The organism is Chryseobacterium bernardetii, assembly GCF_003815975.1.
Taxonomy (GTDB): Bacteria; Bacteroidota; Bacteroidia; order Flavobacteriales; family Weeksellaceae; genus Chryseobacterium; species Chryseobacterium bernardetii.
This window is the reverse complement of the sequence record NZ_CP033932.1, coordinates 3,433,261-3,894,633: the sequence shown is the minus strand read 5'-3', so window position 1 is coordinate 3,894,633 and position 461,373 is coordinate 3,433,261. Positions and strand designations below refer to the sequence as shown.

At 36.0% G+C, this 461,373-nt stretch carries 403 protein-coding genes, 3 tRNA genes and 1 pseudogene (2 of these 407 cut by a window edge); 175 read left to right on the top strand and 232 right to left on the bottom strand.

The features are described from left to right. The 4 genes from purC to EG339_RS17650 form a co-directional block, all read right to left on the bottom strand. Window positions 1-516, bottom strand: partial view of a phosphoribosylaminoimidazolesuccinocarboxamide synthase gene (gene purC, locus EG339_RS17665; protein ID WP_045496615.1) — the 5' portion only. 207 nt of this gene lie to the left of the window's left edge; the window shows 516 of its 723 coding nt (coding positions 1-516); it begins with the start codon at window positions 514-516; its stop codon lies beyond the left edge, outside the window. A gap of 36 nt (window positions 517-552) precedes the next feature. Further along, window positions 553-1,248 (bottom strand): DUF3307 domain-containing protein, encoded by a 696-nt coding sequence (locus tag EG339_RS17660; RefSeq protein ID WP_123871251.1) that lies wholly within the window; start codon window positions 1,246-1,248, stop codon window positions 553-555. Window positions 1,249-1,250: 2 nt separating this feature from the next. Then, on the bottom strand, window positions 1,251-1,856 hold the full coding sequence (locus tag EG339_RS17655; protein WP_066692550.1) for a SatD family protein: 606 nt from the start codon (window positions 1,854-1,856) through the stop codon (window positions 1,251-1,253). 404 nt (window positions 1,857-2,260) lie between these two features. After that, complete coding sequence (locus EG339_RS17650; protein WP_123871250.1) at window positions 2,261-4,135, bottom strand: endonuclease; 1,875 nt, start codon at window positions 4,133-4,135, stop codon at window positions 2,261-2,263. Window positions 4,136-4,327: 192 nt separating this feature from the next. Here EG339_RS17650 and EG339_RS17645 point away from each other — a divergent pair, with 192 nt between their 5' ends. The 10 genes from EG339_RS17645 to EG339_RS17600 all read left to right on the top strand — a co-directional run bounded on the left by EG339_RS17645 (window position 4,328) and on the right by EG339_RS17600 (window position 15,122). Then, window positions 4,328-5,467, top strand: coding sequence for an acyl-CoA dehydrogenase family protein (locus EG339_RS17645; protein ID WP_123871249.1), 1,140 nt, complete (start codon window positions 4,328-4,330; stop codon window positions 5,465-5,467). Window positions 5,468-5,484: 17 nt separating this feature from the next. Further along, the gene (locus EG339_RS17640) at window positions 5,485-5,982 is read left to right on the top strand and encodes a DinB family protein (protein ID WP_123871248.1); all 498 of its coding nucleotides are present in this window, start codon (window positions 5,485-5,487) and stop codon (window positions 5,980-5,982) included. A gap of 204 nt (window positions 5,983-6,186) precedes the next feature. Beyond that, window positions 6,187-9,120, top strand: a complete 2,934-nt coding sequence (locus tag EG339_RS17635) for a reprolysin-like metallopeptidase (protein ID WP_123871247.1) — start codon at window positions 6,187-6,189, stop codon at window positions 9,118-9,120. A 159-nt stretch (window positions 9,121-9,279) separates the two neighbouring features. Further along, window positions 9,280-11,511, top strand: a complete 2,232-nt coding sequence (locus EG339_RS17630) for a zinc-dependent metalloprotease (protein WP_123871246.1) — start codon at window positions 9,280-9,282, stop codon at window positions 11,509-11,511. Between the two features lie 390 nt (window positions 11,512-11,901). Continuing rightward, window positions 11,902-12,618 carry a glycohydrolase toxin TNT-related protein gene (locus EG339_RS17625; protein WP_123871245.1) on the top strand — a complete coding sequence of 239 codons (717 nt, stop codon included), beginning with the start codon at window positions 11,902-11,904 and terminating at the stop codon, window positions 12,616-12,618. Between the two features lie 11 nt (window positions 12,619-12,629). Continuing rightward, window positions 12,630-13,049, top strand: a complete 420-nt coding sequence (locus EG339_RS17620; RefSeq protein WP_123871244.1) for a hypothetical protein — start codon at window positions 12,630-12,632, stop codon at window positions 13,047-13,049. 231 nt (window positions 13,050-13,280) lie between these two features. Continuing rightward, window positions 13,281-13,748 carry a pyrophosphohydrolase domain-containing protein gene (locus tag EG339_RS17615; RefSeq protein ID WP_045496588.1) on the top strand — a complete coding sequence of 156 codons (468 nt, stop codon included), beginning with the start codon at window positions 13,281-13,283 and terminating at the stop codon, window positions 13,746-13,748. Between the two features lie 3 nt (window positions 13,749-13,751). Then, entirely contained in the window at window positions 13,752-14,315 is a 564-nt protein-coding gene (locus EG339_RS17610) for a TlpA family protein disulfide reductase (RefSeq protein WP_123871243.1), read from the top strand. A 2-nt stretch (window positions 14,316-14,317) separates the two neighbouring features. Beyond that, window positions 14,318-14,923: a DUF4230 domain-containing protein gene (locus tag EG339_RS17605; protein ID WP_123871242.1), complete on the top strand. Its 606-nt coding sequence runs from the start codon at window positions 14,318-14,320 to the stop codon at window positions 14,921-14,923. 13 nt (window positions 14,924-14,936) lie between these two features. Beyond that, entirely contained in the window at window positions 14,937-15,122 is a 186-nt protein-coding gene (locus EG339_RS17600) for a hypothetical protein (protein ID WP_123871241.1), read from the top strand. A gap of 124 nt (window positions 15,123-15,246) precedes the next feature. On the opposite strand, the gene leuB is transcribed toward EG339_RS17600, so the two are convergent. Genes leuB through EG339_RS17580 form a run of 4 tightly spaced genes read right to left on the bottom strand, consistent with a single transcriptional unit; the run spans window position 15,247 to window position 19,553 of the window. Beyond that, window positions 15,247-16,371 (bottom strand): 3-isopropylmalate dehydrogenase, encoded by a 1,125-nt coding sequence (gene leuB / locus EG339_RS17595; RefSeq protein WP_123871240.1) that lies wholly within the window; start codon window positions 16,369-16,371, stop codon window positions 15,247-15,249. After that, window positions 16,352-16,960 (bottom strand): 3-isopropylmalate dehydratase small subunit, encoded by a 609-nt coding sequence (leuD, locus tag EG339_RS17590; protein WP_123871239.1) that lies wholly within the window; start codon window positions 16,958-16,960, stop codon window positions 16,352-16,354. Before leuD ends, leuB begins: the two co-directional genes overlap by 20 nt. A gap of 9 nt (window positions 16,961-16,969) precedes the next feature. Continuing rightward, window positions 16,970-18,358 (bottom strand): 3-isopropylmalate dehydratase large subunit, encoded by a 1,389-nt coding sequence (gene leuC, locus EG339_RS17585; RefSeq protein ID WP_123871238.1) that lies wholly within the window; start codon window positions 18,356-18,358, stop codon window positions 16,970-16,972. Between the two features lie 31 nt (window positions 18,359-18,389). Next, the gene (locus EG339_RS17580; RefSeq protein WP_123871237.1) at window positions 18,390-19,553 is read right to left on the bottom strand and encodes a 2-isopropylmalate synthase; all 1,164 of its coding nucleotides are present in this window, start codon (window positions 19,551-19,553) and stop codon (window positions 18,390-18,392) included. A gap of 148 nt (window positions 19,554-19,701) precedes the next feature. Between EG339_RS17580 and EG339_RS17575 the strand changes: the two genes are divergently transcribed. Further along, window positions 19,702-21,246, top strand: a complete 1,545-nt coding sequence (locus tag EG339_RS17575) for a hypothetical protein (protein WP_123871236.1) — start codon at window positions 19,702-19,704, stop codon at window positions 21,244-21,246. Between the two features lie 116 nt (window positions 21,247-21,362). Here the strand turns inward: EG339_RS17575 and EG339_RS17570 are convergent, their stop codons facing one another. Both EG339_RS17570 and EG339_RS17565 read right to left on the bottom strand, forming a co-directional pair. Beyond that, a complete protein-coding gene (locus EG339_RS17570) occupies window positions 21,363-22,337 on the bottom strand; it encodes a dipeptidase (RefSeq protein ID WP_123871235.1) in 975 nt (324 codons plus the stop codon). Window positions 22,338-22,357: 20 nt separating this feature from the next. Continuing rightward, a complete protein-coding gene (locus EG339_RS17565; protein WP_123871234.1) occupies window positions 22,358-23,545 on the bottom strand; it encodes a DUF4932 domain-containing protein in 1,188 nt (395 codons plus the stop codon). Between the two features lie 91 nt (window positions 23,546-23,636). On the opposite strand from EG339_RS17565, the gene thrS reads away from it, so the two are divergent. Both thrS and infC read left to right on the top strand, forming a co-directional pair. Continuing rightward, a complete protein-coding gene (gene thrS, locus EG339_RS17560) occupies window positions 23,637-25,556 on the top strand; it encodes a threonine--tRNA ligase (RefSeq protein WP_123871233.1) in 1,920 nt (639 codons plus the stop codon). Between the two features lie 147 nt (window positions 25,557-25,703). Next, window positions 25,704-26,204 carry a translation initiation factor IF-3 gene (infC, locus tag EG339_RS17555; protein ID WP_027372223.1) on the top strand — a complete coding sequence of 167 codons (501 nt, stop codon included), beginning with the start codon at window positions 25,704-25,706 and terminating at the stop codon, window positions 26,202-26,204. Between the two features lie 154 nt (window positions 26,205-26,358). Here infC and EG339_RS17550 read toward each other — a convergent pair whose 3' ends face one another. Then, window positions 26,359-26,919 (bottom strand): hypothetical protein, encoded by a 561-nt coding sequence (locus EG339_RS17550; protein WP_123871232.1) that lies wholly within the window; start codon window positions 26,917-26,919, stop codon window positions 26,359-26,361. A gap of 149 nt (window positions 26,920-27,068) precedes the next feature. On the opposite strand from EG339_RS17550, the gene EG339_RS24560 reads away from it, so the two are divergent. From EG339_RS24560 to EG339_RS17540, 3 genes are all read left to right on the top strand, one after another. Beyond that, complete coding sequence (locus EG339_RS24560) at window positions 27,069-27,506, top strand: hypothetical protein (RefSeq protein ID WP_228459645.1); 438 nt, start codon at window positions 27,069-27,071, stop codon at window positions 27,504-27,506. A gap of 105 nt (window positions 27,507-27,611) precedes the next feature. Then, the gene (locus tag EG339_RS24555) at window positions 27,612-28,142 is read left to right on the top strand and encodes a hypothetical protein (RefSeq protein WP_228459644.1); all 531 of its coding nucleotides are present in this window, start codon (window positions 27,612-27,614) and stop codon (window positions 28,140-28,142) included. Between the two features lie 106 nt (window positions 28,143-28,248). Next, a complete protein-coding gene (locus EG339_RS17540) occupies window positions 28,249-28,815 on the top strand; it encodes a hypothetical protein (RefSeq protein WP_123871231.1) in 567 nt (188 codons plus the stop codon). 141 nt (window positions 28,816-28,956) lie between these two features. Here the strand turns inward: EG339_RS17540 and EG339_RS17535 are convergent, their stop codons facing one another. The 5 genes from EG339_RS17535 to EG339_RS24550 form a co-directional block, all read right to left on the bottom strand. After that, window positions 28,957-29,586: a response regulator transcription factor gene (locus EG339_RS17535; protein WP_123871230.1), complete on the bottom strand. Its 630-nt coding sequence runs from the start codon at window positions 29,584-29,586 to the stop codon at window positions 28,957-28,959. Window positions 29,587-29,588: 2 nt separating this feature from the next. Next, a complete protein-coding gene (locus EG339_RS17530) occupies window positions 29,589-31,685 on the bottom strand; it encodes an ATP-binding protein (RefSeq protein WP_123871229.1) in 2,097 nt (698 codons plus the stop codon). A gap of 260 nt (window positions 31,686-31,945) precedes the next feature. Then, window positions 31,946-32,656: an SMI1/KNR4 family protein gene (locus EG339_RS17525; protein ID WP_123871228.1), complete on the bottom strand. Its 711-nt coding sequence runs from the start codon at window positions 32,654-32,656 to the stop codon at window positions 31,946-31,948. Between the two features lie 98 nt (window positions 32,657-32,754). Further along, window positions 32,755-32,904 carry a hypothetical protein gene (locus EG339_RS24325; protein WP_164466455.1) on the bottom strand — a complete coding sequence of 50 codons (150 nt, stop codon included), beginning with the start codon at window positions 32,902-32,904 and terminating at the stop codon, window positions 32,755-32,757. A 6-nt stretch (window positions 32,905-32,910) separates the two neighbouring features. Further along, window positions 32,911-33,873: a DUF6985 domain-containing protein gene (locus EG339_RS24550; RefSeq protein WP_228459643.1), complete on the bottom strand. Its 963-nt coding sequence runs from the start codon at window positions 33,871-33,873 to the stop codon at window positions 32,911-32,913. Window positions 33,874-34,682: 809 nt separating this feature from the next. On the opposite strand from EG339_RS24550, the gene EG339_RS17510 reads away from it, so the two are divergent. The 7 genes from EG339_RS17510 to EG339_RS17480 all read left to right on the top strand — a co-directional run bounded on the left by EG339_RS17510 (window position 34,683) and on the right by EG339_RS17480 (window position 42,263). Beyond that, window positions 34,683-35,504 carry an alpha/beta fold hydrolase gene (locus tag EG339_RS17510; protein WP_123871226.1) on the top strand — a complete coding sequence of 274 codons (822 nt, stop codon included), beginning with the start codon at window positions 34,683-34,685 and terminating at the stop codon, window positions 35,502-35,504. A 215-nt stretch (window positions 35,505-35,719) separates the two neighbouring features. Beyond that, window positions 35,720-37,393, top strand: coding sequence for a hypothetical protein (locus EG339_RS17505; protein ID WP_123871225.1), 1,674 nt, complete (start codon window positions 35,720-35,722; stop codon window positions 37,391-37,393). 94 nt (window positions 37,394-37,487) lie between these two features. Next, the gene (gene rpmI, locus EG339_RS17500) at window positions 37,488-37,685 is read left to right on the top strand and encodes a 50S ribosomal protein L35 (RefSeq protein ID WP_034676300.1); all 198 of its coding nucleotides are present in this window, start codon (window positions 37,488-37,490) and stop codon (window positions 37,683-37,685) included. Window positions 37,686-37,804: 119 nt separating this feature from the next. Beyond that, window positions 37,805-38,149, top strand: coding sequence for a 50S ribosomal protein L20 (gene rplT / locus EG339_RS17495; protein WP_050020978.1), 345 nt, complete (start codon window positions 37,805-37,807; stop codon window positions 38,147-38,149). A 297-nt stretch (window positions 38,150-38,446) separates the two neighbouring features. Then, the gene (locus tag EG339_RS17490; protein ID WP_123871224.1) at window positions 38,447-39,646 is read left to right on the top strand and encodes a M28 family peptidase; all 1,200 of its coding nucleotides are present in this window, start codon (window positions 38,447-38,449) and stop codon (window positions 39,644-39,646) included. A gap of 47 nt (window positions 39,647-39,693) precedes the next feature. Then, window positions 39,694-40,875, top strand: coding sequence for a M28 family peptidase (locus EG339_RS17485; RefSeq protein WP_317126861.1), 1,182 nt, complete (start codon window positions 39,694-39,696; stop codon window positions 40,873-40,875). Between the two features lie 215 nt (window positions 40,876-41,090). After that, entirely contained in the window at window positions 41,091-42,263 is a 1,173-nt protein-coding gene (locus tag EG339_RS17480; protein ID WP_123871223.1) for a M28 family peptidase, read from the top strand. A gap of 62 nt (window positions 42,264-42,325) precedes the next feature. Here EG339_RS17480 and EG339_RS17475 read toward each other — a convergent pair whose 3' ends face one another. After that, window positions 42,326-43,366: an RNA ligase family protein gene (locus EG339_RS17475; RefSeq protein WP_123871222.1), complete on the bottom strand. Its 1,041-nt coding sequence runs from the start codon at window positions 43,364-43,366 to the stop codon at window positions 42,326-42,328. A gap of 726 nt (window positions 43,367-44,092) precedes the next feature. Here EG339_RS17475 and EG339_RS17470 point away from each other — a divergent pair. The 4 genes and pseudogenes from EG339_RS17470 to EG339_RS17455 all read left to right on the top strand — a co-directional run bounded on the left by EG339_RS17470 (window position 44,093) and on the right by EG339_RS17455 (window position 47,115). Further along, window positions 44,093-44,419, top strand: coding sequence for a hypothetical protein (locus EG339_RS17470; RefSeq protein WP_123871221.1), 327 nt, complete (start codon window positions 44,093-44,095; stop codon window positions 44,417-44,419). 163 nt (window positions 44,420-44,582) lie between these two features. Continuing rightward, the gene (locus tag EG339_RS17465) at window positions 44,583-45,110 is read left to right on the top strand and encodes a helix-turn-helix domain-containing protein (protein ID WP_123871220.1); all 528 of its coding nucleotides are present in this window, start codon (window positions 44,583-44,585) and stop codon (window positions 45,108-45,110) included. Beyond that, window positions 45,014-45,826, top strand: coding sequence for an IS3 family transposase (locus EG339_RS17460; protein ID WP_228459760.1), 813 nt, complete (start codon window positions 45,014-45,016; stop codon window positions 45,824-45,826). Before EG339_RS17465 ends, EG339_RS17460 begins: the two co-directional genes overlap by 97 nt. A gap of 38 nt (window positions 45,827-45,864) precedes the next feature. Further along, a pseudogene (locus tag EG339_RS17455) lies at window positions 45,865-47,115 on the top strand (IS3 family transposase). Between the two features lie 43 nt (window positions 47,116-47,158). Here EG339_RS17455 and EG339_RS17450 read toward each other — a convergent pair. The 21 genes from EG339_RS17450 to EG339_RS17360 form a co-directional block, all read right to left on the bottom strand. Beyond that, on the bottom strand, window positions 47,159-47,521 hold the full coding sequence (locus EG339_RS17450; RefSeq protein ID WP_123871218.1) for a hypothetical protein: 363 nt from the start codon (window positions 47,519-47,521) through the stop codon (window positions 47,159-47,161). Then, a complete protein-coding gene (locus EG339_RS17445; protein ID WP_123871217.1) occupies window positions 47,511-51,041 on the bottom strand; it encodes a DUF6443 domain-containing protein in 3,531 nt (1,176 codons plus the stop codon). The genes EG339_RS17450 and EG339_RS17445 overlap by 11 nt, the downstream gene beginning before the upstream one ends. A 5-nt stretch (window positions 51,042-51,046) precedes the next feature. Beyond that, a complete protein-coding gene (locus tag EG339_RS17440; protein ID WP_123871216.1) occupies window positions 51,047-54,397 on the bottom strand; it encodes an RHS repeat domain-containing protein in 3,351 nt (1,116 codons plus the stop codon). A gap of 5 nt (window positions 54,398-54,402) precedes the next feature. Beyond that, window positions 54,403-55,503, bottom strand: a complete 1,101-nt coding sequence (locus EG339_RS17435; protein WP_228459642.1) for a T9SS type A sorting domain-containing protein — start codon at window positions 55,501-55,503, stop codon at window positions 54,403-54,405. Window positions 55,504-55,643: 140 nt separating this feature from the next. After that, window positions 55,644-55,943, bottom strand: coding sequence for a hypothetical protein (locus tag EG339_RS24545; RefSeq protein ID WP_228459641.1), 300 nt, complete (start codon window positions 55,941-55,943; stop codon window positions 55,644-55,646). Between the two features lie 233 nt (window positions 55,944-56,176). Then, window positions 56,177-56,764, bottom strand: a complete 588-nt coding sequence (gene hisIE, locus EG339_RS17430; protein ID WP_123871215.1) for a bifunctional phosphoribosyl-AMP cyclohydrolase/phosphoribosyl-ATP diphosphatase HisIE — start codon at window positions 56,762-56,764, stop codon at window positions 56,177-56,179. Further along, window positions 56,761-57,513: an imidazole glycerol phosphate synthase subunit HisF gene (gene hisF, locus EG339_RS17425; protein ID WP_123871214.1), complete on the bottom strand. Its 753-nt coding sequence runs from the start codon at window positions 57,511-57,513 to the stop codon at window positions 56,761-56,763. The genes hisIE and hisF overlap by 4 nt, the downstream gene beginning before the upstream one ends. Then, window positions 57,506-58,228, bottom strand: coding sequence for a 1-(5-phosphoribosyl)-5-[(5-phosphoribosylamino)methylideneamino]imidazole-4-carboxamide isomerase (gene hisA / locus EG339_RS17420; protein WP_123872714.1), 723 nt, complete (start codon window positions 58,226-58,228; stop codon window positions 57,506-57,508). Before hisA ends, hisF begins: the two co-directional genes overlap by 8 nt. Then, window positions 58,228-58,809: an imidazole glycerol phosphate synthase subunit HisH gene (gene hisH / locus EG339_RS17415; protein ID WP_123871213.1), complete on the bottom strand. Its 582-nt coding sequence runs from the start codon at window positions 58,807-58,809 to the stop codon at window positions 58,228-58,230. The genes hisA and hisH overlap by 1 nt, the downstream gene beginning before the upstream one ends. A 1-nt stretch (window position 58,810) precedes the next feature. After that, the gene (gene hisB, locus EG339_RS17410) at window positions 58,811-59,905 is read right to left on the bottom strand and encodes a bifunctional histidinol-phosphatase/imidazoleglycerol-phosphate dehydratase HisB (RefSeq protein ID WP_123871212.1); all 1,095 of its coding nucleotides are present in this window, start codon (window positions 59,903-59,905) and stop codon (window positions 58,811-58,813) included. Between the two features lie 2 nt (window positions 59,906-59,907). Beyond that, window positions 59,908-60,933, bottom strand: coding sequence for a histidinol-phosphate transaminase (gene hisC, locus EG339_RS17405; RefSeq protein WP_123871211.1), 1,026 nt, complete (start codon window positions 60,931-60,933; stop codon window positions 59,908-59,910). 1 nt (window position 60,934) lies between these two features. Further along, entirely contained in the window at window positions 60,935-62,212 is a 1,278-nt protein-coding gene (gene hisD / locus EG339_RS17400) for a histidinol dehydrogenase (protein ID WP_123871210.1), read from the bottom strand. 174 nt (window positions 62,213-62,386) lie between these two features. Continuing rightward, window positions 62,387-63,244, bottom strand: a complete 858-nt coding sequence (hisG, locus tag EG339_RS17395; RefSeq protein ID WP_123871209.1) for an ATP phosphoribosyltransferase — start codon at window positions 63,242-63,244, stop codon at window positions 62,387-62,389. A 248-nt stretch (window positions 63,245-63,492) separates the two neighbouring features. Next, complete coding sequence (locus EG339_RS17390) at window positions 63,493-64,590, bottom strand: glycosyltransferase family 4 protein (protein ID WP_123871208.1); 1,098 nt, start codon at window positions 64,588-64,590, stop codon at window positions 63,493-63,495. After that, complete coding sequence (locus tag EG339_RS17385; RefSeq protein WP_123871207.1) at window positions 64,587-65,363, bottom strand: polysaccharide deacetylase family protein; 777 nt, start codon at window positions 65,361-65,363, stop codon at window positions 64,587-64,589. Before EG339_RS17385 ends, EG339_RS17390 begins: the two co-directional genes overlap by 4 nt. Next, window positions 65,364-66,293, bottom strand: a complete 930-nt coding sequence (locus tag EG339_RS17380) for a glycosyltransferase family 2 protein (RefSeq protein ID WP_123871206.1) — start codon at window positions 66,291-66,293, stop codon at window positions 65,364-65,366. A 3-nt stretch (window positions 66,294-66,296) separates the two neighbouring features. Beyond that, window positions 66,297-67,466, bottom strand: a complete 1,170-nt coding sequence (locus EG339_RS17375) for a glycosyltransferase family 87 protein (protein ID WP_123871205.1) — start codon at window positions 67,464-67,466, stop codon at window positions 66,297-66,299. Between the two features lie 30 nt (window positions 67,467-67,496). Beyond that, complete coding sequence (locus tag EG339_RS17370; protein ID WP_027375095.1) at window positions 67,497-68,309, bottom strand: 2,3,4,5-tetrahydropyridine-2,6-dicarboxylate N-succinyltransferase; 813 nt, start codon at window positions 68,307-68,309, stop codon at window positions 67,497-67,499. Window positions 68,310-68,392: 83 nt separating this feature from the next. After that, window positions 68,393-69,001, bottom strand: a complete 609-nt coding sequence (locus EG339_RS17365; RefSeq protein WP_123871204.1) for a methyltransferase family protein — start codon at window positions 68,999-69,001, stop codon at window positions 68,393-68,395. Window positions 69,002-69,229: 228 nt separating this feature from the next. Then, window positions 69,230-69,397 (bottom strand): hypothetical protein, encoded by a 168-nt coding sequence (locus EG339_RS24320; protein ID WP_164466454.1) that lies wholly within the window; start codon window positions 69,395-69,397, stop codon window positions 69,230-69,232. An 8-nt stretch (window positions 69,398-69,405) separates the two neighbouring features. Continuing rightward, on the bottom strand, window positions 69,406-69,978 hold the full coding sequence (locus EG339_RS17360; RefSeq protein ID WP_123871203.1) for a C40 family peptidase: 573 nt from the start codon (window positions 69,976-69,978) through the stop codon (window positions 69,406-69,408). 153 nt (window positions 69,979-70,131) lie between these two features. Between EG339_RS17360 and EG339_RS17355 the strand changes: the two genes are divergently transcribed. Continuing rightward, window positions 70,132-70,764 carry a hypothetical protein gene (locus tag EG339_RS17355; RefSeq protein ID WP_123871202.1) on the top strand — a complete coding sequence of 211 codons (633 nt, stop codon included), beginning with the start codon at window positions 70,132-70,134 and terminating at the stop codon, window positions 70,762-70,764. Window positions 70,765-70,796: 32 nt separating this feature from the next. Here EG339_RS17355 and EG339_RS17350 read toward each other — a convergent pair whose 3' ends face one another. Beyond that, window positions 70,797-71,165 carry a hypothetical protein gene (locus EG339_RS17350; protein ID WP_123871201.1) on the bottom strand — a complete coding sequence of 123 codons (369 nt, stop codon included), beginning with the start codon at window positions 71,163-71,165 and terminating at the stop codon, window positions 70,797-70,799. A gap of 388 nt (window positions 71,166-71,553) precedes the next feature. Between EG339_RS17350 and EG339_RS17345 the strand changes: the two genes are divergently transcribed. From EG339_RS17345 to EG339_RS17325, 5 genes are all read left to right on the top strand, one after another. Further along, the gene (locus tag EG339_RS17345; RefSeq protein ID WP_123871200.1) at window positions 71,554-72,237 is read left to right on the top strand and encodes a hypothetical protein; all 684 of its coding nucleotides are present in this window, start codon (window positions 71,554-71,556) and stop codon (window positions 72,235-72,237) included. Between the two features lie 168 nt (window positions 72,238-72,405). Continuing rightward, complete coding sequence (locus EG339_RS17340) at window positions 72,406-72,624, top strand: glyceraldehyde-3-phosphate dehydrogenase (RefSeq protein WP_123871199.1); 219 nt, start codon at window positions 72,406-72,408, stop codon at window positions 72,622-72,624. A gap of 83 nt (window positions 72,625-72,707) precedes the next feature. Further along, window positions 72,708-72,781, top strand: a tRNA-Ala gene (locus EG339_RS17335). 367 nt (window positions 72,782-73,148) lie between these two features. Continuing rightward, a complete protein-coding gene (locus tag EG339_RS17330) occupies window positions 73,149-73,985 on the top strand; it encodes a sulfite exporter TauE/SafE family protein (RefSeq protein WP_123872713.1) in 837 nt (278 codons plus the stop codon). Between the two features lie 3 nt (window positions 73,986-73,988). Then, on the top strand, window positions 73,989-74,369 hold the full coding sequence (locus tag EG339_RS17325; RefSeq protein ID WP_123871198.1) for a DUF1634 domain-containing protein: 381 nt from the start codon (window positions 73,989-73,991) through the stop codon (window positions 74,367-74,369). Between the two features lie 236 nt (window positions 74,370-74,605). Here the strand turns inward: EG339_RS17325 and EG339_RS17320 are convergent, their stop codons facing one another. Then, entirely contained in the window at window positions 74,606-75,694 is a 1,089-nt protein-coding gene (locus tag EG339_RS17320; RefSeq protein WP_123871197.1) for a hypothetical protein, read from the bottom strand. Between the two features lie 587 nt (window positions 75,695-76,281). Here EG339_RS17320 and EG339_RS17315 point away from each other — a divergent pair. Beyond that, the gene (locus EG339_RS17315; RefSeq protein ID WP_123871196.1) at window positions 76,282-78,891 is read left to right on the top strand and encodes a TonB-dependent receptor; all 2,610 of its coding nucleotides are present in this window, start codon (window positions 76,282-76,284) and stop codon (window positions 78,889-78,891) included. A 132-nt stretch (window positions 78,892-79,023) separates the two neighbouring features. Next, window positions 79,024-79,344, top strand: coding sequence for a hypothetical protein (locus EG339_RS17310; protein WP_123871195.1), 321 nt, complete (start codon window positions 79,024-79,026; stop codon window positions 79,342-79,344). Here EG339_RS17310 and EG339_RS17305 read toward each other — a convergent pair. The 10 genes from EG339_RS17305 to EG339_RS17265 form a co-directional block, all read right to left on the bottom strand. Further along, entirely contained in the window at window positions 79,325-80,209 is an 885-nt protein-coding gene (locus tag EG339_RS17305; protein WP_123871194.1) for a hypothetical protein, read from the bottom strand. The genes EG339_RS17310 and EG339_RS17305 overlap by 20 nt on opposite strands. A 166-nt stretch (window positions 80,210-80,375) precedes the next feature. Continuing rightward, window positions 80,376-80,540 (bottom strand): hypothetical protein, encoded by a 165-nt coding sequence (locus tag EG339_RS24315; protein ID WP_164466453.1) that lies wholly within the window; start codon window positions 80,538-80,540, stop codon window positions 80,376-80,378. Between the two features lie 60 nt (window positions 80,541-80,600). Next, window positions 80,601-80,930 (bottom strand): hypothetical protein, encoded by a 330-nt coding sequence (locus EG339_RS17300; RefSeq protein WP_123871193.1) that lies wholly within the window; start codon window positions 80,928-80,930, stop codon window positions 80,601-80,603. A gap of 35 nt (window positions 80,931-80,965) precedes the next feature. Continuing rightward, window positions 80,966-81,445: a DUF4259 domain-containing protein gene (locus EG339_RS17295; RefSeq protein WP_123871192.1), complete on the bottom strand. Its 480-nt coding sequence runs from the start codon at window positions 81,443-81,445 to the stop codon at window positions 80,966-80,968. Window positions 81,446-81,460: 15 nt separating this feature from the next. After that, window positions 81,461-82,141, bottom strand: coding sequence for an Imm26 family immunity protein (locus tag EG339_RS17290; RefSeq protein WP_123871191.1), 681 nt, complete (start codon window positions 82,139-82,141; stop codon window positions 81,461-81,463). A 13-nt stretch (window positions 82,142-82,154) separates the two neighbouring features. Continuing rightward, a complete protein-coding gene (locus EG339_RS17285; protein ID WP_123871190.1) occupies window positions 82,155-84,182 on the bottom strand; it encodes a polymorphic toxin-type HINT domain-containing protein in 2,028 nt (675 codons plus the stop codon). A 16-nt stretch (window positions 84,183-84,198) separates the two neighbouring features. Further along, window positions 84,199-86,331 (bottom strand): type VI secretion system Vgr family protein, encoded by a 2,133-nt coding sequence (locus EG339_RS17280; protein ID WP_123871189.1) that lies wholly within the window; start codon window positions 86,329-86,331, stop codon window positions 84,199-84,201. A 434-nt stretch (window positions 86,332-86,765) separates the two neighbouring features. Further along, a complete protein-coding gene (locus tag EG339_RS17275) occupies window positions 86,766-86,912 on the bottom strand; it encodes a hypothetical protein (protein WP_228459640.1) in 147 nt (48 codons plus the stop codon). An 89-nt stretch (window positions 86,913-87,001) separates the two neighbouring features. Further along, window positions 87,002-87,484, bottom strand: a complete 483-nt coding sequence (locus EG339_RS17270) for a MarR family winged helix-turn-helix transcriptional regulator (RefSeq protein ID WP_123871188.1) — start codon at window positions 87,482-87,484, stop codon at window positions 87,002-87,004. Between the two features lie 2 nt (window positions 87,485-87,486). Then, entirely contained in the window at window positions 87,487-87,975 is a 489-nt protein-coding gene (locus EG339_RS17265; RefSeq protein ID WP_123871187.1) for a GNAT family N-acetyltransferase, read from the bottom strand. 209 nt (window positions 87,976-88,184) lie between these two features. Here EG339_RS17265 and EG339_RS17260 point away from each other — a divergent pair, with 209 nt between their 5' ends. Continuing rightward, complete coding sequence (locus EG339_RS17260; RefSeq protein WP_123871186.1) at window positions 88,185-89,165, top strand: BtrH N-terminal domain-containing protein; 981 nt, start codon at window positions 88,185-88,187, stop codon at window positions 89,163-89,165. A gap of 78 nt (window positions 89,166-89,243) precedes the next feature. Here EG339_RS17260 and EG339_RS17255 read toward each other — a convergent pair whose 3' ends face one another. From EG339_RS17255 to EG339_RS17210, 9 genes are all read right to left on the bottom strand, one after another. After that, on the bottom strand, window positions 89,244-90,659 hold the full coding sequence (locus tag EG339_RS17255; RefSeq protein ID WP_123871185.1) for an efflux transporter outer membrane subunit: 1,416 nt from the start codon (window positions 90,657-90,659) through the stop codon (window positions 89,244-89,246). 86 nt (window positions 90,660-90,745) lie between these two features. Further along, a complete protein-coding gene (locus EG339_RS17250; protein ID WP_123871184.1) occupies window positions 90,746-93,892 on the bottom strand; it encodes an efflux RND transporter permease subunit in 3,147 nt (1,048 codons plus the stop codon). After that, window positions 93,892-95,079 (bottom strand): efflux RND transporter periplasmic adaptor subunit, encoded by a 1,188-nt coding sequence (locus tag EG339_RS17245; protein WP_123871183.1) that lies wholly within the window; start codon window positions 95,077-95,079, stop codon window positions 93,892-93,894. The genes EG339_RS17250 and EG339_RS17245 overlap by 1 nt, the downstream gene beginning before the upstream one ends. A 1-nt stretch (window position 95,080) precedes the next feature. After that, window positions 95,081-95,536, bottom strand: a complete 456-nt coding sequence (locus EG339_RS17240) for a transcriptional regulator (protein ID WP_123871182.1) — start codon at window positions 95,534-95,536, stop codon at window positions 95,081-95,083. Window positions 95,537-95,652: 116 nt separating this feature from the next. Continuing rightward, entirely contained in the window at window positions 95,653-96,165 is a 513-nt protein-coding gene (locus EG339_RS17235) for a GNAT family N-acetyltransferase (protein ID WP_123871181.1), read from the bottom strand. A 361-nt stretch (window positions 96,166-96,526) separates the two neighbouring features. Further along, window positions 96,527-96,757, bottom strand: a complete 231-nt coding sequence (locus tag EG339_RS17230) for a DUF2007 domain-containing protein (protein ID WP_123871180.1) — start codon at window positions 96,755-96,757, stop codon at window positions 96,527-96,529. A gap of 61 nt (window positions 96,758-96,818) precedes the next feature. Continuing rightward, on the bottom strand, window positions 96,819-98,144 hold the full coding sequence (gene lat / locus EG339_RS17225; protein WP_123871179.1) for an L-lysine 6-transaminase: 1,326 nt from the start codon (window positions 98,142-98,144) through the stop codon (window positions 96,819-96,821). A gap of 110 nt (window positions 98,145-98,254) precedes the next feature. Further along, window positions 98,255-99,805, bottom strand: a complete 1,551-nt coding sequence (amaB, locus tag EG339_RS17220; protein WP_123871178.1) for an L-piperidine-6-carboxylate dehydrogenase — start codon at window positions 99,803-99,805, stop codon at window positions 98,255-98,257. Between the two features lie 338 nt (window positions 99,806-100,143). Next, window positions 100,144-101,526, bottom strand: a complete 1,383-nt coding sequence (locus EG339_RS17210; RefSeq protein ID WP_123871176.1) for a T9SS type A sorting domain-containing protein — start codon at window positions 101,524-101,526, stop codon at window positions 100,144-100,146. 166 nt (window positions 101,527-101,692) lie between these two features. Between EG339_RS17210 and EG339_RS17205 the strand changes: the two genes are divergently transcribed. Both EG339_RS17205 and EG339_RS17200 read left to right on the top strand, forming a co-directional pair. Then, window positions 101,693-102,220, top strand: a complete 528-nt coding sequence (locus tag EG339_RS17205; protein WP_123868395.1) for a helix-turn-helix domain-containing protein — start codon at window positions 101,693-101,695, stop codon at window positions 102,218-102,220. Continuing rightward, window positions 102,208-103,050: an IS3 family transposase gene (locus tag EG339_RS17200; RefSeq protein WP_123868394.1), complete on the top strand. Its 843-nt coding sequence runs from the start codon at window positions 102,208-102,210 to the stop codon at window positions 103,048-103,050. The genes EG339_RS17205 and EG339_RS17200 overlap by 13 nt, the downstream gene beginning before the upstream one ends. Window positions 103,051-103,111: 61 nt before the next feature. Here EG339_RS17200 and EG339_RS17195 read toward each other — a convergent pair whose 3' ends face one another. From EG339_RS17195 to EG339_RS17180, 4 genes are all read right to left on the bottom strand, one after another. Continuing rightward, a complete protein-coding gene (locus EG339_RS17195) occupies window positions 103,112-103,300 on the bottom strand; it encodes a type II toxin-antitoxin system antitoxin (RefSeq protein WP_123871175.1) in 189 nt (62 codons plus the stop codon). Window positions 103,301-103,378: 78 nt separating this feature from the next. After that, a complete protein-coding gene (locus EG339_RS17190; RefSeq protein WP_123871174.1) occupies window positions 103,379-104,245 on the bottom strand; it encodes an SPFH domain-containing protein in 867 nt (288 codons plus the stop codon). Between the two features lie 564 nt (window positions 104,246-104,809). Further along, window positions 104,810-108,085, bottom strand: a complete 3,276-nt coding sequence (gene ccsA, locus EG339_RS17185) for a cytochrome c biogenesis protein CcsA (RefSeq protein WP_123871173.1) — start codon at window positions 108,083-108,085, stop codon at window positions 104,810-104,812. Window positions 108,086-108,301: 216 nt separating this feature from the next. Continuing rightward, entirely contained in the window at window positions 108,302-109,435 is a 1,134-nt protein-coding gene (locus tag EG339_RS17180; RefSeq protein ID WP_123871172.1) for a hypothetical protein, read from the bottom strand. A gap of 368 nt (window positions 109,436-109,803) precedes the next feature. On the opposite strand from EG339_RS17180, the gene EG339_RS17175 reads away from it, so the two are divergent. The 5 genes from EG339_RS17175 to EG339_RS17155 all read left to right on the top strand — a co-directional run bounded on the left by EG339_RS17175 (window position 109,804) and on the right by EG339_RS17155 (window position 116,410). Further along, window positions 109,804-112,416 carry an FtsK/SpoIIIE family DNA translocase gene (locus tag EG339_RS17175; protein ID WP_123871171.1) on the top strand — a complete coding sequence of 871 codons (2,613 nt, stop codon included), beginning with the start codon at window positions 109,804-109,806 and terminating at the stop codon, window positions 112,414-112,416. Between the two features lie 91 nt (window positions 112,417-112,507). After that, on the top strand, window positions 112,508-112,969 hold the full coding sequence (locus tag EG339_RS17170) for a hypothetical protein (RefSeq protein WP_123871170.1): 462 nt from the start codon (window positions 112,508-112,510) through the stop codon (window positions 112,967-112,969). A 142-nt stretch (window positions 112,970-113,111) separates the two neighbouring features. After that, on the top strand, window positions 113,112-113,759 hold the full coding sequence (locus EG339_RS17165) for a LolA family protein (RefSeq protein WP_123871169.1): 648 nt from the start codon (window positions 113,112-113,114) through the stop codon (window positions 113,757-113,759). 107 nt (window positions 113,760-113,866) lie between these two features. Beyond that, window positions 113,867-115,324, top strand: a complete 1,458-nt coding sequence (locus EG339_RS17160) for an LptF/LptG family permease (RefSeq protein ID WP_123871168.1) — start codon at window positions 113,867-113,869, stop codon at window positions 115,322-115,324. 288 nt (window positions 115,325-115,612) lie between these two features. Then, complete coding sequence (locus EG339_RS17155; RefSeq protein WP_123871167.1) at window positions 115,613-116,410, top strand: hypothetical protein; 798 nt, start codon at window positions 115,613-115,615, stop codon at window positions 116,408-116,410. A gap of 48 nt (window positions 116,411-116,458) precedes the next feature. Here EG339_RS17155 and EG339_RS17150 read toward each other — a convergent pair whose 3' ends face one another. The 3 genes from EG339_RS17150 to pyrH form a co-directional block, all read right to left on the bottom strand. After that, window positions 116,459-117,520 carry a 3-oxoacyl-ACP synthase III family protein gene (locus EG339_RS17150; protein WP_123871166.1) on the bottom strand — a complete coding sequence of 354 codons (1,062 nt, stop codon included), beginning with the start codon at window positions 117,518-117,520 and terminating at the stop codon, window positions 116,459-116,461. Window positions 117,521-117,696: 176 nt separating this feature from the next. Then, complete coding sequence (frr, locus tag EG339_RS17145) at window positions 117,697-118,251, bottom strand: ribosome recycling factor (protein WP_123871165.1); 555 nt, start codon at window positions 118,249-118,251, stop codon at window positions 117,697-117,699. Between the two features lie 749 nt (window positions 118,252-119,000). Beyond that, entirely contained in the window at window positions 119,001-119,708 is a 708-nt protein-coding gene (gene pyrH / locus EG339_RS17140; protein WP_068943145.1) for a UMP kinase, read from the bottom strand. Between the two features lie 166 nt (window positions 119,709-119,874). On the opposite strand from pyrH, the gene porQ reads away from it, so the two are divergent. From porQ to EG339_RS17115, 5 genes are all read left to right on the top strand, one after another. Next, window positions 119,875-120,867 carry a type IX secretion system protein PorQ gene (gene porQ, locus EG339_RS17135; RefSeq protein ID WP_123871164.1) on the top strand — a complete coding sequence of 331 codons (993 nt, stop codon included), beginning with the start codon at window positions 119,875-119,877 and terminating at the stop codon, window positions 120,865-120,867. Between the two features lie 73 nt (window positions 120,868-120,940). Further along, window positions 120,941-121,615, top strand: a complete 675-nt coding sequence (gene cmk, locus EG339_RS17130) for a (d)CMP kinase (RefSeq protein WP_123871163.1) — start codon at window positions 120,941-120,943, stop codon at window positions 121,613-121,615. Between the two features lie 95 nt (window positions 121,616-121,710). Beyond that, on the top strand, window positions 121,711-122,061 hold the full coding sequence (locus tag EG339_RS17125) for a YtxH domain-containing protein (protein WP_066695560.1): 351 nt from the start codon (window positions 121,711-121,713) through the stop codon (window positions 122,059-122,061). 79 nt (window positions 122,062-122,140) lie between these two features. After that, complete coding sequence (locus tag EG339_RS17120) at window positions 122,141-122,461, top strand: phage holin family protein (RefSeq protein WP_066695561.1); 321 nt, start codon at window positions 122,141-122,143, stop codon at window positions 122,459-122,461. Next, window positions 122,454-122,951: a phosphoribosyl-ATP pyrophosphatase gene (locus EG339_RS17115; RefSeq protein WP_123871162.1), complete on the top strand. Its 498-nt coding sequence runs from the start codon at window positions 122,454-122,456 to the stop codon at window positions 122,949-122,951. Before EG339_RS17120 ends, EG339_RS17115 begins: the two co-directional genes overlap by 8 nt. 70 nt (window positions 122,952-123,021) lie before the next feature. Here the strand turns inward: EG339_RS17115 and EG339_RS17110 are convergent, their stop codons facing one another. After that, on the bottom strand, window positions 123,022-123,747 hold the full coding sequence (locus EG339_RS17110) for a TrmH family RNA methyltransferase (protein WP_123871161.1): 726 nt from the start codon (window positions 123,745-123,747) through the stop codon (window positions 123,022-123,024). Here EG339_RS17110 and tamL point away from each other — a divergent pair. Beyond that, a complete protein-coding gene (gene tamL, locus EG339_RS17105; protein ID WP_123871160.1) occupies window positions 123,733-126,342 on the top strand; it encodes a translocation and assembly module lipoprotein TamL in 2,610 nt (869 codons plus the stop codon). The two genes, EG339_RS17110 and tamL, sit on opposite strands and share 15 nt — an antisense overlap. Here the strand turns inward: tamL and EG339_RS17100 are convergent. Continuing rightward, a complete protein-coding gene (locus EG339_RS17100) occupies window positions 126,339-126,896 on the bottom strand; it encodes a SanA/YdcF family protein (RefSeq protein ID WP_123871159.1) in 558 nt (185 codons plus the stop codon). The genes tamL and EG339_RS17100 overlap by 4 nt on opposite strands. A gap of 56 nt (window positions 126,897-126,952) precedes the next feature. Further along, entirely contained in the window at window positions 126,953-128,077 is a 1,125-nt protein-coding gene (locus EG339_RS17095) for a ferredoxin--NADP reductase (protein WP_123871158.1), read from the bottom strand. A 32-nt stretch (window positions 128,078-128,109) separates the two neighbouring features. On the opposite strand from EG339_RS17095, the gene EG339_RS17090 reads away from it, so the two are divergent. The 13 genes from EG339_RS17090 to EG339_RS17030 all read left to right on the top strand — a co-directional run bounded on the left by EG339_RS17090 (window position 128,110) and on the right by EG339_RS17030 (window position 142,172). Continuing rightward, window positions 128,110-128,673, top strand: a complete 564-nt coding sequence (locus EG339_RS17090; protein ID WP_123871157.1) for a TlpA family protein disulfide reductase — start codon at window positions 128,110-128,112, stop codon at window positions 128,671-128,673. Window positions 128,674-128,691: 18 nt separating this feature from the next. Beyond that, window positions 128,692-129,663 carry a FecCD family ABC transporter permease gene (locus EG339_RS17085; protein ID WP_185147657.1) on the top strand — a complete coding sequence of 324 codons (972 nt, stop codon included), beginning with the start codon at window positions 128,692-128,694 and terminating at the stop codon, window positions 129,661-129,663. Window positions 129,664-130,571: 908 nt separating this feature from the next. Further along, window positions 130,572-130,949 (top strand): GxxExxY protein, encoded by a 378-nt coding sequence (locus EG339_RS17080; RefSeq protein ID WP_123871155.1) that lies wholly within the window; start codon window positions 130,572-130,574, stop codon window positions 130,947-130,949. A gap of 100 nt (window positions 130,950-131,049) precedes the next feature. Then, window positions 131,050-131,973: an ABC transporter ATP-binding protein gene (locus EG339_RS17075; protein ID WP_123871154.1), complete on the top strand. Its 924-nt coding sequence runs from the start codon at window positions 131,050-131,052 to the stop codon at window positions 131,971-131,973. A gap of 165 nt (window positions 131,974-132,138) precedes the next feature. Next, entirely contained in the window at window positions 132,139-132,591 is a 453-nt protein-coding gene (locus EG339_RS17070; protein WP_123872712.1) for a MarR family winged helix-turn-helix transcriptional regulator, read from the top strand. A gap of 53 nt (window positions 132,592-132,644) precedes the next feature. Then, window positions 132,645-135,038, top strand: coding sequence for a 3-hydroxyacyl-CoA dehydrogenase/enoyl-CoA hydratase family protein (locus EG339_RS17065; protein WP_123871153.1), 2,394 nt, complete (start codon window positions 132,645-132,647; stop codon window positions 135,036-135,038). An 81-nt stretch (window positions 135,039-135,119) separates the two neighbouring features. Further along, complete coding sequence (gene tnpA, locus EG339_RS17060; protein ID WP_123871152.1) at window positions 135,120-135,584, top strand: IS200/IS605 family transposase; 465 nt, start codon at window positions 135,120-135,122, stop codon at window positions 135,582-135,584. A gap of 105 nt (window positions 135,585-135,689) precedes the next feature. After that, window positions 135,690-136,868 (top strand): acetyl-CoA C-acyltransferase, encoded by a 1,179-nt coding sequence (locus EG339_RS17055; protein WP_123871151.1) that lies wholly within the window; start codon window positions 135,690-135,692, stop codon window positions 136,866-136,868. Between the two features lie 49 nt (window positions 136,869-136,917). Then, a complete protein-coding gene (locus EG339_RS17050; protein WP_123871150.1) occupies window positions 136,918-137,274 on the top strand; it encodes a four helix bundle protein in 357 nt (118 codons plus the stop codon). Window positions 137,275-137,326: 52 nt separating this feature from the next. Next, window positions 137,327-139,102 (top strand): acyl-CoA dehydrogenase family protein, encoded by a 1,776-nt coding sequence (locus tag EG339_RS17045; RefSeq protein WP_123871149.1) that lies wholly within the window; start codon window positions 137,327-137,329, stop codon window positions 139,100-139,102. A 146-nt stretch (window positions 139,103-139,248) separates the two neighbouring features. Then, entirely contained in the window at window positions 139,249-139,584 is a 336-nt protein-coding gene (locus EG339_RS17040; protein WP_123871148.1) for a YegP family protein, read from the top strand. 81 nt (window positions 139,585-139,665) lie between these two features. Further along, complete coding sequence (locus tag EG339_RS17035; protein WP_123871147.1) at window positions 139,666-140,112, top strand: phosphohydrolase; 447 nt, start codon at window positions 139,666-139,668, stop codon at window positions 140,110-140,112. Between the two features lie 8 nt (window positions 140,113-140,120). Next, window positions 140,121-142,172, top strand: a complete 2,052-nt coding sequence (locus EG339_RS17030) for a M48 family metallopeptidase (protein ID WP_123871146.1) — start codon at window positions 140,121-140,123, stop codon at window positions 142,170-142,172. On the opposite strand, the gene EG339_RS17025 is transcribed toward EG339_RS17030, so the two are convergent. Then, window positions 142,169-142,885 carry a DUF2490 domain-containing protein gene (locus EG339_RS17025; RefSeq protein ID WP_123871145.1) on the bottom strand — a complete coding sequence of 239 codons (717 nt, stop codon included), beginning with the start codon at window positions 142,883-142,885 and terminating at the stop codon, window positions 142,169-142,171. The two genes, EG339_RS17030 and EG339_RS17025, sit on opposite strands and share 4 nt — an antisense overlap. 71 nt (window positions 142,886-142,956) lie before the next feature. Continuing rightward, entirely contained in the window at window positions 142,957-144,768 is a 1,812-nt protein-coding gene (locus tag EG339_RS17020) for a TonB-dependent receptor plug domain-containing protein (RefSeq protein ID WP_123871144.1), read from the bottom strand. Window positions 144,769-145,402: 634 nt separating this feature from the next. On the opposite strand from EG339_RS17020, the gene uvrA reads away from it, so the two are divergent. After that, window positions 145,403-148,195: an excinuclease ABC subunit UvrA gene (uvrA, locus tag EG339_RS17015; RefSeq protein ID WP_123872711.1), complete on the top strand. Its 2,793-nt coding sequence runs from the start codon at window positions 145,403-145,405 to the stop codon at window positions 148,193-148,195. A gap of 54 nt (window positions 148,196-148,249) precedes the next feature. Here uvrA and EG339_RS17010 read toward each other — a convergent pair whose 3' ends face one another. Continuing rightward, window positions 148,250-148,885: an NAD(P)-dependent oxidoreductase gene (locus EG339_RS17010; RefSeq protein ID WP_123871143.1), complete on the bottom strand. Its 636-nt coding sequence runs from the start codon at window positions 148,883-148,885 to the stop codon at window positions 148,250-148,252. 377 nt (window positions 148,886-149,262) lie between these two features. On the opposite strand from EG339_RS17010, the gene EG339_RS17005 reads away from it, so the two are divergent. Together EG339_RS17005 and EG339_RS17000 are read left to right on the top strand one after the other, a co-directional pair. Next, on the top strand, window positions 149,263-149,976 hold the full coding sequence (locus EG339_RS17005) for an alpha/beta hydrolase (protein ID WP_228459639.1): 714 nt from the start codon (window positions 149,263-149,265) through the stop codon (window positions 149,974-149,976). A 432-nt stretch (window positions 149,977-150,408) separates the two neighbouring features. Next, a tRNA-Arg gene (locus EG339_RS17000) sits at window positions 150,409-150,483 on the top strand. Window positions 150,484-150,572: 89 nt separating this feature from the next. Here EG339_RS17000 and EG339_RS16995 read toward each other — a convergent pair. From EG339_RS16995 to EG339_RS16960, 8 genes are all read right to left on the bottom strand, one after another. Beyond that, entirely contained in the window at window positions 150,573-151,493 is a 921-nt protein-coding gene (locus EG339_RS16995; protein ID WP_228459758.1) for an ISAon1 family transposase, read from the bottom strand. Between the two features lie 47 nt (window positions 151,494-151,540). Further along, window positions 151,541-151,885 (bottom strand): ISAon1 family transposase N-terminal region protein, encoded by a 345-nt coding sequence (locus EG339_RS24540; protein ID WP_123871140.1) that lies wholly within the window; start codon window positions 151,883-151,885, stop codon window positions 151,541-151,543. Window positions 151,886-152,228: 343 nt separating this feature from the next. Beyond that, window positions 152,229-152,765, bottom strand: a complete 537-nt coding sequence (locus EG339_RS16985; RefSeq protein WP_123871139.1) for a hypothetical protein — start codon at window positions 152,763-152,765, stop codon at window positions 152,229-152,231. A 65-nt stretch (window positions 152,766-152,830) separates the two neighbouring features. Next, window positions 152,831-154,984, bottom strand: coding sequence for a Hint domain-containing protein (locus tag EG339_RS16980; RefSeq protein WP_123871138.1), 2,154 nt, complete (start codon window positions 154,982-154,984; stop codon window positions 152,831-152,833). 42 nt (window positions 154,985-155,026) lie between these two features. Next, window positions 155,027-163,192 carry a Tc toxin subunit A-related protein gene (locus EG339_RS16975; protein ID WP_123871137.1) on the bottom strand — a complete coding sequence of 2,722 codons (8,166 nt, stop codon included), beginning with the start codon at window positions 163,190-163,192 and terminating at the stop codon, window positions 155,027-155,029. Between the two features lie 30 nt (window positions 163,193-163,222). Further along, window positions 163,223-170,707: a SpvB/TcaC N-terminal domain-containing protein gene (locus EG339_RS16970; RefSeq protein ID WP_164466452.1), complete on the bottom strand. Its 7,485-nt coding sequence runs from the start codon at window positions 170,705-170,707 to the stop codon at window positions 163,223-163,225. A 606-nt stretch (window positions 170,708-171,313) separates the two neighbouring features. Beyond that, window positions 171,314-173,107 (bottom strand): ABC transporter ATP-binding protein, encoded by a 1,794-nt coding sequence (locus EG339_RS16965; protein WP_228459638.1) that lies wholly within the window; start codon window positions 173,105-173,107, stop codon window positions 171,314-171,316. A gap of 389 nt (window positions 173,108-173,496) precedes the next feature. Continuing rightward, window positions 173,497-175,935: a TonB-dependent receptor domain-containing protein gene (locus EG339_RS16960; protein WP_228459637.1), complete on the bottom strand. Its 2,439-nt coding sequence runs from the start codon at window positions 175,933-175,935 to the stop codon at window positions 173,497-173,499. Between the two features lie 195 nt (window positions 175,936-176,130). On the opposite strand from EG339_RS16960, the gene EG339_RS16955 reads away from it, so the two are divergent. Beyond that, a complete protein-coding gene (locus tag EG339_RS16955) occupies window positions 176,131-177,162 on the top strand; it encodes a sensor histidine kinase (protein WP_123871135.1) in 1,032 nt (343 codons plus the stop codon). Then, window positions 177,159-177,866 (top strand): LytR/AlgR family response regulator transcription factor, encoded by a 708-nt coding sequence (locus EG339_RS16950; protein WP_123871134.1) that lies wholly within the window; start codon window positions 177,159-177,161, stop codon window positions 177,864-177,866. The genes EG339_RS16955 and EG339_RS16950 overlap by 4 nt, the downstream gene beginning before the upstream one ends. 139 nt (window positions 177,867-178,005) lie before the next feature. Here the strand turns inward: EG339_RS16950 and EG339_RS16945 are convergent, their stop codons facing one another. From EG339_RS16945 to EG339_RS16900, 10 genes are all read right to left on the bottom strand, one after another. Beyond that, window positions 178,006-179,196, bottom strand: coding sequence for a DUF3570 domain-containing protein (locus EG339_RS16945; protein ID WP_123871133.1), 1,191 nt, complete (start codon window positions 179,194-179,196; stop codon window positions 178,006-178,008). A 34-nt stretch (window positions 179,197-179,230) separates the two neighbouring features. Next, complete coding sequence (locus tag EG339_RS16940) at window positions 179,231-179,461, bottom strand: DUF4266 domain-containing protein (protein WP_123871132.1); 231 nt, start codon at window positions 179,459-179,461, stop codon at window positions 179,231-179,233. After that, entirely contained in the window at window positions 179,458-180,384 is a 927-nt protein-coding gene (locus EG339_RS16935; RefSeq protein WP_123871131.1) for an FAD:protein FMN transferase, read from the bottom strand. The genes EG339_RS16940 and EG339_RS16935 overlap by 4 nt, the downstream gene beginning before the upstream one ends. A 9-nt stretch (window positions 180,385-180,393) precedes the next feature. Then, complete coding sequence (locus tag EG339_RS16930; RefSeq protein WP_123871130.1) at window positions 180,394-180,837, bottom strand: thioredoxin family protein; 444 nt, start codon at window positions 180,835-180,837, stop codon at window positions 180,394-180,396. Window positions 180,838-180,949: 112 nt separating this feature from the next. Next, window positions 180,950-181,339: a hypothetical protein gene (locus tag EG339_RS16925; protein ID WP_123871129.1), complete on the bottom strand. Its 390-nt coding sequence runs from the start codon at window positions 181,337-181,339 to the stop codon at window positions 180,950-180,952. 51 nt (window positions 181,340-181,390) lie between these two features. After that, window positions 181,391-183,898, bottom strand: coding sequence for a cation-translocating P-type ATPase (locus tag EG339_RS16920; RefSeq protein ID WP_123871128.1), 2,508 nt, complete (start codon window positions 183,896-183,898; stop codon window positions 181,391-181,393). 74 nt (window positions 183,899-183,972) lie between these two features. Beyond that, complete coding sequence (locus EG339_RS16915; protein ID WP_123871127.1) at window positions 183,973-184,437, bottom strand: heme-binding domain-containing protein; 465 nt, start codon at window positions 184,435-184,437, stop codon at window positions 183,973-183,975. Between the two features lie 28 nt (window positions 184,438-184,465). After that, complete coding sequence (locus EG339_RS16910; RefSeq protein WP_123871126.1) at window positions 184,466-185,620, bottom strand: efflux RND transporter periplasmic adaptor subunit; 1,155 nt, start codon at window positions 185,618-185,620, stop codon at window positions 184,466-184,468. Window positions 185,621-185,622: 2 nt separating this feature from the next. Beyond that, window positions 185,623-189,966: a CusA/CzcA family heavy metal efflux RND transporter gene (locus EG339_RS16905; protein ID WP_123871125.1), complete on the bottom strand. Its 4,344-nt coding sequence runs from the start codon at window positions 189,964-189,966 to the stop codon at window positions 185,623-185,625. Window positions 189,967-190,101: 135 nt separating this feature from the next. Beyond that, window positions 190,102-190,488, bottom strand: coding sequence for a hypothetical protein (locus EG339_RS16900; RefSeq protein ID WP_164465350.1), 387 nt, complete (start codon window positions 190,486-190,488; stop codon window positions 190,102-190,104). Between the two features lie 163 nt (window positions 190,489-190,651). Here EG339_RS16900 and EG339_RS16895 point away from each other — a divergent pair, with 163 nt between their 5' ends. The 5 genes from EG339_RS16895 (at window position 190,652) to EG339_RS16875 (ending at window position 195,493) form a co-directional block, all read left to right on the top strand. Further along, complete coding sequence (locus EG339_RS16895; protein WP_123871123.1) at window positions 190,652-191,671, top strand: sensor histidine kinase; 1,020 nt, start codon at window positions 190,652-190,654, stop codon at window positions 191,669-191,671. Then, complete coding sequence (locus tag EG339_RS16890; protein WP_123871122.1) at window positions 191,668-192,447, top strand: LytR/AlgR family response regulator transcription factor; 780 nt, start codon at window positions 191,668-191,670, stop codon at window positions 192,445-192,447. The genes EG339_RS16895 and EG339_RS16890 overlap by 4 nt, the downstream gene beginning before the upstream one ends. 99 nt (window positions 192,448-192,546) lie before the next feature. After that, entirely contained in the window at window positions 192,547-192,930 is a 384-nt protein-coding gene (locus tag EG339_RS16885) for a hypothetical protein (protein ID WP_123871121.1), read from the top strand. After that, on the top strand, window positions 192,927-194,006 hold the full coding sequence (locus EG339_RS16880; protein WP_123871120.1) for an alpha/beta hydrolase: 1,080 nt from the start codon (window positions 192,927-192,929) through the stop codon (window positions 194,004-194,006). Before EG339_RS16885 ends, EG339_RS16880 begins: the two co-directional genes overlap by 4 nt. Window positions 194,007-194,197: 191 nt before the next feature. Next, the gene (locus tag EG339_RS16875) at window positions 194,198-195,493 is read left to right on the top strand and encodes an NRAMP family divalent metal transporter (RefSeq protein WP_123871119.1); all 1,296 of its coding nucleotides are present in this window, start codon (window positions 194,198-194,200) and stop codon (window positions 195,491-195,493) included. A gap of 10 nt (window positions 195,494-195,503) precedes the next feature. Here the strand turns inward: EG339_RS16875 and EG339_RS16870 are convergent, their stop codons facing one another. From EG339_RS16870 to EG339_RS16840, 7 genes are all read right to left on the bottom strand, one after another. Continuing rightward, window positions 195,504-196,883 (bottom strand): MBL fold metallo-hydrolase RNA specificity domain-containing protein, encoded by a 1,380-nt coding sequence (locus EG339_RS16870; RefSeq protein WP_123871118.1) that lies wholly within the window; start codon window positions 196,881-196,883, stop codon window positions 195,504-195,506. 11 nt (window positions 196,884-196,894) lie between these two features. Continuing rightward, on the bottom strand, window positions 196,895-197,311 hold the full coding sequence (locus tag EG339_RS16865) for an Hsp20/alpha crystallin family protein (RefSeq protein ID WP_123871117.1): 417 nt from the start codon (window positions 197,309-197,311) through the stop codon (window positions 196,895-196,897). 70 nt (window positions 197,312-197,381) lie between these two features. Beyond that, window positions 197,382-197,753 (bottom strand): hypothetical protein, encoded by a 372-nt coding sequence (locus EG339_RS16860; RefSeq protein WP_123871116.1) that lies wholly within the window; start codon window positions 197,751-197,753, stop codon window positions 197,382-197,384. Between the two features lie 81 nt (window positions 197,754-197,834). Continuing rightward, window positions 197,835-198,887 (bottom strand): response regulator, encoded by a 1,053-nt coding sequence (locus tag EG339_RS16855; RefSeq protein ID WP_123871115.1) that lies wholly within the window; start codon window positions 198,885-198,887, stop codon window positions 197,835-197,837. Window positions 198,888-198,900: 13 nt separating this feature from the next. Beyond that, window positions 198,901-200,088, bottom strand: a complete 1,188-nt coding sequence (locus tag EG339_RS16850; RefSeq protein WP_123871114.1) for a PAS domain-containing sensor histidine kinase — start codon at window positions 200,086-200,088, stop codon at window positions 198,901-198,903. Between the two features lie 121 nt (window positions 200,089-200,209). Next, complete coding sequence (locus EG339_RS16845) at window positions 200,210-201,085, bottom strand: universal stress protein (RefSeq protein WP_228459001.1); 876 nt, start codon at window positions 201,083-201,085, stop codon at window positions 200,210-200,212. 4 nt (window positions 201,086-201,089) lie between these two features. Further along, window positions 201,090-202,460: a L,D-transpeptidase family protein gene (locus EG339_RS16840; protein ID WP_228459000.1), complete on the bottom strand. Its 1,371-nt coding sequence runs from the start codon at window positions 202,458-202,460 to the stop codon at window positions 201,090-201,092. Window positions 202,461-202,711: 251 nt separating this feature from the next. Here EG339_RS16840 and EG339_RS16835 point away from each other — a divergent pair, with 251 nt between their 5' ends. From EG339_RS16835 to EG339_RS16820, 4 genes are read left to right on the top strand one after another with little or no spacing between them, the layout of a single operon-like run. Next, window positions 202,712-203,374 (top strand): BON domain-containing protein, encoded by a 663-nt coding sequence (locus EG339_RS16835; RefSeq protein ID WP_123871111.1) that lies wholly within the window; start codon window positions 202,712-202,714, stop codon window positions 203,372-203,374. A gap of 40 nt (window positions 203,375-203,414) precedes the next feature. Then, window positions 203,415-204,179, top strand: a complete 765-nt coding sequence (locus EG339_RS16830) for an MlaE family ABC transporter permease (RefSeq protein ID WP_262706867.1) — start codon at window positions 203,415-203,417, stop codon at window positions 204,177-204,179. Between the two features lie 16 nt (window positions 204,180-204,195). Next, the gene (locus EG339_RS16825; RefSeq protein WP_123871109.1) at window positions 204,196-204,957 is read left to right on the top strand and encodes an ABC transporter ATP-binding protein; all 762 of its coding nucleotides are present in this window, start codon (window positions 204,196-204,198) and stop codon (window positions 204,955-204,957) included. A 12-nt stretch (window positions 204,958-204,969) separates the two neighbouring features. Beyond that, complete coding sequence (locus tag EG339_RS16820; RefSeq protein WP_123871108.1) at window positions 204,970-206,010, top strand: MlaD family protein; 1,041 nt, start codon at window positions 204,970-204,972, stop codon at window positions 206,008-206,010. A gap of 299 nt (window positions 206,011-206,309) precedes the next feature. On the opposite strand, the gene EG339_RS16815 is transcribed toward EG339_RS16820, so the two are convergent. The 5 genes from EG339_RS16815 to EG339_RS16795 all read right to left on the bottom strand — a co-directional run bounded on the left by EG339_RS16815 (window position 206,310) and on the right by EG339_RS16795 (window position 210,107). After that, window positions 206,310-207,104 (bottom strand): hypothetical protein, encoded by a 795-nt coding sequence (locus EG339_RS16815; protein WP_123871107.1) that lies wholly within the window; start codon window positions 207,102-207,104, stop codon window positions 206,310-206,312. Continuing rightward, window positions 207,101-207,907, bottom strand: a complete 807-nt coding sequence (locus EG339_RS16810) for a hypothetical protein (protein WP_123871106.1) — start codon at window positions 207,905-207,907, stop codon at window positions 207,101-207,103. Before EG339_RS16810 ends, EG339_RS16815 begins: the two co-directional genes overlap by 4 nt. 6 nt (window positions 207,908-207,913) lie before the next feature. Then, window positions 207,914-208,765, bottom strand: coding sequence for a hypothetical protein (locus EG339_RS16805; RefSeq protein ID WP_123871105.1), 852 nt, complete (start codon window positions 208,763-208,765; stop codon window positions 207,914-207,916). A 469-nt stretch (window positions 208,766-209,234) separates the two neighbouring features. Continuing rightward, a complete protein-coding gene (locus EG339_RS16800) occupies window positions 209,235-209,609 on the bottom strand; it encodes a helix-turn-helix domain-containing protein (RefSeq protein WP_123871104.1) in 375 nt (124 codons plus the stop codon). A gap of 15 nt (window positions 209,610-209,624) precedes the next feature. Then, entirely contained in the window at window positions 209,625-210,107 is a 483-nt protein-coding gene (locus EG339_RS16795) for a transposase (protein WP_123871103.1), read from the bottom strand. A gap of 64 nt (window positions 210,108-210,171) precedes the next feature. Between EG339_RS16795 and EG339_RS16790 the strand changes: the two genes are divergently transcribed. Beyond that, a complete protein-coding gene (locus EG339_RS16790) occupies window positions 210,172-210,369 on the top strand; it encodes a hypothetical protein (RefSeq protein WP_123871102.1) in 198 nt (65 codons plus the stop codon). 312 nt (window positions 210,370-210,681) lie between these two features. On the opposite strand, the gene EG339_RS16785 is transcribed toward EG339_RS16790, so the two are convergent. From EG339_RS16785 to EG339_RS16765, 5 genes are all read right to left on the bottom strand, one after another. Next, window positions 210,682-211,494, bottom strand: a complete 813-nt coding sequence (locus tag EG339_RS16785) for a hypothetical protein (protein WP_123871101.1) — start codon at window positions 211,492-211,494, stop codon at window positions 210,682-210,684. A 5-nt stretch (window positions 211,495-211,499) separates the two neighbouring features. After that, window positions 211,500-212,264 carry a hypothetical protein gene (locus tag EG339_RS16780; RefSeq protein ID WP_123871100.1) on the bottom strand — a complete coding sequence of 255 codons (765 nt, stop codon included), beginning with the start codon at window positions 212,262-212,264 and terminating at the stop codon, window positions 211,500-211,502. An 11-nt stretch (window positions 212,265-212,275) separates the two neighbouring features. Then, window positions 212,276-213,001: a hypothetical protein gene (locus tag EG339_RS16775; RefSeq protein WP_123871099.1), complete on the bottom strand. Its 726-nt coding sequence runs from the start codon at window positions 212,999-213,001 to the stop codon at window positions 212,276-212,278. 218 nt (window positions 213,002-213,219) lie between these two features. Next, window positions 213,220-213,684 (bottom strand): helix-turn-helix transcriptional regulator, encoded by a 465-nt coding sequence (locus EG339_RS16770; protein WP_123871098.1) that lies wholly within the window; start codon window positions 213,682-213,684, stop codon window positions 213,220-213,222. A 352-nt stretch (window positions 213,685-214,036) separates the two neighbouring features. After that, window positions 214,037-215,656 (bottom strand): tetratricopeptide repeat protein, encoded by a 1,620-nt coding sequence (locus EG339_RS16765; protein WP_123871097.1) that lies wholly within the window; start codon window positions 215,654-215,656, stop codon window positions 214,037-214,039. 1,016 nt (window positions 215,657-216,672) lie between these two features. Between EG339_RS16765 and EG339_RS16760 the strand changes: the two genes are divergently transcribed. Continuing rightward, a complete protein-coding gene (locus EG339_RS16760) occupies window positions 216,673-216,906 on the top strand; it encodes a hypothetical protein (RefSeq protein WP_123871096.1) in 234 nt (77 codons plus the stop codon). A 1-nt stretch (window position 216,907) separates the two neighbouring features. Here EG339_RS16760 and EG339_RS16755 read toward each other — a convergent pair whose 3' ends face one another. After that, window positions 216,908-217,738, bottom strand: coding sequence for an AraC family transcriptional regulator (locus tag EG339_RS16755; RefSeq protein WP_185147656.1), 831 nt, complete (start codon window positions 217,736-217,738; stop codon window positions 216,908-216,910). Between the two features lie 84 nt (window positions 217,739-217,822). On the opposite strand from EG339_RS16755, the gene EG339_RS16750 reads away from it, so the two are divergent. Then, window positions 217,823-218,779 (top strand): alpha/beta hydrolase, encoded by a 957-nt coding sequence (locus tag EG339_RS16750; protein ID WP_123871095.1) that lies wholly within the window; start codon window positions 217,823-217,825, stop codon window positions 218,777-218,779. Continuing rightward, the gene (locus tag EG339_RS16745) at window positions 218,776-219,363 is read left to right on the top strand and encodes an NAD(P)H-dependent oxidoreductase (RefSeq protein WP_185147655.1); all 588 of its coding nucleotides are present in this window, start codon (window positions 218,776-218,778) and stop codon (window positions 219,361-219,363) included. Before EG339_RS16750 ends, EG339_RS16745 begins: the two co-directional genes overlap by 4 nt. Here the strand turns inward: EG339_RS16745 and EG339_RS16740 are convergent. Beyond that, complete coding sequence (locus tag EG339_RS16740) at window positions 219,360-220,319, bottom strand: hypothetical protein (protein ID WP_123871093.1); 960 nt, start codon at window positions 220,317-220,319, stop codon at window positions 219,360-219,362. The two genes, EG339_RS16745 and EG339_RS16740, sit on opposite strands and share 4 nt — an antisense overlap. A gap of 330 nt (window positions 220,320-220,649) precedes the next feature. On the opposite strand from EG339_RS16740, the gene EG339_RS16735 reads away from it, so the two are divergent. Further along, window positions 220,650-222,206, top strand: coding sequence for a serine hydrolase domain-containing protein (locus EG339_RS16735; protein WP_123871092.1), 1,557 nt, complete (start codon window positions 220,650-220,652; stop codon window positions 222,204-222,206). Between the two features lie 18 nt (window positions 222,207-222,224). Here the strand turns inward: EG339_RS16735 and EG339_RS16730 are convergent, their stop codons facing one another. The 3 genes from EG339_RS16730 to EG339_RS16720 form a co-directional block, all read right to left on the bottom strand. Then, window positions 222,225-222,989 carry a hypothetical protein gene (locus tag EG339_RS16730; protein WP_123871091.1) on the bottom strand — a complete coding sequence of 255 codons (765 nt, stop codon included), beginning with the start codon at window positions 222,987-222,989 and terminating at the stop codon, window positions 222,225-222,227. Then, window positions 222,986-223,480, bottom strand: a complete 495-nt coding sequence (locus EG339_RS16725) for a MarR family winged helix-turn-helix transcriptional regulator (RefSeq protein ID WP_123871090.1) — start codon at window positions 223,478-223,480, stop codon at window positions 222,986-222,988. The genes EG339_RS16730 and EG339_RS16725 overlap by 4 nt, the downstream gene beginning before the upstream one ends. 137 nt (window positions 223,481-223,617) lie before the next feature. Continuing rightward, window positions 223,618-224,463, bottom strand: coding sequence for an AraC family transcriptional regulator (locus EG339_RS16720; protein WP_123871089.1), 846 nt, complete (start codon window positions 224,461-224,463; stop codon window positions 223,618-223,620). 74 nt (window positions 224,464-224,537) lie between these two features. Here EG339_RS16720 and EG339_RS16715 point away from each other — a divergent pair, with 74 nt between their 5' ends. Together EG339_RS16715 and EG339_RS16710 are read left to right on the top strand one after the other, a co-directional pair. Next, window positions 224,538-225,917 (top strand): MFS transporter, encoded by a 1,380-nt coding sequence (locus EG339_RS16715; protein ID WP_123871088.1) that lies wholly within the window; start codon window positions 224,538-224,540, stop codon window positions 225,915-225,917. Between the two features lie 29 nt (window positions 225,918-225,946). Then, on the top strand, window positions 225,947-226,336 hold the full coding sequence (locus EG339_RS16710; RefSeq protein ID WP_123871087.1) for a hypothetical protein: 390 nt from the start codon (window positions 225,947-225,949) through the stop codon (window positions 226,334-226,336). 49 nt (window positions 226,337-226,385) lie between these two features. Here the strand turns inward: EG339_RS16710 and EG339_RS16705 are convergent, their stop codons facing one another. After that, window positions 226,386-227,546 (bottom strand): MFS transporter, encoded by a 1,161-nt coding sequence (locus EG339_RS16705; protein ID WP_123871086.1) that lies wholly within the window; start codon window positions 227,544-227,546, stop codon window positions 226,386-226,388. Between the two features lie 377 nt (window positions 227,547-227,923). Between EG339_RS16705 and EG339_RS16700 the strand changes: the two genes are divergently transcribed. Then, on the top strand, window positions 227,924-228,541 hold the full coding sequence (locus tag EG339_RS16700; RefSeq protein WP_123871085.1) for a GNAT family N-acetyltransferase: 618 nt from the start codon (window positions 227,924-227,926) through the stop codon (window positions 228,539-228,541). A 167-nt stretch (window positions 228,542-228,708) separates the two neighbouring features. On the opposite strand, the gene EG339_RS16695 is transcribed toward EG339_RS16700, so the two are convergent. After that, entirely contained in the window at window positions 228,709-229,623 is a 915-nt protein-coding gene (locus tag EG339_RS16695; protein WP_123871084.1) for a helix-turn-helix domain-containing protein, read from the bottom strand. Window positions 229,624-229,689: 66 nt separating this feature from the next. Further along, the gene (locus tag EG339_RS16690; protein ID WP_123871083.1) at window positions 229,690-230,487 is read right to left on the bottom strand and encodes an SDR family oxidoreductase; all 798 of its coding nucleotides are present in this window, start codon (window positions 230,485-230,487) and stop codon (window positions 229,690-229,692) included. A 176-nt stretch (window positions 230,488-230,663) separates the two neighbouring features. On the opposite strand from EG339_RS16690, the gene EG339_RS16685 reads away from it, so the two are divergent. Beyond that, window positions 230,664-234,002, top strand: coding sequence for a DEAD/DEAH box helicase (locus EG339_RS16685; protein ID WP_123871082.1), 3,339 nt, complete (start codon window positions 230,664-230,666; stop codon window positions 234,000-234,002). Window positions 234,003-234,432: 430 nt separating this feature from the next. Here the strand turns inward: EG339_RS16685 and EG339_RS16680 are convergent, their stop codons facing one another. From EG339_RS16680 to EG339_RS16665, 4 genes are all read right to left on the bottom strand, one after another. Then, a complete protein-coding gene (locus EG339_RS16680; protein ID WP_123871081.1) occupies window positions 234,433-235,608 on the bottom strand; it encodes an acetyl-CoA C-acyltransferase in 1,176 nt (391 codons plus the stop codon). A gap of 196 nt (window positions 235,609-235,804) precedes the next feature. Beyond that, entirely contained in the window at window positions 235,805-236,305 is a 501-nt protein-coding gene (locus EG339_RS16675; RefSeq protein ID WP_123871080.1) for an endonuclease V, read from the bottom strand. A gap of 99 nt (window positions 236,306-236,404) precedes the next feature. Then, window positions 236,405-236,767 carry a VOC family protein gene (locus EG339_RS16670; RefSeq protein WP_123871079.1) on the bottom strand — a complete coding sequence of 121 codons (363 nt, stop codon included), beginning with the start codon at window positions 236,765-236,767 and terminating at the stop codon, window positions 236,405-236,407. 198 nt (window positions 236,768-236,965) lie between these two features. Beyond that, window positions 236,966-238,006: a M28 family metallopeptidase gene (locus EG339_RS16665; RefSeq protein ID WP_123871078.1), complete on the bottom strand. Its 1,041-nt coding sequence runs from the start codon at window positions 238,004-238,006 to the stop codon at window positions 236,966-236,968. 227 nt (window positions 238,007-238,233) lie between these two features. Here EG339_RS16665 and EG339_RS16660 point away from each other — a divergent pair, with 227 nt between their 5' ends. After that, window positions 238,234-239,373 (top strand): aminotransferase class I/II-fold pyridoxal phosphate-dependent enzyme, encoded by a 1,140-nt coding sequence (locus tag EG339_RS16660; RefSeq protein WP_123871077.1) that lies wholly within the window; start codon window positions 238,234-238,236, stop codon window positions 239,371-239,373. Window positions 239,374-239,481: 108 nt separating this feature from the next. On the opposite strand, the gene EG339_RS16655 is transcribed toward EG339_RS16660, so the two are convergent. The 10 genes from EG339_RS16655 to pdhA form a co-directional block, all read right to left on the bottom strand. Further along, window positions 239,482-242,208 (bottom strand): sodium-translocating pyrophosphatase, encoded by a 2,727-nt coding sequence (locus EG339_RS16655; protein WP_123871076.1) that lies wholly within the window; start codon window positions 242,206-242,208, stop codon window positions 239,482-239,484. A 320-nt stretch (window positions 242,209-242,528) separates the two neighbouring features. After that, entirely contained in the window at window positions 242,529-243,140 is a 612-nt protein-coding gene (locus EG339_RS16650) for an inorganic pyrophosphatase (protein ID WP_123871075.1), read from the bottom strand. A gap of 17 nt (window positions 243,141-243,157) precedes the next feature. Beyond that, window positions 243,158-243,670: a DUF7935 family protein gene (locus EG339_RS16645; RefSeq protein WP_123871074.1), complete on the bottom strand. Its 513-nt coding sequence runs from the start codon at window positions 243,668-243,670 to the stop codon at window positions 243,158-243,160. A 36-nt stretch (window positions 243,671-243,706) separates the two neighbouring features. Further along, window positions 243,707-244,603 carry a phytanoyl-CoA dioxygenase family protein gene (locus EG339_RS16640; RefSeq protein ID WP_228459636.1) on the bottom strand — a complete coding sequence of 299 codons (897 nt, stop codon included), beginning with the start codon at window positions 244,601-244,603 and terminating at the stop codon, window positions 243,707-243,709. A 108-nt stretch (window positions 244,604-244,711) separates the two neighbouring features. Then, a complete protein-coding gene (locus tag EG339_RS16635; RefSeq protein ID WP_123871072.1) occupies window positions 244,712-245,623 on the bottom strand; it encodes a hypothetical protein in 912 nt (303 codons plus the stop codon). Further along, a complete protein-coding gene (gene radC / locus EG339_RS16630; protein ID WP_123871071.1) occupies window positions 245,620-246,297 on the bottom strand; it encodes a RadC family protein in 678 nt (225 codons plus the stop codon). The genes EG339_RS16635 and radC overlap by 4 nt, the downstream gene beginning before the upstream one ends. Window positions 246,298-246,315: 18 nt before the next feature. Further along, window positions 246,316-246,894, bottom strand: coding sequence for a murein L,D-transpeptidase catalytic domain-containing protein (locus tag EG339_RS16625; protein ID WP_123871070.1), 579 nt, complete (start codon window positions 246,892-246,894; stop codon window positions 246,316-246,318). A gap of 13 nt (window positions 246,895-246,907) precedes the next feature. After that, entirely contained in the window at window positions 246,908-247,576 is a 669-nt protein-coding gene (locus tag EG339_RS16620) for an ABC transporter ATP-binding protein (protein ID WP_123871069.1), read from the bottom strand. A gap of 111 nt (window positions 247,577-247,687) precedes the next feature. Beyond that, a complete protein-coding gene (locus EG339_RS16615; RefSeq protein ID WP_123871068.1) occupies window positions 247,688-249,286 on the bottom strand; it encodes a pyruvate dehydrogenase complex dihydrolipoamide acetyltransferase in 1,599 nt (532 codons plus the stop codon). A gap of 85 nt (window positions 249,287-249,371) precedes the next feature. After that, window positions 249,372-250,373 (bottom strand): pyruvate dehydrogenase (acetyl-transferring) E1 component subunit alpha, encoded by a 1,002-nt coding sequence (gene pdhA / locus EG339_RS16610; RefSeq protein ID WP_123871067.1) that lies wholly within the window; start codon window positions 250,371-250,373, stop codon window positions 249,372-249,374. A 778-nt stretch (window positions 250,374-251,151) separates the two neighbouring features. Between pdhA and EG339_RS16605 the strand changes: the two genes are divergently transcribed. Both EG339_RS16605 and EG339_RS16600 read left to right on the top strand, forming a co-directional pair. Further along, entirely contained in the window at window positions 251,152-251,754 is a 603-nt protein-coding gene (locus EG339_RS16605) for a phosphatase PAP2 family protein (protein WP_123871066.1), read from the top strand. A 9-nt stretch (window positions 251,755-251,763) separates the two neighbouring features. After that, the gene (locus tag EG339_RS16600) at window positions 251,764-252,258 is read left to right on the top strand and encodes a BlaI/MecI/CopY family transcriptional regulator (protein ID WP_123871065.1); all 495 of its coding nucleotides are present in this window, start codon (window positions 251,764-251,766) and stop codon (window positions 252,256-252,258) included. Between the two features lie 111 nt (window positions 252,259-252,369). On the opposite strand, the gene EG339_RS16595 is transcribed toward EG339_RS16600, so the two are convergent. Both EG339_RS16595 and EG339_RS16590 read right to left on the bottom strand, forming a co-directional pair. After that, window positions 252,370-253,116, bottom strand: coding sequence for a hypothetical protein (locus EG339_RS16595; protein WP_164466451.1), 747 nt, complete (start codon window positions 253,114-253,116; stop codon window positions 252,370-252,372). A 138-nt stretch (window positions 253,117-253,254) separates the two neighbouring features. Beyond that, the gene (locus tag EG339_RS16590) at window positions 253,255-253,605 is read right to left on the bottom strand and encodes an RNA recognition motif domain-containing protein (RefSeq protein WP_123871063.1); all 351 of its coding nucleotides are present in this window, start codon (window positions 253,603-253,605) and stop codon (window positions 253,255-253,257) included. Between the two features lie 383 nt (window positions 253,606-253,988). Here EG339_RS16590 and EG339_RS16585 point away from each other — a divergent pair, with 383 nt between their 5' ends. From EG339_RS16585 to EG339_RS16545, 9 genes are all read left to right on the top strand, one after another. Further along, window positions 253,989-254,402, top strand: a complete 414-nt coding sequence (locus EG339_RS16585; protein ID WP_123871062.1) for a DUF6157 family protein — start codon at window positions 253,989-253,991, stop codon at window positions 254,400-254,402. Between the two features lie 96 nt (window positions 254,403-254,498). Then, a complete protein-coding gene (locus EG339_RS16580) occupies window positions 254,499-254,894 on the top strand; it encodes an acyl-CoA thioesterase (protein ID WP_123871061.1) in 396 nt (131 codons plus the stop codon). Further along, window positions 254,891-255,451, top strand: coding sequence for a helix-turn-helix domain-containing protein (locus EG339_RS16575; RefSeq protein ID WP_123871060.1), 561 nt, complete (start codon window positions 254,891-254,893; stop codon window positions 255,449-255,451). Before EG339_RS16580 ends, EG339_RS16575 begins: the two co-directional genes overlap by 4 nt. 182 nt (window positions 255,452-255,633) lie before the next feature. Beyond that, entirely contained in the window at window positions 255,634-258,486 is a 2,853-nt protein-coding gene (locus tag EG339_RS16570; protein WP_123871059.1) for a heavy metal translocating P-type ATPase, read from the top strand. Between the two features lie 4 nt (window positions 258,487-258,490). Next, a complete protein-coding gene (locus EG339_RS16565) occupies window positions 258,491-259,222 on the top strand; it encodes a DUF72 domain-containing protein (RefSeq protein WP_123871058.1) in 732 nt (243 codons plus the stop codon). A 307-nt stretch (window positions 259,223-259,529) separates the two neighbouring features. After that, window positions 259,530-260,390: a polysaccharide deacetylase family protein gene (locus EG339_RS16560; protein ID WP_123871057.1), complete on the top strand. Its 861-nt coding sequence runs from the start codon at window positions 259,530-259,532 to the stop codon at window positions 260,388-260,390. A 74-nt stretch (window positions 260,391-260,464) separates the two neighbouring features. Beyond that, window positions 260,465-261,124, top strand: a complete 660-nt coding sequence (locus EG339_RS16555) for a YggS family pyridoxal phosphate-dependent enzyme (protein WP_123871056.1) — start codon at window positions 260,465-260,467, stop codon at window positions 261,122-261,124. Between the two features lie 67 nt (window positions 261,125-261,191). After that, window positions 261,192-262,376 (top strand): sigma-54-dependent transcriptional regulator, encoded by a 1,185-nt coding sequence (locus EG339_RS16550; RefSeq protein ID WP_123871055.1) that lies wholly within the window; start codon window positions 261,192-261,194, stop codon window positions 262,374-262,376. A 100-nt stretch (window positions 262,377-262,476) separates the two neighbouring features. Continuing rightward, window positions 262,477-263,838, top strand: coding sequence for an MATE family efflux transporter (locus tag EG339_RS16545; RefSeq protein WP_123871054.1), 1,362 nt, complete (start codon window positions 262,477-262,479; stop codon window positions 263,836-263,838). 39 nt (window positions 263,839-263,877) lie between these two features. On the opposite strand, the gene EG339_RS16540 is transcribed toward EG339_RS16545, so the two are convergent. Next, window positions 263,878-264,381, bottom strand: coding sequence for a GNAT family N-acetyltransferase (locus EG339_RS16540; protein WP_123871053.1), 504 nt, complete (start codon window positions 264,379-264,381; stop codon window positions 263,878-263,880). Between the two features lie 225 nt (window positions 264,382-264,606). Then, window positions 264,607-265,167, bottom strand: a complete 561-nt coding sequence (locus EG339_RS16535; RefSeq protein ID WP_123871052.1) for a Crp/Fnr family transcriptional regulator — start codon at window positions 265,165-265,167, stop codon at window positions 264,607-264,609. 75 nt (window positions 265,168-265,242) lie between these two features. Between EG339_RS16535 and EG339_RS16530 the strand changes: the two genes are divergently transcribed. Then, on the top strand, window positions 265,243-265,932 hold the full coding sequence (locus EG339_RS16530) for an HAD family hydrolase (protein WP_123871051.1): 690 nt from the start codon (window positions 265,243-265,245) through the stop codon (window positions 265,930-265,932). A gap of 107 nt (window positions 265,933-266,039) precedes the next feature. Here EG339_RS16530 and EG339_RS16525 read toward each other — a convergent pair whose 3' ends face one another. From EG339_RS16525 to era, 3 genes are all read right to left on the bottom strand, one after another. Beyond that, window positions 266,040-268,442 (bottom strand): S9 family peptidase, encoded by a 2,403-nt coding sequence (locus tag EG339_RS16525; RefSeq protein ID WP_123871050.1) that lies wholly within the window; start codon window positions 268,440-268,442, stop codon window positions 266,040-266,042. Between the two features lie 150 nt (window positions 268,443-268,592). Continuing rightward, on the bottom strand, window positions 268,593-269,021 hold the full coding sequence (locus tag EG339_RS16520; RefSeq protein ID WP_123871049.1) for a DoxX family protein: 429 nt from the start codon (window positions 269,019-269,021) through the stop codon (window positions 268,593-268,595). Window positions 269,022-269,087: 66 nt separating this feature from the next. Then, window positions 269,088-269,963 (bottom strand): GTPase Era, encoded by an 876-nt coding sequence (gene era / locus EG339_RS16515; RefSeq protein ID WP_123871048.1) that lies wholly within the window; start codon window positions 269,961-269,963, stop codon window positions 269,088-269,090. Between the two features lie 414 nt (window positions 269,964-270,377). On the opposite strand from era, the gene EG339_RS16510 reads away from it, so the two are divergent. Together EG339_RS16510 and EG339_RS16505 are read left to right on the top strand one after the other, a co-directional pair. Further along, entirely contained in the window at window positions 270,378-270,941 is a 564-nt protein-coding gene (locus EG339_RS16510) for a Crp/Fnr family transcriptional regulator (protein WP_123871047.1), read from the top strand. A 222-nt stretch (window positions 270,942-271,163) separates the two neighbouring features. Next, window positions 271,164-271,490, top strand: coding sequence for a DMT family transporter (locus EG339_RS16505; protein WP_123871046.1), 327 nt, complete (start codon window positions 271,164-271,166; stop codon window positions 271,488-271,490). Window positions 271,491-271,561: 71 nt separating this feature from the next. Here EG339_RS16505 and EG339_RS16500 read toward each other — a convergent pair whose 3' ends face one another. The 6 genes from EG339_RS16500 to EG339_RS16475 all read right to left on the bottom strand — a co-directional run bounded on the left by EG339_RS16500 (window position 271,562) and on the right by EG339_RS16475 (window position 277,868). Continuing rightward, the gene (locus tag EG339_RS16500) at window positions 271,562-272,329 is read right to left on the bottom strand and encodes a class I SAM-dependent methyltransferase (RefSeq protein ID WP_123871045.1); all 768 of its coding nucleotides are present in this window, start codon (window positions 272,327-272,329) and stop codon (window positions 271,562-271,564) included. Then, a complete protein-coding gene (gene map, locus EG339_RS16495) occupies window positions 272,329-273,138 on the bottom strand; it encodes a type I methionyl aminopeptidase (RefSeq protein ID WP_123871044.1) in 810 nt (269 codons plus the stop codon). Before map ends, EG339_RS16500 begins: the two co-directional genes overlap by 1 nt. Before the next feature lie 85 nt (window positions 273,139-273,223). After that, window positions 273,224-273,655 (bottom strand): BT0820 family HAD-type phosphatase, encoded by a 432-nt coding sequence (locus EG339_RS16490; protein WP_123871043.1) that lies wholly within the window; start codon window positions 273,653-273,655, stop codon window positions 273,224-273,226. 98 nt (window positions 273,656-273,753) lie between these two features. Further along, the gene (locus tag EG339_RS16485) at window positions 273,754-274,731 is read right to left on the bottom strand and encodes an acyl-ACP desaturase (protein ID WP_123871042.1); all 978 of its coding nucleotides are present in this window, start codon (window positions 274,729-274,731) and stop codon (window positions 273,754-273,756) included. Between the two features lie 148 nt (window positions 274,732-274,879). Next, window positions 274,880-276,421 carry a 2,3-bisphosphoglycerate-independent phosphoglycerate mutase gene (gene gpmI / locus EG339_RS16480; RefSeq protein WP_123871041.1) on the bottom strand — a complete coding sequence of 514 codons (1,542 nt, stop codon included), beginning with the start codon at window positions 276,419-276,421 and terminating at the stop codon, window positions 274,880-274,882. 211 nt (window positions 276,422-276,632) lie between these two features. After that, window positions 276,633-277,868 (bottom strand): DUF2268 domain-containing putative Zn-dependent protease, encoded by a 1,236-nt coding sequence (locus EG339_RS16475; RefSeq protein WP_164466450.1) that lies wholly within the window; start codon window positions 277,866-277,868, stop codon window positions 276,633-276,635. 189 nt (window positions 277,869-278,057) lie between these two features. Between EG339_RS16475 and EG339_RS16470 the strand changes: the two genes are divergently transcribed. Beyond that, window positions 278,058-278,381 carry a translation initiation factor gene (locus EG339_RS16470; RefSeq protein WP_066698054.1) on the top strand — a complete coding sequence of 108 codons (324 nt, stop codon included), beginning with the start codon at window positions 278,058-278,060 and terminating at the stop codon, window positions 278,379-278,381. A gap of 2 nt (window positions 278,382-278,383) precedes the next feature. Here EG339_RS16470 and EG339_RS16465 read toward each other — a convergent pair whose 3' ends face one another. The 6 genes from EG339_RS16465 to EG339_RS16440 form a co-directional block, all read right to left on the bottom strand. Further along, complete coding sequence (locus EG339_RS16465) at window positions 278,384-279,283, bottom strand: leucine-rich repeat domain-containing protein (RefSeq protein WP_123871040.1); 900 nt, start codon at window positions 279,281-279,283, stop codon at window positions 278,384-278,386. A gap of 133 nt (window positions 279,284-279,416) precedes the next feature. Continuing rightward, complete coding sequence (locus tag EG339_RS16460; protein WP_123871039.1) at window positions 279,417-281,582, bottom strand: alkaline phosphatase PhoX; 2,166 nt, start codon at window positions 281,580-281,582, stop codon at window positions 279,417-279,419. Between the two features lie 201 nt (window positions 281,583-281,783). Continuing rightward, window positions 281,784-283,373, bottom strand: a complete 1,590-nt coding sequence (locus EG339_RS16455) for an MFS transporter (RefSeq protein WP_123871038.1) — start codon at window positions 283,371-283,373, stop codon at window positions 281,784-281,786. A gap of 2 nt (window positions 283,374-283,375) precedes the next feature. Next, a complete protein-coding gene (locus EG339_RS16450; protein WP_123871037.1) occupies window positions 283,376-284,422 on the bottom strand; it encodes an HlyD family secretion protein in 1,047 nt (348 codons plus the stop codon). Between the two features lie 9 nt (window positions 284,423-284,431). After that, the gene (locus EG339_RS16445) at window positions 284,432-285,766 is read right to left on the bottom strand and encodes a TolC family protein (protein WP_123871036.1); all 1,335 of its coding nucleotides are present in this window, start codon (window positions 285,764-285,766) and stop codon (window positions 284,432-284,434) included. A gap of 9 nt (window positions 285,767-285,775) precedes the next feature. Then, entirely contained in the window at window positions 285,776-286,009 is a 234-nt protein-coding gene (locus tag EG339_RS16440) for a hypothetical protein (protein WP_123871035.1), read from the bottom strand. Window positions 286,010-286,100: 91 nt separating this feature from the next. Between EG339_RS16440 and EG339_RS16435 the strand changes: the two genes are divergently transcribed. Continuing rightward, window positions 286,101-286,889, top strand: a complete 789-nt coding sequence (locus EG339_RS16435) for an AraC family transcriptional regulator (protein ID WP_123871034.1) — start codon at window positions 286,101-286,103, stop codon at window positions 286,887-286,889. Window positions 286,890-286,914: 25 nt separating this feature from the next. Here EG339_RS16435 and EG339_RS16430 read toward each other — a convergent pair whose 3' ends face one another. Then, window positions 286,915-288,744 (bottom strand): cytochrome-c peroxidase, encoded by a 1,830-nt coding sequence (locus EG339_RS16430; protein ID WP_123871033.1) that lies wholly within the window; start codon window positions 288,742-288,744, stop codon window positions 286,915-286,917. 229 nt (window positions 288,745-288,973) lie between these two features. Here EG339_RS16430 and EG339_RS16425 point away from each other — a divergent pair, with 229 nt between their 5' ends. Continuing rightward, the gene (locus EG339_RS16425; protein ID WP_123871032.1) at window positions 288,974-289,456 is read left to right on the top strand and encodes a hypothetical protein; all 483 of its coding nucleotides are present in this window, start codon (window positions 288,974-288,976) and stop codon (window positions 289,454-289,456) included. 19 nt (window positions 289,457-289,475) lie between these two features. Beyond that, on the top strand, window positions 289,476-290,330 hold the full coding sequence (locus tag EG339_RS16420; RefSeq protein ID WP_123871031.1) for a nucleoside phosphorylase: 855 nt from the start codon (window positions 289,476-289,478) through the stop codon (window positions 290,328-290,330). A 151-nt stretch (window positions 290,331-290,481) separates the two neighbouring features. On the opposite strand, the gene EG339_RS16415 is transcribed toward EG339_RS16420, so the two are convergent. From EG339_RS16415 to EG339_RS16400, 4 genes are all read right to left on the bottom strand, one after another. Next, entirely contained in the window at window positions 290,482-291,249 is a 768-nt protein-coding gene (locus EG339_RS16415; protein WP_123871030.1) for a Rossmann-fold NAD(P)-binding domain-containing protein, read from the bottom strand. Then, entirely contained in the window at window positions 291,246-291,674 is a 429-nt protein-coding gene (locus tag EG339_RS16410) for a MarR family winged helix-turn-helix transcriptional regulator (RefSeq protein ID WP_123871029.1), read from the bottom strand. Before EG339_RS16410 ends, EG339_RS16415 begins: the two co-directional genes overlap by 4 nt. A gap of 174 nt (window positions 291,675-291,848) precedes the next feature. Beyond that, window positions 291,849-293,126, bottom strand: coding sequence for a hypothetical protein (locus EG339_RS16405; RefSeq protein ID WP_164466449.1), 1,278 nt, complete (start codon window positions 293,124-293,126; stop codon window positions 291,849-291,851). Window positions 293,127-293,381: 255 nt separating this feature from the next. Beyond that, window positions 293,382-293,939, bottom strand: a complete 558-nt coding sequence (locus EG339_RS16400) for a DNA-3-methyladenine glycosylase I (protein ID WP_123871027.1) — start codon at window positions 293,937-293,939, stop codon at window positions 293,382-293,384. A gap of 137 nt (window positions 293,940-294,076) precedes the next feature. On the opposite strand from EG339_RS16400, the gene EG339_RS16395 reads away from it, so the two are divergent. Both EG339_RS16395 and EG339_RS16390 read left to right on the top strand, forming a co-directional pair. Next, entirely contained in the window at window positions 294,077-294,376 is a 300-nt protein-coding gene (locus EG339_RS16395) for a DUF883 domain-containing protein (RefSeq protein ID WP_123871026.1), read from the top strand. A 120-nt stretch (window positions 294,377-294,496) separates the two neighbouring features. Further along, window positions 294,497-295,309 carry an enoyl-ACP reductase FabI gene (locus EG339_RS16390; RefSeq protein ID WP_027375239.1) on the top strand — a complete coding sequence of 271 codons (813 nt, stop codon included), beginning with the start codon at window positions 294,497-294,499 and terminating at the stop codon, window positions 295,307-295,309. Between the two features lie 84 nt (window positions 295,310-295,393). Here the strand turns inward: EG339_RS16390 and EG339_RS16385 are convergent, their stop codons facing one another. The 7 genes from EG339_RS16385 to EG339_RS16355 form a co-directional block, all read right to left on the bottom strand. Further along, a complete protein-coding gene (locus EG339_RS16385) occupies window positions 295,394-296,407 on the bottom strand; it encodes a terpene synthase family protein (protein WP_123871025.1) in 1,014 nt (337 codons plus the stop codon). A 389-nt stretch (window positions 296,408-296,796) separates the two neighbouring features. After that, window positions 296,797-298,236 (bottom strand): glycoside hydrolase family 30 protein, encoded by a 1,440-nt coding sequence (locus EG339_RS16380; RefSeq protein ID WP_123871024.1) that lies wholly within the window; start codon window positions 298,234-298,236, stop codon window positions 296,797-296,799. 39 nt (window positions 298,237-298,275) lie between these two features. Next, a complete protein-coding gene (locus EG339_RS16375) occupies window positions 298,276-299,085 on the bottom strand; it encodes a glycoside hydrolase family 16 protein (protein ID WP_123871023.1) in 810 nt (269 codons plus the stop codon). A 48-nt stretch (window positions 299,086-299,133) separates the two neighbouring features. Further along, window positions 299,134-301,356 (bottom strand): beta-glucosidase BglX, encoded by a 2,223-nt coding sequence (gene bglX, locus EG339_RS16370; protein ID WP_123871022.1) that lies wholly within the window; start codon window positions 301,354-301,356, stop codon window positions 299,134-299,136. Between the two features lie 10 nt (window positions 301,357-301,366). After that, window positions 301,367-302,791: a glycoside hydrolase family 30 protein gene (locus EG339_RS16365; protein WP_123871021.1), complete on the bottom strand. Its 1,425-nt coding sequence runs from the start codon at window positions 302,789-302,791 to the stop codon at window positions 301,367-301,369. Between the two features lie 3 nt (window positions 302,792-302,794). After that, window positions 302,795-304,324: a RagB/SusD family nutrient uptake outer membrane protein gene (locus tag EG339_RS16360; RefSeq protein ID WP_123871020.1), complete on the bottom strand. Its 1,530-nt coding sequence runs from the start codon at window positions 304,322-304,324 to the stop codon at window positions 302,795-302,797. A gap of 8 nt (window positions 304,325-304,332) precedes the next feature. Further along, window positions 304,333-307,245, bottom strand: coding sequence for a SusC/RagA family TonB-linked outer membrane protein (locus tag EG339_RS16355; protein WP_123871019.1), 2,913 nt, complete (start codon window positions 307,243-307,245; stop codon window positions 304,333-304,335). Between the two features lie 178 nt (window positions 307,246-307,423). On the opposite strand from EG339_RS16355, the gene EG339_RS16350 reads away from it, so the two are divergent. The 4 genes from EG339_RS16350 (at window position 307,424) to EG339_RS16335 (ending at window position 312,851) form a co-directional block, all read left to right on the top strand. Next, window positions 307,424-308,617, top strand: a complete 1,194-nt coding sequence (locus EG339_RS16350; protein WP_123871018.1) for an MFS transporter — start codon at window positions 307,424-307,426, stop codon at window positions 308,615-308,617. 16 nt (window positions 308,618-308,633) lie between these two features. Beyond that, a complete protein-coding gene (locus EG339_RS16345) occupies window positions 308,634-309,422 on the top strand; it encodes an NUDIX hydrolase (protein WP_123871017.1) in 789 nt (262 codons plus the stop codon). 128 nt (window positions 309,423-309,550) lie between these two features. After that, on the top strand, window positions 309,551-310,729 hold the full coding sequence (locus EG339_RS16340; RefSeq protein WP_123871016.1) for an acyl-CoA dehydrogenase family protein: 1,179 nt from the start codon (window positions 309,551-309,553) through the stop codon (window positions 310,727-310,729). A gap of 160 nt (window positions 310,730-310,889) precedes the next feature. Further along, complete coding sequence (locus EG339_RS16335) at window positions 310,890-312,851, top strand: T9SS type A sorting domain-containing protein (protein WP_123871015.1); 1,962 nt, start codon at window positions 310,890-310,892, stop codon at window positions 312,849-312,851. 202 nt (window positions 312,852-313,053) lie between these two features. Here the strand turns inward: EG339_RS16335 and EG339_RS16330 are convergent, their stop codons facing one another. The 5 genes from EG339_RS16330 to rsmG all read right to left on the bottom strand — a co-directional run bounded on the left by EG339_RS16330 (window position 313,054) and on the right by rsmG (window position 320,123). Next, window positions 313,054-315,420 (bottom strand): patatin-like phospholipase family protein, encoded by a 2,367-nt coding sequence (locus EG339_RS16330; RefSeq protein ID WP_123871014.1) that lies wholly within the window; start codon window positions 315,418-315,420, stop codon window positions 313,054-313,056. A 379-nt stretch (window positions 315,421-315,799) separates the two neighbouring features. Continuing rightward, the gene (locus EG339_RS16325) at window positions 315,800-318,487 is read right to left on the bottom strand and encodes a PD-(D/E)XK nuclease family protein (protein ID WP_123871013.1); all 2,688 of its coding nucleotides are present in this window, start codon (window positions 318,485-318,487) and stop codon (window positions 315,800-315,802) included. Continuing rightward, on the bottom strand, window positions 318,484-319,020 hold the full coding sequence (locus EG339_RS16320; RefSeq protein WP_123871012.1) for a DUF922 domain-containing protein: 537 nt from the start codon (window positions 319,018-319,020) through the stop codon (window positions 318,484-318,486). The genes EG339_RS16325 and EG339_RS16320 overlap by 4 nt, the downstream gene beginning before the upstream one ends. Then, window positions 319,020-319,424, bottom strand: coding sequence for a hypothetical protein (locus EG339_RS16315; RefSeq protein ID WP_123871011.1), 405 nt, complete (start codon window positions 319,422-319,424; stop codon window positions 319,020-319,022). The genes EG339_RS16320 and EG339_RS16315 overlap by 1 nt, the downstream gene beginning before the upstream one ends. Window positions 319,425-319,487: 63 nt before the next feature. Beyond that, a complete protein-coding gene (rsmG, locus tag EG339_RS16310; protein WP_123871010.1) occupies window positions 319,488-320,123 on the bottom strand; it encodes a 16S rRNA (guanine(527)-N(7))-methyltransferase RsmG in 636 nt (211 codons plus the stop codon). A 198-nt stretch (window positions 320,124-320,321) separates the two neighbouring features. Here rsmG and EG339_RS16305 point away from each other — a divergent pair, with 198 nt between their 5' ends. The 4 genes from EG339_RS16305 (at window position 320,322) to EG339_RS16290 (ending at window position 323,027) form a co-directional block, all read left to right on the top strand. Continuing rightward, the gene (locus tag EG339_RS16305; RefSeq protein ID WP_123871009.1) at window positions 320,322-321,515 is read left to right on the top strand and encodes a pyridoxal phosphate-dependent aminotransferase; all 1,194 of its coding nucleotides are present in this window, start codon (window positions 320,322-320,324) and stop codon (window positions 321,513-321,515) included. Window positions 321,516-321,714: 199 nt separating this feature from the next. After that, window positions 321,715-322,347 carry a peroxiredoxin gene (locus tag EG339_RS16300; RefSeq protein ID WP_123871008.1) on the top strand — a complete coding sequence of 211 codons (633 nt, stop codon included), beginning with the start codon at window positions 321,715-321,717 and terminating at the stop codon, window positions 322,345-322,347. Between the two features lie 123 nt (window positions 322,348-322,470). Continuing rightward, window positions 322,471-322,779 (top strand): thioredoxin family protein, encoded by a 309-nt coding sequence (locus EG339_RS16295; RefSeq protein WP_123274739.1) that lies wholly within the window; start codon window positions 322,471-322,473, stop codon window positions 322,777-322,779. After that, complete coding sequence (locus EG339_RS16290) at window positions 322,779-323,027, top strand: DUF6952 family protein (RefSeq protein ID WP_002980002.1); 249 nt, start codon at window positions 322,779-322,781, stop codon at window positions 323,025-323,027. Before EG339_RS16295 ends, EG339_RS16290 begins: the two co-directional genes overlap by 1 nt. A 280-nt stretch (window positions 323,028-323,307) precedes the next feature. On the opposite strand, the gene EG339_RS16285 is transcribed toward EG339_RS16290, so the two are convergent. Genes EG339_RS16285 through EG339_RS16275 form a run of 3 tightly spaced genes read right to left on the bottom strand, consistent with a single transcriptional unit; the run spans window position 323,308 to window position 325,555 of the window. Continuing rightward, entirely contained in the window at window positions 323,308-323,994 is a 687-nt protein-coding gene (locus EG339_RS16285) for a Bax inhibitor-1/YccA family protein (RefSeq protein ID WP_123871007.1), read from the bottom strand. Between the two features lie 29 nt (window positions 323,995-324,023). After that, window positions 324,024-324,470, bottom strand: coding sequence for a peptidylprolyl isomerase (locus EG339_RS16280; protein ID WP_123871006.1), 447 nt, complete (start codon window positions 324,468-324,470; stop codon window positions 324,024-324,026). Window positions 324,471-324,520: 50 nt separating this feature from the next. Next, window positions 324,521-325,555, bottom strand: a complete 1,035-nt coding sequence (locus tag EG339_RS16275; protein ID WP_123871005.1) for an acyl-CoA reductase — start codon at window positions 325,553-325,555, stop codon at window positions 324,521-324,523. A 59-nt stretch (window positions 325,556-325,614) separates the two neighbouring features. Between EG339_RS16275 and EG339_RS16270 the strand changes: the two genes are divergently transcribed. The 7 genes from EG339_RS16270 to EG339_RS16240 all read left to right on the top strand — a co-directional run bounded on the left by EG339_RS16270 (window position 325,615) and on the right by EG339_RS16240 (window position 333,649). Further along, window positions 325,615-325,965 carry a 4Fe-4S binding protein gene (locus EG339_RS16270; protein WP_066691052.1) on the top strand — a complete coding sequence of 117 codons (351 nt, stop codon included), beginning with the start codon at window positions 325,615-325,617 and terminating at the stop codon, window positions 325,963-325,965. Between the two features lie 106 nt (window positions 325,966-326,071). Next, a complete protein-coding gene (gene serC, locus EG339_RS16265) occupies window positions 326,072-327,136 on the top strand; it encodes a 3-phosphoserine/phosphohydroxythreonine transaminase (RefSeq protein ID WP_123871004.1) in 1,065 nt (354 codons plus the stop codon). A 115-nt stretch (window positions 327,137-327,251) separates the two neighbouring features. Next, window positions 327,252-328,217, top strand: a complete 966-nt coding sequence (locus EG339_RS16260; RefSeq protein WP_123871003.1) for a D-2-hydroxyacid dehydrogenase — start codon at window positions 327,252-327,254, stop codon at window positions 328,215-328,217. A gap of 2 nt (window positions 328,218-328,219) precedes the next feature. Then, complete coding sequence (locus EG339_RS16255) at window positions 328,220-329,464, top strand: DUF1015 domain-containing protein (RefSeq protein WP_123871002.1); 1,245 nt, start codon at window positions 328,220-328,222, stop codon at window positions 329,462-329,464. 54 nt (window positions 329,465-329,518) lie between these two features. Next, entirely contained in the window at window positions 329,519-330,925 is a 1,407-nt protein-coding gene (locus EG339_RS16250) for a M28 family peptidase (RefSeq protein ID WP_123871001.1), read from the top strand. A gap of 1 nt (window position 330,926) precedes the next feature. Further along, window positions 330,927-332,288, top strand: a complete 1,362-nt coding sequence (locus EG339_RS16245) for a M28 family peptidase (protein ID WP_123871000.1) — start codon at window positions 330,927-330,929, stop codon at window positions 332,286-332,288. A 2-nt stretch (window positions 332,289-332,290) separates the two neighbouring features. Continuing rightward, window positions 332,291-333,649, top strand: a complete 1,359-nt coding sequence (locus EG339_RS16240) for a M28 family peptidase (RefSeq protein WP_123870999.1) — start codon at window positions 332,291-332,293, stop codon at window positions 333,647-333,649. A gap of 211 nt (window positions 333,650-333,860) precedes the next feature. Here EG339_RS16240 and EG339_RS16235 read toward each other — a convergent pair whose 3' ends face one another. After that, window positions 333,861-334,397, bottom strand: coding sequence for a hypothetical protein (locus tag EG339_RS16235; protein ID WP_164466448.1), 537 nt, complete (start codon window positions 334,395-334,397; stop codon window positions 333,861-333,863). Window positions 334,398-335,113: 716 nt separating this feature from the next. On the opposite strand from EG339_RS16235, the gene EG339_RS16230 reads away from it, so the two are divergent. Continuing rightward, the gene (locus EG339_RS16230; protein ID WP_123870997.1) at window positions 335,114-335,359 is read left to right on the top strand and encodes a hypothetical protein; all 246 of its coding nucleotides are present in this window, start codon (window positions 335,114-335,116) and stop codon (window positions 335,357-335,359) included. 83 nt (window positions 335,360-335,442) lie between these two features. Here the strand turns inward: EG339_RS16230 and EG339_RS16225 are convergent, their stop codons facing one another. The 4 genes from EG339_RS16225 to EG339_RS16210 form a co-directional block, all read right to left on the bottom strand. Then, on the bottom strand, window positions 335,443-335,664 hold the full coding sequence (locus tag EG339_RS16225; RefSeq protein WP_123870996.1) for a hypothetical protein: 222 nt from the start codon (window positions 335,662-335,664) through the stop codon (window positions 335,443-335,445). Window positions 335,665-335,805: 141 nt separating this feature from the next. Further along, window positions 335,806-336,843 (bottom strand): peptidylprolyl isomerase, encoded by a 1,038-nt coding sequence (locus EG339_RS16220; protein ID WP_225718065.1) that lies wholly within the window; start codon window positions 336,841-336,843, stop codon window positions 335,806-335,808. 81 nt (window positions 336,844-336,924) lie between these two features. After that, window positions 336,925-337,437, bottom strand: a complete 513-nt coding sequence (locus EG339_RS16215; protein WP_123870995.1) for an FKBP-type peptidyl-prolyl cis-trans isomerase — start codon at window positions 337,435-337,437, stop codon at window positions 336,925-336,927. Between the two features lie 184 nt (window positions 337,438-337,621). Further along, the gene (locus EG339_RS16210) at window positions 337,622-338,692 is read right to left on the bottom strand and encodes a branched-chain amino acid aminotransferase (protein WP_123870994.1); all 1,071 of its coding nucleotides are present in this window, start codon (window positions 338,690-338,692) and stop codon (window positions 337,622-337,624) included. Window positions 338,693-338,777: 85 nt separating this feature from the next. Here EG339_RS16210 and mnmD point away from each other — a divergent pair, with 85 nt between their 5' ends. Together mnmD and EG339_RS16200 are read left to right on the top strand one after the other, a co-directional pair. Beyond that, a complete protein-coding gene (gene mnmD / locus EG339_RS16205; RefSeq protein WP_123870993.1) occupies window positions 338,778-339,452 on the top strand; it encodes a tRNA (5-methylaminomethyl-2-thiouridine)(34)-methyltransferase MnmD in 675 nt (224 codons plus the stop codon). Window positions 339,453-339,553: 101 nt separating this feature from the next. Then, on the top strand, window positions 339,554-339,970 hold the full coding sequence (locus EG339_RS16200) for an NUDIX domain-containing protein (protein ID WP_123870992.1): 417 nt from the start codon (window positions 339,554-339,556) through the stop codon (window positions 339,968-339,970). A 25-nt stretch (window positions 339,971-339,995) separates the two neighbouring features. Here EG339_RS16200 and EG339_RS16195 read toward each other — a convergent pair whose 3' ends face one another. After that, window positions 339,996-340,700: a DUF4294 domain-containing protein gene (locus EG339_RS16195; RefSeq protein WP_123870991.1), complete on the bottom strand. Its 705-nt coding sequence runs from the start codon at window positions 340,698-340,700 to the stop codon at window positions 339,996-339,998. Between the two features lie 51 nt (window positions 340,701-340,751). Here EG339_RS16195 and chrP point away from each other — a divergent pair, with 51 nt between their 5' ends. Together chrP and rpe are read left to right on the top strand one after the other, a co-directional pair. Further along, window positions 340,752-341,825, top strand: a complete 1,074-nt coding sequence (chrP, locus tag EG339_RS16190) for a chryseobasin maturation metalloprotease ChrP (protein WP_123870990.1) — start codon at window positions 340,752-340,754, stop codon at window positions 341,823-341,825. 337 nt (window positions 341,826-342,162) lie between these two features. Beyond that, on the top strand, window positions 342,163-342,813 hold the full coding sequence (gene rpe, locus EG339_RS16185) for a ribulose-phosphate 3-epimerase (RefSeq protein ID WP_065397539.1): 651 nt from the start codon (window positions 342,163-342,165) through the stop codon (window positions 342,811-342,813). Window positions 342,814-343,029: 216 nt separating this feature from the next. Here rpe and chrI read toward each other — a convergent pair whose 3' ends face one another. Genes chrI through chrA form a run of 3 tightly spaced genes read right to left on the bottom strand, consistent with a single transcriptional unit; the run spans window position 343,030 to window position 344,880 of the window. Further along, window positions 343,030-343,521, bottom strand: a complete 492-nt coding sequence (chrI, locus tag EG339_RS16180; RefSeq protein WP_123870989.1) for a chryseobasin maturation helper ChrI — start codon at window positions 343,519-343,521, stop codon at window positions 343,030-343,032. A gap of 36 nt (window positions 343,522-343,557) precedes the next feature. Next, window positions 343,558-344,655, bottom strand: a complete 1,098-nt coding sequence (gene chrH / locus EG339_RS16175) for an MNIO family chryseobactin maturase (protein WP_123870988.1) — start codon at window positions 344,653-344,655, stop codon at window positions 343,558-343,560. Window positions 344,656-344,658: 3 nt separating this feature from the next. Further along, window positions 344,659-344,880 carry an MNIO class RiPP chryseobasin precursor ChrA gene (gene chrA / locus EG339_RS16170; protein ID WP_123870987.1) on the bottom strand — a complete coding sequence of 74 codons (222 nt, stop codon included), beginning with the start codon at window positions 344,878-344,880 and terminating at the stop codon, window positions 344,659-344,661. Window positions 344,881-345,030: 150 nt separating this feature from the next. On the opposite strand from chrA, the gene EG339_RS16165 reads away from it, so the two are divergent. Then, window positions 345,031-346,878: an alpha-L-fucosidase gene (locus EG339_RS16165; RefSeq protein WP_123870986.1), complete on the top strand. Its 1,848-nt coding sequence runs from the start codon at window positions 345,031-345,033 to the stop codon at window positions 346,876-346,878. 59 nt (window positions 346,879-346,937) lie between these two features. On the opposite strand, the gene EG339_RS16160 is transcribed toward EG339_RS16165, so the two are convergent. The 8 genes from EG339_RS16160 to EG339_RS16125 form a co-directional block, all read right to left on the bottom strand. Next, window positions 346,938-347,354 (bottom strand): nucleoside-diphosphate kinase, encoded by a 417-nt coding sequence (locus tag EG339_RS16160; protein ID WP_034722935.1) that lies wholly within the window; start codon window positions 347,352-347,354, stop codon window positions 346,938-346,940. A 574-nt stretch (window positions 347,355-347,928) separates the two neighbouring features. Further along, window positions 347,929-348,855, bottom strand: a complete 927-nt coding sequence (gene rsgA, locus EG339_RS16155) for a ribosome small subunit-dependent GTPase A (protein ID WP_123870985.1) — start codon at window positions 348,853-348,855, stop codon at window positions 347,929-347,931. Window positions 348,856-348,979: 124 nt separating this feature from the next. Next, entirely contained in the window at window positions 348,980-350,062 is a 1,083-nt protein-coding gene (locus tag EG339_RS16150) for a chorismate mutase (RefSeq protein ID WP_123870984.1), read from the bottom strand. A 395-nt stretch (window positions 350,063-350,457) separates the two neighbouring features. After that, complete coding sequence (locus EG339_RS24535) at window positions 350,458-351,039, bottom strand: hypothetical protein (RefSeq protein ID WP_228458988.1); 582 nt, start codon at window positions 351,037-351,039, stop codon at window positions 350,458-350,460. Between the two features lie 32 nt (window positions 351,040-351,071). Next, window positions 351,072-352,157 carry a DNA polymerase III subunit gamma/tau gene (gene dnaX / locus EG339_RS16140; protein WP_123870983.1) on the bottom strand — a complete coding sequence of 362 codons (1,086 nt, stop codon included), beginning with the start codon at window positions 352,155-352,157 and terminating at the stop codon, window positions 351,072-351,074. Between the two features lie 99 nt (window positions 352,158-352,256). Continuing rightward, entirely contained in the window at window positions 352,257-352,895 is a 639-nt protein-coding gene (locus tag EG339_RS16135) for a TetR/AcrR family transcriptional regulator (RefSeq protein WP_123870982.1), read from the bottom strand. Beyond that, entirely contained in the window at window positions 352,888-354,162 is a 1,275-nt protein-coding gene (locus EG339_RS16130; protein WP_123870981.1) for an aminotransferase class I/II-fold pyridoxal phosphate-dependent enzyme, read from the bottom strand. Before EG339_RS16130 ends, EG339_RS16135 begins: the two co-directional genes overlap by 8 nt. A gap of 403 nt (window positions 354,163-354,565) precedes the next feature. Then, entirely contained in the window at window positions 354,566-354,925 is a 360-nt protein-coding gene (locus EG339_RS16125) for a helix-turn-helix domain-containing protein (protein WP_123870980.1), read from the bottom strand. 812 nt (window positions 354,926-355,737) lie between these two features. Here EG339_RS16125 and EG339_RS16120 point away from each other — a divergent pair. From EG339_RS16120 to EG339_RS16095, 5 genes are all read left to right on the top strand, one after another. Beyond that, a complete protein-coding gene (locus EG339_RS16120) occupies window positions 355,738-358,731 on the top strand; it encodes a sensor histidine kinase (protein WP_123870979.1) in 2,994 nt (997 codons plus the stop codon). Window positions 358,732-358,737: 6 nt separating this feature from the next. Continuing rightward, window positions 358,738-359,349, top strand: a complete 612-nt coding sequence (locus EG339_RS16115; RefSeq protein ID WP_123870978.1) for a response regulator transcription factor — start codon at window positions 358,738-358,740, stop codon at window positions 359,347-359,349. Window positions 359,350-359,527: 178 nt separating this feature from the next. Next, window positions 359,528-360,727, top strand: coding sequence for an MFS transporter (locus EG339_RS16110; RefSeq protein WP_123870977.1), 1,200 nt, complete (start codon window positions 359,528-359,530; stop codon window positions 360,725-360,727). A 197-nt stretch (window positions 360,728-360,924) separates the two neighbouring features. Next, window positions 360,925-361,338: a hypothetical protein gene (locus EG339_RS16105; protein WP_123870976.1), complete on the top strand. Its 414-nt coding sequence runs from the start codon at window positions 360,925-360,927 to the stop codon at window positions 361,336-361,338. Between the two features lie 554 nt (window positions 361,339-361,892). Continuing rightward, complete coding sequence (locus tag EG339_RS16095) at window positions 361,893-362,321, top strand: hypothetical protein (protein WP_123870975.1); 429 nt, start codon at window positions 361,893-361,895, stop codon at window positions 362,319-362,321. 99 nt (window positions 362,322-362,420) lie between these two features. Here EG339_RS16095 and EG339_RS16090 read toward each other — a convergent pair whose 3' ends face one another. Together EG339_RS16090 and EG339_RS16085 are read right to left on the bottom strand one after the other, a co-directional pair. Further along, window positions 362,421-362,834, bottom strand: coding sequence for a hypothetical protein (locus EG339_RS16090; RefSeq protein ID WP_225718053.1), 414 nt, complete (start codon window positions 362,832-362,834; stop codon window positions 362,421-362,423). A gap of 494 nt (window positions 362,835-363,328) precedes the next feature. Beyond that, complete coding sequence (locus tag EG339_RS16085) at window positions 363,329-364,819, bottom strand: tetratricopeptide repeat protein (protein WP_123870974.1); 1,491 nt, start codon at window positions 364,817-364,819, stop codon at window positions 363,329-363,331. 482 nt (window positions 364,820-365,301) lie between these two features. On the opposite strand from EG339_RS16085, the gene EG339_RS16080 reads away from it, so the two are divergent. The 5 genes from EG339_RS16080 (at window position 365,302) to EG339_RS16060 (ending at window position 370,258) form a co-directional block, all read left to right on the top strand. Beyond that, the gene (locus EG339_RS16080; protein WP_123870973.1) at window positions 365,302-366,198 is read left to right on the top strand and encodes a DUF6268 family outer membrane beta-barrel protein; all 897 of its coding nucleotides are present in this window, start codon (window positions 365,302-365,304) and stop codon (window positions 366,196-366,198) included. A 242-nt stretch (window positions 366,199-366,440) separates the two neighbouring features. Further along, on the top strand, window positions 366,441-367,301 hold the full coding sequence (locus tag EG339_RS16075) for a sensor histidine kinase (protein WP_164465346.1): 861 nt from the start codon (window positions 366,441-366,443) through the stop codon (window positions 367,299-367,301). Further along, window positions 367,298-368,053: a LytR/AlgR family response regulator transcription factor gene (locus EG339_RS16070; protein ID WP_123870971.1), complete on the top strand. Its 756-nt coding sequence runs from the start codon at window positions 367,298-367,300 to the stop codon at window positions 368,051-368,053. Before EG339_RS16075 ends, EG339_RS16070 begins: the two co-directional genes overlap by 4 nt. Before the next feature lie 76 nt (window positions 368,054-368,129). Beyond that, window positions 368,130-369,038 carry a PhzF family isomerase gene (locus tag EG339_RS16065; protein WP_185147654.1) on the top strand — a complete coding sequence of 303 codons (909 nt, stop codon included), beginning with the start codon at window positions 368,130-368,132 and terminating at the stop codon, window positions 369,036-369,038. Window positions 369,039-369,331: 293 nt separating this feature from the next. Beyond that, on the top strand, window positions 369,332-370,258 hold the full coding sequence (locus EG339_RS16060) for a Dyp-type peroxidase (protein ID WP_123872703.1): 927 nt from the start codon (window positions 369,332-369,334) through the stop codon (window positions 370,256-370,258). Window positions 370,259-370,452: 194 nt separating this feature from the next. Here the strand turns inward: EG339_RS16060 and EG339_RS16055 are convergent, their stop codons facing one another. Continuing rightward, on the bottom strand, window positions 370,453-371,094 hold the full coding sequence (locus tag EG339_RS16055; RefSeq protein WP_123870970.1) for a DUF1062 domain-containing protein: 642 nt from the start codon (window positions 371,092-371,094) through the stop codon (window positions 370,453-370,455). Window positions 371,095-371,568: 474 nt separating this feature from the next. Here EG339_RS16055 and EG339_RS16050 point away from each other — a divergent pair, with 474 nt between their 5' ends. Continuing rightward, window positions 371,569-372,261 (top strand): SMI1/KNR4 family protein, encoded by a 693-nt coding sequence (locus tag EG339_RS16050; RefSeq protein ID WP_123870969.1) that lies wholly within the window; start codon window positions 371,569-371,571, stop codon window positions 372,259-372,261. Between the two features lie 113 nt (window positions 372,262-372,374). Then, window positions 372,375-372,794 (top strand): EamA family transporter, encoded by a 420-nt coding sequence (locus tag EG339_RS16045; RefSeq protein ID WP_123870968.1) that lies wholly within the window; start codon window positions 372,375-372,377, stop codon window positions 372,792-372,794. A gap of 102 nt (window positions 372,795-372,896) precedes the next feature. On the opposite strand, the gene EG339_RS16040 is transcribed toward EG339_RS16045, so the two are convergent. The 3 genes from EG339_RS16040 to EG339_RS16030 form a co-directional block, all read right to left on the bottom strand. Further along, the gene (locus EG339_RS16040; protein WP_228459635.1) at window positions 372,897-373,841 is read right to left on the bottom strand and encodes a helix-turn-helix transcriptional regulator; all 945 of its coding nucleotides are present in this window, start codon (window positions 373,839-373,841) and stop codon (window positions 372,897-372,899) included. A 415-nt stretch (window positions 373,842-374,256) separates the two neighbouring features. Then, window positions 374,257-374,685 (bottom strand): transposase, encoded by a 429-nt coding sequence (locus EG339_RS16035; RefSeq protein ID WP_123870967.1) that lies wholly within the window; start codon window positions 374,683-374,685, stop codon window positions 374,257-374,259. A 176-nt stretch (window positions 374,686-374,861) separates the two neighbouring features. Further along, window positions 374,862-376,121, bottom strand: coding sequence for a hypothetical protein (locus EG339_RS16030; protein ID WP_123870966.1), 1,260 nt, complete (start codon window positions 376,119-376,121; stop codon window positions 374,862-374,864). A gap of 668 nt (window positions 376,122-376,789) precedes the next feature. Here EG339_RS16030 and EG339_RS16025 point away from each other — a divergent pair. After that, on the top strand, window positions 376,790-377,986 hold the full coding sequence (locus tag EG339_RS16025) for a winged helix-turn-helix domain-containing protein (protein ID WP_123870965.1): 1,197 nt from the start codon (window positions 376,790-376,792) through the stop codon (window positions 377,984-377,986). 182 nt (window positions 377,987-378,168) lie between these two features. Here the strand turns inward: EG339_RS16025 and EG339_RS16020 are convergent, their stop codons facing one another. The 8 genes from EG339_RS16020 to EG339_RS15985 all read right to left on the bottom strand — a co-directional run bounded on the left by EG339_RS16020 (window position 378,169) and on the right by EG339_RS15985 (window position 384,356). Then, window positions 378,169-378,501 carry a helix-turn-helix domain-containing protein gene (locus EG339_RS16020; protein ID WP_123870964.1) on the bottom strand — a complete coding sequence of 111 codons (333 nt, stop codon included), beginning with the start codon at window positions 378,499-378,501 and terminating at the stop codon, window positions 378,169-378,171. Window positions 378,502-378,545: 44 nt separating this feature from the next. Continuing rightward, the gene (locus EG339_RS16015; RefSeq protein WP_225718042.1) at window positions 378,546-379,010 is read right to left on the bottom strand and encodes a helix-turn-helix domain-containing protein; all 465 of its coding nucleotides are present in this window, start codon (window positions 379,008-379,010) and stop codon (window positions 378,546-378,548) included. 91 nt (window positions 379,011-379,101) lie between these two features. Continuing rightward, window positions 379,102-380,430, bottom strand: coding sequence for an autotransporter outer membrane beta-barrel domain-containing protein (locus tag EG339_RS16010; RefSeq protein ID WP_123870963.1), 1,329 nt, complete (start codon window positions 380,428-380,430; stop codon window positions 379,102-379,104). A gap of 73 nt (window positions 380,431-380,503) precedes the next feature. Next, a complete protein-coding gene (locus EG339_RS16005) occupies window positions 380,504-380,692 on the bottom strand; it encodes a hypothetical protein (protein ID WP_123870962.1) in 189 nt (62 codons plus the stop codon). Window positions 380,693-380,819: 127 nt separating this feature from the next. Beyond that, the gene (locus EG339_RS16000) at window positions 380,820-381,047 is read right to left on the bottom strand and encodes a hypothetical protein (RefSeq protein ID WP_123870961.1); all 228 of its coding nucleotides are present in this window, start codon (window positions 381,045-381,047) and stop codon (window positions 380,820-380,822) included. Window positions 381,048-381,731: 684 nt separating this feature from the next. Next, complete coding sequence (locus tag EG339_RS15995) at window positions 381,732-383,186, bottom strand: tetratricopeptide repeat protein (protein WP_123870960.1); 1,455 nt, start codon at window positions 383,184-383,186, stop codon at window positions 381,732-381,734. 294 nt (window positions 383,187-383,480) lie between these two features. Continuing rightward, entirely contained in the window at window positions 383,481-383,729 is a 249-nt protein-coding gene (locus tag EG339_RS15990; protein ID WP_123870959.1) for a hypothetical protein, read from the bottom strand. An 84-nt stretch (window positions 383,730-383,813) separates the two neighbouring features. Beyond that, window positions 383,814-384,356, bottom strand: a complete 543-nt coding sequence (locus EG339_RS15985) for a hypothetical protein (protein ID WP_123870958.1) — start codon at window positions 384,354-384,356, stop codon at window positions 383,814-383,816. Window positions 384,357-384,584: 228 nt separating this feature from the next. On the opposite strand from EG339_RS15985, the gene EG339_RS15980 reads away from it, so the two are divergent. Then, on the top strand, window positions 384,585-385,529 hold the full coding sequence (locus EG339_RS15980) for a 3',5'-cyclic-nucleotide phosphodiesterase (RefSeq protein ID WP_123870957.1): 945 nt from the start codon (window positions 384,585-384,587) through the stop codon (window positions 385,527-385,529). A gap of 68 nt (window positions 385,530-385,597) precedes the next feature. On the opposite strand, the gene arr is transcribed toward EG339_RS15980, so the two are convergent. Then, window positions 385,598-386,005, bottom strand: coding sequence for an NAD(+)--rifampin ADP-ribosyltransferase (arr, locus tag EG339_RS24710; protein ID WP_317125961.1), 408 nt, complete (start codon window positions 386,003-386,005; stop codon window positions 385,598-385,600). A gap of 581 nt (window positions 386,006-386,586) precedes the next feature. Further along, window positions 386,587-386,910 (bottom strand): hypothetical protein, encoded by a 324-nt coding sequence (locus EG339_RS15970; protein ID WP_123870955.1) that lies wholly within the window; start codon window positions 386,908-386,910, stop codon window positions 386,587-386,589. 175 nt (window positions 386,911-387,085) lie between these two features. Here EG339_RS15970 and EG339_RS15965 point away from each other — a divergent pair, with 175 nt between their 5' ends. Both EG339_RS15965 and EG339_RS15960 read left to right on the top strand, forming a co-directional pair. Next, window positions 387,086-387,961, top strand: a complete 876-nt coding sequence (locus tag EG339_RS15965) for an AraC family transcriptional regulator (RefSeq protein ID WP_123870954.1) — start codon at window positions 387,086-387,088, stop codon at window positions 387,959-387,961. A 95-nt stretch (window positions 387,962-388,056) separates the two neighbouring features. Beyond that, window positions 388,057-389,277 carry a TCR/Tet family MFS transporter gene (locus tag EG339_RS15960; RefSeq protein ID WP_123870953.1) on the top strand — a complete coding sequence of 407 codons (1,221 nt, stop codon included), beginning with the start codon at window positions 388,057-388,059 and terminating at the stop codon, window positions 389,275-389,277. 463 nt (window positions 389,278-389,740) lie between these two features. Here EG339_RS15960 and EG339_RS15955 read toward each other — a convergent pair whose 3' ends face one another. From EG339_RS15955 to EG339_RS15940, 4 genes are all read right to left on the bottom strand, one after another. Next, window positions 389,741-390,775 carry a putative periplasmic lipoprotein gene (locus EG339_RS15955; protein ID WP_123870952.1) on the bottom strand — a complete coding sequence of 345 codons (1,035 nt, stop codon included), beginning with the start codon at window positions 390,773-390,775 and terminating at the stop codon, window positions 389,741-389,743. A gap of 5 nt (window positions 390,776-390,780) precedes the next feature. After that, window positions 390,781-393,645, bottom strand: a complete 2,865-nt coding sequence (locus EG339_RS15950) for a hypothetical protein (RefSeq protein ID WP_123870951.1) — start codon at window positions 393,643-393,645, stop codon at window positions 390,781-390,783. Beyond that, complete coding sequence (locus tag EG339_RS15945; protein WP_123870950.1) at window positions 393,623-394,120, bottom strand: DUF4280 domain-containing protein; 498 nt, start codon at window positions 394,118-394,120, stop codon at window positions 393,623-393,625. Before EG339_RS15945 ends, EG339_RS15950 begins: the two co-directional genes overlap by 23 nt. Window positions 394,121-394,232: 112 nt before the next feature. Further along, entirely contained in the window at window positions 394,233-395,279 is a 1,047-nt protein-coding gene (locus tag EG339_RS15940) for a hypothetical protein (RefSeq protein WP_123870949.1), read from the bottom strand. Window positions 395,280-395,917: 638 nt separating this feature from the next. Here EG339_RS15940 and EG339_RS15935 point away from each other — a divergent pair. Continuing rightward, a tRNA-Ser gene (locus tag EG339_RS15935) sits at window positions 395,918-396,005 on the top strand. A 251-nt stretch (window positions 396,006-396,256) separates the two neighbouring features. Beyond that, window positions 396,257-397,465, top strand: coding sequence for a site-specific integrase (locus EG339_RS15930; RefSeq protein ID WP_123870948.1), 1,209 nt, complete (start codon window positions 396,257-396,259; stop codon window positions 397,463-397,465). 220 nt (window positions 397,466-397,685) lie between these two features. Here the strand turns inward: EG339_RS15930 and qatD are convergent, their stop codons facing one another. From qatD to EG339_RS15910, 4 genes are read right to left on the bottom strand one after another with little or no spacing between them, the layout of a single operon-like run. Then, window positions 397,686-398,411 carry a Qat anti-phage system TatD family nuclease QatD gene (qatD, locus tag EG339_RS15925; RefSeq protein ID WP_123870947.1) on the bottom strand — a complete coding sequence of 242 codons (726 nt, stop codon included), beginning with the start codon at window positions 398,409-398,411 and terminating at the stop codon, window positions 397,686-397,688. Between the two features lie 6 nt (window positions 398,412-398,417). After that, complete coding sequence (gene qatC, locus EG339_RS15920; RefSeq protein ID WP_123870946.1) at window positions 398,418-399,749, bottom strand: Qat anti-phage system QueC-like protein QatC; 1,332 nt, start codon at window positions 399,747-399,749, stop codon at window positions 398,418-398,420. Beyond that, window positions 399,746-400,636 carry a Qat anti-phage system associated protein QatB gene (gene qatB, locus EG339_RS15915; RefSeq protein WP_123870945.1) on the bottom strand — a complete coding sequence of 297 codons (891 nt, stop codon included), beginning with the start codon at window positions 400,634-400,636 and terminating at the stop codon, window positions 399,746-399,748. Before qatB ends, qatC begins: the two co-directional genes overlap by 4 nt. A 3-nt stretch (window positions 400,637-400,639) precedes the next feature. After that, window positions 400,640-402,496: a KAP family P-loop NTPase fold protein gene (locus EG339_RS15910; protein WP_123870944.1), complete on the bottom strand. Its 1,857-nt coding sequence runs from the start codon at window positions 402,494-402,496 to the stop codon at window positions 400,640-400,642. Window positions 402,497-403,143: 647 nt separating this feature from the next. On the opposite strand from EG339_RS15910, the gene EG339_RS24790 reads away from it, so the two are divergent. After that, on the top strand, window positions 403,144-403,272 hold the full coding sequence (locus EG339_RS24790; RefSeq protein ID WP_378114635.1) for a hypothetical protein: 129 nt from the start codon (window positions 403,144-403,146) through the stop codon (window positions 403,270-403,272). Between the two features lie 81 nt (window positions 403,273-403,353). Here the strand turns inward: EG339_RS24790 and EG339_RS15900 are convergent, their stop codons facing one another. The 6 genes from EG339_RS15900 to EG339_RS15875 all read right to left on the bottom strand — a co-directional run bounded on the left by EG339_RS15900 (window position 403,354) and on the right by EG339_RS15875 (window position 411,206). After that, window positions 403,354-404,148, bottom strand: a complete 795-nt coding sequence (locus tag EG339_RS15900) for a hypothetical protein (protein ID WP_123870943.1) — start codon at window positions 404,146-404,148, stop codon at window positions 403,354-403,356. Between the two features lie 113 nt (window positions 404,149-404,261). Then, entirely contained in the window at window positions 404,262-404,906 is a 645-nt protein-coding gene (locus EG339_RS15895) for an EndoU domain-containing protein (protein WP_123870942.1), read from the bottom strand. Window positions 404,907-404,958: 52 nt separating this feature from the next. Then, window positions 404,959-406,695 (bottom strand): hypothetical protein, encoded by a 1,737-nt coding sequence (locus tag EG339_RS15890; protein WP_123870941.1) that lies wholly within the window; start codon window positions 406,693-406,695, stop codon window positions 404,959-404,961. A 41-nt stretch (window positions 406,696-406,736) separates the two neighbouring features. After that, window positions 406,737-408,449, bottom strand: coding sequence for a hypothetical protein (locus tag EG339_RS15885; RefSeq protein ID WP_123870940.1), 1,713 nt, complete (start codon window positions 408,447-408,449; stop codon window positions 406,737-406,739). 74 nt (window positions 408,450-408,523) lie between these two features. Next, the gene (locus tag EG339_RS15880; RefSeq protein WP_123870939.1) at window positions 408,524-409,585 is read right to left on the bottom strand and encodes a HEPN domain-containing protein; all 1,062 of its coding nucleotides are present in this window, start codon (window positions 409,583-409,585) and stop codon (window positions 408,524-408,526) included. A gap of 1,399 nt (window positions 409,586-410,984) precedes the next feature. After that, window positions 410,985-411,206 (bottom strand): helix-turn-helix domain-containing protein, encoded by a 222-nt coding sequence (locus EG339_RS15875; RefSeq protein ID WP_123870938.1) that lies wholly within the window; start codon window positions 411,204-411,206, stop codon window positions 410,985-410,987. Window positions 411,207-411,829: 623 nt separating this feature from the next. Between EG339_RS15875 and EG339_RS15870 the strand changes: the two genes are divergently transcribed. The 3 genes from EG339_RS15870 to EG339_RS15860 are packed head-to-tail and all read left to right on the top strand — an operon-like array spanning window position 411,830 to window position 417,690. Beyond that, on the top strand, window positions 411,830-413,116 hold the full coding sequence (locus EG339_RS15870) for a TlpA family protein disulfide reductase (protein WP_123870937.1): 1,287 nt from the start codon (window positions 411,830-411,832) through the stop codon (window positions 413,114-413,116). Window positions 413,117-413,136: 20 nt separating this feature from the next. Next, window positions 413,137-416,337, top strand: coding sequence for a SusC/RagA family TonB-linked outer membrane protein (locus EG339_RS15865; protein ID WP_123870936.1), 3,201 nt, complete (start codon window positions 413,137-413,139; stop codon window positions 416,335-416,337). 9 nt (window positions 416,338-416,346) lie between these two features. Next, window positions 416,347-417,690 (top strand): RagB/SusD family nutrient uptake outer membrane protein, encoded by a 1,344-nt coding sequence (locus EG339_RS15860; RefSeq protein ID WP_123870935.1) that lies wholly within the window; start codon window positions 416,347-416,349, stop codon window positions 417,688-417,690. Between the two features lie 57 nt (window positions 417,691-417,747). Here the strand turns inward: EG339_RS15860 and EG339_RS15855 are convergent, their stop codons facing one another. Next, window positions 417,748-418,077: a hypothetical protein gene (locus EG339_RS15855; protein ID WP_123870934.1), complete on the bottom strand. Its 330-nt coding sequence runs from the start codon at window positions 418,075-418,077 to the stop codon at window positions 417,748-417,750. Between the two features lie 279 nt (window positions 418,078-418,356). Then, the gene (locus EG339_RS15850) at window positions 418,357-418,785 is read right to left on the bottom strand and encodes a MauE/DoxX family redox-associated membrane protein (protein ID WP_123870933.1); all 429 of its coding nucleotides are present in this window, start codon (window positions 418,783-418,785) and stop codon (window positions 418,357-418,359) included. A 399-nt stretch (window positions 418,786-419,184) separates the two neighbouring features. Between EG339_RS15850 and EG339_RS15845 the strand changes: the two genes are divergently transcribed. The 9 genes from EG339_RS15845 (at window position 419,185) to EG339_RS15805 (ending at window position 429,259) form a co-directional block, all read left to right on the top strand. Next, window positions 419,185-420,855 (top strand): helix-turn-helix domain-containing protein, encoded by a 1,671-nt coding sequence (locus EG339_RS15845; RefSeq protein WP_123870932.1) that lies wholly within the window; start codon window positions 419,185-419,187, stop codon window positions 420,853-420,855. 178 nt (window positions 420,856-421,033) lie between these two features. Next, window positions 421,034-421,573, top strand: coding sequence for a Crp/Fnr family transcriptional regulator (locus EG339_RS15840; protein WP_123870931.1), 540 nt, complete (start codon window positions 421,034-421,036; stop codon window positions 421,571-421,573). Window positions 421,574-421,624: 51 nt separating this feature from the next. Continuing rightward, the gene (locus EG339_RS15835) at window positions 421,625-421,978 is read left to right on the top strand and encodes a bleomycin resistance protein (protein WP_123870930.1); all 354 of its coding nucleotides are present in this window, start codon (window positions 421,625-421,627) and stop codon (window positions 421,976-421,978) included. Between the two features lie 20 nt (window positions 421,979-421,998). Continuing rightward, entirely contained in the window at window positions 421,999-422,520 is a 522-nt protein-coding gene (locus tag EG339_RS15830) for an AAA family ATPase (protein ID WP_123870929.1), read from the top strand. Window positions 422,521-423,158: 638 nt separating this feature from the next. After that, a complete protein-coding gene (locus tag EG339_RS15825; protein ID WP_123870928.1) occupies window positions 423,159-423,419 on the top strand; it encodes a helix-turn-helix domain-containing protein in 261 nt (86 codons plus the stop codon). A 24-nt stretch (window positions 423,420-423,443) separates the two neighbouring features. Continuing rightward, the gene (locus tag EG339_RS15820) at window positions 423,444-423,764 is read left to right on the top strand and encodes a hypothetical protein (RefSeq protein WP_228459634.1); all 321 of its coding nucleotides are present in this window, start codon (window positions 423,444-423,446) and stop codon (window positions 423,762-423,764) included. A gap of 148 nt (window positions 423,765-423,912) precedes the next feature. Further along, window positions 423,913-426,981 (top strand): type I restriction endonuclease, encoded by a 3,069-nt coding sequence (locus tag EG339_RS15815; protein WP_123870927.1) that lies wholly within the window; start codon window positions 423,913-423,915, stop codon window positions 426,979-426,981. 3 nt (window positions 426,982-426,984) lie between these two features. Further along, complete coding sequence (locus EG339_RS15810; protein WP_123870926.1) at window positions 426,985-428,601, top strand: HsdM family class I SAM-dependent methyltransferase; 1,617 nt, start codon at window positions 426,985-426,987, stop codon at window positions 428,599-428,601. Then, window positions 428,594-429,259, top strand: coding sequence for a restriction endonuclease subunit S (locus EG339_RS15805; protein WP_123870925.1), 666 nt, complete (start codon window positions 428,594-428,596; stop codon window positions 429,257-429,259). Before EG339_RS15810 ends, EG339_RS15805 begins: the two co-directional genes overlap by 8 nt. A gap of 423 nt (window positions 429,260-429,682) precedes the next feature. Here the strand turns inward: EG339_RS15805 and EG339_RS15800 are convergent, their stop codons facing one another. The 4 genes from EG339_RS15800 to EG339_RS15785 all read right to left on the bottom strand — a co-directional run bounded on the left by EG339_RS15800 (window position 429,683) and on the right by EG339_RS15785 (window position 434,031). Beyond that, window positions 429,683-430,309 (bottom strand): restriction endonuclease subunit S, encoded by a 627-nt coding sequence (locus EG339_RS15800; protein ID WP_123870924.1) that lies wholly within the window; start codon window positions 430,307-430,309, stop codon window positions 429,683-429,685. 2 nt (window positions 430,310-430,311) lie between these two features. Further along, window positions 430,312-431,304 carry a site-specific tyrosine recombinase/integron integrase gene (gene xerA / locus EG339_RS15795; RefSeq protein ID WP_123870923.1) on the bottom strand — a complete coding sequence of 331 codons (993 nt, stop codon included), beginning with the start codon at window positions 431,302-431,304 and terminating at the stop codon, window positions 430,312-430,314. A gap of 1,415 nt (window positions 431,305-432,719) precedes the next feature. Then, a complete protein-coding gene (locus EG339_RS15790; protein ID WP_228459750.1) occupies window positions 432,720-433,640 on the bottom strand; it encodes an ISAon1 family transposase in 921 nt (306 codons plus the stop codon). A 37-nt stretch (window positions 433,641-433,677) separates the two neighbouring features. Then, window positions 433,678-434,031 carry an ISAon1 family transposase N-terminal region protein gene (locus EG339_RS15785; protein ID WP_123869105.1) on the bottom strand — a complete coding sequence of 118 codons (354 nt, stop codon included), beginning with the start codon at window positions 434,029-434,031 and terminating at the stop codon, window positions 433,678-433,680. 258 nt (window positions 434,032-434,289) lie between these two features. On the opposite strand from EG339_RS15785, the gene EG339_RS15780 reads away from it, so the two are divergent. The 11 genes from EG339_RS15780 (at window position 434,290) to EG339_RS15730 (ending at window position 443,963) form a co-directional block, all read left to right on the top strand. Next, window positions 434,290-434,763: a Dps family protein gene (locus EG339_RS15780; protein ID WP_123870922.1), complete on the top strand. Its 474-nt coding sequence runs from the start codon at window positions 434,290-434,292 to the stop codon at window positions 434,761-434,763. 54 nt (window positions 434,764-434,817) lie between these two features. Then, complete coding sequence (locus EG339_RS15775) at window positions 434,818-435,513, top strand: LytR/AlgR family response regulator transcription factor (protein WP_123870921.1); 696 nt, start codon at window positions 434,818-434,820, stop codon at window positions 435,511-435,513. 108 nt (window positions 435,514-435,621) lie between these two features. Further along, window positions 435,622-437,829, top strand: a complete 2,208-nt coding sequence (locus tag EG339_RS15770; protein ID WP_123870920.1) for an ATP-binding protein — start codon at window positions 435,622-435,624, stop codon at window positions 437,827-437,829. Between the two features lie 12 nt (window positions 437,830-437,841). Further along, window positions 437,842-438,900, top strand: coding sequence for an NADH:flavin oxidoreductase/NADH oxidase (locus EG339_RS15765; protein WP_123870919.1), 1,059 nt, complete (start codon window positions 437,842-437,844; stop codon window positions 438,898-438,900). A gap of 22 nt (window positions 438,901-438,922) precedes the next feature. Next, window positions 438,923-439,474, top strand: a complete 552-nt coding sequence (locus EG339_RS15760) for an antibiotic biosynthesis monooxygenase (RefSeq protein WP_228459633.1) — start codon at window positions 438,923-438,925, stop codon at window positions 439,472-439,474. A 197-nt stretch (window positions 439,475-439,671) separates the two neighbouring features. Then, window positions 439,672-440,229, top strand: coding sequence for a hypothetical protein (locus EG339_RS15755; protein WP_123870918.1), 558 nt, complete (start codon window positions 439,672-439,674; stop codon window positions 440,227-440,229). Between the two features lie 130 nt (window positions 440,230-440,359). Next, window positions 440,360-441,406 carry a cupin domain-containing protein gene (locus EG339_RS15750; protein WP_123870917.1) on the top strand — a complete coding sequence of 349 codons (1,047 nt, stop codon included), beginning with the start codon at window positions 440,360-440,362 and terminating at the stop codon, window positions 441,404-441,406. Window positions 441,407-441,411: 5 nt separating this feature from the next. Further along, window positions 441,412-442,104 carry a YoaK family protein gene (locus EG339_RS15745; protein WP_164466447.1) on the top strand — a complete coding sequence of 231 codons (693 nt, stop codon included), beginning with the start codon at window positions 441,412-441,414 and terminating at the stop codon, window positions 442,102-442,104. Window positions 442,105-442,108: 4 nt separating this feature from the next. Then, window positions 442,109-442,570: a redoxin domain-containing protein gene (locus EG339_RS15740; RefSeq protein ID WP_123870915.1), complete on the top strand. Its 462-nt coding sequence runs from the start codon at window positions 442,109-442,111 to the stop codon at window positions 442,568-442,570. A gap of 2 nt (window positions 442,571-442,572) precedes the next feature. After that, window positions 442,573-443,091 carry a DsbA family protein gene (locus tag EG339_RS15735; RefSeq protein ID WP_123870914.1) on the top strand — a complete coding sequence of 173 codons (519 nt, stop codon included), beginning with the start codon at window positions 442,573-442,575 and terminating at the stop codon, window positions 443,089-443,091. 50 nt (window positions 443,092-443,141) lie between these two features. Further along, window positions 443,142-443,963, top strand: a complete 822-nt coding sequence (locus EG339_RS15730; RefSeq protein WP_123870913.1) for an alpha/beta fold hydrolase — start codon at window positions 443,142-443,144, stop codon at window positions 443,961-443,963. 316 nt (window positions 443,964-444,279) lie between these two features. On the opposite strand, the gene EG339_RS15725 is transcribed toward EG339_RS15730, so the two are convergent. Next, window positions 444,280-445,599, bottom strand: coding sequence for an aspartate kinase (locus EG339_RS15725; RefSeq protein WP_123870912.1), 1,320 nt, complete (start codon window positions 445,597-445,599; stop codon window positions 444,280-444,282). Window positions 445,600-445,995: 396 nt separating this feature from the next. Here EG339_RS15725 and EG339_RS15720 point away from each other — a divergent pair, with 396 nt between their 5' ends. Both EG339_RS15720 and EG339_RS15715 read left to right on the top strand, forming a co-directional pair. After that, window positions 445,996-447,174: an NUMOD4 domain-containing protein gene (locus EG339_RS15720; protein WP_123870911.1), complete on the top strand. Its 1,179-nt coding sequence runs from the start codon at window positions 445,996-445,998 to the stop codon at window positions 447,172-447,174. A gap of 95 nt (window positions 447,175-447,269) precedes the next feature. Then, entirely contained in the window at window positions 447,270-448,898 is a 1,629-nt protein-coding gene (locus EG339_RS15715; protein ID WP_228459632.1) for a M1 family metallopeptidase, read from the top strand. A 168-nt stretch (window positions 448,899-449,066) separates the two neighbouring features. On the opposite strand, the gene EG339_RS15710 is transcribed toward EG339_RS15715, so the two are convergent. The 3 genes from EG339_RS15710 to EG339_RS15700 form a co-directional block, all read right to left on the bottom strand. Then, on the bottom strand, window positions 449,067-450,248 hold the full coding sequence (locus EG339_RS15710; RefSeq protein WP_228459631.1) for an alpha/beta hydrolase-fold protein: 1,182 nt from the start codon (window positions 450,246-450,248) through the stop codon (window positions 449,067-449,069). Window positions 450,249-450,336: 88 nt separating this feature from the next. Then, window positions 450,337-450,945: an alpha-ketoglutarate-dependent dioxygenase AlkB family protein gene (locus EG339_RS15705; protein ID WP_123870909.1), complete on the bottom strand. Its 609-nt coding sequence runs from the start codon at window positions 450,943-450,945 to the stop codon at window positions 450,337-450,339. A 167-nt stretch (window positions 450,946-451,112) separates the two neighbouring features. Next, window positions 451,113-451,385 carry a hypothetical protein gene (locus EG339_RS15700; protein WP_123870908.1) on the bottom strand — a complete coding sequence of 91 codons (273 nt, stop codon included), beginning with the start codon at window positions 451,383-451,385 and terminating at the stop codon, window positions 451,113-451,115. A 411-nt stretch (window positions 451,386-451,796) separates the two neighbouring features. Here EG339_RS15700 and EG339_RS15695 point away from each other — a divergent pair, with 411 nt between their 5' ends. Next, complete coding sequence (locus EG339_RS15695) at window positions 451,797-452,255, top strand: hypothetical protein (protein WP_123870907.1); 459 nt, start codon at window positions 451,797-451,799, stop codon at window positions 452,253-452,255. Window positions 452,256-452,307: 52 nt separating this feature from the next. Here EG339_RS15695 and EG339_RS15690 read toward each other — a convergent pair whose 3' ends face one another. The 4 genes from EG339_RS15690 to EG339_RS15675 form a co-directional block, all read right to left on the bottom strand. Continuing rightward, window positions 452,308-452,802: a hypothetical protein gene (locus tag EG339_RS15690; protein WP_123870906.1), complete on the bottom strand. Its 495-nt coding sequence runs from the start codon at window positions 452,800-452,802 to the stop codon at window positions 452,308-452,310. Between the two features lie 644 nt (window positions 452,803-453,446). Next, window positions 453,447-455,213, bottom strand: a complete 1,767-nt coding sequence (locus EG339_RS15685; RefSeq protein ID WP_123870905.1) for a S41 family peptidase — start codon at window positions 455,211-455,213, stop codon at window positions 453,447-453,449. 71 nt (window positions 455,214-455,284) lie between these two features. Beyond that, window positions 455,285-455,788, bottom strand: a complete 504-nt coding sequence (locus EG339_RS15680; RefSeq protein WP_123870904.1) for a DinB family protein — start codon at window positions 455,786-455,788, stop codon at window positions 455,285-455,287. A 236-nt stretch (window positions 455,789-456,024) separates the two neighbouring features. Further along, the gene (locus EG339_RS15675) at window positions 456,025-456,756 is read right to left on the bottom strand and encodes a hypothetical protein (RefSeq protein ID WP_123870903.1); all 732 of its coding nucleotides are present in this window, start codon (window positions 456,754-456,756) and stop codon (window positions 456,025-456,027) included. Between the two features lie 526 nt (window positions 456,757-457,282). On the opposite strand from EG339_RS15675, the gene EG339_RS15670 reads away from it, so the two are divergent. Continuing rightward, window positions 457,283-458,647: a tetratricopeptide repeat protein gene (locus EG339_RS15670; RefSeq protein ID WP_123870902.1), complete on the top strand. Its 1,365-nt coding sequence runs from the start codon at window positions 457,283-457,285 to the stop codon at window positions 458,645-458,647. A gap of 46 nt (window positions 458,648-458,693) precedes the next feature. Here the strand turns inward: EG339_RS15670 and EG339_RS15665 are convergent, their stop codons facing one another. After that, window positions 458,694-459,467, bottom strand: a complete 774-nt coding sequence (locus EG339_RS15665; protein WP_123870901.1) for a hypothetical protein — start codon at window positions 459,465-459,467, stop codon at window positions 458,694-458,696. Window positions 459,468-459,676: 209 nt separating this feature from the next. Between EG339_RS15665 and EG339_RS15660 the strand changes: the two genes are divergently transcribed. Then, window positions 459,677-460,012 (top strand): nuclear transport factor 2 family protein, encoded by a 336-nt coding sequence (locus EG339_RS15660; RefSeq protein ID WP_123870900.1) that lies wholly within the window; start codon window positions 459,677-459,679, stop codon window positions 460,010-460,012. A gap of 61 nt (window positions 460,013-460,073) precedes the next feature. Here EG339_RS15660 and EG339_RS15655 read toward each other — a convergent pair whose 3' ends face one another. Both EG339_RS15655 and EG339_RS15650 read right to left on the bottom strand, forming a co-directional pair. Continuing rightward, window positions 460,074-460,634, bottom strand: coding sequence for a DUF6624 domain-containing protein (locus EG339_RS15655; RefSeq protein ID WP_123870899.1), 561 nt, complete (start codon window positions 460,632-460,634; stop codon window positions 460,074-460,076). Window positions 460,635-460,868: 234 nt separating this feature from the next. Then, window positions 460,869-461,225 carry a winged helix-turn-helix transcriptional regulator gene (locus tag EG339_RS15650; protein WP_123870898.1) on the bottom strand — a complete coding sequence of 119 codons (357 nt, stop codon included), beginning with the start codon at window positions 461,223-461,225 and terminating at the stop codon, window positions 460,869-460,871. Between the two features lie 103 nt (window positions 461,226-461,328). Between EG339_RS15650 and EG339_RS15645 the strand changes: the two genes are divergently transcribed. Continuing rightward, on the top strand, window positions 461,329-461,373 hold the beginning of the coding sequence (locus EG339_RS15645; protein WP_123870897.1) for an MFS transporter. It continues 1,098 nt past the right edge of the window; only the first 45 of its 1,143 coding nucleotides appear in the window; its start codon is at window positions 461,329-461,331; its stop codon lies beyond the right edge, outside the window.

The window sequence follows — 461,373 nt, the reverse complement described above, 5'->3', positions numbered from 1 at the left end:
GATGTTGATCTTGTCAAACAGTTCGATGAGGATATCATTGATGTCTGAAGATAATTCATACATTTCATCAAGCTCTTCATAAGTAGCCGCGCCTAGGAAAACAGCGTGGTGATCGTTGATAAGCGGATCTCCCAATTCATCTTTTTTATAGCAGATATCGAAGATGGTTACCGGAGACTTAATTCCTTCTTCCACTCCTAATCTTTGTGCCATACTCCCTGCTGAATAGTTTCTTACCACCATTTCCAAAGGAATGATAGAAACTTTTTTTACCAACTGTTCTCTTTCGTCTAATTTTTTAATGAAATGAGTTTTGATCCCTTTTTCATTTAAATATTCAAAAATAAGGGTGGTAATGGCGTTATTCATCTCCCCTTTCAGGTCAACCTGGCCTTTCTTTTGAGCGTTAAATGCTGTAGCATCGTCTTTGAAACGTACTACTACTTCATCAGGATTATCGGTAGCAAATACTTGTTTCGCTTTACCCTCATACAACATTTCTTTTTTTTGACTCATAATTTTACTTTCTAAATTGTAGTTAGATTTATTGATTTATTTAATTATTATTCCTGTTAAGACAGCCAGTCCAAAACTTAATAATGTACCAATTAGCACATATTCTGTAAGTTTTCTCTGTTTTGCCTGTGCAAGGTCGCTGAACCTGAAAACAGATTTGGCAGCTACCATGAAACCTACGCCTTCCCAGTGATTTACCATGATAAAGGTAAATACCAGCAGACGTTCTAAAATTCCGATATATTTTCCGGCACTTGATAAAGATTCGGTTTGAATTGTATTGGGACCATCCGGAGCGGGTGTCCAGGATGATAAAAGGAGTTTGATAAAAATAGAAGCCGGTGTTGTGAGAAACAAAGCTGCCATCATGATCTTTAAAAATTCCTGATTCTGTAAAAAGCTGAAATTAAACTCACCGAAATAAAAAGAGGCTCCTGCAATGACTAAAATATGCAGCAGCTGATCGATGAAAAACCATCTTTTCTTTGTTTTTATGGTCTGAAAATTAAGCTTAGCAGCATCAATAATAAAATGCGTAATCCCTACTAAAACGGCCACCCACCAAAGTTGCAGGTCCCAAAGAAAAATGAAGCTTAAAACAGTATGAATCAGAATATGGAAATATAAAAACTTACTTTTCAGTTTATAGTTCTCCTTATCAGCAACCCATGAATTTGGCTGAAGTATAAAATCTCCGAGTAGATGTGCCAATATGAGTTTGATAAAGATCATGTTTATAATTCGGATATTTTCTTTCTGAAATACTGATTGGTTTCCACGATGAGCTCATAGTTAGCTCGTTTCAGTCTCTGGCTTATAGAAGACTGTGATATAGCAAATCTTTTGGCAAGATCTTCCTGGGTAATATCCTGGTTCATAATCATTTCATGAATAATTTCTGAGGTAGCCATAGTCCAGTTATCAAAATCCTTGGATGACCATTTCAATAAAATATTGAGATCTCTGTCTACAGAGTCGTTTGACGTTTTAATAGCAACTGTGTGCCCGTCATTCTTCAGGTCATTAAGAAGTCGTCCGGAATTCACATAAGCCGTACCATTAGATTCGGTGATCTTTTCAGAAGAAAAACTTTCTTCACCGATGCCTATGGCCATTCTTACATCCAGGTTTTCCTGACTTTTAATAAGTGATTTTATGGCTAGGAAATGCCAGAAAACAGAGTCGATACTACATTTGAACTGAAATTCATCTCCCCTGTAAATTTCCCATGTGCCAGGAGCGCTTCCCCAGGTTTCGAGAAGATTTTTAAGCTTGGTAATCCAAACTTCAGTGTCTGCATGCTGTGAATTTATAATATCACCGGTAATGACCGCTATCATACTGCAAATATAAGCATAATTACTTATAAATAAAAAATATAAGCAGAAACACTTATAGATATTGATTATTAGTGAATCTGCTTATATCAATTATATGGTAACCATAAAGTTTTTAAGGCTTTATACGAAGTTTAAAAATTAAGATAAAGACAAAATAGAATGAAAATTTTCCACTATGGAATAATATTAACTCAACCTTTTGTACTGCATTTTATTTGAGAAACTGCTTCCTGCTATCCGCTCATACTCCTCGCTCTTGTCCTTTCCAGCTGCCTGCTGTGGGGTAACCGCTGCTATCAGGGCTAATTTCCTTGACAAGGTCTAATCGGTCTCTTAAATAATTAAACCTAACAGGTTGTTGAAACCTGTTAGGCTGATATACTTAAAATAATTGTGCTCTTGTTTTATTTTTTAATGAACTGCTCTACTCTATCATCAAGTCTCAGAAGATAAGTTCCGGTAGGAATTCCCTGTACAGAAATACTTTTCTTATTTCTGAAAGGCTCTTTTTCTGTATAAATCACTTTTCCGGAAAGATCAATAACCTGGGCTGTTTTAATCTTCGCAGTTTCTCCACTTACAAAAATATAGTCATACACCGGATTTGGATATATTTTCAGTGAATGATCTGTAGAAGGAGCAGGTTCTGAAGTAGATAGTGTTCCTCCAAGATCCTGGCAGTAATTTACAGGATAAATATCCCATTCTGTACTATTAAAAGAATTTGAAGGTTGGCTGATAGAGGTTTTTCTATACAAAGAAACATCTTTCAGTGTGGAAGTATTGGACTGGTTTTTAGTTCCCAAGGCGTCAACTGTTGTTGATTTATATCTCAATTCGTAATATTTATCTCCGTCGTAAGCCAATTGAGGTGCTGCTGTCACAAATCTTGCCTGCTCCATATTGAAACACGTAAGATTGGATCTTGGATTTAAAATAACAATTTTTTCATTATTTTGTATGGTTCCTTCCATTTCAAAACCGGCCGGAAAATAATAATTAGAATTACCGTATGCCTGAACAGACAGTTTATAATCTTTAAGGTCTACAGGGTGACCTGTTTTATTTGTGATTTCAATCGCTTTATTATCAGCTGTTCCTTCAATATACTTAGAAATGAATAAATCTTTTGAAAATCCGTCCGAAGCAAGGGTATTTACAACAACAGAATTACTGTCCGATGAATTCAAATATCCATTATCATAAGATTTTACGGTATAAGTATAGGAAGATGAAGGAGTGAGATGGTCAATAACCAATGTTGTTGACTTGGTGGAGCTTAAAAACACTCCATTCTGATAGATATTATATCCAATCACATCTGAACTTGTACTTGGTGACCAACTTAAAGTTGTAAAATATGCTCCGGTTTGTCCTGCCGTTACATTTAATGGAGCCTGAGGGACAATTGTATCCGGTGTCTGATTCCATATTTCATTTACCCATTGTGGATTATCAATGAAAGGGTTTCTATTCTTTTGGATAGCAAACACAGCATTATTTCTGTTGACTTCCCTTGGAGAAACCGGATCCTGCTGATGCCATTGAAGAAGCATTGCAATATATGGTGCATCAAATGCTCTTTCTGCTGTTCCATCAAGAGGAGACCTGTCTATTGCCGGATTAATATTGGTTGAATAATTAAATGATGGTAACTTGTTTTCATACCGAACAACAAAATACAACAACATTCTGGCTACATCTCCTTTAAATTCGTCAATTGGCTCATATACTCTATTGGTATAGGCATAATTTGGAATGGCGCTATTGGCAATTTTGGAAGTATTAGTAAATGTGTAATGCAACGTTGAATTGCCAATACCATAAGGATAATTGTTTCTCAGCTGGTTGATTTTAGCATCCGTAGGAATTACAAAATGTAAATCGGAAAACATAGGATAGCTGCTGTTGAAGGTACTTTGAGGCATAGCATGCTCTCTGTTATATCCTTCTCCTTCACCGCCTGTACTGCTGATAAGGTTGGCTGATGTATATTCATAAGCATCCGGACCGGTAGGATTTTCAGAATAGATATCCAATAGAATGGTGCTATTATTAGCTTGTGTATGATTATCATAATACCAATCAAGATCAGTCTGATTATATAAATTAGGAAGGTCATCATAGTGCCAGTTGATATTCTTTTCAGAGATAATGTCATGAAGTTTAGACTTCAGGGCATACCCGGTTAATCCGGCGGTCCCATTATAATATCCGGCAGGAGCCTGCGCAAAGATATAAGAAGAAATCAAAATAATAGGAAATAGAATTTTTTTCATGCTTTAAAAATTGGGCAACTAATTTAGTGAAATAAAAAACGCAAAAGATTGAATATTTTATTAAGGATACATTAATTTTCGGAATATAAAAAATTGGAAATTAAAATATTGGCTGTGATACTATTATGAATGCAATAATTTTTTTTAGCATTCCGTCAATTTAATTATCTTTGGGAACTAACTATTATCTATATGAATACAGAGACAATTGACAACATCAAAATGATAGCGGAGACAGCTAGAGAATTTGCAGAGAAGAATATCCGACCGAATATTATGGAGTGGGATGAAAGCCAGACTTTTCCAAAAGACTTGTTTCATCAATTGGGAGAAATGGGCTTTATGGGAATTGTAGTTCCTGAGCAGTACGGAGGTTCCGGTTTAGGTTATCATGAGTACGTTGCTATCCTTGATGAAATTTCTCAGGTAGATCCGTCTATTGGTCTTTCTGTAGCAGCGCACAATTCTCTTTGTACCAATCATATTTATGAATTTGGAAATGAAGAGCAGAGAAACAAATGGCTTCCTCAGTTGGCTTCAGGAAAAGTAATCGGAGCCTGGGGATTAACAGAACACAACACCGGTTCAGACTCAGGAGGAATGTCTACCACTGCTGTAAAAGATGGTGACGAATGGATCATTAACGGTGCTAAAAACTTCATTACTCATGCTATTTCAGGTGATATTGCTGTAGTAATGACCAGAACAGGCGAAAAAGGAGCTAAGAATAACTCTACCGCTTTTGTTTTGGAAAAAGGAATGCCTGGATTTACTTCTGGAAAAAAAGAAAATAAATTAGGAATGCGTGCCTCTGAAACCGCAGAATTAATTTTCGATAACGTACGCGTACCGGATTCTCACCGTTTAGGAGAAGTAGGCGAAGGTTTCAAGCAGGCTATGAAAATTCTTGACGGAGGTAGGATTTCTATCGCTGCATTAAGTTTAGGAACAGCAAGAGGAGCTTATAAAGCTGCTTTAAAATATGCTAAAGAAAGACATCAGTTTGGAAAATCAATTTCTGAATTCCAGGCCATCAACTTTATGCTTGCCGATATGGCTACAGAAATTGATGCCGCTGAACTTTTGATCCAGAGAGCAGCAACATTGAAAAATGCTAAGCAGAAAATGACAAAAGAAGGTGCAATGGCAAAACTATATGCTTCTGAAGCGTGTGTAAGAATTTCTAATAATGCAGTTCAGATCTTCGGTGGATACGGATATACAAAAGACTTCCCTGCTGAAAAATTCTATAGAGATTCCAAGCTTTGCACTATTGGTGAAGGAACTTCTGAAATCCAGAGACTGGTGATCGGAAGAGATATTACAAAATAATTTTAACCCTCATACAAATGATTAAACAGGCACTTTTAGGTGAATTTCTGCATGAAGCTGAAAACACCAGAAAAATTTTGAAAGCAATCCCAGACAGCGCTTTAGACTGGAAGCCGTCCGAAAAAAACTGGACAACCGGTCAGCTGGCTTCCCATATTGCAGAAGTTTATAACTGGTACAGCCCTACCTTTAATCAGGATGTCTTTGACATGGGCACCTATCAATATGACAAAGGTGATATTTCCAAAGCTGAAAATATTGTAGCAAAGTTTGAAGAAAATGTAGCTAAAGCACAGAAAGCTCTGGAGGACTCTGATGAAAATACTTACTTCAATGAATGGAAGATGGAAATGAATGGAAATACTCTTTTTCCCCCTTCGCCAAGAATTCAGGTAGTAAGAGGTTTTCTTTATAATCATTTGTACCATCACAGAGGGGAACTGGTTGTTTATTTAAGATCAACCGGAAATAAAGTTCCCGGACTTTACGGCCCTACTGCTGACGATATAAGATAACTGAAAATTATTTTAACTGATAATGAATGACATGCGTAAATTATGCATGTCATTTTTTCATTTTGGGACAATGTTAATTCAAAGAAATTCAATGTATTGCATAATATATTAAATGAAAGTTCTAAAATTCTCTTAAAAATTTTTGTTTTTCATAATAGATTTTTTATTAATTTCGATTTACCATAATAAAAACAATATTTTAATATGAAAAGACAATTAACCCTACTTGGAATGCTTCTTATTACCGGAGCTTCATTCGCACAAACTGACCGTCTTTGGTCTCAGGAATTCTCAAAAAGCTCTTCGGAGACTTTTGAAAACAAATTAGGAATTCGAAATCCTAAATTATTCAGTCTGAATATTAACGGTTTGAAGAATGCTTTGGCAAAGGCTCCAAAGAGATTGGCTGCCGGCGAAAAGTCAGAAGTTATCATCTCATTTCCGAACTCTGATGGCAGAATGGAAAGCTTTAAAGTAAGAGAAAATTCCAACTTTACTCCTGAACTCGCTGCAAAATACCCGGACATCAAATCTTATGTAGGCCAGGGGCTTGAAGATCCAAATTCAACAGTATATTTCAGTGTCTCTCCACTGGGATTATCATCTATGGAGATTTATGGTGATAAATCTGCAGTGTTTATTGAGCCTTATGCAAAAGATCTTTCTACTTATGTTGTTTACAAAAAATCTGACAAAAACGATGATCTTAGCAAATTTGAGTGTACTGTAATAGACGTTGCCAAGAAAGGTGTATCTAATACAAGTATTGCAGCAAGACCTAATGCTGACGATTCTACACTAAGAACATTCAGACTGGCATTATCCTGTACAGGAGAATATACGGCTTATTTTGGAGGGACAAAAGCTCAGGCATTAGCTGCAATGAACAGCACAATGACCCGTGTAAATGGTGTTTTCGAAAAAGATTTTGCAGCAAGAATGGTTCTTATCGCCAACAATGATGCAGTAATTTATACCAATGCTTCTACAGACCCTTATTCTGCCGCATCAGGAATGAGCAACTGGAACTCCCAATTACAGAGCACTTTAACTTCTGTTATCGGAGAAGCTAATTATGATATCGGTCACTTGTTCGGAGCTTCCGGAGGTGGTGGAAATGCCGGATGTATAGGATGTATCTGTACAAACGGCTCAAAAGGTAGTGGCTACACGTCTCCTGCAGACGCAATTCCATCAGGAGATAATTTCGATATCGATTATGTAGCTCACGAAATGGGGCACCAGTTCGGTGGAAACCACACCTTCTCTATGAATAATGAAGGAACAGGAGCTAATATGGAACCTGGTTCAGGATCAACCATTATGGGATATGCCGGAATTACCAGCCAGGACGTTCAGCCTCACTCTGACGCATTTTTCCATGCCATCAGTATTCAGCAGATCACCAATAATATTAAAGCTAAAACCTGCTCTGTAAATACCAATACAGGAAACTCAATTCCAACAGCTAATGCAGGGTTAGACTACACCATTCCAAAAGGTACTCCATTCGTATTAACCGGAACCGGAACAGATGCTGACGGTGATTCTTTAACTTATATCTGGGAACAGATGGATAATGCATCTTCTTCTCAAACCGGAGCAAGTTCTGCTGCAAGTGCAACAAAAGCTTCAGGACCGAATTTCAGATCCTGGACACCAACAACCGTTCCTACAAGATATTTCCCAAGAATGGCTTCTATTTTAGCAGGATCAACCACTACTGCAGGTTCTGAAATTACTGTAGAAGCACTTTCTTCAGTAGCCAGAACATTAAATTTCAGATTTACCGTTCGTGATAACAAGGCTGGCGGATCCGGAAATAATTCAGATGATGCAGTGATTACGGTAAACAGTACTGCAGGACCTTTTGCAGTTACTTCCCAAAACGCAGCAACTACTTATGCAGGTGGAAGCTCACAAACCGTAACCTGGGATGTGGCAGGAACTACTGCTAATGGTGTAAACACCGCCAATGTAGACATTCTTTGGTCTACAGACAACGGAAATACATGGACTACTCTATTATCAGCAACACCTAACGATGGCTCACAGGCTGTAACTATTCCTAATGTTTCTACCACTACAGGAAGAATTATGGTAAAAGGATCCAATCATATTTTCTTTGATGTAAACAATGCTAATATTTCTGTAAATGCAGGGTCAGGAACACCTGATACGGTTGCTCCTACTGCACCTACCCTTGCGGCTTCAGGAACTACTTCTATCAGTACCAACCTTTCCTGGTCAGGCGCTACAGATAATGTAGGGGTTACAGGATATGATGTGTATATGGGCGCCTCATTAATCGGTTCTACAGCTTCTACTACTTATACAGTAACAAACTTAACTCCGTCCACTACTTACAGCTTCTCTGTGAAAGCAAAAGATGCAGCAGGTAATGCTTCTTCTTCAAGTAATACGGTGAACGTTACAACACTTGCAGGTGGTGGAACGGTTACTTATTGTTCTGCTTCTGCATCTAATACTGCTGATGAAAGAATTGGTAATGTGAAATTCGGTACCATCAACAATACTTCAACAGGAACTGCAGGTTATGAAAACTTTACTTCTGTCTCTACCAATGTGACAAGAGGAACGGCTTACACGCTTTCTATCACTCCTGTTTGGACTTCTACGAAATACAGTGAAGCTTATGCAGTTTATATTGATTATAACGGAAACGGCAGCTTTGCAGACAGTGGCGAGCTTGTTTGGACAAAAACAGGTTCTACAACAAGTCCGGTTACAGGATCAGTTACTATTCCATCTACAGCAGTTCTTGGTACAACAAGAATGAGAGTAATGATGAAATACAGCTCAGTTCCTACTTCATCCTGTGAAGCATATACATACGGACAGGTTGAAGATTATACCGTTAATATTACATCTTCAGGAAGAGGAGAACTTTCCAATACGAAAGATCTGATGACTGATATTAAGCTATATCCTAACCCGGTAAAAGATATCATGTATATCTCCAACACTACTTCTGAAGATTACAAAATATTTGATATGGGTGGAAAAGTAGTTGGTTCAGGAAAACTTCAGAGAGGATCTGTGAATGTAAGTAACTTGATTAAAGGAGCTTATATGATCCAGATAGGTGAAGTTTCTAAACGATTTGTTAAGAACTAGTCATTATAAAATTTAAACGATGTGAAACTGCCCTATAACAGGGCAGTTTTTTTATCTGTTTATACTCAGAGAGTTGATTATTATTTTTAATTATTCTAAAAAAGAATAATTAGTTGTTAATATTTTTTACTATTTTTGATCTATAAAAAATCACGCAAAATGAAAAAAGAATTATTAATGATGGGAATGCTGGTATTGTCCGGCGTTTCTTCTGCACAAACAGACCGTCTGTGGTCTAGAAGATCTAAGGAAAGCTCATCTTCTGTTTATGAGAATATGAAAAATATAAATGATCCGAGAATTTTTCATCTGGACATTAATGGGTTAAAAAATGTATTGGCAAAAACTCCAAAAAGAGCCACAGAAAAATCATCGGTTATTATTTCTCTTCCCAATTCATCTGGAAAGATGGAACATTTCACTGTAACGGAAAACTCAAATTTCGATCCCGAATTGGCTGCTAAATATCCGGATATTAAATCCTATATTGGCCAGGGACTACAAGATAAGACATCAACAGTTTATTTCAGTATTTCTTCTCTAGGCTTATCATCTATGGAAATTTATGGTGATAAATCCGCCGTTTTCATTGAGCCTTATACTAAAGATCTTTCTACGTATGCAGTATATAAACGATCAGATAGAAAAAGCGATCTGAATAATTTTGAATGCAAAGTACTGGAATCTGCACAAAAAGGAACTTCCCTGGTAACAGCTAAAAATGCTGATGATGCAATATTAAGAACCTTCAGATTGGCATTGTCCTGTACGGGAGAATATGCAGCTTATTTTGGAGGAACTAAGGCTAATGCTCTAGCTGCCATGAATAATACCTTAACCCGTGTGAATGGTATTTTTGAAAATGACTTTGCTGCAAGGATGGTTCTGATTCCTAACAATGATGTTATTGTTTATACTGATGCTAATAGTGATCCCTTTTCTGAATCCTTGCAAATGAACAAATGGAACCTTGAGCTTATGAATGACCTGAGTTCAAAAATAGGGAATGCAAATTTTGATATCGGACACTTATTCGGTGCTACAGGAGGCGGTGGAAACGCTGGGTGCATCGGATGTATATGCAGCAATGATATGACAACTTATGTCTATCAGGGAACCACCTATCCTGAAAATTATAAAGGAAGCGGCTATACCTCACCTTCTAACGGTATTCCTTCCGGAGATACTTTTGATATTGATTTTGTTGCTCACGAAATGGGACATCAGTTTGGGGGGAACCATACCTTTTCATATACAACACAAGATGGTCTTCAGCCTGTAGAACCAGGTTCCGGATCTACCATTATGGGATATGCAGGAATTACACCTTATGATGTACAGAAAAACTCAAATCCGTTTTTTCATGCCCGCAGTATTGAACAGATCACAGACAATATTAAAACAAAAACCTGTTCTGTAAATACACCTACAGGAAATAATATTCCTACAGCCAATGCAGGAGCAGATTATACAATCCCTCAAAGTACGCCTTTTGTACTAACGGGTTCAGGAACTGATGCAGATGGGGATTCTCTCACTTACATCTGGGAGCAGATGGATTATGGAACTTCTTCCCAAACAGGAAGCAATTCTGCAGCTACAGCTACAAAAACTGCCGGGCCTACATTCAGATCATGGGTTCCTGCAGCTTCTCCGGTAAGATATTTTCCTCAAATGGCAACTATTTTAAAGGGAGAAATGGTAACAATGGGAGATGAAATCAATGTTGAAGCATTATCTTCCGTTACAAGAGATCTTAATTTCAGATTTACTGTTAGAGACAACAGATTAGGGGGTGCAGGAAACAATTCTGATGATGCTAAAATCACAGTAAATGCTCTTGCCGGGCCTTTCCTTGTTACTTCTCAGAATACTTCCGTATCTTATGTAGGAGGAAGTTTACAAACAGTAACCTGGGATGTGGCAGGAACAACCGCCAATAATATCAATGCAGCCAACGTTGATATCCTTTGGTCTACAGATAATGGAGAAACCTGGACTACTCTATTGGCAGGAACACCTAATGATGGTTCAGAAGCTGTAGTCATTCCTAATATTGCAACCCTTTTAGGAAGAATTATGGTAAAAGGAAGCAATCACATCTTCTTTGATGTAAATAATTCCAATATTGCTGTAACCACCAGTGGGTTATCAACTGCAGAAAACCAACTGGCAGCAGCTTCCACGGAAGTTAAACTCTATCCAAATCCGGTAAAGGATATTCTGACGCTTTCAAATACCAAATCAGAAAGTTTTAAAATCTATGACATGTCCGGAAAACTTGTAATGGACGGTTCGCTTCAAAATGGAACTGTGAACGTAAGCAGGCTGGCAACAGGAAACTATGTGATCCAGATTGAAAAACTATCAAAAATATTTATCAAAAAATAAGTTTGCTTAGATATAAATTGGAAAAGACCACTCATATGAGCGGTCTTTTTTCTTTAATTATTGCATTTTATTATTTAAAATAACAATATTTATGTAATTAATTTCAATGATATTGTTTTTAGTAAAAAATAATATCCTCTTCTATTGTAATTTTGGTTAATTTTGCCATCAAATATTATTCTTTTATTGTACCGTTATCTGGCTCGTATTGAAGGGAAGCTTCAATGGCTCTTGTAACAATAAACTATCCTGTTCTTTTCTAATTCATGAAGTATCATCAATATTTTTAATTAGCAGAAGCACTAAAAAACCATCACATATACCTGAGATTGCATTGGCCTGCATCCCTGATAATACCTATTTAAATTTCACATAATTTAATTTTTTTATATGAAACATTTATTTAAGTACTTCTTTTTTCTGGCCATAGCATCTTTTTCCGTGGCTTGTAGCTCTGATGACAGAGAAGAAGAAATTGTTATCAAACCAAGTCCTGTTAAAATTGTATTCTACAAAAATGCCGATGATTTTGCAACAACTTATGATCCTGAGAACAAAGTAAACCAAACCATCAGAAATCAGGCATTTGATCTGTACAAACAGGGAAGCTGGAAAGAGCTGGAAAAACTATTCCAGACCAATAACCTGAATAGTGGCTGGCCGCCAGCTAATGGCGGATATAATATCGTAGACGATGTAGCCATACAGGCCGGTCAAAAATATGACAGATACAGTGGTGCTGTGGGAACTTATAATGGAACAGGAAACCCAACATTAGGAGGAAACTTTACCAGCCCGATTATTAATGGCCATGTATATACTTTCGCTGAAAGAGCGTTAAATCAGCCTGAGAACAAATATGATTTTTATTACGAAATAGATGTTCTTAATGCATTACCCTTTAAATCCCAAACGGCAGATATTATTCCCTGGTTCAATCAAACCGGAAACGGAAAACAGACCATGTGGAAAATTCCTGTAGATATTAATACCGGATATCCAAAAACTTGGAATAAATTAGCAGAAGAAGGATATATAAAAATTACCATTAAAAAAAGCCCAAGCGGAAAATATCCTAACCTGGTAGGAACAGTCATTCAGAACTAAATTAAATGCAGATGTATTCAATATCAAAAAAGATAAAGACCGGTAAGAAAGTTTTGCTTCAAAAAGATAAATTCATCAATGAAGAAGCCATTCCAGCTGCAATAGTCAGATTTACCTGCTGTGAATGCGGCCATGAAAATACTGTTGAAATATCTCCCTATCACTCGGGCTTTCCTATTCTTCAAATCTATCATGAAGACAAAGTGCTATCAAAATCTGAGCTATTAAACCATCAAATGATTAATGAGACCTCACAGAGGATGCAGCATTATGGAGAATTAACGGTTAATGATCTGCCGACTCTTTATTTTGGAACTCAGTGTACAGCTTGCCAGACCCGTTATTTTTGTGTGTTTGGCTATGGAGAAAAGCAACCGGGGCTGGAAATTTTAAAGATATCAGGGATCTGGGAGTATCAGGAACTGGAGTAATTAAAACTGAACACAGTCAACAAATTAAATGAACCACAGCTGAAGAGTTGTGGTTTTTTATTCCCTAAAGAATTAATTTAAACACGGACCTTCGCTGATTATTATATACAAAATCAATTAAAACCGTATTATACGAGGTTTAAGAAAGTAGGAATTTACCACCCTTATTTTGTATTCTATATTTCACCATTAACAAATCGTTTTCTATCTTTGTGATAAATAAAAAATTTCATGGATAAAATTGATAGTTTGAACCAAGTAGCAGAATTCCATACTACTTTCAAAGCCCCTATTCTAGACACCCCACAAATTCCTTCTCCGGAAAGATGTAATCTTAGAGTAGAACTTCTACAGGAAGAACTTAATGAGTTAAAGCAAGCAATTGCAGATAATAATATTGTAGAAATTGCAGATGCTCTTTGTGATTTGCAATACGTTTTAAGTGGTGCTGTACTGGAATTCGGACTTGGCAACAAATTTGTAGAGCTATTCAACGAAGTTCAGCGTTCCAATATGTCAAAAGCATGCGATAATGAAGAACAGGCTAATGAAACCGTTGAATTTTATAAAGAAAAAGATGTAGAATCTTTTTATGAGAAATCTGGTGAAAAGTTCAATGTATACAGAAAAGCAGACCATAAAGTATTAAAAAATAAATATTACTCTCCTGCTGATCTAAAGTCAATTATTGAAAAATAAAATATGAAAAAATTTATTACGAATATTGTTGCCGTTTCAAGTTTATTTTTAGCTGCCCAACAGCTTAGTGCTCAAAAGGTAGTGGTTAACCGGGAAGTTACAACTGAAAAAGATGGTAAAATGCTTCTGGGACATCAATTGAAAGAGCAGTTCTTAAAAGCCCCTTATGCAGATTGGTATGTAAAGGAACATGATGAATATGCTCTGGACCAGAAAGCGATCAGTGAACTGAGAAAGGAAAGACTGGGATCTTATGATGTTATTGTTTTTATGGGAACCTGGTGTGAAGACAGTCACAGGGATTTCCCAAGGCTTACCAGGATATTGGAAGAGGTAGGTTACACGGAAAATAAAATGACCATTATTGCGGTTAACCGTAAAAAAGAATCTCCCAGCGGAGATGAATCCCTTTACAACATCCAGAAAGTTCCTACCATTATCCTGAAAAGATATGGAAAGGAAGTAGGAAGAATTGTAGAAATGCCTACCAGCGGATATATTGAAAGAGATTTAGCAGAAATTCTGAAAAAGAATGACTCATCTGTAATTAAAGAAATTTTTAAATAGATTTGAGAAATTATAAGCCAATTTTATCGTTTGTGGCCGGTGCCGGTGCTATGGTACTCCTGTTTTTTGGACTTAAATCCTGTCTGAATCTTGGCGGAAAAACGGAAAAGTCAGAGTACTATATTCTGACCAACCAGATCTCCAAAATGAATAAGATGGTGGTAATAGAACAGAACAATTCCACCATGCAGAAAACCAAAATGGGGTACGAATTTATGGGAAAAGAAGTTTCCAGTAACAGCATCATTACCTTTACCAAAACCAATGCACAAGTTTCTTATGACCTTAATAAAATGAAGATTGAGGTAGATTCCATCAATAAAAAACTGGTGATCACTGAGCTTCCTGATGCAGACATCAGGATTACACCAAGCGTTGAAATCCAATCTATGGATGATTCATTTTTCAATAGAATTTCTGAAAAGGATATTAAAAATGTAACGGCTAAGGCTAAGGAAACAGCAATTAAATCCATCGATCAAAACCAGTTGAGAACTGAAGGACGTAAACAATTAATGGAAAATCTTGATCATATTTTTGTTTTGGCAAAGGCTTTGAATTATACGATAGAAGATAAGACCGGAAAGATCGGTATTCTTGGACTCTAAAATAATTCAGGCAATGGACTCAAAAGGAAATAATAAGAAAAAGGAAACTGCTAACTCAGCAGAAACCCAAAAGCAAAATCAGGATTTCCAGAATATTCCTGCATCATCAAAAAAGGTTAATCCCCCTGATATTGATAAAGAAGATATTCAGAAAGCTTCTAAAAACAAATCAGGAAAAACGGATAATACAAAAGAATAAAATAATCATTCCGATTTGTTTTTTCTTAAAGTTTAAAATATTCGGAAAATAAAAATGAAAGGTTCTGTCTCATTATGAGGCAGAACCTTTCTCTAACTATCTATCTAAGTGAACTGTAATCTAATTATACGATGGTTGATTTTCCAATCTTTATATTCTCAAAATTATAATATGATTTTTCAGAATACTTAATATAATCCGCAATAAAACTTCCCACTTCACTGGTAGAATAATATTGCTTGGTATTAAGATCAATGGTTACATATTTATTTTCAATAGCGTGCTCTACTGATTGTCTCAGTTTGTTGGCTGCAGGCTGTAATCCAAGATGATCAAGCATCATTGCCACACTTAAAATGGAAGCAATAGGGTTGGCAATCCCTTTTCCTTTCGCTTGCGGATATGAACCGTGAATAGGCTCAAATAATGCATTCTTCTCTCCTACTGATGCTGATGGAAGCAATCCGATAGACCCTCCAATCACGCTGGCTTCATCAGAAATAATATCCCCAAACATATTCTCTGTTAAAATAACATCAAACTGCTTTGGATTAAGGATCAGCTGCATGGCTGCATTGTCTACAAACATATAATCTAACTGTACATCCGGATATTCAGAAGCAATTTCCTGACAGATTTTTCTCCATAATCTGGAAGTATCCAAAACATTGGCTTTATCAATTAATGTCAGTTTTTTATTTCTTTTCTGTGCTTCCTGAAATGCCATATGGGCAATAGGTAGAATATCTTCCCTGCTGTATTTGCATACATCATAAGCATAAGCTCCTTCAGGGTCGGTATATTTTTCACCAAAATAAATTCCGCTTACCAGCTCTCTGAAAATCTGGATATCAGCTCCTTCAATGATTTCCTTTTTCAAAGGACTTTTCTCAATCAGGGAAGCATATGTTTTCAAAGGCCGTATATTGGCGAATAACCCTAATTCCTTACGAAGTTTCAATAAACCCTGCTCAGGTCTTACTTTAGCTTCAGGATTATTATCAAATGCAGGATCTCCTATTGCTCCAAACAGTACTGCATCTGACTCTTTACAGATCTTTAAAGTTTCTTCCGGCAACGGATCTCCCGTTTTAAAGATAGCTTCTGCACCAATCAATCCATAATTGAATTGAAATTCATACTGAAAAGCCTCAGCAATAACATCCAGGATCTTGATGCTTTCACTGATAATTTCTGGCCCGATCCCATCTCCGGGAAGAACTGCGATTTTAAAATAATTGTTGTTCATTTGTTTTCTGTGTTTTTAGTTCGAATTCTGTAATCGCCTGTTTTTTGCTGATTAAAAAATCAATATCGTCATAGCCGTTCATAAGGCATATTTTTTTATAAGAATCAAGCTCAAAAGTTTCAGTGGTATCTTTGAAGCTGATGGATTGCAATTCTACATCAATGGCAATTTCATTATCCGGGTTTTCATTGATTCCTTCTAAAATCTCTTTTAAGAATTCTTCAGAAACTTTTACAGGAAGAAGACCGTTATTTAAAGCGTTGCCTTTAAAAATGTCTGCAAAATAACTTGAGACAATTACTTTGAACCCATAATCCGTTAATGCCCAGGCGGCATGTTCACGGCTGCTTCCGCATCCGAAATTATTTCCGGCTACTAAAATCTCACCACTGAATCTGGGGTTATTCAAAACAAAATCAGGATTAGGTTCGTTGGTATGAATATTATATCTCCAATCTCTGAACAGATTTTCACCAAAACCTTTTCTGTCAATACTTTTTAAAAATCTTGCTGGGATGATCTGATCCGTATCTATATTTTCTGCCGCTAATGGAACGGCAGTGGATTTTATGATAACTAATTTTTGCATGTGTAATCTTTAATTTAAACTTTCAAAAGCAGAAATTCTGCCTTCTATGGCTGCTTTAGCTGCAGTAAGCGGACTTGCCAGAATGGTTCTTGAACCTTGCCCCTGTCTTCCTTCAAAATTCCTGTTGGAAGTGGAAACACAATATTCTCCTTCCGGAATTTTATCATCATTCATGGCCAGACAAGCTGAACATCCGGGCTGACGGATCTGGAATCCTGCATCATTAAAGATTTTATCCAGACCTTCCTCATAAATTTGTTTTACTACCTGCTGAGAACCGGGAACAATCAATGCTTTTACCGCTTCAGATTTACTTTTCCCTTTGATATATTGAGCAGCAGATCTGAAATCTTCAATCCTTGCATTGGTGCAGCTGCCTATAAATACATAATTGATTTTGATACTGGATGGTGTTTGGCCTGCCTCCAGTCCCATATATTGCAAAGCTTTTGCTTCGGATTCATTTTGTGGTGCCGGAATGGTTTCATGAATTGAAATTCCCATTCCAGGATTGGTTCCGTAAGTAATCATTGGATAAATATCCGCTGCGTCAAAGGTAAGTTCCTTATCAAAAACAGCGCCTTCATCGGTTTTCAAAGTATTCCAGTATGCTACTTTTTCTTCCCATTCTTCTCCTTTTGGAGCAAACTTTCTACCTTTAACGTATTCAAAAGTGGTTTCATCCGGAGCTATCATTCCTCCTCTGGCTCCCATTTCAATACTCATATTGCAAACTGTCATCCTGCCTTCCATTGACATTTCCTCAAATACATTTCCGGCATATTCACAGAAATACCCTGTTCCGCCATCTGTTCCGATTTTTGAAATGATATAAAGGATAACATCCTTAGGCTGTACATTTTCATTAAGCTTACCATTCACGATAATTCTCATGGATTTAGGCTTGTTAAGCAGCAGACACTGACTGGCAAAGACCTGTGCCACCTGGCTTGTTCCTATTCCAAAGGCAATGGTCCCAAAAGCTCCGTGTGTTGAGGTATGGCTGTCACCACAAACAATGCTCATTCCCGGTTGTGTAATCCCGAGTTCAGGGGCAATAATGTGAACAATCCCTTGATACTGATGGCCTAGTCCGAATAATTCAATATTATTTTTCTGACAGTTTTCCGTTAACTGCTGAACCTGGTTTCTTGATAATTCATCACGGATCGGTTCTTCCTGGTGAAGAGTCGGAACATTATGATCTGCTGTAGCAACAATCTGGTCCGGCCTGAATATTTCCAGGTTTCTGGATTCCAGTTCGGCAAATGCCTGCGGGCTGGTAACTTCATGAATCAGGTGTTTATCAATATAGATGATCTGTGGCCCGTCAGGAACGGTGTCTACTACATGTGCGTCCCAGACTTTATCAAAAAGTGTCTTTTTATCGTTGTTCATTTTTTACTTTATCTTGAATTAAATCAAACCTCTATCCTATTTTTCTGCTGCATGTTTCCATAATCAATGCCAGATCTTCGTTGCCTATTTCTTTTTTAAGGTCTGCTACTTTTAAGAATTCCTGGTACAGATAATCCAGTTCGTCTTTGGTTACATCATGACCAATATGTTTGAAACGGTAAGCCAACGCAGAACGTCCGCTTCTGGCTGTAAGAATAATAGATGAAGCATTTACGCCCACTTCAGCAGGGTCTATAATTTCATAGGTCTCTCTGTTTTTGATGACACCATCCTGATGGATTCCTGAACTGTGAGCAAATGCATTGGCTCCTACAATAGCTTTATTGGGCTGTACAGACATTCCCATCAGATCAGAAACCATATTGCTCATTTCATTTAACATTCTGGAGTTAACATCGGTATACAGATTCAGGTGTTTATGCTGTTTCAGAATCATGACGACTTCTTCTAGCGCTGTATTACCTGCTCTTTCTCCCAATCCGTTGATGGTACATTCAATTTGGCGAGCTCCGTTAATGGCTCCTGAAATTGAATTAGCGGTAGCTAAACCTAAATCATTGTGGCAATGGCATGATATAACAGCTTTTTCAATTCCTTTTACATTCTCTTTAAGGTATTTGATTTTTTGTCCGTATTCTTCCGGTAAACAATAGCCTGTAGTATCAGGAATATTAAGTACGGTAGCTCCTGCTTTAATTACAGCTTCACAAACCTGTGCCAGATAGGCATTATCTGTTCTTCCTGCATCTTCAGCATAAAATTCTACATCCTCTACATATCTTTTCGCATATTTTACAGCTTCTGCAGCACGTTCTATAATATTTTCCCTTGTTGAATTGAATTTGTATCTGATATGTGAATCAGAAGTTCCGATTCCCGTATGTATTCTTGGTTTCTTTGCAAACCTTAAGGCTTCAGCAGCAGTATCAATATCTTTCTTATTAGCTCTTGTTAGTCCGCATACCTTTGCATTTTTTACGAGTTTTGAAATTTCAGAAACAGACTCAAAATCTCCCGGGCTGGAAATCGGAAACCCTGCTTCTATGATATCAACGCCCAGTTCATCAAGCTTTTCAGCAATAATCAGTTTCTGCTTTGTATTCAGTTTACAACCAGGAACCTGTTCTCCATCCCGCAGTGTGGTATCAAAAATTTCAATTTTTTCGGAATTCATAAATGAAGTTTTTTACTTAATTTTGATTCAAAACTACAGTTTGCAATATTTTTTCGTTTTCATTTTTTCAGAAAATTACAATATTCAATGATTGAAGAAATAAGGATATATTGCTGATATTTAATTATTTAAATTTTAAAAATTTACAATGGCAGAATTGCAGAAAGATTTTTTGTTTGTACTGGTAAAGTCATTGACGACTTCCGAAAAGCGACAGTTCAAGCTGTATGTAAACCGCCTCGGAATTAATGTAGACGCCAAATTCTTACTTCTTTTTTCTGAAATGGATAAAATGAAGGAATATGATGAAAGTATTATCATTGAAAAGAAAATATCAACCAAGCAGCAGTTGTCTAACCTGAAAGCCCACCTTTATAAACAGATTCTGGTAAGCCTCCGGATGAACCCAAGCCATCAGAATTACAGGATCCAGCTTCGGGAACAACTGGATTTTGCCAATATTCTGTATCAGAAAGGCCTTTACAAACAGGCTTTGAAAATACTGGATAAAACCAAACAAACTGCTTTGGAACTGGATGAAAAAAGTATCGCCTCTGAGATTATCGACCTGGAAAAAGTGATTGAATCCCAATTCATTACACGCAGTTTCGAAGGACGGGCTGAAGAACTGATCAGACAATCTCAGGAATTAAGCAAGCAAAACCGCTATACTACAAAACTGTCTAATCTTTCCCTGAAGCTGTACAGTGAAATGCTTACTCACGGCTATGTAAAAAATGATACAGACCGTGAGGAAGTTCTGGATATTTTTAATGCTGAGATTAAAAATATCAGGTTCGATAAGTTGAATTTTACAGAAAAGCTATGGTATTTTAAAGCTCATGTCTGGAAAAACCAATTGTTGCAGGATTATAAATACACCTTGAAATATGCCTACCAATGGGTAGACCTTTTTCATAAAACCCCTGAGATGATCTTCAGCCATCCGGTATGGTATATTAAAGGAAACACTTATCTGTTGAAAATCCTTTTCCTGTATGGAAATATTGACATCCTGGAAGAAAATTTTAAAGAATTTAATATAAGGGTTAATGATGAAAACTTTGCCCAGAATGAAAATCTCCAGTCTCTGATTTTTCTTACGCATTACAATACATTAATGAACATTCATTTTGTGAAAGGTGAATTTTTCACAGGTACGAAGCTTATTCCCGAAATTGAATTGAAAATGGAAAAACTGCGGGAAAGGATTGATGAGCATCACTTTATGATTCTTTATCTTAAGATGGCCGCGATGTTTTTCGGAAGTAAAATGTATGAAAAGTCAATTGAATACTCTATGAGAGTGATAGAATCCAAAGGTAATGTACAGGAAGATCTTTTGTTTCATACCAGAATTCTGATTTTAATGTCTAAGTATGAATCCGGAAATGATGAAGATTATGATGAGTTTATTGCTTCTACGCTGAAATTTGCTAAAAAGATGAAGAAACCCGAAGAGTTCCATTTTGAAAGTATCCAGTTTTTTAAAAACCTGAATAATCAGGTGTTGGATCAGAGACAAAAAGCATTTGAAATGTTTGACAGCAAACTTGAAGAATTTTCTAAAAATGAATATTACAGAAGATCTTTATTCTATATTGATATTCATGGGTGGATCAAATCTAAAGTCCAGAATGTGGATGTAATTGAAATTATCAAACAAAAAGTGAAGTATAAAAGAAAAAGTTAAGATAAAAAAGCTATCAAATGTTTATATCTATTTGATTAACAATTTTTTTTGTGAATTTATCTCATAAAAAATTCGGCTGGCTCTAAGAGCCAGCCGAACCATACCAATAACTGAAATCATCTATAAATACTTGCTATAAAACTTAAAGCGTTCTTGTGGCTGATCTTTTCTGCAAGCTCAGAAGAGAACTGTTGTTCAATTTCTTTATTAACAGATGGATAGACTGATGCATTAGAATGTTCTCTAAAGAAAAACGGGTGACGGGATGTGTCAGGATGATCCTTCCAATAGAAATAATCTGCTCCGTATGCGATATTGTTTTCTCCACCCAGGTCGAGTCCGTGCCGGATATGTTCATAAAGTCTTTCCGGATGTTCAGTATCTATATAATCCTTAATAAAGTTTAAACCAATCAGTCCGTTTCTGTTAATCACTTCTTTCGCCAGCTCATCGGGAAGATTACGGTTGTTTTTATAAATTGCTCTGTAATTGGAATGGCTTGCCAATACAGGAACTGAATAATTTTTCTGGTCTATATAAGTGAAGATATCATAGGCTAGCTGATCACTTGTGTGGGCTAAATCGATAGCAATTTTACGATCTGCAATATAGTCTATCAGTACTTTGCCGTCTTCCTTTAATCCTGCAGTTGCATTATTCCCGCCTCCGAAACGGTTTTCTAAATGGTGGGTAATTCCAATATAAAATACTTTCTCAGTATTTTCAATAATTGTTTCAAGGTTTTTAAATCCTGAATCCAGGCTTTGGTTTTCATCACAGAAAGCAGAAGCATTTTCAATGGAAGCAATAACGCCTATCCGGTTTTCATTCTCAGGTTTTTTATAATTATCATTCTCAAATAGGAAAAAGTTGTCATTTTTGATAAGATCTGAGAACAATTTGCTTTGCTGCAGTCCGTAAGCTGTGCTTCCCTCACCAGTTCCTGCATAAATAGCCATTATCTGAAGCTTTACATTGCCATCCTGCAGATAAGGCAATGAGCATCCCAGCTCTTTATCGTTGACAGCTGAATCTGACCTTAGTAAATAATATAACAGGTCACAGTGTAGATCAATGTTTATTGTATTCATAGTAAAGGCAATTTATGGCTTTATTTTTTGTTCTGGCTTAAGGCATTATTGATATACTCAATATCTGAATTTTCAAAAACCTGCAGCAATTGAGGAACAAAATCCCCAAATTTTCTATACTTTTTTCTGTTGGTATTATATTCTTTTAGTTTTTCCTCTAGTAGCGGAAGGAAGATAAAATTGTTTTTTAAATGATATTCTTTCAGTCTTTCAGCCCTTTCAAAATCCTTCTGGATTTTTGCAGTTTCAATTTCTCCTAGCCTCACTAAATGCTCTGCAATACAGATTTGGTAATCTCCATAACCGCCGGTTTTTATCATCAGCTCTTTTAAATTTGATTTTTCAAACAGCGCTTTGAATTTTTCAAGTTGATCTTTGCGTTGGTATACTTCCTTGTTTACAAAGGAATGCCCGAACTCATGAATACTTAAAAATCTCGCCTGAAATTGGTTATCATATCCAAACTGGCCTTGCTTCTCAACTTTTACGAACGGACTTGCTATTTCGTAAATATCGGTTTTTCCGGATTTCGAAATTACATTGGTAGCGATTCCTCTTCCTTCATTATCTTCTATAGGCCACATCATCATAGGAGAAATCAAAATGGTATAAGTATGAAAACCTTCACCATAAAACTGCTCCATGGCATCCGTAAAACCAGCAGGAATATGTTTTTTATACTCAGCTTCTCCCCCTTTATAAAAGCCATTATTCTCAATAAAAAACTGTCCGACATTTTCTTCAGTATAGAATTTTGAAAGTCCCGAGAGATAATTTTTGATTAATTGAGTTATTTCTTTATTCTGTTCCGCCGTTAAATTATTGTTACTATACTGATAGTCAGAAATCCATTCTGTAGCTGGAAATTCTTTGTGATGCATCAGTGGATTCATTAACATATCATTTCCCAAGCCATATTTTTCAAGCAAAATATCATTTATTTTTGCTGTTTCAATTGCAATATTTGAGTTTTTAAGACCTGCAAATTTTTTCAATGCAAGATTGACAATAGGCTGATAAGCAGAACATTCTTTTATTTTGTACATTTCGAAATCTCTGTTGTTTTTTCTATGCTCTGCTGAAAGGATTTCTGCCAGGAAATAAGTCTCAATATTCTTATTGTAATGGACGGAAAATTTAGCAGACTTTTTCTGTGAAAAAGCAGATACAGTGGTTAATGAAACTAAAATGAACAATATCTTTTTCATGGTTAATATTAATTCTTATTCTAAATATAGGCTAATATAGTATTTTAACTAAAAAATGCGTATTTTTGCATCTTAAATTTTTTAGTAAACAATGATAAAAATTACACTTCCAGACAATAGTGTCAAAGAATTCGAAGGAGCAGTTACTCCTCTAGATGTGGCAAAATCTATAAGCGAGGGATTGGCTAGAAATACCATTTCCGCAATTGTTAATGACAAACAAGTAGAAGTAACCACGCCTATAACCACGGATTCAACGGTACAGCTTTTGACCTGGAATGATGATCTTGGAAAGAAAGCTTTCTGGCATTCTTCTGCCCACCTTTTGGCGCAGGCTATCCTTGAATTTTATCCTAATGCTAAACTGACTATTGGCCCGGCCATAGAAAGCGGATTCTACTATGATGTAGATTTCGGGGATGAAAGTTTATCTGAAAAAGATTTTGAAAAGATTGAGAAGAAAGTTCTGGAAAACGCCAAGAAAGGTTCAACTTTCTCTTTATATCCGGTTTCTAAAGAAGAGGCTTTAAAAACATATGCAGACAACCCTTACAAAGTGGAACTGATCTCTAATCTGAATGATGGAGAAATCACTTTTGTAACCCATGATAACTTCACCGATTTATGCCGTGGAGGACATATTCCTAACACAGGAATCGTAAAGGCTGTTAAAATTTTAAATGCAGCAGGAGCTTATTGGAGAGGAAACGAAAAGAATCCTCAACTAACAAGGGTATATGGTATTTCTTTCCCTAAACAGAAGGAACTTACTGAGTATCTTGAAAAATTGGAAGAAGCTAAAAGAAGGGACCACAGAAAACTTGGTAAAGAACTGGGTATTTTCGCATTCTCAGAAAAAGTAGGAGCCGGCTTGCCACTTTGGCTGCCAAAAGGAACTGCTTTAAGAAGAAAACTGGAAAATTTCCTTTCAGAAGCTCAGAAAAAAGGAGGTTATGAATTCGTAATGTCTCCTCACATCGGTGCTAAAGAATTGTATGTAACTTCCGGACACTGGGATAAATATGGAGCTGACAGCTTCCAACCCATCAAAACTCCGAATGAAGGAGAAGAGTTCTTGCTGAAGCCAATGAACTGCCCTCACCACTGTGAAATCTATAAGACTTCACAATGGAGCTACAGGGATCTTCCGAAAAGATATGCTGAATTCGGTACTGTATACAGATATGAGCAAAGTGGAGAACTTCACGGATTAACGAGAGTTCGTGGGTTTACCCAGGATGATGCGCACTTATTCTGTACTCCGGACCAGCTTTCCGAAGAATTTGAAAAAGTAATTGATTTAACACTTTATGTATTCAAATCTTTAGGTTTCGAAGATTTTGTGACTCAGGTTTCATTAAGAGATCCTGATAACAAAGAAAAGTATATCGGTACGGATGAAAACTGGGAGAAAGCAGAAAACGCAATTATCAATGCAGCCCAGAAAAAAGGATTGAAAACAGTTGTTGAATATGGAGAAGCAGCCTTCTATGGGCCTAAGCTTGACTTCATGGTGAAAGATGCATTAGGACGAAAATGGCAGCTTGGAACCATCCAGGTAGATTATAACTTACCGGAAAGATTTGATCTTCACTATATCGGAAATGATAATGAAAAACACAGGCCGGTAATGATCCACAGAGCACCTTTCGGTTCTATGGAACGTTTTATCGCGATCTTATTGGAAAACACTGCGGGAGATTTCCCTCTATGGTTGAGCCCGGATCAGTTTATCATTCTTCCAATCAGTGAAAAATATGTAGATTATGCAAAAAAAGTTTCACAATTTTTGGAAAATCACGATATTAGCGGTCAGATTGATGACAGAAACGAGAAAACGGGTAAAAAGATCCGTGATGCTGAGTTAAAGAAGATTCCTTTCATGCTTGTAGTAGGAGAAAATGAAGAGAAAGAAGGCACGATTTCTGTAAGAAGACGTGGTGAAGGAGATCTTGGAGTGATGAATCTGGAAGATTTCGCTGCTTACTTCAAAAAAGAAGCAGCTGTTTAAAAAAACAATTAAAGTATTGAGAACTGTATGTTGTATTCTCAATACTTTAAGTATAAATTAGTAGTTAACCAATAAAATTATAATACAATAGCACAAAGATTTAACAACAGGGGCCCACAAAGACGTCCTGTACAAGAGGACGCTCACTTGATCAACGATAAAATTCGTGTGAGAGAGCTTCGTTTGGTGGGCGATAACGTAGAGCCGGGAATTTATCCAATTGACAAAGCAAGACAGATTGCTGCGGAACAGGAATTGGATTTAGTAGTAATTTCGGACAAGGCAGAACCTTTTATTGCAAGAGTATTGGAATATAAGAAATTCTTATACGAGCAAAAGAAAAAACAGAAGGAACTTAAAGCTAAGCAGGTAAAAGTGGTAGTAAAAGAGATCCGTTTCGGGCCTCAGACTGATGACCATGATTATGAATTCAAGAAGAAGCATGCTGAGAAATTCCTTGAAGAAGGTTCTAAATTGAAGACCTACGTATTTTTTAAGGGACGTTCAATTATCTTTAAAGATCAGGGGGAAATCCTGCTTTTAAAACTGGCTCAGGAATTGGAGCACGTTGGTAAGGTAGATCAGCTTCCTAAACTTGAAGGAAAAAGAATGATTATGATGATGAGTCCTAAAAAACCAGCAAAATAATTCAGTCATTATTTTACATATAAAAACCTCAAAGCAATTTGAGGTTTTTTTTTATAGAATTTTACGAACAAGTTTTATAAAAAAGAAAGAGGGGCTATGTAGACATCATTTGTATTCGTTCATTGTCCCCCCTTTCGTACAGGTTTAGTAGTTTTTATCCTTCAAAATCACCACAATCATGCTCTTTAAAAAGAGGTAATGCTTTTTTAGTTGTAAAGTATTTGGATGCTCTTTTATTCTTTAATTCAAGCTTTTTACCTTCCACAACCAGCTCATAAACGGGTGCTTTATCAATCTGTGTTAAAATATAAGTTCTGTCTGTTGTTTTCAGAATAGTTTTTTTTCCTTCGGAGGAAACAGAGAAATCACTGATTTCAAAGGTATCCTTATCATCACAGATATTCGTCCATACTATTTTATTCTTGGTAATGGATACACTTGCCAGATCACAAGAATAACAATTTCCTGAGAACTCTATCCCATATTTTTCATAAACGTTTTCACTTTTCGTATCCAATACATCAACAGGAACCAATGCTGAAAAGTCACCTGGTACTTCTGCTTTCAATATCGTGTTCTTTTCCGGAGCAATCTTAGCAATATCGTTTGCTTTTGCAACCGTAGAATCTGTTTTATTTACTTTTTTTTCTGTAGCAGGTGAACAGGAAGCCAATAAAACTATTACCACTGAAAAACCGGTTATTACTTTTTTCATTAACTATCAATACTTAGTTTTTAACAATTACAAAATTGATTAAAATATACCATTCAATATATCCCTGTTTTCAGCTATTTATTGCCGATGTTCAGAGGTTTTGTTGGCTGCTGAATTGAATACTGATACATTTGTCCGAAAATAGAACAATGAAACCTATATATCAATTTTTCATATCCTCTACTGTAATGCTGACAGGATGTAATCCACAGAATAAATCGCCGGAAAATCAAAAAGCAGAAACAGCAGTTATTCAAAAGCACATCACTTTTACAGACTTCAAAAAGATAAAAGGGGTGGATAATGTTCAGGAAGTTCCCTTTCAGTTATTTACCAAGCTTGATTCTGTACATTTTTTTGTGTCACCAAACAAAGACGCTGCCCGTTTGAAGGTTGCCTATAATAAACTTGACAACTATTATGGATTTGAAGAGTTTGAAGACTTCTACTCTATTCATTACAGCATTAATAATACTATTTCCAACAGTATTGAAGCTTTTGTTTTAAAATCTGAATTTACAGCTTCGTTTGATCTGACTTTAAAAGGTGTTGATCTGTATGCAATAAGAAGCAGCACTTTGAAGTAATCTCAGGATTTTAAAAATAAATCGTTCAGTAAATATGGTACCATAGCAGAAGTTTCTGAACAGGAATTTAAAACAGCTTCAGCAAATAAAATTAATGAAGTTTTTGTGAAGAATCCCCAGATAAAACTGAAAGATGATAACTGGATATATGCTGAAAATGGTAAAGAAACCATGATTACACAGCATGAAAATATCTCTACAGAAGAAGGACCGTTATCCAATGAATATATAGGACAATCCCCTTCCCTGCGTTTAGAAATTTTTAAAGAAAATTCGGCTGATGTTGCTGATAGTTATTATACTTTTTACAATGTAAAATCTCCGGCAAACTTTGACCTGTCTACAGATAGCTATCCTCAGGTTCTTCCTGGTAAAAACCTGATATCCTACATCAGTTCTAATAATGATACAGGAAGTGATTTCGCAATTAGCAGATACACAGTGCAAAACCTTAATTTAGAAACTCTTTTATATATTAATTTTACTAACTTTAAAATTGGCGACGAAACTAAAGCTTTCTGGAAGGATGATAAAACGTTTTATGCGGAAGTTTATCCTACCAATTCAGTGGCCGCGAAAGGTAAAAAACAAAAACCTTCTTTCATTAAAATTCAGCTGAAAGGGAATCTGTTTTAAAAGAGAATACAGTGAGTATGGAATAAAATGGAAAAACCCCTGAAACCAGCCAGTGTTTATGGGGATAAAGAGCAATATCTTTGCAGCAGTTATTTAAAGATATACCATGAGAAGAATAAGTTTTACATTTCTTTTCTGTTTACTGAGCTTCATAACTTTTGCGCAATCGTTAAAAGTAGTTATCAAGCAGGACGGAAAAGTAATTGAACCCGTAAATGATGTTTATGATCTTAAAAAATCACCTTTTGTATTTGAGTTTACCACTGCCAACCTTGAAGGTTTTTTAGTGGGAGCAACCACAAATAAGGATATTTATGCAGGAGCTGTGGGCGCATTCAATACTGAGGTTCCCTGGTTTCAGAGTACAGGTATGGCTGAAGAGATGTATAACAAGGATCAAGAGATGTTTCTGATGGATTCTGCTCCATCTTATTGGTATTACACCGGAGTGAAAGATCACAGATTTGATAAAAATCCAAAAGGGAATTCAAAACAATGGACTGCTACGCGTACCATCACAAGGTTTTATGATATTATGGTAGATCAGCCGGTCAATTTAAAAGATATGGATGACAGCGTTTATTTGCTTATGTATGAGCCAACATACAATAAAGAATATGATTTAACAGGAAAGAAAAATCTGTTTCAGGCTACGCTGAGATTCAGAGATTAATAATTGAACACCTAATTTTAAATTTATATATAGAAAAGGTCTGCTTTACGATGTAAGCAGACCTTTTTGCTGGTGTAATGGAACAGTCTCAAAGCCAGGAATTAGTTAAATTCAAGTCATTTAAACTGAATGTTTTATATATTATTCAATAATCAAACCATATTCTATGGCTAGTTTAATGGCTGAGCTAAGGTTAGAGGTCTGGAATTTCTCAATAAGGTTTTTCCTATGGCTTTCCACAGTGTGCGGGCTGATAAACAGTTTTTCTGCCATCTGATTAGTAGTAAGTCCTTTTGCCGCTTCTGCCAGAATTTCCTTTTCTCTACGGGTTAATTTAGGAACCTGATTTAAACCGTCGGGTGACTTTTTATCCAAAACAGCCTTGGTTTGTGAACATAAAAACCGGTTTCCGGCATATACTGTATTAATTCCTTCAAGGATTTCAGAAACAGAAGCGTTTTTCTGAATGTATCCCAAAGCACCTTCTGCCAATGTACTGTTGATGACAGGCAATTCATTGTGAACACTCAGCATAATGATCTGAAGATTTTCGTATTTTTTCTTTAAAGGTTTTATGAGTTCGATGCTGTTGATATCTGCCAAATTAATATCCAGTAATAAAATATCAACAGGTTGTTTTTTCAATCCTGCATTCATTTCTGAAACATTTTTGAAGCATTCTACAACGTCTATGCTATCGTTATTTCCTAAAATATTTTTCAACCCTTCCAATAGAAGCGGATGATCGTCTGTTATGGCTACTTTTATCATATTTAATGAGTAGGAATTTGAAGTTCTATACTGGTACCGATATTCAGTTGGGAAGTAATATTCATTGTCCCTTTTAAGAATTGGACCCTTGATTCTATATTATGAAAACCTGCTGTTTTTTTTGAGTCTAAGCTGGCGGGATCAAAACCTTTACCATCATCTTCTACTGTAAGGTTCAATATATTTTTCTCTTCGCTGATCTGGATAATGATTTCAGAAGCTTTAGCATGTTTAATGGCGTTGTTCACCAGTTCCTGAATAACCCTATAAATCAGCAGCTGTTTTTCTTCTGATATGGAATTACTGTAATTGATAAATTCAGTATGGATGCTTAAAGCGCTGTTGGACATCCTTAAAGCAAATTCTTCAATAGCTGCCACCAATCCGTATTTCATTAATAAATCAGGCATCAGATTGTGCGCTACACGTCTAAGTTCTTCTACAGCCCCATCAATCTGGCTGATTGATTTTGAAATGCCTTCTTCTATATTTTCGGATCGGTGAGTATCTAAAATAGACAATTGAAGTTTGGTTCCTGAAAGCAAGCCTCCTAATCCGTCATGAAGGTCGCGGGCTAAGCGGCCACGCTCCTGTTCCTGCCCTTCAAGCAATGCAGTAAGTGTAGAAATTTTGGAGTTCTGTTTTTCTTTTTCCATGGCCAGGGCATGCAGTTCATCCCTTTGCTTAATAGATTTTACACGTTGCTTATAAGCATACAGCAATAAGAAAATGAGAACAATGAAAATGAAAATAAAAACAATATAATAGGTGTTGATTTTTTCTTTGAAAGCCAGCAGCTTTTTATAACTGTTAATGTCATTATTCTTCTGTTTTGTTTCTAACTTCGCTAAATGAAGTTGCTGCTCTTTTTTCTCAGATTCGAGCTCCGAAAACTTTAAACGTTCCCGTTGGTTCTCTTCCACGAGTTTTAAGTTGTTATAAACCTGTTCACGCTGTGCACGAAGGATGTTGATCAGCTTGATCTGCTGAGCTTTTTTATCACTTTCCAGCTGCAGATTTATATATTTCTGTTCCTGTCTTTCTTTTTCAAACTGGGACTCTAATCTTTTGGTAATATCCAGTTTTTCCTGGTCGTAAACGCTCTTGTATTTATCTACGTAACTTTTATAATACGTTAATGCTTCTTTATAATTGCCTTGTTCTTCACTCACTCTGGATAAAGACTCAAGGATAGATAATTCTATATTATGATTTCTTACAGGGCTTTTCCCAATTTCCATAGAGGCTTTCAGGAAATAAGATTTCGCCAAATCGTAGTTTTTATCCTGTATAGCTAACTCTGCCAAAATGCCAAATGAGGAAGCAATATGAATAGACTCACCCGTTTCCAAGCTTATTTTATTAGCTAACTGGGCATATTGCCTGGCCTTATCCGGATTAAATTCCGTATACAGATTGGCTAAATTAATAGCGGCATAGGAAAGGTTGCTCTTATTGAGCATAGATCCTTTATTTTTATTGAAAGTGGTAATCGCCTGTACATAATACTGTTCTGCTTTATTTCTAAACTGTATATCAGAAGGATTTTGAACATATTTCTGTTCATACATATACCCCATTCTCATATAAGCATCGAAGATCAGATTGGGGTCATTCTGTTTGGAGGCTAATAAAAGAAACTGCTTACTGTATTTTTCCTCCAGTTGATATTCGTTCAGGTCAGCATAAATGGCGGATAATTCTTTGGCGGTATTTCCGTATCTTCCATAGAGCGTAGAAGTCGTGGGTGAGTTTTCGAAATAATTAATTGCTTTCAGGTAGGCCGTGACAGCCTCAGTTGTTTTATTATTACGGACCAGAATCCAACCTTTTGCATATTCCAGATATCCTTTAGCTTCATTGCTGGTTGTTTTTAAGCTGTAAGTTCTGGCCATTTCAAGGCTTTTTGAAGACTCCGCTTCTTTATTGTCCAGCCGATAGTTCATAGCCTGAACAGCATAAAGAATAGTGGCATACTTCCCATCAGCCTGTTTAGATGCTGCAGAAATATTTTGGGCTAAAATCTGATAGGATTTTGATTTAACATTATGAAAGAATAAAGCAGTGGCATATTTGGGGGCAAGATTCAACTGCTCCATTGTTTGGTTTGAAGCATTGTTATACTCCTTCTCTAATTTGCTTAAAACATCTTGTGCCTGGGCAAAAAACGGACAAATAAATAATGTAAATATAAATAATAACCTGTACCTCAAATCCTTTTCTTTATTAAACAATATTACAGTAAAGAACGTAAAGATAAGTAAAATCTCTGCTAATTATTTCTTCAATACTTCTTAGCAAACCAGACTGCTTCATCCCTTTCTTCATCAAGTTAACCTTAGATTTTTTGCGTTCAAAATTACTTTTCAGTATAATCGAATTTTGCATTCAGTTTTTCAAAAGCAATTTCCCGGCTCAAAACTTCATCAAGCTCATCAAAAGTCAGCAAGCCTTTAGCCTCAAATTCACTGCCATTCGGTGTTTTGTAGGTGTATTCAAAAATGTTACAGGTGTAAATATCTTCTAAAATTTCAACTTGTTTTAGAGTTAAATACTTCCGATGGGTATTTAATTGGTTATACAGATGAATCTTGATCTGCTCTTCGGAATCTCCTTCAAACATAGAATATTCATCCATTTCCGTCAAAGACTCCAAAAGTTGCCTGAAAATAAAATCCTGAAGATTTTTAGCCAGAATTTCCGCTTCTGAATCGTCATGGGGAAAAAAAGTAACCGGAATTTCACCGTTGGTTTCCATATCCAACTGAAAAACATACAGATCACCTGCCCCGTTCTCTGCAAATGGAACCATCCGGTATTTAGGATTAATATCATAAACTTCATGGTTGATAATTTCTCTGATTCCAAGATGATAAGCAATAGGATCCCAGATCTCAATATCATTTCCAAATAAAAGCAAAGGTGGGTTTTCCTTGAGGGTGGGAAAAATATTGGTATACCAACCGTTTCCCTCTGTACCCCAGTCTAGCATTTTATCAGCATACAACTGTTTGTAAAGTTCAGGATAAGTAAAATTGTATTCTTTTTCTAATTCTTGTAAGGTATTCATATGTATATTTTAAAGAGATTTTCTGAAGATTCCAGATATTTCCCAGGCTGTCTTTTTGTTTTTACATTCAACTTTTCATCAGTTTAAGGATTTGTAGCTTAAAACTTTAGGATAATGGTAGTAATTCCCGGCTCATCTATAAAATAAGCAATATTGAATAGCTCAATAGCCAATTCAAAACCTTTGATATTCTTTTCCCATTCTCTGCCCAACGATAATTCTACATCATCTTCTTCGCCTGGTTTCATTTGTTTTTAGTTATCCGGAATATTCTTATTTAACTCAGCATCATTTTCAGCTGCAGAAATATCAAAAGCCAATGCTGCATCGCCAATCTCAACAACACGGTCTTTATGCACCATAAAACCTAAATCGTGTTCAACATCCCATGGACAGTTAAAACTAAAACCGATGTATGGATAATCATCTTTGATTACAGATGTCACGTAAAAAATGGTTGGAGATAATAATCCGGAAAAACCTTTAATTGTTCTTACATTAGGCATACAATCTTTTTTATAATCCTCCGGGTAGTCATATGCCTTTTGCAGATCAGGATATATCTTAAGAAGCTCACTAAGCATATTGTGCAGTATTTCTTCCTGATGATCTTCTAAATAGGAAATCCCTTTTTCCTGGAAAACTGAAGGTTCTTCAATGATTTCACCATCTCTATCTAAAAAATGATAGCAAAGTTCACCATCTTCCTCAAAAAAAGCTTTCCAGTAATCCAGTTCAATATAATAATCTGTCTCCAGTTCATCACCTGCGAATTCAGTATTTAACTCTCTTGGATTTTCAAGATGCCTGTTGAAAAATTCATAGCAAAAAGGGGCTCTTTCAAAAATATAATCAGGGTTTTCGGCATACGAAAGATTGAAAAATTCCAGTGCTTTTTCTTCATTTCCACATTCTAAACAACATTGGCCTTTGTAATAATTCCGGATATAAGCTTCATGCTTTTGGGAAGAAGTATGTTTATCATCTTCTGCCAGCCAGCGCATCATATTATCAAAATCCTTGTCCCAAATATATTCGTTAGTCATTCTTCCAATGTAAATGCAGCCCTGGTGAATGTTATACTTTTCATCATCAGCTTCTTCCCATTTGGTTTCAATGAAAGCAATTAATTCTTCTTTGGTAATGTTGGATTTTTTGAGACTTGATTTTTCCAAATACAACCCGATCTCTTCTATTACCGTTTCAGCATTTGACATAGATAAACGATTTAATTTTCCTTTTTAAAATTTGACCTGCAAGATTAGTTATTTTAAACAGATAAACTATCCAATAATTCTTTTAATTTTTTATTATTGTTTTTAAGCCATTGCCTTTCGTTAAGATTTTTACTTTTTCAACCCTGTTTTAAGCGCTTCAGGCATAATTTTTCTTTAATTTTTGTTCCGTAACCCGTTTCCCGTTTAGGTCCGTTTTATCTTTTAGAAATTTAATTATATGGCCATCTTTATCTCTGAATTCAAAAAGGGATAACACTGCATATTACATAAAGAGCATACAAAAATAAACTGCTGCAAACCCTAGTACAGCAATCCCGGAAATAAGGAAAAGAAAGAAGTAATAAAGTCCTTTTTTACTTTTCTTCCGAATAGAATTCATAATAAAAACTATGAGTGTACATAAGAACCCAGCTCCAAAAAAAATCATTAAAGCTGTAAGAAAAAGGGCTCTTTCCAGGTGTAAATCTGCAGATGAAAGCATATTTTAATTATTTAAAGGATTGAAGACGGGAACTGAACTCAACAAAAAAAGAATGCTGCATATTATTTTTCTCATATTATAAAATGTTCATCAATATTAGAGAAAAATAAAAAGGTACACCATCCCAATTATCAGCTATATTTTGTGATACGAAAAGTTTTTGTAAAATATTTTAAGCCATTGTTAAATTACCGTTAATGATAGTATTGTTTTCATTTTATATTCCAGTCAATTATTATCTTAGATCAAGATATTGTGAAAAATTTCAACCTACATTTGTGAATATAAAATCCATAAAATAAAAATAATGAGTACACTTAAATTAAAAGACGGAACAGAAATTTACTATAAGGACTGGGGAAAAGGGCAACCCATTTTCTTTCACCACGGCTGGCCATTATCAAGTGATGACTGGGATGCGCAGATGTTTTTCTTCCTGGAACAGGGGTACAGAGTTATCGCCCATGACAGAAGAGGACACGGAAGGTCTGAACAAACTCCCTATGGTCACGATATGGACACCTATGCTTCGGATGTAGCAGAAATAGTAGAAGCTCTTGACCTGAAAGATGCTGTTCACGTTGGGCATTCTACCGGAGGTGGTGAAGTGATCAGATATGTTGCGAAACATGGAAAAGGAAGGGTTTCTAAAGCAGTTCTGGTAAGTGCTGTAACGCCTATTATGGTTCAGAATGAGAATAACCCGAATGGAGTTCCTATTTCTGTTTTTGATGATATCCGAAACAATACTGCAAACCACAGACAACAGTTTTTTATTGACATTACCTTCCCTTTCTACGGATATAACAGAGACGGGGCAAAAGTTTCCGAAGGTATTCAGAGAAACTGGTGGAGACAGGGAATGAATGGCTCTATTAAAGCTCATTACGACTGTATTAAAGCATTTTCTGAGACAGATTTTACTGAAGATCTTAAAAGTGTAGATGTACCGGTATTGGTAATGCACGGTGAGGATGATCAGATTGTTCCTTTTGAAACGACAGGAAAAGTAGCGGCTACCCTGCTTAAAAATGGGAAGTTAATTTCTTATCCGGGTTTTCCTCATGGTATGCCAACAACAGAAGCTGATACAATTAATAAAGATCTTCTCGCATTTATCAGATCATAATTTACCTTGATATACGAGAGAGAAACTACAGATAAAAATATCTGTAGTTTTTTTTATATTTCGTTATTTTGCAGTCGTTATCCTAAAAAGTTTAGGAACTTTATTATAAATACTAATTCATCATGAGATTGGGATATTTATCCTTTTTTTTCATAGCAGCCATTGTTTTTTTTCTTGGGTGTTTTTACTACTATCCTTTTTTTTCAGATGACAGTTTGATTTCATTACGGTATGCTCAACGCTTTATAGAGGGAAAAGGGTTAACCTGGAATGATGGTCATCCGGTTGAAGGATATTCCAATTTGCTTTGGGTTTTAGCAGTATCTGTACTGGGCAAATTAGGTGTAGATCTGATTCTTGCAGCAAGAATTATAGGTATTTTATGCTCTTTGGGAATATTGGGCAGTATTCTTTACTATTTTAAAAATAAAAATATACAAAAAGAATATGTTTTTCTGGGTGTTGCCCTGTTGGTAACTACTCCATGCTTTATGATCTGGGCCATTGGCGGATTGGAACAGCCTTTATATGTGCTGCTTCTGACCTTAATTTTAATTGAAGTTTCCAAGATCATTAATGACCATTATTTCAAGACCATTTATCGTTTGTCATTCTGGCTGGGACTTTTAGCTCTCACCAGGCCTGACGGATTTCTGTTTACTTTGCTTACCTCAGGATTTCTGTTGGCAACCTGTAAAAAGAAAGATATGTTCATTACAATAGGAATTGCTACAGCCGTTATCCCGTCATTGTTTTTACTGGGGCAGCTTGTATTTCGTTATAACTTTTACGGAGAACTGGTTCCCAATACAGCTTTGGTAAAGGTAAAAGTGACGATTTATCATATTTTACGCGGTGGCTTCTATAATTTTAAAGCTTTCTTCGGGACACTATTGTTATCAGGATCAGGCCTTATATCTCTTTATTATCTTTTAAGGGGAAAACACCTTTTCGGGTATTATTTACTGTTGTTAGCTGCTTCATGGGTTGGTTATGTAACTTTGGTGGGCGGAGATATATTTCCAGCTTTCAGGCACTATTATGTTGTGCTTATTCTATTTGTTTTTTCAATTATTTTCGGATTACATTATTTCAAAAAGATCAATTTTTCTTCAAAAAAAGTAAGCTGGAGTCTTGTTCTTCTTTTAATAATAAATGGTTTTCTTCAATCTAAAATTCCTGATAATAAAAATGCAAAATATGAAAGATGGGAGTTCAGAGGAATGAAACTGGGAGAAACTTTAAAGAAAACATTTCCTGATCAAACATTGGTTGCTGTTACCGCAGCAGGCTGTATTCCTTACTCATCTGAGCTGCCTATTATTGATATGCTGGGCTTAAATGACTATTATATCCCAAGGCATCCGCCTAAAAATTTCGGAAACGGATCTTTAGGCCATGAATTGGGAGACGCCCATTATGTTATGAACAAAAATCCTGATATCATTATCTTCCATATTGGCAGCGAGCTTAACTTTAATATTGGTGATCAGCTGAAAACCAATAAGGTCTTCAACAACAATTATATTAAAGTGAAAACCAGGGAAAAGGATCAGGAATATCAATTATTCTTCAATAAATACGGAAAAAATGCAGGTATTAAAAATAACGGTCATCAATTAATCATTCCGGGATATCTGTTCCAGACTTCATCAGATAATCTGAGTATATTTTCTGATAGTAAACTGATAAAAACAATGAATAAAGGAAATATGTACAGCCTCACAATTGACAATGTTTCATCCGGAAATTGGAAAACAGCAAATCAGGAAGATAAAAATGCAGGTTTCAATGTGGATATTTATGGAAAAAACAGGCAGTTAATTATTAAAATTATCCCAAATAACAATATGTTTTTAGAAAGTCTTGTTTTAGAAAGAAAATATTAAGATTTTTTTCGTACTTTTGCACACTATTATTCCTGACGTCATTAGGAATAGCCAAAACAGATATTGATAACAAAAACAATAAAAAAGCAAAACAATGCCAAAATTAAAAACGAAATCAGGTGCTAAGAAACGTTTTGCTCTTACCGGAACAGGTAAGATCAAAAGAAAAAACGCTTACAAAAGCCACATCTTAACTAAGAAAGAAACTAAGCAGAAGAGAAATCTTACTACTACTTCTTACGTAGCTAAAGTGGACGAGAAGAGCGTTCAACGTCAATTAGCAATTAAGTAGTTTTTATAAATCTATATTCGGTTTATAAGAATTCAAAACAAATTCAAAATTTTAACCCTGAAACGGTGCCTATAAGAGTAACATCTGTTACCGCCCTTTTCAAAAAAACAATTTAAATTATGCCAAGATCAGTAAATGCCGTAGCTTCAAGAGCTCGCAGAAAGAAAATTTTTAAGCAAGCTAAAGGTTATTTCGGAAGAAGAAAGAACGTTTGGACTGTAGCTAAAAACGCGGTAGAAAAAGCAATGCAATATGCTTACCGTGGTAGAAAAGAGAAGAAAAGAAACTTCAGAGCACTTTGGATTACTCGTATTAACGCGGGAACTAGAGAGCACGGAATGTCTTACTCTCAATTTATGGGAGCTCTTAAAAAGAACAACATCGAGCTTAACAGAAAAGTTTTAGCAGATTTAGCAATGAATCACCCTGAAGCTTTCAAAGCTGTTGTAGATCAAGTAAAATAATGTAGAATACTATTTTTGTTATCAATATAGTCCCGGGTTTTTACTCGGGATTTTTTGTTTTATACTTCCCTCCTTTTCAAATTGTTTCATCTGATACTCAATAACTTTTATTCTGAGTGTAAAAAATAAGACTAAAATGACTTTTAGATGAAAATAAATTATTTTTCAGATTATATGATATTATAAGCTTTATCATTATTAAAAAAACAATTAAACCCAAATGAATAAGACAGATTAATAAAATAAATTCACTATTAATCCTTATATTAGCAATTGAAAAATATTTTAACTGAAGAAATGAAAAAAATCGCTGTTTTTTTATTTACCTCCTTAGTACTGCAGCATATTGAAGCCCAGAATTTCATTCAGGCCTATAAGACCAGAGCAGATATGGTTTCCCAAACTAATATTATCAACAACCTTACAGATTTTGAAAATTTGGGGGTAAAAACTACCGGAACAGCTATAAATACCAATACGCTGAACTGGCTGAAAAACAAATATATTTCTTACGGATATACAGCCAGCCAGATTGAGGAAGATCCCTTTACCTATACCACTTTTAACGGAAACAGTACCAGCTCCAAAAATCTGGTAATTACTAAAACAGGAACCGTTTACCCTGACAAATATGTAATTATCTGTGGCCATTTTGATACAATTACCGGTCCAGGGGTGAGTGACAATGGTAGTGGAACCTCTATTCTTCTGGAAGCAGCGAGGATATTAAAAGATGTTCCTACTGAATATTCTATCAAGTTTATTCATTTTTCCGGAGAAGAACAAGGGCTGAAAGGCAGCTATCATTACGCTGATAATATAGCTTATCAAGGAAGTATCCGCAATCTGGATATAAAGCTTGTGTTCAATATTGATCAGGTAGGAGGCCAAATAGGAAATAACAATACTACCATCACCTGTGAAAAAGATACAGGCGGCATTCCCGGTAATAATGCTGCCTCTAATACTGTAACACAAGAGTTAGCTACCTGTACAGGCCTTTACTCACCTCTTCAAACATCTATATCATATGCCTACAGCTCAGATTATATGCCATTTGAAGCTAAAGGATATACCATTACCGGTTTTTATGAATATATAGAAAGCAATAACGAACATACTGTGAATGATACTTTTGCCAATATTGATCCGGTTTATGTTTTCAATGTAGGCAAAGCAGCGGTAGGAGCATTGCAGCATTTTGCGGTAGCTTCCACTGCAAATAGTATACTGGGAGTCCAGGATGTTCCCGCTTCACAAAAGTTATCAGAAGCTGTACATATTTATCCTAATCCGGCAAAAAACCAGTTAACTGTAGAGTTTCCACAAAAGACGGAACAGTTCAAAATTGAAATTTCTGATATGACCGGAAATACAGTACTCCGTTCTGAGAATCAAAATAAAATAGATACCACCTCATTAATTAATGGAGCGTATATGGTGTCTATAAAAACAGACAAAAGTCATATCACCAAGAAAATCATCATTAATAAGTAATCCTCGAAGCTTTTATTAAATATATTATCTTAAGTCTTATAAATTATATGATGAAAAAAAACTTATCCCTTTTGCTGGTTGCTATGGCTTCATCTGCTATTAGTGCACAAAACTTTATTCAGGCTTACCAGAACAGAGCTGATGCTGTTTCTCAAACAGATATTATCACCAATCTGCAGGCATTTGCCGGTTTGGGTGTAAAAAAAACAGGAACTCAGGCTAATGCTGATGCGTTGAATTGGATAAAAAGTAAATACCTGTCTTATGGATATTCAGCCAGCCAGATATCAGAAGATACTTTTCCTTATGGAACTACAACCTCAAAAAATTTAATAATCACAAAAACAGGAACGGTTTATCCTAATAAATATGTGATTATTTGCGGACACTTTGATAGTATTACCGGTTTAGGGGTTAATGATAATGGAAGCGGTACCTCTGTCATTTTGGAGGCAGCAAGAATTTTAAGAACAGTTCCTACAGAATATTCCATTAAGTTCATACATTTTTCAGGTGAGGAACAAGGGCTTTTTGGCAGTTATCATTACGTGGATAATGTTGTTTATCAAGGAAACAACCGTGTTCTGGATATCAAGCTTGTTTTCAATCTGGATCAGGTGGGGGGTGTAATGGGGAATAACAATAATACGGTGTATTGTGATGCAGATATGGGAGGTATTCCCGGTAATAATGCAGCTTCCGCCACTATAACCCAAGAGCTGAGGAACTGTACTGCTTTGTATTCACCTCTTCAGACAGAAGTTGATCCGGCAGAAGCTTCCGATTATATTCCGTTTGAAGAAAGAGGTGAAATTATTACAGGTTTTTTTGAAAGAATCAGAAGTACTTATCCGCATACCGTTAATGATACTTTTGCCAATACTGATCCTGAATATATTTACAAAATCGGTAAAGCTGCTGTAGGAGCACTCCAACACTTTGCTGTTGCAGCAACACAAACATTGGGAACTCAGGAGTCCGTTTCCAAAAATACTCTGGAGTCTATAAAAATTTATCCTAATCCGGCAAAGGATTTTATCAGCATTGACTTTGCGGATTCTAAAATAAAGAATTTCAGCTTTGAGATTACTGATTTTGAGGGACATTCATTACTTAAAAGAATTAATGAGGACAAAATTAATATCTCAAGCCTTGAAAATGGTGCTTACGTTGGAATCATAAAGACCGGAGATCAGTCTGTAGTAAGAAAAGTTATTATAGCCAGATAATTTTTTTCTTCATTTAAAAAAATATTTATCAAAATGTATAAACCCTTTGAACTATTTCAAAGGGTTTTATTGTCTACTCTATCAGTATAAATAGAACACACAATGCTATCCTTCTGTGTTTTCATTTTTACGATTTTTTATGGCATCCATAAAATTTTAAACACTTTATTGTGATTTATTTGCTACATTCGCAATACCATTTAAAAATTAAATATATGAAAAGAATTACCACTCTTTTATGCGCTTCATTAATTGCGCAGAGCATTAGCGCTCAAACGTTCATCCAGGCTTATAAAGATAGAGCTGATATGGTAACCCAAACTAATATTACAGCAAATCTTCAGGAATTCGGTAACCTTGGCATTAAAAAGACCGGTTCCCAGGCCAACGTAAATACCTTGAACTGGATTAAAAACAAGTATCTTTCTTACGGATATACTGCCAGCCAGATTACAGAAAGCCCTTTCACCTATGGATCAGTAACATCCAAAAACCTGATTATTACAAAGACAGGAACACTTTATCCTAACAAATATGTAATTATCTGTGGGCATTTTGATACCATTTACGGCCCTGGAGTTAATGACAACGGAAGCGGTACTTCTATTATTCTTGAAGCAGCCAGAATATTACAAAATGTTCCTACAGAGTATTCTATCAAGTTTATTCACTTTTCAGGAGAGGAACAAGGGTTGATTGGAAGTTCGCATTACGTTAATAATGTGGTCTATCAAAACGGAATTCGTAAACTGGATATAAAACTGGTTTTTAACCTGGACCAGGTAGGCGGTGTAAAAGGAAATAACAATAACACGGTATATTGTGATGAAGACCAGGGTGGTCTTTCCGGCAATAATGCGGCTTCAGCTGCGGTAACACAGCAGCTCAGAAATTGTACAGCCCTTTATTCCCCACTTCAGACAGCTGTAGATCCTGCCGAAGATACTGATTATATTCCTTTTGAACAGAAAGGTGAGATTATTACCGGCTTTTTTGAAAGGATCAGAAGTACTTTTCCTCACAGTTCCAAAGATACTTTTGCCAATGTAGATCCTGTGTATGTTTATAATATCGGAAAAGCTACAGTAGGGGCTTTACAGCATTTTGCCACAGCTTCCACAACTTTGGCAGTGAATAAATCTGCATCCCCAAACGCACTGGAAAACGTAAAGCTCTACCCTAACCCGGCCAATAATATCCTTCATGTTGAATTACCGGATAAAACAGCCAGTTTCAGCTTTGAAATAACCAATATATCAGGAAGAACCCTATTGAAGGTGAATAATGAAACTGAAATTAACGTTTCTGCATTGGAAAGGGGTGTTTACGTAGGCATTTTAAAAGCAGGAGACCAGACTGTTGTTAAAAATATTCTGATTGAGAGATAAACCATAATAGTCATAAGAAACAGAGCTAAAAAAAGCTCTGTTTTTTTATGAATATTTTTACACTATTTTTCTTTTGCAGCTATAAATATTATTCTTTGGATTTCAGAATTGAGTCTTTCAGTAATCCATTCCTTGTCTTCCTGACTTAATTCTTCCAGTAAATTACCATTATTTTCATTAAAATCGGTGAGAATATCCTGTGAGAATTCAGATTTAATTTCTGAAACACGAAGAGGATTATTGATATCTAAGGCTCCTATTTTAGAAATAACACTTTCCAGCCGATTTTTTGATACATAAGTCCTCAACTCATCAATGATAAAGGAAAGGCTTTCCGTTTTTGATGAAATATCAGGAATAAACGACCATTTTTCTGCTTTATGAAATTTCTCTTCTTCATCAAATTCAGGGTTTTTCAGTTTAATGATGGGACGGCTGGATAATAATTCTGTATTTTTCAGATTATAGGGTTTAATAACAACTCCTTCAATGAGATTTTGTTCCAAAGCAGGAAGTCCAAATTGTTGTATGGGAACGGGAGAATTTATTCTGATATTAAAATTCAAAGCTTCATTAAATTTTCCTATTGACAACGGCTTTATGTAAGGAATACCAAATTGCTCAAAATAAGAAACAGCAGTTTCATAATCGAGATAGTATTTTATACCCTGATCATTTACAATACCAATATCAAAAGCGGAAAAATGGATATCCGGAGCATAATAAACTCCTGTTTGAATGGCTTGCAAATGCTCAGCAACAGAAACCTCAGGATGGGGATATTTTCCTCCGAACAATTCTCCATACACAATATACCTATTGCCTGGAATTGCGGCATTCAAATGTTCAAACAGACTAATCATATTGCTTTCAAGCGTATTAACAACAAGCTGAAACCCGAAAAAATCATCTCCCCAGGCAAGATACTCCCTCCTTTTGGCATATTTAAGAGTATTATTTTCATAGGAAAAACTAAAATTAGCCCCATGAATTTTTTCAGTAACCACCCATTTTAATTTATCCAGCTTTGACAAATCACTTTCATTAAGTCCGGCTTTTTTCAAAGAATCGGGCATTTTTTCATATCCGGAAAAATCACTCATCTGTTTACAATATTATGCTTATCTATTAATCTAGTAAATATATCGGTTTTCGGTGAAACTGTAAAAACCTTCTGAGGTATTTACAAAATCAAGCTTCCTGCCTGGAGTTTCTTCAAGATCAGGAAACTGCCCTTTTGGACAACATCTCTTTGTTTATCTGCTACGAAGTTTACAAGTTCGTAGAGTGGGGTTATTATTGCGGATGCCTTGCAAATTTCTTTGGATTATCTTGTAGGAAAACTTCTCTAGAAGTAGATAGTAATACTCTAAAGCGTATTGAGGAGATTGGCAATTTACCAAAGTCTGCTAACGAACAAACTTATTTAGTCACTGATGCTTTGGTAAGAGATTTTAAAGCTAAAGAAATGTATTCGTAGAAACATTTATTACTCTATAAAAACACAAAAAGAGGCCGTCTCACAACTCGTGAAAACGGCCTTTTTTGTAAAATTTTCATGTATTCCTGTACGAGAAAGATTTTCGTTTAAACCATTCTCAACCACATCATTTAGTTGTGATAAACTTTCTTATCTGCTCAAAGTCGAGAGACTTTGCGCAGCGGAGGACTGTAGAGCGTATTAATGATATTCAAAAAATGGATCCTGATACCAGAAGTATTCTCTTTAATGTTATTGATACTTATATCCAAAATTTTAAAACTAAACAGGCTTTTAGATAAAAAAACTCCAATAAGATATACTAACACTAAAAAAATATTACTGTACTATGAAAAAGTATACTTTAATATTAATTCCTTTGCTTTTTATAGGGTGTAATTTTAATAAAACCTATCGTAACAGAGAAGAAGACAAGCAAGAAGCTGAAAAAATAACCGAAAAATTCTATTCTTTGATAAAAAATAATAATAGAAAAGAGGCGCTTAAATTATTTGGAGAGAAGTTTTTTAAACTAACCCGTAAGGATCAGTTAAATAAGATGTTGAATGAAATAAACTCAAGTTGTGGTAGTAAAATCTCAGATACGAAGTTAACAACATGGGAAACATTTGTTTCTATCGGAACAAATCCAAAATCAGAATGTATTATTATATAAAGTAAATAGAAATATAAAAAATACACAAGAAAAAATTACTTTAGAAAAAAATAACGATAGTATTAAAATTGTAGGATACGATGTCAGTTTAGCAGAATAAAGAAATCCGTCTCGGTTGTGGACTGCCCCCAAAAAGTTAGACACTTTTTAGGGGCATTTTTTTATGGAAAGGAAAGGAAAATTTAGCGTTGCTTTCAAATTGGAATGTATAGAACTTCATCAGAATTCTTATCATTCGATTGAATCTATAGCAACAGAAAAAGGATTTAACGAGAGTAATCTTCGCAAGTGGATCGGCTTTTATAACAAGTACGGAATATCGGGATTACAACCGAGAAAAAACAAAAGCTATTCTGTAAGGTTTAAGCTTAAAGTGTTGAAAGCCATCAATACGGAGTTCATCTCACAAAGAGAAGCGTGTGTCAGGTTTGATATCCCTGCCCAGTCTACCGTCTTGAATTGGCAGCGTGATTACGAAAAAAGTGGTATTTTAGGTTTGGAAAACAAACCTATAGGAAGACCCAAAAAAATGAGTGATTACAAGCGTAAGAAAAGGAAGTCCGACAAGCTATTGACAAGGGAAGAAGAACTTTTATTGGAGAACGAAAGGCTGCGTGCCGAGAACGATTTTCTAAAAAAGCTAGACGCCTTAACTCTCAAAAAGAACAAGCAGAGGCCATCGAAGAATTAAGGCAAAAATATGACCTGTCAGTCCTGCTGGATTGTACAGGTATGGCCAGGAGCAGTTTCTATTACCATCAGAAAATGCTTCAGAAGAATGATAAATATTCAGACATCAAGACCCTGATAAGGCAGATCTATCACAAGCACAAAGGACGTTTTGGATACCGTCGCATCACTTTGGTAATGAAAGAAAAAGGAATTATCATCAATCACAAGACAGTCATGAAACTAATGAAAGTTCTGGGACTCAAAAGCATCATAAGGGTCAGGAAATACAAGTCCTATAGAGGCGAACAAGGCAGTATAGCACCGAATGTTTTGGAGAGGAACTTCAAGACAGACCAACCTAACAGGAAATGGGCAACTGATGTGACGGAGTTCAATGTCTCTGGAAACAAACTGTACCTATCCCCGATAATTGACCTTTATAACGGAGAGATCATCAGTTACGATATATCGGAGAGACCTGTCTTTATTCAGGTTATTAATATGTTAAAGAAAAGCTTCAGTAAAATCAAAAATACAGAAAACATCATTCTCCACTCGGATCAAGGCTGGCAATATCAGATGAAAGCCTATCAGATGCTTTTGAAAGAAAAAGGAATCATCCAAAGTATGTCCAGAAAAGGAAACTGCCTGGACAATGCTGTGATAGAGAATTTCTTCGGGACGTTAAAATCTGAGATGTTCTACACCAAGAAATTTAGAACTGGCTCGTCCTGAAAAAGGTTGACTAAAAATCCATAAAAACAGTCACCCTAATGAAATTAAAAAAAACATCATCTCCTGTACAAGAATACAGTGAGGCATTCAAAAAGACAGGTTGTCTCAGAATATGAACGAGGATTATATACGAAATCCCAATTACAAACTCGATATAATATCCGAGGTAATTCTTGTATTCCTAATTGGTTAATAAAATATGGTAACTTTACTTATGACAAACAATTAAGTAAAGGCAGACCTATGAAAGATCCTCAGAAACAAAAGATTAAGGAGCTTGAAGCAGCTCTAGCTAGAAAAGAAGAAGAACTTAAGGTATTCAGAAAGTTTATAGAAATCGCAGAACGAGAGCTTAAGATCGATATTGTAAAAAAGTCTGGTTCCAATCAATCCAGGAAATAAGGACAGATACAGTTCTTTCATTGGAAGCTATCTGTCGATTGTTTGGATATAGCAAGCAAGCTTATTATAAAAGGAAAAACCAATCCACTTTAAATAATAATGATGCGAGAATTATAGAACTCGTAGTGTCAATTCGCAAAAAGATGCCTAAAATAGGTACCCGAAAGCTTCATTTTTTACTTAAAAATGATTTTGAGAAAGATAAAATTCATGTAGGAAGAGATCGCTTATTTAAGCTTTTACGAGCAAATTATCTTTTAATTCCCAGAAGACATAGCTACTTTAAAACAACGAACTCCAGACATTGGATGAAGAAATACCCCAATATTATCAAAGAAAAAGAGCTGAAATGTTCAGAGAGAGTGTGGGTAGCAGATATTACTTATCTGAAGACTAAAGATAAGAACTATTATCTTCATTTAATTACTGATGCTTATTCTAAGAAAATTGTTGGATATGAACTGAGTGATAATTTACAAACCAACTCTACATTGAAAGCATTGCAACAAGCCATAAAAAACCGTCTGTATAAGCATTCATTAATTCATCATTCAGATAGAGGGCTGCAATATTGCAGTAAAGAATATACTGAAATACTAAAGAAAAATGATATTCTTATAAGCATGACCGAAAACTCGGATCCTTATGAAAATGCTGTAGCGGAAAGAGTCAATGGTATTCTGAAATACGAGTTTGGATTGATTAATACTTTTGAAAACTTTAAAAATCTCTCACAGCAGCTCGAACAATCAATTTACTGTTACAATAACTTAAGGCCTCATTTTTCATTAAATTATAATATTCCAAGCCAAGTACACAAAAATAATGTGAAATTAAAAACTTATAAAAAACAAAATCAGAATAGGAAAATTCCTACCCTGATTTAACTATATTTGAATTATTAAACTAGTCAACCTTTTTCAGGACTAGTCATTTATTTAATATTTGTTTTTTTTTGTCCTGTTGAATTAAGTTATTTTTCAACCAAGTACCGTTCCTAAGTATATATTCTATTGAGTCTCCTTTCTTTTTTGATATGGAATCTCCAATTTTATATGGATAATCTAATAATTCTACCGAACCATTGGAATATTTTACAAATAAAAAATTATGTTCATTCCTATCTCTATAAATATCAACAACTTTCGCATGTATTTCATAGTCAATTAGACTGTTTTCGGTTGTTTTCTTACGAAAAAAAACTAAAAAGAAAATAACAAAAAATATAGCAAGAAAACAATATTTTATATAATTTTTAATCCTACCATCTATTTGAATAATTTTATTTTCCACTTACCCAAGTATTTGTTTTTGCCCAAGAAACAGGCAGACCTGCACTTCCCTTAATAATTCCAAAGCCTTTGGTTCTGTATCCATCTGGAGTGTGTACTCCAAAATGAGACATATCAAAATTATCAGCATTTTTAAACCCTTTATATTTATCACTAAATGTTCCTCCAAAAGAGCCATTAACAAGTCCTTCTCCTCCAGAATATGTAATACTTGTACCTCTAAATTCAGAAGTAACAAATGTGTGATTGGGATCTGTCGGGATGATTGCACCTCCCTCAATACCTCCTGAAACACCAAAACCTAAGCCTCCGCCTAATGTAAAATATGTTTCTACATGACCATTCCCGTCTTGTACAAGACCTAATGAAGCTGTAATTCCTCCTCCAACTAAAATACTACCAGTAAGTCCAGCATAAAATCCTGTTCCTCCTTGTATACTGCCAATAGAAGCCAACATTTGACTGTCAGGATTAACTCCAATTTGAGTTCCTGCCCCAGTTGTAAAAGATTCTGTCATTACTTTTCCACTAGAGTCGGTTGCCACACCTGAAGCATCTAAAGTATATTGATAATTTTGTTGTCCATTACTTGTCCCAGTTATTGTTAAGGCATCTTGATATTCTGTAACACCAGTATATTTTTTATCTTTTGCATCTTGTAGCGAATGAACATCTTTGTCATAAGTCCAAGATGTTTGTCCATCAACAACTGATTTAATCCATCCTTTTCCTTCCCTTCCATCAGGGTCAATAAATCTAATAGGATTATTAAACGCATAGTTATAAGGACTATGTCTTGTCATCTTCTCCGCTAATGGATCGACAATACCCCATCGTCCAATATCCGGCATATACATTCTTGCTCCATAATCATACATCCCAGTCTCTTTTTGCAGTTCCTTGCCATTATATTTATAGTTGTACAAAGGATTTCCAACCGAAGTATTATATCCTTCATGTTTTAACCCAAAAGGATAATAGTTACTTTCTTCAATGACCTGTGTTCCTGTAGTTCCTTTCTCGTAACTCATTCTTACATTACCTAAATGATCTACATAGTTGTAAATATACTTATTTTTCACAAAATCATAATAGCCCTCTGATGTGGGTACAAATTGTAAATCAGGTAAAGGTGGTGGACAATCCAGACATCCTACTCCCGTTGTATTCAAAACATACTGAAACCCATCTAAATAATCTGTAACAGTCTGTGCAAGGCTTGTATTTCCTTGAGAATCTCTTTTATAGTAAGAATACAATTTTTTAAGTTTAGTACCATCTGTTCTATATAAATAAGAACTTATACTGCCAAATGGACTTTTATTATTATTCTTAGTAACATAGGCAGGAAGGTTTAAAAAATTATACGCTATTGAAGTTATATTTTTATCTAAATGATTAGTCATATTACCATTGGCATCATAGGATATAGGATTACCACCGGTAGGATATCCCGAAAAATTCCCTGATGCATCTGATACAGAAGCCAGTCTATTACCATTATATGTATAATACAATTGATCTATCTGTATAGGACTGTTACCATCTGACTGCCCATATCGGTCTAATCGGGTAATATTGCCATTAAGATCATATTGCACCCATTCGTTATAAGCGCTTGTAATTTCTACTGTTGAACCTGGTTTACTGTAAACAGCATGAAACATTCTGTTTAAGTTATCATAATTATAATTGTATCTTCTATAAATACCATCCGTAGAGGTTTTCCAGTCGATCTCTGCAATGTTACCATTGAACCTGCCTATTGTTGAAGCCGAAGATTCCGGATTGTTATACTTCATTTTATATCCAAATAAATCTCCATTAAGGTTCGAAGGGTCATTAATCATGGTCATCCAGCCTCTGATATTGTATCTGTAGTCTATACTCTGTAAAGGATTAGCGGTATCTGCCCCTCCTACTTTCTTCGTTTCTAGCTGGGAAAGTTCATTGTATTTATTCTGGGTAAGGATTTCTGTTGGGTTACTGTCTACCTGATGCTTATGAGTAAGCAGCCTGTTCTGATGGTCATATTCAAAGTTTTCTGTAATGACTCTTTCTGTATCTGTTTCCAGCCTTTTATGCCTGGTGATAACGCTTTGAGCTACTCCCGCAAAATCCAGCCTGGATTCTGTTTTAGTGTATCCACCTAAATGATTAATAGAATGGGTTCCTACTACTCTTCCTTTGGTATCATAATAGGTGTAATTCTTTGTCCAGTTATCATCTTCAATATTCTTTACCAGGCTCATTACAGGAAGCCCTTTGGTACTTTTTCCTTCACTATTGGAGGAGGGATCTGCTGTCAATACAGGCTCTCCCTGAATGGCTGAAGGAAAGGCAGGGTTAAAACTGTATTGTGGATAGGTATCGTAATAATTAACCGATAAAATATTTATTATGTCAAAAGGATATGCAGTGTTACCATAATATATTTCCATTCCACTGAGCGTAAAACTTGTACTCTTTCTTTCTTCCGTTGCAGGCTGTCCATGATCAATATAATAGTCTACACTGCTCTGAACTTGATATCTTTTAAACCAAGCTCCAATGGATGCCACTCCTGTATAAGCTACACGCGAAAATTTATCATATTTGGTAAAAAGCCAGTTCCCAGTAGGGTTCATATTAGCATCCTGAGTCATTACCAGCCTGTCTGCTTTATCATATACCATATATTCCCAACCTTTTCCAGGAAGCTTCTTTTCTACAAGTCTGCCTTTTCCATCATAACGGTACTGATAATACAAATTTTCTACAGTGCCAGTCTCTACAGTGGGGGATGATGCTAAAGGAGGAATAACAAATGCTAATTGATCATATTCATTATAAACATAGTATGTATCAGTATTCTGTGTGGAATTCAATACTTTCCTAACCAATAAAACCTGTCCTTTACCATTTTTGAATTCTATGGTTTTATTGCCGTCTTCATCGGTGACGGTGTTTTTATAGAGCTGTGACGGCTGGAAATACTGAAGGAGCTGAACCGAGGTTTGTGTCCTTCCTTCAACCCACGTAGTAGTAGTTTCATATTTCCTTACGTAGTCTTCCCAAACATTAGCATCATATTGAAATTTCACGGGTTTGTTAGCCCAGTCATTACCTACCTGGATCTGCTGCCGGATTCTGTCTAAGGGAGAGTTTTCCAATATTTTTTCTGAATAGATCTTTTCAGAGCCATATGCACTGGAAGCATTCCCAAGAGGGGAAGTATATATAGCTCCGCTTTGGGTTCCGGATTGTGGGATGGGAAGATAATCTTTAACCTGTCTTCCAAACTGATCATATTCAATATGGGTAACCACATCCTTTCCTCCGGGAGAAGCTTTTACGTTCACTACCTGCTTTGGCCTTCCGAGTCCATCAAAATACTGAACAGTTTCTGAGATTTTTGTTGGAGTTGTTCCATTGTAATCCAGATAAGTCTTGGATTGAATATAGTTTTCTCCCGGAGTAGCCTGGGCATGGACGGAATGGCCCATCAGCAGCATACCTATGGGAATGAGTATTTTTTTCATCGTTGTTAGTTTTTGTAATGGTAGTTAAATTCTTTTAATAATTTTCCGGTGTTGTTTTGCTCTCTGATTTCTTTTAATCTGCCCGCATCATCATAAAGATAAACTTCCCTGATGCCGGATGGCGGGGTAATACTTCTCACTCCGATTAATGGATCATAGGTGTAGGTAGTGATCTGATAGCCGGATAAATTGTCTTTAAAAGTTTTAAATGCATTTAACAGCGTAGTTTCATCATTATTCCTTTCTGCGGCTGCATCTGTATTAGAGGCATTCACAATACTGTCTATGAATGACTGCCCAATGTTCTCCAGTTTTGCATTTTCAATCTTGGCAATAGGCCGGGTGCCGTTATATCCCCAGATGATTACCGTTGAAACTCCATCTTTAGTGGTATACTGCTGAAGATTTCCTTTACTATCATATTTGTCGTAACTCACTTCAGTAGATACAACATTTTGTAAATCAGTGGATACAACAGAACTTGGGAATAAGTTCGATGGATTATCATATTTTGTTTCTGTTTTTGAAATGATTTTTCCATTAGGATCATTAGCATTCTGTTTTCTGATAACAGTTGTCTCTAAAGGAATACCTATCATATTGGCATTGATCAATTTTATGTTTCCTTTTTCATGGGCATATTGGTAGGAGGTTTCCTGGCTCGTACCATCTGAGTAAATAGTATTCTCAGAGGTTACCTGATGATGATTAAGACTTTCTTTTGCTATATCAATATACATTTTTTTAACAGCTATCCCATTTACATATTCTGTTTTTATTTTTTGATAATTACGTATCATACCTCCATAAAAAAAAGATGTTCTGTAAATATCATAATTGAATAAAGTTGATGAATCGAGAGGGCCATTGAGGTAATTCCCCCATTTATATATTGGAATACTTTTAATATTGTGAGATAAAAGATAACTGGAAGGCGCCTGTGCCGGAGGCAATGGAGTTAATTCCGTATACGGAGCATTTGTACCCACATCACCATTAAATGTTCTGTAAAACCTATATGGAAAGAACTGTTCATCTGAAAAATTATATTTATTTTCTAATAATTCTACTGTTTTCCCTTCGGAATCATACATTGTTGTGTTTAGATTCAGCCCTCTTGCCCAATCCATATCATCTGGAAGGTGATAAGGAAATTTATAGTATTGACCACCATCCGGATAGTTTGTAAAATTATATTTTTTAGACCATAATACCGAATCATCACCTGATGAAAAGGTTTCTGTAACTTGGGAATACCCTACCTGCCCGGCATTATTGAAGCTTGACATGGGCTGTATTCTATTTTGAATCTGGCCTGCTATCATAGTAAGATTCCCATATTTTTTTATAATGCACATGTAATCAGGAATTCCTAGCAATTTTCCTGATGTTGTTCCATTAGGTAAAGTGTAAGTATATTTTCTTTTGGTAATTTTTCCGTTATCATTTACTTCAATTCTGGAGATTCTCCTCCCTCCACCTACAAAACTGTTTATAGGAATGTCGGGTTTATACTCTTTCCATCTTAATGCCACTGAAAAAGGATTGGTCTCATAATTTTGAGAATCATTTAGGGTAAAGCTAGGATTAGAAACTTCCAATCTATATTTTCCACTTTCAAAAGGAGGATTTACCAGCTCAACATTATTGCCCTGAGTAATTGTATAGCTTGCTAAAATAGCTCCTGTATTCTTATCAATCCTGTACAGCCTTACTTTCGTTTTACAATCTGATGTTTCTACAGAAGTACAGCCAACTCCCAACATAGCAGTAAATGAAAATTTATTCCCATAAACATTAGGAATATCAAAAACCTTTATATATTTACCGATAGTAGCACTTCCATTATTCAGTACAAAATTATCAGGAGCTTTTGCAAGTGCTGTTACTTTGTCATCATATAAAATTCGTGAGGGGTTGGATAATATAAAATTTGAAAAATATGTAGGAATCAAAACATTATTATCTTCATAATAAAAATTTTCACTGCCTCCAGTAGGATAAATTATTTTCGTTAAAATTCCTGCTTCAGTATAGGCCGAATATACATCTCTATTCCCATCTTTTACATCGGTAAAAATATTCATACTATTAGATTTACCATTATAATATCCCCAATAATCAATGGAATTGGAATGTCGATTAGGAAGTTCCATGGAATTATACTCAAGTTTATAAGACGAAAGAATATTATCATTCTTATCCAGTTCATTAACCTGATTTAAAAATAATCTTTTATCTGATCTCAAGTCTTTTTGCAATACTAAAGGATGAATATTATTATGATTACCAGAGTGATAACTTTGGACAAATGATATTTTCTTCATTTGTTCCCCCTTATTATCTTTTAATATCAAAGCATTTAAGGCTTTACCCCCCTCTAAATCTTCACGTTCAGAAGAACTGTATATAAAATCCAGACTTCCTTCAGGAAAAATAATATTTTGAAGAACCTGCTGTGTTGTTCTTGTAGTAGCTAAAGATATAGCACCTATATAATCTCCTTTATTGATATCTGTTTTTGAATAGGTGGTTACCTGCTCCGAAGTATAATTAAACAGATAGTTATTCTTTAGAGTTTTGACTTCTTTTAAATGCCAGGCAGTTCTATAGCTATTTTCCTGATATGTAGGGGGTTCCGAAATAGGGGCTATCAGTCCCGAACTTACAGAAGTAACAATATCATAAGCAGAATTGAGTTTGGAAATGTCCTGACCAAAGAAATATTGATTTCCAGTTTCATCAGTAATAATAATCCTATTAATTCTGTAGTTACCGTCTAATGGATTCTCGTAATCGATATCTATTTTCCAGTCATCAAAACTTTGGGTCACAGCTTTTTTAGTAACATTGTCGATGATAAATTTGGCTGATTTTCCAAGAAAATTAATAAAAAACATATCCGGATCCTCATCCACCGGTGTAGGAGAGTCTGCGTAAGATGCATTTTCATCTCCCAGTTGATGTCTCAAAACAGTGTTATTTTCAAAATCTGAATTGTAAGAATAAGTTAAATACCCCTTACTATATTCATCAGGTCGTTGTCTTATCTGCCTGGTAATCAATCCTCCAGTTAATAAACTCCAGCCAGCTCCAACTGAAGAAGAGATTTCTGCCACTCTGATTCCTTTCGTATCATACTGTATAGATACATTCAAAGGAATATCACCTGTATCTATATTAAATAATGGTATATTAATATTTGCTGTACCACGATAGTAAGAAACCGGACTTTCAACGAACTTTGCTATCGAGGTTGCATTAGGTGAAGGCGGTAAAATTTTAGGGACATATTGAGCAGGAACAGCTGTAGTAAATAATAAAATTGTTCCTAAAGTTATAATTGCTTTTTTCATGGTATTTATTTCTTAATCAGCTTTGCATTCGCTGTTTTATTATTATCCGTTTTTATGGTCACTAAATAAGCGCCCTGTATTAAAGCCTGGGTACTCAACTTAGTCACTTTGTTCTTAGTTTTAAAGTTCTGAAGCTGTCTTCCGCCCATATCATAAAGCATAATATCAGCTTCTTTGAAATCAAAGCCAATTTCCACATACGCATACTCTATTACAGGGTTTGGATAGATCTTAATGTCATATTTTTCAATCAGGTCATTCACCTGTTTGTCACCAAGCTTTACGATCTTCCAGTTTTCTTTCCCCAGTTCCTTGGCACTGGTTCCTGCTAAAACAATAGAACCGTCCCTGTTTAATTTCAAGTCTGAAAGCCTTTCTTCTTTCTGCCTGGATTCTCCGGCCACATACTTTCTCCACTGTTCATTTCCGTTGCCATCAATGTACAGCATCCAGAAAGTCTCATCATCTTTTTCTATTCTGCCTTCTGCCTGGGTATAGCCGCCTAGTAAAATTCCTTTTGAAGATGTATCGTCCGAAGAATGAATCACGCTCATTCCCATCAGGATATCACGGTTTTTGAAATTGTAGGATTTCTGCCAATGTTCATCGCCTCTTTCGTTAAGGGCAATCAGCCAAAGGTCTGTTCCTTCCTGGATACCTACCGTTTTATTCCCTGATCTTTCAGACCTGGATTCGCCACCAATGATATAGCCGTTTGCTGTTAAAGCCAGTGTTCTTACATGGTCGTCTCCTTTACCGCCAAAGTTCTTTTCCCATTCTACCTTTCCGTTTTTATCCAGCTTAACGATCCAGTAATCACCTTCACCGAAGTTTTCAGTTTTCTTTGAACTACTTACAGAGCTTCTGGAATAGATACCTAATAAAGCTCCGCCATCACGGGTAGGAATCATTTTCTCTACTTCATCTAAGCCTTTTCCGCCTAAAGTCAGCTGGGATAATTCTTTTCCGTCCTTGTCAAGTCTTACAATCCAAACATCTTTAGAACCATAACCTTTAGAAGAGTTTTGTACGTTGCCAGCTACAAAAAAGCCTAAATCTGTACTTTGAATTACTGCTCTGGCTTCTTCATCCGAGGAGGTTCCCAACGTTTTCTGCCATAATTCATCCCCGAATTCATTGATTCTGATGAGCCAGATGTCTGAACCGCCTTTGGAATCCTCTTTTTTATCTAAACCTTTCCCTGAAAATGAGGTGCCGGAAATTAAAAATCCACCCTCCTGGGTGCTTACCGTAGAAGATAAATAATCGTGATTGTTCCCGGAGAAATATTTTTCCCAGACTTCTTCTCCCTGCTGGTTAAGCTTAACCAGATGAAATCGTAACCGTTGTTCTGTTTGCTTCCCTGCTGAAGTTTATCGCTCTGTATGGAGCTTCCCGTAATAAGATACTGCTGATCGATGGTAGTGGTAACCTGGCTTAGAAAATCCTGGGTAGAGGATCTGATATCTTTCTGCCACAGAACTTCCTGGGCAGAGAGCCCAAGGATGGTGCATACAGTACATGCACTAAGATAAATCTTTTTCATTCCCGTGTTTTTTTGAGTGAGTAATTAGCTTTTAAAATTCTGCCCAAATTTAGCTTTTTTTTATTTATACAAGTCATATTAATGTGATTTAATATAAAATATTTTAAAACATCAGGAAATTTCATCGCGTTTAAGTGATTTCTTACTGATGATGTAAATCTACAGAAGCATTGCGACAGAACTTGGCGTGTTAATTTTTCAAATAAAAAAACCTTTGAAAAAATTTCAAAGGTTTACTTGTCTCTGCTCAGCAGAACTTCTTCTATATCTTCCAGCGAAAATCCTTTTGCTTTTAACAGAATGAGTAGGTGGTATAAGAGATCAGCTGCTTCATTTTTAAAGAGCAAATCGTTATTGTCTTTAGCTTCAATAACCAGTTCTACAGCCTCTTCTCCTACTTTCTGAGCCATTTTATTAATTCCCCTCTGATACAGTGAATAGGTATAAGAATCTTCTGTCTTACTGTCAATTCTTTGAGATATTTTTTCCTCTAACTCATATAAAAAGCCTTTGGTATCCTTTTCCCCGAAGCAACTGAAACTTCCCGTATGGCATACTACATGGGTGGGAATAACTTTAATCAGTATGGTATCCTGGTCGCAGTCTATATCAATACTTTTTACAGCTAAAAAGTTACCTGACTCTTCTCCTTTTGTCCAGAGCCTGTTTTTGGAACGGCTGAAAAAGGTAACTATTTTTTCTTTTTTGGTCTTTTCAAAAGCTTCCTCATTCATATAGCCGAGCATCAGAACCTGCAATGTCCGGTTATCCTGAATTACTACCGGAACAAGCCCTTTGTCTTTATTAAAATCTATTTTCATCGTACTTCTATTTTTTGAGTTTTTAATTGTTGTTTTAAATCCTGAATTCTTATTTCGTTAAAATGGAATACACTGGCTGCCAAAGCACCTGTAGCCTTGGTTTCATTGAATACTTTAACAAAATCATCTGTGGACCCGGCACCACCGGAAGCAATAACAGGAATTGTTATTCTTTCTGAAACCAGTTTTGTAATGCCAAGATCAAACCCATTTTTAGTACCGTCTCCATCCATAGAGGTTAAAAGAATTTCACCGGCACCCAAGGCTTCTGCCCTTCTTGCCCACTCCAATGTTTCAAGTTCTGTGGCTTCTCTTCCCCCTTTGATATGAACCAGATTGGTTGAACCCACTTTTTTAGTGTCTATAGCCACTACAATACACTGACTTCCGAATTCACTGGACAGTTCGGAGATAAGTTTCGGATCTTTTACTGCAGAAGAATTGATGCTTATTTTATCAGCCCCTGCTTCCAATAGCTTTCTGACATCTTCAACAGAGGCGATACCGCCACCAACAGTAAATGGAATACTCAATTCCTGAGCAATTTTCCGTACCAGTTCTACAAAGGTTTTCCTGTTTTCAATGGTGGCTGTTATATCGAGAAAGACAAGCTCATCAGCGCCCTCCAGTTCATATTTTTTTGCTAATTCTACAGGATCTCCGGCATTTTTCAGATCCTCAAAATTGATTCCTTTTACAGTATTTCCGTCCTTAATATCCAGGCATGGAATAATTCTTTTTTTAAGCATTCTCAATAAAATTTTGAAGTTGTTGCAGGCTTATTTTTCCTTCATAAATAGCCTTTCCTATAATGGTTCCCGAACATCCGATCTCTTTCATTTTATATACATCATTAATACCCGAAATACCGCCACTGGCTACCAGATGTAATGATGTTTTATGTAAAATTTCAATATAAAGACCTGTTGAAGGACCTTCCAGCATTCCATCTTTTGAAATATCTGTACATATTGTGCTTTGTATTCCTTTGTTCTGGTATTCAAGAATAAAATCAATGATATCATTATCACTTTCTTCCAGCCAGCCAGAAGTTTTAATCTTTCTGTTCTCACAGTCGGCTCCCAGAATAATTTTCTCCGGACCATATTTTCCAATCATTTTGAAACAAAAATCCGGATCCTGCACTGCAATACTTCCCAGTGTAATCTGCTTGGCACCCGAATTAAAAGCCGTCTCAATATCCTCTGAGGTTTTTAACCCTCCTCCAAAATCAATATGTAATGAAGTAGATTTTGCAATATTTTCAAGCACTTTCTGGTTTACAATATGTTTTGATTTTGCGCCATCAAGATCCACCAGATGAAGAAACTGAATGCCAAAGTCTTCAAACTCCCGGGCTACTTCTAAAGGGTCTTCATTGTATATTTTTTTGGTGCTGTAATCTCCTTTGGATAAACGTACACATTTTCCATCAATAATATCAATAGCTGGAATAATCTTCATCATGACAAGTTTATAAAGTTACTTAATATCTGACTGCCAACACTTCCCGATTTTTCCGGGTGAAACTGAACCGCATAAAAATTATCTTTCTGCAGTGAGGCACTGAACGGAAGAATATAATCACAGACCGAAGTGGTATACTCAGACAGTTCACAATAATAGCTGTGAACAAAATACACATCATTTTCAGTTTCTATTCCGGAAAACAATGAAGATTTGTGGCCTGAAAAGGTGTTCCATCCCATATGAGGAACAAGTTCCAGCGGCGGAAATCTTTTAACACTGATATCAAAAATGCCCATTCCTTCCGTTTCTCCTTCCTCATTTCCTTTACACATCAGCTGCATTCCCAGGCATATTCCCAATACAGGCTGCTTCAATGTAGGAATAAGTAAATCCAACTCTTTTTCCTTTAGGAGTTTCATTGTTGAAGATGCTTCACCTACACCGGGAAAAATTACTTTATCTGCTTTAAGGATAAGTTCAGGATCATCTGTAATAACTGAGCTGATGTTCAGTCTGTTTAAAGCATTCTGCACGGAGCTTACGTTGCCTCCGTTGTATTTTATTATTGCAATCATATTATAAACTTCCTTTGGTTGAAGGTAAATTATAGCTGGCATCCGATTGATTAACTGCCATTTTCACTGCTTTTGCAAAAGCTTTGAAGATGGATTCTATCTTGTGGTGCTCATTCTCACCTTCTGCTTTAATATTTAAATTCGTTTTTGAAGAATCTGTAAAAGATTTAAAGAAATGGAAGAACATTTCTGTAGGAACATCTCCTATTTTTTCTCTTTTGAATTCAGCATCCCAAACCAGCCAGGATCTGCCACCGAAATCAATGGCCACCTGTGAGAGACAATCATCCATCGGAAGCAGAAAACCATATCTTTCAATTCCTTTTTTCTTCCCCAATGCTTTTAAAATAGCTTCTCCCAGAACAATTCCTGTATCTTCAACGGTGTGATGTTCATCTACCTGAAGGTCTCCGTTTACTTTGATCTTAAGATCCATATTTCCGTGTCTGGCAATCTGATCCAGCATATGATCAAAAAAGTGAAGTCCGGTTGAAATTTCAGACTGGCCTTTTCCATCAATGTTCACTTCAATTTCTATTTCTGTTTCATTGGTCTTTCTGTAGACTCTGGCTTTCCTCATTCCGGATTTTAAGAACTGGTAAATCTCATTCCAGCTTGTGGTGGTAAGGTCTGCGTCTTTATTAAAGCTTTGGTTAAGGAAAATAGACTTAGAACCCAAATTCTTAGCAAGTTGAACATCCGTACCTCGATCACCAATTACATAGGAACTTTCCAGATCATAATCACCATAGATGTATTTTGACATCATCCCTGTTCCAGGCTTTCTCGTAGGTAAATTTTCACTTTCAAAGCTTTTATCTATCAAAATATCACTGAAAATGATGCCTTCATTTTCAAAAGCCTTAAGCATTTTTTCATGAGGCACAATAAAATCTTCAGAAGGAAAGCTTTCTGTTCCCAACCCATCCTGGTTAGTTACCATTACCAGCTCATAATCCAGTTCATTGGCAATTTTTGAAAGGTTTTGGAAAACACCGGGATAAAATTCAAGCTTTTCCAGTGAATCTACCTGAAAATCAGTGGGAGGTTCAATGATAAGGGTACCATCGCGATCGATAAACAATACTTTTTTCATCACTAAATGTTTTTTAAAAGATTAATTAATTTTTCATTTTCCCGGCGGGTTCCTACATTTATCCTGATGCATCCCGGAATAGCAGGATCCCTTCTGCTTGTTAAAATTTCCTGTTCCAACATCTTTGCATATACCCCGTTACTATCATTTAACTTAATCAAAAAGAAATTAGCATCCGTTGGAAATACTTTCACAATGCATTCAATACCTTCAAACTGGTCCTGTAACCAAGTTCGTTCTTTGATAATACCACGCACATTATCCTTTAACCTGCTTTCATCTTCAAGGGCATTCAAAACCAGTTCCTGACTTAATGCATTAACATTGTAAGGTGCCTTCACTGTATTGATTAACCGGATAATCTCATCAGAAGCGTATGCAACACCTACCCTTGCCCCAGCAATGCCCCAGGCTTTCGAAAAGGTTTGCAGAACGATCAGGTTAGGATACTGAGCCAAAAGTTCCAGACTTGATTTCTTTCCGGAGAATTCAATATAAGCTTCGTCTACCACAACAATTCCGTTAAAGTTCTGAACGTAGAATTCAATGTCCTCAATGCTGTTCCCGGTTGGATTATTCGGGGAACATAAAAAGAAAACCTTTATAGGCTCTTCTTTAATTATTTGTAGAAAATCTTCCTTTATAATCTCAAAATTTTCATCCAAATCAAGTTGCAAAACTTTGTTTTCATTAATAGCAGCATAAAAACCATACATGGCGAAAGAAGGATTCATCATCAGGATGGCATCTTTTTTAGGCTCACAGAAAATTTTAATAATCAAATCGATCAGTTCATCACTTCCGTTTCCTATAGCTATTTGTGAAGGAGAAAGTTTTCTAAGCTCAGCCAGGCTGTTTTTAAGCTTTTTCTGGGTAGAATCCGGATAGCGGTTCCATTCTCCAAAAGGGCTTTCATTAGCATCCAGATAGGTAGGTTCACTAAATTCATTATGATCCCTGAAGCTTATATAAGGTTTTAATTTTAAAATATTCTCTCTTACTAAGGTATTGATACTGATTGTGTTCATATTATCGTTTTAATCTTATTGATACTGCATTTCTGTGGGCAAGAAGCCCCTCTGCCTCTGCCATTATTTTTATTGTTTTCCCTAAATTCTGAAGACCGTTTTTGGATAAATGCTGAAAGGTGATTTTCTTTACAAAACTGTCCAGAGAAACGCCACTGTAATTCTTAGCATATGCATTGGTGGGAAGGGTGTGATTGGTTCCGCTGGCATAATCTCCGGCACTTTCACAGGAATAATTCCCTAAAAATACTGAACCTGCATTCTGAATCAGAGGAATGTATTTTTCAAAATCATCCATTGCCAGAATAAGGTGTTCCGGAGCATATAAATTACTGAACTCAACCGCTTCTTCAAGGTTGTTCAATAAAATAAAACAGCTGTTCTCAAGGGCCTTTCCTGCCATTCCGTTTCTTGGTAAGTCTTTGATTTGCTGTTCAACTGCAATAATTGTCTCATTAAAAACTTTAAGGTCTGTTGTCAGGAAAATTACCTGACTGTCACTTCCGTGTTCAGCCTGTGAAAGCAAATCTGCAGCACAGAATTCAGGAATGGCCTGTTCATCAGCAATCACCAGAACCTCACTTGGTCCTGCCGGCATATCAATAGCAACTCCATACCGTTGAGAATATTCTTTGGCTGCCACTACAAACTGATTTCCCGGGCCAAAGATCTTATATACCTGCGGAACACTTTCAGTTCCTAAAGTCATAGCAGCAATTGCCTGAGCGCCTCCTGTCTTGAATATCTTTGAAACCCCGCAAAGTTTTGCCGTATATAAAATGGCTGGATTAACGGCTCCGTTTTTGTCTGGTGGTGTACAAAGAATAATTTCTTCACATCCGGCGATATCAGCAGGTACAGCAAGCATCAATACGGTTGAAAATAAAGGGGCCGTGCCTCCCGGAATATAAATTCCCACTTTCTCTATTGCTCTGTTTTCCCTCCAGCAAACTACTCCTTTTGTTGTTTCAATTTTCTGGATTTCAGGGCTTTGTGAAGTGTGGAACTTAAAAATATTTTCTTTGGCCTGCTGAATAGCCTGTTTCAGATCATTGCTAAGCTCCTTTTCCGCATTATTGATTTCTTCATGGGTAACTGCAATGCTTTTTGTCTCTGCCTGGTCAAACTTTTTATTGAATGCTATTAATGCTTTATCTCCTTTATTTTCCACTTCAGCAAATATCTCTGCAATCAGTCCGGAAATTTCTTCGCGTTCCAAGACAGGTCGCTGTACCAGCTCTTTCCACGTGTTTTTTGTTGGATATTGATATATTTTCATCTTTATTATTCTTTTTTACTAGAATTGAACTATTATTTTTTAACCATTAAGTTCTTTGGTTAAGAGTTATTAAGTAGACAGCAAAAGGTGTTTTAAATGGTATGACCCCTCAGTCTCTAAACTTAACTTATCTTAATTGTACTTTACTGTTCGTTACTTTTCTTCACAGTTTATTTAAATCACCATTTTATCAATTGGAATAATGAGGATATCCTGCGCTCCGTTTTCCTTCAGTTCATCAATAACTTCCCAGAATCTTTCTTCATCAATCACAGAATGAATGCTGCTCCAGCCTTCCTCTGCCAATGGAATGACCGTTGGACTTTTCAGCACCGGTAGTACATCTGCCACTTTCTGGATTTTATCATTGGGAACATTCATCAGGATATATTTTGAATTTTTTGCTTTTAAAACGGCTTTAATTCTGAAAAGGAATTTATCCAGAATAGCTGTTTTTTCTGATGACAGCTGAAGATTTTTTGCCAGAACCGCTTCGGATTTTAATAAAGTCACGGTTTCTCTTAGTCCGTTTTTAAATAAAGTGCTTCCGGAGCTTACAATATCACAGATACCGTCTGCCAAACCTATATTAGGGGCAATTTCTACAGAGCCGGAAATAACATGGATATCTGAAGAGATTCCTTTCGCTTCTAAAAAATTTTTAAGGGTGTTTGGATAAGATGTGGCAATTCTTCTTCCCTGAAAGTAGTTCAGATCGTCTGTCTCAATTTCTTTAGGAACAGCGATGGATACACGGCATTTTGAAAAGCCCAGTTTCTCTACAATCTGGATTTTCTTTTGTTTTTCAATTAAAAGATTTTCGCCTACGATAGCCACATCCACCACTCCGTCTTCAAGGTATTGGGGAATGTCTGAATTCCGCAGATACATAATTTCCATCGGGAAATTATCTACGGAAACTTTAAGCTGGTCTTTTCCGTTGTTGACAAAGATACCGCAGTCTTTGAGAAGCTGCAGGGACTCTTCATACAAACGGCCACTTTTCTGGATCGCAATTTTTAATTTACTCATTTCGTCTTTTTTGGAGTCTGAGTAAATAAAAACTGATCTGTTGAAATTTCTGAGGAGAATTCAGGAAACAAAAAAACCGCCTATTTACTCAGACGGTTTTAATTATTTTTGATTTTAGCACAAACATATATCAATCAATTCCGTCTAACAGAGATGATGATGATAATGATGTAATGCTAAAAAAATTGGTTTCATTGTATTGAATTATGATGCAAATGTAGGATTTATTTTTAAAATGCAAAGTTTTTTTAGATAATTTTTTGATAAAGATTCATCAGATTCTTTGCAATGGGCTCGTCATTAAACTTCTGAACAAACTCGAAACCCTTTTCCTCACGGCGTTTTCTTTCGGATGCATTTTCCCATAAAAATTTTATCTTGGCTCTGATGTCAAGATCATTTTTCGGATCAATATACACCGAGTCTTTCCCGCCTGCTTCAGGCAGACAGCTTGTGTTGCTTGTTACCACCACAGTTTTCGAGAAAAGAGCTTCTATGACGGGGATTCCGAAGCCTTCAAAGAAGCTTGGGTACACGAAAATATCGGCCAGTTTATAAATAACAGCCAATTCATCCATAGAAACTCCTTCCAGAAACTGTATCTGCTTTTCCATCTTATTTTTCTTCAGGAAACTTTCTATTTTCTGATAATATTTAGTCTTTCTTCCTACCACTACCAACGGAATGCCGGTGTCTTTGATGGCTTTTACCACATTCAGAAGATTTTTACGGTCTTCAATGGTTCCAACGTTCAATATAAACCTTTCCGGAAGCTTGAACTTATCTCTGGCAGCCTGGATCTGTTCCGGAGACTGCTGTTCTTTAAAGGCCTGATGACAGCCCTGATAAATGACTTCAATTTTACTTTCCGGAACTTTTAAGAACTCAATAATATCTCTCTTGGTCTGTTCTGAAATAGCAATGATCTTATCTGCCATATGTGCCGCTCTTTTAAACTTCCAGAAGTGTATTTTACGGTCAAAAAAAGAATAATACTGCGGATACCTTACAAAGATCAGATCATGGATGGTTACGATCTTTTTAATGGGTTTCTGATCCCATTTCAAAGGCAGCTCACCGGATAAGCCATGGAAAATATCAGCGCCTTGTTTCTGGGCATCTTTTCCCATTTTAAGCTGACGCGAAAGGTTACCTTTTGAGGTTTCCACAAACTTCACATTGGGACGTTCAAGAATATCTTTTCCGCGCTCGGATTTGTTTTTGTTGAGCAGCAGATATTCATTGTCCGGCTCATATTGAGACAGGATTCTTACCAGATCTCTTGAATAATTGCCCAGTCCGGACGTATTATGGAAAAAACGTTTTGCGTCAAAAGCAATTTTCATGTGTGTATCTGTTTTTGAAATTCCTGAAAGGTGCCAAAGGTATGACCTTTTTCTTTAAGCCACCCTACAAAGGTATCAAACCTTTCCACCATTTCTTTTCCGGAGTTTTTCACCGTAAAGCCAGGCAGCTTAAATGCTTCATCTTTAATGGATGCAAACTCCCATGGATGGAAATAAATATTAAGATACTTGTCTTTTTTCAATACATCAGCAGCCAGCTTTTTATAGATGGCTAAAGGGAAATTATGAAAACTTAACCAGAATAAAGGAATTCTGAAATTCGGGGATACAGAGGCAGGAACCTGCATTACATTTCCCTCATTAAAGTAAGTTCTTGATACTTTAAGGTTATTATATCTTCCGGGTAAAAATGTAGGATTAATGGATGAATTGTATGAATATCCTGCTTTTTCCACTTCTTTTTCATCTACCGGCATCATTCTCGGCATTCTTAAACCTGTAACTTTTGTAGAGAATAATTCCTCCAGCCTTTCTCTGGATTCTTTCAGATGTTTATCTTCAAACTCTGAGTGAAACCAGGTGTGGGAAGCCAGTTCATGCCCTTCGTTCAATAATCTTTCAATAAGATGTTTACTGTTTTCAGCAAAGACTACAGTAGAAAAAAAGGTAGCTTTTGCGCCATGTTTTTTCAGAATATTTAAAATATTTTCAAGCCCGTGCTGAGATATAGAGATTTGTTTATCAAAAGAGATCTCACCTTTGTATTCTAAAGGCATGTCGAACTCCTCGATATCAAAACTTAATAAAACCATTTAAAAATTTTTGTTTTTAATAATATAGTTAGGCCTTTCTTTAACCTGTTTAAAGATCTTACCTAAATAAATACCAATGATCCCCAGGATAATCAGTTGAATACCTCCAAAGAATACAATGGTCATAATTAATGATGCCCATCCTGAGATTTCAGTATGTACAACAAATGAGCGGATCACATAGGCAACGTATCCGATCACTGAAAGCAGTGAGAATAAAAAACCCAGATAAGCTGCTAAATAAAGCGGTTTCACACTAAAGGCAGTAATTCCTGTAAATGCAAATTTGAGCATTTTTTTCAGGTTATAGCTGCTTTCTCCTGCCATTCTTTCTCCTGCTGTAAAATCGATTCCGATCTGTTTATAACCCATCCAGCTAGTAAGGCCTCTCAGGAACAGATCATCTTCCTTAAAGCTTCTCATTGCTTCTACGGCGTTGGCATCCATCAATCTGAAATCGGAACCGCCACCTTTGGTAAGGTTCACATCGGAAAGGCTGGATAAAAGCTTATAGAACACATCTGAGGTTTTCCTTTTAAAATAGGAAATCTGCTTAGGATAGGTTCTTACTGTATACACAATATCATATCCTTCTTCCCATTTTTGGATCATTTCAGGGATAAGCTCCGGTGGATGCTGAAGGTCACCATCCATTGAAATCACGGCATTTCCATATGCATAATCCATTCCGGCTTTCACTGCCGGCTGGTGCCCGAAATTTCTGGAAAACTCAATAAATTTTACTTCTTCATACTGTTGCGACAGCTCCTCCAACTTCTGTTGTGTATTATCTCTGCTTCCGTCATTAACAAAAATGATCTCAAAATCATAATTCTTCAGCCCTGAAAAAACTTTTTTTATTTTTTCATGAACTAAAGCAACATTACCTTCTTCGTTATGTGCAGGAATGACAATAGAAATTTTCTTCATAGATTAATTTAAAGTGTAGTCCTTTTCAAAATCTTTGGTCATGAGCTCATAAATAACCCTTAGCCAAACTACGATACAAGGTACGGCTTTCAAAGAATATTTAATAATATAATTCTGTTTAATGAATTTCGGGAAAAGATCCGATGGGGAAAAGCAGGTTAAAATGATAACGAATACCAATAAACCGATAATAAACGGTGTTTTTTCTTTCTGAAGAGTGAACCAGATCATTACACCAGCCACCGCAATAATATACGTTGGCGATTCTGATCCTGAACTAAACAGTACTAAAAACAGCAACGTAGAAGCTAAAATCATTAATTGAAACGCGTAGTTATTATACTGCTTAATTCTGATATAAGGCAATGCAAATAACGGAACGCCAAAAGCTAAAAAGGTAAGATTGGAGATAGATGCATCCCCTAAAATCCTTCTTACAAATCCCATCAGCGATATATCCTGCATATTTCCCAAGACCTGATTATCATTATTTTTTGAAATAAGGGATGTAGCCCAGTCTGAATAACTCTGAATGACAAACTGAGGGCTGGAATAGGCCATTGGGATCACTAAACACAGGATCGCAATACCAATTCCTGAAAGAATAAATTTACCCTTATTTTTGATGAAAAAGAACTGCGATAACCCTACAACTCCGTAAAGCTTTACAAAAATCCCCACCACAATGGCTGTGGCAGACTGTACTTCTTTTCTTTCGTAAATGAATACTGCTGACAGCATTAAAAGCCCTACCAAAGCTACATTGAACTGCAGACTCACTGCAGCCGTAATGAACTCCTGCAGGCACAACAAAGCAAAAAGAGCTTTTTTAGCATCGGAAAACGGAAGCTTGTGGATTGCATACAGAAAAACGGCTGTATTGGCAACATTCCATAGGGCAATTCCCATCCAATCCGGCATTACTGCAAAAGGAGCAATCAGTAAACTGAAAAAAACTCCATAATGGTTCATGTCTGAATAGAGTTCAGGATATCGTAAATAGAGATTTTTTTCATCAATAGTGTTGAAAAAAACGCCCTTGAAAATCAGGTAATTGTTTATCGCCTGAGGCCCTCTGGAGAATTTAGAGAGTGCGGTAGCAATGGCTACAATAATATAAACCCCAAATATATATTTAGGGTTTAATAGTATTTTAAGAAATTTTTCTTTCAAAATAAGTGGTATTAGTTTAAAAACTTAATCTTAAACAGCTACATTATTATCTCTCAATGCATCATTAAGAGATGTCTTTTTATCTGTAGATTCTTTTCTCTGACCGATGATCAGTGCACAAGGAACCTGATATTCTCCTGCAGGATATTGTTTTGTATAGCTTCCAGGGATTACTACGGAACGTGCAGGAACTCTTCCTTTAATTTCAATAGGCTCGCTTCCTGTTACGTCTATAATTTTTGTAGATGCCGTTAGAACAACATTAGCTCCCAGTACAGCTTCTTTTTCTACATGAACCCCTTCTACCACGATACATCTGGAACCGATAAAGCAGTCATCTTCAATAATTACCGGAGCAGCCTGTAATGGTTCCAATACACCACCGATACCAACACCGCCACTCAGGTGAACGTTTTTACCAATCTGTGCACAGCTTCCTACTGTTGCCCATGTATCTACCATTGTTCCTGAATCTACATAAGCCCCAATGTTTACGTAAGATGGCATCATAATTACTCCTGAAGCTACGAAAGAACCTTCTCTGGCGATAGCATGAGGAACTACTCTTACTCCTTTTTCCGCATAATTTTTCTTTAAAGGAATCTTGTCATGAAATTCAAATGGACCTACTTCAATAGTTTCCATCTTTTGGATTGGGAAATACATTACTACTGCTTTCTTCACCCATTCATTTACCTGCCAACCGTTTTCCGTAGGCTCAGCTACACGAAGTTCTCCGGAATCTAATAAAGAAATAACCTCTCTGATCGCTTTCTGGCTGTCTTCATTTTGTAATAAATCTCTATTATCCCAAATGTTTTCAATAGTTTGTTGTAACGACATGTTTCTTATTTAAATTAGTTTGAAAAATTATACCCGTCAAAGATACAAAAAAGTTCAGCAAAACAGTTTTTAAGTTTATGCTTTTAATAAAGGTTCAGCATACGTGCAACCCTCTTTTTATAAGCAAAATAAACGGAGCCGTGCTGTCTCAGTAAATGTTCTTCTTCAAGGCGTATCTGAATCTGCATCAAAATATTTCCTGTTATCAGCAAAAAGAAAGCAATCACAGTAGGAAAAGTAAAGAAAAAACCTATAAGGCTCAAAGTCATTCCTAAAAACACCGGATTTCTTGAATATTGGAATAATCCTGTAGTGACAAGTTCTGTTTTCATGTGATTATCTATACCTATCCGCCATGAAGTTTTCATTTGAATCTGCGCAATGACTACCCAGATAAAGGCAATAAGCATTAAGCCGATTCCAGTATAACGAAAGAAATTCCGATCGAAAAGATGTATTTTTAAATCCTCTCCTACAGTTGGAAACACTAAAGGCAATATTGTATATATAAACAAAACAGCTAAAATAATTTTGAAGTACCAACCCACCAGTGCATAGGCAGAACCGTCTTTTGGCAGAACATTTGGGTTCTTACCAATTTTATTGGCAACTGCTATACTAATGCCAAGAAAGGAAACGGCGAAAAACAGAACAAAATAAATGGGGATAAAAAATCTGATAAAATCTGACATGGTTAAATTATTTATGGCAAATTTGGGAAGTTTTACGCTGCAATACTATTGCAAACCTTCTTTTCATACCGACATTTATTCTTGTAGATTTTGGCAGATAATTATTTATTAAGTTTTTGGCTCTAAAGCCAATGGCATATAAACGGGCTAAACCAGCTTCTAATGAATTTATATTTGAAATATTAATGGTAACTAATAGATAGATTCAGGAACAATAATGACGTTTGTTTATATGCTTTTATCACTAATAACAAATTCCATTGTTCGTTCAATATGTCTGTTTTCTATATATACCTCTACATAGTTCCCAAAACCTCTGATGATACTGATATCTTTAAAGAAAAGTTTTACCAGCTTTTTGTCTGTTTTAATAAAAGCAAATGTCCTGTTCTCCATTCAAATTGTTATAAAACCCTTTGGGCATGGAGATAAGCTTTGTTCCAATATTTTTCGTTCAGGGATGAAATAATCACTCCTTTTGAAGTAGAAGCATGGATAAATTTCACTTCACCATCCGGGCCAATATCATGAACAATTCCGACATGGGAAACTCTGCTTCCTCCAGCTGTGGCAAAAAATAACAGGTCACCAGGTTTCACGTCTCTGATATCAATATTCTTTCCTGTTTCAGCCTGATCGGAAGATCTTCTTGGAAGATTAAACGAATTTTCTTCAAAAACCTTTACAGTAAATCCGGAACAGTCGAAACCTGATGAGGTATTTCCACCAAAACGGTAAGGAGTACCCAGATATTTTTCTGCATCCTTTAAAATATCGTTGATAGATCTTGATACATTTCCATCAAACTTAGAATCCAGTTTTCTTAGGTTTTCAGATTTGGCTACTGTTTTGGATCCTGATTTCTTATTGGAAGAAACATTTTTTGAAGACCCGCAGGACACTACAAAAGCAGATGCAATCAATAATAAGGAAAGCTGCTTTATACTCAATTTTTTTTCAAATAACCCTGATCCCATATACGTCTGATTTTTACTTGATTAACGATTGATATACAAATATACACTTTATATTTTAATTATGATATAACTATACTACAACTATATGATAAATATATGTTAAAAATTTGATTTCCATTATTTATTACTATATTTGAATTCAATTCTGGCAATATGGCAACCTATGAAAGTTTCATCAAAATAAAGGGTTCTGTGGGAGATCTTGTTTTTTATACTCTGAATGGCAAAAATGTGGTTCGGAAAAAAAGCGGGTTCAATAAAAAGGCTTTTAAAAAGGCTCCGTCTTATGAAAAAGTAAGGCAGAACAGCTCTGAATTCGGGCATTGTTCAAAAACAGGAAAGATCATCAGAAAAAGTCTGGATCCTTATCTAAAAGATACAGGAGATGCCCTACTCTACCAGAAGTTTGCTAAGCTGATGACTGAAATAAAAGATTTGGACATTGTTTCCGAGAGAGGAAAACGGACTGTTGAAAACGGACTGAAAACTGAAAATGGAAGGAAAATTCTCAATGCCTTTCAGTTTGGTGAAATCAAAAATGTACTGTCAGAAATTGAGCGTCAGGGTCGCATTCTTTATATAAAAGGAGAAAAAGCGGAAAAGGCAGTAATAATTACGTTAAAGCTGGACTCTGAAACTTATACTGCTGAAAAAGCTGAGGAAGATTTATATTTGAACCGGGATAATATATCTTTTAAGAAACAGTTTTCAGATAATGATTTTGTTCTTTATTTTATGATCCTGAAGAATGAAAATAATAAAATTTCCCATATGGGATTTCTATAAATAAAAAACCTGCACATCTGCAGGTTTTTGTTTTATTGCTTATCTCCTTTCCATGTTCCGTATTGTGCTGGTGTTGGAAGTGTATTAGACCAGCTTCCGTTTCCTTTTTTATCCGGATTAAGTTTTCCTTTAAATTCTCCTTTTGACGGAAGGCCTACTGTTCCTACCAGATCTCCGCTACTACTCAAATTACCGGAAATATTATAATTCTCACTGCTAACATCGGAATGCATGGTTCCTGACACTTTCCCTGTCTTATCAACCACAAAATTCCACACTCCTTTATCTCCCCCTTCATATGTTCCAGACCATGTTCCTACATAATCATAAATTGTATCATCATCAGAACTGCAGCCGATAAATAAAAATGCCGTTAGTAAAAGTAAAAAAAGTTTCTTCATAGTTTCTAGTAGTTTTATAACCTAAAATCCTGTACTCTCTATTACATTCTATCAATGAATATCCTGTTATAGAAAATGAGCTTAATATTTATTATTTTTTATTTCGTGCAAATCTACTAATTTTTTATTCAAATTATCTGAATTTTAATTAGTGGACAATATGTTTATTAAAAACCAATATATTCCGGCTAAAATACAAATATTTTTCAAACAAATTCAACAACCTTAAATTTAGAGTTAATTTGTAAAGACTTATTTTAAAAACTTTCATCAGTACTATTATTTTGTAATGTGAATTTAGATGTAACATATTTTTAATTAGTTTTTTACTCTTCATCAATGCATATTTCCTATATTAGTGAAAAATTTAACCGTATCTTAAAATACCATGAAAAGAAAGACTTTTTTTTTGGCAGCACTTGCTTTGTGTAGTTTGGCAAATGCTCAAATTGGGATCAACACAACAACACCTACAAATACGCTGGACGTTAACGGATTGGTAAGGGTAAGAGGACTTTCAAATCCTGATAATAAAATTGTTGCTGCTGATTCCCAGGGAGTTTTAACACTAATCTCTCCTGAAGAAATTTTTGCTCCAAAAGCTTTATTAAATACTTCTATGTCTTCCACTGAACAAAGATTCACCGTATATGAAGGAAAATGCTTTCAACCCGGGGACAATGCTTCTTCCTGCACTGTTTCTTTAAACCATTATACTTCCTGTGCCGGGTTTAGTAATCCTGTAGCAACAGAAGTAGTTGTGGGACAAGGTATTAACACAAGCAACGGACAATTTTTAGGCTCATGGACCGCCCGATATATTGATAATAAAGGGTTTTCAAACACTTCCGCTGTTGCTAACCAAACGGCACCGGATTATCCCAGAATTTCCTATCCCGTTGCTAATTCTGCAAATTATTTAGGAAGTGGAAATTTTAATGGTCAATGCAATACAGATCTTGTAACCACTATTAATCAGACCACTGGAGATATAAAAATAGAATCTGTAAAGAGAAACATGTTTGCCCATCTGATATATCTTCTTTCAGTAGCACGTTCAAGAAGTTTATGATAAAAGATTCTAAGTGCAATAAAAGTGTCTAAAATACAATCCCTCAAAATCGAGGGATTCTTTATTTTGAGTTAGGCAATACTTTGAGAATACATTAAAACAGATAAATCCTTATTTCTTCCCAATTAAAAGAAAAAAATTATCTTTGGAGGAATTAAACTTTTAACAATGAAAGAAAAAATAGTTCAAATTACCCATTCTACAGGAAAGTATACTTTAGATATAGTTCCAGGCAGACTTAATGAAATGCAGGAACAGATTGACAGATGTTTAAACAATGAGCAGGCTGCTATTGTTGTTAGAAATGATAATGGAGAACAGTTCATTTACCCCTCAGAACTGTTGAAAAACAGCTTTATTGCGATAGTGAATAAAGTTACAACTTAAATATTGTAACAAAATTGTAAAAATATTCACACAAATATTTGTGCATATCATTTAAATACTTACTTTTGTACCACTTTAAAAATGGGGGATTGGCGCAGTTGGCTAGCGCGTTTGACTGGCAGTCAAAAGGCCACGGGTTCGAATCCCGTATTCTCCACAAAAACCGACACTTGAAGATTTTACTCTTCCAATGTCGGTTTTTTTAGTTTCTAATACATTGTTAGTTATGCTGACAGAAACACTGAGCAACAATATTCATTTAGGTGTTTTTTAAAAAAAATCAGAAATAACGCACACATTCGCAGAACTTTTGCCACTAAAAATCATTTTTGCCTTAAAGAAGTACAGGAGAAATTCTATCTTTACATTGATTGAAATTTAATCATGACTGTATAAGTATTAAGCCTTTAACATTGTTTAAAATCAACTTAAAATATTTATATAAATATTTTCTACCGTTAATATTATTTAAATTTGCAGTTCAAAAAACGGAAGTATTCCACTATCTTAATTCATATTTTATTATGACAGTTTTATTATTTACTGTTTTAGTCTTGCTAGGATCTATTTGTGCGGGAATAATCGGTTCTTTATCTGGTCTAGGCGGAGGCATTGTTGTAATTCCTATGCTGACCATTCTTTTAGGTGTAGATATTCACTATGCAATTGGCGCAGCTTTAGTGTCCGTAATTGCAACATCTTCAGGTTCAGCAGCAGCATACGTTAAAGAAGGTATTGTTAATATGAGGCTGGGAATGTTCCTTGAAGTTGCCACCACATCAGGGGCAGTTATAGGTGCATTAATTTCCAGTGCTGCCCCAAGCTCTTATATAGCCATCCTTTTTGGAATGGCTCTGATTTTTTCTGCAGGAAATTCCTTAAGAAAAAAAGAAGAATCTGTTGTCAGGGAATCCAGCAAAATTGCCATTGCCCTTAAACTACCTTCAGACTACCCTATTAAAAAGAATGAAAAAGTAAACTACGGTACAAAAAATGTTATAGGAGGATTTGGAATGATGGGGCTTGCGGGGATGCTATCAGGAATGTTAGGGATTGGCTCAGGAGCGTTTAAAGTTATTGCCATGGATACAATCATGAAGATCCCATTCAAAGTTTCAACTACAACGAGTAATTTTATGATGGGAGTAACTGCTTTAGCCAGTTGTGTTATTTATATCCAAAAAGGATACATTATCCCTGATATATGTTTACCAGTTATGATAGGGGTATTATTGGGAGCTATTATTGGATCAAAGATATTAATGTCAACAGATACAAAAAAACTGCGTAAGGTCTTTGCCTTTATAATATTCTTCTTAGCATTCAATATGATTTATAACGGAATTAAAGGCAAATTTTAAAGAATGAAAGTGACAGATGAAACCATACAAAAAATTGTAAGTAATGTATTAAAATACGGGGTCAGAACGGTGCTGATAACAGGCATTGTTGGAGGTACCATTTTGCTCTCCAAGCATTCTACAGAAATTGTTGATTATTCCCAATTTAAAGAAAAAGATGAAAGTATCTTCACGGTTATAAATCAGATTTTTCAAGGAGCGGTAGAATTTAATGGAAGCAGCATTGTATATATTGGAATACTTATTTTATTTGCTACGCCACTTCTCAGGTTATTACTTTCTTTAATCAGCTTTATTCTTGAAAAAGATAAACTATATACTTTTATTACCATTCTGGTAGTTATTATCATATGCTCAAGCGTTTATTTTGGATTTGGCCATTAATTTATAAATACAGAAAAATGTTTTAATGTTAGAAAATTTAGTTCTACGGAAAACCGCAAGGATTAAAAGTTTATAAACGATATCATAGAGAAATTGCTCTCCATATATTGTTTGCAAGCTCTTAATCAGCATTTAAATTTTCAAAGAACCAAGCTTATTTCATTTATCAATTTTTGAATACCATCTATTTATCCGGTATTTAAAATTACCTTTCAACAATTGAATATACTCGTTTTTTAAAACAAATATTTCTCAATATATAGGCTTTTATAGTCATTCAGACCGTCCAAAACCATCGCTATTTCTCTAGTAAATTCTTTTTCTTTAGATGATTTTCTATATTCTCTTGCTAATTCAAGTCTGATTCTTTTTGCCAAAGATAAATTTCCAAAAGGGTCAAAGTAAGAATCTACTCGGGAAAAATCCTTTACACCTGTCCATGTAAATTTTTCATCATTTACTTTATCCAAAAGCGATAGGTACTCAGAAATACATTGTTTGGATGAGATCGCTTTTGTAAAAGAAGCATTTTTAACCATAAAAAACTGTTTTTCAACTGTATTTGTTTCTTTCAAATGCCCAAATGCGAAATCAATTAACTTCCTGTTTACTTTATTGAGTTGATGCTGCATTCCCAATAAATTAAAAGATAAAATAGCATAAGCATCTTCCTGTATAAAGTGGTTTCTGATTTCTTCATCAGTTATTGTTCCAAAAGTATTTGGCTGGATGATTTCGTAACCGTTCTGTCCAAGATTTTTTTCAATATCATTTTTATGAAAAGCTCCAATTACAACCAATATTGTGTCTGACTTAGAATAATTTTCCAATACTTTTTGTATTCTCTTTGATTGAAGAAAAGTTCTATATAAAAATAATCGACGCGGGAAATCAAATGCATTTTTTTCAGGGTGACTTGTGTACCATGAGGCGATACTGTCTATATGTTTTTTGTGATCTGCAAAGTAAAATCCATCTTCAAAAGCATTTTTTTCTGTAAATGTGGTAAAGCCAAGAAAGCCGTTTTTTTGTCTTGTAAATTTTGGAATTTCCAAGTCCTTAATTCCGAAAGCAAGGTCTAAATCTTGATCGGAGGGCAGCCAATCAATCGGATGTAAAGGAATTTTATTTTTTCTGGCGTATGGAATTATTGTATATTGTTGTTCATAGGTGAATTCATAAAAATCATTCCTGGAAAACTCTTCAGGAGATCTTTCAATGCAAATAGCCGAAGGTTTTACCTTATCTATAAAGGCCCTTATTGCTGCTGGTTGCTGATTATAATTAATCAGCTGTGTAGAATGACCGACACCAAGTATTATCACTTTTGCTTTTTGTGCGTATGAAGATTGAACTGCTATAAAAAAGCAAAAAATCAATAAAATTTTTATTCTCATCTTTAATCTGTTACTTATCATATTATACTCATTAACTGTTGTCGATTGCTCTCTATTAAAATTTCTTTAGGAAGCTATTCATAAATATTCTTGATGGTCATTTGTGTGATGATACAGCTACTTTTCCATCTGTCTAGCTTTTTTCATTTTCTAATTCTTCTCTTACAATTTTTCGTATCTTTTGTATGTAACTCGATGCTGAAAACAATAATAATTCCTAAAATATAGATTTAATATTAAAAATATCTCAATTTTATATAAAAACACTGATATTTCTCAATATTTTTTACAAAATAAATGCTTACATTATCATCAAAACAAACTCTTTTCGGCTGGAATTATTGATCTAACAATCTACAAATTAATCTGTTAAATAAAGTTAACATATCATAAAATAGCCAGCAATCATGCTCACTATTCGACGGTTACAAAATCCCGTAAAAAAGATTTAATACTTAATTAAAAAATAAATTTTCATCTTTGCAGCCTTAAAATCAAACACGCTAGTTTATTTCATGAGCATTATTTTAAAAAAGCGACTTCTTATTGCGCTTGTATTGCCAACGGCCGCCTTATATTATGGGCAGAGTACGAAGGATTCTTTAGAAAAATCTAAATCTATTGATGAGGTGATGTTGGTAGGTAGAAACCTTTCCCAAACAGCCAAAGAGAGAAAAACACCTGTTGCAGTTTCCAATATTAAGGCAGCTGAAATTCAGGAGAAACTGGGAAACAGAGAATTCCCTGAAATTATGAAGTCTACTCCATCCGTTTACGTTACCAAAGTAGGTGGCGGATTTGGAGATAGCAGAATTAACATGAGAGGTTTTGATGGTGCCAATATTGCGGTGATCATCAACGGACAGCCTGTTAATGATATGCAGGGAGGTACCGTATACTGGTCTAACTGGACCGGATTAGCAGATATTGCCAGCTCTATCCAGATCCAGAGAGGTTTAGGAGCTTCTAAATTTGTAGTTCCTTCTGTGGGGGGAACCATCAATATTGTTACAAAAGCTACCGACTCTGAGCAAAAAGCAATGATTAAGGCTGAAGCTGGTAACGATAACTACTCAAGACTTTCAGCAATGTACTCTTCCGGGCTGAAAAATAAATGGGGAACTACTGTATTGCTTTCCCGTTGGCAAGGTGATGGTTATATCAATGGAACTAAAGGTGAAGGATATTCCTGGTTTTTCTCAACAGGATTTAAACCGAATGAAAAGCACGCATTCAACTTCATTGCAACGGGAGCACCACAGGTACATGACACCAGAAGATCTTCGGCAACCGGTGCTAATGTAGCGACTTTGCAACAGTTTGAAACGTATGGAAGAAGATACAATCCACAAACAGGAATGCTGAATGGTTCTCAATTCAATTTAGCCCCTAACTTCTATCACAAACCAATTGCTTCATTAAACTGGGACTGGAATATTAATGACAACCTGAAATTATCTACCGTGGTTTACGGATCCTGGGGACGTGGCGGTGGTGGTACCGGACTTAACGGTTCTATTAAAAATGCCAAAGGAGACATCATGAACTTCACAAATTCTGGTCCTGGAGGAGATGGTACTATTAACTGGGATATGATATACCGCTATAACAGAGGAGGTGCAGTAACCGATTATAACGGAAATATTTTTCAGAAATCAGGTTTTGTTGCCCCTGCAGGTTCTCCTACCGATTATAATGGACAAAATGTAGCTACTTTAAATGGAACCAGTGGTATTATCAGAAAGCAAAGTATTAATGCTCATGACTGGTACGGAGTAATTGCTGACCTTAATTACAAAAAAAATAACTGGACTTTTAACGGAGGAATTGACCTTAAGACTTACAAAGGAGCTCTTTACGATATTACTACTGATCTATTAGGATCTGATGCTTTATTTGTTAAAAGCTCAGTAAATAATCCAAACGGTTATTATATTGACCGTACAGTAAAGCCTGAACCATTAACAAAGACAGGAAATACTCAAAAGATATCTATTCACAACGAAGGTCTTGTAAAGTGGGCCGGTGTATACGGAATGGTTGAATACAGCTCTGAAAAACTGAGTGCATCTGTTCAGGGATCAGTTTCTGAGCAGTATTACAAGAGAAGAGATTATATGCTGTACACTCCTGGAAACCAGGACACCAAATGGTACCATAAAACAGGTTACATCGTAAAAGGAGGAGCTAACTACAATATTGATGATCATCATAATGTATTTTTCAATGCAGGAGTTATTTCAAGGCAGCCATTATTTAATGCCTTATTCCCTTCCAACCAGAATATTTACAATGATGCGAAGAATGAAAGAATTTTCTCTTTAGAACTGGGATATGGTTTCAAATTCCGTTATATAGATGTTAATATCAATGCGTACAGAACACAGTGGGATGACAGGTTCATTTCCAGAACATTCAATGCAGGCGCAGCAGATGTTGCTAAATTCTCTCAGCTAAAGCTTGGAAATGCTTATTTCTACAATGCCCTGAATGTTGGACAGCTTCACCAGGGTGTGGAATTGGAAGCGAAAGCAAGACCTTTTGCTAACCTTAGATTAAGAGGAATGGTTTCATTTGGAAACTGGAAATACAAAGGAAATGCAAACTTTAATATTCTTGATGTTCAAAGCAACCAGGAAGTTACCGGAGCAACTGGAACAATCAATATTAAGGATCTGAAAGTTGGTGATGCTGCACAAACAACAGCAAGCTTAGGAGTTGACTATAACATTACCAAAGCTTTCAGTATTGATGCTAACTGGGAATATTATGACAAATTATATGCACAGTTCAACCCTATTAACTTCCTTACAGAAGCTGACAGAGAAAGAGGAATTGTAAAATTACCAAGCTATAATTTATTTGACGTAGGAGCTAGTTACAAATTTGAAATAGGCCAGAAAAAATCTTTAACATTAAGAGCGAATGTTTACAACTTATTCAACAAATATTATATTTCTGAATTAAGTTCTAATATTCACGCTACTGATAAGATTAGTGCTGGTCCGGATGCTGGAAAAACATACCAGGAAGCTGGTAGAGTTTACCAGGGTGTTGCAGATGCCAATACTGGTTTCCTAGGATTCGGAAGAACGTGGTCTGTGGCGGCTACTTTCAGATTCTAACGACACCATCTGAATATAATCAATTGAACCCGTCAAAAGTGGCGGGTTCTTTTATTTTAAAGAAGATACTGCACTCTCCTATTGTGTAAAGAATAATGGTAAATTAGACAAGAATAAATACTGTACACATTTATGGACAGGAAATCATATGAAGTAACAGCAAAATTTAAAATTGACAGCGCTTTTCAACTTACCAACAGAAAATTTTATCTGCTTGGGAAAATTATTGACGGAGAAATACATCCGGGGCAATTAATAGATTTAAAAACAATAGGAATTGATAAAAAAATTAAAATTGAATCAATTGAATTGGGAGATAAACCAAATAACGGAAAACCCTGGAATGGTATCGGGATTGGAACTAATGAACTCAGAGAAGAAGATAAACAGTATTTAAAGCAACAATTGTTTTTTCATCCTATACTCAATATCATTAATCCTCAACTGATTTAATCTTTAAATCCATATCAATCATATAAGCAAGATGCTCATGCATTTTTTCTACGAAATAAAGTTCTGCGTTCATTATTCTGCCGGTTGACTTTTCAAAATTATATCTTATTTTGACACTGAATTCAAATTGGTCAACAGAGAATTTCTTTTCATTTTCATAAAGCTTTTTAATATGGCTTTTAATGAGTTCTTCCCGGTTGTTCAGTACAGCATGAAACTCTACAAAAAGAGTATTGTTTTCTTCTTCAAGCTTTACCAGTTTCAGCTGATAGCTGTACTCTACTCCCTGAACCAATCTTGAACGGATACTCAACGGGCTGGATAGAAAACTGTAATATTCATTTGGTGGAAATATAAGGCTGTAAACTTCCGGTAACAACAGGATATACTGTAGGTTTTTCTTCAGTTCTCCCTCAAAGCTTTTCAGTCCTTTTTCATAATTGGCAACCAGTTTAACCTGATCTTTTTCTTCCGGAAAAACTGATGCCAGCTTATGCTCTTTCCATTCTTCCCAGCTCTTCCACAGCTCATCTTTATTCTCCACAGAAAGTATCTTTCCGTTTGCATTTCGTTTGATATGAATATTGGGTGAAATATCAGCAAGGGCAAGACTTTGCAGCAAAAAAAACTTCAGTGCATGATCTTCGGTATCTCCTGTAATTTTAAGAAGGTTTACTCTATTGTAAATAAAATCTGTTTCTTTATGCTGGTCAACCAACAGCTCAGATGAGGTTTTTAAAGAAATAGGGGAATTTTCCTTTCCCATCAGAAAGGTATTTTCCACATTCAGGGTATATTCCTGCGAGAATTTCTCAAGCTGAAGAAGAGGAATATTTTCCCCGAAAAAGAAATTTGAAACGCTCATTACTTTATTTTAATTCCAGTGCCGTTTAATTAATAATCTCCTCTAAAGATGTTTTATTTATTATGAAAAATTGGTTTTTATATATTGTGGCCATTCCGCATCAATTTTCGGGTCGTTATTTTAGTTCGTAGGACAATTCCCCTCTATCTAACAACTTAATATTTTTTTAAGCTGGTACTGATGGGAGCTCATTAAATAAATTCTGGTAATCTAACAATGCTTCATAGTCTAAATAATCTTTAGGAGCATCAAACCAATGTTTGGATAGATCTGCAGTTCCAAATTGTTCGATTAGTACTGTTTTATCATTTTCTTTTACAAATTCCTTCAAAAAAACATTGTCTTTCTTTTTATTTGAATAGAATAAAAGTGTTTTTCCCAGATCACCATACTAAGAAATTTGTTTTAAAAAAATTTTATTGTTACTATATATCTCAAAATCTCCTTTAACTATCTCACCTTTAGAAAAGATTATCATTAGATTATGCTTAAGTATATTATTATCGTAAAAATTTAATTTTATACTCATAGAATCAATGGTAACCTGACAATAAGGTTTTTCATCTTTATAATAGTTAATACTATATTCAAGTTCATTTTCAAAAGCATATCTAGCCCACTCATCTGGGGTATATTTTAAAAACTTCTTTGGAACATTCTGACTAAACTCTGTTGATAAATGAACTTCTAATGTAGTTTGTTCATCCATTATCTTTTCCATAAGTCCGTTATACTTCGAAAATTCTGTTTTGTATATCACGAAAAATTAGTTTTTATATACTTCGTCCATTCTGCTTCAATTTCAGGATCGTTGTTCTCGTGCCCCATAAAGTTATACTTACTGTAATAGCTTTCAAGCTTCATAATTAGAGAAACCTGATAATTAAGCCATTGGTAGTATTCATCAGATTCCAGCCATAATTCTCTTACTTCTGAATGTTCTTTAAAGAAAAGGATTTTTTTAGCTGCACTTATTACCATTTGGGACAACACAACCGTATCTACGGATTCCAATGGCGGCAGACGGTAGTCTGTGGAGATCAGTTTCAAACGACCATTCAGTGCTTCAAGGATTGCTAATGTAATAAAACTTTCTTCGTCATCTATAAAATCATCTTCATCTAAAATTTTGGTGAGATAAGGAATCACTAATTCTTTATCCGGAGATTCCTCCAGTTCTGCAAACCAATCTGTTGCAGTATCATTTTCAAAATTCTTGTATCCCCAAGCCCCCATAATTATATTTTAAAATTAATGTTCATAGAATCTGGCTAAATCAAATCCCATTTCCTTAGATAATTCATAATAGCTTTTATTTGGATCAATATTTAACTCAGTATAAATTTTTGTTCTAAGTTCAGGATTATAATACAAATCATTATCTTTCAGATATGAAGGTCTACGGATATCTTCTGGAATTAAATCTCTTCTTCCCTGAAAATCTAATGAAGCGTTTGCCACTGTTAACGGAACACACATATTACTTTTATAGCCCATATTTTCTGCTTCATTCCCCGTTATTTTAGTTCGTAACGACAATTCCCCTCGATCTAAAAACTTAACATTACTTGATAAATTTAAGTTTTCCGGAAATTCTATTTGGGTATAATCGACTTTCTGATTAGTAACTATTCCCCATTCTAAAACATTTCTTTTTGAGTCTACAGGCAGTGTTAATACTCGTGGGATAATAATTTTGGAAGAACTCTCAAAGTCGTTTATATTATCATAAACGCCATCATACATTTCAACCAAATGACAATCAGAATAAAACATCTTTAAGTACGGAAAATAATCAGAAGGCAGATTATTAACATTTACAATTTTTTGATATTGTTTTTTTACATCAAACAATACTCTTCCAAATACATATTTTTCTTGATCTTTTAATTTGAGATAAAATATATCTCCTATTTTTAACTTTTTATTCATATTATATTTTAGCTTAAATACTTGCTCCGCATCCTATTAATTTACTAAAGTAATTAAATTTTTTAGCAGATAATGCATTTATTTTATTCCATATGACAGCTCCAGCTTTTTTACCTTTTGTTCCAAATTTAGAAATATAATGTTGTTCATGAGCTGCTGTTTGAAATGCATTCCAATTACCTCTATCAATAACCTCGTAGGCTAATTTTTCCTCATCTATTAAATTCTGAAGTCCTTTTTCTAGTGCATGTTGACTAGCTCGTTTATTTACTCCTTGAACCGTTTTTCCAACATATAAAGTTTCTCCAGTTACAGGATCAAAATATCTATATATTTCAGTACTTCTTGTTGTTAAATCATGAAAAATTGAATTTGGATATGATTTTCCATTATGCACTAGAATATCAAGTGAAGACACAAAATAATTATGTACTTCATCCACTTCAAGATTATAAGTTTTGAAATTTCCAGCAATTTTTTCGGTCTTTTCTACAATGACCGATTTTCCGGTAGCGTCCATCAATAGGTTTCCGCTCTCAATATCTTCTGCATTAATCCAATCATTATGGGTTAATGACCAAAACCTGTGGGCTGATGTACTTTCGATGATTTCATCTCCAATATACAGCCTGCAAAGACTTTCCGTATGATTCACGTACACTCCGGTAACCTGTTTTAAAACTTCCGTATGTTTATCCTGATCAAAAGCTGTAACATAATCTCCTACTGAAATTGTTTCAATAGCTGCATAGCCGCTATTTTCATCAATTTTCACTAAAGTTCCGGCAGGGAAACAGTGTTTAAGTTTAGCCAGATCATCCCAGGTTTTTGCAACAAGCTCAGCGGCTTCATCAGCCATTTTACTTAAGCATTTTCCACTGTTGTGAACCAAAACACCTGAGTCTCCTACAAAATAATTATGCCATTGGTCTACCTCAAAATTATAGACTTTCTGAGGGGTATAATTAAATTCTGTTTTTTGTATAACACCTTCTTGCTGGTCACGCAAAAGGATTTTATCTCCTTCTTTCAATTCCGAAGCATCAATCCATTCTCCATTCGTATAAAAAGGATGTATCGCCGTTGTTTCAATCACTTCCGCTTCTGTATAAATACTAATAGTGTGGTCGCTTTCATTGGTGATAAGATCAATCACCGGCTGAAGGGCTACAGTATCTGTATCTTCATCATAAGCCCATACCAGATCTCCAATTCTGATATCTTCGATATTTTTAATTCCATCTTTGGTATGAACAGGTGTTCCGGCCGGAAAACAAGCAAAAACACAGGTTTTAAGAAGCTTTTTGGCAACATCATCCACACTTTTCTTTAAGGCTTCCTTGCTCAGCTTTTTCAGCGCTGCTTTCCCCATTTGTTGAAGTGCTTCTTTAGAGATGGCTTTTGCCCCTGCTTTGATAGCCCCTTTCACTCCGGCTTTTGCCCCTTGCATCGCTACAGTCCCGGTTCCAAAGGAAACTACTCCTACAGCAATGGAAGCTACATCCCAGATTAAAAATCCGGCATTCATAAGGCTTCCTCCTACATCACCAGTTTGTATATCATTGATAAGGTCGCGGCCACTTCCCCAAACCGGAATCATCCCCTCCACAAAACCAGCTTCTCCTACACTGTCTCCATGTCCGCTGTCGTCAAGTTCGCGCTGTGCCTGATCCTGCATATCTTTTACTTCCTGTGCAGCATCGTCCGGAAGAGGGACCTGACCGCTGGTCATAAATTCTATCTTCCCACCCACAGGACATTGACAGGTGCTTTTCCCTATCAAAGATCTGATTCCGTTGATTTTTACCTGCCAGGTATCCTGCCAGGTCATAGGAACGGTGGCAGGGGTACACGGTCCACCACTGATTTTGCATACCTTAAAGGATGGAATGTTAATCAGAGGAGTAGCATCCTGATTAGTAGCCACCAGACAACCGTGGATCTTCACCTTTGTATTGAACGTAGGTTTGAAGAAATCCGGGGCAGCTCCCTGGTCACACATCATCAGGGCATTGAGGGTGATGTATTCTAACTCATCCATGATTTCTGTTTTAGAATTACATAATGTTGGTATCTCCTGAAGACATCACAGCGCTTGGCCCTCCGGTAATGGTAAGTGGCGAATCTGTGCTGATATCCATAGGGCCACCTTTGCTTGATAGTCCTAATGCTCCTGTGAGTGCGGTGATATCAATCATTCCTTTTCCTGCTGATGCGGTAATTCCAGCTTCAGAGATGGTAATAGAGTTATCTCCTACTTGCAGTGTGATGCTTGTTTTTCCGTCAAGGGTAATATTGCCGCCTGCATCCATTTTTAATAATGATTGTGGTGGAGCATCTTTTTTACCTCCAACATTGATTACATTGGTGCTGCCTGCGTTTACGGTGTGATTGCTATTGGCATTGGTAGTGGCATTTCCGGTTCCGTCAAAATGCATGTTGGCACCACCCTGATCTTTAAGATTTACAGATCCGGCACCATTGTCATATTTCAGTTCAGCACCGCTTCGGCCACTGAAACTCATGATATTATTTCCGGCTCCGCCACCAGCTCCTATTCCACCATGATACATCCCGCCCATAACAAAAGGACGGTCCGGATGAAGATGTACAAAATTGACGATCACCTGATCCCCTACTTCGGGAATAGACATAAAGCCACGATTCTTCCCTACTTTCTCACTGCTTCCCGCATCCGGAGACATCACACGGATAAATTCCGTAGTATCCTGCCCGTTTTGCCAGTCAAGCTGAACCTGTACACGGCCCTGATTTTCAGGATCAGTGTTGGAAACTACCTTTCCGAACTGAGGTTCTGCCACGGGAACTGTAAATTCCGGTCTTGGAATAAATCCCGTATCAGAGGCTATTGCCTGAAAAGATCCGTCATAATATCCACGGGCATCTACCTGATGGGTTACTTCTATAAGCATAAGCTTGGTAAAATATCCGGTATCATTGGTGTCTGCTTTACGCATTTCTATATCTGCAATACATCCCGGATAAAGGAATGGTACTGTTGTGTTCCCTGAGGTAACAAAGACCTCTGAAGCCTTGCTTCCCGCAGCCCCTTTCTGAGAGGCATCAATATCCATAAAGGAAACAGCCTTTATAGGAGCAACCCGTAAAGACGGTGTCTGAAAAGTCTTTTCCGAAATTTCATATGCCCGTTTGGCTATATCCGAAGTATGATTAATTTTTGAACTTGCGCCTTTGAATTTTTCATTTTTGCTGCTGTTATACCCATAAAACGATGGATTAACATGCTGCACTTTCATTTTGATTTTAACATCAGTGAGGTTACTGCCATAGGTCAGCTTCACTGGTTTTTCCTGTGGAGGAAGCTGTCCGAAATGCAGGACTTCCCCATCATAAAAGAATTGCTCCCCGTAAGCTTCCGCTATCCTTGCCAGATAATTATAATGAGTTTCTTCATATTGACAGCTGTAAGAAACATTTCCCTGGCGGGCATCTACTCTGAAGTCATACTTGCCCTGCCCCAGTCCTTCTTTAATAACCTCGTTAGCAATACTATTCAAACTAATCGGCTTAGCTCCTCCAAAGCTTTGAATATGGGGGGCAGCATCCAGCAAAATGGTTGGACTGAAGCCTGACAATACAAGATTTCCCAGGCTTCCTTTTTCCTGGCTGAAGCCAACTTCTGTGATGACTCCCACAAAATTTCTTTCGGCCCCTCCTTCTACATCTTTATATTTGAAAACAACTGTAATTCTTTTCCCCAGGAAGTTCTGTACTTCTTCAAGATTATGATTTTCTGCACTTCCTAAAGTATCATGAGGCAAAATCAGTTCAAATTCATGATGTTTGATTGTACTTTGGGTAAGCTTAAAGTGTTTGAAATATTTTATTGGCTTGCCTTCTACGTGAATATCAAGTTTTACCACACGGTTAATTCCTGCTATAGCGCTCTCGGGAATACTGTCCGCATTGAATATTCTTGATGTTGGCTGCTTTGCCCAAAGTTTTTCTTGAATAATGGCAGGCTCATTCGGCAGCAAAGGCTGATTCAGGAATTGTTTTCCCGTATTCGCTACATTCAATGCGTTATTCACTTTTGAAGCAGCTTTCTTTACTTCTTTTATTTTTTTATTTTCCCGGATTTTGTTTACAAAACCTGTCTTATCTGAATCTATTTCCGGTTTTGGAAGATTATTCTGTTCCTTAAACATGACATCATTTTTTTGGTGTATGACTTAATTGGTATTCAACCTTTGCAGGTGAGACCCTTTAACTCAAAGAATCAATCTGCCGCTTGTAACGGTCTCTTGTGAACAAGCTTTTCTATGATTGATCTGAGATGGGTGCAGTTGGAATTTTCAGAAAATTTATTCCACATTTAAGTACCTGGAAGTACTTTTGTACAGGATTGATTTTTATATTTTTTCATAAGTTTTTCGGTGATTTTGGTAATGCAATATATAACCTTAAATATTCACGTCAAAATGAATTACCTATTATTTTGAAAATTGTCGTAGAACTACGACAATGGATTTTGAAAAAGCTTTTCCTTAAAGCATCCATTGTTTTTTTTCATAAAAAAATCCACGTTGCATTCGGATTATCAGCAACATGGATGTAATTTATAATCATCAGATTATACTTCTTATTTCACTGCCTTTTCATAGCAATTGAATATGCCTTTATGGGAATGTACTGTTCCTTCAAATTCGTATTCTTTTTTAGTATACTCTGCAAGAACCTTTATATTTGGATATTCCTCATCCCATTGGTCAATTCCCTCATTCAGCATGTGTGTTTTTACTTATTCAAGTATCTGAGCGGCCTGTACGACATCCTCATGAACTGCTTTTCTAATCATTGCCATTTTTATTAATTTCGTTATTTATTTGAATTTTTAAGCTGTAAAGCTCTCTGATAAAAAGACTGGCTGGCAATTTTCTCTTCCGCTTCATTAATGGCTGCCAACAAATTATTCTGGTTATCTGCAATATCCTCAAGCACCTGAGACATCAGTTCCCAGACCGGTTTCATTTTCCCGACCAGTTCTTTTCCTTTAGAAGTCAGCATAAATAGTCTTTTACGTTCATCCTGTCTGTCTTTCCTCCATGCTATCAGTTCAAGTTTCTCCAATTCTTTAAGCAAGGTAATGGTGGATGGATGGGTATATCCAATTTCATTGGCAATTTCCACCACACTGGCTAATTCTTTTTGATAAATGGTGTAAATAACAGGAAACCATTTCAGTTCAAAATCAATTCCGAAGGCTTTATAGATCAGGGCACCATCTTTCCTCAGCTGTTCACTGAGACGGTGCATTCTTGTAGATATAGCAAGGATTCCTGCTTGGTTAATAACATTCATGTTTATTTAATATGTAAGTGATAAAAAATATCATCAGCACTCATTAATGGAAAATGTTCCGGAAGATTTTCTTTTTCTATTTTTATAAAAGCATTTCTTTCATAAAAACGCTGAGCAGCTTTCAACACCGTAACAGTTCCCAAATACAGATCATCAATTTTATTTTCACGGCAGAAAGCAACTAAAATTTCCAGTAGGATCTGGGCTATATTCAGCTCTTTACCTCTGAACTCTTTTTTAACGAACATTTTTCTGATGGCTGCTGCCCTTTCGTCAAACTTTACCAAAGCGATAGAACCAACCAGCTTACCGCCTATAAAAGCCCCCCAAAAGTTTCCGCCCGCTTCATGATAAAAAGTTTCTATCTCTTTCAGGTCCGGCTGATCTTCTACAGTAATGGGGATGTTGAATTCCTTTTGCTGAATAGTCAGGATCAGGTCAATAGCCTGTTCCGAATAAGCATTTCCTATGGATTGTACCTGTAATTTCATAGCGAATTATTTTAAAGTATAAAACTACGTAGTTAAATACATATATACAAACTGTTTTTAACTTTTAAAAAATTTTAACACAGTATTTATCTGCACATCTCCTAATAATACAGGGTAATTATTAAGACTTAAATATGAATCTTAGATTTTCTCATATCATGATATTTAAGTAATTTTCCAATATCAAAAAGCTTATAACCATCACTGAAATGAAAATAGAAAATTTTAAGCCATTTAGCGGGCAACATTGCGAAACTACAGCAACAGGAACATTATTGCTACAAATCGGAATTGAGCTTTCCGAACCTATGCTTTTCGGGTTGGGTGAAGGCCTGGGATTTATCTATTGGAAGATGAAAAACATGGATTTTCCGTTCTTAGGCGGCAGGGTAAAACCTGACCTCCTTACCCAAAACATCGTCCGCAACCTGAACCTGGAATTAGCAGCAAAAGAAACCGCTTCCCCGCAAAAGGCATGGGATTCTGTAAAAGAACTTCTGGACAGAAAGCAGGCTGTTGGTTTAAAAATGGATTGTTTTCATTTGGAATATTTTTCAAATCCTTTTCATTTTGCCGGACATTATGCCGCTATCTACGGTTATGATGAGCAAAATGCTTTTCTTGTAGATACAAAGCAGCAAGGCAGCCTGGTACAAACTTCTTTAAAAAGTCTGGCATTGGCCCGTTCTGAAAAAGGACCGATGGCATCAAAAAATATGTATTATACGATCAAGAAAACAGATCAAAAATTTAATCTGGAAAAAGCCATATTAACAGCAATCAGAAATAATGCTGCAGAATATCTTAACCCGCCTATTGCAAATATTTCATACAAAGGAATATTGAAAACAAGTACTGAAATTGTCAAATGGTTCAATACGAGTAAGAACATTGAAGGTGAATTCAGGCAAGCAGCGCTGCTCATGGAAAAAGCAGGAACTGGTGGGGCGTTATTCAGAAATCTATATAGGGATTTTTTGAAAGAAAGCTATGAATTGCTTAAGCTTGAGCAGCTCAAAACAGGATATGAAGCATTTACAGAAATTGCAGAACTTTGGACAAAAGTATCTCAGCTATTTGAAAAAGTAAGTGAAACAAAAGACTTTCAATATGTTCAGGAGGCATCAGACAAGTTAAAAACAATATCCGTTCAGGAAAGAAAAGCGATGGAAATCTTGATAACAATATAATAACTACTCATTTATACCCGTCATAAAAAACGTGTACCATTCCTGGCACACGTTTTTATATTTATCTTAGAATACTGTTTATTTCCAGCCTCCACCCAAAGCCTGATACAGCTCCACGGCAGCTTTCATTTTATTATATCTCGCATTGGAAATATTAAGTTCTGCATTCAATGAATTCACACTTGCATTTAACACTTCAAGATAGTTGGCCATCCCGTAGTTTACCAGTTCCTGAGAATATTCTACAGAGTTTTTATAGGCAACCAATTCTTTTTGTTTCAATTCAATGAATGAATCCTGAACAGAAAATACTCTGATTGCATCTGAAACTTCTTTCCCTGCAGTAAGAACGGTTTTTCTAAAGTTCAGATAGGCCGTTTCCTGATTGGCAAGGCTCACATCATAGTTGGTCTTGATGCTTCTTTTGTTCAAAATGGGCTGTGCCAATCCTGCTACCACATTTGCAAATAATGAATTTACATTGAACAGGTGATCAATATCTACAGATTGAAGCCCCCCTGAGCCTGTAAGTTTCAGTGTTGGATAAAACTGAGCTTTTGCCGCATTGGTCAGTTCAAATGCATTCATCAGGTTATATTCTGCTCTCATTACATCCGGACGGTTGGCCAGCAATTGAACCGGATACCCTAATTTAAGGTCGATAGGAAGGTTCTGACCTTCCAGTGTAGATCTTTCAATGGTATGTGATGGTTCTCCCATTAAAAGGCTCATGGTATTTTCAAGCAATTGAATCTGTGTATCAATATCAATCAGTAAAGATTTTGCATTGAAAACAAGCGCTTCGCTTTGTTGTACTGCTACTTCTGTAAGGTTTCCGGAGGCTTTCAGTGCTTTTGTAGTTTCCAGATTTTTTTCTCGAATGGCAATAGTTTCCGTAATGATCTTCTTCTGGGAATCAAATGTCAGCAGCTGGTAATAAGCGGAAGCAATTGAGGCAACAAGGCTGCTTTTTACAGCTTTATGAGCGGCAACAGTTCCTAAATAAGCTGCTAATTGTGCCTTTTCCTGAGCTTTCATTTTTCCCCATAGATCTGCTTCCCAACCCAGACTTGCTGTTATATCAAACTGATTTACGTAACGTCTTTCTCCAATAATCTGTCCGAACTGGGTATTGAGAGACTGTGTCTGGAAAGTATAGTTAGGCCCTACAGAAAGAGTTGGGGCATAAGCTGCCTTACTTTGTTTTAGGTAGGCTTCCGCAGAATTGATACTTTGTAAAGCAATTCTGATGTCCAGATTATTATCCAAAGCTTTGGAAATATGTCCCTGAAGTATCGGATCTGTGAAAATTTCTTTCCACGAAACATTCGCAACGCTAGTACTGTCTGAAGGAAGCATATCTGTACGGAAAAGTTTTTCGTCAACAACGTTCTTGGGCCTTTCGTATTCTTTTCTGGCCATACAGGACGTGATGGCTCCCAGCATAATGGCTGAGAAAGTTATTCCTTTTATGATGTTTATTAAACTCTTCATTGGTTAAAATTAGAAGTTAGAAATCAGAGGTTAGAAACTGAACATCAGATAAATTTCCAGGTTCAGTTTCCAGCTCTAATTTATTTTTACTCTGCTAAATTGATATCTTCTTTTTTGATAGGTTTAATTTTTTCCTGTAATGTTTCAAAGATCACATACAGAACCGGAATTACAAATAATCCCAAAACAGTACCTATCAATAGTCCGATTGCCGCACCTGTAGCGATAGATCTGTTCCCCACTGCTCCAATTCCACTTGCCAGAACTAAAGGCAATAAACCGAAGATAAAGGCGAATGAGGTCATTAGAATAGGTCTCACCCTGGCTTTCGCTGCATTGATGGCTGACATCACGATTGTTTCTCCATGATGTCTTCTCTGAACAGCAAATTCAACAATAAGGATCGCATTTTTCGCCAGTAATCCTACAAGCATGATCAGGGCAATCTGGAAGTAAATATTATTTTCCAATCCCATAATCTTCTGTCCGAAGTAAGCTCCCATTACCCCAAGAGGAAGGGAAATGATAACAATCAGCGGAAGAATATAGCTTTCATACTGTGCAGAAAGGATAAAGTAAACGAAGATTAAACTTAACCCGAAAATCAGAAGGGTCTGAGATCCTGAATTTAATTCTTCTCTGGTTAACCCTGTAAATTCTACCGCATAGTTTTGATTCAGGGTCTCATCCGCTACCTGCTGTACCGCAGCAATTGCATCCCCGGAACTATATCCGTCAGAGTTTGCCCCTGTCACCTTCACAGAAGTAAACAGGTTATAACGGCTTACAGATTGTGGTCCGTATGCTTTTGTCAATGTTACAAACTGTGAAATGGGAGACATGATCCCTGATCCTGTTCTCACATAAAGCTGATTCAGATTTTCAATATTCTTTCTGCTCTCAGGAAGAGCCTGAACCATTACTCTGAACTGTTTTCCATATTTGGTAAAGTCGGCAGTATAAATTCCACCAATATACCCCTGCATGGTAGACAGAATATCATTTACAGAAACTCCCATCTGCTTGCTCAGGGGAACATTGATTTCCATCTGATACTGAGGATATTTAGTATTGAACGAAGTCTGTGCAAACTGAATTTCCGGTCTCTGCATCAGCTTACCGATGAATTCATTGGTTTTAGCATCCAGATCAGCATATTCACCCCCTGATTTATCAAGCAATACCATTTCAAAGCCGGCACTGTTACCAAATCCGGGTACACTTGGCGGCTGGAAGAATACCACTTTGGCATCAGGAACAGATCCTACGATTCCGAATAGTTTCTTGGTAATTTCTTCAGAAGTCTGTCCGTCTTTTTTTCTTTCTTCGAAAGGCTTAAGTTTCACAAAGGCAAGACCGTTGTTGCTTCCGTTTCCGGACAAGAATCCTCTACCTGTTGAAATCGTTACGTTCTGCACGCCCGGAACTTTCAATGCTTTAGCCTGAAGGGTTTTCAATGCGTTGTAAGTTCTTTCCATAGAAGCTCCCGGAGGAAGCTGAACATCTGTAAAGATAATCCCCCTGTCTTCTGTAGGTACAAACCCTTTCTTCATACTGCTGCTTGCCCAGAATAAGATACCTCCTGTAACAGCGAAAATAATCAGGGTTACCCATTTATGTCTCAACAGGAATACAAATCCTCTTCCGTAACGTTCAGTAGTTGTTTTAAAAGCAATATTAAACTTATAGAAGAACTTCTGTAACAGGTTCAGATTTTTATATTCTGCATGATGTGCTTCGTGAGGTTTCAGGAATAATGAACATAAAACAGGACTCAGGGTTAATGCGTTAATCGCAGAAATAATGATGGCTATAATCAGCGTAATACCAAACTGCTGGTAGAATACCCCTGTAGGACCTGTAATGAACGTCACCGGAATAAATACGGCCGCCATTACCAAAGTAATAGAAATAATAGCCCCTGTGATCTCATCCATAGCTTCTACCGTAGCTTTCTTAGCATCAGAAATACCATGCTCCATCTTCGCATGAACGGCCTCAACGACGACGATGGCATCATCCACCACAATACCAATGGCAAGCACCAAGGCAAACAAGGTTAAGAGGTTCAATGAATAACCGAATAAATTCAGGAAGAAGAATGCCCCTACAATAGATACCGGAACTGCAATAGCCGGGATCAGTGTGGATCTGAAGTCCTGAAGGAAAATGTATACTACAATAAATACAAGAATGAAGGCCTCAATCAAAGTATGAACTACCTTTTCAATAGAAGCTTCCAGAAATTCGTTGGTATCAAAGTTAAAAGTATACTTAATTCCCTGCGGAAAGGTTCCTTCTGCTGATTTCAGATAAGCTTTGATATTTTTAATAATTTCCTGTGCATTGGACCCCGGAGTCTGGAAGATCCCCATACTGATGGAAGGATTGTTTCCGTTCTCCCCGATTCCTGTATAAGACTGACCTGCCAATTCTACTTTGGCAACATCTTTCAGCATTAGGTTTTGTCCGTTTGCAAGAGATTTGATGATGATATTGTCGTACTGTTCCTTATCGTTGAATTTACCTACGTATTTGATGATATATTCAAAAGAACTACCGCTGTTCTGTCCGATAGAACCTGCCGCAGCTTCTCTACTCTGCTCGTTAATTGCATTGGTAACATCGGTAGGAGTTATACTGTATGCAGCCATTTTTGCAGGGTCCAGCCAGATTCTCATGGAGTAATTTTTACCACCGAAAACGTTGGCATCCCCTACACCATTTACCCTTTTCAGGTTAGGAATAATATTGATATTCAAAAAGTTCTGAAGGTATACATCATCAAGATCTTTATTTTCAGAATAGAAAGACATATACATCAGGGCACTGGTCTGCTGCTTCTGGGTTACCACTCCGGAACGTGTTACTTCTGCAGGTAACAAAGGGGTTGCCCTGGTCACACGGTTCTGTACGTTTACCGCTGCAATATCCGGATCTATTCCCTGTTTAAAGAAAACCTGGATCTGAGCAGAACCGTCATTTCCGGCACTGGAAGTGATATAATCCATACCTTCCACCCCGTTGATCTGCTCTTCCAAAGGTACTACTACACTTTTCATTACCGTCTCAGCATTGGCTCCCGTATAGTTTGCGGAAACACTTACCGTGGGCGGTGCAATATCCGGATACTGTGTAACCGGTAACGAGATCAGTCCCAGCACACCGAGAATCACAATCAGGATTGAGATTACAGTGGATAAAACCGGTCTGTTAATAAAGTTTTTTATCATTAGAATTTCGGTTTTATTGATTGAACAAGACTATCCATTTTGATTGGCTTCGGCTTCACTGCTGTTCCAGGTTTCAAACCTCCGATACCAGCTGCAATAACTTTTTCGCCTTTATTAACTCCTGATTTGATCAGAGCTAAATTGTCGATTCTGTCAATAACATTTACAACAACGTTTCTGGCAGTATCTCCCTTATCTATTTTGTATACGTATACAATACCCTGCTGTTCATAGGTAGCACTTTCAGGAACTACAAGAACATTATCATAATGCTGAGGGAATCTGATCGTTCCGCTGTTACCATTACTTAATAATTTCTGGGCATTGGAGAATGCAACTCTGAACTGAATAGTCCCCGTTGTAGGATCAATTTGGCCCGTAATGGCTTCAATTCTTCCTTTTTCCGGGTACAGGCTTCCATTGGCAAGCTGAAGCTCAACCATTGGTAAGTTTTTGATCTTCTCAGGCATAGAAGCTCCCGGAGATTTTTCAAGGAAATCAAAATATTCTTTTTCATTCATTGCAAAGTAAGCGTAGATCTCAGAAGTATCAGAAATTGTTGTCAGAGGTGTCTGATCAGACGGTCCTACCAAACTTCCCACTTTTAACGGGAGTTTTCCTACAACTCCTGAAATAGGTGCACGAATGATGGAGTATTCGATATTGGCTTCTACCCCTTTATAGTTTGCTTCAGCTTGTCTTTTTGCAGCATGGGCCTGTGATAACTGAGCCTGTGCCTGCGCAAGCTGAGCCTGAGCAGTTTGTAACTGTACGTTACTGATGATGTTTTTCTGAACCAGAGGTTTCAGTTTATTTACTTCTACCTGTGCTGCGTTTACAGAAGCCTGTGCTGCAGCAATATTGGATTCAGCGGCTCCTATTCCGGCTTTGGAAGCGGCAGCATTTTCGGTAAGAATATTGGTTTCCAGACGGAACAATGGCTGTCCCTTGGTAACGTACTGCCCTTCATCTACCAGTACCTGGGTAATGTATCCCTGTATTTTAGCACGTACATCATTGTTTACCCTACCCTGGATGGTAGCCGGAAACGTCTGATAACCTACTATATTTTTAGACTCCACAGAAACAACAGGATACGGCTTGGCACCATCCTGTTTAGGAGCTTCTTTTTTGCAGGCTGTGAGAGAAAGCGCTGCAATCGAAAGTATAACTAGCTTATTATTCATTTTATAGTTTATTAAGAGATTCCTGAATATTTTCTATGTTTTTATTTAAGAGTGCTTTGTAAACTTCTATTCTTTCATTGTATCCATCGTCTTTACTTTTTTTAAAATTGTTTAAATCATCTAATAGTCTTAATTCGTCCTGCATTTTCTGGACAATTTTCTCAAATCGGATTTTTTTGTACTCATCATTGATGAAAAAATACCGTTTCCGCTCATCCATTTTGTTATGATCTACGATAAGCTGTGCATTTAACAATAATGAAATACTGGTAGAAACAGAACTTTTGCTCGCAGAGAGCACGTCAACAAACTCGTCAAAAGTAATTCCTACTTTCTCATAATCAAAAAGAAGGTAGGAATAGATTTTTGATGCTAATGGCGGTAGGTTGAAAATAGTGCCGTAGAATTTTACGGCATCCTGAAAAATTTTTTCATCAATTTCTATACTTTGGTGCATAATATAAAAATTTGAACAAATGTAGAAATTAGTTCAGAACCAAACGAACAAAGCTGATAGAGATTATAAATACAAGGTGTTCTAAAAATTCAATGAAACTTGATTTAACTTTTTACTTAAATTATAATCTTCTCAAAAGCCTTTCTCAGCCCATCCTTTAAAAGAACCTCTCCACAATAGGAATATCCTTTGCTTTCAAGGATCTTCAGCATTGCAATATTATCATGGTTGGTATCCACTTTAACACTCTGAATATTGTGTGATCTTGTAAAATCTTCAATATGATCGAAAAGTTTCTTTACCATTCCCTGACCTGCGAATTTTCCATCTACAGCTACTCTGTGAACCACCACAAACTCACCGTCACTAAGCCATGCGCCTTCAATGTTACTGTATGCAGGTTCATCATTAAGAATCAAAGCTGCATATACTGCAATTTCTCCATCTACTGTAAGCACATATCCGAAACCTTTAGCAATATCACTTTCTACTGTTCCAAGATTGGGATAGCCGTTCTGCCATTGTGTGCTCCCGTCCTGCCTTCTTCTTTCAATGGATTGCTGAATGATTCCCCAAATAATGTCTCTGTCTTCAATTTCCGATTTTCTTAGTTTGATTTCTGGATTCATGTTGTTGATTTTGATTAAAAAACATAAAGTTAGGAAGCTAACGTCTGAATTATTTATCTTTGATTATCCGAACTAAAGTCTATTTTTTATTAACGCAAAGATTTTATTTATAAAGCTTAAGATTTTAAGTGAGCAAAATTGCGACTTCGTCGTTGAATAAGCGAAGGTTATTAAAAACTTTGCGTCAAATTAAAACCTAGTATCTAACTTTTGGTTCTGACATAGAATAATAGTCCTTCAAAACATCTTTTAAACATTTAGTTTTTTAATAATTTAAAGATTGATTTTAATTAAAAAACCGAAAACTAATTAAAATTAATTTTCGGTTCGAAGTAGTAAAATTTAAAATTATGAAATTGTTTTATAAATTTTCATTTTGTTGAAGGTAAGCATCAATAATTTCAAATGCTTTCTTCTCATCATGCAGATCTACCATTACCTTTAGCGATGTTGCCGTAGGTGTTGTAGTAAATGTGAGATAGTTGTTTTCAACAGAGTTTGTAATTTGTGCATCATCCAATTTAGATTTAACCAACTGAATTTCTGAAGGGTTATCACTTTCGTAAACTGATACTCTCGTACTTCTTTCCATATTCTAATTGTTTGAGTATCTAAATGTACAATGTTTTTTTGAAAATTACAAATCTTTGTTTTTAAATTTTATTAATATTGCTTTCAATTTTATTTAAAGCCAACTGAATTTCTTCTTTGGTAACATTCAGATGCGGTCTGAAACGTAAAGACTGATCTCCACATGGAAGAATGATTAATCCGTCATTAAATAATTCAGTCATCATCTTGTTTCTATCTGCTGCGGATGGAAGATCGATAGCACACATCAACCCTCTACCTCTTGCATTGGAAATTTTTGAAGGATACTTCTCTGCCAGTGCTTTTAAGTTTTCTAACAGGAAATCTCCTACCACTCTTGCATTTTCTACAAGGTTTTCTTTTTCGATAACTTCCATTACCAATTGGAAACGAAGCATATCGATAAAATTTCCACCAAATGTAGAGTTGATTCTTGAACTTTCTCTGAAAACGTTGTTCGGAATTTCATCAAACTTTTCTTTATTGGCTAATACTCCGCAAACCTGGGCTTTTTTACCGAAAGAAATGATATCCGGTTTAGCTGTAAAATGCTGAAATGCCCACATTTTACCTGTAATGGCAATACCTGTCTGAACTTCGTCAAAAATTAGTAAGATTTCATTGTCATCACAGATTTTTCTTAAGCCAGATAAGAATTCATCTCTGAAATGGTTGTCACCGCCTTCTGCCTGAATAGGTTCAATGATAATACAAGCTACCTTATCAGGATTCATCAGAATGGCTTCTTCAATCTGAACTAAAGCCAGCTGCTCATTTTTGATGGTTTCTTCAAGGTTCTCTTCTGTAATCGGGAACTTTAATTTTGGATTTAAAATTCTCGGCCAGTTAAACATTGGGAAATACTGGTACTTTCTAGGGTCTGAAGTATTTGTTAAACTTAAAGTATAACCACTTCTTCCGTGGAAAGCCTGTTTGAAATGAATACAGATCCCCGCTTCAGTGTCCAGCCCTTTTGCGAAATTTTTACGTGTTTTCCAGTCGAAGCAGGCCTTTAAAGCATTTTCAACTCCCATCGTTCCGCCTTCGATAAAGAAAGCATACTGTAATTCTTCAGGAATAACCACTCTTTCAAATACTTCAAGGAAGTGAGCATATTCTTCTGAATAAACGTCTGCCAATGTTGGTTTATTAACCGCCATTCTTCCCAACCATTCTGATCTTTCTACAAGATACGGGTGATTGTACCCAATGGAAGCTGATGCAAACATAGAGAACATATCCAGGTATTCTCTGTCTGTAAGTTTATCATAAAGCCATGATCCATGAGATTTTTCAATATCCATCACGAAATCGAAACCGTCTGCCAAAACATGTTTTCCAACTGTTTCCTTAACTTTATTTGTCTGTATATCTAATGTGTGTTCCATAATAAATTGTTGTGTGATTTAATAAGTGAATGATTAAACGATCAAAAAGCTGGGCATTTAATCATTCAGGTTATTAAGTTTTTATTTTTTTATTGCTTTAAGTAAAGCTTTTATAAATCAAATTTAATTCCCTGTGCTAAAGGAAGTTGAGTAGTATAATTTATAGTATTGGTTTGTCTCCTCATATAATATTTCCAAGCATCTGATCCAGACTCTCTACCTCCACCGGTTTCTTTTTCACCTCCGAAAGCGCCTCCGATTTCAGCACCGGAAGTACCAATATTGACATTTGCAATACCACAATCTGAACCAGCATGAGAAAGGAATAATTCTGCCTCTCTAAGGTTTTGGGTCATGATTGCAGAAGAAAGCCCCTGCGGAACATCATTCTGAATAGCAATAGCCTCTTCTAATGTTTTATATTTAATTAAGTATAAAATAGGTGCGAAAGTTTCATGCTGAACAATCTCATAAGAGTTTTTCACTTCAGCCACACAAGGCTTCACATAGCATCCGGATTCGTAACCTTTTCCTGATAAAACACCGCCTTCAACAACGAATTTTCCACCTTCTTTTTTACATTTCTTAATAGATTCTTCGTACTGGTTTACGGCATCAACATCAATAAGCGGCCCTACATGGTTGGCTTCATCCAATGGGTTTCCGATTTTTAGTTGCCCATAAGCTTTTACCAATCTAGATTTTACTTCGTCATATACATCTTCATGAATAATCAGTCTTCTGGTTGAAGTACATCTTTGCCCTGCCGTTCCTACCGCTCCGAAAACAGCTCCGATGATAGACATATTAAGATCTGCTTCCTTGGTAATGATAATTGCATTGTTACCTCCCAATTCAAGGATTGATTTCCCGAATCTTTCTGCTACTTTAGAAGAAACCATTCTTCCTACTCTTGTAGAACCTGTAAAAGATACCAAAGCTACTCTTTTATCATTTACTAATTTCTGTCCGATTTCATGATCTGCTACCAATACGCTTGAAATTCCTTCCGGAAGGTTATTTTCTTTCAGAACTTCATTCATAATATTCTGGCAGGCAATGGCACAAAGCGGAGTTTTTTCCGACGGCTTCCAGATGGTAACATTACCACAAATCCATGCTAATGCTGTATTCCAGGACCATACGGCTACCGGGAAGTTGAATGCAGTGATGATTCCCACTACGCCAAGCGGATGATATTGCTCATACATTCTGTGACCAGGTCTTTCTGAATGCATTGTATATCCCTGAAGCTGCCTTGAAAGTCCTACTGCGAAATCACAGATATCAATCATTTCCTGAACTTCTCCAAGTCCTTCCTGCAGGGATTTACCCATTTCATAAGAAACAAGCTTTCCAAGATCTTCTTTATATTCTCTTAACTTTAAACCAAGCTGCCTTACAATTTCTCCTCTCTTAGGAGCAGGGATCAGCCTGAATTCCAGAAATGCCTTTTGGGCCGTTTCAATTACTTTGTCATAATCACTTTCTCCGGAAGTCTTTACTTTTGCAATTAATTTCCCGTCTGCAGGAGATACGCTTTCAATCGTCTTTCCTGAAGCGAAATATTTCCCGCCCACTGAAGTACCTTTATTTTCTTCTTTAATACCAAGGTTTTTGAGTGTTTTTTCGATTCCGAAATCCTTTACTTTTTTTGACATAAAATCTTACTTTTCGTTCTCTCTAAAGATAAAAATATTATGTGAACCTCAAAACTTTAATTTTTTAGTTTGTTATTTATTTGGACTAATTATAAACATGCTTATCTTTGTAGGGTAATCTTTTTGATAATCACCAATGGAAAATTCACAAGAAAATAACTCAAAGTTTAAAAAGTGGTTCAAGCGCGTAGGATGGGCAGGGTTTGCTTTCTTTACCATTAAAGGCTTGATTTGGCTCGTAATATTTTACTTTGGAGCAGATTCGCTTCAGAGCTGTATAAAATAAAAAGCAGAGAAAAATTTTCTCTGCTTTCTTTTTTAAGAATATGTATTCAACCTTATTCTTTGACTATTTTTACAGTCTTTACTTCATTTTTTGTTTTAATTTTAACAATATATATAGCAGGAAGTAGTTCAGAAAAGCTCACTTTTAACTGAAAGTTATTCACATTAGTATAATCTTTAATCTTTTTACCACTCATTTCATATACTTCAACTCCTTCTATTTTTGAATCTAAAGAGATATTAAGCATATTTTTTACTGGGTTAGGATAAAAAGCCATGATGTCATTTTTCTTAGGCAAATCTGATGTAGCAAGTACAGATTCTGCACAGTATCCGGAAATAATTGCCAAAGGATAATGTTTTCCGCTTGAGAAATTGCTTCCGAATTCCCCACAACATTGATCTCCTGTTACCCACATGGTATTATCATTTTTTTCAGCATATGTTGCGGCGTATCCCGGATAAATGTTTTTCCAATCAGAATCCAAACCAATCCTAATAGGAGTTTTATAATTTAGAGTTCCATGATATCCTCCTAATTCTGACAACCCATTTGACCCCCATCCCCATAAGGTGTTATCATATTTTAAAGCAACAACCTGATAACCACCAGCCTTAATGATTTTCCAATTATTATCAGAGCCTACTTGAATAGGAGTATAACTCAGAGCGCCCAATCCACCATTTCCCAATTGGCCGCCATAGTTATCTCCCCAGGCCCAAATAGTATTATTATTTTTTATTCCAAAAGAACTTTTATATCCTACGGATATATCTTTCCAATTTGTATCTGTACCAATCTGAATAGGAGTTTTCACAAACGTATTTCCAGCTCCTACTTGCCCTGATGCATTGAGACCCCATCCCCAAATACTTCCATTATTTTTAAGTGCAATTGTATGGCTACCTCCACTTGAAAGTTTTTTCCAATCTGTATCTGTACCAACTCTGGTAGGCACAGATACCTCATTCTTATGTCCTAATCCCAAGCCATAACTAGCATTATTTCCCCAGGCCCAAAGCTCACCGTTTATTTTAATAGCGAAAGAAGAATATTCACCCGTCATTACAGAACCCCAATCACTATCTGTCCCAATTTGTGCAGGAACTGATTGGTTTACATTCGTTCCATTACCTAATTGTTTATAGTTATTTAACCCCCAAGCCCAAAGAGTACCATCAGATTTAACAGCTAATGTATGATGCCTTCCCAATGAGAAATTCTTCCAGGTATATGAAGTGATTTGTGTTGGGGAAGATGCTTGTAGATTATTTCCAAGTGCCCCATACCCCGCTTCTCCCCAGGTCCAGAGTGTACCATCAGTCTTTATACCTGCGGTATACCTTCCGGTTTTAGAAGGACTGAATTCTTTAAAGCATTGTGATGAAGATAACTGTCCAAGAATGACAGTTAAGGTTATTAGTGTTTTTTTCAAAATATTTTTTTTGCAAAGATAAGTTTATAGAATCAATATTTTGAAATACTTTGGATAATTACCCAAATTAAAAGCTTTTCTAAGATATTTTTCAAAAAATAAAAAATCCGTCCTACAAAAAATGGACTGCCCCAAAAAGTTAGACACTTTTTAGGGGCATTTTTTTATGTATAGAAAAGAAAAATTTAGCGTTGCTTTCAAATTAGAATGTATTAACCTCCACAAAAATTCTCATCGTTCAATTGGATCTATAGCAACAGAGAAAGGATTTAACGAAAGTAATCTACGCAAGTGGATGGGCTTTTATAATAAGTACGGAATCTCGGGTTTACAACCAAGAAGAAATAAGATCTATTCTGTGAATTTCAAGGTTAAAGTTTTAAAAACTATCGAAATAGAACATATCTCACAAAGAGAAGCATGTATCCGATTTGATATCGCAGCTCAATCTACCGTGCTGAATTGGCAAAGGGATTACGAAAAAAGTGGTATTTTAGGATTAAAGAATAAACCTAAAGGAAGGCCCTGTATTATGAGTGATTACAAGCGTAAAAAAAGAAAGTCTGATAAGCCATTGACCAGAGAAGAAGAACTTTTATTGGAAAACGAAAGATTGCGAGCTGAAATTGATTTTCTAAAAAAGTTAGACGCCTTAACTCTCAAAAAGAACAAGCAGAGGCCATCGAAGGATTAAGGCGAAAATATAATCTGTCGCTCCTGCTGGATTGTACAGGTATGGCCAGAAGTAGTTTCTATTACCATCAGAAAGCTCTTAATAAAAAGGATAAGTATGGAAAAGTAAAAACTTTGATCAAACAGATTTATCATAGGCATAAAGGTCGATTTGGATACCGTCGTATTACTTTGATGATGAAACAGCAAGGAATTGTAATTAATCATAAAACGGTCTTAAGACTAATGAAGGCACTGGGATTGAAAAGTATCATTAGGGTTAAGAAATACAGATCTTATCGGGGAGAGCAAGGCAGGATAGCACCAAATATTCTGGAGAGGAACTTTAAGGCAGATCAGCCAAACAGAAAATGGGCCACTGATGTGACAGAGTTTAACGTATCAGGCAGTAAATTGTATCTTTCGCCGATAATTGACCTTTACAATGGCGAGATTATCAGTTATGATCTCTCGGAAAGGCCTGTCTTTGCGCAGGTTATGAATATGCTCAAAAAAGGGTTTAGAAAGATTAAGAATACTGAAAACCTCATTATCCACTCTGATCAAGGCTGGCAATATCAAATGAAAACCTATCAGCACATGTTAAAAGAAAAAGGCATTATCCAAAGTATGTCCCGCAAAGGAAACTGCCTTGATAATGCGGTAATAGAAAACTTCTTTGGAACTTTAAAATCTGAAATGTTCTATATTAAGAAATTTAAAACCATTGATGAACTCAAAAAAGAAATAAAGAAGTATATCAATTACTATAATAACGACAGAATAAGACTTAATCTAAAAGGAAAGAGTCCGGTACAGTACCGAACTCTTTCATATAATAATATTGTTTAATTTTGTCTAAACTTTTGGGTGCAGTCTAAAATGAAGACGGATTTTTTATTTTAAGCCGGTTTTATAGCTTATTCTTTCTTCCAGAATTAACAAGGCTTTGATGCAGGAGATATTCAATCTGACCATTTACACTTCTGAATTCATCATTGGCCCATTTTTCCAGGAGTTTATAGGTAGACTCATCTATCCTTAGGACAAAGGATTTTTTGCCTTTGTTTTCCGAAGCGTTCTGAGCTTTTTCTGATTTCATTATTCTTGTTTTTGATGCAAGACGCATTAAATTGTTGTCTCCAGATATACATTATAATAAACCTGGAGTAATTATTTTTTAGTTATACAGAGTTCCTGCATTCAATACCGGTGTTGCCGCTTTTTCACCACAAAGAACCACCATTAAGTTGCTTACCATTGCCGCTTTTCTTTCATCATCAAGCTCAACGATATTTTCTTCTGAAAGTTTTTTCAGGGCAAGGTCTACCATACCCACCGCTCCTTCTACAATTTTAGTTCTTGCTGCCACAATAGCTGTTGCCTGCTGTCTCTGAAGCATAGCCCCTGCAATTTCGGAAGCATAGGCTAAATGTGAAATTCTTGCCTCTTGAATTACGATCCCTGCTTTTGAAAGACGGTCTGTAAGTTCCTGTTCCAAAATAGAATTGATTTTATCTCCGCCTTCTCTCAATGTAATCGGCGCATGATCGTCTTCCAGATTATCATAAGGGAAACTCATGGCCAAATGACGTACCGCCGCTTCACTCTGCATTCTTACAAAGTCTGAATAACGCTCAACATCAAAAGCAGCTTTATAGGTATCTCCTACTTTCCAAACAATTACTACTGCAATTTCAATAGGGTTACCCATCTTATCATTTACTTTCAGAGTTTGCCCTTGTAAGTTTTCTGAGCGCAATGACATTTTCTGGGACGAGTACAGTGGATTGATAAAGAATAAACCGTTATCTTTTACTGTTCCCACATACTTTCCGAAAAAGTTTAATACTCTTGAGTGGTTAGGCTGAATAATCATTAATCCTTTTAAGAAAAAGCAGGCAAGCAGAAAACACAGCATTGCAATAACAACGAATGTGATACTTTGATCTACTCCTGAGATAAAAAAGTAAAATGCTGCAATAAAGAGTACCAGACAAATTACTAATGTAAGATAACCCGACATGGGTTTTAATGTTTTTTCCATGATTGAATTTTTAATTTGATATTATTTTGATATCATAAAGGTAGCGTTATTTTTTGGATTCTGAATGATAAATTTTGTTTTTTTGATAGTTACTGAATACGATTGTTAATTATATTTTTTTAATCATCTATCTCAAAATAGAAATTAACGCAAGGTTCGCAAGATCTTTTGATTCTGTAACGAAAATGAGCGCAAAGGCGTTTCACTCAGCAATAGATTACTTCGCTGAACGAAGTGCCGCTGCGAACGAAAAATTTAAAGCATACTATATCATTTTCCTTGCGAACCTAGCGTTAAAAATAAATTTGAAGGTAAATACCTGATTATGGATATGTATCATTAAAACCATATATAGTACAGATTTTTGTTGTTGTAAATATCTTATTTTGCTTACAGAGTTACATTACTATTTTTTATGCATTATCAACTGTGTCCATCTGTGCCATCTGTGTTTAAAAATTTTTCACCCATTATCCTTAAAAAAACAATATTTTATCTTTTTATTAGGCACAAAAAAATCCCGGAAAGTGAATTCCGGGATTTTGAGTGATATGTTTTAAAAGATTATTTCTTTGTTAAAGCTTTAAACTTGAAATAAGATACAGCTGCTAAAGTAATCATTGTAGCAATTCCGATGTATACCCAGGCTGGTACTGGTACCGGATCACCTGCAGCATAAGAGTGAAGTCCGCTCAGATAATAGTTTACCCCAAAATAGGTCATTACCATTGAACAGAAAGCAAACATGGTTGCTACGTGGAATGCCCATCTGCTTCTTAACCCAGGCACCAATCTCATGTGCAGTACGAAAGCGTACACCATAATGGAGATGAAAGCCCATGTTTCTTTAGGATCCCAGCTCCAGTATCTTCCCCATGATTCGTTGGCCCAGATCCCACCAAGGAAGTTTCCTACTGTTAAGGCAAAAAGACCAACTGTTAATGACATTTCAGAAACAATTACCAGTTCTTTCAATGTTGTATCGTGGTGAATTTTATATGTTTCCTTATTTGAAATAATATAGAATACCAAAGATAATACAGCAATAATCATAGACAAGGCAAAGAAACCGTAACTTGAAGTAATAATAGCTACGTGAACAATCAGCCAATAAGATTTCAGTACCGGGACAAGCGGTGTAATCTGCGGATCAAGGGCAGAACCTCCGTGTGCAAATCCCATCATGATAACAGCTACCATAAATCCTGATGCAGGAATTAATGCATTGGCATTTCTATAAAGAACCAGCCCTGCTGTAATACCCACCCAAGAAATAAAGATAATTGCTTCATAACCGTTACTCCAAGGAGCGTGCCCTGAAATGTACCATCTTGCTACAAGACCTAAGAAGTGGCATATATATCCGATTAAACCAATTGCAATAATGACCTTGATAGCCTTATTTAATACTTTTTTCGGTTTGAATAATTCTATGAATCCCAGAAGTAAAAGAAGCCCCCCGATAATGGTATAGAAAATCAATAATTTGAAGTTGATATTCACATTATTCATGAATACTTCAAGATCTACTTTGGATTGATCAGGAATTACGGCTTTCCCCCATTTTTTCTGATAGTCTGAAAGCTTTACCAATTCAGAATCTGCTTTGCTCCAGTCTCCGGATCTCTGCGCTCCGATTACTTCGGAGAAATAAGGTCCCATTACCTGCTGAGATTCCATATCTGGTTCAAATTTCTGATCCAGCCATGAATGCCATGTGTGGTTGGCATCATTTTTTACAGGTACAATTCTTAAGAACTGACCGCTGAAAAATTCATTGAAAATCTGAACTCTTTCGTTCAGTTTAATTACCTGTTTATCATATTCGGACTGGTCTGCCGGTTTTTTGGCAAAAGCAGTGTTATAGTCTTTCTCCAGAATATAAGTTAACATCCCTGTTCTCTTATCTACCGGGAAAAGGTTCAGTAAAGAAGTATACCCTTCTTCATTGGCTTTTGTTTTTTCAAGAAGTGCTTTTCCTCCTTTTTCATCAACTTTGATTAGAGGAACTGATGTCCAGCTTTCCGTATCTGTGTTGATAGAAAGAAACCATTGGTTAGCATCTAAAGATTTTCCGTCTGTTCCTTTGAAAGTATCATGCTTATAAAGCTTTCTTAAAACCTCTAAAGCCTGCGTGTTCATTGGAATAATTCTACCTTCAAAATTCTGAACCAAAAGGTAACCGAATTTCTCTGCGTGTTCCTTACTGATTTTGTTTCTGGCAATAATCTCATCCGCTGAAATGGTTCTCATTTTTCCCATTGGAGAGGCTAATGAGTTCTGCTTTATCTCACTGTCCTGAGCTGTTTTAGTTTCAGGAGCCGGTGCTGCATGGGTATGCCCGTCACCTTCTACGTGTACGTGTTCTCGGCTTCCGTCAGTAGTACCATGTGTCTCAATTTTCTGAGCATTTATCCCTAAGCTTAAAAACAATAAAAGGACTATTGCAGCTTTCTTTTTATTAACGTCTTTCAGCATTTTATTTAATTTCCAGAAGTGTGTTCCTTTCCAGAAGAAGATTACAAACATCCCTAAGAACAGAAGACCATATCCGATATAAGAAATTAAAGTTCCCCAATAATCGTGGTTTACAGACAATACTGTTCCCATTCTGTCCGGATCAAAGCTTGACTGGAAGAAACGGTATCCTTTATAGTTTAGAACGTGGTTCATATAGATCTTATAAGGGGTTTCTTTTCCTTCATCAACAATTTTTACATGACTTTCGTAAGCACTTGGAGAGCTGCTTCCCGGATATGTTTCCATTACGAAATCATCTAATTTCAAAGCGAAAGGAGTATTATACACTTTTGGTCCGAACCCAACCATAATGTTCAATCCGTCCATAGTGATTTGCTTATATGCATTTGGATTCCCTTTTTCAACGGAAAGATCAACCAATTGTTTTGTTTTGGGTCCCTGTAACTCGATCTGAAGCATATCAGGAACGTTGGCATCTTTCTTTCTGTCTCCTTCGATAGCCATAAGTCTACCCTTTTTAAGACCTTCAGGTACTACAAGCTTTAACTCATTGATGCTATATAAACTTCTCAATGCCAAGGGCTGGAACTCATCTTTTACAGTGTTCCCGGTAGCCTGTGTTGCCATGGTCATATAACTGGCATCTACCGGAGTTTTGATGAATAATTTACCTCCTTCGTTTTTAAATTCTACAGCTCCGTCAATGGGTCTGTTGAAAGTTACCAGGGTTCCGTTAATGGATTTTGTTTCACCAGCTTTTATGTAAATGTTCTGTCTTCCCGTTTTTCCTGTTGAAACCAGGTGAAGGTATTCAGTTCCGTTAGGTTCAGCTAATAAGCTGTCTTTTTTTCTTTGGATATATTCTTTAGCAAAGACCTTTACTTCCTTTCCGTGGAAGTCATAAGTGGCATTAAGATCTTTGTGAAGTGGGGACATCAGATAAGGAATATCCTGATAGTTTAGAACATCTCCTTTTTCCTCGATCTGGATTTTAAGGAAGTTTTTATCCGTTACAATTTCGTTGGATGTTTCTCCCTCTCTGATGTGCATCGTTCCTTCAAAACTGATGTATCTTGTGATGGCACCACCGATGAAAATAAAAACAAAGGCAAGGTGGAAAACCAAAACCGGCCATTTATCCTTTTTCCACAGTCTGTATCTTCCGATATTTCCTATGAAGTTAAGAATAAGCAGCACCATAATGAGTTCAAACCATTTCGCCTCATAAATTAATGCTTTTGCTGTAGGAGTTCCGTAGTCGTTTTCTAAGAACGTTGCATAGGCCATTGCGAATGCATAAACCAGTAACAATACAGCCATTGTCCTGGTTGAGATAATAATATCCTGGAGCTTCTTCATGTTGATATATACTTGACATGCAAAAATAAGGATGATAAACCATAAAGCACTGAAAAAAAGCTGTTTTTTGTCATTTTAGCCCCTGTTTTCCTTATTTTGAACCATTCTTAATAACATTAAATTTATTATGAAAAAATCAATTTTTAAAAGCGAAAAAATCAGGATTAATAATACCTATAGCAGCGATTGAATACTTCTATATCCAGGTATTGTTTTTTATCTTAAAATTTCAGAGAAAAATCTGATCAAAAGCTCCTTACTGATCTCCGGTTTATAAATAAACTCATGAGAACCGGTTTCTAAGGTCTGAAAATTCCATCCTTTTGCTTTAGATTTGTTATCATTATATACTTTCAGAACTTCATTATAGTCAAATACATAATCATCTTTTGCACTGATCGTGTACAGTGGATGATCTTTTGTAATATTTTCAAATGGGATAGCCCCGATATTCAATACCGGATTGGGTGCAAAGGCATAAAATGCCTTAAACGGAGTGCCTTTACGGGATGCAAACCAAAATGTTGCAGTTCCTCCATTAGACATACCCCCCAAATAAATTTTATTTTTATCTACATTATATTTTTTCTCAACATCGTTCAGTATTGTAAAAATATTTTCAAATGCTTTAATCTGGTTCATCCATCCAAAATCTTTTTTAGCAAAGGGATAAATAACTATTGCATTGAAGTGGTTACCTACAGAAAAAATAGGTTCTTTCTTTACATCTGCATTCTGGTAATAGAACTCATTAACAGAATTAACTCCCCCATGAAGAAAGAAAATAACCTTAACGGGTTTTGAAGATTGGTACTTCTTCGGAACAAAAACAACATAAGGAACTTTCAACCCTTCTGCTTCTGTAAAATATGAAGCAAATCCAGATTCTGCTTGGTTAAAAGGAATACTTTCCGTGATCTGATTTTTAACAATCTCCTCATTCCACTGTTGTTTTTCCTCCTTTTTTAATTTTTCTATTTGGGTCAGCTTATTTTCCATATCTGCTAAAAGCTGTTTAAACTCTGTATTCTGACCGAGATTTTTAAACCGTTCATTGGTTTGCAGGAATGTAAATTCATTTCTGTCTTTTCCTAATCCGAGTTTATATCCTTTTTTAAGCCATTCAACCGCAGTTTCCGTATCATTACAGTTGGCAGAAGCAGAAGCAGCACTTACATAATCATAGATCCCGATTTCGGTTTGTAAAGTAAATGCTTCTTTAAAATTTGAAAGAGCATCACAGTATTTCTTTGCCTGTAAATTTACAGACGCTGTCTTCATAAGAGCTTCATATGACTGCGAAAAAGCATTTGAGAAACACAGCAGGCATAATAATACTATAGTTTTCATGTTATTTTTATTTCAAAAATAAGCAATCATTTCTCCACAAATTCAAAATACCATTTAATATCTGGAATATTTTTAATGTAAAGGAAACTTGTTTGTATAAAGTAAAACTTTGATAAATTTTACCCTAAAACTTTTTTTTGAAACATTACCGGACTAAAAAACTACCAATTAATATAATTTAACAGCTCTGCATTTGGATAAACAAAAAAAATAACCTTATTTTTATTTCAGCCAATATTTATAGCTCAAATTATTTTTAAAATCAAATTAAACAATCGCAGTAAAAAGTGGTACTACAAAATGTTTTTTTGAAGAAAAAAGATTCTTTTTAGTATTGAAAAAACGTTAAATTTGCCTCATTGATATTTATGGATAAAAAGACACAAAAAAAACCGACTGAATCGCCTGAAAAAGGCCGAATTTTATCTAAGCCCCGTATATTTTTCGGGCTTACCTTTATACTGTTCTCCGCTGTTCTCGCTCTATCGTTCATTTCTTATTTAATGAACTGGAAAGCGGATCAGAGCCAGGCAGGAACTATGCTGGACAAGAGTATAAAGTCTTCAAACATTTTCGGAAAGGCCGGAGACTGGTTGGGAAACATCTTCATATTTGAAAGCATCGGTATAGCCTCATTTATTATAGCATTTTTATTTTTGGTGGTTGGAACCCTGATCCTAAAAAAGAAAATTTTCAAACCATGGAAAACAATTGGCCATTCTTTGTTTTTCATCTGCTGGCTTCCTATTTTTATGGGAGCACTTACCAAAGGGCAAGGTGTTCTTGGAGGTGTTTACGGATATCAGATTATGGATTACTTAAATGCCATTATCGGATCAGTAGGATTATGGACTGTATTGGCAGCAAGTATTCTTTTATATTTTATTCTTGAATTCAACCTTCGCCCAAGTTCTATCAAGGCAAAATTAAACAAGATCAACGAAAACACTATTGGAAAAGTAAAATCAATGATGCCTGATTCTAATGAAGATTTTGAAGCTGATGAAGAATTAAAGGAAGAAATTGACGAAACAGCAATTGAAGGAAAAAATTCACCTAATGTTACCGTAAGTGACGTTACCAACTCTTCTTCCAATGGCTCATCCAATAAGTTTAAAGAACCTGAAACGGTAAATATTCCAAAAGGGTTTGCTGAAGTTCCGGCAACAAGTAATATTGAAACCATTACAACTCCTAATCACACCTCATTTGACAATGAAACAAAGGAGCCTGCTCAGCCTGTAAGCCTGAACCTTTCTACAAAACCAACGGTTCCGGTTTCAAGCCCGGAAGAAGCTTTTGATATGAGTCCTTCCATTTCTATTCCTGTTTCTACTCCGGCACCTGTAATTCCTGCAACATCTTCACCTGCACAGGAAAACATTAAGTTTAATGTGGAAGTAGCACCGGTAATTGATGTTTTGGATGATTCTGAAAAAAAATCTCAGGAACTTGTAGAAAAGCATGGTTTGTATGATCATAAATTAGACCTGGCTAATTTCCAGATGCCACCTGTTGAGTTATTAAAAGATTATGGCAGTGAAGAGATTTCTATTAATAAAGAAGAACTGGAAGAAAATAAAAATAAAATTGTTGGTCTTCTTAAAAACTTCAACGTAGGAATTGCAGAAATTAAAGCAACCATCGGCCCAACGGTTACCCTGTACGAAATTGTACCGGAAGCGGGAATCCGTGTTGCAGCGATTAAAAAATTACAGGATGATATTGCACTGAACCTTTCTGCACTGGGAATCAGAATTATTGCTCCGATGCCTGGAAAAGGAACCATTGGTATTGAAGTACCTAGAAAAAATCCTACCATGGTTTCTATGCGTTCCGTGATTGCATCACAGAAATTCCAGAATACGGATATGGATCTTCCGGTGGTTTTCGGAAAAACGATTTCCAACGAAATCTTCATGGCAGACCTTTCAAAAATGCCGCACTTATTGATGGCTGGAGCAACCGGACAAGGTAAATCTGTAGGGATTAATGCGATCCTTACTTCCCTACTCTACAAGAAACACCCAAGCGAACTGAAGTTTGTAATGGTTGACCCTAAGAAAGTAGAGCTTTCTTTATATTCAAAAATTGAAAGACATTATTTGGCTAAATTACCGGATGCAGAAGAAGCGATCATCACAGATACCAACAAAGTAATCAATACCCTGAACTCTTTGTGTATTGAGATGGATACAAGATATGACCTTCTTAAAAATGCATTCTGCAAAAACCTTAAAGAATACAATAAGAAGTTTGCAGAAAGAAAACTGAATCCTGAAAATGGTCACCGTTTCCTTCCTTATATTGTATTGGTAGTAGACGAGTTTGCAGACCTTATCATGACGGCAGGCAAAGAGGTCGAATTGCCGATTGCCAGATTGGCACAGCTTGCAAGAGCCGTTGGAATTCACCTGATTGTTGCTACACAAAGACCTTCCGTAAACGTAATCACAGGTATGATTAAAGCCAATTTCCCGGCAAGGGCTGCCTTCAGAGTAATTTCAAGTGTAGACTCAAGAACAATCCTTGATTCTCCGGGAGCTGATCAGCTGATTGGTAAAGGAGATATGCTTTACTTCAATGGTAATGAGATCTTAAGACTTCAGTGTGCCTTTGTAGATACTCCGGAAGTGGAAAGACTTGCAGAATTCATTGGAGAGCAAAAAGGATATTCATCTGCATTCATTTTGCCGGAATATGTTTCGGAAGACGCAAACAGTTCTGCGGTAGGTGCTTTTGATCCTAATGAAAAGGATGCATTATTTGAAGAAGCAGCAAGAATTATTGTTTCTACCCAGCAGGGATCCACATCAATGCTTCAGAGACAATTGAAACTTGGATACAACAGAGCCGGCAGAATTATGGATCAGCTTGAAGCAAGCGGCATTGTAGGCGGATTTAACGGAGCTAAGGCAAGAGAGGTCCTTATCAGCGACCTTCATTCTTTGGAACAGTTTCTTGAAGACCTAAGAAACTAGGCAACCAATTTTTTAACAACGAAACAATTCCGGGCATATTTGAACAAATATGCCCGGAATTATAAAATGATACTCAACTTAAACTATGATTATGAAAACTTCATTACAACAAACGTTCAAACTGGGACTTCTCGCATGTACACTAACCTTATCCTCATGTGCGTTAAGATCTGTTCCAAGTGATTATACTTCCGTAAAATTGGATAGCATCAACAATAATACTTTAGGAAATGGCAAAGTACTGATTTATAATGGAGCCGGTGTTCTTCACAAGGTGGATAATACAGCCAGATTAAATATTGGGCTTGATGGTAAATCTCTGGGACAGATAAGACCGAGAGAATATGTTATTGTGAATTTAGAAAATGGAAAGCATGAATTTACGGCTCTTCACATTGACATGGTGAATATGAGAAGTAAACATCCGGTTGAAATTAATGAACATACTAAAGTTATAAAAATTGAACCTACCATTACCTCGAATAAACTAACAATAACTAATATCCTGCCGGAGAACTTTGAAAAGTATATCGAAAGACCAGAGGTAAGATAAAAGTAAAACCATAATCTGTAATACAGACTGTATTGAAAGAGTTTTTTTGGAACAGTTTTTGGAAGATCTGCGTAGTTAAAGGGAAAATACGTATATCTTTAACCTTAAAAGTTTAAAATTATCTAAAGATTAAATAAGAAAAATGAAGAATATTATTTCAAAAGTCATATTAGGAAGTTTTGTAGTAGGTGCAGTAGGTATGGCTAATGCTCAGAAAATAGACGCAAAAGCTAAAAAGATATTGGATGACGTTACAGCCAATTACAATTCTAAAAAGAATTCTTACTTCAAATTTTCTTTTGGAAGCGGGCTTAACGGGCAGGTTAATAAAACAGAACCTGGTATCTATTATGCCGCAGGAGATAAATATAAACTGAAGATCATGGATACTGAACAGATCTTTGATGGAAATAAAATATATAACATCAATGCTGATGATATGGAAGTAACCATTGCAAAACCTAACGGAAGCAGTGCTATGTTCTCCCCTATCAATTATCTTACTACCTATAGAAACGAATACAACGTAACCTATAATGGTAAGAAAACAGTAAACGGCGTGAATACAGATTTCATTAAGCTTACTCCGATAAAGGCAAACGGAATTCAATTTGTTTATCTTTTTGTAGATTCTGCGAAAAAACAAATGGTGAAACTGGAACAGCACGGAAACAACAAAGACGTTGCAGTAATTGCGATTAAAGAATACAAAGAGAACCAGAATCTGGATCCAAATATGTTTGTTTTTGACAAAAATAAATTCAAAAACTACGTTATTACAGAACTTTAAAAGTTGAAAATCAAAAAAGTAAATTCACGTTTTTGAAATTTCACTACAGAAAAAAATAACAAAATATAAAAGCCGCAAGTTTGCGGCTTTTTGATTAATTTTGACGCATGTTAAAAATACTAGACAGATATATCATAAAAACCTTCTTTGGACCGTTTTTCTTTATATTCAGCGTATTGTTTTTCATTTTCATTGTAAACATTATCTGGGTTCAATTAGGACAGTTTATGGGAAAAGGATTAAGCTACTGGCAAATCCTGAAACTTCTTTTTTACCTTGGGGTGAACGTTATCAGTATGGTTCTTCCGCTCACCATTCTTCTGGCAAGTATCATGTCATTCGGAGAATTTGGTGAACGTTATGAACTTGCCGCAATGAAAGCTGCAGGAATTCCTCTTACAAGGGTAATGACTCCTCTTTTAGGAATCACCACAATTCTTGCCATCATGCTGTTTTTCTTCTCCAACAATATTATTCCGGATTTCCAGAGGAAAGCTAAGAATATGCTTTTCAATATTGCACAAACAAAACCTGCAATTAACTTTACTCCCGGACAGTTTATTGATCAGATCCCAGGATACCTGGTAAAATTTGACAAGATATATGGGGAGAACGGAGAAAATATTGAAGGAGTTTTTGTTCATAAAAAAGCCAACACGTATGAAAACCAACAATCTGTAGTAGCTGAAAAAGGAAAGTTTGTACCTGCAGCCAACAAAAATTTTCTGAAGCTGGTACTGTATAACGGGTATGTATTTGAAGATAATTTTGCAGGAAAAGGAGAAGATGTAAGAAAAAAACAACCGGACCAGGCCATTAAATTCGACACCCTGGTAAATCACTTTGACATTAGTGAACTTATTAATAAAGCTATTGAAAAGGAACAGATTACGGATGACTATCGTTTCCAGACTTATAATGAGCTTAATAAAACGATTGCCGTCAGTAAAAAAGAAAATGCCCTGTTTTTTAAAAGCATAGGATCAGATGTTTTAAATCAGACCAATAGTGTGGTTGCTTATATGGATCAGGCCAATAAACCTAAAGTAGCACCAAAAGCCCAGATAAAACTGGATACGGTAAAGAGTGATAAAAAGCTTGAGATGATTTACAGTTCCTATAACAGACTTGAAAATCTGAAATCAACACTGGAGGTTAAAAAAAATGAGTTCAGTACCAATGTAAAATACTTCAGTAAGATTGTTATTTATCAGCAGCGGTATATCTCTTATTCAGTAACGTGTCTTATTTTCTTCCTGATTGGGGCCAGTTTGGGATCTATCATCAGAAAAGGAGGAATGGGGCTTCCTGTAATTATTGCGATTGTTATCTTTATCATTTTCTATGTTATCAATGTTGGGGTAGAAAATATGTCCTGGAGTGGTAAAATGAATCCTTATTTAGCAGCCTGGCTGCCTAATTTCATTTTATTTCCATTTGGTGTGTGGATGACTTATAAAGCACTTACAGATTCACAGTTATTTGATGCAGAAAAATATAAAGTATTATTCAAGCCGATTACAAAGAGATTCTCGAAAAATAAAGAACATAAGAGGTATCAATAATTTAATAAACAAAAAAGCCCGGAAAATCCGGGCTTTTTTGTTTATTGAAAGCTGAAAGAGGAAACTAGTAAGTTCATACTGGCCATTCATTCATAAAGATAAATAGATTTTAAAGTAACCGAGACTTATAGATTCTTGATTTTTATTCACCCTACAAAACGAACTCGATCTGTTGCATAAACGTCTATAAACACTCCTCTCCCGGCCTGCAGCTTCCCAACCTTTCACAAACTATTTTCCCAGAAAGGATAAAAGATTATATTTGCAAAAAAATAAAACGATAACTACATGAAAAAAGTACTGGCTATAGGCCTGTTTGCAATGGTTTCTTTTAATGCTTACGCACAGGAAGATAACAACACGGATTACTCTTTAAAAGGCGATGAAAAATATGGTTATATCATTGACAAAAGTAGTAAAAAAATTGAAGGTATCGTAAGACTGAATGGAGATGCCATGTCTCCCTGGGATAATCAGAAGAAAGTAAAATTTGTGGCTGTATCTGACATTGACAAATCTAAGAAAAAACAGAAGTTCAAAACACTGGATACAGATGATATTAAAGAATATGTTGCTGTTGATGATAACAATAACGAAATACATTTCGAAAATATTAAATATACCAATACTAAAGAAGGATTCAATACTGCCACCGGAGGTTTGAGCGGTAATATTAAAGCCTTTAATAATCTTACAAAAAACACCCAGTTTGCTGAAATTGTAAAAGACGGAAAGATTAAAGTCTATAAATTGTATGGTTATCCCACTACTTTTTCCGCTGGAACCAGCCAGATTGCTGCTGCTGATGCAGAAACTAAGAGAATGAGAGAACACCCATCTTATATCTACAGCAAAAAAGGCGGTAAAATTGAAGAACTTAGTTTGGCCAAAGCTAAAATAATTATTGCAGACTGCAGCTATACTAAAGGTAAGATGACCAGCGGTGCTTATGCTTCCCTGAAGAATGATGAAAAGAAAAGATCCGGCCTTGGCAGATTGATTAAAAGCCAGATTGACGATGTCATGTCAAACGTTCCGGAAATTATAGAAGAAGTTATTACAGATTACAACGAAAACTGTAAATAATTCTTAATAATAAAGAAAGAGACTCCAAGTCCGGAGTCTCTTTCTTTATTAAAACTGATAAACAAAAGCATTAATATTCATACCAGCTCCTACTGAAGCAAATAATACAACATCATTCTTCCTGATCTCATGATGCTCTAACTCACCCTTTAAAATCATAGCAAGTAAAGATGGAATAGTTGCTACACTGCTGTTACCCAGTTTATGAATTACCATAGGCATGATATGCTCCGGAACTGGAGTATTATACAGCTGGTAAAACCTGTTAACAATAGCTTCATCCATTTTTTCATTCGCCTGATGAATAATGATTTTATTGAGCTTATGAATTGAATATCCGCTGTTATCCAGACACTTCTTCATCGCTTCAGGAACATGAAGGAGAGCAAATTCATAGATTTTCCTTCCATCCATTTTGATATATCGGGTATCCGGACATCGCTCATTGTTATAAGATTTTCCAAAATACAAGTAGTCTTTTTCCGTCAGGGTATAAGAAGCAGATAAGTGAGATTTGATTCCCGATTCATCATTTTCATTAATTTCCAGAACTGCAGCGCCGGCACCGTCAGCATAGATCATGCTGTCTCTGTCATGAATATCCACAACACGGGAAAGTGTTTCAGCTCCAATGACAAGGCATCGCTTGGCGATTCCTGCCCTGATAAATGCATTGGCCTGTATTACTCCTTCTATCCAGCCCGGACAGCCAAATAAAACATCATACGCCACACAGAAATTATTTCGTATTCCTAATAAATGCTTCACCCGTGCAGCAAGACTTGGAACCATATCAGACTGAACCGTTCCAAACCGCACGTCTCCAAAATTATGGGCAAATATAATGTAGTCTAGAGTTTCAGGGTCTATCCCTGCATTTTCTATGGCAGCCTGAGCAGCTTTAAGTCCCAAATCTGAAGTGACCTGTGTACTGCTGGCATATCTTCTTTCTTCAATGCCTGTAATTTTTTTTAGCTTTTCTGTGATAGAGGCATTATTGTCCTTTAATAAGACTCCTTCCTCATTAAGAAAAATATGCTTGTCAAAAAATAAATTGGTAATTGTTTCGGATGGGATATAGTTCCCCACCCCAATAATTCTGGTCATCATCTTTATGTTGTTATCCTGTTCTATAGTATTTTCAGGAATAATCAATAAATATAACGATAATACTCATCAATATATTATAACAGACCGATAATTCTAATTAATTTATAGAAAGGTACTTCCAAAAAAAGAGGATTCCGGTTTGGGAATCCTCTTTCTGTATTTTCATAAACTGAAAATTATACTTTCATAATTTCAGCTTCTTTTGTTTTAAGATGCTCATCACAAAGCTTCACATACTTATCTGTGTACGTCTGGATTTCTTCTTCTACGCCTTTTACAACGTCTTCAGAAACTCCATCAAGCTTTTTAAGTTCTTTCAAACCATCCTGTCTTGCATTTCTTACAACGATTTTTGTCTGCTCAGTTTCGCTTTTAGCCTGTTTTGCAAGTTCCTTTCTTCTTTCTTCAGTTAAAGGCGGTACATTAAGAATAATGTTTTCTCCGTTATTAGAAGGCGCAAAACCTAAGTTTGAATTAATGATCGCTTTTTCAATTGCATTGATCGCGGTTCTGTCCCAAGGTTGAATAGAGATAGTCATTGCATCTGGAATAGAAACATTGGCAACCTGGTTAAGTGGAGTCATTGCTCCATAATATTCAACCATTACATCCTGAACCATTGCTGTAGAAGCACGTCCTGCTCTGATTCTTTGAAATGCATGGTCAAGGTGTTTTACCGCTGCGTCCATGTCCTGTTTTACAGATTCTAATATTAGATCTAATTCTTCCATTATTATAGTATAGTTTGATAAATTACACATTAATTAATACACACTGAATATCAGAGAGTAAATATATCCAACCACTTGCTTCCAAGCTGTCTTTTACTATTCAGTGGTGCAAAAATAATGATTGTTTTCGATATTTCACTAAGCTTATATTCTCTATTTTTGGGAGAAGAGCTCTTTTCAGGTTTAATTGCTACCTGTATTATCTCTTTTATCCATAGTTTCCGATGATTATGGATCAGAAATAAAATATATTCATGGGCTCAAAATTGTTCTTCTATTCAAAGAAAAGAATTAACCCTTAAACAATTAAAATATATATTTATCAACTCATCAAATACAGTTTGATTGTGTTTCTCTATTTTTTAGCACCAAAATCTGTAATCAGCAACAATATTCTCATTGAGAAGAATACAGGTACAAATACCTATATGATATTTCGGATGTTTCCACGCTTATATACCTCATTTTTTCTCTTTTACTTTACAATATTCTTTTTAACAAAGCTTTTTATTCAGAAAATCACATTATTAAAGAATTTAGAAATGAATAACATGGGAACTGAATTTTCAAGGAGACATTTCTGAAGTTTACAGACTAAATGAAAGACAAATAAAAAACCACTTGCCATAGCTTTAATTGCTGTAACAAGTGGTTTGTTTTTTATAGAAAAAATTAATTTCCGGTAAAAGATAAGAATAACGAAATATCATTTAAACCTACCTTATACTTTTTTAATCTATATTCTGTGATTACAAATCAACTAAGGTGCCTACATTTTCTCCTTCCACGATTTTCACTAAATTGCCATCTTTATTCATATCGAATACAATAATAGGCAATTTGTTCTCATGGCTCAAAGTAAAGGCAGTCATATCCATAACTTTAAGATTTTTTTCAAATACTTCATCGAAAGATAATGAGTTATATTTTACTGCATCAGCATTCTTTTCCGGATCGCTGTCATAAATTCCGTCTACTCTTGTTCCTTTAAGAATAACGTCTGCCCCAATTTCAATGGCTCTCAATGTTGCAGCTGTATCGGTTGTAAAATAAGGGTTTCCTGTTCCTGCACCGAAGATCACTACTCTTCCTTTTTCAAGGTGTCTTACTGCTCTTCTTTTGATGAAAGGTTCAGCTACTTTATCCATTTCGATCGCAGACTGAAGTCTTGTTTTAATTCCAGCATCCTCCAATGCTCCCTGTAACGCCATACCATTGATTACAGTAGCTAACATTCCCATGTAGTCTCCCTGCACTCTGTCCATTCCTTTCGCAGCCCCTGCAACCCCACGGAAAATATTTCCTCCTCCAATGACGATTGCTACTTCACAGCCTTTTTCAACTACTTTTTTGATCTCTGCAGCATATTCCTGCAGCCTTTCGTTGTCAATACCGTATTGTCTGTTTCCCATTAAGGCCTCACCGCTAAGTTTTAGAAGGATTCTTTTATATTTCATCTTTTATTTTTAATAAGCTTTACTAGAGTGGGTTTCCCCAAAATTTGATTTTGCAAATATAATCATTAAAAATATTGGTAAAAGAAAAATATTTAATTAGAAATAATGTAAGAAATATTTTGAAAAGTACGAAAAAGGATTATTTTTGCATTAATTATAAATTGAGTTGAAGAAAATTATCATTTTTTCATTATTTCTATCAGGAATTGTTTCTTATGCACAAACAGGAACAAATGTGTATCCGTTCTTAAATGTACCTGTATCTGCAAGACAGGCAGCCTTAGGTGGAGATGCAATTTCGATAAGAGATTATGATGTTTCCTTTGCTATTGCAAACCCGGCCCTGTTAAATAAAGATTCAGACAAGCAGCTTTCTGTGAATGCTACCGCTTATCTTGCCGACTCCAAATACGGTACCATTGCTTATGCCAAAGACTTTGACAATGGCCATATGGCTACCATCAATGCAAGGTATATGAGCTATGGAAGTATTCCGAGAACTGATGAAAACGGTTTTCAGGATGGAGAATATAAAGCTTCTGATGTAGCAATTGGTGCCGGATATGCTTACCAGTTTGAAGAAGACTGGACCATTGGTGGAGGATTAAATTTCATTACCTCAAAAATAGACAACTATACCTCTTCCGCTATCTCAGGAACTGCCGGAATTACCTATCATAACAAAAAGAACAAAGAAGTACTTTCCCTTGTATTGAGAAACTTTGGTTTTCAGTTGAAATCCTTTAATGGAACCCGTGAAAACCTTCCATTCAGAGTAGATGTTGGATATACAAGGATATTAAAGAACTTCCCGCTTGCCATTACTGTTACGGCACATGATCTCCAGCAGTTTAATATTTCATCCGAATACAATAAGGACGGGCAGAAAGTGAATGCCGGCAGAAAAATTGCCGATCACTTCTCTTTAGGCGCAGAATTATTCCCCGAAAAAAACTTTAATATCAGGCTGGGATATAATGTAAAACGAGGAAATGAACTTGCCGTGGCAGATCAGAGAAACTTTTCAGGACTTTCCGGCGGCTTCGGAATTAAAGTGTCAAGATTCCGTATAGATTATGCCCACATAAGATATCACAACTCTTCGAACGTCAATCAGATAGGAGTTTCCATGGATCTTTCCAGCCATAGAGGTGAATAGAAAAACTCTTAAATACCTCTTAAAATTTCTTATTAGTTCTTGATTTTCTAAAAAAAATCTTGAAATTTGCAGTATGAAAAAACCTGTAATAGCTATCGATGGGTACTCGTCTACCGGAAAAAGTTCTATTTCTAAAATCATTGCTGATAAGCTGGGACTTATTCATATGGATACAGGAGCACTTTACAGAGGAGTTACCTGGTTTGCCCTGCAAAATTGCATGAATACAGAAGGTGTAATTGATCTGAAGACCTTATTTTCTTCTCTGGATCAGATTCATCTTGAATTTAAAAATAATGATGGTACACTTGTCCTTTATCTTAATAATGCAGATATATCTAAGGAAATCCGTACAAATGAGGTTTCTGATAACGTAAGTCTTGTTGCTAAACAAAAAGAAGTGAGAGATTATCTATTACAATCTCAGCGTTCTATAGCAGAAAAAGGAGGTGTTATTATGGATGGACGTGACATAGGCACAGTAGTCCTGCCTGATGCAGACTATAAATTCTTTCTTACTGCCAGTATAGATGAAAGAACCAACAGAAGATTTCTTGAATTAAAAGGTCTGGGAATTGAAGCAGATAAGGAACAGGTAAAGCAAAACCTTATTGAAAGAGATAAAATTGATAGTGAGCGTGAAATAGCCCCATTGAAGCAGGCTGACGATGCTACAGTGATCGACAATTCTGCGCTTACCAAAGAAGAAACTATAGAACTTATTCTTTCTTATATCCAAAAGATTTAACAATTTTTAATAGGCACACAGCCTGCTTTGGTATACAAATTGTAAGTTTTATTAGTGTAAAAACTAATCTATTATTAACTATTAAAAAACTTAAAATGTCTAAAAACGGAAAAAATACAGCAGGTATATTAGCGGGACTTCTTGCAGGTGCTGCAGCAGGTGTAATCTTAGGAATGTTATATGCACCGGAAGAAGGAAAAGAAACCAGAAAAAAAATCAAAAATAAGGCAAATGATCTGAAAGATCAGGCAAAAAACAAATACGGAGAGGTTTCTGAAAAAGTGAAAGACCAATATGGCAACATTTCTTCTACTTTTAAAGAAACAGCCAACAACGTAGCACATACTGTAAAAGACGGATATGACAAATACAAAGATCAGATTGTTTCTAAGACTGCAGATGTAGTAAAAGATGTAGAAGCAGAGCTTAACGATCTTAAATCATAAGTAATTTATCTTTTTAAGTAAATTACAGAAAGGAACTTTTGTGCGAAAGTTCCTTTTTTTGTAACTTTAAAAAAAAACAATGATAGAAACTATTAAAGAATACGCCTCGAAGAGAATAGACCTTCTGAAAATTGAAGCTACAGAAAAGTCTTCCCTTTCTGCCGGGCTCATTACCTACTTTGTAGTACTGCTTGTTGCTTTTGCTTTTTTTATTATCCTGTTCAACTTTGGAATTGCTTTTCTTATTGGTAAAGCACTGGATAATTATTCGTACGGTTTCTTAATTGTTGCGGCATTCTATGCATTAGTAATGGCCTTTGTTATCGCGTTCAAAAGCAAAATAGTGAATACTGTTGCAGATCAGGTTATTAAATTTTTAAATCATTCAAGCCATGAGTAGAAAATATGAAAGCATAGAAGAATTAAGAAGGAAGAAGAAATTGCTTCAAGGTGAAATTAGTGATCTGGAAAACCTTCTTACCTTTAAAAATACAAAAGAAAGTCTGAGTGCTTTCACCAATGGCTTAAGCGATCAGTATCTCCAGGAAAAAGTAGATAAAGATGGTGATGAGAAAGTTGTTCTGAGAAAGGATGTTATTGCCAAACAGCTTACTTCTGAGGTGAAAGATCTTCTTATCAGTAAAAATACAGCAGTGGGGCTTGCCAGTTCTGCATTCAAAGGAAATGTGGCAGACAGTATTATTAAGCTGGGAGTTACCGCTATAGTAGGTAATTATGCTAAAAAGAATATGAAAAGCTCTAACTGGAAGAATAAACTGGTAGGAGCAGCTTTAATATATCTTGCTCCGATTGCATTGAAATATGTCAGAAAAAAACTGGAAGTATACCAGAAAAATAAAAGTGTTTCCAGTATGGAACAATTAATCTAAGGAATTAGGGCTTAGGGTATGAAAATACCAACCATTTTCCAGCTCCTGAGCCCTAATTCTCAATTTATTCTTATTTCGAAAATAGCTGTCCCAGAATAATCCCAGCCGCCATTGATACATTCAGGCTTTCTGTAGACTGAGACTTTCCAAACCTCGGAATACTGATGCATTTCTGCAGTAATCTTTCCGTTTCCGGTCTCATTCCGTTTCCTTCATTTCCAAGAATCAGATTGATCTTTTCAGGTTTCTCAAATGTATAGATATTTTCTCCATCCATATCGGTCCCCACATTTATATTTTCTGTTTGGGAAAGATATTCAACAAGATCTGTATATACCATATTTACTCTCGTAAAAGAACCCATCGTTGCCTGAATTACTTTTGGATTGTAAACATCCACTGTATCTTCGCTGCAAATAATTTGCTCTATCCCGAACCAGTCTGCCAGCCGGATAATGGTTCCTAGATTTCCCGGATCCTGTATTCCATCCAAAACCAGCTGTATTTTCTTATCCGTCCATGGTTCTTCCTCTGCAAGATAACATACCGCAACGGAGTCTTTCGGGGTTTTAAGAAAGCTTATTTTTTTTAACTCATTTTCAGAGATATGAGTAATAGGGATATCAGTACGGTCCAATTTTTGCGGATCGGTTGATAATATTTCTTTAACTTTAATGTTAGAATTGAAAAGTTCACAAATGATTTTATTACCTTCAACCAAAAACAAATTGTATTTTTGTCTGAACTTCTTTTTATCTAAAGATTGTAAAACTTTTATTGTATGAGCTGTAAGCATTATAAGAATTCTCCTCAAAAATATTATAAAATTATCTCATTTGCAACATTTGTTGGTCTCCTTTATGCTTGTAGTACCACAAAAAAAGTTCCGGATGGTGAGTATCTGCTTACCAGGAACAATTTTGAATTGGAGGATAAGAAAGAATTTTTTGATGAAGAACTGAAAGATTATGTTCAGCAGAAGCCCAATAAGAAGCAAATTCTTTTTATGCCTTTAGGTCTTATGTTTTACAACATGGCCAATCCAAAATATGACACGATCCTTAATGAATACATGACCTATCCCCGTGAAATGAGAAATCAGAAGCTGAGGGACTCTTTATTCATTAAATATAATATGAAAAACAGTGTCGGAAAGAACCTTTTCTTCGACCGTTTGTTGCATACATGGGGTTCACCACCCGTTATTCTCGATCAGACCAGGAGTGAGAAAAGTGCTGAATCTATTAAAAAAAGGCTTACTTACAGAGGTTTTTGGGATGCAGAAGTAAAATACAGACATGATTTGGATTCTGCCTCTAAAAAAGCTACTGTAAATTATTTCATTAAGCATAATGATCCTACCTATATCAAGGATTACTTTTATAATATTCCAGATCAGGGCATCAAACAGATTTATAATACGCATCTGAATAAAACATTGGTAAGATCCGGTAAGATACTGGACCAGACTGTTCTTGAAAAAGAAGTAACAAGAATTACCGACTTAATGAAAGAATATGGCTATTATAAATTCAACAATCTCAATGAGGAAGTTTATTTTGTAGCAGATTCTTTAAAAAGCAAAAAACAGGTTCCTCTTACTTTGGAAATCCATAAAGATTCCCTGGACCGGCCTTACAAAAAGGCTACTTTTGGAAATATAGATGTGGCCATTGTAGATGATGTTAATGATTATCCTAAAAATACGGTTAAAGACAGTTTAAGGAGAATCAGATTCCATAAAATGAATGATAAATATAAAATATCCTCATTATGGAGAACCATTATTGTAGACAGTAAACAAACTTACGATCAGCAGAAACTGGACGTTACCAAAAGGAATCTTCTGACGATGAACAACTTCAGCATTGTAAAGGCAAGAGACTCTTTAAGACAGGGTGGTTTTACTGCCCCTAATGACAGTATTGTGGATGTTTTATATATCCTTAAACCACTTCCTAAATATGAACTTAAAGTAGGAACAGACCTGAACTATTCCCAGATCCTGAATCTTGGGGTCTCTCCTTCCGTGGACCTTACTACCCGAAATGTTTTCAGAGGAGCAGAAAACCTTTCTACCAGCCTTTCCGGTACATTTGGTTCTATTGCAAGTACTGAAAATACGGATAAAAGAGTTTTAGCATATGAAATATCAGCTCAGGCATCCCTGAACTTCCCCAGGTTATTATTACCATTTAACTATTATAAATTTATTCCTAAAAGATATACACCCACTTCATCTATTCTGTTGGGGGCCTCTATACAGAATAACATCGGCTTGGGAAGAGTTAACTTTAATACCGGATTAAATTATCAGGCAACAGTAAATGATCTGGTATATCACAAGTTAACCCTATTCAATACCCAGATCAGTTTAACGAAAAACAAAAATGCCTATTATGATTATTTTGTTAATGATGAAACAGTAAGAAGAGCAATATTTGCTGATTATTCTGCTCATTATCCTTCACAACCCAGCCTTGATGAAAAAATAAAAGCAGGACTGCTTACCCTAGACAGTGCCTCCGAGCAAATTATTAATGATGCAGACTATCGTTCATCTCTTAATGAACAAGGTTTAGATCTATTGACAACATTCAGAGGAAGTCTTATTAATAAGGAAAGGCAGACGGAAGATGTCTTTATTTCTTCTATGATCTACAATTTTGTTTATAATGAAATTGGGAAAAAGGATTACCCTAATGCATTCTATTTCAATGGTAAAGTGGAACTTGCCGGTAATATCCTAAGTTTATTCAATAAAAAAAGTAATGACGGTGGTGTTGTTACGGCGCCCCAAAAAACAATCTTTGGTATCCCTTATGCTCAATTCGTAAAGTTTGATATTGATACAAGAAAGTATTTCAAATTTAATGGTAACCAGACTTTGGTTCTTCGTCAGTTTATTGGTGTAGGTATTCCGTATGGAAACTCCAAAGATATGCCGATTATCAAATCTTATTTCAATGGTGGCTCTAATGATATCAGAGCTTGGGTCGCATTCGGAGGATTAGGTCCTGCCGCTTCCCAGGTAGATGAAAGAATACGTGCTTATATGACGAATGATGTAAAACTTACAACCAATATTGAGTACCGAATTCCGTTTAACAATATGTATGAAGGAGCTCTGTTTACAGATATAGGAAATACCTGGAGTCTCCGTAATCATAATGATGCCCACCAGGATCAGTTCAGGTTCAATAAGTTCTTAGGACAAATGGGTATTGGCAGCGGATTCGGTTTGAGAATAAATGTTGCCTATATCACCCTGAGACTGGATTTTGCTTACAAGATCTTTGATCCCAATAAACCGGAAGGTGACCGTTGGAGATTCAAGACACTTCAGCCTTTCAAACCAACCATCAACTTTGCCTTCGGATATCCTTTCTAATCCGGAGAAACACCCAGAATAAAATATACTACAGCAATAACACGGGCGAGGATTTCCCTCGCCTGATTTCTGTAGAAACTTTCAGGCTTTGTTACATCCTGCGCATCAAAACCTAGCGCATTCATGTCATTATTTCTTGCGAAAAATAAAGCACGGAGGTTATGATACCCCTGCGAAACAATAATAACATTTTTCTTTTTATACACATCTTTACAGCGAAGAATACTTTTATATGTATTAAAACCTTTAGGATCTTCTACAATAATATCTTCCGGAACACCTTCCTGGTTAACCAGATAATTTCTCATAGCACCCGGCTCATTATATCCTTTGCTCCTCTCCCCGCTCACTATAATCTTTTTGATCTTCCCGTGATGATAAAGAAGTGCTGCGGCATCCATTCTTTTGGTGAAATAAGGATTGGATTTCCCCGATCTCATTTTAGGAGATGTTCCAAGGACCAAAGCAATTTCCCGGGGTGGAATTTTTGAAATTTTAGTATAAGTACGTCCGTTAGTAAGACCGAAAACCCAGACATTACAGAAACATATCATTAAAATTCCCAATTCTAATGATACAAATCCTAAGTTAAATATGTTCCTGATAGCTCTCAACTAAGATCAAAGTTAAGCTTTATTTTTTTACTTTTCACTATTGACATGCATGCTAATATTTGTCCCTGCATTTCCTCTTTTTCGGTAAGATATTCATTTTCCAGCAGTTCCACTTCTCCTTCTTCCAAAGAACATTCACAGCTTCCGCAGATTCCTGATTTACATGAATAAGGAACCGGAAATTTCTGAAGCAAAAGCTGTTGCAGTATTTTATCCTTATTATCAGGAAGTTGAGTGGTATATTTTTTTCCAAGCATGGTAAATTCTACCTCTATATTCTCAATTAACGGGAATTCTTTTTCAACAGGATAAATATCATCATTATATTCTTCAAAAAGTTCAAAATGAATATTTCTTTTCGGAATCCCGTGATGGAAACAAGCGTTGGCAAGCGTTTTAATCATCTCTCCTTTTCCGCAGATCAAAACTTCATCCACTGCATCCCAGATTGTAGATTCTTCATCGGTATCATCCAAATGGAGAATCTGGTTGATGATTAAGTTTAATTTCTTTTCATCCAGCCTGCCATAAAAAAACTGATCGGCCGTCTTTTCCTGTGAAAAGAAGTAAAAGATCTGAAGTCTGTCTCCAAAAGTTCTCGCAAGATTATCCAGCAGATCCCTGTATATAAGATCTTCCGAACTTTTATTTCCAAAGAACAGGAAAAGTCTTGTTCTTGGTTCGTTATGAAGAATATTTTTGAAATGACTTAAAATAGGAGTAATTCCAATACCGGCAGCAAAAGCAACAATTGTTCTGAACTCACTTGGCTTAGATACAATAGTAAATCTGCCCGCTGGTTCACTGATCATCAGCTCATCTCCTTCATGATAGTTTTGAAACAACTGAGAAGTAGCTCCATCAGGAGAATTCACTTTTATCCCCAGACATATTTTCCCTTCGTAAGGGGCAGAAGTCATTGAGTAGTCATTAATAACTTCTCTTCCATGCGACCGGAATTTTACACTCACGAACTGCCCTGCATCAAACTTAAAATTTTCCTTCAGATTCTCCGGAATATTGAACTCCAGAGAAAAAGTATTTTTGGTCAGCTCTGCCTTTTTCGCTATTTTTAACGGATGAAACTGTATCAGTTTCCCTTTATAGATTTGTTGTTCCATACTTCAATCCAAAAATAGATAAAAAATAATTTATGAAGAAGATAATTTTATCCACGTTGATCCTGACAGCTCTTTACAGCTGTAAAAAAGAAACTGCAAAAACTGAAGACAACACTGCGGTTACAGATTCAACTGCCGTTACTCAAAATACACCGGATCGAGCGGCTACATATATTCCTAAAGAACTTTCTCCTGAAAATGTAGGTCAACAATTAGCTAAAAATAATGACACATTATATGTTACCAACTTTTTTGCAACATGGTGCGGCCCTTGTATGAAGGAAATCCCAAGTTTTAAAAATAAAATGCAGGAATTAAAAGATAAACCTGTAAAGTTTACATTCATAAACCTGGATGATAAAGCAGACTGGGATACTGCTGTAAAAGATTTTGTAGTAGAAAACGATCTTGGAGCTAATGTTATTTTACTGGATGGCCAAAAACTGGATCCAAATTTCTTTTCTAAGAACTTTAAACAATGGGATGGCGGTTCTATTCCTTTTACTTTCATGAGAAAAGGAGATAAAACAGATGAATTCTTAGGAATGATGACTGAAGAAGCATTAAACTCTAAAATAGATGCTTTTCTAAAATAAAATATATCTTTCTGAATCATGTCAAAAAGATTTAAAATCCTGTGTTTATTATTGGCCATTGCCATCATTGGAGGCGCAATTATTAATTTGAACACAGGATTTTTAAGTTTAAGCTTTCAGGATTTCTTTCAGGATTCTGCACAAAGCCAAATTGCTGAAATTCGTATCAACAGAGTTCTTATTATGCTTTTGGCTGGAATTTCAATTCCTACTTCCGGTTTTCTGATGCAGGAATATTTTCAAAACCCATTAGCTGGGCCTGATATTCTTGGAATAACTTCTGTTGCCAGCTTATCTGTGGCATTTTATATTTTCTTTTCCCATAATATTCTGATTCCCGAATTCCTGCAAAACAGTTTTCTGAGTTTAGCAGCTATTGGAGGAAGTTTATTACTGATGCTGATCCTTTTATCCATGTCTAATAAATTTCAGGATAAATCTTACCTGATTATTTTCGGGTTTCTGGTGTCTGCTTTTGCCGGAGCTATTGTTTCTCTGTTACAGTTTTATGCTGAGAATCAAAGTCTGAAAAACTATATTTTATGGTCTTTCGGTGCCAATAATATGGTCACCAGAAATCAGATTTATGTATTATCAGTTTTAGTATTGATAGGATTATTTTTCTGTTTCAGATCCATAAAACCATTAATAGGAAACTCCTTAGGGTCTTCATATGCACAAAGTTTAGGAGTTAACCTAAAACACTTAAAGCTGCTAATAATAGGAGCTTCTTCCCTACTTTCAGCTTCTATTACTGCTTTTTTAGGGCCTATTCTGTTTATCGGAATCATTGTTCCTCATTTTTGCAGACTGATTTACAATCCTTCAAAATTATGGCAGCAATGGATCTTAAATATGTTCCTGGGAATGCTGATAATGTTATTTTTCTCTGTGATTGCCGAAAAAACTCAAATTCCATTGAACGTGATAAGCTCTATATTCGGAATTCCTGTGATCCTGCTGATGCTTTTAAAACAAAATAAAGTGTAGTTTTGTTGGAAACACAAAACACAAGTTCTTACCCTACAATATGCTTTAAGATGCAATGATATTGTGTAACGCATCAATAAACACTCCGCTTGCTGAAAATCTTTGATTTTCTTGCGCCCTAAAATAATACACAATACACGATAAATCTTCGTGCCTTTGCGTTTATCCAACAATCCTTGTATTTATTAAGAGTACAGCAAATAACAGAAAAAGACTAATCAAATAAGTTCTGGTGAATTCTTGCGACGTTTTGAAGCTGAGTGAGTGTAATTTTGTTAAAAACGCAAAGACGCAAGTTCTTACCCTACAATATGCTTTAAGGCGCAATGATTTTATCTCCGATAAAATTGAGTAACGCATCAATAAACACTCCACTTGCTGAAAATCTGTGATTTTCTTGCGCCCTAAAATAATACACAATACACGATAAATCTTCGCGCCTTTGCGTTTATCCAACAATCCTTGTATTTATTAAGAGTACAACAGAAAAAGTAAGTTCTGGTGAATTCGTGTGACGTTTTGAAGCTGAGTGAGTGTAATTTTGTTGAAAACGCAAAGACGCTAGTTCTTACCCTACAAGATGCTTTAAGGCGCAATGATTTTATCTCCGATAAAATTGAGTAACGCATCAATAAACACTCCGCTTGCTGAAAATCTTTGATTTTCTTGCGCCCTAAAATAATACACAATACACGATAAATCTTCGCGCCTTTGCGTTTATCCAACAATCCTTGTATTTATTAAGAGTACAACAGAAAAAGACTAATCAAATAAGTTCTGGTGAATTATTGTGACGTTTTGAAGCTGAGTGAGTGTAATTTTGTTAAAAACGCAAAGACCACGATAAATCTTCGCGCCTTTGCGTTTATCCAATAATTCCTATATTTACTAAGTATAAAAAACAACAAATGACAGAAAATGAATTATCAAAAATTGTTTTTGATGCAGGTTTAAAGATTCATAAAAAGCTTGGATCAGGATTATTTGAGCATGTTTATGAGGAATGTATGTTCTATGAATTAACAAAGTCAGGTTTTACTGTAGAAAAACAAAAGCTACTTCCAATTATTTATGAAGAATTAAAAATTGAAAATGCTTTCAGGCTCGACATGATTATAGAAAACAAAGTCATCTTAGAAATAAAAACTGTTGATTATATCAGTTCAATTCATAAAGCACAACTTTTAACGTATTTAAAAATGACTCATTGTAAACTAGGAATGTTACTCAATTTTCAATCAGATGTTTTCAAGAATGGAATTACCAGAGTTGTCAATCATTTATAAGCTAAAACAGAATGAAAATTCAACAAAAATCAAATTCCTTATGCCTTAAAATAGTATTTTTGTAAAATATTTTCGCCTTTGCGATTATCCAAAATCAAGCATGCACCTACAAATCAAACAAGCTAATATCGGATATAATAAAACATTAATTTCAAATGCTGATGCAGAATTGAGGCTTGGTGATGTATGCTTACTGATTGGAAATAATGGAGTAGGAAAAACAACTTTAATTAAATCTATTCTTCATCAGATCCCTTTGTTGAATGGAGAAATTTTAATTAATAATAAGAATGTAAAGAAACTTTCTGTAAAAGAAATTGCGGAGAATATTGCTATTGTATTTTCAAAATCAGTTGTTCCACAGCATTATACGGTGGAAGATCTGATCTCATTGGGAAAATATATCTACTACCCTTTTTATTTTGAATTAAAAAAGGAAGACCGTGAAGAAGTAGCCCATATTATTGAAGAGCTTGATCTCGGACAATATAAATATACACTCCTTAAGAACCTTTCGGACGGAAACCTTCAGAAAGCATTTATCGGCCGGGCTATCACCCAAAACTCCCCTGTTATTATTCTGGACGAACCCACTACCCATCTGGATGAAAAAAATAAGATCATTATTCTTAAAACCCTTAGGAAATTAGCTAAAGAGCAGAACAAAATCATTCTTTTCTCCTCACACGACTGGCGGTTGGCTAAAGAGTTTGCCGATAAAATATGGTATGTAAAAGACTCACTGCTTCATTCAGGAATTGTGGAGGATATTTTGCTTCAACATGATGAACTTACCAATGCATCATTATTTCAAATACACGAGAATTTTATTCCGCCAAGTATCTCTGCACCGCAGGTTCAGAAAGAAATGCTGTATTCTTTACTTCAAAAAAACTTCTCAAAAGACCTTTCTTCCCTTAATTTTGAATTCCAGAACAGTTTTTGGGTAATCACTAACGATTCCGGCCAACAACAATGCGAATCTTTTGAAGAAATCATAAATTTCATTGGAAACATTTATTAATCAGAGGCTTTCTTTGATTATTTCACATACTATGCATGCATAGTATTATGCAAATCATACAATTTAACGAACTAATTATCAGATTATTAACAAAATTTAACGTTAATAAATATTATGCATGCATAATATTTATTAAATTTGGGTAAAACCATTAGCGCAAAAATGATGGATAATAATAAGGAAAAAATAGAAAACGTAGATTTAATTTTAAAACAGACCTGGTTGGCTGTTTCTAAAATGTACACAGAATTGGCTCAGGAACATGACTCCACCGCAGTACAGGCACTTACCCTTCTTAAAATTGATCCCAAAGAAGGTACACGAAGTACGAATCTTGGACCCAAAATGGCCATAGAACCCACTTCCCTGACGAGAATTATTAAACTTCTTGAAGATAACGGCTATATCTATAAGGAAAAAACCACCACAGATAAACGGGAGGTGATTATTAAGCTTACAGATAAAGGCTTAAACTCCAGAAATATGTCTAAGGAAGTTGTTGTCAACTTTAACAAAAAGGTAATGGAGAAAATTAGTCCTGAAAAGATGGATGCTTTTAAAGAAGTGATGACTGAGATCATGAAAATAGCTAATGAACTCTTAAACAACAGAAAATAAATTATGACGAATCTTATGGTTCGTATAACCTTATAAATAATAAAAAAATAGATATGAAAAGAAGAATCAAACATGTAACGGTTCTTGGTTCAGGAATTATGGGTAGCGGTATCGCAGCTCACTTCGCCAATATTGGTGTGGAAGTGTCACTTTTAGATATTGTGCCCTTTGAATTAACTGAAGCTGAACAGAAAAAAGGTTTGACTAAAGAAGACAAGGCTGTAAGAAACAGAATTGCTGCCGAAAACTTCGAAAAACTGAAAAAAGCCAGCCCTGCACTTCTTTATTCACCAAAGTTTGCAGATAGAATCAAAATCGGAAATTTCGATGATGATCTGCCCAAAATTAAAAATACAGACTGGATCATTGAAGTAGTAGTTGAAAGACTTGATATCAAAAAGTCCGTATACGAAAAGATTGAACAGTTCAGAAAACCCGGAACATTGATTTCTTCCAATACTTCAGGGATTCCTATCCACTTATTAACGGAAGGAAGAAGTGAAGATTTCAAAAAATACTTTGCAGGGACACACTTCTTCAACCCGGTAAGATACCTTCCTCTTCTTGAGATTATCCCAACAAATGATACAGATCCGGAAATCATCGATTTCTACATGAACTATGGAGCTAAATTCTTAGGCAAAACAACCGTTTTAGCAAAAGATACTCCAGCATTCATCGCAAACAGAATCGGAGTATTCTCTATGATGGATCTGCTTCACAATGTACAAAAATTAGGACTTACAGTTTCTGATGTTGATAAATTAACAGGACCTGTAATCGGACGTCCAAAATCTGCGACTTTCAGAACAGCTGACGTTGTAGGTCTTGATACGTTGGTAATGGTAGCCAACGGAGTTCGCCAAAGCGGTGCTGAAGCCAATGACTTCAACGATGTATTTGCTCTTCCTGGCTATATCCAGAAAATGATGGATAATAAATGGCTAGGTTCAAAAACAGAGCAGGGATTCTATAAAAAAGTGAAAAACGCAGAAGGAAAATCTGAAATTCACGGATTGAATCTTGATACATTGGAATATGAACTTCAAGGAAAATCATCATTCCCTACTTTAGAATTAACAAAATCTATTGATAAACCCATCGATAGATTCAAGGTATTGATCGGCGGCAAAGATAAAGCCGGTGAACTATACAGAAAATCACTGGGAGCATTATTCGCGTATGTTTCTCATAAGGTTCCTGAAATTTCTGATGAAGTTTACAAAATTGACGATGCCATGAGAGCTGGATTCGGATGGGAAAACGGTCCGTTTGAGATCTGGGATGCCGTAGGTGTTCAGAAAGGTATTGAACTGGCTAAAGATGCAGGATACGAAGTTTCTGACTGGGTTAAAAATGTAGAAACTTTCTATAAAGTTAATGATGAAGGACAAAGTATTTATGTTGATAAAAATTCAGGAGCGTACAACAAAATTCCTGGACAAGATGCCTTCATTATCCTTGATAACATCAGGAAAAACAAAACGCTTTGGAGCAATTCAGGTTCAGCCATTCTTGATTTAGGTGATGGTATTATCAACTTTGAAATCCGTTCTAAAATGAACTCTCTGGGAGGCGAAGTCCTTGATGGATTAAACAGAGCGATTGATTTAGCTGAAAAAGAATACGACGGATTGGTAGTAGGAAACCAGGGAGCCAACTTCTCTGTAGGGGCTAACCTTGCCATGATCCTGATGATGGCTATTGAGCAGGATTGGGATGATTTGAATATGGCGATTGCTTACTTCCAGAAATCGATGATGAGAGTACGATACTCCTCTATTCCTGTAGTTGTAGCTCCTCACGGAATGACCCTGGGAGGTGGGTGTGAAATGACAATGCACGCAGACAGAGTGGTTGCCGCAGCAGAAACATACATCGGCCTGGTTGAAACCGGCGTGGGTGTAATTCCTGGTGGTGGTGGTACTAAAGAACTTACTTTAAGAACTTCCAGAGAATTCCACAGCGATGATGTTAAAAACAACAGACTTCGTGATGCTTTCATGAACATCGCTATGGGTAAAGTAGCTACTTCCGCTTATGAAGCTTACGATATGGGAATCCTTGAAAAAGGAAAAGATATTGTTTCCGTAAGCAAAAACAGACAGATTGCTGAAGCTAAAAAAGTAGCAAAACTATTAGCAGAACAAGGTTATACTCAACCTATTGAGCAAAAAGTAAAAGTTCTTGGTAAAGATGCATTAGGAATGTTCTACGTAGGAACAGACCAGATGTTAACCGGAAAATATATCTCCGAGCATGATAAGAAAATTGCAGACAAATTAGCAAATGTAATGGTAGGTGGAAATCTATCTGAACCAACAGTTGTTACTGAGCAATACCTATTGAATCTTGAAAGAGAAACATTCCTTCAGCTTTGTGGTGAAAGAAAAACTTTAGAGAGAATTCAGTATATGTTACAAAACGGGAAACCGTTGAGAAACTAACGGGAAGCTCCGTAGGAGCGAACTGTTAATAGCATGAATAATTTAAAATTGGAAAGCCTCGTAGAGGCGACCTGTTAATGTATGGCAAATACCTATACTCAGATTTATATTCAAATTGTTTTCGCTGTAAAAGGAAGACAAAATCTGATTTCAAAAGAAAACAGAGACGAATTACATCAGTTTATTACAGGTATTATTTCCAATAGAAACCAAAGATTATTCGCAGTTTTTGCAATGCCTGACCATGTCCATATTCTTGTAAGTATGAATCCGACACTTGCGGTTTCAGATTTAGTAAGAGATATTAAAGCAGGTTCTTCAAAATTCATCAATGAAAAAAGATGGGTAAATGGAAAATTCAATTGGCAGGAAGGATACGGAGCTTTTTCTTATTCTAAAAGCAGTGTTGATTCTGTTGTAAAGTATATTTTAAATCAGGAAGAACATCATAAAAAGAAAACTTTTAGAGAAGAATATCTGGATTTTATGTCAAAATTTGAGATAGAATATGATCCAAAATATTTATTTGAATGGATTAATGATTAACAGATCGCTCCTACGGAGCTCCTCAAAAAGCAAAAACAAAAATCTATGAACAGTTTACCTCTACTAGGCAAAAAATTCTTAAAACAATTTAATTAAACAAAAAAAATGAAAACAGCATACATCGTAAAAGGATTCAGATCAGCAGTAGGAAAAGCACCAAAAGGTTCCCTGCGCTTTACACGTCCTGACGTAATGGCAGCTACCGTTATTGAAAAATTAATGGCTGAGCTTCCGCAATTGGATAAAAACAGAATTGATGACCTTATCGTAGGAAATGCAATGCCTGAGGCAGAGCAAGGGTTAAACGTAGCCCGTCTGATTTCCTTAATGGGTTTAAACACAGATAAAGTTCCTGGAGTAACTGTAAACAGATACTGTGCTTCAGGAAGTGAGGCCATTGCTATTGCTTCTGCAAAAATCCAGGCAGGAATGGCTGATTGCATCATCGCTGGAGGTACAGAATCTATGTCTTATATCCCAATGGGCGGTTATAAGCCGGTTCCTGAGACCGATATCGCAAAAACAAACCCTGATTACTACTGGGGAATGGGTTACACTGCTGAAGAAGTAGCAAAACAATACAATATTAGCAGAGAAGAACAGGATCAGTTTGCCTTTGAATCACATATGAAAGCTTTAAAAGCAAACCAGGAAGGTAAATTTGCCAACCAGATCGTTCCGATCCCAGTAGAATATAATTTCTTAGATGAAAATCAGAAACTTCAGACTAAAAAATTCGATTTCTCTGTGGATGAAGGGCCAAGAGCAGATACTTCCCTTGCTGGTTTAGCTAAACTTAGACCGGTATTTGCTAATGGAGGAAGCGTAACTGCCGGGAACTCTTCTCAGATGAGTGACGGAGCAGCTTTCGTAATGGTAATGAGTGAGGAAATGGTAAAAGAATTAGGATTAGAGCCTGAAGCAAGATTAGTAGCTTATGCTGCAGCCGGACTGGAGCCAAGAATCATGGGAATGGGACCTATTTATGCTATCCCAAAAGCGTTGAAACAAGCCGGCCTTGAATTAAAAGATATTGAGTTAATTGAACTTAACGAAGCATTTGCATCACAATCAGTTGCGATCAAGAAAGAATTAGGTTTAAATCCAGACATCTTAAACGTAAATGGAGGAGCCATTGCCCTTGGCCACCCGCTTGGATGTACAGGAACCAAACTGACAGTTCAGCTTCTTGATGAAATGAGAAAGCGTGGCAACAAATATGGAATGGTTTCTATGTGCGTAGGAACCGGACAGGGAGCGGCAAGTATTTTTGAATTGTTATAGACTAAAAGAGTAAAGAGTAAAGAGTAAAGAATAAAGAGCAAAGACTGTAATGAAACATAATTTTAACCATCATAACATCTGGAAACTTTCCATTGAACTTGCTGATGAAATTTATGTTATTACAGATAGTTTTCCAAAAAATGAAGAATTTGGACTTAAATCTCAAATTAGAAGATGTACCGTTTCTGTAGCTTCTAATATTGCAGAAGGCTCAAGTAGAAGCTCAAATAAAGATTTCAATCGTTTTTTAGAAATAAGTCTTGGCTCTCTTTATGAATTACACACTCAAATTATTATTTCAGGTAACAGAAATTACTTAGAAGTTAGTAAAACCGAAAAAATAGAAAATAAAATCATAGAACTACAGAGAATGATTTCTGGCTTTCAAAAGAATTTAACATTGTAAGTCTTTATTCTTTTCTCTTTTTTCTATTAATCTAAAAAAAACAAAATAATATATGGCTACATTAAAAGGTGGTGAGTTCCTGATTAAGGAAATTCCTGCAAACGAAATTTTCAGTATTGAAGAACTGAATGAAGAACAAAAAATGCTTCGTGATTCTGCGAAGGAATTTATAGATAGAGAGGTTGTTCCTCAAAGGGAACGTTTCGAAAAGAAAGATTATGCATTCACTGAAGAAACAATGCGTAAACTTGGTGAAATGGGAATGTTGGGAATTGCTGTTCCTGAAGAATACGGAGGTCTTGGAATGGGCTTTGTAACTACAATGTTAGCTTGTGATTACCTTTCGGGAACTACAGGTTCATTAGCAACGGCTTATGGAGCGCACACCGGAATCGGAACACTGCCAATCGTTCTTTATGGAACGGAAGAGCAAAAGAAAAAATACCTTCCGGACTTAGCAACAGGAACAAAATTCGGAGCTTATTGCTTAACTGAGCCGGATGCCGGTTCTGATGCAAATTCTGGAAAAACTAGAGCTAAACTTTCTGAAGATGGAAAACATTATATCATCAACGGCCAGAAAATGTGGATCTCTAATGCAGGATTTGCAGATACATTCACTTTATTTGCTAAAATTGATGATGATAAAAACATCACAGGTTTCGTAATCAACAGATCTGAATTAGAGAATCCTGAGAGCTTAACTTTCGGTGAAGAAGAACACAAATTAGGTATTCGAGCTTCCTCTACCCGCCAGGTTTTCTTCAATGATATGAAAGTCCCTGTTGAGAACCTTTTAGGAGAAAGAAATAATGGTTTCAAAATCGCTTTAAATGCTTTGAACGTAGGTCGTATCAAATTAGCGGCTGCTTGTTTAGATGCTCAAAGAAGAATCTTAAACCACTCTCTTCAGTATTCTAACGAAAGAAAGCAGTTTGGTGTTTCTATCTCTACTTTCGGAGCTATCAGAAAAAAACTTGCTGAAATGGCAACAGGTGTTTTCGTAAGTGAAGCTGGTTCTTACAGGGCTGCAAAAAATGTTCAGGATAAAATTGACGAATTGGTAGCTGGTGGAATGGATCACCAGGCTGCAGAACTTAAAGGTGTTGAAGAATTCGCTGTAGAATGTTCAATCCTTAAGGTATTCGTTTCTGATCTTGCACAGCACACTGCTGATGAAGGAATCCAGGTGTACGGAGGTATGGGATTCTCTGAAGATACTCCTATGGAAGCTGCCTGGAGAGATTCAAGAATTTCAAGAATCTATGAGGGAACTAACGAAATCAACAGGCTATTGGCAGTAGGAATGCTTATTAAGAGAGCCATGAAAGGAGAATTAGACCTTTTATCCCCAGCTATGGCAATCAGTAAAGAATTAATGGGTATTCCATCATTCGAAGTTCCTGATTATTCAGCATTCATGAGCGAAGAGAAAGCTATTATCGCTAACCTTAAGAAAGTATTCCTTATGGTTTCCGGAGCAGCTCTTCAAAAATATATGATGGATATTGAAAAGCAACAACATTTATTGCTGAATGCTTCGGAGATTCTTAATCAGATCTATATGGCAGAATCTGCAGTATTAAGAGCAGAGAAACACTTCTCTCCTGATTCTGTAGAAGCAGCTATGGCTCAATTAAACCTTTACAAAGCTGTTGAGAAAATCATCGTAGCAGCTAAAGAAGGAATTATTTCTTTTGCTGAAGGAGATGAGCAGAGAATGATGCTTTCAGGATTAAGAAGATTCACTAAGTATACTAATCACCCTAATGTAGTGGCATTAACTGAAAAAGTGGCTGCGCACTATATTGAAAAAGGAGCTTATTAGTCTTTATAACATAAATTTGATTTCAAAACGCCCCAAAAACGGGGCGTTTTTTCTTTACTTTACAAAAAATTTAAGGAATTTCATGTTTTAATATTTTTTTCCTAACTTTATGATAGCTAGAACCATTTCATTTAAAATACAAACCTATGGGAAAATTTATTATTTCTAAAAGAGCTAACGGCGAATTTCAGTTCAACCTTAAAGCCGGAAACGGGCAGGTTATTCTAACAAGCCAGGGCTACAGTAGCAAACCATCCTGTGAAAACGGGATCAATTCTGTAAAAACCAATTCTCAGGAAGATGCCAAATTTGAAAGAAATACCGCCAGGGATGGCAGGTGTTATTTCAACCTTAAGGCAGGAAATGGCCAGATTATAGGAACCAGCCAGATGTATGAAACAGATAACGGAATGGAAAACGGAATAGATTCTGTAAAGAACAATGCTCCCAATGCTTCTGTAGAGGATGAAATAAATTTATAGAACAATCTTAAATAATCTCTATAAAAATGTCTTATTTTTTTAAGGCATTTTTTATTTTTGTACTCTATTCTCATAGAAAAAATGACAAAAGAAGAATTACTGAATAAAGCTATAAAAATTGCTGATAAGGCTCATAAAGGACAAACTGACAAATACCACGCTCCATACATTGCACACGTAATGCGCGTGATGGAATACGGTAAAACAATAGATGAAAAAATAGTAGGTGTTTTGCATGATGTGGTAGAAGATCACCCATTAGAATTCAGCCTGGATTATTTAAGAAGCGAGGGCTTCCCGGAATATATCATTTTTGCCATCAGCTGCCTTACTAAATTTGATCCGGAAGAAGACTATGATGAATTTATCAAAAGAACAGAAAGATCACCTCTTGCTGTTGCTGTGAAGCTTAATGACCTTCGCGATAATATGGATCTTAGAAGAGTAAACCGTGAGCTTACCCCTAAAGATATTAAAAGATTCAATAAATATCTCAAAGCCTATCGTTATCTGATAGAAAAATACTAATCAACCAAATGACTAATAACCTTCCTAAGATTTCAAAGGCTTATCAATCTAAGCTGATTTCTGCTATTGTATCAGTTTCAGCTTTTTTCCTCATATACTTACTCCTTATCCTGATTTCTCTCTTAATGATTTTTCTCTTAGGATATGGCGCTGTAAAGCTATTGACAATTAAGGTCAATTACTTTACAATTTTTGGTGCTGCAGGATTATTTAGTGTAGGCCTTTTTGTATTCATATTTCTCATCCGGTTCATTTTCAGAAAAAGTGATTATAGTACACGCCATCTGATAGAAGTCTCACGCTCCCATCAGCCAGAACTTTTTGAAATGATTGATGAAATTGTAACGGAAACAAAAGTTCATCCTCCCAAAAAAGTGTTCCTCTCTCCGGATGTAAATGCCAGCGTTAGCTATAATTCTGTTTTCTGGAGTATGTTTTTACCTGTAAAGAAAAACCTTACAATTGGTATGGGATTGATTAATACAACCACAGCAGGAGAACTGAAAACAGTGCTGGCCCATGAGTTTGGTCACTTTTCTCAAAGAAGTATGAAAGTGGGTGGTTATGTAAACCAGGCGGAAAAAATTATTTTTGAAACTGTTTACAATAATAAGGACTATGAAAATTTTATTATGGAGTTTTCAGGAAGTAATGCCTTTTTTAAAATTTTTGGCCTTATTTCAGTAAGCTTCATCAATGCATTTCAATATATTCTTAAAAGCATTTCAAATTTTCTTTTTAAAAACCATGCTTCCCTGCAAAGAGAGATGGAATATCATGCTGATGCTATTTCAACTTTTGTAACCAATCCGGAAGAACAGATTTCATCCTTATTAAGATTGGAATTGAGTGATGCAGCCTTTAATTATGCTGTTAATTTCTATATTGAAAGCAAGCAGAAATATCTTCCAAAAAACCTTTATGAAAATCAGGTTTCTTTAATGAAAATTTTCAGCGAAAGAAATAACCATCCTTACGCAAATGGGCTTCCCAGGATAGATATTGAAGATCTGACCCGTTATAATAAATCCAGAATTGAAATTGAAGACCAATGGTCATCTCATCCTGACATCGCTAAAAGAGTTGAAAGGATTAAAAAGAACGAAACCCGAAATACAGCCAGAAATCACAAACCTGCCGAAGCAATAATAAAAGGCTACGAGAAAATATGCGAGACTCTAACTGCAAAATACCTCACTTTATTACAAATTAAAAATGTTGGAGAGGTTATAGACGGTAATACCTTTACAACACTTTATCTGGAAAACAACATATACCAGAATCTGATTTCCGGCTTTAATGGGTATTATGAAAGGCATAACCCTATTTTAGAAGATCCTGAGACTCTTATTGAGGATTCCGGGCCTGATCATGAAGCTGATCTATTCAGCGATAAAAAGGTTTCTCTGGTGTATGAAAAAGCTGGTATAGAACAGGATCTGCAAACTTTACAGTATCTGGCTACACAACCCAAAGAAATAAAAACATTCAGATATAACGGCGCCTTACATAAATCAAAACAAGCTGTAGATATTATTCCTCAGCTTGAAAATGAACTTAAAAACGTGACAGCCGAACTTCGTAAAAATGACAAATCCATTTTCAAGTATTATTATCATATAGGCAGTAATGAGCACAGAATGAGTTTAATAAGCAAATACAAAAAAATGTCTGCAATAGACAAAGAATTCGATGAATTCCAGGCAAGCCTTAATGAGTTTATCGGGTACTTACAGTTTATGGCAGTTACTTTACCTTTTGAAGAAATCCGGAAGCACCGAGCCAAGCTTCTGAAAGCAGAAAAGCCGTTTAAACAAAAGATCAGAAATCTTCTGGAAAGCTCAGCTTACAAGGAATTAATCACGGATGAAGAGAGCCGTATTCTTCAACAATTTGCTGATTCTGAATATATTTATTTCAACAATAACCGATACCTTCAGAATGAAGTAGACTCTGTATCATTACTGATTGAAAAATACCAGGCCCTTTTAAATACTTACTATCTTAATACGAAACAGGAACTCTTAAAATTACAGTTAGAAATAAGCAAAGTATATTAATCCGCACCAGGGAAATCATACGTTTTCACTTCATGATTTGTACCATCAATATTGATGTTTAAAGCAAGGTATATGAAATGTAAATTTTTATTTCCTTTTGCTTCAAACTCACGCTGCCAAAGGTATCCGCTTACAACTCCGAAGTAATCATCGATCTGATAGCCGAAACCGCCATACACCCTGTTCCTTGCAAAAGTAGGCTTCATTGGGGTTACCAGGAAAAGCTCATCATAGGCATTGGCAAAAACAGTCCCTTTTTTGATTTCTTTAGCATTTAAAGGAACACTTACATTCAAGCGGTAACGGTAACGCATTCTCTGAGAAGTATTGTCAGTTTGCGGTTCATAAAACCAGCTTTTTTCGACACGAAAACGGTTCTCAAACTTCACAATGCCTTTTTTAATATCAATGATATCCTGAAGCCAAACCCTGAATTCTTCTTTGCTTAATTTCTTATCTTTATAATTGACATATCTTCCCAGTCCCACAAACGGTTTGTGATTCTTGGTAAGATTATAGCCGAGCCCTCCTTTTATTTCGTAATAATCCGGGTACGTGTAATCTTCATTACCTCGCAGCTGACCTTCTCCGTAGATGAAAAATTTAGGATGAAACTTATAGGTTAGAGTCACTGCATTGAAGCTGGAAATATGTTCCTGAGCTTTGAAGAAAGATAGACTAAGAAGTAGACTTAAACCTAGAAAACGCTTCATAAAAAATTTTTGCAAATGTAATTTTTTTAACAATTTGTTAATATTAACTTTCATTAATATTAAATTAACACTTACTTCATATTAATTGTGTAAGAAAACCCAATATGGAACCATCTTTGCGGCATTTCAACGCCAAATGCTTCCGTATATTTTGTATTGGTGATATTGTTCACTAAAACATACACAGAATAATCTTTTTTAGTAAAGCTTAATTTCTCATCCAGCAGCTGATAGCTCCCCAAATTCATCCTTTCATTATATCTGTACACAATTTCATTAGTAAAAGCCCCAAGGAATTTTGTTTCCACTTTACCAATAAACTGATGTCTAAGGTTATCCATGATATACCTTGAAACAAGCTCATTGGATTTCTGAAACTGACCATCAATATAGGTGTAGCCGGCCATCATCTTAAGCCAGCCCGTCATTTTGTAGCTGATCTCGGTTTCTATTCCTTTAATTTTTATATTCCCCACATTTTCGGCTACCCAGGTTTTATCATTGATATCTTTTTTAACCCAGTCAATAGAATTCTTCGAATCTCTCAAAAAACCACTGATTTTAGCTAAGATCTTCTGGTCCTGGTACTGGTATCCCACCTCTGATGAAACTCCATTTTCAGGCAATAGATTGGGGTTACCACGCTCCTGCGGACTTACATAATAAAGATCGGTAAAAGTTGGTATACGGTGTACCTTGGCAATATTTCCATATACTTTATTATTGGGGTTAAAGTTATAACCTACATCCAATCCGGGATAGAAAAAGTTTCCTTCTTTAGAATAATTGGCCCATGAAATCCCCGGGCTGATGTTTAATTTTTTATCCAATAAGGAGAAATGATGTTCAAAGAAAACCTGGGAAACAAAACGGTTAGGATTGCCCAAATTACTGCTCACCAGAAACTCTTTTCTAAGCTCCACACCTACTCCTGTTGTTCCCAATCCCCATTGATAGCTGGAATTCACTTCCCCACCAACATTATTCCCGATGTGCATGTTTCTGTAACCTTTGGGGTTCTGTCTGGTATACAGATACATATCCTGACCTCTTCTCCAGTAAACATTGGAATTTATTTTTAACCTCCCAAATGTCTGCTGATGCGCAATACTTACAAGGGAAGCCTGCATTTCTTCATACTGATCTATTGCATTTTTAGAGGCATAAAAACCGTTCGCACCGAATTTCTTTTCCGAAAAGCCAGCTTGGAGCCTAAGGTCTCCATTCTTAATATTCAGTTTTCCCTGGTAAAATACATTCCGGATTTCATAATCTGTATTATACATGTATCCCTCTGATCCTGAAGCATTAGCCTGAAGGGTGCTGGCAAATTTTTCATTTCCCATCTGAGCATTGAACCCTAGCCCATAAGAACTATAGTCGCCGCCCTCTGCGCTTATTTTAACTTTTTTTCCTGTTCCGGGCCTGGTAATCACATTAATTACCCCGGCATAAGCATTCTGTCCAAAACGTCTGGCTGCCGGACCTTTTATAATCTCAATCTTTTCCACATCTTCCAGATCTACAGGAAGGTTCATAGAATTGTGGCCTGTCTGCGAATCATTGATTCTTACCCCATTCAAGAGTAACAAAACCTGTTCAAAGGAACTTCCACGGAAACTGATATCACTCTGAACTCCATTGGATCCTCTCCTTCTGATGTCCATCCCCGGAACTTGCTGAAGAATCTCATCAATACTTTTGGATGGTGCATTAGCAATATCTTCTTTGGTGATTACAGTAATATTCTGGTTGGCACTTTTATAAGGAGTTGAGATAAATTTCCCTTGAAATTCAATGTTTTCAATATCTGTAGTTTTTTCCTGTGCATTTACCAGGAGTAAGGACCCCAGAAAAAAAACACTTCCTATCTTTTTGATCATAATCGTTCAGTAGTTTCTTTTAACAAGGTTCAAAAGTAAGGGAGTTCATGAAGACAGGCAAATGATACTTGTCATAAAAAAGACACAACCTGGATGCTGTGTCTATGTTTTTTGAGGGAGTATTCTATCTTTTTCTCATTAAATGTGTAACTAGATCTCTGAATAGTTTTCTCATTTCTATATTACATATTTATGAATACAATTTTAAATAATTTTAAAATATAAAACAATACCCAGACAAAAAAAGCTGTTAAAAGATCAAAAACTGTTTAGAATTCAATAACAGCAAGCCATAAAAAGAAAATAATTCTGCAAAATATATCGGAAATATCTTTTTTTCGGTTCCCAATCAGGATACCAACATCGCTGAATTTTTATTTTCCTATATCATTTTAGTAATAAGAGAAGCATATAATTTTTGCTAAAAAATTCGTAATTTTGTGGGTCTTAATTTTACGGCAAAACATTCTTTTTCAACTGTATTTTGAGCAGCATTAAACAAATATGCAGTCTCTGCCAGCTGAATCCGGAAATAATTTGAAAGTTCAATTGATGACACCCGGAATATTCCGGAAAACACCATTAAACTGGCAGTTTACAATACTGTACAGTTACTTTTATGAATAAACAAAATATGGCTGCTATTACAGAAATAGATATAAAAAAACAGATTTTTGTTAAGAATGCCCATCTTAACAATCTGAAGCATATTGACGTCCTGATCCCGAAAAACAAACTAATCGTTATTACAGGAGTATCAGGAAGCGGAAAATCTTCTCTTGCTTTTGATACCATTTATGCAGAAGGACAGAGAAGATATGTGGAAAGTTTAAGTTCTTATGCCCGTCAATTCTTAGGAAAATTAGAAAAACCTAAGGTAGACGATATTAAAGGGCTTGCCCCGTCTATCGCCATCCAGCAGAAAGTTATTTCATCCAATCCACGCTCTACGGTAGGAACATCTACGGAGATCTATGACTATATGAAACTTTTATTTGCAAGGATCGGGAAAACATTTTCTCCTGTTTCAGGGGAAGAGGTGAGAAAGGATTCCGTTTCGGATGTAGTTGATTTTATTAAGTCTTCTAAAAAAGACACTTCCTTTCTGTTAACTGCTCCTTTGGAATATGATGCTGAAAATTTTAAGGAAACCCTGAACGTTTTAAAACTTGCCGGTTTCACGAGACTTGAAATCAATGGAAATGTAGCTGGAATTGAAGACCTGGAAAGTTTTGGATTTACTCCGGAAAAAGGAATGAAAATCAATCTTGTGATTGACCGTTTTTCTTATGAAGAAGATGAAAGTTTTTTACAGCGACTGGCAGACTCTATTCAGATGGCATTTTATGAAGGCCGTGGATACTGTTCCTTAAAAAATACAGATACCGAAAAGGTAAAAGAGTTTTCCAATAAATTTGAGCTTGACGGCATGGAGTTCCTTGAACCGAATGTTCATTTCTTCAGCTTCAATAATCCGTATGGAGCATGTCCTGCCTGTGAAGGTTACGGAAAAGTAATCGGAATTGATGAAGATCTTGTGGTACCCAATAAAACATTATCCATCTATGAAGACGCTGTAGTCTGCTGGAGAGGTGAAACTATGAGCGAATGGAAAAAAGACTTCATCAAAAAAGCTGGTGATTTTCCTATTCATAAACCTTATCATCAGCTCACCAAAGAGCAGAAAAACTTCCTTTGGAAAGGTGATGGTAAAAGCAATTTCCCATGCATCAACAATTTCTTCAAAATGCTTGAAGAAAACCTTTATAAAATCCAGTACAGAGTGATGCTTTCCCGTTACAGAGGGAAAACACTTTGCCCAACCTGTGAAGGATTGAGGCTTCGTGAAGAAACAAGCTGGGTAAAAGTAGATGGTCACAATATTCAATCAATGATTGAACTTCCACTGGATGAGCTGGCACCATTAATTAACAGTTTAAAACTATCTGAACACGATCAGGAAGTTGCCAAGAGACTATTATATGAAATTACCACCCGCCTTGAGTTTTTATTAAAGGTTGGGTTAGGATATTTAACATTAAACAGAACCTCGAATACCCTTTCGGGAGGAGAAAGTCAGAGAATTAACCTGGCAACGAGCTTGGGAAGCTCTTTGGTAGGTTCCATTTATATATTGGATGAACCTTCTATCGGGCTACACTCTAAAGATACTGAAAACCTTATCGAAGTACTGAAAAACCTTCGTGATTTAGGAAATACAGTGATCGTAGTAGAACATGATGAGGATGTAATGCATGCTGCCGATTATATTATTGACATTGGTCCGGAAGCAGGTTATCTTGGTGGAGAACTGGTATTTGCAGGAGATTATAAAGATCTGAAAAAAGCCAATACGCTTACTTCAGAATATCTTACAGGAAGACTGGAAATAGAGGTTCCCAAGAAACGAAGAAAAGCAAAAGAATGGATTCATATTAAAGGAGCCCGCCAGAATAACCTTAAAAATATTGACGTAGATGTCCCTTTGGAAAGCCTCACTGTTATTTCAGGGGTTTCAGGAAGTGGAAAGTCTACATTGATGAAGGAAATCCTTACCAACGATATTCAGATACAACTGGGAATGGGAGGTAAAAAAGGAGATTATGATTCTGTAGAATTCCCTAAAAAACTCATCAAAAATATTGAGCTGATTGATCAGAATCCTATTGGAAAATCTTCACGTTCTAATCCGGTTACTTATCTGAAAGCTTACGATGACATCCGTGATCTTTTTGCCAAGCAGAAAGTGGCTAAGATGATGGGCTATAAACCGAAACACTTCTCTTTCAACGTAGACGGCGGAAGATGTGATGAATGCAAAGGTGAAGGAGTTATCAATGTTTCAATGCAGTTTATGGCTGATATTGAACTGGAATGTGAAGTTTGTAAAGGAACCCGTTTCAAAAGTGAGATCCTTGAAGTGAAGTTTGATGAGAAAAGTATTTCCGATATTCTTCACATGACCGTGGATGAGGCATTGGAGTTCTTTAAGGATAACAATGAAGAAAAAATCGTAACAAAACTGAGACCTTTACAGGAGGTTGGACTGGGCTATTTACAACTGGGACAAAGCTCTTCTACCCTTTCCGGTGGTGAAGCACAGCGTGTAAAGCTGGCTTCTTTCCTTGTAAAAGGGGTTACTACAGACAAAACACTATTTATCTTTGATGAGCCGTCTACTGGTCTTCATTTCCATGATATTCAAAAGTTGTTGAAGTCATTACAGGCACTGATAGACCTTGGGCATTCGGTAATTGTTATTGAACATCAACCGGATATTATCAAATGTGCTGATTATATCATTGATATTGGTCCGGAAGCAGGAAAACATGGTGGTGAAGTAGTATTTGCAGGAACCCCTGAAGATCTTACAAAAAATAAAAAGTCTTATACCGCAAAATACATCAAGGAAAAACTTGAAAAATAGATAAACAGAGAGCCATTGAGCTCTCTGTTTTTTTGATAATGTTTATTGTAAAATTTATTTATTGTACAGAAACGGGCTTTTCCCAAGGTAGTCAGAAACATCAATCTGCGATACCAAAAATTCTGCAAGATCTGCAGCACTGATACTTTCACCTTTACAGTCAACAAGACTTGTTTCTGTGGGAAAACTTTTGTCTGTCAGATTAATAAGTGGCAGCCGCACAAGCGTCCAGTCTAAATTGCTTTCTGAGAGAAGCTGATATTCTTTCTGCTTATCTGATGTTGTTTCAGGGTAATTCTGATACATCCATTCGGTAGCCATTTTCACGCGGTTATTCTTACAATCGGCTTCTGTATTTACACTCAATCCTGTTGTTACTATATATCTTTTGATTCCGTAATCATTCATTGCACGGATGATATTTTTTGCAGCATCACTGAAGATAGATTTCTCTCCTTTCGGTTGTCCCAGAGTACTCATTACGATATTGCAGCCTTCAATTAATGAATATACCGCTTTCTCATCCCTTACATCTCCTTTTACCATTTTAACTAAAGGATTCTGTGGTGCAAAGCTTCCGGGATTTCTAATTAATAGCTTTATAGGATATCCTTTATCCAGAAGATTTTGCATCAGATATTTTCCGGATTTTCCGGTTCCACCAATAACGGCAATTGTATTTGTTTTCATAATAATCTTATTTAAAATATAATGGTTCATATTCAAACGCCTAATCATGGTGATCAGCTTGTATATAAGTAAGTTTGAATTTAAATAAATAGGTAAATAGATTCAGAAATTTCTGAACCTGTTATTTTCAAGCTTTAGAATGGTGCCTGATATCGGGTAATATTTATAATAAGATTTTAATGAAATAAAAATACTTAATTATCAGCTAATAAAGTTTAAAATAAATTATTATTTTAATTTTTAACCTAATTAGAAACAAAAAAATACATTTTTTATATCAGGAAATTTCAGATTTTTGTAATCAATCTATTTTACCATGACATTAAAAAAAAATATTACAATACCTTCCTGTTTTCCTTCTTCTTGCTAATTGTTCTGTGAAAAAAAAGATAAGCTCAGATCATAATTATGAAGTGAAAAGGGATACTTTAACTTTATTTGATCAAAGCCGAAACCGTAAAATTCCTGTTGCCTATTATCTGCCCAAAACCCATAAGAAAATTCCGAATCAGCAGGTAATTATTTTTAATCATGGATATGGCTTTAATAAAGGCGGTGATTATTTTGTATATTCCTACTTAACTGAAAAGTTAGCTTCAAAAGGATATTTTTCTGTAAGCATTCAGCATGAACAAACTACAGATCCACTACTGCCTGTAGAAGGAAATCTGCAGATCGTGAGAAGACCTTTCTGGCAAAGTGGCTCCGATAATATCTTATATGTTTTGAAAGAGCTTAAAAAAACAAATCCGGATCTGGATTATAGGCACCTTACTTTAATAGGCCATTCCAATGGCGGCGATATGGCAGCTTTATTTGGAAATCAGCATCCTAATCTGGTTTATAAAATCATTACCATGGATAATAGGAGAATGTTCCTGCCCAGAACCAGCATTCCTAAAATCTATTCATTACGTTCCAACGATTATCCTGCCGATGACGGAGTTCTTCCTACCGAAGAGGAACAGAAAAAGTTTCACATGACGGTTCAGCCAACGTCCATCAACCATAGTCACATGGATAATAAGGGCGATGATGAAGAGAAAAAAGTATTAAATAGTTTTATACTAAAGTACCTTGAAGAACATTAATCCTGAACATTTTCCTCAGTATTAAATGAGTGGTTGTGGAATAATAAAACACTTATCCACAAAAAAATGTGGATAACTTGTGAATTTTAACATTAAATTCATATTTCTTATTAAAATTATCACTACATTTACTATGTAATAAACATCGAAGTGGAAACTTTATTTGCTTTTCTTACTACTCTTGAAATTGCAATTAAATTTGAAATAAAAATTTAAGCACAGCATTGTCGGCTGTGCTTTTTATTGTTGTCTAATTAAAAAAATGAGATGTCTTATCTACTGAATCTGCCTCTAAAGGGCAGATTCTTTTAGTTTTAAAGACTATCAATAATGTTTTAATAATTATTTGGTACTCAAAATCTGCAACATCCGTGTTTAAAACATTCTAATTATAAATATTTAAAAGAATATTTGTACTTTTATCACTCTAATGGCCACATAGTTCAATGGATAGAACAAAAGTTTCCTAAACTTTAGATCCAGGTTCGATCCCTGGTGTGGCTACCAGACAGGGATAAGCTGTTTACTTATCATTTTTTTATTATTTACACCACCACAATACACTGGATTTCTGGATCAAGCGCAAAAGTTGGGGGCTAGGCAAAAAGTTTAGCTAATCTGAAGATAAAAAAGGTTCTGTCTTTTACTCCTCTGAGCTGCATTCTGAAGTTTTTTATTTTCGCATTGAAAGATTCAGCAGCAGCATTGGTGCTTCTTTGATCAAAGTAGTTGAGAATATTTCTATAATGATTCATTATTGTTTTTCTTAAGGTAGAAAAAGATTTAAAATCTGCTTCTTCCACATTTCTAAACCAATGGGCCAGTTTAGTCATTGCTACAGATTTCGAAATATTCTGGTTATAAATTTTTCTAAGTCCATCAGTCAATTCATATGCCTGTTCCAGATCAGGATACTGGGTAAAAAGGATCGAAGCTCTTTGTTTCTGGGACAGAGTCCATTTCTCACGGCTTTTATATAGTAAATACCTGCTTCTTGCCAGGAGCTGTTTCCGGGTATCTCCGTTTGCAAAAACTTCTGTTTCAGCTGAGTGACTGTTAAAAGGATTGTTTTCCATTTCAATAGCCTCCCAGCGATGCCTGATCCTGATCTCCTGAAGGGCCTCTATGGACAGCTTCTGAACATGAAAACGATCAATAACCTGTACTGCATCAGGAAAGCAGCGTTGGGCAATACGCTTCATGGAACCCGCCATATCCAATGTAATTTCGTTTACCTTCATCCGAAGTTTTCTGCTGATCTTCAAAAGATGTGTGATGACAAAATCACTTTGGGTACCTTTTATCATAGCAACAATACTTCCTTTTCTCCCTTTTGCTTTTTTGGAGGTAAGAACGGTATAAAGTTCTCCATCAGATAATGCTACTTCGTCTAAAGATAAGGAGGCTGAGACATTTTCAGGGTAAATGATCCAGTCCTCTGCGTGCGGTTTTTGTTCCCAGCTATGATATTCGCTGAGCTTATTCTTGTATTGCCTCTGGAAGCTCTTGCCTTTGATCCCGAAAAATTCTGCTATAACTTTTAGGGGAAGAGCTTTAGTGTCTGCTAATTTTTTTTTAAGAAGCCTGCTAAATCCTTTGTCATGCGTGTGCCTTTCGCTACAAGCTGCCAGTCTCTCTGAAGGATCTCACCGGAGGATTTATCTGTCCATCTTCTTCTTTTCACATGGAGCTTTACGATTTTACCCCGTAATGGATAATCATCTACAATGATTTCAGGTAAAAAGCCCTTGGATTCAAATCTCCTTTCTTTAAATTCATGGGGAATACTGTTTCTTTCTTCAAAATAAATATGAAGTTCTGCATCATGAGTTTCTGCTTTGAGGATATCAAAGTGCTCTACTAAAAATTCCGGAAGTAATAATTTAAGAAGGTCGTGATCGCTTAACATGATGCAAAGATAAAACTACTTAACATTCCCCCCAACTTTTGAGACTGAGCCGGATTTCTTATCACAACATGAAAGCTTGATTACTCAAAATTTTTACTCCCTTTTCTGAAAGCTGACATTGTATAGTTTCAGGAGACTCAATTCCTTTTGCTATTTCATTGAAGTGCAACCCTATTTTTTCTAATCATAGCTGTATTGATATTAGCTTTTAGTTTTGATTTTTTTTGTTTTAGTTTTCCAACTGGTGGGGAGAAAAATACTTTTTTTATTAAATAATCTGCATTTTTCGATTTATATCGATTAAAAATACCATCCCTGCAAGGAATCTTTGCAGGGATGGTGTTTACTCACCCCAACGATTAAATCCGGGGTTTCCGGTATCTTCCCGGGGGCAGGTATCGTTTGCTAACCTTGCTTTCCTGGCCACAACACAGCCACAGGTTTTGCAGGTGCGTTTATCTTCATTTTTCTTTAAACTGATTTTATACACCAACTGATCGGGGGCTTCTTCTAATTGATCACACGAAGCACAGGCCGCCAGTCGTTTGTTATAAACCTCTTCCGTCACAGTAGAAAAGCCAACCAAACCCCATTTCCACATCGATTTCCCTAGCTTTTCAAGCAATTGCAGGTTGGTATAGCCGCTTTGCTCTTCTTGTGGTGCAACTGTTTTCGGACTATATTGAGCCCGTTGGGCCAACAGCATATTCATCAATTCAGGACTTCTGCGGGCTAGTAATAAATTCCGTGCATAATCCTCATCCTCAAGTGCAGCATACAATACACCATCAGGAACAGGGTTCGACGATCCCAAAATTTCGCTAAACCGCACACAAGCCTCGTTAATGTCGGTCATTTCTTTTAGTTCATTCAATTCCATAGATTCAGGTTTTTAGTTAAAATCGCTGCCGGTAAGATTACCGACAGCAATAGTAATCCTCTCTTTTAGATTTCAAAAGAAATAGATCGTTGTTGTAAATCAATTGTTGATCCGTTAAACGAACGGACATTCGTTGATGCAGTCAACGTATATTTAACACCACGTTTAATTTCGGCAGCAATTTCAACTACAGGAATATTGGTTTTAGCCACAACACTACCGATACGGGCATCAGGATCGAGTGTAAAATCGTGGTAGCTGGAAGCCGAAGCCGGATTGACAAGATCGTTAAATTCCAATTGGATAAGTCCCATCGCGTGAATCAGACTACTGCGAACCTGTTCGATCATCATGCTGCGTTGATTTTCATCCGAAACATCAGGGAATAAAAAGTTTAGGTCGGTATTCACTGTAAAGTCCGGAGAAACCTCACCATCAACAGTCACCACTTTGTTTTCTACCAACAAATGGAATGCGTCTTCCGATGCTGCTTCATCAATATCCTGATTCACAAAACTAAACGCCCCTACCATCGGCGGGAATGCTTTAACATCTACAACTTTCAATCCACCGGCTGTTGGACCACCAATTCCATCAGGTGGGAAATCCATTGCTTTACCTGCATCCAGTGCATCGAAACGTGTATCTACTGTAGGCTGATACGGATCGTTTGTATACGTCTGATTTTCGGGCGAAATATATTTAAACAACGAAGTATCCAATTGTTTAATTCCAGGATTGTACATGGTTCCGAAATTTTTCCCGAAATAAACATCCATTAGGAAGCCTATACTGTAATAATCAGCCATAGCCACAGAAGTCCAGCCATTAGCCCCAATCGGATTTGATTTTTGAAGTGTCGAAATCATATGCGCCAATACAAACGATAATCCTTCCTGATCCATTCCTTTTAAACGTGTTAAACCACCCGTTAACACCACGTATTGCATATCCATCAGCACAAAAGCATATGCATTAGGCGTTACGTTTGACTGATCATAATAGAAATTGATTTCCGGGAAAAACCCTTTAAACAAACGCAATACATATTTTATTAGCGAGCTGTTCATTCCAATATCTTCAAAACTCCAACGCGGTGCATTATTGTACACGTCCGCTGCCTGAGCATCATCCAGATATGCTGCTGCTGTATTCGGAACAGTGATCGAACGTTCGCCATGCAGATAGAATTTTTGCGGACGTTGTACTTTTTCTCTTTTTCCGTCGCTTAATGCCGTAATATGCATTACACCATAGTATTCTTTCGATAATTGCGAATACTTTTTTTCGTATTCTTCCGAACCGATTTTAGGCAATTCTTTATGATCTTCCATTGCACCCATATCGATAAGTTGGCCCGAATTGGCCTGTAAGGTAAAATCGCCCGAAACAACACCTTCCGACAATAACAAGTGTCCGTCTATAACCCCATCGAAAGCAGCAGCAGTAGAAATATGGTGTACCCCACCTATATATTCTCCGATACTGATTTCGTGAATCGGTACCGCCTCGCCCCACTCATTTACCAATTCGTCCACACCCGGAACCAACCGATCACTACGTTTTAATTTTCCGGTACTCATTAAAAACAACTGATCCGGAGTTACAATAATCTGACGATCGTCGTCACCATAGTGCATATATACCATGGCCGACTGGTGTCCGTCTGGCCCGGTACCCATACTATACGCCACTTTTCCGGTATTCCATTTCAATGATCCTGTTGCCAGTGATGCCGTTAATACTTCATCTCCCGTCTGAAAATACTCAATCGTTTTGAATCCCGTCGGAACAGCAATTTTGGTACCGTTCGCATAACACGAACAACAACAGAAACACGTTAATGCATAATAGCTATCGCCTTGCTTAGTACAAGCCCGTCCCCGTTTGGTACTATAATCCGATGGATTGTCGATGTTCAGACAAACACCACTCGGATAAGGATATAATACATTTTTAGGAACACAATCCGGAATTGGGTTTCCGTTCACGTCTTTACAGTTACATAAAGCGTGTGCCTGAGGCGAAAAATCGCCGTAATCCTGACAGTGACGGTCTGGACAAATCAAGGCAAACGGCTTACTCGCCGAAAAACTGTCGGTTTCCAGATTGTCTTCTGTAACCTGTGCCTTTGGCCCTGTCCAGATTACCTGATTTACTTCTTTTGCGTTAGGGTCAAGGTTCGCCCTAATTGATGTTACGCATTCTTCCCATGCCATAATTTAAAAGTTTAAAGGTTAATATTTAGTTGATGATAAATTTTATTGTTTTGCAAATACGTTAGACGTATAGTTAATAATAATGAGCAGTCCGGTTAATCTGTTTGGATCAAGTTGTTTCTTATCGGCCGTAAGCAATTCATCCGGTGTATTGGCGATCGTAAATAGAAGTTCTGCTGTTTCTGCCTCAAAAGGCCCGCTAAGTGCAACCGTTCCTACATTATTCGTTATCGGAATGCTCACATCACTTTTATCCGATTGTTTTAAGGTTAAGAAACTACCTGCCTGTTTATCGGAAACCGTTGTATTATTTTGAGTTTGCACCACCACTGTTACTGATTGTAGTGCTACCTTTTTAAGGTTTGGCAGCACAATAGCATCGGTTAAACTAAACACCATCGATTGCGTTACCGGATTCGGTTGCGGATGCATAAACTGATACCAGTTAGCACTAAAAGCCTGTTGCAATACAATTTGCTTGGCTACCTGATACGGATACGGTGGATTCTGGGATTGCAGCTGATTTTTTACATCGGTGGCAAACTGTCCCATATCTTCGTAAGCTGTATAGCTGATTTTTACGATAATGTCGGATATTGAATTAAAATCGAAATGATTGGTTTCCGGCGGCAGGTTTAATTCCCATTCCGAAACAGCACCGGTTCCTTCAAACGGCAGGTACATGCTATCGTTAAAGTTGAGCACAAACAAACCATTATCGTCCATACCTTTGGAAAGTGCGATTTTCTGGTTTGGAATCCAGTCTACACGTACATTACCCGGATCGGGATTATTAACCGGATCCATAACATATTTAACAGCATTGATTTTAGGTTCCATCACGGTATAATTTTTGGTTTGTCGCAATACCGCATTAATATTTTGGTAAGGCCCTACCACAGCAGGAATCGATACCGAGATGGTTTTGATTTTACGCAGATACTGTCCCGGGAAATCAAAATCGAACAACTGTTCCGAAAGTTTAAAACGAAGCGTTCCTTTTACTCCCGAATGAAGTCCTGTTTTAAATTCCATAAACTGTAACGGATCCAGTTGTAGCAAGGAAATCGTTTTCTCAATTTCGAAAGTACGCGTGTTTTTCAACACATAACTGCGTTCCATTTGCTGTAACGATAATAATAAAGCTTCGCCCGACAACAATCCTTTGTGAAGAGTATCCCAATAATCGAACTGAATAAACTGTTCGGTACTGTTCATCTCATTCTGATAAGCCGATTGTGCTGCCAGCGCCATTCCCAGCGTAAGCTGATACGATTGGAAATAAATGGTTGACAATCGGCTGATCATCCACGAATATAAATCCATATTCGTAAAACGGGTCGTCAGGAATTGTTCATAGGCATTTTCCTGATCAATTGTTTTTTTATGAATCACCAGATTCTGCTGGTTGATCAGTAATTGCGCATTAGCCGAATTAATCTGATCCTGAATTTGAGCCACATCATAGGTCGCTGTTTGCTGTTGCAGCTTCCAATCGTCACGTCGTCTGTTATACTGAGCAGTCGTTGCAATAATTCCGGCACTTTGGTTTAAAATAGACGAAGTCGTTTGTGCAATCTGAGCGCCCGCATTAATGGCATCTCCAAACTTCATCCCTCCATCGGCAAAACCAAAGATATTCGGCACCAGATAACCGGCAATCGAAATTCCGTTAATTCCAATTGAAACCGATTCCGGATAAATGGCAGCACCTTGTAACGAAAGGCTGGCGATTTCAAGAGGGCTAAGGTTTTCGTCGTACTGCTGTTGGTAAAATTGTTCACGATTTTGAGCACTTAACAAATTTTGTTGCAAACCGGCAATGTTTTGTTTGGCCTCTTCGATCTCCTGTTCTTTAATCATTGTGTTAAGATTAAGCAGCACATTTTGCTGTGTGGCCTGTAGTTTGGCCAGTGCTGAATCGTCTTTACGTTCCAGTGCACTTAATAAACCGGATCCCAACTGACTTAATGTAGAAGCGAAATTTTTTACCCGATCGATAAGATACTCAAAGCGATAAGCCGGAATAGCCGCATTGTTCGTCATAATGCTTAACGGATTACCGCCGCTTGCCGCAGCACGGGCCAATAAGCCAGGATCGATAGGCGGTTCGAATAATTGCAATGGTTGTGGTATTCCATTAATATTTAAGCTGTTGTTTATTTTATAAAGTCGATCGATAACAGTATCCCAGTATTGTTCGAGTTTGTCATTTTCCGGTACGCAGAAATAAGCATCAATATCATTATAAGGTTGGAAATTTAATCCACTGGAACCACTTCCAACATGATCTTCGAGGGTAATTTTAAACTGCGGTATATTATCGCCGTATTGAGCCACAATGTCGTTAAAATTCGCCGGATCCTCGGCCTTACACGGTCCAAGGTCTTCCGGTTTTGGCCCCAGTAAATTATAAGCGTAGATGTACAACATATTCGCCATGGTATTACTCTCCCAGGTATACTGCGAAAAATACCAGTCGCCCCATTTAATCAGGTTATCGATATATTGCATTACCATTGTTTTTTCGTAGGCGCCAATACGCAAACGGGCAATAGCATGCGGATCGAACGGATATTGATTGTAAGCCGCAATTTGTTTGGCGTTCGTAATATTTTCGAGCAACGAAGCTACCGTATGGTTCCGGAAAGGATTAAACTGCCATACGCGGCAAATATCACGCGCTACCTGATGGTTGAGCAATACATTTTTTACCGATTGAATTTGTACCGGCTGAAGGAAAGAAAGAATCGAATTCAGATTTGTTTTGGCTGTAAATTTACTGCTCACATATCCTTCGCTATCAATCCATTTGTTGTCCAGTAAAACGCGGTAAATACGACTCGAATCAGTAACTCCTATCGTGACACACACAAAAGAATCTGCCTCTACCAGATAAGGAGCCGCCGTTGGATCGTAAATATATTTGTACCATTTTTCAGCCTGATCAAATACCTGATTTGTCTTTAGTAAATTGGCAATATACATGGGAGCGTGGAAAAACAATTCCCAATAATACAATTCATACGCCCCGTTAAAATCGACCTGTCCGCCATCGGGAGCTTCAGGAGCGATAACATACGGTTCTTCAAAACCAAACCTGTTAAAAGGCAATTCCGGATCCACCGGGATCAATTGACTTTCGAGTGACAACAGTTTGTCAACACCACCGGAAAATATACGGGCACTAAGGTTATGAATCGCTCCTGTGGTAAGACGTATCGCTTTAAAATTATATTCGCACGCATAAGGAGTGGTGTTCAAACTTCGGAAGAATCCGATAGACGATGGGTATTCTGCCTGATATAACACCTGTACCACAAAACGTACTTTTTTATCAATATCCGGTTGCCCTTTCAGAATATCGTAAAGCACACCGGTTAATTCATTAAAATCAATATCCGTCATTAAACGGCCGTTTTTATCGAGATATCCGGCCTGCATAAGCTGATCAAAAATATTTTTAGAACCACTGGAATTAATCCCGGCACTGTCAGAAATAAAATCAGTATTATAAAACAGCGGTTGATTGGTTAATATATCCAGAACCGAATCGACCTTATCGGTTTTATTCGGTTGTCCTTCCAGCATCTCATTGAGCGCCTTAGTCAAATCGTTAATTGTTGTACCTCGTTCCAGTTGTCCGTCGGCTGTAAAATACCCGTAATCAATCAGATTATTATAAATCTGGCTGGATCCCGTGGCATCGATACCGGCGCCCGAGGAAAGGAACGATGTTTCCAAAAACATAGTATCGCCATTAAACAGCAAATCGGAAATAAATACCGGATCTTTATCCGGATCTTCCATTAAAAATGCTTCTTTATCACCATAAAAAACAAAGGTTCCTACGGCGTTTTTAATCGTAAACAATCCGTAATTTTTATTCCGTACGTTTTGGGATAACCAGCGGGAACCACTGCCCCTGTTTACGACTCCCATTACAAACTGTGTCTTTTTAAGCTGACCAGGATCGCCTTCAAAAATGCTCATCACGTCGGTGCGCATTTCCGCATAATCAGAACGTCCCAGCATACCGCTACTATCGATATAACCATAGTCTACCAACGTATTATAAACCGTTTTAGAACCGGCCGCATTAATACCGGCATCGGTCGAAATAAAAGAACTGTCCGTTAAGGAAGTTTGTGGTGTTGGAATGGCAGGAGTAATAATCTGTCCCGCAATATCATTATCATAAATCGTACGGGAAGTACTAATCAGGTTCATTTGTCCCGATGTTGCGTCGATTTGTGGAGTAAACAGATGGTTACTCTTATCGCTGTCTTTTTCGAAAAACAGGATTTCGTCGGGGTTTACCAAATAACTGCTATCCAGACTATCGTTTAAAACAATCGGCTTAAACAACGGCAACTGCCCTTTATAACCCAGGTTATAGACATAATTATAGTTTTGCCCTGTTTCAAACAATTGATTTTCAAAAACCTGAACTGCCGGATTAGAATCATTCGGTGGATTATTGGCCGGTTGCGGATATTGCACCGTAGTATCAATCATCGGGCCGAAGGCAATCACTAATTGTTCAAATCGATTACCACCATTCGTAATTTCCCAGAAGCTATCCTGTTGTATTTTGAGCGGATATACTTTATTCCACCAAAGACTATTGGGATCGAAGAAATTGTCTGGAAAAAGTTTATTATTTGCTGTTCTGTAAGCACTTGGACTAACATCTATAATATAGTCTTTTACCAGTGATTGTGCCGGTACCCATTGATTCTGGAAATTATAAAACGTATAGTTTATCGAGGCCTTCACAATGTTTTCGGTAGTGGTATTCGGTGTTTTATCGATCGCAACACTTTGTTCTACCCAAAATAGGAACAACTTATTAAAGGCATAAACCGGTGTAATTTGTACGGCATTAATGGCCAGATCAATTTTAATCCATTGCGACCAGGTACCTTCGCTCTCCCTTGTGATATAGTAATAGGTATACGGATTGGTAGCGGTGCGCGCAAACAAAAATAAGGTCGGCTGATTATCGCGGGTATCGTCAGAAACCCTACAATAATAGGCATCTACATAAACCAGTTTTGCCAGTTCTGCAAAGCCTTCTAGGTATTTCGTATACGCCGATGTTACATTGCCTTCAGTAATATCGTTTTGCTTTAGGTCGTTTTCCAATTGTTTAAACAGATCGGTTTTGGAGCTACGGAAAGCCGGATCGAGATAATTTTCAGGATAGAGGAAAATTTCGCGGTTGGCTTCCCATACCCGATAATTCATCATCCATTCCCACCAAACTTCAGGGATCGGTAAAAGTACCACCCCGGATTCCAGTTTCGAACGACAACGGTTCATATATAACTGAATAGCATTAAGTGCTTCTTTGATATAGGAAATTTGTGCTACATCCGACATATCCACATCAATAAGCAAATAGTCGTGTAAATCTCGTGTATTCTGGATGTAGACAGTCTCATCGGCCGAGCGCAGGGCAAAGATAGTCGCTCCTATCAGAGCGTCTCTTTGGGCTGATGCGGTTTTACCGCCAATTTGTACGGCCAGCTGATTCCAGTCGCTTCCTATATTATATCGTGCCTGAATCTCGGTTAATAATTTGTTTTCCTCTGCTACAAATTTATCCCAGTCGGCAACACCTTTTCCGGCCAGACTAAGTAACCCCTGAAAAGCATCCAGATTTAAACCTGTTTTATTAAGCAACGTAATAACGGCCTGCATGCTGTACAGGCGATCGACCTGATTGGTATATTTTAAGGCATACAATGCTGTGATAATCGATTTATCCCATCCGGTTGCTTCCGACAAAATGGCTGCGGCAACATCATTTTTATTGCTGGTAATCGCCGTCATGTAGTCTGAAAACCGATTGTTTACATCATTATAAATACCTGTAAAAAACTGGAACTGAAGTAAGACAATGCTATTTGCAAACGTTAGTTTTGTGGTATCAGTAATGCCATAAGCCGCTTTACTGACAGCAATGTTATCGAGTAAATCCTGACTGACTCCCGTTTTTTCTACCCATACCAACCAACGTGAAATTAGACTTAATGCTTTTATCGCGTTGGTCGTATCAGGATTCAGGAATATCGAAAGTGGATTGGTAACAGTAAGTGCCAAAACCGATTGCGCCAATGAGGATGGAATACCGAAGAACGCACCAACCTGTTCGTAAAGTTTGATCAATTGATCGTTTTCAGAATCGGATGCCGGAATAAGTATCGGTAGTGTTTTAAGCCATGCTTCACTTTTATCAGGATAGTATAAAATGTTAACGGTTGGCGATACAACCGCATTTACCGTATAATTGAGATCCTCTAACGTTAATCGGGCCACTGTAGCCAGTGTTTCTTTGTTGTCAATGAGTGCCGTCAGATCATCGATTGTAAAAACCAGTTGTACTTTTCCGGATAAACTCAAAAAGCTCAGGTAATCTTGGATGCTTAATTTAAAATATCCTGCCAGGCGTACATGGCGCGATAAGGCCGAAATGGTTGGTACATTTAACACAATGGTTGGTGTACTTTCATATAAAGCGAAAACCAGCAACTGCAAATCGTTTTGCGAAATGCCCAAAGCCGAAGCGACACGAACCGCATTGTCCGGATTGTTTCCGCTATCGGAAGCATATTCCCAACTTAGCGGCGTATCCAGATAGGTTTTATTAAGCGGATAGGCTACCGTTGCACTATTTTTAGGATGGTATAAAGTGGTTTGTCCGGTATTAAATACGATATCAAACGGTGCTGTCGACTGTGCCGGATCGTTTCCCATTCCGTAAGTTTTCAAATCAAACAAATAGGTACTTACCGTAGCGACATCGCTATTCATTCGGGTAACCAGTTGTTGTAATTTTGGTACCAGTTGTAATATGCTTTCATTAATTTCCGGTGTTCCGTTATTCAAAACATGTAAAGCCCAGTCTAGATCATCAAACGACCATTCGCTAAGCAACGTAAGGCGCAAATAACGATTAATCTGATCCAGAGCCGTTGGTGTCAGGTTATCGATGGTATTTACCGAATCGGTATTCCCCACTACAATAGGTTTGGTTAACCCCTTATTGATAAAGAACTGGGCATTTAGTCCGGCTGTAATTTCGGAATCAGATAAATTTTGGTATAGTAAATCCTGGACTTGCGTTACCAGTAAATCGGTTTGTTTAGAAAAGACTTTAAAGCTATTAAGATCGTCCAGTTTCGCAACCCCAAAATAGGTTTGTAATTTCGCGGTATCTACCGTTGCCGTTTTAAGCAAATTCCAACCTTCGAGGGTTGTTTGCAATTGTTCGGCAGCCAATTGCGGTCCAGTTAACTGTTGGCAGGCAAATACCTCGGCCAGTGTTGTTTTTAGTTCCTTAAGATAAATCCGTATACTGCTTAACGGTTGCAGGAATGGTAAGTTAAACGGATAGTACGTCGCGGCAAGCTGTTTGTACAAATCGGTCGTACCCGCAATTTTCCAACTTGTCGACAGACTTTGTTCCAAACGCTCAATGATGATTTGTAAATACGGGACGATGGTATTTGTTTTTTCGCAGGTTAGCGGTATCGTTCCCAAATCAGGACGTCTTACAGCCAATGTACTTGCATGTGGTATTGTAGTGGTATTGGGTTCGGTAATGTATTTTTGTACAATACGCATCAGATCGGCAAAATAGGCTGCTGGTCCCAGTACGGATTTACATTCCGGACAATCGCAATAGTTTAGACTTCCAAACAGTTCCTGGTAGCCTACCAATCCGGTAAAATACCCGGTTACCTCTTCACTGACAGATGAAGTCGATATCGCTTTAGAAAGCGGCGTCGACATATTTAAAATTGCATTGGTAAGATTGGCCACATTATTGGTTACTTCGGTTGCTCTCTGGTAGATCTCCGATGCTACTTCGGGGCAGCCAAAAGCATCGGTATATTGTTTTACAAACACTTCTCCGCTTTGTCGGGCAATGTCGTGAGCCGAGTTTAATCCATCGAATTTTTCGTATAGAGTAACAATCGCATCAGCCGTTAATTTGTTGCCCATTTGCGCTTCCGGATGTAACCGTACCACCCGGGCTATTTGTTTGAGCTGTTCTACCATGTCGGTTGCGGCAGCACGCGATTTGGTTTTGGGTATCTTTATGGAGGCTAAGGTATCTTCCAGATGAAGATTGGCCCTTAGCAAATCTATGTCCGGATTTGCTTCATAAAATTTATGAATCAATTGTTTTGTTTTCATGAATAGTAGTTTTACTGTTTTTTAATCTTATTATTCACTATCGGTATCATAATCGTGTACATGGCTGGCTGATACTCCGAAATTTTTATAAAATATTCCCTGATAGGTTGTCATATTCAGGTGTTCCTGATAAGGGCTCAATGAAAGAAGTGCCGCTACAGAATCCCAATAAGCACCCGGGTGCTGACCATAGGATGTGGTAACAATATTATGAATTTGGAAAAACAAGCTACAAGCCAGACAAGGTCGACGTGTACCGCCGATATAATTGAATTGTTTTCCGGCTTCCACAATTTTGGTTTCGGCATGTTGTTCTTCGTGTCCTTTAACAAATTCCAGTTTATAATCTTGATACGCTCCGTTGATCTCGGTTGCCAGTTTACCCAAATGTCGGGCTACACGTCCTGAATAGTTTTTTTTATCCGGAACGGTAAAATTTTTAAGGGTGTCCGACAATAATTTACTGAGTTCTTTTTGCTTTTTGTTACTGGCTACATAAATCGTTTTTTCAGTATGATTGATTGCTGCCTGCACTTCGGTAAACTCCTCGTTCTGAGCCAAAAGTGCCGTCGATAAATGGCGAACCAGTAACCGTTCGGGACTCATTCCCTTATTAGGAGCGACAATCTCCTCGGTCACTCCGGTATATAGCTTGGACTGATGGACGCGTTTGGCTAATCTCATATTGCTACCATGCATAGAACTTATTCTTTCTTTCAGCTTTTTACTTTTTTCTTTACGAATCTTTTTCGAGATCTTCAGCAATCTGGGTTTTTTAAGTGACTTTCCGCCATCCGATTCATCATCTGCATCGGTTCCTGAGCTGTCGCTTAATACAGAAGCCTTTTTTCTCTTTGTTTTTTTTCCGGCTGCTCCCTTACCTTTTGCACTTAATCCGTCAGCATCTTTCATGCTAACCGGGTTACCGATACAGAAAGCATATAAATTGAGACCATCGACGCCACCGGCCGGATCGGGTTTATTCCAGCGCATCAGCCAGGGTACATAGTAACGGTGCCCGTAGTAATATAATCCGGTAGTATCGTCCCGTTCTTTTCCGGAATACCGGTAATTTTTAAGACTCACTTCCTGCTGATTCGGACCTGCAATAACAGCCGTTCCGCCATACGGGAAATATTCCTCGTAGCTAATCAGCAGCGCCTGATCATCGACTTCAACCGCTACAGAATCCAGTTTGGTACAAAGCTGCCATCGGAATGAGCGGTCGCCGGTTTGCTTTTCCTTTTTTTTGTCGTCGAGCTTCCAGTAATGCATAATCAAGAGACAGGTTTCTCCATCCATAATGCGTAAGGTTTCGCGTTCTAAGGTGGTGGTGGTTGTATTACCGGTAACCGTTTGCTGTTGTTTTAAGGCATAGTTGCCAAAGTATACCGTACTTTCCATCATGTTTACGGTACCGCCATTTGCCATTCTTTCGCTCACTTTCCGGGTGCGTTGTTCTGCACTGTCATATACATAATAATCGGCATCATCATCTTCTTCCGGGCGGGTAATAATAGCGGCGCGCACCAGATTTTCACAACAGTTATAATCCAGCGCCACGGGTTTATTGATCATAACCTGACGTAAATTCCCGGAGTCGTCGTACGTAATCCCGGTTAAACGGTTGGAATTCACCTCAACCGGTAAATCGCGGGTCCAGGAGGCCGATTTGGCGCTGTGTTTTAACTGAATTAGGTTTCCGGAATTATCGTAGGTATAGCTTTCACGATAGTTTTCCAGTTTGTCATAATCAGAGGGTGCCACCGAAAATTTACTTTGTTTAAAGTCATTGTTCACCACGTTATTCTGATAGGTGTTGGCTAATATTCCGGGATGCTGATAGCCGTTTGCCGCTGACAAACGGTATAAAATATCGTAGGTATAATCCGACAGCGGAACTACCTTCTGATTGTTATAAAAAATAGTATCTCTGCTTAAATCCCGTAATCTTGTAATATTACCCACCGGATCGTATACATAGGTTATGTTTTGCAACAGCGGGTTTTCGCCCGAAGTTACCAGCCGGGTATTTTTAATTGTGATTAATCGCTGTGTAGTTCCTTCGTAAGTATAAACCGACGATGAATTGTTGGCAAACACAACCCGGGTTCGTTGGTTGGAAGCGTTATATTCAATTCGTTGGATAACCGGTTTTGACTTTCCGTCCGGCAATTTCAGATCGATCGTTGCCAGTAAGCCCGATTTCGAATAACTGCGTTTCGTTACAGTACCGTCGGGACTTGTTTCGGTTAGTAAATCACCTAAAGCATTATAGATTTGTTCGAATGATAAAGTATTGGGATCCAACAGAACCTTTGCCGGATCGTCCCAATCGATGGCATCTTTGTAAACGGTAGTCATCTGGCGGCTTTTCGAAATCGATTGCCCGGTAAGTGCATACCTGTTAAACGTTACAATTCCTGATAAATCTTTTTGTTCGTACAATTTTCCGCGGAGGTTTAACGAGGCAGAATCCTGAATTTCTTCACCATACGTACATACCTCTACTAAAGGATATTGATCGACCGGAACAATCGGATCGCCATCAACATAGCGTTTTACCCGTAGCGTTTTCTGGCGTTGTAAACGATCGTAAGTAATGCGTTGGTTATACATTCTTGGGGTCCATGACCAACATAACAACCCCATGATATTGTTAAAATGAAACTCCGTTCCGGCATCTGCACTTTCGGTGATCAGTGCACTTGTTTCGTTCATCTGATAGGTGTTGCGCTGATTAATATAATCGGTACCCGTAGTTGCATTCGTGTAGTACAAACGCGGGTCTATTTGCAGCAGCACCCGGCTTTGTATATCGGTTTCCGAATAAGATGTTAATACGCCTTGCAATAAGATTAGGGTTATCTGTTTTTTTATACCATCGAATTTCGGAGCCAACTGCAATTCAAATCCGGGTTGATACGGCGCAAAAATTGCAGTAAGCCATCCTCCGGCAGTAATATAACCGGCAGTAACCAAAGCCTGTAAAATCTCGGCACTCGTACTGCCGGAGCCGGTGGCAATGGTGTCGAATGTAGCAGCAGTAACTTTTCCCAGATTATTTGTCTGAAGCAAAAACTGCGTTCCGGTATTGTCGAAAACCTCGGTTGTGGGTGTATTATAACATTTGGCTGCCTTATCTAAAGCATTTTTCTCGTCCTGCTGTTCCTGAGTCGGATCGGCCGGATAATTAGCCATAAACGTTTTATAGTAATCCGAATCCAATACCGTATCGTTTGCATCGTAGGTTTTTTGTTCCCAGGCGGTAAAAGTGATTTTTGAAAAGAACCCTTTCGGATCGTCGGTACGGATTAACCGACCGAGAGGGTCATAATGCATTACCGAAGGGGATGGCATATTCCCTTCATCAATCAATGTCTGTTGATTTTCGTAATCGGATGTTGCACTAAAAAAAGGCAGATATTGTTGTGCTACTAGTCCTTTATTATTGTATACGGTTCGGCCGGACTTATTCCAGCGTTCTTCGACCTCAACCAGTTTATTGTTGACATAAGCCAATCCCGGATCCACTAATTCTTTTTGTTCGATAATCCGGCCAAAACCATCTGAAAATTCAATCCGGATGCGACACTCTGAATTTTCGGCACCTTTATGAATGAAATTGGTTGCCGATAAAGATATAGCCGCCAACGGTTGTTTACGGTCAGTCCAGTTATGCTCATCGTAGAAAAAGTACGTCAAAGCGCCTTGTATATAGTAATCCTGTTGGTCTAAAACCGATTGTATTGTGATCGGTATTCCATCCGGTGTTGTTGTTCGTGTTTGATATGTTGCCGGAAAACCGCCATACGGGTACAGGAGCATGCTGCCTTCCAAATCGCCATTTTTAATTCCGAATAGAGACGAAACACGCACCTGTCCTAACGGGTCGTAAAGTACCTGCGACACATTACCATTAATATCCACCAACTGTTTGGGTGTACAGGTATGATAATCTAGTGTGAGTAGTTGTGTGTTTTTGATGTCATTATCAGGATCAATATATTCTATTAATTCCACCACCTGAATGTTATACGGTGCATCGTAACCCATCTTCCCGCAAACCGACAATTCTGAATCGGCCGCAACAAAAGGGTTGATCACTTCATGAGGCAAGAAAAACAACTCCGGGGTATCGGCTTTAAAATAAGTTTGTACCGTTCCGTTGTTCCACCAATAGCCCGTTTCTTTATCGAAAACAAATCCGGCATTGGTAACAACATCGTTCGTTAATTTCCCTTTATAAGCCGAATCGATATAATTTTGGGTAAACTGTGCTGTGGCAGTATATGCCTGTAATCCCCGTGAGGCGATTGTGAGTAATGGTAAAAAATTATCTTGTGTTTCATTCCAGAAATAATTGCGGATCCAGGAAAACTGCAAGGCCGCAACCGTTTCTCCGGGTGATACTCCATAAGGAATAATATTTTGTAGCGCCTGTTCGATGAGATGATTACAGTAATCGAAATCCATGTATTCTTTACCCGTTTCCAGGGCGAAGCCCGACAGTTGAAATGCCTGCTCCTGGCCTACAATTCCCACCCAATACATTTCTTTTTCGTTAGTATTGATCACATCAGTCGTTGTAAAAGTCGCCAAGAGTTGTTGTTGTTCAGGATATAATGAAACGCCGCTAACTGATGGTGTACGGCGCGGCAGATAAACGGTACAGGCTCGTTTTACCGTACCGCTTTGAGGATCTACTTCGAGTGTAAATTGTTGTTCTACCCGCGGATCGTTTGCGTTCCGTTCGTAATGATAAGCAATATGTTCCCGTGGATCGACACGGAAAACAGCATGCTCTTCATCGGATGCCGGCTGAATCAAAGCCACGGCATAATTAGCTTGTTCTACCGCATAAGGCACACTAGATTCGGGTTGATCATCTAATCCGTAAACTTCCGTCCGGATAAGGCTTCCGTTTAGGGCTACAAAAGCTTCCCGAAACGTTTTACTATTGGCGGCATAAATATCGGCAGCAAACACATTGTCCGGAAAATCGTAGGCATTAGCATCGCCCTTAAAGAAATCGGCCCGGTATTGCTCCTGTAATGCGTGATAACTTTCAAACGCTCCGGTATTGAACCATTTTTTAGTGTATACCGGAGGGACAAACAATTCTTTATTGATCTCGTTTACTGGGAACTCCTGATTCCGGATGGTCTTGTCAAACGTTTCGTAGGTTTGTGTATCCCATGTTTCTACAAAACCAAATCCGCGGAAACTTCTCTCCACAGGATCATAATATCCGTCGTGATAACCAAACTCCTGAACATAGCACGATTGCGAAACAGCATCCGTCTGCGTAATGCGGTCGATAACCTGGACCGGGAAAAACAAACGGGTTTTCCAGGGTTGTCTGGCTTGTTCATCTTCCAGATAAAAGCGTACCGAACTGGAATAATGCAAAGCCGTTCGGCTACCGGTATTGTTATTGGTTTCGGTAAGCAGATAGGGTTTTAGCGTTACCATAGCGATGTCCTGCGGATCGACTCCCGAAAAATTCAGGTAATAATGCCTTGGCGTACCGGTTAGTTTCGAAAAAACCAGGCAACTCGTTCCGGTTCCCAGTATATCGGCAAAATGAAGGCTGTCTAACGGATCGAACGATTCCGGTAAAGTAATGGTAATGGCGTCCGAAAAACTATTTCCGCTTTTATTGAGGAATAGCTGAACCGTATTGTCTAATGCATATACAATATCCATAGTACCGGTTCCATTCAGATCGGCAAAATAAAATCGGGAAGCATCAAAACCGGCGTCAAAATAGGGTGCATTTATTAATTGGATACGTTGCCCAAACCGGCCGTATCCCAAGTTAGGCCAACAATAAACCGTTCCGTTTGCCACGGCAACCCGATGCTGTAATCCGTCACCAAACAAATCGGCAAAAGAAACCGATGTTTTTCCGGAATTCTGGCTTTGTAACGGGAACCCTTCCGGCACCGGTACTTGTTGCGGTTCGCCATATCCAAAGTTTCCCAATCCGGGATATATCGTCAAATAATCGTCCGAAGCCACTAATAAATCTGATTTACCATTCCCATTTAAATCCACCAATTCCGTTCCGGCCAATGCAGTTGGATATTGCTCAAATGGTTGGAATGGTTCCCAGCCTTGTAGGCTATTGGTATAATATCCGGGTGGACTGCTTACCATCAGGTCTTTAATTCCATTACCCTGTAAATCGGTAATTACCCCCGAACCACCCACTGCAAAATCAGGTATAATTTCCGGTTCAGAATAATGGCCGCTTCCTTTCGGGTTATAATAAAACGATCCGCTATCGCGGGTATATAAAATACCGGGTAATCCGGCGCCATTTAAATCAACCGGAAGGAAATCGCCTGTATCGAGTTTTCCGGGAATAGTCCCATTATCTGAAACAGTTAATGTACTAAACGTTGCAGTTGGTGCCACGTCAAATACCGAAAAAGTAAGCTCCAGATCCGGTTTTGCTAATAATTCGTAACTGCCGTCACTTTGAATTCTGCATCCGGTAATGGTTACTTTTTTCAGGCAGGAAATCACTGCGGTCTGATCCGGTACCTTACTATAATCCGTTGTATCATAATAGGCAAGTTGCAAACGGTTTACCAGAAAAGGATTTCCGTGGTTTTCGTTTTCAAAATGATGAAACAACAGTATATTTTGGCACCTGCGATAAGTACGCAATTCGAAGCCACTTCTAAACGAAGAAAACGGATCCGGCCGGCATGCCCACGGATGTACCTCAGCATAGGGGTCGGCCGCAGTTGTTGTTAAATTATCCAGTTCATGCGATCCGTAGTCAAAAATAACTTCGAAGGCAAATTTTTCTTCTTTGGAAGTATTGTAATAATTGCCGTAAAAAATACGGTCAATATAATTTCGTGTAAAGGCACCTCTATTTAAAATTCCGGTTTCCAGATCGTTTTCCCGCTGGTATCGAAACTGAACTTTATTTCCTTTGGGATCGGTTATCGAAACGATTTGCCAACTAAAGATCCGGGCCGCATCATCGGGATCGGCAACACGCGCCTCGGGAAGGGATCCATATTCCGATACCGTATTATTGGTTGCAAATGTACGCCAGAAGCTCTCACCGGTGGTTTGATTTTTATGATATTCGATACGGGAATAATCATCTTCCACACGTGGAAAATAAATACAAATACTCCATCTATCACCTTGTTGATCAATTTCAGTACGGGTCGCATTTTCTCTAGGTACCAGTTCTTTTCCGGAAAAGAGAAAAATATCGGTTCCGTCATATTTGGGGATTCCCTTTTCGGTTCGAATTGTAAATTCGGGGATTTCGACATCCCAGCCTATACCAAAGATACCATTACCCGATCCGGAATTGTAGGCCAACGAAAGGGACGGCGCTAACCCGCGGCCAGCCGTTATAGGAACCGGGATTGTATAGGCTGCGGTTCCTGAAAATGAATTGGGCTGAAATGTTTCACCTATTCCTTTTACTGCTCCTCCTCCACCGGGCAGAGAAGTACTAGAGATCGATACTTTTTCCATAGCTATCATTTTGACTGACTGCAATTAAAACACGTTTAAATGCAGAACGACTTGAAACAAATTAGAACCCAAACAAAAAGTTTACATTTTCTTCCTTGTGATCAAGTAAGTTAGACCAGTATATTGGGGTTACAAACAATATAATTTCATAAACAATTATATACCTTAAAGGTATTCACAAAAAAAAGCATTAAATAGCGTATAAACACCTAATTTATAATTAAGTATAAATACCTATTTGCGAAGAAATCTCTGTAGCAACTAATGAAATAGGAAAACAAATGCTTTCTATTCGTAATAAATCTTCTTTAAAAAAATTCGAGAAATCATCTGTTGGGTCTACAACTTATATTATATATTGAGCAGCTTACAATCTTTGTCCAGAAGGATTCCCAAAGAAGAACAATTCCTAAAATCTGATCTTTTTTGAATTTGATACAAAATGATACAATGCAAAAATATTTTCCGATACAAAATACAACTACAAACAATGAGTCCTGATATAAAAAATACCAGGACTCCAGCCATTCAATCAGCCAACATATTTCATCATTTGCACTTTTCAGGCCTTTTGACTGGTATAACTGCCCATATCAATTATTATAACTATTCCGTTCTATCTGATTCCAGCAATTTAGCATAGTAACTATTTTTTTCAAGCAGCTGTTGATGGGTTCCTTTCTCTACAATCCTGCCCCGGTCCATTACCACAATTTGATCTGCATGACGTACAGTTGATAACCGATGGGCAATTGTTATCATAGTAACGCTCTGCATAGATGCGTTTAGGGCTCTGGATAAGTTACTTTCGGTTATTGTATCTAAAGCACTTGTGGCTTCGTCCATAATTATAACAGCAGGTTGTCGTAGCAGTGTCCTTGTTAAGGAAAGCCTTTGCTTTTCACCTCCTGAAAAACGATAGCCATGCTCGCCGATAGGTGTTTCATACTGCATTGGGAGGCTCATAATAAAGTCATGCAGCTTCGTGATTTTAGCAGCTGTAATTAATTCCAGGTCAGTGGCACGAGGATTAGCAAAGAGTAAATTTTCCTTTATTGTTCCATTAAGCAGGTAAGGATCCTGCGATACCACTCCCAGAATATCTGTAAGTGAATGTGAACTTAGCTTCCTGATATCAATCCCATCAATATAAATAGCACCGCCATCTACATCATAAAGTCCTGCAATAAGATAACCTACAGTGGTTTTCCCGGAGCCTGTTGCCCCAACAATAGCAACATGGCTCCCACCCGGAATATCAATGGTTATATCCGACAGCAGCTGTGCCCCGCCATCGTATGAAAAACTAACATTTTCAAGCGTTATATCGCCCTTAATCCTTTTTTTATTTAGTACAACTGCTCCAGACAGCTTACGAACCTGAGAAGGGATATCCAGATACTCGAATATACGGGAAAACAACACACGGGTCTTACGCACTTCAATACTTGTACGAAGTAACTCCTGCAGTGGGAATGTCAACTGTTCCTGTAATGCAATTAATGCCATCAGAGTACCGATTGAAACGTGATTTCCGCCCTGTGTTCTAAGTCCACCCAGCAGTAAAGTCAATGCCGGAAGAATGGTCAGCAATAAATAAATAATTTGCCACTGCCATTCATTGGAAGTATGTGATTTAACCTCTAAATCTGCAACGTCTTTCGATGTTTTTGAAAATTTCCTGATCAGAAATCCTGACTTTCCCATTGTACGGGAAAGAATCATTCCCGGTACTGATAAGGTTTCACTTATTTCTGAAGACAAGTCGGCCAGCTTTTGTCGCTGCTGATCTGCAACTTTTTCCCGCAGTGCCCCTACCCAATTACTCAATAATAAAGTTAGTGGAACAACAGTTAATGAAAACAGCGAAAGTTTCCAATCCAAAAGGAACATTGCAATGACTGTCATGATAACAACACTTAGGTTCTTCGCGGATTCATGAGCTGTGTTGGAAACCAGTTCCTGTAATGATCCGATATCCTGTGTAATTCGCGACTGAATTTCACCGCCACGCGTATCAGTGAAAAAGCTCAATGAAAGTGAATGTAAGTGTGAATATAGCTTTACCCGAAGATCATGAAGAACTGATTGTCCGATTTTTGTTGAAATTATTGTCTGAATCATATTGATTACAGCAGAAACTATGGTTACCAGAACCATTGCAATGACCAATATAACCAATAACTGCATATTAGCATGAGGAAGCGCATAATCTATGATGTTCCGTAATAAAAAGGGCATCGCCAAACCTGCTCCTGCTCCGATAAAGATGAGTATTATGGAGCCAAGTAACTTCCATCTGTAGGGTTTGAAAAATTCATAAACACGATATAGTGAAATCTGTTGTTTTCCGTTTTCAGTTGTTTTTGTTTCCTGTTTATAAGTTAAGAATTCCATCATTTTCTTATTTAATTCATTAATTGGCAGATACTACTCTTTTTTGCAGTTACTATTATAATTCCCCAATCTCAATTGCAGGACAAAAAAAATGAAAACCTGACTGAACAGAAAAATAAAATGACGAAAGTGCAATAATCCGTGATAAAAATCTTTGGTCCTCAGCTTTTTTAGCAGCAAATGTAAAAATGGCCGATTATTGCTATGAATCGGCCATCAGCACAAGTTTAATTGATATGAAGAATCTTCGCACCCAATAATTATAGTAAAGAAAACTGACTGTTAATACCTCTTCTCAAAAAGTCAAGTACATACTAAAGCAGCTACCACTCTACTAAGTTCAATTAATAGCATCGCCAAATCCCACCAGTAGTTCATCAGCATGAAAAGGTTTATTTTCGTCTCTTTTTGGGAAATTTATCGTCCGACTGATCGGAAAAATGGCTTTCTTTTTCCTTTGAAGCGCGCATTCCTCCAAACTGCCAGCTAAATGTTAACGTTGCTGCCCTGTTATAAAATCTGTTGACCTGTGTACTTTGGAAAGTAGGAGCAAAAGCATACACTGTTTCCTTAAAATTGTTCTGGAACGGATTGATTACCGCCAGCGTAAGGCTTGCTTTATTATTCATAAGATCTTTCTTTACTGCAAAACGATAGGAGTAATTAGCTGTATTTTTACCTTGCAGTGTGATAAAACCATTTCCATAATCTGCTGAAGCACTGAACTGAAGATCCTTAAGAAGAGTAACGGTATTGCTGATACTTGAATTAAAAAATGTTCCATCGTTCTTAAGTCCTAATGAATTACTTCGGAATTTTAAATGGAATACCTCAACACCAGCATTCACAGTCCAGCTTTTAATGGGATTAAAAACAGTGTTTATATTCAATCCCATTCTTGTACTTTCACCGATATTATCCGGCATGGTGTAAGAGATCCCTTTTTCATCCACTCTCGCGATCTGTTCTACCGCACTTTTATTGGAACTGTAATACAGACTGCTTGTCAGCAATGTATTTTTACTTCCTGTGTAGGTATGGGAAAGTTCAAGCTTTCTGGTAAGTTCAGGCTTCAGGTACGGATTACCCTGCGTTATGTTTAGCGGATCCGCAGCATTGGCATAAGGATTCAGGTCCATGATCCACGGACGGCGTATCCTTTCATTGTAATCTAATTTTAATTCATTACGCTCGCCTAATTTCTTTATGACCAATAAATTAGGTACCCAGTTGGAAAATTTCCGTGTGTAAGGTGCATTATTTTGAAATGTTGCGTTGATATCTGTATTTTCAAAACGTATTCCCGGACGTAAAGTCCACTCGTCTCCAAGATCAAAATTTAAAGTAACATAGGCTGAAAAGATTTGCTGCTTATACTGCATGCTTCCGGAACGGTTTGGATCTATCGGCAATGAACTGTTAATAACTTCATAAGTACTTTTTGAGGTATTTCCCAAATATTTTACTCCAGTCTCTAATGATGTCTTGCCTTCCTGTCCAAATGGATGTGAATAGTCAGCCTGTATGCTCCATTCTTTTTCCTTACTATCATTAGGTCCCTGTTCCGTAAAAACGAGTTTCCCGTCAGGTTTATATTGTTCAGTTATATAGTTTGAAATATCAGCAGCGGAAGAAGCCTGACCTATGATCTGTAATTCCTGCCCTTCTTTGTTAAATTTTTTCTGATAATTCAAGACCCATTCTGAAAAATTGAATTTACCGCTTTGTTGTGTCTTTTGCCTATACTCCTGATACTGGTCTGCACTGGTATACCGATTAAATAAGCCTCCATTTTGAGGCCACGACCCATTCCAATAGGAATAACTTGCTTCAAGGGTCTGCAGGGAATCTATTTTATATTGAGCTGAAAGGCTCGCAGAACCGCCCTTAGTTGTTTGTAACATATCTGACTCCTGAAAAAGAGAACCGGTCTGCTTTCCGTTGCTAAGGTTCGTTCTGATAAGAGACGAAGTTGTTTTTTCACGTTCCTCACTGTAGTTCCCCATCGCGGAAAAATTGAATTTTCCCGAACTCATATTAAGAGACAGGTTTCCGGTATGCTCCAAATTCCCTCCGGTCATATCCAGAGTTCCACTGGTTCCCTTTAATTTCTTTTTTGTAATGATATTCACAACCCCTGCAGCCCCTTCCGCTTCATATTTGGAAGAAGGATTTGTTATTACCTCTACAGAAACGATTGAACTTGCGGGAATCATTTTTAATGCTTCCTTCAGATTCTTTGCCATTATACGTGAAGGTATTCCATTGATAAGGACTTTAATATTGGAGTTTCCCCGCAACTTAAGATCACCGTTGGCACCAACAGTCAGCATCGGTGCTTTGTGCAGTACATCTGCGGCATTTCCTGATTTATTACTGATATCTGAAGCGGCATTATAGATGAGCTTATCCTTAGCACTTTGAACCAAAGGCTTTTTTCGGCTTGCAACCACCGTAACTCCCTCAAGCATGGTACTTTTTGTATCCATATATATTCTTCCAAGATCAAGGTTTTCCTGTTTCAGACTGATAGCCCCAGAATTATAATCTTTAAAACTTAGATAATTAATGGCAACACTTATTGTTGACATTGGTTTCGCTTTTAATATAAATACTCCATCACTGCCAGTAGTTACAGAACCGATAAGTTTTCCTCCAGCATCTTTAATAGACACTGTACTCCCTGCCAGTAGAACATTTTCATTTCCGCTTACAACCGTTCCTTTAATTTCAAGTTCATTTCCTGCCGCCTGTGCAAATACTGTTGTAGTACCCAGCATGAACGTAAGTAGCATAATCAGCCTCCACAAGTTTTTTAATAATTCTTTCATCTGCAAAAATTTAGTACAGCAAAACAAGACCATCTGCATCGGGCTTAAAAATAAAACTGACAAAGAGCCCTGATTAAATGTCAAAAACCGTTGGTCATTTTAATTTTCTGATTTACTTTTGATTTTAGAATTTTGGAGCATGCAATCGAAGCAATATGAATTTTATAATAATCATGATCTGAAATCAGTACTTTTATGAACAATATGACGATCAGCATGCGCAAAAGATGGAAACAGGAGATTATAATCTTTTGTGCAATGTATATTCTTACCATGCTCCATGAGTGGTTGTTTATCAATTCCCTGGAAAATTTCTTAAAAGGTTTTGTCTTTTTTGTGATCCTTTATATACAGGCACAGGTTCATCGGTTCTTTATTTTCAAGTTTTATGTAAACAAAAATTATTTCATCTATATCCTATTATCTTTAGCTGTTATTTCGGCAGGTGCGTCTGTTCTTTTTATAGCAGATTTCTATTGGATACAGCCGGAGTTTTTTGAACCGGATGAACTGGCACTCGGTTTTTTATATCATTTCGTGATTTGCATTATCAGTACTGCAACCATTATGGCCCTATCTCTGATGCAGAGTTATGCTTTGGAAGTTCAGCGCAGAAATATGGACCAGATTCTGCTCAACGAAATGAACCTTAAATTTCTCCATGCGCAGCTAAATCCACATTTTTTCTTTAATATGCTTAACAATCTGTATGGTGTAAGCTTAACGGAGCCCGCCCGGACTCCGGAACTCATTGTTAAATTATCTGAGCTGATGCGTTATCAGATAGAAAACGGCAATGTTCCCAAAGTTTTACTATCAGACGAAATTAACTTTATTCGGAATTATATTGATTTAGAAAGGGAAAGAATCGGTAAAAGATGTGATATACGTTTTATATGCAATCATTCGGCAGATGAAATGAAAGTATGGCAGATATCACCTCTCCTGCTTATTATACTGGTTGAAAACAGTTTTAAACATAGCCAAAATCTAACCAAGTGGTTTGTTCATATTGTTATTGAGCTGAGACAAGATACATTATATATGACCATAGATAATTCGCTGGCGGATGAGAACCTTAAAAAAATGTCTACACAGGTAGGTCTGAATAATCTCAGACAACGATTGCATTTTATCTATAACAATAATTTTAGTCTTAATGAAAAGCAATCTGAATTCACTTATGAGACAACCCTAACGCTTACTCTCGAAAAACTAATCTTATGAATCAGCTTAATTGTATTATTATTGATGATGAAGAAGGTGCCCACCGTGTACTGGAACATTTTATAAGCCAGCTTAGTCATCTTAAGCTGAACAAATCCTTTTATACCGCTGTAGAAGCAATGGAATATCTGTACAGTAACCAAGTGGATCTTATGTTCCTTGATATCAATATGCCAGGCTTAACAGGAATGGAAATGCTCGAAGCAATGTCCAATAAGCCATTTGTTATCCTCACCACTGCTTACAAAGAGTATGCATTAGAATCTTACAAATATGATGTTGTAGATTATCTCGTAAAGCCATTTGACTTCAAAACATTTCTTTCGGCAATTGATAAAGTTATTAACCGGCTGGGAACGTCTAAAAGAACTTCAGAACAGCCCAATAACGATACTGACCATATTGTGCTAAAAGTGGATAATGAAATCATAAAACTAGACTTTGGTTCCATATACTATACCCAGAGTTATGGCAATTATGTAAAATTTTTCACTGCTGAGAAAATGTATCTCAGCCAGATCACTACTCAGGAAGTGGAAAGCAAATTGGATCCCAGGCTTTTTGTCAGAATTCATAAATCTTACTTGGTTGCATTGAAGGAGATTTCCAAAATTGCCGGTGGTGAACTATCTCTAAAAAATGGGACAGTTCTGCCAATTGGAAAATTTTATAAAAAAAATGTGATTGATAGAATGAAAAACTAGCGTTATTGATTTCTGAGATCTTAACCCAACATAAATGTTATTAAAAAACAGATTTCATTTTATAAAAAGCAAAAACTGTTTGAATCAAATTAAAAAAATAAGAATTCAAACAGTTTAAATTTACTATACCATTGCGCTATTACTTAAATCTAAGATTCAGAGAAATAATATCTGAACTCATTCCTATGGATTTTGTATAGTGCCCGTATCTGATTTCAAGCATATTCAGGCGTTCTATTCCAAACAATCCGTTTTTAGGGCTAAACCGGATGCCGGCACCATAAAAATTACTGTTAAAGGTAGACAGATCATAGTTGCTTGTATAATAATCATCAAAGGCAGTATGCTGCTCATAAGGTGCAAAATACTTGGTTCCTTTTTGCGAATAATACCTGTAGAACGGACTTACTGAAACAAAAGGGGATATTTTTACCGGAGTTTCAATATTGAAGGTATTTGATCTTATACCCCAGCTATCCGTATAATACCGGTAATAGGTCCTGAAGATAAACCGGTCTCCCAGAAAATAATTAGCCCGCACTCCCAACGGAAGCTTGAATCTTTTATCCGGAAGTGTTTCCTGATGAACAGAGCCATCCGTGAAATATACCCTGTGGAAAGGCAGGCTTAGAAAGCCGGTCTGCTGTACAGCATCCGTTAGAAATTCAACCTGAAAATTCTTATTAATAATCTGGGAATAAGCTAAAGACAAGGCAAAAGTATTTCTTCCGCTTGTGCCATAATTTTCATGTTCCCGGCCTGTAGAAGCCCCTGTACGCAATTCTATAGGAGTTACAAGTTTTACCTGATCAAGATAAGTTTGAAATTTTGCTGTGAACTCTCCCATCCTGTTTCCTGTTTTCTGTGCAAAACCAATATTAGCCCCGTAAGACTGATAATCAAATTCCCCAGAAAACATTATTCCCCCGAAAATAGTACTTCCTTTACTTTCATTCTCCCGGCTCCATTGAAGTGACGGATATATCCTGGTATCTGCATGTGAGGCCGAAGAATTGGCTTTAAGATCTATCATATCTGATGAAGCTGAGGTATAATGATCTACCCCAACACTCAGATTGAATTTATTTTTGCGTTGCTTACTATCATATTTTACCATCGTAACATCAATCGTATTGGAAATGTCAGTAAGTTTTTCTGATCCCATCCCTCCGGTTACTGCAGAATTATTTCCGTCCTGATGGTAGTAGCTGGAGACAAGATTAGCCTCATCAAAGGTTAATTTTTTAGAGGGTGCTGTATTAGAATTTTCCTGTGCCTTAGCGCTTACGAACCCAAAAAGAGCCCATATGCTTATTACAATTTTTTTCATTCCTGATTTTTTAAATTTTACTCACTGTAATTACCTAATTACATCCGCAACCTCCGCCTACTTTTCCGGAATTAGCTCCTGAGGAACCTTCCCGGTAAGATTGGAAATTAAGCTCAGTCTTCTCTATAGTTCTGTTGCCTAATGCCATTTCAGCATCATTAAGCTTTGCCTTATCGTACTCTTTCAGGGCAGTACAGGAGTGGGCAAGGATCAGGATAATAGCAGCCGCCAGGCCGATTCCTATTCTTTTTATCTTATTTTTCATTGTAAATTAATGTTTTGGGATGAATAGACAGTATTGTCATCATCTATAATGATACATTCCAGCTGATGGATCTGATTCACCATATCCAATGCTGCTTTTATTCCCATAATACCGACAGGAGTTGCCATAGCATCTGCTATTTCTGCATTCGGGCAGAAAATAGTAACGCTTTTGATTCCTGAAACAGGCATTCCGGTTTTGGGATTGATGGTGTGAGAATACTTTCTGCCGTCAATGATGACAAACTTTTCGTAATTTCCTGAGGTTGCCACAGCCATATCTGTAATATTCATGTAAGAAAACGGCTGCTTTGCGTGATCCGGATCTGCAATTCCTACCGTCCATGGCTTTCCATTGCTCTGCATTCCCCATGTGGTAAGATCACCGGAGGCATTTACAATCCCAGATTGTACTCCTCTTTTCTGAAGCAGCCTTTTGGCCATTTCAGCGGCGTAGCCTTTTCCAATTCCTCCGAAGCCTATTCTCATTCCTTTCTCTTTAAGAAAAACGGTCTGTTCTTCAGGATTGAGGAGAATATTTTTATAATTCACCAGTTTTAAATGATTTTTTATGTGCTGCGGATCCGGAAGCTTTTTCATTTCCCGGTCAAAGTTCCAGAAACTTTTATCAATTCCTCCGTAGGAAATATCAAAATACCCGTCAGTAATCCGGCTGATCCGAAGGCTTCTTTCAATGAGGTCAAACACTTCCCTATCTACCTTTATCGGCTGTATTCCTGCGTAATGGTTGATCTGGCTTGTATGGCTGTTTTCATTAAAAGTGGTCAGCAGTTTTTCAATTCTCTGAATTTCTGAAACGGCTGCTTCCATATGCTGATAAGCCTTGTTTTCATTATCGTCTACAACGGTAATTTCGAAAGCATTTCCCATCAGCCTTTGCGGCTTTCTGAATTCTCTTAACATCTTAATCCTCTATTTTCTTTGCTGTTGCACCTCGCGGATCTCTTTACTGAAAGCTAAAGCATTTTCAGAAGGTAAACCCACCCAGCTTTTCAATACCTTTCCTGTCTCGTCAAGTAAAAGAGTATAGGGAAACTGCCCTTTTGAATTGTACATATCGGCAAGTGCAGCATTTTCCTTTTTCATTTCCGCGGAAAGCTGGTTCTTTTTATTTCTTGGAAAATCTGCGTTCACATAGACGATAACGTTTTCTTTCTCCAGCTTTTTAAAGTCTTCTGTCTCTATAATGTTTTTATGAAGCTTTATGCACGGAATACACCAGTCGGAACCGGAAAAATTAAGTAAAATAAGTTCTTTTTTGGCTGCAGCCTCTTTTTTGGCATTCTCAAAGCGGTTCTGAGCCACAGCGCCCATAGAAAATAAACCCATAATGAGGGTTAGAAATATTGTTTTCATTATTGTAAAATGATAATGATTATTATAATAGATTAAACTCTGTATACCATTGGTAATGGTATACAATATAAATTGGTCAACATAATATGACAACCAGTGTTGTATAAATATATTAGGAAAACAGCTGCCTTGGCGGTTCCCATGCAGTTCTCAGAAAGCCTTTATAACAGAAATCAACATCTTTTGATGGTATTTTCCCGGACTTTATTTGTTTCAAATAGTAACTGTTAAGCTCAAAATGAAAAGTATCCCCAATAATAAATAATAATGCCAATGGTGTGGTATGGATAATAAATGGCAGTTTACGATCTTTTTTATAGTCACTGTCTTTAACGGGATGATCATAGTGTGTTTTCAGAAATGCGGTTATAGACATTTCCGGATTAAGCTTTTTATGTTCCCAATAATGTTCTATCAAAGTCGGAATTTTCAACAGCTGATACACTTCGGTTGTAGAAACCAAATAAAGTGAGAGCAACAATATGGAAGCCAACTTTTTCACGAATCAAAATTATATTTTTTTTTATTACGGATAATTACTTTTCTATGTTAATTATTTCCTAAAGTAAAGCCTTTTTATAAGTTTATAAATTTCAAACCATAACACAGAAACTGAAGCAGTGAGCAATGTCAATCCAAGTTCATTTATGCTCAGAGCTGTAACGCTGAAAAATCCAGAAACGGGGGCTACATAGAGAATGACCAACAGCAGCAATACAACCAACACTGAGATTCCTGCAAGCAGGATATTCCGGTTTTTAAAACTCTCCAAAACACTGTAATGAAAAGAACGGTTCACCAGACTCAGCAGTATATTGGCAAATATCAGAGTACTGAAAACCAATGCCCGGGTTTTGGCTTCATCATTTCCATGGCCAGCGGAATATTGGTATATCCATAATATCCCAGCCGTTATGATCAATCCCTGAACAATACTTACCGAAAGTTCTTTCCAGTTCAGAAATGTATCTGTAAGGGCTCTCGGCGGCTTCTTCATTGCATTCCTTTCCATAGGTTCATTCTCGTAAACAATAGAACACGTGGGCCCCATGACCAGCTCCAGAAAAATTACATGCACCGGAGTTAATAGGTGAGGAAATACCCAACCCAGAAACAAAGGCAAAGAAACAGTGAGTATTATAGGGATATGAATGGAAATAATATACTGAATAGCTTTCTTTATATTGGCATAGATCCTGCGCCCGGCAGCTATACCTGTAACAAGTTTATCCAGATCATCATTGGTAATAACCAGCGCCGCTGCAGACTTGGCAATTTCAGTTCCTTTATTTCCCATGGCCACTCCAATATGAGCAGCTTTTAAAGCCGGGCCGTCATTCACACCATCACCCAGCATGGCTACTACATGGCCTTGTGCTTTCAAGGCAGAAATCACTTCCAGCTTTGCTTCCGGAAACATCCTTGTAAACAAAGTGGTATTTTCAGAAAGTTTGATAAGATCTGCTTCTGAATATCCTACTATTTCACTTCCATTAACGGGAGGAGTTTTATTTTCTATTCCTGCCTGTAATGCAATGGCTCTGGTGGTATCCGCATTGTCGCCTGTAATGACTTTTACTTTAATACCTGCATCATAAATATGTCTGAATACTTCTTTTATTCCCTTTTTAGGAGGATCATAAAATACAGTCAGCCCTAAAAAATCAAATCTGAAATCCTGCTGCTTATCCGGGAAATCATTTCCTTCAAAATGAGACCTGCCCACCCCAAGAACCCTGAATCCCTGATCTCCGAAGTTCTTTACTAACTGTCTTACCTTATTCTTTTCTTCTTCTGAAAGATTGGAAACACTGATGATGGCTTCCGGAGCTCCTTTAGCAGCAATAATCCTCTCTTTTTGTCCGTTTTCAAAAAGATGGGTCATCATTGGCGGTTTTCCTTCCAGCGGATATTCATGAAACAGCTGATAGTCTTTTCTTTGATCAGGCTTCCGGGTCTGTTCATAGATCTTATGCAGTGTTATTTCCATAGGATCAAAAGGTACAGGCTCACTACTCCACATCGCGTAATCAATAAGCTCATGCAGCTCTACTGTTCCAAACTCCGGCTCTTCATAAATCCTGTCAGAACGGTAATCATAAAGATGTTTCAGCTGCATAGAGTTTTCCGTAATAGTACCTGTTTTATCAGTGCAAATTACAGAAACACTTCCCAAGGTTTCCACAATACTGCTTCTTTTTATAATGATGCCTTCCCTCATTAGTTTCCAGGCACCCAAAGCCATAAAAGTAGTAAAGGCTACAGGGATCTCTTCAGGCAGTACAGACATTGCCAATGTAAGCCCGCTCAATAAACTGGTCACAAAGTCTCCCGTTTTGACAAAGCTGAAGATGCATACTGCCAGGAAGATGATGAGCCCGATAACAGCCATCCCCTTTACAAAGTTCCGGATCTGAAGCTGTAAAGGAGATATTTCTGTTTTTATATTGAGTATAGACTGTCCTATTTTTCCTACTTTGGTTTCTTTTCCAATGCTTTCAACCTCAAAAACCGCAAGTCCGGAAACCGTAATTGTTCCGCTGTACACCCTGTTATCTTCTGATCTGCTGTCCTTGAAAACAGAAAAGCTTTCTCCTGTGAGTGAGGATTCGTTAACGGAAAAATCGTTACTGTGAACAATTTTTCCGTCTGCATTGATAAGATTTCCTTCTTCGGTAATGCACAGATCACCAACTGCTATTTCAAAAGTGGGAATTTCAACAACTTTTGAATCCCTGATCACCCTGCTCAAAGGCTCATTGAGCTTTTCAAGCGCTTCCAGGGCCTTCTTGCTTCTGTTATCCTGATAAAAAGAAATTGCTGTAACACCTATAATAGCAGCAAACATGAATAAAGCCTCTCCATAATCTCCTGTAAGCACATAAATAAAGGAAACACAGATAAGCAGAATCAGCATAGGTTCTTTCAGAATATCAATGAGTAAATTTACCCATGTTTCTTTCTTAACAGCTTCAAGGCTGTTAAAACCATATTTTTTTCTGGAAACTTCTACTTCAGCTTCTGTAAGACCTTTCAAACCTTCAGGAATATTGTAATTCATACGAAATGGATATAGTATTAAATTTACTGATTGTTTTTATTATAACAGCATAACTTCTCTTTTTTAGGACTCTTTTATTGGATCTGCTTTTTTACTTCTTTTACCCACTGTTCTATTTCTGCTTTATCGGCATCAGATAATTTTGCCTCGTGATGAACAACAGTATAAGAGGTAAGAGGCATCTCACCGCTTCTTACAGTTTCCGCAACTTCATCAAGCTTACGCAGCTTTTTCTCTTTAGGATAAGTATCAAACTCATCAAAATTAAAATGTCTCTTCCCGGAATTAACATGATCTGTCAACCACCATTTTACAGGCTGGATTTTATTGTACCACGGATAAGCTGTAGTGTTGGAATGACAGTCATAACAGCTCGTTTTCAATAATCCCTGTACATGCCCGGGCACCACATAATGTTTTTCAATAGCATTTCCCGAAGGAGCTGCCGCAATATTTTTATCAGTATCAAAAAATTGGATAACGATGAGAAACAGAACTATAAAGCCTGCTCCTATTTTTATTAAAGAAGATGTTTTCATAATTTGTATTTATCTATAAGTTCTTTTATTATTCATCTGCAGTGTTCTTAAGTTTCATAAGAAGGGTATAAGCATTCTTGGTGACAATTTTCTTATTTTTAAAATCATCGGTATTAAGTATCTGTATGAACCCGTTCTCTGTTTCACCCAATGTCACAGGAGTCAGGCGGTAGGTACGCGTTTTCTCTTCCACAAAAACAAAGCTTTTTCCTTCAAAATTGACAATGCTTTCTTCAGGAACCGCATTGGAAAAAGAGGTACTTGTTTCTATTTCTGCATTCATATACATTCCCGGTACAAGGCTCTGGTCATATTTTTCAAAATGACAGTGTACTTCAGCCATACCTCCCGGGTTAACATCCTTACTGATCAGAATAATCTCTCCGTAATATTTTTTATCAGGAGCTGCATTCGTGTAGGCCGTAAACCGTTGTCCCATTTTGAGGTTTCCAAGATCTTTTTCATATACTTTAAGGTTAAGATGTATATCATCCGGATTGATGAGTTCAAAAAGGACATCCGAAGGATTTACATATTTTCCGATGTTCACATTTACCTTACTCACAAACCCATTGATGCTGCTGTAAACCGGAACGCTTTTTTTAATATTCCCGGAATTCAGCGATGCTGGGTTAATATTGATAAGGCGGAGCTGCTGTGCCAGGGAGTTCATCAGGATTTTCTGGCTGTTCATTTCAGACTGGGCCTGCTGCATGACTTTATCACTGGTAGCCTGACTTTGATTAAGGGTTTTCTGACGGTTGTAGTCCAGTTCGGCAAAATGCATTTTAGACCTTGCCATTAAATAATCCTGCTGAAGCTGGATAAACTGCGGGTTTTCAATAACGGCAATCACCTGTCCTTTTGAAACCGGCTTTCCCGGCAACAGACTGCTGGATTTGAGATATCCGCCCAGTGGAATACTTACCGAAACCAGGTTTTGCGGAGGAACATCAATCATTCCATTAAGCTTTAAAAGCGAAGATATCTTCTGTAAAGAAAGAGTTGTAGCTGCTATAGGAGCATTTTTTAATTGGGCTTCAGTAAGCGTTACTACGTTTTCATCTTTGGAAGAGACCGCTGCTGGTACCGATTCCGTTTTTCCATGGTCTTTACACTCATAAATCATGAGCAGTCCTATTATTGGCAGAGAATATGATATGATTTTAAATTTACGTTTCATTATTATGGGTTTAAAGTAAGATATTCCAATTCTATAGCACTCTGATTCAGTTTCCAGACTGCATCGGTATAGCTGTTTTTTAAGGTGACTGCCTGATTGACCAATATTACAAATTCGAGGTAATTGATCTCTCCGGCAAGAAACTGTTTTTTAGCTGTTTCAGTGATAACATCGGCGTTTTTAAGTTCTGCGCTTTCATAGCGGGAAACAATGTCAAGATTAGCCTGATAAATCCCGGATGCTTTTTTACGCTGATTCTGCAGGTTGAATTCCATATTGGCAATATCATTTTCAGCGACAGATTCTGCAATTTTAGCAGCCTGAATTCTGGCTTTCTGTCCGCCTGAAAAAACAGGAACCGAAACACCCAGCTGTACGGAATGAAATTGTGGTGCAGAGCCGTACACTTTGTCATCAGCCCCCGTTCCTTTAAAACTGTTAAGATTGTAAGCAAGCTGCAGTCCCGGAAGCAGCTTTGCTTTTTCAAGAGCTGTCTGCTGTTCGGAAACTTTTTTCTGCTGCTGCAATACCTGGATTACAGGATGTGAACTCAGTTCTTCTTTAAGTCCTCCGCTAAATAATTTCTTATCTTCAGGAACAAAATCTGTTTCAGTATTCAAAAGCCATTGCAGCTGATATTTCAAAACTGAAAGCTCCTGATTCAATTGCTTCAGCTGGATTTCAATAGCAGATTTCTGGTTGGAAGCAGTTGTTTTTTCCAAAATATTACTTTCTCCTGCTTTCAGACGAATGCTTGCTTTATCCAGAAAGTCGGTATACAGCTTTAATGTTTCCTGCAGAAGCTTTTCTTTTTCTTTCCAGTAGAGAATATTATAAAAAGTAAGGCTTACGGCTTTCTTTAGCTCATATTCTTTAAGGGAAACATTAAGCAGAGACTTTTTCCATTCTTCCGTATAAAGATTCTTTTGTTTTTTATATACAGTAGGAAATGCTATATTCTGAGAAATACCGAATTTCATATCTGTCAGGGCACTGTTGATTTGGCCATAATCCATCGTAACTCCTGTCTGAGGAATATCTGATGCTGATCTGATAAGTGCCTTTGAATACTCAGATTTTAATTTTTCATTTTTAATAATCCGGTTATTTTTCAAAGCTACATCAACGGCTTCCTCCAAAGTAACAGGGGTTTGGGATTTTACTTCAAGTCCAATAAAACAGAATAAAAATACCAATATGGAAGCTATATTTCTGTTTTTCATTTTTTTCATTTTGATTCCTTTTTCAATATTTACATAAAGCAATGGTAAAACAAACAGAGTAAGGAAAGTTGCCACTATTAATCCTCCGATAACAACTGTAGCCAGTGGCCGCTGTACTTCGGCTCCAGCTCCGTTACTCAATGCCATCGGGATAAAGCCCAGCGAAGCAACAAAGGCGGTCATAAGGACCGGGCGGAGACGTGATTCTCCTCCGTCAATAACAATTCTTACAATATTTCTCATTCCGCTTTTGTAAAGACGGTTAAACTCAGATATTAAAACAATTCCGTTCAGTACAGCTACTCCGAAAAGCGCAATAAATCCTACTCCGGCACTGATACTGAAAGGCATTCCTCTCAGAGCCAGAAAAAATACTCCTCCAATGATGGAAAGAGGAATTGCAGTATAAATAAGCAAGCTTTCTTTTACAGATTTAAATGCAAAAAACAGCATTACAAAAATAAGGGCAAGTGCAATAGGAACCGCAATCATGAGGCGCTGTTTGGCATTGTTGAGGTTCTCAAAAGATCCTCCATAGGTCATATAATAACCCGTAGGGAGCTTCATTTTCTGATCTACTTTTCCCTGCAGCTCTTCAACAATGCTTTGTACATCCCTGTCTTTTATATTAAAACCTACGACAATTCTTCTTTGGGCATTTTCTCTCTGAATCTGGTTGGGACCATTCTTCACTTCCACTTTGGCAAGCTGAGACAGCGGAATCTGATTTCCAAAAGGTGTGGGAACCAAAAGATTCTTAATATCGGTAACATTTTTCCGGTCTTTGGTATCCAGGCGTACTACCATATCGAAGCGTTTTTCACCTTCAAAAACCAGCCCTGTACTTTGTCCGGCAAATGCCGTATTGACAATTCTGTTAATATCTGCAACAGATAAATGGTACTGGGCAATTAAAGGGCGGTTGTATTCTATAATTACCTGAGGCATCCCGGAAATAGGTTCGATGTAAAGGTTCTGTGTTCCTTCAACAGTTTCTATAATTTTACCAAGTTTCTGAGCATTCTGGGAAAGAACATCCAGATCATCACCAAAAATTTTCACTACTACATCCTGTCTTGCTCCGGTCATCAATTCATTAAAACGCATCTGCACAGGATATTGAAAGCTGGCTGTAATTCCGGGTACTTCCTGAAGCTGTTTCCCCATTTTATCCGCTAATTCGGGAAAAGTAGAGGCAGAGGTCCATTCTTTTTTATCTTTCAGGATAAGCATCATATCCGAAGCATCCATCGGCATTGGGTCAGTAGGTACTTCCCCGCTTCCGATCTTTGTAACTACCTTCTGCACCTCAGGAAATCGGGATTTGAGAATGTGTGCCGCTTTTTGGGTACTTTCAATTGTTGTGGTCAAATTACTTCCCGGAAGCACTCTTGTGTCTACGGCAAAATCTCCTTCTTCAAGGGAAGGAATAAATTCGCCCCCCATTTTGGATAAAATGAAAACGGCTGTTATAAATAAGACTGCCACTACCCCAAAAACTATTTTAGGTACTCTGAGAAGTTTAAGCAAAACTGTAAGATAGATCTTCTCTACCTTTTTCATCATTTTGTCTGATAAAGTAGGTTTATTACTTCTTTTTCTCAGCAATACCGCACTCATCATCGGAATATAGGTCAGTGAAAGTAAAAATGCTCCAAGCAGTGCAAAAGCTACGGTCTGTGCCATGGGTTTGAACATTTTCCCTTCAATTCCCTGCAGGGTAAGAATTGGCAGATAAACAATCAGAATAATAATCTGTCCAAAAACAGCACTGTTCATCATCTTTCCGGCAGAATCAGTAACTAAAGCATCCATTTCTGTTTTGCCTACAGAAAACACTCTTTTGAATTTTGAATTATGGGTAAACTGATGCAGAACAGATTCCACAATAATAACTGCCCCATCAATAATAAGCCCGAAATCCAAAGCCCCAAGGCTCATAAGGTTCCCGCTGACTCCAAAAAGGTTCATCATGCAGATCGCAAACAGCATAGCCAGTGGAATTACCGAAGCCACCAGAAGCCCGGCGCGAACATTACCTAAAAACAGGACCAGTACAAAGACTACGATCAAAGCTCCTTCAGTAAGGTTCTTTTCTACCGTTCCAATAGCATTATTTACCATTTTGGTACGATCCAGAAAGGGTTCTATGACAACTCCTTTAGGAAGTGTTTTCTGAATCTGGGCAATTTTTTCTTTTACATTTTTTATAACCTGATTACTGTTTTCACCTTTAAGCATCATTACCACGGCTCCTGAAACTTCTCCCTGGTCATTAAAGGTCATGGCTCCATAACGGGTGGCAAAACCAGGTTTCACCTCAGCAATATCTCTTATGAACAGAGGAACAGCATTTGTTTTTGTTGCAATAGAAATATTGTTGATTTCTTCAATACTTCCTACCAACCCTTCACTTCTGATGTATAAAACGGTAGGCCCTTTTTCAATATAGGCACCTCCGGTATTCTGATTATTTGCCTGTAACGCATCAAATACATCATTGATCGTTATTCCATAAGCATTAAGCTTGTCTGGATTTACGGCAATCTCATACTGTTTCAGCTTACCGCCAAAACTGCTGACTTCCGCTACTCCTTTTACTCCCAGAAGCTGTCTTCTCACAATCCAATCCTGGATAGTACGAAGCTCTGTAATATTGTATTTTTTTTCATATCCCTTTTCAGGTCTTACGACATATTGGAAAATTTCGCCAAGTCCTGTAGAAATAGGACCAAGCTGGGGATTTCCTATTCCCTGCGGGATAACGGCCTGTACCTGCTGGAGCCTTTCAGCAACCTGCTGCCTGGCCCAGTAGATGTCAACATCATCTTCAAAGACAATGGTAACAAGCGATAGTCCAAATCTGGAAAAGCTCCTGATTTCCTTTAATCCTGAAATATTATTGTTGGCCTGTTCTATAGGAAAGGTAACAAGCCGTTCTATATCTGTTGCACCAAAAGAAGGGGCCATCGTAATGACCTGTACCTGATTATTGGTAATATCCGGAACAGCATCTATCGGCAGCCTGGTAACCTGATAAGAACCAACTCCGATAAGCCCCAGTATCAACAATGCAATAATGAGTTTATTCTTTACAGAAAACTCAATGATTTTTGTAAGCATAAAATGATTGATTATCTTAATTATTGTAATGAAATTCTGGTATCCTGAAACGTAACCCCAAGTATCTACATTTCATGTAAACACCTATAAGGAAACAGAATACCTTCCCAATCAAAAAATGACTGAGAAAACAGATTAAGATTGACAGAATCTTGGCGGCTGCCAGATAGAATTGAGGATTTCTTTATTGTAAAGAGCGCTCTTATAAAAGACCTTTTTGATCTCGATAGGGCTAAATACTTTCCCTATACAATGAAAATCTAAGGAAGGATTAATAGTGAAAACCACAGATAACAGGTTTGCATGTGAAACAAAAGGTAATTTCTGGTCCTGATCGTGGTCACTGTCTTTCACAGGATGATCATAATGAGTTTTCAGAAATGCAGTAAGTGACATTTCAGGATTCAGGTTTTTATGCTGAATATAATGCTCAATAAGAAGCGGCATTTTCAAAAGCTGATACAGTTCGGTTGTAGAAACCAAATACAATGTTAACAACAATATGGAGATCAGCTTTTTCACTCTATCAAAATTATAAAATTTTTCATTAAGAATGATTTTAAATAAGAAGTGCTATGCCCAAAATAAAGTCTTCTTAAGAAAAGCAGTCAGTTCATATCTTAATTTTGCAGTTTCAGCATTTTATTTCATCATAATGAACCTAATATTTATTTTCTTTGCATAAATGATTAAAAACGAAAGAAAAATATATTTTTACAGTTCATTATTGATTGCATTAGTAGTCAATTCGGCGAAGCTTATGGCTCTTAATACCAATGGAATTATCGCCCGCTACTGGCACTTCAATATCTGGGAATATAGTTTTCAGTTTCTTTTCAACTTTGTATTCTGTCTGGTGCTGCTTTATTTTAACCTTTCCCGTAACAGATTTTTCAGTGTATTCAGAGAAAACAAACAATGGATCAGGTTCTATCTGTCAAATGCTCTCATGATTGCCGTTTTTATGATTGCCGGAAGTGTTATCCATTATATATTTTTCGGTGCAGTGCATGTTCCGGAGACTATTATCAGAGGATATTTTGCCCGGTTTTTACTCAGTACCATTATGATTGCTGTAGTTATCCGGCTCATTCTGCTGATGCGGGAAAGCAGAAATAAGGACCTGATCAATGAGCAGCTGCAGACAGCTTATCTTCAGGCCCAGCTCAGACAGCTTCAGGAGCAGCTTAATCCTCATTTTCTTTTCAATACCCTCAGCAGCCTGTCAGCCATTGTCCGGGAAAATCCGCAACAGGCACAATTTTATATTGTACATCTGTCTAAAGTTTTCCGGTACACGTTGGTACATTCGGGTAAAGATATGGTCACTATCGATCAGGAGCTTCTGCATCTTTCTTCTTATACCCAACTGCTTACCATGCGCCTGGAAAACAGCTTTCAAATCAACATTGCCATAAGCCAGGAGATTTTACAGCGGGAAATTCCACATTTATCCTTACAGCCGCTGGTTGAAAATGCAGTTAAGCATAATATTTCTGCCATCTCACAGCCTTTGTGCATTGATATTTATAATGAAAACAACAGCCTTGTGGTCCGCAACAATCTTCAGCCTTTACCTCATGAAACTGAAGGTACAGGGCTTGGGCTCATTAATCTGAATGAAAGATACAGGCTGCAAACGCAACATGAGATAGAAATTCACAAAACAAAAGAGTATTTTACTGTAAAACTACCTTTATTATGAGCCAACAACTTCGCATCGTAATTATTGAGGATGAGGCTGCCACAGCAAGAGATCTGGAGTTCATTTTAAAAGAAATCAATTCAGATTTTGAGATTACAGCTATTTTACAAACTGTCCGGGAATCAGTACAGTGGCTTTCTTCAAACGCGGATCACTATGATCTTATATTTTCGGACATCCATCTCTCGGATGGCCTCTCATTTGAAATATTCCGGCAGATTCTTATCCTGAAACCTGTTATTTTTGTGACAGCTTATGATGGTTATGCGTTGGAAGCTTTCAGGAACAATGGTATTGGTTATATTTTAAAACCTTTTGATAAGGAAGAAATTAACCGTTCTTTACTGAAATATATAACGCTGACCGCTGCTGATAATGGTCTGGAACAATCAAAACTGCTTGCCTTATTACAGCAGCTACAATCTCCTGGGAACCGTTATAAAAAAACATTTCTTATCCATTACTGCGGGAGACTGATTCCTGTTGAAGCCTCTAAAATTTATTGGTTTCAAACTTCCAATGAAATGGTATATGCACAGCTGGAGAACGGACAAAAATATATTGTAGAATATACTTTAGAACTGCTTGAGCAGCAACTGAACCCGGAGCTTTTTTTTCGTGCCAACCGCCAGTTTATTATCAATAGGAAGGCGATTGATTCTATCGAATATTATTTCAACGGAAGGTTATCCGTTACTATACATCCTGCTCCGGAGGAACAAATACTCATCAGTAAAGCAAAAGCACCAGCTTTCCGAAAATGGATGGCTCAGTAATTTCACCGCCGGATTTAGTCGGTTGACCCTTTTTTTCCTCTATAAAAATGACCTGTATCATTACATTTGCTTCATCAAAAACTAAAAAACGTATCAAATATGCATGTAAAAACAATAAAGAAGATGCTTCTATTTACTGCGGTTATACTATGCTCTCCCTTCATAGTATCTGCACAAAGTAAGAGCCTCAAACAGACTACTCCCGAACAGAGGGCAAAAATGCAGACCGAATGGATGCGGACGAAGCTTGCTTTAAACACTAAACAGGTTGAGCAGGTATATGCACTTAACCTTCAGTACGCTCAAAAGAATGATCCCATTATTCAGAGTAACGAAGGCAGGCTTTCTAAGTTCAAAAAAATGAAAGCTTTACAGAATGAAAAATCAAATGCCATGAGTCAAATTCTGGATGCCGGACAATACAAAAAATATCAGGAAGCTAAAGATCAGATGATTCAAAATATTAAAGGTAAAAGACCATGAAAAAACTATTTTATCCATGGGTAATGATTATGTTTATTACCACTTCAGCATGCTCTCAGGGCATTAGCAATAACGAGGAGGGCTCTTCTCTGCAATTAAAGTTTACCAGCAGCCTTCAGGGGCCTATACAAAAACCTGCATCAGGGTATGGTGCAGATGGAAACTATGAAGTGGCTGAAATTGATTTTAATAATCCACAATATACGGGAACACAGGTTTCAATTTTCTATCCTAAAGGGATTACTTCGCCCAGGCCCACTATATTCTTTTCACATCCGTTTGGCGGTGAAGAAAAGGATTACAATATAGAACTGTATCATTTTATTGCGAAGAAAGGCTATGTTGTGGTATTTGTACCATACCGTACCGTAGATATAAGCGTTGATCACCGTTATCAGACCCTTTGGGAAGGTTTTATAAAAGCTGCAACAGATTATCCCAACATCATAGATACCCAGAAAGTAGGCTTTATGGGGCATTCTTTTGGTGGCGGGGCCAGCATAGATCTTGCCTATAAAGCGTTTACGGAAAAAGGATGGGGGCAAAATGCACGCTTTCTTTTTACCATGGCACCCTGGTATTCTTTTAACTGGAACAGCCCGTTAACCACACAACAGCAATTGCAGAGTTTTCCGGCCAATACCAAAATGATTACCCAGGTTTATGATGAAGATACTGTAAATGATCACAGGATGGCAATTGATATCTTTAAAAACATTAATATCTCTGCTACTGAAAAAGATTTTATTTATTTTAAATCATCTGCTATTAACGGATACAATTACATCACTGATCATGCTATGCCAAGTTCACGGAAAGCTTTTGATGCTCTGGATTATTATGGTGTATACCGTCTTCTGGACGCCATGATGGATTATAGCTTTAATGGAAATGTCAATGCCAAGAATGTTGCCTTAGGTAATGGCTCAACGGCACAGGTTACCATGCCTTCTTACAACGGGCAGTCAATGGCTCCACTTGAAGTCACAGATAATCCTGCCCCAAAATATTTGCAAGGTAAATATCAGTTTTCCTGCGGAAGCAGTACCAATCCCCGAAGCAATTATTGTAATTGAAAATGAAAGAAAAGTATCCGATATTCTTTCTCAAGTAATTACAAAATATCAACAATAAAGAGAGGTTCTATTCCGGAAGGCAAAAGCCTCTCTTATTTTTTATATTTTTGATATACTACGCAGGTTAGGGCTCAAAAAGTATTGGTGATTAGTCATTTTAATAGTATATTGTAAAACAAATCTGCATTATTATGTCTGCCAAACGTTATGTTCAAGCCCGAGCCAGGAAAATCAGAAAATTCTTTGGATTATTAGGTCCGGGATTAACAACTGGTGCTGCTGATGATGATCCTTCCGGAATTGCGACATACTCTCAGACAGGTGCACAATTCGGTTATGGGCAGCTATGGACCGCACTCTATATGCTCCCATTTATGATCGCAGTACAGGAAGCCTGTGCAAGAATAGGACTGGTTACCGGTAAGGGACTTACAGGAGTAATTAAAGATCATTACAGTAAAAAAATACTATACGGTTCAGTAGGATTGGTTGTAATTGCCAATACTATTAATATCGGGGCGGATATTGGAGCAATGGCAGCTGCCGCTCAATTAATTATTCCTGTTGATATTATCATATTGATGCTTGTTTTTACCATAAGCATATTAACATTGGAGATATTCACCAGTTATAGAGTGTATTCAAAAGTTCTAAAGTGGCTGGCATTATCCCTTCTGGCGTACCCTCTTACTGTATTCATCATGGATCAGCCCTGGCAAGAAATACTGAAAGCCTCTATTGTTCCTCACTTCGAATTGTCTTTCAGCTTTCTTTTCATCATAACCGGAGTGTTCGGAACAACTATTACTCCTTATATGTTCTTTTGGCAGGCTTCTCAGGAAGTGGAAGAAGAAAATAAAAAAGGATTGATTCAAGATGGAAAACCCAAAATCGGATGGAATCATATTCATGCGATGAGAAAAGATAATAATATAGGCATGGTTATCTCTGAATTTACTACATGGTGTATTATCCTGGTTGGAGGAACCGTTTTGCACAACGCCAATATAACAGATATTAATACTGCAGCTGATGCAGCAAAGGCTTTAGAACCTTTGGTTCAGTCATTTCCAAATTCCGGATTAATATCCAAAATCATATTTGCTATTGGCATTATCGGCCTTGGGCTACTTGCTGTTCCCGTTCTTTCAGGATCGGCATCTTATGCTGTTTCAGAAGCTCTCAACTGGAATGCCAGTTTAGACCTGAAATTTACAAAAGCAAAAGGTTTTTATATGGTTATTATCATTTCTACCCTTATTGGCCTTTGTATGAATTTTATTGGCATTAACCCGGTGAAAGCTCTTGTATATACTGCAGTTCTCAATGGTGTAGCAGCTGTACCGCTCCTGTTTCTGATTATCCGGATATCAGCAAGCGAACGCATTATGGGAGAATTTAAAAGCAGGTGGCTTTCAAAAAGCTTGTTGTGGGCCACCTTTTTCTTTATGGCTACCGCTTCTGTGGCAATGCTGTTTACCATCTAAATAGCTCCTTCTATTCCACTTGTGCTAAAATTATTTCTTCATCTTTTTTAAGAATTTTAACCGGTACCTTAAGCTCTGTCTGAATTTTTACCCTGAGCGCCTCCAACGCAGAAGGTTCTCCGTGAACAAGCATGATCTGCTTGGGAGGAATTTCATATTTTTTAACCCAATCTATTAATTCAGACTGGTCTGCATGGGCAGATAATCCCGTAATTTCTGCAATATGGGCTTTTACATCATAGTATTTTCCATGCATTTTCAGTTCATGAGATTGGTTTAGCAATGCCCTACCTCTTGTACCTTCAGCCTGAAACCCAACAATCAGGACTGTATTTCTACTGTCTCCTATGTAATGTTTCAGGTATTCCAGCACTCTTCCTCCTGTTATCATGCCGCTTCCTGCAATAACAATTTTAGACTGCTTTTCTGCAATTATTTCCTGAGTTTCGGTATAATCTTTTGTAATGTAAATCTTTTCAACAATGTCAGTCCATTTCTGTCTGTCAACTAATGTATAGTCTGAGTATTTGACCATAATTTCGGTGGCAGAAGCTGCCATAGGACTATCAAGGACCACCGGAATGCTTACCGGGATTTTATTACTGTCTTTCAGCTCCTGGAGGATATAAATAATCTCCTGAGCCCGTCCTACAGCAAAACAGGGAATAATTATATTTCCTCTGGCTTTTACGGTCAGATTAATCCAATACTCCAGCTGATCATACAAATCTTTATTATCATGCAGTCTGTCGCCATAGGTAGATTCCATCACCAGAAAATCAGACTGTGTAAAAAAATCAGGAGGAGCCAGAACAGCACTGTGGTTTCGTCCGATATCCCCTGAGAAAACTATTGTTGTTCCAAAGCAGGTAACTTTTACAGAACATGCCCCGATAATATGTCCGCAGGGCTTAAACATACAGCTGATATGATCACTTACCTTAATTTCTTCATTTTCATCAACCACAAAAAACTGTTTGAAAGATCTTTCTGCATCATTTACCGTATACAGAGGTTTTGCCGGATGATGCCTTGTATAATGATGGCGGTTGGCTTTTTCTGCATCTTCTTCCTGAAGCTTGGCACTGTCAAGTAATATCAGCTTTGCCAGTTCCCTGGTGGGGCCGGTCATGTAAATTTTACCTTTAAATCCGTTCTTTACGATAAGCGGAATATATCCGCAATGATCAAGATGGGCATGGGTAAGAATAATGGCATCTATTTCAGAAACATCGGTATTCAAGGGCAACCAGTTTTGCTCTCTGAGGTATTTTAGTCCCTGAAACAGGCCACAGTCAATTAATATAGTAAGTTCAGGAGTTTTTAATAAATGTTTCGAGCCTGTTACTGTTTCTGCGCCGCCAAGCGATTTTAAAGTAATCGTTTTCATTTTGATATAATTTACTGGACCTTTACTTTTTTATTCGTCTGCTTTACAGTATTTGCCTTACCCATTTTTATATACAGCCGTCCATTTTTATAGCGGGCTTTAATGTTACTGACATCAATACCTTCCGGAAGCCTGAAGTTTCTTGCAAGAGAAGAGGTTAAAAACTCTTTTCTCACATAATTTTTTTTAATTTCTTCCTTGTTATCTGTTGTATACGCCTGAATTTTTAAAACACCGTTTTCTACTCTTATCTTAAAATCTTCTTTCTTAAAACCAGGAGCATTAACCTGTATTTTATAGTTCCCGTTTTTATCAATGATATTTACTGAATGTTCTATTTTAGCAGGTTGGTTAAGAATCTCGTTTTTACTCCAGAATTCTTCTGTTAACAGTTTTACCGGAGATTGTTTTGGGGCTAAAGTTTTCATAATAACCATTTTTTGATTAGATATCAAAGGTACCATAAGCTGTATTCACAAGCCGTGACAGTGATTGTGTTTAATTGTGATCGTCATCATTCTTCTGCCACCTATTAATGATATCGATAACTTCATAGGCATCAGACGGATCAGCATTTCTGACAGATATCCATTCTAACCTGTCATCTTTTATTTCGGGCAAATCACCTGTAAATGAATCTTTAAGCCATGCTATCATATATCTGACTCCCAGTGAAATAAGTTTTTTAAGAATAGCAGACGAAACAGAGCAGTCGTCACCAGTAATAATAACAACATCCTTTGCCTGGGCAAAATAGACTGTTGTTTCATCCAACGGAACGCTGATGATGGTAAGTTTATGTCTTTTATGATTGGCTAAAGCAAGAAATTGTTTGTCAATCTGGTTTATATGGTATACGATCACTTTCATAGCTTCTGTTCATTCGTCAAATATATTGAAGAAGAAAAAAGCTAACCGTGTGCAAAATCATTATTAAAGATGATCTGTATTTTAATTTTTCATTTTCTGTAATCGGGTAATATCCAAAATTGTAATTCTGCCTGCATTTCTGTCAATAAGACTTTCTTCTTTAAAGTCACCCAATATCCTGCTCACTGTTTCTATGGCCATACCCGCCATAGAAGCAAGATTTTCTCTGGAAATTTCGAAATTCCCGGTTTCGGAATGGGCCTTGTATAATTTACTGAGGATTTCTGCCATTCTTTTTCTTACTGAAAAATAAGCAAGATGTAGAAGCTGCTGCTCATGGTTGACAACATTCTGCGCCAGAATTTTAATGAATTTTTCTGCCACATCAGGATATTTAAAGACCAACTGATCCATCACTTCTCTTGGAATAGAGCATAAAGTGGCATCTTCAAGTACTTCGGCTGTTTCTTTATACTCTCTCCCTGTAAACAATGAGGTAATTCCAAAATATTCGTCAGGATAATATACACATGTCATCAGCTCTTTTCCATCTTCAGTCATTTTTATAGTTTTCACTGATCCGGAAAGTATGAGGTACACTGCATTTGCGGTATCGCCTTCTGTATAGATAATCTGTTTTCTTTTGAGAGTTTTTATTTTACGGCCATCAAAAGATTTTTTCAGCTCTTCCAGTCCATTTACAGATTGAAACAGGTGATTCATCTGGTCATACTTGTCGCTATAAAACTTTTTCTGATGCTCTTTTTTCTTAAGCCTGCTTTCAATGGCATTTAAAAGTTCGATATCGTCAAATGGCTTAGTCAGGTAATCGTCTGCCCCCATTTCTATTCCCTTACGTACTTCTGCCCTGTCTGCTTTTGCTGTAATGAATATAAAAGGGATCAATGAGGTATCTTGTCTCTTGCTTAAAAGATACAGTACTCCGTAGCCATCCAGTTCCGGCATCATAATATCACACAATATAATATCAGGAATGTATTTAATAGCCAGTTCCACGCCCTGTTTACCGTTTTTTGCCTGCAAAACCTCATAGTCAGCCAGCACCAGAATTTCTGAGGTGCTTTCCCGGATATCATCATTATCCTCAATGATTAGTATTTTTGTTTTTGTCATGAATAATGAACTTTTATTTTCGCTTAAAAGACAATGTAAACTGAGTACCTTTACCAGGTTCGCTGTTAAAATCTATGTTTCCATCCATCAGATTAACATACCGGAGAACAATATTTAATCCCAACCCGGTTCCCGGAATATTACCAATATTATGAGCTCTGAAAAAAGGCTGGAAAAGACCTGCATGATCTTCTTCAGGAATTCCTATTCCATTGTCTTTTACCGTCAACTGATAATATTCTTTATTGATTTCCGTACAAAACTCAATAAGTGTATTTTCCCCGGAATATTTTATAGCATTACTGATCAGATTCATGAGACAGTTTCTTAGTAAGTTCTGATCCAGATACACCCTGTTTTCTACTCCGGTATGCTGATAAATTATAATTTGATTGTCTTTGGTAATCAGCTGCATTTCTTCCACAAGCTCTTCAGAGAATCTTATAATATCAAACTCATGATAATCCGGGGTTACAATACCTGCTTCCAGTTTCTCCAAAGAAAGAAAATCGTTAAGAATCCCGTTAAGACCGGTGATTGCATTTTTTATTTTATGAAGGTGTTTCAGGATTTGGGAATGATCAGCAAGCTGAAGGTATTTTTCAATAAGAACAACAGAAAGCTGCATGGAGCTTAAAGGGGTACGGAATTCATGTGAAGCCATAGATACGAAACGACTTTTCATCCGGTTAAGTTCCTTTTCCTTTTCAAGTGAAAGATTTGCTTCTTCTTTTGCCTTTTCCAAAGCACTTAACATCTCCTGAAGAGATTTTGTTCTCTTCTCAACAAGATCTTCCAGCTCACTGGCATATTTTTTAAGGAATTCTTCAGCTTCTTTTTCTTTGGAAAGATCATGGATAAATCCGGTATAAATAACCCTGTCCTGCAGCTGTACTTCACTTACAGCAAGTCTGAATGGGAATTGGGTACCATCTTTCCTAAGCCCTCTCACTTCTCTGCCCTTACCAATTATTTTTTTTTCTCCTGTACTCTGATAACGAAGCAGGTAACCGTCATGCCTGCTATGGTCTGGTTCCGGCATCAGCACTGAAATATTTTTACCGATTAACTCTTCTTCTCTATATCCGAATATCTTTAATGCAGAAGGATTTAAGTTTTCAATCCTGCCACGGCTGTCAATGGTAATGATACCGTCAATAGCTGTTTCTATAATTGCATGTAAGAGTCTGGTACTTTCCATAAAAAAATAAATACTTACCCTTACTAAAGATAAGTATTTTAAATCAATTTTCTATGAAATACTATAATATATTAGCAAATAACATTTTTTAATTACTGTTTCATCAATATTTATTAAAAAACTAGAAATAAATGTGGCTCTCTTCAGGAATAACCAATAAAGGAATCTGTAAATCCTGAGCTTGTCTGGCTGCATGGCTTCCGGAAATGAGCCTGCCTATAAAACTTTTCTGCTGATGGCCCATAACCAGCATATCTATATTTTTCTCTTTTAAAATATTCAATCCTGTATCAATGCTCTCGCTTTCGATGTAATTGTAACAGATCTTTCCCTCAAGATCTTTAAAAAATGTATCTTTCTTATGCTGGTAGGATGTATTTTCTATAAGGTCAACAGCGGTGTCTGTGATATGGGTAATAAGCAGTTCAGCATTGAAATACTTCGCAAATTTGATGAGTGCATGTGATATTTTGATATCCTGACTATTCAGATCTGTGGCAAATGCAATCTTTTTCAGGTCTTTATACTGATATCCTGATGGTATTAGAAGTAATGGATATTCTGTATGTTCAATCATTTTGATGCTGTTGCTTCCCAAAAGGAACCGAGCAAGATTACTTGCTCCTTTCATTCCCATTACCACCAGCAATGTTCTGTTTCTGGCTGCTGTATCATTGATTAACTGGATGGGATCTCCGGTTTCGCATGTGTAATAGATGGAAGGATGAAAAGGGAAAGAATCATCTCCCCATAAATGTTTTTCTGTATTTTCAATATTTTTTACTTCTTTCTTCATTTCATCCTCGTATTCTTTCTTTAATACAGGATATTCATACAAAGCCCATGCGGTCTGCCCGAGCATTGGTTCCTCAACAGGAATCTTGAAGGCATGGCACAGTTCTATATTGCTTTTTAATGCATGTGCCAAATGAAGAGCATATTCAGCGGCGGCTCTGGCTGGCTCTGAAAAATCGGTGGGTACTACAATTGTTCTCATTATTTTAGTTATTAAAATTGAATTTATTTTCCAAAACAGGATCAAGATTATAAATATCATTATAAAACACCGCCTTTCCGTTTTTTATAAGGCAGGTAAGGTATGTAATCTTGATGGGAACCGGCTGTTTCAGAACAAAATCTTTTCTTTCGTATCGATCCATAAAAGATTTCATCAGTGGGATTTCATCTTCAGCTCCATCGTACTTCAGCAGCTGGGCAGCCAGATCGCCTGCATTCTCTACACGGATGCATCCATGGCTTAAGGCCCTCTGAGTTTTTTCAAATAACTGTTTCTGAGAGGTATCATGAAGGTATACCCCATAAGAATTTGAAAATCTGAAAACGACAGCTCCAAGCGCATTATCACAGCCGGAAGACTGTCTTATACTATATTGATAGGGGTTTCTGTAGACTTGTTTCAAATTTGCTGATGTAACAGGTATTATCTTCCCCGATCTGTCATACAGTGAATAATGATGATCTTCAAGATACTGGCTGTTCTTTACTATTTTAGGAAGCATCTCTTTTATGAATATATTTTGAGGAACTTTCCAGTCAGGAGCGGTTGTAAAATAATCAACTGTACTCTTTAAAACAGGACTTGGCGTAGAAGGCTTTCCTACAATCACCTTATAATGGAGTGTCTTGTCTTTCTGAACAAAATCCAGAGAATAAGCAGGAATATTCACCAACAGATAAGCATCACTGCTTACGCCCATCCAGCGCAAACGCTCCATATTAATAGCTACCTTTTTGATTTCTTCTTCCCTGTTTTTAATACCATTGCTGTAGATTGTATTTAAATAATTCTGGAAATCAACATATTCCTGAATTCCAGGCTGCGTATCTAGAATTGTTTTTTGTAAATCATTTTTCTGTAATGCCTGATACAATACTTCTGCTGCTTTAAAACCTTCTATATTATTGGCATCAATAAAAGACGGACTATAAAAAGGATTGTATTTTCCAAAGTGCAGGTAATTGATATAAGTGATAAGTGCATCTGTCATTACAATATCAGTTACAGCATTTTCTTTAGAATCTGTATATTTAGTTTGGTCTGCAACAGTATTTAAAATTTCCGGGGTAAGGCTCTGCTCATGGTAATCTTTGGAAGACAATCCCCTTTTACCGGTATCTTTCAGTAAAAGAACTGCATCCTGAAGCAAGCTGTTCTTAACAGAGCGATTGATCCAGGCATATTCAAAACCATGCTGGCTGTAAAACTGATTTACAGATTTTGGAAAGTTCAGCTCCGGAAGTTCAGATTTATTACTCAATACAAGTGCTATCTGATTGCCAGCATTTACATCTTGCCCGTAGAACAGTGTAATACTGAAAACAATAGCTATCCAATTCAATAAAGTCTTCATGATCCTTAATTTATGAATGTAAAGTTCCAAATTCATAACCGAATGAATAATGACCCTTATCACATAAAAAAATGATATAATCCTGTACTCTATTTTTCTTATATGGATACAGTAGCAATCTGCTTTTTGACAAATCAACTTAAAAATCATAAACACAGCCGTCATATGATGAACATCATTTTTCAAAATGACAGTCATCATTCCTTTATCTGGAAGTCTTTCTGAACTTTGAAGTATAAAATTAACTACAGATGAAAACAAACGAACAATTACAGAAAGATGTTCAGGAAGCCATCAAATGGGAACCATTGCTCCACCCGGCAGAAATAGGAGTTACAGCAGCAGATGGAGTTGTATCTTTAACCGGTACTGTTGATAGTTTTGCGAAAAAGAAACAGGCAGAAAATGCTGCCAGAAATGTAGCCGGAGTAAAAGTACTGGTTGAAAACATCCAGGTAAAACTTCCTGACTCAAAGGCAAAAACAGATGTTGAAATTGGTGCTGAAATCATCAGTGCTTTTACCTCCAATGTAATTATTCCTCAAGATAAGATTAAGGTTAAAGTAGAAAATGGATGGGTAGACCTGGACGGTGAACTTCCGTGGGATTACCAAAGGGAGATTACTGAAAATGCCATACAGTTTCTTCCCGGAATAAAGGGTATTTTTAATAACATTACAATTAACCCGGACACTAATGATACGGTAAGCAAAAAAAAAGTTGAGGAAGCATTGAAAAGAAGTGCTGTTGACGAGAGAGAAATAACAGTCTCTGTATCTGGTACCACAGTAACCCTTACAGGAACTGTCCATTCATGGCAGCAAAAGGAGGAAGCAGGCCGGATTGCCTGGAAAACTCCTGGTATTAAACATTTAAAAAACAAACTGGAAGTTGATTATGAATACAATTTATAATTAGCTGCCTCCGGTTATCAAAAAACTAAAACAGAATATTGTGGAATTTTTTTTTAAAAGAAGTTTTGCTCTTGCTGGCAATATTGCCTCTTTCTCTGCCCGGTTTTTCAGGGAGATTCTGAAATCCGGTTTTGAATATAAAGAGTTTACCAGACAATGTTTTGTTGTGGGATACCAGTCATTGCCCCTGGTAACAGTAACCGCTTTTATTATGGGGCTGGTACTTACCATTCAGTCACGTCCGGCAATGTCCAGATTTGGAGCGGAATCCTGGATACCAGGCATGGTTTCTCTTTCATTAATAAGAGAAATTGCCCCGGTTATTACCGCTTTAATCTGTGCAGGAAGAGTATCATCCGGAATAGGTGCCGAGCTTGGATCCATGAAGGTTACCGAACAGATTGATGCCATGGAGGTTTCTGCCATTAATCCTTACCGTTATCTTGTGGTAACAAGAACTCTTGCAACAACATTAATGATACCTATCCTGGTAATTTTTGCTGATCTGGTAGGCATTCTGGGAGGTTTTATAGGAATCAATATTCACGGAGACAATAGTATCAGTCACTATTTTTCCCATGTTTTTGAGTCCCTGGAATATGCAGATCTTCTTCCGGCAACCCTGAAAACATTTTTTTTCGGCTTTTTTATCGGAATTATAGGCTGTTATCATGGTTTTAATGCCGAAGGAGGAACAAAAAGTGTAGGAAAAGCAGCCAACACAGCCGTAGTTTCAGCTTCTCTGATGATTTTTATTATTGATCTTCTCGCCGTACAGATTGCGGATTTATTTTTTGAACTGTGATGAAACATATGAAATCATGAACGGTGAATTTACCATACCTCATATTAATCAGCCGATTATAGAATTTAAGAATGTATGTAAAGCTTATGGCAGTAACAAGGTATTGAACGGGATTAGCTTCCGGGTTGGAAAAGGAGAAAATCTGGTGATATTAGGAAGATCGGGGTCGGGAAAGTCTGTTACGGTAAAATGTCTCGTAGGCCTTACCAAAATAGATGAAGGCGAAATCTGTATTGCAGGAAAAGCGATAACCCGTCTTAATGAAGAAGAGCTTAACAAAGTGAGGAAAAAAATTGGTTTTCTGTTTCAAAGCGGAGCCTTATATGATTCTATGACGGTGAGACAAAATTTAGCATTCACGTTACAGCATCATAATAAAAAACTAAGCGAAGAAGAAATAAATAAAGCCATTACAGAAGCGCTAAGCAATGTGGGCCTTGAAGAAGCCATTGATAAAATGCCATCAGAACTCTCAGGAGGAATGCGCAAAAGAATAGGCCTCGCAAGGGCTCTGATCATAAAACCCGAAATTATGATCTATGACGAACCTACCGGAGGACTGGATACTATTACTGCCAAAGAAATTATAGAGCTGATCTGCAGCATTAAGCAGAAGTTTAATACTACCTCTATTATTATAACCCATGATTTATTATGCGCAAAGTATACCAGTGACCGGATTATTGTATTGAAAGATGGAAAAGTGAATACTGAAGGAACCTATCGATCTATTGAAAACAGTACAGACGGTTGGATAAAGTCATTTTTTCAAAAATAAACAGAATAAGTCATGAAGAATGAATCATCAAACAACCTGAAATTAGGGATCTTTGTTATGGCAGGAGTTATCCTGTTTATACTGACCATTTATTTCATTGGTCTAAACAGAAATATGTTCGGGTCCAATTTTATTTTACGTTCAGAATTCGAAAATGTAAGCGGATTAAAACAAGGGAGTAATGTGCGTCTTTCCGGGATCAATATCGGGACTGTCAGCAGGATCGACTTTATTTCCGATTCATTGGTTATGGTAAAAATGAGCATCAAAAAAGATGTTCAGCAATATATTAAAACAGACGCTGTTGCCAGTATAGCCTCAGATGGGTTGGTAGGTGACAAAGTCCTTGTTATTTCTCCGGGAACTGGTTCTTCAACAATAGTAAGTAATAACGCTGTAATTGCTTCATACAAAACTACAGAAATAGAAGATGTGCTTTTCAGTATCAAGAAAAGTGCAGACAATATCCAGACTGTCTCTACCCAACTGGTTGATTTTACAACAAAAATGAACAATAAGGACGGCCTACTGATGAAAGTAATGACCAATAAAGATTTCGCGAACCGTATTGACAAAACAGTACAGAACCTTCAGACAAGCATGAATGATTTTGCGGCTTTCACTCCTATCCTCAAAAATAAAGATGGAATTATTCATAAGGTATTTACCGATAAGGAACTTAGTGATAATGTTGGCAGCAGTATTCTTGATTTAAAAAACAGTTCAAGGCAGATCAGTCTTTTTGCTGCGAAACTGAATGATAAGAACAATATACTTTCCCAAATATCGTCAAACGACACTTTAGCTATTTCATTGGAAAAAACGCTCAATAATCTGGAGAAATCTTCCGGAGACCTTAAAAAATTCACCTCAAAAATCAACAATGAGGAAAATGTGGTTTCCAAATTAATTGATAATCCGAGATTAGGCAGGTCAGTAGATTCCACCATCAATAATATCGGGAAGGGAGTTGATGAACTCAGAGAATTAGAAGCAGCGGCAAGAAATAATTTCTTACTCAGGGGTTATTTTAAAAAGAAAATCAATAAATAAGTACATATTTACATTGAATAATAAGGCTTAACCTGGTTCTGAGAAAACTTAAGCGTTTAAAACTTTGTGCCTTTTGTGGTTAAAAATAATAAATATAAAAGTCTAAACAGCTTCATTCAAAAATACCTGAATAGCAAGGAAAAAAAATGAAAACTTTTACCAGAGGTATTTTTCCTAACAGGATATAAAACTGAAGAGAGCCATACCCTCAAAATACCTGAGTTTTAAGGATATTGGCTTCTTTTAATTACAAGTGTTTAGTTAATATTATTTAATCTTTATAGGCTGTGAAATGGAAATCATTCGTACATTTTATAAAAAGTAGCAACCAGCCCTGATTGGTTGGCATATGTATTTCCACCTTCCGAAAATCCATTACCATGATTCAACATAAATCTTACAGACTGCGATACAGGAAGTTGTAATATATAAGTAAATTTATATCCTTGTATTTTTCCAGGTGCGTATCCACTACCCGAAATCTGAGTTCCCGTTTTAAGATCTGTTAGCAAGGTATTACTTGTATTAACAATTCCGGCATTCACTACGAAAAAGCTGTAATTTGTAATAAATGCCGCTACAGAAGTGCTGTCATTATAACAGTCTAAAGTAACATCTACCCTATATGTTCCTGCAGGCAGGGTAATATTCTGACCACCTGAAAAGGTAACCCCGGGTATCGTATTTATAATTCCTGTGCTGTTAAAAGAAACAATATTATTCCCTGTACCACTGGGAATTATAATCGGCTGCCCTGAAGTTCCGCCAAAAACCTGAACTCTCAAGATCTGATCTACTTCATTATTCATAAGCATCCTTTCCCAGGCACTGCCTGTCCAGTAAAAATAGCCTTTAGGATAATTAGATACTCCTGTTCCCTTATTATAAATAATTGAACCCTTAACGGGGTTATTTACCGGTGACGTATTATTTGTTAAAGAAACAAGCTCGTATTGAGGAAACAGAACTCCTTTATCAGAAGATACTATGTCCAGCATTGAAGAAAGATTGGGGGTTGTGGTATTGATTCCCACTTGTGCTTTTACAATAGAAACCACAGCAATACTGATTATTATAAATATTTTTTTCATCATAATGATTTTTGGACATGAATTAATGAATTTGAAACTGTTATTCTTCCGTTATTGGGTGAAATACCTCCTAAACCATTCTCATAAGTACCTCCTGTATGATGTGAGAGTTTAAATGTAAGGGTTGTGGGAGAAATGAGTTCAACGGAAAATGAAAAATTAGCAGTATGCTTTTTATCTGCACTGGCGTTAGAAGTGGCATTTTCCAAAACACTGGATCCGTACTGTACCGTTCCTAAAGTATTGGTTAACTTTGCTTCATAATAATGCACATGCGTACGTATTGTACTTCCTAACCCTGAAGACGGGGCTTCATCCGGAACAGCTATGTTTAAAGCCACTGTAACAGAATATTTTCCCGCAGGAAGGCTTATACTGCCCGTTAAAGGATCATAGCTTACTCCTGTAATACTGCTAAAAACCATGCTTCCTCCTGTCATGGTTTGAAAAACTCCATTGGCTAATCCGGCCAGCATAATATTAGATGTATTATTCGTCACAACAGCATTGGAGACAGAATTAGCTGAAGCGGCTACTGCGCTCCAAAGTCCTTTGTTCCATATATAGAACCCTTCCATTTGGGTTCCTCCTAGATTGTAAACAATTAGCCCTTCCGCAGGATTATTAACGGGATTGGTATTATCAAACAGCTCTCCTAAAGTTACTCTTGCAGGAAGAAAAGCTTTGCCTGTATTAGCGGATACTTCCAATGCAGATGAAGGATGAGGATTTGTTGTGCCAACTCCCACCTGGGCATATAAATTTCCTATCAAAAAGAGAAAGGGAGTAATAAGTATATTCTTCATCTTATGTTATTTTAATTTTGTTATTTTAATAATTGTTCCATTGGCCAAAACAGTAACCAAATCATTGAAACTACTCGCAGCCATTCTTCCAATATCAAGCTTAGCGGCTACTGTAGATACAACGTCAAAACTGTGAAGCAGACGAACTTTATGATTTTCATTGATTTTGGATACAACCGCTCCTTCAACCCGTTTGGTTGATATAAAATTCCCAAAGGTATTGGTAGCCGGATTGTATTCGTAGAGATTAAGATCACTATAGTATCCCATATTGTAATAACTCCCCTGAATTGCAACAGCATTACCTGAAGGATTAGCAGGAGGAGCATTTAACTGATGTACTATTTCCAGAGTATAACTACCAGGTCCCAAAACAATTCCCCACGCATTCCATGTCGTATTATAGACAAAATTCAACAGAGGCATATATCCGGAACTGATGATATAGTAATTGTTAGTTGAACCTCCTACCAAAGCTTCTTGCTCACCCGCAACAAAATTATTTAACTTTGAAGTATTGTTTAACAATCCTATATAAGCAACCTTAGGCGTTTCTTTGAAATAAAGCGATTTATTCCATGCCCCGCTTCCAGAGTTGGCGGTTGAATCCCAGAAGTAAAGCGTTTGTGAAGTTCCCTGTGAAGTTCCAGAATTATAGACCAGTAATCCATCCTTAGGAGTAACAGAAATTGGAGACTGAGATGTTGTATTTGTGATATTTACTCTTGGAATCAGTATGCCTTTATTACTGGATTCTACTTGCAGAGCAGCTGAATTATATGGATTAGACGTATTGATACCCACTTGAGCAAGCGTCATAAAGGGAATGGATATTCCCAATAATAATAGTTTTTTCATCACTTATTGTTTAAAATTTATTATCAAATGTGTTGTTGCGCATTATGATTTTTTAAATTACAATGCGGCTTTAAATAGTAAATATTGTAAAACAGAACATTTGCAAACTGATCAACAGAGCTGCTAATGATTAGAGTCTCGATAAATATTTACTGAATATTATGAATTTTTGTATGTCTGTAGACAAGCAGACTCTTAACTATCAAAGCTAGTATAAGGATTAAAGAGTCTTATGTACGGAATATAAGGCAGTAGTTTTTCATCGTTAGTGTATTTTTTTTGTGTTTATACTTCAATTCTTAAGAATCAAAAAGAGAATAAGAAATCGGTTCTATTTATTTTTGTAATTATATATTTTAGCTGTTAATAGAATTTCTTCAAGGAGTATTCTCTTAATATCCATTAATAGTTCTCTTAACCGTAGTTGTTTTACTTTTATTTCATATTATTAACCCTAAGGGAAGATCAATTAATTGAGGATATTTTCAACTTCACAGTTTTCACATGCATTGCCCGTCATACTGATAAACAGCCTCTTCCATTTGGTTACAGTATTCCTGCTTAACTTAAAATGTTTTGCAAGCTGTGAATTAGTCAATTTATTTTTCTTTTGATAATCTAACATCATAAGTATGGAAGATTTATTATAAGACCGATGACTTTGATTAAATGCTTCCGTCCTCTGATCCGATATACCAAAAATTCTACGGTTAAGCTCAATGATATCCAATACAGACAGGTTTTCTTTATTCAGCAGGAATCTGCATTCCTCTTTTCTGGATGGATACTTCTTGTTTATGATGTCATTATAGATCTGATGATAATTGGGAGTTGATTTTTGCATATTGTGTTTATAATATTATTTTGTATTTAGTTTTAACTTATTAGCCTGGTTCTCTGCCTTATTTCTTGCAGCATATTTTTTTATCCAGTTGTATAAAGTTGTTTTAGGAATCTTATAGTCATTTATGATCTGTTCCTTTGTTTTTTCTTTGTATTCAAGTGATTCTAAAATAAAATCGATAACTTCTTTGGTGTAAATATTTTTTCTGAACTGCGGAAGCTGAGATTCCTTTTTTTTTATGGAAGTACTGTAATTAACTTTTGCGGGTGGAGCATATAATATTAAATGCTGAGAATAAACTCTGAAAAAATCATATTCAAGTAATTTGCACCATTTCAACAAAGTATCAGTATCCATCAGTTCCTGTAAAAACATTTGATCTATTTGTTCAACAGTACATTTGAAAAACTTGCAAATACGTTCTGTTTCAATTCCGGTTTCCAAAACCCGTTGTTTGATAAGTGATCCAATATAAATATTTTTAAAATCTATGTTCATCTTAGTATTAATAATAATTTTTAGCTGATTAATAAAATTCTGTATATAATTTAATTTTTAAAATTTGGAAACTGCTGTAAAAAGCAATTTTCAAAATGATTATGGTGTAGATAGCTGCTGTAAAGAAAAATTTCTACTTTCCGAAAGAAAATTAGGGATAGAAATACAAGCATCCTCCTGCAACCATCTTCATCATAAAACATTATTGCCGACGCAAAAGCATTATGAAATAGCCTCTAAAGAAATTTTTGAGGTAATATAAAAGTTAAGAAAACTATTTTTAACGATATTAAATCCTGTGTTATATTACGGTTCCGTTATCAGTAAGGCTTGGCCAAAATAAAGAGTAGAGACCAAGGCAGTTTCCAAATAATTGTATTTTTTTCATTGTGTATTTTTTTATTTTTTTTTTTAATTAAATCGCAGGAAGGCCAATCTTATAACCCCGTATGAGTTGAAACTTCTATTTTCGTTTTATATTCCCGCTTATTGATATTCCACCCAAAATAAACTATCAACAAAGTGCTTAGCTGAAAAAACATTATCCAGCTTTTACACTTTATTGATATTTTTTCTAAAAATTGCCCATATACCGCAACGTAAGGTTAGAGAGCGTACCATTGGGGGTAATTGTAGCAGCATCTGTAAAAGTAGGGTCTTTATAATATCTGTTTATGGAGAATCTGATCCTGTCATTTACATTTAAAGTCACAAACCCGGAAATGGCGGTGTTGCTGTCCAAAACAGTTTGGCCGCTGGGAAATCCGTATGCAGTGCGCAGATTAGGTACCGGTTCTGCACCATTAACCAAAATGATCCCTTCATAGGCATCTCTGGCAGGATTATTACCATTTGTAACGTTGTGAAGAGAAATTACGCCCTGAACATGATAAGTTCCTGCTTTTTGCACAACCAGTTCTCCTGCTGTATTGACTGAAAAGTTACCTGTATCATTAGCAATAAGTGTAGTACTGTCGAAACCAAGCGTTCTTACATTGGTTGAAGTAGAAGTTAAAGCCCCTTCATCAAATACATTTTTACAGCTTACATAGGTAATGGTTTTGTCCTTGGTCATTTTATTCATAGAAAAAAAGGGAATCCATGTATTACTTGTATTGTTCCACCAATAAAATCCTCTTTCAATAGCCACAGTGAGGGGATCTTCGAAGTCAAGAAAAACCAATAGTCCATGTTGCTTGGCACTTGTTACATTCAGTGATGTTACCCTTGGTACAATTACCCCTTCGTTGCTCTGCGGGTTATCTTTATCTGTGGTTTTAACTTCTAATGTGGTTTTAGGAGCATTGGTATTGATACCAACTTGAGAACTTAAAAAGCCAAAACAGAAGATGTTACCAAGTATAAGTAAAGTTGATATATTTTTCATAATTATTAATCTAAATAAGATAAGGTTAGTGTATAAACAGACTCCGGCCCAACTTCTGTAGTACATGAAGTGGTTCTCCGTGTCTGTACCGATACTCTCTGCCCTTTAGTTAATGTTATAATATTCGAAATCGTATGATTGGTACTTCTTTTAGCGTTATCTGCTGACGGTAAAGGTGATTTGGCTATAAGAACAGGAGTAGCCCCATTATCTACAAAGATTCCTACTTCTGTTACTGTTGCACCGGTATCACCGGTATTTTTGTATACACCACCGGTAAAGAATACTGAATAATTTCCAGTTTTCCCTACAACTACATCACCATTCTGTAACGTGTAATTCGCATCCGGGGCTTTCAAACCTGTAAAGGAGGTCTTAAACCAAACATTAGTATTTGTATCGCTATTGGAAATTACAGGAAATCCATTTCCTGAAGCAATCGTCTTAAATAGATTCTTTCCTAAAATCTTAGTCTGGAATATATATTGCCATAGTTTTTTGGTATCATCCCAGAAATAGTATCCCTCAAAACCTGCCGTACTTGCGTTATCCAAAAAAACCAGCATCCCATTCTGACCCTGAGCAGGATCTACAGATGAAAAGCGGCTTACAGTTGGGAACAACATACCTGCAGAATTTTCCGGAGTACCAGTATTTTTTGCCTGTATATCCAGCTGTGCCTGCGGAGCGCTGGTGTTTATACCTATCCCATTCTGGGCAAACAAACATCCTAAAGGAAGCATTAAGAAAAATAAAGTGATCTTTTTCATAGCATTAAAGATTAATCATTCAGGTACGTCATTGTAATACAGTTGGTTCCATAACCTGTGTACGATGTACTTCCTGTCTCAGTAGTTTTTTGTACTGTAACTATTATAACATCATTCTGAGCCAGATTTAAAATTCCGCTAAGTGCCACGCTGGTTGCTGTTGTACCTTCATTAGTTATGGAGTTAGAAGTTGTTAAAACGGTTACTCCGTTCTTTTTTATCCGATAAGTATAAATGGCTCTATTCTCATTGGCTGTACCAATTGTTTTTTTTAATGCGGAATTAAAACTGACCAGATAGGTTCCGCTTTTTCCTACAGTAATCTGATTACCTGAAACAGAGAAACCTGTAGTATCATATGCCTTTAATGTGCTGAATAATACATTATTCTCTGTATTTCCGGAAGCTGAATAACCAACTCCGGTTATTGCATAAATACTATCATCATACAGCCGGTTATAATTGCTGAGAAAAGAAACCCAGCTTATGCCATCCCAATAATAAAAACCATCCGGAAGTGTAGCATGCTGAAATAAGAAAACGGTATGCCCCTTCGATTGAGCAACAGGAAATGATTTTACCCTGGGAATCAAGATCCCATCCATCCCTGTAGGAGCCGAAATGCTTGTCGGCTCCATATGAAGGCTCGCATTGGGAGAAGTTGTTCTTATCCCCACTTGGGCTAGAGACAACATCGGAACTAGTAGAGCTCCATGAATAATAAATTTTTTCTGCATTGTATATGTTTTTAGAATTGTGTTTTACCTTTAAATATATCCTACACCAAGGCTGGGATATCATTATAGTTTTTTCATCTTAATCTGTATCTGTAGCCAACCTGAATATTGGCAGTGTTACTTTTTACAAATCACATAAAATTTCTCTGCGTAAGCAAAAAAAGCAGGTACCAACGAAGTACTCAAAACTTCAAAACACTGATAATCAATATTTAATTCTATTCTTCAAGTTTTTTCCGTAACCATAGAGTTGTATCATCCTGGGCAGGGATATTGAGCCTCTTTCTCAAATTATTTTTATTGTTTTTGATGGTCTGTACTGCTTTAAAGGTATACTTAGCTATATCTTTAGTTGTAAAGCCTAAAAAAATATAGGCACAGAAGATAAGTTCAGAAACTTTAAGATTGGCATTAAGTTCCAGGATTTTTTTCCGAAACTCAGGATACTGTTCCTGAAAATGCGCCCAAAATTCAGGACTGTTATTCTTTGCAAGCCGAATAATCTCATCAAAGGTCTGGTGCTTACTCTTCTCAATTAATGCATCCGCTTTTTCCGTATTCCCGTCATTTGAAGCCAATAACAAATAATATATTAATGAAACCGCTACAGTAAGACCACCAATAGCTATATAATAAATCTTATTTTTTTCTCTGTAATTTTTTTTATTTTGTTTCAAACTCATGCCAATAGACAGCTTTAATTAGTACTACTTAAATACAACAATCATTATGATACAATATAAAGGTCACTGATTTGACCTTTATATATTGTATTTCTACTGTTTTTATCTACCTGTTCAATCATGAATTTTCCAAGATCAAAGTATCCGCTATTTTTCATTTGTGTTTTTTTATGTGGAAGAAATTTAAAGCTTCAGAATTTTGAAGGCACAAAGCAAAACAAGTCATTGATTAAATCAAAAAAAATAAGGTACCAACAAAGTACCTTACCAAAATTAACGTGGAAAATGTATTATCAGAATATACTTTAACCCAGGAGCTATATTCTCTTTTCAGAATTATTTGAAATCCTTCCTAGATCCTAATTTCTTTATCTGTCTGATTTCTTATCCAAACTACTATATCTTCCTGTGCAGGAATATTTAGTCTTTTTCTTAGATTGTATTTATTATTTTTTATAGTCTGGACAGCTTTAAACGTATAATTAGCAATATCTTTTGTATTGAATCCTAAATAAATATAGGCCGCTAATATAAGTTCGGAAACTTTTAAGGTAGGATTAATACTGAGAATTTTACTGCGAAAATCGGGATAAACCTCTTGAAAACGACCCCAGAATTCGGGATGGTTTTCTTTTGCCAACTGTATTATTTCATCAAAAGTTTCATTTACTTTTTGCTCCAATACCTTTACCTGTAAATCTTTTTGCAAAATAGCTGTTGTATTTTCTTTCAACAACAGATCTTTTTTCTGCACTTTCCTGTAATATGCAACACTAAGCAAAACGATTAGAATCGTTATCCCCAAAAATAGTCCTGCAATAATATAATACCATTTCTTATTCAACTCCTGGCTCTGTTTCTTTTCATCATCAATGATTTTTTTTCCGGAGGTCTGTAAAGCGATCAAATTACCTTTCTCAAAGCTATCCCGAATTTTTGTATACTTTTGCAGATATTCATTGGCTTTATAAGCATTATTCTGAAGATTATATATTTCAGCTATTTCTTTATAATTCTTCATCATATTTTTGGGTCTGTTCATCTTCATTGATAAGGCGAGAGATTTTTCGTAGAACTCCAAAGCCTTATTATAGTTTTTTATACTTCCATAGTACTGTCCGGACATATAATTAAAGACCAAGTAATCAAATGTTTCCGTAGAGTTTTTAAGTAAACCTTCAGCCTGGTCAAGATAAAATTTTGCAGAATCCGGATTTTTCTTATTTTCAAGAAAATAGCTAGTATGATTAGTGGCTTCCACTACTCTGGGTAAAATTTTATAAGCTTTGTGTATATAATAATACATAGAGTCATTATATTCAATCAGTCCGAAGTTTATTGCCTTACTTCCATAAATATAATGCAGCCGTTTTCTTTTTAGCTGCTTATCTTTTATTTTCAGAGCTTCCTTCAGTGCCTTATCAAAGCTTTCATTAGATTTTTCAATTAATCCTAATTCATGGTAATTTTTTCCGTAAGCAGCAAAAAATGCTGAGAGTAATGCAGGATCATCATCAAATGTATTATATAAGGACTCCGCCTTTTGCAGGTATACCTGTTCTTCACTGTACTTTCCCAGGGAATGAAGGAAATTTACCATATGAATATATCCTCTTGCCCTGCCTTTTGTATAATTGATTTCATCTGATAACTGTATTGCTTTTTTAGTTTGTTCAATGCCTTCATAAATTCTGCCTTCCTGCATGTATTGGCTTCCTATTTTGTCTTGTAAACGGTCTATTTTTTCAGGAGACCATTTCTGAGTATAAAATACACCGGAGAAAAACAAAAAAAAGAGTAAGAATATCCTGTTTAATGGCAGGAATAATACACTTCCATTATTTTCCTGAACATTACTTTTTTTTGCGCGTATGTCCATTGAAGAATACAGAACTTTTTTAATTGCACCTATCCCATCCTGTGCGTATATAATTTTAAAAGAGGATAGAAAAAATAAAGTTATATTTTGCATAGAATTAATTATTATCTACTACAGTTGGTTAATCAGATTTTTATAAGGTCCTTGCTGTTTCAATAATTCTTTTACAGAAGTTCAAAGAATATCATTCTACTTTAATTGAGTAATTAGAAGAGTTTCAATCTTATTTCCAGTGAAGGCGAAACACCTGTTTCTTAAAAAACGACTGTAAAGGTAAGTAAATTGCTTTACAGCAAGTTGGGAGTTTGTATTGGATGATCCAACAGAAAAAATTACAGTTTTTATTAGTTTTCTCATAGTTATTAGTTATTATTAACGGAATCTAATAAATTTCTGATATATATATTAGAAAATCACCAAATTTTGACAAAATCAATAAATAATTATTATATTCAAAAATAACAAAATAACTTTAAAAAAACAATTAAATAAATGTTAAACAACAAGAAAAAATAAATAATATTTAAAAAAAAAGCAATATTAAAAAAAATCACATAAAATTGAATAAATATAAAAATAAATACAATCACCAATATATCAACGCTTTATTATAAAAATAAGCAAAGCAATCCTATTTATAATGAATTCTGTATTTTATTGAGACTACACTCAGGATAAATAATTAAAATAATGAATCGGGCTGTTTGCTATGCTGAATAGCATAAAAAAGCCTCCCGTGTCAATAGGGAGGCAAAAGTTCAAAATGAATATTAGTAAAGTGATGTGGTGTTAAACAAGTTTTCTCTTAAAAACCTGCTTTAACACTAACAATGTATATGCCATGTACATCACTGTTTATGGAAATCTGTATTTTTGTGGTACATTTTAAAAATTTTATCATGATATTATTCAGAATTATTCCAACTTACCTTTGTCTATATAACGAGCATAAAATTACTTAGAGGTCCGGAACAGCATCCTAAAAAAGTTACATCAATATCAGAAGTATGGGTGGAGCTGGAATCAAAGCTGAAAAGAATCCCGGAAATCATTCGCCAATATGATAAACTTACCCTAAGATTTCCGACCTTTGCATTAATTGAATAATAATGGAAGAATTTGAATTACCCGTAACCTATAAAGGTAAAGAACAGCTTTTCAATGTAAAACTGGCCACATTCACTTATGGTTATAAATTTTATGTAGATGTGAACGGTCACGAAGTTGTTTTTGAACGTGATGATTCAGGTAATATGCGGGCTGTTGTACAGGATACCTCATCAGAATCCAAAATAGAAAAAGGACTTATTGAAGCCATTATGGAAGTATTTAATGCACTTTAGTTCAGACAGATTTTAATCGATACGCTTTAAGACTCTTCCCTCTATGTCTTTTAAAAAATTTATTAATATGGCTTTCATCTGCAAAACCAAACTCATCAGCTATTTCATGAACCCTTTTATCGCTGAAACGCAGTCGATGTTCTATTAAACGGATTTTATAGGAAGAAATATATTGCTGGATAGATTCATTGCACTGCTTACGGAAATAACTGCCAAGATACGTTGGAGATAAGCCGAATTCATTGGCTATGACTTCTACTTTCAAAAGTTTAGGCTGACGTATATTTTCCTGAATATAATCCAGAATCTGAAGAATACGAACATCTGCATTAGAAGAGATATTCTCCGGTTTGACAACTGCTATATTTCTTGCTGCAATAACAATGATAGCATTTACCAGATGACGCGTTAGATCTTCATTATAGATGGAATCATGTTCTGTTGCCTGCTGTAGATTTTGGATAAGCAGCCCCACCATTTTCTTATCCTCACTGTTCACAAGTACCGAACCTGACAGATGAGAGGCATAATACAAAAGGCATTCAATATGATCTATACTTTTCCATTGATATTCTTTAATGTAATTTTCACCAAATCGAATCACCATAAATTCACAGATTCCATCCAAGTCAAATCCATGACAGTCATTAGGTGTAATTAAAAACAAATCTCCGGCAGCATACGTAATTTTATTCTCGTTGACAATATGACTTCCAATGCCTGAAATCACATATACCAATTCAAAAAAGTTGAATTGCCTGTCTTTTAATGGACATTGATCTATCTTTTCATAAAAAACTTCAAGTGACTGGTATATATTTTCTCTGGCCATAATACAAAGGTACCTAAATAAGCTTTAAATATACCTGTTTTCACCTATTATATCAGTCTATTTTTGCGATACAAAATTACCGTAATGCAGGAAAAAATAGATGCTGAACTTTTAAAAGCCGTTATTGGCAGCCCATTTAACGAAATTGACTATGGATATTTATTGGCCCATCATCCGGCAAAGATCCGGGAAGCAGAAATGAATATAATGGCAATGGAAAGATCTCTTTTTGTTCCTACATCTCTTTCCGTAGAAAATATTCACATTCCTTCTTCTGATAATCAGAGAGGTATCAGGCTGAGGGTGTACAGTCCCAAAGGAAAGCAGGATTTACCTGTACTGCTCTACTTCCACGGTGGAGCTTTTATATACGGAACACCGGAGCAATATGATTTTATCTTTTTCAGACTGGCAGTGGATATTCATGCAGTTATAGTCTCAGTAGATTACCGGTTAGCCCCTGAACATCCATTCCCTGCTGCCATGCACGATGGCTATGATGCTTTACAATGGTTATCTCAATCTGCCCAACAAATTGGCGGAAGTAAAAACAGGATAATGATTGGCGGAAGTAGTGCCGGAGCAACTATTGCTGCTTCAATAACTCATTATGCAAGAGATCAAAAAGAGATAAACATCCAGCATCAATATTTACTGTATCCTCCAACGGATCATTTATTGGAAACCCCATCAATGAATGAATTAGCCAATGCTCCCATGCAGACTAAAAAGGCCGCCGGATGGATGTGGAAACATTATCTCCAATACCCAATGATTCAGCCGCCTCAGTATTCAGTGCCATTACAGGAGAAAGATTTTAAAAACCTTCCTGAGGCCACTGTCATTGTCTGTGAATTAGACCCATTAAAAGATGAAGGAAAACAATATGCTGAAAAATTACAAAATGCTGGAGTTACGGTTACTCTATTGGAAGTTCAGGGAGCTGTTCATGCTTTTGATTTCTTTCCCTGCCAGCTCTCAGAAACATTTTATCAACAACAGGTCAAATTATTAAAACATATTTTAACTCAGAAATCATGAAAAGAATTGTTGTTATTAACGGGCATCCGGCACAGGAAAGTTTTAATACAGCTATTGCAGAATCCTATATCAGTTCTGGTGTAGCGTCTGGTGCTGAAGTGCGGTATGTTGCCATTGGGCAGCTGAACTTTAATCCCAATCTGCAATCTGGATACCAACAAAGAATGGAACTGGAACCTGATCTTATAAAAGCTCTGGAAGATATTCAGTGGAGTGAACATCAGGTATGGATACATCCTGTCTGGTGGCTGGGTATGCCCGCCATCATGAAGGGCTTCTTCGATAGAGCATTTCTTCCGGGAATTGCTTTTAAAAGTAATAAGAAAGGAAACAGCGAAGGACTTTTAAATGCAAAATCAGCAAGAATCATTACCACAGCAGGTGATCTTTCTCTCAAAGTTTATGAAGAGGAATATCATTCCAGTGGTCTTATTCAGCTCAAAAAAGGGATTTTAGAATACTGTGGAGTTTCATCTGTTGAGAGCCATTTTATTGGACCTTTGTATGAACTAACAGAAAACGACAGAAGGAAATGGCTGGATACCATTGCTAAACTGGCTATTACCGATTCTTTCCAAAATTAATAAACTTCCAGGTTCTTAGTACCTTTAGGACGATAGAGATAAAGGGTAATATAAGTAGTGGTTATATTATCCTTACCCTTTCTTTTAAAACTGCCCCAGAGTGCTGACTTTTCATTATTGATCTTCTGCAGGCATACGATTCTACCATCTGCATAAAAGGTCATTTTATAATCCTCAATCGGTTGTATGTCAAAAAATGTAATGCCGGTATTGGTCCTGAATACATAATCATTATTCCATCTATCCTTTATTTCATTCGGTAATAAGTACAGTTGTTTGGCAACCCTTTTTTCTCTGTTATAATAGATCGCAGCCAGTGTACTCCAGGAACCTGTTTTATAAATATCCCTTACTTTGTTATACTGAGCAACAACCTCCTGTTCAAGAACTTGCAGTTTATCTTTGTCATCAGTTAATAAAACTTCAGCATTTTCAAGAGTTTCTATATAATAAGGAATGTCCGCAAAAAATGTAAATGCATCTTCAAATGTATTGCTGCTTACCCGTTTCTTTTTGGAAGTTGAATATTTCCTTACCTCATTTTCTTCAGGACTCCCTGCCTGATTTTTCACAGACTTTACAATCTTAATCTGTACTTCTGAATTGGGAGAAAGTTCAGGGTCTGAAGTATTCTTATCCTTATTAAAACCAGGAGTCATTTTAATGGTGACTTTTTGACTCCCTTTACTGGTAATCCATTCATTCAGCGGAAAATAAGAACCTTCGAGACTGTTTCCTGAATCTTCATTATATTGTATAACAGGAATATCATTAATTAAAACTTCAAAAGAACAGTTGTTACTGGAGATATACGCACCGTAACGGGGTTCATCTTCAAAATATCTGGTATTCTGAGCCCCTACAGGATTATTCTGATGGAATATAACAGGTTCAGTTTTCTTCTCAGCATACATTGATAATGACAAAACCAGACCTAGTAAAAAATATTTTTTCATAATTTTCTGATCTCATCCATAATTTTTTTCGATGAGATTTTTCATAATGATTAGTTCAATCTTTGCTGTCAGAAAATATCATTTTCCTGACCTTATAAAAATAAGATAATTTTTTATACCAATATATCCTGATTTATGAAGAGAATTCAGTAAGATGAGTTTTATGATTTAGTTGATAATAAATATGTTTTAAATATATAAAGAAAGTCTTTTGAAGACTAACTCCTTTTTACTAAACCGAAAAGAGCTCATTACATTTGTAGGATCAGAAAAATCTGTTTAGCTTTATTAAGAGAAATAAAGAGTTATCAATTTCTCCTGCCTCAATCCATGAAAAAGTTAACCTTTTTATTGTTGATTATGATTTCCAACCTCATTAATGCTCAGCAAATAAAGGCAGAGCAGTTCAGTGCGGCATTGGATTCTATCCGTATTCAATTAAAAATACCGGGAATGGCAGTGGCTGTAAAAAAAGGGAACTTCATCTTGCTTCAACGTGGCTATGGGTTTGCAGATACAGAAAAGCATGTTCCGGCTACAGATCAAACAACCTTTAGGGTAGCATCCGTAACAAAAACATTTACCTCTACCCTGATTATGCAGTTTGTAGAACAGGGAAAGCTAAAACTGGATGATCCTGTAGGAAAATATGGAATTGACCTGAATAATCCCAAAATTACAGTAAAACATTTGCTTACCCATACCTCTGAAGAAGTTCCGGGAAGTCATTTTCAGTATAACGGTTACCGGTTTGGGCTGCTGGGTACTATCCTGGAAAAGGTTTCCGGAATCCCTTTTTACAGATTATTAACAGAAAATATACTGATCCCCCTTAACATGACCTCTTCCGCCCCATCCATAACCCCTGAACAGGTGAATGAATATGGCTCTCAAAATGCTTCTGTTATTCCTTTTTTCAATACCGCCTTCAATAGGCTTGCAAAGCCTTACGAACTGACATCAACGGGTAATATTAAACGTATTGATTATCTTAATGAATTTGGTGCCTTTGGCGGGCTCGCAACTAATGTGACTGATCTGATGAAATATTCGGATGCTATTGACCGGCACCAGCTTGTTTCAAAGGCTGGACAAAAAATGATTTTTACTCCAAATAATACAGATACAGGAATGACTACTCCCTATGGATTGGGATGGTTTGTGCAATCTTATAAAGGAAAAGAATATTACTGGCACTATGGACAAACCAACGGAGAGTCAGCTCTTTTTGTAAAAGTTCCTTCCCTGAGGCTTACTCTGGTGGTGATGTGTAATACAGATGAACTCAGCCAACCATTTCCTCTTGGTGATGGAGATCTGATGATGTCCCCTGTCGGAACCCTTTTTTATCATTTTTTTATTGACGGGGATAAACACCCGGATCATCAACTGGAAAATAAGGAATTAATAAGTAAAGCCTCTATGGCTATCTTAAATAATGATACCTTAAAAGCTCAGAAGCTATATGAGGTGTATAAAAAAAGAAATAATTTCAATGCAATGCCAGCTCCGTCAGGACAAGTTATCGCAAAGATTCAAAATGTGGGAATTGATAAAAATATTTCCCACACTTTCAGTCTTTCCCGTTCTACTCCGGTAAAAATATTGGGTGTAGGTGAAAATTGCTCAGGAAGTGGCAGCGCATGGTGTGATTATGGCTGGATTGAAGATTCTTCAGGAAAAATAGTATGGCAAATGCAGAATCAGCCGTCATCTCATGCAGGTGGAGCTGCGAAAAATCAAAAAGTGAATCAGGAGGTCATTCTTCCGGAAGGAAAATATACCCTTCATTACAAATCTGACTCCGGACATGCCTATAACCACTGGGATTCTTTACCTCCTGATGATTTTTTCTGGGGGATCTTCCTTTTTAAAAACATTCAGTAAGTTACTTCAATTGTATGCTTATTCAAAAACTATATAGTTTACCTTATCTACTCCGGTATTGCCTGTTTTCTCATGATAAGCATATAATATGAATTCATAATTTCCTGGAGTATTGATGGTATGATTTCCTTCGAATAAGTTAGTAGAGACCCATGACATATCAATATTTTTAACAAACTTCCCGTCTTTCCTAAGAATTCCTTTCACTTCAATCTCATCAGAGTTCCAGACACCTCCTTTTTCAATTACACATCCGCACATCATCACGATATTGGCCTGAAACAAGAAAGGCTTATCTTTAATTGTATTCAACGCAATATACTGGTGTGTTCTTGGTTTTAAGATATCAATAATATATCCGGGAATTTCCAAAATGATACCTTCTCCTAAAATGTTTTTCCCGGGGATAAGCCATAATTCAGTATTTACAACAGCTTGGGCCTGTCTGCTGTTCAAAGGGGAAATAACTTCTATGGTAACAAATGTAGGCTCATCAATATCAACAGTTGCTAAAAAACCGCCAGTTTGATCATCCGCAATTGAGTTTCCTCTCACTTTAGGTGTTTTCATTATCAGATCAGTATTCCCAGTGCTTCCGGTTGTTTTTCCTTCTGCTAAAATTCGTTGATTCAGTTTATTCCGGACAATTACATGAGCGCCGCCTAATGAGCTTCCAATGAATTTAGCATCCTTGGCTTTTGCTCTTACCATCACTTTAGTCTCTGTAGCAGAAATCATAAGGGCAGAAAAAAATAATGCGGTAAAAAAAAGAAGTTTTTTCATGATTGTATTGATTTTAGGTATTCCTTTTTGAAGCGATGATGGAAAGATTCATCTTTCAACTCCTGATCTATTGTATTGAGATAAGAAAGAATAGATAAATCTTCCGCTAACAGTTTTAAAATAGCTTTTTCACAGCTATCCCAGATCTTTTGTAATTGAGGAAGCATCTCAATAGCTTTAGGAGACAATGAGATCATCTGTTTCCGTTTATCCTCATCATCTTTTTTAATAACCAGATATCCCTTTTCAGTCATTTTTTTTACAATAACCACTACAGATGGATGAGAGTATCCCAACGGTTCTGCAATATCCGTAATGGAGATCTCTCCTCTATTTTGCAGCAGCATAAAAACCAGGTACCAATTAGGCTCCACATCAATTCCAAATTCTTTATAAAACTTCCTTACATCATGGGACATCCGGTCACTGATCCTTTTCAGCCTACTATCCAGTGCTTTATATCCTAATTCTTTGATAAAATCAAAATCCATCTTAAATATCTTTGATGTAAATATATGAAAAATATATAGTCAACTATATAGTCAGCTATATTAATTTTTAAAAAATGTAAATAATGGCAAATCAACTTTTACACCACAAAAAAATGAATAGATATAAACTACATTTTCTATTTATTTTTCTTTCTGTATTCGCCAGGGGTAACTCCTCTATATTTTTTAAAAAGCTTGGAAAGATGGCTCTCATCACTGAACTGTAGCTCATAAGCAATCTCACTCAGCCTTATACTGCTGTACTTCAGATAAGTTTCTACCAGTTTAAGCCGGTAATCCAGCAAATACTCCTGATAAGAAACTCCGGTCTGCTGTTTAAAATATTCTCCGAAATAATTTCCTGAAATCCCAAAATGCTCTGCAATTGTTTGAATTCCTGTCTTTTCTCTATCCTTTATATGTTTTTGAATATAAGTGATGATCTTCATAATAGAGAATGCCTTTTTGTTGTCCTGCAGGTCTGATGTTTCACTTTGAATGATATTTCTGGCAACCAGATTAAGGAGAATCGAAATGCATTTTCGGATGATAAGATAATCCTCTGCCCTGTTCCTGAATTCAAAGGCAACCTGTTGAATAAGAGTTCTCGCAAAATTCTCATCATTTTCATTACGGAATACACATCCGGCCCGGGAATGATAATTATTACTGATGTATTGCAGTTTATACAGGTTTTCACAACTTTCAATGCGGTCTGCTTCCAGACGGATTTTATCAATAAACCCAATAGGACATTCTATACTGATCAGGTCGGCATTTTCACTTTCAAAGCGATAAGTTTCCTGCTGGGGAATAATAAAAAGCTTTCCCTCTGTAAAATCAATATAACGTTCGTCATACAACAAGTTTCCTTTTCCTTTTACAATATAGATAAATGAGAGAAAAGTTGTTGTTTTAAAAACAGTTCTTCCTTTCAGTTTCAATTCTTTCACTTTAATTCCTTCAAGATCGAGTCCTTTCATGAGTTAACACTATATTTTCCTCCAAAAGTACAATTTTATCATAACAAAAGGAGGTTATTTTTGCACAAAAAAATATGAAAACTTATCCGAAACGATGGCAGGCACTCAATTTTCTGATTGCCGGAGCTTTTCTTTCCCCCTTGGATTATTTTATTGTGAATATGGCATTACCTTCCATCAAAAATGCTTTCAAAGCCAGTGAAAACCAGCTGCAGATGGTTATTGCAATCTATGGACTCACCTATGGAGCCTTAGTAGTCTGTGGTGGAAGGTTGGGCGATCTTTACGGGCGAAAGAAAATCTTCACACTGGGATTGTATATCTTTTTACTATCCTCTCTGGCCTGTGCTTTTTCTCCTACTGTAACAGGGCTTATTATAGCAAGATTATTCCAGGGAGCAGGAGCTTCATTGCTGGCACCACAGGTTTTGGCTTCCATAAAAGTATTGTTCAGCAGCAATGAACAGCCTAAGGCAGTAAGTCTTTTTAGTTCAGTATTTGGTCTTGCTTCTGTTCTTGGACAATTACTTGGCGGCCTGCTTCTCAGCATGCATTGGGGAAACTTTTCCTGGGAACTGGTATTTCTTGTGAATGTTCCTATTACCATTATTTGTATTGCAGGAATTCATTTTACAATGGATAACAGCCATAAAGAATCCAATGCAGGAATTGATTTGAAAGGTTCATTATTACTTATCCTTGCCCTGCTTATGCTGATATGCCCTCTTATTTTTGGACAGAAATACCAATGGGTGTGGTGGATATTCGCCATTATGATATCAGGAATAGTCTTATTAGTGGTTTTTCTTAGATATGAAATGTATCTGTTAAAAAACAATCATCCGGTCCTTATAGATCCTACTCTTCTTCAGAATAAGCCTTTTGCATTGAGCCTTGTTATTCTCTTTTTTTACAATTTCACCTCAGGCCTGTTCATTTGTTATCCTTATTATCTTCAGGAATTTCTTCATCAGGATACCATGCAGACAGGATTAGCGATTGTGCCTTACGGAATTGCCTTTTTCTTAGGCCCGTTAATAGGATCCAAAATAAAATTGTCTCCTAATAAAATGATTTATATCGGGCTGGGATTATTAATGGGAGGTTTTATTCTCAGTGCATTATGTTTCTATTTCCAGCAAAAGCCTTCTTTCATAACCAACATTCCCCTGTTTATGGCAGGCTTGGGCCATGGTACCATTATGCCGGTCATGATGCGGACTGCTATTACTTTTACAACCAGAGAAAAAGCAGGGCAAGCCTCCGGTTTGGTAAGTATAGGAATACAGATAGGCAGTGTAATGGGCGGAGCTGTTATCGGAACTTTATTTTTCAATATGATTGATATTCTGGGATTTCCGAGGGCTTTCGCAGTATCAGTTTGTATGATTGGAGCTGTTCAGATCATAGGAATGTTCATTAACAAAAAGCTTCATCAATATATTAACGCTTAATTATCATCAACAATAAAAATTGTGAACTTATGAACAACAAAGACAAAATCAATAAAGAATTAAAAGATTTCTGTAAAAACATTGAAAAATGGTTTCAGGGAAATGAACAGGATCAGGAAGCCCTATTCAGACAAATCCTTTCAGGGTTCTCTCCTGACTTCAAAATGATTAATGGAGACGGAAATACAGCTACCTTACCTATGTTTGCGGAATGGCTTCCTACAATATTTGGGAAATTTCCTGAACGCAGTGTACAGATTGAAAATATAGAGGTTTCCTTTTCCGGGCATCATGGCCTGGCCACTTATACCGAAATTCAGACAACAGAAGGAATAGCAGACAGAAGAAAATCCTCAGCCGTTTTCCTTTTTAATGAAGATAAAGCTTTGTGGCTTCACCTTGTGGAAAACTGGATATAAAAAAGAAACGGACTGCGTTTCCAACAGTCCGTTTTATTCTTAACAATGATTATTTTTTATTCCTGAATACTTGCATCTTACCGGCCATAATGCTCAAAAAAATTCCAAAGCAGGCAAAAAGCCCGTAAGAGTACCTGAGATCAAAAGCCTCTGCAATATATCCAATCAGCGGCGGACCAATCAGAAAACCCAAGAATGAGATACTGGATACAAAAGACAGTGCTATACTGGGTGCTACTGTATTCACCTGCCCAATGGTACTGTAAACGGATGGTACACTTAAAGAAGCCCCAAGCCCGATAATCATAAAAGCAATAATACAGATCCATAACTCAGGAAAAAATACACTCAGAAAAAGACCACAACTCATCAGGATACCGCAAAACTGCAATACAGTTCTTTTCCCCAATCTTTCTATAATCCTGTTTCCTACAAATCTTCCTAAAGTCATCATTAAGATAAAACTTGTATATCCCAATATTACAAGATTTTCTGGTGCTTTTACAATCGTTTGAAAATAAACCCCACTCCAGTCAAACATAGCCCCTTCAATAGCCATGCTTAAAAAACCTATAATTCCCAATCCCACCAATGTAGGATTTACAGATTTAAAAACAGATCGTGTTTCCGGCTCTACTTTATGAATAATATTAGTAAGGTTGTTCCTGCTATACATCCAGATCAGGGTGACAATAATGAAGGTCAGTATAAAATGATGAAACGTTTCTATATGCAGGTTAATTGTAAACATGCCAACAACCGCTCCCACAAGTCCCGCAAAGCACCAGGCCCCATGATAAGAAGATAACAATGTTCTTTTCGTAACAGATTCTATCTCAATTGCCTGTGTATTGACTGCAATATTACACAGATTTCCGGTTACTCCAAACAAAAACAGAACAGCTCCCAGTATCCAGTAAGAAGGAGATAAACCAATCAGTAAAAGAAAACCAGGATACAATAAGAAACAGCTTTTAATGACCCTGCTGCTCCCATATCTGCTGATTAACTTTCCGGATAACATCATTGTGGAAAGCTGGCCTATCGGCATCAGAAGCAAAAGGGTCCCAAGCTGCGCCTCATTAATGGAAAGAGCCTCTTTAATAATAGGAATACGGCTGGCCCATGATGAGAAAACAAGCCCATGGGCAAAGAAAAGTAAAAAACACGCTGTAGGCATTTTCGCATTGAATGATTCTCTCTCGTACATGATAACTGTGTTGATTAAAATTTCCGTTTGCGAAGTTAGCAACACTTATCCAATAAAATACATTCCATTTTGATATTTTATAATCCATTTAAAAAACAAAAATTATCTGCTTACATTTGATCGCTGAAATGAAATGCAATTGACTTAATTATTAACCGTTCTCAGAAGTCATCCAACGGTACAATGACAGGGATCATACCTAATTTTGAAGGATTACGTATTGACAAACACAACATAAGCATTCTCAGATTTTTATGCAAACGCTGGAAACCTGTTATCAGCAAATAAATATTTTATTCGTTCAAAGATTAAGTACTGTTTATTTAATACATCCATTCTCTGCTTTTTATTAAATTAGCTCATCAAAAAATATTTTTATGACGGAAAAATGGATCTTACATCCAACAATTCTTGAAGGAACACATGTTGAACTAATTCCTTTGGAAAAAGAGCACTTTGAGGAATTGTATGCCGCTGCTGCAGACAAGGACCTTTGGACATTGATTCCTACTGACGGCTCAGATAAAGCCATATTTTATAAAAACTATAAACTCGCTTTATCAGAACGGGATAACGGGAACCAATATCCTTTCGTCATCAGGCACAAAGAAACCCAAAAACTGATAGGCTCCACAAGATTTTTTGAAATCTATCCTTCAGATAAAAAATTAGAAATCGGTTGGACCTGGATCACCAAAGAATTCTGGGGAAGCGTCGTTAACCTGGAATGTAAATTACTGCTGCTTACCTACTGTTTTGAAGTATTAAAAACCAACCGTGTGCAGCTGAAAACGAAAGATGACAACCTCAGATCAAGAAAAGCGATCGAAAAAATAGGAGGTGTATTTGAAGGAATCTTACGTAAGGATAAAATCCAGAATGACGGAACTACTAGAAATGCAGCTTATTATAGTATTCTGGATGATGAATGGAATACTGCAAAACAGAAAATTGAAACCCTGATCAAAGAAAAAGAAATTTCTATAAATAGCTGAAAAAACAACCTTCTGGGAAGAAAAATTAAGAAAATAAAAAACAGCAATAAAAGTCAGGTGCTTTTATGCCTGTTTTTATATCAATGATTCATTTACTTTGATTATTTTCTTTGAAATGACAGTTCTCAGCAAAATACCCAGCCAAAAAAGGCTGGGCATGATTATGATTAATTAAATAACTGCCTGTAACTTAGAGGAGTCTGCTCTGTTTTCTTTTTAAATAATTTATTAAAAGACTGTGGATGTTCAAATCCTAAAGCATATGCTACTTCCGATACTGAAAAATTAGTGGAAGTGAGGTATTCCTTAGCCTTCTCAATCAGTTTCTCATGAATATGCTGTTGGGCATTCTGTCCTGTAAGGTTTCTCAGCATATCGCTGAGGTAATGTGGTGACAGATGAAGCTCAGAAGCCAGAAATTCAACAGTGGGAAGTCCTTTTGTTAATGTTTGCTCCTGATTAAAGTAGTTTTCCAGAACCATATCCATTTTAGTCAGCAAATCATTATTTACCGCTTTTCTTGTGATAAACTGTCTTTTATAAAAACGGTTACTGTAGTTCAGAAGAACTTCAATATAAGAAACCACTACATCCTGGCTTACTTCATCAATGGCTGTATTCAGTTCATTTTTAATATTGTCCAACAATCCTGTTATAATGTTCTTTTCCTGATCAGACAGATGCAGGGCTTCATTGGTATCATAAGAAAAGAACCCGAAATTCTTAATATTCTTTGCGAAAGGATAGCTTCTGATAAAATCAGGATGCACCAATAACGTATAGCCGCAATATTCCGCATTCTCATCTGTAGAAAGAATCTGGCCTGGAGCTGTAAACATCATACCTCCTTCATTAAAGTCATAATACCCTTGCCCGTATCCCATCTTTCCTACTCTGGAATATTTATAAGATATTTTATAAAAATTCAGGGCAAAACTTCTGTTCAGCATTTCTTTATTTACAGACATCTTTGTATTATCCACTAAGCTTACCAATGGATGAAGAGGGCCTGATAACCCTACTAAACTATGCAGTTCCGATATGGATGAAATTTTCAAAGGAGCATTTTCATTCTTTTCCATACTATAAAGGTATTATTTTTTTGATTTAAAAAACAAGCTAACCCGCACAATATCTAAGCAATACAATTACAAAAACTGTTTACCTAACTGCTCTCTGAATGCTTCCGCACCTATTTCCAGACGCTGTGCATACAAAGCTTTCGCATCCTCACCAGCTACATATCTCAATTGTTTTTTACCATCTGTTGCAGCCTCATAAACAACTTCAGCAATCTGTTCCGGTGTAGAAGCAACTTCCATCATGCCTTCCATTCTGGAATATAGGGAATTCATTATTCCTTCATAAGCAGGACTAGTTGCTGTATCCAGGGAACGGCTCACAAAATCGGTCTTAATTCCGCCGGGAGAAACTGTTTTAATATCAATTCCAAATGAATTCAGTTCAAAAGCCATACTTTCACTCCATCCTTCCAAAGCCCATTTTGTAGCATGATAAATTGAATTAAGAGGAAAAGCCATCAGACCGCCAATTGATGTTGTAGAAATGAAGATCCCATTCTTTTTCTCCCTGAAATAAGGAATAAACTCCTGGGTAACCCGAATTGTACCTAATAAATTAGTAGTAAGCTGTCTTACGATCTGTTCATCACTTAAAGCTTCCAAAGGTCCTAAAAGGCCATAACCGGCATTATTAAAAACAACATCCACATCCCCTGAACCCAATGCCTGTTTTACGGTTCTCTGGATCTGCTCCGGTTGGGTAACATCCAAAGGAAGTACTGTTACATTATTCAGAGAAGCAAGATCTGAAGCTGCTTCAGGGTTTCTCATTGTGGCAATAACTTTCCATCCTTTCTGTTGAAATAATTGTGCAGTTGCTTTACCTAATCCTGTAGAAGCTCCTGTTATAAAAATTGTTTTCATTTTTTTCTGTTTAAAATTACAGGACAAAGTTCCGCATCAGAAAAAAGATAAGAGTTGCCAAAACGGGCTAAACTGTAGCCAAAATGGACTTTATGGCTATATAATTTATAACACTATGATTAACTGCGCCTAATATTTTCTTATCGTTTTTTTGTAAGTTTGTTCCATCAATTTTTATGGCAGAATATATTCTTGAAAACATCAATATCAGCACACTTTCCGTGTATGACCTGTTAAATCATACTGCAGAAAGTTCATTTATTGGAATCACTGATTTTCGTGAAATCTATCCCATTGCCATTGAAAATAATACAGGAATTTTCACAAAAAAACTTCCATTACAGCAATTTCCTGTTGTTTCAATAAGCCATATAGGCAATTCATTGCTTTGCACCTGTACATGCAATAATCCTCAGGCAAAACTTTGTACCCATCAGGCAGAAATCATCCACTGTATTCTGGAAGAGAAGAATTACCGGATCTTCTTTGATGATATGCTCCGTAAGAAAACATTGTTATCTAAAGCAAAAGCATATGGATTAGAAAATGAACCAGACCTTGACCAGTATTTTCAGCTGGAATTAGCAGCAGGAAAGCTTGAAATATTGCCTAAGATCAAGGAAATGCTTCCCATAGACGAACTATTACTCCAGAGAGACCTTCTGCCCCAAACTCCATCCAAACTGGATGCACTGGCGACACTTGAAACTGATAAAAAGCAGATATTGGTAATTGGTAATCACCGTTACTACAATCATCTGGTATTCTCTCTTATGGAAGCAGAAACCACACAAACAGGGAAAATAAAAAATCCGGTTACTTCTGTAGATGCAATGCAGCTGATATGGAAAGCCGAGAAGCCCCTGGATATAAAATTTTATACCGCGATTTCTTCTTTTCAAAACAATTACAATGAAGATTATAATTCGGCTGAACTGGAAGCTTTAAAGCTCATTGTAAAAAATCCCCTTGATCTGGATGTATATTATCATGATCGCGAAATTGCAGAAACTGTTTCCGTAAAATCACTGATACCCGTTACACTTAATACTTTAGATGCAGACATACAACTATCTGTATTTAAGAAAGATCCTTTCTTCGAAATCACAGGAGAACTTCTGTTTAATGGTGCAGCCATTCCATTTAAGAATGTGGTTATCAGAAATGAATATTTTGTATATAACAATAAGACATTCAGCTTTATAGATCATCCTGATTTGCTGAGGGTTATCAGATTTTTTAAGGCAAACAATGAGATTTTACTCATTCATTCTTCAAAATATGAAGGTTTCCTGCAGCAAATCCTGTCTAAGTTAGAAGAACGTATACAAATCAATTACAGCTATATACAATCTGCAACGAAAGTACAGCTTGAAGAAAAGAATTTCCACATAGAAAGAGTCATTTATCTTCGTCAGCAGGAAAATTATATTGGAATTACTCCTGTTATGAAGTACGGAGAAGTAGAGGTTCCGGTATATTCCAGAAAGCAGATTTTCGATACCGATCAGAATGGAAATCCATTTAGAATAGAAAGAAACGATTCCTTAGAAGCCCGTTTTACCTCTTTGGTAATGCAGCAGCATCCTGATTTTGAAGAACAGATGGATGGCTATCAGTATTTCTATCTTCACAGGGATAAATTCCTTGATGAAAACTGGTTCTTAGATGCATTTGAAGCATGGCGGAATGAAAATATCACTATATTAGGCTTTAATGAGCTGAAAAACAACAAACTTAATCCCCACCGTGCTAAGATCAACATTCAAATTACCAGCGGACTGGATTGGTTCAATGCCAAGTTAAAGGTAGGTTTTGGCCAGAAAGAAGCTACTTTGAAACAGCTTCACCGGACAATCCGAAATAAAAGTAAATTCGTACAGCTGGATGACGGCAGCCTGGGTATTCTTCCTGAAGAATGGATGGATAAGATCGCTTCTTATTTTCAAGCCGGAGAAATTGATGAAGAGCTGTTAAAGATTCCGAAAATTAATTTTACAGAAGTCTCTTCCCTCTTTGAAAAAGAAGTAATGAGCATTGAGGTTCAGAATGAAATTACCACCTATTCCAAGCAGTTTCTAACTGGTAAAAATATTCCCCGGGTCAATATTCCTTCTGAATTGAATGCCAGGTTAAGAGATTATCAGCATGAAGGATTAAATTGGCTTAATTTCCTCGACAGTTTCAACTTCGGCGGCTGCCTTGCTGATGATATGGGGTTGGGAAAAACCCTTCAGATCATAGCATTTATGCTTTCTCAAAGGGAAAAACGCGGGCATACCACTAATCTTGTAGTAGTTCCTACGTCCCTGCTTTTCAACTGGCAAGAGGAGATCAGCAAGTTTGCCCCTTCACTAAAGATTTTACTCCATTATGGCCCGAACCGGGAAAAAACAAATACCCATCTGTCAGATTATGAAGTTGTTCTAACCAGTTATGGAATGTTGCTTTCAGATATCCGGTTTCTGAAGGCTTTTCATTTCAATTATATTTTCCTTGATGAGTCCCAGGCCATTAAGAACCCTAACTCCGAAAGATATAAAGCAGCGAGGCTTCTACAGGCCAGGAACAGAATTGTTTTAACAGGAACTCCTATTGAAAACAGTACTTTTGACCTTTACAGCCAGCTTTCATTTGCCTGCCCCGGATTATTAGGCAGCCAACAATCTTTCAAAGATATTTATGCTATTCCTATTGATAAATTTGAATACAGCAAACGGGCAACGGAGCTTCAGCAGAAAATAAAGCCGTTTATTCTACGCAGAACGAAGAAACAGGTAGCCACAGAACTTCCTGAAAAAACGGAAACTGTCATTTATTGTGAAATGAATACGGAACAACGTAAGATTTATGATGCTTATGAAAAAGAGCTTCGGGAATTCATTGCAGCTAATGATGATGATGATCTTAATAAAAACACCATGCACGTTCTCACAGGCCTTACAAGGCTCAGACAGATCTGTAACTCGCCAGCATTGATTAAAGAAGGATATTCCGGGGAACATGCCGTTAAAATTGAGATTCTGATGGAACAGATTCTTGGAAAATCAAAAGACCATAAAATCCTTGTATTCTCTCAGTTTGTAGGAATGCTGGACTTACTGAAAACGGAACTGGAGTGTCACGGAATTCCTTTTGAATATCTTACCGGACAAACTAAAGACAGGGGAAATAAGGTAGCTAATTTCCAGGAGAATGAAGAGGTCCGTGTATTTTTGATAAGCTTAAAGGCCGGCGGCGTAGGACTTAATCTTACGCAGGCCGATTACATTTACCTGGTTGATCCATGGTGGAATCCTGCTACCGAAAACCAGGCCATTGACAGGAGTTACCGTATTGGGCAGACTAAAAATGTTATTGCTGTCCGTATGATCTGTTCTAACACGGTGGAAGAAAAAATACTTACCCTTCAGAAGAAGAAGACTGTATTGGCTCAAAACCTTCTCAAAACTGACGGTACTCAATTCCAGGGATTTTCAAGGCAGGACCTTCTGGATATCCTTGATCAGAAATAATGGGAAGTATAATCCATTTAAGATATTTTAAAAGATTAAGAATTCACAGAACAAAACCGACAGATAAAATCTGTCGGCAAAAAACAAAAATTGATATGGATATGATTAGATATGTGTCTTATTTTTCTTTCCTTATAACTTTAAACAGATTTATCCTCTGTATTCACTGTTTTTAGCATGCACTAAATCAGTAAAAGAGCCTTTTATAGGTCTAAATTTTTATTGAGACAAATTTATATTTATTTAGAATTAATAAAAATAATAATTTAATGAGATTTGTCAGTTTAGAGATATTTATATTAGGAAGAAGCAATAAGATTAAACAAGCACATAATTATCGGTAAGTTATATCCATTATTGTTCTAATGGCTTTCTTTAGATGATGTTGATGTGATTCTATTGATTATGGTAAAACACTGTCTAATGCTACTTAATTCAAATTTTCAATAAGAATGGCTGATGCTCCACCACCTCCATTGCAAATCGCGGCAATACCATATTTTCCTCCTTCCTGGCGCAATACATTTATTAAGGTTGTCATAATCCTTGCTCCTGAGGCCCCAATGGGATGTCCCAATGCTACAGCACCGCCATACACATTTACTTTATCCAAATCATAACCGAGAATCTTCTGGTTGGATAAAATCACAGAAGAATATGCTTCATTGATCTCAAAATAATCTATATCAGATAGAATAAGCCCTGTATTTTTCAGAACTTTTTGAATTGCCACTGATGGAGAAGTCGTAAACCATTCCGGGGATTGAGCTGCATCAGCATATGCTATAATTCTGGCTATTGGCTTCAGATCATATCTCTTTACAGCTTCTGAAGAACCCAACAATACTGCTGCTGCCCCATCATTAAGATTGCTGGAATTCGCAGCTGTCAGCATACCATCATTTTCGAAAGCTGGCTTTAGCAGGGAAATCTTTTCAGGAATAAGTTTATCAATATCTTCATCTCTTTCTATAACAACAGTTTCTCTTTTCCCTTCTACTGAGATGCTAAAAAGCTCTTTATTAAATTTGTTATTCTCAGCAGCCTTCTGAGCCCTTTTATAGGACATCAGAGCATAATCATCCAATTCCTGTCTGGTCAAGCCATATTTTTTGACACCTAACTCCGCAGCACTTCCCATGTGAAAATTGTGATACACATCCCAGAGCCCATCTTTAATGAGTCCATCTGTGAATTGGGTATCGCCCAATTTCCAGCCCTTCCGCAAATAGTTATAGTGAGGCACATTACTCATGCTCTCCATTCCACCTGTCATAACCAAGTTTTCTAATCCAAGCTGAATCTGTTGTGCTCCTATTATTGCAGCTTTCATTCCTGAAGCACATACTTTATTAACTGTAGTTGCATCTTTATCTACCGGAATTTCTGAAAAGATGGCAGCCTGTCTTGCTGGTGACTGTCCAACTCCAGCACTTAATACATTTCCCAAATAAACACTGTCTATATTCTCCGGGGAAACCAATGCACTTTCGTAAGCTTTCTGTATAGCCATAGCGCCCAGCTGTGGAGCTGTAAAACCCGATAAACTTCCCATAAAACCTCCAATAGGAGTTCTTTTTGCGGCAATGATGAATACTTCTTTCATAGTTTTATTTTTATTTAAAAATACCATTCGGTATATTATTGATTTTGAAAATTCTTTTTTCTACGGTCCATACAAATATAGTAAAATATACCTATCGGTATATTTTATATATAAAAAAAGATGAAACTTGATATTCCATCTTTATAGGTTTGTAAGTATTTAGTAAAATTGACTTCTTTTTGACATTGCCTCATTCTTATTCTCTGCTCAGCTGATCCAGTTTTTTCAGTAATGTAGGAATTCTATAAGGGCCATGCATTTGTTCTACCTTTATCCTGACCTGGTCTACATCTATTCCTTTTGCCGTTACAAAAAGCGGTGTTTTGCTATTACCACGCAATACATTTCTTCTTTGGGAATCTGGTGTTGTAAATTCATTTTTGGCAATTCCTATTACCGGATGTTTTTCCTGTAAGGCTTCATAAAGGTGTCCTCCTAATCCTATTTTTCCATCATTATCCAGCGTAACATATCCGTCAACAATGATGATATCATCTTCTTTTAGCACTATTTTATTGAGTAAGCTCAGAATGCATGGCAGTTCTCTTTTATAGAAGGCTCCGCTTTCGTATCCAGAACTGATGGAAGTCTGCTCTGTAAAAACTTCCACTTCCCGTTCGGATGCCCAGTCTTGAAATGCAATACAAACAGTATTGGCATAGTCATCGTAATAGTAAGTATCAAACGCGTAAATCATGTTGGTCTAATTATACAGCCAAGATAAACCATCTATCAATAGTAAGCAAAAAGTTTATAAAACTCATGAATAGTGATTTCAGAAAAACCTGTCCCCACATTAAAAAAACTCACCGAAATGCCATAAAATTCCTGACGGATCATGAACAAAACACTCTTTCCCCCAATTCATAGTTCTTACAGGAGTAAGCCTTACATTTTCATATTTATGTGTAAGTCCTAAGGTTAAGAGTTCATTCCAGAATACATCTGTATTGGAAACTTCCATGAAAATCATGGTGTTGTCCACCCAATCTTTTGCATAATAATCCTGAAGATAGAATCCTGTTTCTTCCCGTATAAACAGGGAGAGCTTAGGCTCAAGGATTATTTCTTCAAATCCTAAATCTTTATAAAAGCTTCTGCTGATCTCAAAGTTCTGTGCCCCAATAAAAGGTCTGATGGATTTAAATTGTGATCTCATTTTATTTTATTTTATTTTTTTAACAGAATTTCTTATGACCTGAATCTGCGGAATATCTTCAAGTATTGCCTCACGAATTATTATATGCATAAGTTGCAAAATTAATTATTGAAAATGACAAAGGTGCAAAGATATGTTTCTCAAAATTTATTCTGAATCCACAAAACTTTGCACCTTCATCTGGTTGAACCAGTATTGTTATTTTTTATCTACCACAATTCGTTCTGTTCTGTTGGCAATATCCCATGCTGTAGTAAAAATAAGCTGAGTCCTCTTTTCCAATAGCTTGTAGTCTATTTTATCCGGATCATCCGTTGGCTTATGGTAGTCTTCATGAATTCCATCAAAGAAAAATGCTACAGGAACATTATTTTTGGCAAAGTTATAATGGTCTGAACGGTAATATAGCTGTTGAGGATCGTTAAGATCATCATATTTATAGTTCAGCTCCAGGTTGTTGGTTTTCTTGTTGGCAGCCTCGTTAATTATTTTAAGCTGAGAACTCAACATATCGGAGCCAATCACATAAACATATTGTTTTCCCCTGTTGTCCGGATCATCGCGTCCAATCATATCGATATTAAGGTCAACAACGGTATTAGCCAATGGGAAAACAGGATTATCAGTGTAATATTCTGAACCAAACAGCCCGTGCTCTTCTCCTGTTACATGAAGAAAAAGGACAGATCTTTTAGGACCTTTCCCTGCTTTTTTAGCTTCCTGGAAGGCTTTAGCCATTTCCATTACAGCAACCGTACCACTTCCGTCGTCATCAGCTCCGTTATATACTACTCCGTTTTTTGTCCCCACATGGTCATAATGTGCAGAAACCACTACAATTTCTTCAGGTTTTTCACTTCCTTCAATGAAAGCCAGAATATTTTCAGAGTCCGGAAGGTTACCACCTCCTCTTTTTTTCATAAAATCTGAAGGAACTTTCTGATAATAAGAACCAAGAGCTTTCGGAAATGAAATTCCTAAGCTTTTATAATAATTAACAATATACTCTCCCGCCTTCTTCTGGCCTTTGCTTCCTGTATCTCTGCCTTCCATCTCGTCTGAAGCAATAACATACAGGTTTTTCTTTAAATCTTCTGCCTTAATCATCTTGTAGGCATTGGCAAACGCTTTATCATGTTTTACAGCAACAGGATTTGCAGATACACCATCAGCAACCTGGGCGGTTCCACAACTCGACATCAAAGCAAGGACAAATAACGGAATAAGTAGTTTTTTCATACAGAATAAATTTCTTAAAAATAACATTTTTTATTGAATACGGAATATATGTGGGAGAATATGCTGTGAAGAAATTTCAAAGATCCAGGCATATAAATCGTATAAGCTGTTACCCTATTTTACTTTATGAAGTAAATAAGCATAAACAAATTAATTTTATCACATTAAAAAAAATAAAATCAATACAATATCATTTTTTTATTATTTTTAACCGATATGCAAAATAGATGAAAGAAATTCAAGAATTTACTCATTATTCATTTTTTACAGAGATGTCTGAACTGGCCTTAAAGCACGGAAGCTATGATCTTTCGCTGGGCCTGCCGGATTTTGATATTGATGAACGTCTGAATTTTTTTTTAAAAGAAGCTGCAGATCTTGATATCCATCATTATGAACCTCTGGCAGGAAATCCTTTATTGATTAAGAATATCATTAATTTTAATATAAAAAGGAAAAACAGTATTTCTTTAAAAGCCAATGAAATCTCCATTGTTCCCTGTGCAACCTTTGCTTTATATACCGCACTTAAATCTATTTTAAATCAAGGTGATGAAGTTATTATCATTCAGCCCTGTTACTATACTTATGCTCCTGCGGTTGTAATGAATGGAGGAGTTCCTGTTTATTATGATCTGGAATCTGATTTCACAATAAACTGGGATAAATTTAAAGGCTGTATTTCTGAAAAGACCAAAGCAATTATCGTCAATTCCCCGCAAAATCCAACCGGAAAAATATGGAAACAGAATGATTGGAAACACTTGTATGAACTGATAAGCAACCGGGAAATCTATTTAATTTCAGAAGAGATCTATGATACTTACTGTTTTGATGAAGCGGAACATTACAGCTCATTTATCCATTCTGAACTCAGAAACAGAACTTTCTGTATTTTTTCATTCGGGAAAATGTTTCATACTTCCGGATGGAAAGTAAGCTATATGCTGGCCTCCGAAGAATTAACCGCTTTATTCAGAAGCCATCAGCAGTATATTTCCTATAGTGCCAATGCCCCCGCTCAATATGCCCTGGCAAAGTATCTGAAAGTATTTGATCCTTCAGAAAACAAAGCAATAATGCAACGCAAACGGGATATTTTTAATCAAATGGTTAAAGATACTCCTCTTCACACTGAACAGGAGGCTGAGGGCAGCGTTTTCCAGATTGTTAATTTCAGAAATATTTCAAAGACAATGACTGATGTAGAGTTTGCAAAGTGGCTGACCATTGATAAAAAGGTGGCCTGTCTGCCGCTTTCTGCCTTTTATAACTCCAGACAGAATTCAGATTACATCCGGTTCAGTTTTGCTAAAAAAGATGAAGTGATTATCCGGGCATTGGAGCACCTGAGAAAGCATCTTTAACCCAGAATAATTTTCATAACTGTATTTATAAACCTTGTTGTGTAATGATTTAATAAACATAAAAAGCACCGCTATTGCGATGCTTTCCTATTATCTATTAATATTTGATTAGAGAGCTAGGACTCTTACATCAATTCTTCTGTTTTTGGCTTTACATTCATCAGTATCATTGGCTTCGCAAACCGGATGTTGTGAACCATATCCTTCAGCTTCTATCCTATCTGCTGAGATTCCTAATTCCAACAGCTTCAGTTTTGCAGTCTGAGCTCTCAGGTTGGATAGCTTCTGATTGCTTTCTTCGTTACCGCTATTATCAGTATATCCGCCTAATTTTATTTTCAGATCTGGATAAGCATTTAAGATTTCTGCGATACTATTTAGCTGGAGTTCATAGCCTGCTTTCAGATCACTTGATCCTGTCTCAAAATAAAGATTTTCAATGGTGTACCATTTATTAGGGTCCAAAATGGTCTTATCTTTTTGATTAACCGCATTATAAAGCTGATACAACTGGCTTGTTTCTCCCAACTCGATTGTTTTTCCGCCTTTCAGTTTTACTTTTTGCAGATTCCCGGTTTCGTATACAAAATCTCCGCTTTCATTTAGATGCCCTTTCACTTCCCCGGGAACAATTGGAGCCTTAAGATCTGATGATGCTGAAACAATACCCGCAACTCCGGTTAAGCTTTCAATTTTTGCTTTTCTATTGGCTTCAATTTTATCTTTATGCAGCACAGCTAAGGTGGGTGCAATTACCAATGAAACAATAGACATCAGTTTAATCAGGATATTCATTGATGGTCCGGAAGTATCTTTAAAAGGATCTCCCACCGTATCTCCTGTTACGGAAGCTTTATGAGGTTCTGACCCTTTATAATAGGTCTGTCCATTGATATCAACCCCTTTTTCGAATGATTTTTTTGCATTATCCCATGCTCCTCCGGCGTTATTCTGAAACATTCCCATGAGTACCCCACTTACAGTAGCTCCGGCAAGGAAACCGCCCAATACTTCAGGCCCAAAGATAAACCCGATCAGCAGTGGTGAAATAATCGCAATAGCTCCCGGCAACATCATTTTTCGGATGGATGCATCTGTAGAAATGGCCACACATTTCTCATATTCCGGCTGTGCTTTTCCTTCTAAGATACCTGGAATTTCACGAAACTGTCTCCTTACTTCTTCTACCATGGCCATGGCTGCCTGTCCAACAGCTGTAATAGCTAATGAAGAGAATATGAAAGGGATCATTCCGCCAACGAAAAGACCAGCTAAAACATCTGCTCTGTAAATATCAATGCCATCAATGCCTGCAATTCCTACAAAGGCTGCAAACAAAGCCAGTGCTGTTAATGCTGCTGAAGCAATAGCAAATCCTTTTCCTGTAGCAGCTGTTGTATTTCCTACTGCATCCAGGATATCTGTTTTTTCACGGACTTCTTTAGGAAGTTCACTCATTTCAGCAATACCTCCGGCGTTATCTGCAATCGGCCCAAAGGCATCAATAGCCAGCTGCATGGCTGTAGTAGCCATCATTCCGGCAGCAGCAATGGCAACCCCGTATAATCCGGCACACAGATAAGAGCCGTAAATACCTCCTGCAAGTACTATAATAGGAAGTAATGTTGATTCCATTCCTACAGAAAGTCCGCCGATAATATTGGTGGCATGACCGGTTGAAGACTGTCTCACAATACTGGAAACCGGTCTTTTTCCCATTGCTGTATAATATTCTGTAATAATACTCATTAAAGTCCCTACAACCAGCCCAACCATTATGGCTCCGAATACTCCCATTTTAGTAAACTCATGGCCTCGCAAAACCATTTTTTCAGGAAGAAGATAAGTAACCAGAAAATAAGAAGCTATGGCTGTAATTACAATACTGCCCCAATTTCCTAAATTCAATGCATTTTGTACGCTGGAAGTGGACGAACCTTCATTATCGTTAATTTTAACAAATAAAGTTCCTATCATTGAAAAGATAATTCCTGTTCCTGCAATCAGCATCGGTAAAAGAATCGGTGCAAAACCTCCGAATGCGTCATCAGAGATTGTTTCTCTTCCCAAGACCATGGTAGCAAGTACCGTAGCTACATAAGATCCGAAAAGATCGGCGCCCATCCCCGCAACATCTCCTACATTATCCCCCACATTATCTGCGATAGTTGCCGGATTTCTTGGGTCATCTTCAGGGATTCCGGCTTCTACTTTTCCTACCAGGTCAGCTCCAACGTCTGCAGCTTTTGTGTAAATACCACCACCCACTCTTGCAAAAAGAGCAATGGATTCAGCACCCAGGGAAAAACCGGTAAGGATTTCTATGGTTCTTTCCATTTCGTGGGAATCTACAGTGGCTTCCGGTGCGAAAATCTGTTTAATAATTAAAAATAAGGCTCCTAACCCTAATACGGCAAGTCCTGCTACGCCCATTCCCATCACAGAACCTCCTGTAAAAGAAACTTTGAGGGCTTTGGATAATGAAGTTCTTGCAGCTTCTGCAGTTCTTACATTGGCTTTGGTTGCAATTTTCATCCCTATAAAACCAGCTGTGGCCGAAAAAATAGCTCCTACTACAAAAGCAAGTCCTATACTCCAGTGTGAATTCGCATTACTGGATCCCATTACTGCCAGGAGAATGGCCACAACAACAACAAAATAGGTTAAGATTTTATATTCAGCCTTTAAGAAGGCCATAGCACCATCAGCAATATGTCCGCTGATTGTTTTCATTTTTTCATTTCCGGCATTCTGTTTACTCACCCAGTTGCTCTGAAGAAATGTATAAAGCAAAGCTAACACACCAAAAATTGGCACTAACACAAATAGATCCATAGTTTAATATTTTTTTGGTAATAGAAAAATAAATATAATAAATAATTACCATCAAAGCATTAAAAAAATCATGTACTTTATCATTCCAAGCAAAAAGAACATTGAATATGAATCACAATTCTTTTAGGCTATGTAGATTAAAATCCATTGTAAAAGCACTTAAAACAAGAACATATTGCGATTGTCAAACCACTAATGATGATTAAGACTTTAAGAGTATTAAAATGTGTTTTGCTTTAGGGAAAACTTTATTTTATTACAATAAAAAAAGGATAAGCAGTTTCCCGTTTATCCTTTTATATTATTTACAATCGCAGAGATTATCCTCCGAATTTATCTGCGTAGTCTGTTTGAGAAGCTTTAATCACTTTTCTTGCATGTTCAGCACCGTAAACCTCCTGAATTCTGCATTTTGCAGGCTCATCCGGTAAGTTTTTGTATGTTAAGAAATAGTGCATCAATCTTTTAACTTCTGCTTCCGGTAATTCAGTAATATCTCTGAAATGTCCGAATGCATGGTCGTTAATCATTACTGCTACAATTTTATCATCAGCTTCTCCACCGTCTATCATTTTAAAACCACCAATTGGAATAGCTTCCATCAATAAACCTCCGGCATGGATATTGTGAGAACTTAAAACACAAATATCAAGCGGATCATGATCTCCCATTGTCACATCTGTAGCACCTGCTTCAATAGCAAGTTTCATCACTTCCTGATCACAGTATGTTCTTGGAACAAAACCATACAAAGCAGGGATAATGTTAGAGAATTTCTGGGGCCTGTCTACTTTTAAATATCCTGTCTCTTTATCTACTTCATATTTAATAGTATCTGAAGGAACAATCTCCACAAATACATTTACAACATTTGGCGCATCTTCTCCTGCAGAAATTCCGTGCCATGGATGTGCTTTAAAATTTGGAATCATTATTTATCTGTTATTTTTTAAGTTATTATTAAAATTTCTTTTCTTAAATCTTCTATTGTTTCAGCAACATAATCATTGCTTTCCATATAGTTCATGATGAAGATGGTTTTGAATTCATCCAGCATCACTTCCCCTTTCAATCCGTCATAAGTTTTATGAAGCAGGTCTATAACGGCATTTTTAGAGTCTACGATATTCTTCCAGGAATTCTTCGTTATATAGAGCTGCTGGGAAGAATTATATTCAAATTCTTCATTGATCGCTTTTTCTGTAAGGAAAATGAACTCATGAACAGCTAATCCTTTATCAAATCGCTGAATCAGGTTGGAAGGCTTTATTCTGTCCAGAAATAAAGTCATTCTCTCGTAAGAATGTGCTTTATTCTCTGAATTCGACTTCACGGTAAGTAATTTGAGTTCCTGGTTTTTAAGGGTAATATACGAGTGTACAAATTGTCTAAGCAAAACCAGAAAAGGAATTGCAATAATTAATGCAAATGCATATGGTAGATATCCTGAAAGACTCGTCATAATTTTAGGATGCAAAATTACTAATATTTTCTGATATTACAGTTCAAATAATGCGGGTCTTTGTGTAACTTCATGATAGCATACACTATTTTCATCAAAAAAGTGATATACGAGGCTTTTGCGGGTTCTGTTTTTATCGGTATGAGGCTCTCCGCCATGAAGAATATTGGCATGCCAGATCAGCATATCTCCTTTTTTAGCTCTGAAAATTTCTTTTTTCAAACCTAATTCTCTGACTTTATTTTCCAGAAATTCTTCATAAGCCTTATAGCTTTTTTTTCCAATTTTTAACGCTGTTCCTTCATTATCGTAATCAGAGTTTAGAAAATAAGGTAATTTATGGCTTCCGGGAATATAATGTAGCGCACCATTGTTTTCATCCACATCTTCCAGAGCAATCCACACTCCTAAAAGCCCACCCAGCGGGAATGTTGTCATATGAATGCTGTCTGAATGGGTTTTCTGCTGACTCCCGTTAATAAAGTTAATACTTTGAAAAAGTTTAGCCTTGCCATCCAACAAAACAGACAGAAACTCCAGCAGGTTCTTATCACTAGCAATATTTCTGATAATTTCAGAATGATGAATGGCAAACATAAGCTTTCCACCATAGCGGAATTTTAACGTTCCGTCTTTCATCAGTTTCTCAATTTCCGTATTAACATTTTCTGCTGCTTCCGGACTGATAAAATTTCTCAGAATCATATACCCGTTATCATCATAATGAAGGGCACTTTCCTTATTCTCATCAGATAAATTTTTAAAAAAAATTGTGGACGAAAGCTTTTCCTCATCAATACATCTTTCAGTTTGAGGAAGATGGGCAAAGTCTTTACTTGAAATAGGTGAATAATAGTTCTTTTTGATCCCGTACTTTCTGTATAATGGAATATTGTGCTTTAACTTACTTTTTTTAAATAAATTATAAAGCATATATGACAATTTATAATTACGAATTTGCTGTAACATAACGGTTATTATTGTTTATAAAGATACGGAATTACACTAAATTAGAACTAATCTAAACAATGCTTTTTATCATTAAAAAAGCCTTCCTTTTAAAAGTAAAGAGCCTAATTTTTTGAAAAGGTCTTTCTTGGAACTTTCTATAAATCCATACGGTCTGAGTTCAGGACGGAATCCCCTGAAAAATTCTTCAATATTTGGGATGTCTCCACCTTCAAAATCAAAAATATGAGTATCTATTGTTTCTTTAAGCATTTGGTCTATCAAAACGGAAGCACCAGACAGTTTTATATATTCCTTATCGCTGAAGTTTCCTAAAAGTGCAACCATATTACAATCCGAATACGTAGCAATAACATTGATGATTCTATTGTGATAATAAAAAGCTAAAAAGCGCAGATATTTCAAGCGGTAGGATGTTTCATAAATCTTCATAAACCCGGCCAAATCACTTTCCTTATCTAATCCTATGATATTAGATTCTATAAAAGATTTCACTTCATCATAAGAAACCGTCTTTACTTCTGAATGCTTCAAAACTTCTTCATCCAGCCTTAATTTACGTTTTCTTTTAGGCGAATACCTGGCATATACTTTTTCATAAGTCTCAGGATAGATCAGGAAATTCTTCTTTATTCTGAGTTTGGTACGAAGCTTATTCACATCATTAAAAGGATAAGCTCTTATCAGATAGTGAGTATCCAGATAATCTAAAAACTGTTCATTTAAATTCACATCATCTTTAATGGAAAAGACCCCTAATTGCTGGCACAGTTTAGGATTATGAACGATTTTTACTCCATATTTTCTTACAAAAGGAACGGGCATTACAGCTTCATAATCATTATATACAAGTAATTCCCATTGCTTGGGTGCTGTTATATCTAAAAAGTCTTTTGTTGCAGAGTATTTTCTTTGTTCAGAATTTTCTAAACACTGAGAATATTTTACAAAATCAATTTCATGGTATTTCAATCTTCTTATCATAATAATCCTGCGTCCGAAAAACTAAAGTATGAATGCTGTGTAATGATAATATGGTCTAAAAGCTGAATACTTAATACTTTACCAGCTTCTTTTATTTTTTGGGTAATATTAAGATCTTCTTTGCTTGGCTTCATACTTCCTGAAGGATGATTGTGTGCAATAATAACTCCTGTTGAAAAGTTTTCAAGAGCTGTTTTGAACAGCACTCTTACATCCACAATAGACTGGCTGATTCCGCCTTGGGTGAGTTGTGAAGTATGTATCACTTTATTGCTGTTATTCATAAAAATAGCCCAGAATTCTTCTGTTCTTAAGTCTGACAACTGATTTTTCAGGATAGAATAGGCATCATGACTGTTCCCGATCACAGGTCGTTCCTGAATTTCCTGTCCTGCTCTTCGCCTGCCTATTTCCAAAGCAGTAATGATAGAAATAGCTTTAGCTTCCCCTATTCCTTTAAACTTCGTAAGATCCTTAACGGAAAGCAGACTTAGCTGATGCCAGTTATTGTTTACAGATGCTAAAATCTTTCTGGCCAATTCTAATACACTCTCTTCCCTGCTTCCACTTCCCATAATAATGGCTAAGAGCTCAGAATCGGAAAGTGCATTCTTACCCTTTTGTAAGAACTTCTCCCGTGGTCTATCGTCTTCTGCAAGAAATTTTAAGGACATAGAATTAAGTATAAAAAATTAATAGAAAGTGTATAAGATAATAGGTTTCTCTGATTTATCAATGTATTTTGCCGTTTCTTTAAATGCATTCACCGAAAGCATGGGACAGCCAAGACTGAGGCAGGTTGGCTTTTCAGATTCCATATCAGGAACACTGCTGAAAGAATGAAGAACAATAGCCCGTTGCATTGCATTATCATTGGTAGAATCAAGTCCTTTTAAACGGTAAGCTTTTCCAAATTGTCCAATATAACTGCTTCCGATTGCATACTTTCCAAGAGATGACTGATAGGAACCTTCCACATTACTGAACTTCAAAGCATTTGAACCTGAAATTACAGATCCTGAGCCATGAGCTACAATAGCTTTTTGTACAATTTTATTATTCCTGAGGTCATAAATGAAGTACCTGTATTTTCCTGATGGGATTTTAAAGTTAATAAAAACAGCCAGCTCCTGATTATAATCTTTACCTTTAACAAATTCTTTAATTTCTGAAATTTTAGATGCAGGTATTCCAAACAACGTTGCCTGTTGCGATTCGGCTTTTGAACAGGAAAGTAAAAGTATAAAAAAGAAGATAAAGATTCTCATCATCTGTATAAGAAAGCTATTCTATAATCATTCCATCCTTCATAACGAGCTTACGGTCTGTAATTTCAGCCAGATTCGGATTGTGGGTAACAATCACAAAAGTCTGATTATACTTATCTCGAAGATCAAAAAACAGCCTGTGAAGGTCATCCGCATTTTTTGAATCCAGATTTCCCGTAGGTTCATCAGCAAAAATAATTTTTGGCGAATTGATTAAAGCTCTTGCAACGGCTACCCTTTGCGCTTCTCCACCGGAAAGCTGGTTGGGCTTATGATTCAGTCGTTGTTCAATTTTAAGGTCCTCAAATAAAGCATATGCTTTTTCAATAGCTTCTCTTTCATTAGCTCCTGCAATTTTGGTAGGAAGCAAAACATTTTCCAAAGCAGTAAACTCAGGAAGCAACTGATGGAATTGAAACACAAAACCGATATTCTGATTTCTGAATTTTGATAACTGCTTATCATTCATGTTAATAAATGATTCTCCGGCAATCTCAATTTCAGTATCATATTTCCCGGATTGAGTGGGATGATCCAAAGTTCCTAAAATCTGAAGCAATGTTGATTTACCCGCTCCGGATTCTCCTACAATAGAAACCACTTCTCCTACTTTGATGTGAATATCAACTCCTTTCAGTACTTCTAAATTCCCATAAGATTTATGGATATTTCTTGCTTTAATCATGATTCAAAAATAGTAACATATTGTCGATTTTACAACAGATTATCACAACAATATTGATATTAAAACAAAAAACCTCCCGATCGGGAGGTTTTAGTATAAATCTTTTAGAAATTACAGTAACAAAGTTAATGGATTTTCTAAATAAGTTCTTAACGTCTGTAAGAATTGAGCTCCTGTAGCACCGTCTACCACTCTGTGGTCACATGCTAATGAAAGTTTCATTGTATTTCCTACTACAATCTGACCATTCTTAACGATTGGTTTCTCGATAATAGCTCCTACTGAAAGGATAGCAGAGTTAGGTTGGTTGATGATACTTGTAAATGTCTCAATTCCGAACATTCCAAGGTTAGAAATAGAGAATGTAGATCCTTCCATTTCATTAGCCTTAAGACCTTTGTTCTTAGCTCTTGAAGCCATATCTTTTACAGCTGCAGAGATCTGAGTGTAAGACATCTGATCAGTATTTTTCAATACAGGAACTACTAATCCGTCTGGAATAGCTACTGCCACGCCAATATTGATATTCCCTCTGTGAATGATCTTATCACCAGCCCAGCTTGAATTTACCTGCGGATGTTTTCTTAATGCAATAGCTGTTGCTTTAATGATCATATCATTGAATGAAATCTTCGTATCCGGGATAGAGTTGATTTCTTTTCTCGCCTCAATAGCTTTATCCATATTGATCTCAACCATCAGATAATAGTGAGGAGCAGAGAACTTACTTTCAGAAAGACGTTTCGCAATAACGTTTCTTACCTGTGAGTTTGGCGTCTCTGTATCTTCTCCCTGAACGAAGCTTACAGCAACCTGAGCAGCAGCACTTGCAGCCGGAGCTGAAGAAGCAGCTGGTTTGGCAGCCGGCTGATAATTTTCAATATCTTTCTTAACGATTCTTCCGTTTTCTCCCGAACCCTGAACACTGTTGATATCAACTCCTTTCTCCTGAGCCATTTTCTTAGCTAGAGGAGAAATTGCCACTCTGTCAGAAGATAAAGTATTAGCCGCCGGAGCAGCTTTTTCTTCAGTTTTAGCTTCTGTTTTTTGCTCAGCTGGCTTTTCTGATACCGCAGCAGCTTTTGGAGCTCCTACAGCTGAAACATCTGTTCCTGCAGGGCCGATAATAGCCAACACACTGTCAACCGGAGCGGCACCTCCTTCTTCTACACCCTGCTTCAATAATACACCATTGAATTCAGATTCGAAATCCTGAACAGCTTTATCTGTTTCAATTTCAGCAAGAAGATCACCTTCTTTAACTGTATCACCCACATTTTTGTGCCATTTAGCTACCTTTCCTTCTGTCATTGTATCAGAAAGTCTTGGCATTGTAATCACTTCTACTCCTGCCGGAACTTCTGCTGAAGCAGTTTCCACAGTTTCTGCCTTAGGCTGTTCTTCTGATTTCTTTTCTTCAGTACCTGCAGTGGGAGCAGCAGCCCCACCTGTTAATCCTGAAATATCTTCTCCTTCATTACCGATAATTGCTAAAACAGAGTCTACAGCAGCTGCAGCACCTTCTTCTACACCAACGTATAAAAGAGTACCTTCTACTTCAGATTCGAAATCCTGAACTGCTTTATCAGTTTCAATTTCAGCTAAAATATCTCCTTCCTTTACTTTATCTCCTACTTTTTTATGCCATTTCGCCACTTTACCTTCCGTCATAGTATCCGAAAGGCGGGGCATCGTAATTACTTCTGCCATAATCTATATTGATTTGAGATCCGAGATTTGAGATTTGAGATTTCAGAAATTTCAAACTTCAAATTTCAAATTAATTTTTATTTTTTTAGTTTTCTAATTTGTCTAAGAATGGATAATCTTCCTGAGCATATACATACTCATAGATTTTCTCAGGATCAGGATATGGAGAGTTCTCCATGAATTCGATACACTCTTCAACAAAGTCTCTTGACTTATTATCTATGGTTTCCAATTCAGCTTCTGTAGCCCATCCGTTTTCAAGGATTCTGTGCTTCACCAATTCAATTGGGTCATCATTCTTGTGAATAGCTACTTCTTCTTTAGATCTGTAAGGCTCAGCATCAGACATAGAGTGACCTCTGTAACGGTAAGTTCTTGCTTCAATGAATGTTGGGCCATCTCCTCTTCTTGCTCTTTCAATAGCTTCGTAAGCAGCTTCAGCCACTTTTACCGGATCCATTGCATCTACAGCAAGACAAGGCATTTCATACCCTAATCCTAATTTATAGATATCTTCGTGATTGGCAGTTCTTTTTACAGAAGTTCCCATTGCATACTGATTGTTTTCTACCACAAATACTACAGGAAGTTTCCAGTTCATCGCCATATTGAATGTTTCATGTAATGAACCCTGTCTGGCAGCTCCATCCCCGAAGAAACAAATATTTACAGCCTTTCTGTCAAAATATTTATCTGCAAAAGCAATACCTGCTCCCAATGGAATTTGTCCTCCAACAATACCATGACCTCCGTAGAAACGGTGTTCTTTACTGAAAATGTGCATAGATCCACCCATCCCTCCGGATGTACCTGTAGCTTTACCACAAAGTTCAGCCATAATTCTCTTAGGATCTACTCCCATCGCCATTGGATGGATGTGGCATCTGTAAGCAGTAATCATACTGTCTTTGGTAAGATCCATAGCATGTGTAAATCCGGCAGGAATTGCTTCCTGACCATTATACAAATGTAAAAATCCTCTGATCTTTTGTTTTAGGTAAAGAGAACGGCATTTGTCTTCAAACCTTCTCCACATTGTCATATCTTCATACCACTTCAGGTATACCTCTTTAGAAAATTCTTTCATGTGTTAGCTCTTGCTTTTTTATGATGAAATAGTTGAGCAAAATTATGAAAAAAACTTTGTTTTTATTGTATGCATAAGTAACTTTTCGTTTTTTCTCTAAAATCTATTTGCAGGCGGACCGGATTATTCTTAATTTTCGAACCTGAGAAACGTTTATAAAACAGTATTCTGCCTATCTTTTTCTTATTGCAATATCTAAGAAATCAACCTGCCAGTATAGCCTCCCTGAAATAATTGATGAGCAGGACAGCAAAAAAACATTACATTTTATTGCCTTTCTTTTTCCTATCTTTAATTATTGTTAACATATCTTTTGGGTATTTTAATACCTCCTTTTGTGGTAAAATTCTGTAGGTTTTAAAGTTCAACTTTCTATATTATAACAGAATTACCATACAATTTAGCGGCTTCAGCTTTAATCACCTTCTATTTCTGATCTGTCATAAAATTCCCTCAGCTACTTTGAATTTTTCCACTCTAACAAATAAACAGATTCTATTCATTATATATTATAACATTAATCATCCCCTATTTGTCTTACATTTCAAAAATAACAATGGAAAATTACACCTATTCCTAATTTAAAAACTGAAGTAATTAAAATTAAAAATTTACAGGAATAAGACGTATTATCTTCAACAAAAACAGAAGAAAAGTTTTACATATTAACGTTCATCAATACTTATCTGCATTTTCAGCATCTTAAAAACTGGTCTATCATCTTGTATTCGTTTGTTTTTTGGGCTTATAATCTTATATTTGACTTTTAAACTTAAATATGGAAGAAAAAAAGTCCTCGCTTTTTCATAAAACATCAAGGGTTATCTCAGATTTCTTCAATCCACTGGTTTCTCTGATTATTTTTTTTGTCTATATGAGTGCCAGGGAGTACACATTTAAGGAATCTCTTGTTTATTTTTTTCCTTTATTATTAATGATTATTGCACCGGTTGTTATCTGGCTGGTATGGAATGTAAAAACCGGAAGGTATACCAATATGGATGTTTCCAACCGGATTCAGAGAAAAACCCTATATGTATTTATTGCAACCTGTCTTATTATTTATCTTATTTTCAATTATATCAGAAATGGATATATTGATCTGGTTCTGCTTTTTATTTTAATCCTTCTTTTTGCCCTTCAGATCAGCAATTTTTTCATTAAAAGTTCTATGCATACTGCATTTAATATATTTGTAGCCGCATTATTTTTCACCTTGGACTGGAAAATAGGTCTTGTATGGCTCGGGATTGCCAGCCTGGTAGGTCTTACCAGAATTATTTTAAAAATGCATACGGTAAAAGAAGTATTTATGGGAGCTGGAATAGCTTTTATGGTATCTTTTATTTACCTTTATTGCAATATACAATTTCAACATTAGAATTTTTATATGAAAATTAATCATCTTACTTCCGCAGAGGAAAACTTTATGAAGCTGTTTTGGAAAATGGAATCTTTCTATCTGAAGGACGTTATGGAGCAGCATCCGGAACCTAAGCCACACCAGAATACGGTATCTACCTACCTTAAAATACTAGTGGAAAAAGGATATCTCTCTACTGTAAAAGAAGGAAGAATATTCAAATATACAGTGCTTGTTCCTTTAGAAGAATATAAAAAATTCCTGCTGAAAGAACTTTCCCACAACTTTTTCAATGATTCCGGAAAAGAAATTCTGGACTTTTTATTCATCGAGAAATTAATTTCACAGGATGATCTTAAAGGGTATTTTGATCTTAAAATTGAAATTAAACCTGCAAAGGCTGAAGAACCGACATTTGAATATGCAAATGATATTCTGAGTCCTAAAAAAGAGAAGAAAGCAAAAGGAAAGGATAAAGAAAAAGATAAGGATAAAAAGAAAAAGAAGAAAAAAGATTCATAGTAATCGTTCAGTAATTTATGATGAAAATGCTTAGATACTAAAAGCAGAAAGCAACCCAATAAAAATAGGCTATCTGAAAGACGGCCTATTTTTTTATCTGTAATTGAAAAATTACCTCTGAGTTCCAGTGCTCCAAATAGGAGAATAATCACTAGAAATGACAAGGTTTCCGTCATTCTGAACGATAAGCTTGTTTACTTCTATACCGGATGTGTTTGAGCTCCACACAGCTTTGTTGTAAGAATCATATACCACCAGGTTTCCATCATTCTGGAATTCAGCTCTGCTTCCTTTATTGGTGGTTCCTGTAGCCCAGATAGCATTACCGTTTCTGCTGGATAGTACCAGATTTCCATCACCCTGGAAAGACAAATAATAACTTCCGTCGGCAGAATAAAGTTTATCCCCTGTACGGAATCTGTAACCTTTATTTACATATCCACGTCCATATCGGTCATTATTATTTACGTTTATCCGCCCATCTCTTGAAGCCCATAAAGGATTAGACCTATTATACACCACAAGGTTACCATCATCCTGAACCGTTAATTTATTGGCTCTTCTCCCATTGGTATTGGTACTGAATGCTACACCATTCCCCGGTGTATAAACAACCAGGTTACCATCTTCCTGAAAAATAGCTTTTACACCCCTGTTTGTAGTTTTGGCATCCCAGATCGAAGCACCTGCTCTGTTATACAAAACCAGATTACCGTCATTTTGAAATATCAGATAGTAACTGTTGTTATTTGACCAATATTTTCTGTCCTGTTCCAGCGTCTGGCCATTATAAATATTTTGTGCGTTCAACAATAATCCGCCAAACGCCATCATTAATGTTAATAAATGTTTTTTCATTACGATTACTTTTTGATTGATTGAGGATTTTCTAAAACTGTGCCAAAATATGGTTAGAACCTCCATAAATGGTTAATTGAATGATTTACTGAAAATTAAATTCCATAAAAAAAGCGGCTTAAAAGCCGCTTTATATTTTTACCAACGATTTCCGCCGCCACGGTTGTTGTTGTTACCGTAACCACCTCCTCTGTTGTTGTTTCCATAACCTCCACCTCTGTTGTTATCGAAGCTTCTTCTTGGCTTCTCTTCTCTAGGTTTAGCTTCAGATACGTTTAATGTTTTTCCGTTGAATTCTTTTTGGTTAAGAGCGTCAATAGCTTGCTTTCCTTCTTCATCACCCATTTCGATAAAACCAAAACCTCTAGAACGGCCAGTCTCTCTGTCTGTAACGATTTTAGCTGATGATACATCACCAAATTCTGCAAATAGATCGTGCAACTCATACTCTTTAGTTGCGTAATTGATGTTTGAAACAAAAATGTTCATTTTGAATAAATTAAAAAATTAATAAAAATTTGGTATATAAAAGAAAAACAACATAAATTAATGAACAAATATTGATTCCAAATATAAACGTATGCAAGATACAATTAAAAATTTCAAATCAAAGCTTTTTTTTACCTCTTTCTCACTTTAGTTTGAATTTAAATTTAAAAAACCGCTCATTATTAATTTTAAAATACTGATAATCAAATTTATACAGTAAAAAATCATTAAAAAGTTAAAGTTAGTTAACATAATAAAAACACTCTTTGAGTAATTATAAAAAATAAGTAACAGCTCATTATTATACAAGGTAACTAACTGAATAATGTTTCAGAATATATAGAATAATAGTATATTTATAAGTATTATATCGGATTTTTATCATGAAACAGCACACCACCAATTACATCAATACTTTTATAGAAGTTGCAGAAGACTGCCCAGTTTCCCGGGCGCAAATCCCTTCCGAAAAAAAAGAAAAAACATTAGCTAATCTCCAATACGAAAAGATCAGCAGAAATCCTTACCAATACACTTCCGATGATATTATTTTTGAATGCTATGCTATCAGGAATGATATTTCAGAAAATGAAAAGCAAAAGGAAAGAGAGCTATTCTTTTCCAAAGGTCAAGCCTGCCTCAGGGCCTCTCCGCTAGCCAAAAGATTTGGATTTGGATTTCATCATAATAAGGAAGGAAAAGTAGCTCTGTACCCTATGGAAAGCGAAGAATATCAAAAACTGTTAAAAGATCCCGGCATCACAAAAACAAAAGCAATGCGCTCCAAAAGAAAATGATTGAGAAAATGAATAATTCTCTTAAGATCAATAAATACTATTCTTTTGAAAAACCCGCTATTTAACGTTAAATTTGTACTGCAAATTATTAAGAACATGAACTACCATACAAGAAAATGGGTAAAGCCCGAAGATTTAAATCCTAATCACTCACTATTTGGAGGAAGACTTTTACAATGGATAGATGAAGAAGCTGCATTATATGCTATTATCCAGCTTGAAAACACAAAAGTAGTTACCAAATTTATTTCAGAGATCAATTTTGTGAGTTCTGCTAAACAGGGAGATATTATTGAAATTGGTATTGAAGCTACTCACTTTGGTTCTTCCTCTATTACTTTAAGATGTGATGTGCGTAATAAAATGACACATCAAACCATTATTACCGTTGAAAAAATTGTAATGGTTAACCTGGATAGCGAAGGAAATCCTGCTCCTCATGGCAAAACCAAGATTGAGTTTGTAAAAGACAGACTAAACAGCGGCGTATGAAGATTTTCATCAAGAACATGGTCTGCAACAGGTGTATTGCTGCTGTAGAAGTTATTTTTAATAACGCTGGTATAAAAACAAATTCCGTTATTTTGGGAGAAGTAGAAACAGAATCTGACATTCCCCCGGCAACAATGCAAGCCATTGAAGAAAAACTCCTTGCCTCCGGATTTGAAAGAATTATGGATTCTTCCCATCAGCTTATTGAGAAAATTAAGAACTTCGTTATTGTAAAAATCACTGAACTTGATATTGATGAAGATTTCCTTCTCTCTGAATTTTTAAGTTCAAAGCTCCATAGAGACTATAGCTCTCTTTCAAAAACATTCTCACAGAATGAGAACATAACCCTAGAACAGTTTTTTATTCTTCAAAAAATAGAAAAAGTAAAAGAATTGCTTTTATATAATGAATTCAACCTCACCGAAATCGCAGGAAAGCTGGGGTATAAAAGTGTTCAACACCTTTCCACCCAATTCCGTAATGTTACCGGATTCACCCCTACTGAATTCAAGAAATTAAAGGTTCATCACAGGAAACCCCTTGATAATCTTTAATGAGTTAAAGAGTATTCGAGTTTGAAGGTTTGAAAGCTGTTTATGATAACAAATAATTGATCAATACTCTGATACTCTAACTCTGGAAAAAACTTCAAACCTAAATTCTATAACTATTATCCTTAAATTTATAACAGCCTTAGATTTTCATTTTGGAAATTTGCAGTATAAATTTAAGAATCATGGAACAACAGTATAAAATACTCGGAATGACCTGTTCCGGTTGCCAGAAAAAAATATCCGATCAACTGAACAGCATTCACGGGGTTACAGCCGATGTAAATCTGGAAAACAATACCGCTACCATCACTTCTGATCATGCGGTTGCTCTTTCAGTTTTAAATGATTCCCTTGCGGAAATAGGAAAATACAAGTTGGAGGATCCCAACAATCCGGAGAAAGCATTTATAAAACCTCAGGATCGTGTATCTCCTTCTTCAGTATATTATTGCCCAATGGAATGTGAAGGTGACAAAGTATATTTCAAACAGGGTGAAAGATGTCCGGTTTGTAATATGTACTTGGTTCCTATTGAAGAAAAGCTGGCAAAAGATCCTAACCACAAACCTGTTTATTCAGCAACCAACCTTCCTGAAAACTTTAAAGACAGTGCCGGAAAATACTATTGTCCGATGTTCTGTGAAGGAGATAAAGTTTACGAAGAAAAAGGTGATTGCCCTGTATGCCACATGCATCTGGAAGAAATATCTGAGGCTATGGCTAAGAATGCGGCTTCACATTCACACACTCATAATCACAATCACAGTCATAACCATCATCACGAAGCGCCTAAAGTTACTGATGAAATGGCAGGAAGATATTATTGCCCGATGTATTGTGAGGGAGACAAAACTTATGACTCTAACGTTGGATGCCCTGTTTGCGGAATGGACCTGGTAAAATATCCGGAAAAGAAGACGGCAAAATATACCTGCCCAATGCACCCTGAGATCATCCGTGATGAACCGGGAAGCTGCCCAATCTGCGGAATGGACCTGGTTAGAATGCCTGACAGCGGGGACGATGAAGAAGATGAAACCTACAACATTCTGAAAAGAAAATTCCTGATCTCACTGGCATTTACTATTCCTGTTTTTATTCTCTCCATGGGCGGAATGTTTATTGATTTTCCGTTCTCACACCAGATTCAGGGCTATGTTGAACTGGCATTAACTCTCCTTGTTATGTTCTATTCAGGGTGGTTTCTGTTAAAAAGAGGCTGGGTTTCATTCAAAACCTGGAATCTCAATATGTTCAGCTTAATTGCTCTGGGGGTTGCTGCGGCATTTATTTTCAGTATTGCAGCATTGGTTTTCCCAGATATCGTTCCCCATGAAATCCGCGGACATAATCATGAGATCCCATTATACTTTGAGGCAGTCTGTGTTATTCTGACCCTTGTAATTCTGGGGCAGTTAATGGAAGCTGCCGCTCATAAAAAAACAGGAAATGCCATTAAGGAACTCATGAACTTATCTCCGGATGAAGCCAATCTCATCATAAATGGTGAAGAAAAAAGAGTTTTACTTTCCCAGGTGAAAATCGGAGACCTGTTAAAAGTAAAGCCAGGTGAAAAAATTCCGGTTGACGGAAAAATAACTGAAGGCAGCTCTATTGTAGATGAAAGTATGATTACGGGAGAACCCGTTCCTGTTGAAAAAACTGTTGATGATAAAGTTTCCTCAGGAACAATTAACGGAAACCAGGTATTCATTATGAAGGCAGAAAAAGTAGGCGATGAAACCTTACTTTCACAAATCATTAAAATGGTGAATGAAGCAAGCCGAAGCCGCGCACCGATTCAAAAATTAACAGATAAGGTCTCAAAAGTATTTGTTCCCATAGTAATCCTTATTGCTGTTCTTACTTTTGTATTATGGCAGTTCTTTGGCCCGGAAGGAAAAAGAAGTTTATTTGCTTTCGTAAATGCCGTAGCTGTTTTAATTGTAGCATGCCCTTGTGCTTTAGGTCTTGCAACTCCCATGTCTTTAATGGTAGGTATTGGAAAAGGAGCTAAAAATGGCATCCTAATCAAAAATGCAGAGGCCCTGGAACAAATGAACAAAGTAAACGTATTAATTACTGATAAAACAGGAACCTTAACAGAAGGAAAACCTTCCGTTGAACATATTGAAATCATAAACAATGAAGATAAAAGGGAGATTCTAAAGCTTGCTTTCTCCCTGAATCAAAACTCTGAGCATCCACTTTCCAATGCCGTTATCAAGAGGGCTAAGGATGAAAATATAACTGCAGAAAAAGTAGATAAGTTTGAAAACGTTTCAGGAAAAGGAGTCAAAGGAAACATTAATGGTAAAACAGCTTACCTTGGCAATGAAAGCTTATTAACTTCCCATCAGATCCAGATCCCTAATGTATTAAAACAGAAAGCAATAGAAGTACAGTCGAAGGCACATACAATTTCTTATGTGGCGCAGGATCAGAATGTATTAGGATTTATCAGCTTTACAGATAAAATTAAAGCGAGTTCTAAAAAAGCGGTAGAACGATTAATGAGTGAAGGTGTTGATATCATTATGATGACCGGAGACAACGAGCATACCGCAAAAGCGGTCGCAGAAGAACTGGGCATCAAACATTTTAAAGCAAACTGTCTTCCCGAAGATAAACTGAATGAAGTAAAAAAACTGCAGCAGCAAGGTAAAATCGTAGCCATGACCGGAGACGGAATTAATGACTCTCCTGCCCTGGCCCAGTCAGATATAGGAATAGCTATGGGAACAGGAACCGATGTAGCCATTGAAAGTGCTGAGATCACTTTATTAAAAGGAGACATTTTAGGAGTTGCAAAAGCCAAGCTGCTGAGTGAAAAACTTTTAAAAAACATTAAGGAAAACCTGTTTTTTGCCTTTATCTATAATGTTTTAGGAATTCCGGTTGCGGCAGGATTATTGTATCCATTCTTTGGAGTTCTGTTATCACCGATGATTGCCGCCGCCGCAATGAGTGTCAGCTCATTATCCGTGATCCTGAATTCGTTGAGATTAAATTCGGTAGATCTGGAGATAAAATAACAGTATGAAAAAAGAAAATCTTTACATAGGGTGTTCAGGGTTTTATAATAATGACTGGAAAGGGTCACTATATCCTGAGAATGTCTCCAGTAAAGATTTTCTTTCTTTATATGCTGAAGTTTTCAATGCGGTAGAGATCAATTCCACATTTTATAGAAAGCCTATTGCTAAAACGCTTTTAAAATGGTATGATGATACTCCTGAATCATTCAGGTTTTTCATTAAAATTCCCAAAGCAATTACCCATCAGAAACGTCTCCAGGAAAGTGGAGAAGAGATCACAGGATTTTGCCAGTACATTCAAAAGCATCTTCAACAAAAACTTTCCGGTTTTTTGTACCAGCTTCCGCCCTCCTTTAAAAATACATTGGAAAATACAGATCTGGTTGTTAATAATATTGACACCCACTTTTTAAATGTTATTGAATTCCGTCACGAATCCTGGTGGAGAAAGGAAATCTTTGATCTGTTAAAAAGTAAAAATATGGTTTTCTCAGGGGTAAGCTTTCCTGGAAATCTTTCCGAAGAGATCATCATCAATCATCCTGAAATAATATATTACAGACTCCACGGAAAACCCATACTGTACAAATCCGAATACAATGAGGATTTTCTGAACAATCTTGCAAAAGAGCTTAGCCATAAAAAGCAAACTGCATTCATATTCTTTAATAATACCTGGGGAACTGCTGCTATTAAAAATGCAATATATCTGAAAAACATTTTAATTAAGTAACAGCTTCATTTTTACCCCAACAATCATCCGTCGATTTGTTAAGATAAAATAATTCCTGAACAGAGGAATAATATCGTTATCATAACAAAAATAGAAAATGACTATCGGTTCAGTATTTATAAATGTTAAGATTTACGGAAAACAAAAATATAAATTCAGAATCAGCATTTTAATGAAAAAAGGCTTTAAAATAAAGTTCTTAAAATAATCTTAAAAAGAGAAAAAGCTAAGAAACATGGCATATAATTTGTTAACATTCAAACGTTATTTTTAACGATTTTTAACAATTTAAAATTCCATTATCTTTATGAGAAAAATTTTTGCGGGAAAGTCAAAAAATAAGGCTTTTCTCGGGATGTTTGCATTGGTGAGTGCAACCTCAGTAGTATTAAACAGCTGTAATTTTAAAAGTGATGTAAACGATACTGTCAGTTTACAGGAACATCCTGCCGCAGAAACAGTCCCCACGATGGACGATGAAAGCGTAGATCCGGATAAAAGAGTGATTTACCTTACCTTTGACGATGGCCCCAATCAGGGAACCGAAAATCTTTTAAAGATCCTGGATAAGAGAAATGTGTGTGCCACTGCTTTTTTAGTAGGAAAACATGCTTACGGGAGCACAAAACAGAAAAATGATTTTAAACTTCTAAAAGACAATCCTCTTATTGAACTGGCTAACCACAGCTTCACGCATGCGCATAACAAATACACTGATTTTTATAAAAATGCAGATGCTGTGGTACGTGATTTCGACATTGCCAAAGACAGCCTGAAGCTTCACGATAAAATAGCTAGAACACCGGGAAGAAATATCTGGAGACTCAATAACATTAATGTAACAGATATTAAAAGTTCTACAGCTGCTGCAGACGGACTTAAAAGAGCAGGATATAAAGTGATTGGCTGGGATCTTGAATGGAGACCTTCCCACAAAATGACGTTGAAAGGAAGCCACGAAGCCATGTTAAAAAAAGTAGACAGCATCTTTCTTAATGATCTTGAAAAAACATCAAGACACCTGGTTTTTCTGACTCACGACCAATATCTCAGAGATACCGATTCTATTAACGAGTTGGATTTGTTTATCGAAAAATTACAGAAAAGCAATAAGTTTGTTTTCAGAAAGATTTCCCAATATCCTAAGATCAATGAAGTACTGAACTAGTTTAAGGCAAGAAAAATCAGCTTTCCATTAGTTTAAACTTTGAACCTTAGCCTAAATTTCAGAAATTTGCATGTATGAGTATTAAAGAAAATTATAAAAAGATAAAAGATCAGCTTACAGCGGATGTTCAGCTGGTTGCCGTTTCAAAAACGCATCCGGTTTCTGCTATTCAGGAGGCATATGATTTAGGACAGAGGGTTTTTGGAGAAAATAAGGTTCAGGAACTGATGGAAAAAGCCCCTCTTCTTCCACAGGATATCCAGTGGCACCTGATCGGGCATCTGCAGACCAATAAGGTAAAATATATCGCTCCGTTCATAGATACTATTCAAAGTGTGGATTCAGAGAAACTGTTGGCTGAGATCAATAAGGAAGCAGCTAAAAACAACAGATCTATAAAAGTTTTGCTTCAGGCTAAAATCGCAGCAGAAGAAAGTAAATTCGGGCTTGAAATTTCAGAAGCAAAGGCGCTTTTCCAGCAGTATATTGATGGGAATTTTCCGAATGTTGAAATTACCGGGTTGATGGGAATGGCAACTTTTACGGATAATGAACAACAGATCAGAAAAGAATTTTTAACCTTAAAGGCACTTTTTGATGAATTGAATCAACTAAAACCTTTAAAAACCTTATCAATGGGAATGAGTGATGATTTCCCTATAGCAATTGAATGTGGTGCTAATTCTGTGAGAGTAGGATCTGCAATTTTCGGAAGAAGAGACTATTCCCAATAGAATATTTACAGAATATTTAGGTATGGTTTTTGCTAATAATTGAAACAAAAAATTTAAATTTGCGACTATGCAAAAAATCCTTATAGTAGAAGACGAAAAAGCAATCTCAGGAGTACTTCACAGTATTCTTTCTGACGAACTTACAGATTATGAATTTGTTATCGCCGAAGACGGCCTTGAAGGTTACAAACAGGTAGAAAAAGAAGATTTCGCGTTGGTGATCTCTGACATCAAAATGCCTAAACTTTCAGGAACCGAGCTTTTAAAGCAGAGTCTCGTATTGAAACCTGAAACTACATTCATCATGATTTCAGGCCACGCAGACATTGATTCTGCCGTTTCCTGCCTGAAAGAGGGTGCATACGACTTTATTTCCAAGCCTATTGACATCAACAGGCTCATCACCAGCGTAAAAAATGCCTTAGCTAAGGAAACCCTGAAGAAGGAGAACAAAAACCTTCAGACTGAAAATAAAACCTTAAAGAAAAAAGTAAATAAAAAATACCAGATGATCGGGAATTCTCCTGCTTTGCAGAAGATTCAGGATATGATCGAAAAGGTAGCTGCTTCTGATGCCAGAGTTCTTATTACAGGACCAAACGGTGCTGGAAAAGAATTAGTTGCCCATGCCATTCACAACCAAAGTGAACGGGCAAGAGGACCTATGGTAGAGGTAAACTGTGCAGCGATCCCATCTGAGCTTATTGAATCTGAACTTTTTGGACACGTAAAAGGTTCTTTTACCGGTGCTATTAAAGATAAGCAAGGTAAATTTGAGCAGGCTAACGGAGGAACCATTTTCCTTGATGAAATCGGAGATATGAGCCTTATTGCTCAGGCTAAGGTATTGAGAGCCCTTCAGGAAAGTAAAGTTTCTCCTGTAGGAAGCGATAAAGAAATAAAAGTTGATGTAAGAGTAATTGCAGCAACCAATAAAAACATGCAGAAAGAAATTGAGGAAGGCAAATTCAGAGAAGACCTTTACCACAGGCTTTCTGTAATTGAAATCTATGTTCCACCGTTGGATGACAGAAAAGATGATATCAAATTATTGGTTGAACATTTCTCCGGTATGATTGCCGATGAACATGGTACTGCTGTGAAAAAGTTTGATGATAAAGCTATTGATGCTTTAAAATCGCTTTCGTGGACCGGGAATATCAGAGAGTTAAGAAATGTTGTGGAAAGACTGATTATTCTTGGTGGAAATACTGTTTCTGAAAGTGACGTTGCAAGTTTTGTAAGGAAATAATACAACTATTATTACAATACATAAAAATTTGCAGTAGTACTACTGCAAATTTTTTTTTTTGGACTATACAAATGATAAACTATATGAATCTTAAAATATTATGAAATTTTTAAACAAAAACTACACAAAAGAATGCCTGACTTTGGCTCTGCCTGTGATGCTCACCCAGGTAGGGCAAGTTTCGGTGAATTTATTTGACAATATTATTGTCGGAAAACTGCTAGGGGCAGATGCATTAGCCTCTGTTTCATTAGGAAATGCAGTATTCTTCTCTATATTTGTACTGGCACTTGGCTTTTCATTTGCTATACCTCCACTGGTTTCGGAAGCCCATTCAAAGCAGGATCATAATACAATCAACTCTGTATTCAGCCATGGTTTTATTATCAATATGACGGTGGGAATATTACTTATGGTAATTCTTCTCTTAGGAATGCCTCTACTCTATCACTCAGGACAACCCGCAAAGATTATTCCTGATACAGTAGACTTCCTGAGCATTATGGTTATCAGCATGATTCCGTTTATGGCATTTCAAACGCTTCGTGAGGTTTCTGAAGGTCTTTCATACACCATTGGGGTAACTAAAGCTACCATCATTGCTAACGTTATCAATATTGCCTTAAACTATGTGTTCATCAAAGGTCTTTGGGGGTTACCTCCAATGGGTGTAAAAGGATCTGCGTTAGCCACCTTAATTTCCAGAATTTTCATGGTAATTTTCCTTTATTTTGTATTATTGAAGGAAGAAAGAACGAGACGTTATATCAAGGATTTTTCGTTAAAAATTCAAAACTTCTCAAAAGCCATGTTTGATAAAATGGTAAGACTGGGATTGCCTACTGCTTTACAGATGTTCTTCGAGGTAACGGCTTTTGCCGGTGCTGCTTTCATATGCGGATTAATTTCTGCACATGATATTGCGTCTCACCAGATCGCTCTGAGTATGGCTTCATTTACCTTCAACCTTTGCGTTGGGTTCAGTGTGGCTTCTACGGTAATGATCGGAAGAAAACTTGGAGAGCAGAACTTTGTTGAGCTAAGAAAAGTCGGGATCAATAACTTAAAGATTGCTTTTATCTTTATGTGTATCTGCGGATTGGTTTTCATTTTAGGAAGAAACATTTTACCTACTTTCTTCACAAAAAAAGAAGAAGTTGAAGTAATTGCATTAGCTTCAAAACTGATGATTATTGCGGCTTTATTCCAATTATCTGATGGTATTCAGGTAACAGCTTTAGGAACATTGAGAGGATTGCAGGATGTAAAAATTCCGTCAATTTATACTTTCATCGCCTATTGGATAATTACCATTCCGTTGGGTTATTTCTTCTGTGTAACATTGGAAATGGGAGCTTTCGGAATGTGGATCGCTCTTGGATTAGGATTAACGGTTTCCGCCGTCTTCCTGGTCAAACGATTTATGAATATGTCTGCCAAACGAATTAAGCAGAATATGTAATATTTAAAGGCTGTTTCTATGGAAGCAGCCTTTTTTATTTTATTTGATTCTTTTTCCTAAAATTTTCAGACTTCGTTCAATACCATCCAGAACAGCCACATCCGGAAGCGTTCCCCAATCTTCAAACCCAAAATGTCTAAACAGTTTCAGACTAGGCTCGTTATGAAGAAATATAAGTGCAACCAGATTATTCACTCCGAATTTCCCGGCATTATCAATACAATATTGAAGAATAATTTTTCCATAGCCTTTTCCTCTGCAGCTTTCATCCAGATAAATGCTCACTTCCACGGTCCCACTGTAGGCGGGCCTTTCATGGAATGAACTGAAGCTTACCCATCCCACAATCTTCCCTTTATCATCTTCTACCACCCAAAGTGGCCTGGTATCAGGATTATGCTCTTTAAACCACTGTACTTTGCTCTCTACGGAAACTTCTTTCACATCTGCCGTTACCATTCTTGAAGCGACCGTTGAGTTGTAAATAGCTACAATCGTATTTAAATCAGTAAATTCAGCATCCCTGAATTTTAGATTCTCCATAGATATCATATCAATATTTATGGTGTAAAAATAATATTTTTTTTAAAAACCCTTCTCAAATTAAACAAATCATTTAAATTGAGATAAAAAAAAACACAAATACCCCTATAAAAACAGATAAAATAATTAAAAATACTTTTTATCTAGAATGCCATATTGAAAAAGAAGGAACACAAAATTACTGACAACCTATTAATTCCCCCGAATCTCAGGCTATTCAATTCTTTATTTTATATCCTTCAAAATTCTGTTTAGACTTCTTACTGTAATTCCGAGGTATGCAGCCATATCTTCTTTTGAAATCTGAATATTCTGTTTAGACTGCATTTTAAGCAACTGAGTGAATGTATGTTCCACTGTATAAAGCTGTTGGTATGAAGCTCTGCTTGAGGTATTGATGATACGCTCCGCAAAGGAGTTCAGCAATAAGTTATTTAAAATAAGATCTTTCTGAATCAGTTCATTGAAATATGGCAGACTTATGGTGTAAACCTCCACTTCCGTCAGCGCTTCAATACCGCACAGGCAGGGTATATTTTTAATCAGTTCTACTTCACCGAGGATTTCACCGCTTCCCAGGAATTCAACAATGTATTCTTTTCCGTTTTCTTCCTCAAAGTAGCACTTTGTAATCCCTTCTTTAATCAGCATGACTTTAGAAACAGAATGATCCTGGGTCAATAATTTCTGTCCTTTGGAAAAGGATTCCAGAATAATATTCTCTCCGGTTTGTTTCCGGTAAAGTTCCTCAAGATGGCTTAAAAATGACTGATTTGTTCGTAACATAGGTCTCCGGGACAATTGTCCTTTGCGGGTTTATTTTTTATATAGAAATTTGAAGCAGAAATTTACAAAACTAAAATGAATAATCACATTACCACCATAGCTTTTGATGCAGATGATACACTTTGGATCAACGAACCTTACTTTCAGGAAGCAGAAAACGAATTCTGCGCATTGCTTGAAGACTATCTTCCCCATCATTCCGTATCCCAGGAGCTTTTTAAAACAGAAATGAAGAATCTTCACCTATATGGATATGGGGTAAAAGGATTTATACTTTGCATGATTGAAACCATCGGAAGGGTTTCCAGTAATACAGCTTCATTACAAATGGTTAACAAAGCTATTGAATTAGGCCAGGAGCTTCTTCAGAAACCGATTGAACTTTTAGATGGGGTAACAGAAACTCTTGAAAGCTTAAAAGGGAAATACAGGCTTGTAGTTGCTACAAAAGGAGATTTGCTGGATCAGGAACGTAAACTGAAAAATTCAGGATTACAGGGCTACTTTCATCATATTGAAATCATGAGCGATAAAAAGGAAAATGATTATAAAAAGCTGCTAAAGCATCTCGACTGTGAGCCGGAAAATTTTCTGATGCTTGGAAACTCTATTAAATCGGATGTTTTGCCAGTATTGGAAATTGGCGGATCAGCAGCCCATATTCCTTATCATATTACTTGGAGCCATGAGCAGCATGACGTAAACCTGGAACATGAAAATTTTATGGAACTGAGATCGATTAATGAAATCCTATCATTTCTTTAACCATTGAGATTCATTAAGTTCTTAAAACAGTGAGTAAAGCTTCACCTTGCTTTTCTTTTCATTCCATAAAGTAAAAAGGCTGTTCATTTCTGAGACAGCCTTTTCTTTTATTTTTTCAGACATTTTTCAAGGAACTGATCCTGTTCCCATAAAACGTGGAAAATATTCTCTTTAGCCTGGTATCCGTGGGATTCTTTTGGAAGAAGAACCATTCTAACCGGCGCCCCGAGGTTTTTCAATGCCTGGAAATACCTTTCCGTCTGCAAGGTGAAAGTTCCCGGGTTATTATCTGCATCACCATGGATCAGAAGCAATGGTGTTTTCATCTTGTCGGCATTCATAAACGGAGACATCGTGTTATAGATCTCCGGAACGTCCCAATAATTTCTTTGCTCACTCTGGAATCCAAAAGGTGTCAATGTTCTGTTATAAGCACCACTTCTGGCAATACCGCAGGCAAAAAGCTTGGAATGCGTCAGTAAGTTAGCTGTCATAAATGCTCCATATGAATGTCCACCAACAGCTACTTTCTTTTTATCAATATATCCTAACTGGTCTACCGCATTGATCGCGGCATCCGCATCGGCCACCAATTGAGTAATAAAGGTATCATTTGGCTCTGTTTTTCCTTCTCCGATGATTGGGAATGCTGCATTATCTAAAACAGCATATCCTTTAGTCACCCAGTACACAAAAGAACCGTAATACGGAAAGGTAAAATCATTATCATTCTGAGTGCTCTGTCCAGCTGTATTTTTATCCTTATATTCCCTTGGATAAGCCCAGATCAATAAAGGTAATTTTTCTTTCTTAGCCTTTCTATCGTAGTTTGCCGGTAGGTAAAGAGTGCCCGTTAAAGTAACACCATCATTTCTTTTGTAAGTAATAACTTCTTTGTAAACATCTTTAATGCTTTCAAAAGGATTGGCAAAATGAGTTACCGCTTCAGCTTTATTAGATTTAATATTCTTTTTATAGAAGTTCGGATACTGGCTTGATGATTCCTGCGTTGTCAGGATCTCTCCTTTTGAAGGATTTAAAATATCTACAATACTTTCTTTAACACCTTTAAGATTGGAAGTATAGAGTCTTTTTTTCTTCAGGGATTTGATATCCATTTCATCCACAAACGGGTGCTGGCCATCTTTTGTAAACCCGTCGCCCATCAGATAGGCTTTTCCGCCTTTCAAATCAATAACAGATCTGCCATACTGGTTTTTCACTGTATTGAATTTACCCGGATCACTGTAAACATCCTGTGAATTTCTGTCATCAATAACTTTTGACTCGCCATTGTTAAGGTCAATCAGGAAAGTTTTGGTATTTCTGGTATCGTACCATTCCTCAGAAACTAAAGCATAATGATCATTCGTCCAGTTTACATCCTCAAATCTCTGTTTTGTTTTAAAGAATGATTTCGGAGCTGTTGTAAACGGTGCTTCCCAGGTGAAAATTTCATCTCTGTATTCTGCTGTTTTATACTGATCTCCACCATCAAGAGCTTCTGTAAAGACCAATGTTGCCGGAGCATCACTTCTCCACGACATTTCTCTCTTTCCGGTTCTTACCGATGAAAATCCTTTAGGCATAATCTCATTCAGAGGAATTTCATTCACCACTTTAACAGTATTCCCTTTTGTGTCATATACAGTTGTAGTCATGGGGAATCTGCTCAATGGAACAATATAAGAGAATGGCTTTTTAATAACGGTAGATAACAGGTAGTTTCCGTCAGGAGAAAAGCTTAACCCTGTATACATATCCTGGTTCATAACCTTTTTAAGGTTCCCGTTCAGGTCTACGTTGAATATTTCAGAAGTAACCAGCGTCTCAAAGTTTTTCTCATCCTGCGGATTTTTCAAAAGATCCTGATAGGTTCTGTTCTGGGAAACCTTTCCATCTGCTGTAGAAACAATAGGTCCTATTGGAAGGTCTTTCCCGGAATCAATCAACGCAGGTCTGTTTTGAGGCAGAGTTCTGATTAATAAGCTTTGAGAATCATTATACCAGATATAAGGATTTCCTAAATTAGCATTCAGGATATCTGCCGTAATCCTTTTAGCTGTAGCAGATTCCATGTCTACGATCCACAACTCTACCCCTTTATTGGTAGTATTGGTAAAAGTAAGCTTCTTTTCGTCCGGTGAGAACTGTACATAAGCAATTTTAGCTCCGGCAGGCAGGTTTTTCACCTGTACTTCATTTTTATCACCGAATTTCCTTATTTTAAGATTATTGAAATAAGTTACGGTACTTGCAATATTGGTAAGCGGATTGATTCTTAACCCACCCAGCTTCATTTCCTGCTGATTAAGATCATCCAGCGTTTTATAAGTAGAACGGTAAGTAAAAACCACCCAGTCTTTTTTGCTATTCATCAAAACAGACGGCGGTCTTTCATAATCTGCCAGTTTCAGAATTTCGGCAGAAGGCTTTTGATAGGTAATATTCTCCTGTGCATCATAAAAATTGAGAAATGCCAGAAGGCAGATTGTCAGTTTTATCTTCATATAGATTCATTTTCCACGAATGTAGTGATTTTTGAGAGAATTATGATAGTAAGCTCATCTGAAATCCCCGATAATAAAGACATTCCTAAAAATAATCCCAACAAAAAAGAGCATCTCCGGATGCTCTTTTTATTCTATATTGTATTATTTTTACCAGTCTGAAGCCCTTTTTCTTCTTTCAATCAAATGATCTACAGAAACTTTTCCAGCCCCGATAATCATCAGAAGAAGATATACTGAAAGATAGATAAGACTCATTTCTCTTTTTTCAAATGGGTCTGCTGCATGAACTACAAATCCGGCAATAACCATTGTAAAAATCAGGAAACCTACGGAAACTCTTGTAAAAAGTCCTAATATCAGCAGTATTGAACAAACAAATTCGGCAAGCACCGTGAGAATAAGGGTAACAAATGGTCCCATTCCCAGAAAATCAAAAAATTCAATTTTACCGCCTGCCAACAGCATTTGGAGTTTTGGGTATCCGTGAGAAAGCATTGCAAAACCAACAAACACCCTCACTGCTAATATAATAATATCTTTAGGTATTGAGCTCGAATTTGAATTATTGTAGTTCATTTACTAAAAATTTAGACTAAGGTAATAAAAATCTTTAAATACAACGGGCTTCACAGCATTTTTAGTCTATCTGTAGCCAAAATTCTTAAGGTCTCTGTCATTCTTTCTCCAGTCTTTTTTCACTTTAACGAATAAATTTAGGTGAATTTTCTTGGAAAAGAACTTTTCCAGGTCTAATCTTGCTTCTGTACCTACCTTTTTGATCGCCTCTCCTTTATGTCCGATAATGATTCCTTTTTGGGTATCTCTTTCCACATAAATAATAGAATCAATGAAGATAATTCCTTCTTTTTCTTTGAACTGTTCAGTCACCACCTCCACAGAATATGGGATTTCCTTATCATAATTCAAAAGGATTTTCTCACGAATTGCTTCATTTACGAAAAACCTTTCCGGCTTATCTGTATACTGATCCTTATCATAGTAAGGCGGATTCTCAGGTAATAAGGATTTTAATTTCGGTAGAATTACTTCGGTATTAAAGGCATTCAGAGCGGAGATTGGAAGAATTTCCGCTTTTGGAATCCTGTTGTGCCAGTCTTCCACTAATTTCTCAAGTCCGGCCTGGTCCGTCTGATCTACTTTGTTTAATAATAAAAGTACAGGAACGGGGATTTTATTTAATTTATCAATTAAAAACTCTGAAGGCTCTGCTTTGTCTGTTACATCAACAATAAACAGGAATACATCAGCATCCTGAAGGGAATCTTTTACAAAATCCATCATTTTCTCCTGCAACCCGTATTTTGGATCCAATACTCCCGGAGTATCAGAAAATACGATCTGAAGGTCATCTTCATTATAAATACCAAAAATTCTGTGACGGGTTGTCTGGGCTTTCTGCGTTACAATCGCCAATTTCTCTCCCATTAATTGGTTAAGAAGTGTTGATTTTCCGGCATTGGGCTTTCCAACTATGTTTACAAATCCAGCTTTGTGCATAAAAATAATATTACGAACTGCAAAGTTAGTAAAACAAAATTGGTCTTTACAGTTAATCTCAATATTTAAACGAAAAAAGAGAGTTATTTGGCTTTGGTATACTTCAAAAAGATTTTGAAGAGGGTATGTTCAGTTTTTTAAACTTATCTATTCTAATCACAAAGTCACAAAAGCTTTTAACACCTAAGTTCACTTTAGAAAGTTTATATGATACTGCAATAAAGAACACTTAAGTTTTGAAAAATTTTAGTTCTTCATGGCATGTAGGGAAATATAAATGTTTAATATGGTCTTTCTTAATAGGGTTACCTATCAATAGACCAATCCCTTTATTCCTTTCTCATAAAAAACCATAAATAATTTTGTATTGCATTGCCTAAAACTGATATTTTTGAATATTAGAATTCATCTTTTATGAATATAGACCAGATTCTTGACCAGATTTACCTCCTCCCGGAGGCTTCAAAAAACAAATTAAAAGCATATATCTCCGAAGTTTCCCATCCAAAAGGTTATTGCCTGATGGAGGCTGACAAGGTCATTCCCTATGTTTATTTTATCCGTAAAGGAATTGCCCGTGCTTATTCTTCTACTTCGGACAATGATATTACTTTTTGGTTCGGAAGTGAAGGGCAATGTGTTCTTTCAATGAAAAGCTATGTGGAGGATAAACCCGGCTATGAAAGCATAGAACTCCTTGAAGACTGTGATCTATATATACTGGAAACTGAGAATTTAAGAAAACTTTTTAACGAAGATATTCATATTGCCAACTGGGGAAGAAAACTGGCTGAAGCAGAGATGATAAAATCAGAAGAACTAATTATTTCAAGACAGTTTAAAACGTCTCTGGAGAGATACAAAGATATTATTCAGTATCAGCCTGATCTGCTTAAAAGGGTCCAGCTTGGTCATATTGCCTCTTACCTTGGAATTACACAGGTGAGCTTAAGCAGAATCCGGGCGGAAATTAAGTAAGTTGTTTTTATGGAAGGAAGATGGCTTATTGAAAGAAAAGTAAATAAATAACAACTTCCAGCCTAAAATATTCATTGATAAAAATAACACAAAAATCCGGTTCCAAGTCCATAATTTCCCTTTTCCAGTACCCAAGCTTACCTTACTTAAATATCATTTTTTAACAATTGTAAAATTTTTTCTCTATTCAAATGCTGAAATTTGCAGTAGAAAAATTTAACAATGAATTGGATCATATTAGTTATCGCGGGATTATTTGAAGTTGCCTTCGCATCATGCTTAGGAAAGGCAAAAGAAACATCAGGAACTGAGATGTATTTGTGGTATGCAGGATTCCTGATAACCATGACTATCAGCATGCTCCTTCTGATAAAAGCGACACAAACATTACCTATTGGCACTGCTTATGCGGTATGGACAGGAATTGGAGCGGTAGGAACTGCTTTAATGGGAATTATCTTCTTTAAGGATCCTGTAAGCTTCTGGAGAGTTTTCTTTATTGTAACTCTTATCGGTTCTGTTGTAGGATTAAAGGCTGTGTCTTCCTGACACTAACAAATGCATAAACTTCTATCAATATGTAAAGTAAAAACCGTCTTCAGATTTTGAAGACGGTTTTTTTATTTTTTGTAAACTACAGGTAAGATTTCATTGCTCCTTAACCCGTATTTTTTGATTTCTTCTTCAGAAAACTTCTGTGAATAAAAATTGATATCTGTTTCAAATCCTGCTTTTTGCAAACGGTCAAAATAATCCATTCCGTACCAGCGAACATGATCGTATTGGCCAAAGTGTTTCTGACGTTCTTTCGGATCTGTAATGGTAAAGTCTTCGTAAGTCTTTTCCAGTGAATTTTTCATAGGAACCTGAAGAATACCCCATCCGCCGGGCTTCATTACCCTGTACAGTTCACTCATTGCTTTTGCATCGTCCTGAATATGTTCCAGAACATGGTTACAGAAAACAATATCAAAGCTCTCATCTTCAAAAGGTAAATTCAGAATATCTGCCTTCACATCTACAATGGGAGAATATAAGTCTGCTGAAATATAATTCAGGTTACTCATTCTCTTGAATTTCCTTAGAAATTCCTGTTCAGGAGCAATATGCAGAACTTTATAATTTTTAATGAAAAAATCGGTTTCATTCTGAAGATACAGCCACATCTGGCGGTGTCTTTCGAGGCTTAAGGTTCCCGGAGAAAGGGCATTTTCCCTTTGTTTCCCATAGCCATAAGGCAGGAATTTACGGTAAGATCTTCCATCAATAGGATCATAAAACTGATCGCCTTTGAAAAACTGATAAATAAGCGGTCTTGCCCAGATGCTCATTTTAATAAGCATGGGACGTGGAATTTTATTCAGTAAAAGCTTAGTTATCTTTTTCATTAAAAGTCCAGTTGGAAAGGCTTTTCTTCATCACTTACGATTCCTAAAGCTTCATATACATAATCAAATGTGGAAAGCAATACCGGCTTACCGTTGATTACAGCTACATCATGCTCAAAGTGTGCAGATGGAAGGTTATCTAACGTAGTTACTGTCCAACCATCATTATGAAATTTTACTTTTTCAGTTCCAAGGTTAATCATTGGTTCAATAGCAATTGCCAGCCCGTCTTTGATTACTTTTCCGCTCCCCTGTCTTCCATAATTAGGAACCTGTGGATCTTCGTGCATCTGTCTTCCCAGACCGTGTCCTACAAGTTCTCTTACCACACCGTATCCTTCTTTTTCACAATGCGCCTGGATTGCATGAGAGATATCTCCGATCCTTTTTCCTCTGATACACTGCTCAATACCTTTATAAAGGGATTCTTTAGCAACTTTCAACAGTTTTTTAACTTCCGGTTTTACTTCACCAATTTCAAAGGTGTAAGCGTGATCTCCTACAAATCCGTTTAAAATAACTCCACAGTCTACAGAAAGAACGTCTCCTTCCTTTACTACTTCATTATTCGGGAAACCGTGAACTACCTGCTCATTCGGAGAAATACACAGAGAGTTGGGGAAGCCTCCATATCCTAAAAACGCAGGCTGAGCGCCATGATCTTTAATAAAATCGTGGGCTAATTTATCTAAATATAAAGTCGTAATTCCCGGCTTAATTTCTTTTGCTAACATTCCCAATGTTTTAGAAACCAATCGGGCGCTCTCCTTCATCAGACGCAGTTCGTCTATTGTTTTTAATTGAATCATTGTATTAATTTACCAATGTATTAATATATCAGTGCATCCGTTTTTATTGATAGATTGGTACACTGTTAAAAGTTTATATTTTATTTTACCAGAAAAGACCTTTTTTCTTTTCTTTTTTAAGCTTTGAATAAGCCAAAACTTCTCTTCCTTCAACGCGGAATTCTATTCTTTCCTGAATGATATTGTAGATTTCGCCCCAGCCAGGGAATCCTCCAATATTTCTGTCATCAATAAACCAGTCTGCATCCAGTTTTCTTGATTGATTGGCCGGATCAAAAACTTCTCCTTCAAAACTTGAGTTCACTGCATAAAATTCCACCCCATTCTTTTTGCAGAATTCTACTGCTTCATCTAACGTTTTTCCGTGTCTATATGTCCAAAGTATAAGTCTGTATCCTTCTGACTGTAACCTTTTCAGGGTTTCGAAAGCGAAGATCTTTGGCTTCCCGATTCCCGGATAAGCATCATCAACAATAGTCCCGTCAAAGTCAACAGCAATCTTTTTATTATTTAACATTTTGTTCTTTTTTTAGCTTTGCAAAGATAAGAAATAAAAAGAGTGCCAAAAAGAAAGGCACTCAATACTTTTATAATTTAAAATAATAATATGGTCTGTTAGCTTTTAACCCAGTTAAACTGGAACTGAAGATCCGGAGTAGAAACCCTGTCTGTAATCTTCTGTAGTCTTTCAGGAAGCTTCATCAGGTACTCCTGAGCTTTTTCTGCTTTTTCTGTAAGTCCTTTTACATGCTCAATCTTCCATTCATCCAACAGATCCTTCATAATATTGATATAATCCTGACCTGTATATACCATACATCTTTGTGCAGCATCTGAGAAATGTCCCCAAAGCTCTCCTGCCTTCTGGCCAGACTGTCTCATCAGGTGAGCCGGCATTACAATCTTCTTACGCATCATATCTTCAAAGGCAAGGATCATTTCCGATGGATCTATTTCAAGGATTTTAGCTACGAAATGTTTATAAGCTTTTGCGTGTCTGGCTTCATCAGCTGCAATTACACCACACATTTTCGCTAATTTTCCGTTTCCAGACTGTTTTGCCAATGTTCCTACTCTTCTGTGAGAGATATTGGTTGCTGTTTCCTGGAAGCTTGTGTAAATAAAGTTTCTGTATGGATCCATGCTTGTCCCCAAGTCAAATCCATCATTAATAAGATATTGAGTAGTAATTTCAACTTCTCGCATATTTACTCTACCACAAAGGTAAAGGTATTTATTCAGCAGGTCTCCGTGTCTGTTTTCTTCAGCCGTCCATGCTCTTACCCAGTTTGCCCAGCCTACTTTTTCTTCCTGGTCTATTCCTTCAACTCCCATTAACCATGATTCGTAAGATGGAAGGGCTTCTTCCGTAATACAGTCTCCGATTAATGTTACAAACAGGTCATAAGGCATTTCACGGGCAAACGTCTGAATTTCTTCAAGATCATGCTTAAATTCTTCGCTTGAAGGATCTGGTAAATAATCGGAAGGCTGCCAGATTTTTTCAATTGGCGTTAAAAATTTCTCAAGAAAAGAACCTACTTCCTTTTCCAATATTCCCATTACTTCTTTCCTAACAAGCTTTTGATACATTTTTATATTCAGTTTTTAATTAGCAAAGATATGATTTATTTATTATTTAGCGCATAATAAAGTATGCAACTCATACTTTATCTGACATAAATCATAAAAATGCCGATATATAACTATAACGGTATTTTTTTAACATTATTATTGAATTTTAGCTAACTAAAATATCTCCTGTCATTGCAGCTGGTATTTCAACCCCCATTACTTTAAGGATTGTAGGGGCTACATCACCAAGTTTTCCTGGTTTCAAGCTCCAAGTATGGTCTTTATCCATTACAATAAAAGGAACTAAATTGGTTGAATGCTGGGTATTAGGTGTTCCGTCAGGATTCAGCATTACATCTGAATTTCCGTGGTCTGCCAGGATGAAGACCGCATATCCGTTTTCGTAAGCAGCAGTGGCTACTTTTTCGATACATGCGTCTACTGTCTCAGCAGCTTTTACAGCGGCTTCAAAAACTCCTGTATGCCCTACCATATCTGTATTGGCAAAGTTCAGACAAACAAAATCAGCAGTCCCCTGTTCAAGTTCCGGTACAATAGCGTTAGTGATATCGTAAGCGGACATTTCAGGTTTTAAATCATAAGTAGGAACGTCTTTCGGGCTTGGACATAGAAGTCTTTTTTCTCCGTTGAATTCCTGTTCTCTTCCTCCTGAGAAGAAGAAAGTAACATGTGGATATTTTTCAGTTTCGGCAATTCTGATCTGGGTTTTGCCATTCTTCTCCAATACTTCACCCATTGTTTCTGTTAATACATTTTCATCAAATACAACCTGAACATTCTGGAATGTCTTGTCATAATTGGTTAATGTAATATAATAAAGGTTCAGTTTTCTCATGGAGTAATCAGGGAAGTCTTTCTGCGAAAGAACCTCTGTAATTTCTCTACCTCTGTCTGTACGAAAGTTGAAGCAGATCACCACATCGTCTTCAATAATTTTCGCTACCGGAACAATGTTTCCTGTAGCAGTGGTGTTGACTAAAATGATGGGCTTAAGGAATTCATCTGTTACATTATGATCATATGAATCTTTGATCGCAGCCAATGCATCTGTAGTTTGAAATCCAATACCTTCCACAAGAGCATCATAGGCCAATTTCACACGCTCCCATCTTTTATCCCTATCCATTGCGTAGTACCTTCCTACTACGGTAGCCAGCTTTCCGGTAGTGGCTTCCATGTGGTTCTGAAGTTCTTCAATAAAACCTAATCCGGAATGCGGATCACAGTCTCTTCCGTCTGTAAATGCGTGTACAAAGACATTTTCATTTAACCCGAATTCTTTGGCAGCGGTCAGTAGCCCTTTCAGGTGATTGATGTGTGAATGTACTCCTCCATTGGAAACCAATCCTATGAAATGTACTTTTTTATTTTCTTTTTTAGCGTAATCAAAAGCATCCTGGATCACTTTTTCCTGTCCAAGGGTTCCGTTTTCGACGGCCATATTGAGTTTTACCAGATTTTGGTAAACAACTCTTCCAGCCCCAAGATTCATGTGTCCTACTTCGGAATTCCCCATCTGTCCTGCAGGAAGCCCCACTGCTAAACCACTTGCTTCAAGGGTGGTATGTGGAAATTTTTGATAACAGCTATCTATAAATGGTGTATTGGCTTTGTCTATGGCAGAAACTTCAGGGTTTGTTCCCAATCCCCATCCGTCAAGGATTGCTAATATTGCTTTTTTTGACATTTTGTAAAACTTTAGTTATACAAAATTATCGAATTTCAGATGAATAGAAGAATTTGGAGTTCTGAATTTTATTTATTCAGGGTAAAAAGAAAAAATCTGCGTTCTCTGTAAGATCTGCAACCTATATTATTCTCGCAGATCCCGCTGATTTTGCAGATCTTAAAATGTATGATTACAGCTTTCGGCTACATGGCCAGCTGTAAGATAAACATTAATTTTTAAACCAACTATTAATCTTATACGTAAGCTTTTTTGATTTTATTTTGTCGATTCTAATGTTTTGCCCTTTTTCCAAGCCTTCTACATTGGCTTCCTGACTCCAGTTTCCTTTGGTAAATTTCAATTGCGCCGGTAAATATATTTTTAAGGTAAGCGTTCTTTCAAGATCACTTTTCCTCTCCATTTTCACTGAAGAAGCATTCCAGCTCCCCAACTCCTTCTGATTTCCGGCAATATAAACCTCATCATTTTTATCGGGAACACTCACTACAAATGTTACCGGTGAAGGTTCACCTGAAAATTCTTTAAAGAAATCATCATACTTCAAGTTCTTTTCTTTTGCATACGCCTGGATGTAAGAATCCAGAAAACCGCTTTCTTTTAAAAATAAAAATGGATCTTCAATATTGAGAATATCATAAACAGCTTTATGTTTATCTGTTTGTTTATTGAAATAGGCTTCACATATTTTATATCCTATCCAATATCCTAAATCATTGGGTCTGTCATCTTTTTTAGAAGTCCAATAAAACCAATCCCTGAAATCGTCACTTTTATATCTTGTTACGAATTCTTTATACAGTTTGTCTGAATTGGCTTCACCATACTGAAATGCTTTCACATTCATAGGCTCTCCGGAAACAAATTCTCCGATAAAATCAGCACCGCCTTCTGTTAAAGCTTGTTTTAATAAAGTTTCCCCACCTTTATTATTTTGCTGAAAATGGACCATTTCATGAACAATAAGAGGGACTACTCCATCCAGGTTTTTAAACAGTTCGGTTCCTATTGAAATTCCTTCATTGGAAGAATTCCCGCCTGTATTCATTCTTCCGTAGACGAAATAGACGGTTGAAAATTTAGCTTTTGGATACCAATATTTTAAAGCACTGTAACTTGCTTTTAGCTTTTTATCCTTTGCACCAATTCCGTTTAATACATTTCTGGTTTTAAGGTATTCTTCTTTATTTTTTTTCACCGTTGTATAGAGAGAATCTGCATTAATGATACGGTTATTGATAAAGCTTTTTACTCCGGGTGAGCCGTTTTCTATATATTCTATAAAAGGATTGGCTGTGGAGGTTTCCATTTTATCAAAGGCTTTCCAGAAATTTTGGGCGTCTTTTGTTTCTAAAACCGCATTTAGAGGGTCTCCTGTAAACTGGGCATTGATTGTTCCGAAAGCTAACAAAGTGATTGCTATGAGGTGATTGGTTAATAGTTTCATATTGGGTATAAGAAAATAGTTTTATTACTAACGGTCAAAAATAGAAAATTGTTATAGTTTTTTGGGGAAAATTACAAAAGCAAAAAATTAAATGGACTCAATCACAAAAACGGTAAATAATATAGAGATATGAAGACTTTCTGTATGGTACAAATGGAAATATAGACAGAATTTTATTAATTTTGCCGTATGGACTTACGTGATCAACTGAAGAATCTTTTTCCTGAACATGAAGAGCAGGATTTTGAAATGCCTGAAGAAGAATTCAAGCAGAAAGAGCCATTGGTGTGCAAATTTGAGAAGAAAGGAAGAAATGGTAAACCTGTAACAATTGTTGAGGGTTGGGAAGGCAGTGATGAAGATCTGAAAAAGATCTCCAAGAAAATAAAAACCACCTTAGGAATAGGCGGTTCTGAAAAGGACGGAACGATTATCATTCAGGGAGACAACCGTGATAAAATAATGGCTATCCTTAAAGATATGGGGTATAAAACCAAACGTGTTGGCGGATAGGTCTAGAAATAGACCTGGACTTCCGGCAACAATGCCTTTAATTTTTCAATTTTAGATTTTTCTATAGGATTCCCTATAAGAATAAGGGTTTTCAGGGCTTTCAGCTGACTGATTTCTGCAGGAATATCTTTCAGGTTATTATTAGCCAGATTCATACTGACTATTTTTTTCAATCCTCTTATTCCGGATGAGATCTCTGTGATATTGTTGTCACTTACATTAAGAAATTCAAGCTCCTGTGCTTTATAAAGGTTTTCAGGGAGTTTTACAATGGCATTCTGCTGTAATTCAAGATATTTTATTTTTTTGGGAAACGAAAGGTTTCCCATATCATTGATTTGATTATTGGCCAGGTTTAAAAACTTCAGATTTTTGATCCGGCTCAGCCCGTCAGCAATAAAACTGATCTGATTTCCCTGTAAATTTATTTCTTCTAAAGATGGAATATCCATCAGAGCCTCGGGGAAAGTATTAAGATTATTAGCATCAAAATGTACCACCTTAAGGTTTTGCAGTTTTGCAACATTAGGGTTAATGCTTGTTAAGCTGTTCAGGTTCATAGAAAATGTAGTCAGCTTTTTTAACTGACTGATTTCATCAGGAATATATTTGATGCTGTTTTCGTTCACATTTAAAAATTCCAGTTCTTTTAACCTAAATAGCTCCTGATCCATTTTCTCAAGCTTATTGGCCATTATATTTAAAAAGAATAATGAATCGAGTTTCACAATCTCAGGGGGAATATTAAATAATCCTTTTTCTCTGAAACTCATACTGTAAACGGCTTTTTGGCTCTCCAAGGCTTCTTCAATATTGGTAAAAGTAGGATATTTAACAGGATCAATCTGAGCATTAACCTGAGAAAGTGATACAATGGAAAAAAGTAAGAAAAGCTTTTTCATATGAAGATTTTTAAAGTTTTTAAGGCCATATGCGGTTGTATTCTCTTAATCTGAGCCTGCCAATGATAGTGAATTCATAATAAAAAATGTCTGCCGGCAACAGGCGTTACCAACAGACAAGAATTATAAATAGTTATTTTTTTAAAAGTTTTACCGTTTTCTGGAATCCTCCTTCTGCTTCAATATTCAGAATTAAAACACGGGATCCTTCTAATTGCTGTGCAAAATCAAGATCTAGTGTTTTGTGGGTTCCGTTGAACTTCTTTGTATAAACAATTTTGCTGTCCATACTATAAGCGGTTACTGAAATGTCTTTCAGGCCTTTTGGGGAATTGATCTTCACAAGTCCGGAAGTAGGATTCGGTGCTACGTTTACTGTGTTTTCAGCAGCTCCATTTTCAATAGTCCCTAAAGAGCCCTGCGTTCCTAAGTTTTCTTTAAGGGCAATCACAACTGTAGCCGATTTTCCTCTGTAATCAATCATACTTCCTGTAGCATCAATATCTGTAGAGATAGTAGAATCCGGATGCTGGATAGAGAAGAAACCGAATTTATGATCAGGTGTAAAAGTTAATCCTGTAGGCTCAGATCCTGCCGGCATAGAAGCAAAAAGTCTTACTTTCGGATTGGCCTGTGTATGATCCGGAGCAATTACCCAGATATAATTTTTACCGCCATCCTGAAGTACCCAAAGGTTCCCAAGCTCATCAAACGTAAGGTTATCATTTCCATCACCCCAGGCTTCAGACTTCGTTCCCTGTGAAGTTTCAAAAGAATATACGGTATTAGCCCCTCCTACAAATGTTTCCACCTGAGAAGCTGTAGTTCCGTTATCCTGTAAACGATAAACCTTATCCAGCCCTTTTGCTGTAAAATAGATCTTACCATCCAGAGGGCTGATGTCTACATCTTCTACTCCATTAAACCTTGTTCCTCCTAAAGACTGAGCAAGTGTTGCTGTATTGTTTTGGTCAGCTTTAGTTTTATTGGGTACCTGAACCCATGTTGCAGTAGTGGCTGCCGGATCTCCTGCAGCTGTTAGCCCCTGATCCAGCTTTAATACATAAAGATTTCCTGAAGAAAGATCATTGGGTGTATCCATCACATATTTATATACCATGTGAGTACCTCCGTCTTCACCATAATATGCTGTTGTTCCTGCATTGTTAATCACTACATTTTCATGGTTCATGATTCCCATCTGCCAAAGTTTCCCTTTGGAACCGTCAGCATTTTTAGAAACAACCTGAGCTGTTGCAGGATCAATTTCCACAAGCCACCCATAGTCTTTGTATCCATCACCGTTTACGTCATTGGATGTTACAGATTCTTCTGCTGTGACTACCGTTCCCCAAGGCGTAATTCCCCCTGAACAGTTTCTGATGGTCTGCACTAAACTAGGATCTGAAAAGCTTACTGCTCGTGACCGCGTCAGCTGCCAAAGTTTGGCACCTGCATTATAATTAACCTCAGCCATTGTAACGCCCCCCGGATTGGTTTCGTGGTTTACAGAAAGGTATCCGTTTGTGCTGCTTCCTGATTTAGCAACATATGCTGTAAAGTCATTCTGCCCTCCTACTAGTCCTCCGCCTTCAGTGTAACTGTCACCTTCTTTTAAAATAAGCTGATACTTGTGCTCTGCAGGAATGATCAGTTTACCTGTTTGTGCTGTAGGAACAATAGAAGTAAAGCAGCTGATGTGTGATCCGTTGCATACAACAGGCGTAGGAGTTGTATTGGATGTGGTCTTCAGATAAGCATCAATTCTAAGATCTGAACTGCCGGTACTTCTGTTATGCAACTCAACAGAGATTCTGTTCACTCCGTTTATAAATTTTGATTTCGGAATAGAGAAAATATTATATACACTCTCTGCCGCATTATCAATTGTTGTGCTGGATAAAGTATTGAATGTAATAGTCCCTGCAGGCATATTATCTCTTACTACTTCCTCACCGTTAAGATAAACTACGATACCATCATCCCTCATTACCCCGAGTTCCATATTATCGGAAAGTGTAGAAAGGTTTACATTAAAATCCTTAGCAAAATAAGCAGTAATTAACCCTGTAGCTCCGGAATGAATAGTAGTTGTAACAGGATCTCCGTACCCTAATGGTGCATTACCTACGGGCCATGAAGAGATGTTATAGTTTTGGGTCTTCCAGGCATCAGGCTGGGCCTGATCAAGATCCTGGTAACTCCAGGATGTTCCTTTATCAAAAATAATGGTCTGTGCCTGGATGGTAGATCCGGCAAGTAGAGCTAACGCTCCAATTGTTAGTAGTTTTTTCTTCATTTTAATTTTATTAGACCTTGCAAAACTATTTTTTAAAGACCATGTTCCTGTTAATAGGATTTTAAATATAGCCGAGAGAATATTAATTAATTTAAAACCTAATATTAAGAGGATTAAGTTTGTGTTAATAGTTGAATATAAGCCACTGAATATAGTTTGAGAAATCCGGATTTCAACGTTTCTCACTATTCATGCAATAGTCTAATATGGGATATTGCTTTTTCTTAATTTCAAAAAAATGTTTTGAAGTTGGGGCATAAGAAGTAAAATTACCATTACGAAAATTATACCTGCCAGCATCAAATCATAATAATCCCGGGTGGCACGAGAAAGTATCTGGTGACTTACCATTTGGTTAAAATATCCTGTTGATACCGTTTTGGATGTATATATATCATTCCCTGCGTTCATATACTGATTTTGAATGTCCAGTAAAGTAACCGGCAATTGCTGGTTGGTCTCCGTTATGCTTTCCCTAAACTTTTCCCTTACTGCCGATTTTGTAAATAATTGAAGTTCATTGCTAAATGCCAAACTGGTTATAAACCCGGTAAACCTTGCCAATATGCCAACAAGTGAAGCATTTACAGCAATTTTAGGAGGTGCTGATGATGCGGTAAATGAAACAATCGGAACAAATAAAACACCAGTAGCCACACCATAAATAAACATAGGCAGGATGAAGTTGCTTGTTTCACCCTGTACAGATACAAACTGTATCATATAGGCATAATATATGGCCATAATTCCAAAACCAACAATAATAATCCTTATCAGGTTAAACCCAAGCAGTACAAACCTGGAAGTAATAAACATACTTAGAGTGGTTCCTAAAATAACAGCAGCCCATATTGGAATAGTGCTGAGCGGATGATTGCCTAAAATAACCTCAAGATAACCGTAAGCAAGTCCGGTACTTCCTTTGAAAATATAAAATGTGAAAAGAAGTAAAAGGCCAACAACAAAATTTTTTGTTTTGAAAATCTGTAAGTTGATCAATGGCCGCTTAATTTTTAACTCTCTGATGATAAAAAGAAAGAGAATCGCAAGATTACTCAAACTAAGAATAAGTATTAAACGGCTGCCAAACCATCCTAATTGTCTTCCGTATACAAGTACATATCCTGATATTAAAATAAAAGAGACATACAAAAGATAGCCTGCCCAATCCACCTGATATAATGGTATTTTTTTGGTGAATCTTGCTTTGCTGTTCATTGTAAGCAATACAACAGCTGTAAGGATGATGAGTATGATATTGAACCCGTAAAACAGCCAGTTAAAATCAAAGAAATAGAGAATTACACTGGTATAAATGGAATACAGTGGTACGGCAATCTGTATGCTTCCGTAAAGAAGGCTGTAAGCGATCACACGGGCCCGAACAGACTGTAATCTTGGAAAAATGAGCTGCAACACTATACCCGACATCAGTGCACAGGTAATCCCCTGCAAGAACTGGCAAATAACAAACAATGTCCAGTCTTTGGAATGAAAACAAATAACGGAACATATGGCATTGATAGCGAGCGCTATGAGTAAATACCTTCTTACTTCAAAATACTTCACAATACGGAAATCCAATGCTAAGAAAGCTACTGTTGAGCCGTACATAACCACCATACCATATTGTACATCGGCAGGTTGTATGCCATAAAATCCCATTGCTGCTGCCGGGCTGCTATAAAAGGCAAAACTGAACAGACAGGTCATCAGAATGATAAATATTACAGCTCTTGCCATCCACTCCGTTACCCATGGTTTGGAAATTTCTATTTTACGTGCCTGCATTATTACTCTTTTAAAACATAAACATTTGCATTCATTCCTGCAGAAAGCTTTTCTAACCTTTCGGGTGTATCTGTGAGTTTAATTTTAACAGGAATACGCTGAATGATTTTAACAAAATTACCGGTGGCATTATCGGGAGGAAGCAATGAATAACGGGAACCAGTGGTTGGAGAAAGCGATTCAATTACACCATTAAATTTTTTATCCGGGAAAGCATCAACTTCTATGGATACTGATTGTCCGATTCTAAATTTTTCAATTTGTGTTTCTTTAAAATTGGCCATCACCCATTTTTCTTCAGCTCTATTGACTAAAAATGCCAATGTCTGGCCTGGTTGTATCAATTGACCTTCCTGAATGCTTTTTTTACCAATTTGTCCGTCAAATGGTGCCGTAATAACAGTATATCTTATATCCAGTTCCTGTCTCTGAAGAAGAGCTTCTTTTATTTTTATTTCTGCCTCTATCGCATTACGCTGCACTCTCAAATCATTTAATTTGGATTCTGCCACCTGCAAAGAAGCTTTAGCCTGGTCATAATCAGCTTGTGTGATAGACAATGATGTACTGATGTTATCGAATTTTTGTTGTGTGGTAGATTCATCGGCCAACAGATTTTTATAACGGTCAAATTCTTTTTGCTGCTGGTTCAGTCTTGCTTTTACCCCTGCCAACTGTGCTTTTATAACTTCAATACTTTTAATCTGTGTTTCTTCGTTTGAGGCCAGAATAGGTATTTTTGCATGTGAGCTCATCAATTCTGCTGATGCGGCATTTCTTTTAAGTCCATACTCGTCATATTCAATAACCACAAGTGTATCTCCTTTTTTAACCTTCTGATTATCTTTATAATAAATTTTATGGATATACCCGCCAACTTTTGCATTTACTGGTGACAGGTATGCATCAACCTGAGCGTCATTGGTATATTCATATTGATATCCTTTCAGGAAAAATACAGCTCCCCAAATGATTATCCCGATAAATAATGTTATTCCCAGCCATTGGGTTAGCCTTACTATAATTTTATCTGTTTTATTTTTGTTCATAATTTTGTATTAAAGAATTCCTACAATGGTTAATAATCTGATGTGTGTAAGCTTTACGTTTGCCTGTGCTGCTGTTACATTAAATTTAGCTTCCAGTAAAGCATTTTCGGCTTCCAGAAGATCAGTCAGGAGAGATTCCTGATTGAGATAACTGCTCCTGATAACCCGGACAGCTTCAGATGTTTTTTTAATATTTCCCATGGCAGTTTTTACGTTTTCCAAAGCCTGTTGTTCCTGCAAATAAGCTTCTTTTACCTGGAGTGATATTTCATCTTTTTTTATGCCGGCTTTTTCTTTTGCCTGGATATTGATAATGTGAGCACGGGCGACAGAGTGTTTGCTTTTGTATAAATTATCAAGAGAAAACTGTACTTTAACTCCTGTTTGCCCAAATCCCCATAAATTATTTGAATAAGGATAAAAGGAAATCTGCGGATAGGTATAATTGTAATTTGAAAACAGTGAAACTTTAGGCAATAACACAGCCTTAACCTGTCTGATATTGAGTTCGCTCCATTGGATATCGCTATTCACCATCTTATAATCCGGTGATTGATTGAGAGCCATATCTATATAATCACTGTAACCGATATTTGTGAAGGTATCTGACTCTACAGGCTCCTTATAATAAATAATCACCTCAGCATCATTTTCATGTCCTATCAGAATATTGATACGCTGTTTGGCAATTTCAATCTTCTTTTTAATATCAGAAAGATTCAGTTCTAATTGTGACAATTTTACTGAAGTCCTCAGCACATCGCTCTTTAGTAAGATACCGTTTCTGTGCAGACTTTCTATGACTGTTAACTGTTTCTTTTCTGTTTCAATTTCTGCGTCCAGAAGATCATAAAAATGCAAAAACTTATATAAATCGAAATAAGCAGCCGCAACACTGTATTTCACATTGTACTTTTGCAGATCAAATTCATATTTTTTCCGCGACTCTTCTTCCTTTTTCATTAGAATGTCTCTCCGGTCTTTACCTCCGTTAAAAAGGTTAAAATTTAAGTTGTATCCTACTCCGTAACCATAGCCTTTTACAGGCACATCCTGTGGGGATGAGAACAGGCCATTGTCATAAATAAGAAATTTAGAATTGAGCCTTACCTCTCCGCCTACCGAAAGCTCGGGAAGCCAATGATCCTTTGCTTCAAGTACTTCCAGTTTGCTTTGCTGAAGATTTAAATCTGACAGTTTTAACTGACGATTATTCGCTTCGGTAATTTTCCATATTTCTTCCAGACTTAATGGCCGGGCATTTTCTGTCTTCTGGGCATTAAGAGATTGTGCCAACAGCAGCAACAGTATGCTAAGAATTGAGATGGTTCTAAATTGTTTCATCGGCTTTCCTTATAGTTGCGTTGCACTTTTCTTTTTAGCAGCTAACCAATTCTTAACAATCTTCATCAATTCTTCCAGGGCAAAGGTTAAATCTATCATTGGCATAAAAGGGCTTGAATAAGTACAAGCCAGTCTGTAGATATTCACTGCATCCGTTTCTCCTGCTGAACGCTGTAATTGATTATCACAATGTTCATCTTTTATTTCAGTCTCTGTATGAGAACTTACTGTGTATTGTTTCATAATACTATGTTGTTATTTACAGAGCAAAATTATCCAACATGTAAAATCATCTTTTTATATAATTAGCCTAATATTTGTTATATTTGGCCAGATGGAAATTCTTAACCAATTAATCAATATTATTGATCAAAATCCTGATTCGATCCTGGTGATGCGGCAGCAGACTGAACAGCGTTTTCCTTCTCATCAGCATGATAAGGCTCAATTGCTGTTGGTTTATGGCGGAATTGCCTATTTGCAGACAAACGAAAAGGATTTCTATATTCCGTCTAATCATTATATATGGATTCCTAAAAATTACTCTCATAATCTGATGTTTAATACACAGGATCTGTATATTATCAATATCTATTTTCCGGGAGAAGAAACGGATGGTTTTTATGATGAATTAGGAATTTATCCGGTGAGTAAACTGTTATCAGAAATGCTTTCTTTCAGTGAGAAATGGCAAGGAGATTATGAAAAGGGGTCGTGGGAGTTTGAGTTTTTATCAACGCTTAAGAAGTTACTAGCAAAAGAAAATCTTAAAAAATTTCAAATTCAGCTTCCCACAACAGAAGATCAGCGGCTTAATGCTATTACCGGCTATCTTAGAAATAGGTTAAATGAAAGCCTTACATTAGAAGACGTTGCAAAGTTATCTGGGATGAGTGTGAGAAGCTTAACAAGATTGTTTCAAACAAAACTGCATATCACTTTTATTCAGTATTTAAAAATGTTGAGAGTTATCCGGGCTATGGAGCTTATAAAGGATACCGATTTGAGTATGACGGAAATAGCTTATGAAATTGGTTATTCAAATATCTCTGCATTCAGCAATAATTTCCAGCAATTAACTCATATGAGGCCTACAGATTTTAAGACAATATCAAAAGCCTAGACCTCAATACAAGTTACATATTTGACTACTTTGCTTTACTCACGTCGGTAAGAGCATTGAGAAAGGCAATAATCTGATTCATTTCTGTTTGGGTAAGGTTTAATTTATCCGCGGACAATGTCTGATTTTTCATTTTTAATCCCAGGCCTTCTCCTCCTCCTTCATTATAGAAATCAAGCACTTCTTCCAACGTATTAAAAGCCCCATTATGAAAATAAGGTTTTGTAAGGGCAATATTTCTCACGGTAACGGTTTTGAATGAATAATCATAGATCCATGACTTTTCTTTTTTTACCGGACTGTTCCCTCTTCCTACATCCTGATCCAGTTCTACAGGAAGGTGTTTTATTGGTTTTGTGGTTACTCCAAGAACTTCAGACTCATTCTCATTAAATAATGGCGGTACTAGTCCTGAAAAATGAGGCGCAAAATGACAGGTTGCACAATTGGCTTTTCCCATAAACAGATTGAATCCTTTTTTTACATCCTCAGAAACATTCTTTTCATTTCTCATAAAACGGTCGAAATCACTGTCAAAAGAATATAAAGAGGCAACATAAGAGCTTAATGCCTTTGAAAAATTTTCTTTGCTAATCTTCCCATCTTTAAAAGCAGTACGGAATGCCTTTTTATATTCAGTCTTGGTTTTTAACTTCTGAATAATACTTTCATAGCTTGTATTAAATTCATCTTCATTATAAATCACATGTTCAGCCTGCTGTTCCAGATAGAAGGCACGAAGGTCATAGAAAAACCTTTTTGCAAAAACTGCATTATATAAAGAAGGTGAATTTCTCAGCACCGTTTTCCCTTCCACATTACTTGGGGATTTGGCTTTAAGATCTGTAAAGGCATTTTCCTGAAGGTGGCAGGTAGCACAACTCATTTTTCCGTTACCACTTAGGTTCTGATCATAGAAAATGGCTTTCCCAAGATTACGAAGATCCGTATTATCCTCTGAAGACTTTAGCAAAGTATAAAAATAAGGGTCTAAAAAATCACTGCTGAAAAGATTTTTATTGCTGACATTCCAGCCTGAGAACTCTTTCAAATCATCAGGTCTCCCATCCCATCTTCCTAATTCTTCATACAGGGGCTGAATATATTTTTTATAGAACTTAATTCTGTCAAAGGTTTCAAAATCTTTGTTCTTTGAAAGATAGCTTACAGCTTCTGTTAAGGTATTGTCTGCTTTTTCAATAGTATAGTTTTTAAAATAAGGATCATCATTAATGTATTTCTGTATTCCCAAAAGGGCATGGCTGGTTTCTTCGGAGATATTCAGGGAACCGGGCGTATCAAAACCTGTTACTCCAAGGGAATATATTCTGATCAATTCTATACGCAAAGGCAATGTTTTATTGTTCCCTTTACTCATCCCGTTTTTCATGGCACTCAGGTAGAAGCCTGAATAACTGTTATATAAAAAATCAGTAATGGTTTTAATCTTTTCTTTTTCATCCACCGCTTCTTCAGAAAATATCAGTTCGTCCAATACCTGCAATCCTTCTGGTGGAAGTGTATAGGCTGATGTTCCTGCTGCTTCAATATGAAATATGGGAGCAGCATTCAAATGTGTTTTAGTAAATTCCGGATAATGGTAGGCAATATAGAATTCAATTTCCTTAAATGAATTTCTTGTACTTTTTAGTGATGCCTGCAATTCTTTAACGGAAATACGGTCTTCAGAGAACTTACGGACATCTGATTTGAGCTGCTCAAGCTTATCCTTAAAATCAGACAATCCTTTATTAATAAATGTATTCTCACTTTTTTTTCCTTGATAAACAGGATTAAAAGACATTACTGAAAACCCTGTCAAAAGGATCATAATAAGCAGTGGATAAGCTCTCATTAATTTTTAACGACAAAGCTATTCATCTGATATTATCTTAATTTTAATAGCAGATTAAATAATGATTATATTTCTGATACAATATTTTTTACTAATTTTAAACCCCGAAATCAGATTCATTATTCTTTAAGGAACGGTTTATTCTAAATTACCGGTAAAATAATGGCGAGAGGTTATTGGGAGAGGATTTTTTTATTTAAATTCAACACATCAAAACTAAAATAGGATTATGAAAACAAAACTATTGTTTGCTGTTGCAGCAAGTTGCCTTTCGCTTACTGCATTTTCACAAAAGAAAAAGCAAGCGGATAAACCGGCGAAGCAACAGGAAATGGCTGTATATGCTGAAAAAAAAGGAAATGATTATTATCTGGTTCGTTTGGAACAGGATAAGCCTGTACCCAATGTTTATGTCTATTCTAATGGAGTAACCAAACCTTATAAAAGCTATACAGAACTTAAAGATGTGGTTATGGAATTTCCAGGGATGATGTCTTCTAATAATTCAACCAAAGAAGAGCTGGTTTCTGTTCTCAATAAAGACAATCATTTTTATGAGATCACTTCACAAAGGAAAGACCCCAATAATATTGAAAAATCTGTTATTACCGTCTATGAAGTGATGGGCGGACAAAAAAGGATTGTTGAAGAATATGATTCTATTTACCAACTTATGGCTTCACCTTATAAAGAGGCAATTTTCATTGATTAAAAACAAAAAAATATAAATTATGCTAAACAAACTTGCTGCTTCAGAACTTATTCTGAATGAAGACGGAAGTGTATACCACCTGAATCTTTTACCTGAAGATATTGCTGATAAAATCATCCTTGTGGGTGACCCGGACAGAGTAGCAAAGGTTTCAAAATATTTTGACACCGTAGAAATCAAAAAAAATAAAAGAGAATTTTATACCCATACAGGTACCCTGCGTGGTGAGAGAATTACTGTAATGTCTACCGGTATCGGAACTGAGAACATCGATATCGTAATGAATGAACTGGATGCCCTTGTTAATATTGATCTTAAAAACAAGGAATTTAAAACTGAGCACAAAGCTCTTGAGTTATTCCGTATGGGAACTTGTGGAAGTGTAAATCCAGATGTACAGGTTGACAATATGCTGGTTACTCAAAACGTAGTAGGATTAGATGGTTTAATGCACTTCTACCAGGATTATAGTTTCGAAAATGAGTTTTCTAAAAGTTTTCTGGAAAGATTCCCTTACGAAAAAATCAAACCGATGCTTTACTTCTCAGATTGGGCAGAAGAAATGGGTGAATATTATAAAGACGCCAAATACCACGGAAATACGGCTACTTTCCCAGGCTTCTATGCTCCACAGGGAAGACAGCTTCGTCTAAAGGCAGTAGATGATAAGTTCCTTGAAACATTAAATGACCTAGGTGTTACCAATTTTGAAATGGAAACATCTGCCATCTATGCATTTTCAAAATTATTAGGCCACAAAGCAATTACCGTTAACAACGTAGTGGCCAACAGAAGACGTGGAGAATTCTCTACAGACCACCATAATTCTGAGAAGAATCTTATTGAATGGGTATTGGATAGAATTATCAAATAATATTTTGTAGACATATAAATAAAAGCCTCTGGGAAAACTTCGGAGGCTTTTTTATGGTTTTGGCTGAAGCCAATGTATTTTTTGATTTTTTGAATGGGCTAAAGCGCACTCCTATTGAATTTGACAAGATCTTAATGCTCTTTAGTTCAAATTAAATCTCATGGAATTTTCTTGGATCAGGATATTCAAACACATATCCTAATTCTGAAACCAATTTCGAAGATAGAACAACCTTTCCTTTTACTTCTGTTACCTCTTCCCCATTCTCATTATTTTCCTGAGCATCAATAACCTGAAACTTAGCCGGATGAAGTGGAGCTGTTACATTATATAAGGCCGCTTTTGTTCCGTTTTCGATCATCTTTGAGAGAATACCGGCAATATCTTTATAATGTATATGATTAACTGCAAAGTCCAGGTTAGCTACATTATAATTTTTAAGAAGCCTGTTATCTCCCATCAATCCGCCAAGCCTCAGTATATTCACCTGTGGGTATTTGTTTTTTACCATTCGTTCTCCTGAAACTTTTTCAACCGGAACATCCTCTTCATGAAACTCTTTCGGCATATCCGGATACACACCTGTAGAGCTCATTAAAAACATCTGTCCTTTAAAATCACCAATAAAAGCAGATAAGTTCTGGATTCTATTGTATAGAGAGCTTATACAACAGCTTTTTTCTGATATTGGAATGGTAACAATCAGAACATCAAGACTTTCCAGAGCTTCCCATTTAGGATATGCTTCACTAAGCTGATAATCCGGAAAATTAACTCCCTGGACATATACGCCTTTAGCACTAAGCTCTTCTGCTTTTTCAACCGTTGTGGTGGTTGCGTATATTTCATATCTGTTTGACAAGGATGCTGCAATTCTGGACCCCAGCCATCCATATCCTATAATACCTATTTTATTCATATTCCAGAGGAGAATTGTGTTGATAATATTTCGTCCAGACCGGACATCAGTTGTTTCTTTTTTTCTTCATCAAGATGAAAACAGCCCTGAACTGCTTCAGGAATATGCTCAGCTTTATCTTTTAATGCCTTCCCTTCTTCTGTAAGGCTGATGAGTACTACCCTTTCATCTTCTAGACTTCGGGTTCGGCTGAGAAGTCTGTTTTTTTCCATCCGTTTCAATAAGGGAGAGAGTGTTCCGTTATCCAGATGAAGATGCTCACCTATCTTTCCGATATTCATTTCACCATTTTCCCACAGTACGAGCATCACCAAATATTGGGGATATGTTAATGAAATTTCATCAAGATAAGGTTTATATAAGCCTGTAATATATCTTGAAACAGCATAGGTCTTAAAACACAGGTGTTCTGAAATGAGAATCATTTTTACGCTTTAAAAGAACAAAAATACTTAATTTATTTTGTGCGCAATATTTTTGTTTAAAATATTATTTACCCATCAAAACCTAACTATTAAATTCTGCTTATCAATAAAAAAGACCTCCATTACCGGAGGTCCTTAACACCATATCAACTATAATAAAACTTATTATAAAATTTAAAATTCATTAATCATTACATACAAATGACTTGAGTATAGACTAGCAGCGCTTCCTGAAATATTGGTAAGGTTAATTATAATACTTGAAGTGGAAGTCATTCTTGGATTAGAAATAGAGAATGTTGAATTTCCAGCAAAGTCCCCGGCTGGCGATACTACAACAACAGCTCTTGTAGAACCCGGCTGAAATCCTGACGGAACCGCAATCTCCATGGTAGCTGATCTTCCCGGAGGCAGATTGTTGATAGAAACTCCAGGCCAAGCTTCAAAGCTGATCTGGTTTTTCTGTATGCTTCCTTTTTCTCCGAATTTAAACTGTCCGTTCACATCTAATCTTGCAGAAGTATTTGGAGCCCCCGTGCCAATGCCTACATTCGCATTATTATTCCCCAGCACTATAGCATTGGCCTGTGAGGTAGTTGCTCCATATCCTATTGCAGTAGAAAATTGCCCCAAAGCATTTGCTTCTGAGCCTACTGCTGTAGAGTTTTCTTTATTGGTAACAGCATTATAGCCTAAAGCTGTTTCACTGTTTGTATTTGTTTGGGCATTATATCCTATTGCTATAGATTGGAAACCTCCTGCTGAAGCGTTATTTCCAATCGCTGTAGATTCATTTTTGCTGGTTTGCGCGTTATATCCAATTGCTATTGATTTAAAAGCGCCTGCTGTTGACTTATTTCCTATTGCCAATCCATCATTTGCAGAAACGGCTGCCGCACTACCGATAGAGATCCCCTGAAATGCAGAACTCGAGCTTCCAATGGCAATTCCGTTCTGACCGGCATTAGCTCCCAAACCAAAACTTACCGAATTATCTACTCCTAACCTTCCCGCTGTAGCAGCATTTACTTTAAAGATCAGATCATCCATTGTTTTTGTTCCTAATGACAGAGCTGTATTGGCAGCACTATAGGTTCCGGTATTATCTCCTGTTGTGTTCCAGGCTGTTCCAGAATCCGCTTTACCGGTGGTATTGGAAGAGGTGGAAAGCCTGTACCATTTGGATGCAAACCAATAATAAAACCCAGCCTCAGCTAATCCTGCTTTTCCATTGTTCCAGACAATAAGCCCATCTGCCGGAGAAGGTACGGTAACCGCATCTGTATCTGAAGTCAGTGCAATACTTGGAAGAAGTACTCCTTTATTTTTAGCATTTACATGAAGCATTGCTGAAGCATCCGGATTTGGAGTACCAATTCCAACCTGAGCAAATGTAAAAACAGCAAACAGTAAAAAGAGAAGGCTAAATCTTAGTTGATAATTTCTTTGCATCACCATGTTTTTTGAGGGTGCAAATATACAAATTTTTCAATAAATACATAATTTTATTAAAAATATAATAATTAAAACACACTCATGTGATTAAAAGAAAAACTACTCACACAAAATTGAAAAATACCTAACTAACAAGGAGTTAAATTATCTTTATTCAGTAGCACTTAATAAATAAAATCACTACATCGTTCAGAACCAGCAAGTAAAAAATCAATAAAAAACATCACTTAAATTTGAATAAAACTCAATACATCATTTTCTAATGAAGCAAGTTTCAATATGGTCGTTTACCATACCTGTAGCCTGCATATGTGCATATATAACCGTTGAACCCACGAATTTAAATCCTCTTTTCTTCAGATCCTTTGAAATTTTATCAGAAATTTCCGTAGTGGCAGGTACTTCTGATAAAGCTTTCGGTTTATTATCAATAGGTCTGCCGTCAATAAAACCCCAGATATATTTTGAAAAACTTCCAAACTCTTCCTGAACCTCCAGAAATTTCCGGGCGTTGGTTACTGCAGCACATATTTTAAGCTTATTCCTGATAATCCCGGAATTATTCATTAACTCTTCTATTTTTTGATCAGAATAAACAGCAACCTTATTGTAGTCGAAATAATCAAAAGCTTTTCTGAAGTTTTCTCTTTTAGAAAGAATGGTATACCAGCTTAAACCTGCCTGAAAGCTCTCCAGAATAAGAAATTCAAAGATGGTCTCATCGTCATAAACAGGTCTTCCCCACTCTTCATCATGATATTTTCTGTAGAGGTCATCTTTTTCACACCAGCCGCAGCGTATTTTTTCCATAATTACTACATTTTAATAGTAAAGGTAAGATTGATTTGGAAAAGTATAACAAAAGATTATGAAAAGTTTAACAAAGGTGCCTGATTTTAGGAATGGTTATTGTTTGTTCAATACTACCAAACCAAATTTATAGTATTATGAACAATTCAGATTACAACAAAGCGGAAAATGCGGTAAACAATGTAGAGAATTCTTTACAGAATGCAACGGATAAAGCCAAATGGAAAATCAATGAATTGGCAGACAGAGCCAAGGATTATATTAATGAAAAGAGGAATAATGATGAAGAAGCCAAACATGAAGACTGGCTAGACAGGGTAAAAGCTAATGTATCCGATGCATGGGAAGACATTAAGGATAAAGCAGATGAGGCTTGGGAAAAAACTAAAGATGCAGCAGAAGATGTGAAGGCGGAATGGAACAAGAAAACCAATTAAAATTTCAGTCATATAAATATTTTCAAGAAAATGGGGTCTTATAATTGATAAGGCTCCATTTTTATTATGTCATAACCACAATTATTGCTACATTTGTATTTCAATAAACATTAAAAAATTATGTCATACGGTTTACTTAAAGGCAAAAAGGGAATTATATTTGGAGCCCTTAATGAACAATCTATCGCATGGAAAGTTGCTGAGAGATGTCATGAGGAAGGTGCAGAATTCATCTTATCTAACGCTCCTATCGCTTTAAGAATGGGAGAACTTAATGGTTTAGCCGAAAAAACAGGTTCTGAAGTTATAGGTGCAGATGCTACTTCTATTGAAGATCTTGAAAAGCTTTTTGATGCTGCTGTTGCAAAATTTGGTAAAATCGACTTTATCCTTCATTCCATCGGAATGTCTATCAATGTAAGAAAAGGAAAACACTATACAGAAATGAACTACGATTGGTTAGAAAAAGGCTGGGATATTTCAGCGGTTTCTTTCCATAAAGTAATGCGTGTGGCTTGGGAAAAAGACTGTATGAATGAGTGGGGAAGCATCCTGGCGCTTACTTATATTGCTGCTCAGAGAACATTCCCGGATTACAATGATATGTCTGATAATAAAGCTTATCTTGAGAGTATCGCAAGAACTTTCGGAAATTATTGGGGTGAAAGAAAAGTACGCGTAAATACAGTTTCCCAATCTCCTACAATGACTACTGCAGGTAGTGGTGTAAAAGGTTTCGGAGGATTCCTTGGGTATGCTGAAGATATGTCTCCACTAGGAAATGCTACAGCTCTTGAATGTGCAGACTATTGTGTTACTCTATTCTCTGATCTTACTAAAAAAGTAACGATGCAGAATCTTTTCCACGACGGAGGTTTCAGCAGTTCGGGAGTTACACAGAAAGTGATCAGTAAATATGATGCTGAGAACTAATTTATTGTCAAAGCACTAGTTTTACAATATATAAACCCATGAATTTCTTTCATGGGTTTCTTTTTTACTACAATTCTATTATTTTTAATCATTACCGGCAAATTCACCTTCCACATATCCGCCATTAACATAACGTGATGTATCATTGATGTGCCATGCATATACCCCGGCAACCATCACACCCAAATCCTGTACATAATTATACACCATATTCTGCCATTGATTGAAACAAGGCAAGTGTTCCTGCAATATTAAAAACTCCTTCAAAAAATCGTCATGCACCTCAAGAGCCATCATATAAGCATCGTGCAGGGACAATTTATTTTCCTGCTGCAGTACTTTTACAATATTCATGGTATCACCGTCCCTATGCAGTTCTTTGGGTAATGAAATAATATCATTATGAATACCAATCATTAATGAACAAAGGGTATAAAGCCGTTTTATATGGGGATGATCGAAAATTTCATCCGGTAACAAACGATATTCTTTTTGTAATGCTACATAATTACAATAAGGCTGAACCCCACTGGTGGCTTCCCGGATCAGTAAGTACACAGGTAAAGGAGGGATTTCGTTTTTCCTATAATATACTTTTTCATCCGAATATCCCATAAATACCTCCCGTATTGATTTTACAAACCTATTGTAGAGATGAGTTGGTATCTTACAGGCAATGGCATCCTGCCTCAATACCCAATACAGATGGAAAATACCGTTCTCTGCCGGTTCTTGGGGATCGTTTCCGTTAAGAAGTTCAATGATACGATTCGTTATCTGATGCATTTCATCACGTGAACAACGATCAAAGTAATCATCCATCATCGCTCCGTTGGCTGTATAATTTGCCAAAGGTCTGAGTTCTGTAATTGTTTCAAGAAAAGGACAACCTCTCGCTGCAATATCTGTTAAATGATGTTTTTTATGTTTTTCCCGGGCTTCTTTGCTGTGAAAGGCATATTCTGTATCAATCCAATTGTAATATTCTTCTCTTTGCTGCTGCATAGCGGGATGAGCAAAATCGGGAAAAGGATACTGAGGTTTGGGAAGCTGCCGTAAACCGGCATAAAATTCCTCGTTGGTCATTGGCGTGTTCATGGTTTTTATTTTTCATATTAAAACTAGAATAAAATTAATAAAAAATCAAAAAATATAGAACAATATTCTTTTTATTCTTCCAACAAAGAAATACATCACAAAAAAACAAAGCACTAATAAACTGACAGTTAAAAACAATTCACACATTAAAATGTAATATACAGAACCGGAATAGCACTTACATATTAAATTTCAATTTATTCAACAATATAGATTATAGCAAGATAATGTATAAATTGCATATTATAATTGCTTCTTTAGTTATTGGATAGAGCTTTACATAAAAATTTAAGCAGATATATTTTATCGGCGAAGCAATAATTTTAAAAAATCAAATCGGCGGCCTCAAAGAGGCCGCCGATCTCACTTAAACTAATAATAATATGATGTTATAAAATTACGGTTTGTATAGAATGCGCAGGTGCGTTAAGCTTTGCAGCCATCCCTTCAATCCAGAGATTAGCCTCAATATCGTTATCCGAATCGTTCATGATTACGGTTACCAGCTGGCCGTTTTCATTCATAAACGCTGAAGATGTTAAAGCTGCCCTGTTGGAAGAAGAGCCTATTCTCTGTGCGTTTGGCTTGATGTATTTTGAGACATGGCCAATGTAATAGTATTCATAAGTATAAAACACCTCTCCTGTTTTGGTATCTGCAATAATAGGTGCAAAACAGAAATTACCTTTATGGTTGGGGCCTCCGGTTTCATCCAACAAAATATTCCAGTCTGTCCATAAAGCATTTCCTTTATTAAAATCATTCAGCATATTCTTACCGTACAGCTCTCCAAGGCTTACATCATAAATTCGGTCCATAGCAAACTGTTCTTTGCAGCCTTCGGTAAACGCAAGGAATTTATCCGGGAAAGCCCTGTGAGTTTCTGCCAGGTTATCAAACAGCTGGGTTTTGTTATTCCAGGTTTCATACCAGTGATAGCCGATTCCGTGGGCATATTTTGAAGTTTCAGGATCGCTGAGTGTAGTGGTTGCTCTTTGATAGATGAGGTCTCTGTTGTGGTCCCATATCATTACTTTTTTATTCTTATACCCATTTTTCCAAAGAGTTGGGCCTAGATTCTTTTTCAGGAACTCTCCTTCTTCTTCGGCTGTATAGATGCAGGATTCCCAGGACTGTGTAGCCATAGGCTCATTCTGAACGGTTAAGCCCCAGACATTAATTCCTCTTTTTTCATATTCTCTGATAAATTTAATATAATAATCTGCCCAGGTCTGATAATATTGGTTCTCCAATCTTCCGCCTTTGTATAGACTTTTATTAGACTTCATCCAGGCTGGCGGACTCCACGGGGAAAAATAAAAGGTGAAGCTATTCCCAATAGCCTTTTGGGCTTCTTTAATCAATGGAATCTTATATTTTTCATCATGGGCAACATTGAAGGTTTTCAACGAAGTATCATTATCTTCTACATAGGTATAAGAATCGCTGGAAAAGTCACAGGAATTCATATTGGTACGAACCACTGTATATCCCAGCCCGTTCTTTCCGAAGTAAGCCTCCAGAATTTCCTTCTGCTTATTCTTTGGCATTTTATAGAATGTCTCTGCGGATGCATCTGTAATAGCACCGCCAATTCCTATCAGTTTTTGATATTTAAAATTGGGAGCTACAAAAATACAGGCTTCTGTTTCTTTTGGCTGTCCGAACTGTTCAAATTTTACAGAGCCTTTGTCTGCCATTCTTTCATTCCCTTTGGAATGCGTTAAAATTACCTTAGCTGTTTTCCCTTCATGTTTTTTCCAATAATTCTGGGCACTGACATTGACTGCAATACCGATTACAAAACAACTTACGATTAGTTTTCTCATGATTTTTTCTTTTTGAACCCTCTTTGGTTCTCTTTTTCATTATTTATTCTGATAGACCCTTACATAGTCTATATAATACTTCTGTGGAAAAATACGGTCATCAATACCTTCTTTTCCACCCCAAAAGCCGCCTACTGCCAAATTTAATATGATAAAATAAGGCTGATCAAACGGCCAAGCTTCTTTAGTTTTTTCTGTGTTTTCGTAGGTGAAAAACTTCTTATCATCAATATAGACGTCAATCTTTTCCGGTGTCCAGTCTGCTTTATACACATGAAACTTTTCACTTACATCTTTTACCATCAAAGTATCCGTTTTCTGTGTTCCCTGGATATGGTTGTATTTTTTGGTATGCACTGAAGCGTGAATATAGCCCTGGTTAAACCCTACGTGTTCCATGATATCAAGTTCACCATCATCCGGCCATTTCTTCATATTTTCGCTCATCATCCAGATAGCCGACCATGTGCCTCTGCCTTTTGGAAGTTTGGCCCGTACTTCTACCGTTCCATATTGAAATGAGAATTTCCCTTTGGTTAAAAGTCTTGCAGACGTATATTTATTTTGTTCCCAATCTTCTTTTCTGACTTCAATGATGAGATTTCCATTTTCCATTCGGGCATTTTCCAGCCTGTTTTGGGTGTAATACTGAGCTTCTTCATTTCCAAATCCGCTCCCGCCTACATCATAATTCCATTTTGAGGCATCCGGATGCCCTTTCCCATTAAATTCATCATTCCAGATGAGCTGCCTGCCGGAATCAGTCTTGGCTGAGATACAATTTGTTACCGTTATAGCGGCTATTGTAACTGCGCAAAGCTGAATGATGTTTTTGAATTTCAATTTCATATAATACGTTTGGGGGCGTTTTTAATCCATTATATTGAACAGCTAAATTTATTTCAGCCAATTAATTCTTTTGGTTTGTACATTCTGAGAACTGGTTCCCACCATAATATCAAACTCACCTTCTTCCCAGTCAAAATTCAATTCGTCATCAAAAAATTTCAGATCATCCGGAGTCAGGGTAAATTCTACTTTTTGGGCCTCTCCTTTTTTGATAAATATTTTTTTAAAACCTTTCAACTCTTTCACAGGTCTTACTACTTTTCCAAAAAGATCTCTTATATAAAGCTGTACGACTTCCTCCCCGTCATATTTCCCAGTATTGGAAACCGTAACACTTATGTTTAATTTCTGATCCCCTTTCAGGTTTTCGGAACTTAAAATCATATCGGAATAGGTAAAATCTGTATAACTTAACCCAAATCCAAACGGGAATTTCGGATCATTATCGAGATCAATATATGCTGAAACGTAATTTCTGTCTGTATTATTCTTTGCAGGTCTTCCTGTATTGTAGTGATTATAATAAACCGGAATCTGCCCTTCGGTTCTTGGAAAAGTCATCGGAAGTTTTCCACTTGGATTTACTGCTCCAAACAGAATATCAGCAATAGAATTCCCAGCTTCCGTTCCCAGCCACCAGGTATAAACAATAGCTGGAATATGATCTGCCGCCCAGTTGAAAATCAAAGGTCTTCCTGCATTAATCATAAGAATAATTGGTTTTCCTGTTTTAGCAACTTCTTTTAACAGATCTTCCTGTACCCCTGAGAAACCAATATTGCTTCGGCTTTTTGCTTCACCACTCATCGCATGTCCTTCTCCTAAAGTCATAATCACCACATCAGATTTTCTGGCTATCTCTATTGCTTCTGCAAACATGGTTTTGTCCTGATCATCTACATTGCAGCCTTTTGCATATAATAAGGTAGAATTTTTACTGAGTTGATTTTTAATCCCATCAAACTGTGAAACAATTCTTTGGGTATCATCTTTAAAAGCAATAGACCAAAACCCATGATTAGCTACGGTTTCCTTACCAAACGGACCAATTAAGGCCACTGTCTTTACTTCTTTTGAAAGCGGAAGCATATTGTCTTTATTTTTAAGAAGAACAATACTTTTAGATCCGAATTCTCTTCCGAATTTTCTGTTTTCCTGGTTATTAACCTGTTCTTTCTGTCTTTTTTCATTACTGAACCGGTAAGGATCATCGAAAAGCCCCATCTCGAATTTTTTGGTTAAAATTCTTCCTGTAGCATCATCCACCAGTTTAGCATCTACTTTTCCTTCTTTAACAAGTTTCGGAAGTTCTGCCATATATACCCGGCTTTCCATATCCATATCACTGCCTCCCTGTATTGCTTTTTCAGCAGCCTCAGCACCATCTTTTGCATATCCGTGAGGAATCATTTCTCCAATACTTCCCCAGTCTGAAACTACAAAACCTTTGTAATTCCATTTTCCTTTCAGTAAATTTCTTTGGATATATTGATTGGCTGTAGCTGGAATTCCGTTAATATCATTGAAAGAATTCATGAAAGTAGCAACTCCGGCTCCGGCTGCCGCTTTGAAAGGCGGAAGGTAGGTTTCATTCAGTTGTCTGAGGCTCATGTCTACCGAATTATAGTCTCTGCCTCCTACCGCTGCACCATATGCTGCAAAATGTTTTGCACAGGCCATAACGGCATCAAGGCTTCCTAATCCTTTTCCCTGAAATCCTTTAATTCTCGCCAACCCGATCTGAGTTCCCAGATAAGTATCTTCTCCTGAACCTTCCATCACTCTTCCCCACCTTGGGTCTCTGGCAATATCTACCATCGGGGCAAAAGTCCAGTGAATACCATAAGCAGACGCTTCTGTAGCTGCAATTCTTTCTGATTTCTCTATCATTCCCAGATCCCAGCTTGCTGCCTGCCCAATGTTAACAGGAAAAGTAGTTCTGTATCCATGGATAACATCCTGTCCGAACAATAAAGGAATCTTCAACCGGGACTGCATGGCCAGTTTCTGAAATGCTCTGGTTTCTTCTGCTCCGGCAACATTCAGCATAGAGCCAACTTTTCCTTTTTTTATTTCTTCCAACACTGCCGCTGAATTGGAATGCTGGGGTCCTGTGGCATATTCAAATCCACTGTACTGCACCATCTGCCCTATTTTTTCTTCCAGTGTCATTTTAGATAAAAGTTCCGCTACTCTCTGATCTGTTGTTTTCTGTGCGTAGGCGCTCATTCCAAATGCTGAGAATGCCAGTAACAAATAAACTCTCTTCATACTTATTCAATTAAAAAATATAAGTTGCGGCAGATTGCCCAGGAATGTTCACTGTAGCGATCTTTCCGGCAAATTTAATATTAAAATTTTCAATGCCTTTATTATCATTCTGAACAATCAGCACTGTTTTCCCTGCCGGAGTTCTAAATGCTGCTGTTGATAAATATCGGGTCTGGGTAGAAGCAATACGCCGGGAACCTGCCGGTATAAACTTAGAGGCATGTGCCACAATATAATAACCTACATTTCTGGTAAAGTTTTCACTGTCAGAAACGGTAATAGCTCCTTTACATTCTGTACATCCGCCGTCTGTATGGGGACCATATTCTGCATCATTGGCAAGATTCCATTCCAGAGCTGTTTTACTCCAGTTCCTCATGGATCCGATGATCACATTCTTCATATGCCAGTTCAGGTCTTCGCTGAAAGTTCCTTTTGAACCTGTCCATTGTTCGGTGAAATATAAATTCTTATCGGGAAAAGCATCATGAACTGTACTTAATGCTGATATATCACCTTCATACAAGTGAAAAGCAGATCCGTCAATATACTGATTAGCATCCGGGTCTTTCAGAATATCAAGGGCATATTCCGGTTTGTTGCAATTGTGATCGTATACAACAATCTTTGTTTTGATATTGTTCTTTCTAAAAACAGGTCCCAGATAGCCTTTAATAAAATCTCTCTGTTTGTCAGACGGCATATACATACTTGGGTTATTACCCGGATGTAAAGGTTCATTTTGAGGGGTAACAGCGTCAATAGTGATCCCTTCCTTCCGCATTTCATGGATGTATTTCACAAAATAACGGGCGTAAGCCTCGTAAAATTCAGGTTTTAAACTTCCCCCTTTCGACTTTCCGTTATCTTTCATCCAAACGGGAGCAGACCACGGTGTTGCAATAATCTTTATCTTAGGATTGATGGCTAAAATTTCCTTCAGCATTACAATAAGGTCCTTATTTTTTGCTAAACTGAATTTGGAAAGCGAAACATCAGTCTGTCCTTCCGGAAGATCATCATAGGAAAAAACTTCACCATCAAGGTCTGAAGCTCCAATGCTTAATCTCAGGTAACTGATAGAAACAGAATTTTTATCATTCCCAAAAAGCTCATTCAATAATGCTTTCTTTTTTGATGAGGATAAACGATTGATTACCTCACCACTTCCTCCTGTCAACGTATATCCGAAACCATCAATATATTGAAACTTTTGGGTATCATCAATTTCAATATTCTGAAAGCTGTTGGTATTATTTACAAATTTAACTGGGGGCTGCTGCTGTAATTTTGCACTTTCATCTCCTTTTGTAAGCCAGTACTGTATTTCATTTCCTTTACTGGAAACATTAGACACACAAGATAAAGAAAAAAGGGCCACACCACTAAGTAGTGCGGCACCTCTAAAGAAACTATATAAGTTGTGAAACTTCATATTTTAGTAACCGGGATTTTGCTTGATCTTCGTATTAAGAAGTTCATTATAAGGAATTGGTAAAAGCTCATTCTTATTAGGCTTAAATCCTCTTGATGCTAATTTGGAAGGTGCTTCTCCCCATCTTACAAGATCAAACCATCGGTGTCCTTCACCGGCTAATTCACGTCTGCGTTCATCTTTAACAGCTTGTAGTGTTACCGGTATTGAAGGAAGTCCAACTCTTGCTCTTACTGCATCCAATAGAGCTTGAGCTCTCGCACCTGAGCCGTTTAATGCTTCCGCTTCCATTAAGTAAGTGTCTGCCAACCTAATTACGATGTAATTCCTACTGTAGTTTAACTCCGGAGCTCCGGGAAGATTAGAAACTTCATCTCTTCTAGGAAGATATTTATTCAAAAAATAACCGGTATCATTATGAGCAGGAGAATATTTAATCTCTCCGTTTGCAGTCAGTTGTTTTGCGTTCAGGATAGTGGCATTGACTCTCGGATCGTTCTTCAAGAAATTATAAAGATCTTCTGTTACAGTATTAAACGCCCATCCTGAAACAATATCAGGCGCCGTAGTTTTTAATCTATCGTATCCTCTTGGTCCTATCATTATACAGATAGAATTTCCTTCATCTTTCCCTTGACCCCAGAAGCCCCAATCCGAATTTCCTTTATTGGTATGCATTACTTCCAGAATAGATTCTGTGGTGAACTTATTGTCCGGTCTCCACAGGTCATCATAATTGGCAATTAATTTATATCCATACTGACTGACTTGTCCCGGCGTTCCGTTTACTTCAGCAAATTGAGCTGCAGCAAGATCTTTTTTATTGTTATACAGATAAATTTTTCCTAAGATAGCTCTGGCTGTCCCCTGGCTTATTCGTCCTACTTCAGCCTTGTTAGTAGGAGCAATAGATAGTGGAAGATCATTAATGGATTCTAAAATATCTGATTCAATTTGCTCGTATACTTTCTGAGGTTCTGCCTGAGGAATATTATAATAATCATCGGTAGCTGTAATAGGTTTTAAAATTAGTGGAATATTCCCAAACATTTTCAGCAATTCAAAATAGTAAAGAGCCCTCAAAGTTTTAGCTTCAGCAATAAATCTCTTGCGTGTTTGATCATTCATTTTAGCATCTGGAATTCTCTGAATAAGAAGATTTGCTCTAGCAATTCCCTGATAGAAATCATTCCAATAGGTTTTAGGAACAGTAATCTGATCAATAGAATAATTAGAAAAACTTTGTATCCCGGTACCGTCTGTAGGACTTCCACCCCCAGAATAGAAATCATCAGAAGCTGCGTTAAAGAAAGTTACTGTATTTTCAAACCCACCGGAATATTTTCTTAGAAGGTCATACACTGATACCAGTGCACTAAAAGATTGTTCTTCATTCTGGAAGTAGTTATTGGAGTCAAAAGCTCCTTTATTCTGTACATCTTCAATGAACTCATCACCACAAGATACGGAACTGAATCCAATACCTGATGTAAGAGCGATCAGTACTATTGCTTTATAGAATCTATTTTTCATGTTGTTTTTTAGAATTGAATATTAGCACCAAATATGAATGTTCTGGCCTGTGGATAATAGGCTCTATCTATTCCATAGGAATCGTTTACAGCAATCTCAGGATCATATCCTGTATATTTTGTAAACGTAAACAGGTTTTCTCCTGTCACATAAAATCTCACTTTACTTGCACCAAAGCGTTTTGAAATATCTCCCGGCAAGGTATATCCCAGCTGAACCAATTTAATTCTCATAAAATCCCCTTTTTGAAGATAATAGTCAGACATTTTGGTGTAATTCTCATTTTTGTCGTCAGCATCCAATCTTGCCACCGTATTTGAAGTACCAGGTCCTGTCCATCGATCAAGAATTGTAGTTTGATAATTGCTGTAGAACAGATCAAGTCTTCTGAGACCCTGGAAAATCTTATTCCCCCCCTGTCCTTGTAAAAACACCATCAAATCAACATTCTTATAATTAAGATTTAATGTTAAACCATAGGTAAACTTAGGCACAGAACTTCCTAAATATTCATAATCATCCTGATTGATTCTACCATCACCATTTGCATCCAATCTTTTAAAATCACCAGGCTTGGCATTAGGCTGTATCAAGCCACCACTAGCATTTCTATAGGCATCAATTTCTGACTGTGTCTGGAAGATACCCAGATTCTGATATCCATAAAAAGCTCCATAAGGTGAACCCACCTGGAATCTTGTTACCGGTCCCATAGACTGGAAAGATGCAAAGTTTTCGTAGATTTTATCATCTTCAAGTCTTGTTACTTCATTCTTTAAATAGGAGAAATTACCATTTACTGAAATTCCGAAATCAGACCAGGTCTTTTTATATCCCAGATTAACTTCAACTCCAGTATTGTTCATATCCCCCACATTTCTCCAAGGTCTGTCCGGAGCACCTACATATCCCGGAATATCCACCTGGCGAAGAATATCCGTTGTTTTCTTCTTAAACCAATCCACTGTCAAAGTAAAATCATTTAAGAATTTCAAATCGGCAGCAATATTCAACTGAGAAGTCTCTTCCCAGCGAAGATCCGGGTTTTCAAGAGTAGTTGGAGCATATCCGATAATGATATTATTATCACCATAAGTATAATTGCTTCCTGATTTAAGGAAATTGGCAAACCTGAAGTTTTCAATAGCATCATTACCTAAAACACCATATCCTCCCCTGAATTTCAAGGTATTAACGACCTTATTCTCCGGCCAGAAGTTTTCGTTGGAGATATTCCATCCCAAAGAGAAGGCTGGAAAGTTTCCCCAATGTCTGTTTTTTGCAAATTTAGAAGAACCGTCTCTACGTATTGTACCGGTAAACAGGTATTTATCTTCATAATCGTAAATAACTCTGGCAAAATAAGAGGCCTTATGAGTTTCAACTCCGTCATAAGCTGATGTTGAACGGTTCTCCTGCGGAACATCAAAATTAAAGGAAGCGTCTTCCCAGGTATTCACAGGCAGATTGATATAAGTGGTGTTGTTTCCGGAACCTATATTATAAAAGTAAGCTCCCTGTCCGATTAATACACTTAAATTATGATTTCCCCACTTATTCTGATAAGTCAATGTATTTTCCGTATTCCATTCAAGCTTCCTATTGCTCTCTCTTAAAAAGCTATTGAATACTGTATTTCTTGAATTGGTATTAAGATAAAATTTAGGGGTAAACTGCTCTTTTCCCCAATAAGATAGCTTTCCGTTAAGGGTAGTTTTGAAAGTAAAATGTTGTAAAAACTTTAACTCTGCAAATATATTTGCCACGAAATCATCAGACCAGTTATATCTTCCACGCTGTGTTTGCCTGAATGCCAGCGGGTTTGTCATCTCATTCTCTACAATAGTTGATACTCCATAAGGATTTCCAAAGGCATCTCTAATCAAATAAGGAGAAATGCCTGCATTATTATATGGGCTTGTATTCAATAAGGCAGGGTCTGTAACCACTACTGGTGTTACAGGATCTAAATTTATAGCCGAACTTAAAGGTCCTCCGAATTCGTCATTCGCATTAACTCCTTTTGTCTTTTGATGAGTATAGGAGAATGTTTGTCCAATGGTAAGAAAATCAAAAACTTTATGGGTAGAATTCAGCCTTACATTCATCCTTTTATAATTTGAAATATCTTTCAGAACAATTCCATCCTGTTCATAATATCCGAAAGAAGAATAAAAAGTAGATCTGTCATTACCTCCACTTATACTGAATTCATGAGATTTTCTTTCAGCAGTGTTGAAAACTATGTCCTGCCAGTCTGTACCAGCTCCAAAAGATTGAGGATTAGTAAAACGCGGGGCCTTTCCTGCATTGGTTAGAGCTTCATTAATAATAGTTCCATACTGGCTGGCATTCAAAAGATCCAATTTTTTTGAAGCTGATCCCACCCCGTAAAAACCGTTATAGGTTAAATTCATTTTTCCCTTCTTCCCTTTCTTGGTCGTTACAAGAATAACCCCTTTAGCAGCAGAAACACCGTAAATTGCTGCTGATGCACCATCTTTCAGAATTTCAATATTTTCTATATCAGACTGGTTAAGCCATGCAATATTATCCACCACAATTCCATCTACAACCCACAAAGGATCATTACTTCCGGCACCGAAACTAGTTACCCCACGCACCCTTACTGTTGCTGCAGATCCCGGCTGTCCGGAATTAGTAACTACAGAAACACCGGCTGCCCTACCTTGTAACACTTGCTCCGGCTTACCTGAGGGAATATCCTCAATATCCTTTGCTCTTACACTTGCTATAGCTCCCGTTACATTACTCTTCTTCTGAGTCCCGTAACCAATCACTACAATCTCATCTATTTTGTTTTCTTTAGAAAGCGTGTCCTTTTTCGTCTGGCCACTGAAGTTAGCCGTAAAATAGAGGACGGCAATCACTCCCAAATTTCTCGATATTCTTACATTCATATACAGCTATTTGTTTTAATTCTCAAATTGAGACAATAAAAATATATTTTTTTTCAATTAATTAACATTTTATTAATAAATATTTTAAAATTTCGTTTATTATTGAGGGTTAAAAGCTATATCTTCGCATCAATTATTCATAAAAAGCTATAAAAATTCAATAAATTTAACTCCCGAAATGACCACTAAGCATTCCAAAATTTCTCTTCCATTAAAACTGACCTTCCTTATTTTCTCAATGGTACTGAACTGTATGGGGCTTATCATCCTTCAGCTTGCAGATACCAATATTACTTACGGAGAACTGGGATTTCTGGAATCTTTTAAAGACCTGCCTATTGCTTTCATCTCTCTTTTTGCAGTGAGTTTCATCAATAAAACAGGAACAAAAAAAGCATTAATTGCAGCTTTAGCTATTGTAGGATTTTGCTCCTGTCTGCTTCCCTTTATAGAAGAATTCTGGTTTTATAAAGTATGGTTTGCCATTATCGGAGCTTGTTTTGCCATTGGAAAAATATGTGTGTTTGGAATCATCAGGAATAATATTTCAGATGAAAAATCTTTGGCAAAGACAATGAACAGCGTAGAAGCTTCATTTATGATAGGAATATTTGTTGTCAATACAGGTTTTGGATGGCTTATCTCCAGTCAATATTCTGAATTCTGGAGATTTGGGTTTCTGATGATTGCTGCATTATCTGCAATTACTATATTCCTTCTTTCAAAAATAGAAATAGCAGAGTCTAAGCCATCGGAAAACAATAATATATTCTCAGAATTATCAGGATTTACCACTCCTGTGGTTGCTTTATTCCTTGCTGTGATCTTCTTTATTGTTTTTGTAGAACAGGGGTTTAATTCCTGGCTACCCTCCTTTTACAAGAATCATCTGAAAGTCAATTCATTCTTTGCCCTTCAGGCCACTTCTTTCCTTTCTCTCTTTTCGTATGCAGGAAGAATTGTTACAGCCAATATTATCCGTAGGTTTTCATTATCCAGATACTATATCACCTGCATATCTCTTATTATTGTTGTACTGATCATAATCTTAGGTATTCAGTATTTTGATTCCGGAGATTCAAGGATTATCCTCTTTTTGTTCCCGGTTATAGGTTTATTTCTCTCACCACTCTATCCTGTTGTCAATTCAAAAATGATCAATTTGGTTGATAAAGAAAAAATCAATCTGTTTACCTCACTTATTGTTATTTTTTCTTCCCTGGGAAGTTCTGTAAGTTCCATCATCATGGCTATACTCTTTGGAAAGCAGCTTTTGAACTTTTACCCCTTTTATATTTTATGTACTGTAATTCTTCTTTTTGTGATTAGTTTGATGTATTTTAACGTCTCAAAAAGAAAATATAGAAAATAGTTTTATTTTTACATCCATGAAAATCAAAGACACAAAAAGTAAACAAACACTTCAGGAACTGATCGATACAAAGGATTTTGTTTCTCATATTTCTGTAGACTGCACAATATTCGGCTTTCATAATAATATCCTGAAAGTACTGTTATTAAAATACCATGATCTGGATCTATGGTCACTTCCGGGTGGTTTTGTTTTTAATGATGAAGACCTGCGGGAAGCTGCAGAAAGGGTCTTGTATGAGCGGACGCATCTTAAGGATCTGTTCTTAAAACAATTCCATACATTCGGAAGAATTGACCGTACGGAAAATAATGTTCACCAGATCCTGCTTAGAAATAAAGGAATTGAAGTGCCGGAAGACCACTGGATCTTCCAAAGGTTTATTACAGTAGGCTATTGCAGCCTTATTGATTTTTCACTGACAAATACTTTTCCGGATGCCTTTAATGAAAGCTGCGAATGGTTTGAAGTAAATAATCTTCCCAAAATGGCATTCGACCATGACAGAATTATAGAAACCGGACTGGAGTACCTGAGAATGAATATCAATACTGAAGTTGCAGCCAGCAATCTTCTTCCTGAAAAATTTACAATGAAGGATCTTCAGGCGCTTTATGAAACTATTTTAGGACAGAAATTCAGGAGAAATAATTTCCAGCGAAAAATTTTAAGCCTCAATATCCTTGACAGGCTGGAAAAACTATATGATGGTTCTGCCAACAAAGCTCCTTACCTGTATACATTCAAGACCAAAGTACATAATGCCACTAATCAGTATCCTATCTCCAATGATGAGGAGGTTTAAAATACGGATTTTATCCCTAAAACAGGAAAAAAACATATTATCTGTTTGAAAACCAGCATTTAGATAAGTTTTCAAAAAAATTTCTCAGACACCACGAAAAATGTTATTTTTAACAAAATCAAAAAATCATGTCATATTATCCTCTTACAAGCATCCCTGATTATTATGGAATTGATGCTTTACTTACTGAAGAACACAAACTGATCCGCCAATCTATCAGAGACTGGGTTGAAAGTTTTGTAATGCCGCAGATAGACCAGGCAGCGCAAAATCATACTGACCTTCCTGGCCTGATGAGAGAATTAGGGAAAATCGGAGCATTAGGTCCGTATATCCCGGTTGAGTATGGAGGTTCCGGATTAGACCAGATTTCTTATGGTCTTATCATGCAGGAGTTGGAAAGAGGAGATTCTGCAGTGCGTTCTGCCGCTTCAGTACAAAGCTCTTTGGTAATGTTTCCTATTAATGAATTCGGTTCCGAGGAACAGAAAAAGAAATACCTTCCCAAACTGGCTGCTGGAGAAATGATCGGTTCTTTTGGATTAACGGAGCCTAACCATGGTTCAGATCCTGGTTCTATGGAAACTTATTTTAAAGATATGGGAGACCATTATCTTTTGAATGGCGCTAAAATGTGGATTACCAACTCTCCACTTTGCGATATTGCCGTAGTATGGGCAAAAAATGAGGAAGGAAAAGTACAGGGGTTAATTGTTGAAAGAGGAATGGAAGGATTCACGACTCCGGAAACACACAATAAATGGAGCTTAAGAGCATCTAAAACAGGAGAATTGGTATTCAACAATGTAAAAGTTCCGAAAGAAAATTTACTTCCCGGAGTTACAGGACTGAAAGGGCCATTGTCTTGTCTGAACTCTGCCAGATATGGAATTTCATGGGGAGTAATAGGAGCAGCTATTGACTGCTATTGTACAGCTGTTCAGTATTCTAAAGAAAGAAAGCAGTTTGGAAAGCCAATAGGTTCTTATCAGCTTCAACAAAAAAAACTGGCTGAATTTTTAACTGAGATCACAAAAGCTCAATTATTATGTCTTCAGTTAGGAAATCTTAAAAATGCTCATAAAGCCACTCCTGCACAAATCTCAATGGCTAAACGTAACAACGTGAAAATGGCTATCGATATTGCAAGAGAATCAAGACAGATTCTTGGAGGTATGGGTATCATGGGAGAATTCCCTATGATGAGACACGCTGCCAATCTGGAATCTGTAATTACTTATGAAGGCACTCACGATGTTCATTTGTTAATCACCGGTTTAGATATTACAGGTATCAACGCATTCTAAAAAAGGAAAAATATAGAACTGAGAGTCTGATCTTCGGATCAGACTCTTTTATTTTACTCACATTTCAGAGAATTTAATATTCAATGAATAACTATTAATGTCTTAATGTTTTTGTGAAATTAATAAAAATACTACATTAACAGTAGTAAAAATTCACAACATGAAGAAAATCACAACTTTTTTAATAGGACTCACCACTCCATTTTACTTCGCTCAACAGGCAGGTGATGTAGTAAGTTCCGAACTGAAACTGGATTTAACACCGCAGGGAGTTGTTAATTTCATTGCCAATAATCTTGGTAAACAAAATGCTCCTGATTTTGTAAGCTACCTGAATGGTTTCAATGTAGGTTTAAAAGGATATAAAATAACCTATTACACCAAAAATGAAAACAACGTCCTTGTAAAAGCAACCGGGCTTTTGATGTATCCTAATGTTAACATGAAACTTTCCACAGTAGTTTCAGATCATGGAACTACCGACAGCAGATATAATGTTCCTTCACATTTCAAAGGGACTCTAACAGCCGGATTCGTTGTGGAACTTTCTTATGTACTCAACGGTTATATTTTAATGGCTCCTGACTATGTTGGGATGGGAGACGGAGAAGGTGTACATCCTTATGTAGATTATGCTACTGAAGCAGGAGCTACTATCGATTTTGTTACTGCAGCCAATAAAGTATTAGCCCAATTAGGAGTAAAGCGTTATGATGAATACTTCCTGGCGGGCTATTCTCAGGGAGCGCACGCAGCCATGTCTACTTTAAAAAGACTGAATGTTTCCAATCCCGGTAACCTGCAATTCAAATACGCTTATATGGGTGACGGCCCTTATGATATGTCAGAAACCACTTTAAAAAAAGGTGTTTTAGAAAAGGATATTTACCCGTTCAGCTCATTCCTTGCCAATGTTCTTCACAGTTGCAACAATACCGGATATAAAACGTATACTAATGATATTTCAGAAGTTATTTCTGCAGAATATCTTGATCAATATAACTATCATGTTGTTCAGGACAACGGCGGTTTACTATGGGGGCCATTTATATGGAGAAAACTATTCACAACCAATTTCATCAATGAGGTCACCAACAACCCTAGCCATAAATTCAGACAATGTCTGAAGCCTAAAGACGTATACGACTGGTATAATAAAACACCTATGACTTTAGGCCATTCTACTGTTGATCTTGCCATTCCGCCGGAAAATACCTCCAAAACTATTGATGTACAGCATGGTTATTACGCATGGTGGGATCTGAACAAGTATAAACTCGATTCTTTCTACTGGGGCCCTATCGGGCATGTAGGTGGTATTATCCCATTTGTTCTTGCTTCTAATGCCAAGTTTAATACCTTAAGAAGTGGCGGATTGTTTAATCAATGGGCTGCTTTGGGATCTGTTTTTGGGAAACAGTCTACAGAACCTTCACTGGAATCAAAAACTTCTACTCTATTTTTATCTCAGATAAAACCTGATCTTGGAAATATGCAGTTGGTTGAAGTTGCTGATTTCAATAAAGAAAAAGCAAGCAGCAGATCTGCAAACGACCATAGCCTGGCAGCTTTAAAAGATGGTGTATATCTGTTGAAAGTATCAGAAAACAGTAAGGAAAAAATGCTTCCATACATCAGAATCACACCTAAAGAAATCGCTGAAAATGAAATTGTACAATCTGAAAACAATGCAGTTTTAAAATTAAAAATTGATGAGAATGAGCTTTCAGCAGTTCATATTTTTGATGAAAATAAAGATCTGGTTAAAACCGTTTCCAAAGACCAATATGAGGAAAACGGAGGCATCAGCCTTAAGGATCTGGATACTCAGAAATACACATTCGAAATAATTACCCCCTATTATAACCTGCAGTTCAGTAAGAACCTTGGAAACAGTAAACTGGAAAACAGCACAGATATTTTTGCGCAGAACAGACAGATCAAAGCCAGATCTGATAATGATATTAAAAACATCAGTATATACAGTGTTTCCGGGGCTTTGATTTACCAGCAGGCAGTAAAATCCCAACAATTCGAATCAGGCCATATGGAACCTGGAGTATATGTAGTACAAATGTCTCTTTCCAATGGAAAAACAATCAATAAAAAAGTCAAACTTTAGCATCTAATCCTTTTTATATATCATTTTCAAGTTAATTTTGGCACTCCAGCAATGGAGTGCTTTTTATTTTTATGTCAGGAAGCTGGAAGAAGGAGGCCAGAAGTTATTGCTCAACAAAAGACTTCTGCAAGTCCTGTAATTTAACAAGATAAAGTTTTTCTATTGTCAAAAACAACTTCCCTCTTCCAGCTTCTTCCAGTACTTAAAACTTAAATCCAATACTGAAATATATTCTGGAAAAATCAAGTTGGTTATTTCTTGAAATATTAAGGTTGATTGGGCCAATCAGAGATTCATACCCAAGATTTATCCCATAACCAAACATCTCAAAACTGTCATTGAAAGGAGAAAACTCTTCGCTTACTTTCCCATAGCTAAAAGAAGGCGTTAAGTATAACCTTTTCATAATTCTGTACTGAAAGGACACCCCCAGTTTTGCCACAGAATTCATAGGTAATTCTTTCTGACGAAGACCATTGAACTCAGGATTTAACAAATCATAATTGTATTCACTTCCCCCTAAATTATATTTTTGATTCAGGAAAAGGTAAGGCACTGTATCTTCTTTATATGAACCCCAACTGCTTCCCAGGAAAAGATTAACCTTGGCAGCCAGCCGCCTCGTCAGTGGATAGGCAAAATTTTCATTCAGGGTAAATGACACCAGATTCTTTGGTAAAAAATAATCAGGGTTTTCAGGATTTAAAATAGGATATAACTGAGGCTGTACTACCTGAAGATCATACAGCTCATAACGGTCACCGAAATAAAATCTTGAGCTCACCTGAAGATGATTCCCTTTGGTAGAAAAATATTTTTTATTCAGGTTATTCTGTTCAAATTTCAGAAATGCATTAAAATTACTGTGATTATAAAGCTTTTTACTATAATTATCTACTTTTGCCTGATCCACTTTATCCAGCAAAGTATACATTCTTTCAGCACTGAATTCTGTTCCCAAAGAGATAAAAGCATTCGGATTAATATTATAATTCAAGGCCACTTTTCCGGTAATATTCCTGTACATGTGGTTCGGAAACTTTGTGGTATAACCCTCATCATCATATCCTAATATCTTGAAGGTTAAATCATTACTTTTAAGATGAATCATTTTAGCTTCAAGGTCTATCCACCAATGATCGCCACTTCCCAAAAAACGCTGATATGCCAGCCGTGCTTTAAAACGCTCCGAAATATCAATGGTAGCCAAAAACCTTGACCTGTTAGCCAGAATATTCCTGTAAGTATAATTCACAATAATTCCTACCGATTGTTCCGTATCATAGTGAAGAGCCAGTTTAAAGGCTCCTTTTTTAGCTTTTTTAACGAAAATATTCATCACAAGTCCTTCACCGTCTCTGGTATAGGTATAATACACTTTTTCATATTGACGCACCCCAAAAACCCGGTCTATTGCTTCATTAACAGTTTTCACATCATAATATTTCCCTTCCGTTAATCCCAACTCGTTTTTAATGACTGCAATTTCAACTTCATCAGTAAGCGGGGTTCCGTCCTCTTCACTGAAGGTGAATTTTGTGGTGGGCAGCTTTACTTCTTCAATCATTTCATGATCGTACTTGATCCCCAGCTTTTTTTGAGCTTCTGCCAATGCAACAAATTCAGGAAGATGCCTTCTGGCTTCAATTTCCCCTATTTTAATAATCTTTCTGAACCTGGCAAAGTCTTTAGTAGTAATATCTCCCAGAGGATCCACAAAGTCTACCAGAATGTTTGATAAGGCCTTCTGATGTTTAAAATCTTCTACCGAACGGATGGCATGGGTCTGGTAGATCATTTTCATAGGGTTTTCAATTTCTTTTTTTGTAAAAAGCCTGAATCCGGTATAACCACCAATAACAAAGTCTGCTCCCATCTGCCGAACTTCATTAGCAGGGTAATTCCGGTCTAATCCACCATCCACCAACAGTTTCCCATCAATATAAACAGGGGCAAAGGCAGCAGGAATTGCCAAAGTAGCCCGAATGGCCAGAGGCAGTGAACCCTTTTTCTGCATAATCAGGCCTCCGTTTTCAATGTCTGAGGAAGTAAGCTCTACCGGAATTCTTAATTTGCTGAAATCGTTGATATGTTTCGCGTTAAATGTCAGTGTATTTAAAACTTCTCCCATATACTGCCCTTCAATATAGGAGCTTGGAAGCGTTGGTTTCCCTTTAACAACCGGAAACTCCAGAATATACTTGTCATACTCATCCTTTTCACTGATATTAACCTTGCTGTAAGGGATCTTATTGCTCAGAATCCTGTTCCAGTCCACTTTATAAATGGTTTTCTTTAGCTGGTCTGCGTTATATCCCATTGCATATAAACCACCCAAAATACCGCCCATACTGGTTCCGGTGATATAGTCTACCTTAATTCCAAGGGAATCGATCATTTTCAGAATTCCAATGTGAGCAAACCCTTTAGCTCCGCCCCCGCTGAGTGCTAAACCGAATTTTGTATCTTTTGTTACATTTTGTAATCTGATATTCAGGGAATCGTTAATCTGTTGGGATTTAAGAAATAGAGAAAAAATGACAGTTCCCAAAATCAGGAATTTTTTCATGAGACAGCCTGTTTTATGTGTATGAAAATTTTACAGTAAATATACAATTATACCACAAAAGCAGGCAAAAAATCAAATGATTTCTAAACAATACACAGCTATACTGCTTTCCCGATGAAGAAGTTATTTTTCTCAATATCAAAAAGATTTATTTTGCTCTTCATTCTGATCTTACGAAGATCTCGCAAATTATGCAGATCAAAACATTTCTTTATCTTAAGTTTGTCATTCTGAAACACCCTCATCCTAAAATCCGAAGCTAAATCCCTGACAAAAAAAATACTAATGATATCATTTAAGGAATCTTCTTGATCTGTATAATCTCCGAGAAAAATCTTTCAGAAGGGTATACTGGAATGATTGTCAAAAACATGTAAACTTAGTAAGACTTTACAGTTTCCACAAAGTTGATATCCGGGTTCAGGATTTCAAGAATAAGGCTTTTAACAGACCTCATGGCATCATCAATATCTCCTTTATCGAAGACAAGGGGAACCATTCCCTTTTTAGCTTCAGCAAAGCTCCAGATACCTGTTTCAATTGGATATCCCCAGAATTCAGGAAGGTGCTGCACCACATAATGGTAAATACAAAGTTGCAATGCCTGTTTTCGGTCACTGTTATGGAAATATTTTTCTACATTATCCTCATCAATTTTTACATTCAGGTTCTTGATTTTAGCTGTTTTATAATCAATAATCCTTAAAGTTCCGTTCAGTTTATCAATCCTGTCAATAAATCCTAAGAATGAAATTTTATCTTTTCCGTCAAGATAAAACTCCACATTTTCAAACCTTCTTTCGATGTCAATAATCTCTAATGTATTTCCTTGCCTGATCAGATCCAAGTCATGATTAAGGACATTTGCAATCACCTTTTTTGCAATGGCTTTGTGGATGTAATTCATCCCTTTTTCATAGAATTCCGGCTGGTGTTTCAGCTTCTCAATCGCAATATCTATATATTTATCTATTGCTTTAATTGATTTCTCTAAATCGCTTTCTTTTAAAATCTTACCTTTTAACACTTCATAAACTTCTTGAAGTGAATAATGAACTAAGTTTCCATAATTTTTAACCGATAATTCTTCTTCAATTTCGTCTGATTCCGAAGTATTCAGGATTTTCGATAAGTAAAAATCAATGGGGTTGTAAAGATAACTGGTAAGGTGGGAAGCGGATACTCTTTCCTTCCATTTCTGAAGCCTTTCCATTACCGTTTGCGTCTTGGGAATCTCTATAGGTTTTGTAATGATGGGTTCTGAGGAATTTTCAATAATCAGGTGTTCAATCTCATGGGAGCTTTCCATTTCAATCTGGGTAATAAAACGGCTTTTTTCGCCGGTATTCACTCCTGAACTTAGTGCATTATACAGAAGGTGAACATTCTTTGCATCCTGAATCAGCCTGTAAAAATGATAAGCATAAATACTGTCATTTTCCAGGAAAGTATGAAGATCAAAAAACCTTCTGATGTCAAAAGGAATATAAGTATTCTGGGAATTTCCCAATGGAAGTTTTCCTTCATTAACCGATAACAGGATCACATTTTCAAAATTAAGAAGACGTGTCTCCAGAAGTCCCATAATCTGTAAACCTCTCAATGGTTCACCCTGAAAATCAATGCTCTCAGAGTTGATGTGCTGATTGATGAGGATCTCCAGTGTTTCCATCCTGATCTCAATATTGTAAGGAGTCAGTTGGTTCTTAATTATCCTGAAGGCATTCTCGAAGTGAGAAACGTTTTCATACTGTATATCATCAATTTCGAGCCATTTTACCTGATGGCAGAATGAAATAAGAAGATCCAGATAAGCAGTTGTACTTACAGCCTTTTGAAGAAGTCCAAAATAAGACAGTTCTCCCAGAAGCTCATTTAAAAGCTTTTTAGAGATATATACAATATTTCTTTCTTCTATTTTTGTTTTAAATTCATTAATAATCAGTTCATCCTTAGCTGATTTCGGAAGCTCCTCAAGAATAGGAAATACATCTCTGTAATAGTATGAAGTCTTATTTTTTTCCAGCTGTTTCTGAAGGTAAAAAAGTCTTTTTACAGCATTGGAGAAAGACAGATTCTTCAATGGAAATCCCATTGTGATATTCAGGTTGTCTACACCATGCATCACATCCAGACTTGCAGGAAGAAGATTCTCATCCAGCAGCACTACTGCTGTATTAGAATAGGTTTTATTGTTTATTTCTTTAAAAATTTCCGGCAGCACTTTGGTTTGTGTTACATTTCCGGAAACTTCATACACCTTGATCTTTTTAGGTTGATTAAAATCGTCTTCAATCCACTGAAAAGCTCTGTTATCATCAAACTCCTTCCATGTTTTATGGCTTCTAAGGAATTTTCCGGCTTCCTGTCTTTCGTCATTAAAGTAATAACGGTCTGCCTGAAAGAAGCATTGAGCTTTGTTCCACTGCAGAAGACTTCTAACCAGTTTTTCTTCAACTGGCGTAAAGGCGTTAAATCCGCAGAATACAAACTGCTCTGAGGTATTCTTCGCAAAATCAGAGATACTTGCTTTAGCAGCCTCGTGGATCATTCCTGAGGTTGCCCAGTTCTTTTCCTTTAGCCTGCTTTTTAGTTCAGGAAGAAAAACATTCATATTCTGCCAGAAATTAAGGAACTTTTTTCTGGGTACATCATCATCCTCGCCAAGATTCTGCGCCCATTCTTTAATTCTCTCCTCATCAAACATATATTGCAGGACCGCCTGGTCACTGTCTGAAAACTTCAGAATATCGTCCCAATCCTTCTGCAGTGTTGGGAACCATTTCAAAAAGTCAGAAAAACTATCCCTTGGGATCAGATTCAGGCTTCTGTATACATCAAATGAAAAAAGCCATAGCGGAATTCCCTGTATTACCTGCTTATCTGCAATCGTATTAATCAGTTCCTCAATGGTAAAAAAGTTGGGAAGAAACCCTGAATAATTGTTTTCTTCAAGGATTTGTCTGATAAATACAATCGGACGTTTTCCGGGCAGAATGATATTAAACTCAGATAAGTCCGGGTTTTGCGCCAACAATTCGTGAATGATCTTATTGAGGAATTTCAAGGGTTCTGATAACTTTTAAGGTTTTCTAATTCTTGAGAGATGGCAGTATTGTATTCTGCCTGTTTTGTTTCGTTCATCCCATGACGGGTTTCCCTGTCATAGACCATCTGGTAGTTTTTATATTCGTTGGATATGGTATTATAAATAGATTTAAATAATCTGTCATAATCACCGGAATTCCTGATCTTTTCAGCAACGGATTTCCTGAATTTCCTTACAAAGAGTTCCGCAATATCAAAATGCTTCTGCTCATGCAGCAAAATATAATCATTGATCTTTTTAACATCTTTCCAGGATTTATCTTCGTTGAAAACAGTCTTTATTTCAATTTTTACCGATGACTTCGGGTTGCTTGATTTCACCACGGAATACTCCCAGCCACAATTTGTATACGCCGCTACATCCGGATTATTTTTTCTGTTAACAGGACTTTTAAAATTATCCCATACCAGCTTCTGCCCCTCCTGCCAGATAATCTTCTGCCCAAACATCACATTAGCCGTCAACAGGCAGAATACGGAAATCAATTTCATTATTTCACTACAATCGTTTTTGTAATCCAGTTATTTCCTCCGTTCCAGAAGGTGAAGGTATACTTCCCTGTTCTCTGCGGATTAAAATTAATCTGGTTAACAGCGGAGTAACTTTTTTGAGCACAAGGACCATTGGTAATATATTTATACGCAGTTACAGCTCTTTCAAAATCACCGTTATAAATATAATCATACGCATAAAAACCCTGGCATTGAGAAGAGTAAGTAGAATACGTTTTTATATGTTGTATCGCAAAAACATTCATAGTGTCATTAGTGATTTTCACACTGTCTATTTTGACCTTATCTATGGATTCGATTGTCTGATAATCATCATCATTACACGAAACCAGTACTAAGCCAAACAAAAATGCTGAAAATCCAATTTTTAGAAGCTTTTTCATAATCTTTAATTTTAATGATTATCAATACATATTTAGCAAAAATTATTCCTTACTCAAGATAAATCAGGAATTAAAATTACCTTTTGATACATAAACCACTTTTTTAGTATCAAAAAACTCTTCATCAAAATAGTGTTTCAGGTTGAAAATTTCACATTTAAGGCCGGCAAGTTCTTCCGCCAGATCTCCGCCTTTTAAATATAAAATTCCGTTATGCTTAGGATTAAACTGTTCTTTTTCAAATTTACCTTTCAGCCATCTTAAAAATTCAGGCATCTGAGTTACTGCTCTGCTAACAATAAAATGGAATTTTTCTTTTAATTTTTCAGCTCTTCCGTGGATTGCTGTTACATTTTTCAATCCAACTCCCTCTGCAACAGCATTTACCACACTAATTTTCTTTCCAATAGAATCAATCAGGGTAAATTGTGTTTCAGGAAACAGGATTGCCAATGGAATCCCTGGAAAACCGCCGCCGGTTCCGATATCCAATACTTTTGTTCCCGGAGCAAATTCCATCACTTTTGCAATTCCCAACGAGTGAAGAATATGCTTTTCATACAAAGATTCCATATCTTTTCTGGAAATTACATTGATCTTTTCATTCCATTCATTGTACAGGGTTTCAAGTTTTGCAAACTGCTCCAACTGTGTTTCAGTAAGATCCGGAAAATATTTTAATAGTAACGATGTAGACATGTGAATTATTATAATCTGCAAAAATAAGTTTTTATTGGCTTTATTCAAATTTTAAACAGGAGTATATTCAAAAAATACAGCTTTAATTTCAAACATGAGGCAGCTCCCTAACCTGATAAAAATCTTTAAACCTGACACCTTTTTATTACTCCTGCAAGACGTTTTTATCTTATATTTGTTAAAATTCAAAAAAATACGATGGACAAACTTTCAGATAGAGTAAAAAGACTAGGATACTCACAGACTTTTGTAATGTCTAACAAGGCAAGGGAAATGAAGGCAAACGGAATTGACGTTATCAGCTTAACCCTTGGCGAACCGGATTTTGACGTTCCGGATAACATCAAACAGGCAGCATTCGATGCCATCAATCAGAATTACAGCCACTACTCTCCTGTTCCCGGGTTTCTGGAACTTCGTGAGGCTATTGCTTATAAATTGAAAAGAGACAATAATCTGGAATACAAACCTACCCAGATCTGTGTTTCAAATGGTGCCAAGCAGGCCATTATCAACGTTCTAGCAGCTATTATCAATGATGGTGACGAAGTTCTTCTTCCTGCTCCTTATTGGGTAAGCTATGATGAAATGGTAAAAATGATGGGTGGAAATTCTGTAATACTTCCAACTTCTTACGTTACAGATTTCAAAGTAACTGCAGAACAGCTTGAAGAAGCTATCACAGATAAAACAAAAGCTATTCTTTTCAGTTCGCCATGTAATCCATCCGGAGGATATTATACATATGATGAATTGCAATCTATTGCCAGAGTGGTTGCCAAATACCCTCAGGTAACTATTATATCCGATGAGATTTATGAATTTATCAATTACGAAACAAAAACTACTTCCATTGCCCAGTTCCCGGAAGTTTACGAACAGACTGCAGTAATTAACGGAATGTCAAAAGCTTTTGCCATGACAGGATGGCGAATTGGGTATTCTGCATGCCCTGAATGGCTGGCAAAAGCTTGCGAAAAAGTACAGGGACAGATGACCAGCGGCGCCAATACAGTAGCTCAAAGAGCTTCTATTGTTGCTTTGAAAACTGATCCGTCAGAATATAAATATATGATTGATGCTTTCAAAAAAAGAAGGGATCTTGTATATGAACTTATCAAGGAAATTCCGGGATTCAAAGTATTGCTGCCAAAGGCTGCTTTTTACTTCTTTCCTGACATTTCACATTATATCGGTAAAACATTAAACGGAACAGAGATCAAAAACTCCGATGATTTTGCAATGTTCTTACTGGAAAATGCTCAGGTAGGATGCGTAGGCGGTTTCTCTTTCGGAAGTCCAGAATGCATCAGATTTTCTTATGCAGCTTCTGAAGAAGAATTAAGAGAGGCTATGAGAAGAATTAAAGACTTACTAGTACAGTTTAATTAAGAATACGATATTACAGCGAGGATAAAAAATCAATTACTTAATATCGGGTTATTAAATATCAAAAAACCTCAGTTTTCAGAGTATTTTTAAAATAACACATCAAAAATTATTATAGATTTTATTTATCGAAAACTATTTGTTTGATAGATGAAACTTGTCTATATTTGCATCAGAAATTTAAATATAAAAACAGAAAATTATGTCTTTAGTAGGAAAAAAATTCCCGAACTTAACAATCGACGCAATGTCTGAAATGGGTGATGATTTAAGAATCAACATCTTTGAAGAAGCGACTAAAAACCAGCAAAAAGTTCTTTTGTTCTGGTACCCTAAAGATTTCACTTTTGTATGCCCTACTGAGCTTCACGCTTTCCAGGAGGCTTTAGGTGAATTCGAAAAAAGAAACACTAAAGTAATTGGTGCATCTTGTGATACAAACGAAGTACACTTCGCTTGGTTAAATACACCAAAAGATAACGGAGGTATTGAAGGGGTAACTTATCCGCTTTTAGCTGATACTCACAGACAATTAGCAAACACTTTAGGGATTGTAGATCAGGATTTCGAATACAATGAAGAAGGAGAAGAAATCTTTACAGGTTCTAACGTAACTTACAGAGCGACTTACCTTATCGATGAAACTGGAAAAATCTTCCACGAAGCGGTGAACGATATGCCTCTAGGTAGAAACGTAAAAGAATTCTTAAGATTAATTGACGCTTACACTCACGTTCAAAAACATGGTGAAGTATGTCCTGCAAACTGGGAAGAAGGAAAAGAAGCTATGAAAGCTGACAGAACTTCTACAGCAGAATACTTAGCAAAAAATTAATATCTTAATTTTAATATAGCAATGTAACAATCTAACAGTATAACAATTTTAAAAGTTTTTTGAATTGTTAGATTGGTAAATTTTTAGATTGTTACATTGTTTATTTTTTAAAAAAATAAACTTATGTACACAGAATTAACCGAAGATACATTACAGAATATAGTAAACGACAACGAAAAAGTAGTTGTTCAGTACGGTGCCACATGGTGCGGAAACTGCAGAATCATGAAGCCGAAATTTAAAAAATTAGCATCTGAGAACGAATCTATTCCTTTCTTATATGTAGATGCTGAAAAACTTCCTGAAAGCAGAAAATTAGCAAAGGTAGACAACTTACCTACATTCGCTATCTTTAAAAATGGTGAACTGGTAAATCAGGTTCAGTCTAACCAGGCAGAAAGTTTAATTAACCTTTTTAATGAATTAGCATAATGAAATTACCCGTAATCAGACAATTCTATCAAAATCAGACCCCTGAGAACCTGGAAAAAACATTAGAAGTCCTTGAAAGTTTCTGCGAATTCAGAGGAACAAGTGAAGAGGATTTAAATGTTGCCGGAGAGCTTATTACCAACATTTGCGGAGCTTTGGAAGTTCACGCTAACGTACAGAACGGAATGAGCGAAAAAGATGCCCTGAATTCTTTTGCTCAAAAGGTTTTAGGATCTATTGACAAGTAGTTTTTATCATTTAATATTCTACAAAAAAACACAAAAGAAAAAAAATGAGGTTTTTCCTCAGCACTACACTTCCCTATTCTTTAACCTGTACCCTATTTTTATCTGAAAATAAAAACTTCAAAGATTACCTAGTCTTACTGAAGCGATATTCAGCATTGAATGATTAAAGAATATCCAATTAAAATCCCGATGAAATGTCATCAGGATTTTTTGGGCTTATACTTCTAAAAAAAATCCCGATGAAAGTATCACCGGGACTATTATAAAAGATATCTATCTGTTAGTTTCTTCTGCTCATCAGAATATTCAGTATATACCAGAATAAAAGCATAATAGAAGCAAAAAGCTGTAATGCCGCTCCTACATACTGATTGGTAGCATAAGAATCCTTCAGCTTACTTGTCTGATATAAAATGGTTGCAGAAGCAAGGATAACCATCCCTACAGAGAACCATAGTCCAAGGTTAAAGCCAAAGACCATTCCGCCAATGATTAAACCGATGGAAATAAAACCTCCGATAATAATGATATTTCTTAAAAAAGAAAAATCTCTTTTGGAAGTAAAAGCAACTGCTGAAATACCTGCAAACATAGCAACCGTTAAAGTAGCTGCCTGGAAGATAATATTAGCACCCGCAATATTACTAGCTATATAAAGTAATGGAAGAAAAATAACAGCCTCCAATACAACATAAAATCCCAAGCCAAGATACTGGGTAGACTGACTTTGTGAAAGCGACCATTTAGAAGCTAAGATAGAGGCCAGCCAGAAAACCCCGATGATTAATAACCAGGTAAATCTTCCCTGAAACATCATCGCAATAAGCTCAGGGGGGACAATCTTCTGCAAAATAGTCTCCACTCCAATAAAAGCAAGAATTGATAAAGCCACATGCAAATACGTCTTCTTGTAAAAATTCGCTTTCTCCACTTCCGAAGAATGAGCGACTAAAACATCTGTCATCATAGTTAATATTTTTTTTGTTTAATCGAAATTTATTTCCCTTTTTTAGCAGGCAATACTCCAAGAAGCTTTCCATCATCATCAAATACGGCACTTATCACTTCTTTCGATGAAGAATCTCCGGCATATTTGTATTTAATATTAGGATGACTAATGCCATCCATCGTTACATAATACCCTACTTTTAAGATATCCAGCTTTTTATTGGTATCAATACCTTCCTTTACTTTTTTAAGAACATCTTCAGTAACAATTTCTTTTACTTTATCAGAAAGTACTTCGTTTACTGCTTTATAATCTGAAGCCTGCAAAGCTGTGAAAAATTTCTGGAAATTTTCATTATAAAGATTGACCTTATCCTTACTTATAGTAGCCGGCTGCTCTTTCTTTTGGCCATCCTCTACCTTCAGTCCCACAACTTTCTGAGCAAATATCAGCTGCGTGCCAACAACTGCCAGACCTAAAAATAACTTTTTCATATTATCCGTTTTTTATTATTTGGTGAAATAAGTGATGGAAGATACGAAAATCAGACCAGTTCTAAAAATTTCATTGTATCTACATTATCCGCATAGGTGTCAAGTCCCGGATTTTGCGCTTCACCAAGAGAAATTGAGTTTAACCCCAAATCTGTCTTAGCTACTACGCACTGAATATTTTCTTCATTTTCAGCAATAAAACTTTTCACCTCATCCAATGATTTGTAACGACTAAAATTAATCACAGAAAGCGGACTGAACAATTTGTCATCTTCTTTCAGCATCACAAAATTATTATCCCAGAATTTTTCCTGGTTCAGAAGATAAACAGCTCTGTTATAATCATAATTATTCGCGTATTTATTATGATTGATAATATCCTGGAATCCTAAGAAGTTCTCAAACAGCCTGTCGATCACAAAATCCTGAGGAATAAATATCCTCGTTACATTTCTGCATCCTAAACCAAAGTATTGGAAAATATCATTGGCTAAAAGCTGCAGCTCCTCATCTGTCTCATCTCCTTTTAAAACAGCAACAGAAGTTCTGTTTTTACGGATAATGCTTAAATGGTTTTTAAAATAATACTCAAGATATCTTGCCGTATTATTACTTCCGGTAGCAATAACTGCATCAAAATTCTCCAATTTCTCTACAAATTCAAATTGAATCTGATCGCCGGAAAACTCTTTCCATTTTTTTAACAAAAACGGAATCAGATATTTATCCTTAGAAGACAATTTGATTACTGGAATATGATTACTTAGCACCACAGAAATCACATCATGGAACCCTACCAAAGGAATATTTCCAGCTAAAATCAATCCTACTCTCTTTGAAATTTTGGAGATTGAATAATTTTTAAGCCAGTTTTTAATATTTTCTTCAGTAAGAAGGTCTGCCCACTGTTTCAAAGCAAATTTCTGATTATCAACAGTAAACCATGGGTTTTCTATTTCAGATTTTTTTAATAATAATTCAATATTTACATCATCTTCATTGTGATCTTCCGGTTTCTTCGCTAAAAACGCTTTTATATAATCACTTAATTTAATAAGTCCTAAAACTTGATTTTCGGTATTCATAATTACTTTAAAATTGGGGAATATTTTGTAATTTTGTGCAAATTTAAAAAAAATTAGCGATGGCTATTAAAATAACTGATGAATGCATTAACTGTGGGGCTTGTGAACCGGAATGTCCAAACAATGCAATATATGAAGGAGCTGTAGATTGGAAAGCTTCTGATGGTACAAGTCTTCAAGGAACTGTTACATTACCGTCAGGACTTACTGTGGATGCCAATGCAGCCCAGGAACCTGTAAGTGATGATGTTTATTTCATTGTTACTGATAAATGTACAGAATGTAAAGGATTCCACGAAGAGCCACAATGTGCTGCAGTATGTCCGGTAGACTGCTGCGTACCAGATGAAGATCATGTAGAATCTGAAGAGGCTCTTCTTAATAAAAAAGCGTTCCTACACGGCGAATAAAAAATTCCGTCTCATTATCTGTGAGGCGGCTTTTTTTAACCAAAACTCAACAAACAAAAAATGAACTAAAGAACTTCAGTTCTTTAGATAACCAAAAAATAAAAATATGAACAAAAAGCACAACTTCAGCGCAGGGCCATGTATTTTACCACAAGAGGTATTTGAAAAATCAGCACAGGCAATCTTAGACTTTAATGGGATTGGATTATCTCTTCTTGAAATTTCGCACAGAAGTAAGGATTTCGTTGCTGTAATGGACGAAGCCCGTGCAATTGTAAAAAGGCTGATGAACCTTGGTGATGATTATGAGGTACTTTATTTAGGAAGCGGGGCAAGCATGCAGTTTGCCATGGTGCCTTACAACCTGATGAAAGTAGGAGGAAAAGCGGCTTATCTGGATACAGGTACCTGGGCAGCAGGAGCTATTAAAGAAGCAAAAAAACTCGGGACTGTAGATGTAGTAGGATCTTCAAAAGAAGAAAACTATTCTTTTATTCCTAAAAATTATACAGTAGGTTCGGAATACGATTATTTCCACTGTACTTCCAACAATACTATTTACGGAACCCAGATGAAAGCCTTCCCTGAAGTGGATACGCTGATGGTATGTGATATGAGTTCTGATATTTTTTCAAGACAGCTGGATTTTTCAAAATTTGATTTAATCTATGCCGGAGCTCAGAAAAATATGGGGCCTGCAGGAGTTACTTTAGTGGTAATCAAAAAAGAAATCCTTGGAAAAACAGGAAGAGAAAATATGCTGTCTATGCTTGATTACTCTCAGCATATTTCTAAAGAATCTATGTACAATACTCCTCCGGTGTTCCCTATTTATGCCTCTCTGTTAACATTACAACACCTTGAAAACAACGGTGGTATTGCCGCGGCGGAACAAAGAAACGAAGCTAAGGCTAAGCTTTTATACGATGAAATTGACAGCAATCCGTTATTTGAAACATTCTGCGTGAAAGAAGACCGTTCGTTAATGAATGTTTCTTTCAAAATTACAGATGAAAGCAAAAAAGAAGAGTTTGATAATGCATGGAAAGCTGCAGGAATCAGCGGACTTAACGGCCACAGAAGCCTTGGAGGTTACAGAGCCAGCTTATACAATGCCTTACCTATTGAAAGTGTACAGGTATTGGTAGATGTAATGAAGTCGATAAAATAGCTTATATTAGGCGACCGAAAAATAAAAAGATAAAAGATCGGAGATATCAGGCAGCAGATCCCCAAAAGTCTGGTTTCTGATATCTAAGATCCAACATCTATAATAAAAATAACACATGAAAGTTTTAGCAAACGATGGAATCTCAAAAGCAGGAGAACAGGCTTTAAAAAACGCCGGAATTGAAATTCTGGACAATAGAGTGGCCCAGGATCACGTTATTAACTTTATCAACGATAATAACGTAGATGTTCTTCTTGTAAGGAGTGCAACAAAAGTAAGACAGGACCTGATTGATGCATGCCCGGGACTTAGAATCATAGGCCGCGGCGGGATCGGAATGGACAATATTGATGTTGAATATGCCAAAAACAAGGGGATTAAGATCATCAACACTCCTACAGCATCTTCAAAATCTGTTGCAGAACTGGTTTTCGGACACTTCATTGCATTAGCCAGATTCCTTCACGAATCAAACAGACTGATGCCTTTGGAAGGAGAAACCCATTTCAATGCCATGAAAAAGTCATTCAGCAATGCTTATGAACTTTCAGGAAAAACATTAGGAGTAATCGGCTTTGGAAGTATTGGCCAGGAAGTCGTGAAAATAGGAATTGCCTTAGGAATGAAGATACAGGTTCTTACAAGAAGCCCGAAAACAGAAGTTCTTACACTGAATTTCTTTGACGGACAATCTGTGAACTTTGAAATCACTTCCACCAATGATATGGATGCCTTCCTTAAAGAATCAGACTTCATCAGCATCAATACTCCGAAAACGAATGAATACATTATAGACACCCCGCAATTTGAAAAAATGAAAGACGGAGTTTATATTGTAAATACTGCAAGAGGCGGCGTGATCAATGAAGTGGCGCTGATTGATTTTATTGAATCAGGAAAAGTGGCAGGAGCTGCATTGGACGTTTTTGAAAACGAACCCAATCCTGAACTTCCACTACTGATGAATCCTGCACTATCACTTTCTCCTCATGTAGGCGGGAATACGGTAGATGCGCAAGAAAAAATCGGTGTCGAACTTGCAGAACAAATTATTAAGCTACAAAAAGAAACTATAAGATAAATATGCCTGTTTTTAAACCTTTCCGTGGAATAAGACCTCACAGAGATTTTGAGGATACTTTCCCTACCCATCCACTGGATAATTTTACCCAGGAAGAAATTGCAGAAAAAGCTCAAGTTGAAAATACTTACATCAACATGATAAAACCCTATGTTGTAAGTAAATCTAAGGATGTAGACCGAAATCTGAGAAAGATCCGTTCCACATTTGAAGAACTTCTGGAAGAAAAAAAACTTGTTCAGGATAATTCTGCATATTATCTTTATGAACAAATATATCCTGACAAACAAATTTTCAGAGGCCTTTTAGGTCTTGCCAGCATTGAAGATTTCTGGAATGGGAAAATCAAAAGGCACGAAAGTACCATTCCCCAGAAAAAAGAAAAACTGGCCCATTATCTTGAAAAAGTAAATCTTCAGGCCGAACCGGTATTGCTTACCTACCCTGCCAATTCCAAAATTGAGTTACTGATGAACCATGAGGAAAAGAACGTACCCATCTTCAATCATGTAGACAGCATTGGAATCAGACATAAAATATGGAGAATAGACAATCGTCTGAAGCTTCAGCAGTTTAAGGAAGTAATTGATCAGATCGATTCATTCTATATTGCAGACGGACACCACAGAATTGGTTCTACAGCATTAAATGCTAAAAAACATAAGGATAAGAACAAAAGGCATAACGGTACAGAGCTTTATAACTTTGTATACAGCTTCATCGTTTCCAATCAGTCCATCAAGATTCACGATTACAACAGAATCCTGAATGACCTGAGCGGTCTTTCCAGTGAGCAGTTCCTGAAAGAACTGGAACAGTATTTCTTAATTCACGAAAAAGGACAAACACCATACTACCCTTCCCAGAAATTCCACATTTCAATGTATCTGGAAGGTAAGTTCTATTCTCTTCACGTAAAACACGATCTTCGTTCTAAAGAAATGTCTTTAGACAACCTGGATCACCATTTATTGGATAAATATATTTTCAAAGGTATTTTAAAAATAGAAGATCCGGATAGCTCAGATTTGATTTCTTATGTAAAAGGAACTTCCAATATTAACGGGATCAATATTTTAAAAGAAAAAATAGACAGCGGAGAAGGAAAAGCCGGTTTCGGAATTTTCCCTGTAAGTTTTAATGACATGATCAAAATTTCAGATTTAAAATTAAGTATGCCGCCAAAATGTACATTCATTGAGCCAAAATTGATTACAGCACTGGTAATGTACGACATGAAACCTTAATAAATTCCTATTTTTTTCCTACTTTTATCATTGGAAAAGAAAGGTAAATAAAAAATGAAAAAAATATTCATTATACTTCCACTCTTTTTGAGTGGATTTTTATTTTCTCAAAAAAAAATCCAGAAAAAACCTACCGGCAGGGCTGCAATTCCTGTAAAATTAAATTATCACGATGAATTCAAAAAGATTTCAGACGAGATCATGACCAACGGCAGGGCTTATGAAAATCTTGGAGAACTTACAAAAGGAATCGGCCCACGTTTCAGCGCTACTGCCGGATATGCAAAAGCAGTAGAATGGGCAGAAAAAAAGTTCAGAGAAATAGGCATCAATATGATCTGGAGACAGGAAGCTAAAGCTCCGGTATGGATCAGAGGAAAAGAGTCTTTACAGATCAAAATTGAAAATGGGGATTGGAAAAACATCAGAATGCTTTCTTTCGGAAACTCTGAAGGAACAGGCGGAAAAGACCTGACAGGTGAAATTGTTTTAATTAATTCCACTTCAGAACTGAATGCCATGTCCATAGGCCAGTTAAAAGACAAAATTGTTTTCGTGAACGTTCCTTTGGATCCAAAAATCATCAATACCAGTGATTCTTATTTACAGACTGCAAAATCAAAATTAATTTCAGCATCCGTCATTGCCAAAACAGGTGCAAAAGCTTTAATCATAAGATCATTAACAACAGCTAATGACGATACACCGCATGCCAAAATGATTTACTACGAACCGGACGATAAAGTTAAGATTCCGGCTCTATCCATCGGTGTAAGATCAGCGGATGAATTGGAAAAGACCCTGAAGAAGCAAAAAGTTACGGCTAAAATCAACATGTCTGCCGAATCAAAAGCCAGTACTACAAACCCTAATATTATTGCTGAAATTCAAGGCAATAAGGATTCTAAAGTCATTGTTTTAGGCGCTCAGCTTGACTCATGGGATATTGGTGAAGGTGCCATTGATGATGGAACCGGAGTTGTACAGTGTATTGAAGTTTTAAGAACACTGAAAGCACTCGGTTATGAAAATAACCATACCATAAGGGTTGTTTTATATGCCAACAGTGAAAATGGTGGACAAGGCCGTGAAATGTATGCTGCTTTTGTAAAAAAGAAGGATGAAAAACACATTTTCGCCTTAGGAACAGATGCAGGCGGTTATTCACCACGAGGATTTTCTTTGGATATGTCTCCTCAGAGAAGACGGCTAGTCTCTCCTTGGAAAGAATACTTTCTTCCTTATGGCGTTTATGATTTCGACCAAACAGAAGCCATTCAGGATATTTCCCCTTTAAAAAAACTCGATATTCCTTTAGCAGAGCTTGTGGTAGACACCCAAAGATATTTCGACTATCACCATTCTAAACAGGATACTTTTGATAAAGTAAATAAAAGAGAACTTCTTCTCGGGGCGGCTGCCATCACACAAATGATCTTTATGGTTGATAAAAACTGGTAATATGAAAAAGATCGTAAATATATCATTATTAACTTTAGGAATGGTCTTTATATCAGGACAGACTAAAGAAGATTCTATACAGTTCAATAAAATTTCCACAGAAATCCTGAATAACGGAAAAGGATATGATGAACTTCGGGAACTCACCAAAAATATAGGACACCGCTTAAGTGGCTCCGAAGCTTATGAAAAATCTGTACAATGGGCCGCACAAAAGCTTCGTGATGCCGGTGCAGATAAGGTATGGCTTCAGGACGTCATGATCCCGGTTTGGGTGAGAGGAAAAGAATCCTTACACATTAAAACTCCCAATGGAAACTGGAAGAGTCTTAAAATGCTTTCCCTTGGAAACTCTGAGGGAACGGGAGGAAAAGATGTGTCCGGAGAGATCATTATGGTGAAGTCCCTTGAGGAATATGACAAACTTCCTGCTGAAAAGGTAAAAGATAAGATTGTTTTCTTTAATTATCCTTTCAACCAGGGCAACGTGCAGACATTTATTTCCTATAGGGAATCAGGAGCCTACAGACGTACCGCAGCTTCTCTCACAGCCAGAAAAGGTGGCAAATTCGCTATCATCAGATCACTTTCCTCCGCATTTGACGATGTTCCACACACAGGAAACATGCGATACGAAGAAAATATCAGTAAAATACCGGCTGTTACCATTGGAAATACAACAGCTGACGAACTGGAAACTTTATTGAAAAATCAGAAAGTCACCGCAAAGCTCAATTCCAATTGTGGGATGAAAGGCGAAAAACTCTCCCACTCCGTCATTGGTGAAATTACTGGGAAGAAAGACCAAAATGTAATTGTAGTGGGCGGACACCTTGATTCCTGGGATGTAGGTGAAGGTGCTCATGATGACGGTTCAGGGATTGTTCAGAGTATTGAAGTCTTAAGAACATTTAAAAAGCTGGGACTCCAGAATAACCATACCATCAGAGCTGTTTGCTTTGCCAATGAAGAAAATGGAACCAAAGGCGGAAAACAATACGGAAAGACAGCAAAGGATAATAGTGAAAAACATCTTTTTGCCATAGAATCCGATGCTGGAGGCTTTTCTCCCCGCGGAATTTCACTGGAAATGGATGATGTGAAAAGAAAACAGATCAAAAGTTGGGGAAATCTATTCTTACCTTACGGAGTTTACAACTTTGAAGGAAAATACTCAGGCTCGGATATTGCCCCATTGCATGAAATGGTGGTACCTACTGCAGAACTCGTTCCGGAACCACAGCGTTATTTTGATATTCACCACACCGCAGAAGATACTTTTGAAAAAGTTAACCGTAGAGAACTGCTTCTCGGCTCAACGGTAATAACACAACTTATTTATATGATTGATAAAAATTGGTAACAATGAAAAAGATATTAGGAACCTCATTATTATGTTTGGGAATGGCTGTTTTTGGTCAAACCAAAGAAGATTCAATCCAATTCAGCAAGATCTCTCTTGAAGTGCTAAATAACGGAAAAGGATACAGTGATCTTCGTGAACTCACTAAAAATATCGGACATCGTTTAAGTGGCTCAGAAGCCTATGAAAAATCTGTACAATGGGCCGCACAAAAGCTCCGTGATGCCGGAGCAGACAAAGTGTGGCTGCAGGACGTCATGATTCCGGTTTGGGTGAGAGGAAAAGAATCCTTACACATTAAAACTTCCAATGGAAACTGGAAAAACCTTAAAATGCTTTCTCTTGGAAATTCTGAAGGTACAGGCAGAAAAGATGTTTCAGGTGAAATTATCATGGTGAAATCTATGGATGAATACAATAAACTTTCCCCGGAACAGGTAAAAGATAAAATCCTTTTCTTCAATTATGCTTTCAAACAATCATTCATAGAAACTTTTAAAGGATATGGTGATGCAGCTAAGTACAGAACCACAGCAGCATCTTTAACTGCCAAAAAAGGAGGAAAATTTGCGATTATCCGCTCTCTTTCCTCAGCATTTGATGATGTTCCTCATACAGGAGCAATGCGCTATGAAGAAAGCGTCTCTAAAATTCCTGCCGTAGCAATCGGAAGCACTACAGCAGATGAGCTGGAAACCTTATTAAAGAATCAAAAAATTACGGCAAAGCTTAATTCCAACTGCGGAATGAAAGGAGAAAAACTCTCCCACTCCGTGATTGGTGAAATTACAGGAAAGAAAGACCAAAGTGTAATTGTAGTAGGCGGACACCTTGATTCCTGGGATGTAGGTGAAGGTGCTCATGATGACGGAGCTGGAATTGTTCAGAGCATTGAAGTCTTAAGAACATTCAAAAAATTAGGACTCCAGAATAACCATACCATCAGAGTTGTTTGCTTTGCCAATGAAGAAAATGGGGTAAAAGGCGGTATCCAATATGGTAAAACAGTAAAAGAGACCAATGAAAAACATCTTTTTGCCATAGAATCCGATGCCGGAGGCTTTGCCCCTAGAGGTATTGCTTTGGATATGGATGATGCCAAAAGGAAACAGATTCAGAGTTGGTCAAAATTATTCCTTCCTTATGGAGTGTATAACTTTGAAGAAAAATTTTCCGGAACAGATCTTTATCCACTTCATGACATGGGAATTCCTGCAGCCGAACTGATGCCCGATTCTCAACGTTATTTTGACATCCACCATACAGAAGAAGATACCTTTGATAAAGTTAACAGAAGAGAGCTTCTGTTAGGAGCTGTAGCTATGACGCATATTATTTATATGATTGATAAGAACTGGTAATATATATTTAGTTTAATATAGAATAACCCATTAAGTCTTATGAGATTTGATGGGTTTCTTTTTAGCCAAAACATCACTAATGAATTCACAAATGATACAATGGTATAAATGAATGTCAGAAAATCTATTAATTCAACCCTCTAGCAGTGTCTTTGTTATTCCCCAGAAATCCAAACGAAATAATCTGGTTAGATTCTTACAGAATGGCAAACTAAGTTTTATCCAATAGTTTAAACATTTGATAAAAAGAATTAACTCTATACTTAATTTGGATAAGAAAGTAATTAATGAAGTATGTTACTCCACCTGACTCCCAATTGATATCAAATTTACTATCATTTCTGGCATAATAAGGTCTTGAAATCTTAGAATGATACATAGGCTTATTGTTTTTCACCATCTTTAAATAGTCGGCTGCTAGATTTGATTTCCTATAATATTGAATTTCTATTATCGTTTCTTTTTTACTTGCTTTAAAAATATAAAAATTTACATCATAAAGATCCTGATACTCTTTGTCTAAAATCTCAATAGCTGAATTTAGTGAAAGTCTAGTTTTAGACTTATTCACTTTATTTCTGGATCTCCTAAGTTCAAAAAAATTTTCCCCTTCAAATTCATTAATATCAGATATAATAAAAACAAAATTAGGAGATATTTTATTCCAGCAATTTGCCTTTGCCAATTGTTGAAGACCGACAAGACAAATCTCAATGTTTTCTTTTATGTTTTCTTTGTTCACTTTCAAAATTAAAAACTTTACTAAAATAGTATAGTTTAGAGGCTTACAGGATGACAAATGTACACTAAAAATTCAATAGAAGCCGGCTTTTAGCATTTATAAAACCTATTCAATAATTGTTTGTTTGGGGAATGATATAGGAAGAATACAAAATCTACCTAAAAAATCTATTATTCTTTAGCTTAAGAATTCACGATCAAATTTCATTTTTCTTTGTTTAAGGAAATATTCATCCTATAAACCTGGTATACAACAAAATAAAACGCCCTCAACTTATCTGTTAATCGGAAATTTACTATTTTGGCATGAAATTGGCATATCCTTTTGTGAGAAAAAATTAAAAAGCACTAAGGATGAGAAAAAAGGTTTTCTGTGGATTTTCAGTTTTCCACTGATTCAAAGTTCATATCCCGTATATGAATCCTTTTTTTTCTACGATGCCGTAAAAGATACGGGAACGTGATTAATTAACCCTCCTGTTGATTTTTCACAGCACATTTATGCCCCGTATCTAACTGGTATCATCAATAAACCCGTGAATCATTTATTGATTCAAAATGATTATTTATCCGGACTTTGAAGCCCGGTATCATAATATTGAATAAATGGCAAAGTTATCATGAACCTTAGCCCAGAAAAGAAATATGCTTTTTCTTTTTACCATGATAATCATACCTGATTTATTCTCAATTAATTAATGTATAACCCTTAAAATGTTAGTAATGATGAGAGCCTTTTTTGAAATGATTTTTAAGAGAAATGAAGATGCCGCAAAAATGCATATCTGGAGCCTGTTATTGGTCCTGAGTTTTGCCGCTTTTTCTATACTGGTATACAGTTCAAAACCAAGTTTTAACAACTTAATAGTATATCTTACCGCCTTTGCCGCTTATATCGGCTTTGGTCTTGTATTCATCAGTTCCCTTGCAGGAACAGGAATGAAGAAAAGATCCGGTAGAAACATATAACTTTTATTTCACTCTTTTACTGAAAAACCGCCTTCCTTCAGAGGGCGGTTTTTTATGCATTTTATTTACACTATTATCGCAGACTACTCTTTGAAAATATCTTTCATCATTTTCTCAAGAAACCGAGTGGTTTCTTCCTCAACCATTTTTTCAGATTTTGCAACTAATTCTTTATGAAAGGGTTCACAACAGGCTTTAATTCCAAATCCATCATCTGTTTTTACAAATTCCGGATGTAAATTATGTTCTTTACACACTTCAGCCTCTATTTCCTGTTTTATGACATCGTAATTAAGATCAAACATATTTTCTATTTTTATTTCATTGGTGAGGGAGAAAGATAGGAATAATTTGTTTTTACACAACATCCGTATTTCTACGGGACTTTTTATAGAAAATCAAAAAGCCGTTCCTTCCGGAACGGCTTTCATATCTTAAAGATTCAATTATTTTACTTTTACAAGCTCAACATCGAAAACTAACCATGAGTTTGGTGGAATTACTCCTCCTGCTCCTCTTTCTCCGTAAGCCATTGCTGGCGGGATCAATAAAGTAGCAGTTTCTCCTTCTTTTAACAATAAGATACCTTCATCCCATCCTTTGATTACTCTTCCCATCCCGATTGGAATTTCGATAGGCTCATTTCTCTTGAATGAAGAATCAAATTCAGTTCCGTCTACTAATTTTCCTGCATAGTGTACAGAAACGTTATCACCTGCTTTTGGAGCTTTTCCGTCTGCAGTTTTAGTGATTTTATAGTAAAGACCTGATTCCGTTTTTTGCATTCCGGCTTTTAAGCTTTCCACTAATTTTTCCTGGTTTGCCTTGAACTCTTCTTCTTTTTTCTTTCTTTCAGCTTCTTCTTTAGCGATAAATGCTTTATTGTTTTCTGCAATTTTAGCTTTTCCTTCGTTAAAAGTTTTAGCAGCATCGTAGTTTTTGTACTCGTCACCTTTACCAAAAACAGAAACTTTCTCTAGAACAATATCTGTTTTAGGCTTATCCTGAGCTCCTTTTTCAACATTAGCAATAGCATCAATTACTTCAGTACCTTTTACTACCTTTCCAAAGATTGTATGTCTTCCATCTAACCAAGGAGTAGCTACTTCAGTAATAAAGAACTGAGAACCGTTTGTGTTTGGTCCGGAGTTAGCCATAGAAAGAATCCCTTTTCCTGTGTGTTTAAGATCGTTTCTTTCATCTTCGAATTTATACCCAGGATCTCCCATTCCTGTTCCCTGAGGATCACCTCCCTGGATCATGAAATCTTTGATTACTCTGTGGAAAATAGTTCCGTCATAGTAAGGAACTCCCTTAGCCTTAGCTTTGTTATCGATTTTCCCTTCTGCAAGACCGATAAAGTTGGCTACAGTTACTGGTGCTTTCTTGTCCTCAAACTTAACAATCATGTTACCTTTTGTAGTTTGAAGATTGGCATAAAGTCCGTCATTAAGACCTTCGTAAGTTTCTTTGTCTACGTTCATTTTTTTATAAATTGGGGTACAACTCATCAGCGAAACACTTGCCGCTGCCAGAATTATATTCTTGTTAAACAATTTCATGTATTATAAAGCTTTTAATTTTATGATTAATGGTATATCATTGTCTATTTTCTTTTCGTCTCCAAAAGTTCCATAAGCCAAAGAAGACGGCACCAAAAGCGTCACTTCCTCTCCATCATGTATAAAGCGTAAAGCATTTTCCACCGCTTTCAGTTCATCAAAATGCCCGAATTTGGCATCTCTTCTTTCAAAAGGCTGATCGTAGATTTTAGTCTGGTCAAAATCATAGAGTTCATAAGAGTAAGAGATCAGCGTATTGTCTGCTCTTCTTTCCCTATGATCAAAACCATCTACCGTCACCCAATAATTAAGCTGCGTTGGGTAAAACTTTACGTTCTGACCACTGATCCAATCCTGAATCTGCCCCCTTTCGATGGTATTCAGGTTTTTCATCCTGTTTTTAGAAATATCCAGATCTTTCTGGCTTAAAACCCCGCCCACAGGTGGATGTGCCGTCTGTGCATTTCTATTACAGCTCAGCAGACTTATGGCTGATATGAAGAGTAATTTTTTCATAAACTTTTGCGAAAATACACATTTTGTGAATCAATTACAAAAGCTTTAAACCATTAATGTAAATTATATAAAAGCACCTGATAAAATTATCTCCAGAATTAGACCAAAAAAGGCAAATCATTTAAGAGCATAGCAACAAAAAGCCGGGAAAATTCCCGGCTTTCTATAGTCTATTTAAATAAGATTAAACTGTTTCAAGAGCATGATCTACCACCACTCTCCATCCAAATGGATCTTCAGCAAGGTTAGTTTGAATGTCTACTAAATCTTTCTTAAGAATTGCAGCATAGCTTTCTTCGTCTGATAATCTTGGAAGCGCTAATTTCTCACCCTGGTATCCTAAAGCCTGGAACTGAGTGGTTACCACTGCAGTACCTACTCCCCATACTTCTTTAAGCTCTCCGTTTTTCAAAGCTTCTATAACTGTTTTTACAGCAATTGGTTCAACTTTTACTTCGATTCCTCTTCTCTTAGCTAATTGGATAAAGCTGTCTCTGGTAACACCATCAAGGATTTTCTCAGATGTTGGTGGAGTATAAATAGTATCATTGATTCTTACAAATACGTTCATCGTACCACTTTCCTCAAAATACTCGTGAGTAGAATCATCAGTCCAGATGATTTGCTCATAGCCTTCTTCAATTGCTAATTGAGTAGGATAGAAAGAAGCGGCATAGTTACCAGCTGCTTTAGCAGAACCTACACCACCATTAGCTGCTCTGGAATAGTGGTCAGAGATTTTTACTGATACAGGCTCTGAATAATAGCTTTTTGCAGGTGTTGCTACAATAGCAAACATATATTTGTCAGATACTCTTGCTTTCAGAGCTTCCTCTGTAGCGAAAATCAATGGTCTGATATATAAAGACATTCCTTCACCTTGAGGGATCCAGTCTCTGTCTATATCTACTAATGCTTTTAATCCGTCTAAAAACATTTCCTCAGTCACCTCAGGCATTGCAAGACGCTTTGCTGACTTGTTGATACGTTCAAAATTCTTTTCAGGCCTGAAAAGGAAAACCTGCCCATCTTTGTCTTTGTAGGCTTTCATGCCTTCAAAACAAGCTTGTCCATAGTTTACTCCCATCATGGCAGGCGTAAATGGTATTGGACCGTAAGGAACTAATTTTACATCACCCCATTTTCCATTTTCATACTCACATATAATCATATGATCTATGAAGGTACCTCCAAATGAAAAATTGTTAGGGTCAAATGTAGAAATTCTGGAGTTTTCAGTTTTTTGAATTATCATTTTTTAAAATTTTTACGATGTTCTACAAATTTAACATAATTTTCTAAATATAAAAATTTTAGAGTAAATTTGACAAAAAATTACCTTGAAAAGAGAGATTAAAACCACAAACGACGGAAGTAAAACACTGTTTATCAGTGATTTAAATGAAAACTACCATTCTCACCACGGGGCTCTTCAGGAAGCAGAACACGTGTTTATCAAAAATGGATTAAATTTAATAAATGATTGCGAAATTAATATTTTAGAACTCGGTTTTGGAACAGGTTTGAATGTTTTAGTGACAATTAATGAATATTTAAAAACTGACAAAAATCATGTCATCAATTATTTTTCACTCGAAAAATACCCCATAAATGAATCTGAAGTTAAGGATTTGGCCTACTTTGAACTTTTTGATAACCCTGAGTTCAAAAATATTTATCAGAAAATTCATCTGGCAGATTGGGAAAAGTCAGAAGAAATCATTAGCGGATTCAACCTTAAAAAGATAGAATGTGACTTTTTCGACTTGAAGAACATAGATCTGCCTGAAATCAACCTTGTTTATTTCGACTGTTTCGGTGCAAGGGTACAGCCCGATCTTTGGGAAAAGCCATTATTTGAGCTGGTAGCTGACAAAATGGCCATTAACGGATTATTAACAACCTACTCCTCTAAAGGAAGCGTAAGAAGAATCCTTCAGGAACTGAACTTTAAGGTAGAAAAAAAACAAGGTCCTCCGGGAAAAAGGGAGATGATTAATGCTATAAAACTATAACGGTATGGACTCATTTGCTTTTTCAGTATTTTGCTTTTACCGCTACAGTCCTCACAAAAAATTCATTACCTTAGCTATACAAAATATTATACATTATATATATGATAGACAAGATCAACATTAGAGTGTATGGCTGTGCTGTAAAAGACAAGAAAGTACTCACTTTATTTGAAGAATATGCCGGCGAACCTTTAGTGAAATTTCCTGGTGGCGGATTGGAATACGGTGAAGGAACATTAGAATGCCTGCATCGTGAATTTGATGAAGAACTGAATGTGAAAGTAGATATTGTAGAACATTTCTACACTCAGGAAAACTTTCTGGTTTCCCGTTTCAGAGAAAATGAGCAGCTCCTTACCATATACTATATTGTAAATATTATTGATGAAAAGGATTTTCTTATTTTAGATCCCTGTATTGAAAAAACAGAATGGATAGACATTGACAGGCCGGATAATCCTTTCCCGCTTCCTATAGATAAAATCGTATTCGATAAATTAAAAGAAAAATTCCTGTAAGTGTGCTTACAGGAATTGTATTTTATTATTTCTTTACTTTAAAATCACTTGCTCCCGGATAAGGTTTCAAATACCCTGAATTCCAGTTAGACTGCAGCAATGATTCCACAAATTCATCTGTTCTGTTTTTATGGGGGTCATACCGCTCCTTCAAGTCAATATCCGCCATCTTTCCTTTCAAATTCCACCAAAAAGCACTAAATCCACCTCTTAATTCTTTAATGATTTCGTATACATTTTTACCGGTAGCTCTGTTCATCAGCTTGGCAAAAACCTGACCTTCGGTAGTGGTAAGATCTCTCAGTTGCTTTTCATATTGATCGGCAAGCATATTCTGTCTTTCTCTTACGAACTTCCTCTTGGCTTTATTATCCATGTCATTCATGTCTACCTGAATGTCCCTGTATTGCTGTAGCGCAGTTACAAATAACGGATATACTCTGTATAACTTCTTATTTAAGAAATAATAGTAGTTTTTATCCAGCTGATTATTAAACCTCGGTTTATTAACCAAAACCAATTCATCCATTACTACTACAGGTTCTCCGTTTACTTCATAGACCTTTACTTTCTGCTGTTCGTCGTAATAATATTTATTGCCAAATTCATCTACTTTCAAAGATCCAGCGGGGTATTGATTCAGCGGTTTTGCCACCACAGTATCTTTCTGCCCAAAAACACTGACTCCAAAAAAGAACATAAAAAGACAGATACTCTTACTAAAATTCATTATTTTTACACTTATAAGAACAAAAATTAAACGCAAAAATCATTCCTTTTTATGAAATTTGAAAAGAAATCTTTGAAATTTTTAGAGAAATATTTAAACACTTCATCTCCAACCGGTTATGAACACAAAGGACAGGAAGTATGGATGGACTATATCAGACCTTATGTAGACAAGATTGAAGTGGATCATTACGGAACATGCTACGGTATCATTAATCCTGAGGCTGAATTTAAAGTAGTGATTGAAGCACATGCTGATGAAATCTCGTGGTATGTAAACTATATTACGGATGACGGATTGATTTATGTAATCAGAAACGGAGGTTCAGACCAGACCATCGCTCCATCAAAAGTAGTACACATTCACGGAGAAAACGGAATTGTAAAGGGTGTATTCGGATGGCCGGCTATTCATACAAGAACCAACCAGAACGAACCTACTCCTAAAATCGAAAATATCTTTATTGACTGCGGAGCGACTTCCAAAAAAGAAGTAGAGGAAATGGGAATCTTTGTAGGATGTATGATTACTTATCCTGACGAGTTCTTTGAAATGAATGACAGATATTTTGTATGCAGAGCACTGGATAACAGAATCGGAGGTTTTATGATTGCTGAAGTGGCAAGACTTTTAAAAGAAAATAAAAAAACTATTCCGTTTGGTCTTTATATCACCAATTCTGTGCAGGAAGAGGTAGGGTTATATGGGGCAGATATGATTGCCGACACCATAAAACCCAATATTGCCATTGTAACTGATGTAACACATGATACCACTACTCCAATGATCGAAAAGAAAAAAGAAGGAGACCAGAAATGTGGCGCAGGGCCTGTGGTATTCTTTGCACCAAGTATTCATCATACCATCAGAGAATTGATCATTGATACTGCGAAAACAAAGAAAATCCCTTATCAGAGGGCAGCAGCAAGCAGAGCAACAGGAACAGACACTGACGCATTTGCTCATTCTAACGGCGGCGTACCAAGTGCTTTAATTTCCTTACCTTTGCGCTATATGCATACAACAGTAGAAATGGTATCTAAAGAAGACGTGGCAAATGTTATTAAACTGATCTACGAAACAGTTCTGAAGATTAAACCTGAAATGAAACTGAAGTATCATTAAGATGAAAGCTGTCTTTTATCATGTAGTCCGCAAACCAACTTTTATATCCATTTTAAGTGCTCTTTTCTTCAGTTATATAGCATTTTTAAGTATATACAAGCTGTTTGATCCACCTAAAACCGGATCCCCATACAATATGATTCTTGAAATGTTATTCATTGTCAGTATTGTACCTTTAGGATTATTTATAATTGACAGATTGTTAGTTATTAAAATTAATAATATTAAGTTAACAGTCATAGAAATAGTTACTCTTGGAAGCATTTCCTTATATTATTTTCTGGTTGCTAACCCTTCATAAAAGAGAGAAATCTAAGTAAAAGTATAAAAAGTAAAAATGAAAACGAAGCTTATTGCTCCATCCCTTTTATCCGCAGACTTCGGGAATCTGCAAAGAGATATTGAAATGCTGAACAGGTCCCAGGCAGACTGGTTCCATATTGATGTAATGGACGGTAGATTTGTACCTAACATTTCATTTGGTTTTCCGGTGATGAAAACCGTTCAGCAGCATGCTAAAAAATTCGTGGACGTTCACCTGATGATCGTGGAGCCTGAAAAATATGTTGATGAATTCATCAACCATGGAGCTGACCTTGTATCTGTACATTATGAAGCATGCACCCACCTTCACAGAACCATTCACCACATTCAGAGCAAAGGAGCAAAAGCAGGTGTTGTTTTAAATCCATCTACTCCCGTGTTAATGCTTGAAGACATTATTGCGGATGTGGATCTTGTACTGTTAATGAGTGTAAACCCTGGATTTGGAGGTCAAAAATTCATTGAAAACACCTATAAGAAGATTGCTGAAACCAAAGATTTAATCTTAAGCAACAATTCTACTGCTCTTATTGAAGTAGATGGCGGAGTAAATCTTGATAATGCCTCCAAGCTTTTTGAAGCAGGAGCTGATGTTTTAGTTGCCGGAAATGCAGTTTTCTCTGCTGAAAGCCCGGAAAGAACCATTGAGCTTTTGAAAATCTAAAGATAAACAAGTTTAAACATAAAAAGGCAGCTCCGAATGGAGCTGCTTTTTCAATTTGAATTTGAGTCGTCGTGGTTATTATTTTTTTTCAAAATTCATTACTGATTAAATTTCTTCTTACTAACAACACAAATTTCTGCATAAAATACACTTCAGTCAATCCGTAAAAACACTGAATTTTATCTTATGGTATTTCCACCCATTATAGAATTTTCTTTACAACTCTTTATACCAAATACAGGCACAAACCGTTAGCGTTATGGTGATTACCGAAAAAGCTGTTCTTAGATTATTCAGGAAATTCCATCTGCTCTCAAAATTATCACGCATTTGCTTAATCGCTTCAACAGTGGAGCCTGAAATATCAAATTGTTCAAGCTGGTCATTCATAGGAACATTTCCAACTACTGTAACCCCGAAAACACCTATCAGATAGGCCAATGTAGCCAATAAAAGCAAAATAAAGACAGGTTGCTCCCCTCGCAGGAAGAAAGTAGATACAGGAAGAAAAATGGCCGTTCCCATAAAGCTCAGAAAAAAGACAGGATTCAGAATTTCACGGTTGATATTCTGCATAGCCCTCAGATATTCAGCATCGGATAACTTACCTAACCCTAGTACTACAGAGCAGGAATAAGCATAAAAAAGCCCGGCAATAAGTGCCGCAAGTACAGCTGTGATGATTAATAATACGGTTGTCATTTTCATATAATTTGGTTTGTGGTTACCAGAGGATTATCGTTTTTAATAGGGATTCCACTTTTTAATGATATTCTGGGCGGTAAGAATCATTTCAGGACTCCAATTTTCAGTTTTAAAATAATGAAACTTATGATTTTTGATACATTCGGCTTCTACATTATCGAACAGTAGTTTTGTGAGTAAAGTTTGTTCTTCATGTAAAATTATATTTTCCAAAGGACTTTCCGGAAAATGTAATTCTTTCTTTGTCCAGGAATTTTTATTCTGAATTTCCAACCCTGATGAATCAATCAATGCCTTGACCTTTAAAAAATCATCCAGAAAACGCTTCTTTTTTTCACGTGTATTGATGGTGTTCCCCAATCTTTCGATGATAACATATTCCAGATTTTTACATTGAAGCAAAACCGAGGGAAGTACAGATAGGATAGCTTCAGGAATTTCATCATCATGTGTATCTCTTCTTATTAATTTCTTTCCATATATACTTTCCTGCCAGCTCCCGCCTGACAAGTGGATTTCCTTCACTTTATCCAACGGATATAATTTGATGATTTCTGACATTTCAACTTCAAAATTACAGGACTGGCAGTAGATATTATGAAGATCAAGAATTAAGAATCCTTCAATATCCTCCGTAAGTCTATCAAGAAAGATTCCCTGCTCCATAACGTCATTCAATGAGAAAGAGAAAGCAAGGTTTTCTATTCCTACAGGAACCTGTACTGCATCCTGCAATCGGTAAAGCCTGTCTTTTCCTATCTCTACAATTTCAGGATGCAGAGAAACCGGTAATGGTACTCCCTGATGAAAATTTTCGGTATTCATAAAACCGAAATGTTCCGTAATATGGTTATATTTTCTTTTACGAAACTCTTCTTTTAATTTTTTCAGCCAAATTTCCTGTCTTTCGGTCCATCGGGCATCAAATAAAGAATAATACACTCCATGCCCAACCAAGCGATCATTTTCAGCATAAAAATTAAGAAGGTCGCTCAGCCAATTAGGTTCCTGGCTATTGTAGAATGTATCAAATGACCATTCAAGCACTTCAACAGAATTGCCTTGCAGTAAAGGTAAAACAGCAGAAAGAAATTCTGCTTCTGCCATCATGGATAATCCTAACAGTGGTTTTCCCATACTCTACCCCATTCCACAGGCCGGGCAGGAAAAATGGCTGATCTTCATGCTGTCCTTTTTAACAATTGCTTTAGGCGTAACTGGTTTTGGCTTCTCCGGACTTTCAGGTATTGGAGCTGCTTTTTTAACTTTTTTCACCGGCTTTTTAGTTTGGACAGGTTTTGCAGTTTGTGCAGAAACCCCTACCGCTAATAAACTGGTCATCAATAATACTGGAATTTTCATAATGCTTTTAGAAAAAATTTACAATAAACGTTCCATTTATAAAAATACAACAATAAGAAACATTTTAATAATAATTATCAGTAAATATCAGAAACTATTTCATCCTGTAATGGTTTCTTTATTTATATTTAACGGCAAATAAAACTATATATGAAAAACAGTCTGCTTAAAGCTGTTTTCCTTGGACTGATATTATCTGCCCATAATATCAGTGCGCAGGGTCAAACAGCTGACAACAGCAAAAAAATGGAATGGTTTAAAAACGCTAAACTGGGGATTTTTATTCATTGGGGAATTTATTCTGTTAACGGAATCTCCGAATCCTGGTCATTCTTCAATAATTATATTAATCATGAAAATTATATGAAGCAGCTGAATGGTTTTTCGGCTTCTAAATATCAACCGGAGCAATGGGTAAACCTTATCAAAGAATCCGGAGCAAAATATGCTGTCATTACAGCAAAACATCATGACGGAGTTTCACTGTGGAACTCAAAGGCAGAAAAGACGATAAGCATCCCGCAACATTCACTGGCAAAAAAAGATGTCTTAAGTCCTTTTGTTTCTGCATTGAAAAAGTCTGATTTAAAAACAGGTTTGTATTTCTCGCTGCCAGATTGGAGCCATCCGTATTACAATATCAATACACGGACAAAAAAGCGTTACGAACTCAAAAATGACCCGGCATGCTGGCAGAATTTCATCAGTTATTACCAAAGTCAACTTCATGAACTTTCTTCCCAATATTCTCCGGACCTGCTTTGGTTTGACGGAGACTGGGAACATACTTCTGAAGAATGGAAAGCCTCTCAAACCTTAAATTTACTCAAAAAATACAATCCTGACATCATCATCAATTCAAGGCTCAACAGCCATGGAGATTATGACACTCCTGAACAGGGCATCCCGGTAGTTCCGCCACAAAATCCGTATTGGGAACTTTGCTACACCATCAATGACTCATGGGGATATCAGCCCTATGACAAGAATTATAAAACACCCAATATGATTGTAAGAACCCTTGCTGATGTAATCAGTATGGGCGGAAACCTTTTGCTTGATATTGGTCCGAAATCAGACGGTACTATTCCGGAAGAACAAATTGAAATTCTTAAAAACCTTGGACGCTGGACCTCTAAAAATCAGCATGCCATTTACGAAACAACCCAGGGAGTTCCTTTTGACAATTACAAAGGGAAATCATCTTTGTCAACCTCTAAAAAATCTTTATTTCTTTATCTTGATGAAGCCAAAAGTTTTACAAAGATCTATGGATTGGCAACAAAACCTCTTTCAGTACACATCATTGGAGATCCATCTGCAGTTGTTACAACAGATTATAATGCTGAAAAAACACTTACTTTAAACTTATCCAATGTAAAATTTGACAAAGATGTTACCGTTGCAGAAGTTACCTTTGAAACTCCGCCTGTTTTTCTCAAAGAGTTTGATAAAGAAGAGCATTCCCTTACCGAAATCCTGGAATTAAAAAATACGCAGGAAGCAGTCTACAATATAGCCAATGCTTTGAACTATGATCATAATTTAGTGACGCATGATGGGTTAACCAATGACGGACTTGACATGAAAATCAAGAAAACCCCTAAAACCAATACGGAAACCCTTCAATGGATAAGTAAACATGCGGAGGCTCTGTTTGAAACAGGAAAAGGGCTACCAGATGGTCATTTTCCAGGAATGAGCGCCTTGTCAAAAGACAGGCAGACTCTTTATCTTTTTGTAGAAGGAATCCCTACCGGACCGATTGCTCTAAAAGGTATAAAAAATGATATAGCCAGGATAAGAATTGTAGGCGATGGCAGTATGCTTACTCATACCATTTACAATAAACTTTACTGGAGTGAAAGACCAGGCATCATTTACATCGATATCCCAAAAGAAAGGCTGGATAAACAGATGACCATTATAGCAGTTTTACTGAACAAGCCTATTGAGCTATACAGGGAAAATGCAGGAGCCATTGAAAACAATCTTTAACGTAAAAACAAAATCCGGAGAAATCATTCTCCGGATCTTTTATTTTGTAAGAAATTCTCTTAGAAAATCTCTCTTCCTGAAAAATGGAACTGAGCTTCGATTAATGCATTCTCGTCTGAATCTGAACCATGAACAGCATTTTCTCCGATGCTTCTCGCAAACATTTTTCTGATTGTACCTTCTGCTGCTTCTGCAGGGTTAGTAGAACCAATTAATGTTCTGAAATCTTCAACTGCATTGTCTTTCTCTAAAACTGCAGCTACGATTGGACCAGAACTCATGAATTCTACCAATTCTCCATAAAATGGTCTTTCAGCATGTACTTCATAGAATTTTTTTGCATCAGCAACTGTAAGCTGAGTTAATTTTAAAGCTTTAATTTTAAAACCTCCTTCAGCAATCTTACCCAATATTGCACCGATATGTCCGTCAGCAACTGCATCAGGCTTAATCATAGTGAATGTAATGTTAGACATAAATGTATATTTTTTAATGGTGCAAAATTACAAAAAATATCTTTGATTTTTATTTTAATTTTTTTTAACATAAAAATAACTTTTATTAAGAAATCGTGAATTAAACTTTGGCACAGTAATTGTTAATTCTATTACGATTCTCATGTTTAATTTGAGTTTTCATGGTTATTAGTTTTTACCCAGCTTCGGCTGGGTTTTTTATTCGCAAAAAATGAACCATTTCTTTGTTAATTTGATAAAATTAAAAACCATATAAAATCATATTAATATAGTATTACTTTCAATCCAATCAATAAAATAATTACTTTTTTTTTATTTTTTTTGAATTTTATAAATTATCGTATGGAAAAGTGGAGTTATCCAACATATTTCCTATGCAAAAAAGTGGAGTTATTTAAAAACAATTTACTTTTTCTATTTTTTCAAAAAGATTTTTTTAAGATTAAACAGAATAGAAAGATCTGCATTAAATAAATCAAAGAAAACTGTAAGCTCATTTTCCCGTTAAAAGATATAAAAAACACCTCCATATTAAATGAAGGTATTATATTATTTATCGATAAAATCTTAATTATTATTTTTGCGCTGCCTCTTCTGCCTCATCCATCAGCTTTATATAAGTAGCGTACCGCGAGTGCTGAATTTCTCCTGTTTCAAGAGCATCAATTACGGCACATTTCGGTTCATTGATGTGAAGGCAGTTGTGGAACTTGCATTCTTCTCTTTTCTTGAATATCTCGGGGAAATAATGCTGAACTTCTTCCTTCTCAATGTCGATCATTGCAAATTCACGAACTCCCGGAGTATCAATAACATTTCCGCCAAAGTGCCAGAAATGCATCTGTGCAAAAGTGGTGGTATGCTTTCCTTTTAAATGGGTATCGGAGATTTCGGAGGTTTTAAGGTTCAGGCCAGGCTGTAAAGCATTCACCAACGTGGATTTTCCACATCCTGAATGCCCGAAAAACACGGAAGTTTTATCTTTCAGTATTTCCTGAAGCTGATCCAGATTCAGTTTTGAGTATGATGAAATTTCTAACGTATCGTACCCTATTTCCTGATACAGAAATTCAATATCTTTCACAATTTCAATTTCCTCCTCATGCAATACATCAATCTTATTGAAAAGAATTAAGGGAGTTATATTATAAGCTTCACAGCATGCCAGAAACCGGTCTAAAAAGCCCAATGAGGTTTCAGGATGTTTCAGGGTGAAAATAAAGCATGCAAGATCAATATTGGAAGCAATGATATGTGCTTCTTTTGAAAGGTTAACAGATTTTCTGATCAGGTAATTCCTGCGTGGCTCAATTTTCGTAATCCATGCAATATCATCCTGTTCCAGCTGAAATTCTACAAAATCTCCTACAGCAAGCGGATTGGTAAGTCTTGTTTTAATCAATTTGAATTTCCCCCTGATCCTGGCCTCGAAAATTTTATTTGTTTCCAATTCCAAAACCTGGTACCAGCTGCCTGTAGATTTAATGATTTTTCCTTTCATAGATAATATGATACAAATATAAGGAATTAGGGCTTAGGGTTAAGAATATAGGTGAAAACAAATGTTTTAAATTCCTAAAATCTTTTTACCTTAAGCCCTACTCCTATTATCTTATGTTTGCTATTTATTTCTTATCAATCATGATATTATTCTGTACCTCAATAGATTCTTCGTGAATTGCTTTGAATACTTTCTCAATAAAGTCCTGAGACATTCCTGTTTCTTTAGCTTTCTGAGTTGCATATTCGGTAATTACTTTCCAACGTTCAGGCTGGAAGATCGCAATATCATTTTCCTTTTTCAGTTTCCCGATTTTTTCTGAGATTTTCATTCTTTGGGAAAGAAGCTCAATTAATTGGAAATCAAGATCAGAGATCAGGGTTCTGTGCCTTCCCATTTCTCCTTCGAAGCCGGCAAGATTTGTACTTCTTACTTTTAAATTTGCTATCAACTCTGCCAAAACTTCAGGTGTGATCTGCTGTGCAGCATCACTCCAGGCTTCATCAGGATTAGAGTGAGTTTCTATGATAGCTCCCTGGTAACCTACATTGAGTGCTTCCTGGGTAATATCTGCCAACCCTGTTCTGTTTCCACAAATGTGAGAAGGGTCAATCAACATCGGGATATTAGGGAACTGGCTTTTGAAATCAAGGGCGATCTGCCAGTTAGGGTTGTTTCTGTATTTTGTTTTTTGGTATGTTGAAAATCCTCTGTGAATAACACCAAGGTTTTTAATATCCTGACCTAAAAGTCTTTCCAAAGCTCCAATCCATAAAGCAAGATCCGGATTTACAGGATTTTTAACGAAGACAGGCTTATCTGTACCCCTTAAAGCCATTGCAATTTCCTGTACGGTGAAAGGGTTAACTGTAGAACGGGCTCCAATCCAAAGAACATCTACATCAGCCTCCAATGCTGCAAATACGTGGTGTGCATTGGCAACTTCAGTTGCTGTTTTAAAACCGTACTCCTCCTTTACTTTTTTCAGCCAGTTCAAACCGATCACTCCTACTCCTTCAAATCCGTTAGGTTTAGTACGGGGTTTCCAGATTCCTGCACGAAATACGGATACCTGGGCATTGGATTCTTTAATTCTTCTGGCAGTTTCAAGCATCTGAGCCTCACTTTCTGCGCTACATGGTCCTGCAATCATCAATGGCTGTGTAAGCCCGCTAATCCACTCATTTTTTAAATCTTTTAAATTCATATTCTAAATTTTATTGTTTTTGTATTTTTTGTTAAGTTCACAGCAATAGCCCTTTGATTATAAAATTTAATTTATAATTCTTTTCAAAAAATGCCGTTCAAAATTGTTTAAAGGAATCAGGAAAATGAAAGGGCTCTACTTCTCCTGTATTTTTTGGAAAGAAATTTAATTAGCAATACCAGTAAAATCGGTAATACGTTCTAAAATTTCTATAATAAGAAGCAGAAAAGCTAAAATAACCGCTAAAATAATTAGCGGGTGCAAAGAAAGACAGATATGTGTTAGATAATTTTTCCATTTTGTTCTGGAAATGTCTTTGTTTTAGCGTTTCTTACTATAATTTGTTTTTGCCGGAAAATTCTTTTCCGCAGAAAACTTTGACAAATATATAAAAATTATGTCAAATCAAACTTCATTAAATCATCAAGATCTTTCAAAAGTGGATTTTTCTCTATAAATTTCTCGTAGATTTTTCTTTTGGTAACAACCTCAATCTTCAGATTTTCAACGTCTCGCACATATTCTACCTCAATAGAATAATTCTGAACTTTTCTTCTGAAATGATTAAAAAATTCACCACTTATTTTATCAAATTCCACTTTTGCAGAGTCAGAAGGGAACAAAACGGTGATCTTATTCTCTTCTTTCTTCTCCAGTTTAAATGTTTTTACCGCATTAAAAACGAAATTATTTTTTATCTGCAGCTGTTTAAGCATGATCTTCCATTCGGTTTGGAGATCGGTATCGGTAAAATGGTTTTTGGGAAGATGATCGGTCTTTATGGCAATATCTTCTGCCACTTCAGTTTTTTCTTCTTTATTTAAAAAGGAATTGATGCTGAAGCCAGAAGAAACTCCCGGTCTGGATAAAGGTTTTGTAGTTTTGTTAATAACAGCAGCCTGAACATTTTCAATTTGTACGGCTTGTTGTATTTTAACAGGTTCTTTTTTCTCCTGACTTTTTTCAGGGATTTTCATTTCCTGTTTCTCACTGAGAAACGGAGCCAGTATCAGGAATTTTTTTTTTTAGTAACGTCTGAATTAGCAGTCAGCGAAGCCAATTGCATTAATGCAATCTCAACAGTAAGTCTTGGGTTTTTGGAGTTTTTGTAATTAATATCTGCATGGTTACAGATTTCAATCCCATCAATAAGCTGTTGTGCATTCCATTTCTGACCCTGCTCTATAAACTTGGATTTTGTCTTTTCTCCTACTTCAATCAGATCTATGGTTGAAGTATTTTGAGCCATCATTAAATCTCTGAAGTGATTTCCTAATCCGGCAACAAAGATATGTGGGTCAAAACCTTTTTTAACAATATCATTGAATGCAGAAAGAACTTCAGGAATTTTATTTTCTTTGGCAAGATCTACAATGTTCAGATATTGATCATAATCCAGAATGTTTAGTACTTCAGCAGCTTTTGCCAGGGTAATATTTCTCTGAGAGAATGTAGAAAGCCTGTCGAAAATAGAAAGTGCATCTCTTAATGCTCCATCCGCTTTTTGAGCGATCAGATATAAAGCATCATCCTCGTACTGGATATTTTCTTTCTGGGCAATATTTCTAAGATGTCCCTGAATGTCTTCAATAGTGATCCTTTTAAAATCGTAGATCTGACAACGGGATAAAATGGTTGGAATAATTTTATGTTTTTCCGTAGTTGCCAAAATGAAAATGGCATGAGCCGGCGGTTCTTCCAGTGTTTTAAGGAAAGCATTGAAAGCAGCAGAAGAAAGCATATGAACCTCGTCAATGATATATACTTTATATTTACCAACCTGCGGTGCAAAGCGTACCTGGTCTATCAGTTCCCTGATATCATCTACAGAGTTATTGGATGCTGCATCCAATTCATAGATATTATAGGCAAAACCGTCTTCTGAAACACTACCGTCTTTCTCGTTAATTTTTCTTGCTAAAATTCTGGCACAGGTAGTTTTGCCCACACCACGAGGACCGCAGAAAAGTAACGCCTGGGCGAGCTGGCTTTCTTCAATAGCATGTTCTAAAGTATCCGTAATATGGGATTGTCCTACCACTGTGTCAAACTCCTGAGGACGATATTTTCTTGCAGATACTATAAAATTTTCCATTGGTCAAAAATAAGAAATATAGTTTTAATTTGAAAATTAAAAGTTTTCAAATTATCCACAAAAGTATAATTCTGTATTAATTGGAAAACTTTTAATTCATTATTTATTTTTGTCCTGATAAGCAAAGTCAACAATATCAATTATTGCTTTTTCAATTTCAGATCTGCCATCTTCACTTTTCATATCCAAACCACAGAATGTACTTCCATTAGCAGCGGTATGAATATTCAGATAGTAGGCTCCTGAAATCAGCAATGCCATAATCGCTCTGAATCTTTTTGCCTTGTCTTCTCCAAAATAAGGATCTGTAATATTCTTGAACATCACATCCCCCATTTCTTCACGTTCATCAGCAAGTTTCCTCAGGATAGGTTTATGTTCAGAAAGTTCCCAAAGAATAATTTTTTGAAGTTCCTTATCTTTCTTCAGGCTTTCAAATTGATTAATTAAAGCAATTTTAGACAGTTCCTTACCTCCGTCACTAAGGTCAATTTCGGTACCGCCTGCAAGGTTATTACTCCAGTAATCCTGAGATTTGATATATTCATCAATCAACTTATCAGTACTTCCGAAATACTCGTAGATCAATTTTTTATCAAAACCAGCTACTGCTGCAATTTTGCTTACTTTTAGGCCAGAGTAACCTTTTACTCTTAAAATTTTACCAACTGCGGCCAACAGTTTCTGTTTGGTCTTCTCTTTATCCCTGATAGGACCCTGTACAACTTTTCTAGGCATGGTTGTTATTAAATTTTTTTGCAATATGCAATTTATTATTGATATCTTCAAATGCATTTAGCGTTTTGTCTAAATGTTTTCTCTCATGAGTGGCCATTACAGCCATTCTGATTCTAGCATCTTTCCTCGCTACTGCCGGATATAATATGGGATTAGTGTAAACACCGTGCTCTATAAGAAGCTTTCCTACATCCCCGGTTATATTAGGATCACCTATTTTCACCGGAACAATTGCGGAACAGGTATTTCCTGTATCTAATCCTATATCATTCAATCCTTTTTTAAAGTAATTTATATTTTCCCAAAGCTTCAGACGCCACATAGGCTCTTCATCTACAAGCTCAATTGCTTTAATGATCCCCATAGTAGATGGTGGAGCTGTAGCAGAAAATATCTGCTGGCGGGACTGAAATCTTATAAAAGCTGCCATTTTTTTATCACAAATCACATAACCTCCAACATTTCCAAAGGTTTTACTGAATGTTCCTGTAATAAAATCTACTTTATCCATTAACCCTGCTTCTTCCAACGCTCCTCTTCCTGTTTCGCCCAAAATTCCCACACCATGAGCATCATCTACCATTAAATAGGCATTGTATTTTTTCACCAAATTATAGATGTCTTTCAAAGGAGATACATCACCATCCTGCGAATAAATCCCATCAATGATAACCAGCTTTGTACGGAATTTATCTTCTGATGTCTTCAAAATGTGTTCCAAAGCATCCAAATTATTATGAGGAAATGTTTTTGTATTGGTAAAAGCACATCCTTCATGTACACTGGCGTGCACGGCCATATCTATAATAGCAATATCTTCTTTTTGCAATAAAATCTGAAGTGTTGCACTATTAGCAGTATATCCTGTTGTAAATATGACAGCTTCTTCCTGTTTTCTCCCAAAAAAAGAAGAAATCTTTTTTTCAAGATCATCATGAAAAACAAAATGCCCACCAATAAGGGGTGATGCTCCTGCTCCGGTTCCATATTTCTGTATTCCTTCAATTGCTGCCTGTTTCACTTTCGGGTGCTGTGTAAAACCAAGATAATCATTGGAGACAAAACTTACAAAATCATTTGGTTTACCTCCTATATCTACATTCATCACAGAACTACATCCTGAATTATTCTTCAATCTGTAATTCATATGCCCGTTTGATTTCATATAGTCTAAAAAATCATAAAATATTTCAGCTCTTTTAACGATGTCAAAGTCTGGGATATTCTCAAAATCCCTAAATGTTGCTGTTGTGAAATTGATGCTCATCCTTAATCTTGTTTGTTGTGGTTTATAAGGAGCAAATATATAGCTATTTTAGAAGGCTTTAGCTTGCTTAAAAGATTAAATTATTATTAATGACACAATAATTTTCCCTTAGTTGCTGGAAACCAAATAACTCATAAATCTGTAACCTTGAATATTTTCCTGTGGTAATTAAATTATTTAGTTTTTCTTATCTAAATTTAATAAAAAAAAGCAAACAATAAAACAATATTGATTAATAAAAAACAAAAAATTATAATTATTTTGCATAACAATCTCATTTATAAATAATTATTTTTCGCATTAATTAATCCATCAAATACTCCTATAATCTGCAAAGTTTTTCACGATGCATTTTATATTGATTGACACAGTGAAAAATATTCTCCCTGCACTCAAAAAGGCTTTAAAACTTACATTTAGAGGACTTCCTGAAATGGCCTGGGGTTTCGCCAGTCATTTTCTTAAAAAATTTCGAAAAATTGGAGGGATCATAAGTAAACATCCGGGCAATTTCTGCTACAGGAAGGTCTGAATCGGTTAACATTTGTTTGGCTCGCCGGATAATTTGCCCATCATAAAAGTAACAGGGATGCTGACCTATTTCTTTTTTAACAGTATCGGACAGATGCTTGTGGGAAACGGCAAGCTGCCCGGCAATTTCATTGAGTTCCATAAAATCAGACACCTCTCCCGAAATCACTTGCTGAATATGATTTTCTAAAAAATCAAAATACTGACGGGTAATTTCTTCACTTCTTTTCATCTTGTTTTTGCATTTATAATTAATTAAAATTATAAAATTAAAAATACGAATTAAAATCTACATGGTGAACTTTTCGGGCAATTATAAATGTAATTATTTTGCAATAAAAACGAAAGATCTCCCGAAGAGACATTTGTTTTCTTGAGATAAATCGTTTGTGTTCTTAGAACCTTTATTGTTGGCAAAAAGCTTCTTTTCATCTGTGCGGGAACTGTTTGCAAAAGTAAGCAGCCTGCTATACCCGGTCAAAAAATAGCTGTAGAATAAAGATCATATTTTTGTAAAACTTTTACTACAAAAAACCTAGTGAACAAAAGCCATCAGCAATATTTCATTAGATTTTAAAAAAAACATTCAGCGCTATTTATCTTCTTGTGTTTCAAGAGTAAATTTTAACAATTCCTCTTCCATATTTTTTCTGCTGCTCTTAGAAGATACCCGAATTTCATAGAAATTGAACTTTATTAAAAACAAATTAAGACAGTAAGAAGCCTTATTACAGTCATTATTTTCAAATAATTATCACCCGGTGTAGAAATATTACTACAAAACAATAGACTATTATCAATGCTATTATCAACAAATACCGACAAAACTCATAATAAAACACCTAGAAATATGCTGATTTATCTGTATAATTTCATTATTTTTACACCATCAAACGAAAACCATTTTAATACTTAAAAACACAGAGCCAAAAAATTAATGACAAAAATTTATTTCCAATCGTTCCTACCTAAAAAAACTTCGACTTGTACAAAAACTATTATTAACCGTTTTTTGCTTTAGCAAGAGACACAGATCAGTTTTGCATGAGAGTTTGGGCATTGTTTTTTACTTGCTTATATTTCAACATATACGGACAGCGCTATACATCTACCTGGTATAATATTGACAACGGCCTTCCGCAAAGCAGTGCGAAGGCTATTGTTAAGGATAAGTATGGCTTTATCTGGATCTCCACTGAAAACGGACTTGTACGGTACGACGGGAGTTCCTTCATTACGTTCAATAATTTCAAAATCAACAATCTTCACTTTGGTGAATTTATTGGTGATTCTTCTCAGGACAGCATTACAGTTCTTAATGATTTCCAGGAGAACAAGGTTATTATTAAAAACAGGTTCCCAAAGCTGACACAACTTCACAGCAGTGATAAAATAACTTTTACAACGGGAAATGAATTTATACACAGGGTGGCAAACAACATTCTGGCCTGTAATTTTTACAATGATATCCAATACTTTGTAAAACTAAAAAATTCAACTTATAGCTTTAGTGAGAAGAATCTCATCATTTATAAGGATAGTAAAGGAAAGGAAACAAAAATATCCATTCCTTTTTCCAATAAAGATCTGAACAATATGTTCGTATTCAATGAAGTTCTATTCATTAATGATATAAAACACAGAAAAACATATTCTATTGATAACGGAAAAGTTTCTGTTCAGGATGAACCGAATCTTTTTAATGATCCTAATACAAGAATTTATTGGCAGCAGATTACGAATCAGACCTTTGTTATCAATCATAATGATATTTACATTGTGACAGGAAACTCCAATAAACCTTCACTTAAATTCCTTGTAAAATACAACGAAATAGGAAGTCACTCTTATTGTTCTATGTTTTATGGATGGAAATTTAACAAGCTTTATCTGGGCACCCTGAATAACGGGTTAAATGTTCTGAAGCTCTCTGATTTCTATGTAGCCAAGAAAAAAGAAGATTTCTCCAACAATGTTTACTATGCTTCCCTATCCTTCAGCAAGAATACCATTATTGCGGAAGACGGAACAGAATTCAGCAGGGATGGAATTGTGAAGAAATATCCTTTTGGTAATAATGACAATTATCTGATGATGTATGACAAGGCGGGAAACATCCTGATCCGGAAAAGAAGCAGCATTATTAAATTCTATAAGAATTCCGGTTATAAAAGAAAGGATTCTACTTTTATAAAACAGGGATTCCAGGCTTTCTTACAGAGTGGAAATCTTTATGGAGCTTCGTTTTCGGATTCTTCAAAGAGCCAGCTCCAGATTTTTAAAGAGGATACATTTTCAAGGCCGGACTATACCTATGAGTTTAATAGTTTTGTCAATACTTTCTTTCAGTACAGTGATAATGAGATTCTGGTGGGCAACAATGACGGTCTGTATTCTGTAGTGTTAGGCAGCAAAACCATTACTCCTATTCACAAAAACATCCATGTTAAAAGCATTATCAGAACAAAGGATAACCTTATATGGGTGATGACGAATAAGAGCGGTTTTTATCTTCTCAGAAACAGAAAGCTCATTAAAATGCCGACTGACAGAAGTAACCATCTTATGTCTGCGCATTATATTCTGGAAGACAGAAAAGGCTTCTATTGGATATCTTCCAATAACGGACTTTTCAAAGTCCCTAAAAAGCAGCTGCTTCAGTATGCACAGGATGGGAAAAGACCGGTATATTATTATCGTTTTACTAAGAGGGATGGCTTCCTTACGAATGAATTCAATGGAAGTTCACAGCCGAACGCCTATGCACTGGAAAATGGTGATTTTGTTTTTCCATCAATGGACGGGTTTGTATTTTTCAATCCGGACAGCGTCAAAACTTTTTATCCGGACGCCAGCAGGATTTACATAGAAAGAGTAAAAATCGGAAATTCTGAGCCTCAGTATTTTCATCATACCCTTACCCTTCAAAACAATTATAAAACAGCAGAGATTTTTATTGACATTCCTTATTATTCTAATCTTGAAAACCTTTATTTAGAAGCTAAAATATCCGGGAAGGAAAACTCAGAATGGGAATCTGTTACTACAGGAAAAGAGCTGAAGTACAGCATCAGCAATCTGGAACCCGGAGACTATACCCTGAGTGTAAGAATGTTAGTTTCTCCGGACGGTCAATTTGTCCAAAAATCCATCCGATTTAAAATTCAGCCATTTTTTTACCAGACACTGCTGTTCCGGGTTTCTGCGTCTGTTGTTATTTTACTTATCATCATTATAATTGTTCAGCTAATGACCAATTTTTTAAGAATAAAAAACAGAGTTCTGAAACAGATTGTCCACAATAAGAATTCTGAGTTAAAGGAAACTTCTCTGAATCTTGAAGTGGTAAAAAGTGATTTAAGAAAGGAAACTGAATATCAGAAAAAACTGGTGGAGACCATTAGCCATGATATTACCACTCCTATAAGATTTATTGCAATGCTTTCCCAGAAACTTCATGAATCTGATGATCTTGAGCTCCAGAAGAAGTATTTTGACAGTATTTATAAATCTTCTGAACAGCTTTATCAGTTTACCCTGAACTTGAAAGAATATACTGAACTTTATAAAGCAGAAAATATTTTTGAAGAAGAAGAATATCTGGTGAACAGGATTTTGGAGATCAAGAAAAAACTTTTCTGTGAAATTGCGAAAGAAAGAGGAACAAAGATTATCAATATTGCGGAGAACAATGTGTACTCCAATGTTAATGAAAGTATTTTAACCGCTATTATCCATAATATTCTTGATAACGCAGTAAAAAATACTTTTGATGGGGAAATACAACTTAACGCAATAGAAATTGATCAGAAAACTATCATAACAGTCTCTGATACGGGAGCGGGTATGCCGGATGAACAAATTAATATGTACATGAATTTATTCAAAAACCCTAAACTGGAGACTCCAAGTTTTAAAGGAAAAGGCCTTGGGCTGCACATGGTTATTCATTTGGTAAAAAAAATAAATGCTGAAATAAGTTTTAGTCATAACCAGCCTCAGGGAACAATTGTGGAATTAATGCTCAATAAAAACTAATTTACTATGAATGAAAGAATTTTAATTGCTGATGATCACTATGTAGTCAGGGCAGGTACCGCGTTGGTCCTGGAATCCGGATTCCCTCAACTTAAGATTGATTTTGCAGAAAATTACGGACAAGTAAAGAAAATGCTGGAATCCCAGGAGTACAGTCTTATTATTTTAGATATTGATATGCCCGGTACTCAGTATAAAAAAATGATCTCAGAGCTTAAAGCTATACAGCATAATATCAAGATCCTTGTATTTTCCGGATATGATAAAGATGTAGCCATACAATATATCCGGGAAGGTGCAGAAGGCTATCTGAACAAACAAAGCAGTGAGGAAGAGATTAAAAATGCTGTACGAACCGTTATTGAAAAAGGATATTTTTACCCGGCAGAACTGATTGGGCTTATCATTCAGAATAAAAAAAGTAATCCAGCTGAAAAGTTATCGTCCAGAGAATATGAAATCTTTAAGCTTTTAGCAGATGGAAACGGTAACCTTGAGATCGCCAACAAACTCAACATTCAGATGTCAACGGTAAGTACCTATAAAAAAAGGATCTTTCAGAAGCTTGATGTAGCCAATATTGCAGAACTTATCAAAGTATATGAAATGATGCACTGATGAATGGTTCAGTTGTTGCCCAGGATTACAAATATGTTATCCTGCTTCCTCCTTCAAGATCCTATCATCAACTCCTATCACCATGATTGAGATAATGATTTTTACAATTGAAAAATAATCAGGAAATTTACCGTTCCTTATTTTCTATGAAACCACTGCATTATAATTGCAAAAAATCATGAATCCATTGGAAAAAGCAGATCAGGGAAGCCAACGTTTCCGATATATAAAACTTTGTATTTTCTTTTCCGGACTTTCGGTATTTGCTCAGCTTTATCTTTTTCAGCCGATGCTGCCTATGGCTGCAGAACATTTCAAGGTATCTGTTGGAGATACTTCCCTATTGGTCTCATCATCCACCATCGGGATGGCATTGGGTTTATTATTCTTTGCCTTTAAGGCAGACAGTTATTCAAGAAAGGGGCTGATGACTTTTTCATTAATCTCTTCTGCCTTATTAACCATTATTTCAACATGGATTCCAAGTCTCAGTCTCCTGATCGCTATCGGAGTTTTTAAAGGATTTGTGGTTTCTGGTGTTTCAGCAGTGGCCCTGGCCTATCTTACGGAGGAAGTAAGTGCCGCGGTTATTGGGGCTGCCATCAGTATGTACCTTAGCGGAAATACCATTGGCGGAATGAGCGGTAGAATTCTAGCTACTATTTTGGCCGGAGAAATAGGCTGGCGTAATGCGGTTCTGGTAATCGGGATAGAAAGCCTGATCCTGGGTGTCATATTCTGGAAACTGTTTCCCGAATCCAAATTTTTCAATCCACAGAAAACAGATTATCACCTTAAGGTAAAACAAATGAAGTTTTTCCTCACCAATCCTTACATGCTTCGGTTATATCTTATTGCAGCCCTTGTTATGGGGGTATTTGTGAGTGTTTATAATTATCTGACATTCAGACTGGAGGCCAAGCCATTTTCTTTAAGCCATTTTATTATTGCTTTTATATTCCTGATGTATATCTTCGGTGTTTTCGGGACCATGACCGTAGGAAGGCTTTCCAGAAGAATCCCTCCCAATACTATTCTAAAAGGTTCTATTCTCAGTATGCTGGCCGGTGCTTTATTATTGCTGTCAGAAAACCTTTACCTCCTCATTTTTGGTCTTGGATTATTTACTTTTTCTTTTTTTGCAGCCCATACCATGGCCAGCCAGATGACAGCTCTTTATGCCAGAAGAGGCAAATCTTCAGCAACTTCTATTTACTGGCTTTTCTATTACTTTGGATCAAGTATTCTGGGAACCGGTACCGGATATCTTCTTCACGCCTATTCCTGGAATGTTTTTATTGCTTTTCTTGCTATTTCTGTAGTGGCTGCCCTTTTTCTGGCAACTGCCAACAGGTCTTTCCAAAACAAAAAAAACTGATACCACACGCGTACCACATTTTATTTATAAGAAAAAGCCAATGAAACAGCTGTATGCTTTTATTTTAACATATTCTTAATTTTTTCTGTTAAAAATTTAACCTATTCTTCACAGAAACACCGCCTTACAATACGATGTGAGGCATAATATTTGATATTTTATAAATCACCATATCATCCACTAAAATTCAAAATATTATGAACGTAGCAGATCTTAAAATCAAAAACTTAGTCGAGTACAAAAATCAGATTTATACGATCACTGAAATTTTTCAGAGTATAGAGCAGGAATATTTTGTTAAAATTGAAAATGATATTCACAGTATTTCAGTTCCGGCAGAGTCTATCAGACCTATTAAAATAACAGAAGAATGGCTTGAGAAACTTGGCTTTTCAAAAACCTACAGTTCGGATCAGACCATTAGGTATGAAAGACCGGAACCATTTATCAAATATGACATCGACCTGAGTTCCAGAAAAATACTGGAAGGGTTGAAAATTTATGGTAATTCCATCAAATGTAAGTATATTCACGAGTTTCAGAACATTTTCTCGTGCTTATTCGGGAAAGAACCTGTATTACATTTTGGCTACCTGAAAACAGAGTTATAGTTAAATAGTTCTTAGTTATCGAAAACCACAGTTTAGTTGTATAAACTGTGGTTTTCTTTTAGAATACTCCGGAAGTAAGCAGTTTATAAAAGGCAGCCATCTACAGGTTAAAAATCCGAAAAACTCACCATACACAAATCATTCATTTCATGCATATTTGTATTGAATTATTTTTTAATCAATACAAAAAACACCGGATATGATTTTTAAAATTATGAATTCAATTCTTATTATTGCTGCTGTTTTTATGGGTTTCAAACAGGGAATTGCCATGTTTTCAGGAAAGCCGGAAATGACCGCTATGTTTGGGAAATGGGGTTTTGATAAAACGTGACTGATGATTAATGGTGCGGTTACCATTCTTGCCTCTATCCTGATCTTATTTCCAAAAACTTTTATATGGGGAAATTTTTTGATGGCTGCAGGTATTTTACTAATTATCTGCTTTCATCTTACAGATAAAGATTTTAAAGGGGTATTGATAGAGCTTCCTTTCCTTTTTCTAAATCTATTGATTATTTACTTGCAACACCCTTTTAAAAATTAACTTAGGTATGACATCTTCCAATTTTACAATATTACTGGCTATGGGTGTTTCATGTACAGCTTGTGGCCAGAATGCAGTTAAGGAAAAACCAATTTCAATTTCAAAAAAGCAACAGACAATGGATTTATCAAAAATAACAGACCTTCAGGTAAAACAAGCTATAGAAGCCTTACAAACAGGAGATAAAAGCTGGTATGGCTTCTTCACTGAGAACCCGGTTATGACCGATGACGGAAATAAGGTAGACTTTAAATCATTTTTTGCCAATGCTCTCGGTAAAGAAATGTTTCTCAGCATAGACCGTGTTGAAAATGACAGTAAGGATATTCACGGAAACTTTAAAGCCGGGCAATGGGGAGTTTTTCCGGTATTTTTCAGATTTCACAGGAATGCTGAAGGAAAATTTGACCGGCTGGATATTGGGCAGGATAAATAAAAAAGATGAGCTTCAAAATATAAAGGCTGCCTAATCAGGACAGCCTTTACTCACATATCTAAAAATGAATGTGCTCTGATACTGATGAATCTGTTTTGATTAGCTTTTAAAAACTATTTTATTAGCTAGTTTTAAAGTATAAACATTTTTGTTTTTTGTAAGCGTATACTGCCCTTTTTTGTAGGTCACTGCTTTTTTAGATGCAATTTTATCCAGCACAAGGCTTCCTTCAGATGAAGGTAGGAATATTTCTGCTTTTCTGGCATCTTCACTAAGGATTACAGCAGCGTTTGAAGTATAAGATTTCTTGTTATCTACTTCTTTCAATTGTATTTTTTCTTCAAAAATTCTTACACAGTCGTTTTTCAGTACTGAGAATGTATATCCTGCAGAACCTTTACAACCATGTTTATCTTTGTCTGAACCGGCACCTTTTGGACTAAGCTGAGCGGAAACTCCTGAAGCGAACATTACAACGGCCATTACTGTAATAAATTGTTTTACATTTTTCATATCTGTTTAATTTAATGGAATGAATTTACTTATTTTTTTAAACATTTTATTTCTATTGGTCTTTAAATTTTTCTTATCGTTTTCCAACATCTTTTTTACTAAATCTCTTGATCATAAAAAGAGGGGCGATCATTGTGTTTTCAGAATCTTATTGTTTTTTCGGGTATTTATTTTTTACCCCTCTTTTAGTTTTTGCAAATTTTAAAAAACTTATTAAAAAGACTACAATTTTATCATACTACATTTATACCACATTTGCCGTACTGCCCTTAAATAAGGGCATTTATCGACAAATATCTATAAGAATAAAATCAGGAAGCTGGAGTCTGGAAAATGTAGAGAATAACTGACACTATAATCAAATTATAAGGAATTCACTGTAAACAGGATGAGTAATCTCTTGACCACTAAAATTACACTGAACTGCTTTACAATTATTAAAAATGGAATAATTACGATTTTAAAGAAAACTTTTTGCTTTTTGGAATTCGCATTTATAAAGAATCAAAGAAAAGAAACAGCTCCTGTTCTGTGGGAACGTTCAGTTTTTTTCTTAATCTGTGCTTTTTCTGCTGTACAGATTTATGCTGGATAAAGGTATATTCTGCAATTTCCTTTGAAGTGAAATTAAGCTTTATCATCGCACAAAATGTAAGTTCCGAAGCACCGAGTCTTGGGTTGATTTCCAGAAGCCTTGGGCAAAATTCAGGATAAATTTCCTGGAATCTAGTCAAAAATGTAGAATCATTCTTTTTAGCCAGCCCTACTAATTCATCAAACGAGTCATTGATCCTACTTTTCAGGGAAAGTGCTTCACTTTTGAGCTCGTTCTTCTTTTGCCTTAGTGCTCTGTTATGCCGATAAAGTAAGATAAAAATAGCCAGTGATAAAATAACAATAAAGCTGATGTAAAGGTAAATCTTCTTCTGAAAGCCGTTAGATTCTTCATCTTTATCACTCAGCATATGATCTATTGAAATATTAATGGCTTCGTTCTGAATATTTTCCAATGCGGTTTTTTCCTCTGTATATTTCTTCATAGCCTCTTCTTCCTTCTTAGGCTCATTCAGCATTTTGTAGGTTTTGGCTATAGATTCATAAACTCCGGGAATATTATATAACCTGTTGGTTCTACTGTAGTAATCCAATGCTTTACTGTAGTAATCCAATGCTGTTTTATAGTCCTCCAGAGAAAAGTAATAGTCCCCATAAGTAAGATCCACAAAACCATTCTGGATGTTTACTTTACCGGTATTAACAATTTTTCCGGACGCTTTCTGAAGATAGATCAAAGCTGAATCTTTTCTTTTGGTGTACATCAGATGATACTTAGCTAAAAGTGTATTCAGTAAAACACCCTGTCCATCAATTCTTTTCCCTTTCTGTAAATAAATGTACGCTGAGTCTGCCCTATTTACTTTATATAAAAAATCAGCCCTGTTGGCATAAAGCCGGTACAAATAAAATTTCCTTTTCTCCTGATCTGGGATGTTTTTGAGATAGAACAAACCTTTTGCATTCAGATCCAAAGCGCTTTTATAAAGGCCTATTACCCCATTCAGCTGGGCATGTTCCTGATAGAGCCTTGCTTTTAAAACAGGGCTGTTGATCTTCTTAAGCTCTTTTTCAGCCAGGGAAAGATAAGACAATCCTCTTTTATAATTTCCAATGGTTGCTGAAATGTTAGAAATATTGATATAGCAAAGAATGATTCCTTCCCTATAGCTATTTTCTTCGGCAAGGTTCAGATAGTCTTTATTCAGGCGGACAAGGTTTTCATAATCTCCCTGAATACGAAGTGATTCTGTTTTCTTCAACAGTATACTGTCAAACTTTTGATGCGAAAATGCTCTCTGGCCGTAAACTGATCCGGCAGAGCACAGCAGGATTAACAGGAGCAGATTATATGATTTAAATATTCTGTATAATTGAGGTGGGAACATGCTATTAATTATTTTAGGATCATCATCGTTAAGTTTTATCATTTATACATTCAACATAAATGTTTGATTGATAATAAATTCCATCCATTTTAGATTTGCTATTGCATTACAAATAGCATTCCAAATCTTTTAAAAAGTTTCTGCTGACAGTGAAAATAATTACACAAAAAAGTTAAAAAGGAATAAAAATATCTTTCTGTTCAGTATAAAAAAGAAGCTATCTCCTATTAAAATAACATTATTTTTATCCTTCCAGTTCTATAAGCTTTAATACAAATCTTCAGGATGATTGCCATAATATTTATCTTTTTATTTATGTATTTGTGGCGTTTTTAATACTATCCTAAAACCTTTATTTTGAAAAAAACGATTGACAGGCAGGTTTTCATTTTCACACATTACAATTTATCTTAGAAATACTACACTTCATCTGTCTCATTCTGCAATACATCATTTAACGCACTGAACAATAACAAATTAAAAAAACATTAGAGTTTCTTTGTGGTGTCAAAAAAAAGAAAATAATGAGAAAAAAATGGATGATAATTGCTGCATTTACACAGGCTGCTTATGTTTTTGCACAGATAGAACTGAGATCAGAGTACCTGCCTCAACAAAAATACATCAATAATAACGGAGATAAAAGTTCTTCACTCACCACTACTTTTACAGCAACAATTCCTGTAAGTATTAACCCATCAGGCTATCAGCAGCCTTCCATATGGGCAGCAACCCTTAATGCTTCTTATACCTCATTCAGTAATGAAGGGACCGCAGCCGAAGCCCTGCCCAAAGAAATGGGTTCTGCAGATTTTGGGGTAATGTATATGACTCCATTAAATGAAAAGCTTATGTTCATTGGAGGAGCTTCTGCCGGGGTCTACTCTACCCATACCGATGTGAAAAAACTGGAGATGGATCATGTTGTAGTGAATGTCTATTCATCTTTCATATGGCAGGTTCGCCCCAAAATAAAACTTGGAGTAGCCCTTGTTGGGAATAATGCCTTTGATAAACCTATGCTTATTCCCATGCCTTATTTTCAGTACCACAGTGAAAAAGCCCATGGAATGGAATACCATGCAGAGTTGAGCTATAATCCCAAATTTTCTGTAGGATACAGGTTTAATGATGTATTTGCTTTACGCATTGTGAACAGACCTAAGTTTTTCTTTTCACTTGCTAAAATTGAGGGCCAAAAGAAATATTTCGATCATCATTATGTAAGTTTAGGGATGGAACCGGAATACCGATTCAAAAACTGGACAGTAAGCGGTACGTTTGGTGCAAATTTTGGACGTACGGACCGTTACCGTGACAGGGAGCCATCTAATTTTCTTAAATGGGGAAATGCAACTTTTGACCCTTCGTTCTATATTTCTGCGGGGATAAAATATAACTTTGCAAAAAAACATAACTAAGAAATACTCAAACTATTTTTATAAACAGAACTAATATGGATCTTTCTGAAATTTTCCCGAATCAGGAGATGAAAATCAAAAGATATGTGCTTCCCCTTTATTATTTTTTGGTCACGATTCTATATACTATATATCAAATTATTTTTTTCAATACAATTTTAAAGAGCAGCATTCTTTCAAAAATCAGCTTATGGGACAATTTTCTGCTCCAGCTTGCCATTTTTTATCCAATTGTCCTGATAATGACTTTCCTGGATTATCTTTTGATTAAGTTTATTAATGAAATTACTCCCCTGCACAGCAGTTTATACAGACATGCTTCCTCTCTTTTTGTAAGCAATATCCTGCTATGCATTCTTTTGTATGTTATTTTCAACTTCATAGTGACAGAAGTAATGGATGTGGGAATCCGGCAGTCACTTTCTTATAAAACAAGCCTTATCCTCAATATTACAGCTAATTTACCAATTCTTCTGGTCATTGATCTTTTGTTTTATTTCCAGGCAGAGCGTAAAGCGATTAAGGCATCTGAGAAAGCCAAACGGGATATGCTGATGTATCAGTACAATGCATTAAGGGCACAGGTAAACCCTCATTTTTTATTCAATTCTCTGAATGTATTGTCTTCACTTATCTATGAAAATCAGGAACAGGCAAATAAATACACTAAAGCCTTGTCACAGGTATACAGACAGGTTTTATCTGTAAGTAAAAAACCTCTGAATACATTACAGGAGGAAATGCATTTTTTCCGGCAATACCTGTTTCTGATGGAAATAAGATTTGAAAATGGCTTTACAATAGAAATTGAACCTATTAAACAATGGGAACATCGCAAATTAGTGGCCTTCAGCTTTCAGCTCCTTCTGGAAAATGCTTTTAAACATAATATAAGTTCTGCTGCAAATCCTTTATTGATCTACATTTCTGTGGATGAAAACGGAATATCTTTCAGAAATAGAATATTTTTGCGAAATGATATTACGAAAGGAGAAGGGATTGGTTTATCTTTTCTTACTACACAATATCAACGGTATCATAAAAAACTGGAAATAATAGAAGAACAGAATGATTTTATTGTCAAAATACCTTTCGTAGAATGAAAAAATATTTAATTATTGAAGATGAGCGCCTTGCTTTTTCTGAATTGAAACGAATGGTAGAGCGTCTTCGCCCGGATTATCAGTTATTGGGAAGAACAGAAAGCGTGTTGGAATCTGTTGAATTCCTGCAAGAGTACCAACCCGATTTTATTTTGATGGACATCAGCTTATCAGATGGCAGCTGTTTTGAAATTTTCAACCCAATTAAGGTAGAAGTTCCTATTATTTTCACAACGGCTTATGATGAATATGCCATACAGGCTTTTAAAGTTAATAGTATTGATTATCTGTTAAAGCCTATTTCTGAAGAAGATCTGGAACGTGCACTCATCAAACTTGAAGATCTTCATTTTGACAAAGAACAAAAGGAAACAGGCATCCGGATGGTAGAATCTTCTCTGATGAAAAAGGTGAAAAACAGATTTCTTGTTCATTCCCATGACAGATACCTATACGTGGAATCTAAAAATATTTCCTACTTCTACAGTGAAGAAAAAGTAGTGATGCTGCATACATTTGATAACAAAAGATATATTATCAATTATACACTGGATCAATTGGAGGGACAGCTTACGGAAGATATTTTTTTCAGAGTTTCCAGGAACTGCATTGCCAATATCAAGGCGATTAAAGGAATTAAAAAAGTTGTTAACAGCAGGCTGGCAATTGAATTTGAGCCGGGATGTCCCCATGAGATTATTGTGAGCCGGGTACGGGTTCAAAACTTCCTTGAATGGCTGAACGATGATTAAATAAATTAGAAATGCATTACTAAAAACATACGAGATCAGCTTATTTATACTTACCTTTATCCTGATTTAATAAGGTATGATGAAGGAAGTAATTGTGTATCAAATTGATTCTTTTACAAAAGAAAAATTCAAAGGGAATCCTGCGGGTGTTGTACTCAATGCTGAAAAGCTGACCACTGATGAGATGCAGCTTATTGCAAGGGAGCTCAATAATTCGGAAACAGCATTTGTATTGAAACCTGATCGGGCTGATAATTTTGATTATCGCATACGTTACTTCACCCCTACCACTGAGGTTCCTATATGCGGACATGCGACCATCGGAGCGCTTTATGCCAAAGCTATAGAAGACCAATTAGACTCCTGCTCTATCAGAATTAATACCCAGGTTGGAGTTTTACCTATTGACATTCTGAAAACAGATCATGACTACCAAATTACAATGACTCAGGGAAGCTTTAGCCTGGAATCTTCTTTTGAGCCATCCATACAACAAAGAATTACGGATGCACTGGGATTAAAAACAGAAGATCTGAATGAGAAATGTCCCATACAGATCGCTTCAACAGGCCATTCCAAAGTGATGATTGGCATTAACAGCAGAACCCTGTTGAATCATCTGACTCCGGATTTTAACGCTTTAGCAGACCTCAGCAAAGAAATTAACTGTAACGGTTATTTTGTATTTACTTTTGATTCTGAGGATCAGGATATTTTAACCTATGGAAGAATGTTTGCCCCTGCCATCGGTATTCAGGAAGATCCTGTTACAGGCAATGCCAATGGACCTTTGGGCGGATATCTTATTCAGAATAAAATCGTAGAAGCTTCTGATGGAGCCTTTGAATTTATAGCAAAGCAGGGAGAAGCCATCAATCGGATCGGGCAAATGAAGGTTGAGGTTACCATCAAAAATCATATTCCGGAAATGATAAGAATTACAGGAAATGCTGTTCATGTATTCCGTACTGTGATGCATGTTTAATCTGGACCTGATCCAGCTTCTTCCGGTTTTTCCTGTAGTTTTTAGGCGTGAATCCTGTTTTTATCCTGAATAGATAAGAAAGGTCTTAAGAAGAGCATCAGTAACTATTCAGGAAAAGAGCTAATAGAATCCCATTGATCGCATCCTGAAAACAATGTCAGATCCTTTTTAAAACAGCTGAAAAATGTCATAAATTGTTTATCTTAAGAATAAAGTGGTGTGGTACCACTATCATTTATTAAATTTGATTCATTAGAAAAGTAAAAATGCCCACAAACGAAACACAAAAAAACATGAATTCTCAGAATGTAACCGATTATCCCAACAACAATACCTACTTTTTGGTCTGGAATTTCAAGCAGGATGCAGACTCTTCCAAAATTAAATCTGTATTTCAGAGAATGTGTGCCCTGATCACCAATCTGAACAATTCAGCTTTGGACCGTTTTCCGAATTCAAAAGCAAGCTGTGTGATGGGAATCGGTTACGAAGCCTGGCTACAACTTGAATTACCTAGTCCGCTGCCTAAAGAATTTAAAAAATTTGAAGAAATAAAAGGCAGTAAACATACCGCTGTGAGTACGAGAGGAGATATTCATTTCCACATCCGTTCTGATGAAAAGAGCCTTGCCTATGATATGGCTTCCACAATTTCGGATTTCATGACAGAAATTGCCGACTGTGTGGTGGAAGTTCAGGGCTTCCGTTACTGGGACAGCAGATCTATTTTAGGTTTTGTGGATGGTACGGAAAATCCGCATGGGAAAGACCGTGAATATTTTGCTGTGATTGGTGATTCTGATCCTGAATATGAAGGCGGAAGTTATCTTTTTGTTCAGAAATACATCCATAATATGAATGCATGGAAGTCTCTTTCCGTAGAAGATCAGGAAAAAGTGATTGGAAGATCCAAAGAACAGGATATTGAGATGGATGATGATATAAAACCTAAAAATTCCCATATTGCTCTGGCTAACGTAGGCGATGATTTTAAGGTAGTGAGAGACAATATGCCTTTTGGAAATGTTTCCACGAATGAAATGGGAACTTATTTTATCTGTTATGCCAGCACATTCAGCACCGTTGAAAAAATGCTGACGAATATGTTCATTGGTAATCCTGTAGGAAATTACGACAGAATCCTTGATTTCAGTACTGCGCAAACCGGAACCTTATTCTTTGTTCCATCAGCGGATATGCTGGATGAGTTTTCTTCATAAGTTAAATCATACGATAATTTATTATTAAAATAAATGGCTTTATTCAAAATGTCATTATGAATAAAGAATATGTTTGAAAGCCATATTTTTAATCCCGGAGATTCCGGAGACTGCACAGATTTTTAATTGCCACTAATGCATGTTTTTTAGTGCATTAGTGGCAAATATTATACAGTTTATTCTTTTATGGAGATTTATGCTTTTAAACTTGCTTCAGCCTGTTTCTCCTCCCTGCATAATATACTTTTCAATATATTTTTGTTAACCTTAACAACATCACCGTTCTTTACTTTATGCTTTTTCTGTAATGGTCTTCCATGTACGGAAATGGCATCTGCATCAATCAATTGATTCATTTTATTTGACGGAAGGTTTAAGCAGGTTCTCACCACTGTAGATATTCTCAGATTAAAATCGAAAGGATATTTGATTGTAAAGCTCAGCAAGTCACTGTCTGAAGCCATTATCTGCTCTGCCGGAATCTCATCAAACTGAATTTCATAGGCTACACTTTCCAAATCTGCCTCTGCATTATTTTTTCTTCTTGTTTCGCGGGAAAAGGCATATTCCCAGGCCAGCTCTGTATCATTCACAGAAAGCCTGTTAAAGATTTCTTTACTGATAGATTCCGTTCTGATCCTTGAAAATATTGTCATATTGTATCGGGTATTGCACTTTACACAGCGGTAAATTAACCAGATATCAATGTTCTTTTTCTGTGCATTCAGTCTGAATTTATCACTGCAATAAAATCTGTTGCTGTCACAATGGCTGCATTTCTTTTTCAAAAGGGGCGTGTTCCGGGCATTTACTACCCATGTATACTCTATACTCATTATAATTGGTGCTTAATGATATTCTTTAGTAATTTTTTCACCTATTATTCAAGCATTACAAGAGCCTGTACAAAATATATTGAATAGAAATACACTCTCCTATTCCTCTTTAAACAACAAAATTTTCAAAAGCAGAAATAGCAGATACAGTTGCCTCATTGGCAATGCAATAAAATAATAGGGTTATATGAAAACCTGTTCGGATAGAGTTATCCAAACGAAAGAATAATTAGCCTATGGTTTATGAAGGCTAATATTAAGCTATAACAGGTTTAAGAGTTGTTCTCAAAACAAATTGTTTACTTGGTTGGGATAAAATTAGTTAATTCTGTGAAAAAAACAAGTTTTTATCTCACTTTATTTTAATAATCAAATCATAAAATAGGATGATAATTTTTAGTATAAAAACAGGGAAAAGCGTGATGGTTCAAATAAAAAGCTGCAATTTTGCTTGCTATCTTTAAGTATTTTATCATGGAAATGAATTATCTCGGAAAAATAAGACGTTTGTTTCAATTACCTGAAGAGGAAAGTTCCGGTTTTTCAGAAACAGAAATCGCAGCAGTGGAGCAATCTCTGAACATCAAACTTCCGGCTGTTCTTCGTGAGTATTATCTCATTATCGGCAAAAATGAAAAGGTAAATGATTCGCATAACAAGCTTTTAGGCCCCGATACAATTTATTTTACAGAAGACAGATATCTTGTTTTCTATGAAGAGAATCAAGGAGTTGTACAATGGGGAATTAAAGAAAGTGATCTTTCTATTGGAAACCCTTCTGTATGGGGAAATTATGATACCATTCAGAAATCCGCCTGGCACCAGGAAACAGAAATGCTGGAAGATTTTTTTCTATCTATGGCTGTGTATAACGGAACGCTTGGCGGACTTCTCTATAACGCCAATTCTTTTTCACCAGTGACTCCTGAAACAGTAAAACTTATCCCGCGCGATTGGTCTGAAGTTCCTGAAATTTCATGGGAAAAACAAAAGGTTTATACAGATAACTACTATTCAGTTATTAGCCTTTCGTTTAATGAAATGAATGAATGTAATGCTGTTTTTGCGGGCACATCTTTGGAGGACAGATTTGAAAAAATACTGGACCTTCCTGATATTGACTGGTCTTATATTTCTTATGAGGATATGGAGGAAGATGATGTATAAGGCAGCATCATATAAGCCTTAAGATCAAAAAAAAGCCGATATTATTTTGTAACTTAGTTTAAAGATTCCAGAGTGTGTTACTATTTTAGCTAATCATTTAAAAATTGTACGATATGTGGTGGATATATGCTGTTCTTTCGGCGTTTTTTGCTTCACTCACTGCCATTTTTGCCAAGATTGGTATTACAGGAGTGAACTCAAACCTTGCTACTGCTATCAGAAGTGTAATTATATTACTGGTAGCGTGGGGAATTGTTTTGGCTCGAAGTGAATATAAAGGCATCCCGACCCTTTCCCGCCATAATCTTATTTACCTTGTGGTTTCCGGGCTTACAACCGGGCTTTCATGGATATTTTATTTTAAAGCATTACAAATGGGTAAAGTAACTCAAGTGGCTCCTGTGGATAAATTAAGTATTGCTTTAACAATTATTCTCTCCGTTCTATTTCTTGGTGAATCTCTTACTTTAAAAACGGCTATTGGTGCTTTATTGATTATTACAGGCACTATTGTTTTGATCTTTGAACAATGAGTCTTAATTTGTGGAAAAATTAAAGGGTCTGGATTGAAGAGTTACTATTGGTTAAGGATAATATTTAATTTAACTGTAACTTATTAATCAAATAGTTATCTTTTATACTGTATCAATCCATTTGTAGAGATCAACATCTGCTGAAATTCCGAATGATTTTCTTAGTCGGCTCTTTCTTGTTTGAATGGTACGTACTGCAAGGTGGTTGTACTCGGCAATATCTTTTGTTGTGAAGCCTAACTTGATCAGTGTACAAAGTTTAAACTCATCTGCACTCATATCAGGATTAATTTCCAACAGGTTATTATACAAATCGGGAAACATCTGCTTTACTTTAGGAATAAAAGCTATGTCATCATTCATAGCCAGCTTTACAATACCTTCCAGGTCTATCTGATCTTTACTGTTGATCTTTGCTCTCATATCAGCAATAATCTTTTCACTTCTCATCGCCTGCTGGTATAATTTCACAATTTTGAATTGTTTTGTCAGGATAAAATATCCAAGGATGCTGACGCCTAAAAACACCTGCAAAAAAGTAATCAGTCTTTGGTTTTCCGAGAACAGCACATCATCTGCTCCTTCAATGGTAAATATTCTGAAGTTATAGTAATGACTGATACTGAAAAGAATAAGCGCAGTGAGATAAACGATCAGATTATACCCAACTGTCTTTTTGGAATTAAAAATAAACAACGAGGCCAGCATAATCACAAAATAATATAATGAAAGACCGTTTTCAAACCCTGTAGTGGATGAAAAAAAGAAGATCAGAAACAGAAACAGTTCCAAACTAAACAAGGTCAGAAAAATATTATAACGTACTTTTGTAAAGAAGAAAAGGAAAAGATAAAATATTCCCAAAGCTGATAATGCAAAAAAGTTGATCTTTAAACCGAACAACAAATCCCTACAACCATTAAAGATCAAAACAGCTCCAATAGAAAATGCAAATAAATTCATTCTCTGAGCTTCAATCAGCTCAAGCGGATCTGTATTGGGAGCAATATGCCTGTTCGCTATATAATCCCAGATTTTACGAAACATAATTTATAGATATTTACCAAGAAACATAAAATTAAATACAAAAATAAATAAAACGGTTTTATATTTTACCAAAACAGCGAATTCCGGTTAAAAATACTTTATGGAAAAGAGTAGATAATGATTGCTTTACTATAAGCCCGGATTTCCAGAATATCAGTTCTTTTATAAGAACAGTATTGACAGCTGCCTTCTTTCAGATGCTCCGGAAATAATGATATCGAGCCTTGGAATCTAAGGCTAAAAGTTCATTTTCGACAGTAAATATTTATTCAGATTATATTGGTCCGGACATTTACTGAAGATATTGGATAGGCCTGCTTATAATCCGGCTGTTACACTCTTCCATATTCCGATAATATATTGACAGGCTGATTTTCCTGCAACAGCAGTTTATCTCTAATTCTTTCTGAAATATTTACCGACTGTATTTACTAATCCATTTATAAAGGGTAGTTTTAGGAATTTTGTATCGAATAATAATTTCTGCCTTTGTCATTTCGCCTTTTTCCATCTTTTCAAGAATAAAATCTATAAGTTCCCGGGTATAAATATTTTTACGGAACTGAGGCAATTTTGTTTTTTTCCCATCATGTAAAGTATTCTTAATTTTGGGTAAAGCCGGAGCATAAAGAATAAGGTGCTGGGAATAAATTCTGAAGAAATCATATTCCAAAAGTTTGCTCCATCTCAGCAGAATTTCAGCATCCAGGCTGCTGCAACCATACATTTCTTCTATCTCTTTTTCTGTACAGTGAAGGAAATTACAGATACGGGGCAGTTCTATATGGTTTTCGGACACCGCATTTTCTATCAGCTTTCCTATATGAATGTTTTTATAATTCATGCTTTTTCTTTAAAATACTGTTGGATCCGGAAGAAAACAGTACTTATAAAACGGTTTATGTTTTGTTTAAGGATAGGTATCAAAAGGACTGATAAGCTACAGAGATTAACTGATTTATCAGTATGGAAGTTTATTTTAAAGGTTTCGGCGGGGCGGAGCCCCGCCGAAACCTGATATTAAGAAGACATTCTTTGCGCTGTAATATGCACCCGTCTGATGTTATTGGCAGGAATTGTATCATTTAAGTTATCCACATAAACAAAAATGGTTAATCGGTACCAAACCCCATCAACAGCAAGATCTATAGTTTCTATTTCCTGAGAATCATCAGAACTGCTTGTAGAATTAATAGGGGTAGAACTGCTGTTCATATTATCTCCCCAGTTAAGATAAATCCCGTTATCTGTTTCTACGTAACCTCCGGGAGCTACTAAAATATTGGCTCTACGAAAACGGTCTACACTGGATAATGCAGAATACCACATTTTAACATTACCGGAAGATACATTCACTAATCTAGGATTGTAAGTTACCCCACCCGATCCTGTATTAGAGCTTGACAAAAAGTTAAGGTCCAGCCTAACTTTCCCTCCTAAAATAGGTGGATTCGGTATCATAGTGCTCAACAAACCTGTTGTGGTTGCAGAAACTTCATAGGTGAAGAACTGATACTCCCCCGGACTAAGTTTCTTGCCACCGCCCACTTCTGCGTTACATGTCTGTCCACCCATAGAAACAGGAAACACTGTTGTATTAGGACTGGATACTGTAGGTGTTCCGGAAACCGTATAAATTAACGTTCCTGAACCCTGTGCAAAATTCCCCTGTGCAATGGCTGCAGTAAGCCCGTTTACAGGTCCTAGTGTCTGTGCTGCATATATTCCCCCGTTTCCTCCTGTATAAGGAATAGTCATTGTTCCCTGAAAAGGCGTTCCGGCAGTATATGTCAATGGATCAAGGCTAGCATCAGCACACCTCAGGGCCCCTATGCTTCCCTGTTGTAGTGATCGCCCGTCCAAAGGCCTCCATTGGGAGCCATCCCAATATACATATCCCACATAGGTAAATGTAGACTGTGTTCCCATATTATAAACCAATAATCCGGTGGCAGGGTTGGAAATTGTAGAAGAATCATTATAAGCGGTTAAAGCTACTCTCGGTCCCAGAAAACCTTTCTGCTTGCCTGATGCCAGCTGACTGACATTGAGTTCCAACATTGCTGACAGATCAGGTGATGTTGTTCCCACTCCTACGCTTCCATCTGCTGTTACTACAAAATCATTAGCCTGTTGTATTGCTGTAGGGCTGCCCGTGGCATTGTTGTCTTTTTTTCCATCAATATTGAAAATCCCCTGCGGATTAGATGTATTGATTCCAACTTGTGAATAGTTGAGTGAGTAAGCCATTACAAATAATGGAAGTAGATACTTTTTCATTCTGTGTTTATTGTATTTAAATTGATTGATAAATAGTCTTAACCAGAGAAGTTTTCTATCAAATAATAAAGGAAATTTTATCTGTATTTTCTTTTCCTACCGTAATTGATATTCTTCTTTACTCGTTGTTTCTGATCTTTTCCCAATGTATATCTGGGCAGGTACTCTGGTAAAAAACACATGAAAAAATAGATATACTGCTCCTTTTCCATACATCCCAATGTGTTTTTCCAAATACATCCTGATCATTTAAAATTTTGATACAATGTTAGAGTTATTTTATCTTCACCCCAAGAAAATTAATACGCTACAGATACACTACAGCCTTAGAAACACATACGTCACAGATACGCTCAGTAAGAAAAAACACAAATCAATCAACTAATAACCAATTGATTACAAAAAACAATTATAATTTCATATAAATCCTTTAAATTTTAAATACTGAATCGAAAACAAATCTCACATAGGTTATTTCTAATGAAGGATTTATTCCATAAATTCTTATAAAAAGAAAATTTTAAAAAATTTCAATTCAATTCTTCGTAGTAAAAACTTCGTGATTCATACAGATTTCATGATTTTTTTATAACAGAGTAAGACAGCAATCATTGTTTGAATAATAAGGGGTTTGTCTATTAATTCAATACATTTGTAATCCTATTGCTATGAAAAAGACACCTTCACTACAAACATTACAGCTTATTACATTAGAGCGTCAGGGATTAACCCAAACAGCACCTTTCGGGGCCGGCAAAGATGCAGTACTTGCAGCTATGGAGCATCTTGGATATATACAGATTGATACCTTATCTGTGGTAGAGAGAGCACATCATCACACTTTATGGACAAGAGTCCCTGATTTTCAGACAGACTATCTTGATGAGTTGGTGGAGGACCGTAAAGTATTCGAATACTGGTTCCACGCTGCCTCTTACCTTCCGATGAAGGACTACCGGTATGCATTGCCTCAAATGCTTCTTATAAAGCAAAGCGACTCTCACTATTATAATGCAGACAAAAAAGTCATGAGATATGTAGTAGACACCATCCGTAACGAAGGCCCTAAAATGGCGAGAGATTTTGAGAGTAAAAAGGATAAAACCGGAAGCTGGTGGAACTGGAAGCCTGCAAAACTGGCTCTTGAAAGACTTTTCATGCAGGGAGACCTGATGATAAGCGGACGGAGCGGCATGCAGAAAACCTATGATCTAACAGAAAGAGTACTGCCATCCTCTGTTAATGTCACAGAGCCTACCCCATTTGAGCTTGCTGAGTATTTAGTAAAAACTGCTCTTCGTGCTTATGGTTTTACTGGCTTAAAACAGATTACCCACCTCAGAAAAGGTGATGTATTGAAAAAAAATGTGAATTTGATTTTAGAAACTTTGCTTGAAAAGGGTGAAATACAGAAAATTTCTGTTGAAGGAATTTCTCCCGTTTTTATTCAGACTGATTTACTTGAAAAATCTGAAGATATAGCAGGATCAGGTGTAAAACTTCTATCTCCATTTGACAATTCCATTATTCACAGGGACCGTATTAAACAGGTTTTTGATTTTGATTTCCGTCTTGAGTGTTATGTTCCCAAGGAAAAAAGACAATATGGTTATTTCTGCCTGCCTGTATTATTTGGAAACACCTTTATCGGAAGAGTTGACTGTAAAGCCCACAGAAAGGATAAAAAATTTGAGTTGATCCACCTTCATATTGAGAATCCAGACATTGCTCCGGAGCTTTGGCTGCCATCTTTCACTGATGCAGTAAAGCGTTTCGCGTCTTTTAATGACTGCGAATCTCTGCTGCTGACCAAAGTGAGTCCGTCTAAACTGAAAAATAAGATCAGTAAAGCCTTGTCTTATTAGTTTATTGATAGATTTACATAAAAAGATGCCTCAAAAGTATTATTATCAACTGACTTAAAAGTCTACGAATATAGTTTGCAATATTATAAAGCTAAATTATTTTGATTTTAGCTTCTTTCGCTATTCACAGTATAAAAAAGTCTATTTTTTTACTTTTGAGGCCATCTCTTCTTTTTTTCACTTTATTTCACAAATTTTCCCAGCTTTTTCCATTTGGTAATGGTATTTCTACTCATTTTAAAGTGGTTAGCCAGTTGTGAATTGTTAAGTTTGTTTTTTTTCTGATAATCCAATATCCTCAAAATATCAGTTTCATTATAAGCACGATGCTTTTGAGAGTATTTTTCTTTATTTCCGTAGATTTTCGGAAAGATTCGCCGGTTAAGTTCCAGAATATCTTCTGTATCCAGGTTTTCTTTTTTCAATAACTCTTTGCACTCTTTTATTTTATCAGGATGCTGTTTTTGAAGCATATCCTCATAGATAATTCTGTAATTGGGGCGATTCATTTTCATACCATAGTTTATATTTCATTGATGTAAAAAGGAATTCAAAAAAATTAATCCTCAGACTCCTTAATTTCACTATTATATTTATTTAGCCATTTATGAAAGGTTGATTTCGGGATATTATATCTTTTATAAATTTCCTGTCTTGAAATATTCCCGGAAATATATTCATTCAGTATGAAATCAATAATTTCTCTGGTATAAAGACTTTTCCTAAAATTGGGCAATACAGCTTCCTCTTTGGGCTGCTCTTTTTTCTGATCCGAATTATTGGGGGCAAACAAAATGATGTGTTGGGAATAAATACGGAAGAAATCATATTCCAATAGTTTGCTCCATTTCAAAAGCATTTCAGAATCAATACTACTGGAAGCGTACATTTTTTCAACTTCCTCTGCCGTACATTTAATAAAGCCACATATCCGTAACAGTGCGATTTTTTTCTCTTTAACCCGAAGCTTTATCAGGTTACCCATATGAATCTCTTTATAGTCTATCAGTACATTGCGTTTCATCAGTGTCAAATACAATTTTAATTCATCAGCGCTTATTCAATCAGTACTCAAGGGCAATTTGCCCCTTCTGTACCGAAATACCGCAACCACATTATTCAATATCTTCTTTCTTTTTCAGGAGTTCTACCTCCGACTTCAGCTTTTCTGTAATTGCAAGCAGCAAAGTGATTTGAGATTTCTGTTCATCAATTTGCTTTTGTTGTTCTATGGTGTGGAGATACAACTCTTCAATCTTCTCCAACGACTGTACAGACAGGTCGGAGATGTTAAAAGAATATCCTTCTTCAGTTTTATCAAGTTCCCTAATGGAAGTTACTCCTGGAAGGTGCCTGTTTTCTTTGATGAATTTTTCAGTATCGTATAATGAAGTAAATTTATATGTTGGCTTTATTACTGAAGTTTTATTGTAATAGTCTTCAAAAACATAGTCAGGATAAGTTCCTCCTGTTGTCACTATACTTCCATTTACTTTAAGCTTCTGTGTGCCTGTGAAAGTTTGCTGCGCGGTATACCCAATGCTTAAAGTATTATTGATGTTAAATCTTCCGTCTCCTGAAATCTCAGCACGTTGAACAGCATTTACTCCTCCTGGATTGGTAAGAAAAGAGATTGGTGCAGATACTGTAGTCTGGCTGGTAGAAAGACTCAAACCTGTTGCATCACTATCAGCTATAATCTGTGCAGATTGCTCGGGATAAATTTGAAAATGCATCCTTGCAGCAACGCCATTTCCATTACTATCGGCTGCATTAAGAATCATGTTTGCACAGGAAGTAGTTCCGTATTGATTAAGTGTTCCTGTAGCTCCCCAAAACGTTTGCTGTTCTGACCCTTTAAAAGTTAATGCTCTTCCTCCAAATGTTACAGTACGATCGGCTGTAAGTGTTCCGTCAGAATTATAGATATTTAATGCATTGGCCGGGCTCCACGCAGTTCCATTCCAAGTCATGACCTGACCATTAGCAGTTCCGGAAGTAAGACCTAAGGTATAAGGATTTACTGCTGTTCCTGATCCTGCCCTGGTTAATCCACCATTAGCTGTTGCATTAAGCACTTCATTGCCAATAACGCCGTCGGTTTCTGTAAAAGATCCATATGCTATTTTCTGCCATGCAGTTCCATCAAAATAGAAATATCCTACTGTAGTTACGTTTGCTGTCTTTACAGTTGTTCCGGCAGGAGCCAAAGCTTCCGTTACATACACGATAGCACCTGTCTGTGCTGCAGCATACAATGCGTCTTTAGCTTTCAGTTCAGAACCTTTCAATCTTGGTGCAATCAGACCGTCTGTCTTGGCCGTGTCTGTTGAAGCTCCTACAATATCAAACGTTGCCTTTGGTACTGCTGTATTCACTCCTACTTGCGACAATGCAAGGCCGGAAATCAAAATTGTTCCTAAAAAAATGATATTTTTTTTCATTTGCTGTATATTTATTTATCCTTGTGCGTTTTGAGAATATATATTTTATGAATCTGTGGAATCATTTGTGTAGTTAGAATCTTTGGTTTTTAAGTTCCGTATCCTTTAGTTTTGGAGCAATAAGCCCGTTTGTTTTGTTGATATCTGTAGGGGAAACTACAATATCCAGTGTTGCCTTAGGGTCGGAAGTATTGATATCAATTTTTCCGAAAGCTGATATTCCAGCTAAAAGCATTGCTGCTAAAATTAAATTTTTCTTCATTCTTGTTGATTTATATAATTGTTATTTTAATTATAATACTATACAGTTCAGTAGCTGCACTGCATTTTTGATGCAGTGAATTGTGAGTATTCAGAAAGTTTATTAGAGTTTAAAAAGAAAGTATTATCTAAGCTGTAGATTTTGCATTGGAATTTTGTGGAGTCACAGAATGAATGATAAAATCCGGAGCTTTAATTTCTATGGAAGAAAGTTTAATACCTGTTTTTTTAAGGTATAACTTACTCCTAATACATACTTGTGCAATCGAAAAGCCGGAAATGTCTGCATTACACAGCCAAAGCAAATTCCATATAAGGGAAAATTTTTCTTTAAAAGTTACTATTTGTGTTTTCATTGGGTTGGAAATAGTCTTAGTGTTTAATCAGAAAATGAATAAACAAATAATTCTGTTTTTGAGTTCAAATATTCAAGCTGCTTTCTGAGTTATTTTTTATTTTAAAGTACTTTTTGTTCTTATTAATTTCGACAGGCAAATATTCATTATTTTAGTATTCAATAACAAATTAACATCCCCCTACAAAAGCTATACACAATTATAATAAATTGATTAACAGTAACTTATTTTGAATCAGGTTTTATTAAATCTAAGATCCTACAACAACTATTTCATTTAAAAACCAGAATAATTCAATAACCAACCACTGTTTTGCAGAAGAAGTTCATTCACATTTCAATCAGATATTTTGCTTTTATAGTATTCTGAATATAGCCCAGGATTCTGAAAATACGATTCAAAATGTAAACAGAATGTTCACTAAGATCATACGTTTTTAGTCATTGAATATTCTTTGCTGTTTGGTTTTCTCTTTCCTTAAATAGGTATCAGGCCAAAGACCCAAGACAAATGAGAATTTCAATTTAAAAACACTGCAATACAATGATACAAATCACAATAATTCCCAACACATTTATCAATATGTAACTTTGTATTCATCCATATTCCAAAAACAAACAACCACTGACAAGTCTGTCAATGGCTGTTATTATTTCAATAAGTACAAGAAGTTTAAATATTTTATTATTCTCTTCTCATCCAATTGTTAAAGTCTATCTCTGAAGGGATATTGTATTTCTTACGAAGCCTGCTTCGCCTCATTTCAACAGCTCCCAGGGTCACATATGTATAAGTAGCAATATCTTTTGCGGAAAAATTCAGATACGCCATCGCGCAGAAAGACAGTTCACTGCTCCTGATTCTGGGATCGTAATTTTTTAATCTTTGTATAAAATCCGGGTATAATTCTGAGAAAAGGGTTAAAAATTCAGGATTATTATTTTTTGCCAAAACAATAAGATCATTGAATTTATTTTCCTCTATTTTTTTTTCAAGCCCTACTGTCATCTGGCTCATTTCAGAAAGGGTCATTTTATTTTTATAGATCAGTTTTTTATTTTTGAGATGCCATCTGTACCAAAATAATGCACCCATAATTAATAAAAGAGCTATAAAGACAATAAGATATACATATTGTCTGCTTTTCATATTGTTTTCATGGTCTTTCTGGTCTAAAACCTGGCTTAAGGCCCGCTCCACCACTTCTTTATTGGCTATATCAAGAGAATCACTTAGCTTTTGATATTGATAAAGATACTCATTGGATTCTTTGACATCAAGCTTATTTTTCATAAAATAATCTCCAAGAACCCTGTACAAGTGTTTGGCTGTATCTTTATCTTCCAGATCAACTGCATTTTGAAGGGCCTTACGGTAATAGTAGATAGCCTTTTCTTTATTTCCTTTTGCATCTTCAAGGTCTCCATAATTCTCCAAAACGTAGGATAAATAAGGAACTTTATATTTTTCGAGCAGAACCAATGATTTATCCAGATAATCCTTAGCCTTTGCATAATCTTTCCGGATGGTATACATCTGTCCTTTTTTGGCATAAGTTCCGCTAAGATCGAAAAAGACATTTTCCTCTTTCATTTTTTTTAAAGCATCTTCTTGCCGCTGTACGTATACCCAGGCAGAATCATATTGGTTCGTCTGAGTATAAATCTCTGCTATATTTTCATATGCCCAATATGTTGACATCTGCTTTCTGTAGGGATCTTTGATCTGTTGAGAAAATTTCAATTGCTGATAAAATTCCTTAAGGGCCAGCTTTCTCATATTAAGAAGTCCATATGTTCTTCCTCTCAGTCTGCAAACCTCAACCTGTATATCTATAGAAGACGAAAAATAGGGCTCGTATTCTGCATTTTTTAAATAACCTAATGCTTCATTATATCCTCCTATTTCAGCCAATACCTTGGCGATGTAGATATTTGCCAAAGTTTCCCCTTTCGAATAATCAATTTTATCTGATTTTTTTAAAGCTTCATTAGCACTCTTAAGAGCAGGAACTAATTGTACTTCAGAAAACTCTGTAAAAGACTTATCTAATAGGTTATCCACTTCCTTTTCCAAACCAGTTTGGGCCTGAGTGAAGAGGCTGCTCAATAAAAGAAAAAGAATGTAGAAATTTTTCATCAAATCAATGATATTAAGAAACAAAATACACTTATAAATAAGATAATCACAAAAATATCATTTATACAACAATGAAAAAAGTAGAATTTTATAGATTTTTGTCGATAACAAATAGCCTGATACAGATATTTGTAAAAATATGAAGGTAGGTACCGGAGGAATTATGCTTCGTAATTATTCCGCCTTTAAAATTGCCGAATGGGCTGAAATGTTTGCCATACTTATAAAAGCCTGATCAAATAAAAACCTGCCGCTGTATTTAACAATGGCAGGTTTGTTTTTTAATTCTAATCCTTATTTCAAATTTCTGGATTCCAACTCTCTTTCTAATGCCTGATTACGCCTATTCCATTGCGTTCCCAGAAATATGGCAAAAATTATCGGAAAAAGTGTAAAAAACCCAATGCCATAGGTTACACTGCTATAAACAGCAATACCAATAGAAAATCCTATAAGAACGGCATTCATTATTTTATCAGATCGGGATTTCTTCTTTTTTTCTAATAATTCCTGATCTGTCAGCTCATTTAATTGTTCAGCCATGATTATTGTTTTTAGTCTTTTTTGAAGTTTCCGCTAACTTACGAAAGTTTTGCCTTTTACGCATAAAAAGTATTCGGGATTCAATTAATTGACTGATGGATCAACAAGTTCTGTAGTGATTCTTATAGATTTTAAAAGATTTTTATCATTAAATAATAATGTTGTAAAATGCTTTCCTTTTCTGAAAATAAGTTTTGATCCTCCTGCATATTCACTGTCAGCACCTAGTTTTTGAACTTTTGCGCCATTTTTCCGGAATTGAACTTCAGCCTTCTCCAAAACAGTTTTATTCATAACAAGACCGTAAGGCAATCCACTTATAACGATCTCTTTATCTTCCGTTATTTCAAAAAACATCTCGTTAATCACGTTATTCTTTCCAAGTCCGCTGTAAAGCTCCAAACCTGATTCTGTTGGCCATTTGGCATATTTCTCTCCGTTGGCATCTTCATAGAAAATTGTTTTTGTATGAAGTACCTTCGAAATTTTATCAGGAGTTTGCGGAAGAATAAATTCTGAGTTTTTATCCAGTAAAGAACTCAGAGCTGCAGATTGCTGAGCAAAAACAGGTAGGCTTAGGCATTGAAAAAGAACTGCCAGCACTAAAGTAAATGGTTTTATTTTCATATTGGTATGATCATGATTTTTAAGGTTTAAAGATATTAAAATTAGAATAAACAGACAGAAAACTGAGGATAAAAACGGAAAGTTATTGCTCCACCAATAAGTCTGAGTTCCTTAGAAGAAATCATTTTTCTCAGATCAATAATGAACGGTTATAATAAGGAAAACCGGAAAAAAATAATGTAAATTTGCCCTTTCTTACCACAATGGTTAGGTTTTAGTTTTAATATAATGAAAAAAACAGCATTTTCTTTACTGGCACTTTTGTTACATCTTGCCTGCCAGGCACAAAATTTTGACGTTATTCCATTAGGGATCTATGGAGGAGAACAGGAAGATAATTTATCTGCTTATTTAGTGGGTGCAACCCAAGACAGCACATTCCTTTGCCTTGATGCCGGAACTGTAAATACCGGAATCCGAAAAGCAATTGAACAGAAAAGCCTTAACGGTCCGGAAGAAAAGGTTCTGAAAGACCAGATCAAAGGATACTTTATTTCCCACGGTCATTTAGATCATCTATCCGGTCTTATTATCAACTCTCCTGCTGATTCTAAAAAAGACATTTTCGCCATCCCATCGGTAGTTCAAATTCTGCAAAATCATTATTTCATTACAGATACCTGGATCAACTTTGCAGATCAGGGCCAGAAGCCAATTCTTGGTAAATATCATTATAATGAACTTCTGGATGGCGTGGAAATCCCAACCCAAAAAACTTCTTTTTTCCTAACGGGATATGAGCTGAGCCATGTTAATCCATATAAAAGCAGTGCTGCACTGGTAAGAAATGGAAATCATTACCTTCTCTATCTTGGGGATACAGGCGCAGACAGAATAGAGAAGTCTGACCGTATGGATAACCTTTGGAAAAATGTAGCTCCATTGATACAAAAGAAACAACTGAACACCATACTGATTGAGGTTTCTTTCCCAAACAGCCAGCCAGAACATTTACTTTTTGGCCATCTTACTCCTAATCTGCTGACAGAAGAATTGAAAAAATTAAAGGAAAAAACAGGGCTTAATGATCTGGAAGGCCTTAATATAGTGGTTACCCACAGAAAACCAACAGGAAACAATCCTGAGATTCTCAAACAGGAATTATTGGAAAACAACCCTTTAAAAGTAAAATATATTTTCCCGGAACAGGGTAAAAGAATTAATTTACCTTAATAAACAAAAGCGATGAGATCCCGGAAGACCTCATCGCTTTTTATTGGGAAATAATCAAGACTCGCCGGTTAATTGATTATTTCTCCTTTATTATTTTCCAGTTTTCCGCGAAATTTCTGTAGTTCTTCAGGAGCTGGCTTACTCCAATCTGTTACTTCTCCAATAATTTTCAATGGAGCTTCTGAACGGTAAGAACGGGTTAGATTACCGGGAAATTTCTTGTCAGTCAGATTCGGATCATTTTCAAAAATACCTGTGGGTTCTACAATATATACACGTTCAGCTCCCTCTCCTTTTGCTAATGCAGCTGCCAGCCCTGCCCCATTTACCAATGCCGTAAAATAGATATGATTCATCTTAAGTTCAGATTTATAATTGGAATTGCCTCCCGCAGTTAAGAAATCTCCTGTTTTCAGATCTGCTTTTGTCCCATGGTAAAAGGGTCCTTCATCAAAAATTTTATCTTTTACAGACATTGCCAGTTCATGATACTCTTTTGCTTTTTCCGGGTCTGAAAGTACTTCATAACATTCGGCAATCTTTAAATACAGAGAATGAAATGCACTTTTAACAGTGTTATCATTTGAGTTTAAGGCATATTGCAAAGCTGTTTTAAACCATTTTAACCGTTCTGAAGATGTTTTTTGAGAGCGGGCAATGTAATAAGCCGCGAGAAATTTTTCAGCATTATCTGTAGCTGCGTCCCAGCCCTGTTCAAATAATTTCCTGGCTTCTTCCTGTTTGTCCTGGTCTTCCATGATCATCCCCTGAATACAGAGCTTTACAACGTTATTGAATGGTGAAAATTCCATAGTGATTATTTTGTTCAGTTATTGATGTAAATATTCCAATTATCAACAAATTTATACAAATATTTCCAGCTTATTTCAACCTGATTTTTCTGGTTTCCGGATGAAGTTATGATTCTGCCTGCTGAAGATGGCATGGAAGAATGCTGGACCTTATGAATTAAACTTAATTTTGCAGTCTCATTTTTAGAATAATCTTGATTGGATAAAAAATCTAATCATCATTATCGTCTAAAAAGCATTGATGCTTATTTCTTTCTGATAATGATATCACCTTCCGACAATCTGATCGTTTCATTATTGATCTTAAGTTCAATCCATTGAGCAGGATCATCCGATTCACAATCGTTCATGATCCTGTAATCAGAATATCCGGTATGAGAGTCCGGCAGCTCTACAATCCTATCTATGGTCTTTTCATTAATCTGATAACATTCAAACATATCTAATGCATGAATGATACCTGAAAGATCCTTCTTAAGCAAGATATTAGATTCTTTATCTACACCATTATTGATTAAACCATTTAGTCTATTAATTTCACTGGTAAGAAATTCCCTTGCTGTTATCATTATCTTAAAATGTTTTCAGCAAAAGTAATTATTTTCAGATTTCCTATCTCCCGGCAATTCCTAAAGAGAGTGTTTTGTTTACAGTTTAATGGAATTTACATACAATTTGTAATATATTACTAAATATCAAACTTTATTTTACGGGATAAATGTGCAATTTTCACGAAATTTGAATATGGCTTTACTCTTAACTTCTGAGAATGTTTATAAACTATACAATATCGATCCTTCAAAAAAGATGGAAGGTATTGTTATTCTCCATCAGCAAAACTATCCTGGAAAGGAATTTACTGAACACACCCGTGTATTTGACGGGTTATTGTTAGGATTTATGATACAGGGATCCATGAAAGCTCAGATCCACTTCATGGAATATGAGCTTAATGCGGGAGATATTGCCGTCTTACAGCCACAATTGATGATTTACACCCAATCTCTAAGTGAAGATGCTGAAATTGTAACTATCGGGCTTTCCTTAGATTTTATTGCAGCCTTTCCGATCCTGCATGAATTTGTGATGAACCATCAGATCCGATGGCAACCGGTTATCAGACTTCAGCCTGAAGAAACAGGCCTACAAAAAGAACTTATAGCATTAATTCAAAACATCTACCACAAAAGTCCCAGCTCAAGGAAGGCCGAGATACTTAGGCATCTTGTGATTGCTATGATGTATATGATTTCAGAAGCTTATTCAGGTTTAACAGATCACAATAACTTTATCAAAAGCCGTACCCATGATATTATCGATGGTTTTTATCTCTTGATTTCAAAATATGCTAACCAGCAGCGAAATGTTACATTTTATGCAGAGAAGCTTCATTTAACACCGCAATATCTGTCCACTTTTCTGAAGCAGAAAACAGGAAAATCTGTATTGCAATGGATTAATCATGCCATGATTTTACATGCTAAAACGTTACTTAAATCAACAAGTTTATCCATTAAACAGGTTGGCCATGAACTCAATTTCGAAAATTCAAGTGTATTCTGCAGATTTTTCAAAAAGATGACCGGAGTTTCACCAAAAACTTTCCGGAACGGGTTATAAATAACAGGCATTTCTACTCACAGATCTTATAAATTGTATACAAACACCACAGAATTGTAAAAGAAATCGGGCTACCCCTGTTTTACTTTTACACCATGAAAAATTCAACAAAAAAAGCAGCAATGGGGTTCATATTTATAACCTTGCTCATAGACATTACAGGCTGGGGAATTATTCTTCCTGTTGTTCCTAAACTGATTAAAGAACTTATTCATGGGGACATCAGTGAAGCCGCTCAATATGGTGGCTGGTTAGGATTCGCCTATGCATTTACCCAATTTATATTTTCTCCCTTAGTTGGAAACCTCAGTGATCGGTATGGAAGACGCCCAGTTATTCTAATTTCTCTTTTGGGGTTTACAGCAGACTACATTTTTCTGGCACTCGCTCCCTCCATTCGTTGGTTATTTGCAGGAAGAATTATTGCAGGACTTACAGGAGCCAGCATATCTACAGCAAGTGCATATATTGCTGATATTTCAACTGATAAAAACAGAGCCAAGAATTTTGGCATGATAGGCGCTGCCTTAGGTATGGGATTCATTATTGGGCCCGTTATTGGCGGGCTATTGGGCCACTATGGGGCAAGAATTCCTTTTTATGCTGCTGCCGGCCTGTGCTTTTTAAATTTTCTTTACGGATACTTTATTCTTCCTGAAAGTCTTGATAAAAACAAACGCAGACCTTTTGACTGGAAACGGGCTAACCCGGTTGGGTCACTGCGCTTTTTAGGAAAACATAGTGAAATTTCCGGTTTAATCATCGCCTTGGCCCTAATTTATATTGGAATTCATGCCGTACAGAGCAATTGGCATTTTTTTACAATATATCAATTTGGTTGGGATGAACGGATGATAGGAATCTCTCTTGGAGTACTTGGTTTATTGCTAGGATTGGTTCAGGGTGTTTTGATACGGTGGACAACACCTCAACTGGGGGAATACAAAAGTATTTATTATGGCTTGATATGCTATTCTATAGGCCTTTTCTTGTTTGCATTTGCCTACCAGGGGTGGATGATGTTTGTCTTTCTTATTATATACAGCCTGGGAGGGATCTGTGGTCCCTCACTTCAATCAGTTATCACCAAACACATTCCTTCAAATGAACAAGGTGAGCTTCAGGGAGCATTAACCAGCTTAGTAAGTGCTACCTCCATCATTGGTCCTCCAGTAATGACTAATTTATTTTATTATTTTACTCACGAAAAAGCTCCTTTTGAATTTTCAGGAGCGCCTTTTTTGCTGGCTTCCATTTTAATGTTCGTTAGTGTAATTATTATATTTTTTGTTTTTGAACAAAAAAACAGAAAATAATGTTGAATTTCAATGCTGCCTAGGCATATGAGAGTATTCTACAGTAAAAATAATTTGGGCCAGCTTCAGCTGGCCCAAATTATCTTTTTCAGGATATGTTTAATAACAATACTGAATAGTTCTTAAATATCAATTATAAGGTTCTAAATTCTAATAACCGGCTCTAAAACTGCTATTTCTTCTCTTGCTTTCTATTACGCTTAATGAGATAATATATTGTAGTTGGAATCACTATGAACAGAGAAATCCCTAATGAAATTAATTCCATAATCTGCTCGTACCACAGATAAGAAAAATTAATCTCTACATAAATAAAACGCAGGATAAAAAGAAAATGAAGAGCTGCAATACAATACCAAAAGCATCCGAATGAATCAACCTCACTCTCCATTATAATTTTGAAGAAAAACACTAAACTTACTATCTGAATGAATAAAACCAATACAATCATACCACTATTGTTTTACTTCCACATCATAAAGCCCTGGGTAGCCAGATCACGGCCTTCGGGAAGATATAGGGTAATTTCAGGTGCAAAAGAGCTATTACTACCGTAAGTTAACAATAAAGCGCTCCCACCACGCAATTTAGGACGCTGACTACGATTGATAAGGCGAACAAGTTTTCCTTCTCCCATAAATTCTATGTCAAAATCTTTGATGTCCTCCACCCTGTATTCATATTTTTCAACATCATTTTTATACTCTTCTAAAAACTCTAATACATATTGTTTGTCAACATATGCGGAGGCCATTGTACGGGCATTTGAAACATAGTCCAACTTAATTAGTGAATTTAAATCTTTATTAAGATATAATTTCCCAACCATTTGATAAAATTCAACTGCTTTTTTACGCACTAATTCCTGATTTAAAGTTCTCAGATCCTGTCCTTTCGTCCATCCTTCAAATTCATAAGGAACATCAGCATCAAAAGTGAAACTAAATTCATAAGATTCCTTTCCGGTAGCTTCTTTTGTACTTACCTGTGTTGTGATTACTTTTTCATCATCAAACCCTTTTTTAGATTTATTGTCCATCATTACTACCGATATATCAACTTTAGCCTTATCCGACAGTTTGGTTGCGGGAGGCTCATTCTCCAGACCTAAATCTTTATTAATTAAATCCCCTACAGGGTACATTCTCACTTTCACCTTTTGAGGCCCAGACTTTAATATATTGCTGATTTCTGTTGGAGTTATTACATTTGACAGCTCATAATCATCATAAATATTAACATCATTAATATAAACTCTGACTAAACAGTTCTGCTTGTTTATTCTCAAATAATATAAAGGCTCTTTATCATAATGTTTAATTTGTGAACTTATTTTCTCTACAAAATTAGTCTCTGTTACATCTTTTGCTTCTGGAAAAATATATTTACTGATATCATGCATGGAATTTTCTTGTTTATGATTTAATTGCTGTTCTTTCTTCTGGCTACAACCAGATAAACTAATAGTTGCCATTAACATTAAAAATAGTTTCTTCATAGTTATTATTCTGATGGATTCTTAGTCATTTCTGAAGAGTTAAAAACTAGTTGACAAGGCTCTATTAGCATAAATTGCTTGGGTTCTTGCTTAACAACATCCTCTTCCGGCTCATCTCTTTTTGTTCTTCTTTTTACTTTATACTCATACTCTCCCGCCAGTCCCGTAAAAGCAATTTTATCTTCATGGTAAGGTTTACTATCCGCTTTAAAATAATAACGTCTTTCAATGAAAACATTCCCCTCCACTTCAAATTTCCCATCTGCTGTTATTTCTTGCATTTTTTCTTCCTTATTATTCCAGGTAAGAACATGCATTGCGCGCACCACTACTGAATTACTAACACTTCCTGAGAGTTTTAATCTTACGGTAAATGCTCCTGAAGGGGCAATACTGATTGAAGAATGATCTTTTTTACTTTCACCTTTAGCAAGAGTTATCATATTCAGGCTTTTTTCTGCATTATGAATTTTCAGCCAGAAATCCAGGTCTATATGAGCCGTAATATCTTTTTCAAATTCTGCTTCGGCGCCAAAAATCTCCTTTAAAGCGGTATCTGTTGCAAATGCCAGAAGGTTATACACTCCATCCAAAGCGGTATTGGCAACATGCAGCGGATAAGTGATTGCTCCATACCAGCCAACAACTTCTTTACCACCTTTTATTTTAGTCAGAAACATTCTGCTCACTCCCAAACCAAATCCGCCCGTTGCGGCTTTAGCCATATTAAGCGTCATTCCTACGGAAGACTTATCCAACAAAAGTTCTCCCAGGCTCTTCTTTTGTTTTACGCCCATATTGAGCAGCGGGCTGATCTTAATCCGCTCTTCCATCACCGGCTGAACTCCGATATTGGGGTCATCAGCAAAACGATATCCTCTAAAGTATGAACCTTTCATCATCTCAAGAGTATTTTTTGCCATATTTACATTTCTTGCTGTTTCAAAGGTCTTGGAATATTTAGCCAGTATATTTCCTGCCTTTTTTCCGGCATTTACTACTTTTGCCCCTTTATTGATGGCACCTGCTACTTTTCCTGCTTTCGAAATAAAATTGGCAAGAGCTGCTCCTTCAGTAAGAATAATCAGCAGCACATCAATAAGAATTTCCAGTGTAACAACTCCGGCAATCAAGGCTTTAAAGGCACCAGGATGTGTCTCAGCATAATCAATCTGTTTTGAATTCTTTTTCCCTTCTTTATCAAAATCATAATAGGCAGTGAAACCAAACTCATACCTATCTGCCATATCTTTTATGATATCAAGAATAAAATTGCGTATAAATGCAGTTCCAATTACCGGGCTAAGAATTGTTGCTGAAATACGATCTGCAATGGGGCTGTTTTTAATCCAGTCTAATTCTTCACTTAATCCCTTTACGGTTTTTATCGTTTTTTGCTGGCCAAAAAGGTAGTATTCCGGTATATACGGATCATCAAACAGGGCATGAAATCCCCACGCAACATCTGCAAATGTTTTTAAATACAAGCTTTTATGATAGCGGCAGGTTTCAACAGGTATCCTGTAATACTGTATCAAGTCTTTACTGTTGATCTCCCAGTCCATTAAAACATTTTTCAATGTAGCATAACTGGGATCTGTATTAGACATCATACTGGAAAACAGGAAATAGTTCTTTAAGAAATCCCAGCTGGTCTTTTCATCATACTGATAATTAAATGAGGGATAAATTTTAACCCTCTCATCTTCTTTTACCACCTGAACTTTGATCTGGGTATCTTCTAATGCCTGGGTATCTATTACCCTGCCTTTATGTGGAGCTTTCCTGTCCCGGACATCATGCTCAGAAAAAAAAGTCTGTTTTGTATTTTCTTCAGTATGCTGACATTCTTTGGTATTTACATTCTCAAGCCTTATGCTAAGTTCCCTGATGTTCTTACTGTCTTTAGGCGGGGCAATGGCAGAAACCAGAAATTTCATGTTCCTAAATTGTCCGTTTTGATCTTTCCGGGTGGGTTCTTTTTCATCAAAAAGTTTTACTTCCGGAGAACTTCCATACTTATAAAATACCCTTTCATATTTACATGGCTCATATTTCTGGGTGAAGTATTCCTCATCATATACCGTCACAGGGCTTATGTTAGTGATTGGTTTTTCCCACTGAGAGAGATCAAGAAACACATCAAGATATTTCTTTTTCTTATCTCCATCAAACAGCAGCAAATTGTCATAGGAAATTATAAAATACAGTTTTCCTAATGATTTATGCTTCACTTTTCCAATAAAAGACAGTGTATCAGTCGCCATATTTGCTAAAAGAATAGGCAAAAGAGATGCATAAAAACTCTTATTTTTCAAAAATTCTTCATGAGAGAGATAAAAGCCTGTTAAACTGTAAAGCTCAGTGATGGTAAAAATACTGGTAAAAAGTATTTTAGACGCTCCATCGCTTCGTTTAAAATAAACATCTATTTTCAGTGGATGTCCATACAGTCCTATTCCTTTTATATAAGCCGTACTGTTGTTATTGATCCCTACTTCATAGGCTTCTCTATCTTCTTGGCTGTTCCACCACTTTGCTTCTGTAATTCTAGGCTTGGCTACTACGGTAAGCTGTATGGAAGCCAAAACATTTCCATGTTCATCTTTAGCAGAAACAGTAAAAAGATGGGGTCTTTCATGGGATCCGGCATAGGATTTTAAAACAATAAGCTCTGCTTTATTCCCTTTTGTAATATCTCCGGTATCAAGCTGATGCCCGTTACTGAAAATCTCCCAAATAGCTTTGGAAGCAGCCGGGCTTTCTATAAGCTCCATTTCAAGGTGGAGGGAGTCTTCTCTGATCGTGTCGAAATTAACAACAATTCTGTTGTTATCCATATTATGATTAGTGACTATTATCCTGGCCATGATCCTGTCTTATATTAAAAGTTAAAGAGTGCTTTGGCCGCTGAGGCTCTGAAAGTACAGGGCAAAGCTCTTTCATCACATCCAGGTCTGCTTTTTCCATATTTTGAGGCCCCAATTCTGCAATCTGGCCATGATTAATAATTGTAATACAGTCTGTACCACCAACCGGGCAGGTGGCTTTGCTATCTTCCAGCAAAACCATTCCTCCATTGTCTTCAATAATTATTTTATCATAATACCCACTCCATTGTGTAACCACTGCTGTACAAGGAGTATTATTCTTTTTAGAACAGTTCCCAAACGTATTTTTCTCAAAAGTTGAACCTATATCTACATGGGTGGCAGTTAATTTCTGCTTGCCATCCTTATCGTTAATATAACGTCTGCTCTGGGTATTTACTTTAAGTTTATCGGGTGTTGTACCGAAATTGCACTTACAGATTGCACCCTGACAAACCAAGTGTTTTTCACTCATATTATTTTATTTGTGTTGATGGGGTGTATAAAACTCTATAATTGGTAAACCCAAATATAGAAAAAATCCAAACAGCGAACAGGATGTAGCCCTGTACACTTTATATAGTTCATTACAATTCATAAATTCCTATTTCAATTCTCTTGTGGTGGTCTTTTCCATACAATTCGATAAACCCTGTCACGGAAAAGATTCTTTTATCTGTTTCCGATATTTTAAATATCATATTGATGTCTCCTTTTACTTTATGGTCGGGATTTCTGGTAACCAAAACATCGGAAGGCGCATTCCAGAGTTCATTTTCTGATCTGTTATCGGTACAAGATCCCGTAAGACGGATTATGAAGTTATTATTCTCATTGATCCGAAGATCAGGATTTAAATTCATTTTAAATTTCACCCCCGCATGTTGTGGGAAAACAGGATAACGGTCTTCATATTCCACAGATTTCCCATGTGTATAGCTTCTGTAAACCGGGCTGTGCCAGAGTTTGAAAAAGAAACTATTCAACAGCTTATTTCCATGTACTTCTGTATTATGAAGAATTTCCTCTGCTCTGGACAGAATCTCCGTACTGGTTTCTCCCTGGTAATAATTCTCTAATTCAGGACGCAATTGCTTCCATCTTTGTTTAATCTCTTCGCTGTTAGTTACCGCTTTAAAGCTCCCATCAGTATTACAGCTGAGTTTAAGCGGATAAAAACAATGATCAATTTTAGAATAAAGCTGTTCTGCTAACCGAAAGTTGTTACTATTGTTGATTCTTAGAGAGTGTCTGTTAAATGTAGCCACATAAAGATCATTCTGAACTTCTTCTGTAATATCCATTTCAAAATCCAATACACTTGCTATTTCTTTATGGCGAAAATAGCGCTCGGTAATGCCATATTTTTTGATTGTTTTACCAATACCCTTCATCACTTTACCATTGGAATATTCAAATTTTGAGGAAACAGGAATTTCCTGTTCATAGTTCATCGGAATCAGAATATACTTAAGTTTGTCAGGCAGAACATCTCCATAAATATACTCATCCACCACTTTGCTGTGAAGGTTATGATAGTACACAAGTTCAGCAACGGGTAATCCTAATTTACCTGCAACAGCTGAAGTTGTATCTCCGGCCTTTACCTGATATTTCCTCTGTACCTGCTTCATGGCTTAATTTTTTATACCTCATCAAGTTGTGTGCATGATTCGAATCATTAATTATTTAAAATTTCTCCGGATTAAACAATACAACATTTTTTCAATAAGGCAAATGGTAATTATTAAAGTGAAACTTTATATAACTATTTACATCCACAGTGTTCCTAACAAGCCTTCAGAATAAAATCCACAAAGAAATTTCAGATATTCTCCTACCAAGATTTCTTATTTTCTGAGCCTTTTTTCATAACACCTGTTTCTTTAACATTGCAATATAGTTGCTATACAGTTCACAGACAAATGAATTGAATACAAATTAATAAATTGTAGTAATTCTACGACTTTTATTATTTTTTTTAATACTAAAATTCAATAAACATATTAAAGAATGAACAAATGTCTTGTTTTTGATGTAATTCATTCTTATTCTACTTAATTAAAAAATCATGGCGCCTTTTTCAGCAAACGCTACCTTAAAGCATGATATTCTATTATTAAAAGCTTTTGTTATTTCAGAATGTACTTATATACAAGTAACTACTGCTTGCTGATTAAAAAAAATTAAATTTTATGTGAAAATATTTTGCCATTATTTAAAAACTTCTTATATTTGCACCACTAAAAACAACGATACAATCGAAGTTTAAGGAGAGTTGGCAGAGTGGTCGATTGCGGCAGTCTTGAAAACTGTTGACTGTAACAGGTCCGGGGGTTCGAATCCCTCACTCTCCGCCAGTTGGGAAACCAAAATAAGCTAAAACGCTGTAAACATCAATGTTTACAGCGTTTTTTGTTTTAGCTCAGGTGTCAAAAAAAACCAAAATAGGTCACTATTTATATGTCCTATTTCGTGTCCCATTGATAAAATTTGAAAATGGGACATGAAAAACTTGGAAAAACCTGACCAATAGGCAGTTTAAAGAATGGACATCTTGCAAAAAGTGGTAACAAAAAGTAAATTATTAATCATTTAAAGTTATCACACGATGAACAAAACATTCAACCTGTTATTCTTTATAAAAAAGAATAAAATCAGAACAAACGGAACCGCTCCAATCTACTTACGAATCACTATTGAGGGCAAGATAGCGGATATTGCTGCTAAAAGGTATATTGATCCCCAAAAATGGGACATTAAAGCACACAAAGCGGTAGGAAATACTCAAGAGGTAAAAACATTGAATCTCTACCTTAAAACTTTAGAGCAGAAAGTTTATGATTACCATTATGAGATGCTCAAAGAGGAGAATGATGTGACAGCAATAGGTTTAAAATCTAAACTGCTTGGAACGGATAGGGAGAAAAGAATGCTCATCCCCATTTTTCAGGAGCATAATAACAAAGTGGAAGCCTTAGTTGGACAGGATTTTGCCCCTGGCACATTGGAGCGTTATAAAACATCTTTAAAGCATACGCAGGAATTTCTAAATTGGAAATATAAAATTTCTGATATTGATATTACAAAAATCGATCACGCCTTTGTTATGGATTACGATTTCTGGCTTCGTAGTGAGCGAAAATGCGCTAATAATACCGCAATAAAATACATAAAGAATTTCAAAAAGATTATGCGTCTATGTATGGCAAACGGTTGGCTATCAAAAGATCCTTTTCTGGGCTACAAAGCGAAGATCAAAGAAGTAGAACGCCCCTATCTTACAAAGGAGGAAATTCAGACGATTTATGACAAGGAATTTGCTTCGGACAGATTGAGTCAAATTCGTGATATTTTCCTTTTCAGTTGTTATACTGGCTTTGCTTATGTTGATGTGAAAAAATTATCTAAATCTCACATTAATATTGGAATAGATGGTGACAAATGGATATTTACAAATCGTCAAAAAACTGGTACTGCAACGAGAGTTCCTCTACTGCCATTAGCTCAAGAGATTATTTTGAAATATGAAGACCATCCGGAATGTGTAAATCTAAACGTACTTTTTCCTGTTCTAAGTAATCAGAAAATGAATTCTTATCTCAAAGAAATTGCTAGTATCTGTGGAATCAATAAAGATTTGACATTCCATATTGCTAGACATACTTTTGCTACTACTGTTACTTTGTCCAATGGTGTTCCTATTGAAAGTGTGAGTAAGATGCTTGGGCATACGAATATTAAAACTACTCAGCATTATGCGAAGATTCTGGATAAGAAGGTGAGTGATGATATGTGTGTTTTGAAGGGAAAACTGTAAAGTAAAAAGGAAATAAAACGGTTAGGATAGCAAAAGGTAATCAAAGATGAACTTTGAGAACTTTTCTTAATCAATCTTCAAAAAATTAAATCCCAACAAAGTTGGGATTTAAAATATTAAGAAACTAAACTTACTTTGAATCTCCGGGCTTTTATCGTGTAGTTTCAAAGCGAATGCATTGGTTTTATAAATATTATATGATGTTAATTACAAGCAAAAACTATGATAGTAGAGTTTTAAAATTTTGATTTAAGATTTTATTCAATTCCAAAATTGATATTTTTTTAATAGTAGAAATCTCAGATATTGTTGGCTGCATATTTAAGGGTATTACACTGTTTTTATCAACTCCTATAAAAGGACTGTCCGACTCTAGTAATAGTCTATCAGGAGGAATGTTTTTAATAATATTAATACCATTTTTTGATTGAGTCATTGCATAATTAATTGAAAAATAAAAACCAAACGATACCGCTTTTTCTAAATCACTGATTGATCCTGAATACCAATGTAATATCGTCTTACCTGGAAAACGATTTCCTATGATTGAAATTACTTCTTTCTCCGCACGTCTTGAATGAATTGTCAATATCTTGTTCTTTTTCTCTGCACAAGCCCCAACTATCTTCTCAAAAATCAATTTCTGACTATTAAAATCTTCTGCTGTTTTTCTTAGGTTGTCAATTCCGATCTCACCTACATATCTTGTTTCATTAAGTAATTCTTTAAACAATTCAAATTGATTGTTGAACTTATATACCAATTCAGGATGATATCCCAATGCTGGACGTATGTATTTTGAACCTTGACAAAGCTCTTTCGTTTTCATAAAAACCTGTGGAAGATTCGTTACTGCTATCGAATAGTATTTTTGGCTGTCAATAGCCTTTATAATTTCTTTTGGCTCTGCAAATAAATCTAAGTGTAAATGTGTATCGAAAAACATTAAATATCAACTAGTTAAAAACAGACTTACTTCGTCCATGCCTCTTTTGTAAACTGAAACGTATTCTTCCAGTTCTTCAGAATTCTCGTACGGGATAGGTCCTGACCTAATAATTTGCAAAGTTAATGAATGTCTACTATTAATAGCACTTAACTTTTGTAATCCCATTTTAAAAGCTCTATAGTCTGCCCCTTTTTTTATGTTCTGAAGTGGTGGCGCGTGTTTAATATCAATAGCATATTCTGTAGAAATATTTCCACTTGCATTTTCAGCTGACTGTCTTATAATACAAGGAACACAGTAACCGCAATTTAAACCAGGTCTGTTGCCTTGAAATCTACTATTTTCAGGATGTGAACAAGAAATTGTTTCCGAAATATACTGATTCAAGAATTCTCTATCTTCACATTCAATAATCATTTGACCTTTAGTTTTAAATCTATAGGGATTTACGATAGTATTCCGAATCCTTAATTTTTCAAATGTTTTATTCAATCCATCAACAAAATATGGATGTGTAGTTCTAGTACTATGACTACTTAGCCGCGATTTTGTTAAAGGAATATTCAACGAAATCAAGCCATTTTCGGGAAGAATTAATTCGATATTATCGTCCAAGCAATTTGCTGTTGCAATACCCAAAGTAATAAATAAAAAAGATCTGGCTCGAGAAGAATTTTCTTTTTCTGCTAATCCGTTTTTCTGGTTCGGTTGAACTCGAAATTTTTGAGAAGCGTAACTATTTTCTCCAAATTCATCTTTTAAAGCATTTATTAAATCGTCTTGAACTTTTTTTTCCGAGGTTTTATAATGACTTACAAAAAATGGTTTTTCGTGATTAGATAACAAATCAATTGCACCGATGAATGAATCTAACCCACCAGAAAATAAAGAAACTTTAGTAAAATTAGCAGGGTTTCTATCTTCAGGCAATTCAAAGTCTCTTGTTTCGTGGTTTTGTCTAAATACAAATTCCCATTTGTCACCGCTTAGAAAACTCAAATAAGTTGCAAAATCATCACTCACATTATTCCAAAGTTGCGGATCGTGAACAGGAAAGTCGACTACTAAATGTCTTGACCAACCTTGAAAACCATTTAATTGCCTTGATACAACTTGATCTATTGTGTAAATTCCTAAAGCAAAATGTACCAAATCATAAATGGTATTGTTTGGAACCAAGTTGAATTTTTCTAAATCTCTCATCAAATTCGCCTTAACCATTTTGTTGAGATCAGTCTGATCAAGTTGGATCATTAAATTGTTTTCTCCCCCAGGATTGACAAATTGAGTCGTATCAGAACTCTTAAGCTTTACTATAATATTTTTTGTTTTCATGATTCAAGTGTTGAATAAGCGGTTTGAAAAATTTCTTCAATCATTGCATTATTTGACTGATCACTAATGTTGAATGTCTCGACAGGAATGTCCCGATAATGCTCAAATGTCTCAGCATAAATCAAGTCTTTAACCTCTCTTTCTAGATTGATAGCATCTGTTTCTGTAACACTTCCTTTTTCTATGGCACTACCCAGTTCATACATCCACTTATTGAAAACATAATTACTTACATATTCAATAAGTGTTTCTTTGATTTGATCCAAGCTAAGGCTATCTACATTTGAGAAATCATTACCATTTTCTTGAAGCTTATTGTACAAAGAATCTAAGGTGGAAATCAAAGCATCACGCGCAATTGCTTCATCATTGGTACTTCCTGTTGGAGCAATTGCATCAGCAATTGCAAGACAAATCTCTTCTGATGACCTACCTACAAGATTATCTAAACCAAGATTTCGAAGTGCATTATTTATTCCCCCAGAAGCAATAGCGCCCAAGAAACTCGCATATTTTCCTCCTGTAATTCTACCTTGTGCTGCCGCCCTTGTTGCACCTCTTTTTCCTCCTAAACCGCTCACGTATTTTCGTCCTGCTTTCTGTATGCTGGAACCTGAAGTTGATTTTGCGATTCTGGTTAATGCACCTTTTGATTTACCCCAATCAGTTGATTGATTTGTTGGATTTTGGTTATCAGAATTGTTCTGATCCTGTGAATCATTATTTGAGGAATCATTTTCATTGGTAGAGTCATTTTCACCGTCTGAATCATTGTTTCCATCCTGGGGTACGTCTTGATTTTCCCCATCAGGTGGTGATGGATTATACCAATCGGGTAATAGTGGTGGTGATCCTTTTGGACCTCCGTTAGATGCTGATGTTCCCATAGTTTATTTAGTTTTATTCTTTACAAGATTTGCCAATCTTGTGTTGGATGATTTACTCCAGGAAGTAAATAATTGACTTAGCGATTCCTGATTTGAATCTTTCAAAAGACCTTCAGTGAGAGTAACTGCAACCAATGGTAGCTTATGATCCGGGTATTTACTCAGGAATGTAACTACCTGCGATTTTAATTCGGTTTTTTCCCTAGATAATTCAAATAATGCTTTAAAAGCTTTGCTATTAGACAAATTTTCCTCTTGTCTTACTTTTTGTGTTAAAGCTTCGAAAATTGACGCTGCTTCACTTGAAGAAAGTGAAGAGAGACTATTTATGGCAATTTTTTGAACAGCTTCGGATTCGCTTAACAATTTCTGAATAACGTCTTGTGCTTTGGGAGTCATTCGTTGAATGTTAACTGCAGATATCGTCAATTTATCTCTGGAGAAATAGAAATATGCCTGTAAATTCTCTTTGGCTAGTTTAGGCTCACTTTGAATCCATTCGGTTATCCAGTTGTCTTCCAATAATATTTTTTCTTCAGGAGTTAGGTCATTTGTTTCCCCCTCAGCGTCTTCATTACCATCCGCCGTGGGAGCTGATCCAATGTTTTCCAGTTTTTCAATTAATGTAATCTCACCATTATTTCCAGCTTGAATATCATGAAAATTAGTAAACGTTTCAGGTTTAAAATATTCGAGCAACATTAACTTCGCCAACATTCTTCTTTTCAGGGTTATGCCTTTTGCTGATGCCATACTGATTCTAATAAGCATTGTATTTAGAAATCTTTTAGCTTGTCTCGGATTACCGTTTAATCCTGTATTCAGAACTGGAATTATTTGAGAACACATGGCTATAGCATCGTCGAAATCTGTGTTGCCAGGTTGAAAGAAATCTGAGATATTACTTTGATCCAAAGTGAAATCAAATCCTTTAGTAATTTTGGCTTGCATAACCTTATCGCGGATTTTTTCAAATTCTTCAGTATTGGTTGAATACAATTGAGAGAACAATAGATTCACATAAGTGGTTAATTCTATTTTGTTCAAAGGAGGAATACGAATAGGATATTGAATCAGTTTTTCCAAGTAATCTCGTCCAACTTCAAGATTTTCTCCTGGTACTTCTGGAAACCTTCTTTTAACAGCGTATTTTATCAATCGCTCATCTGCACCGATCACAAATGCCGTTTTCTTTGTAAACAGGAAAAGCTTTATGGCTTCAAGTGTTCCGATTATTGTGTCTGGAGAACAACGGTCTAAATCATCAATAAAAACAACGATCTTCTTTATTTTCGTTTCTTCAATTAAAGCTTCAAAATTCTTATGAAACTCTTGAATATTACTTCTTAATGTATCATCTGAATCATCTGAACCCTTTTCCTGCTTTTCCTTTATATAATTTTCATAATCAATATCTTTCATTTTTGACATTGTATCAGCTAAAGACATTGCTGCTATTCCAACTGGTCCCAAGGTTAAAAAACTCATTCCATATTTTAAAGACGATCCGGCTACTTTAATCCAGTCAACACGTTTTAATAATTTCGCTGCGTATTTTATGGCTTTTTCAGAGAACTTACGCTGTGAAATTATTTCGTCTACGATTCTACCCATGAGAACCGATTTTGCATCCTCATAGCCTTCAAAAAGCCAACCATTGAATTTAATAACTAAGATATCAGAGTCTTCCTCGTATTTCTGTTCAACCATTCTCATTAAACTGGATTTTCCACCTCCCCAATCTCCATAAATACCAATACTACATGGTAATAGGTTGTCAGTATCAATAATTGTGGTAACAGCTTTTAATAAATGACTGTAGTCTATATAATCAGAAAGGGATTCATTATCGTTCCACATAAAATAAATTTTTATTCATATTCAGAGTTTAATACTCATATTTAGTCCGGAAGTAATTAAGTTCAAATAAATTTTAATCAGATATTTGACAAATTGCTAACCGGACAAACTTAGTAATTATTATCGCCCATCATTTATGGAAAACCGTAAATGTACATATTTTGTATAAAAATTGCTATTCTGTAAAATTCCACTAATTAATGTAATAAATATTAGGTATAAATACGTATTTTCTATTTGTAGTAATAATTTGATAAGAGAAGTGCTAAAAGTATTTTAAAAGTCTTTTATCATTTTGTAAAAAAAACTAATTTTCGTCAACTCAATTCTATTTATCCCCTTCTCGGAGCACTTCTGATATAGTGAAAGCAATTCTTATAATTTATGATTTAGATGGGAATGTATCAGTTACTAATTCATGTCCGCGTAATTTTCAAACTTGAAAGGAAGAATTGAAAAAGAATTTGACTATCAATTAGCGGTGTTTTGTTGAATCTTTACCGCAACAACAATCATTCGGTAGCCAGTTTAGCACAGAGATAAGGAAAGTAAGTATGGAAAAGATCTGTTATTGCAACTATATAAGCACAAGCTAAACCAGAAACTTTAAGTTCAGAAATAAAGACCATCATCAAAGGCAATACCATATGCCATTTCCGAATGGTTCACTAATTATCATGAAGGATGATCTACAGGAAAATTGGGAACATCGAATTGCAAAGTATACATTATTAATGAAAGAACGTATTAATTTGACATTTCGATTAGTAAAATAATATTGAAGGATTAATTAGTTCTTTTTTTATCACAAGCTCATTAATATATGTTATAATGCTATACATTTATTTTTTTTAACATTAATCTCTTATTGATGTAAGGTCATTCATTTTATTTAGACTGTCAGAGTCAATTTCTTCTAACGAAAGCATTTCGCAAAACAATCGTCCAATTTTAGTTATAGAAATATTTATTAAACTTATTGGGGCTGAATTATCACCACCGTCTCGTGTCGCAGGTATACTAATAAGCCCTTTTTGTTGTAAATCTCTTGTTTCAGAGATGATATCAATTGCACTGATTTCCCATTTTTCAAATCTACTAATTTGTGGATCTGAAAACTGTATAGTTTTTGTCCACTTTTCATTAAAAAGTTGCAAAATACAGAATTGTTGAAAAGATAAATTGTTAGCAGTTTTAATTAATTGATTAGCATGCGCCTTACTAATATCTGACCTGAAGCAAATATTTGCATAAAGATTTCCTAAAAATTTTATTTTCAGTTCTTCAGCTTCAGTTTGAGAGGAAATTAAAATACCTTCCAAAACTTCTTCAGACGCAGGTCGATTATTTATCTCACTACCAAAAAAATTATCATTTCTTAAAATAAGTCCTTTGTTTTCATTTTCTTTGATTCTATTAATAGCATAAGTGTAGGCTGCACCAACTCTAGTGACTTCTCTAGATCCAAGAAATCTGCTTTTTAATTCATTCCCAATTACTTTGAAAAGCTTTGTAAATATTGGACCACTTGCGCCACCAATTACTACACCACCGGGTCCAGCAATTAGACCTCCAATAATTGCGCCTCCAACTCCTCCAGATATTTCTGATCCTGTTTCGATGATTTCTTTTATTATATTTTTTTCCTTCATAGTTATTTATAATTTGATGGCTAAATTAAGCAATTGTAAAAACTTATAGTCGTCAAAAATTTTGATTCTTTTTAAATTTAGTATGTTGGATTATAGCTGAATTACAGTGATTTTTATACTATTGGATATAAGGTTTTCAACTCGGAATTTTTTATTATAAACTCAATTTCAATATTATCACTTGTTTTTCCTCGAAATGTATGTTGATCTATTTGAATTTTGTTTGTAAATGCAATAAAACATTCATTAATAAGCTTTTGTAAGCTCCAGTTTTCTGGAAAAAAACTTGACGGTTCAGATTTTTTTATCCATTTTTCTGTTCTCTCATTAAAAGCTTCGATAATACATTTCTTAATTCCTAATGTTTTATTTTCTGCAATAACCTCTATAATTCTTACTCTGTCAGATAGTAAATGAATACCAGAAACATTGTTTGATGTAAATTTTCCATTTGAAGAGTGTTGCATTATTTTATAGATGAAATTCATAAAAATATTATCTTTTAAATCAGGAAAAATAATAATGTTCTCTGCTTTCACAATGAATTTTTCTTCGAACATTTTTTGAGCTCTTTTTGGATTATTCTTAAGTAAATTTTGATAGATATTCGAGTTAGATCTTATTTCCTTAAGAGTTTTAAATGGACCTTCAAATTCTGTACTCTCTAATGGTAGTTGAGATTGAGTTTCCACAATTCTCTCACCATGAATCATATCTTGATTTTCAGAAGGTAGATATTTGTGAATATAATATGGCATCGTTTATTATTTAATTTTATAATAGGTATACTAAATTTTACTATCAAAACAGTTATTTTAACCAATCTAATTTTTTATTTGCAACTAAATTATCTTTAATTAACTTATTTATGGAATGTTCTACAGTTAATAGACCCAAGCTTGTATTACCGGTTCTTGCAATAGCCTCTAGACTCGAGATTGAATGATAATGTCTAAAAATATTAAAAATGTTTTGTTTCTTACATTTTAGTGAATTTTGAATATTTTGCAAATCAGATACATTAATAATCGTTAAAGGATTGATTTTTTGAACGTCATTATCCATCTCAATTTTCTCATCTTCTAACATCTTTTCAAATTTTTTCTTGAATGCCATTGAAGCAGATCCAGAACTAAATATGACATCATTTACAATCAAAGTTGGAAAAAGTTCTACTTTTTTATAAAAATCAAAAGAGTTGTCATTTAAAAAAAATTTATACTGATGAAAATATTTAATTGTTTTTTTAGCTAACTGTGTTAAACCATAATCTTTATAAAATTTATCAAAATCTATTTTGTCAAAATCATCTTTCGTCTTCACAGTTTTGTAACCATTAATTACCGGTAGATAATTACTTTTAGCCTCCGCGAGAATGATTTTGTTGTTTTGCCTTATGTAATAATCCGCATACTCAACTTCTGTTCTCCCGTCGATCTTTAATTTTAATTCATCAGTACACTTGAATACAATTTTTTTATTATTTTTAAATGCTTCTTTAAAAATTTCTTCGATAAATGGTTCAAAGAAATTATTACCAACAAAGTTTCCCCAGTCTGTTCTGTTGCAAATTTGATTAGGTTTTAAATAATCAAACCAAAAATCATTAATGAATAGCGAATAAGTTTTTTCTAAGAATATTTTGTTATCTAAAATCAAATATGTAATCAAGTCTTTGTGGATTTCATCAATACCTTTAAATAAAGGACTTTTTTTAATACTTAAAAATTCAAAAATTTTAAGATCATTTATATCTGGCTTTTCAAAATCATTTACTTTGCTAAAGGCATCAAGAATCTTAACAGTTGACACTTCAGTTTTCATAATATTAATGTAATTCAATTGTAGTTTTTCATCAAAACTTTTGAAATATGTATACATTATAAATTTGAAGAAATCCAATAATGAAGAAACATGAAATGTTTTGGTTAAATACTTTTTAAAGTGATAACCAAAATCTTCGTCATTTTCTAATGTTTTTAAAAATGAATACGATTTATGTGAAAAATTGATTGAATTAAGACTATGATAATATTGATTATGAGGTAATTCTTTGAACATAAAATATTCATAAAATCTATCTCCGAGCTCCTCATAGCCTGCGGAAAGATATTCTTTATCAAATAACAAAATCCTCTCGTTGACAGCTAATAGAAATTTAAAAATATACTCGCGATTTTCTATTGTATATTCTGGTGCAGATAGGACGAAATCATCAATTGATAAAATTTCTTGCAGGGCATATAAACAGGTAACCCTTGAAAATAATATATTATTTTTTGGAGTACGAAGATAGTTTTCAATGAAAAATAAACAGTTTGAATTTGTTAGATGATTTTTAGTATCTAAAAATAGTATCCTGATACATTCTATCTGCGTTTTTCTTGAGTCATCAATATAAGAACTGGTGACCGGATTGATTTTTGAATTGATTGCGACAATTGTAGCTATTAATTCCACCTTAGGAATGCCCTTTATCAGATCTAGCAGATTTTCAGGTAATTTATCTAAGTAAGCTTCAGAATATTTAATCAGATGTCCGAACATAAATGAATTTAGTTATATAATGTTAATACACTTAAAATTTGCTAATTGTTTATCTCTGATGGAAAAATTTGCTTTAATATTTCTAGCATAAACGAGGTGTTGCCCGATACCTGTTCTTTGACTTGTCTGAAATAGAATCTGCTGAACACCTCAAATGGAGTTGTACTATATTTTTCGTTTTTTGTATGCTTATGATATTCTTCTACATAGTCTTGAAGGTCTATAATGCCTTGTTTTAAAAGATCCTCATGTAGTTCAAAGTAACTAAGATTGATGAAAGTAACTTCTTTCACAATTATTTTTTCAAAACTTTCAGAACTCATTAATTGATTCAATTTTTGCTTTAGTATTTTATTTATACCCTCATACCCAAATGATGAATCAGTGTAAACTACAATGGGATAAATATTTGGTTTACCATTTTCAAATAAATAATCAAAATTTACTGTGTTTTTCTCAATATATTTTATAGCATTGTATAGCTGCTTAATACCTTTAGGATCATTGTTTTGATTTTCAAAAAACTTTCTGTCAAGCGCTGAGTAAAGGGCGTCTTTATCTGATTTTTCTTTTAGGTCACCATTTAAAAGTATGTCTTTAAATTCAATTAAAATAATTTCGTTTCCTTTTCTTAAGTAGAAGTCGCAAAGCTCATTGCCGTCATTTTTTTTTGCATCATTTCCTGACTTACGAATGTAATTAGGAAAGCATTTCTCCATTATCAGCCGGAAGTATATATCTTCCATAAATTCTTTGCCTTTTACTGATAAAAAGTTGCCTTTATAACCATTCTTTTCTATAAAAGATTTAAAAGAAAAAATCTGTGCCTTATATAATTGATCGATTAGAAAATTAATATCAAGTAATAAATATGTATAATTTTTATATTCATATAGCATTTTATTTCGTAAAGTTCTAAAGCTATTGTCAGTTTTATATGCTGAAATTGTGTCGTTAATTGTTAAACCTTGAATGTAATCTACAGCTAATGAAGGTATCAAATTACTTAATGGTATGATTTGTTTTCGCATTGCAATTGGACTATTAATTCCAACTTGTCCAAATATTGTCAGCAGATTATAAATGAGATCTTTACTGTCCTTTATATGGAGATATTTATAATATTCTTTAGTAAAATCTTTAAATTTTTCTGAATTTTCCAAGAATTCAAACAATTTGAAACATCTTGTAATTTGATTTGAAAACTCAGTTGTTGATGCATAGTCTTTTTGATATATAAAATGTGGAAGAAAAATACTTTCGATCTCTTCTTTCGAAACAGCATCTTGAATTTCGTCAGATGTAATATTAAATCTATTGCTTGTTACACTATTTAATATTAAATATGCGTCCAAAAAATCTTTAGCCTGCTCTTTACTGAAATCTTTATCAGGAAGTGTATTATAATTTTTAAATATTAATTCATAAAAGAGGAGGTTTGAATAACGCCATAAAACAATTGGCCACTCTTGTCTATCAATGTGTTTTTTTATTACTTCATCAAATTTTTCTAATGTTGGTTTACCAGCTTTGATAAGCACCTTGTTCAGTAATTGAAGCTGAATAAGGTGTGATTCAGTTCCTGTATCACTCAGATATAACTTGATATTGAATCCAGAGATATATTTTAACAGAGTTACTGATGGTATTCCTTTAATTAAACTTTCAGCAAATAAAATATCTTTTGATTCCCCATAAATTTCTTTATAATCAATAATTGTTTTAAAATTCATCCTTGTATCAAGATCTGCCATTTTGTTTTTTTTTGATTAAACTTATACGAAATTTTATAACTTTTTTTCCTAATTACTAGTGATGACTATAAATTCTACTCTTGAACATAGTGTTTATCTCTCTTTCCTAATACTGTAAGAGCTAGATAATTAATAATTAGTTTTTTATTGATCATCATTATTTGCAATTTTTTTATTACTTCTTCATCACTTTGTTCTTCATCGAGTTCATGCCATAAATTTTCTGTAATGAAACTGAATCCGGTATGCACAATTTTGGATCTAAATGAATAAAGTCTTTTATACTCTTTTTTTAACTCGTCACTTTCGCCAACAAAATTCAGCAAAAACTCTGTATACCTTCGAGATATAGAATATCTGGATTGTCCGCATTCCTTACAATTTTCGGGCTTAAAATCTTTATAATAATGATTCATCAAGCTCTCAATTGAGGTGAATGCTGATAAAATCCCAATAGTTGTTTCTCGTTCCAAATTTTTCATACAGATACTAGCAAACTTAATAGTAGTATCAATAACTTTTTTTTCGATTTCGGATAATGCGAAATATCCGTTTAGTCCATAGAATATAAAATTTGGAAATTTTATAGGTGTTAAAGTGTTGTAATCATAGTTTGGATCCTGAGAATAGTAAATATTGTGATCAACATACTCTATTTGATTAAAATTACTTTCAATGTTTTCTGTCAAACCATCAATTAAGCACTGATAGGTGAAATCTTTGATAAAAAATAATTTATATAAAAAATCAGAATGTTCTATTGATCTTATTTGTTCTTCTGATTTTTCTGAAGTAGCTGGAATAGTCCAAAATCCGTCAGTATCTTCATATCTAAAAAATAAGTTTGTGCTAAATAAATTTATCAAATTAATAATTCTGTCTAATTTTGTCATTGCAGTCGCTAAAAGCTCATGTGCATCTTTATTATATAAATCTCCAGCAAAGGAGAAGTCACTTTTTGGTGTCACCCATTCTTTTTCTTCAATCTTAAATTCTATAATGACAGGATAATGTTTATATCTTTTCACATTTTCGAGAGCATCATGCCGTAAAGGATAAATCTGAAATTCATCTGTATATCTAAAAAAGCCTTCAAGTTTTGTTTTAGTGAAAATCACTGATTTATAATATTTCATTTATACAATGTTTTGTGTTAATATTACTTTGTTTTTAGTCATTAATTACAATAAATATGATGGGTATTTATTACTTTTTAATTAGAGAAAATTTGATGAAATAAATACATTACAATATTTATTATAATTCAATTCGAACAGCACGAACGTAATCAAAGTAAAGTTGACGAAGACCTCCTTCAAGTTTTAATTCCAGTAAAGAATTTTGATTAAGATCATTTGCTTTATCAATACTTCCAAACACTAATGCTTGTAATTTCTCGACATTTATGTGAGTTGTATATTTCTCTGGGGTCAGTGTCTAATATTACTTAATTACCATTCCATTCAACTTCAGCATCTTGACATATATCTTAGATTTCACTGTTGTACCGGAATTTGTAACATTTATTTTTGTATTTGTCGAAAGATGTTAAACTTAAATTATGTAAGAGTCCATTTCTTAATGCATAAAGAACATTAATTAATCATCTTCTGCGAGTTCTGAAAAATTTACTAAAACCCTTTTGATACCGTTAGAATATCGAGGCTTAATTTTGTCTTTTCTATCATAGCAAATACCCAATTGATCTAAAACAGCGCATAATGACAGATAAGGCATCAGTTGTTTAATTGTTTCGTTTACCAAAGCATGACAAATATTTTGATATATGAATGACAATGTGGAGCGGAGTTGATAATCTTTAACAAATATTAGAGAATTGTTCGTCGAAAGATGAACGAAAGCCATTTCTTCAAAGGTTAGTTCATTGATTCTCTTTTTTAAAAGTTGAATTGAAATAATCATGGAATATCTAATAGTTTCTCTAAATATACAAAATTCTAATATGTTAATATTAGTTTGTGCATAGTCAGAATGTCGAAGGCATTAAAGAATAAAATATTTATATATCTGAAGAAGAATTTATTGATTCTTTTCTACAATTATATATAGTTTAACACTCATTAGAATATGTCATTTTTATAGCGGAATTTTGAGATTTTGAAAGCAACAGCGTTGTAATTGTTACAATTCTACAAAAAGACTTTATGATGCAGATTAGCCAGAATTATTTCTTCATATACTTATTTAATATTATTTTTAGATAATTTCTAAAAATAATCCTCAAATAAATCGGGACTAAAACTAATAACCATGAAACTTAAATTAAATGAGAAACATTTCAATTATGTATATTTACATTAAAAGAAATTATTCTAAAGAGGTCATTTTCCCTATAATTTATTGACATTTGTAAAAAATATTACTCTATTATATTCTTTTTCTTCAATTATTAATGAATTGTCCACCTATCACGGGCATAAAATTACAACTGTCTCTCAAATCTCAACAAATAATTCTGTCGGTATGTTTACGAAAAATCCCAACTCTCGCTAGGATTTTAATTATTTTTTCTTTTTATAGTCCAATCATTTCAAAGAATTTGGATAATTTAATATTTTTAGCCTCACATATTCTCATTATTGTAATTAAACTAACTTGGTAAGTTTCATCTTCTCTAATTCTTCTTACTGTCTTCTCATCAATATTGTTTTCGGTTGCAAATTGACTATTATTGTTCAAAGGAATAACCCATTTATCCCTTATAAATTCAACAATCTTTCTATTTGCAATTTTCATGTAAACAAATAAAAGTGATATTTTATTAAATAATTCGGACTTAAATCCGAATTGCCAATATTTTTGCTATATTTGTAAAACAAGTTACAGAAATGTAACTTTGCGATACTTCAACAAAATAATAGAAGCTATTGCTTAGAATCTTGCTTTTGAAAACTGGTAATTTTTAATTGAGACAAGAGGATAAGTTTTAAGCTCACGACCTAGGCGTGGGCTCTCTTGTCTGTCTCTCGGTATACCAGTGCCTCAAAAGCAGATAATGTAGAGTTCCACGCCGTTTTATTTCCAATGCTGTCCGCTATTTCTACAATCTAAGCCGCTTTCAAAATACAGTATCATAAGACACGATACAATGAGGTGTACAACTCATTGCGGCTATACAGCTTTCTTGGGACATAATTTTCATTCATATTAATTTTTTATGATTGTTTGGGCAGGAGATTCTCCCCCTACTAGGAAATCTCCTCTCAAGCATATCATTTCAAACAACAATTAAAAATCTATTTTAAGACACAAGTAATTTACACTAATCATTAAAAAAAAGCCCTTTCCGCAAAAGTTTGGTGACAGAACGGAAAGAGCATAAGTAGTTATTAATTATCATTAAAAACCTATTCAAAAGTATGAAAAATATCTTTTGCAGGGGAATCTTGTCTCTTGCATTTACTCTTGCGACAGTTGAAAACTCCTTTGCCCAGAACAAGTCTATTAAAGTCGGAGAAACTGTTCCCGAAAGCTTCTGGACAAAACCTCTACAGGCAGTTAACCACCCACAAAAAACCATCAACTTTAACGTAGATAAAAATAAACTAATTCTCCTAGATTTTTGGGCAACTTGGTGCAGTGCCTGTCTGAAAAAATTTCCAGAAATGGAAGAACTTAAAAAGAAATTCAGTGATAAGATTAATATAATAGCAGTTACCAACCAAAATCGAGCAACAATAGAAAAATTCTTTGCCTCGAACAATGGACAACGTTACAAAGATGTTGTATCAGTAGTGGATGACAAAATACTCACCCAGATGTTTCCTCACACAGCAGTCCCTTTTATTGTCTGGATAAAAGACGGAAAGATAATCAATACCACCGATGGCGGACAGGTTAATGAACAAACCATTACGGAGGTATTGAAAAATGAAACATCTTCTTTGCAGACGGTAATTCAGATAGATAGAAAACGTCCGCTGATGCTCTCTGAGAATTTTGAATTGGAAAAACTGAGCAGTATTGTAAGCTATAATCTTTTTGCTAAAGGAAGAATCCGGGCGATTCCATTTGGTTCAGGGTTTCACAGAGATGGAGAAATCGTTTACGGAAGACAGTTTACCAACTTTTCTTTAATGAATATTTACAGAGGTATTTCGTATGAATTATTTCGTGAGTTCGGAGATAAATTTTCGGATAAGCGCCTGATAAATCTTACAAAAAATCCCGAAGCTATTGATTTCAATACTACAACCGGTGGGAATTTTGACAAGCTGTACAGCATCGAATACATTGTTACAAAAGAAGAAGCAAAGAATCTATACCCCAGAATGCTGAGGTACGTCAATGAAAATTCCAATTACGTTGCCAGCATCGAAAAGAAGACTGTTAAATGCCTAGTTCTGAGAAGGACTTCAGGTATTGATAAGATGGAATCGAAAGGTGGTGAATCTATTGGAAATGTATTGAAATCTCCTTATATGCTCAAAAATGTCACTCTTGATTATCTACTATCTGCCTTAGAAGCGACCAATGACATTACAACATTACCTGTAATTGATGAAACAGGCTATCAAGGAAAAGTTGATCTGAAATTCTCAAGTTTTCAAGATCTGAAAAGCATTCAAAAAGAACTTTCTGCATATAACCTTGAGCTTATTGAAGTCGAGAAGGAACTACCAATACTAGTTGTTAAGGACAAATAATATTAATCATTAAAATCATTATGAAAAACTATATACTATTACCTGTTATTTTTTGCAGTACATTTATTGTTGCACAGCAGACGGTCACCGGAAAAATAACAGAAAGTACTACTGGAAAACCTTTGTCTGGGGTTGCTGTGGTCATCCAAAACATCAATGCAATTACTAATACTGACAAAAACGGGATATTCAAATTTACATCTCCTGAATCTCAACTGACCTTGATTATCAGCAAGGCAGGTTACGAAAGCCAGTCATTAGATATTCAATTACCATTACAAAAAGAGCTAAAAATATCTTTATCGCCCAAGGTTACAGTGATAGCAGAAGTTTCTATATCAACAGGCTATCAAAAAATTCCTAAAGAAAGGTCTACGGGATCTTTTTCATCAGTGGATAATAAATTATTGCAACAACAGGTCACCACCAATATAATGGACAGACTTCCTGCGATAGCCAATGGTTTAACCGTCAGCAAAGGGCTGACCGAAGATGGTCAGCTGATGATAAGAGGTTTAAGTACGATGCAGGGGCCTAAAAACCCACTGATTGTTGTAGATAATTTTCCATATGAAGGAAGTATCAGTAATATTAATCCCAATATCATTGAAACTGTTACCATCCTGAAGGACGCAGCAGCATCCAGCATTTGGGGAGCGAGAGCTGCAAATGGTGTTATTGTGATTACGACCAAAGCTGCTAAAACGAATCAGGCAACATCTGTAGAGTTTACAGCTAATACGACACTAAGTACAAAACCAGACCTTAGCTACAGCAGGCAAATTTCCAGCAGTGATTTTATTGATGTAGAAATGAAGCTTTTCAATCAAGGATATTATGATACTGATATCAATTCTGCCAGTCATCCAACTTTAACACCAGTGGTGAGCATCTTAAATAAAGAAAAACAAGGGCTTCTTTCTCATAATGATGCAATGAATGAAATCAACAGACTAAACAACATCGATGTTAGAGATCAATACAAAAGGTATATGTATCAACCTATGGAAAACAGGCAATATGCGCTTAATATTTTTGGAAGCACACCAAAATTGTCTTGGACATCATTTATAGGATATGACGATAATACAGGGAATTTAAGTGAAGAATACCAACGATTGAATGCACGTTTCCAAAATATATGGAAGCCAACTGAAAAGTTGACTGTAACCACCGGAATGTACTACACCAATACCACAACAAAAAGTGGCAGAAGTGCATACAATAGTATAACGATGCGCAACAATTGGAAAGTTCCCTATAAGCAGTTTGCCGATGATGCCGGCAATCCATTAGTAATGAACTATATGCTGGATCAGGATTATAAAAACAGTCTGCAAGGAACTGGACTTTTGGATTGGAATTATTATCCATTGACTGATTGGATGCATAATATCGTTCAAAATAAAACAAACGAATTTATCCTTAACGCAGGTTTGAATTACAAGATCGTAAAAGGTCTGGATCTCGATATCAAGTACCAATATCAGCACAACAACGGGGAAAGCAGCACGCTTTATGATGAACAGAGTTATTACGCAAGAAACTATGTGAATAATTTTGCAAAAAAGAATACAGATGGTAGTATCAGTTTCATTGTTCCCAAAGGTGGAATTTTTGATAAAGGACTTTCTGAAACTATGGTCAATAATCTGAGAGGACAATTGAATTATAATAGAAATTTTGGAAAGCATAGTATTAATGCTATTGCAGGAGGAGAAATCAGAGAAACCATTACCCAATATGATAACAACAGGTATTACGGTTACAATACAAATACTTTATCTAATGCAAGTATTGATTATACAAATCAACACCCAAATTTTGTAACGGGAAGTTTAGATTTTATCGAAAGAGGAACATCGCTTAGAGAAACCAATATCCGTTTCGTTTCCCTGTATGCCAATGCTGCATACACCTATGATAAACGCTATACATTATCTGGAAGCGTAAGGCAAGATGCAAGTAATCTATTTGGATTAAAAACTAATCAACAATGGAATCCCTTCTGGTCTGCAGGCTTATCTTGGAATATTTCGAATGAAGCCTTTTACAATTTCAGTTTCCTTCCTTACCTGAATTTACGAGGCTCTTACGGTTTTAACGGAAATATTGACCCTTCAATGGTTGCTGTGACTACAATCTTATTTGATACTGATCTTTCAGTCTACACAGGAGGCAATACAGCCAGAATAGATAAATTTTATAATCCTGACCTGCGTTGGGAAACAATCAAAATGATGAATATAGGATTGGATTTTGGGTTAAAAAACAATCTCATTACGGGTTCGATTGAATATTTTACGAAAGAAGGAAGCAATCTATTTGGTACAGCACCATTGGATTATACTACAGGGGTTAAAAGTATGCTATGGAATGTTGCAGGAATGAAAGGACGTGGTATGGATATCGAGCTGAAAACGAAAAATATTGACAAGACTGTAAAATGGAACAGCATCATAAACTTCAGTATCTACAACGACAAAGTCACCAACTATTATTTACCAACCACCTTTGCCAACAGCTTTGTTGTCAATTCAGGTTCCATCGCTCCGATAAGCGGTATTGTCGGACTTCCCGTGTATGGCGTATTTGCATACAAATGGGCAGGTCTCGATCCACAGACCGGAGATCCTCAAGGATATTTGGATGGAGAGGTTACCAAGGATTACACTAAAATATTGAATTCTGCTCGAGGTATTGAAGACTTAGAATACTTTGGATCAGCGATTCCTACAAAATATGGGTCATTCATCAACACGATTGCCTACCAACAGTTTTCTTTGGATATTGGGATTACTTATAAGTTCGGGTATTGGTTCAGAAGAAGTTCAATCAACTATACCGACCTTATTGTAAGTCGTGACGGGCATAGTGATTATTCCAAAAGATGGCAGAATCCGGCTGATGAACTATGGACAAATGTTCCTTCCAATCCATACACAACCAACTCTGCAAGAGATGCTTTTTACAATGGTTCGAGTGTTTTAGTAGAAAGAGGTGACCATATTCGTTTGCAATATCTTACCCTCAACTACAGTTTCAGGAAAGAAAATTTAGCGAATCTACCTATTCAAAATTTACAACTCTTTGCATCAGCAAATAATCTGGGAATACTTTGGAAAGCCAACAAGGCAGGTATAGATCCTGATTATAATTGGGGAACTTACTCTTTAAAGCCTGTAACGACTTATTCTATTGGTCTTAGAACACAATTTTAAATCAATTTTATGAAAAATATATTTTTAAAACTATTCGCCTTGTGGGCTTTATGTAGCATTATAGCCTGTTCAGATTTTTTGGAGGAAAAATCGGATTCCAGATTGGCTACGCCTGTTACATTAGAAGATAATCAAGCCTTGATGGACAGAACTTTCAATACAGTACTTTCAAACAGTATCAGTGGTCAAATATCGGCTGATGAAATTTATATTACAGATGCAGATTATGGTAACTTGACGAATGAATTTGAAAAAAGACTGTATACCTGGCAACCCAGTGAAGTATCCAGCAGCGATGAAAATGATTGGGGAAGCTGCTACCGAAGAATCAATGTATGCAATACGGTTTTGTATAATATTGAACATTATCAGATTGCAGGAGCAGAAAATTTAAAAGGACAGGCTTTGGCTCTTAGAGCCGCAATTTATCTGGAAGCTACCCAAATTTATTGTTTGGTATATAATGAGAATACAGCAAATACAGATTTAGGATTACCACTTAGGTTAGATCCTGATATGAATATTCCTTCAAAAAGATCATCATTAAAAGAAACTTATAGTCAAATCATTAATGATCTAAAGGAGGCAGCTACGCTATTACCCGATGCACAAATTGCACTGATTCGACCATCAAAAGCAACTGCATTGGGTTATCTTTCCAGAACGTATTTGTTTATGGGAGATTATCAAAATGCCTTAGAATATGGAAAACAGACACTTTCTGTCAATGATAAATTATTAGATTTCAACACCTTGAATTCTTCCGATTCTTATCCAATAAAATCAATGAATATTGAAATTCTTCTTCCTTCTTCGATGGTATATTCACAGTTTTTGTCCAGTTCTATGGCTAAAATCTCGCAATTCTTGTACAACACTTATGACAATAATGATTTGAGAAAGAGTATTTATTTCAGATTTAATACAGCACAACAGATATTATTTAAAGGAAACTATTCAGGAGGTGCTACGAGAATGACCTGCTTAGCAACAGATGAAGTTTATTTAAATATAGCTGAAAGTTATGCACGACTTAATGATGTATCAAAGGCAATGGAAACCTTGAATGGATTATTAAAAACACGTTGGAAAACAGGAACGTATAGTCCGATGACAGCTAATTCACAAGTTGAAGCGTTGAATATTATTTTAAAGGAAAGAAGAAAAGAATTATTATTCCGTGGCTTGCGATGGTCAGATTTAAAAAGATATAACCGTGATGGCGCAGGGATTTCTTTGGAAAGAATTGTAAATGGAACAACTTATATATTACCACCCAATGACCTTCGTTATGCGATAGCCATTCCTGAAGATATTATAAAAATGACAGGAATGCCTCAGAACCCGAGGTAAGCTATTAACAAAAATGGGGTGGAAATTTCCACCCCAAATTATTAGCCAAATCACCTATTAAGGTTCTGGTCTGTAACCTTCTGATATTGCTAAAACTTCACTGTTAGTTTTAGAACCTAAAACAGCACTCAGTGAACTGCCATCCGGAACTGTTACCTTACAAGGTCTTACCGGTTCTTCAGGAGAACAATCTGTCGGAATCGTTGAGGTACTCCAGTGCGAAACATCACGAAATGCATTGGCGGTCATATCGTTGCTAATGTAGTAAAAAGTCTGTGCTACAGCTTTTCCTTTTTTCTCTATCATTTTAAAAGACATAAGAGCACCTGTAAACATAACAGCAGCAATAGCTACTGCATTGACTTTCAAAAATTGATTAATTTTCATTGTTATGGTCTTTTTATACATCAAAAAAGATTACCTTAAAAACTTTAAAAACCTGTCTGAGAAGTACGAAGAGTAGGTTGAAAAATTAATTATACCCATAGATTAACGAATCTTGCCGTACCAAAATATCCTATTCTACATATACCCAAACAAATTGTTGTTGATAAATTCATTTAAAAAATCTTGATTGTTAAACAGCTTTCGACTGTCTAATTTTAAGGTTAAATATTAATAACAAATTCCAATCATAAACATCCGTAAACCATTACGGTAACAAACTCACTCAGCAGGCCTGCTGTATCTTAGATTTAAACCTAAACCAATAACAGATAGAATGACACAACCAATATTAAAATACAGATGTTGATGCCAGCTCATCTTTTCCAAAATTCCTCCGCACGAACAAGGAAGATTATTACTTGTACTTAGTATTAAAACAATATATCCTGTGAAGAGGAGCATCAAAACAAAACTTCCTAACAGTCCTATATTTCTCGTTTTCCGGTAGCATAACAATCCTGCAATAAGAACTTCAACAATGATTATCGTGTAAGGTAGGAATTGCAAAGACCCATTCAACAATGGTGATTTTGAAATCTGAACTTGGAAATTCTCAAAATCCAATACCTTACTTATAGTGGTATAGCAGAAGAGAATAACAAAGAAAATACTTACCGCAAATGGTATTATTTTTTTTAAATATTTCACGACATTAGTTTTTTTGTTGACAATATTTCTTTGTAATGTGTATGTCTATTTTACTTACAATTACTGATCAAATGTAAAACAGAAATTCAACAAAAAAAATGATTTGCAATGCCTGTTTCCTATGTCTGATGCCAGTTTATAAACTGACCCTCTGTATCAAAATCGCAGAGCGGCATAGGTATATGCTGTAGTTTTTTTCATAAAAGTGATTATAAGTTAGAATTAGACATTGTGCTTAAAAAGACAAATAATGCTTATTCATCACATCAAATGTTATTTTGTGTAAATAAGAACAATGATGATGGCATTTTAGTTCTGTAGTTTACAAAACACTTGGATATTCCATAAAAAATAACGTAATTTTATAAAAGGTTATAATAAAATGAAGATAACGTGCAGATGTTCAGGTTGTTTATATTGCTTTTGGTTTCCACTGCGGAATTATGGGTTGCGCAGAGCACAGGCAATGTGGCCTATCACCAAATCAGAAAAAAGTATGATCACCAGAAGGTTAATGATACTACAGCACTTTCTTACGTTGACCTTTTAATTAACCTCGCGAAAAAAGAAAAAAATTATTCTGAATTAACTTATGCATACCAAGATGCCCTGAATTTTGAGCCATCAGGATTCCGCAAAAAGCTGTATGCAGACAGTGCAATAACTTCCGCTCAGCATAGTTGTAATAATGATCTTATTGCCTCTGCTTATCTTGAAAGGGGAATTGTGTCTTACTTTAATTTTAAAGATTACCAACCTGCATTGCATGATTATATTAAAGCGTTATCCTACGCCAGACGTAGCACTAGCCCATATGTAAAGTATAATATATTATATCATCTGGGTGTAATGAAAAGTTATCTGGGATATTATGATGAGGCGGTCAGTCAATTTGAGACCTGTTCTGCTTTTTTTAAACAGGAGATTTTGAAAAATAATTCCCCAGATATCCTATACAATATGCGCAAAGGCTATTATAACAGTTTACATCAGCTTATCTATTGCTACCAGCAAATGGGAGATAATGATAGCGCCGACCACTTAATTGAAATTGGCAAGAGGGAAATAACCCAAGATTTAGATTTCGTCCAGTTAAGGAGCTATTTTCTTAAATCTAAAGGCATTTCTGAATTTCGTAAAGGAAATTACGAGCAAAGTATTGCTGATCTTAATCGTGCACTTCCGGAACTGTTCAGGGTAAATGATTTTGCCTGGGTATCAGTGATCTACTTTTATTTGGGAAAGAATAAATTGGCTCAGCACCAGCAGCAAGAATCCTTTAGTTTTTTTAGAAAAGTAGATTCTATATATCAAAAACACCTTTTTTTCTTTCCTGAGCTTACGGAAAACTATAAGATTTTACTAAAGAATGCCCCTAAAAAATCAAATATGGATGAGACCTTATCTTTTTCCAATACCCTCCACGAAATTGAAAAAATAAACGAAGAAGACAGACATCATCTTTTTACCCAATTTGAGGTGGAGCGGATAAATATTGAATATGCGAGTATTACTAAACGTTACAAAGATACTCTCGCTGCAGTGATGACAGCCTGTGTGTTCTTACTCATGTTGACTACCAAAGCTTATCTGGAAAAGAAACCCGAGAAAACATACGATGTGGTCTTAGCGGGTGTGGGTGTTGACATTGAGGAATTAAAAACGGATGTCTCGCCACCAAAATGGACGTTGAGTGCAGAGATTCGCAACAGAATTCGGAAAAATCTACAAAAATTTGAAGACGAAAAAGAGTTTTTGAAACCGAACCTGAGTTTGAAAAAAATTGCAATAAGAGTAGGGACAAACCCTAACTATCTATCTGCCTACATTAACACAGAGAAAGGAATGCATTTTAACCGTTACCTAAGTGAGTTGCGCATCCAGTATATTGCCGAATTGCTCGCAGAAGATCCTATAACAGCTCATCAGAAAACGGAAGTTCTTGCCAAATTATGTGGAATTGCCTCCCGCTCCAACTTTCTAAAACTGTTTTCAGAGATCTATGGAATGTCGCTGCAAGAGTATCAACATCAGTGCAGAGAGAAGTTTGCTGCGAATGACAGATTGTAATTTAGCTATGTTGGATGGATGTCTAAAATACTCTTCAAATCGTAAAGTTTTCTTGTATCTACATTTTAGACATTGCCTAAATCAATTTCATAGATTTTATCTGATTCAAGAGATTGAATGAAAATGAAGAGAAATGATTATTGTGTAAATTTGATAATTAATTTCTAATCATTGGAATATGTTAAGAAGCTTGGGCGTTTTTTCAGATTTTGAAGTTGAATTATTCAATCAAAATACTGAAACTAAAACCGTTGAAAAAAATGAAGTTCTTCTTTCTGAAGGTGAAATTTCAAAATCGATTTTCTTTATCAAAACCGGAGCTCTTTTTCAACTTCAAAAGATTGATGATGAAGAGAAAATTATTGATTTGAATATTCAACATGATTGGGTTTTCAATTTTGATAGTTTGACGAATCAAATTTCTTCCAATACAATTATAAAGGCATTTGCTAAATCGGAAGTTGTAGAACTAAAATTAGAAAGCTTACACAAACTGATTTCGATTTCACAAAACTTTTTGCAACTCAACAAGATTTTTAATTCGTTGTTTACTAAAATTCATATTTATGATAGCAATTTGAATCCAACTGAAAAGTATGATTATCTTCTAAAAAACAAACCTCAAATCGTTCAAATTTTCCCTTTAAATATGATTGCTTCTTATTTGAAAATGCGCCAAGAAACTCTGAGCCGAGTAAGAGCAAATGTGATTTTTTGATTTCAATCAAGTGTTGTTTCAAACTTAATTATAGAAATTTGAAAGAAAAAAATGATTACTGATATTATTGCAAAATTGCCAATGAGGCAAAAAGGACTTACTTTAAATTTTTATAAAAAACTAGGTTTTACAGTTTTTGGAAATGAGTTTGATAATTATTTAATGCTACAAAGAGATAATCTGCAGTTGCACTTTTTTGAATTTAAAAACCTTGTTCCGGACGAAAATTACGGGCAGATTTATATTCGTACAACATCCATTGAGGATTTGTTTAACACATTCATCGAAAATAAAGTTGCAATACATCCCAATGGACATTTAGCAGAAAAAATTTGGGGACAAAAAGAATTTTCTATTCTTGACCCAGATAGCAATCTGATAACTTTTGGAGAAACATTAAATTAAAAAATTCTAGAACATAATTTATGCGAATAGCTTTTACAGGTTCCCATAGAGTCGGAAAAACAACTTTGGCAGAAGAGATTGCTGAAAGTTTACCTGATTACGAATTTATAAATGAGCCTTACTTACAACTTGAAGAGGAAGGATATTTGTTTTCAGAAATACCGACGTTGGAAGATTATATGGAGCAATTCAATTTTTCGGTAGAACAACTACAAAATAGTGATGATAATGTGATTTTTGACCGTTGTCCATTAGACCTCTTGGCATATATTTATGCAATTAACAAAAGGAAAAATGTATCAACTCTCTACGAAGAAATGACCACGACAATTGCTGAAATAGACCTCTTGATTTTTGTTCCCATAGAAAAAGTCGATTTAATATCCTGTCAGGAATCAGATTTGCCCAATCTAAGACACGAAGTAAATGATATTATAGAAGACTGGATTGGAGATTTTAGTAATGAAATTCTGGAAGTAAGCGGAACTTTAGAGAACAGGAAAAAGCAAGTATTGGATAAGATGCTTGATATGGAAAAATAAAAGCTAACCAGCGAGATGCTATTAATCTCATATTTCAACTATATCTATTGTCAAATTATATTTCAAATTATTGCCAACTATTGAGTATACAAAATTTATACACTCAAATCAAAAGACTGTACAAATTTTGTACACTCAAATTAAAAACCTGTATAAATTTTATACAGTCAAATTACAAACCTGTGTAAAATAGATACAGGTTAATCTAAAACCTGCGTAAAAAAGATGCAGGTTACGAATCTCTCCTTTTCATTCTTTTTTATTTCTAAAGCAGAAAATTGAAAAAATGCTAATAATCAATATTTTAAGTATTTATTTCAAAGCTCTGAAAAATCTGAGTTTTAGTACAGCAAGATGTGTCTTTGTATATACAAACTTTTCAAGTTTTACATCCAAAGACTCTTTTGCCTTTTTTGCAAAAAGGGGAAAAAACTGCGGAGCTTGTTTTTTGTTTTCCTTGAAATCAGGTTTAAGATTCCAAACTCATCCAATTTATTCTTTTTTAATCTCCAAAGATTCCAGAATCATCCAGACTCTTCTTATTTAGCCTAGCCACGATTAACACTATTGTTTTCAAGATTTTGATGCTCCAACTTTGCAGAAGAAATTTTAATCAAAAAAACAGTAATGAAATAACTATGTTAGTAAACCTCATCACAAAAGAAGACCTTAAAGAATTTAAAACTGAATTACTAGAAGACATTAAAAATCTATTTAATATCAAGGTTTCCGAACAGAAATTATGGTTACGTTCATCAGAGGTTAAAGAGCTTTTAAAAATCTCTTCCGGAACATTGCAAAACCTTCGTATTAATGGAACTCTGTCTTATACTCGTGTCGGAGGAACTTTATACTACAATTACAAAGACATTGAAAAATTACTAAATGGTAAAGGATAATTGTTAACTCCAAAATGACCAAAAATGAATTACATAAAACATCTCACAGGTTTCTATGAAAAGGTGGCTCAGGACAAAACGCTTAATCCTTCACACATCAGCCTTTATTTAGCCTTATTCCAGTTCTGGAATTTCAGCCGTTTCCGAAATCCGGTCAGTATTTCCCGCGATGAAGTGATGCGTATTAGTAAAATCCGTTCAAAAGCCACCTACCATAAATGCCTGAAGAATCTTCATTCTTTGGGCTATATTGATTATCAGCCATCCTATAATCCGTTTGTAGGAAGTCAGGTGGCGATGATGGATTTTGCAGGGGAATTAAAGCCTACTTCAAAAAGGCAGTAACAGCAATTAGAAGATGCTACTAAAAGCCTATAATTATAATAAGTGGATTATATGATTCGATAAACCACCATTTAAAAAGTATTACTTACAAAAGTGCTTATGTAATTACTCGTTTTACTATCTTTAAGACTTAAAACTAAATTAGCCAATGTCTTTCAACGAAGATTCACGAGTTAAAATACCAGCCATCTTGCATTTGTTGCGGTTAGGTTATCAATATATTTCTTTAAAAAACCAAAACAGAATAGAGGAAAATAATATTTTCCCCTCTATTTTTTTGTCTAAAATTGCAGAGATAAATAGTATTTCTGAAACAGAAGCACAAAAAGTTCTGGATGAAATTAATTTGGAATTGGATTTTGAGGATCTTGGGAAAAAATTCTATGAACGTTTAACATCAACTTCGGGTATTAAATTAATTGATTTTGAAAATTTTTCAAACAATGATTTTCATATCACAACCGAGTTAACGTGCAAATCTGGCGATGAAGAATATCGTCCGGACATCACATTTCTTGTTAATGGAATTCCATTAGCATTTGTGGAAGTAAAAAAACCACATAATAAAGATGGGGTTATCGCTGAACGCAGACGTATGAATGAAAGATTTGCAAATAAACATTTTAGACGTTTTGCAAACATCACTCAATTGATGGTCTTCTCAAATAATATGAATTATGAGGATGGAATTGTTGAGCCTATTTTCGGAGCTTATTATGCAACTTCTGCTTATTCTAATATCTTATTTAATTATTTTAGAGAAGATTTAGACTATCCAGTAAAAGAAAGGTTATCAGAATTAAGTGAAGACAAAGAGTTGGAAATACTCAGAGATAATAATTTGGTCGTTGTTAAGCATAATCCTGATTTTATAACTAATAAGAATGAAAATAGTCCTACAAATAAAATTATTACTTCTCTTTTCAGTAAGGAACGATTAAAGTTTATTTTACAGTTTGCTATTGCTTATGTAGAGGAAGAAGATAATGGTAAGCCAGTCTATCAAAAACATATTATGCGTTATCCGCAAATTTTTGCAACACAAGCAATCGCTGCAAAAATTGATTCAGGACAGAATAAAGGTATTATTTGGCATACACAAGGCTCCGGTAAAACTGCTTTGGCTTTTTATAATGTGAAACATTTAACTCATTATTTTTCGAAGAAGCACATTATTCCTAAGTTTTATTTTATTGTTGACCGTCTTGATCTTTTGATTCAAGCCTCAACAGAATTTTCCAATCGTGGTTTAAAAGTAAATCCGGTAAATTCTAAAGCTGATTTTGTGAACGATTTACAAACTGTTGGTGCAATCCATAATGATAGTGGTAAGCCTGAAATTACGGTCGTTAATATTCAGAAGTTTTCTGAGGATGCTACTGTTCTAAAAAATGTAAATTATGATATCAATGTTCAACGGATTTATTTTTTAGATGAAGCACATCGCTCATATAACCCGAAGGGAAATTATCTTGCAAACCTTATTAATTCTGATAAAAATGCAATCAAAATTGCGCTTACCGGAACACCTTTATTGAAGGAAGTAGCAAAAGATTATGATTCAAAACTACTTTTTGGAAATTATATCCATAAATATTACTACAATATGTCTATTGCTGATGGATATACGCTAAGATTGATAAGAGAGCAAATAGAGGGCAATTTTAAAATGCAAATGCAGAATGTCATTGATGAGATTAAAGTTTTGCGAGGTGATATTTCGGCAAAAGACATCTACAAAAATACAAAGTTTGCAGAGCCACTGTTAGATTATATCTGTAATGATTTAATAAAATTCCGTAAAGATCAGCAAGATACTACTCTAGGAGGGATGGTAGTTTGTGATTCTGCAGACCAGGCAAAAGAATTATTTCGTTTATTTCAGGAGAAATATGGCGAACAGGAAACAGATGCAAGCGTATTGATGGTTGCAGAACCAAGAGCAAAATACGGCTTGAAAGAAGAACCAAAATTGACTGCTTCTTTAATTTTACACGATGAAAATGACAAGCAGGTTAGAAAGGAACTTATAAAGGCGTATAAAAAAGGGCACGTCGATATTTTGTTTGTTTATAATATGCTGTTAACAGGCTTTGATGCTAAACGATTGAAAAAATTATATTTAGCGCGGGTCATCCAAGATCATAATTTATTACAAACACTTACCAGAGTTAATCGTCCTTACAAAAAGTACCGATACGGATATGTAGTAGATTTTGCTGACATTTCAAAGGCGTTTGATCGTACCAATAAACTCTATTTTGATGAATTACAGGAACAGCTGGGTGATGAAATAGAAATGTACTCTCATCTATTTAAATCTGAAGAAGAAATTAGACAAGAGATTGAAGAAATAAAAGATACATTATTTCATTATGATACTCAAAATAAAGAATTATTTTCTCAACAAATTGCTGAATTAAATGACAAGCAAGAACTTCTTAGACTTGTAAAGGCTTTACGAACTGCAAAAGAGTTAAAAAACCTAATTGCCTTAAATGGTTATGAAGCTTTAAAAGGCTTAACAGATTTTGAACTTCTCAATCGTCTATTAATTGAAACGCAAAATCGACTTGACAATCTAAACCTTGTAGAAAGCATCGGAAATGAGGAAGCTAACCGAAATCTGTTAAATGAAGCTTTAGAGGATATAATTTTTCAATTTGTTAAAGTCGATGAAAGTGAATTGGTACTTGCTGATGAATTTAAAAACATTCTACGGAAAGCCAGAGAATCTTTACAAACTAATTTTGATCAGCTAGATCCTGAATTTGTAAGTCTTAGAGCTGAATTAGAAAGAATTTTCAAGAAAAAAAATCTTAGTGAAGTGACTCAGGAAGATATGGTAGAAAATATGCATCTTCTTCAGAAAATCTATGACCAAGCTAAAGAATTAAATAGAAAAAATGCTTTATTAAAAGCTAAGTATGATAGCGACGATAAGTACGCCAGAATTCACAAACGCTTATCAGAAAAAGGAACTTTAAATACAAAAGAATCTCAACTTCACCGGGCATTGATGCAGGTGAAACTTCAAGTAGATGAAACCATTACTAATCAGGAAGAAATGGTGAAAAATGAAGCTTACTTTAAGAGATACCTGATGCAAATTGTAGTCAATGAATTTAAGAAAAAAGAAAATATAGGTCTTGATTTTCCTACCACAGAAAGAATAAATCAATTAATTTCGCAGGAATATTTACAACAATATCAATAGATAATGACTCAAGATATAAACTTTATAACAAAAACAAAGTCTTTAATCGACAATCTTAAAAGTGTATGTGCCAATTACGGGCTGGGAAATGACGGAAATGAATTTAAGATTATTACGCAAATATTTCTATATAAATTTCTTAATGATAAATTCCGCTTTGCGGTAAAAGAAGAGCAACCTCAACTTGCAGATGCTGAGAATTTTTCTAAAGCACTTCGTGAGATGAGTGATGACGAATATCAGTTTCTACTGGCAAGCTTGGATCCTAATATTCCAAGATTACATCCGGATCATTTGATTTCGCATTTGTTCGCAATTCAAAATGACAGTGATTTTGGAAAAACATTTGATGATACTTTAAGACAAATTTCGATTGAAAACGCAGATGTATTTTCGGTAAAATCATTCAGTGGTGCAAAAGATACCTTATTTGATGAACTAACACAATTTATCTCTGATGCTTCTCAACGTGATGCTTTTGCAAAAGCATTGATTAATAAATTGTTTGAGTTTTCTTTTGAAGAAATGTTTGTTCAGAAATATGATTTCTTTGCAACTATTTTTGAATATTTAATTAAAGATTACAACACAGATAGCGGTGGTAAGTATGCTGAATATTATACACCACACGCTGTTGCCCGTATTATGGCAAAAATTCTTGTGCCGGATGAAGTAAAAGGTGTAAAATGTTATGATCCAAGTGCAGGATCGGGAACTTTGTTGATGAGTTTAGCTCATCAAATTGGTGAAAAGAATTGCACAATCTATTCAGAAGACATTTCACAGAAATCGAGCAATATGTTACGTCTAAATTTGGTTTTGAACAGCCTTACGCATTCAATTCCGAATATTATTAAAACTAACACCATTGCACAGCCTTTTTATTTAGATACAAAGTTTGACTACATCGTTTCTAATCCACCTTTTAAGTTAGACTTTTCTGATTTTAGAGATGATTTGGAGAAAGATGCTTTTAAACAAAGATTCTTTGCTGGGATTCCAAATGTTCCGAAAAGTAAGAAAGAATCGATGGCGATTTATCTTTTGTTTATTCAGCATATTATGCACAGTTTAAGTGAAAAAGGTCAGGCTGCCATAGTTGTTCCAACAGGTTTCATTACTGCCCAAAGTGGGATTGAAAAGAAAATTCGTGAAAGGTTAATCAGTAATGGCTGGCTTCGTGGTGTAGTAAGTATGCCAAGTAATATTTTTGCGAGTACAGGAACAAATGTATCTGTTTTGTTTTTTGATAAAAGAGCAGATAGCGAGCATATTATTTTAATGGATGCTTCCAAGCTGGGACAAACAGTGAAAGAAGGCAAAAACCAACGTACGGTTTTAACTACCGAAGAAGAAGCTAAAATTGTAGAGACCTTTAATCAAAAACAGGCTGTTGAAGACTTATCAGTTGTGGTAACGAAGGAGCAAATTGCTGAAAAGAATTACTCTTTTTCTGCAGGACAATATTTTGAGGTTAAAATAGAATATGTAGACATAACGCCAGAGGAATTTGCAGAGAAAATGCAAGATTTTGAAACAAATTTACAAAGTCTTTTTGCTGAGGGAAATGCTTTGGACATAAAAATTCAGGAACAGCTTAAAAGTTTGAGGTATGAGTAACTGGGATTTAGTAAGTGCTGAAAAAATGTATAAAAATATTACTGATGGAACACACGATTCTCCAAAAGCTGTTGAGATAGGATATCCATTGGTTACTTCAAAAAATATAAAAGGAGGAGTTTTAGATTTAAATTCTACAAATTATATTTCCGAAGAAGACTATAAGAATATTATTAAAAGAAGTAAGGTTGATCAATGGGATCTAATTATAAGTATGATTGGGGAATATTGTGGTTATACATACCTTGAAAAAAATAAAAATACAAATTATGCTATAAAAAATGTCGGAGTATTTAAAACAGATTCAAGATTAGAATCTGAATGGTTAAAATATTACTTAAAATCTAGTTGTGGCAAATACTATCTTAATCTTTCTAAATCTGGATCTTCTCAACCTTACATATCACTAGGGGCACTCAGAAAATTACCTATTCTAAGCCCTCCCTTGGATATTAAAAAAAAGATTGTAAATGTTTTATCATCATTAGATGATAAAATAGAACTCAACAATCAAATAAATGATAATTTAGACATATCAAAACGCTGTACGACTATTGGTTTGTCAGTTGATTTCCAAGAAAAGAAAGCCTATAATCAAGCGGTGGCAAGATGTTGGAATGAAATTTTGAAGGGAAATTCCGAGATAGTCTGTATTTAATGATTGATAAAACAAACTAATTGGGGTAAGATAAGATTAGGTAAATAGAAAAGTTTTTATTGAGTTTCTCATAATGATAAACCAAAATTAGCATCAAGATATATTCTTGTAAAAATTAAAAGATGATTTTTTTTAAAGAAATAGCTTACAGAAGTTTGAAATAATTTGAAAATCTTTCAAATATTTATTAAGACTTCTTAAGATTTGTTGACTTCCTAATTTCACAAAAATCATGGTTTTAGAGCTAATATTTTTTAGAATATATCTGGTTTAATTCACTTGCGTTTAATCATTAATGTCAGCATCTAATACAATAAACTTTTCGTATAATACCTCAATCTTATCTTTAAATCTCCAGTCTTTGTTTTTCTATCCAATCATTAAATACAGACTCCATCCTTCCGGAATTCCCTTTTCAAAATTTCATTCCAAACATCTTGCCACCGCTGATTTAAGGCTTTCTGTTTCATTAGGAAAATCAAACTGCACAAACCAATAGTCGTACAGCGTTTTGCATATGTCTAAATTATCATTTATTTGATTGTTCAAGTTAATTTTATTGTCAATATCACTTAGGATATTGGCAATTTTTTTTTGTTTGGTTAAATTAGGGAATCTGAACCTTAAATTTCCAATATCAGAAGGATTTATAGAAGGATAAGCCGATACAGAATTTTCTGCAATCGTGTGAAGATGATTTGTTACCCATTTTTGTGTGAGTAGATAATATAAAAATATTGGTTCCACATTATCTGAGAAAACATCAATGGTTGCAAATCCTGTGGAAACAATAGCATTTTCTTTTTCGATACTATTAAAAAAACCATAATGTTCTTGATTAGGTCTCACAGTAGAATATACAATGGTATTTTGTTTAATCTTTCGTTTTGCTCTGCTTGGATAGTTGTGTTTTAACTCTTGCCAACTATCAATTTTACCTTTAGTTATACTACTGGTATCAAGATAATTAATTAATTCAAATTTATCTTTATTGGTTATTGAAGATTGATTTAGTTTTGCTACTTCATCAATTCTAAAAATGTATTTCATTGTTAACTAATAAATTTTCGGTGAGCAATCTTCACATTAGCCTGATTGACCATCGCATAATGTAATGTTGTGTCAATTTTAACATGACCTAATAGCTTCTGAACCTGCTCAATTGGCATTCCTTTATCAATTGCCATTGTCGCCAAAGTTCTTCTAAACTTATGGGGATGTACTTTATTTATTTTGGTTTTTTGTCCCAGTTTTCGCAAAATACTTTCAATTCCACCAATAGAAAGCCGCTGATTAGGCTTCGATAAAGAAACGAATAAAGCTTCATTATCATCGTTTCTGGTTTCAAGATATTCTTTGAGATGAATCTTTGTTCTTGCATCAAAATAGACTTCACGCTGTTTATTTCCTTTACCTGTTACGATACAAGAACGCTCGTGGAAATCAATATCCTTTACATTGATTTTTACAAGTTCGCCAACTCTAATACCAGTTGAGCTTAACATTTCGATGAGTGTTAAATCTCTTATCTGCTTGCAGTTGTCTCTAAGTACTTCTATATCTTCATCACTAAGTACCTCCTGTATGGTTCTGGCGGTCTTTACTTTATGAATCCTTCTTACAGGACTTTTTAAAATGTAATCTTCATCTTCTAACCAAGAAAAAAAACTTGAAAATATCCTACGAATATTATCTATGGTGACTTTACTGGATTTTTTTACCTCCTGATATTCTGAAAGATAGAATCTTAAATCATTAGTAGAGATTTCTGTAACTTTCTTTTTTAGTTTTTGAAACAGAGTATCTATGGTAGAAAAATAATATTTCAATGACTTTTCAGAACAACCTTCCACTTTTTTGGATGAAATAAATAAATTTAGAACACTTATATTGTCAGTTTCCAACTCTTCTTCAGTATTATTTTTTTGAGTAACTATCACAGAATGAAAAGATTGATGTATTACCTTTTCAAGCATCATTAACTGTTGAAAGTTTAAAACTGTTTGCATTGCATTAATTATTTCTTGCTTCACTAATTCCTTCATTGTACTAAATTTTCTTAAATTTTTGAAGGCGCAAAGGAATGAAAAACAAAAATAGCCATAGTCGTACAATAAATGATAATTTATCTTACTATTTATCAACTTTTACTTGCCGTTCATCAGCATAGGCAAAAGCCAGTCACGAGTGGCTAAGTGTTGGTTTTGTGTAAATTGTTTTGCTGTTGGAAATTACTGAGCACTATTTAAATTGATTAACTAATCGTTTTGAGGCTTTAAAATTGATTGTTTTAAAACAGATTGAGATTTCTTAAATGTAGAACAGATGCGTTTGCTTCAATTGACAGCAATTCTGTTTAAGCACATAAAAAATATTCAAAAGGATATTCTTTATTACAAACAATAGACTTAAAACTTGATTATAGTGCAATCAAATCTGTTAATAGCTAAATAACTATTGGAGCTCTTGATGACATCAAACAGAATTTGCTGTAGAATATTTAAAGATGCTCTTTAAAACTTTTTCTGTGACATCAAATTCACCTCTTGCAATAATTTATTTCGATATTTGAGATAAATCTTTCTGTTATAAGGAATATCATTTTTAAAAATTTCTTCATAGCTTTTGAGGCTACTTCCTGTAATTGTTCTAATCCTCAATTGTTTAAATCCAACCTTCCGAATTTCCTTTTAAAATTTCATTCCAAACCATCTTGCCATCGCTTGATTATAGGCTTTCCGTTTGTCTGGAAATCAAACTGACAAACAATAGTCGTACAGCGTTTTGCATATGCTCTAAATTATCATTTATTTGAATTATAATAATTATTCTACAATATTCACGCAAAAAATAAAAACAGAAACCAAAGATACTTCGCTCCCTATTCCTCCAGCTAAATTCTGTCAAGGTCAAGCCCTCCGGATTTTCAGAAAAACTTTTTACGTATAAAAATCTACGCAAAAACTTTTTCAAAAAAACCTTGACAGAATGCCACGCTCATTTTCAAAAGGCTTTCTTTTTTTCTTTTTTTTAATTTTTTTTTCTTCGCTTTCTTTTAGAAATATTTCAATTGAGAAGTTTCAGGGACAAAGAGAAGGATTAAATTCTTGCTTTAAACTCTAAAAAACTTGTTCAAATTTTGAACTTTTCACTTGCAGATTTGAGCGAAAATTCCTAGTTTTACTAAGTAAAATATAAATTAGGATTTTACCGCTTTTTTGCAGGTGACCTATTTAGGGCCAATTAAAAGATGCTACAGCGCAACGCTTATAAATAAAGGGATGAAGGGAGGTTACAAAATCCCTCACTCTCCGCAGAGTTGGGAAAACGGAAGTTTTCAAAAACATCAAAAAGTATTTAAACCTGGAAAATCAATGATTTTGCAGGTTTTTTTATTTGTTGTATGTTCAAAGCTGAAAAAAGAATGCAAATTTATTGGATCAAGCGCAAAAGTTGGGGGCTAGGCAAAAAGTTTAGCTAATCTGAAGATAAAAAAGGTTCTGTCTTTTACTCCTCTGAGCTGCATTCTGAAGTTTTTTATTTTCGCATTGAAAGATTCAGCAGCAGCATTGGTGCTTCTTTGATCAAAGTAGTTGAGAATATTTCTATAATGATTCATTATTGTTTTTCTTAAGGTAGAAAAAGATTTAAACTCTGCTTCTTCCACATTTCTAAACCAATGGGCCAGTTTAGTCATGGCTACAGATTTCGAAATATTCTGGTTATAAATTTTTCTAAGTCCATCAGTCAATTCATATGCCTGTTCCAGATCAGGATACTGGGTAAAAAGGATCGAAGCTCTTTGTTTCTGGGACAGAGTCCATTTCTCACGGCTTTTATATAGTAAATACCTGCTTCTTACCAAGAGCTGTTTCCGGGTATCTCCATTTGCAAAAACTTCTGTTTCAGCTGAGTGACTGTTAAAAGGATTGTTTTCCATTTCAATGGCTTCCCAGCGATGCCTGATCCTGATCTCCTGAAGGGCCTCTATGGACAGCTTCTGAACATGAAAACGATCAATAACCTGTACTGCATCAGGAAAGCAGCGTTGGGCAATACGCTTCATGGAACCCGCCATATCCAATGTAATTTCGTTTACCTTCATCCGAAGTTTTCTGCTGATCTTCAAAAGATGTGTGATGACAAAATCACTCTGGGTACCTTTTATCATAGCAACAATACTTCCTTTTCTCCCTTTTGCTTTTTTGGAGGTAAGAACGGTATAAAGTTCTCCATCAGATAATGCTACTTCGTCTAAAGATAAGGAGGCTGAGACATTTTCAGGGTAAATGATCCAGTCCTCTGCGTGCGGTTTTTGTTCCCAGCTATGATATTCGCTGAGATTATTCTTGTATTGCCTCTGGAAGGTCTTGCCTTTGATCCCGAAAAATTCTGCTATAACTTTTAGGGGAAGAGCTTTAGTGTCTGCTAATTTTTTTTAAGAAGACTGCCAAATCCTTTGTCATCCGTGTGCCTTTCGCTACAAGCTGCCAGTCTCTCTGAAGGATCTCACCGGAGGATTTATCTGTCCATCTCCTTCTTTTAACATGGAGCTTTACGATTTTACCCCGTAATGGATAATCATCTACAATGATTTCAGGTAAAAAGCCCTTGGATTCAAGTCTCCTTTCTTTAAATTCATGGGGAATACTGTTTCTTTCTTCAAAATAAATATGAAGTTCTGCATCATGAGTTTCTGCTTTGAGGATATCAAAGTGCTCTACTAAAAATTCCGGAAGTAATAATTTAAGAAGGTCGTGATCGCTTAACATGATGCAAAGATAAAACTACTTAACATTCCCCCCAACTTTTGAGACTGAGCCAATTTATTTTTTAAAGAGCTCTTCCGGTACAATAAGCTGATAAGTTTTTTCTATTTCGGATCTCTATGTATCAATATCCGATAAATTTTGCAGCCCAATTCAACGAGTCTTTCTGCCCGTTCATCGAAATTCCAAGCCGTTTTGTTGCGTTATTGCAGACCTTTACATCAGAAAAAGGTAATAATACTCAACTAAAATCTTATTATTATGAAAACAAAAATCGGAATTACAGAAAAAAACGCGGAAGCCGTTGCAGAACAATTAGCAAAATTATTGGCAGACGAAACGCTTCTTTACATCAAAACAAGAAATGCCCATTGGAATGTAACCGGAGATAACTTCCACGCCAATCACATTTTCTTTGAGGAACAGTACAAGCAACTGGATGAACTGATGGACAGCGTTGCGGAAAGAATGCGTAAAATCGGACATTATGCACCGGCAACAATGAAAATCTATCTGGAACTAACCCATTTAACGGAATACAGCGAAAGAACAAATGACGGTCTCGGATACATGAAAGATCTGTTAAGCGATCATGAAAGCATCATCGAATTCCTTCGCGGAAATATCACTCCATTTGCAGAAACCTATAAAGATTACGGCACCAGCGATTTTATTACAGGCCTGATGGAAACCCATGAAGAAATGGCATGGATGATCCGTTCCTATTTCAGATAACACAAAATAAAAAAGTTATAATTATCTTTGTGTAAATCATAAACACCTATACCTATGAAAGCCTTAATCGTGGATGATAATGATATTGCAAGAACAACATTAGCCCACCTCGCGAAACAGGTTCCGGATCTTTCCATTGTCAGCGAGTTTTCCAATGCTATAGAAGCTTATCATTATCTTCAGTCCAATTCCGTCGATCTGATATTTCTCGATATAGAAATGCCGGAAATGACAGGAATTGAGCTCACGAAAACGCTTTCGGGTAAAGAGACCATCATCATTTTCACGACCTCAAAAAAGGAATATGCGCTGGAAGCCTTTGAGCTTAATATTGCAGATTACCTTCTAAAGCCCATTATGCCGGTAAGATTTCTGCAGGCAGTAAGCAAGGCACAGACAATTCTTGAAAGCAGAAAAGAAAATGTAGAAGTAACAAGGGATGAATTTCTTTTTGTGAGGGATTCCAATATTACGAGGCGTCTGAAACTGGATGATATTTTCTATGCAGAAGCCATGGGCGATTATGTGAAGTTTTACACCAAAGAAAAGATGTTTGCCATTCACGGTAAAATGAAAACGGCAGAAGAACGTCTTCCCAAGGATCATTTTATAAGAGTGCACCGTTCCTATATTGTTTCAGTGGGCAAAATTGATACTCTTCAGGACGGTGGTATTATGATTAATGGCAAATTCATTCCCGTGGCAGATGCCTACAGGAAAGCACTCAATACACGAATGAATGTCTTTTAGCCGCTACAGCCCATCAGAAATTTGATTTCCTTTTTTGATCTCAATCCCTGAACAGTTTAGGGTTTAATCAACCTTTATCTGCATTTTATTTAAAATCAGACCGTTATTATGAAAAATATATCTTCAGTAATGGATAACAAGCGATTCAGCTACTTTATTATCCTGACATTTATTGCGGGTTCACTCCTGTTGATAGCTGTTCAGCTCAATTCTGCAAAAAATACCAAGGCGCTGATTCAGAATAACAATACCTTGCTGAGCGAATTGCGTTCAAGCAATCATTTGCGGGAGATAGACCGTGATATTTTGGGAGTGGAAAGCAGAATCAGAGCTTCTATTGCAACGAATGACACCACGCATCTCGAAGGGATCGACCAAAAAATCAGTCAGATAGAAAATTTTCTGGATTCTTTATCCAAAGACAATGTAAATGCAGAAGAAGAAAAGCTGATCCACAGATTAAGTGTTCTTGCCATGGAAAAGAAAACAACCAAAGATAAACTCCTGCACCGTTATCTTTCTGTTGGAAACATGGACGATAATACCTCCATTGCCAATCCGCGTGCAAGAAAAATTTCTAATGAAATCACCAGTATCACAGCTAAAATATATGAAAGCAGAAACCTGAATATGGTTGAACTCAGCCAGAAAAGTGAAGAAATGGGACAAAAAGCAAGATTCTATGATATTTCTTTACTGATCTTACTGATTTTGAGCGGTTCTGTCGTAGGCTATCACATTCTTCGTCAGTTTAAACGTCAGAGATTACTTATAAATGAACTTGATATTGCCGAAAAAAAAGCATTGGTAGCAGCACAGACCAAAGAAAATTTTCTTGCCAATATGAGCCACGAAATCAGAACTCCTTTAAGCGGAATTCTCGGTTTCACCAATTTGCTGCAAAAGCGTCCACTGGATGAAACTTCAGCAGAATTTGTTTCTTCAATACAACGTTCCGGAGAAAACCTGATGGCCATCATCAATGACATTCTTGATCTATCCAAAATAGAAGCAGGAATGATGCGCATTACCCCCGGAATTTTCAGCATCAACGGACTCGTCAATTCCGTAGAAACATTTTTTAAAGAACGGGCCAGAGAGAAAGGACTTATCCTCTCAAGTACCATTGATCCTTCCATTCCTGACACTTTGGTGGGAGATGCCACAAGACTGACCCAGATTTTAGTCAACCTCATCGGAAATGCCATAAAATTTACCCACCATGGGAATATCTTTGTTGAGATCTACAGTAAACAGCAGACGGAGAAAGAAGCGGTTCTCGGTTTTAAAATTTCAGATACGGGAATTGGAATCGATAAAGAAAAGCTTACTGAAATCTTCGAAAGATTCAACCAGGGAGAAGATTCAACCACAAGAAATTACGGAGGAACAGGATTAGGCTTATCCATCGTGAAAAGCTTAATTCTCCTGCAGAACGGAAATATAGAAGTAAGCAGTGAACAAGGGAAAGGAACTACATTTCATTTCTATATTCCTTACGGAATTGCTGAAGAACAAGTTACTGTGCTACCAGCTGCTGATCCGCATTACTTTAAAGATAAATCCAATACGCCTCTGAAAGTTCTGGTAGTTGATGATAATGTGATCAATCAAAGCCTGATGAAACATCTGCTTTCACAATGGAATATTGATTTTCATATTGCATCGAACGGTCTTGAAGCAGTAAGTTATCTTAAAGGCAATGCATGCGATCTGGTTTTAATGGATATACAGATGCCTCACATGGACGGATATGCAGCTACCCAGAAAATCCGGGAAGAACTCAGACTGGATATTCCGATCATCGCGATGACCGCCCATGCCCTGGCAGGCGAAAGAGAAAGATGCCTGAGCCGCGGGATGAATGAATATATTTCCAAGCCTGTCAATGAAGAAGAGTTGTTTATGCTGATTTCGAAGTTCGGGTTTAAAGAAAAGAATAAAAACGAAAAGAAAACCGAAAATCCATCATTTGACTATCAGTATATTGATCTCTCTTATATGCAGACGGTGAGCGGTGGCGACAAAAGTTTCGAAAAAATGGTCACGCAACAGTTTATTGAAAACATTCCCGATCATTTACAGAAACTGACAACGGCTTACGAAAACAAAGATTTTAAGGATGTGAAACTGTGGGCTCATGATCTGAAATCCAGCATTGCCATCATGGGATTACATCCTCTGTTAAAGGAAAAACTTGATAGTCTTGAAACAGCATCAGAAGGAAACCCTAATCTGCAAAAAATACTGGCAGAAGTACAGAAAGTTCTGTCAGAGGCGGTTTACGAAGCTGAAGCATTTTCAAAAACAATTTAAAAAAAGAAAAAAATGAGTTTATTTTCACCCATACACATTCGCAATCTTACCTTAAAGAACAGGATTGTATTATCTCCAATGCAGCAATACAGTGCTAAAAACGGAATTCCCGGCAACTGGCACCTTGTCCATCTTGGAAGCCGTGTTGTTGGCGGGGCAGGATTAATTCTTACCGAATGTACAGCCGTTTCAGAAGAAGGTCTGGCTACATTATCTGATGTAGGGATCTGGAATGATGAACAGAAAAATGCATGGGCTAACATCGTGAATTTTGTACATGAACAGAATGCCAAAATAGGAATTCAGCTCTGGCACGCTGGAGGAAAAGGCAGCCTAAAACATCCCAATGAAAGAATGAAACCTCTCACTCCGGAAGAAGGGGGCTGGACTGTAAAATCCTCCTCTGCTCATGAGTTCAATGGAGTTTTTGCGGAAGAGCTCACGATTGAGGAGATCCGGGAATTACAAACAAAATTTGTTAAAGCAGTCCTTCGTGCTGTTGACGCAGGTTTTGATACCATTGAACTGCATGCGGCACATGGTTACCTGTTCCATCAGTTTTATTCCGCAGTAATCAATAAAAGACAGGATGAATATGGCGGAAGTTTTGAAAACAGGATCCGTTTTCTTGTAGAAACCGTTCAGGAAATCAGGAAAGTTATTCCTGCTGAAATGCCTCTGTTCGTGCGAATTTCTTCAGTTGACTATATAGAATCGGAGGAAGCCTGGACTCTGGAAGACAGTATCAGACTTTCGGAAATTCTTAAAGAAAACGGTGTAGATTTCATTACGGCATCCGGTGGGGGATTTACCAATGTAAGCAAGGATAAAGTATTTCCCGGATATCAGGTTCCTTTTGCAAAAGCCATTAAAAAACAGACCGGAATTTTAACAGGAGCTGTTGGAATGATTACGGAAGCAGAACAGGCTAATGATATTATTGTCAATGGAGATGCGGATCTGGTGATCATCGCCCGGGAACATCTTAGAGATCCTTATTTTGCCATCCACTCTGCTAAAGCATTAGGTGCTGAAACAGAAATTCCGTGGCAGTATAAAAGAGCGCATTAAATTAACAAATAAAAAATCAGTTATGGAAAATCAAGGCGCCTCCGTAGTGATTACCCATCATATTCTGGATGGGAAACAATCACAATATGAAAAATGGCTGGACGAAATTGTGCCTGTCACCAAACATTCTGAAGGCTTTATTGATCTGCAGATTATTCGGCCGATTCCCGATCTGACTTTTGTGTATACCGTCATTATCCGTTTTGATACGATTGACCATCTTAAAAGCTGGATGGAATCGGATAACCGGAAAAAGCTTATTGAGAAAGCGAATCCACTGTTCAGAAAAAACGACCATTACCAGATCAGATCCGGGCTTGATTTTCTTTTTACGACAGAAAATGAAGGGAATAAAGTTCCGGTACGCTGGAAACAGTTTCTGGCAACCTGGTCTGCCATTTATCCGCTGTCGGTTCTTATTCCTGCTTTGATCATTCCTTTTTTACGGTTTTTACATATTCCGCCCAATCATTATTCTGACGGATTCATCAATTCCGGAATCATTGTTTTTCTGATGGTGTTTGCCGTGATGCCCAATTATACCAGGCTGATCAAAAAATGGCTGTATAAATAGTCATTTTTCTTACACTACATACGACCAATCACTGTAACCTACAGTGATTTTTTGTTTTCATAATGTTTCATCTCATTACCTTTTTAACATCATCAGCTTATTCAACGATAGTTTTCGCCTGTTGACCGAACAGCGGTAAAAATTAAACAGGTCGGTTTGTAGCTTTACATCATCAATAACAATCAAAACCAACAACTATGGAAATCTCACAAACACCCGAAAACGCACTGTCTCATTCAAGTGTAAGCGCTGTCATCAATGCACCCATTGAAAAAGTGAATATCGCAGACTGGCTGCTTAACCTGCCGGATGCGGAATACCAGAGATGCTCTACCCAGCATATCGGAGCTGCTATTTCAGTTACTTTTGATGGCCAACCAGTGTCTTTAAACGTAGAAACGATTGGAGATGCTCTGATGGTTCAGCATTATGTTGCAGATGTTCATCGTCCCGATTACTGCCGCATGCTTTCCATCTCTGATTCAATTACCAAAAACGGACGTACAAAAGTTCAGGTTCTGTGGGAACTGAAAGTAACAAAGATTGACGAAAACACCTGCCTTTATACCAATGAAATTCATGCGGCAGCCACACCCGAAATGTTTGAATATCTGCAAGAACACGGGATCAACCTTGCTGATGCTGCCGCATCCAGACAGGCTGCTTCTGACGCCCACAATCATGAAGAAACACCAAACTTTGCAAAAAGCATTGAAAATAAAGCACTGACAGGGCAATATAACCAGCCTTTTTAAAGCAACCAAACCCTCTATATCCTCAACGACTCATTTTGCCTTTTCACCGAATGACACCAAGAAAAAGTAAAATTCAGGAGTAGCTTTACAATAGCAAAACAAAGAAAATTAATCACAAAAAAATAATAGTATGAATCCTTCATCATTAAGTTTCAGATACGAATTAGAAAAAAAAGAGCCGCGTACGAGTGACGGTGGTACAACAAGAGGTGCTTCCGTAAAAGAATTCCCTGCTTCTGTAGGTATTGCCGGAGTTTCCATGAGATTACAGCCCGGAAGCATGAGAGAGCTTCACTGGCATGCCAATGCCGCAGAATGGGCTTATGTGATTTCAGGAACGGTACGTACTACGATTATCCATCCTGACGGGCGAAGTTATACCGATAATTTTGAACCGGGTGATGTCTGGTATTTCCCAAAAGGTTATGGACATTCCATCCAGGCCACAGGAACAGAAGAATGTCATTTCATTCTGATTTTCGACAATGGTAATTTTTCGGAAGACCATACCTTTAGCGTTACAGATTTCGTTTCAAGTATGCCTCCTGAAATTGTTGCACAGAATTTAGGGCTGAGCCTTCAAGAAGTAGCAGAACTTCCGCAAAAAGAGGTGTATTTCGCAGCAGGAGTTGTTCCGGATGAACTCTCCGTGAATGCCGCACCCCGTCCTGAGGAATCAGACATTGAGCTGACAAGCCTGCACCGTTATCCTCTGCATTCCCAACAGCCAAGAATCATTCCCGGCGGTGGTCTTCAAAGATTGGTTACCCGTAAGGAGTTTCCCATCAGCACAACAATGGCTGGCTCGGTACTGGAACTTCAGCCCGGCGCTTTAAGAGAAATGCACTGGCATCCCAATGCAGACGAGTGGCAGTATTTTATTTCCGGACAGGCAGAGATGTCAGTATTTCTTGCAGAAGGAGTTTCTGTAACGGAACAATTCAATGCAGGCGATGTGGGGTATGTGCCTATGGGAGCAGGGCATTATATCAAAAATACCGGAGATACCGTCTGTAAAGTATTGATCGGATTTAATAGCGGCACCTACGAATCCATTGATATCAGTGAATGGCTGGCAGGAAACCCTAAAGATGTGGTCATTACGAATTTCGGACTGAAGGAGGGGGAAATAGAAAAATTTCCGGAAAAGAAAGTATTCATCAAACCTGGAAAATAACTCCTGTGTTTCCGGAAACAAAAATCCTGCTCCCTGACAAGACCGTCAGAACGCAGGAGAAACTGGCAGTATTCCTTGCCTTCATCGCAGGATATACAGATGCTACAGGATTGATACAATGGAAAACCTATGTTTCTTTTATGAGTGGCAATACGACCCAGCTAGGAACAGCTGTTTTCAATGAAAAATATGGTCTTATCATCAGTTCTGTTACAGTAATAAGCTTTTTTCTGGCGGGGATTTATACAGGAACGTGCCTATCATTATCAAAGAAGTTCAGAAGCACAAAGATGATCTTCTACACAGTTTCCGGAATCATGATCCTTTACAGTATCAGTGATTATTATGAACATATTGCCAATGGAGTGTCTATAGCTGTTATCGGTTTCTCAATGGGTCTTATGAATACCATTGTCACATCGGTAGGTAACCAAAAGATCAACACCGATTTTGTGACAGGAACTTTAAACAGTCTGGCAAGAACAGCTGCTCTTTTTGTAATGAGTGATCAGGCAGAGGAGCGGAAGGAATACAAAATAAATATTTTTCATTTGTTATTCTTATGGATGGGCTTTCTCTCCGGTGCTTCAGCAGCTTCTTTCCTGCTCTTTTATTCAGGAAACTGGACACTGATCTTTCCGGCAGCCTTACTGCTCATCTGCGCGTTAACAATACCAATCCCAACGATCAAAAACTAATCCTATGCTAGAAAAAAATACGGTTGCCTCTGATTTTACATTATTTGCAACCCCAGATCAGAAAATTACCTTATCGGAATTCAGAGGAAGAAATGTCATCCTTGCATTTTACCCGGCTGACTGGAGCCCGGTGTGCAGTGACCAGATGGTATTGTACAACGAAATGCTGAAGTATTTCAAAAAATATGATGCAGAGATTTTCGGAATTTCCGTAGACAGCAAATGGTGCCACCTGGCATTTTCACAATCCAGAAACCTGCACTTTCCTCTGCTTGCAGACTTTGAAGCTAAGGGAGAAACAGCCAGGAAATATGGTGTTTACAATGACGAAGAAGGAGAATGCAACAGAGCCCTTTTTGTCATCAATAAAGACGGCATCATCGAATGGAGCTACCTCTCTCCCACCGCCATCAATCCTGGCGCAGACGGAATTTTAGAAGCATTAGAAAACCTTAACACAAAATAATTATGTCATTAAAACCATCAGTCAGCAATGCTGACCACACTCAGGGCAACTCCAATGCCAGCTTAGTCATTGTAGAATACGGAGATTATCAGTGTCCTTACTGCGGAGCAGCCTATCCGGTTCTTAAAGAATTAATGAAAGAATTCGGAGATCAGATCAGATTTGTATTCAGGAATTTTCCGCTGTCAGAAATGCATCAGTATGCAAGAACGGCAGCACTGGCGGCAGAAGCGGCAGCTTTGCAGGGAAAATTCTGGGAAATGCATGATGCTATTTATGAAAATCAGGAATTCCTGAATGACGGTCTCCCGTTAAAACTTGCAGAAAAACTCGGTTTAAATATCCCTCAGTTCAAAGCTGATATTCATAAGCAGGAACTGGCAGAAAAAGTAGATACAGACTTTGAAAGCGGTGTCATCAGCGGAGTAAACGGAACGCCTTCTTTTTTCATTAACGGAAATAAATTCAACGGCGGTGCCGAAGACCTTTTCCAGTTGGTACGTGAAAATACTGCCTATTAATCAGAAAAATATGTAAACAAAATCAATTCATAACATTAAAAATAAACAACATGAGCACACTAACCTTAAAAGACGGAACAGAAATTTTTTACAAAGATCAGGGAGAAGGACCTGTATTGATGTTTCACCACGGATGGCCTTTATCATCTGATGACTGGGATGCACAGGTGATCTTCTTTTTACAGAAGGGCTACAGAGTAGTTACCCACGACAGAAGAGGCCACGGGCGTTCCAGTCAGAATATCTACAATCACACTATTGAGCAATACGCTTCTGATGCCGCTAAGCTGGTTGAATTTTTAGATCTGAAAGATGTTATACACATCGGGCATTCAACTGGTGGTGGTGAAGTAATCCGTTATGTTAACAAATATGCAAATGGAAGAGCTAAGAAAGCAGTGCTGATCAGCGCTATTCCACCGGTAATGGTGAAAAGTGAGAATAATCCTGACGGCGTTCCTATGGAAGTTTTCGACAACATCAGAGAACAGACGATGAACAACAGAAACCAGTTTTATTATGATCTTACTTTCCCTTTCTATGGCTACAACAGAGAAGGAGCTGATGTAAAAGACGGAGTACAGAGAAACTGGTGGAGACAGGGACTAATGGGCGGAATTGTTGCTCATTATGACGGTATCAAAGCCTTTTCAGAAACGGATTTAACGGAAGATCTTAAAGCTGTGGACATTCCTGTTTTGGTAATGCATGGTGAAGATGACCAGATCGTTCCTATTGCCAATGCGGCATTAAAATCAATTAAATTATTAAAGAACGGAAAACTGATCACATATCCTGGTTTCCCGCATGGTATGCCAACTACAGAGCATCCGACTATCAATAAAGATCTCCTGGAATTCATCAGATCTTAAAAACCAATCTTTTACTATTCAAAATGATACAATACATTAAAAATGAATTTTCTGGTTTTTATAAAATTTTTTAAATTCTATCAGTCTCCTTATTCATTCTTCATTTTCGAAAGGTCAAGACCCAGTTTTGTAAATTCCTCTGTTCCATTATCAGTAATGAATATTACAGGCCTGCATTTAAACCTGCAAAAATCAATGATTTTGCAGGTTTTTTATATACTCACCTCTTAAAATTATTGAAATAAAGCAAAAACCGCCTTTATAAGCGGTCTTTGCTAACGATATTTACTTTCTTATCTATTATAATTTCACTTTTCTAAAATAATCTATTATGCAATGATCTCAAAGCTTCTATTTTGAAAATAGAGGGAACTAATAATGAAATATTATTTTCACTTCCTCCATAAGAAATCATTCGTAATGGAATATGTTTTACCGCTTCAGAGACAATAGTTGCATACCCGTGATTATTTTTCCTAAAGTCTCCGACAATGCATATGATCGACTGCTCACTATCAATTTCAACTGCTGAAAATGAGTTTAATTCTCTTACAATTTCCGAGAGGTTATCTGTTTGGTCAATGGTAAGGGAAACAGCCACTTCGGAAGTTGTAATCATATCTATAGGTGTTTTGTACCGTTCAAAAACCTCAAAAACCTTTCTCAAAAAGCCATAAGCCATCAGCATACGGGAAGACTGAATACGGATGGCCGTAATTCCATCTTTAGCAGCAATCGCTACAATCTGGTTTTGATTAGTAGTTTCTCCGGAAATTAATGTTCCGACAGCAGAAGGATTCATTGTGTCCAATAATCTTACAGGAACATTATACTTTCTTGCAGGGAAAACACTTTGAGGATGAAGGATTTTGGCCCCGAAATATGATAGTTCAGCAGCTTCGTCGAAACTTAGCCTTGCTATAGACTTTGTATTCTGAACATATCTCGGATCATTGTTGTGAAATCCATCAATATCTGTCCAGATCTGAATTTCTTCAGCCTGTAATGCTGCTCCCAGTAATGAGGCCGTGTAATCAGAGCCTCCCCTTTGCAGATTATCAATTTCACCTTGAGCATTTCTGCATATATATCCTTGGGTAATAAATAAAGTTTCCTCCCCGTGTTTTGCAATTTCAAGAGATGCTTTCTTCCTGATTTCATCAATGTTAGGTTCCTTATCTTCATCAATCAGCATAAAATCTAATGCAGATAACAGTATGGAGGGAACTTTTTTTTCCTTTAAGTATAAATGAAAAAGGGTTGTTGAAATAATCTCACCCTGCGCAAGTATAATACGTTCTGCACTGGAATTGAAATTTTTATGTTTGAACTGATAAAACAGGTCAAAAATGTTGTCAATAAAAACCGAAGCTTCCTGAATCCCTTTATCTGTTTTAAACAGTTCATTTACAAATTTTTTATATTTCTGATGCAGCAGATCAATATGTTTGTAAGCTCCTTCAATATCCTTGCCTTCATATAGCTCTGATAATTTCACCAGATCATTTGTGGTGCCAGAAACAGCTGATAAAACAACAAGGTGCTTATCTGATGGCTGAGATCTGATAATTGGTAATAACTGTTCGATCCTTTCCGGACTTCCTACCGAAGTCCCTCCAAATTTCAATACTTTCATAATATATTAAATTGTTAATTTTTTTTCAAAAAAAAGAGCTTGTCGTGATGACAAGCTCCTGATGTATTTAATTTCTAACCAATAGGAAATGACTCACGACGCCGGACGTAAGTACTGTTTCTTTCCTTTTTTTAAGTTAGATAATATCATTTTCTTTTTTTGCTTGGCAAATATACAATTTTTTGTGAATTTTCAAAAAAAAGATAAAAAGTATAAGACAACTTAAGAAGAAACTGACAGATCCAAGTTTGATAAACCTAGTGAATGGGCTTCATATTATTGAATTTTTATCTACATTGCAAACTATGGAGCACAAATACCACAACTAAATTCTTTTTAATTAAGTTTTTTATTTTTGCTTTACCAATAATCAGAATATCTTTATAAATTAAGCTTATGAAATTACCTCCCGAATTTGAAGACCAATATGTAAAAGACGTTTTATACAACAACTCTTTAAAAGATCTTCCGGATGAAGAATGGAAGCTGATTGAGAACTACGAAAACTATATGATCTCCAACTATGGCCGTATAAAAAGCCTTGAACGATTTACCACTCTTCCTAATGGTAAAGAATGGAAAATACAGGAATTGATCATGAAACTGATTTTTGTAAAACATCCTAATAATTATCTGCAAAGTCATAACTACAGTGCACACTGTACTTTATCGTTGAACGGCCAAAAGTACAGGAAATCTGTGATGCGTCTTGTGTATTACCATTTTATTGAAAAATTTGATTATCAGGACCGCTCTATTCTTATTATTCCTAAGGATGACAACAGGCTCCATATACATTACCGGAATCTGGAGAAAACTTCATCTCAAGCAATACGGCTCAAAATTTTTGAGAAGAACAGAGCAAAAAATCGTAAAGTTATCTATATGCAGGCAGTTAGCCAGTATAGTATTGAAGGAGAATTACTATCTGATTTTAACAGCATGTATGCAGCGGAGAAAAAACTGGGTATTGCTCCCGAAAGCATTAGGGATGTTATCAATAAGGAATTCTTAACCGCAGGTGGATTTCGTTGGTTTTTAAAGTCTTATACTCCAACAAAAGAAGATTTTATAGTAAAGGATAACACAGATTCTTCGGACAGGCTATTTAATACTTCCCTATGGAAAAAGCTAGGCAAGCCTATCATTGATAAGAATAACCCACCTGCTTGTTTTAATTTATCCCTGAAAGATCTTCCCGGGGAGCAATGGAAAACGATTCCTGATTTTGACAACCGTTTTGTCATTTCCAATAAAGGCAGGTTAAAGCGATTGGCAGGGTGGATTTCTTCCGGAAGAACAGTTTACCTCAAAGAACAGATCCTTTCTCAAATCATGTCAATCAACACAGATTCAACTTACTCGCTTTACTGCCTAGCGCGTCATAAGGGAAAGGATACCCGCATTACTATTATCAAATGGGTATATTACTGTTTTATTGAAGAATTCGATATTAACAGCAAAACATTGGTTGTTGTAAATCAAAGCCAGCCTTTGTGGAATTTAGATTTGTCAAAGCTTGTATTGCAACCAATTTATTCAGTGCTCAAGCAAAAAATCAACACCATTAACTAACTTAAGATCAAAGAAATTAGTTATAGTTAATTATAAATAGGTTAAAAACAGTGTTTTGTATATTATTCTGCAAACAAACTTTTAAAATGGTACATATGCTTAGGTTTATTTTCATATTGCTTGCCACCAACTGGGCTTTTGCACAACAGCCATCAAAAGAAGATTCTTTAGTGGGATCTGTAACACCGGAAAAAAGCTGGTGGGACCTATTATCATACGACATTACTATTAAACCAGATTATAAAACAAAAACTATAACAGGAAATAATACAATAAGATATAAAGTAATTTCGAAAGAGCCTGCTGAATTCATGCAGATTGACCTTATAAAACCTCTGGTAATTGATAGCGTTATTCAAAATGGAACAAAGCTCAACTTTCAGAATAAAGGCAATATATGGTATGTTTCAGGGGCCAGAAAACGTAAAAATAAAAAATATACAATCAGTATTTATTATTCAGGTACACCTGTGGAATCTTTATCCCCGCCATGGGACGGAGGCTTTGTATGGGCCAAAGACTCCTTAAACCGTCCCTGGGTTTCGGTGGCTTGCCAGTATAAAGGTGCAAGCCTGTGGTATCCATGTAAAAATATGCTGTATGATGAACCGGACAAAGGAGCTTCTATTTTAATAATTGCTCCTTCATCTTTAAAAGCTATAGGTAATGGGCGACTGATAAAACAGCAACGGATATCGGATAGCATCATGAAATATACCTGGAAAGTAGTTACCCCAATCAATCACTATGGTATTTCTTTCTATATGGGAAATTATACAAATATCAAAAAGAGCTATATGGGGCAGAATGGAAAACTGAGTATGGATTATTGGGTTCTCGATTATCATAAGCGAAAAGCAGAAAATCACCTGATTCCTGAATCCATTCAGGCAATGAATTCTTTGGAACATTGGTTTGGCCCCTATCCGTTCTATGAAGACGGATTCAAAATTGTGGAAGCACCATATATAGGAATGGAACATCAAAGTGCTATTGCATATGGTAATAATTTTACGAAGGGAACTTACAAAGGAAATGATGTGTCAAAAACAGGCTGGGGAAAAAAGACCGACAGAATCGTTATTCATGAGATGTCACATGAATGGTTCGGAAACAGTATTACTGCCGGCGATATTGCAGACCGATGGATTCAGGAAGGTTTTGCCGGGCTGGCAGAAGAACTTGTACTTTCGGATCTGTTTGGAAAAAAAGCGGGTGAAGAATTTCTTTCAGGCAGATACAAAACTATTGAAAATGATAAACCTATAATCGGCAGATACGGCATCAATGAAGATGGAAGTTCAGACGGATATGTAAAAGGATGGGCTCTTATTCATATGATTAAAACCATTATGAATGATGATGAGAAATTTTTAAAAATACTGCGTGGACTGAACACTCAATTTTATCATCAGGTTGTTACCACAGAACAAATTGAAAATTATATTAACAGGCAGTCAGGAATAAACTTTAATGCTGTATTCGACCAGTACCTGAGAACGTCTCAGATTCCAGTGCTGGAATATTTTATTGCAGATAATAAGCTACAGTATCGATTTACAAATTGTATTGATAATTTTACGATGCCCATTAAAATTACCGGTATAGAAGACTGGCTTTCTCCAAACACTTCATGGCAATCCTATGATCTAAACAATACTCTCATTAATAAAGTTGATATTGATCCAAACTTCTATATAAAGGCTTATAAAATAAAAGAATAGCTTTAAGACCTCTGATCTTTATTGTTACTTAACAGAAGAAAATTTATATGATACTGTCATGCTCTACCCGCAGCACAGCAACTATCGGATGTTATTACAATATATTTTCAGAAATATTATTTTGAAGATAATTTTCAACAGTAATAGTTGTTTTTTTATTTCACAAAATTATTTTTTAAGCTCCTGCAGCATGTGTACGGCATTCTGATTGTGCGGATCCAGTTTGATTGATTTTTCGTAATTTTTAATCGCGCTATTCTTATTACCGCTTTTCATATATGCCTCCCCAAGACTGTCGTAAGCATTGGCCGACTGAGGGTTATTTCTTACATTTTCTGTAAAAATTTCAATAGCGTGAACAAAATCATTATTATTTAGCCTCTGATATCCACTCTCATTAAGAAAATCTTCATCTGGAATAACCTGATATCCATAGAGCCCCGAAAGAGTATCAAAATGCGTTTTGATATCCATATATGATTTTACCTTTGAAGTATCCCGAGGATCCAGAAACCATTTTGAATATATAAATTTTAATCCATCATACATGCTCTGGTACCCTACGGAAAAATGGTCTTCATTGGAATACTGTTTAAAATTCCATATCAACTTATTGTCCGCATATTTTTTCAGATTCTCATTCAATGTTCTAACAGGTCCAAAGCCATCAGGTTCATCTCCAATGGAAAGATGAAGATAGCCGATACGGCTAATATTCTTTTGAAGTGCTTCTGAAAATTGTTGTAAAATTGCCATGTTTCCGCCATAAATGGCCGGGCTGATGATAATGTATGACTGGAACATTTCAGGTGCTTCATTCTTACAATACAGTGAAAATAATCCGCCAAGGGAATGTCCTTCCAGTGTACGATATGGTGCTGTCCTGAAATTAGATTCGATGAAAGGAACAGCCTCTTGTTGCAAAAAACTTAAGAACTTTTTGGCTCCGCCAGTATTACGTAAACTATTGTCGAATTTTCCATGAAATGTCATGGAATGGACTGGAGTAAAATCACGTACCCTATCAGTATTGACTATGCCTACGACGATAGATTTTGGCATCCGATACCGATCAGAAAGGAATCTTTCCATCTCGGTAACATAGGCAAAGTTCTGGTCAGGATCCAAAAGATAAATTACCGGATACAGTTTATTTCCTTTATCGTAACCTTCTGGAAGATAAATCCAAAACTGGCGGTCCTCGTTTAAAACTTTTGAATGGAATACTTTACTAATCTGATTCCTGAACGGTAGTGGTTCCTGACTGTAACTTAAATGTATGGATGATACCACCAGCACTATTGTTAGAATGAGTTTATAAGCTAAGCTTTTTCCATTATTTATCATCATAGGCTTTATATTTTGTATCTCACTGATATTCAAACAAAAAAAATGTAAAAAAGAAAAACTTATTCCCTTATATTCTGTTCAGATTAAACTAAGAATCAAGAATTAACCTGAACGTCAGATTAATGCGCTCTTTCATGGGTAGCATTGATTTAGCAATTCTATGCTCCCAGTTTTCCTGCAAATCACCTTTCATAATAAGCAATGAACCATGCGAAAGCGGTAAACTATATTTACTGGCATGGTGGTCTCTTTTTCTGAAATCAAAGTTTCTGGTTTGCCCAAGGCTGATAGAAGCAATCACCGGCCACTTACCGTAACGGCTTTCTTTATCCCTATGCCAGGCCACCGAATCATTATGGTCTCTGTAGAGATTTAGTAAAACCCCATTAAACTGATAGCCAAACTCCTGCTCTATCCTTTCTTTCAGTGAAAACAGTTCGGGAGACCATGGATTTGCCGGCCTTTTCTCTTCTTCAGGTCCATAATCTTTTGAATCTCCATACCAAGCTGTTAATCTTGGAGTCAATACCATTTTATCATACATTTTTTGTGTACGCTGCTCCCATGGAGCGGTATTGAGCAGTTTATCTTTTAACTGATCAGCTTCTTCCTTACTCAGAAAATGTTCCCTGTATTCCAAAAGATCTTTTGGAAACTCATAGAACTCTTCTGCATCAAATAAACTCAACTGGCTCATAATTCTTCAAAATTTTACCCATAAAACCATAGGAAAATGAAGCCCAAACCATTATCTTCTCAAGTAAGTAGCAGAAGGCAGAAGGCTTCCCTGAAATCATATTGCTTCAGGATATCTGAAAATAAATTGTATCCAAATATACCTCTTTCTTTACAAAGATAACAGGATTATTCTTCTACTCTTTTAGAAAGTGCTCTCAAAACCAACAGACTTATGATAACCAAAACGGGTCCAAATAAAACACCCGCTGATGATTTTGAAGTATTCACAAACACTTCATGATTTTCATCCGGGTAGTGACTGGATTGTGCTGCAGCATAATTACAACAATAGTTTTCACTTCCAATGCAGTTTTCATTAATATCACTGCTCTCATCCGGGCCATCGGTTATATTCCCAACAGATCTTCCCTGTCCTTTGGTACATTGAAAAATAAACATCAGAATCAGAAAAAAAATTAAATATAATCTGTACATAAAAAAGGCAGTCATGGTTATTCCCCTAAAATATAAAATTTTATAATATATAACTGTAAAAAAGATAAACCCTATTCTAAAAAATAAAGCAATAATCACATGGCATTTTTATCAGCCATACTGAACTAGCAAACTCATTTTATTAAGATTTTGATGTATATAACCCTGGATAGTGTTCAAAAATTATGATCTTTTGGACTTATTGATAAAAATAAATCTGCTCCACATCTTTAAAATACTTGTATCTGTCTTTTATAATACTTCTGAGGCCAGGCAGTTGCATACACGAAAAATATTAAATAAATTTGAGAAGTTACTGCACATTATCGCCATAATTATCTGCTTTGGCTGGATATAAGAAACACTTTTAACTGTATGGATTTCAAAAAAATCAAATATTTTTTCCTTGCATTTTTGATAACAGGTTTTGTTTTTACAAAAAATATCTTTCCCATATCCTATCAGGTCCGCTCCATCATTGGTTTTATTATATTGCTGGTATATGCTTGCGGAACCTATATCTTGATTTATCGTCCTATTGTTTCAGACAACAAGCTTAAAAAGCACCTATTCTTAAGACTTGGTGTTCTTATTCTTTTGCTGCTCATTGCCCTTATCCCGTTATGGCTTCTTAAGGACCGGAACGTTGGTATGGGAGCTGGATACATCTATTATTTTGTCATGATGCTATCAGGATATGCCACCCTAATTTATGCCATTATTGAATCTCTGCTGTTGTACTCAAAGAAAAAATATGAACAGACTGCTATCAATATTGCTTTAGCCATGGCTATATATTGTTTTGTAATTTTCAGCGGATTATTTGGTTTTTAATTCCTTTATGCAGATTAAAAAATATGAACATCCGGACAAATAAGCTGTTCTATTAATTAAAATAATAAGTTGTAGTAAGATCTCCCTTAAAATCCGGTTTAGCTTCCTGTTTATTTGTATTAAGTTCAAATAATCTTTCGCCATTCTTATTTCCGGCACGTATCTTCAGTAAAAACCAGCCGTTTTCCAGGTTCAGTCTTATGCTGTTTTCATCATTAATACTTGAAATATCTTTTAAATAGCCAATGCCTACCACTCTCAGTTCGTTATTGGAAGTTTGAAATATCCAGCCATCAGACTGTGCAGCAACTTCTTCATTTTCTAACACCCGGTCATCATTAGCAGAAATGCAGAATGAATAATAATCTTCTTCTACTCCTATTACAGGAATAGCAATTCCTGATCTTGTTATCACATCTCCATGTTCATTTTCCACAAAATATTTGAGGATATTGTTCCCCGGCAGATCATGATCCTGCAGGTATTTTGTTAAAAGCTCCGGACTGTATATAACAAAGCCTTTAAGTTCTGAAAATATTTTCTTCATATTATTTTTATTAGATTGATTTAAAATATTGCTTGCCTGATCCGGCTATACTTTTTTACTAAATACTGATAGACTTTATCCTTCAAAAGCAGGCTGATAACTTCTTTCTGCTGAGATCATTCTTAATGATGATTAAAGTTGTCAGTATTTAAACATTTCTTTTTGGACATTAGCAAATATCCCTGAAACAAAGGCTTCAGAAAATAATTTAAAAGAATTGGCTAATGGGGAATTATAAACAATTTTATTAAACGCTCAGGAGCAGATAGCCCGAATAGCTTTGGTCTTGTCTTTCAAAAATTAAGATTTTTCTTTTATTACTGTCATAATCTGTAAATTTAATCGTTAATAATACTTTGTGTGATATGATGGTATAACAAATATAAAACGGTTATTGATATCCAAAAAATTTTAAGGCACTAATCTGAAAATTTGTAGTAATTCTACGACTTTTGCATAATATTTCCACAACTTAAGATATACACAAAATGCTGATCGGTCCTATTGTAAACCCATACAAGACATGAAAACAATTTATAAAAGCCTTTGTTTTTACACTAAAACGGGAAATAATTAATCTTTTTATATTATTTAAATAAAATAGCTGCCAATTGCTCTTTGCAGCCATTTATTTTACTTTATTATTATTGTTTCCGGAGTTCCAGTACTTTTTTTAAATAAACATCAGACTGCTCCAAAAATTCCTGATGTGTTGGTTGTATTGTATAGTGCGGAATAATCCCCTGCCCTTTTTTCTGGTCCGGAAGGTTTTGGGCATCCTGAATGACGTGAACAATAGAAAAACCTGTCTGAATTCCTGTATTAGGAAGTTCATACACTAATGGAAGGTGACCGTTATGTTCGTAATATCCGCCAACTGTTTCATTTCCTATCACTATGGCATTGGTATAAGACTTTATTAAAGATGCAAGATAAGAGGCCGCGGACGCTACACGTTGGTCTACCAAAAGATAAAGCTGCCCTTTAAAGGTTCTTTCATTAGGTAAAATGGAAGGATTCTTATCATCTGCCCAGTAATATTTTCCTTGGATCTGTTTAGGATAAAGCTGTTTCAGGTAAGCATTGATACCCTGTTTATCTTTTACTCCATTGGAAAGAAAAAGAGGGGTAATCACCAGTTTTTCTTCCATAGGAACCTCATTGAACCATGTGTAAGCGTAATGACTGTCACGGAAAGGTTTGGGAGTGAGATAAGTAAAAACTTTTTCATAGAGAGCTCCGGTTCCGCCGGTATTCCCTCTAAGATCAATGATAAGGTTTCCTATTTTCTCACGTTCCAGAGTATCCATCATCTGCTCAAGAAAGATACTGAATTTCTTATAGGCCGGATCTTCATTACCTGTTGCAAAATCAAAACCTCTTACTGACAGGCGGTATATATCATCTCCCTCTTTGGTAAAGCTATATTTTTCTGCCATCAATTTTTTATCAAGGATAAGAGAATGTCTTGATTCCTGAAGTTTTTTAAAATCTTCTAATGATATTCCGGGCAGAGTAACTTCATGAACCTGCCCTTGCCACTGATAGCGGATGGTGTAATGTTTATGAGTCCCGAATTCTATGTAAAACTTATCCAGTATTCCTCTTTCAAATCCTGTTATCTCCCTGTAAGGCATAGAATAACCATCAGAGAAATAGTATTGGGAAAAGCGGTTAATTATTTCTTTTGCAGTGATGCCATTAATGGAAATAATTTCAGCAGCAAGGGGAATTTTATTATCTTTTGAATTCTGCAGCAAACGGCCATCCATATTTTTCAGTGTGACAGGAAGATATTCAGGCCTTTGGGTAAGATAATAGGAGGCATGATTGGGAAGGTCGGTATAATTATGGCAGCTTCCTTCAAACCCTGTAACCTTGGCTATCACTTTATAGAAATCGAAAATATTTTTACTGTTGGCAGCTGCTTCCTCTGCTTTCTGGTATAAGCTGTCTATCTGCTTCCTGCTTCTGTAAACATACAATCCTGAATTTGCCTTTTCTCTTATGGAGCGGAAAGTACGCAAATCTTCAACAAACTGAGCAGAAGTGAACTGACCATCCAAAACAGTAACCGTTTTGGACTCCGTAATAGAGATTTTTGATGGTCTGGCTTTTTCAACATACGACTTTGCCCAGACCCTTAGTTCATATTTTTTCCCTTTTTCAGGAGTATAAAACAGTCGTTCTATACTTTTTATCCCCTTAGAATCATCCTGTTCCTTTATTTTTTTACCTTCCATAAACAAGGCTACCGCAACATTCGCATTATTTGACTGAACGGTGATCCATCCCGGTTTATGAGTTTCCGGTGAGTACTTTAAAGTATCTCCAGGCTTTAATTCAATATTTTTCTGTGCATATACGAAATTTACCACCAGTAATAAAGGGATAATAAAGGATTTTGCCATTATCAGTTTTTTGAATGGCAATATACAAATTAACCTGCATCCTTATAACAGGCCCTTCATTGTATTGAGTTCTACAGCTTCACGCTCAAGTCCTGAACTTCTTCTGCTGAAAAACCAAAGATCTGCGGGGTTCTGACATCCAAAAGATTGAGATAAATATAAAGTTCGGCCCTGTGATGGATTTCATGCTCTACCATTGCTCTAAGCCATTTCCATATGGAGATTGGATTATTTCCGGGGGTAAGGCATTTACGGTTAAGGTCCTGATCTGAAAGTCCATGAATAATTTCCAGCGTTTGTTTATGCATTTCATTGAAAAAGGTGACGGTATTCTCATATCCGTCCGCCAGTTCTTTTCCACATCCCGGATAAGCACTTTCTCTTCCTGAAATGGTCTCTCCGTACATATATCTTTCTATAGCTGCAATATGTCTTATCTGATCTCCTATTGTGAATTTTCCAGGTTTATAAGCAAAATCAATGTGTTCAGGAGGAACAGCTCCGATGATTTTATTGGTTCTTGCCCTTATTTTTTCATAATAATCTATGAATGATGCTACAGATGTAATTTCCATTTCAAAAAAGGTTTTTCTGTATTGTGAATATAGCAAAAATCCCCCATATGATAGAGGGGACTTTTACAGTAATAAACTTTCAGTTTACACTCTTGATTGAGGGAAAGGTTTTATTTTTTAATATTCTTTGTATTGAACATTGATATGCTTAACCGAGCTTTTAAATAAAAGAAGAATAGTTTTTCATTTTCGTCGTATTATTAAAATCTGAACACCATAGGAGAAAGATTGAACTTTTAATTCATATTGAATACCAGCACTGTCATTTTTGACAATAGAGATTCAGTATCATTATCATAACCGGCAAAGGATGAAGGGATAAAATTAACGATCTGGGCTTTATTAGCATCTGTTGTTTTAGTTGCCCAAGCAGTATATTTAACAATATAAGTCTTTGTGATATCTGAACTGCCGGTAGAATTGTCAATAATAACCTGTTTTTGAAATGATACTGGGAATGGGGCATTTAGTAAGCGGTCATTGGATATTACTATATCTGAAAAATTAGCATATCCTGAAGTTATCTTAGCATTATTTTCATCAAATAATCCAAATATGCCTTGTCCTGCTGCCCCTGTAGCAAGAACTTCTGCCCGCACAGAACCATTAATTGTAAATAAAAGTATCTTCTTTTCCCCTTTTTTTATAGTATAATTGAAAGCCAGGCCGGGAACAGCTGATGTACTGCCTACATTTATGGTAACAGGATTGGTACCCTGCAGATAAAAGATATTACTTAACACTCCTGACACAGACTGGGAAAAGAAACTTCGTGATACAGAACTTATATTGCCTTCATTATCCTTTACCAAAAAATCAATATTATCAGAATTTGTACTGGAAACATTTCTGATACGCATATCGCCATTCACATCTAATGTCTTTGTTGGGCTAGGTGTATTTATCCCTACTTGTGAGAATACTACTTGTGACATTAAGGAAAACAGTAAAAAAAATTTTCTTTTCATATTTAAATATTTATTGTTTTATGGTGAAAAATTAAATGTTTAGATTGGTCTGTTTACGAATTTAAAATTCAATACACTTAGGTGTGAAAAGTTTTGTAAAACAATTGAAAATGCATAAAAGATCAAAAAAAATTACCCCCCAACGACTACTCTATTTTTAAAACATAATGACAATCAATACATTACGTAATTCGCCTAAATTATGAAAATCCCATAATGAATTTGCCAATAAATATATTCTTAGCCATTTACTGAGTACTAAAAATTATATTTACTCCAGCTATCGAGATGCCCAATAAAATCCCCATAAGAAGATTAAAAAGCAGAAGATTTTTCACTAAAAAATGATATCTTTACCGCGTTTTTCTTTTGTTCTAAAACAGTCATAATGAAATTCCGGTCTTTTATCCTTTTATTAATTATCCCTATTTTTTATTTTCCTTTCTCTCGGAATGTCAATAACAATATTAATATATTAATAAAGTTATCTGATGATTTTAGCTATAGGGACCCACTAAAATCATATATGTATTCTAAAAGGGCCTGCCTGCTTGCAGATAAATCCGGAACTTCAAAACAAAAAGCAGATGCTTACTATTATATGGCCCGGAACATGATTTTTATGGGGCAGTACAGAGCAAGCTATGCTTTTATAAAAAAAGGAAAAAATGAAGAAGCGGTAAAAAACGATTCTTTTTTAATGGCTCTTTTCACCGAATTAACCAGTATTTATTATTCCAGGCTTTACATGATTCCACAGGAAATGAAGGAAAACAAAGCTGCATTAAAGCTGGTAGCTTCTGATAAAAATACAGAATCAAAGCTTTTTGTTTCAAGAATATATATGTGGATAGCCGACTGCTATACTGAGAACCATCAATATGACTCAGCCCATTTCTATATTAACAAATCTATACAGCTTGTTGAAGAAATACCTGAAAATCAATACCTTTCATTTAACCGTATGTTTAGAAGAAAGGCCTACAGTTACTTTTATAAAGCTCAGATATACAACAGGGAGCATAAAGAAAAACAAGCCCTTCCGTTCATAGAAAAATCTTATACCCAAGCCATTAAAGAAAATCACACATATATATATCCTATTTTAGAAGCATACGGAGACTATTATTTTTTATCAAAACAATACCAAAAGGCTATCAGCTATTATAAAAATGCTATTGAAAATAAAAAAACATATCTGTATCCCTGCGCAGATATGAACCTTAAGATTTCTCAGTGTTATAAAGAAATAGGAGATATTTCCAATGAAAAAAAATATTTAAGGATATCAGCGGAGCAAAGAAGATTTGATGAAAAAGTAACCAGAGAAGATCTTGTACGAACTGCAGAAGGCCTTTTAAACGAAGAAATAGAAAAAACCGCTGCCACCAGAAACAAAAATATCCTTATTTATACTTCCATCCTATTACTTTCCATATTGCTTTTAACATCTATTATTTACAGGTTAAGAGAGAAAAAAAACAAAATAATAGAAAATAAAAATGACTTGCTGCAAAAGAAAACAAATGATCTGGTAATTAAGGAAAAAACAATTTCTGCATTACAGGACAAAGTAAATGGCTCCCTTTCAGAACTGACCCAGATGGTAAAAGATAATGCACCTGAATTTTGGAACAGTTTTCAGACAATTTATCCTGATTTTACTGGAAAAATGCTAAAAATAGATCCTAAATTCAAAACCTCTGAACTGATACTTTCAGCTTATCTTTATCTTGGCTTTACAACAAAAGAAATTTCACAATACACCTTTAAATCTGTAAAAACCATAGAAAATAACAGATATAATTTCAGAAAAAAAATCAATATTTCCTCAGAAGAAGACCTTTCTATCTGGATTAAAGAATATATAAAAAATGCAGAAACAGAATAATGCTCCTGAAAACACCAGATTTGGAACTTATAACATATTTTATGGTCTAATATGTCATTTCCAGTTCATCAAAATCCCTGATTTCCGTAAGGTCAAGCAATTTTGTAATTTTAATATTACTCCAGGTAGTTTCAAATATTTCGTCCCCACCCTCTGCTTCTTCGTTGGTATTAATATCTTTTCGTTTCTTTTTCGTTAAAAAGTTAATGCTGGTTGTACTGTTCACCAAGGGTCCATTATTGGAACTTTCATCATATCCTATGAGCTCAAATCCTGAATTCTGATATCTGAATATATACCTCCAATACCCATACTTTCCGTGAGCATAATGTATAATCAGGTTACCTTTTTCTGCCTCAACAATAAGTTCAGGAGAAAAATAGGCTCCTCCATCTTCGTTTTCGGATGAAAAACAGTTATTGTTTTCTGCAGCCAACTGATACCCATTCTGATTTTTCAAAAGCACAATAATACCACGACGGTTCATATCCAGCTTACCCCGAGATTCATGGTTTACGATATTGGCATCATCTATTTTTTTGATAATGAGCATGCAGTCTTCCAATCCATCTTTATTGAGATCTCCATAGGATTTTTCAAAAATCCTATACCCTTTGGGAATAAAGTCGGCAGGATTCTTCCCTGTCTGTTCAACTGATACCGGCGAAGCTGTTACAGAATTACTTGTATCTGTTGTTGTAGAAATTAAATCATTGTTAGCTGGCGGGAGCTCTGCTTTTACTTTGTCTTTTGAACAACTGCAGATAATAATAAGTGAAGGAATTAAAAGCCAATTCAATCTGGTCAAAAGTTTTCTCATGAGATTTATAGGTGTAACCAAATTTACACATTTGATCTGAGTTTGCCTGTAAACTTTATATTTTCTTATAAATAATAGCAGCTAAATACATCCATCACTAACCTATTCTGATCATAAATTTTTAAAATTAGATGTATTGTTTTTGTGACGATAATCACAAAGAAGATCAGTACCTATCCTTTAATTTTGCTTATATAAAAAACAATATTATGAGTAACACAAACCAAAATGTAGCGGAACAGTTTATCCAGTACTTAAATGAGGAAGATTTCGATAATGCAGAAAACTGTCTTGATCCTGAGTTTAAATTCATAGGTGTACTGGGAACAAGAGAAAAAGCTTCAGTGTATATGAAAGACATGAGGCAGATGAAATTTAAATATCAGATTATTAAAACCTTTACTGCGGGGGAAGATGTTTCTTTCTGGTATATGATTGATATGGGAAACAAAACCATAGAGGCTTCAGGATGGTATCAGATAGTTAACGGTAAAATTATTTCTTTAAAAGTGTTGTTTGATCCACGCCCACTGTTGAAAGAATAATATCTTAAAGTATAAGCTATTCTTTCAAAAAATAGCTCATAAGAAAAAATTCCGGGTCAGTTTAAACCCATCCGACTTTTTTTCTCCACAGAATATAGCCCCTGTCTCTATTATCAATTTCAGGAATCTCTTCCGGATTAGGAATCTGATGAATTTCTTTTTCCGACAATGGCGGCAAATTAACTTTCTCCCGTTCTCCGTTCAGATTTTCTTTATCTTCCACCGGAAACAGGAGTCCACCGGCAGTAAGCTGAGTGCCATATTTTTGAGGTCTGCCCTGAAAAACCTGGATCCGGTCATAGAGATAGGCTTTATTTTTCAGATTAATATCATGATAATTCTCTTCCATCATTGCATAGCATTTCTTCATAAATTCAGGCTCTCCAATGGAATGCTGAATAATCAGCCAAGCGGCATCACTAGCTTTTTGACCAACCTTTGAGATGGTTGGAAATCCTATTTCACTTATAATTTCCCGAAGCCTTTGCGCATTAGCCTTATGCACACTTTCCATTTCCGGATGATATCCATCCGCTAGTTTTCCTTCTCCAGCAAGTCTTTCCCTTACTGCAAGATCGTATTCTGCAAGATGTATTAATTCCTTTTCAAAAGGGTGTATCATAGCATTATAATTTTTTCAACAGATATTTTGGTGGTTCTGTATATCCTTCTTTGTAATAAAACCGACGGGTTTGTTCTCTATGGAAATACCATACAATTCTATCCTGTCTCAGTTTCATTTCCGAACTGTTGGTTCACAATACTCTTCTATAGCTTTTCCAGTTCCTGAACTTCTGTAATTTTCATCAACGGAGAGATAGCTAATCCTTATAAATAAATACTGAAAAGCAGCTATTTATTCCTTAGGCGGAAAAGTAATACCTGCATCCTGAATCAGATCATAGCCATACTTCATAATGGTTTCAATAACCGGAATTGCTTTTTTACCTTTCTCAGTAAGGCTGTATTCTACTTTTGGCGGAACAACAGGATATACTTCACGATGGATCATTTCCTTATTTTCCAGCTCTCTTAGCTGGCTGGTCAGCATTTTATCTGTAATATGCGGAATATCTTTCTTCAGCTCGCTGAAACGAAGCGGTTTTTCCTGCAATCTCCACAATATAGGCATCTTCCATGTTCCGCCAATATGGCTTAAAGCAAATTCAATTGGGGTATAATACAATCTTTTATCATGAAAGAACTGAGGCATAATATTGTTTTTATCGTTACACTTTCAAAAAGGTAAGTATAGAACTAAAAGGTAAGTATATAGTTTCCTGATAGTCTATTCTGCAAATTTGCACAAAAAAATTATGAAATCGAAAAAAAACCTTTATGTACTTGCACTAGGGGTATTC

Bases quoted from the DNA above. Each gene is read 5' to 3' on its own strand.
- EG339_RS17660 (WP_123871251.1), bottom strand. From the start codon at position 1,248: ATGATCTTTATCAAACTCATATTGGCACATCTACTCGGAGATTTTATA.
- EG339_RS17655 (WP_066692550.1), bottom strand. From the start codon at position 1,856: ATGATAGCGGTCATTACCGGTGATATTATAAATTCACAGCATGCAGAC.
- EG339_RS17650 (WP_123871250.1), bottom strand. From the start codon at position 4,135: ATGAAAAAAATTCTATTTCCTATTATTTTGATTTCTTCTTATATCTTT.
- EG339_RS17645 (WP_123871249.1), top strand. From the start codon at position 4,328: ATGAATACAGAGACAATTGACAACATCAAAATGATAGCGGAGACAGCT.
- EG339_RS17640 (WP_123871248.1), top strand. From the start codon at position 5,485: ATGATTAAACAGGCACTTTTAGGTGAATTTCTGCATGAAGCTGAAAAC.
- EG339_RS17635 (WP_123871247.1), top strand. From the start codon at position 6,187: ATGAAAAGACAATTAACCCTACTTGGAATGCTTCTTATTACCGGAGCT.
- EG339_RS17630 (WP_123871246.1), top strand. From the start codon at position 9,280: ATGAAAAAAGAATTATTAATGATGGGAATGCTGGTATTGTCCGGCGTT.
- EG339_RS17625 (WP_123871245.1), top strand. From the start codon at position 11,902: ATGAAACATTTATTTAAGTACTTCTTTTTTCTGGCCATAGCATCTTTT.
- EG339_RS17620 (WP_123871244.1), top strand. From the start codon at position 12,630: ATGTATTCAATATCAAAAAAGATAAAGACCGGTAAGAAAGTTTTGCTT.
- EG339_RS17615 (WP_045496588.1), top strand. From the start codon at position 13,281: ATGGATAAAATTGATAGTTTGAACCAAGTAGCAGAATTCCATACTACT.
- EG339_RS17610 (WP_123871243.1), top strand. From the start codon at position 13,752: ATGAAAAAATTTATTACGAATATTGTTGCCGTTTCAAGTTTATTTTTA.
- EG339_RS17600 (WP_123871241.1), top strand. From the start codon at position 14,937: ATGGACTCAAAAGGAAATAATAAGAAAAAGGAAACTGCTAACTCAGCA.
- leuB (WP_123871240.1), bottom strand. From the start codon at position 16,371: ATGAACAACAATTATTTTAAAATCGCAGTTCTTCCCGGAGATGGGATC.
- leuD (WP_123871239.1), bottom strand. From the start codon at position 16,960: ATGCAAAAATTAGTTATCATAAAATCCACTGCCGTTCCATTAGCGGCA.
- leuC (WP_123871238.1), bottom strand. From the start codon at position 18,358: ATGAACAACGATAAAAAGACACTTTTTGATAAAGTCTGGGACGCACAT.
- EG339_RS17580 (WP_123871237.1), bottom strand. From the start codon at position 19,553: ATGAATTCCGAAAAAATTGAAATTTTTGATACCACACTGCGGGATGGA.
- EG339_RS17575 (WP_123871236.1), top strand. From the start codon at position 19,702: ATGGCAGAATTGCAGAAAGATTTTTTGTTTGTACTGGTAAAGTCATTG.
- EG339_RS17570 (WP_123871235.1), bottom strand. From the start codon at position 22,337: ATGAATACAATAAACATTGATCTACACTGTGACCTGTTATATTATTTA.
- EG339_RS17565 (WP_123871234.1), bottom strand. From the start codon at position 23,545: ATGAAAAAGATATTGTTCATTTTAGTTTCATTAACCACTGTATCTGCT.
- thrS (WP_123871233.1), top strand. From the start codon at position 23,637: ATGATAAAAATTACACTTCCAGACAATAGTGTCAAAGAATTCGAAGGA.
- EG339_RS17550 (WP_123871232.1), bottom strand. From the start codon at position 26,919: ATGAAAAAAGTAATAACCGGTTTTTCAGTGGTAATAGTTTTATTGGCT.
- EG339_RS24560 (WP_228459645.1), top strand. From the start codon at position 27,069: ATGAAACCTATATATCAATTTTTCATATCCTCTACTGTAATGCTGACA.
- EG339_RS17540 (WP_123871231.1), top strand. From the start codon at position 28,249: ATGAGAAGAATAAGTTTTACATTTCTTTTCTGTTTACTGAGCTTCATA.
- EG339_RS17535 (WP_123871230.1), bottom strand. From the start codon at position 29,586: ATGATAAAAGTAGCCATAACAGACGATCATCCGCTTCTATTGGAAGGG.
- EG339_RS17530 (WP_123871229.1), bottom strand. From the start codon at position 31,685: ATGGAGCAGTTGAATCTTGCCCCCAAATATGCCACTGCTTTATTCTTT.
- EG339_RS17525 (WP_123871228.1), bottom strand. From the start codon at position 32,656: ATGAATACCTTACAAGAATTAGAAAAAGAATACAATTTTACTTATCCT.
- EG339_RS24325 (WP_164466455.1), bottom strand. From the start codon at position 32,904: ATGAAACCAGGCGAAGAAGATGATGTAGAATTATCGTTGGGCAGAGAA.
- EG339_RS24550 (WP_228459643.1), bottom strand. From the start codon at position 33,873: ATGTCAAATGCTGAAACGGTAATAGAAGAGATCGGGTTGTATTTGGAA.
- EG339_RS17510 (WP_123871226.1), top strand. From the start codon at position 34,683: ATGAGTACACTTAAATTAAAAGACGGAACAGAAATTTACTATAAGGAC.
- rpmI (WP_034676300.1), top strand. From the start codon at position 37,488: ATGCCAAAATTAAAAACGAAATCAGGTGCTAAGAAACGTTTTGCTCTT.
- rplT (WP_050020978.1), top strand. From the start codon at position 37,805: ATGCCAAGATCAGTAAATGCCGTAGCTTCAAGAGCTCGCAGAAAGAAA.
- EG339_RS17490 (WP_123871224.1), top strand. From the start codon at position 38,447: ATGAAAAAAATCGCTGTTTTTTTATTTACCTCCTTAGTACTGCAGCAT.
- EG339_RS17485 (WP_317126861.1), top strand. From the start codon at position 39,694: ATGATGAAAAAAAACTTATCCCTTTTGCTGGTTGCTATGGCTTCATCT.
- EG339_RS17480 (WP_123871223.1), top strand. From the start codon at position 41,091: ATGAAAAGAATTACCACTCTTTTATGCGCTTCATTAATTGCGCAGAGC.
- EG339_RS17475 (WP_123871222.1), bottom strand. From the start codon at position 43,366: ATGAGTGATTTTTCCGGATATGAAAAAATGCCCGATTCTTTGAAAAAA.
- EG339_RS17470 (WP_123871221.1), top strand. From the start codon at position 44,093: ATGAAAAAGTATACTTTAATATTAATTCCTTTGCTTTTTATAGGGTGT.
- EG339_RS17465 (WP_123871220.1), top strand. From the start codon at position 44,583: ATGGAAAGGAAAGGAAAATTTAGCGTTGCTTTCAAATTGGAATGTATA.
- EG339_RS17445 (WP_123871217.1), bottom strand. From the start codon at position 51,041: ATGAAAAAAATACTCATTCCCATAGGTATGCTGCTGATGGGCCATTCC.
- EG339_RS17440 (WP_123871216.1), bottom strand. From the start codon at position 54,397: ATGAAAAAAGCAATTATAACTTTAGGAACAATTTTATTATTTACTACA.
- EG339_RS24545 (WP_228459641.1), bottom strand. From the start codon at position 55,943: ATGAAAAAGATTTATCTTAGTGCATGTACTGTATGCACCATCCTTGGG.
- hisIE (WP_123871215.1), bottom strand. From the start codon at position 56,764: ATGAAAATAGATTTTAATAAAGACAAAGGGCTTGTTCCGGTAGTAATT.
- hisF (WP_123871214.1), bottom strand. From the start codon at position 57,513: ATGCTTAAAAAAAGAATTATTCCATGCCTGGATATTAAGGACGGAAAT.
- hisA (WP_123872714.1), bottom strand. From the start codon at position 58,228: ATGAAGATTATTCCAGCTATTGATATTATTGATGGAAAATGTGTACGT.
- hisH (WP_123871213.1), bottom strand. From the start codon at position 58,809: ATGATTGCAATAATAAAATACAACGGAGGCAACGTAAGCTCCGTGCAG.
- hisB (WP_123871212.1), bottom strand. From the start codon at position 59,905: ATGAAAAAAGTATTGTTTATCGATCGCGATGGTACCCTTATCATTGAA.
- hisC (WP_123871211.1), bottom strand. From the start codon at position 60,933: ATGAACACAATCAGTATCAATACCTTAGTAAGAGAGAATATTTTAAAA.
- hisD (WP_123871210.1), bottom strand. From the start codon at position 62,212: ATGAAAATATATCAATATCCAACAAAAAACACGTGGAAAGAGCTGGTA.
- hisG (WP_123871209.1), bottom strand. From the start codon at position 63,244: ATGAGTAAATTAAAAATTGCGATCCAGAAAAGTGGCCGTTTGTATGAA.
- EG339_RS17390 (WP_123871208.1), bottom strand. From the start codon at position 64,590: ATGAAAATTGCTTTTGACGCAAAACGTTTTTTCCATAATACGTCCGGA.
- EG339_RS17385 (WP_123871207.1), bottom strand. From the start codon at position 65,363: ATGGTTTTATTAAGTTTTGATATCGAGGAGTTCGACATGCCTTTAGAA.
- EG339_RS17380 (WP_123871206.1), bottom strand. From the start codon at position 66,293: ATGAAGAAAATTTCTATTGTCATTCCTGCACATAACGAAGAAGGTAAT.
- EG339_RS17370 (WP_027375095.1), bottom strand. From the start codon at position 68,309: ATGTCGTTACAACAAACTATTGAAAACATTTGGGATAATAGAGATTTA.
- EG339_RS17365 (WP_123871204.1), bottom strand. From the start codon at position 69,001: ATGTCAGATTTTATCAGATTTTTTATCCCCATTTATTTTGTTCTGTTT.
- EG339_RS24320 (WP_164466454.1), bottom strand. From the start codon at position 69,397: ATGGAGAACAGGACATTTGCTTTTATTAAAACAGACAAAAAGCTGGTA.
- EG339_RS17360 (WP_123871203.1), bottom strand. From the start codon at position 69,978: ATGGGATCAGGGTTATTTGAAAAAAAATTGAGTATAAAGCAGCTTTCC.
- EG339_RS17355 (WP_123871202.1), top strand. From the start codon at position 70,132: ATGGCAACCTATGAAAGTTTCATCAAAATAAAGGGTTCTGTGGGAGAT.
- EG339_RS17350 (WP_123871201.1), bottom strand. From the start codon at position 71,165: ATGAAGAAACTTTTTTTACTTTTACTAACGGCATTTTTATTTATCGGC.
- EG339_RS17345 (WP_123871200.1), top strand. From the start codon at position 71,554: ATGAAAAGAAAGACTTTTTTTTTGGCAGCACTTGCTTTGTGTAGTTTG.
- EG339_RS17340 (WP_123871199.1), top strand. From the start codon at position 72,406: ATGAAAGAAAAAATAGTTCAAATTACCCATTCTACAGGAAAGTATACT.
- EG339_RS17330 (WP_123872713.1), top strand. From the start codon at position 73,149: ATGACAGTTTTATTATTTACTGTTTTAGTCTTGCTAGGATCTATTTGT.
- EG339_RS17325 (WP_123871198.1), top strand. From the start codon at position 73,989: ATGAAAGTGACAGATGAAACCATACAAAAAATTGTAAGTAATGTATTA.
- EG339_RS17315 (WP_123871196.1), top strand. From the start codon at position 76,282: ATGAGCATTATTTTAAAAAAGCGACTTCTTATTGCGCTTGTATTGCCA.
- EG339_RS17310 (WP_123871195.1), top strand. From the start codon at position 79,024: ATGGACAGGAAATCATATGAAGTAACAGCAAAATTTAAAATTGACAGC.
- EG339_RS17305 (WP_123871194.1), bottom strand. From the start codon at position 80,209: ATGAGCGTTTCAAATTTCTTTTTCGGGGAAAATATTCCTCTTCTTCAG.
- EG339_RS17300 (WP_123871193.1), bottom strand. From the start codon at position 80,930: ATGGAAAAGATAATGGATGAACAAACTACATTAGAAGTTCATTTATCA.
- EG339_RS17295 (WP_123871192.1), bottom strand. From the start codon at position 81,445: ATGGGGGCTTGGGGATACAAGAATTTTGAAAATGATACTGCAACAGAT.
- EG339_RS17290 (WP_123871191.1), bottom strand. From the start codon at position 82,141: ATGAATAAAAAGTTAAAAATAGGAGATATATTTTATCTCAAATTAAAA.
- EG339_RS17285 (WP_123871190.1), bottom strand. From the start codon at position 84,182: ATGGATGAGTTAGAATACATCACCCTCAATGCCCTGATGATGTGTGAC.
- EG339_RS17280 (WP_123871189.1), bottom strand. From the start codon at position 86,331: ATGTTTAAGGAACAGAATAATCTTCCAAAACCGGAAATAGATTCAGAT.
- EG339_RS17275 (WP_228459640.1), bottom strand. From the start codon at position 86,912: ATGCTGAATGAGGGAATTGACCAATGGGATGAGGAATATCCAAATATA.
- EG339_RS17270 (WP_123871188.1), bottom strand. From the start codon at position 87,484: ATGAATGTTATTAACCAAGCAGGAATCCTTGCTATATCTACAAGAATG.
- EG339_RS17265 (WP_123871187.1), bottom strand. From the start codon at position 87,975: ATGAAATTACAGGTACAATCCATAGGAAATGCTTATTCGGAACAGGCT.
- EG339_RS17260 (WP_123871186.1), top strand. From the start codon at position 88,185: ATGAAAATAGAAAATTTTAAGCCATTTAGCGGGCAACATTGCGAAACT.
- EG339_RS17255 (WP_123871185.1), bottom strand. From the start codon at position 90,659: ATGAAGAGTTTAATAAACATCATAAAAGGAATAACTTTCTCAGCCATT.
- EG339_RS17250 (WP_123871184.1), bottom strand. From the start codon at position 93,892: ATGATAAAAAACTTTATTAACAGACCGGTTTTATCCACTGTAATCTCA.
- EG339_RS17245 (WP_123871183.1), bottom strand. From the start codon at position 95,079: ATGAATAATAAGCTAGTTATACTTTCGATTGCAGCGCTTTCTCTCACA.
- EG339_RS17240 (WP_123871182.1), bottom strand. From the start codon at position 95,536: ATGCACCAAAGTATAGAAATTGATGAAAAAATTTTTCAGGATGCCGTA.
- EG339_RS17235 (WP_123871181.1), bottom strand. From the start codon at position 96,165: ATGAATCCAGAAATCAAACTAAGAAAATCGGAAATTGAAGACAGAGAC.
- EG339_RS17230 (WP_123871180.1), bottom strand. From the start codon at position 96,757: ATGGAAAGAAGTACGAGAGTATCAGTTTACGAAAGTGATAACCCTTCA.
- lat (WP_123871179.1), bottom strand. From the start codon at position 98,144: ATGGAACACACATTAGATATACAGACAAATAAAGTTAAGGAAACAGTT.
- amaB (WP_123871178.1), bottom strand. From the start codon at position 99,805: ATGTCAAAAAAAGTAAAGGATTTCGGAATCGAAAAAACACTCAAAAAC.
- EG339_RS17205 (WP_123868395.1), top strand. From the start codon at position 101,693: ATGTATAGAAAAGAAAAATTTAGCGTTGCTTTCAAATTAGAATGTATT.
- EG339_RS17195 (WP_123871175.1), bottom strand. From the start codon at position 103,300: ATGAAATCAGAAAAAGCTCAGAACGCTTCGGAAAACAAAGGCAAAAAA.
- EG339_RS17190 (WP_123871174.1), bottom strand. From the start codon at position 104,245: ATGGAAAAAACATTAAAACCCATGTCGGGTTATCTTACATTAGTAATT.
- ccsA (WP_123871173.1), bottom strand. From the start codon at position 108,085: ATGAAGAAGCTCCAGGATATTATTATCTCAACCAGGACAATGGCTGTA.
- EG339_RS17180 (WP_123871172.1), bottom strand. From the start codon at position 109,435: ATGAAAACTATAGTATTATTATGCCTGCTGTGTTTCTCAAATGCTTTT.
- EG339_RS17175 (WP_123871171.1), top strand. From the start codon at position 109,804: ATGGATAAAAAGACACAAAAAAAACCGACTGAATCGCCTGAAAAAGGC.
- EG339_RS17170 (WP_123871170.1), top strand. From the start codon at position 112,508: ATGAAAACTTCATTACAACAAACGTTCAAACTGGGACTTCTCGCATGT.
- EG339_RS17165 (WP_123871169.1), top strand. From the start codon at position 113,112: ATGAAGAATATTATTTCAAAAGTCATATTAGGAAGTTTTGTAGTAGGT.
- EG339_RS17160 (WP_123871168.1), top strand. From the start codon at position 113,867: ATGTTAAAAATACTAGACAGATATATCATAAAAACCTTCTTTGGACCG.
- EG339_RS17155 (WP_123871167.1), top strand. From the start codon at position 115,613: ATGAAAAAAGTACTGGCTATAGGCCTGTTTGCAATGGTTTCTTTTAAT.
- EG339_RS17150 (WP_123871166.1), bottom strand. From the start codon at position 117,520: ATGATGACCAGAATTATTGGGGTGGGGAACTATATCCCATCCGAAACA.
- frr (WP_123871165.1), bottom strand. From the start codon at position 118,251: ATGGAAGAATTAGATCTAATATTAGAATCTGTAAAACAGGACATGGAC.
- pyrH (WP_068943145.1), bottom strand. From the start codon at position 119,708: ATGAAATATAAAAGAATCCTTCTAAAACTTAGCGGTGAGGCCTTAATG.
- cmk (WP_123871163.1), top strand. From the start codon at position 120,941: ATGAAAAAACCTGTAATAGCTATCGATGGGTACTCGTCTACCGGAAAA.
- EG339_RS17125 (WP_066695560.1), top strand. From the start codon at position 121,711: ATGTCTAAAAACGGAAAAAATACAGCAGGTATATTAGCGGGACTTCTT.
- EG339_RS17120 (WP_066695561.1), top strand. From the start codon at position 122,141: ATGATAGAAACTATTAAAGAATACGCCTCGAAGAGAATAGACCTTCTG.
- EG339_RS17115 (WP_123871162.1), top strand. From the start codon at position 122,454: ATGAGTAGAAAATATGAAAGCATAGAAGAATTAAGAAGGAAGAAGAAA.
- tamL (WP_123871160.1), top strand. From the start codon at position 123,733: ATGAGCTGTAAGCATTATAAGAATTCTCCTCAAAAATATTATAAAATT.
- EG339_RS17110 (WP_123871161.1), bottom strand. From the start codon at position 123,747: ATGCTTACAGCTCATACAATAAAAGTTTTACAATCTTTAGATAAAAAG.
- EG339_RS17100 (WP_123871159.1), bottom strand. From the start codon at position 126,896: ATGATATGTTTCTGTAATGTCTGGGTTTTCGGTCTTACTAACGGACGT.
- EG339_RS17095 (WP_123871158.1), bottom strand. From the start codon at position 128,077: ATGGAACAACAAATCTATAAAGGGAAACTGATACAGTTTCATCCGTTA.
- EG339_RS17090 (WP_123871157.1), top strand. From the start codon at position 128,110: ATGAAGAAGATAATTTTATCCACGTTGATCCTGACAGCTCTTTACAGC.
- EG339_RS17085 (WP_185147657.1), top strand. From the start codon at position 128,692: ATGTCAAAAAGATTTAAAATCCTGTGTTTATTATTGGCCATTGCCATC.
- EG339_RS17080 (WP_123871155.1), top strand. From the start codon at position 130,572: ATGACAGAAAATGAATTATCAAAAATTGTTTTTGATGCAGGTTTAAAG.
- EG339_RS17075 (WP_123871154.1), top strand. From the start codon at position 131,050: ATGCACCTACAAATCAAACAAGCTAATATCGGATATAATAAAACATTA.
- EG339_RS17070 (WP_123872712.1), top strand. From the start codon at position 132,139: ATGGATAATAATAAGGAAAAAATAGAAAACGTAGATTTAATTTTAAAA.
- EG339_RS17065 (WP_123871153.1), top strand. From the start codon at position 132,645: ATGAAAAGAAGAATCAAACATGTAACGGTTCTTGGTTCAGGAATTATG.
- tnpA (WP_123871152.1), top strand. From the start codon at position 135,120: ATGGCAAATACCTATACTCAGATTTATATTCAAATTGTTTTCGCTGTA.
- EG339_RS17055 (WP_123871151.1), top strand. From the start codon at position 135,690: ATGAAAACAGCATACATCGTAAAAGGATTCAGATCAGCAGTAGGAAAA.
- EG339_RS17050 (WP_123871150.1), top strand. From the start codon at position 136,918: ATGAAACATAATTTTAACCATCATAACATCTGGAAACTTTCCATTGAA.
- EG339_RS17045 (WP_123871149.1), top strand. From the start codon at position 137,327: ATGGCTACATTAAAAGGTGGTGAGTTCCTGATTAAGGAAATTCCTGCA.
- EG339_RS17040 (WP_123871148.1), top strand. From the start codon at position 139,249: ATGGGAAAATTTATTATTTCTAAAAGAGCTAACGGCGAATTTCAGTTC.
- EG339_RS17035 (WP_123871147.1), top strand. From the start codon at position 139,666: ATGACAAAAGAAGAATTACTGAATAAAGCTATAAAAATTGCTGATAAG.
- EG339_RS17030 (WP_123871146.1), top strand. From the start codon at position 140,121: ATGACTAATAACCTTCCTAAGATTTCAAAGGCTTATCAATCTAAGCTG.
- EG339_RS17025 (WP_123871145.1), bottom strand. From the start codon at position 142,885: ATGAAGCGTTTTCTAGGTTTAAGTCTACTTCTTAGTCTATCTTTCTTC.
- EG339_RS17020 (WP_123871144.1), bottom strand. From the start codon at position 144,768: ATGATCAAAAAGATAGGAAGTGTTTTTTTTCTGGGGTCCTTACTCCTG.
- uvrA (WP_123872711.1), top strand. From the start codon at position 145,403: ATGGCTGCTATTACAGAAATAGATATAAAAAAACAGATTTTTGTTAAG.
- EG339_RS17010 (WP_123871143.1), bottom strand. From the start codon at position 148,885: ATGAAAACAAATACAATTGCCGTTATTGGTGGAACCGGAAAATCCGGA.
- EG339_RS24540 (WP_123871140.1), bottom strand. From the start codon at position 151,885: ATGTTAAGCGATCACGACCTTCTTAAATTATTACTTCCGGAATTTTTA.
- EG339_RS16985 (WP_123871139.1), bottom strand. From the start codon at position 152,765: ATGGAATTGAATGAACTAAAAGAAATGACCGACATTAACGAGGCTTGT.
- EG339_RS16980 (WP_123871138.1), bottom strand. From the start codon at position 154,984: ATGGCATGGGAAGAATGCGTAACATCAATTAGGGCGAACCTTGACCCT.
- EG339_RS16975 (WP_123871137.1), bottom strand. From the start codon at position 163,192: ATGAAAACAAAACAATTGATTCATAAATTTTATGAAGCAAATCCGGAC.
- EG339_RS16970 (WP_164466452.1), bottom strand. From the start codon at position 170,707: ATGGAAAAAGTATCGATCTCTAGTACTTCTCTGCCCGGTGGAGGAGGA.
- EG339_RS16965 (WP_228459638.1), bottom strand. From the start codon at position 173,107: ATGATGGAATTCTTAACTTATAAACAGGAAACAAAAACAACTGAAAAC.
- EG339_RS16960 (WP_228459637.1), bottom strand. From the start codon at position 175,935: ATGAAAGAATTATTAAAAAACTTGTGGAGGCTGATTATGCTACTTACG.
- EG339_RS16955 (WP_123871135.1), top strand. From the start codon at position 176,131: ATGAACAATATGACGATCAGCATGCGCAAAAGATGGAAACAGGAGATT.
- EG339_RS16950 (WP_123871134.1), top strand. From the start codon at position 177,159: ATGAATCAGCTTAATTGTATTATTATTGATGATGAAGAAGGTGCCCAC.
- EG339_RS16945 (WP_123871133.1), bottom strand. From the start codon at position 179,196: ATGAAAAAAATTGTAATAAGCATATGGGCTCTTTTTGGGTTCGTAAGC.
- EG339_RS16940 (WP_123871132.1), bottom strand. From the start codon at position 179,461: ATGAAAAATAAGATAAAAAGAATAGGAATCGGCCTGGCGGCTGCTATT.
- EG339_RS16935 (WP_123871131.1), bottom strand. From the start codon at position 180,384: ATGTTAAGAGAATTCAGAAAGCCGCAAAGGCTGATGGGAAATGCTTTC.
- EG339_RS16930 (WP_123871130.1), bottom strand. From the start codon at position 180,837: ATGAAAACAATATTTCTAACCCTCATTATGGGTTTATTTTCTATGGGC.
- EG339_RS16920 (WP_123871128.1), bottom strand. From the start codon at position 183,898: ATGAATTACAATATTCCTGAAGGTTTGAAAGGTCTTACAGAAGCTGAA.
- EG339_RS16915 (WP_123871127.1), bottom strand. From the start codon at position 184,437: ATGAAAACATCTTCTTTAATAAAAATAGGAGCAGGCTTTATAGTTCTG.
- EG339_RS16910 (WP_123871126.1), bottom strand. From the start codon at position 185,620: ATGAAACGTAAATTTAAAATCATATCATATTCTCTGCCAATAATAGGA.
- EG339_RS16905 (WP_123871125.1), bottom strand. From the start codon at position 189,966: ATGCTTACAAAAATCATTGAGTTTTCTGTAAAGAATAAACTCATTATT.
- EG339_RS16895 (WP_123871123.1), top strand. From the start codon at position 190,652: ATGATTAAAAACGAAAGAAAAATATATTTTTACAGTTCATTATTGATT.
- EG339_RS16890 (WP_123871122.1), top strand. From the start codon at position 191,668: ATGAGCCAACAACTTCGCATCGTAATTATTGAGGATGAGGCTGCCACA.
- EG339_RS16885 (WP_123871121.1), top strand. From the start codon at position 192,547: ATGCATGTAAAAACAATAAAGAAGATGCTTCTATTTACTGCGGTTATA.
- EG339_RS16880 (WP_123871120.1), top strand. From the start codon at position 192,927: ATGAAAAAACTATTTTATCCATGGGTAATGATTATGTTTATTACCACT.
- EG339_RS16875 (WP_123871119.1), top strand. From the start codon at position 194,198: ATGTCTGCCAAACGTTATGTTCAAGCCCGAGCCAGGAAAATCAGAAAA.
- EG339_RS16870 (WP_123871118.1), bottom strand. From the start codon at position 196,883: ATGAAAACGATTACTTTAAAATCGCTTGGCGGCGCAGAAACAGTAACA.
- EG339_RS16865 (WP_123871117.1), bottom strand. From the start codon at position 197,311: ATGAAAACTTTAGCCCCAAAACAATCTCCGGTAAAACTGTTAACAGAA.
- EG339_RS16860 (WP_123871116.1), bottom strand. From the start codon at position 197,753: ATGAAAGTGATCGTATACCATATAAACCAGATTGACAAACAATTTCTT.
- EG339_RS16855 (WP_123871115.1), bottom strand. From the start codon at position 198,887: ATGACAAAAACAAAAATACTAATCATTGAGGATAATGATGATATCCGG.
- EG339_RS16850 (WP_123871114.1), bottom strand. From the start codon at position 200,088: ATGGAAAGTACCAGACTCTTACATGCAATTATAGAAACAGCTATTGAC.
- EG339_RS16845 (WP_228459001.1), bottom strand. From the start codon at position 201,085: ATGAGAACAATTGTAGTACCCACCGATTTTTCAGAGCCAGCCAGAGCC.
- EG339_RS16840 (WP_228459000.1), bottom strand. From the start codon at position 202,460: ATGAAGACTTTATTGAATTGGATAGCTATTGTTTTCAGTATTACACTG.
- EG339_RS16835 (WP_123871111.1), top strand. From the start codon at position 202,712: ATGAAAACAAACGAACAATTACAGAAAGATGTTCAGGAAGCCATCAAA.
- EG339_RS16825 (WP_123871109.1), top strand. From the start codon at position 204,196: ATGAACGGTGAATTTACCATACCTCATATTAATCAGCCGATTATAGAA.
- EG339_RS16820 (WP_123871108.1), top strand. From the start codon at position 204,970: ATGAAGAATGAATCATCAAACAACCTGAAATTAGGGATCTTTGTTATG.
- EG339_RS16815 (WP_123871107.1), bottom strand. From the start codon at position 207,104: ATGATGAAAAAAATATTTATAATAATCAGTATTGCTGTGGTTTCTATT.
- EG339_RS16810 (WP_123871106.1), bottom strand. From the start codon at position 207,907: ATGAAGAATATACTTATTACTCCCTTTCTCTTTTTGATAGGAAATTTA.
- EG339_RS16805 (WP_123871105.1), bottom strand. From the start codon at position 208,765: ATGAAAAAACTATTATTATTGGGAATATCCATTCCCTTTATGACGCTT.
- EG339_RS16800 (WP_123871104.1), bottom strand. From the start codon at position 209,609: ATGCAAAAATCAACTCCCAATTATCATCAGATCTATAATGACATCATA.
- EG339_RS16795 (WP_123871103.1), bottom strand. From the start codon at position 210,107: ATGAACATAGATTTTAAAAATATTTATATTGGATCACTTATCAAACAA.
- EG339_RS16785 (WP_123871101.1), bottom strand. From the start codon at position 211,494: ATGAAAAATATATCAACTTTACTTATACTTGGTAACATCTTCTGTTTT.
- EG339_RS16780 (WP_123871100.1), bottom strand. From the start codon at position 212,264: ATGAAAAAGATCACTTTATTTTTCTTAATGCTTCCTTTAGGATGTTTG.
- EG339_RS16775 (WP_123871099.1), bottom strand. From the start codon at position 213,001: ATGCAGAAAAAATTTATTATTCATGGAGCTCTACTAGTTCCGATGTTG.
- EG339_RS16770 (WP_123871098.1), bottom strand. From the start codon at position 213,684: ATGAGTTTGAAACAAAATAAAAAAAATTACAGAGAAAAAAATAAGATT.
- EG339_RS16765 (WP_123871097.1), bottom strand. From the start codon at position 215,656: ATGCAAAATATAACTTTATTTTTTCTATCCTCTTTTAAAATTATATAC.
- EG339_RS16760 (WP_123871096.1), top strand. From the start codon at position 216,673: ATGGAAGAATTTGAATTACCCGTAACCTATAAAGGTAAAGAACAGCTT.
- EG339_RS16755 (WP_185147656.1), bottom strand. From the start codon at position 217,738: ATGGCCAGAGAAAATATATACCAGTCACTTGAAGTTTTTTATGAAAAG.
- EG339_RS16750 (WP_123871095.1), top strand. From the start codon at position 217,823: ATGCAGGAAAAAATAGATGCTGAACTTTTAAAAGCCGTTATTGGCAGC.
- EG339_RS16745 (WP_185147655.1), top strand. From the start codon at position 218,776: ATGAAAAGAATTGTTGTTATTAACGGGCATCCGGCACAGGAAAGTTTT.
- EG339_RS16740 (WP_123871093.1), bottom strand. From the start codon at position 220,319: ATGAAAAAATATTTTTTACTAGGTCTGGTTTTGTCATTATCAATGTAT.
- EG339_RS16735 (WP_123871092.1), top strand. From the start codon at position 220,650: ATGAAAAAGTTAACCTTTTTATTGTTGATTATGATTTCCAACCTCATT.
- EG339_RS16730 (WP_123871091.1), bottom strand. From the start codon at position 222,989: ATGAAAAAACTTCTTTTTTTTACCGCATTATTTTTTTCTGCCCTTATG.
- EG339_RS16725 (WP_123871090.1), bottom strand. From the start codon at position 223,480: ATGGATTTTGATTTTATCAAAGAATTAGGATATAAAGCACTGGATAGT.
- EG339_RS16720 (WP_123871089.1), bottom strand. From the start codon at position 224,463: ATGAAAGGACTCGATCTTGAAGGAATTAAAGTGAAAGAATTGAAACTG.
- EG339_RS16715 (WP_123871088.1), top strand. From the start codon at position 224,538: ATGAAAACTTATCCGAAACGATGGCAGGCACTCAATTTTCTGATTGCC.
- EG339_RS16710 (WP_123871087.1), top strand. From the start codon at position 225,947: ATGAACAACAAAGACAAAATCAATAAAGAATTAAAAGATTTCTGTAAA.
- EG339_RS16705 (WP_123871086.1), bottom strand. From the start codon at position 227,546: ATGTACGAGAGAGAATCATTCAATGCGAAAATGCCTACAGCGTGTTTT.
- EG339_RS16700 (WP_123871085.1), top strand. From the start codon at position 227,924: ATGACGGAAAAATGGATCTTACATCCAACAATTCTTGAAGGAACACAT.
- EG339_RS16695 (WP_123871084.1), bottom strand. From the start codon at position 229,623: ATGGAAAAGAATGAAAATGCTCCTTTGAAAATTTCATCCATATCGGAA.
- EG339_RS16690 (WP_123871083.1), bottom strand. From the start codon at position 230,487: ATGAAAACAATTTTTATAACAGGAGCTTCTACAGGATTAGGTAAAGCA.
- EG339_RS16685 (WP_123871082.1), top strand. From the start codon at position 230,664: ATGGCAGAATATATTCTTGAAAACATCAATATCAGCACACTTTCCGTG.
- EG339_RS16680 (WP_123871081.1), bottom strand. From the start codon at position 235,608: ATGAAAGAAGTATTCATCATTGCCGCAAAAAGAACTCCTATTGGAGGT.
- EG339_RS16675 (WP_123871080.1), bottom strand. From the start codon at position 236,305: ATGATTTACGCGTTTGATACTTACTATTACGATGACTATGCCAATACT.
- EG339_RS16670 (WP_123871079.1), bottom strand. From the start codon at position 236,767: ATGAGATCACAATTTAAATCCATCAGACCTTTTATTGGGGCACAGAAC.
- EG339_RS16665 (WP_123871078.1), bottom strand. From the start codon at position 238,006: ATGAAAAAACTACTTATTCCGTTATTTGTCCTTGCTTTGATGTCGAGT.
- EG339_RS16660 (WP_123871077.1), top strand. From the start codon at position 238,234: ATGAAAGAAATTCAAGAATTTACTCATTATTCATTTTTTACAGAGATG.
- EG339_RS16655 (WP_123871076.1), bottom strand. From the start codon at position 242,208: ATGGATCTATTTGTGTTAGTGCCAATTTTTGGTGTGTTAGCTTTGCTT.
- EG339_RS16650 (WP_123871075.1), bottom strand. From the start codon at position 243,140: ATGATTCCAAATTTTAAAGCACATCCATGGCACGGAATTTCTGCAGGA.
- EG339_RS16645 (WP_123871074.1), bottom strand. From the start codon at position 243,670: ATGACGAGTCTTTCAGGATATCTACCATATGCATTTGCATTAATTATT.
- EG339_RS16640 (WP_228459636.1), bottom strand. From the start codon at position 244,603: ATGCTTTATAATTTATTTAAAAAAAGTAAGTTAAAGCACAATATTCCA.
- EG339_RS16635 (WP_123871072.1), bottom strand. From the start codon at position 245,623: ATGATAAGAAGATTGAAATACCATGAAATTGATTTTGTAAAATATTCT.
- radC (WP_123871071.1), bottom strand. From the start codon at position 246,297: ATGTCCTTAAAATTTCTTGCAGAAGACGATAGACCACGGGAGAAGTTC.
- EG339_RS16625 (WP_123871070.1), bottom strand. From the start codon at position 246,894: ATGATGAGAATCTTTATCTTCTTTTTTATACTTTTACTTTCCTGTTCA.
- EG339_RS16620 (WP_123871069.1), bottom strand. From the start codon at position 247,576: ATGATTAAAGCAAGAAATATCCATAAATCTTATGGGAATTTAGAAGTA.
- EG339_RS16615 (WP_123871068.1), bottom strand. From the start codon at position 249,286: ATGGCAGAAGTAATTACGATGCCCCGCCTTTCGGATACTATGACGGAA.
- pdhA (WP_123871067.1), bottom strand. From the start codon at position 250,373: ATGAAAGAATTTTCTAAAGAGGTATACCTGAAGTGGTATGAAGATATG.
- EG339_RS16605 (WP_123871066.1), top strand. From the start codon at position 251,152: ATGGAAGAAAAAAAGTCCTCGCTTTTTCATAAAACATCAAGGGTTATC.
- EG339_RS16600 (WP_123871065.1), top strand. From the start codon at position 251,764: ATGAAAATTAATCATCTTACTTCCGCAGAGGAAAACTTTATGAAGCTG.
- EG339_RS16595 (WP_164466451.1), bottom strand. From the start codon at position 253,116: ATGAAAAAACATTTATTAACATTAATGATGGCGTTTGGCGGATTATTG.
- EG339_RS16590 (WP_123871063.1), bottom strand. From the start codon at position 253,605: ATGAACATTTTTGTTTCAAACATCAATTACGCAACTAAAGAGTATGAG.
- EG339_RS16585 (WP_123871062.1), top strand. From the start codon at position 253,989: ATGAAACAGCACACCACCAATTACATCAATACTTTTATAGAAGTTGCA.
- EG339_RS16580 (WP_123871061.1), top strand. From the start codon at position 254,499: ATGAACTACCATACAAGAAAATGGGTAAAGCCCGAAGATTTAAATCCT.
- EG339_RS16575 (WP_123871060.1), top strand. From the start codon at position 254,891: ATGAAGATTTTCATCAAGAACATGGTCTGCAACAGGTGTATTGCTGCT.
- EG339_RS16570 (WP_123871059.1), top strand. From the start codon at position 255,634: ATGGAACAACAGTATAAAATACTCGGAATGACCTGTTCCGGTTGCCAG.
- EG339_RS16565 (WP_123871058.1), top strand. From the start codon at position 258,491: ATGAAAAAAGAAAATCTTTACATAGGGTGTTCAGGGTTTTATAATAAT.
- EG339_RS16560 (WP_123871057.1), top strand. From the start codon at position 259,530: ATGAGAAAAATTTTTGCGGGAAAGTCAAAAAATAAGGCTTTTCTCGGG.
- EG339_RS16555 (WP_123871056.1), top strand. From the start codon at position 260,465: ATGAGTATTAAAGAAAATTATAAAAAGATAAAAGATCAGCTTACAGCG.
- EG339_RS16550 (WP_123871055.1), top strand. From the start codon at position 261,192: ATGCAAAAAATCCTTATAGTAGAAGACGAAAAAGCAATCTCAGGAGTA.
- EG339_RS16545 (WP_123871054.1), top strand. From the start codon at position 262,477: ATGAAATTTTTAAACAAAAACTACACAAAAGAATGCCTGACTTTGGCT.
- EG339_RS16540 (WP_123871053.1), bottom strand. From the start codon at position 264,381: ATGGAGAATCTAAAATTCAGGGATGCTGAATTTACTGATTTAAATACG.
- EG339_RS16535 (WP_123871052.1), bottom strand. From the start codon at position 265,167: ATGTTACGAACAAATCAGTCATTTTTAAGCCATCTTGAGGAACTTTAC.
- EG339_RS16530 (WP_123871051.1), top strand. From the start codon at position 265,243: ATGAATAATCACATTACCACCATAGCTTTTGATGCAGATGATACACTT.
- EG339_RS16525 (WP_123871050.1), bottom strand. From the start codon at position 268,442: ATGAAGATAAAACTGACAATCTGCCTTCTGGCATTTCTCAATTTTTAT.
- EG339_RS16520 (WP_123871049.1), bottom strand. From the start codon at position 269,021: ATGAACTACAATAATTCAAATTCGAGCTCAATACCTAAAGATATTATT.
- era (WP_123871048.1), bottom strand. From the start codon at position 269,963: ATGCACAAAGCTGGATTTGTAAACATAGTTGGAAAGCCCAATGCCGGA.
- EG339_RS16510 (WP_123871047.1), top strand. From the start codon at position 270,378: ATGAATATAGACCAGATTCTTGACCAGATTTACCTCCTCCCGGAGGCT.
- EG339_RS16505 (WP_123871046.1), top strand. From the start codon at position 271,164: ATGAATTGGATCATATTAGTTATCGCGGGATTATTTGAAGTTGCCTTC.
- EG339_RS16500 (WP_123871045.1), bottom strand. From the start codon at position 272,329: ATGAAAAAGATAACTAAGCTTTTACTGAATAAAATTCCACGTCCCATG.
- map (WP_123871044.1), bottom strand. From the start codon at position 273,138: ATGATTCAATTAAAAACAATAGACGAACTGCGTCTGATGAAGGAGAGC.
- EG339_RS16490 (WP_123871043.1), bottom strand. From the start codon at position 273,655: ATGTTAAATAATAAAAAGATTGCTGTTGACTTTGACGGGACTATTGTT.
- EG339_RS16485 (WP_123871042.1), bottom strand. From the start codon at position 274,731: ATGTATCAAAAGCTTGTTAGGAAAGAAGTAATGGGAATATTGGAAAAG.
- gpmI (WP_123871041.1), bottom strand. From the start codon at position 276,421: ATGTCAAAAAAAGCAATATTAGCAATCCTTGACGGATGGGGATTGGGA.
- EG339_RS16475 (WP_164466450.1), bottom strand. From the start codon at position 277,868: ATGAAACTATTAACCAATCACCTCATAGCAATCACTTTGTTAGCTTTC.
- EG339_RS16470 (WP_066698054.1), top strand. From the start codon at position 278,058: ATGGACTTACGTGATCAACTGAAGAATCTTTTTCCTGAACATGAAGAG.
- EG339_RS16465 (WP_123871040.1), bottom strand. From the start codon at position 279,283: ATGAAAAAGCTTTTCTTACTTTTTTCCATTGTATCACTTTCTCAGGTT.
- EG339_RS16460 (WP_123871039.1), bottom strand. From the start codon at position 281,582: ATGAAGAAAAAACTACTAACAATTGGAGCGTTAGCTCTACTTGCCGGA.
- EG339_RS16455 (WP_123871038.1), bottom strand. From the start codon at position 283,373: ATGCAGGCACGTAAAATAGAAATTTCCAAACCATGGGTAACGGAGTGG.
- EG339_RS16450 (WP_123871037.1), bottom strand. From the start codon at position 284,422: ATGAACAAAAATAAAACAGATAAAATTATAGTAAGGCTAACCCAATGG.
- EG339_RS16445 (WP_123871036.1), bottom strand. From the start codon at position 285,766: ATGAAACAATTTAGAACCATCTCAATTCTTAGCATACTGTTGCTGCTG.
- EG339_RS16440 (WP_123871035.1), bottom strand. From the start codon at position 286,009: ATGAAACAATACACAGTAAGTTCTCATACAGAGACTGAAATAAAAGAT.
- EG339_RS16435 (WP_123871034.1), top strand. From the start codon at position 286,101: ATGGAAATTCTTAACCAATTAATCAATATTATTGATCAAAATCCTGAT.
- EG339_RS16430 (WP_123871033.1), bottom strand. From the start codon at position 288,744: ATGAGAGCTTATCCACTGCTTATTATGATCCTTTTGACAGGGTTTTCA.
- EG339_RS16425 (WP_123871032.1), top strand. From the start codon at position 288,974: ATGAAAACAAAACTATTGTTTGCTGTTGCAGCAAGTTGCCTTTCGCTT.
- EG339_RS16420 (WP_123871031.1), top strand. From the start codon at position 289,476: ATGCTAAACAAACTTGCTGCTTCAGAACTTATTCTGAATGAAGACGGA.
- EG339_RS16415 (WP_123871030.1), bottom strand. From the start codon at position 291,249: ATGAATAAAATAGGTATTATAGGATATGGATGGCTGGGGTCCAGAATT.
- EG339_RS16410 (WP_123871029.1), bottom strand. From the start codon at position 291,674: ATGATTCTCATTTCAGAACACCTGTGTTTTAAGACCTATGCTGTTTCA.
- EG339_RS16405 (WP_164466449.1), bottom strand. From the start codon at position 293,126: ATGCAAAGAAATTATCAACTAAGATTTAGCCTTCTCTTTTTACTGTTT.
- EG339_RS16400 (WP_123871027.1), bottom strand. From the start codon at position 293,939: ATGGAAAAAATACGCTGCGGCTGGTGTGAAAAAGATGACCTCTACAGA.
- EG339_RS16395 (WP_123871026.1), top strand. From the start codon at position 294,077: ATGAACAATTCAGATTACAACAAAGCGGAAAATGCGGTAAACAATGTA.
- EG339_RS16390 (WP_027375239.1), top strand. From the start codon at position 294,497: ATGTCATACGGTTTACTTAAAGGCAAAAAGGGAATTATATTTGGAGCC.
- EG339_RS16385 (WP_123871025.1), bottom strand. From the start codon at position 296,407: ATGAACACGCCAATGACCAACGAGGAATTTTATGCCGGTTTACGGCAG.
- EG339_RS16380 (WP_123871024.1), bottom strand. From the start codon at position 298,236: ATGAGAAAACTAATCGTAAGTTGTTTTGTAATCGGTATTGCAGTCAAT.
- EG339_RS16375 (WP_123871023.1), bottom strand. From the start codon at position 299,085: ATGAAATTGAAATTCAAAAACATCATTCAGCTTTGCGCAGTTACAATA.
- bglX (WP_123871022.1), bottom strand. From the start codon at position 301,356: ATGAAGAGAGTTTATTTGTTACTGGCATTCTCAGCATTTGGAATGAGC.
- EG339_RS16365 (WP_123871021.1), bottom strand. From the start codon at position 302,791: ATGAAGTTTCACAACTTATATAGTTTCTTTAGAGGTGCCGCACTACTT.
- EG339_RS16360 (WP_123871020.1), bottom strand. From the start codon at position 304,324: ATGAAAAATAGATTCTATAAAGCAATAGTACTGATCGCTCTTACATCA.
- EG339_RS16355 (WP_123871019.1), bottom strand. From the start codon at position 307,245: ATGAATGTAAGAATATCGAGAAATTTGGGAGTGATTGCCGTCCTCTAT.
- EG339_RS16350 (WP_123871018.1), top strand. From the start codon at position 307,424: ATGACCACTAAGCATTCCAAAATTTCTCTTCCATTAAAACTGACCTTC.
- EG339_RS16345 (WP_123871017.1), top strand. From the start codon at position 308,634: ATGAAAATCAAAGACACAAAAAGTAAACAAACACTTCAGGAACTGATC.
- EG339_RS16340 (WP_123871016.1), top strand. From the start codon at position 309,551: ATGTCATATTATCCTCTTACAAGCATCCCTGATTATTATGGAATTGAT.
- EG339_RS16335 (WP_123871015.1), top strand. From the start codon at position 310,890: ATGAAGAAAATCACAACTTTTTTAATAGGACTCACCACTCCATTTTAC.
- EG339_RS16330 (WP_123871014.1), bottom strand. From the start codon at position 315,420: ATGAAAAAATTCCTGATTTTGGGAACTGTCATTTTTTCTCTATTTCTT.
- EG339_RS16320 (WP_123871012.1), bottom strand. From the start codon at position 319,020: ATGAAATTGATTTCCGTATTCTGCCTGTTGACGGCTAATGTGATGTTT.
- EG339_RS16315 (WP_123871011.1), bottom strand. From the start codon at position 319,424: ATGAAAAAGCTTCTAAAAATTGGATTTTCAGCATTTTTGTTTGGCTTA.
- rsmG (WP_123871010.1), bottom strand. From the start codon at position 320,123: ATGTCTACATCGTTACTATTAAAATATTTTCCGGATCTTACTGAAACA.
- EG339_RS16305 (WP_123871009.1), top strand. From the start codon at position 320,322: ATGGACAAACTTTCAGATAGAGTAAAAAGACTAGGATACTCACAGACT.
- EG339_RS16300 (WP_123871008.1), top strand. From the start codon at position 321,715: ATGTCTTTAGTAGGAAAAAAATTCCCGAACTTAACAATCGACGCAATG.
- EG339_RS16295 (WP_123274739.1), top strand. From the start codon at position 322,471: ATGTACACAGAATTAACCGAAGATACATTACAGAATATAGTAAACGAC.
- EG339_RS16290 (WP_002980002.1), top strand. From the start codon at position 322,779: ATGAAATTACCCGTAATCAGACAATTCTATCAAAATCAGACCCCTGAG.
- EG339_RS16285 (WP_123871007.1), bottom strand. From the start codon at position 323,994: ATGATGACAGATGTTTTAGTCGCTCATTCTTCGGAAGTGGAGAAAGCG.
- EG339_RS16280 (WP_123871006.1), bottom strand. From the start codon at position 324,470: ATGAAAAAGTTATTTTTAGGTCTGGCAGTTGTTGGCACGCAGCTGATA.
- EG339_RS16275 (WP_123871005.1), bottom strand. From the start codon at position 325,555: ATGAATACCGAAAATCAAGTTTTAGGACTTATTAAATTAAGTGATTAT.
- EG339_RS16270 (WP_066691052.1), top strand. From the start codon at position 325,615: ATGGCTATTAAAATAACTGATGAATGCATTAACTGTGGGGCTTGTGAA.
- serC (WP_123871004.1), top strand. From the start codon at position 326,072: ATGAACAAAAAGCACAACTTCAGCGCAGGGCCATGTATTTTACCACAA.
- EG339_RS16260 (WP_123871003.1), top strand. From the start codon at position 327,252: ATGAAAGTTTTAGCAAACGATGGAATCTCAAAAGCAGGAGAACAGGCT.
- EG339_RS16255 (WP_123871002.1), top strand. From the start codon at position 328,220: ATGCCTGTTTTTAAACCTTTCCGTGGAATAAGACCTCACAGAGATTTT.
- EG339_RS16250 (WP_123871001.1), top strand. From the start codon at position 329,519: ATGAAAAAAATATTCATTATACTTCCACTCTTTTTGAGTGGATTTTTA.
- EG339_RS16245 (WP_123871000.1), top strand. From the start codon at position 330,927: ATGAAAAAGATCGTAAATATATCATTATTAACTTTAGGAATGGTCTTT.
- EG339_RS16240 (WP_123870999.1), top strand. From the start codon at position 332,291: ATGAAAAAGATATTAGGAACCTCATTATTATGTTTGGGAATGGCTGTT.
- EG339_RS16230 (WP_123870997.1), top strand. From the start codon at position 335,114: ATGATGAGAGCCTTTTTTGAAATGATTTTTAAGAGAAATGAAGATGCC.
- EG339_RS16225 (WP_123870996.1), bottom strand. From the start codon at position 335,664: ATGTTTGATCTTAATTACGATGTCATAAAACAGGAAATAGAGGCTGAA.
- EG339_RS16220 (WP_225718065.1), bottom strand. From the start codon at position 336,843: ATGAACGTAGACAAAGAAACTTACGAAGGTCTTAATGACGGACTTTAT.
- EG339_RS16215 (WP_123870995.1), bottom strand. From the start codon at position 337,437: ATGAAAAAATTACTCTTCATATCAGCCATAAGTCTGCTGAGCTGTAAT.
- EG339_RS16210 (WP_123870994.1), bottom strand. From the start codon at position 338,692: ATGATAATTCAAAAAACTGAAAACTCCAGAATTTCTACATTTGACCCT.
- EG339_RS16200 (WP_123870992.1), top strand. From the start codon at position 339,554: ATGATAGACAAGATCAACATTAGAGTGTATGGCTGTGCTGTAAAAGAC.
- EG339_RS16195 (WP_123870991.1), bottom strand. From the start codon at position 340,700: ATGAATTTTAGTAAGAGTATCTGTCTTTTTATGTTCTTTTTTGGAGTC.
- chrP (WP_123870990.1), top strand. From the start codon at position 340,752: ATGAAATTTGAAAAGAAATCTTTGAAATTTTTAGAGAAATATTTAAAC.
- rpe (WP_065397539.1), top strand. From the start codon at position 342,163: ATGAAAACGAAGCTTATTGCTCCATCCCTTTTATCCGCAGACTTCGGG.
- chrI (WP_123870989.1), bottom strand. From the start codon at position 343,521: ATGAAAATGACAACCGTATTATTAATCATCACAGCTGTACTTGCGGCA.
- chrH (WP_123870988.1), bottom strand. From the start codon at position 344,655: ATGGGAAAACCACTGTTAGGATTATCCATGATGGCAGAAGCAGAATTT.
- chrA (WP_123870987.1), bottom strand. From the start codon at position 344,880: ATGAAAATTCCAGTATTATTGATGACCAGTTTATTAGCGGTAGGGGTT.
- EG339_RS16165 (WP_123870986.1), top strand. From the start codon at position 345,031: ATGAAAAACAGTCTGCTTAAAGCTGTTTTCCTTGGACTGATATTATCT.
- EG339_RS16160 (WP_034722935.1), bottom strand. From the start codon at position 347,354: ATGTCTAACATTACATTCACTATGATTAAGCCTGATGCAGTTGCTGAC.
- rsgA (WP_123870985.1), bottom strand. From the start codon at position 348,855: ATGAAAGGAAAAATCATTAAATCTACAGGCAGCTGGTACCAGGTTTTG.
- EG339_RS16150 (WP_123870984.1), bottom strand. From the start codon at position 350,062: ATGAATTTAAAAGATTTAAAAAATGAGTGGATTAGCGGGCTTACACAG.
- EG339_RS24535 (WP_228458988.1), bottom strand. From the start codon at position 351,039: ATGAAAATCCCTGAAAAAAGTCAGGAGAAAAAAGAACCTGTTAAAATA.
- dnaX (WP_123870983.1), bottom strand. From the start codon at position 352,157: ATGGAAAATTTTATAGTATCTGCAAGAAAATATCGTCCTCAGGAGTTT.
- EG339_RS16135 (WP_123870982.1), bottom strand. From the start codon at position 352,895: ATGCCTAGAAAAGTTGTACAGGGTCCTATCAGGGATAAAGAGAAGACC.
- EG339_RS16130 (WP_123870981.1), bottom strand. From the start codon at position 354,162: ATGAGCATCAATTTCACAACAGCAACATTTAGGGATTTTGAGAATATC.
- EG339_RS16125 (WP_123870980.1), bottom strand. From the start codon at position 354,925: ATGAAAAGAAGTGAAGAAATTACCCGTCAGTATTTTGATTTTTTAGAA.
- EG339_RS16120 (WP_123870979.1), top strand. From the start codon at position 355,738: ATGAGAGTTTGGGCATTGTTTTTTACTTGCTTATATTTCAACATATAC.
- EG339_RS16115 (WP_123870978.1), top strand. From the start codon at position 358,738: ATGAATGAAAGAATTTTAATTGCTGATGATCACTATGTAGTCAGGGCA.
- EG339_RS16110 (WP_123870977.1), top strand. From the start codon at position 359,528: ATGAATCCATTGGAAAAAGCAGATCAGGGAAGCCAACGTTTCCGATAT.
- EG339_RS16105 (WP_123870976.1), top strand. From the start codon at position 360,925: ATGAACGTAGCAGATCTTAAAATCAAAAACTTAGTCGAGTACAAAAAT.
- EG339_RS16095 (WP_123870975.1), top strand. From the start codon at position 361,893: ATGACATCTTCCAATTTTACAATATTACTGGCTATGGGTGTTTCATGT.
- EG339_RS16090 (WP_225718053.1), bottom strand. From the start codon at position 362,834: ATGAAAAATGTAAAACAATTTATTACAGTAATGGCCGTTGTAATGTTC.
- EG339_RS16085 (WP_123870974.1), bottom strand. From the start codon at position 364,819: ATGATAAAACTTAACGATGATGATCCTAAAATAATTAATAGCATGTTC.
- EG339_RS16080 (WP_123870973.1), top strand. From the start codon at position 365,302: ATGAGAAAAAAATGGATGATAATTGCTGCATTTACACAGGCTGCTTAT.
- EG339_RS16075 (WP_164465346.1), top strand. From the start codon at position 366,441: ATGACTTTCCTGGATTATCTTTTGATTAAGTTTATTAATGAAATTACT.
- EG339_RS16070 (WP_123870971.1), top strand. From the start codon at position 367,298: ATGAAAAAATATTTAATTATTGAAGATGAGCGCCTTGCTTTTTCTGAA.
- EG339_RS16065 (WP_185147654.1), top strand. From the start codon at position 368,130: ATGATGAAGGAAGTAATTGTGTATCAAATTGATTCTTTTACAAAAGAA.
- EG339_RS16060 (WP_123872703.1), top strand. From the start codon at position 369,332: ATGAATTCTCAGAATGTAACCGATTATCCCAACAACAATACCTACTTT.
- EG339_RS16055 (WP_123870970.1), bottom strand. From the start codon at position 371,094: ATGAGTATAGAGTATACATGGGTAGTAAATGCCCGGAACACGCCCCTT.
- EG339_RS16050 (WP_123870969.1), top strand. From the start codon at position 371,569: ATGGAAATGAATTATCTCGGAAAAATAAGACGTTTGTTTCAATTACCT.
- EG339_RS16045 (WP_123870968.1), top strand. From the start codon at position 372,375: ATGTGGTGGATATATGCTGTTCTTTCGGCGTTTTTTGCTTCACTCACT.
- EG339_RS16040 (WP_228459635.1), bottom strand. From the start codon at position 373,841: ATGTTTCGTAAAATCTGGGATTATATAGCGAACAGGCATATTGCTCCC.
- EG339_RS16035 (WP_123870967.1), bottom strand. From the start codon at position 374,685: ATGAATTATAAAAACATTCATATAGGAAAGCTGATAGAAAATGCGGTG.
- EG339_RS16030 (WP_123870966.1), bottom strand. From the start codon at position 376,121: ATGAAAAAGTATCTACTTCCATTATTTGTAATGGCTTACTCACTCAAC.
- EG339_RS16025 (WP_123870965.1), top strand. From the start codon at position 376,790: ATGAAAAAGACACCTTCACTACAAACATTACAGCTTATTACATTAGAG.
- EG339_RS16020 (WP_123870964.1), bottom strand. From the start codon at position 378,501: ATGAAAATGAATCGCCCCAATTACAGAATTATCTATGAGGATATGCTT.
- EG339_RS16015 (WP_225718042.1), bottom strand. From the start codon at position 379,010: ATGAAACGCAATGTACTGATAGACTATAAAGAGATTCATATGGGTAAC.
- EG339_RS16010 (WP_123870963.1), bottom strand. From the start codon at position 380,430: ATGAAAAAAAATATCATTTTTTTAGGAACAATTTTGATTTCCGGCCTT.
- EG339_RS16005 (WP_123870962.1), bottom strand. From the start codon at position 380,692: ATGAAGAAAAATTTAATTTTAGCAGCAATGCTTTTAGCTGGAATATCA.
- EG339_RS16000 (WP_123870961.1), bottom strand. From the start codon at position 381,047: ATGAAAACACAAATAGTAACTTTTAAAGAAAAATTTTCCCTTATATGG.
- EG339_RS15995 (WP_123870960.1), bottom strand. From the start codon at position 383,186: ATGAAAAATTTCTACATTCTTTTTCTTTTATTGAGCAGCCTCTTCACT.
- EG339_RS15990 (WP_123870959.1), bottom strand. From the start codon at position 383,729: ATGGCTGAACAATTAAATGAGCTGACAGATCAGGAATTATTAGAAAAA.
- EG339_RS15985 (WP_123870958.1), bottom strand. From the start codon at position 384,356: ATGAAAATAAAACCATTTACTTTAGTGCTGGCAGTTCTTTTTCAATGC.
- EG339_RS15980 (WP_123870957.1), top strand. From the start codon at position 384,585: ATGAAAAAAACAGCATTTTCTTTACTGGCACTTTTGTTACATCTTGCC.
- arr (WP_317125961.1), bottom strand. From the start codon at position 386,005: ATGTCTGTAAAAGATAAAATTTTTGATGAAGGACCCTTTTACCATGGG.
- EG339_RS15970 (WP_123870955.1), bottom strand. From the start codon at position 386,910: ATGATAACAGCAAGGGAATTTCTTACCAGTGAAATTAATAGACTAAAT.
- EG339_RS15965 (WP_123870954.1), top strand. From the start codon at position 387,086: ATGGCTTTACTCTTAACTTCTGAGAATGTTTATAAACTATACAATATC.
- EG339_RS15960 (WP_123870953.1), top strand. From the start codon at position 388,057: ATGAAAAATTCAACAAAAAAAGCAGCAATGGGGTTCATATTTATAACC.
- EG339_RS15955 (WP_123870952.1), bottom strand. From the start codon at position 390,775: ATGAAGAAACTATTTTTAATGTTAATGGCAACTATTAGTTTATCTGGT.
- EG339_RS15950 (WP_123870951.1), bottom strand. From the start codon at position 393,645: ATGGCCAGGATAATAGTCACTAATCATAATATGGATAACAACAGAATT.
- EG339_RS15945 (WP_123870950.1), bottom strand. From the start codon at position 394,120: ATGAGTGAAAAACACTTGGTTTGTCAGGGTGCAATCTGTAAGTGCAAT.
- EG339_RS15940 (WP_123870949.1), bottom strand. From the start codon at position 395,279: ATGAAGCAGGTACAGAGGAAATATCAGGTAAAGGCCGGAGATACAACT.
- EG339_RS15930 (WP_123870948.1), top strand. From the start codon at position 396,257: ATGAACAAAACATTCAACCTGTTATTCTTTATAAAAAAGAATAAAATC.
- qatD (WP_123870947.1), bottom strand. From the start codon at position 398,411: ATGTTTTTCGATACACATTTACACTTAGATTTATTTGCAGAGCCAAAA.
- qatC (WP_123870946.1), bottom strand. From the start codon at position 399,749: ATGAAAACAAAAAATATTATAGTAAAGCTTAAGAGTTCTGATACGACT.
- qatB (WP_123870945.1), bottom strand. From the start codon at position 400,636: ATGGGAACATCAGCATCTAACGGAGGTCCAAAAGGATCACCACCACTA.
- EG339_RS15910 (WP_123870944.1), bottom strand. From the start codon at position 402,496: ATGTGGAACGATAATGAATCCCTTTCTGATTATATAGACTACAGTCAT.
- EG339_RS24790 (WP_378114635.1), top strand. From the start codon at position 403,144: ATGCCATTTCCGAATGGTTCACTAATTATCATGAAGGATGATCTACAG.
- EG339_RS15900 (WP_123870943.1), bottom strand. From the start codon at position 404,148: ATGAAGGAAAAAAATATAATAAAAGAAATCATCGAAACAGGATCAGAA.
- EG339_RS15895 (WP_123870942.1), bottom strand. From the start codon at position 404,906: ATGCCATATTATATTCACAAATATCTACCTTCTGAAAATCAAGATATG.
- EG339_RS15890 (WP_123870941.1), bottom strand. From the start codon at position 406,695: ATGTTCGGACATCTGATTAAATATTCTGAAGCTTACTTAGATAAATTA.
- EG339_RS15885 (WP_123870940.1), bottom strand. From the start codon at position 408,449: ATGGCAGATCTTGATACAAGGATGAATTTTAAAACAATTATTGATTAT.
- EG339_RS15880 (WP_123870939.1), bottom strand. From the start codon at position 409,585: ATGAAATATTATAAATCAGTGATTTTCACTAAAACAAAACTTGAAGGC.
- EG339_RS15875 (WP_123870938.1), bottom strand. From the start codon at position 411,206: ATGAAAATTGCAAATAGAAAGATTGTTGAATTTATAAGGGATAAATGG.
- EG339_RS15870 (WP_123870937.1), top strand. From the start codon at position 411,830: ATGAAAAATATCTTTTGCAGGGGAATCTTGTCTCTTGCATTTACTCTT.
- EG339_RS15865 (WP_123870936.1), top strand. From the start codon at position 413,137: ATGAAAAACTATATACTATTACCTGTTATTTTTTGCAGTACATTTATT.
- EG339_RS15860 (WP_123870935.1), top strand. From the start codon at position 416,347: ATGAAAAATATATTTTTAAAACTATTCGCCTTGTGGGCTTTATGTAGC.
- EG339_RS15855 (WP_123870934.1), bottom strand. From the start codon at position 418,077: ATGAAAATTAATCAATTTTTGAAAGTCAATGCAGTAGCTATTGCTGCT.
- EG339_RS15845 (WP_123870932.1), top strand. From the start codon at position 419,185: ATGTTCAGGTTGTTTATATTGCTTTTGGTTTCCACTGCGGAATTATGG.
- EG339_RS15840 (WP_123870931.1), top strand. From the start codon at position 421,034: ATGTTAAGAAGCTTGGGCGTTTTTTCAGATTTTGAAGTTGAATTATTC.
- EG339_RS15835 (WP_123870930.1), top strand. From the start codon at position 421,625: ATGATTACTGATATTATTGCAAAATTGCCAATGAGGCAAAAAGGACTT.
- EG339_RS15830 (WP_123870929.1), top strand. From the start codon at position 421,999: ATGCGAATAGCTTTTACAGGTTCCCATAGAGTCGGAAAAACAACTTTG.
- EG339_RS15825 (WP_123870928.1), top strand. From the start codon at position 423,159: ATGTTAGTAAACCTCATCACAAAAGAAGACCTTAAAGAATTTAAAACT.
- EG339_RS15820 (WP_228459634.1), top strand. From the start codon at position 423,444: ATGAATTACATAAAACATCTCACAGGTTTCTATGAAAAGGTGGCTCAG.
- EG339_RS15815 (WP_123870927.1), top strand. From the start codon at position 423,913: ATGTCTTTCAACGAAGATTCACGAGTTAAAATACCAGCCATCTTGCAT.
- EG339_RS15810 (WP_123870926.1), top strand. From the start codon at position 426,985: ATGACTCAAGATATAAACTTTATAACAAAAACAAAGTCTTTAATCGAC.
- EG339_RS15805 (WP_123870925.1), top strand. From the start codon at position 428,594: ATGAGTAACTGGGATTTAGTAAGTGCTGAAAAAATGTATAAAAATATT.
- EG339_RS15800 (WP_123870924.1), bottom strand. From the start codon at position 430,309: ATGAAATACATTTTTAGAATTGATGAAGTAGCAAAACTAAATCAATCT.
- xerA (WP_123870923.1), bottom strand. From the start codon at position 431,304: ATGAAGGAATTAGTGAAGCAAGAAATAATTAATGCAATGCAAACAGTT.
- EG339_RS15785 (WP_123869105.1), bottom strand. From the start codon at position 434,031: ATGTTAAGCGATCACGACCTTCTTAAATTATTACTTCCGGAATTTTTA.
- EG339_RS15780 (WP_123870922.1), top strand. From the start codon at position 434,290: ATGAAAACAAAAATCGGAATTACAGAAAAAAACGCGGAAGCCGTTGCA.
- EG339_RS15775 (WP_123870921.1), top strand. From the start codon at position 434,818: ATGAAAGCCTTAATCGTGGATGATAATGATATTGCAAGAACAACATTA.
- EG339_RS15770 (WP_123870920.1), top strand. From the start codon at position 435,622: ATGAAAAATATATCTTCAGTAATGGATAACAAGCGATTCAGCTACTTT.
- EG339_RS15765 (WP_123870919.1), top strand. From the start codon at position 437,842: ATGAGTTTATTTTCACCCATACACATTCGCAATCTTACCTTAAAGAAC.
- EG339_RS15760 (WP_228459633.1), top strand. From the start codon at position 438,923: ATGGAAAATCAAGGCGCCTCCGTAGTGATTACCCATCATATTCTGGAT.
- EG339_RS15755 (WP_123870918.1), top strand. From the start codon at position 439,672: ATGGAAATCTCACAAACACCCGAAAACGCACTGTCTCATTCAAGTGTA.
- EG339_RS15750 (WP_123870917.1), top strand. From the start codon at position 440,360: ATGAATCCTTCATCATTAAGTTTCAGATACGAATTAGAAAAAAAAGAG.
- EG339_RS15740 (WP_123870915.1), top strand. From the start codon at position 442,109: ATGCTAGAAAAAAATACGGTTGCCTCTGATTTTACATTATTTGCAACC.
- EG339_RS15735 (WP_123870914.1), top strand. From the start codon at position 442,573: ATGTCATTAAAACCATCAGTCAGCAATGCTGACCACACTCAGGGCAAC.
- EG339_RS15730 (WP_123870913.1), top strand. From the start codon at position 443,142: ATGAGCACACTAACCTTAAAAGACGGAACAGAAATTTTTTACAAAGAT.
- EG339_RS15725 (WP_123870912.1), bottom strand. From the start codon at position 445,599: ATGAAAGTATTGAAATTTGGAGGGACTTCGGTAGGAAGTCCGGAAAGG.
- EG339_RS15720 (WP_123870911.1), top strand. From the start codon at position 445,996: ATGAAATTACCTCCCGAATTTGAAGACCAATATGTAAAAGACGTTTTA.
- EG339_RS15715 (WP_228459632.1), top strand. From the start codon at position 447,270: ATGCTTAGGTTTATTTTCATATTGCTTGCCACCAACTGGGCTTTTGCA.
- EG339_RS15710 (WP_228459631.1), bottom strand. From the start codon at position 450,248: ATGATGATAAATAATGGAAAAAGCTTAGCTTATAAACTCATTCTAACA.
- EG339_RS15705 (WP_123870909.1), bottom strand. From the start codon at position 450,945: ATGAGCCAGTTGAGTTTATTTGATGCAGAAGAGTTCTATGAGTTTCCA.
- EG339_RS15700 (WP_123870908.1), bottom strand. From the start codon at position 451,385: ATGTTTATTTTTCAATGTACCAAAGGACAGGGAAGATCTGTTGGGAAT.
- EG339_RS15695 (WP_123870907.1), top strand. From the start codon at position 451,797: ATGGATTTCAAAAAAATCAAATATTTTTTCCTTGCATTTTTGATAACA.
- EG339_RS15690 (WP_123870906.1), bottom strand. From the start codon at position 452,802: ATGAAGAAAATATTTTCAGAACTTAAAGGCTTTGTTATATACAGTCCG.
- EG339_RS15685 (WP_123870905.1), bottom strand. From the start codon at position 455,213: ATGGCAAAATCCTTTATTATCCCTTTATTACTGGTGGTAAATTTCGTA.
- EG339_RS15680 (WP_123870904.1), bottom strand. From the start codon at position 455,788: ATGGAAATTACATCTGTAGCATCATTCATAGATTATTATGAAAAAATA.
- EG339_RS15675 (WP_123870903.1), bottom strand. From the start codon at position 456,756: ATGAAAAGAAAATTTTTTTTACTGTTTTCCTTAATGTCACAAGTAGTA.
- EG339_RS15670 (WP_123870902.1), top strand. From the start codon at position 457,283: ATGTATTCTAAAAGGGCCTGCCTGCTTGCAGATAAATCCGGAACTTCA.
- EG339_RS15665 (WP_123870901.1), bottom strand. From the start codon at position 459,467: ATGAGAAAACTTTTGACCAGATTGAATTGGCTTTTAATTCCTTCACTT.
- EG339_RS15660 (WP_123870900.1), top strand. From the start codon at position 459,677: ATGAGTAACACAAACCAAAATGTAGCGGAACAGTTTATCCAGTACTTA.
- EG339_RS15655 (WP_123870899.1), bottom strand. From the start codon at position 460,634: ATGATACACCCTTTTGAAAAGGAATTAATACATCTTGCAGAATACGAT.
- EG339_RS15650 (WP_123870898.1), bottom strand. From the start codon at position 461,225: ATGCCTCAGTTCTTTCATGATAAAAGATTGTATTATACCCCAATTGAA.